The organism is Polaribacter sp. Hel1_85 (assembly GCF_000766795.1).
Classification (GTDB): Bacteria; Bacteroidota; Bacteroidia; order Flavobacteriales; family Flavobacteriaceae; genus Polaribacter.
Genome location: NZ_JPDS01000002.1, coordinates 754,730 through 1,216,102, shown reverse-complemented (window position 1 = coordinate 1,216,102; position 461,373 = coordinate 754,730). Strand labels below are relative to the sequence as shown.

Here is a 461,373-nt window from a genome sequence, read left to right as displayed (position 1 = left end):
TGCTTACAAAGAAGGTTTAAAGTTAAAAGTTGAAAAAGCTTCTGAACGTGTTAGGAAATAATGTTATCTTTAGAGAATGAAAAAGAAATTATATACTGCAATTTTAATTGTAGTTACAACCCTATGTTATTCTCAAGAAAAAAAAGCAGGAAATAGTATTTTTTATGCTGATTTCTTAATTGGTGGCTCTTCAGTTTCTGGTGGAAGTGTAAATGCCGGTTTTTCATTAAATTATCAGCATAATAAAAACTTGCTTACTTTTAAAAGGAGTTTATCAAAAAAATTTGAAGATGATGGCATTTTAGTTTTTTTCTTTCTTCCATTTACAGTTTTAGACACAGGAGTAAACGTTGCAGAAAATTCTTTTTTATATGGAAGACGACACATAAAAAACGGGTTTTCTTATGCTTTTTCTACAGGAATTTCCTTTATAAGATTTAACGAAATAAATAACACAGATCAAGAAATTATTAGTCGCGATAATTTTATTGGTCTTCCTTTAGAGGTTAGTTTTCATTGGTTTGATACAGATAAAGAAGAAATGAAACTCTTTGGTTTATTTCCTATAGGAAAAAAGACTGGATTTGGTATGAGTAGCGGTTTTAAATTGTATGGTACAATATCAAAAAAGTCCTACATAGGAGCAGGACTTGTTTTAGGTTTTGGATATTATAAAAATTACAATTAAATAATAATTACTACTTATTTATCACTATTTTTTTATTGAATACTCTATTATCTTCTAAAGTCGCTTTTACAATATAAACTCCTTTAGACAGGTTAAAAATATCTTTAGTTTGCGCACCTAAAAAAGCAGCAACTTCTTTTCCTTGTATATTAAAAACAGTCACTTTATTTATAGTTTCTAAATCATAAGCTACTATTAGTTCTTTTCCAGCATTAATAAATACTGTTAAGTTTTTTGAGTCAGTAGAAAAAGAATCTGTACTTAATACTTTTACTGAAGAATTTCTTTCTTCTTTAGTATAAATAACTTTAAATCTTGTATTATTTTCTCCAGTAGTTTCAATTGTAAAATCGTAACTTTTTTGTCTTAAATCTACCGTAATTTCCTTTTCGGTATCTAATAAATAAATATAGTAATCTTCATCAATATACTCTTCTTTAATATCTATTGAATACTCTCCCATTTCATCAACAACATAACCCATTTCAACAATTACCTCATCTTCATTTAATTCTGGTAAACCTTGTATTGCTGCTTTACTCAAGCCATTTACTAAAGTGTAAAACCCTATTGATTTTTGACTTGTATCAAAAGGAGCGTCATACAATCTGTCATATTCATTGGTAGCTCCTTCTAAAAAACCAACCAATAATGTATTTATTTTATTATTATGATTAAAAGAAAACCATGAACGTCCTGCTGTTTTCTGAGTATTAGAATTCGTGCTAGAGCTTCTATAAAACACTGTATTTTCACCAGGAACTTGGTGTGTAGTTTTAAATGTTATTTTTAAATCTGATTCTAAACTTTCTGTTTTTATAAAAAACCCTTGTGCTGAACCAATTTTACCTGTAGCTGTATTTGAAGCACCACCAGTTAAATTATATACTAGATAATCAGATACATTGTTTTCACCAACCTCTGCAGTATTTTGATTCCAAAAATAAATTTCTCCATTTATTTCTGTATTATCTGGATCTGTAATAACTAAATCCCAATCTATAGCAGCAGGATAAGGGTTACCAACCAAATTATCACCTTCTGTAGACCAAACTACTTCATCACTTCCTTCACCTGCAAGGTTTGATGTATTGTATATATCTACTACAATATCTCCTTTATTAATGTTTCCAGAAAAGGTTCTTAATTGTCCTCCTGTTCCTTCATTTTGTATTGCATAACCTATACCAGAATTAAAATCTGCCGTACCATTCAGAGCCCAATCAGAACCTGCTGTAATAGCATTAAAAAAATAAATAAGCTCTGCATCAGGAAAAACTGTTGCAATATTAGAATCTGTACTAATAACTGGCGAACTCCAATAAGAATAAAAATCATTACCAGCGTAAGTAGGTGTCGTTCTTTGAACGCTAAATTCTCCTAGACTTGTAGAGGCTTCTTTTTCTCTTAAAATTAAACTACCTGTATCATCAACAGAAATAGTACCGTTATTTGTTAAATCATAAGCAATTTCTAAAGTAGCTCCACTATTTATTGTTATTTCTGCTCCTGATTTTACTAGTAAATCTCCAGTTACAATATGAGTAGTTATTATAGGGTAATTATCAGATACTTGTATTTCAGCTCCTTGTTTTGTAGCTACATTTGGTACAACTCCATCTTCCCAATTAGAACCTGTATTCCAATCCGTAGAACCAGCAGTTGCACTCCATATAATTGTTGTGGCAGCAGAAACTGGTGCTTCAACAGGGTCATCAGAACTATCTAAATAAGTAAAAGTATCTCCATCTAAAGCTGCTACTAAACCATCTGTTCCAACAGTAGTAATTATATCACTCTTATAATCATCAATTTCTGTTGGTGTTCTTACATCACTCCACAACCTAAATCCCCAAATGTATCCGTTAAAATAATATTCATTTCCCCCTGTATCATTAGTTATGGTTCCAAAACAATATTCAGAAAGACCTGTTGCCGTCCAACTACCACAAGAAGGAAAACGTAGGGTTTCATTTTTATATCCCAGTCTTATTGAGTTATGGCTACCTAATTGGTACCCAGAAATTTGCCCCATTAACACGCCATCTAAGTACCATTTTAAGGCATTATTAGCTGTAGCTGTCATTGGAGCAACTCCAGGTTGCGCATCATCAAAAACTAAAGCTATATGATACCAAGTATCATCAAGAATAGGTTCTCTATAAAAAGTACCCTGCCATGTAGGTGTATAATCAGTTCTGTTATACGCTCCTAAATATAAATAATCACTTTCTACATATATAATAACAGCTCTTGTTCCTCCACCTTCTTTCATAATAATTTGTTTAGTTGCAGAGCCAGCATCTATTACTTTAAAAGAAGTTTCGTAAGTTCTATTATTGGTTGTTGTTTGATTAATATTTGAAGTGTTTGGTACTGTTATATTATCATCTATTCCATCAAAATATAACCCATCTGTTTCTGTTTGAGCATAACTATAGCATGTCGTTAAAATTAGAACTAATATTATTAATATGTTTTTCATAATTCTGTTTTTCTTTTAAACTTTACAATTAAAGCGTAAACAAAAGTAACATCAAAATGAAAATCAACGAGTTAAATTTCGCTGAAGCGAAATTTTCTATCGACAAAAAGAGATTTTATACCGATTTCACCTATTAAATTGATAGAATATTTATATTTGAACTCTATACACACAAAAAAAAATGAATCCACTTTTACAAGATTTTAATACAGCTCCTTTTTCTAAAATTTCTAATGATGATTACAAACCTGCAATTAAAAAAGGTATTGAAATTGCCAAAGCAGAAATTGATGAAATTATAAATAATTCTGTAAAACCAACTTTTGAAAATACAACAGTTGCTTTAGATTTTTCAGGTGAAAAACTGAATAGAATTACCAGTATTTTTTTTAATTTAAATTCTGCAGAAACCAATGAAGGAATTCAGAAAATTGCACAAGAAGTTTCTCCTTGGTTAAGTGAATTTGCAAACGATATTACTTTAAATGAAGCCTTGTTTAAAAAAGTAAAGGCCGTTTATGATGTTAGAAAAAATTTAGATTTAACTCCAGAACAAGACATGCTTTTAGACAAGCAATACAAACGTTTTGCAAGAAATGGAGCTAATTTAAATAAAGTTGATAAAAATAAACTTAGAGAAATTGATGCAAAACTTTCTAAATTATCATTAAAATTTGGTGAAAATGTATTGGCAGAAACCAATGCTTTTGAAATGCATTTAACCAATGAAGAAGATTTAGCTGGTTTGCCAGAAAGTGTAATAGAAGCAGCAAAAGAGGTTGCTAAATTAAAAGTAAAAGAAGGATATATTTTTACATTAGATTACCCAAGTTATATTCCATTTTTAACCTATGCAGACAATAGAGAATTGCGTAAAAAAATGGCAATTGCTGCTGGTAAAAAAGCTTTTAAAGACAATGATTTTAACAACGAACAGATTGTTTTAGAAATTGTAAATCTTCGTTATACAAGAGCAAATTTATTAGGTTATAAAACACATGCTCACTTTGTTTTAGAAGAAAGAATGGCAGAAACTCCAGAAAAAGTGATTGAATTTTCTAATAACTTGTTAGAAAAAGCAAAACCTGCTGCTTTAAAAGAATTTAAAAACTTAGAAAAATACGCTAAAAAATTAGACGGAATTGAGCAACTTCAAAAATGGGATGGCGCTTATTATTCAGAAAAATTGAAGAAAGAATTGTTTGATTTAGACCAAGAAATTTTAAAACCTTATTTTAAATTAGAAAACGTAATTGATGGTGTTTTTGAAATTGCAAATAAATTATTCGACTTAAAATTTGAAGAAGTTTTTAACATCGACAAATATCACGAAGATGTAAAAACCTATAACGTTACAGACACAAATGAAAACTTTGTTGCTGTTTTTTATGCTGATTTTCATCCAAGAAAAGGAAAAAGAAATGGTGCGTGGATGACTAGTTACAAGTCTCAACAAATAAAAAACGGAATTAACGAAAGACCACAAGTTTCAATCGTTTGTAATTTTACAAAACCGACTGAAACAAAACCTTCATTGTTGACTTTTAATGAAGTTACAACCTTGTTTCATGAGTTTGGACATGCATTGCATGGCATGTTAGCAAACACAACATACAATAGCTTGTCTGGAACCTCAGTTTCTTGGGATTTTGTTGAATTACCAAGTCAGGTTTTAGAAAACTGGTGTTACGAAAAAGAAGCTTTAGAATTGTTTGCAAAACATTATGAAACAGGAGAAGTTATTCCAATGAAATATGTTGAAAAAATTAAAGAATCTGCAAGTTTTCATGAAGGAATGCAAACACTAAGACAATTAAGTTTTGGTTTGTTAGATATGAAATGGCATGGACAAAACCCATCTGATATAGAATCTGTAAAAGAGTTTGAAGTAGAAGCTTTTAAAGAAACTAAATTATATCCTGATGTTGCAGAAAACTGTATGAGCACTGCTTTTTCTCATATCTTTCAAGGTGGATATTCAGCTGGATATTATTCATACAAATGGGCAGAAGTTTTAGATGCAGATGCTTTTGAATACTTTTTAGAAGAAGGCATTTTTAACAAAGAAGTTGCAACAAAATTTAAAGACAATGTACTTTCTAAAGGTGGAACAGAAAAACCAATGAAATTATACAAACGCTTTAGAGGAAAAGAACCAAATTCTGATGCGTTATTAAAAAGATCGGGTTTATTATAGTAAACAGTCGCAGTTTTCAGTAAGTATCTGACTGAGAACTGCGACTGCAAACTGCCTATTTATTTTTAGCTTCAATCCATTTGCTCATAAATTTTGTAGCTTGTAAAGTTTGATGTTGCAACAAACTTCCTAAAAAATTCTGAGTTCTATGTGTTTCTAAATTTTCTTGAATTTCTTTTATTCTATTGATAAATAAAGAACCATTTTTTTCTTTATCATAAATGTGGTTAATAATTTCAATACCAATTTCTTGATAATTCTTCCACATTGATTTGTTTTTATATAACTCTGAAGACATAAATGCAAAATCAGAAAAATCATCTTCAATAAAACCATTCCACAATATACTTTCAGACATTCCTTCAGCTCCAATTGAAGTTGTTACACTTGGAGTTCCGCAAATCATTGCTTCTGTAAGTTTTCCTTTTATTCCTGCTCCAAAATTTAAAGGAGCTAAAACAACTCTTGCTTTTTTAACAACTTCTTTGGCATCTTCTGCAAAACCATTAATTATAAAACCCTCTTTTTTATTATGTAATTGATTTATTTGTTGGTTTGCATACGCACCATAAATATGAACTTCTGCTTTTGGTAAATTCTTTCTTATTTCCTTCCAAATTTTAGTCTTTAAAGTTAAAACTGCATCAACATTTGGTTTATGAAAGAAATTACCAATAAAAACAAAGTGTTCTCTTTCTTCAAACGTTTTCCAATTTTTAACTTGAGTTTCATCAATTTTATTTAATAAAAAAGGCAAATAATAAAGTAAACTTTCATCAATATTAAAAACAGATTTTAATAAACCCATTTCATAAGTAGAAATAATTAAAGACATATCGCACCTTAAAATAGCCGCAATTTCTCTTTTTGCATCATCAGATTTTAATAACGCTTCATTTGTAAATTTTTCTCCTTTTTTTAATTGTAAATGACGCGTTTTTCGGAGAAAATGTAAATCTTCAGTATCTAAAATTCGTATTGCATTTGGACAGTTTTCTGCAACTCGCCAACCAAATTGTTCTTCCATCATAAAACGATCGAATAGTACAATTGTTGGTTGCAAATCTTTTATAAAATTATCAAAAGAAGTGTTGTTTAACTCAATTGAAACTTCCTCAATTCCTAAAGAATTTAAACTCAAAGCATTTTCGCTTTTTTGAGCAGGAGAAGCAAAAGTAATTTTCCAATTTTGTTGTAAAAACTGTTCTATTAATTGCATCATTCTACTTCCTGCAGCAGAAGAATTGGGTTCTACCCAAACATAACCAATAATTAAAACTTGTTGTTTACCCAATTATTTAGAATTCATTTGTTGTTTGTAATTTGCTTGCACTTTTTTACCCCAACTAACCACAACATCAATTTGTTCTTGTGTTAAATTGGCTTCAGAATGTGTCCAAGTATAAGAATCTAATGGCATTTTTTTCTTTTCAACTTCTTCATGTAATTCGTCCATTTTATGTTCTTTCTTCTTTAAAGAATATTCACTCCATTTAGAAAAATTTAAATGTTTTTTTCCATCTTTTACATGATCTGCTAACCAATAATTAACAGGCGTAATTTTGTTATACCAAGGATAATTGGTTTTATTAGAATGACAATCAAAACAACTTTCTTTTAAAATTTTATGTACATTTTCTGGTGGATTCGTTTCTGATATAAAAACATTAACAGAAGCTAAATCTCCTTCATTTTTATCTGGTCCAAAAAATTGCAAAATCAATAAAATAATAAGTAGTATTAGTAATGTTTTTTTAAGAATTTTCATTGGTAAAGTTTTAAATTATTCTAATAGGTAAAACTACTAAATTCTTACTATATTCTGTGAAAATATCCGTATTTTTGTCAACTATTATCATAAAATAAACCGAAAGGTTAAAGATTACGCAAAACAAAACGCACTCATGAAATACGATATTATTGTAATTGGATCTGGTCCTGGAGGATACATTTCTGCAGTTAGAGCTTCACAATTAGGTAAAAAAGTAGCAATTATAGAAAAATACTCAACTTTAGGAGGAACTTGTTTAAATGTTGGTTGTATTCCATCAAAAGCATTGTTAGATTCTTCTCACCATTATTACGATGCTGTGCATCATTTTGAAGAGCATGGAATTTCTGTTGAAAAACCAACTTTTGATTTTGGGAAAATGGTAGACAGAAAAGCAAAAGTTGTAGAAACTACAACAGGAGGAATTAAATACTTAATGGACAAAAATAAAATTGATGTTTATGAAGGTTTAGGTTCTTTTGAAGATGCTACTCATGTAAAAATTACAAAAAACGATGGTGCTGAAGAAGTTATTGAAGGTACTAATATCATTATAGCAACAGGTTCTAAACCATCTACTTTACCTTTTATTTCTTTAGATAAAGAGCGTGTAATTACATCTACAGAAGCTTTAAAATTAAAAGAAGTACCAAAACATTTAATTGTAATTGGTGGTGGTGTAATTGGTTTAGAGTTAGGTTCTGTTTACAAACGTTTAGGTGCAGATGTTACCGTTGTAGAATATGCTCCAAAAATCACGCCAACTATGGATGCTGATGTTTCTAAAGAATTACAAAAAGTTTTAAAGAAACAAGGAATTAAATTTAACGTAAGTACTGGTGTAACTTCTGTTGAAAGAAATGGTGATGAAGTTGTAGTAAAAGCAACCAATAAAAAAGGAGTTGAAGTAGAATTTAAAGGAGACTATTGTTTAGTTGCTGTTGGTAGAAAAGCTTATACAGAAGGTTTAGGTTTAGAGAAAGTGGGAGTTGAAGTTAACGAACGTGGACAGGTTTCTACAAACGATCATTTACAAACTAATATTTCTAATATTTATGCAATTGGTGATGTTGTTGCAGGAGCAATGTTAGCGCATAAAGCAGAAGAAGAAGGAGTTGTTGTGGCAGAATATTTAGCTGGCGAAAAACCTCATATCGATTATAATTTAATTCCTGGTATTGTTTATACTTGGCCAGAAGTTGCAGCTGTTGGTAAAACAGAACAAGAATTAAAAGATGCTGGAGTTGATTACAAATCTGGAAAATTTTCTATGAGAGCTTTAGGAAGATCTAGAGCAAGTGGAGATATTGATGGTTTTGTAAAAGTTTTAGCTGATAAAAATACGGATGAAGTTTTAGGAGTTCATATGGTTGGTGCACGTGTTGCAGATTTAATTATGGAAGCTGCTGTTGCCATGGAATTTAGAGCATCTGCAGAAGACTTGGCAAGAATTTGTCATGGTCATCCAACCTATTCTGAAGCTGTAAAAGAAGCTGCAAAAGCTGCTTGGGATGGAAAACCTTTAAATGCTTAAAAGCATTCAAAATATTTAATTTAAAAAATCTCGAGATAAATTTTATTTCGAGATTTTTTTATTTTCTTCACTAGTTTCTAAAGCGGTATAATCTAGTTTCCAACCAATAGTTTCTACCAAACTTTCCATTAACAAAATAGCTTCTAAAGCTTCTTTGTTTGCCAATTGAATTAAATTACTATTGGGAATTTTATTAAGTACATGCTCTTTTGCTTCTTTATTTAAAACTGTTAAATCTTCTGTATCAAACTTGTTTAAATAACCATTTTGCATATCGTAAAACTTAGTATCTGTCTCAATAGACAAAACCTCTGGAGCTGGAAATTCTGATAAAATAATTTGCTTTTTCTTAGTATCAGATTGTAATTTTATCTTTCTAAAATCGAACCCAATATGTGCTTTTGCCGTAATTAAAATAATTGCTTTTTTCTTACTAACAATACTTCCCCAAAACTTTTCTTTGGTATTTTCATGATGATAAATTTCGGAAAAATCTCCTTCAACAGTTATTAATTTTGACACTTTTTTAATTTTATCTAACAAAATAACCGATTGTTTTTCTGTTAAACTTTTTTTCTTTGATAAAGAAAATTTCTGAGAAATCAAGAATGAAACCCCAAAACCAACAACCAATCCTAAAATAATTAATTCCATAATGTAAATATACTATTGTCTAAATAAACACAACCTTTATGCCATTACTTTTTCTTAACACAAAGTTTCTTATTTTTATGGCATGAAAAAAATTGCTACTGTATTTTTTACTTTCTTCATTTGTTTAAATTTAATTTGTCAAGAAGAACAAATCTCAAAAGCTCAACCTTCTAATTTTCTGTCAAAGTCCTATTACAGTATTAATTTTGGCGGGATTTTCTATCCGTTTTCTAATGATAATTTAATTGATGGCTATAAAACAGATTCTTACAGCAGAAATTATTTTTCTGGACGCATGTTATTGGGATATAAAATTAAACCAAATTTAGCAATTCAATTTGGTACCATTAGACCCGCTGCTTGGTTTAAATACGACAATGTAAATAACATTGGTTATGAAAGAAGTGTTTGGATAAATGCTTGGTCTTTATCTCTAAAACAAAACATCAATTTAAATAAAAAACTATCAGTTTATGGAGAGGTTGGAGTTGCAAATGTAACTAGAAGTGGTTTTTCTATCAATGATAAAGTAATTTATGAAAATGCACATTTTGGTAGTTTATTATATGGTTTTGGTTTCAATTATAAATTGAATTATAAATTTCGTTTGAATTTAAACGGAACATTTATCCCTGAATCAGAAAAAGAAAATCAACCTTCAATTTCTCAAATTTCTTTCGGTTTTGAATATCACATTAATAAATTAGCAGAACAGAAAGTTGAAGAATTTGGAACTAATGGATATTTCTTTCCCCACAACTTAATTCAAGTGAGTTATGGAACCAGTAAAATTGGTTTTGGAATGAATCGTTTTTTTGGAATGAGCTTAAAAGTAGGGGGTTTTGAAAGTTTTGGAATCCCAATTTTTTGGGTTGGAGAATCAAAAACAGCAAATGCATTTTCTATTACCTATCAAAAATTAGCATTTAGAACAGAAAAGATTTTTTCTTTAGATTGGGGTGTTAGTGTAACTGCTTTTAATACAGAAGCAACCAATGAAAAAGTATTGGCTTTTTCTGTTTTTCCTTCTATGCGTTTTTATTTAATGAGAAAAAAAGGGTTTGATTTCTACGCAAATTATTCTTTAATAGGCCCAACTTACTTAACTGTTAAAAACATAGACCTACTAAATACTGGACCAAAAATAACTTTTCAAGACATCATGGGTTTTGGTGTTTTCTTCGGTAAAAAACGCAGATACAATGCAGAACTTAGAATTATGCATTATTCTAACGGAAATAATTTTACAGACAATTCTGGAGTTGCAGTTCCAATTCAATTTACATTGGGAAAAACATTTTAAACTTCTTTAAACTCTAAACAATAAGAATTGTATTTTTGGCGCGAATATGCAAAGAACAATCCGTACTTTTTCTATAGAAAACATTGTTAAATTCAAGCACAATTTATTGTATTGGTCTCAACAGTTTGAAACTGTACTTTGGTTAGATTCTAACAACTATCATCAAACATATTCTAGTTTTGATTGCGCATTGGCAGCAGATGATTTTACATCCATCAAAACAGATTATTACAACGCCTTTGAGAAGTTAAAAGAATATCAAACCATTACAAAAGATTACATTTTTGGGTACATAACTTATGATGTTAAGAATGATGTTGAACAACTTTCTTCAACAAATTTTGATGGATTAGATTTTCCAGATTTGTATTTCTTTCAACCAAAAAAACTCGTTTTTATTAAAGAAAATAAGGTAGAATTTCATTACTTAAGAATGGTAGATGATGAAATTGAAAGCGATTTTGAAGAGATCCAACAATTCAACAATCCAACAACCCAACAATCTACATCAGACATCAAAATAAAACTTAGAATTCATAAAGACGAATATCACACTAAAGTGAATAAAGTTTTAGAACATATTCATAGAGGCGATATTTATGAAGCTAATTTTTGTCAGGAATTTTATGCAGAAAATTCTACAATAAACCCTGTTGAAGTTTACAAACACCTCAACCAAATTTCAGAACCTCCTTTTGCCTCTTTCTTAAAATTAGATCATCAATATGCATTGTGTGCATCACCAGAAAGATATATTAAAAAAGAAGATACTAAAATCATTTCTCAACCTATAAAAGGAACCGCAAAAAGGTTGGTAAGTGAGTTTGATGACGCGCAACTTGCTTTAGATTTACAACGTGATGAAAAAGAACGTGCAGAAAATGTAATGATTGTAGATTTGGTTAGAAACGATTTATCTAAAACTGCCAAAATTGGAAGTGTAAAAGTAGAGGAATTGTGCAAAGTGTATTCTTTTAAACAAGTGCATCAATTAATATCTACAGTAGTTTCTAGTGTTGATGAAAACACACATCCAATAGACATTTTACAAAGCACTTTTCCTATGGGAAGTATGACAGGAGCTCCAAAATTTTCTGCAATGAAAATCATTGAAAATTTAGAAGAAACAAAACGTGGTTTGTATTCTGGCACCATTGGTTATTTTACTCCAAAAAATGATTTCGACTTTAATGTAATTATAAGAAGTATCTTATATAATGAAGCAAAAAAATACATTTCTTATTCTGTTGGTGGCGCAATTACAGCAAAATCTGTTGCAGAAAAAGAATATGAAGAATGTTTGTTAAAAGCAAAAGCAATGAAATATGTTTTGCTGAATTCTAAATAGAGTTTTACCTTTATAAAAAAAGAAAATGATTAAGTTTTGGACTTTTAAAAACAATAAAAACATTGATATTGTTTTAATTGATGATAGTAAAATATTTAAAGGAAAAATAAAGTTTGAAGCACTAAATAATTTTTCTAAACAAGTTGAAAACAATAAAATTCCTGAAGGATTGTTTTCAATTCCGTTTTCATATATCTCAAAAATTGAAAACCAGAAAGGTAAAAAAGATATCAAAATATATTTTAGTGGAGATTCTGAAGAAGAATTAATTTCTAAAGACTCAGAAACAAAAAATGAAATATTTAATTACCTAAGAGAAGCTATATCTAACATGTCTTACTCAAAAAAAACACCTTCATTTTTTAAATATGTAAAACCTCAGTTGTTTGCTATATTTTTTACAACTGTAATTTTTATATGGTCTTTATATTATGCAATTCAAATTGAAAATGGAGTAGAATATTATCTAGAAGGTAGAGCTGGTTTACTTTCTTTAATTTTTTCTATTGGTTTATTAGGTGTTGTAAAAGTTATAATTTTATTCACTTTATTAATTGGAATTGGAGTGTATTCTATGATTAGAAAAAATAAATCTAGATCTGAAATAGAACAACTAAATAGGTAACGAAATGATTATAAACCAAGAAGAACTTTTCTCAAAAACTCTAGAGAGTTTAGACGAAAAACCCAATGAACAGAATATGTTCAATAAATTTTTAGAATTGTATCCAAAAGAATGGAAACAACTAAAAATTACCTTTTCTAAATTTAATAGAAGTAAACAATTTGGTAAAACAATTCCGTTGCCAAAACCAGAAGTTTCTTTAAGAAAAGAGATTCGTGTTTGGTTAAAAAAACAGTAAATGTCAGATTTAATTTCATCCATTTTAGAAATAGTTCTTGAAATTAAATATTGGATAAAACATGGAAAACAAAGAAAATATGAGAAGGAAAACAACCTTCCAAAAAGTATTGTTTGGGCTCCTTATACAAAACAATTTTTTATTCTTTTTCTAATTTTTATTCCTGTTTGTTTTCTATTTATTTTCCTAACTTCTATTGGGAAAAACGAAAATGATACTGAAGAAAGAATAATAAAAATTTCTAAGCTTTTAGAAGAAGAAAAGAACAAATTTGGCAAATATCCTTCAGAATTAAAAACGATCATTAGAAATAATCCTTTAAGAAAGAATATAACTTTAGATTATTGGAAAAACGAGTTTGTATATCTCTTATCAAAAGATTCCTTAAATTACACGATCATTTCACTAGGTAGTGATCAGAAACTAAACACTGCAGATGATTTAAAAGTAACAAACTAACTACAGATTATGACACACACAGAGTTCACTTTCAATATTTATAAAACCAATTTCTATGGTCAGACTTGGGAAGCAGAAAACACAAAAGCAGTTGTGGTTTTGGTACATGGAATGGGAGAACATTCTAGTCGCTACAATCATGTTGCTAAAAAACTAAATGAAAATAATATTTCTTTAGTGGCTTTTGATCATTTTGGACATGGAAAAACTTCTGGAAAACGTGGTCATAATCCAAGTTTTGAGGCAGTTTTAGAAAGCATTACAAAAACTATTGAAAAGGCTAAAGAACTTTTTCCAAACAAACCAATTTTCTTGTATGGACATTCTATGGGGGGAAATGCTGTGATTAATTATACATTGACAAAAAATCATAATTTAAAAGGAACCATTGCTACAAGTCCGTTTTTAAAACTCGCTTTTCAGCCACCAGCAATAAAACTAGCATTAGGAAAATTGTTACAGAAAATTGCGCCTTCAATTACCATGGGAAATGAATTGGATGCAAATGACATGTCTCGTGATAAAACTGAAGTTAAAAAATATATAAATGATCCATTAGTGCACCATAAAATTAGTCCTAATTTCTCTTTAACTTTTATAGACAGTGGAAAATGGGCTATTGACAATGCAACAAATTTAAAAACACCAATGTATCTTTTACATGGTACAGGTGATAAAATTATTGACCATAAAGGAACGCAAGAATTTGCAAACAAATCTGATAAAGCAACATTAAAATTATATAAAGGCGGTTATCACGAATTGCAAAACGACCTTTGCAAGGATGAAATGTTACAAGATATTGTTGATTGGTTAAATTCTCAATTATAGATTCATTTTTTACAGGAATGACAAACAAATATAAATCCTTATTTTTGATATAAATATGTTGCAAAAACTTACAAATCACATCAAAAATAATCTTCCTTTTTTAAAGGATAAAAAACTATTAATTGCCATTTCTGGAGGAGTAGATTCTGTGGTTTTAACGCACCTTTTATCAACATTAAATTTTGATATTTCATTAGCACATTGCAACTTTAATTTACGAGAAAAAGAGAGCGATTTAGATGAACAATTTGTAACCAATCTTGGAAATAAATTACAACTTAAAACTTATATTACACATTTTAATACTGAGCAATTTGCAAAGAAAAATAAACAATCTACACAAATCGCAGCAAGAGAATTACGTTATAATTGGTTTCAAAAATTAGTAAAACAAAACTCTTTTGATTGCATTTTAACTGCACATCATGCAGATGATAATTTAGAAACTTTTTTAATTAATTTAACAAGAGGAACAGGTCTAGAAGGATTAACCGGAATTCCTGTTATTAATGGAAATATTGTACGTCCGCTTTTAAAATTTTCTCGCGAAGAAATTATTGCTTTTGCTAGAGAAAATAATATTGATTGGAGAGAAGATAAAAGTAATGCCTCAACAAAATATATTCGAAATAAAATTAGACATAATGTTGTTCCTATTCTTAAGGAAATCAATCCTAGCTTATTAGAAACTTTCTCAGAGACAACTAATCATTTAAAAGAAAGTCAGCGAATTATAGACGATACCATTCAGGAAGTTTCATCAGAAATTCTTGAAAAAGAACAGAATTTCGTCAAAATAAATATCGAAAAACTTGAAAAATTATCAAATCCTAAAGCATATTTATATCAACTTTTAAAAGCGTATAATTTTACTGAATGGAATGATGTTTCTAACTTACTTTCTGCTCAATCTGGAAAACAAGTTTTCTCTAAAACACATGTTTTATTAAAAGATAGAAACTTTTTGTTGCTTTCTAAAATAGATTTCTCGACTGCGCTCGAAATGACATATCAGATACAAAAAAACACATCAGAAATTACAAAACCAGTTCATCTAAAGTTTGAAAATGTAATAGAAAAATCAACAGAAAATAAACAAACAATTTATGTTGACAAACAACAACTAGTTTTCCCTTTAAAGCTTAGAAAATGGCAAAATGGCGATTTTTTTTACCCTTCAGGAATGAAAGGAAAAAAGAAACTAAGCAAATATTTTAAAGACGAAAAATTCTCTCTTTTAGAAAAACAAAACACATGGTTACTTTGTAATAATAATGATGCTATTATTTGGGTTGTTAACTATAGACAAGACAATAATTTTCTCGTAAAAGAATCTTCTAAAGAGGTTTTAAAAATTTCCTTTACCCTTTAAGAAAAAAAGGTTTTGTATCTTTAATACTTCAATTAAAAAAAACCTTTTTATGAAAAATTTTTGGCTTTTAATAGCAATCGCAACAATTGTTTCTTGTACACCCGAAAAGAAAGTAGATTACGCAATTGTTTCTGGAAAAATTACAAATGCAAATTCTGATAAAATAATTATTTACAGTCAATTCAATAGAGATAATAAAGTTGAAATTACTTTAAAAGAAGATGGTAGTTTTAAAGATACTTTAAAAATGGCTACAGATTTCTATTTGTTTCGTGAAGATAGAAATTTGACTGAATTTTTCGCTCCAAAAGGAAGTGATTTTATAATTGAATACAATGCTTCTAAAAAAGATTCTACGATTATAATAAGTGGAAGTCAAAAAATCGTTAACAACTATATTTTTGACAAAGAAAAAATGACTGAATCTCTAAGAGGAGATGAAAAAGAAATGTACTTAAAAAATGAAGCAGATTTTAAAGAACACTTATTAAAAATAAAAAATGCTCAAGAAAAGTTATTAACTAATACAAATGGACTTCCAGAAGATTTTAAAAATAGTGGCACAAAAAGTATTAATTATGAGTATTTATCTGCTTTAAGTCGCTATCAATCATATCATGGATATTATCTTAAAGATAGAAGCTTTAAGGTTTCGGATAACTTTTTAGATGAATTGAAGGATTTAGATATAGAAAATGAAAAAGATTTTATTTTTTCACAAGGTTATAGAAACTTAGTTGGTCATAAAACAAACAGTACAGCACAAAAATTAGCAGAAAAAGATTCAATTGCCAATGATATTGCTGTCTTAAAAACAGTATCAAATATAAAAAGTGATATCATTAGAAATAAACTCTTATTTGATAATGCTAAATATGGAATTACTTATACTAAAAATCTAGAAGATTTTTATAAAATTTACTCTGAATTCTCTAGTGATGAAAAGAACAATAAAAAAATAGAAGCAGATTATAAGAGATTAAAATCTCTAGCAAAAGGAAGCTTTTCTCCAAAATTTACAGATTATGAAAACAATGCTGGTGGAACTAAATCTTTAAATGATTTAAAAGGAAAATATGTATATATAGATGTTTGGGCAACTTGGTGTGGGCCTTGTATTGCAGAAATACCGTCTTTAAAGAAAGTAGAAAAAGAGTTTCATAATAAAAATATTGAATTTGTTAGTATTTCTATTGATCAAATAAAAGATCATGACAAATGGAAAAAAATGATTGTTGATAAAGAATTAGGAGGTATGCAATTATTTGCAGATAATAATTGGGAATCTAAATTCATTCAAGATTATATGATAAAAGGAATTCCGCGTTTTATTTTAATTGACCCTCAAGGAAAAATTATCAATGCAAATGCTCCAAGACCTTCCGATAAAAAATTAGTTGAAACTTTACAATCTTTAAAATTATAACTCACTATTTTTTAAACATTCAAAAAACCTTCAACATAAAAATTGAAGGTTTTTTAGTTTAAATAAAAACAAAATCAACGAAGTACAACAGAAAATAAACATTTCACTAAAAAAGGATGTAATTTATATCGTTTTCGTAAATAAACACTTGATTATTCAATAAAAAGTAGGTTCAATCATTTTCGTTTTTTGTAATTTTAATCCCGTAAAATCAAAATGAAATGAACAATTTACCTAAGCTGGACAGATTTAATGAAAATGTACTTTCTAAATATCAAATTTATAATAGTATTTTCACAACGCTCCCTTTTGATACAATAGATGATACAGGGGTTTTATTACCTCTTTTACATAAAGTTTGTAAAAAAGGTTTTGAATTAGAAAAAAATCCTACAGAAATTGTAGATCACTTTTTTGAAAAATACCAAGAAAATCCTACTGAAAAAGAAAAAGCAGATTTACTTTTTCGTTTTATACAATTTATAGAACGTCAAGTAGTTTTGTTTGATGCTGTAGAAGATGCTGCTTTTCCTATTGTAAATAACATGGATGGTATTGGTACGTTAAGAAATTCTAAAGAAGATGCTTTTCTTAACCATAAAAAAGACGAATTAAAAGCGCATTTAGAAGACTTTAAAGTTCGTATTGTATTAACTGCGCATCCAACACAATTTTATCCAGGATCAGTTTTGGGTATTATTACAGATTTAGATAAAGCGATACAAAATGATGATTTACTATTAATCAGAAAATTATTAGCTCAACTAGGAAAAACTCCTTTTTATAAAAAAGAAAAGCCATCTCCTTTTGATGAAGCTGTAAGTTTAATCTGGTATTTAGAGCATGTATTTTATCATTCTGTACCTAAAATTTATAATTATGTTCAACATAATATTTACGATGGTGAACCTATAGATAACGAAATTATTGATCTTGGTTTTTGGCCTGGTGGAGATAGAGATGGAAATCCTTTTGTAACTACTAAAATTACTTTAGATGTTGCAGAAAGACTACGTCAAACAATTTTAAGAAGCTATTACAGAGATATTAGACGTTTAAAAAGACGTTTTACTTTTGATGGTGTTCAAGACATTTTAGTTCGAGTAGAAAAAAGATTATACAAACATGTTGTTAGAAGTTATTCTAAAGTTAATTTTTCTCAAAAAATTCTATTAGAAGAATTGTATGCTGCAAGAGAGATTATTGTAAATAAACATCAAGGTTTATTTGTTGAAGAATTAAATGACGTTATAAATAAAGTTAGAATTTTTGGTTTTCACTTTGCAACTTTAGATATAAGACAAGATAGTAGAGTACATCATAAAGCATTTACACAAATTGTAGAAGACTTACTTAAAACAGGAGACACAACTTTCCCTAAAAATTATTTAAGCCTTTCTGATGAGGAACAAGTTGACGTTTTATCTGTTGTAAAAGGAAGCATTGATCCAAGTATTTTAACAGATGAAACTTCTGTTAAAACTATAGAATCTATTTATGCTTTAAAAGAAATTCAACAAAGAAATGGAGAGCGTGGAGCAAATCGTTATATAATTAGTAATAACCAAAGTGCTTTACATGTAATGCAAACTTTTGCGATGTTAAACCTATGTGGTTTTGAAAATGAATTACCTGTAGATGTAATTCCGCTTTTTGAAACAGTAGAAGATTTAGAGAACGCAGAAGAAGTAATGAGAACTCTATACTCTAATAACGTTTATAGACATCATGTTTCTAAAAGAAAAAATAAACAAACTATTATGCTTGGTTTTTCTGATGGAACTAAAGATGGTGGTTATTTAATGGCAAACTGGGGAATTTTTAAAGCTAAAGAAGCTTTAACAAGAATCTCTAGAGAATTTGATATTGAAGTAATTTTCTTTGACGGACGTGGAGGACCACCTGCTCGTGGAGGAGGAAAATCGCATCAATTTTATGCTTCTTTAGGCCCAACAATTGAAGATAAAGAAATTCAATTAACTATTCAAGGACAAACTATTAGTTCTAATTTTGGTACTAAAAATTCATCTCAATATAACTTAGAACAACTTTTAAGTTCTGGTATTAAAAATGATGTTTTTACTAAAGATCAGTTAAATGATTCTCATAGAGAATTAATAAATGATATGGCTTCTACAAGTTATCAAACATATGTAGACTTCAAAAATCATCCTCAATTTTTATCGTATTTAGAAAAAATGAGTACGTTAAAATATTATGCTAAAACCAATATTGGAAGTAGACCAAGTAAGCGTTCTAATTCTGATACGTTAGATTTTTCTGCACTTAGAGCAATTCCTTTTGTAGGAAGTTGGAGTCAGTTAAAACAAAACGTTCCAGGTTTCTATGGCGTGGGAACTGCATTAAAAAAGTATGAAGACGCTGGTAGATTTGATGAAATTATTGAATTTTACAATGCTTCAGATTTCTTTAGAACATTGTTAGAAAATAGTATGATGAGTTTAACAAAATCTTTCTTTGGTTTAACATCTTACATGGCAGATGATGAAGAGTTTGGAGAGTTTTGGAAATTGATTTTTGCTGAATACGAAACAACAAAAAGATTACTTTTAAAATTAACTGGTCATTCTGAATTGATGCAAAATTTCCCTGTTGGGAAAGCATCTATTGAAGTTAGAGAACAAATTGTATTGCCTTTATTAACGATACAGCAATTTGCTTTAAAGAAAATTCAAGAACTTCAAAAATCTAATGGAAACAAGAAAGATATAGAAATTTATGAAAAAATGGTAATGCGTTCTTTATTTGGTAATATTAATGCGAGTAGAAATTCTGCTTAACCTTTTATTTTTCAAATAATTACGGTATATTTATGAAGTAAATATCGTTCTATGAAAAAATACGCTTTTTTACTTTTAACTTTATTTGTTGGTAGTTTTTGTTTTTCTCAAGAACAAAAAGCTACCAACAATACTGTTTTACCTGTTAGTATTTACACAACTTCTTATATTAATAACACTAACAAAACTTCTTCATACGCTTCCATAAAACAATATTTAAATTTAAAAAAGTATTATAAATTTACAACTGTTTCTTTTGAAGATATAGATAATAATCAGTTTGTAATTTCTGCAAATAATTTAAGTATAAAATCTACTAAATTTATCTATGATGATTATAAAAGTTATAGAGATGAAAACCTACTTAAAGGTTTTATGCAGAAATATGACTTAACAAGATGGGATCCTTGTAATTTTAAGCAACCAAACCTTAATTAATTTTCTTTATCTTTAGACAAAAGAAAAAAAATGCTTGTTAAAGTCTATGGTTCAGCCGTTTTTGGTATTGAAGCCACCACTATTGTTGTAGAAGTAAATATTGATAAAGGAATTGGGTATCATTTGGTAGGTTTGCCAGATAATGCAGTTCGTGAGAGTTCTTATAGAATTTCTGCTGCTTTAAACAACAATAACTACAAACTTCCTGGAAAGAAAATAATTATTAATATGGCACCTGCCGATATTAGAAAAGAAGGTGCTTCTTATGATTTAACTTTAGCAATGGGAATTCTTGCTGCATCCAATCAAATAAAATCAGAGAATATTAATGAGTATATTATTATGGGTGAACTTTCTTTAGACGGAAGTTTACAACCTATAAGAGGCGCTTTACCTATTGCTATAAAAGCCAGAGAAGAAGGATTTAAATATTTAATTCTTCCAAAAGAAAACGCTAAAGAAGCTGCCATTGTAGATGAATTAGAAGTTTTAGGAGTCGAAAATATTTTAGAAGTAATAAACCATTTCAATGGTGATCAAAAAATTGAACCTACGATTGTAGATACAAGAGCTGAGTTTTATAAAAATATTGATTTCCCAGAGTTTGATTTTTCTGATGTAAAAGGACAAGAATCTATAAAACGTTGCATGGAAATTGCAGCAGCAGGTGGTCATAATATTATTTTAATTGGACCTCCAGGATCTGGAAAAACAATGTTGGCAAAAAGATTACCTTCAATATTACCTCCAATGACTTTACATGAAGCTTTAGAAACCACAAAAATTCATTCTGTGGTTGGTAATACAAAAAACGAAGGATTATTATATGCGCGTCCTTTTAGAAGCCCACATCACACAATTTCGAATGTTGCACTTGTTGGTGGTGGTCAATATCCAAGACCTGGAGAAATTTCGCTTTCTCATAATGGTGTTCTATTTTTAGATGAATTACCAGAATTTAAGAGAGAGGTTTTAGAAGTAATGCGTCAACCGTTAGAAGATAGAGAAGTTACAATTTCTAGAGCAAAATTTACAGTTACCTATCCAAGTAGTTTTATGTTGGTAGCAAGTATGAATCCAAGTCCATCTGGTTTTTTTAATGATCCTAATAGTCCGATGACTTCTTCTCCGCAAGAAATGCAACGTTATTTGAGTAAAATTTCCGGACCGTTATTAGACCGAATTGATATTCATATAGAAGTAACTCCTGTTCCATTTGCTAAATTATCTGAAGAAAGAAAAGGAGAATCTTCCGTAGAAATAAGAAAACGTGTAACTGCTTCTAGAGAAATACAATCTGAACGTTTTATAGATTTTGAAAACATACATTATAACGCTCAAATGAGTGTAAAACAGATTCGTAAATTCTGTAAATTATCACCAGAAAGTTTATCACTTTTAAAAACTGCTATGGAAAAACTAAATCTTTCTGCAAGAGCGTATGATAGAATATTAAAAGTATCTAGAACAATCGCAGATTTAGCAAATTCTAAAGATATTTCTCCAGACCATATTGCAGAAGCAATACAATATAGAAGTTTAGATAGAGATGGTTGGCTGGGGTAAAACCTAGCTTTTCTTTTGCTTCAAATAGATATTATAAAGCAACCCAAACATAATTAAAAAAATACCTAAAAGTGTCCAAGGATTGTAAATTTCATCAAACCAAAAAGCACCAATAATAATCATAAAAACTACTTCTAGATACTTTAGAGGTGCAATTACATTTGTTTCATGAGATTGTAATGCTTTGGTCATATATAATTGTCCTATGTACCCAGAAAAACCTAAACTTAATAAAAGCAACCATTCTGTTAAATTAGGCGTTTTCCAATAATTAATAGACATGATACCTCCAAAAACAAAAGCCATTACCATAAAATAATTAATAATAACTAATGGGTTTTCAGAATCTCCGATTTTACGAATAATTACAAATATTAATCCTAAAAAAATAGCTGAAAGTATTACTAATAACAATCCAATAGTGTTTACATCTGCACCAAAACCTTTAATAATTAGAACTCCAATAAAAGCAATTAAAAACAATACCCATTGAATCGATTTTATTTTTTCTTTTAAGAAAAATAATGCAAAAATTGCTGCAAAAATAGGTGAAGTATATCTTAAGGAAACAGCTGTACCAACAGCTAAATAATTTAACGACATAAAAAAGCAAGTCAAGGAGATAACTCCAAAAAATCCTCTTAAAAATAACCACTTTTTATTGTTTCCTAAAATTGGAATTTTTGCTTTTAAAATTAAAGGAACTGTAAACAATAAAGTACCGATAGATCTAAAAAAAACAATTTGATACGCATGAAAGTTACCCAAATATTTCACAACAGCATTCATTAAAGAAAATGCTATAACGCTAATAATCATATAAAATATTGCAGTAGAACTTTTCATGATTGCTTATTTATTTTTGTCAAAAATAGTTATTTTAAAATTGGTTAACCAATTTGATTGTAACTATTCTAAAAACTCCAATTTTTATAACTGCTAGAACTTTCTAATTTATTTTCTAAAGAATCTTCTAAGTCTTTAAAGAAATCAATACCAGTTAGCGCTTCTATTTGGTCTACAGAAACTACAAATTTATATAAGGGTAAATTAGAATCTTCATGAGGCATTAAAAAAGCCAACATTTTAATTCTGCCGTTTGTATTGTCTAAAATTACTTTATAAAATTGTTCTGGAACAGAAACAGATTCGCTACCAATCGATTTTAAATTGTTTTCTAAAACACCTCCTGTAATTACAAAAATACCATCGTTTTTTTGTGCCCAATATCGTACTTTTTGCTCTAAACGATTCCAAACGCCTGCATTAAATTGATGTTCTTGCGGACTAATATTACTCGTTAAAAAAGTTTCATCGTGAGCAGATTTAGAAAATTTTCTATCTCCTGCAGGACACAAATGTCCTTTATCATAACCCGATTTTTTATAGTTACGCCAATGCGCAGCTTTTGTTTTTACAGTTTTATCAATTTGAAAATAAGGTCTTTTATGATTTGTTTTACTTAAATGTGACGATTTTAACTCGTAAGCAACCCATTCTGCCTGTTCGTGTTTTTCGCTATATGATAATGAATAATTTTGATGATGTACAATTTGATTGGTTGTACTTGTTGGCAAAAAATACTGATTTGTTGTTGCTTTTGGTGTTTTACCATTTTCTATTAAAACACCTTCTTCTTTAGAATTTAAAAAGTGTTCGTAACCATAAACTGAAATTAATATGATTATAGCAATTAAGGAAAGTAGTTGTTTTCTCTTCAAAATAGATTTTTTTTAATTCTTAATTGCTGCAAAGATATAGAAGTAAGAAAGTAGATGCTACTTTTTTAAAATACTCTTTACAATCTTTAAATGATGGTTTGTATGTGTATCTAAAAATCGAATAACTCTCTTCTTGTTTATATGTCCGAATAAAGGATGTCTAAAATAAGCGTTTTCTTCTAAACTATTAATTCCTTTTATATGTTGCCTTGCTTCTGCTAATTGCGAAACAATAGCTGAATCTAAAATAACTTCTGGTGGTTGTACATATTTTGGTGCTTTTGCTTTTCCTTTTGGAAAAAAACCTAGCTTAAAACATATTTTTCCAATAAGTGTAAAGTTATTTCTAAATAATGTTGGGTCTGAAGTTTCCATACTTTTTGCAACAGCATTTATCACTTTTAAACTATGGTCTAAATGCCAAGCAACATCTGCTTTAGAAATAGTTATTTCTATACTTTTGCTATGTGGAATATAACTTTCTAAAGTTTTTAACCTGTTTTCTAAGGTTGAAATATTTACTGTTTTCATTTAGAATTTATACTATTAGTGTTTTAAATATTTATTTATTTGATAAGACATAGATTTTGCTATATCTGATTTATAACCAATTTTATAAAACTGAATAACTCCTTTTTTGTCTATAATTATGTTTGATGGATATGCTGTTACATCAAATTTTGATTTAAGCCAATCCCCACTATCAACTATCCCATAAGTAAAAGGTGTTTTCTTTAAAAAAGAAGCTATTTTATATTCTTCATCTAAAGCAATCGCTAAAAACTCAACATCTTTTCCTTCAAATTCTTTTTTTAATCTATTCAAATCAGGGATTTCTTTTTTACAAGGTGGACAAGTAGTAAACCAAAAATTTAGAACTACTACTTTACCTAAAAGGTCTTTACTTTTAATTTTCCTTCCATCGATAGTTCTAAATGAAAATTTAGGAGATTTTTCTCCAACTTTGTTTTTTGCTAACTCCCTATATTTATTTCGTTTTTCGTCTCGTTTAGCAAGGTATTCTTTTTGCTCGTCTTTTGTTCTTATTGTAAACCCTTCTATACTATAGATCGATTTTGGTGCTTTATCATAGGATATGTTTTTGGCAGTAACAGTATAACGTCCAAAATATTTACTTATACCAGAATATTTTAAAAGAAAACCTTCTGTATTAAATTCCTTGGTATATTTTAACCCAAAACTTTTTGTTGTATACGTTTTTTTGACTTCTCCTTTTATGATGGATTCATATACCTGACAAGGAAATCCAAGAATATTTTCTGTTTCTCCATCTAATAAAACAGCTGTTCTTGAACCTTTTCTAAATTTTGATTTTATAGCAACTTTATCATTTCCATAACTTCTACAATTAAAAGAAATTTCTTTATTATAATCAAAAACATAAAAGTATTCTAAGTTTTGAATATTCGTAAATCTTTTTTCTATAAGTTTATCTTTATTAAAAACAACAACTATTTTCTTATTATAATTTGGTGATTTCTTCTGTTTTTCTGTAAGTGTCTTTTCATAAACGACTTCATATGTAATGATAACATCTTTTTTTATATTTTCTGCATTGGGATATCTCCATTGAGAGAAGACATTACAAGTAATAAATAGTAAAAAAAATAAACTATTTTTCAATAATATTCTTTTCATAAAACAAATTTTAATGTAATATAAAAAATATTTGCAAAAGAGGAGTTATAAAAGAAAAGGACTTTACTAAATGTATTTCTAAGAAGTTAGTTGCTCGCGTTAAGGATTGAACGGTTTGTTTGAGCTCTTTTTGTTTTTTCAACAAAAAAGCGAGTAGTGAAAGCCTGTTAAAACGCCCAAAAAGAAATTGAATTTATAAAAAAGAGATTGCTTCGTCATTCTTCCTCGCAATGATCTGTGTTAAAAAACTATTATTTTTAGTTATTTTTTTTTTAATTTATGCAATATAAACTTTGATGGTTTTCATTGTAATATTTTTTGTTTTTTGCGATAGCAAAAATCTGTTTTATTAACTTATTTGCTATTGCGATTTTAATAACTCTATCGGGTTTTCCTTTTTCTTTTAGTCTCTTATACATTTCCATACACGTTTTATTCACTCTTTTTGCAGACCAAGAACACAAGTATAATAACTTTCTAATTTGTGGTTTTCCCATTTTACAAATATGTCCCTTTCCCTTTACACTTGTTCCTGATTGATATAATCTTGGGCTAAAACCTACAAAAGCTGTGAGTTGTTTATAATTTTCAAATTTTGTAAAATTGTCTGTAATAACACTCATCATAATAGCCGTTTTCAGCCCGATCCCTGGAATTGTTTTTATTCTTTCGACCGTGTCTTTATAGGCTAATTTCCCTATTTGCTCTATCTTTTTCTCAAACTTATCTATGTGTCTTATTAATAATATTAGTACTTGTTTTAATTCTTTTCTAAGATCAGGACTCAACAAACCTGTTACTTCAAAGGATTCTAGTTGTCTTTTTGTTTGATGTTTTTGTTTTTTTAGTAATTCTAAAGCTGTGTAAAGTTGTTTAATCTCTATACTAGGTTTACTCTCTGGGCACCATCTTTTTAACTCATATTGAGCACCATATTCGGCAATTGTCTTTGCGTCTTTTTTATCCGTTTTTGCTCTATATAATCTTGTTTGACTATATCTTCTAATTATCAATGGATTTAATACACATACATTAAAATTAGATGCATGTAAAAAAGTTGCTAACTGAACATAATAAGGACCACTAGCCTCCATTACAATCCAGTCTGATGTACCAATCAATTTAGTAAATTGCTCAAATCCTCTATTTTGATTTTTAAAAATTTTGTGTATCCATTTATCTTTTTCTAAATAAGAAACATCAAAGGTTTGCTTACTAATATCAATTCCTATAATTTTACTCATATCAAATGTTTTTATAGAAAAATTACTACATTTACTTATCAATCCTAAATACAGACTTAGACGTCTAATGATCTGTTCAAGTTTATGTAGTAAGAGGTAAAGTGATTAGCATTGCGAACGGTCTTTAATGACAAATGACGGACTATAATCTTTTCCTTTACCCTTACTTTTCTTGTTAAATATTAAATCTAATTTAAACTTTTTTAAAACAGATTATTATATTTTACAAACATAGGATGACAGATAAAGAAAAACCCTTTCAGAACCTGAAATAAATTCAGGTCAAGTGAAAGGGTTTCTATATTTATGAGATTCCTCAATCGCTTAAAAAAGCTCATTTCGGAATGACAACTATTTAGTATCTATAGTGTTCTGGTTTAAAAGGGCCTTCTACTGTTACACCAATATATGATGCTTGGTCTGGTCTTAATTCAGTAAGCTCTACTCCTATTTTTGCTAAGTGTAATTTTGCTACTTTTTCATCTAAATGTTTTGGTAACATATATACTTCGTTTTCATAAGCATCTCTGTTTGTCCAAAGTTCTATTTGAGCCAAAGTTTGGTTTGTAAATGAATTACTCATTACAAAACTTGGGTGACCTGTTGCACAACCTAAGTTTACTAAACGTCCTTCTGCTAAAAGAACAATATCTTTTCCGTTAATGTTGTATTTATCAACTTGTGGCTTAATTGTATCTTTTGTGTTTCCGTGATTATCATTTAACCAAGCTACATCAATTTCATTATCGAAATGCCCAATATTACAAACAATTACTTTGTCTTTCATTGCTTCGAAATGACGACCTTGAATAATATCTTTGTTTCCTGTAGTTGTAATAATAATATCAGAATTACCAACAACAGTTTCTAATTTCTTCACTTCAAAACCATCCATTGCAGCTTGTAACGCACAAATAGGATCGATTTCTGTAACCGTTACAATAGAACCTGCTCCTTTAAATGAAGCTGCTGTACCTTTACCTACATCTCCATAACCACAAACAGTTACACGTTTACCTGCTAACATAATATCTGTTGCTCTACGAATTGCATCTACTGCAGATTCTTTACAACCATATTTGTTATCAAATTTAGATTTGGTAACAGAATCGTTTACGTTAATTGCTGGCATTGGTAAAGTTCCTGCTTTTACTCTATCGTATAAACGGTGAACTCCTGTTGTAGTTTCTTCTGATAAACCATTGATTCCTGCTGCTAATTCTGGATAACGATCTAAAACCATGTTTGTTAAATCTCCACCATCATCTAAAATTAAGTTTAATGGTTTTCTGTCTTCACCAAAGAATAAAGTTTGTTCTATACACCAGTCAAACTCTTCTTCTGTCATATCTTTCCATGCATACACAGCAGTTCCTGCAGCAGCAATTGCAGCAGCAGCCTGATCTTGTGTAGAAAAAATATTACAAGAACTCCAAGTTACTTCTGCACCTAAAGCTTGTAAAGTTTCAATTAAAACCGCAGTTTGAATCGTCATATGCAAACATCCTGCAATTCTAGAACCTGCTAATGGTTGAGAATCTTTGTACTCTTCTCTTAAACTCATTAACCCAGGCATTTCTGCTTCAGCCAATTTAATTTCTTTTCTTCCCCAAGCTGCTAAAGAAATATCTTTAACTTTATTTGGTACGTAAGCTGTTTTTGTACTCATATTATTATATTTGTTAAATCTCAATTTTTTCGAATTGCAAAGTTACAACATACTTTTTTAATTTTATGGCTCTTTACAAAACATTAACTATCAGTGCAACAACTAAAGTTTTTATCTGGAAAATAGAAGAAACTATTGATGAGCTAAAAGAAGGAATTTCATTATCTGAAAACAGTGAAACTAGATTAAATTCTATGAAATCTGAAATTCACCAAAAAGGATTTTTAAGTATTCGACATTTATTAAAAGAAGCGGGTTATTCTGATGCTGATTTAATTTATGATGAATTTGGAAAACCGCATTTAAAAGACGGAAAACACATTTCTATTACACATTCTTTTACTTTTTCTGGTATTATTATTTCTGATGATAAAACTGTTGGAATAGATATTGAGAAACAACGTGATAAAATTCTGAAAATTGCATCTAAATTTACACCCATTGTAGAATACAAAACCATTGCAAATCACGATGCTTTAGTAAGTAAACTTACCATTGTTTGGGGTGCTAAAGAGAGTTTATATAAAATATACGGAAAGAAAAAACTCTTATTCTTACATCATATATATATTGAAGACTTTAAGTTTTCTGATAAAAAAACAACTGGAGAAATTAGATATGAAGGAGAAATTGCTTCTTATAACATTCACTTTTTAGAATTTGATGGTTTTACTTGTACGTATGCTTATTAAAAAACAAATAAATAACCCAAAAGGTTTATCCGCAAATGCTATTTTCTCAATCATTGAGTTACATTTAGCTGAGACTTATAAAACTACAAGGGTTTCAGATGCGAAATTAAATATTAGAAAAAAGTATACATATATTTCTGCAAACAGTAGAGAAGTAATTCATAAACAAATGATTTTTAAGGATTCGGGATACTTTATTGTAAGTGAAGACTCTATACTATTTATCATTACCCTGAAAAAACAACTTTTTTTCTGGCTGATTTTATCAGTATTAGGTGTACTTATTACTTGGAAATTGTGGGAAGCTTCTCTTTTACTCTCAATCTTTCTGATTACAATACTAATTTTAATCTTTTGGATTGTAAAAATCATTGCATTAAAAAAATTCATGTCAAAAGAGATTTCTGAGATTGAAAAAAAATTCGATAATTAAAGAAAAAATCACTCGAAATCATCTTATGTATAATCAGAATATATAAAATCGTATTTTCGCAATCGTGAATATTTACCAAAACATTTTATCAGCAAAAAACGAAGGCCAAAAACTACTCGCAGTTTTAATAGATCCTGAAAAAATTGATCTTAAAAATGTCCCTTCTTTTTTTGAGAAAGTGCATCAATCTGTTACTACGCATATTTTTGTTGGCGGAAGTACAGATTATGAAAATCAGACAGATACTGTAGTTGCTGCAGTTAAAAAAGCAACTAATTTACCTGTTATTCTTTTTCCTGGTGATGTTTCGCAAATCTCACAAAAAGCAGACGGAATTCTATTTTTGAGTTTACTTTCTGGCAGAAATCCTGAGTATTTAATTGAACAACAAGTAAAAGCTGCTCCTATTTTAAAAAATTCGAATTTAGAGATTTTACCAACAGGTTATATTTTAATTGATGGAAAAAAAGAAACGGCTACTCAAAAAGTAAGTAATACAAAACCTATTTCTCAAGATAGTATTGACTTAATTTTAAACACAGCTTTAGCGGGTGAGTTTTCTGGAAAAAAATTAATTTACTTAGAAGCTGGTTCTGGAGCGACTGAGGCAGTCAGCCAAGAAATTATAAAAAAAGTTTCTGAAAATTTATCAATTCCATTAATTGTTGGTGGAGGAATTCGTTCTAAAGAACAATTAGATTCAGCATTTAATGCTGGAGCAGATTTAGTTGTTATTGGAACTGCTTTTGAAAAAAATGAAGACTTCTTTAAAGATTTAAAAAAATAAAACATGTCAGAAATTTTTGATTTCTTTTTTGGACAATATAAAACCTATGAAATAATTGATATTGTTCTAGAAATTATTGCTGTTATTTTTGGTTTTTTATCTGTTTGGTTTTCTAAACAGAATAAAATTTGGGTGTTTCCAACAGGAATGATAAGTACAGCCATTTTTGTGTATTTACTTTTAAAATGGGAACTATTAGGAGATATGATGATAAATGGTTATTATTTTATAATGAGTGTTTATGGTTGGTATATTTGGACTCGTAAAATTGATGCAACTCATGTTACACCAATTTCTAGAACAACTAAAAAAGAAAAAAGAACATCTGTTTTTATATTTTTAGCAACCCTTGTTTTTGTTTTTATCGTTTATAAAACTTTTGATAAATGGACAAGCTGGGTTGCATACGCAGATACAATTACAACCGCAATTTTCTTTGTTGGAATGTGGTTAATGGCAAAAAGAAAAATAGAAAATTGGATTTTTTGGATTATTGGAGACATCATTTCTATACCTTTATATTTTTATAAAGGATTTACATTTACTAGTTTTCAATATTTAGGATTTACATTTATAGCAATATTTGGTTACATCGCATGGAAAAAAAACTTACACAAAAACCCATCAATCTTGTAAAGGTTGTTTTATTTGGACCAGAATCTACTGGAAAAACAACACTTTCTCGTCATTTAGCACGTTATTACAATACCGTTTGGGCACCAGAATTTGCACGTGAATACTTGCAAAAAAAATGGAATAATGAACGTAAAACATGCGAAGCAGAAGATTTACTTCCTATTGCAATTGGACAAATGAAATTAGAAAATAAATTAGCAAAAAGGGCCGATAAAATTCTAATTTGTGATACAGATTTATTAGAAACTAAAGTATATTCTGAAGAATTTTATGGCGGTTTTGTAGATAAAAAATTAGATAACGCTGCAAGCGAAAATCAATATGACTTATATCTTTTAACCTATATAGATACTCCTTGGGAAGAAGACGATTTACGAGACAGACCTGAGTTACGTTTAGAAATGTTTAATGCATTCGAAAAATCTTTAATAGACAATAACAGGCCTTATCTTTTATTAAAAGGTGATAAAGAAACACGTTTAAAAAACGCAGTTGAAACTATTGATAAAATTATTGCTAGTAAAGAAAACCTTTACTCTTTTTCTGATTCTTTACTTGATTTAGACATGCATTTTATGCATCAAAATACTGATTTTGGGAATTCTTTTGATTATTAATTAAAAAAGGAAAAGAGCGGTTTTAATTAGTTCTCGACTGCGCTCGAACTGACAATTCTTTTCAAAAAAAATGAATATAGAAAACCTCATAAAAGAATTAAACTTTAAAGCCATTAGAAGTTCTGGTGCTGGAGGACAACATGTAAATAAAGTTTCTTCAAAAATTGAATTAGCTTTTGATTTAGAAAACTCTCTTGCTCTTTCTGATAGAGAAAAAGATCTTTTAAAAATTAAACTTCAATCTAAATTAACCAAGGATAATAACCTCATCTTATTTTGTGATGAAACACGTTCTCAACACAGAAATAAAGAAATTGCTATTAAACGTTTTTTAGAATTAATAAAGATAAATTTAATTCGCCCTAAAAAAAGAAGACCTACAAAACCAAGCAAAGCTTCTGTAAAAAGAAAAGCAGAAAGCAAAAAAAGAACTTCTGTAAAAAAAGCGTTGAGAAAGAAGCCAAAACTCGATTAAATTCTAATAATTAGCAAACAAGTTTAGCCCTGATTGAGCGGTTTGTTTGAGCTCTTTTTGAGATGCTGAACTAAATTCAGCAGAACAAAAAAGCGAGTAGTGAAAGCAGGAAATAGCTTCTAAAAATTTTAAGAATTCATTTTTTGTAAATATTCACCCATTTTTTGATGCACCATATTTACAGCTTTCAACGGTCTTATCATTACTTTAATTTCTTTCAGTTTTCCATCTTCTGTATACTTAATCATATCTACACCTTCTACAGTAATTCCATTAATTTCTGTAACAAATTCTAATATTACATTTTCATTATCACATACTTCTCTAACATATTTAAAATTGTTATTTGCAATAATTTCACCTGCAGCAATTAAATACATACTTACCATAAAACTTCCTTCAACTGGCGTAAAAACTACTGGCGAATATAAAACAGCATTATCATCTATAAAATCAGACAAATCTTCATGGTTTTTATTTTTTACAAATTGATGCCAAGTTTCAAGTCCTTTTAAAGTTTTCATATTATTGATATATTAGGTAAAAACCAAAGCTACTAAAAAAAATACGTTTCTTATTTTTTAATTCAAAAATCCAAATTACATTTGCACCGTTCTCATAAAGGGGTGCTAATTACAGTTTTTAGTTTTTAGTTTTTAGTCTTAGCAGACTTTTAACTTTTTAACTTTTAACTATTAAAAGGCTGAGATCATACCCAATGAACCTAGAACAGATAATGCTGTTTAGGGACTGAGTGACATCAGAAATGATGTCGAAAAATTAATTATTCAATATTAATCACAAGAATAATTACCTCTTTTTATTCGTTTTAAATTTATTTAAAATGAAAAAAATTACCATTTTTTTATTCTTGTTTACAAGTATACTTGTAAACGCCCAGACATTTACACTCAAAGGAAAAGTTGTAGATGAAAACAATGAATCTTTACCTGGAGCAACTATTCTGGTAAAAGAAAACAACAAAGGAACTTCTACTGATTTCGATGGAAAGTTCTCTGTAAATCTCCCAAAAGGAAATTACAAAATTCAAGCTTCATTTATTGGTTACAAGTCTATTTCTAAAGAAATTTCTTTGACTAAAAATGATACAATCGAGTTTGTTTTATTGTCAAATTCCACCGTTTTAGATGAAGTTTTGGTTTCTGCTGTTCGTGTAAAAGCAGACGCTCCTGTAACGCATTCTAATTTATCAAAAAAAGAAATTGCAAAACGTAATTTAGGTCAGGATATTCCTGTACTTTTAAATTATATGCCTTCTGTAATTTCTTCTTCTGATGCTGGAGCTGGTGTTGGTTATACATACATTCGTGTTCGTGGTTCTGATGCTTCTCGTGTAAATGTTACAGTAAACGGTATTCCTTATAACGATGCTGAGAGTCAAGGTACTTATTGGGTAAATATGGGCGATTTTGCTTCTTCTACTCAAAGTTTACAATTGCAACGTGGTGTTGGTACTTCTACAAATGGTTCTGGTGCTTTTGGTGCAAGTTTAAATATTTTAACAGATGCTATTTCTGAAGAAGCTGGTGGAGAAATATCTAATTCTTTTGGTTCTTACGGAACAAGAAAACATACAGTAAAGTTTACAACAGGAAAAGTAAATGATCATTTTGAGTTTGCTGGTCGTTTGTCTAATATTTATTCTGATGGTTATGTAGATAGAGCTTCTACAGATTTAAAATCGTATTTTTTACAAGGAAGTTATTCTGATAAAAATACGTTGATAAAAGCACTAGCATTTGGAGGTAGTGAAAAAACATATCAAGCTTGGTACGGTTTGTCTGCAGATGAATTAGCAGCAGACAGAAAACAAAATCCTTATACTTATGATAATGAAACAGATAACTATTGGCAAGATCATTATCAATTACATTGGAATGAAAAATTAAATGACAATTGGTCTACTAATATTGGTTTAAATTATACAAGAGGAAAAGGATATTTTGAACAATATAAAGGAGAAAGTGCTGTATCTAAATATAATGATATTATAACTGCCACAACAACAACTTGGGATGGAAAACCTGCATCTGACTTAATTGTCCGTCGTTGGTTAGACAATCATTTTTATGTGTTTAACGGAAATACAACTTACAAAAAAGAGCAACTAGAAGTTGTATCTGGTTTTTCTTATAGCAACTATACAGGAGACCATTTTGGAGAAGTAATTTGGGCGAAAGAATTTGCTCCGACAGCAAATATTAGAGATCAATATTATTTTAGTGATGCTTCTAAAAAAGATTTTAGCATTTTTTCTAAAGCTACTTTTAACATTTCTGATAATTTTAAAGCTTTTGTTGATTTACAAGGACGTTTTGTAAATTACAAAACAGGTGGTTTAACTTCTGATAGAAATACATTAAATGTTGAAGATAAATTTAATTTCTTTAACCCTAAATTAGGTTTAACTCATACAATCAACAAAAACAACAGTTTATATGTTTCTTATGCGAGAGCTAATAAAGAACCTAATAGAAATGATTATAAGAATGGAGAAGATGTAAAACATGAATCTTTAAATGATTATGAACTTGGATGGCGTTTAAAAAACAATACAGTACAATTAAACACCAATTTATACTACATGTCTTATGACAATCAATTAATACAAACTGGTGGCTTAAATGATGTTGGAGATTATTTACGTGAAAATATAAAAGATAGTTATCGTTTAGGTTTAGAAATTGATGCGAATGTTAAAATAACAGACCAATTTAGTGTTAACCAAAACCTAACTTTAAGTAATAATAAAATTAACGATTTTATGTTAGATAGAGACGGAACTGTAACAAACATAGGTAAAACAAATATTGCTTTTTCTCCAAATATTATTGCAAGTAATGCACTTATTTATCAACCAACAGATAATTTTCAAATTTCATTATTATCTAAATATGTTGATGAACAATATTTAAGCAACACAAATACTGAAGCTTCAAAATTAGATAGTTATTTTACTAGTGATTTAAATTTTATATATGAAATAAAAACATCTTCTATTTTTAAATCTATCATATTTACTGGTGTTGTAAATAACATTTTTAATAAAGAATATGTAGATAGAGGTTATACATATTTAGATTATTGGACAGGACCATCTTCTTATGAAGTACAAGGTTATTATCCACAAGCAACAAGAAACTTTTTAGTGGGGGTTACTATGAAGTTTTAGAAAATTAATTTTCTAAAATAGTTAAATCCCAGGTTTAGGCTTGGGATTTTTTTGGTTTAAAACAAGTATTTTCATTAATGCTTTTCTTCTCTAAAAAGGTTAACTTAGCTAACTTCTGATATAAGTCATTAAAACAGACGTCATATCAGTATAAAAATACCATGTCATTTAAAAAAACCGTAACTAAAAAAGAAACACCTATGAAAAAAATAATTTTGTTTTCATTTATTATCCTTTTTGGGCTGAAATCATTTGCTCAAGAAACAGGAAATGATAGTTATACAATTCAACGATTACTCATTTATAATGAAAAAGGAGAAGTTTTATTGGAAAAGAATAATTTTGGATGGATGACACCTGCATTAAGACATAATTCTAAAACAACAATAAAAGATGGACTTATGAATTTAGCGTCGGAATTTGGAGTGGAAGTAAATAGTCCTAAAATAGCTGGAATTTTTATGTTTATGTCTGACTATAAACCGATTTCACAATTTAGGCAACATTTTAGTTGTAAAGTTGTTGACGGAGAATTGATAGTACCTGAAAATAAAAAAGATGCTCAATGGTTTTCAATTAGTAAAGCAATTGAAATGATGTCATTGCCAAGTACAAAAGCACCACTTGTTATAAGAGATATGACAAAACAATTATTATACTATCCCGAAATAATTTGGGGAGGAACATTTCTTTTGAGTAAAAACGATGGAAAAATAACATATAAAACCACAGAAGAATTTTATCCTTTGAAATAAAAAGTTTTGCAAAATACTTAATCGAATGAACAAATATAAAACCGTTTTACTTTTCTTTCTTCTAGTAACTATTTCTTGTAAAAGTCAAGATTTTGAAAAGGTAATTTTAAATACTACTGACACATCAAACTTATATATCAATGATGGAGAAAGTACAGAACTTTATTATCTAAAACTCATTCCTAAAGGAATAATAAAGGGTGCGATTGTAATTTTGCCTTCTGGAGGAGAAACGACTAAAGATTTACTAAAACAAATATCTATTCATAAACTTGCTTTTGACAAAGAAATAGCAACAATTATTCCTGCAATAAATTGGGGAACTGAAGACAGAAACGTTGAGATAGAAACTTTGGATATAATATTTAAAGAAATTATTGAAAAACACAATATACCAAAAGATAATTTTATCCTTGGTGGACTATCAAACGGTGGTATGATTTCTTTAGTTTATGCTGAACAATCAGTTAAAAACAAAAAGAAAACATTCTTGAAACCTAAGGGTGTTTTTGGACTTGATGTACCTTTAGATAAAGCACACCTTTATGAATACTGCCAAAGAGAAATTAAGAGAGGTTTTTCAGAAATTGGGGCTGGAGAAGCTCGATGGATTATGAATAATTATAATGAAATTTATGGAGGTTCACCAGAGGAATTTCCTGATATATATAGAGAAGCATCAATTTATTCAAACGGTATAAAAAATGGAGGTAATGCTCAATATTTAAAAGACATTCCAATCCGAATGTACACAGATTTAGATGTTAATTGGTTAATGAATGAAAGAGGAAGAGATTTATATGATTGGAACGGTACTGATATTGTTGCAATGATTAATGATTTAAAACTTATGGGAAATAAAGATGCAAACGTAATTATAACAACGGAAAAAGGAATAAAATTAGACGGAACAAAACATCCTCATTCTTGGAGTATTATGGATAATCAAGATTGTTTTGATTGGATAGAAAAATTAATAAAAAATAACTAGGCACAACAAAGAACTGAGCTAAAAAACAACTCTTTTATTCTTTCTGATTAGCTGTCAATTATTTTGCATCATTATCAGCTTGTATAACATTATGAAATGTTGGTGAATTTTCTGTAATAGTACCTGCTCCTTTTTTATTAATTTTAAAAGTGACATCTTTTGTTGTGGTAAATAACAACACAGACAAAAAAGGATTTCTAAGATGTTCTTTTAAAACCTTAAAAGCTTCCTCTAAAGTAAGTTCTTTTTCTACATCTTCTGTTTCTCTAGGTCTGTAGCTAAATTTTACTAAAACTTTAATAGCACCTTTAGAAGCAACGGGTCTTACAAATATATTTTTCAAATCTAATTTACCAATGGTTTTTGCCATGGTTAATTTGGCGAATTTGCCTTTTTGTATACTTTCTTTTACTTGTTCCAGAAAAAGATCAAACACATCTTGATACTCCATAAACAACTTATTTAGGTTCTAATAACAATACTATTTTATTAAAATCTGCTGCACTATTAATTACAGTTCTGTATTCTTCATACATGTCTACTTGTACAATGTTTTCTCTATAATGTTCATCGGCAGTAATTGTTACTGTATTGCCCTCTAATTTATAAAAAGACTTAAAAGAAAATAATTCTTTTCCGTTTTTAGAAAATGAATTATCAATATTAATATCCTCTAAATTGGTAATTTTATACCCTTCAGGAATGTTAATCGTTAAGGTTCTAAAATAACTTCTATGAAACTGTTCTTCTAAAGGCAAAACCCTTTCTTTTTCTTGATACAATTGTATTTGTTGCCCTATTAAATCACCTAACTTAAACAAGTACTTTCTTCCTGCTTTTTCTACAAATGCTTCCGTAGTAAAATCTATAATAAATTGTAATGGTTTTACGCCAAATAATTCAGAGTCATCATTTACCAGTTTTCTGTTTGTTATTTCAAACTCTTTGGTAATGCTTTCTATAAAACTATCTACCATTTCTTCTCTATCTTCTCCTTGTATTAAATGCATAAAAGGTTGAATATTCATGGCATAATATCCGCTGAAAGCTCTATCAAAATTAATACTATTTTCGGTTAAATTTTCTTCGTTAAAGTTGATGATTACTTTCATAACATCAACAACTTCTTCTGCTTTAACAGGTGCTATATATTTAATTTTCCCTACTGCAGATTTAAAATCTCCAATAGTAACTTCTTTCATAAACAATCCATAATTATCCATTAAATAAGGCATTGGAAAACCATATCTTGTTCCAGAAGCATTTGGTGATAAATATTTTTTAGCTTTTGGAAAATACAGTAAATAATCTGTTAAAAAATTGGTTGCTTCAAATTCTGTATCGAACTTTATTTGTTTTCTGTCTGTTGTTAAAACGAGTTCATGGTTTATATTTAATGTTCTTAAAACAGCAATATATAGTTTTATAATACCTGTTTCATTGGCAACTTTTTGGGTTAAAATTTGGTCTAAATCCTTTAAATCATCATTATAAACATCTTGCGAATACACATTTGTTTTAATATAATAATCTAGTTTTCTAACAATACTTTCTTCATCTGCGTTTTCTGGTAATTCTAATTCTTTAATAAAATCGTTGATTAAATCTGCTGTCTTTTTTGAATATTCTACATAATATCTATTATACAAATTTTGCGCAACATTGTTGTAAGAAATCATATCTGCTCCTGAACCTGCAGTATTTTTATCCATTTTATAAACAATAAAAGCTCTTGAAGCATTATAAGGTGCTTGGTATTCACTTTCTAGTTTATTAACTTTATTTACATGCAATTTATAGTGCAATTTTTCTGTAGTTAAAGTATCTTTTTCTACTTCTGCTAAATCATTAAAACTCTTAAATTTAAAGAGTAAATTACTTGGTGAAAATAAATCAAATTCGACTTTATCTTTATAGTAAGAATCTTGAATGTAGAATTTTTTACCCGTATAACTTGGTGGTCTTTTTACCACATACATATACTCTATAAAACTTCCTTTTGTAATTCCTTCTAAAGCATAATACTTGTATGTTCTGCCTGTTTCTTCATCTTCTGCAGTCAATATTTTAGATTTATCTAGATTGATTAACTTCCCTTCTGGAGTAATCACTCTTGCTTTGTTTACTTGTAATTCTGCTTGTGAAGAAAACGGTAAATAGATTTTGTTATATTCTTCAATAGCATCATCAGAATTTAGCCATAAAACTTTATGCTCTAAATAATATTCTACCAAATCCTCCTTTTGAAAATAAAACTCTGTGACTGTTTTTTCTTTAACAGCAATCATTTCTTCTGTATTTGCTTCTTCTATTTTATAATTTGGAGTTTCGTCCCAATCATAACTTTCAAAATAAGGGTTTTCTTGTGCTACTGCAATTAGAAAAGTAAATAATAGGGCAACTAATAAGCTAATCTTATTCTTCATAATCTGTATTTATTCTTTTTTTAAAACTACAATTTCTTTGTAATTTCTTTCGATTTTTTTAATCAATTTGTTTACTTCTTTTTGATTTTCTAAACTTAAAATTAAGAAGTTTAATTCTATTGTATGATTGTAAATTACCTCATTTTCTTCTAATACATAAGTAATTTCACTGGTTATAAAATCATTAGAAACTTTTACAGTTTCTGGCATATAATCTACCTTATAGCCTTTAGGAATTTCTAATTTTGTAGTGTAACTAAAATATCTTTTATAATCGTATTCTATAGCGTTTTCACGTTTTTTATCAGTTTTATAATATGATAAATCTTTATTTAAATTAAGGTTGATGTAAATTTCATCTCCCAATTTTTTAGAATAATTTTTAATTTCAAAATCATAATCTACTATAAAATCATTATCATAATGATATTTATTAGTCTCTTTAAAATTCTTCACCAAAAACTTATTATTTCCTTTTACAAATTTTCTATTGTAAAATTGTTTTAATTTAGTTTCTGTATTCTCATTTTCTAAATCGTTAAAAACATCAATCTTTGGATACCCAGAAATTGTTGTTTTTGCAGTACCTATAACACTCCCATTTTCAATTTTTATACTTGTAGAATCAATAACGGCACTTTCTTTAGCAGCAATAACTGGTACTTTTTTTATCTTAAATTCTTTTCCATAAGAAACCAATGCTTCTTTTCCTTGGATAAAAGAAGTCGGAATTCCGAATTTAATATACCTTCCTGTTGCGTCTAAATAATAAGTTCTTCCATTGTTTTCATAAGAAAGAATCATGTGATTATCTACCACTGGCGTTGGCACTTCTTCATAAGTATAAGGTATACTTCTTGTACCTATCCATGTTAAGTTTCCTTTTACACCTGCAATTTCTAACATTCTATACAATATGCTAGAATTGTCTTTACAATCGCCATATTTCTTTCTAAAAACCTCATTAGATTCTCTTGGTATAAAACCTCCTAAAGCATACTCAAAAGCGATGTATTTTATATTTTTCTGCGTCCAATAATAAATTGCTTTTACTTTTTCTAACTCTGTTTTTTTATCTGCAGTTATTTTATCTACTAAAGTTACTAATTCTTTATTTGCAGGTTCAACATTTACATTTTCAACCAAAGAATAATACCAACCATATAAATCAGATACTTTTCCCAGTACCTTTTTGGTTTTTTTGTTAATCTTATAAGAAGTTATAATAGGAACAATATGAGGTAAAATGGTTTTATAATTTGGGGTATTTGCTTCATAATCATATTCTGCTTGATTATCTAACTGCCAAGTATAAATTGTTTTTTTTCTTTTTTCTTCTTTTGTAAATTGAATATTATCATCAGAAATATTGAATTTTCTGAATTCTAGATTCACATCTTTATCAGCAATAATAGTTACTTTATTTTTTTTGATAGGATAATATTCTCCAAAATAAAAAGGCATTAAAAAACGAGGGTTTTTAATTTTCTGCGAATATTTTAATTTGGATTTTGATCCTTTTTTTAAATTAGGATAAACATAGTTTAATGATTTTGTATCATCATAAAAAGAGCTATTTAAATCATCTTTTTTGGTAAATTTTTCTACTTCTTTTTCTACATATACATTGTTTTCAAAAGAAAGTGTTGATGCTTTTACCTCATTTAATTCAAAAAAAGCAGAAAAGTTTAAGGTGTTTTTAGAATTATAAGTGGCAGCTTCATTTAAATACAAATCTTCTTCTATAAATTCTTGATTAATTTCTAAACCTTCTTTAGTAGCTTCAATAGTTATAATAGTTTCTTGTTGTAAACGAATTCTTGCAGCTTCTGGGTGCAATTTTCTATACTTTAAAAACTCTGTAGAATATTGAGCATTTAAGCTTGTTATCACCAATAAAAAGAAGGCAATTAAACTTGATTTATAAATTTTCGACTTTATATGTTTTTCCATTAAAATACTCCTTTTTGGTTTTTAATTTCCCTGCTTCATCGTAAAAAAAAGACATTCCGTGTTTTACATCATTTGCAAAATTAAATTCTTCTTTTTTATTTCCGTTTTCGAAATATACAATTTGTTTTCCTTGCTTTTCTCCTTGAAAGTAATTGGTTTCTTTTTTTAGGTTTCCGTTTTCAAAATATTCTTTTCTAACACCATGAAAATTTCCATCTAAATAATTAATTTCCTCCATTAAAACTCCAGAATAAAAATAGGATTTATAGTTATTTATAAAATCTCCAAATTGATATTCCATTGTTTTTGAAGGTTTACCATTATCAAAAAACGCTTCAATTTTTCCACTTTCTTTATCTAGTGGAGTCATTGCAATTTCTGTTCCGTTTTTATCTAAATAACTATAACCAATAATTTCTCCATGATTGTAAAATCGAATTAATTGCAATTTCCCAGAAGAATCGTAAAACTCATGTTTTCCATGTTTTTTTCCTTCATAATATTCAATTGTGGCTTTTTTAACTCCATTATCATAGAATTTTTTACTAACACCTACCTCTAAATCATTTTCAAAATTATATTCACCTTGTATTTTACCATTTTTATAATAGTTAATCACTTTTCCTTGTGCATTCCCTCTAGAATAATTGGCTTTGCTTTCTATATTTCCGTTTTCATAATACCAAGTCCAAAGTCCGTTTTGTTTCCCATTTAAATAACTACCGGTAATTTCCTTATTTCCATTATAATAAAAAACTTCATAGTCTCCATGCTTTACTTCATTTACATAAGAAATGGCAGCTCTAGTTTTTCCATTATAATGTTTATTAATAATCTTATATTCTTTTTCTTTTGAGACGTAATCCATTTTTTGAAACGGAATTTCATTTTTATCATAAATTTCTTCAGATATTAAATTGCCAAATTGATAAAAAGTAGTTGCTATTAATTTACCAGAAACACCAAAGGTTTTTTGAGCACCGTTAAGCATTCCTTTATGATAAAAATTCACAGCGTTAATAGTACCATCTATATTATAATATCTCCATTCACCAACCTGATTTCCATCTTTATACCAACCTTGAGTAGCCATTTTACCATTTATATGATAACCAACATAATAACCATCTATTACATCTTCTTTATAATTGGTTATATTATCGATATTTCCATTTTTAAAATAAGTAAAGTACTCTCCGATTATTTTATTTTCTTTAAAGTTTCCTTTATTTTTTAAAACACCATTATCTGTATAAAATTTCCATTCGCCAGATTTTCCTCCAGAAATATCATACAATCCTTCAGTGGTTTTATTTCCTTTTGGCGAAAATCCTTCATAATAAAATTCACCGCTTTTCTTTTTACCTTTCTTTAAAACAGTTGCGTCTTTATTATAGAATGTGAAGGCAATTATTTCTCCTTTTCTATAAATATATTCATAAAATAACTTGCCATCAGTATCATAGTATTTATATAAATCATGTAAACTTCCGTTTTTGTAGGTAGATTCACTTTCTAGCGTTCCGTCAGAATAAAACGTTTTCCAAGCGCCATTGTAAAAACCTTCAAAACTTTGTCCAACTTCATTTGGCTTTCCATTAGAATGGAATGATTTATAACTTCCACTTAACTCTCCATTTACATAATTAATTTCTGAAGAAACTTTTTTATTATAATGATAAACTGTTTCTAATCCATTCTTTTTACCAGCAACATAATATGATTTTGCATATACATCTCCATTTGCATAATATTCTAAAACCTCACCATCAATTTCTCCGTTTTTATAAGGAATTTTAAATTCAAGAATCTTTTCTCCAACATCAAAATACGATTTATACATTCCGTCTAAAACACCAGAATTAAAAAATTTTCTTTGAACCAAAGCGCCTTTATTATTAAAATACTCATATTGCCAATGCAAAGAATCGTTTACATAATTTGCATCTACATATTTCTTTCCATTATTATGGAACATTAAATTTTTCCCTTCTAAAACTCCGTCTTTGTAAAAAGCAGTCTCTTTTATTTTATTTAATGATGTAAACCATGTCCATTTACCAGTTCTTTCTCCAGAATTATCAAAATTTCCTTCTGCTGTTAACCTACCCGATTCATTATAAAATTGCCAAAATCCAACTGGTTTTCCTTCTTCATAATTACCAACTGCATCTACATAAGAATCACTATATTCATAAGTAACTTCTTGTTGCTTTCCATTAAAAAGAATGTTATTTTTAGATACTAAATTTGCCCATTTAATTTTTAAATCTGCTAAAAAAGCAATGATTTCTTCGGTATTATTCTTTATGATTTTTTTATAATCTTCATTTTCAATAGCGTATGTAAGTGTATAAGTAAAATCATCAAATTTATTATTTTTAGCAATCCATTTATAGAATGGCACGTATGTTTTATCCCAAAAACCACCATTTCCTTTAAAGTTTTTTAACTGGGCAATCATTGCATGGTTCTGTCTTACTAATGCTATATTTATAGGGTTACTTGTTTTGTAATTCTTATTCATAGCTACTTTACTACTCAATACTAAATCTATATCCTCAAAAGAATCATCTTGGTCATCTAAGGTAATATTTAGATCTCTTTTATTAGAATTTTTTGCTTTTACAATGTTATTTAAAGACTTTAAAACAGTAAATGCTCCATCTGCATCTGGTTCTAAAAGTAAATACAGATTAAAACACATTAATGCTTGTGTAAAACGCTCTTGTTTATAATAAATATTACCAATCTGTAAATGTGGTTTGGTATAAGTTGGATTTAAAGAAATTGCTTTTTTATATGCATTTACAGCTTCATTTAATTTACCTTGAATTTCTAAAATATGCCCTTTATTAAACCAAAGTAAATAGTTCTTTGGATAATATTTAAGACCTTCATTGTAATTTTCTAAAGCTTTATCATCCTTTTTTAGGTTAGATAAAACAACCCCTTTATTCGCATAAAAGTTAACTTTAGAATGTTGATGACTACTATTAATACCTTCGTTTACAACATTTAATGCCTCTTCATACTTTTTTAATTGTAGTAAATAATATGATTTTGAAATAAGTAATGAGTAATAAGCAGAGTCATTCTTATTGAGTGTATTGATAAGAGAGATTACTTTTTCATTGTTTTCTTCTTTCGAGATTTTCTGAATTATTTCGTCATAATCTACAAAGGGAATTTTTTCTTGTGAGAAACTAAAATTAGCCACAAAAAACATAGCAATTAATATTTTTTTCATAGAACTAAAATAAGAAAAAGAGGGAACAAAAACTCGAATTATTAAGTTTTTGTTCCCTCTTATTATGTAAATATTCTTTAAGAATCTATTCTACCAACAGCGCAACTTACAAAAGATTTTGCTTTGTGTAAAACAGTGTTTTTATCACCAACTTCTGGATAACCTAATTTAGATAACTTTAATCTAATTTCTTCTAAATTATCATTTTCTGATGTAATTGAAACAATTGATTTTTCTATATCAATATCTATTTCATTTACCCCATCTAGAGCTAATATTCCTTTTTTAATAGTTGCTGCACAACCACCACATTTTAAGTTTTCTATTTGTATATCTGCTTTCATTATTTCTTATTTTCTTTTTTCCATTGATTATATCCGCCTAAAACATTATAGACTTCATATCCTTTTCCTTGCAATAATTTTGTGGCATTACCACTTCTGTTTCCACTTCTACAGTATAAATATACTGGTTTGTTTTTATCTAATTTATTAACTGCTTTTTCAGTAAAATTATTATCAAAAAAATCAATAAAAATAGAAGATTCTATAAATCCATATTTTATCTCATTTTTTGTTCTTACATCTACTATTTGAACTTTATCTTTAGACAATAAATCTTTTAACTCTAATGTTGATATTGTTTTTATTTCTTGTGAGTTTCCACAATTGATAAAAAGAAAACTCGCAAAAAATATTAAAAATAATTGTTTCATTTTACTATTTTAATGTTGAAGGACAAACAGCTGCAGTTCTTTCAATATTTGTATTTATAGTTGCATTAAAACCACCTTCAACATCAATTACATTATGAAATCCTCTTGCTTTTAGAATAGAAGAAGCAATTACAGAACGATAACCACTTGCACAATGTATATAAAAATCTTCTTTCTTAGGGAACTCTGAAATATGGTCATTTAAAAAATCTAAAGGCGTATTTTTTGCAACTTTTAAATGTTCACTTTCATATTCTCCAGGTTTTCTAACATCAAAAACTAACGCGTTTTCTTTAATTTTTTCTTCTAAAACACTCGCAGAAACAGATTCTAAAGTATCTATTTCTTTACCAGTATTTTTCCATGCTTCAAAACTTCCTTGTAAATAGCCTAAAACATTATCAAAACCAACTCTAGACAATCGTATAATTGTAGCTTCTTCTTCTCCTTCTGGAGTTACCAATAAAATGGGTTGTTTAATATCTTTTATCAATGCACCAACCCAAGGTGCAAAAGTACCTCCTAAACCTATAAAAATAGATTTTGGTATAAATCCTTTTATAAATTCTGATTGATGACGAACATCTAAAATTAATGCTTCAGTTTCATTTGCATGAATTTCAAACGCTTCTACAGATAATGGTTTTGCACTGTTTTCTATAACATCATCTATATTTTGATATCCTTCCTTATTCAGTTTCACATTTAAAGGGAAATATGCTGGAGGTGGCAATAAACCATCGGTAACTTCTTTTACAAACTCTTCTTTGGTCATATTTGCTCTTAAAGCATAATTGGTTTCTTTTTGATTACCAATTGTTCCCACAGTTTCTTTGCTTAAACTTTTACCACAAGCAGAACCAGCTCCATGTGCAGGATATACAATAACATCATCTGCTAAAGTCATTACTTTATTACGTAAACTATCAAATAAATAACCTGCTAAATCTTCTTCTGTAATAGCTCCTTTCTGTGCTAAATCTGGACGACCAACATCTCCTAAAAATAATGTGTCACCACTAAAAATGGCATAATCTTTTCCGTTTTCATCTTTTAAAAGATAACAAGAACTTTCCATTGTATGACCAGGAGTATGTAATACTGTAATTGTAATATCTCCTATTTTAAAAACCTGATTGTCTTCTGCTATAATTGCATCAAAATTAGTTTTTGCTGTTGGTCCATACACAATTTTTGCTCCTGTTTTTTCAGCCAAAGTAACATGACCACTTACAAAATCTGCATGAAAATGAGTTTCAAAAATATATTTGATTTTTGCATTTTTCTTATCTGCTCTATCTATATAATCTTGTACTTCTCTTAATGGATCTATTATAGCAACTTCGCCATTACTTTCTATATAATAAGCTCCTTGAGCTAAACAACCTGTATAAATTTGTTCTATTATCATTGTAATCCTCCTTCTTTTTTAACGATTCAAAGTAACTTGAAAAAATAAATTTTTCAAATGACTTTTATCAGTCTATTATTAATTAATGGTATGCTTGATGAATGTATTTTGCATACTTTTCTTGTTGTTCTCTACATCCTGTTTTATAAAATTGAACTGCTCCATTTGCACGCATAAAAAAGTGATTTAAATCTATGATAGATAAAATACCACTTCTAAATAAATCGTCTCTAACTGGACCTTTAACTCCTGCCAATAGAAAAGTAACACCTTTCTTTTTATAAAACTTTATTCTTTCTTTTAACATTTCTACTCCTGTACTATCTACTCTATTAATGCTTTCTGCATCTAAAACTATTAGCTTTAATGCATCTCCTTTTTTAATAGCCATTTCATCTAACTTGTCTCTAAAATAACTTGAATTTGCATAATATATTTGAGCATCAAACCTAAATATTAAAATATCATCTTCAATAATAACTTCTTCAAAACGACTTCTATTTCTATAAAAATCAGAATTTGGAACTTTCCCTAATTCTGCTACATAAGGTCTAGAGGTTCTAAAAATTAAAACTATTAATGACAAACCAACTCCAACAATAATGCCGAATTCGATACCTAATAATAAGGTTCCTAAAAAAGTGGCTAACATTAACCAGAAATCTAAATGATTTGCTTTCCATAAAAAAGCAGCTTCTTTAATATTTACCAAACCAAAAACTGCTACAATAATAATTGCTGCTAAAACTGTTTTTGGTAAATGATAAAACATTGGTGTTAAAAATAATAAGGTAAAAACTACCATTACTACAGAAATTAATGAAGCCATTCCTGTTTTTGCTCCACTTTCTTGATTAATTGCAGATCTAGAAAAACTTGAAGTAGTTGGAAATGCTTTAAAAAAGGAGCCCATCATATTACTTAATCCTAAAGCAATTAATTCTTGGTTTGGTCTTATTCTATATTCATCTTGTTTTGCTTCTAACGATTTTCCGATAGATATAATTTCTAAATAACCAACCATTACTAAAGTAAATGCAATAGGAAACAATTCTCTTAAAAGGTCAAAATCGAACTCTGGAATACTAAATAAAGGTAATCCTGAAGGAATGTCTTTTACAATAGAAACATCGTTAAAGGAATGTCCAAAATACTTCATTATTATAATTCCGAGAATTACTACAATTAATGCGTTTGGTATTTTTTTATTTATTCTTCTAAAAATAATAATTACAACCACAGAAATTAAACCAATAATTGTTGTGTGAAAATTGTAGCTTGATAATTGAAGCCAAATATCTTCTACAACATACTGTAATTGATCGCTTTGTACAAAATCTACTCCAAATAAATTTCTAAATTGATTAAAGCCAATAATTAATGCTACTGCAGATGTAAAGCCTGTAATTACAGGTTTAGAAAGGAAGTTTACAATAAATCCTAAACTAAAAATCCCCATAATAAATTGAATAGCACCAACCATTAAAGCTAATAAAATTGCAATAGAAATATAACTGTCAGACCCTGCTAAAGCCAATGTTGAAACTCCTGTAGCAACAATTAATGAATCCATAGCTACAGGACCAATAGCTACTTGCCTTGAAGAGCCAAAAATAGCATACATTACTTGTGGCACTAATGCACAATATAAACCATAAATTGGTGGTAAACCAGCAATTAAAGCATAGGCAATTCCCTGTGGAATTAAAATAATACCAACAGTAATACCTGCTACTAAATCTCCCTTAAAAAGGGATGTATTATAGTTTGGCAGCCATTCTAATATTGGTATTAATTTTTTAATATTCATCAATTAAAACAATTCTCCTTGGTTTCTTCCTTTTATTCTTCCTAAATGTTTGTAGGCTAAATCTGTAACTTCTCTACCTCTTGGAGTTCGCATTATAAAACCTTGCTGAATTAAAAAAGGTTCATACACTTCTTCAATCGTTTCTGTATTTTCAGAAACTGCTGTGGCAATTGTGCTTATTCCTACAGGTCCTCCTTTAAATTTATCAATAATAGTTGCTAAAATTTTATTGTCCATTTCATCTAAACCATGAGCATCAACATTTAGCGCTTTTAAAGCATATTTTGCAATTTCTATTGTAATGTTTCCATCTCCTTTTATTTGTGCAAAATCACGAACTCTTCTTAATAAAGCATTGGCAATTCTTGGTGTTCCTCTACTTCTTCCTGCGATTTCTATGGCAGCTTCCATAGAAATAGGAACATTTAAAATATGCGCACTTCTTTGAATAATTGTAGTTAATAATTCTGTTTTATAATAATGTAATCTACTGCTAATTCCAAAACGTGCTCTCATTGGAGCTGTTAATAATCCTGAACGAGTTGTAGCACCAATTAAAGTAAATGGTTCTAAATTGATTTGAACGGTTCTGGCATTTGGGCCAGATTCAATCATAATATCAATTTTATAATCTTCCATTGCAGAATATAAATACTCTTCTACAATTGGGCTTAATCTATGAATTTCATCAATAAATAAAACATCACGTTCATCTAGATTAGTAAGTAAACCTGCTAAATCTCCTGGTTTGTCTAAAACAGGACCAGAAGTAACTTTTATACCTACTTGTAATTCATTTGCTAAAATATGAGCTAAAGTTGTTTTTCCTAAACCCGGAGGTCCATGAAATAATGTATGATCTAAAGCTTCTCCTCTTTGGTTTGCTGCTTCAACAAAAACTTTTAAGTTATCAATTGCTTGATCTTGTCCTGTAAAATCATCAAATGAAAGCGGTCTTAACTTTTTTTCAACATCTAAATCTTCATTAGATAAATTGTCATTTTCAGGATTTAAATTTTCGTTCATAACTACAAAGATAAATGATTTTAAGCTACATTTTTGTATGTTTTGTTACACAAAAAGTAATATAAACTAGTTATAAATTCCAGCTTCAATAAACGCTTTTTTAGAAGCTTCTGTTACATCACCTTCAAACAGTTTTTCATAACGTGCATCTAATACATATGCTTTTACAACTACTTTTGTTGCTGCATGATCATCAAAATGATCAAAAAACAAAATTGTAACTGGTTTATCAATATTTAAATACCTAGATGTAATTGCTGCTTCTTGCACAATTTTTCTAATTTCAGTGACATCAACATTAATAGGCAACCATAAATTAACAACAACCATACAATCTAATGCTCCTGAATTTGCATTTGAAATACTATCAGAAATAATTGCTGAATTTGGTATGGTAACTGTATTATCATCCAAAGTATTTACAATGGTATTTCGTAAACCAATGTTTACCACTTCTCCATAATTTCCTTTGATATTGATTCTATCTCCAATTTGAAAAGGTCTATCTAAGATAATTAATAAACCTCCAAAAATATTTTTTACAATGTCTTGCAGTGCAAAACCCAAAGCTAAAGCAGAAGAACCCATTAATGCATAAACAGCTTCTGCAGATGGATTAAAAAGTGTTACAATTAAAGTATAAACGGCTAATGTCCAAACTAATATTTTTATAACGGGTTGTAATCTTAGAATCTTTAATCGATGTCTGTTAAAGTTTTTAACCAAATTTTTAAAAAACCAATCTAACAACTTCATTAAACCCCAAGTGAGTACTATTACAACTACAATTGTAAGAATTTTGGTAAAAGAGATTACGTCTGTTGCAGTAGAAATGGTATTTTCTACATTATTTTTTACATCACTAACAGTTTCTTCTTGAGCAAAATTAGAAATGGCACTTAAGAAAAACAATACACTTAAACTTCTTTTCATGTTATCTAAAATTTCTATTTAATCTTTCTTTTAATAAGTCTTTTAGAATATCTAAAAACATTAAATTAATTCTATATTCTACTTTCCCTTTTATGGTTGTAGTAGGTCTAATCAATTGTTTTTCTAACAATTTTTCGATACTCAATCTACTTTGTCTGTCAGAATTTCTTAAAACAATATTTAGTTCTTTAATTGATAAAGATCTATGTTGAAATATGGCTTCTAAAATAAATAAATCATTAAGGGATAAATCATCTAAAACCATAATTTCTATTGGCTTTACAAAGACAGTTTTTCCTTTTACATTATATGCAGAATTTCTTGCATATAATATTGCTTTGGTAATGTTTCCTTTAGAAAACTGGTACAATCTCTTAAAAAATATTTTTTCTAAAATTGATTGACGCTCTTCTTTAGATACTTTCTTTAATTGTTTTTCAACTTTATTAGTGATTTTATTTGGCTTTAAAAAAACCAAATCATAACCATTATTTCTATTTAAGATTTCTTCTTTAAGTTGTTTGTTAGAAATAGGTTTTAAATGAATAATTGATGGAAAATGTGATGAAAAATATTTTACTCTATTCAAATAATAAAATGAGTATTTATTTATTGAAATTATCCAATATATTTTTGATTTTGTAGCATGTAAAAAAAGTAAAAAATCTTCGAGTAAATCAAAACCTCTAATTCTTCTTATAAAAAGTCTTTCAATATTTTCAAGAATTAACACATGGCTTTCTTCAGAATTGTTTATATACTTTTCTAGTTCTTTTAATGTTTTAAATTCTTCATCAATTCTTAATACATGAGACAAGATACTTATTAATTTCTTATAAGAGTCAATTGCCTGATTTGTTTCAAGAATTTTAGCAGTAGGATAAATATATGTACTAGCATGTAATAATGAAGTTCCTCCTTCACCAGGATCATTTACAACTAATAAAGGTGAATTAACTATTTTCCAATTATCAAAAGCGAGTTCTAAACTTCTTAATTCTTCATCTCTATTTTTTAAAAAATCTTTATTTTGAATAGCATATAAAGTGAAACGTTCTAAATATTCATCTGGAAGTTGAATTTTATCTTCAGCTTCTTCAATAATTGAAATTTCATTTTTCTCTTCTATATCAAAAAGCTTATACAGAAAGCTTATACTATTCTGTAACTTGTCTAAAACAGCCATTTTTTTGTGAAATTTGTTAGTATTAGCTAATATAACAAATCAAAATGATAATTTAAAATAAACAAAAAAGCCTTTCCGAATTGGAAAGGCTTTTTTAAATATTGTTAACTCTTAAGATGGATCTTCACCGTCTAATAAAGGTGTTGTTTGTAAAACAAAATCTTGTCCGTGTAAATAATCACTATCATCATCTTTAGGATCTACACGTTTACTATAATCATAAGCCCATCTATGAACTTCTGGTATTTTACCTGGCCAGTTACCATGAATATGTTCTACTGGTGTTGTCCATTCTAATGTATTAGAATTCCAAGGATTCTGAGTTGCTTTTTTACCTCTATATATAGAGATAAAGAAGTTTGCAATAAAGAAAATTTGTCCAAAACCACCAACTAAGGCAAATAATGTAATAACTACATTAATATCTGATAAATCATCGAACATTGGGAAGTTTGTATTTGTATAATATCTACGTGGTAAACCTGCTAATCCGATAAAGTGCATTGGCCAGAAAACTCCATAAGCACAAATAATACTTAACCAAAAGTGCCAATATCCTAATGTTTTATTCATCATTCTACCATACATTTTTGGAAACCAGTGATACACACCAGCAAACATTCCAAAGATTGCAGAAACTCCCATTACTAAGTGGAAATGCGCTACAACAAAGTATGTATCATGAATATTAATATCTAATGCAGAATCTCCTAAAACTAAACCTGTTAAACCTCCTGTTACGAATGTAGAAACTAATCCGATTGAGAATAACATTGCTGGGTTCAACTGTAAATTACCTTTCCACAAAGTAGTGATATAGTTAAATGCTTTTACAGCAGAAGGAATTGCAATTAATAATGTTGTAAATGTAAATACAGAACCTAAGAAAGGATTCATCCCAGAAACAAACATATGGTGACCCCAAACAATTGTAGATAAAAATGCAATTGCCATTATAGATCCAATCATTGCTCTATAACCAAAAATTGGTTTTCTAGAATGCGTAGATATAATTTCTGAAGTAATACCTAATGCTGGTAATAATACAATATATACCTCTGGGTGACCTAAGAACCAAAATAAGTGTTCATAAAGTACTGGTGATCCACCTTGATAATGTAATACTTCACCAGAAATAAAGATATCTGATAAATAAAATGATGTTCCAAAACTTCTATCAAAAACTAGCAATAATGCCGCTGATAATAATACTGGGAATGAAACTACACCAATAATTGCTGTAATAAAGAATGCCCACATTGTTAATGGCAATCTTGTCATTTTCATTCCTTTTGTTCTTAAATTGAAAATTGTAACAATATAGTTTAAAGATCCAATTAAAGAAGATGCAATAAATATAGCCATAGATACCAACCATAAAGTCATACCTGCTCCAGAACCTGGAATGGCTTGTGGTAATGCACTTAAAGGAGGATATACTGTCCAACCTGCAGATGCAGGACCAGCTTCCACAAATAAAGAAATTACCATAATTACACTAGAAATAAAGAATAGCCAGTATGATAGCATATTTAAGAAACCAGAAGCCATATCTCTAGCTCCAATTTGCAATGGAATTAATAAGTTTGAAAATGTACCACTTAAACCTGCTGTTAATACAAAGAATACCATAATAGTACCATGTATTGTAACTAATGCTAAGTACATATCTGGATTCATTACTCCATCTGTTTGATGAGGACCTAAAAATGCTTCAATAATAGAAAACGATTTTTCTGGCCATGCAATTTGCATACGAAATAACATAGACATAAATACACCAATAATCCCCATAAACATACCAGTTACTAAGAACTGCTTAGAAATCATTTTATGATCTTGGCTAAATATATATTTTGTTACAAATGTTTCTTTATGATGATGTTCTGACATAATCTTATATTAATTTGTAGTGTAATTTTTAATTATTTAATAACTGATGCTAATGTAGGTTGCTCTGCAATCCATTTGTCATATTCTGCTGGCTCTACTACAGTAATTTTCATTTGCATGTTGTAATGAGAAGCTCCACAGATTTTATTACATAATAATACATAATCAAAAACGTAAGGGTCTTCTCCTTTAGCTTTCCTTATTTTATTAATTCCTGCAGTTTTTTCTATTACTTCAGATTGACCTCTCATTTCTTCAGTAGTATACTTTGGTGTAAAACCAAATTCTGTAACCATACCAGGTACACAGTTCATTTGCGCTCTAAAGTGAGGCATATAAGCTGAGTGTAAAACATCTTGAGAACGGAACTTGAAATGAACTTTTCTACCTTTTGGCAAGTACAATTCAGTAACTTGTTTATCGTCTTGAGAATTTTTATCAGTCATATCTACACCTAAAGTATTGATTCCTTTTATGTAGTTTACATTTCCTAAACCTAAAGTATTGTCTTCTCCTGCGTAACGTGCATCCCATCTAAATTGCTGAGAATACACTTCAATAACAACTGGATTTTCTGCATCAGATAAATCCATAATGTTGTTCCACTGCCATAATCCATAACCGATTAAAACAACTAAAACTACAGCTGGAGTAATTGTCCAGATTGCTTCTAATTTATGACTATCTGCATAAAATTTCGCTTTCTTACCTTTTTCTCCTTTATATTTAAAAGTAAAGAAGAAAATTAAGAATTGCATAATAAATTGTACGACTCCAATTAACCAAAATGTAATGTCAAATAAGTTATCATCATGTTCCCCTTCAAAAGAAGCAGATTCTGGTAACATAATTACATTCATAAAGATTAAACAATAAATCATTATTGCATATAAAAAAACCATAAAGTAAATGGCATTTTTACCTTGAGTAGCATTGTCTTTATCAGTAGCAATTACGCTTCTTAAGTTCATTATTCTGGTAATTTGCCAGAAACTTACACCGATTGCAACAGCTATAAAAATATAAAATAGAGCTAGCATATTTATCTCGTCTTAATTATTTTAATTTAAATTATTTATTAATGATGATCTCCTGAACCTTCACCTCTGTGTTCAATATTGTAATAGTGAAAATGTTCACTTTCTTCTAAGAAAGGATTTCCTTTAGCTATAGGATTTGCTTTAGCAAATGCACTAAGTGTAGCATAAATAAAGATTCCTAAGAAAAATAATAATGATCCTAATTCAGCTAAACCAAATGACCATTGTGCACCTACAGTTCCTGGCATAATCATTACAAAAACATCAACATAATGTCCTGTAAGAATAACAACACCACCTATAATTACAAGCCAAGGAATACTTTTAAAGTCACTATTTAACAATACCAATATAGGAAAAACAAAGTTCATTACTACCATTGCTAAAAATGGAACTTTATATTCATTAAATCTTGCAACGAAATAAGTAGTTTCTTCAGGAATATCTGCGTACCAAATTAACATGAATTGAGAAAACCATAAGTAGGTCCAAAATACAGAGAAACCAAACATAAATTTAGCTAAATCATGAATATGACTATCGTTTACTTTAGGTAAAGCTCCTTTAGAACGTAAATATATTGTTACTAAAGCAATTACTGTTACAGCACTTACTAATAAACTTGCTAATACATACCAACCAAATAATGTAGAAAACCAGTGTGGGTCTAATCCCATAATCCAATCCCAAGACATCATAGATTCAGTAATCATGAATAAGAAAATAAAACCTACAGAAACATTATAGTTTAATTTGTATGTTTTACCACCATCATTAGCAGTATCTTCTTTAATAGAATTTCTACGGATAAAAAAACGATATGCATTCCATATTGCTAAATAAATAATACTTCTAATAGCCCAACCTGGTACATTCATCCACCAAGATTTACCATCTACAATTGCATCGTAGTTTTCATGACCTGGTGTAAAAGTTCCTTCTGCCATCCAAGGGAATAAATGATTCATGTGCATAACTGCAGTAATTATAACAATAAGCATTACAATTGAAGTAGGCACTAAATTTGCTGTAATAGCTTCCATCACTCTAAAAAGAACAACAGACCAACCTGCTTGTGCAACTCTTTGAATAGCATAAAATGCTAACACTAATAACGAAATTCCTAAAAAGAAAAATAACGCTACGTAAACTGCTGCCCAAGGTTTATTTTGTAATTGATGAAATACATGTTCGTCATGAGCTGCATCATGATGTTCTCCATGAGCAACCTCTGCTTTCGCGTCATGATCATTTGCATGTAAATCTTTAACAACATCTGTGTGATGCTCTTCTTTCTTTACTTCATCATGTGTAGCACCATGATCATCTCCATGAGATGATTGATGTGCAATAATTTCTTTAGCTTCTTCAACAGTGCTAGGTGCTGAATAAAAACCATATGCAATACCCAAAGCACCAATAATAATTAGTGCAATTGAGAACATTTTTAATTTACCTGAGAATTGATACATATCTTTCGTATTCTATCTTTTTGTAATTATTTTGCTAAATCTGTACGTAATTTTTCTACGTACTGTACTATTTGCCAACGTTCTGTATACGTTATTTGAGATGCATGAGAGCCCATTAAATTTTTACCGTGCATAATTACATGATAAATAGTACCTGCATTTATATCTCTATCTTTATAGTTAGGAATTCCTGAGAATTTTTCTCTTTGAGATAAAACTCCATTTCCATCACCTTTTTTTCCATGACAAGTTGCACAATAAATATCGTACATCGCTTTTCCGTTTGCTAAATTTTCTTCTGAAGCTTCTAAAGGATTAACATTAGCTTTTGCTAATTCATATCCTTCATTCGTATCAGCAATATCGTAAGTAGCGTAACCTCCTCTTGCAATTGTTCCTGCAACAGGTTTTAAATTCACTGGTTCTCCGTTAATACCATTTACACCATTTACATCATAAGGAATAGATACATACATATCTGGCATATATTGCAATTGAGGTGTTCTTTTATCATTACAAGAAATAATACTTGTAAGAGTAACTAAAGCGATAATTAATTTAAAATTCTTCATTATCTATATATTAGTGCTTGTCTACTACATTAATTTCTACAGCTCCTGTTTTTGCTAATAAAGCAGTAATTTCTGCTTCATTATTATGTACAGGTATTTCCATTAAAAAATGATCATCTGTAGTTCTTGGATCAGGGTTTTCTGCTTCTTTAAAAGGCCATATTCTACTTCTCATATAAAAAGTAATAACCATTAGGTGAGCTGCAAAAAATACTGTCAATTCAAACATAATTGGTACAAATGCTGGCATATTAGTAAACCAAGAAAAGTTAGGTTTACCACCAATATCTTGTGGCCAATCTTGAATCATCATATAATTAGTCATCCAAATAGCAAATGATAATCCTGTAATTCCGTAAAAGAATGCAGTAATTGCCAATCTAGTTGGAGCTAATCCCATTGCTTTGTCTAGTCCATGAACTGGAAAAGGACAAAATACTTCTTCTATGTGATGACCTTCTGCTTTTACAGCTTTAACTGCATCTAGCACAAGTTCATCATCATTATAAAACGCGTGAATAACTTTTGATGATTCCATAATTATTCTTTATTAGATTTATCAGATGTACCTGCTACATTTACTACATTTATAGCTGGTTTAGTTGGTATACCTTGTTCTCTTCTCTTCTTGTAAAATTCACCAGAAGATTTTAAAATTGTTTTCACTTCTGCTTGCGCGATAACTGGGAAAGTTCTTGCGTACAATAAGAATAATACAAAGAAGAATCCTATTGTTCCTACAAAAATACCAACATCTACAAACGTAGGTTCAAAACGCCACCAAGTAGAAGGTAAATGACCTTTACTTAATACAATTGCAATAATATCAAAACGCTCAAACCACATACCTATATTAATTGCAATAGAAATAATAAAAGTAATGATAAAGCTTCTTCTGAATTTTTTAATCCATAATAACTGAGGTGTAATAATATTAAATATTATTAATGACCAGAAAGCCCAAGCATAAGGTCCTGTTGCAGCACCTACAGATAAATATGTATAGTTCTCATAAGGAGACCCTGTATACCAAGCAATAAAGAATTCTGTTGCATAAGCTACAGCTACAATTCCACCAGTTAAAATAATTACAATATTCATATATTCAATATGCATACGTGTAATATAGTCTTCTAGATTGGTAACCTTTCTCATGATTCCTAATAACGTTTGTACCATTGCAAATCCTGAAAAGATTGCTCCAGCTACGAAATAAGGAGGGAAAATTGTTGAGTGCCAACCTGGATTGATTGATGTTGCAAAATCCATAGATACAATTGTATGTACAGAAAGCACTAATGGTGTTGCTAAACCTGCAAGTACTAAAGATACTTCTTCAAAACGTTGCCAATCTTTAGCTCTACCAGACCAACCAAATGATAATAATGCGTAAATTTTCTTTTGAAAAGGCTTCACAGCTCTATCTCTAATCATTGCAAAATCTGGTAACAAACCTGTCCACCAGAAAACTAACGATACAGATAAATAGGTTGAGATTGCAAAAACATCCCATAATAATGGAGAGTTAAAGTTTACCCACAATGAACCAAATTGATTTGGCATTGGCAATACCCAATATCCATTCCAAGGTCTACCCATGTGAATAATTGGAAACAATCCTGCTTGAAAAACGGCAAAAATTGTCATTGCTTCTGCAGAACGGTTAATTGCCATTCTCCATTTTTGACGGAATAATAAAAGTACTGCAGAAATAAGTGTTCCTGCGTGACCAATACCAACCCACCATACAAAGTTAGTGATATCCCAAGCCCATCCAATGTTCTTGTTCAGTCCCCAAACTCCAATACCAGTTCCTACGGTGTAAAAAATACATCCAAACCCCCAAAGCATTGCTGCCAAAGAAATATAAAATGCTATGTACCAGTTCTTATTTGCAGCTCCTTCAATAGGTTTTGCAATGTCTTCTGTAATATCGTGATAACTTTTATCACCTAATACTAAAGGTTCCCTTATGGGTGCTTCGTAATGAGACATATTTTTATTACTTAGTTTTATTTATAGTTTAAAAGTTTGAATGTTTTAAAGTTCTTAAAGTTAAAGCCATTTATACAGCTTTACTTATTTGTACTTTTAACTTTCTAACTCAATTACGCTTCGTTTGTGTTTTTAACTTTTACTTGATAGATTACATTCGGTTTTGTCTGTAAGTAATCTAAAACGCCATAAGCTTTTTTATCTTCAACCAACGCAGCCACTTTATCTTCTTTGTTATTGATATCACCAAAGACCATAGCTCCTGTTGTACAAGCTGATGAACAAGCTGTTTCAAACTCATCTGTATTAACAGCTCTTCCTTCTTTTTTCGCTTTTAGAATTGTTGCTTGTGTCATTTGAATACACATAGAACATTTTTCCATAACTCCTCTAGAACGAACTACAACATCTGGATTTAATACCATTTTACCATATTCGTTATTCATATTGAAGTCAAACTCGTTATTATTTGAATAATTAAACCAGTTAAAACGACGAACTCTATAAGGACAGTTGTTTGCACAATATCTTGTACCAACACACCTGTTATATGCCATTTGGTTTTGACCTTGACGACCATGTGATGTTGCTGCAACTGGACAAACAGTCTCACAAGGAGCATGATTACAGTGCTGACACATCATTGGTTGAAAAGTAACCTCAGGGTTTTCTGCTTCAGTTTCTATAGCTTTATATAAATCTCCACCACTTAAACCTTGAGCTTTAGCTTCTTCTCGAGTTGCAATTTCAGAAGAATAGTATCTATCAATACGCAACCAGTGCATGTCTCTACCAACTCTAACTTCTTTTTTACCTACAACTGGTACATTATTTTCTGCATGACATGCAACAACACAAGCACCACAACCTGTACAAGAAGTTAAATCTATTGATAAATTAAAGTGATGACCAATTTCTCTGTTGTGCTCATCCCATAAATCTATTGTTTTTGCTTCAACTTCATTATGATCATAAGACACAAATGCTGGCTTGTTCCAAGTATGTTTTGGATCTGCATTACTTGTAACTTGTTTTAAAGAAGCTACTTTTAAAATATCATGACGACCAGCAATTGTTTTTTGTACTTGTGTACAAGCAAATTTATGTGTTCCTGATACTTTTTCTACAGTAACTCCGTATTGAATATTGTTTCCGTTAGTGTACAATGGATAAGCATTTACACCAACTTGCATTTCTTCATTTAACCCAAATGTTTTTCCATAACCTAAAGCTAAACCTACAGAACCAATTGCCTGACCTGGTTGAACCATTACAGGAACAACAACTTCTTTTCCATTAACAGATACTTTGGCATAGTCACCATCAATTGCACCGTTATCTTTTACAGGATTTGAAAAACCTAATTCTCTGGCATCTGCCATAGACATCATTAAGTAATTATCCCAAGAAGCTCTTGTTATCGGATCAGGGAATTCTTGTAACCAAGGATTGTTTGCTTGCTTACCATCTCCTAAACCTGTTTTTGTATATAAGTTTAATTCAAAACCAGAAGCTTTTTTAGCAGAACTAGAAAGTTTAGCAGCTGCATCTGAAATAGAAACTTCTGCTAAATTAGCCTCAGAATTAACAACTTCTTTTGTAAAGAAACCATTATGCAAAGCTTTATTCCAAGAACTACCACCTAATATATTTGTAGTTGCAAAAGATTTTAAATAATCGTAATATTTTGTTGCATCGCCAGACCAATTTAATAAAGCATCCTGAACTTGACGTGTATTAAATAATGGCTGAATTGTTGGTTGCATTAAACCATAAGTCACTGAATCGAATTGAGCATCTCCCCAAGATTCTAAAAAGTGTGGCGTTGGTAACACAAAGTTAGAAGCATTAACAGTTTCATTATTCTCTGTTGATAATGCTACTGATAATTCTAATTTTTTTAATCCTTCAGAAAAATCTGATGAATTTGATAATGAATAAATTGGGTCTACATTGTAAGAGATTAATCCTGCAACTTTACCAGATTTCATATCTGAAATTAATTGAGATACTTCAGCATCATTTCCTTGACGGATATTTAATGTGTTGTTTATATCAATAATTTCGCTATTTAATGCTTTGTTAATTGCTAATGCAATTAACTGAGCATTTTTATCATTTAATCCTGTTAAGACAACACCTTTAGAACCAGATTTCTTTAAATCAGAAGCCAATTTTTTTACAGTTGAATCTACAGAAGTAGCTTTAGAAGGAACATTTGCTCCTGTAACTGCGTTGTATAAATTTAACAATGCAAATACTTGATCAGATGGTTTTACAACCACTCTTTTATCAGAATTCGCACCCGTTAAAGACATATTACTTTCTACTTGCACATGATAAGACATGTGACCAGTTTCTGATTTTCTACCAGCAACATAACTTTTTTCTAATCCTCCGTGAAAATCTCCAAGAAAATCAGCACCAAAAGAAACAATTGTTTTTGCTTTATCTAAATGATAGTTTGGTAAAGCACGTTTACCATACATTGCCATAAAAGCATCTGCTGCTCCAGATTCTGAAACTGCATCATAAACAACATGTTTTGCATTTGGGTTCGCAGCAATAAATCCTTCTATAATTTTATCAGTAGATGGACTCGCCATTGACCCTGTTAATAAAACAACAGATTTATTTGCTTCTTTTAATTCGCTTAATTTAGCTTTAACTTCTTTATCTGCATCTGCCCAAGAAATTGCTTCACCACCTTTAGTAGGTTCTTTTAAACGTAATTTTTCATCATATAAAGAAAGAACAGCAGCTTGTACTCTTGCACTTGTTGTACCATTTGCTTCTTTATTTGGCATTATTTGAATTGGACGACCTTCACGTGTTTTAACCAAAACATTTGCAAAATCGTAACCATCTGCCATAGATGTTGCATACCAATCTGCAACTCCAAGAGTAACATCATCTGGTTTTACAACATAAGGAATAGACTTTCTTACTGGTCCTTCACAAGCAGCTAAAGATGCAGCAGCTGTAGTAAAACCAACATATTTTAAAAAGTCTCTACGAGAAGTAGAAGAGTTTTCTAATGTTTCTTTATCACCTAAAAACTGATCTGTAGGAATTTCTTCTACAAATTCGTTTTCACTTAACGTTTCAACAATAGAACTACCTTTAAGTTCCTCAACACTTTGCCAGTATTTTTTGTCTGAAGCCATTTATACTTTTTATTTAATGATTGAAAGATTTAAAAATTGAAAAAACACTCAATTTTTCAAATCTTTTAATTTTTAATTTTTAATTAGTAGTGACATTTACCACATTCCTTACCACCTAATTGTGAAATGGTAACCTGATCTACATTGTATTTCTTTGCCAAGTCTTCATGAATTTTTTTGTAATAATCATTACCTTTTAAATCCACTTTTGTCTCTTTATGACAATCTATACACCAACCCATTGTTAATGGAGAGTGTTGATATAATTCTTCCATCTCTTCTACAGGTCCATGACATTTTTGACACTCTAATCCAGCAACTGTTACGTGTTGTGAGTGATTAAAATACACAAAATCTGGTAAATTATGAACTCTCACCCATTTAATTGGCGAAGTTTCTCCAGTATATTCTAAATTATCTGCATCCCAACCTGCAGCTTTATACACTTTTGCAATCTCAAGATCTAACTCTTCTTTTCCAAGAACAATTCCATCTTCTAATTCTACAACAGTATCATCTGCAACTTCAGAAATATTTTTATGACAGTTCATACAAACATTTACAGAAGGAATACCAGATGTTTTACTATGCTTTGCAGATGAGTGACAATATTGACAATCTATCTTATTATCTCCTGCGTGTATTTTATGTGAAAAAGCAATTGGTTGAATTGGTTGATAACCTTCATCTACACCAACTTTAAATAAAGTACCAAAGAAAACGTATGCTCCTATCAACATTAAAAATATTGTAGTTAACACTTTTAAGAAAGTATTCCGTTTTAAACCAGCCCAAAGCTCATGTAAATCTCTTTTAAGATTAGAACTTTCACCTGGTGCAGTATTTCCTTTTAATTCATTTACTTGTTTTAATAAACTTGCAATCATTAAAAAGGCAACAATTATAGCACTTGCCAAAATATAGATTAACCAACCTGGAGCTTCTCCAGAAGAAGCGCCAGAAGTAGCATTGTCTGCTACAGCTACTTTCTTTTTGATTTCGCCAACAGTTGTATAGTATAAAATATCATCGACATTTTTATCTGACAACTGAGGAAACGCAGTCATATTAGAACCCTTATACTCTTCGAAGACTGCAATAGCATCTCTATCTCCAGAAGCTCTTAACTCAGCATTGTTTTTAATCCAAGCTTTTAACCAATCATTTTCTCTTCTTTCTTCTATACCGCTTAAAGCTGGTCCTATAAGTTTCTTATCTAATTTATGACAAGAAGCACATAAAGATTTAAATAATTTTTTTCCTTCTTTTTGACGCGCCTCATCTATATCTTGTGAATATGAAGACATGCTAAATGCAAAAATTAAGAGAAAAGTAAAACTTTTTAGAAGTAATTTGGTTAGTCTATTGTGCAATTCTACACTTTTCATATTTAAACTTTGTTTAAAAAATATCTAATATAAAATGATAAAAGTCATTTTTTTCCGTCCGACAAAAGTACTACTTCTTCCTAAAGTTTGAAAAGCTAAAAGAATGTTAAACTTAATTTATAATTATTCTAAATAAGAGATTTTCCCAATTTATTCATCAACTTGTCGTTATTTTTGTAAAAAATATTGAATAATATGAAAAGTAAATCCATAGCACTTTTGTTTTTGATTGTTTTATTAACAACAAGTTACAGTGCTTATTCTCAAAATAAAACAAATAAATCAGCAGAAATAAAAAGCATCATTTCTAAAAAAAGAAGCTTTAACAACACCTATGGCTTTGGTTACAGAATTCAACTTTATAATGGTAATGAGCAAAAAGCAAGACAATTTAGAGCTCGTTTTGGTATTGAATTCCCTAATAATTTTTCAAAATTAGTGTACAATGCTCCTGAATGGAAAGTGCAAGTAGGTAATTATAAAACAAAATTAGAAGCAGATAAAGACTTGATAAAATTTCAAGAAAAATTCTCTGGAATTATAGTTGTTCCAATGGGTAAATAATTAGTTTTCGGTAACAAATTCTTGTAAAGGAACAGAAACAACAGTATTGCCCCAACCTATAAACATCGTTACAATATCATCCTTATTTTTATCAAATGCTATTGAAAAAGCTTCAATAGTTTTTTCTGATTCAGTTACTTTACCAGAAACTCTAAGAACATCATTATTTTTATCATAAGTATAATGACCCCAAACGTTTCTAACAGAACTAAGAATCAATGTCCATTCATTTTCACCAGGAATTGTAAATAAAGTATAGGTTCCTGCTTTCACTTTTTTTCCTGCAAATAATATATCTTTAAAGAAAGTAACTTCTGGCGCCTCATTAGCACCTGTTCTCCAAACACCTTTTTTGGTATCTGCTACAGCCAATGCAGATAATGCTCTTCCTTTTAATTGTGGTCTACCATAAATTACTTTTACTAATTTATCTGAATTTTTCCAATGAGTTGGATACGTAGCTGCATCCATAGGACTCACATCTAATCTTGGAAATTTTTGCGAAAAAGTATCTGTTGATGAAATAATTGATATTGCAATGACTATTAGTGACAGAAAAGAATTCTTCATTTTTATGAAATTTTAAATATGATTTAAAAGGTATGTCTTCAAAAATAAAAAACCTTACTAATAAGTAGTACTAATTTTGTGTTAAAGAAACTTTAACAACCACAATCTGGACTGCAGCCTTTATCCTTGTCAGAAGGAAAAATATATTTCTTTACTAAAAAAGCAACAGCTAAAACAACCAATAAGTAAGCTATAATTTCTTGCATTAACTTAGAATTTGATAGGTTATAAATGAAGCAACATAAGCTAATAACCCCATTCCAAATAATTGAATTAAAGGCCATTTCCATGTTTTAGTTTCTCGTTTTACAATAGCCAAAGTTGCCATACATTGCATTGCAAAAGCATAAAAAACCATTAAAGACATTCCTACAGGAAAATTAAACCTTTGTTTACCAGTGTCTAGATTTACTTCTGATCTCATTTTCTCTTTAATTGTAGAAGTGTTTTCATCACCTGCTTCTACACTATAAATAGTTGCCAAAGTACCTACAAAAACTTCTCTTGCTGCTAAAGATGTAATTAAAGCAATTCCTATTTTCCAATCATAACCTAAAGGTTTAATTGTTGGTTCTATTGTTTTTCCTAAAATTCCGATATAAGAATTTTCTAATTTTACTGAAGCTATTTTTTGTTGTAATTCTTGATCAGATAAATTCTGATTTACAACATTTTCAATCGTATTTTTTTCTGCATTATCAAAAGAAGTTGGTCCATTAGAAGCTAAAAACCATAAAATAACAGACAATGCTAAAATAATTTTCCCTGCTTCTAAAACAAACGATTTTGTTTTTTCTACAACTTCAAAAAATACATTTTTTATAGATGGTAATTTATAATTTGGCATTTCTACCACAAAAAACGATTTTGATTTTATCTTTAATGTTTTATTTAAAATATACGCTGCTACAATTGCTGTTACAAAACCCAAAGCATATAATGACAATAAAACTAAACCTTGCAGGTTTAAAAATCCGAAGATTTTTTTATCAGGAATAATTAAAGAAATTAAAATTGCATATACTGGTAAACGGGCAGAACAAGTAGTAAAAGGTGTTACTAAAATAGTTATTAAGCGTTCTTTCCAACTAGAAATTGTTCTTGTTGCCATAATTGCAGGAATCGCACAAGCTGTTCCAGAAATTAACGGAATTATACTTTTTCCATTCATTCCAAAACGTCGCATAATTTTATCCATTAAAAACACAACACGACTCATATATCCTGTTTCTTCTAAAATAGCAATAAATAAAAATAATATTGCAATCTGTGGTATAAATATTAAAACACCACCAATTCCTGGAATAATTCCTTCTGTTAATAAGTCTGTAAGAACACCTGTTGGTAAATTACTTTTAGCAAAATCAGAAATTTCTGCAAAAGTTCCATCAATTAAATCCATAGGTAAAGTTGCCCAGTCAAAAATTGATTGAAAAATCACTAATAACAAAAAAACAAAAAACAAATATCCGAAGATTCTATGTGTAAAAATTCTATCTAATCTACCACGTAAATCTGTAGCTTTACTTTTATCTACTATGTATGTTTTTTTAAGAATTTTATTAATTTCTTGATAACGATAAATAGTTTCTTTATGCTGATATTTCTTAAGCTTAGAAGCATCTTCTTTAAATGCTAATAACTTCTTTTTTTCTTCTTTAGTAACAGTTTCTGGATAGTTATTCTGAGTAATCATCAACCATAATTGATACAAAGAATAATTAGGACTAATTTCTTTTAATTTTGTGAAATAATCTGGATCAATTTTATGATCAATACCACATAAAGGTGATGCTTTTGCAGCAACATGACAGCGAATAATTGCAGCCTTTACCTCGTCTATTCCTTCATTTTTTCTGGCACTTATTAAAACTACTTCTGTATTTAATTCTTTCTTTAATAAAGACAAATCAATAGTAATTCCTTTTCTATTCATTTGATCAACCATATTAATGGCCAAAACTGTTGGAATTTCTAAATCTTTAATTTGAGAAAAAAGCAGTAAATTTCTTTTTAAATTCTCTACATCAGCAACCACCAAAATAACATCTGGAGATTCTTTTATATTCTTTTTCAATAAAGTTTTTAAAACAATACTTTCGTCTAAAGAAGTAGGGTTTATACTATAAGTTCCTGGTAAATCTGTAATTATTGCATTCTGAGTAGCAGATAATTTACTAATACCTTCTTTTTTATCCACAGTAATTCCTGGGTAATTCCCTACTTTTTGATTTAAACCTGTAAGTTGGTTAAAAAGCGATGTTTTTCCTGTATTAGGATTTCCAATTAAAGCAACTTTTATATCGTTTTTAGACATTTAGATTTAGCTTTTCAGGATTATAATTTTAGAAGCAGTTTCTTTTCTAATTGCCAAATGACTTCCATTAACACAGATGTATAAAGGATCTTTTAAAGGTGCAATTTGAACCAATTGTACTTCTGCACCAGGTAAACAACCCATTTCCAGCAATTTTAAAGGAATAGAATCTAATGATTCTTCAGAAATGTATCCTATTTCTCCTTTACGTAATGTAGCTATTGTACTCAATGAATTTTATTTGGGATGCAAATATAGGAATTTAGAATGATTCTAAACAAGTTATTTTGAAGCATATTCTTCTTTTAACAAAACAACATCTTCTTTTAGTTTTTCCATATCTTTTTTGTCTGTTCCATCATAATAACCACGAATTCGTCTTTCTTTATCTACCAATACAAATTGTTCTGTATGTATAAAATCGTTTTCATCACCATTTCCTTCATCTAAAACAGCAAAATAACTTTTTCTTGCCAACTCATAAATGTGTTTTTTGCTTCCAGTAGTAACATTCCATTTTCCATCAATAACTCCTTTTCTGTCTGCGTATTCCTTTAACACAGAAACGCTATCTATAACAGGAGTTACAGAATGAGATAAAAACATAATATCGTCATCATTTTTATAATATTCTTGCAACTCATTCATATTATAAGCCATTGCAATACAAATTGTTTGACAACGAGTAAAGAAAAAATCTGCTATATAAATTTTATTTTGATAATCATTATTCGTAATTGTTTTTCCATTTTGATTAATTAATTTAAAATCTGCAATTGTATGATTTTTTTGAATATGCAACATGCTATCATCTACCAATCTTGGATTTACATCTATAGGGTTATAGATTTTAAGTTGATTATCAACCTTTAATAACTGATAAAAAACGGTGAGTGCAACAGCAGAAAACACCACAAAAAAGATAAGTGTTGGAATAGATTTTTTAAAGAATTTAAACTCCATAAAATAATTTTATAACCACAAATTTACGACTTAAAAACCCCTTAGAAAAGCAAACAAAAACAAATACTTTCTAAAATCTTTGTTAAAATAAAAATCAAGTTCTATTAGCCCTTTTTAAACTCTCTTTAAAAACGTACATTTGCCACTATTTTAATTATGATTTAACGCTGAATGGAAATATTAATAAAAGCATCACAATTTATTTTAAGTTTATCTTTATTGATTGTATTGCACGAGTTAGGGCATTTTATCCCTGCAAAACTGTTTAAAACTAGAGTAGAAAAATTCTACTTATTCTTTGATTATAAATTCTCAATTTTTAAGAAAAAAATTGGTGATACTGTTTATGGTATTGGTTGGATTCCTTTAGGTGGATATGTAAAAATATCTGGAATGATTGATGAAAGTATGGATACTGAGCAAATGGCTTTGCCTGCACAACCTTGGGAATTTCGTTCTAAACCTGCGTGGCAACGTTTAATTATAATGTTAGGTGGAGTTTTTGTAAACTTTGTTTTAGGTATTTTTATTTACATTATGTTAATGTATGCTTATGGAGAAAAGTTTTTACCAAACGAAAATGTAAAAGATGGTGTTTGGGTTCAAGATTCTTTAGCCTTGAATTTAGGTTTACAAACTGGAGATAAAGTCTTAACAATTGATGGTGAAAAAATTAAAAAATTCTCTGAGTTAACATTAGGTTTTGTAAACGGTAATAATTTTCAAATTGAAAGAAATGGAGCAATTATTGACAAAGTAATTCCTGAAGATTTTATTTCTCAATTAGTTGATAGAGGTAAAGATGCAGGTGCAATTTTATTGCCTAGATACCCTTTTGCAATTGCAGGTATTTCAGAAGATTCTCCAAATACAGGTTCCGATTTAAAATCTAAAGATATTGTTATTGCTATTAATGGAAACACCATAAAGTATTTTGATGAAGCGCAAACTGAATTAAATAAATTCAAAAATCAAGATATTACAGTAACAGTAAAAAGAGGAGATGAAACTAAAATTATTCCTGTTAAAGTTACTGATAAAGGTAAATTAGGAGTTGGTTTAGGGCAATTATCTTTTAAAGATTTAGAAAAACTAGGTTTTTATAGTTTGGCTAATATTGAATATTCTTTTGCAGAAGCAATTCCTGCAGGATGGAACAAGTCTGTAAAAACACTTACAGATTATATAAAACAATTAAAGAAAATATTTAACCCAAGTACTGGAGCTTATAAAGGTTTAGGTGGTTTTATTTCTATTGGAAGTATTTTTCCTTCTGAATGGAGTGCACAATCTTTCTGGAACATTACAGCCTTCTTATCTATTATGTTAGGTTTTATGAATCTTTTACCAATACCAGCTTTAGATGGTGGACATGTAGTTTTTACTCTTTGGGAAATGATTACAGGTAAAAAACCTGGAGATAAGTTTTTAGAATATGCACAAGTAACTGGTTTTATTCTTTTAATTGCCTTATTACTTTTTGCAAATGGTAATGATATTTTTAGGCTTTTTAAATAAAGTGTAAAAGTGCCTTCAAAATAAAAAAAGCCTCACGTTTGTGAGGCTTTTTTTAAACTCTTAAAGAACGGTTGATAAATGAAAACCAAGTATACTGCGTGTTGCATTTATCGCAAGCATATGCTTTTGTACCTGGAATTAATTTAACAAATGCCCCTCTTTTCATTCTGTGGTTTGATGTAGATTTACATCTTGGGCAAGCTTTCATAATAAGTAATATTTGTTTAGACGCTCGCAAAATACTAAAAATCAACAAAATATTGCTAGGTACTAATACCTATTTAATTATTATTTAATCTACAAAACTTAAAATATTAACAATTTTCACTAATTATTTGGGTAAATTAATTAAGACAAAACCATCATTCAAAATATTCGAATGGTGGTTTTTTTATTTTAGAAAAAACTATTTAAGAAGGTAAATTATCTTTAGTTTCAATTACTTCTGCGGTAGCAGTATCTTCTGAAGAAATTTCTTTTCCTTTTAAATAATCTGGCAATTGCATACCAGCCATATTAAACATTTCTTGTAATGGTGGTACAGATTTATACATACCTGAAATAAAGTTAGAAGTAGATGATTTCCCATCTTTTCCCCCTCCATTTTCCCAAACAGTAACTTTATCAATCTTAATATTTTTAATAGCTTCTGCTTGTGTTTTTACCAATTCTGGTAATTTGTCAGCAATTAAAAGTAAAACTGCATCTTTAGAATTATTACCTGCTGCTTTTACAATTTGATCCAAACCAGCGGCTTGTTTTGTAAGAACCTCATATAAACCTTGTGCTTCTGCTTGTGCTTTAAATAAAATTGCATCTGCTTCACCTTTTGCAATTCTTCTAATATTTTCTGCTGTAGCTTCTGCATCAATTTCAACTTTACGTTTATCAATTTCAGCAGGTACAATAATATCTGCTAATTGAGAAGAACGTTCTCTTTCTGCTCTAGCAACTTCTGCTTCTTGTTCTGCAGCATAAGATTCTTCTAATGCTTTTGCGGTTTGTACTTTTTCTGAAGCAATTGCAACTCTTTCTGCCTCTGCCTCTCTTTGTCTACGTAAAGAGTCAGAATTTGCTACTGCAATTTTCGCTGTATTTTCCCCTTCTACTGCTTGTGCATTTGCTGCTGCAACCTGAGTTCTTTCATCTTGTACTGCATTTGCTTCACCAATAGATCCATCTCTGGTTTTTTCTGCAACCGATTTACGTGCTGCGTTAATTGCATGTGCCGCAGCTTCTTTTCCTAAAGCTTCTATATAACCAGATTCATCAACAATATCTGTAATATTTACGTTGATTAATTTTAAACCAACTTTCTTTAATTCTGATTCTACACTTTTAGAAATATTCGTTAAAAATTTATCTCTATCAGAATTTATTTCTTCAATATCCATTGATGCAACAACCAAACGTAATTGACCAAAAATAATTTCCTGTGCTAATTCTTGAATTTCACTTTGTCCTAAACCAAGTAATCTTTCTGCAGCATTTTGCATAATTCCTGGTTCTGTAGAAACTCCAATTGTAAATCTTGAAGGAACGTTTACACGAATATTCTGCTTAGAAAGTGCGTTTACCAAATTTACTTCAATAGAAATTGGCGTTAAATCTAAAAACTGATAATCTTGAATTACTGGAAAAATAAATGCAGCTCCACCATGAATACATTTGGCAGATTCACCCCCACCAACTTTACCATAAACTACCAAAATTCTGTCTGAAGGGCACCTTTTGTAGCGCTTTATCATTGCAACTATTAATATAAAAATGAACAGAATTGCAATTCCTATTCCTATTAATCCAGCAAATTGACTGGTTTGTAATATCATTAAATTTAGCATAATTTTTTTATTTTTGAGGTTCTATAATTAATATTCCATTGTTTGTTACTTCAATCACTTTTATGACATTTCCTTGTGTTAAATCTTCATCATAATCTGTCAAAGCTTCTAATTCTCTTAAAGCTCCTTGCACTTTTACTTGTACTTTTCCTATTTTAGACCTTTTAGCTCCAACAGTTAAATATACTTCACCAATAGAATTTAAAGCATTTTTCATTTTTAAAGTTCCGCTAGAAGTTAATTTGCTGATGTAATAAAACATTGCTGCCATAACAGCCATCATTACTAAACCACATAATAAAGAAATAATAATGGTAAGAGGTTTAGAGTTTCCAGCATCTATACTAGAAATTCCACTCCAGCCAAAAATGGTGAAAAAAGCAACTAAATTTTTTAAAGTAAAAAACTGAAAACCAGCACCTGTATCTGCATCGATTTCTGCATCTACATCACCAACATCGTCTGCATCTGCACCAACAAAAGTGCTTATTAAGACAATAATAAAAATTAAAGTAGAAATCCCTGTAATTATCCAATACGTCTTTTGAAAAGACGATAATTCTTGAAACCATTCCATCATAGCTAGTTCGTTTTAAAAGTGATTAAATATATAGATTTTTGACTAAATAAAGCGACTTATTTTATCAATATAAAGAGAAACTCATTTTTACTGAAATCAACTTTTAAAAGTACTTTTTTAGTTGATTATAAACTTCAATTAACAACCTTTTTATTCTAGAAATAATATTATTGAAGTATTAAAATGTGGCTGAGCTTCAATTATTAGTAGTTTAAAAAGTGAATTTGTTACATAAATTTTTTAATATTTTTTAGAAAAAACAAAAAGCCTTGATACAAATGTATCAAGGCTTTTAAAAAATAACATATAACTTCTTCTTTAGAAACTGTAACGCAACCCGAATAAAATAGTACTTGATGGCATTGGTAAAAAACCAGATTCTATATAATCTGCATCAAAAATATTATTAGCAGTAACCGTAAAACTAAATTTTTGAACATCAACAATTACAGAAGCGTCCCAAACATTATAGCTTGTTCCATCAGAACGATCTGCATATTTATAAATAATATTTTGTCTCACATTCTTAAATAATTGAGAAGAAAAACGAGTCGTAAAATGATGTTTTAACGTATTTAATCTATAACGAGATAAACTTCTGTTCTGATCATTAATATCATCCTCTAAAAAAGTATAACCAAATGCTAAAGATTGATTAAATTCTTTAATTTTAAATGTATAATTTGCATCAAACTCAAAACCTTGAGTATATACTTGAGCAATATTTGTTGCTATAAATTTAGCCTGTGAAGCATCTTGTCTAACAAAATCTATAATATTATCTGAGGCTCTACTAAACAAAGAAAACGATGCAAAAAAGTTATTATTTGTATATTTTAAACCCATTTCTTGTGCAATTGCTTCCTCTGGTTTTAAATCAGGGTTACCTGTTGTACTAGAATCATTATAATATAAATCTGTATATGTTGGAATTCTGTATGTATAACCAATATTCCAATAATATCTTAAATTATCTGATAATTGTGCACCAATATCTAACCCAGGAAATACATGAAACTTGAAGTCTGAAAAGTAGGTTGCTGCAATACCCGGAGTAATATCTACAACACCAAACTTAAAACGATGTTCTAAAAATAAATTAGCCATAGTTCTATTTCTATTTCCTAAATTATTACTGCTAATAAAAACCCTAGAAACATCAATACCAAAACCTGTAATCCCAAGATCTGATGTATAAGAAGCATTTGTTTCTACACCAACTTTATTGGTAATGTGTAAGTTTCTATAAAAACTTGGGTCATCTCTTTTTAATTGAAAAATGTCTTGCCCTCTTTTCCAATAAATTCTTGGTGTAATTTTTAAATTCTCATTTCTAAATGTTGATGAAACTCCTAACAAACTACTCTGCGTTTCTTCATATTCATTAAATCCCCAAGAAGTTGGTGTATAAAAATTTTGTGCGCCAAATTTCTTATCGAAAAAAGTAGCCAAAACCTCTATTGGTTGTTTTTTCTTATTAAAAACTCCTTTTAAGAAATAGTTGTAGTTATTATAATCAGAGTTATCTCTATATCCATCTGAAGTTAGCGCACCAACATGTGCAATAATTGATGAATTTTCAAACTCTTTACCAACAGTTATAGATCCATTTAATTGCCCGAAAGAACCTGCTTCAATATTTGCAGAAACTGTATTTTTCAACTTCTTTTTAGTTACAATATTAATTGCTCCTGTAAATGCATTCTGACCGAAAACTCTTGCTGCAGGACCTTTAATAATTTCTATTCTCTCAATAACCTCAATTGGTAAAGCAGCATTTAAAGTATGATGACCCGTTTGAGAATCATCCATTTTAATCCCATCAATTAAAAGTAATGTTTGATCAAAACCACCTCCTCTAATATATAAATCTGCTTGACTACCAGCTGTTCCTCTTCTTCTAATATCTACACCTGCAACTTGTTGTAATAAATCAGCAACATTAGTAGCTGCACTATTTTTTATAACTTTAGACGTAATAACGTTAATCGTTCTAGAGTTCGCTTTAAAAGGTAAATCTATTCTAGAAGATCTTATTAACACAGTATCTAATTCTTGAACTTCCTTTTTTTCTTGAGAAAAAGAAGTCATATACAATGCTAAAAATGCAATAATTAATAATTTACTTCGTGTCATTTTATTTTGATTTTAAAACGCTGTAAAATTCGTAACTTTCCGGACGATTAAACTAGTCCAGTTTTAAAATGATAGATAGTCCGGTTAATATTCTTTTTAAACAATTAATTGATTTTGATAAATCAATAGCACAACCTGTATACATTCAAGTTTCACAGCAAATTATAAATGCCATTCAACGCAGATATTTAACAAAAGGAACCATATTACCAGGAACTCGTATTTTAGGTCAATTATTAAAAGTACATAGAAATACTGCAGTTGCAATTTACGAAGAATTGGCTTCTCAAGGTTGGGTAGAAATCATACCAAATAAAGGAACTTTTGTTTTAGATCCAGCCTTGAAAACAGCAAAAATAAAAGCTACTTCTCAAAAAATAAATGAAGCATATACACATCCTAAAAATACAGGATTTCCTTTTCAAAAATCATTTCATTTAGCATCGACCGTTCAATTAACCAATACTAACTTTTCTATTAACGATGGAAAACCGGACTTACGTTTACATCCTGTTCATGAATTTACAAGATGGTACAGTGCTGCTATGAAACGAAAAACGTTGATAAAAAAATGGAACAGACCCAATGAATCTTATTATTCTTTATTTCAGACTCAATTATGTAATTATTTAAACGCAACTAGAGGTTTTCATATAAGCCCGAATAATTTAATAAGTACACGTAGTACAGAAATGAGCTTATATATTGTTTCTCAATTATTGATAAAACAAAACGATGTAGTTTTGGTTGGAAACTTAAGTAATTATGCTGCAAATATGATTTTTCAACAAGCCGGAGCAAGTATCAAAACAATTCCTGTTGATAATGATGGTTTAGATATTGATTACATAAAAAAACATTTTGTAAAAGGAAATATTAGATGTTTGTATATCTGTGCACATAGAGATTACCCAACAATGGTAACCTTAAGTGCAAAACGTCGTTTAGATTTATTACAGCTTGCAAAAGAATTTAAATTTGCTATTATTGAAGATGATTACGATTACGATTTTCAGTTTGAAGGTTCTGCTATGTTACCAATGGCAAGTGCAGATGCCAATGGAATGATTATTTATTTAGGAAAATTAGGTCAATCGTTATTTCCAAGTTATCAAACTGGGTTTGTAGTTGCGCCAGAAAACTTAATTTCAGAAGCAAAAAATTATCTAGAATTACTAGACAAACAGGGAGATTTAATTCAAGAACAAATGTTATCAGAATTAATTAATGAAGGGGAAATTTATCGTTTAATGAAAAAAAACATTGTCATTTACAAACAAAGACGCGATTTTTTGTGCCAACTTTTAGCAGAACATTTTTATGAAATTGCTACTTGGAAAATTCCTTCTGGTGGACTAGCGATTTGGTTACAATTTCAACAACAAATATCACTAGTAAAACTAGCAGAAGAAGCAGAAAAAAAAGATTTATTTTTACCAAAAACAGTTCTTTATCAAGATAAAAATACTTGTTCAATTCGTTTTGGATTTGGACATTTAAATGAAGAAGAAATGGAACCTGTAATTAAAAAATTAAAAAGCGCTTATAACCAAGTTTCTACAAAATATAATTAGCCTTCATCTTATTTTTTAACAGATTAAGATATTAACAATGCTATTTTGCCTGCTATTTTTTGATACTTTTATAGCATGTTTGCACTAGTAGATTGTAATAATTTTTATGCTTCTTGTGAGCGAGTTTTTAACCCAAAATTGCAAGGAAAACCAGTTGCTATTTTAAGCAATAATGATGGTTGTGTAATTTCTATGAGCGATGAAGCTAAGAAATTAGAGCTTCCTTTTGGTGCGCCAATTTTTAAGTGGGATGCCTTTTGCAAAGCAAATAATATTACTGTTTTATCTTCTAATTACCCTTTATATGGAGATATGAGTGCTAGAGTTATGAATATTCTCGCAGATTTTTCTCCAGATATAGAAGTCTATTCTATTGATGAATCTTTTTTAAAATTAGATGGTTTTGAAAACTATGATTTAGAGGAATATGCAACAAAAATGAGAAGCAAAATTTTAAAATGGACAGGCATACCAACTTGCGTTGGAATTGCACCAACCAAAGCATTGAGTAAAGTTGCCAATAAAATTGCGCGTTCTAACCTAAAACAATCTAAAGGAATTTGTATAATTGATTCCGAAGAAAACAGAATTAAAGCATTAAAATGGACAAAAATTGGAAATGTTTGGGGAATAGGACGTCGTTTAAAAAAATGCTTGCAAGATAAAGGTTGTCAAACTGCGTATGATTTTACACAATTGCCAAGTGATTGGGTTTTAAAAAATTTTTCAATTGTAGAATGGCGTTTACAAAAAGATTTACAAGGCAATTCTAAAATTCCGTTAGAAGAAGTTTCACCAAAAAAAATGATTGCAACAACACGTAGTTTTGAGTTTACGTATTCTGATATTGATAATATAAAAGAGCGTATTTCTACCTTTGCAGCAAGTTGTGCAGAAAAATTACGCAATCAAAAATTGAGTTGTCATATGCTAATTATACAACTTTCTAGTGACAGACATAAAAAAGATTTACAACAACACAGAGAAAGTAAAACCATTATTTTCTCTTACCCAACAGATTCTACTTTAACTATTTCTAATGCTGCTGTAGAAGCAGTAAAAACTATTTTCAAGTCAAATATTAAATATAAGAGAGCAGGTGTAATTGTTACTGGTTTAGTGCCAAATGATAATTTTCAATTGAATTTATTTTCACACGAAAATCCAAAACACAAACCTTTAATGTCTGCTATTGATAAGTTAAACAAAAAGTTTAAATCCGATAAAATTAAATTAGGCAATCAAGATTTAAACCGTACTTGGAAAATGCGACAAGAACGTTTATCAAAAAAATTTACAACCAATATTAACGAAGTTATTGTTGTTAAATAGAAATATCTTTTCATGAATAATAACTATAAAATTTTAGCCGTTTTTGAATATTCAACAGAAGCGCATGTGACAAAATCTAAATTAGATTCAGAAGGTTTACAAACTATGCTGATGGATGAAAAAACAATAGATTCAGATCCTTTAATTAGCAATGCAATTGGTGGCGTAAAACTATTAGTTCATCAAGATGATTTTGAGAAAGCAACAAAAATCTACAATAACATTAGGGCATATCAAAAAGATAAAAGCGGAAAAGATTTTTCTTGCCCAAAATGTAATTCTAACAGAGTATTAGTTGCTCCAATTCAAAGAAAAAACGTGTTTTATATGTTGTTTCCTTTTTTTGAGAAAAAGAGGCACATTTGTAATGATTGTAAAACAATATTTTAAACCAATAAATAACTTATAAGTTTAAAGAAAAGTTATAATTTGCAAGCAATTGAAAACCATACTAATGAAATATTTTACACTCATATTTTTAATCACAATAGGACTTTTAACAGGTTGTAAAGAATCAGAAAAAACAAAAACTAAAAAAGAAAAAGTTCCTGTAGAAACCTTGACTTCACAAAACACTCATCAAATTGTTGTTCTCGAAAAGATAGCAGCTGGAGGATATGTTTATCTTAAGGTTTTGGAAAAAGAGAAAGAATATTGGGTAGCTGTTCCAGGTAGACAAATAAAAATAGGAGCTACTTATTATTATGATGGAGGAATGGAGATGAGAAAATTTGAGAGTAAAAGTTTAAAACGAACTTTTGAAAGCGTAATTTTTGCTCAAGGTATTCGAGATAAAAAAAATGGTGTTAAAAAAGTTGAAAAAAGTAATCTTCAAAAAGGAAAATCAAACGTAGTTAACGTTGAAAAAGCTCCAAATGGCATTAGAATTGCAACACTTTTTGAAAACTTAGAAAAGTATCAAAATAAACAGGTTATTATTAAAGGACAGGTTGTAAAAGTTAATAACGGAATTTTAGGAGTTAATTTTCTGCATTTACAAGATGGAACAAAAGGAAATGGCAAATATGATATTACAGTTACGAGTAATGATGAGTTTAAAATAGGTGATGTAGTTACTATAAAAGGAACTGTTGTCTTGAATAAAGATTTTGGATCGGGTTATGCTTATGAGGTACTTATTGAAAAAGCAATTATTTTATAGTAATATTTAAAGAAAAGTTATAATTTACATTCAAATGAAAACATCTAAAACACTTACTTTTTTTACACCCAAAACTTCCTCTGGAAATGGAGCTGTATTTGTAGATGTTGGCATTTCTGCCGGATTTCCATCACCTGCAGATGATTTTAGAGAAACAAGAATTTCTTTAGACGATGAACTTATTCAAAACAAAGACGCTACTTTTTTTGCGAAAGTAAAAGGGCAATCTATGATTGATGCTGGTTTAGATGACAATGACTTATTGGTTATTGATAGAAGTTTAGAACCTGCCAACAATAAAATTGCTGTCTGTTTTTTAGATGGTGAATTTACTGTAAAACGTTTACGAGTAGAAAAAAATGAAATTTGGTTACAACCAGAAAACCCTAATTATCCGATTATAAATATCACCGAAGAAAATGATTTTATGATTTGGGGAATTGTTACTAGTGTGATAAAAAAAGTTTAAAAATTACTCTTTTTTAATATTTTATTATTGTTTTTCGATAATTTTTATATATTTGCATTGTCAAATAGTAAAAACTAAACTCTATGAAAACAAAACAATTATTAAAAGTAATGCATGTAATTGCTTGGATCGTATTTATAGCATTGTGCATAAAAACAGGTGCTATTTTAATCTCATATTTTGTAAGTATTTCAAATCCTGAAGCTGCAAAAAACCTGTATGAAGGTTTAAACTTATTTGAATATTACAATCACAGTTTTTTACAATACAGTTTTATTATTGGTTACAAAGTTCTTTTATTTTCAGTGGAAGCGTATATTGCTTTTTTAGTCACCAAGTTATTAAGCGGATTAAACTTAGAAAAACCATTCAATTTTAATGTTCAAAAATTAATGCAGAAAATAAGTTATAGTATTTTTTACCTATGGATTTTAGCTATTGTACATAACACACAGGTTCAGTATTTAGGTAAAAAATATCGTTTTACGATCGATTTATTTTCTAGTGATTTTATCTTTTTAGCAGGAATCATTTTCATTTTTGCACAAATAGTTAAAAGAGGAATTGAAATTCAATCTGAAAACGAATTAACAATATAATATGGCAATCATAGTAAACTTAGATGTAATGCTTGCCAAACGCAAAATGCGGAGTAAAGAATTGGCAGAAATAATTGGTATTACAACCGCAAATTTATCCATCTTAAAATCGGGTAAAGCAAAGGCAGTTCGTTTTTCTACTTTAGAAGCAATTTGTAAGGCTTTAGATTGTCAACCAGCAGATATTTTAGAATATACAGAAGGTTAATTCAAATTTCGTTTTTCAATAAAAAACCGTTTTAGAAGCTGAGAACATTCATTTTCTAAAATTCCTGATACCACTTTTGTCTTTGGATGCAAAGTGGTATTTAAGTTTTTGAAACCTCTTTCTGGTTCTGAAGCTCCATAAACAATTTTACCAATTTGAGCCCAATAACTTGCACCTGCACACATTTGGCAAGGCTCTAAAGTAACATACAAAATACACTCTTTTAAATATTTTCCACCTAAAAAATCTGCAGCAGCAGTAAAAGCTTGCATTTCTGCATGTGCAGTTACATCCGTTAATGTTTCTGTTAAATTATGTGCTCTTGCAATAATCTGGTCTTTAAAAACAATAACAGCGCCAACAGGAACTTCGCCTTTATCAAAAGCTATTTCTGCTTCCTGTAAAGCTCTTTTCATAAAATAAGTATCGTCAAAAGGTTGTATCATTTTTTTGAATATAAAAACCAATATTACAAAATTTGATGTTGTATTTTTGTGTTTGAATGAAGAACTTATTAGACAACATATCAAATCCAGAAGATTTAAGAAAATTAAATCCAGAACAATTACCTCAACTCGCAAAAGAGTTAAGAGAATTCATTATTGATATTATTGCTACCAAAGAGGGGCATTTAGGAGCAAGTTTGGGTGTTGTTGAGTTAACAATTGCACTTCATTATTTGTTTGACACTCCAAATGATTTATTAATTTGGGATGTTGGTCATCAAGCCTATGGACATAAAATTTTAACGGGAAGAAAAAACAACTTTTATACCAATAGACAATTTGGTGGAATTGCTGGTTTCCCATCAAGAAGTGAAAGCGAATTTGATGCTTTTGGAGTTGGACATTCTTCTACTTCTATTTCTGCGGCATTAGGAATGGCAATTGCATCCAACTTAAAAGGTGAAACAAAAAAACAACATATTGCAGTTATTGGTGATGCCTCTATTGCAAGTGGAATGGCTTTTGAAGCACTGAATCATGCTGGAGTTTCTAACGCAAATTTACTCATCATTTTAAATGACAATGCTATAGGAATTGATCCTGCTGTTGGTGCCTTAAAAGAATATTTAACAAAGGTTAAAACTGATAAAAGACTAGCTGTACAAAACAATATTATTAAAGCTTTAAATTTTGATTATTCTGGTCCGATTGATGGACATGATTTACCTAAAATTCTATCAGAATTAGAAAGATTAAAATCTGTAAAAGGACCTAAATTCTTACACGTTATCACCACAAAAGGGAAAGGTTTACAGCAGGCAGAAGAAGATCAAGTTACATATCATGCTCCAGGAAAATTTGATAAAATTTCTGGAGAAAGAATAAAAAAGGAAGAAAATTTATACACCAAATATCAAGATGTTTTTGGAGAAACAATTGTAGAATTAGCAGCTAAAAATGATAAAATTGTTGGTATTACACCTGCAATGTTAACAGGAAGTTCGCTAAAGTTTATGATGGAAAAATACCCAGAAAGAACTTTTGATGTTGGTATTGCAGAACAACATGCAGTAACACTTGCTGCAGGTATGGCAACACAAGGTTTAGTGCCGTTTTGTAATATTTACTCAACATTTTTACAACGTGCTTACGACCAAGTAATTCATGATGTTGCTTTACAAAATTTACCAGTAATTTTCTGTTTAGACAGAGCTGGTTTGGTTGGGGAAGATGGAGCAACACATCATGGTGTTTTTGATTTGGCATATTTACGATGCATTCCTAATCTAATTATTTTTGCGCCTAGAAACGAAATTGAATTGCGTAATATTTTATACACTGCTCAATTAGGTTTAAATAATCCAATTGCAATTCGATATCCAAGAGGAATAGGAACTATTATTGATTGGAAACAACCCTTTGAAAAAATTAAAATTGGAAAAGGTGTTTGTTTAAAAAAAGGAAACAAAATAGCAATTTTATCTATTGGAACTATTTCAAAAAATGTATCTGAAGCCTTAGATTTAATTGGTAATTCATCTAATTTTTCTCATTATGACATACGTTTTGTAAAACCTTTAGATGAAAAATTATTACACCTAATTTTTGAAAAATACGCTACTATTTTTACAATAGAAGATGGTACAATAAAAGGCGGATTTGGAAGTGCTATTTTAGAGTTTGCATCAGAAAATAATTATCAACATAAAATTAAGACTTTAGGAATTCCTGATAATTTTATTGAACATGGAAGTGTTTCTAGACTTCAAATGAAACTTGGTTTAGATGCTCATAGCTTAGCAAATCATTTTAAGGTATTATCATAAAAAAAGACGCTAAAAGCGTCTTTTTTTATTGTTTAACTCAGTAAAAAACTACTCAATCACTATTTTATTAGAAGATTTTTTATTGTTTTCATCAATAATATTTACAATATAAACTCCAGTATTTAAGTTTACAGAAATTTCTTGTTTTTCATCTAAAGTAAAATCTATGTTTTTAGAATAAACTTGCTTTCCTGTAATATTAAAAATGTCCATTTTAGTTTTACCTAAAGAGTTTTTAGCTTGTAAAGTGAAATCTCCTTTTGAAATAGTTGGATAAATTGTAAATACTTTTTTGTTAGCTAAAACATTATTTATAGAAGCTGTTTCTGCCGTAAATTCTCCAGAAAAAACACCTCTACCATATGTTGCAGCAAAAATAGTATTATCATCTCTTAAATCTAAATCAGTTACTTTTACATTACTCATCCCATTATCAGACTGAACCCAAATTGGTGAATCCGCAGTAAAATCTGATGTCTTCCAAACACCAAGTTCTGTTCCAATAATAACCTCTTCTGTTCTTAAAGGGTTCTGTAGAATAGTTTTTACAGGAATATCTGGGAAATCTCCTTCTTTAGAAGCCCATGTCACTCCTCCATCACTTGTGTACCAAATACTATTAACTCCATAATTATGCATGGTAACAAAAATTTCATTTTCACTTATTCCAAATTCAATATCAGAAATAGATCCTACAAATTCAGGTCCTGTAATTTCAGACCAAGATATAAGAGCATCATTTGCGTTATTTATTTTTAATAATTTTCCATTTCCTAATCCTACAAGCAGCGTTGATGAATTTGTAGTAAAAGAAGAGACCTTCATTGCAGAAGGCGCAGCATCCATCAGATCATTAGTTAAATCAACTTTAATTACAGTACCAGATTTTAAATTAGAATACCTACTTATTATATAATTTGTTCCATTAGAATAATTAGAATAAAGCATATCTAAATTTGAATCTAATTCTTCTGTATTTATAAAGTCTCCATTTCCAGAAGAAGGGCTTTCTTCATTAATAGTCCTATATTCACCTGTATTAAAATCATATAATTGTATGATATTATTATAAACATAATTTACAATAAAATATTTATCGGTACCATCTTGATCAAAGAAACTATATGCACCATCTCCTCCAGAAACATCTACCGAACCATCAATAGTAGCATTTGAATTCTGAAAAAATTGTGTTCCGTTGTCTTGAGCACCAGCCAAAAAATAATCTCCAGAAAAAGCAGTAGTAGGAGCTACTCCAATAGTATAAAATTGTAACGTATTATACTCTTTGTTTCTTGAAGAAATAGAAGTATTTGGCACACTGGTAGTTTCTTCTGCATCGCTTAGCGAAGATGCGTAGTACACTCCACCATCATTTCCAATTATAGCTTTATTAGAATCTGTAGGATGAAATATAAAAACATGTTGATCTGCATGAACTGTTGGTACAGGGAGGTTACTATCTAAAAAATATGTATGGTCTTGATTTCCTGAATGCCATTTAGACATTTGTTTCCATGAACTACCGCTATCTGTTGATCTAAATAGATCTATTCCACCAACATACAAAATTGCATCATTAGTAGGATCTGTTTCAACTACTAAATCATAATAAGCTTGTCCTCTCGTAAAATCATTTGCAGGTATTCCAGTATCTACGTCATTTGGGAAAGCCATATTTGATGTTGTTGTAAATCTATCAACTGTTTTTAGCATAAAAATTGGTGTTGAACCTCCACTAGCTAAAACAAAAATCGTATTTGAATTTTGTTTAGAAACAGCTAATTCTGTCCTTCTTCCATCGGCGATAGTGTACTCCACAGTAAAATTAGTACCATCTGTAGATTTTAAAATTGTACCTCCACCATGACCATAATTATTCCTTTCTGTACCCATCCAAATTGTATTATCTGCACCTACTTCTAAATCATTTGGTTCATAGGGTGATTGTTCTGGAGTATTTAATGTTAATTTAGACCAATTAGCTCCATCATTCACAGTCTTATATAGTCCTGTATTACTACTTCCAGCCCATACACTTCCAGAGTTATAATAAGCTCCACCAATACCAGCAAACACTTCTGTTTTATTAGTTACAGGGTTATTCCAAGCTAAAATAGTATTAACAAAATATAGTTTACTACTAATATCACTACTTGTTATATTAAATACATTTGCCCAAGAACTTCCCCCATCAGTAGATTTCCAAATTCCATTTCCTACTCCATTATCATTTGTATAAGATTCTCCTGTACCAACGTAAATAACTTTTGAGTTATTTGGGTCTACAGTAATACAGGTTATTGCTAAATTTTCTGAAACACCAACTTGTTGCCATGCAGAATCTGCATCTGTAATATCGTCATTTACCCATAATCCACCACTAACTCCACCTGCAAAAACTCTTTTACCACTTACATCATTTGGATCAAATAACAATGCTCTAGTTCTACCTCCAACATTGTTTGGACCTCTTTCTATCCATGGATTATCTGTTTCATCTCCAGGAGTTCTACTTAAAGTTTTTTCTGAAGTTAATTTTTCTTGAAGTTCAAAAATATTTTCTGGATAAGTTTTGCCTGTAATAGGATTTAATTCATTTAAATATTCTTGCTCAAAGTAAGCATTAGGTGGAAGCCCTTGTTTTTTTCTTTCTTTTTTAGTTAAAGCCTTTGTTTTATTATAGGGATGATTTTGTCTAAATTCTGAATATTTTTTTCTTATTAGTTCAATTTTAGACTCTTTTGTAACATTAAAACACAAAAACCAAACACCTAAAATTACCACCAAAATAAATACTACTTTTTTCTTCATCGTTTTCATTTATTTTTTAAAAATAAGGACTTATTTTATGTATTAAATAATATTTCCTGTTAATTTTTTGTGCATTCTAATTGCGTAACTATCTGACATTCTAGAAACATAACTACATATTTGCATAATTCTATTGTAAAGGTTATTCGTTTCTGTCTGATATTCTTTAGGTAGCAAGTTTAATACCAAATTATCAAAATTAGAAGAATTTCCATAAAACTTATTATTTAAAGCAGTTACAAATACGTCTAATAAATCTGCAATAATTCTATAACCAGCCACTTCTTTTTCTACAACTTCTTTGCTTTTATAAATTTTATCGACACTTATTTTAATGATGTCGTTAATTTGTGCTTCATACTTACACTTGTCTAGTAAAGATTTATCGAAAGTTCCGTTTAAAAGTGCTTCTTCATTTTCTAAAAAAATATCTACTGCTTCATTTATTAAAACTCCAATTGCCAACGCACGTAAATAACTTACTCTATCTGTTTTATGTTGTAGTGAATGGTATTTTTTACTATCAATAGTATCTTTTACTAATTTAATCATGTATTCTAAAGCAAATTCCTCATCAATTAAACCTAAATTAATACCGTCTTCAAAATCGATAATTGTATAACAAATATCATCTGCAGCTTCAACCAAATATGCCAATGGATGTCTATAAAATGAAACCGCTGAAGTCGATTTTTGCTTCATTCCTAAATCATCTACAACATCTAAAAACTCTTCTTTTTCAGATTGAAAAAAGCCATACTTTTTATCTACAATATGATTTGTTGGTTTCTTTGGAAGACTCTCTTTTGGATATTTTAAAAAAGCTCCTAATGTTGCATAACTTAAACGCAATCCACCAGAAACTCCTTCTCTAGTTTCTGTTAAAATCTTAAATCCATTTGCATTTCCTTCAAAATCTATTAAATCTTGATACTCGTTTTCTGATAATTCTTCTTTGTATTTTAAGCCATTTCCTGTTTTAAAATACTCGCCAATTGCTTTTTCTCCAGAATGACCAAAAGGCGGATTACCAATATCATGCATTACAGAAGCTGCAGCAACAATAGCTCCAAAATCGTTAAAAGTATATCCTAATTCTACCAAATTTGGATGACGTTCTAACAACACTTTTCCAGCTCTTCTCCCTAAAGTTCTACCAACAACAGACACTTCTAAACTATGTGTTAAACGCGTATGTACAAAGTCTGTTTCCGATAACGGAATTACTTGTGTTTTGTCTTGTAAGCTTCTAAATGCTGATGAAAATATAATTCTATCAAAATCTACATCAAAACCCAAACGTGTTTCGTCTTGTTTTGCTCTTGGACGTTTTTGTGTATCGCCAAAACGTTTTAAAGAAAGGAGTTGTTCCCAGTTCATTGAATTTTTTTATTTAGTACCGTTTTCTAAAATGACATCTTTTTCTGAATATAACAATTCTGCAACCTGAATTAATTTCTTTATTAAATCATTTACATTTACGTTATCATTCACTAAAGATGATGCCATATTTGTTGTAATTAAATTTTTTCTTATTAATCTATCTATCGATTTATTATCTGCATATAAAGCTGTTTTAGCTGCTTTTTTTAATTTCATTAATTGATTAAAATATTCATCTTTATCTTCATTTTTTCTAAACAAATAAATCACCCTTAAAACCTTCACAACTTTTTTTCTAAACTTGTTGTATTCTTTTTTGATATCTTTATTATCTGATTCTAAAAACTGAGATACATTCTTCTCTAATTCTCTAGTATCCTTAATAATTTCGACCATTCTTCTATTGGCTAATTTTAATTCTGATAACCTCTTATTCTGTTCTTTTGTTAACTTAAGATCTTGCTGTCCTCTTGTTACATAGTTAATAATTTTACCATAGATATTTTTTACTTTACTATAATATAAATTTTCTACATCAATTTTAATTTGTTGATCAGATTGATTAATTATTTTTTTAATTTTTATATCTGATTTAATATCATCTCTATGAATACTTAATGCATGTGCAACAATTTCGAAAATTGCATTCTTGTAAAGATATTTAGATTCTTTTAATACTGACGAAATTAATGTTCCTGGAAACTCTAAAATAGCCTCATTTAAATATTTTGGCTCATCGATTCCTTTGTTTTCATCTTCTTTAAATAATTTTAATAAGAATTTTTCTAATGTTTTTATAAAAGGAATCATTAAAACAACACCTAAAACATTAAAAATAGTATGAAACAATGCTAGTTTTAATGTATAATCTGTTTCTGAAAAATTTAAAAATTCTGATAAATAATTTACGGAATTTGCTAATGGAAAAATAAAGACTAATGCAGTTAAACCTGTTAAAAAGTTGAAAATTAAATGTGCAACAGCTAATCTTTTTCCAGCAGAATTTGAACCTAGAGAACCTAAAACTGCTGTTATTGTTGTGCCTACATTTGCCCCAATTGCAAGTGCCAGAGCGTTTTCGTATTCTATTTGTCCTGCAGCTAAGGCTGTTAAAATTAAAGCTAAAGTTGCACTACTAGATTGTAAAATTGTAGTTATTATTATTCCTAAACCTGTATAAATTAAAGCACCTAAAAAACCAGATACAGCAAACTGAGATAAATCTATAAAATCTTTAAAAACATCAAAACCTTCTTTCATGTAATGAATTCCTAAAAAGAAAAAACCCAAACCTGCTAAAACATTTCCAATTCCTTTATAAGTAATATTCTTTTTAAACGAAAAAACAAGTCCGAAAATTAACATAGGCATTGCTAAGGCAGAAATTTTAACTTTCAAGCCAAAACCAGCAATTAACCAAGCTGTAGCAGTTGTACCAATGTTTGCTCCAAAAATTAATCCTAAACCACCAGAAAGACTAATTAAACCTGCACTAATAAATGAAATAGTTATTACAGAAACCAAAGAGCTAGATTGTATTAAAGCCGTAACTAAAGCACCAGCTGTAATACTTTTATATAATTTGTCAGTCGCATTTTTTAAAAAATATTGTAAAGGTCCTTTTGTAAAAACTTTAAAACCTTCTTCTAGCATCATCATACCAAACAACAACACAGCAATACCAGCAGCTATCGTTTTAAAATTTGGATTGAAGTATAGAATTACAGCTAGTAATACTAAGAAAGTAGTAAATAATATTTTTTTAATCATCTAAAAAAGTATGCCTGTTTTACAAATTTATGTAAACATAAAGATATTATTTATAAATAAAAAAGAGAAGCCTTTCGACTTCTCTTTCTATCAATTTATATTTAAATAAAAAATTAAATATTATCCTTCGCAACTAGCGCATTCTTTCTTTTGCTTAAATTTCTGTGCAGCATTCATACTGTGTTGGTAATACATAGATTTTACACCTAATTTCCAAGCATTAATATATACAGCATTTACATCTTTAATTGGCATATCTGGATGTACCATAATGTTTATAGATTGTCCTTGATCTATATGATTTTGTCTGTTTGCTGCTTGATAAACAATTACATTTTGGTCTATTTCTGAATAGGTTTTAAAAACATCTTTCTCTTCTTCTGATAAAATACTTAAATGCTGAACAGAACCATCATTGTCTCGAATACTTTTCCAAATATCAGAAGTATTTTGTCCTTTTTCTTCCAATAATTTTTCTAAAATTGGATTTTTAATTGTTGTTTTAATCTTCGCAATATCTTTTACATAGATATTAGACCAAATTGGCTCAATACCTTGAGATACTTGCCCTAAAATAAATGCAGATGAAGTTGTAGGTGCAACTGCATTTAAGGTTGTATTACGTCTTCCATATCCTTTTAAAACAGCTGGTTCACCATACTTTTTAGCCATTTCTTCTGATGCTTTGTATGATTTTTCTTTAATAACTTTAAAGATTTCACTATTTAAAGAATATGCCTCTGCACTGTCAAAAGCTAACATTTTAGATTGTAATAAAGAGTGCCAACCTAAAGCTCCTAAACCTAATGCTCTATTCTCTTTTGCAAAATTATAAGCTTTCTCCATAAAACGAAACGTAAACTGATCGTCTCTATCTGGTGAATCTTTATATACTTCTAATTTATTGATAAACTCTTGCATTACTGCATCTAAAAAGTAAGCCAATGTTTCTACTGCATCTGTATCTTTCCACTTGTCATAATGCACCAAATTAACGGATGATAAACAACAAACAAAAGACCAATCTTCGTTAGAAGGTAACATTATTTCTGTACAAAGATTACTTGCATAAATTTCATGGTTTTTGTCTTTATAAACATCTACCGTTCCATTATTTGCATTGTCTCTAAAAAGAATATATGGATACCCAATTTCTCCTCTTCTTTGTAATATTTTTGCCCAAAGACTTCTTTTTTCTACATCACCAGCAATCATTTCTTCCATCCACTCATTACTTACAGTAACACCGTGCGTTAATTCTTGAATTGGGTTTCCTTCTGTACCAATTTCTAAAAACTCTTTAATATCATCATGATCTATTGGTAAATATGGAGAAAAACGACCACGTCTTACAGAACCTTGACTTACAACATCAACCATTTTTTCAAACAATTGCATAATATGTACTGAACCAGATGATGAACCATTATTTTTAACATCTGCTCCTCTTTCACGTAATTTACCAAAGTAACCAGAGGTTCCTCCACCTAATTTAGACATCATACCAACTTCTGATTGTGAGAATAAAATATCTCCCATATCATCTGCCACGTGCGAACCAAAACAACTAATAGGCAAACCTCTCTTTTTACCAAAATTAGACCAAACTGGCGATGCTAAAGAGAAATAACCTGCTGCCATATATTTGTAAAACTTATCAGAAAAACCATCGATTTTTAAAATACGTTCTGCATTATCAGCAATTTCTCGTATTCTTTCTTCTGGTGTAGTATCACCTGTTAAATACCCCGACTCTAAAAATTTACGGCTATTATCTGTTAGCCATTCAATTTCAGGTTCGTTTTTATCTTTAAGCATTTCTTTTCGAGCAGCGTTTCTTGCTTGAATCATTTTTTCGTGCTCAGTAAGTTCAGTTGTTGTTGTTGTCTTTTGGTCGTTTAGGTTCATAGTTTAAAATAAGTCGTCGCTGGTTATACTTTTAGTTCTTTTGCTATAGTTGATAGATCTTTTAACGAAGAAATCACCGTGTTTAGTTCCAATGATTTCATCATCAAACCAATCTGTTTGAGATAATAATGCTTGGTCTACATCAAATACTTTTGATATACCAATACTTTCTAAAGAGTTATTAAATCTATTTTTAATAAATTCTTTAATTAATTTTTTAGGTAGAAAATCTAATTCTCCTTTTTCAAAAATCCAATCAATTAGTTTGCTTTCTGAAATAAATGCTTCTTTACATGTTTCTTGTACTAATGCTTTATGGTCTTCATCAAACCATTCTGGGTTTTCATCTTTAATAATTTTAATAAGATCGATACCAAAATCTCCATGAATTTGCTCTTCTTTAGAAGTAGCTTCTACAACATTAGAAATACCTTTTAATACATTTTTATGTTTATTAAAAGCCATAATAATCAAAAACTGAGAAAATAAAGATACGTGCTCTATAAATAGAGAAAACAAAATTATAGATTCTGAAAACTCTTGATTGTCTTCACTATTTACGTTCTTTAATGCTGATTCTAGGTAATTAACACGTTTCATAATTACAGGGTTTTTCTTTAAGTTTTTAAACTCATTATTTAACCCTAAAATTTCTAATAGATGTGAATACGCGTCGTGATGACGAACTTCACTTTCTGCAAACGTTGCACCAACAGAACCAATTTCTGGCTTTGGCATTTTCTTATAAATATCTCCCCAAAATGTTTTTACAGCAACTTCTATTTGCGAAATTGCTAACATGGTGTTTTTTATAGCATTTTTTTCTACATCTGTAAGAGAGGTCTTAAAATCTTGTATATCACTTGTATAATTAAACTCTGTATGAATCCAATAAGAATGCCTAATAGCATCTACATATTCTCCTAAAGCAGGATAATCGTATGGTTTTAAATTTATTCTCTTCTCAAAAATATTAGGCTTTCTACTTCTTGTTTGTTCATCTCTATATAAGATATAAGCCTTTGCAACATCATGAAAAGGACTATCCATTAATTTATACTCTACAATGTCTTGAACTTGTTCTACTGTGGGTGTATAACTTGGTTCATTTAACTTTCTTTCTAATAAAGTACCATTTACAATCTTGGTAATTGCAATTGCGTCTTGCCTAGTACCATGATTTACAGTAAGCATCGCTTTTTCAATAGCGTTTGTAATTTTTTCTAACTCAAAAGTGTTCGTTTCGGAGTCCCTTTTTATAATATGCGTAATTTCCACAGTAAATTGTTGTTATTTGAGAGTTAATTAATCGTCAAGAACGACTTCTACAAAGATTGGTTTTTTTGTTTCAAAATGAAAGCCATACTTATTCACAAAACCCTTGAAGTTTTTAACAAATCTGTCAAATTCGTAATTTTAACCTAAAAAAATTGAATTTTTAATAGTTTGAATCACAATGTGTTACCATTAATAAAACGCTACAACCACTATTTTTATTGACATTCTAAAAATTCTTCTTAAAAAAAAATTTTTAGCACAACTTATTCTTAATATTAATCTCTTTTTTACACCTCTTTTTTTATTTAGAATAGTCCTCAAAATTATTTAATCAAACTTTTTGTAAAACCAACAACTTATAAGCTTATATTTGTAGTATTATTAACATTTATTTTATATTATAGTGAAAAAAGGAACAGTAAAATTCTTCAACGAATCTAAAGGATTTGGATTTGTAACAGAAGATGATTCAAACACAGAGTACTTTGTACATGTATCTGGATTAATTGACGAAATTAGAGAAGGTGACGCGGTAGAGTTTGACCTTAAAGAAGGTAGAAAAGGTTTAAATGCAGTAGACGTTAGAGTTATCTAATACTATTTTTTTAAAATTCTTTACAAGAAACAAGTCGTTTAATCTTTTTTAAGCGACTTTTTTTTGTCTTATTTTTACAGAAATATTTCCCTTAAATGAAAAGTAAATTTCCTAAAACTGTACAAATTGCTATACTATCTGTTTACCTAATTTTCTTAGCAGGTTCTGTTGTTAGAATGACGGGTTCTGGAATGGGTTGCCCTGATTGGCCAAAGTGTTTTGGCTATTACATTCCACCTACTTCTGAGGATCAAATTACCTGGAAACCAGATTCTGAATTTAAAAAAGGTTTTATCATTATTAAAGATGAAGTCTTATTTGTTGCAGAAAAAGATATTAAAACAACTGCTACATTCAACAAAAAAAATTGGAAAAACTACACAAAACACGACTACGCAAAATTTAACAAATACCATACTTGGACAGAATATATTAATAGACTTGCTTCTGTTTTATCTGGCTTTGTTTTCTTGTTTTTAATTTACGAAGCCACAAAGTTTTGGAAAAAAGACAAAAGGGTTCCTATACTTGCTTTTGCAGCTTTCTTTTTAATGTTAGTAGAAGCTTGGTTAGGAAAAACGGTTGTAGATACAAATTTAAAGCCTACAATTATTACCATTCATATGGTTATTGGTTTAATTATTATTGCTCTTTTATTACAATTACAATTTATTTTAACCAAAAGAAAAAAAATACACAGGTACAATGCTGTTTTTAATAAATTACTAATTGTTTCTGTTGTTTTCTCTTTAGTACAAATTGCAATGGGAACACAAGTAAGGCAATTTATAGACGAACAAGTAAAATTATTTGGTTTTGAAAACAAAGATTATAGTTTGATGAACCCAAGTTTTAAATTCTATTTTCATAGATCATTTACAATTGCAATTGTACTAGTAAACCTTGCTTTATTTTACATAAATCAAGTAAAAAACTTAGGATACAAACTAGTAAACTGGGTTGTCTTTTTAATTTTTATAGAAACAATTACTGGTATTTTAATGTATTATGCAGAGTTTCCTCTAGGAACACAAGCAACACATTTATTAGCTGGAGCCATTTTATTTGGATTGCAGTTTTATTTATGGTTGCAGAGTAGGAAGACAGTTAGCAGTTAGCAAAAGTGAAAACTTCTCGATACATTTTTCTTCATTCTTCAGAAAAACACTCGAAGTGACAGACTCTTCAATTCTTCAACTTTGAAACTTTGAAACTTTGAAACTTTGAAACTTTGAAACTTTGAAACTTAATCTACGGATGCGCATTTACCCAAACTTCTCCGTCAGAAAAATATTCTTTTTTCCATATAGGAACTGTTTCTTTTAAAATATCAATAGCAAACTCACAAGCCTCAAAAGCGGCTTTTCTATGTTTAGATGAAACCGTAATTATTACAGGAATATCTCTTATTTGTAACATTCCTTCTGCATGATGAATGGCTATTTTTTTAATATCAAACTTACCTAAAGCCAAATCTGCAATTTTCTGCATTTCTTTAATTGCCATAGGTTTGTAGGTAGAAAAATCTAATTGAACAACTTCTTTACCTTGAGTATCATTTCTTACAGTACCTACAAAAGCAGAAATTCCGCCACATGAATCATCTTCTACAAAATTGTAACATTCTTGCAAGTCTAATTTTTCTGATGTGATTTTTATTGAAGTTCTTTTCATAATATTAGATATTGAAACAAGTTCAATACTTTTAGCAAAAATAATGATTCAAAACGTATCTTTGCAATCTAATTTTTAATACTTAACAAAAATGAAAAGTATCTTTAGAGTTGTTAGTTTTTTAGAAGGAATTTCTTACTTATTATTAATGAGTTTAGGTTTGTATTACAAATACGCTTTAAACGACCCAAGTTTTGTAAAAATGTTTGGAATGCCTCATGGAATTTTATTCATGCTTTACATTGTATTAGCATTCGTAATCAAAAAAGAAATGAACTGGAACAATAAAACTTTAGGAATTGTTTTATTAGCTTCCATTTTACCTTTTGGTACTTTTTATATTGATAAAAAATATTTAAGATAAATTTTTGAATATTTTTATCATTTCGAAATGAGCCTTTTTTAGGAGATTGAGAAATCTAAAATGAGATTCCTCCTCATTCTTCGTTCGGAATGACAACAAGATTTTTTACCCTCCACTTACAGGTGGAATTACAGCAACTATATCATTTTCTTTTAAAACCAATTCATCAGCTGCATAACTTTCATTGACAGCAATTGCATAAGAATCTATGTTTTCTAATTGAGGATATTTCTCCTTTAATAAAACCTTAAAACTTGCAACAGTTGAAGCCTTAGAAACCTCTAAACCTAAATTAGAAGTTGCTACTAGATCTGTTGTAATTCCAAAAAAAAGTACTTGAATTTTCATTTTTCAAAATTAATTAAACATACTTAATCTAAATAGTAAACCGTCATTTTTAATTCCTGCATGATAAGATTTCACATAATCTATTCTTAAAAAACGCCATTTACCAAAACCGATATTATCTAAACCTACAGAATATTCTGTATATGGTTTTTTATCTGCCATAAACAAAGTCTTTGCACCTCCAACTAAATGGAAATTCAATTTATTTATCAACGGAATTTTACCTAAAATAGCACCTCTAAAATTATGTTCTACATGTGCCTCTGCATATCTATCATTTGTATAAAATTTATAATATTCTAACAAACCAAAACTATTCAACCCACCATCTAAAGGAAAAGTTAATTGATTTCCATTGGCTTGTAATTTATCCATAAAAGCGATGTTTTTCTTTTTTAAGAACATTCCTCCTTTTATGTTGTAAGATAGATTTCCATAATTGCCAGCATTAATATCTTGTCTTAAACTTGCTTGAAATAAATCTGAATTTAGCTCAGAATCTGAAGCTCCAAATCTTTTGGTATAGTTGACATTTAAAGTTGGATATTTATCATTACCAATATTAAATTTCCTATCAGGGTAAGACAAATACTTTTGTCCAAAAATAAAAGTTGCACCAACATTTAAAGTTGCAATTTTATGCTCATTAAAAGCAGCATTTACAAAATCTGTTTTATTTAAAGGGTTATTAGAAGTATAACCTCCATTTTTATCTTGACTTGCAAAAGAGTAATTTGTAGTATTAAATAATGGTTTTCTATTCGCATACTCTAAAGATGCATCTAAATATATTCCGTTTTTAATTTCTTCTGAATAATCAATTCTTGCAAAACCTTTTTCGTAAATCTTTAAGTGATTGAGTCTATCAAACAAAGAACTAATAGTATTATTTAAGTCCATAATCGGATTTCTCCAATTAAACTGAGCAGTTGTAACACCACCAGAAATAGTCATTCTTGGTCTAGAAAGATTGTTCCATTTTTTTGTAAAAAAGAAAGTAGGTCTTAAACTTTTATCAGAAAAACCATAATTTGCATTTACACCAGCATTCCACCATTTTCCTTTTTCATTTTCTCTTTTAAAATAACTAAACCCTAATGAAGTATTAAAACCCTGTACTGTATTAAAACCGAAATTACCTAGCAAACCATTATAAGAAAAAGACCATTTTTTGTATGAATTTCTATACGTGTAACCAGTTATTGGAGCAAGTAAACTAAATTTATTTTGTTTTTTATTTACAGAATCTAAATACTTTTTAGATTTACGAACCACTTTAATACTGTCTTTAATTTGATAATCTTTAACCTCTTCAATAGTAAGTGGTACAGGTCTTAGTTCACTCCAATAAACAGAATCTTTTTCTGTAGCTTTTTTCTCAAAAGTTAAGACTTCATTTGTAAAAGTATTTGCAGCATATTGAGGTGAAAAATCATATTCGGAATACGCAGAAGAAAAGCGTCCATCAAACTTAAAACCAAAAGCATTTACCTTAAAATCTATACTCTGACTTATTAAAACCCAAGCATCAACACTTTCTGAATAATTATAGTTCTGTTTTAAATACAAAACATCTACTACAGGAATATTTACTTGAGCGCCAGTTACAGAAACATCTGCACCATAAATAGCCCAATCATCTTCTACAATATAAATAGACCCATTAAAAACTCTATCGTTTTTTCGCTTAGGAATCAATTTTATTTTATTGATAAGTTTACCGTTTTTATCATAAAAAACACCTTCTAACTTGTATTTATAATAACTAAAAGCATTTGTAGAAATTGGCGAAACCAAATCATTACCAAACTCCACACTGTTTTCATAAAAATTGATGTTTGCATCTTCTGCTCTATTAAAACTGATGCCATTATCACGTCCAGAAACTTTAGACGCAATAATTTTTTCTTTAAATTTCTTTGGTTTCTTTTGAAATTTAATTTCAGAAACGGTTTCAGAAAGATATATAATTCCACTTCTTGTAGAGTCTAAACCTCCACCAAAATCTCCCATAGTTTGCCCAAAAAACTTTTCTGGAGCATTTTTAATCTTATACAAACCGCGTGAATAAAACTTGGCAGTATATTTTGCGAACTTATCTGTATTCTTATCTTTATTAGCAATTACATTTCTAATAATTCTATTTGCAGGATTGTCTTTTGTAGAAATAGAAATTTCATCTAATTGCACATTTTCTTCTTCTAAATTCACATTTAATTCAAAAGGAAAAGAAGTAATATTTACCTGTTTTTTTAATGTTTTATAACCTAAAATTTGAAAAACAATGATGTGTTTTCCTTTCTTAGAAAAATTTAAAACATAATCTCCATTATCATTAGACGTTGTTCCTGTAACAGTTTTGTCTAAATAAATACTTACAAATGATAAAGGGTTATTTTTTGTATCTGTAATTTTCCCTTTTATTTGTGAAAAGATTGATGATGTAATAAAAAGAAAAAGTAGAAAAGTAATTTTTTTCATAGGTAGGTTTTGGTTGATAGACGCAAACATATAGTTTATGTTACAATCAAATCTTTAAATTTTGTTAAACAAGATACAATAAACTCTTAATTTTTGGTCATTATTACTGTTTTTAAACACCTAAAAGTAGTGATTTTTCACCTCCTCTTTCACTGAAAAGCCTATATTTGTAAGTTAAAAACAAGCAAATTACAATCTTTATGAGCGATTCTAGAAAAAGACACGAGGCTTTACTATATCACGCAAAACCAAAACCAGGGAAAATTGAAGTTGTTCCTACTAAAAAATATGCTACTCAGCACGATTTAGCTTTAGCTTATTCTCCAGGAGTTGCAGAACCTTGTTTAGAAATTGCAAAAGATAAAAACAACGTTTATAAATACACTTCAAAAGGAAACTTAGTTGCAGTAATTTCTAATGGAACTGCAGTGTTAGGCTTAGGTGATATTGGTCCAGAAGCTTCCAAACCAGTAATGGAAGGAAAAGGATTACTTTTTAAAATATTTGCAGATATTGATGTTTTTGATATTGAAGTAGACGCTACTGATGTTGACCATTTTATACAAACAGTAAAAGCAATTGCACCTACTTTTGGAGGAATAAATTTAGAAGATATTAAAGCTCCTGAAGCTTTTGAAATAGAAAGACGCTTAAAAGAAGAATTAGACATTCCTGTAATGCATGATGACCAACATGGAACTGCAATTATTTCTGCAGCCGCATTAAAAAATGCCATCGATATTACAGAAAAAGATATTAGTAAAGTAAATATTGTTGTTAATGGAGCTGGAGCTGCAGCAATTTCTTGTACTCGATTATACCTAAAGTTAGGTGCAAAAAGAGAAAATGTTGTAATGTGCGACAGTAAAGGTGTCATTAGAAAAGACAGAGGAAACCTTACATCTCAAAAAGCAGAATTTGCAACAGATAAAGATCTCAATACTTTAGATGAAGCCATGCATAATGCTGATGTTTTTATTGGTTTATCTAAAGGAAATGTAGTTTCTCCAGAAATGCTTTTGTCTATGGCAAAAGACCCAATTGTTTTTGCAATGGCAAATCCTGTTGCAGAAATAGAATACGATTTAGCAGTTGCTACAAGGAAAGATATTATTATGGCAACTGGAAGATCAGACCATCCTAATCAAGTAAATAATGTACTTGGTTTTCCATTTATTTTTAGAGGCGCTTTAGATGTTAGAGCTACCAAAATTAATGAAGAAATGAAAATGGCAGCTGTACATGCTTTGGCCGATTTAGCAAAACAAACTGTACCAGAACAAGTAAACATTGTTTATGACGAAGTGAGTTTAGCTTACGGAAGAGATTATATTATTCCCAAACCATTTGATCCAAGATTAATTTATGAAATCCCTCCAGCAATTGCAAAAGCTGCTATGGATTCTGGTGTTGCTTTAGAACCAATTGAAGATTGGAAAAAATACAGAGAAGAATTAATGGAAAGATCTGGTTCTGGAAGTAAAGAAATTAGACTTTTACATAATAGAGCAAAAAGTAATCTTAAACGCATTGTTTTTGCAGAAGCAGATCATTTAGATGTTTTAAAAGCAGCTCAAAGAGTACATGATGAAAAAATTGGAATCCCAATTTTATTAGGACGAAAAGAAGTCATTTTAGAGTTGATGGAAGAAATAGGTTTTGATGGAGATGTTACAATAATAGATCCAAAAACTGATGAAGAAACTGAACGTAGAGATCATTTTGGAGAGGTTTATTGGAAAAACAGACAACGAAAAGGACGTACTTTTTCTGAAGCAAAAAAATTAATGCGAGAACGTAATTATTTTGCTGCAATGATGGTGAATGAAGGTGAAGCAGATGCTTTAATTACAGGTTATTCTAGACCTTATCCTTCTGTTGTAAAACCAATTTTAGAACTTATAGAGAAAGACAAAGGAATTACCAAAATTGCTGGTAGTAACTTAATGCTAACAAAACAAGGTCCTTTATTTTTAGCAGACACCACTATTAACGAAAATCCTTCTTCGAAAGATTTAGTTAAAATTGCCCAAATGGCAGCAAACTTTGTAAAGATGTTTGGTATGAAACCTAATATGGCAATGGTATCTTTTTCTAACTTCGGTTCTTCAAACTCAGAAACTTCTAAAAAAATTAGAGAATCAGTATCTTATTTGCATCGTCATTTCCCAGAGACTGTTATAGATGGAGAGCTACAAGCAGATTTTGCTTTAAATCCAGAAATGTTAGCAAAAGAGTTCCCATTTTCTAAATTAAATGGTAAAAAGGTGAATGTTTTAATTTTTCCTAATTTAGAATCTGCAAATATTACCTACAAATTATTAAAAGAAGTTAATCAAGCAGAATCTATTGGACCTGTAATTTTAGGTTTAAGTAAACCTGTTCATATTTTACAACTAGGAGCAAGTGTAGATGAGATGGTAAATATGGCTGCTTTGGCTGCTGTAGATGCTCAAGAAAAAGATAAGAAAAACAACAAATAAAAATTGTTACTTTAGAAGCCTGAAAAAAATCATTGTATGATTACACAAGTTAGAGGAAGATTAGTAGAAAAAAATCCAACAGAAGTTGTTGTAGATTGCAATGGTGTTGGGTATTTACTCCATATTTCTTTAAATACATTTTCTAGTTTACCAGATGATGAAGCTGTTGTTTTATACACACATTTATCAATAAGAGAAGACGCTCATACGCTTTTTGGGTTCTTTTCTAAAACTGAAAGAGAAGTTTTTAAACTATTAATTTCAGTTTCTGGTGTTGGGCCAAGTATTGCAAGAACTATGTGTTCTTCTATGACATCAGAAGAGATACAACATGCAATTGCATCAGAAAATGTTGCACTCATACAATCTGTAAAAGGAATTGGAGCAAAAACAGCACAAAGAGTAATCGTAGATTTAAAAGATAAAATTTTAAAAACCTTTAATATTGATGAAGTTTCTACACTTACAAGCAATACCAATAAAGATGAAGCGTTATCTGCTTTAGAAGTTTTAGGTTTTAATAAAAAACAATCTGATAAAATAGTTTCTATGATTTTAAAAGAAAACCCAGATGCTTCTGTAGAAAAATTAATAAAATTATCCTTAAAGAACTTGTAATCAATTGAATAATTTTTTAAAAAACACATTCTCATTTCTTGCCTTTGCTTTCGTAGCAAACATTTCTGTGTATTCACAAACAAATAGTGAAAATGATTCTACATCCGTAAAAAAAGATAGTCTAGAATTAAGATATAACTTTAAAAAAGAGCAAACTGGTGGTTTGTTTTTAAATTATCTCGCAGAAAAAGAAATCATTTTTGATAAAGATTTAAATAGATATGTAATTATAGAAAAAATTGGAGATTACTACACAAAAACTCCAATTTATCTTACACAAAAAGAGTATGCAGATTATCGATTAAAAAGAGATATGAAGAAATACTTTAAAGACAAAGTAAGTGCAACAAACTCTAAGAAAAAAGGATCTAAAGATGCGCAAAAGGATTTACTACCAACTTATTATGTGAATTCAGACTTTTTTGAAACTATTTTTGGAGGAAATACCGTTAAAGTAACACCAACTGGAAGCCTAAATTTAAAATTAGGTTTTATCTATCAAAATACAGAAAACCCACAATTATCAGAAGAAAACAGAAGTAGTTTTACCTTTGATTTTGATCAACAAATTAATGCAAGTATCAAAGCTCAAGTTGGTGAAAGACTAGAATTTACAGCAAATTACGATACACAATCTACTTTTGATTTTCAGAACTTGGTAAAAATTGGTTATGAGCCTACTGAAGATGATATTTTACAAGGCATAGAAGCTGGTAATGTTTCAATGCCAATTAAAAACTCTTTAATTAACGGTGCTCAAAGTTTATTTGGTGTTAAAACACAATTACAGTTTGGTAACACAAGTGTAACTGCTGTTTTTTCTCAACAAAACTCAGAGAGTAAAACCGTTGTTGCAGAAGGTGGAGCATCAATACAAGAATTTGAATTACAGGCTACAGATTATGATAATAATCGTCACTTTTTCTTATCACAATATTTTATTGATAATTACGCAAATTCTCTTAAAAATTACCCATTAATTAATAGTCAAATAAATATTACTAGAGTAGAAGTTTGGATAACCAATAGAAATGCAAGTACAGAAGATTACAGAAGTATTGTTGCTTTAGCAGATCTTGGTGAATCTAACACTGCTGTTTTAGTAAATCAAACTGGAGAAGTACAACCAACAAGTCCACCAACAACAACTGGAGGAAATATACCAACAAACGAATCTAATAACCTATCTACTTTATTAACAACAACTAGTGGTTTACGAAGTATTTCAACAATAAATAGCGCGTTGAGTTCTTTTAGTAATGACAACATGAATGAAGGTACAGACTATTCTGTATTAGAAAATGCAAGAAGATTAGATCCAAATGAATTTACTTTAAACTCACAATTAGGTTTTATTTCTTTAAATAGAAGATTAAATGATGGTGAGGTTTTAGCAGTTGCTTATGAATATACTGTTGCAGGTAGTGTAACAAACAGTGCAAAAAGTTCTTTTAAAGTTGGAGAATTTTCGAATGATGGAATACAAGCTCCACAATCTTTAGCTGTAAAATTGTTACGTAGTGAAATTTTAAAAACCAAAAGAGATCGAGTTGTAAATGGTGTAACTATTGAAGAATCTTTTCCTACATGGCGTTTAATGATGAAAAACGTTTATGCTTTAGGTGCTTATCCATTATCACAAGATGGTTTTCGTTTCGAAATTCAATATAGAGATGACCAAACTGGTATTCCTTCTAACGTTTTACAAAATGCTAAAACGGGTACAGATACTCCAAACAATCCTGATGATGATATTAATGTAATACCATTAATTCAAGTATTAAAATTAGACCAATTAGATCAAAGTCAGTTTAGATCTCCAGATGGATTTTTCGATTATGTAGAAGGTATAACAGTAAACTCTCAAAATGGTTATATCTTTTTTCCAGAACCAGAACCTTTTGGTAATGATTTAGTACAACAAAACACTACTGATGTTGGTTTAGATGAAACTGTAGATGAAAGCTATTTATTTAAAGAATTATACTTAAATACTAAGATTAATATTAAAAATAACTTTCAGAACAAAGACAAATACTATTTAAAAGGATATTTTAAATCAGAAAACTCTGGAGGAATTCCTATTGGCGCATTTAATGTACCAAGAGGTTCTGTAAAAGTAACTGCTGGAGGAAGACAATTGGTAGAAGGTGTAGATTATGTGGTAGATTATCAATTAGGTCGTGTACAAATTATAGATCCGGGTTTACAAGCTTCTGGAACACCAATTAGTGTTTCTACAGAAAACAATGCAGTATTTAATCAACAACGTAAAACCTTTATGGGAATAGATGTTGAACATAAATTCTCAGAAAAATTTATTGTTGGAGGAACAATTTTAAATGTAAATGAAAGACCAATAACACCGAAAGTTAATTTTGGTTCAGACCCCATAAATAACACCATGTTTGGTGCCAACATAGATTATGCTACAGAAGTACCTTACTTTACAAAATTGGCAAATAAATTACCATTTGTAGATACAGATGTACCTTCTAATTTATCTGTTAGAGCAGATATGGCATATTTATTACCTGGAACACCAAGTGGAATAGATGTTACTGGAGCTGCAACTTCTTATATAGATGATTTTGAAGCTTCCCAAATCCCTATTAGTATTTTATCTCCTCTAGATTGGTATGAAGCAAGTACACCAAATACACCAACTTTTCCGGAATTTAAAGGAGCTTCTAATAATGAATTAGAATACAATTACAAGAGAGCCAAATTAGCTTGGTATAGTGTAGATCAAATTTTTTATGGAGCAGGAGATACACCTACCAATATTAATGCTGATGAACTTTCTAGAGCAGAAACAAGACAAATAAATTATAGCGAATTATTCCCTAATGTACAATTAGACATCACTCAAAATTCTTTAATTAGAACTTTAGATTTAGCTTATTTTCCTGCAGAAAGAGGTTCTTATAATTTTGATACTGGTGATGAAGTTGAAAACGACGGAACTTTCTCTGACCCACAAAATAGATGGGGAGGAATTATGAGACCTTTAACTACTAACAATTTTGATCAAGCAAATGTTGAGTATATTCAGTTTTGGATAATGGATCCTTATGAAAACTATTCTATTACCAATAAAGAAGGTTTGCCTGTAGGAATGGAACCTTCTGATGTTAGAAATGATATTTCAAATCAAGTAGGAGATTTATACATTAATTTAGGTAATGTTTCTGAAGATATCTTAAAAGATAGTCGTAAAATGTATGAAAATGGTTTGCCAGAAACTGGTGGCGATTTAAACACAGACCCAACAACTTGGGGGAAAGTACCTACAAACCCTTCAATTATTTATGCTTTTAACGAAGAAGATGACGCAAGATCTAACCAAGATGTTGGTTTTGATGGTTTAACAGATGCTGAAGAATTTACTAAATACAGTGCTAGTATTACAGAATTTGGTAAATTAAACTCTAATGACCCAGCTTCAGATAATTTTCAATTTTTTAGAGGTAGTGAATTAGATGCAAGTGATGCATCCATAATTACGAGATATAAAAATTATAATAATACAGAAGGGAACTCACCAACATTAAATCAATCTACAGAATCTTACCCAACATCTTCATCAGCATATCCAGATGTAGAAGACATCAACAAAGATCAAACTATGAATACCGTAGAAAGTTTCTACGAGTATAAAATTTCTATGAATAGAAATGATTTGGTTGTAGGAAATAACTTTATTGTTGATGAAAAAATAACGAATGTTACTTTAGAAAACGGAACAACACAAGCAACAACCTGGTATCAGTTTAGAGTTCCTGTTAGAAGTGGAACACCAATAAATGATATTTCTGACTTTAACAGTATTCGTTTTGTTAGAATGTTTTTAACGAACTTTAAAATGCCAGTAGTTATTCGTTTTGGTGAAATTGATTTGGTTAGAGGAGATTGGAGACGCTACACAAAAACATTAGACGAAGCCATTACAACTCCTATAAATTTAGAGGAAGATGAATTAAAAGATTTTGAGGTTGGTGTAGTAAGTATAGAGCAAAATGAAGGAAGTTACATTCAACCTCCAGGAATTGAAAGAGAGCGTTTACAAGGAAGTACAACTGTACAATTACAAAACGAACAATCTGTTACCTTAAAAGTAAACAATTTAGAAGCTAATAAAACAAGAGCAATTTATAAAAACATTAGCATCGATTTAAGACGTTTTAAAAACTTAAAAATGTTTATGCATCTTCAACCAAATGAAGGAGCACTTACAATAAATGATAATGATTTTTCTGCAGTTATAAGACTAGGTACAGATTTAGATGATAATTATTATCAAATAGAATTACCTTTAAAAGTATCCAAAAATGGTACTTCTGCCTTAGATCTTTGGCCAGAAGCAAATAATTTAGATGCTTTTTTAGAAACCTTTGGCCAAGTAAAATTAGACAGAGATAAAGCTGAGTTTTCAATAACAGATTTATTTACACCAGAAGGTCAAGAAACTCCTTACACAATTTCTGTAAAAGGAAACCCTACTTTAGCAAAGTTAAAAACAATAATGCTAGGGTTAAAAAACAAGACAACTTCGCCAATTAGTGGAGAAGTTTGGTTTAATGAATTACGTTCTGCTGGTTTTGATAATAAAGGTGGTTGGGCCGCAGTTGTAAATGCTGATGCAAATTTTGCAGATGTTGCAAATTTATCATTATCAGGAAGTATGTCTACCATAGGTTTTGGTAATGTAGAAGATCGAGTAGGTCAACGTAGTTTAGATGAAACAAAACAATATGATGTTGCCACTACTATAAATTTAGGTAAAGTATTAACTCCTAAAAAATGGGGAATTCAATTACCAATGAGTTATAGTGTTGGTGAAAAATATATTGATCCAAAATACGATCCTCAATATCAAGATGTAGAATTAGCAGATGCCTTGGGTGAAAATGATAATAGCGAATTCTCTAGAGATTACACAAAAAGAACAAGTATTAGTTTTACCAATGTAAAAAAGAATAGAAACCCAAATTCTACAAAAAAACCTAAGTTTTATGATGTAGAAAATTTAGCGGTTTCTTATGCTCATAATAAAGAATTTCAAAGAAATTATAACATACAAAAACGTATTAACGAAAGTGTTAGAGCTTCTGCTTCTTATAATTTTACTTTCAATTCTAAACCTATAGAACCTTTTAAAGATTCGAAAGCTTTTGAAAGTAAATATTTAAAACTAATTAAAGACATTAACTTTAATCCTATTCCTAAAACATTTGCAGTTAACTCTAGCATCAATAGAAATTATAACGAACAACAATCTAGAAATTTAGTTGAAGGATTATCTGATCAACCAGAATTAAAACAACGTAGATTTTTGTTTGATTGGGATTATACTATTGGTTTCGACTTAACAAAATCATTACAATTAAACTTTAATGCAACAAATAGTTACATATACGATACGTTTAATAATTCTGATGATATTCAAGTTTTTGATGATTTCTTTAATACTGGAAGAGCCAATCATTATCATCAAAAATTAAACGGAACCTATAATTTACCAATTGATAAAATTCCATTTTTAAAGTTTATAAAAGCAGATTATGGTTATACAGCAGATTTCGATTGGCAAGCTGCTCCACAAAATACCATTAATGTTAACGGAGTTGATGTTGCTTCTGTAGATTTGATAGGAAATGTTATTCAGAATGCAAATACACATAATTTAAATACCACTATAAATTTTGATCGTTTTTACAAAGGTTTAGGTTTCGAAAAATTATTATTAACTAAAAGTCAGCGTAAAAAATCTAAAGGATTAAAAGGTTCTGGTTTACCTAGAACTCCAGGAAGAGTTAATCAAAAGAAAAAACTATCTATAGGTAAAAAGATTTTAAAAGGAACTTATGATCTTTTAACTTCTGTAAAACAAGGAAAAATTAGTTACTCAGAAAACAACGGACAATTACTACCAGGTTATACAGAAGATATAGGGTTTTTAGGTGGTGCACCAACTTCTTTCGCTTTTGGAAGTCAAGTAGATATTAGAAATAAAGCTTTAGAAAATGGTTGGTTTGTAACAAGAAATGATGGTGATGAATATTATAGTAAAACGTATAGTAAAACACATTACAATAAATTAGATTATACATTTACGTTAAAACCGATTAAGGATTTAAATATAGATGTAAGAGGAAATAAAATTCAAACAAGAGATTTATCACAACAACTAGATCTTCTTAATGGGAATAATCAATTTGAGGATACACCTTTCTTTGAAACAGGAAACTTTAGTACAAGTTACTCAATGTTTGCTACCGCTTTTTCAGACAGTGATGCATTATTTCAAAATTTAAGAGATTACAGAAGTGTAATTTCAAATAGGTTAGCAACAGAAAATGGAGTTCCTGCAAGTGGTTTTGGAGAAAATAGTCAGCAAGTTTTATTACCCGCTTTTATGGCGGCTTATTCTGGTAAAAGTCCAGATAAAGTAAACACAGGTTTGTTTAGAAATATTCCAATTCCTAATTGGACATTACGTTACAATGGATTGATGAAATTTAAATTCTTTAAGAAAAACTTCAGCAATTTTGTAGTTTCTCATGGTTATAGATCTTCTTACACAGTATCTAGTTTTACCAATAACTTACAACATGATAGTGCTAATCCTTTTGCTAATATTAATGTTGCAGAAAATTACGAACCAGAATTATTAGTTGCTGCTGTTACTTTGGTTGATGAATTTTCTCCTCTAGTTAAGTTAGATATGAAAATGAGAAACTCATTTTCTTTAAGAGGAGAAGTAAAAAGAGACAGAACACTTACCATGAATTTTAACAACAGTACTTTAACTGATATAAAAGGAACTGAATATATTTTTGGAATGGGTTATATATTTAAAGATGTAAAATTCAATACACGTTTCACCGGAAAAAAACAAACGCTTAAAGGAGACATTAATTTAAGAGCAGATGTATCTTTAAGAGATAATTTAACACAAATTAGATCTGTTGATGAAGATAATAATCAAATTAGTGGTGGTCAAAAACTATTTTCTATTAAATTTACAGCCGATTATAGATTGAGTAATAATTTAACAGCATCGTTTTATTACAACCATCAAACATCTAAATATGCAATTTCTACCACTTTTCCAAGACAAGCGATTAATGGAGGATTTAACATTATTTACAACTTAGGAGGAAATTAAAATAACAACATAAAATTATTAATAGAATGAATTTACCATCAGAATTAAAATACACTAAAGATCATGAGTGGATTAAAATTGAAGGCAACATAGCAACAGTAGGGATTACAGAATTTGCACAAGGAGAATTAGGTGACATCGTTTATGTAGATGTAGATACATTAGATGATACAGTTGAAGAAGGAGAAATCTTTGGTTCTGTTGAAGCTGTTAAAACAGTTTCTGATTTATTTATGCCTTTAACAGGTGAAGTAATAGAATTTAATGAAGAATTAGAAGATGAGCCAGAATTAGTAAATTCAGACCCTTATGGAAAAGGTTGGATGATTAAAATTGAAATGTCAGACAGTTCACAAATAGAAAACTTACTAGATGCAGAAGCTTATAAAAAGCTTATTCAAGGATAATCTTTTTATCATAGCAATATGTATTACAATTAGTATTGCATATTTAAGCTTGATGAAAATGCCTAAAGTTGAAGGGAACTTTAGCAAAATTGATAAAGTTTATCATTTATTTGCATACTTTACATTAACAATTTGTTGGTTATTCTCTTTTTATAAGAAACCAACTCTAAAGTATTTAATAATTATAGGTTGTATCATTTATGGCATAATTATTGAAGTATTACAAGACACATTAACTACGTATAGAACAGGAGATTTTAAAGATATTCTTGCAAATACACTAGGAATTGTGCTAGGATTGATAGTTTTTAATCAAATTTTGAGAAAAATTAACTATAATTCACATTAAGACTTGTATATAAACCAATAATTTAATTAAATTAGCGAACTATTAAAAACTCTTTACAATGGAAATTAAGAAAAACCCGAAGTCAAACTTAGAAAATTATAGCAAAATATTTATGCAAATTGGTTTAGTTTTAGCCCTTTTTGTAACTTATGCTGCTATAGAGAAGAAAACTTACGATAGAAATATTGGAGATTTAGGGTCTGTGACAATGAATGCTGAAATGGAAGAAGAAACTGTAATTACTGAAAGAGTAGAGCCAGTTAAACCAAAAACTCCACCACCACCAGCTCCAGAAAAAATTGAAATTGTAGAAGATGAAAAAGAAGTTGAAGAAACTGTAATTGAATCTACTGAAACAGATGAAACTGAAGCTGTAGAAGTTGAAGAGATTGTAGAAGTTGAAGAAGTTGAAGAAGTTGTTGAGGATGTAAGTTTCATGATTATTGAAGATGTTCCTGTATTTCCTGGATGTAAAGGAACAAAAGCACAATTAAAAGCTTGTTTCAGTAAAAAAGTTCAGAAACACTTTTCAAGAAAATTTGACGCTGATTTACCAAATGAATTAGGTTTGTCTGCAGGTAAGAAAAGAGTATTTATTGGTTTTAAAATTGATAAAAACGGAAACATTGTAAACATTCAAGCTAGAGCTCCACACCCAAAAATTAAAAGTGAAGTTATTAAAGTGATGAAACAATTACCTAAAATGAAACCTGGTAGACAAAGAGGTAAGCCAGTAGGTGTAAAATATAGTATTCCTTTTACTTTACTTGTAGAGTAATAGAAATAAACAAATATAAAAACCGTTTAGAAGTAAAATTCTAAACGGTTTTTTTTGCAATAATTTTCATTGAAAAATGAAAAAAATAGAATCCTTTAACAAACTATTAATTATTACCCTAAGAAGTTTTCAAAAAAAAATCGATATATTTACTATATATAAATCAAAAAAAATAAGATTATGGCAGTAATGAAAGTTATTGAAGTATTAGCAAACTCAGAGAAAAGTTGGGAAGAAGCTACAAGAAAAGCTGTAAAACACGCAGCAAAATCAGTAAAAAACATCAAATCGGTATTTGTACAATCTCAAAGTGCAGTTGTTAATGATAATGATGTTACTGAATTTAGAGTAAACTTAAAAATTACTTTCGAAGTAAATTAAAGATAAAAACTAACTACTTAAAAGCGATTTGATTTTAGCATTAAATCGCTTTTTTTATTTTAAAAATTATTCCATGAAAATTGTTCAAATCATCTTTATTAGTTTCGTTGCATTAATTCATATTTACATCGTATATTTAGAAATGGTTTTATGGACAACAAAAAAAGGGATAAAAACTTTTGGACTAAAGAACAAGGATTTTGCTGAAGAAACTAAAGTAATGGCGGCAAACCAAGGTTTATATAATGGATTTCTTGCTGCTGGTTTAATTTGGTCTATCATTATCAAAAATACAGATTTTGCTATGTTCTTTTTAATTTGTGTATTTATTGCAGGTATATATGGCTCTTATTCTACAAAGAAAAAAAGCATCCTTTATATTCAAACTATTCCAGCATCTTTAGGAATAATTTTAATTTTATTATTCTAACTATTCTTTACAATTTTTAACAAGAAACCTTTATTTTTGCAACTCATTTCTAACAAAAATAAAATGGAAAAATACATTGAAAATTTAAAAGAGTTAATCATTGAATACACACCTAAAATATTAGTAGCATTAGCTATTCTTATTATTGGTTTGTTTGTTATTGGCATCGTTGTAAAAACTTCTAGAAAATTAATGAAGGCTAGAGGAATTGATGAAACCTTACAAAAATTTTTAGGAGACTTAGTTGGCTGGTTACTTAAGATCTTATTATTAATTACTGTAATTTCTAAATTAGGAGTAGAAACAACTTCATTTGCTGCCATTATAGCTGCTGCAGGTTTAGCTGTTGGTTTAGCACTACAGGGTTCTCTTGCAAATTTTGCTGGAGGTGTTTTAATTATGATCTTTAAACCGTTTAAATTGGGTGATTTAGTTGAAGCTCAAGGTGAGATCGGTGTCGTAAAAGAAATTGAAATCTTTACAACAAAACTTACAGGGTTATCTAACAAAGAAATCATTATTCCTAATGGTACTTTGTCTAATGGAAACATTGTTAATTACACAACAGAAGGAACAAGACGTGTAGATTTAACTATTGGTGTTTCTTATGATGCAGATATTAAGCAGACGAAAGAAGTATTGATGAATGTTTTAACTTCACATCCTAAGGTTTTAAAAGATCCTGCTCCAGGAGTAACAGTTGCTGAATTAGCAGATAGTTCTGTAAATTTTGCAGTAAGACCTTGGTGTAAAACAGAACACTATTGGGATGTATATTTTGAAGTTACTGAAAATGTAAAATTAGAGCTCGATAAAGCAGGAATTGAAATTCCTTATCCTCATCAAGTAAATATTAAAAAGTAGGTTTCTTTTTCTTTTCAGGAATAGCAACAAAATCTTTTAAATAAAAAGGTTCAAAATAAGCGACATCTTCGATGTCGTTTTTTTTGTACTTATTAAAGGACAAAACTGCCATTTCTTTAGCAGAAGGAAATTTACCATCAATAAAAATTGCATTTTTATGTGTGATAACTTCTTTACATTTATGAGCCCCATCACCTAAAAAATAAACTTGTCCGTTTTTTAAATATTCAGAAAAAGAATTTTCATCAATTACTTCTGCTTTAATCTCTCTTATTTGCTGATAAGTGTTATCATAAACAGAGGAGTAAACTTCCATTCTTCTTGCATCTATCATAGGAACAATAATTCCATCATCTATAGAAATAGCATTAGCTAAAGCACCTAAAGTTTCAATAGAGATTAATGGTTTATCAAAAGCAAAACAAAGCCCTTTTGCAGCAGAAACTCCAATTCTTAAACCCGTATAAGAACCTGGGCCTTTACTAACAGCTACAGCGTCAATTTCATTAGAACTAATATTTGTTTTTTTTAAAATATCTACAATAAAAGGATGTAAAACCTCTGCATGAGAATAAAACCCATTATTCAATTCTTTTATTGCTAAAACTTCTCCGTTTTTTGCAACGGAAACAGAGCAATTTTTTGTTGCAGTTTCTATGTTAAGGATTATTGCCAAATTCTAAATTTTATGCAAATATAAGTTATAGAAAAAAGAAAACCTCGCAATTTTTCGAGGCTTCATTGTTAATATATTTTTATTTATTCTAAAACTAGTTCTCCAGAATAGAATTGTAATACTTTTGTTTTAAAAACATAATCATATTTAGAACTAATTAGTGAAGCTTCTGCACTAACTAAACGATTTCTTACTTGATCAAAATCGAACAAGGTCATTGCTCCATAATTATATCTTTCTTGTGCATTTTTAAATGCTTCTTTTTGTGCTTCCAAAGAAATCTTAGAAGCTTCATATGTTTTTAAAGCTGATTTTACATCCAAAAAAGCCTGCTCTATTGTTTGCTTTAAATTTAGTTTTTCACTTTCTAATCTAGTTTCAGAAATTTCTCTATTTATAATAGATTTTGCAACATTATTTTTTGTTTGAAACCTGTTAAAAATTGGAATACTTAAAGATAAACCAGCTCCTTTTTGAAGTCTTTCTTCAAATTGAGTAAAAAAAGAGGAATTCACTTGATTAGCTAATAAATTATTAAATTGGTGATAATATGAAGTTCCTATACTTACACTGTAAGATAAAGTAGGTAAAAATGCACCTTTTGCAATTTCTACGTTTAAATCTGCATTTTCAATAGCTAACTTAGCTCTTGCTATTTCTGGCATTTTGGTTAAGGACTTATCATATACAGAACTTGAATTTTTATATAATAAATTAGCTGATGGAGTTCCTACATTTATAGAAGCAACATCAAAACCCTCAACAGGAACTTGTAATAATTGTGCTAAATTTAATAAAGCAATATCTAGAGCATTTTCTCTTGTAATAACGTTTTGCAAGTTAGTTGCTGCTGTAGATTCTGTATTTAATAATTCTCCTTTTGGTATAACTCCTGCATTGAATCTATTCTTTGCAGCTTCAATTTGCTTTTTACTAATTTCATATTGAACATTTGCCACATTTAAATTTTCTTTTGCAAACAAAATATTTAAATATCCATCTACAACAAATAAAGAGATATCGTTTTCAATTTTTTCTAAATCATACAAACTAGATTCTACTCCTAACTGAGCTTGTTTATATGTGTTTGTATTTCTATAGCCATTAAAAATAACGCCACCACCAGATAAACTTAAATTAGAACTAAAATTATTAGTGTTTTTTAATATCCCATTTTCATCAGAAGATAAACCTGAATTAAAACTTCCGCTACTAGATCCATTTAAATTAGGTAAAAAATTTCCTTTGGCAATATCTACATCTTTTTTAGCAAGTTCTAGACTTAATTTATTTTGCTGAATAGAAATGTTTTTTTCTAATGCTTGATCAACACACTCTCTAAGAGTCCATTGTTTTTGAGAAAAAGTTGTTATTGATGTTAATACAACAATTGCTAGTAAAAGTTTAGTTTTCAAAATCTGTAAATTTTATAATTTCAATAATTAGTTTCAATGGTTATGCCAAAAGATAAAATTCACAAAACTAACTAATAATCAAATAGTTACTCTAAATAATTATTGATAATTGTTTTAAAACGAACACTTTCTGCTCAATATTGAACACTTATATCTTTTGATAGTGCTAATAAGACGATTAAAAGTAAAATATGTTACACTATTTTACTCTTATTGAAATGTTAATTTTTAGCTTTCTTTTTGTACCTATAAATTGCATAGAATAAAACACCAATTAAAAGATATGGAAACACCATTAAATATGTGATTCCGTTGTTTACTCCTTCTGCCATAGAAACATCTCCGTTTTCTACTACAGCTTTACACATAGCACATTGTGAGAATGAAACTTTTGATGTTGAGAACATCAATAAAACTATTAATAAAATGTTTTTTTTATACATAATATGGAGATATCATTAAATAGACAACAACACCAGTAATAGCAACATATAACCATAATGGAAATGTAATTTTTGCTATTTTTTTATGCTGAGGAAAGTTTCCCAACTTTGCTCTCATAAATGTTGTTAAAACAAACGGTATTATAACTATTGATAAAACAATGTGAGTTAAAAGAATAAAATAATAAATGTATTTTATTACTCCTTCTCCACCAAATTTAGTTGAATCTGAGGTCATATGATAACCAATATATAAGAGTAAAAAAACTAAAGAACAACCAATAGCAAAAGTAGTAAGTTGTTCATGTAATTTTTTATTTCCTTTTTTTATTGCAATTACAGCTGCAATTAAAATAACGGCTGTTAATCCATTTATAAATGCATAAATTGGTGGTAAAAAAGTTAAAGGCGCTACATTAAAACCTAGTTTTCTTAAATTTACACCAAATAAAGCTGCAACAGCTATAGGAATTATAATTGATAGAGCTGTAATTATTTTCTTGTATCTTTTTTCTTGTGCTAAATTACTCATTCAACAAAATTTTAATATCTTCTTTTAATTCTTTTATTTGATCAGGGAAAGTTTGCTCTTTTAAAGCTCTGTAATACATAATTGGATTTCCAAATTTATCTTTCCTAGATCTAATATTTCCTTCTTTATCTACCAAGGCAAACAAACCAGAATGCTCAAAACCTCCATGATCTTCATCTCCTTTTCCTGCAAATAATTTAAATCCTTTGTTTGATAAAGCATACACTATTTCTTCTGGTTGACCTGTTAATAAATGCCAATTTGGATGCGTTATTTTATGAACCTTAGCATATTCTTTCATCACTTCTGGTGAATCAATTTCTGGAGTAATGGATATAGATGCAATTCCGAAGTTTTGATTTCCTTGAAACTCATCTTGAATCGTTAACATCTTTTGATTCATGATTGGGCAAATTGTTGGACATGTTGTAAAAAAGAATTCAACTACAAATACTTTCCCCTTATAATCGTTATTGGTGATAATTTTACCATTCTGATTTATAAACTCGAAATCTGGCACTTTATTAAAAGTATATAAACTACTAGATTTTTTAGAGTTTTTATCAATTTTATTTAGTCGATTATCTTGAATTAATTCATCCTTATCTACTCTACTATCTATGTTTCTAACAACATAAATACCGAATAACAGAATAATAAATGAAATACCTATGTAAGAATACTTTTTGTTCATAACCCTACTTCTTTTCTATCCGCTTTATTTTTGTTTTTATCTTTAAATGCTGCATAATACTCATAATAAAGTACTAAAACATCATCTTTTAACTTACCATTTAACTCAGAAACAGAGTTCATATTGTATCCAAAGAGTTTTCTTTCTTTATTGTCTTCATCATTATTTCTCCCTCTTAAATCACCTTTCTTATCAATCAAAAAAACTTTAGATGTGTATAAGTTAGAAAGAGAATCGTTAGAATTAAAGCTATTGTGTAGTGCAATTATTTCTTCTTTAGAACCTTCAATGAAGTTCCATTTAAGCATATCTGTAAAAGCGCTAATTTCTTTTTTAATTTTTTTAACTTCTTCCTCTTTACCTTCGGGATAAATAGCCAATATTTGAAAATTATTATACTCTATAAATTTCTTATAGATTTTTTCATTAAGATTGAAAAAACCTCCTTTATGAGCATTAATATCATCCCCTAGAAAACAAACTAACGATATATTGTCTTGGAATGTTTTTGTTGTATCTATTGTAGAAATATCAACAACTTTTTGAGTAACAACAGGTAATTTGGTAAAATTATTTTTTCCTGTTGATAAAATTAAAAAACAGATTAAAGGAAAAATAAATAGTAAAAATAATACAACTCTTTTTTTCGTAAGTTTCATCATTTAATTTTTATAAAGATACTGAATCAAGTTCAGTCCAAAAAAAAAGGTGGTTATAAAACCACCTTATTAATTTTTTAAATTACCATTTTACAAGTGGTGCTAGTGTGCTATGTAAATAACCTCCTTCAATTAACATAAGTGTTATTAGATAACAAATTAAAAAAACTGCAGTCCATACAATTGAACGTCTAAACCATTTTTTCTCACCCTCTAAATGCATAAATGCCCAAGCAATATAATATGCTTTTACCAATGTTAAAATGATAAATATCCAGTTTAAAGGACTAGTACCTAAAATACTAGTAAGATATAATGAAGCTGGTTTTACAATACCTAAAGCAACTTCAACTGTCGTTATTACTGTTAATAGTATTAAAACTATCCAAATTCTTTTTTTACTTGATTCGTGTGCGTGTGCCATCTTAATCTCTTTTATAAATTATACTAAGTAGAAGAATGTGAATACAAATACCCAAACTAAATCTACAAAGTGCCAATATAACCCTACTTTTTCAACCATTTCATAATGTCCTCTACGTTCGTAAGTACCTAAAATAACATTAAAGAAAATAATGATGTTTATAATAATTCCTGAGAATACGTGAAACCCATGAAATCCTGTAATAAAGAAAAAGAAATCGGCAAAAATGGTATTTCCATATTCATTTACTTTCAAGTTTGCTCCTTCAACAACTAATTTTGTTTTTGCTAATTGTGCTAAACCTTCTTCTCTAGAAAGAATTCTTTTTTGTTTAGTTGTTGCATCAATTAATTCTGAACGAATTTGAATGTCTGAATTTGAACTATAAGCTTCTTGAATTTGAGCTATAGAATATGTAGAAACTGCTGCTTCTTTTTCAAACCACAATCCATTTTCTCTTTTATGCTGTACCCTTCCATCTGTTCTTTCTCCAACAACAAAGTCAGATAATGCAATTTGATGACCATCTTTTACAAATTGTAAAATTTTTCCATCAGTTGTTTTTACTGCTCCATAAGAACCATTGATAAAATTTTTCCACTCCCAAGCTTGAGATCCAACAAAAATGATTCCAAAAATAATAGTAGCAAACATATACCAAGCTACCTTTTTTTGTTTCATTTGATGACCTGCATCAACAGCTAATACCATTGTTACAGAAGAAACAATAAGAATAAATGTCATTAAAGCCACATAATACATTGGTGCATGTACACCATGCAAACCAGGAAAGTGAGTAAACACCTCGTCTGCGATTGGCCAAGAATCAATAAATTTAAATCGTGTTAAACCATAGGCTGCTAAAAATCCTGTAAAGGTTAAAGCATCAGAAACGATAAAAAACCACATCATCATTTTACCATAACTTGCTCCAAATGGTTTTACTCCACCACCGCTCCAAGTTTCTTTACCATCTGTTGGTATAGCAATATTTGCTTCCATATAATAATTTCTATTAATTAGTGTTCTTAGTTAGTCCGCCAAAAATAACTATTTTTCATCACCTAATAAAATAGAAAAAGAAAAATAGATAAATCCATAGTATATCTACAAAATGCCAAAAGATTGCACCGAGTTCAAACCCAAGCATATTGTCTGATTTGTATTTGTATTTAAAATGATTATAAATAACAACCAAAAGTACTAAAACTCCTGCTAACAGGTGTAAAACATGCATAAAAGTGATCCCTATTATAAAAGATGTAGACACTGTACTTTCTGGCCCAGTGAAAAATAGACCTACACTTTTTAACTGATTAAATCCTACATATTGCTGCCAAATAAATCCAATTCCTAATAATAAAGTAACAATAATTAAGATTAATGAGAGTTGTCTTTTATCATTTTTTAAGAATTTTTGAGATAAAAAAAGCGTAATACTACTTGCAACAATAAAAAAAGTACTGATATAAAATGCTTGAGGTAAATCAAAAGAAACCCAATCATCTCTTTTCATACTTATAACATATGCACTTGTTAAGCCTGCAAAAAACATCACCATACTAATCATGGATATCCATAACATAGGTTTTGCTGATTTTTTCTTAGCAACCGTTAATTCTTCTTGTAATGTTTGTTCTTGTATCATTATTAATGTAAGAATTTATCTACAACGTATATAATTTGAACTACTGTAATATATAAAACACTTGATAACATTAGTTTTCTTGCATCAATGTTATCTTCACTTTTATGCAACTTAATTGCAAAATACAACATATATACCCCTAATAAAGCAACAATTATTGCTGTTATAGGATGAATGTAAAATGCTCCAGACAATTTTAAAACAGGTGCAATTGATACTAAAATCATAATTACTGTGTAAAACATAATTTGTTTTACTGCTCCTTTATCCTTTTTACCCATTGGAAGCATGTTAAAGCCAGCTTTTTTATATTCTTCATCTTGTAACCAACCAATTGCCCAAAAATGTGGAAATTGCCAAAAAAATTGAATCATAAATAAAAAACCTGCTTCTAAACCAAAATTGTTAGTAGCTGCAACCCAACCTAACATAAAAGGTATTGCTCCAGGAATTGCACCTACAAAAACAGACAAAGGTGTTACTGGTTTTAAAGGTGTATAAACACTAGTGTATAAAAATATAGAAATTGCACCAAATAAAGCTGTTTTAGGGTTTATACTATACAAAATTGTAAGACCAAAAATTGTAAACAGAATTGCTAATGTAAGTGCAAGATTAACAGACATTCTACCTGTTGGTAGCGGTCTATTTTGCGTACGTTTCATTATAGCATCTGTATCTTTTTCTATAATTTGATTAAATGCGTTTGAAGCACCAACCATAAAAAAGCCACCAATAGCTAAAAGAAAAAGTGTAAAATAGTTAATAACATCAATTGCTAGTAAATATCCTGCAATAGAAGAAAACACAACACTTAAAGACAATCCAACTTTTGTTAATTGTTTAAAGTCTGATATAATAGCCTGCATAGATGTTTTATTATCTGTAATTATTGTTGTATCCAAATTATTATTTTTCTCATTTTACAAAAAATAGTTTGCAAAGGTATTTGATAATTATGACTTTACCATATTTTTAACCGCTTTTAACTTGAACAAAAAAAACCCACTCAATAAATTGAGTGGGAAAATTGCTATGAAAAAGAAAAAGTGTGATTTATAAATAAATCACACTGCAAATATATATATAATATTTATTGATTTTACCAATAAATAATAAAAATTTAAAAATCGAAGTACCAATTAAACAAGTCTGCTCTAACACCTACTGATAACCAAACATTTGTACCCGAAGAAATACTTGTTAAAGTTGTGTTTGGTGAAAAATTTCTAAAAGATAAACTTGCAAATAAATTTGTATTATTAGAAGGGTTAATTAAATAATTGGCCTGTAGATCTCCTATAAAAATGTTTGCCGTATTTCCTTGTGCTAGTTCAATACCAGTATCAGAAAGTCTATCTTCATAAGATTGATAAATATCACCTCCATAACTTACAATTTGGTCTTCTAAATCAAATCCTTTTTTACCCAAAATAATTTTTGCACTTCCACTCCATCTATCTTTTTTATATCTAGCAATTGCAACTGCTTCCCAAAAATTAGCTCCCCATAAATGTGCAAGTGGCTGACTGTAATTTCCATAATTTAAGATAGGCGATTTATGAGCAAAAGTATAAGGACGAGCACGATTGTACTCTAACTGTAAGAATAAATTTTCAACTTTAAAAGCATCAAAATATTTTACTCCTAATTGATAAGCATATTTATGTCTCCAATCGCTTAAATCTCCAATATTTCCAACAGAGAACTCATCAATTACTAACTGAGAATACAAGGAAATATTATCATTAAATTTATACTTACCTGTTACACCAATAATTGCGTTACCAGCATCTTCTCCTCTATTAAATTCTAAAGATCTATAAAATATTATAGGATTTAAAAAACCTGCATCTATACCGTTTTCTCCTGCAGAAATTGCTGTTTCGAAAAAACCTAGGTTTAATTTATCTGTAATATTTACACTTAAGTAATGAGCTGCTACATACTTTCTTGCGTGTTCATTTGGATCTGAAACTGAACTTATTGATGGTTCTGTATTCCACATCCATACATTCGTATATTGAAACCTCCATAAATCTATCTTCATTTTTAAATAAGTAGTTGGTGAAGAAACATCTGATAAAATAAAAGATCTGTATCCATCTCCAATAAAATTTTTACCATTTCCAAATTGAAATTGCATGTGTTTATTTGGCGTATAAGCTAAATAAGCTTCTGCTACTGGGTAATCATGAGAATCTGTTTTAAAACCTTTCGTTTTTCCTCTCCCAGGAACTAAACCTTCTGAATTTTTAGGTTTAAAATTTAAAGCAGGATTTGTAATATATGTATTTATATACTCTGCAAACCTGCCTTGACTTTCATAATAGCTGGTAGAAAATGAAAAGTTTCCACCAATTTCACCATTTACATTTACTATTCTAGAATTATTATATGTGTAGGCTAAATCAGAATTATCTTTACCTAACTGAACATCCATTAAAAAATCTACAGTAAGCCAATAATCTTTCTTTTTTATTTGTAATAAATGCTCGTTCCAAACTTTATTACCTAACCAAGTTCTTTTATTTGGTTTTAAAAATTTCTTTTTTTCTTCAGTAAGATTATAATGCTTGCTTATCTCTTTGTAGGTATATGGCTTGGAAGCTGTATGAGTTCCTTTTGCTTTATGTAAAGCATACTCATAATCTACATAATTTTTGTGCGTAAACGGAATGTTTAATTTACTATTATGCTCTAAAAAGGTAGAATCTGCAATTCTATTTTTTTCTACAACATCGAATAAACTTTCTTTTTTTACTTCTATAGATGTATTTTCATCAACAATATTAGTATTTGAATCTTCTATTATAGGAAATTTTATAGGAAGCTCAAATTTCATTTCTATTGCATGATTATTATACCACCCAGGAGTAATTTTTGGAAAAACTTTAAAAGCTCGTTTTACCTCTTTTCTAATTTCTTCGTAAGGTGTATTTACGTAAATCAATTTAAAATCACCTTCTGCTGTAACAGCAAAAATAGTATTTGCTGTTCCATTAAAACCTTCATTTTCTACAACTGGAGGTGTTTTAAATTCTGCAAAAAAATGTTTTTTAGTTGTAGCATAAAAACAATCTTTTAAAGACTGTATCTCTTCACCTTTACAAACATCGAAAGTTGGATATCTTTCTTCTTGAGCAAAAAATATTGAGGGAAATAATAAAACTAAAAATATGTATTTTTTTATCATCCTATAATTTTATAACAGTGTTGTTTTTTAATTGATATTTTTGATTGCTTTCTTTACAGGTTGCAATTCCATTTACGTTAAATTCTAAAGTATGCCCATACTCACTTACCCAACCCATTTGTTTAGACGGATTTCCTACAACAAGTGCATAAGGTAAAACTTCTTTTGTTACTACAGCTCCTGCACCAATTAAAGCAAATTTACCTATATTATTTCCACAAATAATAGTTGCATTTGCACCTATACTTGCGCCTTTTTTAACAATAGTTTTTTGATAATCTGTATTTCTTTTAATGGCACTTCTTGGGTTAATTACATTTGTAAAAACCATTGATGGACCTAAAAAAACATCATCTTCACAAATAACGCCTGTATAAATAGAAACATTATTTTGCACTTTAACATTTTTACCTAAAACAACTTCTGGAGATACTACAACATTCTGACCAATATTACATTGTTCACCAATTACACAATTAGACATTATATGGCTAAAATGCCAAATTTTGGTATCTTTCCCAATGCTGCAATTTTGATCAATTATTGCTGTTTCATGTGCAAAATATTCTGCCATAAATTAGTATCCTGAATTTGAGTTTTTCTCTTTAGTAACAATTTCTTTAGAAGAAGAAGTACCAATTCTATCTACTCCTAGTTCAATCATTTTTACAGCTGTTTTATAATCTCTTACACCACCTGCTGCTTTTATTTTTAATGGTTTAGAGTTTTCTGCAATTAACTTCATTGTTTCAAACGTAGCTCCATTTGGTAAATTGTTTTCTGTTTTAAAAAAACCTGTAGATGATTTTACAAAAACTTTACTCGCATTTTCTTCTCCAAAAACAGTAAAAACAATGTCTTTAATTAATTGTGAAATTACAATTATTTCTTTATTTGATAATGCAGCAACTTCAATTATCCATTTTACAACCTTATTGTTATCTAATGATAATTCAATTCCTTTTGTAATTTCATTTTTTACTATATCTATTTCACCTTTTTTAAAAGCTTCATAATTAACAACAAAATCTAATTCATCTGCTCCTAAATCTATTGCTTTCTGAGCTTCTTCTAGTTTTTCTTTTGTAGTGTAAGTTCCTTCATGAAAACCAATTACTGTACCAATAAGAATATCTTTACCTGCTTCTTGAAGCATTTTTTTTGCTAATGAAATATAGTTAGCACGAATCATTATTAACTTATAATCATACAAAATAGCTTCTTTGATTAATTCGATAACTTTTTGTTGATTTGCTTCTTCTGAAAGATTTGCTTGACTTGCTGTTTTTAAGTAAGTAGCATCTAAATATTGATTGATTTCCATATTACAAAAGTATGAAATTATAAAAAATTAAAGATAAAAAAACCCAACCTTTTGGTTGGGTGATTTTTTATTCTATTCTAAAAGAGATAGGTAAATTATACCTCACTTTTACAGTTTTACTATTTTGTTTTCCTGGTTTAAACTTTGGCAACTTTTTTATAATTCTATTTGCTTCTTTTTCTAAAGCTTTGTAGGCAGTTCTTATTTTTACATCAACAATTTCACCTTTATCATCTATAACAAATTGCGTCTGAATTTTATGTTTACCAGCGTGTAAACCCAATTCATTTGCCAAACCAATATCGAAATTACGTGTTACAAACTGTTTCATTTTTTTATCAAAACAACGTTTGTTTTTTTCTTTTGATAGATTTTCACAACCTTTAAAAACAGGTGCATTTTGAATATTTATAAAGTCTACTTCATCTTCTGGATTAAAATTTTCAGGTTCTATAATTTCTTCAAAATTATCCAAATCAATTAATTCTGGTGTTTCATCTGTTGTATCAATAGATATTTCTATGATATTGTCATCACCTTTTTTAATAGGTTCATCAAAAATAAATACAGTGTTCGGTTTTTTTACTTTTGGAACAGCTTTAGGTTCTTTTGTAAAAAGAACTTCTGTAGCAGGATCAAAATTAACGACATCGTTTTTCTCTGGTTCTAAAACAGCAACTGTTTTCTGTACGGTTTGGTGTTCTAATGTTACGTAAACAATAAAGAGCACTAAGACTAACCCTAACTGGGTAAAAATGTTAGAGAATTTTTCTAATTGTTTGGTTGGTAGTTTTTTTGTGTTTTTCATAATTAGAAAGTTTTAAATGTTAAAGACTTGTTAAAAACAAAGAACGTGCCAAAAAAAAGCAGCATCAAATAATAACTTGATACTGCTGCACAATTTAGGTTGTAAAAACCCTATCTATCAATTGTGATTTACATAATGATTTTGCTAAACATTACCAACTATAGGTTTCTTCTGTATAATAATTTGTATACGTACCAGAACCATCTGAATTCCATTGATATAAAGCTGTTAATTTATTAGAATAATACACTTTTAAATTACCAGAGTAATCTAAAGTGTTAGATTCTAATATCAATTTATAATCATCAGAATCTAATTCAATTTTAATTTCATTATCATTTACCCACCATTTTACTGCTGAAATCACCTCATTATTATAATACATTTTTACTTCTGCATAACTACCATCTATTAATTGGTAACCATCCATTAATTTACCTGTTAAATCTGGTGATGTTATATAATAGGTAAAAGAATACCTGTCTGATTCTTCTGTGATAGTATACTCTACACTTGTATCTCCAGAAGACCAAGTGTAGGTTTGTTTATTTGCTAAAGAGGTTGATTTTACTGCAGTTTTTGTTGTTGATTTACTTGAAATTGCATTTGCAGGAATTGTAAATAACTGTGCAAATGAAGAGCTTAATTGCCTTAAAGATTCAAATTGCATATTTGCTTGTATAGCATACTGATTACTTGAATTTGATAAACTTTCTGGCACTGAAAGGTTCTCTATATCTTCTTTAAAATCTTGCATTACAATTTCTGATAAATTGCCATTTTGATCAAGATTTTCATCATCATTAGAACTACATGAAGAAAATAAAACTATTGTACTTAATATTGTAATTAATAATAAGTTTTTAATTTGTTTGATGTTTGTGTTTTTCGTTTTCATAACATTTTTATTTAATAATTAATTTTTTTGATTGTATTCCTTTTTCTGATTTTACTCTTATAAAGTATATTCCTGTTGATAAATTAGCAACGTTAATATCTAATTCAGATTTGTTTAATCCATTTTGGCTGAAAATTTTATCACCTAAAATAGTATAAACATCTACTTTTTGAAGTTTAGTATTATTAGTTAATGAGACTGATACTTTTGATTTTGCTGGATTTGGATACACTAATAATTCTGTGCTTTGCGCTGTAAAATTATCTGTTGATAAAACACTAGACTCACTAACTGTCAAACTAAACAACCCTGTATCAGACTGAATGTCTGCACTTTTAGAGTTATCTGTTTCTAACCACACTCTTAAATAAAACGGAGTACCTACTTCTAAGTCTTTTAAAGAAATTGAAGTTCCACAAGCAATTGCACTTATACTTGCACAAGACTGGTAAATGGCAAATTTTACAGTTCCTATTGGAGAGGAACCTTCTATACTAAATTCTCCTGTACTTGGCACAACAACAGTATACCAAACATCTGTAAACACATCTCCAACAGCACAACTTGGGTTCGTATTTTCTGTTGTACCACTAATTACATCTCCAGGAGTTAATTGCCCAAAAGTTAATGGAATTGCTTTAGAACAATCGTCATTTAAAGGTGCGCAATCTATAGAGTAGTTGGCTGTATCATCTTTATTTGTCCAATTTGAATGACTGAATGAAACATCATCTACTTCTATACAGATTAAATTTGGATTACCTGTTACACTAAAATTGGTGATTTTTGTGTTATTCTCATTTTTCAACATTAAATCTTCTAATAAATTATCATCTAAATCCAACCAAAATAATGCTGTGTTTTCTCTAATATCCAAAAATTTTAATTGATTATCATTTGCTATAAATGATAATAATTTTTTGTTGGAAATTAAATTTATGGTAGTCAATTGATTTTTATAACAAGAAAGAGTTTCTAAATCTATTAGTTGATGAACATCTAGAATGCTTAAACTATTTTCGCCTACATCTAAATTTTTAAGTTTTATGTTGTTGGATATATTTAAAGTTGAAAGATTATTATTAGCAATAAATAATTTTTCTAGTAGCAAGTTTTTACTTAGATTTATTGTCGTTATCTGATTATTTGCTGCACTTAACTCAACAAGTGCTGTGAAATCTTGAATACCTGTTAAGTTTGATATGTTTTTATCATTAACTATAACTTGAGTTATATTTTCTATATCTGCTGTTAAAACTTGCCCATTTATTGTGTTATCAGAATCTATATTTTGATCAATTAAATATTGCTCGAAGTTTGTATCTGGAATTGAAGTGTAATCTTTTCCAACAATATCACCTTCTGTAATGGTTCCAAAATCTTTCCAAACATCAGCAGTTTCATAGGATGTTTTAGTATTTATAGGTACATAAAGTTTTGCGCTTGAAGTATTAACTTGACTAAAAGTAAGGTTAGGAACATACAATGGATTTGTCCATTTTACACTTACTGCCTCCAATGATGTGTTGTTATGAAATGCATAGTTTCCAATAGAAGTAACTGTTTCTGGAATGGATATATTTATTAAACTTGTACAATTAGCAAAAGATTCTGACTCAATAGTTGTTAAAGTATTACTTAAAATTATATTAGTTAAACTTGAACATTTAGAAAATGCAAACCCTTCAATAATTGCAACAGAGTCAGGAATTTGCACTTCTTGTAAACTAAAGCAATCACCAAAACCTCCATGTGGAATTTTTCTAATTGATGATGATAATTGTATTGTTGATAAATTAGTACATTTAAAAAATATATAGTTACCTATACTTAAAACTGAATCTGGTATAGTAATAGTTTGAAGATTATTACAACTTTCAAAAGCACTTTGACCAATTTCTTCTATTGTACTTGGTATTGTAATATTTATTAACCCACTACAACCTTCATAAGCAGCTCTACCTATTTTTGTTATTGAAGAGTTTAAGTTGAGGTCTGTTAAACTATCAGAAAATCGGAAAGTGTAACTAGGTAAAACACTTATAGTGTTTGGGAGATTTACTGTTGTTAAACTATAACAAGAACTAAATACATACTCCCCTAAAGTAGTAACAGAGTTTGGAATATCAACAGAAATTAAACCTGTTCCTGCAAGAGCAGAATCTTTTATCTCTCTTAAAGATATAGCTGTTGATAAATCAATAACTTTTAAGTCTTCACAACCAGCAAATACTGAAGAACCTAAAACCTCTAAAGAAGTTGGTATATTAACATTAACTACACCTGAATTTGAAAAAACACCATATGGTAGCTCTGTAATATTATTAGAAAGTGTAACATCTGTTAATTTAGGACAATTAGTAAAAGCACTTTCACCTATATCTGTTACAAAATCTTTTATTATTACTTCTGCTAAGTTTTCGCAAGTATCAAAAGCATTTTTTCCAATAGCAGTTATGTGATTTGGAGTGGTAAATGTTGTTAAACCTATACATTCAGCAAAAGTTCTATCTGGAATTGTATTTATAGAATTAGGTAAGTTTATAATGTTTGTTATACCAAAACAATTTTCAAAAACTGAAGAACCCATAGAAGTTACTGAATTGGGTATATTAACTTCTGTAAAAGCTCTACATCCAGAAAAAGCACCATAACCAATAGTTAAAAGTGAATTAGGAAAATCTAAATTATTTAATTTTAAACATGTATTAAAAACCTCATCTCCAATCTCTGTTAATGCTGGTGGCAATGTTAAATCTACTAACTCCCAACACTTTTTAAATGCTTCTTTTTGTATTGTTGTTACCGAATTTGGAATAGTTATAGTTGTTAGTTTTGAACAGTTAAAAAATAATTGCTCATTTATAATATTTAGATTATTGGGTAACTCGACTGTCGTTAATTTACTACAATTTGCAAAAGCTGATTTTCCAATACTATTTACTGAATTTGGTATGGTAAGTGTTATTAAATTTGCACAATCTGCAAAAGAAGCATCTCCAATAGTTTTTACAGAGTTTGGCATAGAAACAGTTTCTAGATTTGACGTATTTGCAAAACCTGTAGCTGCTATTTCTAAAACAGAGTTTGGGATAGTAACTTGAGTAATGTCTGTACAATACCTAAATGCACTAACACCAATTTTAGTAATTGTGTAAGTTGTTCCTAAATTATCAATAGTGCTTGGCAATGTTAGAGCACCAACATAACAAGAATTTGCAGAAACTTCTACCTCTTGATTTACGTTATCTGTAATTGTATAATTAATTCCATCAACAGTAAAATCTTGTGCTTGTATACTTCCTACAGAAATAATAAAGGCGAATATTAATAGTAATCTTGTTTTCATAGCTTTTTATTTTAAAATCCCATTTTTTTGTAATCATTTGTGTTGATAGAAACATTTTTATCAGAAATACCTATAACCTCTATTGTAAATTTTTTTCCATTTTGTATGGTATTCATTTCTAAAACAAAACCAGAAAAATTGGGGTTATTCATTTTCATACCCAACATTGGCAAAGCTTTATTTTGAATAGGAAATTTTTTAGAAATCCAAAACGAAGTACTTCCTTTTTGGTTAGTGTAATTATAATCTACCTTAACTTCTTCACACAAATAGCCTATAATTGTTTTAGTTTTTCCTGTTTTTTTGTATTCAAAATCGCCTTCTTCTGGAATTTTATCTTCCATATTATATTGGTCTCCCATTTGTTCTATAGAAGTCGATTTTTTAATTTTCATTCCCCCCATATTCATAAACATTGTCATTGCTTTTGGAGTGTTTACAATCAACATTTCTTGACCTTGCATTTCTTTAGGAGCAACAGACATTCCATAAATGTCTGGATATTTACCAATAAAAAATTCTACAGTTTGAGCATCACCTCTATCATCTGTCATTTTTACTTTAATACCTTTATTAAAACTAAAGGTTGATGGAATTTTCACTGTTGGTAAAGCTTTACTTAACATTTCCATTTTTTCATCTTCTGTAAGAGTATCAACTGGATCTTTTTCTTTCGTTTTAGTCTCTCTTGTTATTGTGTATTCTGGATCGCTTGAAGTAACAAAACCATCAATAGTCATTGGTTTTTTATCATAATAACCTTCTTCCAATTGTCTATTTGTCTCTATATATTTACTTAATGTACCATTAGCAGAAAAAGAAATAGACAAACTATTGTCTTTAACAAATTTTACTGTAATAGTTCCGCTTTCTACTTTGTTTTCAAATGCACCTTTCCAAAGTTCTTTTCTGTTTTCTCTTTCATCTAATAAAGGATCATATCCAATATACAAATTGGCTTCGCTTGGAATTTGAAATGTTTTTCCTTGCTTAAGATCTTCAAGTGAAGTGTTTTTTATTGTAATATTATAACCATCAAAAACATCTGCACTTGTTGTGCCCCAATGTCCTTTTATTTTGAATTTATTACCAATCTTATTAACCTTAGCTCTACTTACGTGACTAATTTTAATAGTAGGGTAAGTGTTAGAATGATTTATAGAAGCAGATCCGTAAGATTTTAATCGATCATCAATCGTATTTGTTTTTGGGGCTTCTTTTTTAATTGCCTTCTTTTTACCTTCTAATAAGCTATCAATTTTCTTATCAGCTTCTTTTTCAATTTTATTTTCTACTTTCTGTTGAACTTTGTTTTTTAATTTTTTCCAAAATTGAGCATTCGTAGTATTCACAAAAAATATTGATAAAACTAGAAGTGTGGTTAGTGTTTTGTGGTTAGTGTTTAGAATCATTTTTAAAGTATTTTTTTTGTTTAATGATTCTAAAACCAAAAGGTTAACATTTTTTTATTTACTTTTATTTTTTTGTTAACCTTTCACTTTTTCAAACATTAATGAGCGAACATCAACTTATCTTACTTTTAAAAGAATCTGATAAAGAAGCGCTTAAAATGGTATACATAGAAAATAGAATTCCTTTTATCAATTTTGCTCGAAAATTTAAAGTTTCTGAAAATGATATTGTTGACGCATATCAAGACGCAATTATTGTTTTATCTGAAAAAGCTTTTAAAGGAGAAATAGACAACCTAAACTGCTCTGTTAAAACCTATTTGTTTGGCATTGGTAAGTATATATTATTTGAAAAAGCTAGAAAAACTCAAAAAAAAGTGCTAGATTTTCCTTTAGAAAAAGAAGATTATAATTACAAAAGTATTGCTGAAGATTTTTTTGAAGAAGCACCAAACAAATTAGAACTTTTGTTACAAAAAGGGTTTGCTTCTCTTGGCAAAAAATGTAAAGAAGTATTACGACTTTTTTACTACAGAGGTTTTACTATAGATGAAATTTCTGATAGATTAGGCTACAAAGATAAAAATGTAGTAAAAAGTCAGAAATCTAGATGTATTAAACAATTAAAAGAAAAGATTAACAACTAACTCATGGAAGATAAAGAGTTTGATAAACATCTAAAAAAAGCAATTACTACTGAAGAACGTAAAATTCAGAAAGCATTCTTACGTTCTATTGAAACTTCATTAAAAACCTCTAAAAAGAGATTTAATTGGCAGATTGCTGCCTCTATTGTTATTCTTTTAGGTTTCAGTGGTTATTTTCTGCTATTTAATCAGTCTTTAAGTAATGAAGAATTGTACTCTAAATATTTTTCTCCTTATGAGAATGTTGTAGAACCTATTGTTAGAGATCAAATAAATCTAAGTAAAAAAGCTCAAATTTTCAGTTTGTATGAGCAAGGAGAATATGAAAAAGCAATTGATGGCTTTAATCAATTAACACCTCAAGATTCTATTGATGTTGCTACTATTTGCTTTTACAAAGCAAATTCTTATTTACAGTTAAAACAATTTGAAAAAGCAAAAGCACTGTTCAGTCAAACTCAAAACACACAAGAATGGAACCAAGAAAGTATTTGGTATTTAGCTTTAATTGCTATAAAATTAGATGATACTGATGCTGCTTTAATCTATCTAAAAAAACTGCAGAAAAAAAACATTAAAAATGAAGCAACTAAAGAGTTAATCAAATCAATAAATTAATCTTTTTCTTGCAAGCAAAATATATAGAATGACTTTAAAATCTAAAATACTGTTTTGTTTTCTTTTATTTCTTTTAGTATTTAATACTCACTCGCTATTTGCTCAATCAGAAAAAACAAATAACATTATTAAACAATTAAGTGATTTCTATCTCTTAAATAAAACTGATAGTATTATTTCTTTTTCTGATAAAGTATTAGAGAATTTACAAACAAAAGCTTCTACAGATAGTTTGTTATATGTCAAATTATATCAGTATAAATACACGGCACTTCATAAAAAGAAGAAAAGCATAAAGAATTTAGCATCATTAAATAAAGGAATATCCTATTGTCCAAATACCTATACTGGCGATAGTTTAAAAGCAGCATTATATAATACAAAAGCATATTTAGAAAGTGAATTAGGTAATGCTATGCAAAGTTACAAGAGTATTACAAAATCACTTAAATTATTAGACAAACTACCCAATCCAAACCCTGGTTCTGTAATGGGTGCTTATTTGCTTTTATCTAATAAAAATGCCTATTATGGTAATTTTGAAAAAGCAAAACAGTACATGCGTTTAGCTGAAAATATTTATAAGAGAAACAAAGCTTATTTAGATAAAAACACTTGGGAATTGAATGGAAATAACCATAGAATGGGAGTTATTTTAAAGTACCGTAAAATATACATGTTTTGGATATTGTCTAAAAACTCTAACGATAGTTTAACTCTTATAAATACGATGAAAGATTTGGAGAAAATGCATAATAAATCTGACTTTCATAAAGAAGAAAGGATTTATTATAGTTCTGCTTTAAATCATATAGGAGATTGGTTTGTTTCTTACAAACACGATTCTTTAACAACAAAAAAAGATATACAACTAGGTTTAAACTATTTATTAAAAACACACAATTTAGTAAAAAACAAAAATTATCCTGGTACACTTTGGGCTATCAAATACAACATTGCAAAAGCTTATTCTAAAGGAAATTTATTAGAAAAGGCAGACAGTATTATGACTGATTTGTTTAATGGTATTTCTGAAACGGATGGTAGACTTCCTTTTTTTTACGCTCAAAAAGCGTTGATAAAAGCCAAGAAAAACCAAAAAGATAGCGCCATAATTTATTTTAACAAATCCATTCAAAAAATTCATAGTAAAAATGATTCTTTAACTACATATTATACCAACTTTAAACCAAGTAAAAGTTATAATCATACGCGTTTGTTGTTAAGAATTAATGAAGAATTGAACAACTATTATCCAACAGACACAATTGTTCAACAGAAAATAAGTAAACTTTATTATTTAGCTTTACAACAATTTGAAAATAGTTATTTAAACATCAACTTTAATAAACAACAAAACAGACAACTTCGTAAAATTATTAAAGGAATTTTAAATTCGAAAAAAACTGGTTTTCTTGATGATTATCAACATCAAAAAACAATTTTAAATAAGTTTGAAATTTTAAAAAACCAATTGGCCTGGAAAAAGTTTTACGAGAGTCGTTATACAAATACATTACCAGAATTAGACTCTGTAAACCAAAGAAATACAGTATTGGCTTCTTTGCTTAGTAAAGCAAAAATCAGAAAGAATATTCCGCAAAGAGATTCAATTCAAAGGCTTATTCAAAAGCATGATTCTTATAAGAAGAAACAATTTCCTCAATTAGAATTGTTGAGTAATTTTGAATTTTCTATCGAAAATTTACAAAAAAAATTAACCTCTAAAGATGTTATTTTAAAATACATATTGTTAGAAAATGAAATTGCTATTTATCAAATTTCTAAATCTAGTTTTAAAGTTCATTTAATTCCATGGACAAACATTGAAGCGCAAAAATTGAGTGATTTTATCTACAAAACTCGTAACAGAAAAAACACTCTTAATTTAGGTAGTCAATTAGGAAAACTTTTAATACCTAAACTAGACAAACAAATAGACCACTTAATTATTAATCCAGATGGAATATTGTTCAAACTTCCATTTGAAGTTTTACAAATCAATAAAAAATTTGCAACCGAAGATTATCATATAAGTTATACTTCTAATTTGGGTTTTGTAAACTATACTGCTAATAAAACAGCTACATCAAAAGAAATACATATTTATGCTCCAAGTTATGCCAATACTACACCTACCTCTAATAGTAGAAACAAACCTTCGTTTTTAAAAGGAGCAAGTAATGAGGCTAAGAACATTAGTAAATTGTTTCCTTCTCAACTTTATAATGATAGTAATTTAACAAAATCAACCTTTATTAAAACTGCAGGAAAAGGTAAGATTTTACATTTAGCAATGCATGCAGAAGTAAATGAAGATTTCCCAGAATTGAGTCGTTTGCTATTTAGCAACAATTTAGAAAATGAAGATGATCACTTGTACTTAGAAGAATTATATGGTTTAAGTTTAAATGCAGAATTAGCTATTTTAAGTGCCTGTAACACAGGAGCTGGTTTAGATAAAAACGGAAACTTAGAATCTTTTCAAAGAGCCTTTACATTTGCTGGTGTACCCACAACAGTAGTAAGTTTATGGCAAGTTCCTGATATGGCCACAGAACAAATAATGCTATTCTTTTACCAAAATTTAAAAAATGGACAAGCAAAGTCTGAAGCTTTAAGAAATGCTAAATTGAGTTATAAAAACAAATATGCAGATAGCAAACTTTCTGCACCTTATTTTTGGGCTGGTTTTGTGGTGTATGGTAATGACTCTCCTGTATTTCAAACTTCATATAATTATTCTGCAATTATTATAATAGTTCTAATCATTATTGCTATCGCTTATTGTTTTACTAGAAAAAAATTCTTAGTTAAGTAATTTAAGCGCTATATAGTTTTTATTTAATCCCAAATATCAATAAAAAAAACTAAAAAAAGCACCACAAGGTTGTGATGCTTTTCATTATAAATTGGCTAACCCCCTACAGTTAATCAATAAATAAATATTAAATTTTTTCTAATTTTTTGCATTTCCCCCAAAATGCACTACAAAAATAAGGGGAATTATCTGTTATAAATTCGATTTTGTATAAATGGTTCTAAATACTGTATAAGTTACATTAAATACAAACAAAATGCAAACATTATATCGTTGTTTATTATAAAATAACCTTATTGTTGTTGAATTATAAGGAATAAAAAAATCTAAATAACTTAAATTTGATTGCATTAAAAAAGCATCACTGTTTAGTGATGCTTTTTTAATAGATATTGGTTAACCCCCTACAGTTAAACAATAAATAAACTTAATTCTTTTTCTTAAAATTGCATTTCCCCCAAAATGCTCTACAAAAGTAAGGTGAAACATGTGTTTAAAAATTAGCTTTTGTATAAATGGACCTAAAAACTGTATAAATTGCATTAAAAACAAAGCAACACGTATTTTCTATTTAATTAAAACAAGCAAAATGTAAATATTATAGTATTTTTGGATAAAATATTTTTTATGTTAACATCAGTTATTGTTGATGATGAGCCAAAAGCTATTCAAGGTTTATCTTGGGAATTATCTAATTTTAGTGATCAAATAAAAGTAACTGCCACTTTTAATGAGCCAGAAAAGGCTTTAATTTATCTGGCTAAAAATAATATTGATTGTCTTTTTTTAGATATTGAAATGCCAACAATGGATGGTTTTCAGTTTTTAAGTAAACTTAAGTCTAGAGATTTTGCTGTAGTAATTACAACTGCTTATAATGAATACGCTATAAAAGCATTAAAAAATGATGCCATAGATTATTTATTAAAACCTATTGATACTGATGATTTAGAAGAAACAATTGCAAAAGTTAAGAAATACAACTTTAGATCATTAAATTCTAATAAAGTAGAAAAAGTATTATTAAACTTTAACAAGAAATTAGACAACAAAAAAATTACAATTAATACCGATGGAAAACTAATTTTTTTAGAACCCAAAGAAATCCTTTTTATTGTATCTGATGGTAATTACTCTACAATCCATACTATAGATACTAAAAAAATTGTTGTTACTAAAAAGCTCAAAGAAGTAAACGCTTTACTTCCAGATGAAGTGTTTTTTAGAATACATAACTCTTACATTATCAACTTAAAAAAAGTAAAAGAATTCTATAAAACAGATGGTTATGTAATTTTAGAAAACAATCATAAAATCCCTGTTTCTCGTCAAAAGAAAGCAGAATTTTTAGATAAATTTTAATTCATGAAAGTAAAATTATTTACTGTTATTTTTTTGATTTTAAGTGTTGTTTCTTTTTCCCAAAAAAAAGAAGTAAATGAACAAATAGAATATCTTGTTAGAAATAAATTTTCATCACTAGATATTATTGATTCTGTTTTTATAACAAAGAGAAAAAACAAGGAGTTATTAGAATTACTAGTAAAAAGAAGTGAAGAGAATTCTTATTTGCAAGGGCAATTTTATGGCTCTAATGCTTTGGGTAGATACTATAGAGATCATTCACTTTTTAACAAATCTATTTCTCAATATAAAAAAGCTCTAAACATTAGTGTCAAAATAAAAGACACTCTTTCTGAAGTTAAGATATTAAACTCTTTAGGTTCTGTATATAGAAGACAAGATGATATTAGAAATGCTTTAAATTATCATCAACAAGCATTAGATAAAGCTATTCGTATTAAAAACCCTAAAGTTAGTATTAAAAAGAGCATTAGTATTTCTGAAAACAGCATTGGTAATATTTACATTGCCTTAAAACAATATAAATTAGCACTAAATGAGTTTAGCAAATCTATTGTTATGCAAAAAGAACTTGGTCATAAACTTGGCCTTGCAATTAATCATCAAAATATAGGAAATGCACATGAAGAATTGGGTGATTTAGATAAAGCTCTTCAAAATTATCATAAATCTTTAAGTTATAATAATCAAATTAATTCGAAAATTGGTAGTATAATTTGTGGGTATAGCATTGCTAATGTTCTAATAAAACAAAAAAAATATGAACAAGCTTTTGTTACTGTAGATACAGTTTTACAAATAGCAATAAAAGAAAAAGATAAATACTACCTTTCTAATACTTATAACACATTAGGTTTGGCGCAATTAAACCTAAATAAACTTGATGAAGCAAAAAATAGTTTAACTACTGCTTTAAATATAGCCACAGATTTTAATGTACATACTATTGTTGTTAGAGCTAATGAAAACTTGGCTTTATTATACGACAAGAAAAAAAATTACAAAAAAGCATACTCCTTTTATAAAAAAGCAAAAGAAGAAGACGCTAAAACCTTTAACGAACGTAATTTACTGTATGTTAGTGAGTTAATAAGTAAATATGACAAGGAACATAGTGAAAACCTAATAAAAGATTTAGCAAAAAAAAATGAAATAGCTCAACTACAAATTACAAGAAATAGAAATCTATGGATAATGGCTTTAAGTATTTTTGCATTAATTGCTGTGGTTGTATTTTCTATTGATAAACAAAAAGGATTAAAAAATGAGAAAAGAATTCTTTCATTAAAACAAGATGCTTTAAGAAGTCAAATGAATCCTCATTTTATGTTTAATGCTTTAAACTCTATTAAGTTATATATCATTGAAAATGACCAGAAAAAGGCAACTTCTTACTTAAATAAGTTTTCAAAATTAATGCGAAAAATACTAGAGGCTTCTTCTATACAAGAAACTACTTTGGCTGAAGAAATAGAAACTATGAATCTATACATGAGTATAGAAAATATCCGTTTTTCTAATGAGATAGACTTTACAATTAATGCTGATCCATCTTTAAATTTAGAAACAATAAAAATTCCACCTTTAGTACTACAACCTTTCTTAGAAAATTCTTTATGGCATGGTTTATCTTCGAAAAAAGAGGATAAAAAAATGACCATTCAAATTAGTAAATTATCTTCAGATTATATTCAAATTGATATTTCTGATAATGGAATTGGACGTAAGGCTTCCGCTAAAATAAAAGCTGAAAAATCTATTAATAGAAAATCTGTAGGAATAAACTTAACTAATGAAAGGTTAACCAACTTTTCAAAAAATTTAAGAAACGATTATTCTATTATTTATAAAGATTTAGTCGATGAAAACAACAATGCTTTAGGAACAAAAATTATTATTAAATTACCGATTTCTTAAATGCTTTTGAGCCACTTTTTCTAACTCTTCATACCAATCTTCTCCAAATTTTCTAACCAAGGCTTGTTTTACAAACTTATAAACTGGCACTTGTAACTCTTTGCCTAAAGAACAAGCATCGTCGCAAATTTCCCATTTATGGTAATTTACTGCTGCAAATTCACTGTAATCTTTTACTCTTACTGGATATAAATGACAAGAAACAGGTTTTTTCCAATCTATTTCACCAGAATTATAAGCTTCTTCAATAGCACAAAGAGCAGTTTTTTTCTCATCAAAAATAACATAAGCACAATCAGCACCATTAATTAATGGGGTTTCTAATTCTCCCCACTCACTTGTAACCCAAGTTCCTTCTTTTTCAATTACCTCAATTCCTTCTTTTCTTAAAAAAGGTTTTACTTTCGGATAAATTTCTTCCAAAATTTTAGTTTCTTCTTTATCTAAAGGAGCTCCAGCCTCACCGTCTACACAGCAAGCACCTTTACATGCAGATAAATTGCAAACAAAATCTTTTTCGATAATATCTTCTGAAACTATAGTTTTTCCTAGTTGAAACATGTCGCAAAAATAGTATTATTTTTTTCTATAACTTTACGTTTACATAAACTAAGTTTTCTAATTTTGCAAAATATATAAAAACTCATGAATTTTAATTTTAAAGAAACATTTACTGCTTTTATGGTTTTGTTTGCAGTAATTGATGTTATTGGTAATATTCCTATTATTATAGACTTACGAAAAAAAGCAGGTCATATTCAGTCTGAAAAAGCTTCATTGATTGCAGGTTTTATTATGATAATTTTTTTATTTTTAGGACAAAGTTTATTAAAACTAATAGGAATTGATGTAAATTCTTTTGCTGTTGCTGGTTCTTTTATCTTATTCTTTATTGCTTTAGAAATGATTTTAGGAATTACATTATATAAAGACAATGAAGATGATGTCAACGCAATTACAGCTTCGATTTTCCCTTTAGCTTTTCCATTAATTGCGGGTCCAGGAAGTTTAACAACCTTACTTTCTTTAAGAGCAGAATTTCATATAGAAAATATTATAATTGCCGTTTTATTAAATGTTATTTTAATTTATATTGTATTAAAAACATCCTCTAAAATAGAACGTATTATTGGACCAAATGGAATTCAAATAATTAGAAAAATATTTGGTGTAATTTTATTAGCTATTTCTGTAAAATTATTTGCAGCAAATATTAAAATGCTTTTTATTTAAAATGAATTTTGATGTTCTTATTATTGGTGGTGGTGTCTCTGGAATGCAATGCGCTTTAATATTAGGCTCTGCAAAAGACAAACCTTTTGCTATTGATAAAAATATTGGAATAATTGCTCATCAAAAATCTTCTCATTTACAAGATGCATTGTTTAATAATGTGTTAGGGTTATCACCTAAAACTTTAGGAAAAAATATTTTACTAGAAGGAAAAAAACAACTTTCATCTTTATACCCTCATATTCATCAAATAGAAAACGAAAAAGTTTTATCGGTTATAAAAAATAAAAAAGGATATCAAATAAAAACAAATAATAATACTTACTTCAGTAAAATAGTAATTATTGCCTTAAACTACTCTAAGCCATTTACAATAAAAGGCATAGAAACCTTTATAGAACCTCATCAAAGAGCAAATCCAATAAAAGATAGAATTCAACTTAAAAACAACAATCACCTTATAAAAGAAGGTTTATATTGTTGTGGAACAATTGCTGGTTGGAGAAGTCAGTTTTCGATTGCAGCAGGAAGTGGTGCAAGTGTAGCTACAGACATATTAACTCTTTGGAATAACAATCAGCCCACAAAAGTACATGACAAAGTATGATGGAAATCATATTTTAAAGCCCTTGTTATATATAATTTTACAATCAGAAATCGAATTAATAAGAATTTGATAATTTCTGATAAACTATTTTAGGTAATATTATTAATATCATAAACATTAAAAGGGTTACAAAATGGAAATTAAAAAAAATCCAAAACAACAATTAGAAAATTACAGCAAAATTTTCTTACAAATAGGGTTAGTATTAACACTATTTATTACATACACATTAATTGAGCACAAAACATATGAAAGGAGTGACCTTGGAAGCTTAGGTCAAGCAAATATGATTGATGATATGAAAGAAGATATTCCTATTATCGAGATTCAAGAAGTAAAACCACCGCCAAAAAACACACCACCTCCAGTAGTTGAACAAATAACAGTGGTAGAAGATGAAAAAGAAATAGAGGAAACAGTAATTGAATCTACAGAAACAGATGAAGATGAAGGTGTTATTATAGATACTGAAGATATAATTGAAGTTGAAGAAGCCGAAGAAGTTGAAGAAGATATTCCTTTTATATTAATTGAAAAAGTGCCAGTTTACCCAGGTTGTAAAGGTAATAATACAAAACTAAAAAAATGTTTTACAAAAAAAGTAACAGAACATTTTGGTAAAAGGTTTGATGTTAACTTAGCAACTGAATTAGGTTTACAACCAGGAAAAAAGAAATTATTTGTAATTTTTACAATAAATAAAAAAGGTAACATCGCAAATGTTAGAGCTAGAGGCCCACATCCAAGATTAGAAAAAGAAGTAGTTAAGATAATTAGTTCACTTCCAAAAATGACACCAGGAAAACAAAGAGGAAATCCTGTAGGTGTTAGTTATAGTATACCCATCACATTTGAGGTTAGAACATAAAACAAAAAAAATCCAGCTTAAAGCTGGATTTTTTTTGTTTTAAATCCTCAAAAGATTACTCTACAGTAACCGATTTTGCTAAATTTCTTGGCTGATCTACGTTCTTATTCAACATTACAGCAATATGATATGATAATAATTGAAAAGGAATAGTAGTTAACAGTGGAGTTAATGCTTCTTCTGTTTCAGGTATTTCAATTACATGATCTGCAATTTCTTTTACTTGTGTATCACCTTCTGTAACAATCGCAATTATCTTACCTGCTCTAGACTTTATTTCTTGAATATTACTAACTACTTTTTCATAATGACCTTTATTTGTAGCAATAACAAAAATTGGCATATTCTCATCAATTAAAGCAATTGGTCCATGCTTCATTTCTGCAGCAGGATAACCTTCTGCATGTATATAAGAAATTTCTTTCAGTTTTAAAGCTCCTTCCAAAGCAACAGGGAAGTTAAATCCTCTTCCTAAATACAGGCAATTTTTTGCATCTTTATATACAGCTGCTATTTCTTTAACTCTCTCATCAATCTTTAAAAGTGCTTCTACTTTTGCTGGAATTAATTGCATTTTTTGTAAATACATCCTAAAAGCAGAATTTGATAATGTACCCTTTGATTTTGCTAATTTTAGAGATATTAATGTAAGTACAGTTATTTGTGTTGTAAATGCTTTGGTAGATGCTACTCCAATTTCTGGCCCTGCATGAGTATAAGCTCCAGCATGAGTTTCTCTCGCAATTGATGAGCCCACCACATTACAAATTCCAAAAACAAAAGCTCCTTTAGATTTTGCTAATTTTATAGCTGCTAATGTATCTGCAGTTTCCCCTGATTGAGAAATAGCAATAACAACATCATTTGGAGTAATAATTGGGTTTCTGTATCTAAATTCTGATGCATATTCAACCTCAACAGGAATACGAGCCATATCTTCAATTAAATACTCTCCAACTAAACCAGCATGCCAAGAAGTACCACAAGCAATAATTATAATTCTATTTGCATTCAAAAATTTATTAAGATTGTCATCTATACCAGACATTTTAATAATCCCTTCGTCAGGTAACATTCTTCCTCTATAAGTATCTATAATAGCTTTTGGTTGTTCATGAATTTCTTTTAACATGAAATGCTCATAACCACCTTTTTCTATTTGTTCTAAACTTAATTTAAGCTTCTGAACATTAGTATCAACCATAGTATCGTCTTTAATTTTACGAACTTTTATGTTTTTACCAATCTTAATAATAGCTAATTCTTCATCTTCTAAATAAATAGCATCTTTAGTATACTCTATAAAAGGTGAAGCATCCGAAGCAATAAAAAACTCTTCATTATCTTTTCCTACTCCAATTGCAATAGGGCTTCCTAAACGAGCTACAACTATTTCATTTGGTTTTGTTTTATCAAAAACAGCAATAGCATATGCACCTATTACATTGTTTAAAGCCAATTGAACGGCTTTACCAAGCTTACAATTTTCTTGTTTTTTTACTTCTTCAATTAAATTTACAAGAACTTCTGTATCTGTATCACTTTTAAAAACATACCCTCTAGAAATTAATTCTTTTCTTAAAGTATCATAATTTTCAATGATACCATTATGAACTATTACTAGATCTCCTGATTGAGAAATGTGTGGATGAGAATTAACATCATTTGGAACTCCATGAGTAGCCCAACGTGTATGCCCAATTCCTATACTTCCTTTTTTTCTTTGTTCTTCTTTATTAGTTATTTCTTCTAGATCAGAAACTTTACCTTTCGTTTTAGAAAGCTGTATTTCTTTACCATCATACATCATTACCCCAGCACTATCGTATCCACGATACTCTAATCTTTTTAACCCATTTATTACAATTGGGTATGCTTCTCTAAAACCTATATAACCAGTTATTCCACACATAACAATTATTTTTTATTCATTAATTCTTTTTCTCTGAGTAAGATATCTTTAACTCAGCTTTTTTATTTCCATTTATATCAGAATGATTAAAAAGAGTTACAGCTTTAGGGTTCCAACTGTAATTCTTATGAATTGTATCTGAAATAGATACAAAAGATTTTAAATCGGTAGATTTATTAATCACTTTAAGTCTTAATTTTGTATTTAATGAGTAACCTGTTTCTCCACTTAAAATATCTGAGATATAATCGGTTATTTTAAATGTATATCTTTTATTTCCATCTTCATCCTCTTCTAATAGCCCTCCAAAAGAGGTAAACCCCTCACTAATAGCATCTTTTATATGGCTAAAACTTGTTTCATCACTTTTATACAAAAATAACTGATAAGGTATTGCAGTAATATCTACTTCTTCATTCACATAAAAAGTTAAAGAAGCATCGTTTATTAATAAATCATCTCTTAACTCATCTATCTTATCTGCTAATCCATCTCCATCAGAGTCGGCTCCAAAAAGTTTTATTGTAGCTTCACTACCTGCAGCTCCTTGTAAAATAACCTGATTATTTACAGGGTATACTTTATCTTCCATTTTATAAGTACTTGTTCGTATTCCTGATAATAAAAAACTATCATTTTTATGAATTGTATCTATAACGACTCCTCCTGCAACAACCGAATTTGTATAATAAACTTCTATTGAAGGTTTAACTGTACCACTAAAATTAAGAGAAATTAAAGATCCTTCATTTCCTGTTGCTTCCAAAATAACTCCTCTAAAATAGTTGTTAAATGCATCTTGAGAATCAAATTCTGCTGACTCATATTTATCTAAAAATAATTCTTTTATTTTATCTTCTTTTAAAGGAATTACAGCAAAAGGAAGAGGAATTGTAGATGTTGTAGAACTTGTATAAGTAACAGTATCTATTGTTGCCAATGCACCATTACTTAACCACCTTTTAACTAGAATAGAATCAGTTAATGCTGGTAAAAACTTAAAATCTGTAGTAACATTTAGTTCACTTCCTGTTTTTTCAAACACATCAACATCATTTGAACTATAACTATTAACTTTTGACGGATCTGTTGGATCTAATCTACTTAAGTAAGTACTTGTTTGGTATATATTTAAATTAAAAGCCTTAGATTGATTACCAATTATAGAATCTAATTCATATGCATCTCCATCATCATTTAACGTTACCTGATATGGTAATCTTAAAAAAACAGTATCTACTTTTGTCACAACAGTAGTATCAGAATCATACACATTTGCATCATCAACAACTTGAAGCGCTGTACTAATAGCTAATTGAGAAACAATAGAAGCTTCTATTTTTTCATAATCATCACTTGCATGAACTCCTAATAAATATTGTCCAGGTTCTGCAGAAATATTATCTGATTTAACACTAACAATAGGGCTATTTTCAATCTCAATATCAACAAGTAAACTACTTGTGTCAAACTTTGTATTACTAATAATACCTGAACCAATATCTGTAAAATCCTTTTCACAAGAAATAACAGCTGTAAATATCAATATTAAAGCGACAACAGATGTGCTTTTTTCAAAAATTCTCCTCACTTTATAATACTTATTTGGCTGCAATTAAATCAGCATAAAAATTTAAATAACTCTCTTTCATGTTTTCAACTTGATGCTCTAAAACTGGTATTTCTTTTTCTTCTAAGAAAGAAGACAATTCTTCAGAAATTGTTTCACTACCATGTATAATTGCATCAGAGTTTTCAATGGCACTCTTTAATATATTTGTAAAGTTTGGTGTTTTAACTGTGGCTATTTTTTCGTCTTTTATATTATCAAACTCCAACTTTTCAGCTAAAGTTTCATCTAAACTTCCTTCAAAAGGGTTGTCGTATAAAGAAGTAATAATTTTACTTTCTGTAAACAAAGGTTCTTCTTTATAAAATTCTTTTAAATAAAGAGGTAAAAGAGAGGCCATCCATCCATGAACATGAATAATATCTGGCGCCCAATTTAATTTTTTTACAGTTTCTACAACTCCCTTTGCAAAGAAAATTGCACGCTCATCATTATCTTCAAACAACTCATCATCTTCATCTGTAAAAACGGCTTTTCTTTTAAAATATTCTTCATTATCTATAAAATAAACCTGCATTCTTTCTTTAGGGATAGAAGCTACTTTTATAATTAATGGCATATCCATATCGTTAACAACCAAGTTCATACCAGACAAACGAATTACTTCGTGTAATTGGTGTCTACGCTCGTTAATAACGCCAAACCTTGGCATAAAAATTCTTGTTTGTACTCCTTTAGAATGTGCGTTTTTTGCAACATTAAAAGCTGTTGACGATAATTCTGTTTCTGGTAAATAAGGAACTACTTCCGATGAAACAAATAATATTCTCTTGTCCTTCATTAAATCAATCTCTTTTATACGAAGCGCAAAAATACAAATTATTATGCTAATATCGTGTTAAAATGGTAAGTTTGCAGACTTTACTTAATTTCTAAGGATGATAATATTCAATACTAAACAAGAAATAAAATCTTACTTAAACACTCAAAATCAAGCAAATAAAACTATTGGTTTTGTCCCAACAATGGGTGCATTACATGAAGGTCATTTGTCATTAATTAAAAAAGCAAAGAAGAAAAACGACCTAGTTGTAGTCAGTATTTTTGTAAATCCCACTCAATTTGACAATAAAGAAGACTTAGTAAAATACCCAAAAACTTTTGAAAACGATACTAAATTATTAGAAAGTGTTTCCTGTGATGTCTTATTTTTCCCTTCAGTTGAAGAAATTTATGAAGATAATATTTCATCAGAAAAGTTTGACTTTGATGGTTTAGAACATCAAATGGAAGGAAAATTTAGAGATGGTCATTTTGATGGAGTTGGAACCATTGTAAAAACCCTTTTCGAAATTGTAGCACCTCACAGAGCTTATTTTGGTCAAAAAGATTTTCAGCAGTTACAAATCATTAAAAAAATGGTAAAAAAGCATCGTTTAAATGTAAAAATTAAAGGATGTCCTATTTTTAGAGAAAAAGATGGTTTAGCAATGAGTTCTAGAAACACTAGATTATCTAAAGATCGTAGAGCAGCAGCTCCTTTTATATATAAAACGCTTAAGAAAGCTCGCAAAAAATTTGGCATAGAAAATGCTATTAAAGTAACTGAATGGGTAGAAAATCAATTTAAAAAACATCCTTTTTTAGAATTAGAATACTTTACAATTGCTGATGAAAAAACACTAAAAACAGTAAAAAAGAAAGAATCTAATAAGAAATACCGTGCTTTTATTGCAGTATTTGCAGGAGAAATACGATTGATAGACAACATTCGATTAAAAAACGATTAACCAAAAAAATACTATTTTTGCCATATGTTAGTACAAGTTGTAAAGTCTAAAATCCACCGTGTAAAAGTTACAGGTGCAGATTTAAATTATATAGGAAGCATTACCATAGATGAAGATTTAATGGATGCAGCCAACATTATTGAAGGAGAACGCGTTCAGATTGTAAACAATAATAACGGAGAACGTTTAGAAACATACGCAATTCCTGGACCTCGTGGAAGTGGAGAAATTACTTTAAACGGAGCTGCAGCCAGAAAAGTTGCTGTAAACGACGTTTTAATTTTAATTGTTTATGGATTTATGGATTTTGAAGAAGCTAAAAACTTTAAACCATCATTAGTTTTTCCTAACGAAAAAGATAACACACTTACATAGGTTTGAATATTAAAAAGATTTTAAAAATTGTATTACCTCTCGTTTTGGGAGGTTTTTTAGTTTGGTATTCTATCTCTGATATTTCTTTAGAAGTTTTAGGAAAGTATTTTAAAGAAGCTAAATATAGTTGGATTTTTCTTGGGCTGTTTTTTGGTATTTTAAGCCACCTTTCTAGAGCTTATAGATGGAAATTTATGTTAGAACCAATTGGTTTTAAACCAAAATTCACTAACAGTGTTTTAGCAGTTTTAGTAGGTTATTTAGTAAACTTAGCATTGCCAAGAGCTGGTGAAGTTTCTAGAGCATTAGTTTTAACAAATTACGAAGATGTTCCGTTTGAAAAAGGATTTGGAACCATTGTTGCAGAAAGAATTGCCGATTTAATTATGATGTTAAGCATTATTGTTATCACACTTTTTGTTCAGTTCGATTTTATTTATGACCTTTTAATTAAAAATTTCAATCCAACAAAAATCATTATTGGTTTAGCAATTTTAATCATTGGTTTTTTTATTTTAACATCCTTTATAAAAAAGGCAAAATCAGGTTTTTTACTAAAAATAAAAACCTTTGTTTCTGGTTTAGTAGAAGGTGTTACAAGCATCTTTAAAATGAAAAATAAATGGGCATTTATCTTTCACACAGTTTTTATTTGGGCAATGTATGTAGCTATGTTTTGGGCAACAATACCTGCAATTAAAGGTTTAAATGTTCCTTTAGGCGGAATTTTAATAGCTTTTATTGCCGGTGGTTTTGCAATTGCTGCAACAAATGGAGGTATTGGTTTATACCCAATTGCTGTTGCTGGCGCTTTGGCTTTGTTCGATGTTCCTACAGAACCTGCAACCGCTTTTGGTTGGATTATGTGGACCGCACAAACTGCAATGATTGTTGTTTTTGGAGGTTTAGCATTTTTACTTTTACCAATCTACAATAAGAATAAATAACTTCGAGTGATTTTTTAAAAAAATTTGTATCAAGAAGTTGGGCGTTACCAAAGGTCGCGCTTTCATTACTCGCTTTTTTATAAAAATAAAAAGAGCTCAAACACGCCATTCAATCGCTAACGCGAGTGTTTGCCAACTTTTAGAGAATTAGAGACGTAAACTCTTATTTTTAAATTTATTATCTTTGATAAAAAGCAACTTCTATGGACTCAGAAGAAAAAAGAAAAACCTTAAATAAACAGAATTCAGAAACAGATAAAAATGTTTTGAATGAAGTAGCCGCTATCTATAATGTTTCAGACAACATCATTTCTAATGAACATAAAAAAATATTAGACCACAGATTAGAACTTCACAAAGAAAACCCAACAAGTGGTAAAGATTGGAATCAAATAAAAGCAGATTTATCAACTAAATATGGCGTTTAAAATCGTCATTAAACCAGAAGCTGAAAAAGAACTTTTAGAAGCTTTAGATTGGTACAATACTAAAAACATAAATTTAGCCGCAGAATTATACAATGAAATTTCAATTGTTTTAGATACAATTAAAGAAAACCCAAATCTATTTCAAAAAAGATATAAAACTATTAGAATTACTTTTACAAAGAGGTTCAGATACGGAATTCATTATACTTTAGAGAATAACATCATTTTCGTTCACGCAATTCTTCATACAAGTCAAAAATCACCAAAATAAAAGTTATTTTTAGTTTATCAATTACAACTGATAAACTTTGTAACTTTGTTACTCTAAAAACCTTGCAACTTATATAAAAATGGCCAGAACCAAAACAACTTTTTTCTGTCAAAACTGTGGAACGCAACATGCAAAATGGGTAGGACAATGTGGTGCTTGTAAAGAATGGAATACCATTGTAGAAGAAGTAATTCAAAAAGAAGAAAAACGAGTTTGGAAACAATCTACAACTGCAAAACAAACCGTAAATAAACCGTTAAAAATTGCAGACATTCAGCTAAACCCAGAAGAAAGAGTTGTTACCAACAACAACGAATTAGACACTGTTTTAGGTGGTGGCTTGGTAAAAGGTTCTGTAACACTTTTAGGTGGAGAACCTGGAATTGGTAAATCGACTTTATTATTACAAGTTGCTTTAAATATTGGTCAAAAAGTATTGTATGTTTCTGGTGAGGAAAGTCAATCTCAAATAAAAATGAGAGCAGAAAGATTAGACGCTAACAGTTCTAATTGCCTAATTCTTACAGAAACCAACACACAAAATATTTTCAAAAACATTGAAGAAACTGAACCAGAAGTTTTAGTAATAGATTCTATACAAACATTACACACAAGCTCTATAGAAGCTTCTCCAGGAAGCATTTCTCAAATTAGAGAAACTGCTGCAGAATTAATTAAATATGCCAAAGAAACTGCAACTCCGGTTTTATTAATTGGTCATATTAATAAAGATGGAAACATTGCTGGACCAAAAATTTTAGAACACATGGTAGATGTTGTTTTACAATTTGAAGGCGACAGAAATCATACGTATAGAATTTTACGAAGTCAGAAAAACAGATTTGGTTCTACATCTGAATTAGGAATTTACGAAATGCTTTCTAACGGATTAAGAGAAATCTCAAATCCATCAGAAATTTTAATTTCTAAAAAAGATGCAGATTTAAGCGGAACTGCAATTGCAAGTACTTTAGAAGGCATTAGGCCTTTAATGATAGAAGTACAAGCCTTGGTTTCTACAGCTGTTTATGGAACACCTCAGCGTTCTACAACAGGTTATAATTTAAAACGATTAAACATGATTTTAGCGGTTCTAGAAAAAAGAGCTGGTTTTAAATTAGGTGCAAAAGATGTCTTTTTAAATATTACTGGAGGAATAAATGTAGATGACCCTGCGATTGATTTAGCGGTTGTTGCTGCAATTCTATCCTCTAACCAAGATGTTGCCATTAACCCAAATGTGTGTTTTGCTGCAGAAGTTGGTTTGGCAGGAGAAATAAGGCCTGTTTCTAAAATAGATCAAAGAATTACAGAAGCAGAAAAATTAGGATATAAAACATTAGTCGCATCTAAATACAATAAAATATCATCTAAAAACCACGGAATTAGATTGGTTTTAGTTGGTAAAATTGAAGAAGCTTTTGCTACTTTGTTTGCTTAGATTTTAACAGATTCGCTAACTTAAGACAATTATAACGTTGTATTAATACTAAATCAAGCTCAGCACAAATGACTTTTAATCGGCGTTAGAGAAGTTAGGTTTTTTGCTGCAAAAAATCAACAAGTAAAAACATCTGTTTTTTAATAAATTAGCTAGCTAGCAAACAAGTTTAGCCCTGATTGAACGGTTTGTTTGAGCTCTTTTTTGTTTTCACAAAAAAAGCGAGTAGTGAAAGCAGGAAATAGCTTCTAAAAAAATTATCTTTTAATTTTCCCTGAAGTATTACCTCCCATTAAACTTGTTACATTATCTACAGAAACCATATTTACATCACCTACTACTGTGTGTTTAAGCGCACAAGCAGCTGTTGCAAAGTTTAATGCTTGTAAATCATTATCGTAATGTAAAAGACCATAAATTACACCAGATGCAAAGGCATCTCCTGTACCAACACGATCTATTACATGCGTAATATCTAGCTTATCTGCTTTAATAAAGTCTTTACCATTATACATTTTACCTTGTATTTGCTGATGAGAAGCACTAATAGATTTTCTTGTTTTTCCAACAACTTTTTCTATTCTTGGAAATTTTTCCATTAATAATTTCGCTGAAGAGCTAAAGCCTCCTCCTAATTCTCCAAGCCCAAACATTTCATAAACACCTCGATTACTTGTAATTACAATATCAGTATTTTTTACTAATTCTGGCATTACTTCTTGCATGGTTTTTCCGTATTTCCACATATTTTGACGAGAATTAATATCACCTGAAACCTTAATTCCCATTTTATTGGCAGTTTTAATGGCCTCTAAACAACACTGAGCTGCTCCTTCTGAAACAGCTGGAGTAATCCCTGTCCAATGAAACCAATCTGCTCCTTCTAAGACTTCTTCCCAATTTATCATATCTGGTTTTATCAAAGAAAAAGCAGAACCCTCTCTTTCATAAATTACTTCACTAGATCTATGTACAGCACCTTTTTGTAGAAAATATTTACCTAACATGTTATCTCCATAAATAACGTTTACAGTACCTAACCAATGTTTACGTAGAAATTGTGTAGCAGCTTTACCTAGCGCATTATCTGGAAAACGGGTAACATGAGCAGCTTTCATGCCCAAATAACCACAAGAAATTGCAACATTAGCTTCTCCTCCACCATACACCAAATCGAATGATGTTGCTTGAGAAAACATTGTGTAGCCAGGTGGTGATAAACGCATCATTACTTCACCAAATGTTATCAGTTTTTTATCCATTGTATTTAGTTTTGTTTCTATTAATTTATTCTGTTTGAAGATATCTAAAAAATACTAAACTCACAAAAAATATTGAATTCGAGAATTAAAAAGTAACAAAACTATAGTAATAAAAAAACCGAGCAAAAATGCTCGGTTTTAATCAATTTTATAAAGATTCTGAAACGAGTCTCAGAATAAATAATTTATTTTTTATTTACTGCTTTAATGTACTTATCTAAAGCCATTGTCATAGAAGGTGTTTCTGGTGAAGGTGCAGTTATATCGCACTTTAAACCAGCTTCTGTTGCTGCTCTTACTGTAGAATTACCAAATACAGCAATTCTTGTATCGTTTTGTTTGAAGCCTGGGAAATTCTTAAATAAAGAATCAATTCCTGAAGGACTAAAGAAAACTAAAACGTCATAAAAAACATTTTCTAAATCTGATAAGTCACTCACTACTGTTCTGTATAAGTCTAATCTTTTCCAGTTTACACCTAACTTATCTAATTCTGCAGGAATTAAGGGTTTTAATTTATCTGAACTTGGCAATAAGAACTTTTCAGTTTTATGCTTCTTAATTAATTTTGTTAAATCAGGAAATGTTCTAGTACCAACATAAATTTTACGTTTTCTGTACACTACATATTTTTGTAAATAATAAGCTACAGCTTCAGACTGGCAAAAATATTTCATTGCATCTGGCACTTTAAAACGCATTTCTTCAGCAATTCTAAAAAAATGATCTACAGCATTTCTACTAGTTAAAATAATTGCAGTAAAATTATTTAAGTCAACTTTTTCTCCTCTAACTTCTTTAACAGTCATTCCTTCTACATGAATAAAAGGCCTGAAATCTATTTTAACTTTCTGTTTATCAGATAAATCAAAATAAGGAGATGTTTCTGTTTTTGGTTCTGGTTGAGATACTAAAATCGTTTTCACTTTCATATGCTTTCCTTTTGTAGTTAAAACAGCAATTTAAACAGTATAAATAGCGGTGCTATTTCGAAGGCGCAAAGGTACAAAATAAAATAAAACAACTCACTAAAAATCAGCTTTTTATTACTAGCAGTGTGAATTATGAAGCGAACTGAAAATAAAACTGCTGAAAAATAAACTAAAAAAAGAGTGTTTAATTGCGAATATTCCACTAAAACAACACCTATCAGTAGCGTAAATGAAACAGAATACAAATAAAATGACTTAGAAGCTAAAAAGAATTTTACTTGGTTTTTTATCTTAAATAGAAGAGAAAATAAGACTTCTAACAACCATTTAACAGCAAAATACGAGAAAACAAGACTTAAAATTTTCAAAAAAGTATAAAATCCTTGTTCAACAGAGTCAACATAAAACAGAATTATCTTATACATTGATAATGAAATAACTAACATCGAAAAAAGAAAAATTACACTTTGAAATAGATTAAAAACAGAATAATTTTCTTCAATTTCAGTTTCAATAAAACTATTATTTAATAATGAAGTAGCACTTCCTTTTAATCTCGTAATACTTAATCCTTTTAAAAGAAAGACACAACCCAGTAAGAAAACCAATAATATGGTAATCCAATTAGTATCAATTATTGTTCTTTCTAATGCTTGCACCTTTTATTGTTTTGGTAAGATTAACACAAAATTAGTAATTAAATAATGTATATTTGCCTTCTTACTACATGAAATTTAATTTATGTCAGACGCACTAGTCATTATCCCCACTTACAACGAAAAAGAGAATATAGAAGTTATCATAAGAGCTACTTTTAATCAAGAAAAAGAGTTTCATATTTTGGTTGTGGATGATAATTCTCCTGATGGGACTTCAGAAATTGTAAAAAAGTTAATTACTGAATTTCCAAATCGCCTTTTTTTAGAAAAAAGACTAGGGAAAAATGGTTTAGGAACTGCATACATACATGGTTTTAAATGGGCAATTGCAAAAAAGTATGATTATATCATAGAAATGGATGCCGATTTTTCTCACAATCCAAAAGATTTAATTCGATTATACAATGCTTGCAGCAAAGAAGGTGGAGATGCATCTGTAGGATCGAGATATGTAAAAAACCAAGTAAATGTTGTTAATTGGGATATGAAAAGGCTTTTACTTTCTTATTTTGCCTCTAAATATGTACGTTTTATAACTAGAATTCCTGTTTTTGATACCACTGCTGGTTTTGTTTGCTGGAAAAGAGAAGTTTTAGAAACTATACAATTAGACAAAATAAAATTTATTGGTTACGCTTTTCAAATTGAAATGAAATTTAAAGCATGGAAACATGGTTTTAACATAAAAGAAGTCTCTGTTGTTTTTACAGACAGAACTTTAGGAACTTCTAAAATGAGTGGAAACATTGTTTCTGAAGCTTTATTTGGAGTGATAAAAATGAGATTAAAAGGATTGCCAAAGTAGAAATGTCATGAGTGAAATTTCTTTAAGGATAGCCAATATAGATGACTTACAAATTCTTTTAGCATTTGAGCAAGGTGTCGTAGAAGCTGAAAAACCTTTAGATCCTTTTTTAGGCAAAGGACATTTAAATTATTACAATATACCAGAATTAATTGCTGCTGAACATATTCATTTTTTAGTGGCAGTTTCAAAGAATGAAGTTGTTGCTTGTGGCTATTTAAGAATAGATAATTCTAAAATCTATCAAAAAAACCCACAATATGGTTACATCGGTTTTATGTTTGTAAAACCATCTTTTAGAGGACAAAAAATAAGCAATCTAATTTTAGATTCTTTAAAAAAATGGGCAAAAGAAAAGGCTCTTAAAGAATTAAGGTTAGATGTGTATAACAATAATATTGGAGCAATAAAAGTTTACGAACGTTTTGGGTTTGCCAAAAGTTTAGTAAATATGAGAATGGATATTTAAGAAGAAAAAATGGCAAAATCAACTTTAATAAAAAATGCAAGAATCGTAAATGAGAACAACACTTTTATTGGTGATGTTTTAATTGAAAACGAAATCATAAAGGAAATTTCATCAGAAATAAAAGCAACAAAAAATGTTGAAGTTATAGACGCTGAAGGTAAAACTTTAATTCCTGGTTTTATTGATGATCAAGTTCATTTTAGAGAACCTGGTTTAACGCATAAAGCAAATATTGCTACAGAAAGTAGAGCTGCTGTTGCAGGTGGAATTACTACTTTTATAGAAATGCCAAACACAGTTCCTCAAGCTACAACACAAAATTTATTGGAAAATAAATTTAAAATTGCTGCAAACGATTCTTATGCAAACTATTCTTTTATGTTTGGTGGAACAAACGATAACTTAGATGAGTTATTAAAAACAGATCCTAAAAAAGTAGCCGGAATTAAATTATTTTTAGGTTCTTCTACAGGAAATATGTTAGTAGATGATGAAGCTGTTTTAGAAAAGATATTTTCATCAACAAAAATGATTATTTCTGTTCATTGTGAAGATGAAGCTACCATCAGAAAAAACACTCAAGAATTTAAAGACAAATATGGAGATGATATTCCTGTAAAATATCATCCAATAATTAGAAGTGAAGAAGCTTGCTATTTATCTTCTTCTAAAGCTATTGAATTAGCAAAGAAAACTGGCGCAAGATTGCACATTTTTCATTTATCAACTGCTAAAGAAACTGCCCTTTTTAGAAACGACATTCCTTTAGAAGAAAAACAAATTACTGCAGAAGTTTGTATTCATCATTTATGGTTTTCTGATAAAGATTATGAAGAAAAAGGAACACATATAAAATGGAATCCTGCTGTAAAAACGGAAGCTGATAAACAAGGTTTATGGAAAGCGCTTTTAGATGACAGAATTGATGTATTAGCAACAGATCATGCGCCTCATACTTTAGAAGAAAAAACAAACGTATACACAAAAGCGCCAAGTGGTGGTCCTTTAGTACAACATGCTGTAACCGCTATTTTAGAAAAAGTAAAAGAAGGTGTAATTTCAATTGAAAAAGCAGTTGAAAAGATGAGCCATAATCCTGCAAAATTATTTCAAATTGAAAAACGTGGTTTTATCAAAGAAGGTTATTATGCAGATTTAGTTTTAATAGATACTAACAAACCACAAACTGTTTCTAAAGAAAATATTTTATACAAATGCGGTTGGTCTCCTTTTGAAGGAACCACTTTTTCATCTACAATATCTCACACATTTGTAAACGGACATTTAATATATAATAATGGTATTTTTAATGATGAAATAAAAGGAAAACGCCTGACTTTTAATCGTTAATATGAAAAAATTAAGCTACTTACTTCTATTTATTTTCTTGGTTTCTTGCACAAGTAACACTATTTTTAAAAAGCCAAAAGACTTAATACCGAAAGATACTATGAGTCTTTTAATGCAAGATATGATAATTGCATCTTCTGCTAAATTTGTAAAAAACAAAAACAACCAAAAGAAAATTAGTTACATGGCTTTTATTTATGACAAATATAAAATTGACAGTTTACGTTTTCAAAACAGTAACTTTTACTATACTTCTAAAATAGATTTATATGAAGAAATTATAAATGACGTAAAGATAAAAATCGATGAAAAAAAAGAATTTTATTCTAAAATAAGTTCAGAACTAGATTCAATTAGAAAAGATTCTTTAAATATAATAAAAAAGAAGAAAAGATTTCGATTAGACTCTATTAAAAAGACTAGTACTAATTACATTAATTACTGTTATTTACCTAAAACAAGTATAGAGAATGATATTTTCCCTAAGTTAGAAGCAGATTCAATATCAAAACCACATAAACCTATTCTTAAAAAAGAGATCCTGCAAAAAAAAGAAATTATTAAAGAAGATTTTTAGAATATTTTGCTGAAGTTTCTTTTATTATTTCATTAATATTCTGAAACTTAAAATTAAGCGCTGTTTCAATTTTTTCTGATGAATATTTTGAAATTGAGTGCGCACTTCTTGCAGAATATTTACTTAAAAAAGGTTGTTTTCTTGTAATTGTAGATATTACTCCAGAAATTCTCCAAAATATAGAAGTTTGCCACGATTTTATTTTTATTGAAGGTTTCTTTTTACCCAAAGAATCTGCAATAGAGAAGAAAATCTCTTTAAATGATTTGTTTTCAGCAACCAGAATAAAACGTTCGTTTTTAATATTAGAATTCATTAATAAAACCATCGATTTTACAACATCTTTTACACTAACAAAACCCGTAATTCCTTCTGTATAAAATTTAAATCCATTATAAACTTGGGTAAATAATTTACCAGATCCAGATTGCCAAAAACCACTACCTAGAATAACTCCAGGGTTTACAATTACAACCTCAACTCCTTCTTGACTTGCACGCCAAATTTCCATTTCTGCGCCAAATTTGGTAATAGAATATCCACTATTATCTGCTTCTTTATTCCATTCGCATTCTTCATTAATTAAAGCTCCGTTTAAAGAATTTCCAATAGAAGCAATAGAACCTACAAAACAGATTTTGCTAACTTTTGCATCAATAGAAAGGTTTACAACAATGGCAGTTCCATGAATATTTACTTTGCGCATTTCTCTATAATCTTTCGGATTAAAAGAAATTAATGCTGCACAATGATATACTTTATCAATATCAATAAAAGCAGGAATCATAGAAGGAACATCTGTAATATCTGCTTTAAACCATTCTATTTTAGAAATTAGAGTTTCATCATCAGTATAAAAAGAAAAAACCTCTTTTACTTTTTCAATTCTTTTTTCAGAACGATAAATAGCACGTACTTTTTCATCATTTTTAATTAAATCATATAATAAATGAGCGCCAACTAAACCTGTACCTCCAGTAACTAAAATCATGCAACGAATTTAGTATATTTTACTCGATAAACTTTGATACTTAAAACAAATAAGTTTTCAGGTTTTTAACTAGTTATTTTACCCTTTATTTTCGTTAAAATTTAAAACCATAACTACTACTATGCCTGAAAATTTTGCCTTTATAAAGAATAAAATATCTGCCTTAAAAATTCTCAAAACTTACTAGCTTTAAGTATATTTGCCAACTGATAAACAGAATACAATGAAGAATTTTATTGAAGAATTAAAATGGAGAGGAATGTTGCACGACAGCATGCCAGGAACTGAAGAACATTTACTAGAAGAAATGAGAAGTGCCTATGTTGGTTTTGATCCAACTGCAGATTCTTTACATATTGGTAATTTAGTACCAATTATGTTGCTTGCTCATTATCAAAGATGTGGACACAGACCTATTGCTTTGGTTGGTGGTGCAACTGGTATGATTGGAGATCCTTCAGGAAAATCTGCAGAACGTAATTTGTTAGATGAAAAAACATTACGTCATAACCAAGAATGTGTAAAAGGACAATTAGGTCATTTTTTAGATTTTGAATCTGATGCAAAAAATGCTGCAATCTTAGTGAATAACTACGATTGGATGAAAGATATTTCTTTCTTAGATTTTATTAGAGATATTGGTAAACACATTACTGTAAATTATATGATGGCTAAAGATTCTGTAAAAAACAGAATTAGTTCTGAGTCTAAAGACGGAATGTCTTTTACAGAGTTTACCTATCAAATGGTGCAAGGTTATGATTTCTTACATTTATTTAAAGAAAATGCAACTACAATTCAAATGGGTGGTTCTGATCAGTGGGGAAATATTACTACAGGAACAGAATTAATTAGAAGAATTGGTAACGGAAAAGGATATGCAATTACATGTCCGTTAATTACAAAATCTGATGGTTCTAAATTCGGAAAATCTGAAGGTGGAAATGTTTGGTTAGATGCAAAAAGAACTTCTGCTTATAAATTTTACCAATATTGGTTAAATACTTCTGATGAAGATGCAGAAAAGTATATAAAAATCTTTACTTTTTTAGATGAAGAAACTATTAATTCATTAATTGAAGAACATAAAGAAGCGCCACATGTACGTGTTTTACAAAAACGTTTAGGAGAAGAAGTAACCGTTTTAGTTCATGGAGAAGAAGAATACAAAAAAGCAATTGCTGCTTCTAATATTTTATTCGGAAAATCGAATGCAGATGATTTAAAATCTTTAGACGAGCAAACGTTTTTAGATGTGTTTGATGGTGTACCTCAAGCAACAGTTTCTAGTACAGATATTGAAGAAGGTTTAGATATGATTGGAGCTTTAGCAGCAAAAACAAACTTTTTAAAATCGAATGGAGATGCAAGAAGAGCATTAAAAGAAAATGCTATTTCTGTAAATAAAGAAAAAGTAAAAGAAGATTATAAAATATCTAAAGAAGATTTAATTGCAAATAAATATGTGTTATTACAACGTGGTAAAAAAACATATTATTTATTGATTGTTGAGAAATCTATTTTTTGAGATTCCTTCACATAATAAAAAAAGAGCTGAATTTTATATTCAGCTCTTTTCTTTTTTAGGGTTTAATATTATTGATTAATTATTTTTTGCCAATTTTCATCAGCTTTCACTTTCAATTCTTCAGCTCCTTCTTCTTGCCATAATTCTAAAGTATTTGTTCCCCAAGAATTATAGAATAAATATAATTTATCGTCACGAATTTCAAATGTTTTTGGATCTATAGAAACTTTTTCTCCTTTTACTCCAATTGCATATGCACAATACCCTCCATAAGCAGGAACATATTTTTCTGGTGATTTTTTAAACATTATTAAATGCTCTTTTGATGCAAACTTAAATTTTACACCATCATAATTAGCAATAAACATTTTGTCTCCTTTTTCTGCTTTGTTATTAAAATAACCAACAACATCATACCCTTCTGCAACAAAACCTTTTTTTAAGTTGTAATTATCACTTTGCCCAAAAGCTGAAAATGAAATTAGTATAATAAGTAATCCTAGTTTTTTCATTTTTAATTTTTTGTGTGTTTTAATCCTTCCCAGTTTTTATCTGCTTTTACTTGTAATTTCGGAGTATTCCCTTCTTGCCAATCTTCTAATTTACTACCAAAAAAAGAGCTATAAAATAAATACAATTTACCGTCTCTAATTTCGTAAGCTTCTCCATCAATATACATTTTGGTGTTTTTTTCTGCAACTGCATAAGCACAATAACCACCATATTGAGGCACATATTTTTTTGGATTTTCTGCAAACATTTTTAAATGTTTCTCAGAAGAAAATCTAAATTTAGCACCATCATAAGTTGTTATAAACTTGTTTTTTCCTTCAACAGGTTTTTTATCCACAAAATAAGAAACCACATCAAAACCTTCTGCTACAAAGCCTTTCTTAGTATTGTAATCTATTTTCTGCGCAGATAAAAGAGTAGATACTCCAAAAAATAGTAATAAAATATATTGTTTCATTCGATTGGTTTTTATCCATAGTCGAAGAAATTTTTAATTAATTACAAAGAAATGTAATCAACAACTTTTTATAAAGTCTTTTAAAGTTGAAATTAACAAATCTTTATTTTCAATATGACTCATATGTCCGTCAGGAAAAACAACAAATTCAGAATTTGTGTTTTTTGCTTCTTCTAAAGAAGTTTGGTAATCTAAAACAGGATCTTTCTCGCCAATAATTATCAACTTCTTAAAAGAACTCTCTTTTAAAAACTGATTTTCATTTGTGCGGTTTTTCATTCCTTCATTGGCAGCAATATAACCTTGAACAGAAGTTTGTAAGGCTTCCTTTTTAACCGCTTCAATTTCGTCTTTAAATTTTAATACATTTTCTTGATGAAACAAATTTGAAACAGACATTTTTACCATCGTTTCAAAATTATTCTGCACCATTTTATTGGCTCTTGTTCTCAAGTTTTTTCGTTCTTTAAAATCTTCAAAAGAAGTTGAATTTAATAAGCATAAGCCCTTTGTTTTAGAGGGATTCATTTTGGCAAAAGCCAACGCAACATAACCTCCTAAAGAATGGCCAACCAAAATATATTTTCGAATTCTTAAATGTTTTAAAACAGCTTCAACAGTTTCTGCAAACAACTCCATAGAATGCACATATCCTAAACAATCTGATTTTCCATGACCTAATAAATCAATAGTAATTACCCTGTTGTTTTTTATTAATTCAGGCTTAATTTTATCCCACATTGTGGAATTCTCTAAAAAACCATGAATTAAAACAACAGCAGCTCCCTTTCCTTGATCAGAATATGAAATTTGTGCATTTTTAAAGGTGATAGAATTTTGCATGTAGCAAAAATATGTATCTTTAAGTCTTTAAAATAATTTTTCAAAAATGAAATTTCAAAAAGCACTTATTTTAACATTCTTGTTTGCAACAACAAGTTTTTTTGCCCAAATTGAAGAACAAGTTTTAGACAATTTAGTAAAAGAAACGCTCACAACTTTTGATGTTCCTGGTATTTCTGTCGGAATTTTAAAAGACGGAAAAATAGTTTATGCAAAAGGTCATGGAGTTCGTTCTTTAACCAACAAAAAAGACATGAACGAAAACACTTTGGTTGGTATTGCTTCTAATAGTAAAGGTTTTACTTGTTTTGCTTTGGCAATGATGGTTGATGCTGGTAAACTAAACTGGGATGATAAAGTAAGAAAACACATTCCAGAATTTCAACTTGCAGATGCTTGGGTAACAGAAGAATTTACGGTGAGAGATTTAGTAACTCACAGAAGTGGAATGGGTTTAGGCGCAGGGGACTTAATGTTTTTTCCAGAAGGAAATGACTTTAAAACAAAAGACATTATTAACAATGTAAAACACCTAAAAAGAGCATCTTCTTTTAGAAGTCAGTTTGCTTATAACAACAATATGTTTATTATTGCTGGTGAAGTTTTAAAACGTGTAAGTGGTCTTTCTTGGGAAGAATTTATTGAAACAAATATTCTGAAACCTGTTGGAATGAACAATAGTAAAGCATCTTACAATAGAGTTAAAAACCACAAAAATATTGTTGATGCACATACAAGAGCAGAAGGAAAAGTGATTCAAATTCCTCATGATTGGAGCGAAACTGCAAATCCTGCAGGAGGAATAATGAGTAATATAAAAGACATGCTTACTTGGGCAAATTTTTTAATGAATGATGCTGTTACCAAAGAAGGAAAACGATTATTAAGCGAACAACAATTTGATGAATTATGGCAATTACAAACGCCTTTAAAAGTTAGAAAAAACGATTCTTACAATTCCAACTTTAGAGGTTATGGATTGGGTTGGTTTTTAACTGATGTAAAAGGTGGTTACAAACAAGTATATCACACAGGTGGTTTGTTAGGTACAGTAACACAGTTTACCATGATTCCAGATTTAGATTTGGCAATTGTAGTGTTAACCAACCAAATGAATGGAAGCGCATTTAGCACAATTACAAACACTATTAAAGACACCTATTTAGGGTATGAAAATAGAGGTTGGTTAAAAAAATACGGAACAAATAATACCAATTATTTAAAATATAATGATAGCATAAAAACTAGCGTTTTTGCAAGAACTGTTATTGCAAAAAAGAATCAGAATTTACCAAAACCAAATCAAATTGTTGGTACTTATAAAGATAATTGGTTTGGAAACGTAATCATTTCTCATAATGGAACTTCTTACAGTATAAAATGTGAGCATTCTTCGAAATTATTTGGTGAATTATTACCATACAACCAAACAACATACGTTGCAAAATGGAATAATAGAAGTTTTGATGCAGATGTTTTTGTACAGTTTTCTTTTGATGAAAAAGGAAATGCAACTGGTGCAAAAATGAAATACATTGCACCTATTACTGACTTTAGCTTCGATTTTGGCGATTTAAACCTTAAAAAACAATAATAATTTTGATTAAAACAAAAGATATTTGGATTGCTGGTTTTGCACTTTTTTCACTCTTTTTTGGAGCAGGAAATTTAATTTTACCTCCAACTTTAGGGGCAAAATCTGGAGCAGATTGGTGGATTGTTGTATTAGGTTTTGTGCTAACAGCAGTAACAATTCCTATTTTGGCGATTTTTGCACACGCAAAATTACAAGGAACTTTGTATGATTTTGGTAAGAAAGTTTCTCCTATTTTTAGCACAGTATATTGTATGCTTATTTATGCAATCGCCATCGCAATTCCATCACCAAGAACAGCAGCTGTTACACATGAAATGGCAATTCAACCATTTTTTGAAACTCCAGCTATTGTAACCAGTATTCTTTACTTTGTATTGGTTTTTATTTTTGCTGTAAATCGTAATAAAATAATTAGTTTAATTGGTAAATTTTTAACGCCAATTATCGTTTTAATTCTATTGATAATTATTTTTATTGCTGTTTTTACATCTTCAGGAACTGTAAATCCATCAACATTTACAACACCATTTGTAGATGGTATATTAGAAGGATATCAAACCTTTGATGCCATTGGAGGTGTAGTTGTTGGAGCTGTAATCATTATCTCTTTAAATTTAAAAGGTGATGATAGTTTTGAAGACAGAAAAAAACTAATTACTAAAGCAGGAATTATTGCTGGGGTTGGGTTATTGCTAATTTATGGAGGTTTAATTTTAAGTGGCTCTTTACTTTCTTCAACATTTGCAGAAAATGCTTCTAGAACAGATATTTTATCTAGTTTAAGTACACAAACTTTAGGAAACTTAGGAACCACTTTTTTAAGTGTTTTGGTGGCTTTAGCATGCTTTACAACTGCTGTTGGTATTGTAACAGGAACTGCAGATTATATAAAAGGAATTTGCAAAGATTCTAAACAAGCATTTATAATTACTGCTGCAATTGCTTGTGTAATTGGCGTTATTGTGGGTAGTTATCAAGTAGATTTTATCATCACTTTAGCAGTACCAGCTTTAATGTTTTTGTACCCAATAACAATTGTATTAATTCTATTAAATATTGTGCCGAATAAATATGCTTCTAAATTAGTTTTTAGAAGTGTTGTTTTAGTAACTTTTATCTTTAGTATTCCAGACTTTTTAGGGTTTATTATACCAAGGGAAAACTTAGTTGGAATTAAAAATTTAATACCATTAGCAAATTCTAGTTTAGGTTGGGTAATTCCTGCTTTTTTGGTTTTTGTTGGATTGAATTTAGCAAAAAAATAAATTAAGCAGATAAAAGAATTTTATTTTTTTCTAAATCCCTTTCTGACCAAAGAATGTAATCTGCATTTTTAGATTTCAAAGCATCTAAAAATTCAGTTTTAACCTCTTTTTCAAAATCATTTATAATTGCAATTGCATTTACATTTTTTTTTGTACTTTTTTCCCTAACAGGTTTTATATCATCCCAAGAAAAGAGAAAGCTAGGTAAATTTGATTTATTTATAACATTAAAGGATTTGATAACTATTTCTTTATCTTTTCGGGCAATTTGAAAATCAAAATTAAATTCTAATCCAGTTTCTCCTTTAGATATGAAATCAGGAGTATAAATTATATTTTCAGAATCTAAATAACTACGAACATCTTCTTTAAAAATAGAAGATACTTGATGTTTTGACAAAACATATAAATCATTAATTTCAATAATAGCAGATAGAAAATTATGTTTACATTGAGAAAATTTTTCAATATTAGATTCAATTACTAATTCATCATTTTCAAACTTCACACCATAATTTAAAAGTATAGAATCTAGTATATTCCTTCTTCTTTTAGAGCCTTGAATATGTAAACCTTGAAGCTCCAAATTAGTCATTGTCTCTCCATTGTCACTTAAAATTAAATTAGAACCTTTTTTTTGAGCATATATTTCAATTGTATCATTGAAAGCACCTACAAATGGAGTATTGATTAGAAACCAATCTGTATAATCATCTTTCTGGATAAAAGTTTTTTCTTTTAACCAGTTATAATATTCGTCTACATATGTATTTGCCCAATTCAAAGTATTGCTTGTTGTATGTTTAGTAAAGATTTTAAATTTATTTTACGAGCAAAGTTAAATATTAATTCTGATAAGTCGGAAGGTTGTGTTATTTCTTTAACAGGAAAATCAATATCTATTAAAGGAATAGCCCAAGCCAAATCTCTATATCCTTCAACGTAGATATGCATATGAGGTTCAGTTGGTTCAAACCATTTATCTGCATAAGGCTCTAAAAAACTTGGTAAAGTAGATTTTACAGTAGCAGGATTATGATGACCTCCTTTATAATCTATTCTTAATAAACCAATAAATGAATTACTTTCCATATGGTGAATTGAAGTTTTAAGAATAATTTTCTGATTTGTAGTAATTTCTAACCAAAACCCATAATCAGAATCTTGATGAGAAATTAATTCAATTCTATTTTTCTTTTTTGATAAATCTATTGTTTGATTTGGTTTACTTAAACTTTTTTCTAAATTCAACAGATATTGAGCTTCTTGATTTGATAGCATTTTTAGTTTATAACAAAATGAATATGACCTCAAAAAATAAACCTTCATTTTATTCAAGGTTTATTCCTGAGTACAATTTTTCCATAAATATAATAAAATTTAGATTGATTAAAACGACGAGCATTTCTATTTGCCCTTTTTTAGTGTTTACATACTCCTTTTTCTAATTCAATTTCATTTAAAGTTTTCCAAACTTCATGTTTAAATTCCTTTGGAGAAAAGGTAAATAAAAGCACAGTTTTTTGTGTCTTTATACAAAAATGACTTTTAATTTTTACGTTTAAAGTAAATCGTTTATTGGTTGCAAAACGATCGTAAGTATGTACTTTTCCTTCATAAAAAGTAACCGATTTATTTCTTTTAATTTTAGAAACTGTTGCAGTTGCTATTCGTTTGTCGTTTTTATTAGTTACATCAACTCTATTTAAACTATTAAAATATTTTTCTAAATCTAGTTCTAATTCACTTGTAGAAATTTTTCTATTTACATCTATACTCCAAGCATAGGTATAAGACCAAAAAAAAGTGTGTTCTGGTTTGATCCAACCATTGGGTGGAAATCTTATATCTCCAACTCCAATATAATCCATATCTCTTGCAGGAAAACGAATTACTTCTTGTCCCCAAGTAGAATCAATTTTATTAAATTGAACTCGTTGTTTTGTCCGAAAGTAAAAATTGAACAAAAAAAGAATATTGAAATATATATTATCTTTTTCATAGCTATTAGATTAATTACAAAGTTTTTCATTCAGCTCCAGTTCGTTTAAAGTTTTCCAAATTTTATGTCGTTTTTCTTTTGGTGATAATCGAAAAATGATAATTGTTTTATTATTATTCTCACAAAAAGTTTGTTCTACTTGTATATTAACTGTAATTATTTTTCCTGAATAAAAACCATCAAAAAAAGTCATTTTACCATTAAAAGTATGGTCATAGTTTTTAATAAAACTAACTTCTGGATCAGGGAAATCTTTTGCCCAATGATTGGGTTTCATTAAACCATCAAAATAACTTTTAAGATTATATTCGAGTTGTTTTTTACTTAAATTTTCTTTTGCTTCAATACTCCAAGAAATTACCAAAGACCAAAATTGATCACTCTTTTTATCTGACCATTTTGGAGAAAAAAGTAGTTCTTCAAAACCTTTTAGTTTTAAATTTGGTGCCCAATCTATTGGGAATTTAATAATTTCTTTTTTCCAATTCTTAGTATTTTTTAAAATTGATAAATCTTCTTTTTCTTGACCTAAAACAGAAATTAGTTTAAAAAAAAATAACAATTACACATAACGTTTTATTCATTTTTAAAAATTTAATTTGACTTTAAAAGAAATAGCATCAGAAATAATCTGATCTTTTATACTTGTTTTTCCTTGCGATTTATAGGTAATTTTCCAATCTGTTCTATCAATTTTTAATCTAGTTTCTAATTGTCTTTTTTCATCATTTTGCTTTCCTACAAAAAAGACAGAATTTGTAATTTTATTAATGGTTAAATCTGCAGTAATTTGTACATAACCATCACCAACATATTTTATATTTGTGAAAACAATTTTTGCTGTTGGGTTGCTTTTAACATCAAAAAAATCTTTGTGTTTTAAATGCTCAATAAGGTCATGTACCCAATTTTCTGTCTCGTTAGATTTTAAGGATGTCATATCAATTATAAAACTACCACTCGTAATTTTACTGTCTTTTACAACAACTTCTCCTTCTTTAAAATTTACGGTTCCATCATGACTTCCAAAGTTAAATAGTTTGCTTCCTTCCCAAATAATAGTAATGGTTTTAGTGTTTAATTTTATTTTTTCTTGTGCATCTATTTGTAAAGTAAAATAACACATAAAAATTAGTAAAGAGATTTTTTTAATCATAAAAATATTTTTTAAGTTTGATGTAAAACTATCTCTACATCAGAAAAAAAGTGTCAAAAAAATGTAAAAGAAGTGTCAACAGTTGTAAAAATTGACGGATTTGTTGGTTATTTGTATTCAATATGAGTAAAAAGAATATTTTTAGAGTCTTACTTTTAGCAATTGCTGTTTTTGGTTTTTTAAATTTTTCATCACCCAAAAATGAAAATGAAGATTTTTCTGAAAAAGTAAAAGTTGCTTTAAGAGAAGTTGGAAATCAATTATTGTTATCTCAAAAAGACTCGAGTTCTTTAGTGCTTCCTGTTAAAGAAATCGACGAGAATAAATTTTCTCTTTCTTTTGAAAAAAAACTCTCTTTTGAACCCAATACTTTAGTAATAATTATTAGAAACGTTTTTCAAAAAACATCTTTATCAAAAAAGTATAGAGTAGCAGTTATTCGTTGTTCTGACAATGAAGTTGCCTATAGTTATGAAATACACGAATTAGAAGAGCAAACTATTATTCCTTGCGCAGGAAGATATTTACCTGAAAATTGCTATTCTGTAAGAGTAAATTTTCTAAAAGAAACAAATCAAACTTCTATCATAAAAATTATTTTTTATACACTTTTTTTAATCGCAATTTTATGGTTGATGTATTTCGTCTTCACAAAAAAGAAACCTTTACAAAAGATTAAACCTAAAAATAAAAACTCTATTAATATTGGGAGCTTTCAATTTTATCCAGAGCAGAATAAATTGGTTAAAAAAGCAGCCGAAATTCCGCTTTCTAAAAAAGAATGTGAGTTGTTAGAAATCTTTGTAGCCAACCCAAATCAAGTTATAAAAAGAGAAGAACTTACCAAAAAAGTTTGGGAAGATAATGGTGTTTTTGTGGGTAGAAGTTTAGATACGTATATTTCTAAATTGAGAAAAAAATTACAAGAAGACAAAAACATTAAACTAACAAACATACATGGAGTTGGTTATAAATTAGAGGTAAAATAAAAGACGAACATTTCTGTTCGCCTTTTTTGTTTTCATATTATTGAAAGCCTTTATTTATTCAGTTTAAAATTTAAATAAATAGACAATGCTTGTTTAGGTGTTACATTTCCGCCAAATAAATTATGAGAAATTGGCAAGGTATAATTTGCACCAAAAATAAAATCTTTAGTAGTTATTTCTGCTCCAACAGTTCCGTTAAACACAGTTCCATCTGTTTTAGCAATTTTTTCTTCATACTGTTCTATTTTATTGTAAATATTACCATTAAAACCCACAAAAGGCAACAACATATACTTTTCTTTAGCAATAGCATAAAAGAAATTAGAGGCATAACTAAACTGATTTCCAAACCTGTAATCGTTTTTATTTTCTCCTTTTAAATAATACGTTAAATTGGTATTTACACCAAATTTATCTGCACCATAACTGTGTGCAAAGCATAAAACACCATCAAAACTACCAGTTCCTAATTGAAAACCAGGGTTTACTCTGTCTGTTAAAATTTGCTCGAATTTACCTGTTGGTAATTTTGTTCCTATACCAATTTCTATGGAGTGACCAGAAGGTTCCTTTTGTACATTTGTATATAATTTGGCTTTTTCCTTATCAAATTTTTTATAGAATTTTATTTTATACCAACCCATAATAGTTGCGTCTCCAAAACCATTTATATTTTCTGCTCTGTCTGTATATTTTCTTTTTAAATCTTGATAAGGTAAAATTGCGCTCACATAAAACTTTTCAGTTAAAGGAACTCTTCCCCAAAGTTGATAAGTATGAAAATTCTCTTTGCTTGTAGGTGAGTTTGAAAAGATTCCATCTTTAGATTCAAAACTTTGATAAATGTAACGAAAACCTACAAAACTTGCATTGTTTAAAGTTCCTAAACCAAAACTACCACTACTTGTAGAGCAACCGCATAAATCGCAAGAAAAACTAACTTGTGATATAAATATAAACCCTAAAACTAGGATTAATTTTTTGATTTTAAAATTCTGCAAAACGTTCATCATTTAAAAAAGTATTATCTGTTAATGTTTTTAGAAAAGCTAATAAAGCTGTTTTTTCATCGGTAGTGATATCAATTCCTAAACTACCATCATTTTTAATCAATAAAGGATCTACAACTCCTCCGTTTTCTGTCATCCCGTCTGTATAAAAATCAAGAACATCTTCTAAAGTTCCAAACCTACCATCATGCATATAAGGAAAAGACATTTCTATATTTCTAAGACTTGGTACTCTAAATTTATAGAAGTCTGCTTCAAAACCAGAAACACGTTTTCTACCTTCTTCTTCCGTAAATTTAGTATTATAAGGAATTCCGTTATTTCTATATGTTTTATCTGTAAATAATTCTCCAGAATGACAAGTAGCACATTTATTATTAAAGATTTTTAAACCTTCGCTTTCTAAAGTTGTAAAAGCAGTATCGTCTTCATTTCTAACAACTTTATCATATTTAGAATCGCCAGAAATCATAGTTACCATAAATTGAGAAAGTGCCTTTAACATTCTTTCTGATGTAACTTCTGCATCTCCAAAAGCATTCGTAAATAATGTTTCATATTCTGAATAAGAACTTAATTTTTCTAAAACTGAAGGAATGGTTTCGTTCATTTCTACTTCACTTGTAATAGGAATTACTGGTTGAAGATCTAAATGAATTGCTGCTCCATCCCAGGTAAATTCTGTGAAAAAAGCTAGGTTTTGTATAGGCTGTGTATTTCTAAAACCCGTTTTTCCATCTACTCCATGACTAATGGTGTGCCCATGATGTGTAAATGCAGATGCTTGTTCATGACAAAATCCACAAGAAATAATATTATCTGAAGCTAATCGTCCTTCATAAAATAGTTTTTTACCCAAAGCAATTCCTTCTTCTGTTAAAGGATTTTTTGACAAATCGTATTCTAATTCCGGAAAATTACTCGGTATTTCTAAGTCTAAATTAGTAGGAACATAAATGTACTCCTCATCATTAGAACAAGAAAATAAAATAAATATTCCTAAAAAAAATAAGTTATAATTTTTCATAATTAAAAGATTAAAAACGCAATTAGAAAACCTCTAATTGCGTTTTTGTTAAATTTAATTATGTACGTGATCTACAGTAAACATACCATTAACATTGGTTGAAATCTGTGGAGATTTTACTGCGTCTACATGTATTTGAGCAGCATCATCTAATAAAAAACTTGTTGTTCCGGCAAGTACTTTAGAAATATCTGCAACAACATGTATTTCTGGAGTTGTGTCTACTCTAACTCTTGCTGAGTTTGTTAAATCTAAAGTTACTTCTTTATAATTATCTAAAGCAGTACCGTGGCTTCCCATATGAAAAGCAAAAGCAGTTTCTGTTGTTGTTTCATCTGAAGTATAAACACCTTCAAAAACAAAAAACTTATAACCAGCTTGCCAAGACCACATCATACCTGCATCTTGTGCTAAGGTTAAAAAATCTCCTTGACCTGTTGCTCCTTCTAAATACTTTTCTTTATCTACCCCAATTCCAAAAGTTATTTTTGTGTAATTTCCTGCAGGAACATTTGTAAGGTTTATAAACTGAGAGGCTCCATCTTCTTCTGTAACAATAAAATAAGAATCTTCTTTGGGATATGTAAAAACAACTCCATCTTCATCTTCTAACCTAATATTACTAACAATATATTTTACTTTAGAAATTTTAACTTCTTCTGTTTCATTTGCATCATAAGAAGTTGTGGTTAATAATAAATCTGAAGTACTATAAGAATTATCGAATTCTAAAGAAACATTTCCTTCTCCTGTTATTTCTTCTTCTTCGCTTGAACATGCAGTAATTGTTAGCGCAATAAAACATGCAGCTATGTATTTTGTAATTTTCATTATTTTCTTTTTTTAATACTTTTTGGTTTAAAAGTATTATGGTTTTTATAAATAGGTGTAGTTTATTATAGCACAGAAGTATCTTATAGAAAACCTAAAATGGTTCTATAAAAAAGCACTAAAATAATTTTAATGTAATTTGAGTTCTATTTAAGAAAGAAAATCTGGAGGTTGTTCCAAAAAGTTAACAAGATTTATTGGATTTAAAAATCGTAATTTCCAATTATCTTTTATGTTTACTTGAGGTAGTTTTTTTATGCTATAACTATATGCTTCTTCTTTAAAAACAGGGAAAAATGCTTCGGAAATTGTATTTAAACCTTTTATATCGTTATCAGAAAGATCTACTTGAGGAGCAATTTGTTTTGCTAAATGACATTTACCATTACATTGTAACTGTGGCTTTTCTTTATTTACACAATACGTTTCTATAATGTAATCTATATTATACTCAAAATAAGCAATATACCCTAAATGATAGATTGGTCTTAGAGCAAAAGCTACAAATAAAGTTATGAAAATAATTTTTTTCAGAAAATAATTTTTCCGCAAATATAGAACTTAGGTAAGAAAAGTACAGATATATTTTAAAATTTTTCTGGCACAAAAGTTTGATAATCCATTGGTGGTCTTACATACGCTTTACCATCTGGCAATGGAGGTAACTCAATTGGTTTTATATTCATTTGTTCGTAAGGAATTTTACTTAACATATGGCTTATACAATTTAACCTTGCTTTCTTTTTATTATCAGAATTCACAACGTACCAAGGCACTTGTTTGGTGTCTGTATGAGCAAACATATTGTCTTTTGCTTTTGAATATTCTAACCAACGAGAACGAGATTCTAAATCCATAGGACTGAATTTCCATCTTTTTAAAGGATTTGAAATACGGTTTTTAAAACGTTTTTCTTGCTCTTCATCACTTACAGAAAACCAATATTTTAAAACGATTATTCCAGATCTTACTAACATGCGTTCAAACTCAGGGCAAGAACGCAAAAACTCATCATACTCATCGTTAGTACAAAACCCCATCACTTTTTCTACTCCGGCTCTGTTATACCAGCTTCTATCAAACAAAACAATTTCTCCTGCAGCAGGTAAATATTGTACATAACGCTGAAAATACCATTGAGATTTTTCTCTTTCTGTAGGAACACCTAAAGCAACCACTTTACAAATTCTTGGGTTTAAAGGTTCTGTAAATCTTTTAATAGTTCCTCCTTTTCCAGAAGCATCTCTTCCTTCAAAAAGTATAACTACTTTTAAACCTTGGTTTTTAACCCATTCTTGCATATGAACCAGTTCTGTATGTAATTTTGCTAGTTCTTGATCGTAATTAAATTTCTTTTTTTTGCTGTTTGATGAAGTAGATTTTTCCATTTAAGCAATTTACAAAAAATTAAAAAAAAGGAACAAGAATTCCATGTTGATTCCTTATTTTAAATTAATTATAAATAATAAGAGTTCAAAAAAAGAGTTTTAGGTTTAATCAAAATTAAATACCCTATTTTTGCTTTTCGTTTTACTATTAAATTAAAAAAACTAAGTCTTTGTTAAACTATTATTCTTATCCACACACAACTTCTAAAGAATGGGTAACTTTTGTTCATGGAGCAGGAGGTAGTAGTTCTATTTGGTATAAACAAGTGCGCGATTTTAAAAAGCATTTTAATGTTTTAATTTTAGATTTACGTGGCCATGGAAATAGCAAACCAACATTAAAAGACACTTTTAATCCCAAGTACACTTTCGATTCTATTACTCATGATATTGTTGAGGTTATTGATCATTTAAAAATAAAAAAATCACACTTTATTGGTATTTCTTTAGGTACTATTTTAATTAGAAATCTAGCAGAAAAAAGATCGGAATTGGTACAAAGTATGATAATGGGTGGAGCAATTATAAAAATGAACTTTAGATCTCAAGTGCTAATGAAAGTTGGTAATATCTTTAAATCTGTGGTTCCTTATATGATGTTATACAAACTCTTTGCATTTATTATTATGCCAAAGAAGAATCATAAAAAATCGCGATCTTTATTTGTAAACGAAGCAAAAAAATTATACCAAAAAGAATTTTTACGTTGGTTTAAATTAACTTCAGAAATCAACCCTTTATTACGTTTTTTTAGAACAAAAGATATCAAAATACCTACTTTATATATTATGGGAGCTGAAGATCATTTGTTTTTACCTTCTATTAAAAATATTGTTTCTAAACATGTAACATCTTCGTTATTTGTGGTTGATAATTGTGGACATGTAGTAAATGTTGAGCAACCAGAAACATTTAACAACCAAACAATTCAATTTATTACATCTTTATAAATTTAACGATATAATTCCAAATAAAACAGCAGTCTAAGATTATTTTATAAAGTATCTTTGCTTTTTAAAAGTTTTTAGTATGAATCAAATAATTACGTTTGGAGAAGTTTTAATGAGAATTTCACCACGTGGAAACAAAAAGTTTATTCAATCAAATAATGTAGAATTTTATTTTGGTGGTACAGAAGTAAATGTAGGTATTTCTATTGCTAATTTTGGTGGTAAGGTGAAACATATTAGTTGTATTTCTAATGATTTTATTGGTAAAACAGCTATTTCTTATTTAAATAAATTTGATTTAGACACTTCTGCAATTGTGCGCTCTAATAGACCTTTAGGTGTTTATTTTTTAGAAGTTGGAGCAGTAATGAGACCAAGTTCTATTTCTTACAATCGATCACATTCTGCTTTTTCAGAAATTAAACCCGCAATGGTAAATTGGGAAACCTCTTTAGAAAATGGTAAATGGTTTCATTGGACCGGAATTACACCTGCTCTTAATAAAGGCGCTCAAGAAACTTTGTTAGAAGGTATAAAACTTGCTAGAAAAAAAGGAATGCAAGTTTCTGCAGATCCAACTTATAGAAGTGGATTATGGAATTATGGTGAAAACCCAAGAGAAATTTTATCTGAATTAGTAGAATATTCTACCGTTTTTATCGGTGGAGTTAATGAAATAAATGAACTTTTAGAAACCGATTTTTCTTTTTCTAATGAAGATTTTATTGAAGCAAGTAAACAATTAATGGAAAGATACCCATCCATAGAAAAAGTATTTGATAAGATTAGAACTTCTATCAATTCTTCTTGGCATAAAATACGAGCAAGAATGTGGAATGGTAAAGAGTTTAAAGAAACACAAGATTTAGATATTACACATATTATTGATAGAATTGGAACTGGAGATGCTTTTGCTGCTGGTGTAATACATGGTTTGCAGAAATTTGATGACTACAAAGCTATGGAATTTGGTAGTGCTGCTTGTGCTATAAAACACACATACTTAGGTGATGTAAATTATGCAGATGAAGAAGAAGTTATTAGTATTCTAGATGGAAATACTACAGGAAGATTAAAAAGATAATATTAAAAAAATAGCATAAAAAAAGGCGAGTTATAATAATTCGCCTTTTTTATTTTATGAGTTCATTAACTCTTCAATTTCATCTGCTTCAATAGGTATATTTTGCATTAAATTAAAAGGTGCTCCTTTTTCTTGAACCACAACATCATCTTCTAAACGAATTCCAAAACCTTCATCAGGTATGTAAATTCCAGGTTCTACTGTAAATACCATTTTTGCTTCTATTGGTTTGTGTAATAAACCATAATCATGCGTATCTAAACCAATATGATGAGAAGTTCCATGCATAAAATACTTTTTATATGCAGGCCAGTCTTTATCTTCATTTTGTAGATCAGCTTTATCTAGTAAACCTAGGTTTAGTAATTCAGAAGTCATAATTTCGCCAACTTCTACATGATATTCTTTCCATAAAGTTCCAGGAACCAATAATTTTGTAGCTTCTTTTTTAACGTAATTTACAGCATTGTATACCGCTTTTTGTCTGTCAGAAAATTTACCAGAAACAGGTATTGTTCTTGTTAAATCACTTTTGTAATTTGCGTATTCTGCTGCAATATCTAGTAAGATTAAATCACCACTTTTACATTCTTTATTATTCTCCATGTAATGCAAAACATTGGCGCTATTTCCTGAAGCTATAATTGGTGAATAAGCAAAGCCTTTAGAACGATTCTTTACAAACTCATGTATTAATTCTGCTTCAAGTTCATATTCCCAAACACCCGGTTTTACAAAACCTAAAAGTCTACGAAAACCTTTTTCGGTAATATTACAAGCATGTTGCATTAAATCTAATTCTATTTGGTCTTTTACAGAACGTAAACGTTGCATAATAGGATTACTTTTAGCCACAGAATGTGCAGGATATTTTGCCAACAACCATTTTGTAAAACGAGCTTCTCGTGTTTCTGTTTCTACATTGGCTCTATAATGTTCGTTTGTGTTGATGTAAAAAGTATCTGCATAAGTAGACAATTCAAAAAGTACTTTTTCTAAATCCTGTAACCAATACACTGTTTTAATTCCAGAGGTTTCAAAAGCAGCTTCTTTTGTTAATTTCGCTCCTTCCCAAACTGCAATATGATCATTGGTTTCTCTAACAAATAAGATTTCTCTATGATCTTCTTTAGGACAATCAGGAAATAAAAACAAAACACTTTCTTCTTGATCTACACCACTTAAATAAAAAATATCTCTATGCTGCTCAAAAGGTAAAGTACTATCTGCACTTATTGGATAAATATCATTAGAATTAAAAATCGCTAAACTATTTGGCTTCATAGCTGAAGCAAAATTTTTACGATTTTTTATGAATAATTGTGAGTCTATTTTATCGTATTTCATACTGATGAATTTATGTTGAAATACAAAGGTAGCAAATAATTAATACGAAGTTAAAATCTAGCTAGTAAACAAAAAACCTTTTCTTTTTTTAAAAACAGAAAAGGTTAAAGTATAAAATTAATTTTATTTTTTTCGTTAAAAACGTTTCTTTTTTGGTGCGCCAGTTCTCCCTCTTCCAGAAGCAGCACCTGCAGGTTTATTTCCTTTAAAATGAGGTTTTCTTTTTGGCTTATTTTGATTTGATGAATCTGAGTTTCCTCCTTTTTTCTTCTTACCAAAAGAACCTTTACTTTGCGTTGCCGCTCTTTTTGGAGGGGCTGTATCTGTAGGTTCAAAACCTTTTACAATGTTAGATTCTAGCTTTTCTTTTAATAATTTTTCAATCTCATTTTGATATTCTGTTTCTTCACTACACACTAAAGAAATTGCTTCTCCAGCAGCTCCTGCTCTACCTGTTCTACCAATTCTATGTACATAATCTTCTGGTACATTTGGCAATTCATAATTAATTACATGTGGTAATAATGGAATATCTAACCCACGTGCAGCAATATCTGTAGCAACTAAAATTCTAATCGAATTCTCTTTAAAGTTTTTTAGCGCTTTTGTTCTGGCTCCTTGACTTTTATTTCCATGAATGGCAGCTGCAGAAATTTTGGCTTTTATTAAGTTTTGAGTTAACCTATTAGCACCATGTTTTGTTCTTGTAAAGATTAAAACTTGATTCCAATTTCCGTCTTTTATCAACTTAATTGTAAACTCAGTTTTTTTCTTTTTATCAACTTTATAAACCTTGTGTGTAACTTTCTTTGCTGTTGAATTTTGAGGCTCAGCTTCTACAGAAACAGGGTTTTTTAAAATACCTGCTGCCAATTTTTTAATATCGTTAGAAAAAGTTGCAGAAAATAACAAATTCTGACGTTTTGCAGGCATAAAACTGATAATCTTGTTGATATCTCTAACAAAACCCATGTCTAACATTCTATCTGCTTCGTCTAAAATTAAAACATCTACACGTTTAAAAGAAAGCGCTTTTTGATCGTGTAAATCTAATAATCTACCTGGTGTTGCTACTAAAATATCAACACCTCTTTTTAAAGTTGCAATTTGTGGTTTTGCATTTACTCCGCCAAAAACTACAGCAGATTTTATATTTGCGTATTTACTATATTCTCTTACATTATCATAAACTTGGGCTGCTAATTCTCTTGTTGGCGTTAAAACTAACGCTCTTAATGGTCTGTATTTTGGATGTTTTGTATCTGTTAAATATTGTAAAACAGGTAACGTAAAACCTGCTGTTTTTCCTGTACCAGTTTGTGCAGAAGCTAAAAGATCTTTTCCTTCTAATATATGTGGAATTGCTTTTTCTTGTATTGGTGATGGTTTGGTATATCCTTTTTCGGCAACTGCTTTTACCAATGCTGGAGATAAACCTAAATCTGAAAATGTCATAGAAATTATTTATGAAAGTAACTTTATGTAGTTGTTTCTAGCTGCAAAGATACACTGTTTTAAATTGGTGAGAATTGACTGTTAACTCCTATTTTATGTTAATTTTTTTGATATTGAAAATACAAGTGGTAATTTCATCACTTAAAACCAAAACTTATTTCTTATGAAATCTATTTTCAAGTTTTTATTGATGTGTTTTTCGGCAACTTTAATTGCACAAACAGCAACAAATTCAGATATCATTCAACAATCTTTAGTAAAGAAATCACAAATGATGAAATCTTCTTTAGTTAAGAATATTGAATTTACAAATATTGGACCAACAGTAATGAGTGGACGTGTTGTTGATGTTTCTGTAAATCCAGAAAACACTACAGAATTTTATGTTGGTTATGCTTCTGGTGGATTGTGGTATACAAATAATAACGGAACAACTTTTACACCCGTTTTAGACAATTCGCCAACGCAAAATATTGGTGATATTGCTGTAGATTGGAAATCTGGAACAATTTGGGTTGGTACTGGAGAAAAAAATTCTTCGCGTTCAAGTTATGCGGGAATCGGGGTTTTAAAATCTACGGATAAAGGTCAAACTTGGAAAAATGTTGGTTTACTAGATTCTCATCACGTGAGTAGAATTCTCATCAATCCTAATAATTCTAATGAAGTTATTGTTGGTGTTATTGGACATTTATATTCTTCTAATGATGAAAGAGGAATTTTTAAAACTACAGATGGAGGAAAAACTTGGACAAAATCATTATTTATAAATAAAGACACTGGTATTATTGATGTTGCTTTTGCACCAAATAACTTTAATGTAATGTATGCTTCTTCTTGGGAAAGAGAACGTAAAGCATGGAATTTTGATGGTGATGGAAACAATTCTGCAATTTACAAAAGTACTGATGCTGGTAATTCTTGGACAAAAATTGCTGATAAAAGTGGTTTTCCTGTTGGAAATGGAGTTGGTAGAATTGGTTTAGCAGTTTTTAATGAAAATACAGTTTATGCTTTTCATGATAGCCAGTTTAGAAGAAAAGAAGACAAGAAAAAGAAAACTTCTAATGCATTAACCAAAGAAGATTTTAAAGCAATGTCTGCTGATGAGTTTTATAAATTAACTGATAAAAAATTAAATACCTATTTAAAAACAAATGGATTTCAAGAAAAATACAGAGCAGAAAATGTAAAACAAATGGTACGTTCTGGAAACGTAAAACCTATTGATTTAGCAAAGTATTTAGAAGATGCAAATTCTCTATTATTTGACACACCGGTTGTTGGAGCAGAAGTTTTTAAAACTACAAACGGAGGTAAATCTTGGAAAAAAACACATGAAGGAACTTTAGATGATTTATATTATTCTTATGGATATTATTTTGGTGAAATTCGTGTGGATTTACAAGATGAAAATGGAATTTACGTTTTAGGAGTTCCTATTTTAAAATCTAAAGATGGAGGAAAAACTTTTAATTCTATCAGTAAAGAAAATGTGCATGCAGATCATCAAGCACTTTGGGTAAATCCTAAAAAACCGGGTCATTTAATCAATGGAAATGATGGTGGTTTAAACATTTCTTATGATGATGGTCAAAACTGGATTAAGCTAAATGATCCTGCAGTTGGGCAATTTTATTCTGTTTATGCAGACAATCAAAAAAATTACAAAGTCTATGGTGGCTTGCAAGACAATGGAGTTTGGGTTGCCAATCATAATGCGAGAATTGACAAGCGTTGGCAACAAACTGGTCAAAACCCTTATGAATCAATTATGGGAGGAGATGGAATGCAAGTTCAGGTTGATGATAGAAACTCAAATATTGTTTATACAGGTTATCAATTTGGGAATTATTATAGAATTGATAGAGAAAGTGGCGATAACAAATACATTCAACCAAAACATACTTTGGGTGAAAATCCATATAGGTTTAACTGGCAAACTCCAATTCATTTATCTAAACACAACCAAGATATTTTATATTTAGGAGGAAATAAATTACACCGTTCTTTAAATAAAGGTGATGATTGGGAAACCATTTCTGGTGATTTAACGAATGGAGGAAAAAAAGGAAATGTTGCTTATGGAACTTTGACTTCAATTTCTGAAAGTCCGTTTCAATTCGGATTAATTTATGTGGGTTCTGATGACGGTTTTGTAAACGTAACCAAAAACGGAGGAGGAAGTTGGACACGTATTTCTAACAATTTACCTCAGAATTTATGGGTTTCTAGAGTAATTGCTTCTAAATTTAAAAAAGAACGCGTGTATGTAACTTTAAACGGTTATCGTTTTGACGATTTTACGTCTTATGTGTATATGTCTGATGATTATGGACAAACTTGGAAAAACATTGGTAACTCAATTCCTACTTCTTCTGTAAATGTAATAAAAGAAGATTCTGAAAACGAAAACGTGTTGTATTTAGGTACAGATAATGGTTTGTACGTTTCTTTTAACCAAGGAAATTCTTGGGAAGCATTTAGTAAAAACTTGCCAAATGTTGCTGTGCATGATTTGGTAATTCAACCTACTGCAAAACATTTAATTATTGGAACTCACGGACGTAGTTTATACAAAGCAAATATTAGACCAATACAAGAGTTTACAAAAGGAATTCGTAAACACGATAAATTAGAAATTTTCACCATTAATTCTATTAAAAAAAGAAAATCTTGGGGAAGTTCTTGGAGCAAATGGTTGGATGCAAATACACCTGAATTAAACATTCCTTTTTATGCTAATTCAAGTAAAAAGGTAACTGTGGATATTTTTTCTGATGAAACAAAAGTAAATTCATTTTCTATAGATGCAGACAAAGGTTTTAACGAAGCTATCTTTGATCTTTCGTTTTCTAAAAAAGGATTAAAAGCTTACCAAAAAGCAGATAAAGATGCCAATTTAAAGAAAGCTAAAAATGATGTGTACTATTTACCTAAAGGAAAATATACTGTTAAAATTGGTGATGAAAAAAGCGAATTTGAAGTAAAATAGAAAAGTATAAAAATTACAAAAAGGCGCTAATTTTCAAATGAATTTTAGCGCTTTTTTGTAATTCTTATTTAATAATTCTGTTTTTTTGATTCAACTTGCTACAACGAAACTTCTAATGTCATTTCGACTGAAATATAGAAATCTATTTGAGGTGTTATTATTGAGGTTTTTCAATTCCACTTTGTTTCACTCAAAATGACAAACTGCATGTATTTATTACAATAAAACTTCTAATGTCATTACAACTGAAAAGGAGAAATCTAATTGAGATATTATTGTTGAGATTTTCGATTCCACTTTGTTTCACTTAAAATGACAAACTAGATGTCATTTTGACCTTGTGGAGAAATCTCAAATACAGACGGATCTTAACTACAATACAATCCTATAGAAACGACAATATATACCTTATATTAGTTCAATGAAAAAGACATTGGGAACTCACAATTATTACATTTATATAATTACCAATAAAAGTAAAACGGTTTTATATATTGGTGTCACAAATAATTTAAAAGAAAGATTGTTTTACCATTCAAATCCAGAAGCAAATTCTAAACATTTTTCTCATAAATATAATTGTAAATATTTAGTATATTTTGAACATTATCAAGATATTGAAACCGCAATTAGTAGAGAAAAGCAGTTAAAAAAATGGAATAGAAAGAAAAAAGACTTTTTGATTTCTAAGAAAAACCCAAATTGGGATTTTTTGAATGATGAGGTATAGAGTTTTAAGTTTTAAAATAGATTTTTCGACTACGTTTCACTTCGCTCAAAATGACAAATAGAATGTCATTTCGACCTTGTAGAGAAATCTAAATAAAATATTACTGATGAGATTTCTAAGCTACATTAATTTGCTTCGCAAGCTACTTTCAATAAAAATGTCTTTTTATTTTAGTAATATTCGAAATGACAGAATAAATTCTATAAAAAACTTAAATAGATTATAATATTTTTTTCAAATTCAGAAGTATGATTAAAAAACACTTTTTGATTCTCTAATTCTGCTTCTATTAACCAATAAGAACCTTTAAAATAAGCGTTTAAAACGGTTGCTTTTAATTTTGATTTTTCTACAACTTGTATTTGATGAGGATACAATAAAACTGTTTTATTGTTGATGATAATTTCGTTTACATCATCGAACAAAGCAGCAATGTATTTTTCTTTTGGATTGTTGTAAATTTCTTTTGGAGAATTGTTTTCTAGAATCTTATTGTCTTTGATAATAATGAGTGTATCTGCAAATGAAAGTGCGTCATTTTTATCATGAGTTGCTACAATACAAGAAATATTTTTCTCTTTTAAGTAACTAAATAAATTTCTTCTTAAAGAATTCTTTTTAAAGTTATCTATTTGTCCAAAAGGTTCATCTAATAACAATAATTGAGGCTCTTTTGCCAAAGCTCTTGCAATGGCAACTCGTTGTTTTTGACCACCACTTAAGTTTTTAACCATTGTGTTTTCAAAAGCCTGCATTTGTATCACTTTTAGCAATTCCTGTGTTCTTAATTCGCTTTCTTCTGGATGAAAACGTGATAAGAATTTTTTTATATTTTCTGATACAGAAATATAAGGCATCAAGTCGAAATCTTGCGCTACATATTTAAAATTTTTAAAACCTGGAACTAAATGTTTTTTAGGTCCAAAGATTTGTTCTTCGTTCCAAAAAATAGCGCCTTTATTTAAATCTACTAAACCATAAATTGCTTTTAAAAGTGTCGATTTTCCACAACCACTTTCTCCCATTACACAAAGGTGTTCTCCTTGTTGTAAAGAAAAATTAAAATCGTTTAATATTGATTTTTTGTTGTTATAAGAAAAAGAAATGTTGTTCACTTTTAGCATGTTGCAAAAATAGGTTTTCTATTTTGAATTTGTTCTCGATACTATTTTTTTTGAAAAGCAAAAAAATCACTCGAACTGACAATTGGTTAACAAATACGTCTGCGTTAGCGATTGAAACGGCATCCTTTTTTTATGCTGAACTGGATTCATTATCTTTATTTAATTATTAAATTCATCTTTATTAGAGCAGATACTGAAATAAATTCAGCATAAAAAAAGATATAGTGGAAAGCGCGACTTGGTCCTGAATGCCTTCAGGATAGAGTAACGCCCAACTTCTCGATACAATTTTTCTTATTCTTCAAAAAATTACTCGAAGTGACAAAAAAGAAAAACCGACACAAAAATGTATCGGTTTTAGAATTTATAAGAAAATCTGTTTAAGATTTAATTTTACTTTTAGGCGGATTAGGTAATTGATCAAACCCCATATTAAATAACGTAAACCCAAAAATATCTGAATATTGCTCTATTGTTTTGGCAACTGGAGTTCCTGCTCCATGACCAGCATTTGTTTCTATTCTTATTAAAGTTGGATTTTTTCCTGATTGTTTTTCTTGTAATTCTGCAGCAAATTTAAAACTGTGTGCAGGCACAACTCTATCATCATGATCTCCTGTAGTTACTAAAGTTGCAGGGTATTTTACACCTTCTTTCACATTATGTACAGGTGAATATCCTTTTAAATAATCAAACATTTCTTTACTGTCTTCTGCTGTTCCATAATCATACGCCCAACCTGCACCTGCAGTAAATGTGTGATAACGTAACATGTCTAAAACACCAACAGCTGGTAGTGCAACTTTCATTAATTCGGGTCTTTGCGTCATCGTTGCTCCAACTAATAAACCTCCGTTAGAACCTCCTCTAATTGCTAAATAATCTGAAGATGTATATTTTTCTGTAATTAAATATTCTGCAGCCGCAATAAAATCATCAAATACATTTTGTTTCTTTAATTGAGTTCCTGCATCGTGCCATTTTTTACCATATTCTCCTCCACCACGTAAATTAGGAACTGCATACACACCACCTTGTTCCATCCAAACTGCGTTTGCAATACTAAAACTTGGTGTTAAACTGATATTGAAACCTCCATAACCATATAATATAGTTGGGTTTTTACCATTTAATTCTACGCCTTTTTTATGCGTAATTATCATTGGTACTTTTGTTCCGTCTTTTGATGTATAAAAAACTTGTTTACTTGTATAGGCATCAGAATTAAAATCTACAGCAGGTTTCCAATACGTTTCATACGTTCCGTCTTTTGGATTAAATTTATACAAAGAACTTGGTGTGCTATAATTTGTAAAAGAAAAGTATAATTCTTTATCTTCTGTTTTTCCACCAAAACCACCAGAAGAACCCACTCCAGGTAATTTTACTTCTCTAATTAATTTTCCATCAAAATCGTATTGTAAAACTTTAGAAACCGCATCTACCATGTATTCTGCAAAGAAATATCCAGCACCAGAATTTAAACTCAAAACATTTTCTGTTTCAGGAATAAAATCTTTCCAATTTTCTTCTGTAGGACTTTCTGCATCAACAGTAATCACTTTTTTATTTGGCGCATTTAAATTAGTGACCAAATATAATTTACTATCTCTATTTTCTGTTACATACGTATCACTATCAAAATTATTAATTACCGTTTTTAATTTTGATTTTTTATCAGATAAATCTTTGATAAACAACTTGTTTCCTGATGTTGAAGTTGATGCAGTAATTACTAAATACCTATTATCTTCTGTTAAATAACCACCAACATATCTATGTTTTTCTGATGCTTTTGCTCCAAAAACAACAGCATCTTCTTTTTGAGAAGTTCCTAGTTTGTGATAATACAATTTATGTTGATCTGTTTTTGCAGACAACTCACTGCCTTTTGGTTTATCGTAACTAGAATAGTAAAAACCTTCGTTTTTGTACCAAGAAATTCCAGAGAATTTTACATCAATTAAAGTATCTCCTTTAATCAATTTAGATTCTGCATCCATTACAATAATTTTACGCCAGTCAGAACCTCCTTCAGAAATTGCATATGCAGCCATTTTTCCATCTTTAGAAAAACTTAAAGAACCTAAAGAAGTTGTTCCGTCTTCAGAAAAAGTATTTGGATCTAAGAAAACTTCTGGTTCAGCATCTCCTTTTTTTCTATACACTACATATTGGTTTTGTAAACCATTATTTTTATAGAAATATGTGTAATCTCCTTCTTTAAAAGGTCTACCTACTTTTTCGTAATTCCATAATTCTGATAAACGAGATTTTAACTGCTCTCTGTATGGAATTTTACTTAAATAATCGAAAGTAACTTCGTTTTCTGCTTTTACCCAAGCTTCTGTTTCTTTACTTCTATCATCTTCTAGCCATCTGTAGTTGTCTACAACTGCAGTGCCAAAAAGTGAATCTACAACTGGTTTTTTTGCAGTTTCTGGATACGTTAAATCTATATTTCTTTGTTTCATTTCTTCTTTACAAGAGACTAAAATAGCACTTGCCATTAAAATAGGTAAGATGATTTTGTTTTTCATGTTTATAAAATTTGGTATTACCTCAAAATTAGCGGTTATTTAACATATTGCTAGTTATTTAACAATTTTTAACATTTAAAATTTCACATAGTTCATACATTGTAATTTACAACACATAAAAACGACTACATTTGTATAAAAACAGAAAATAGATTCCCAAATTTTGGGAAATAATAAATGAATTATGACAGAAAATTTAACAAAAGAAACTTTTTTAAAAAAAGTATTTAATTTTGAAGAAAATCAAGATTGGAAATTTGAAGGAGACAAACCTGTATTAATAGATTTTTACGCAGATTGGTGTGGACCATGTAAAGCTTTGGCTCCTGTTTTAGAAGTTTTATCTGAAGAATATGAAGGTAAAATTGATATTTATAAAATAGATACAGAAGCAGAACAAGAGTTAGCTGCTGCGTTTGGAATTAGAAGTATTCCTTCTATGTTGTTTTGTCCTGCAGAAGGGCAACCACAAATGGCAAATGGCGCTTTACCAAAAGCAGAATTAGAACGTATTATTGCTGATGTTTTAAAGGTGGAAAAATAAAAGCCCATCCTAACCTTCTCAAAGGGAAGGAAACTTCACTCTTATGTTTTTACTCATGTGAAACCATATTTACAGAAAAAGCAATATTTATTATTCAAAATCCTGAAAGTAAATTTTCAGGATTTTTTTTATCAAAAAAAATATACATAAGAATCTAATGTATAGGGAAATTATGCATATATTTGTTACAAGAAAAATTATATAAAAAACTTCTCGATACAATTTCGATTGAAAAAATCGAAATCACTCGAAGTGACAGTGAAAACAAATAAACAGTTACACGATTACACATTTTACAATATGGGAAATCAGAAATTATACAAAGGTTCTTTACAAACCATCATTTTAAAATTATTAGAAACTAATGATAAAATGTATGGTTATGAAATTACGCAAAAAGTAAAAGAACTCACCAAAGGCGGACTAAAAATTACTGAAGGTGCTTTGTACCCTGCATTGCACAAACTAGAAGCCGATGGCTTATTAGATGTAGAAGTTGCAAAAGTTGGTAACAGACTTAGAAAATATTACAAATTAACTGAAAGCGGAACCAAAGAAACTGCCAACAAGTTGGATGAAATGCAAGAGTTTTTAAAAACGATGCAACAATTAGTGAATCCTAAATTTAGTTTGGAGTAAAAATTTTTTAGCTATGGAATTAACAACTGGAGAAATACAAAGAGTAGAACATTATTTAGATGTAAAAGATATCAAGTTTATAGATATCAGGTTTGAGGTTTTAGATCACATAATTTCTGATATAGAATCTAAAATAACAAAAGAGAATATCGATTTTGAAACTGCATTTTCCCATGTTACTGATAAATGGAATGTACATTTAAAACATTCTTCTAGTTACATGTTTGGAACTATGTTTTCTGTTCCTAAAATTGTACTAAAAAAAGCCAAAAAAAGGTTTTCAAAATGGTTTTTTATTCCTTTTTTAATATTTTTTGCTACATATTTTCTTGTTGAAAAATCAAGTTATTTTTTATCTGAAAATATTCTAGATGAGTTTAACATGCTTTTTCAATTTTTATCTGTTTCTTCTTTTATAGTTTTTGTAACATTATTTTTATTAAAACATAAACTTAAAACCTCAACCACTTATAGCTTTATTTTAAATACACAAAGTTTAAATTTATTTATGGCGTTAATCATTTTATTTGATTATAACTACATAAATAGAGATGGCACTTTAGACTCAATTCAAGTCTCTATTTTGTTGTGTTATATTTACTCAACATATACTTATTTTCATTTCTACAAAAAACACAAAGAAGCTATCAAAAAATATAAAAATCTATAAAGTTTGTATTCATGAAACTAACCCAAAATCATATACAAGAACTCTATAATTTTACAAGAAAACATTATGTAGAATATTATGATGTGCAAACAGAATTGGTAGATCATTTGGCAAATGATATAGAAAGTATTTGTGCAGAAAATTCTAATTTAACTTTTGAACAAGCTAGAGATATTTCTTTCAAAAAATTTGGCATTTTTGGTTTTATGACTGTTGTTGAGCAAAAGGAATCTCAAATGACAAAAAAATATCTTAAGACCATTTTAAAATTTGCAAAAGAGTGGTTTCAGTTACCAAAAATAGTTTTAACACTCAGTTTACTTTTTGGCTTTTATCAATTACAAAAGTTACCAAGTGCTTATTATGTATACGCTTCTGTTTTTGGAGTCGTTATAATTTTAGAAATTATTACATTAATTAGAAATAGTAGAAAATTAAAAAAGAACTTTAAAGAAACAGGCAAAAAATGGATGTTTCAAAAAATTATTTCTATAAACGGAATAGGAAATTCTGCCTTAGTCCTTTTTTATCTTTACGATTTCTTTCTTCCTGATAGCACAAAAGACTTTTTATTAATGGGAGATTTTAGAAAAGCACTTTCTGCAATATTAATCACTTTTTTAGTAATATTTGGCTATATAACATTGGTTGTAATTCCACAAAAAGCAGAGGAATTGCTAGAAGAAACGTATCCAGAATATAAATTATCAAAAACTTTGTAACAAATTCTGCTTCTAGACTACTTATTATCAATCAAACTAATTACTATATATGATTTCACACTTTTTAAAATTAGAATGGAAACAATTTGTTCGTTCTGCTACCTTTGGAAAAAGCATTGCTTTAAAAATACTTATGGGGTTTTTTGCACTCTATTTTATTGTTACTTTTTTAGCAATTGGTGTTGGAGGTTACTTTATTTTAAAGAAAGAATTTCCAGATTCAGATCCTTTACAATTAGTAAATTCTTATCTACTTTTTGCAATTCTTGGAGATCTAATTTTCAGGTATTTAATGCAAAAATTACCTATAATGAACATAAAACCAATGCTTACTTTACCAATTAAAAAAAGCAAGTTGGTACACTATGTTTTAAGAAAATCATCTTTCTCATTCTTTAATATTATGGGATTGTTTTTTTACATCCCTTTTGCAGTAGTTTTAATCAAAGAAGGATATAATACAGCTGGAGTTTTAGGTTGGTTATTTACAATGATATTAATTATTCAATCTGCAAATTTCCTAAACTTTATAATCAATAAAAATAATATTGCTTTAGGTGTTATTGGAACAATTTTGTTAAGTTTAATAGGTTTACAAAAGTTTGATATTGTTGATGTTGTTGGTTATGGAGGACAAATTTTTGATGCTATTTATGCAAACCCAATCTATTCTATAGTTGGAGTAGTTGTGTTGGTTGTTTTATATCAATTAAATTATAAACAATTACGCAATCAAGTATATTTAGATGCTGCAGTTGCAGATAAAGTGGAAGAAGCAAATACTTCTGATATGACTTGGGCAGATAAATTAGGTGATATTGCTCCGTTTATAAAAAACGATATGCGTTTAATTTGGAGAAACAAAAGAACTAAAACGGTATTTATGATGTCATTTTTATTCTTGTTTTATGGATTAATCTTTTTTACAAATCCACTAATCATAGAAAAAATGCCAATAATGTTTATTTTTGCAGCTCTATTTGTTACAGGAGGTTTCACTTTAAATTACGGGCAATTTATTCCTGCTTGGGATAGTTCTCATTATAAGATGCTAATGAGTCAAAGTTTTAGGTATCGTAAATTTTTAGAATCTAAATGGTTTTTAATGGTTGCAATGACAGTAATTTTATACTTTTTAAGTATTCCTTATATCTATTTTGGATGGGATATTTTCTTAATGATTACAGCAGGCGCAATATTTAACATCGGTTTTAACTCCTTGTTTTTATTGTACGCAGGTTCGTTTAACAGAAAAAGAATAGATTTAACAAAAGGAGGTTTTTCTAATATGCAAGGAACAAGTGCAACTCAGTTTCTAATAGTGTTGCCAATTATGGGAATACCAATGTTATTGTTTTGGGGGTTTAAAGCTCTAATTAGTTTTAACGCAGGTATAATTGCAATTGCAGTTGTTGGAATTTTAGGATTAGTTCTAAAAAACTACATCATGAATTTTATCGAAAAAAAATACATTAAAGACAAATACGCTATGATTAACGCTTTTGGAAAAGAAGCATAATTCAACCTTAAAAAAGACACAATGATTACAATAGATACAATTTCAAAAAAATACGGAAAAGCAGAAGTTTTAAATGTAGATTCAATAAAAATACCAACAGGCCAAAGTTTTGGTTTGGTTGGTAATAATGGCGCAGGAAAAACTACATTATTTAATATTCTTTTAGATTTAATTAGACCTACAACGGGTGCAATTACAAATAATAATATTGTTGTAAACCAAAGTGAAGCATGGAAAAATTTTACAGGTTCTTTTATCGACGAATCTTTTTTAATAGGATATTTAACTCCAGAAGAATATTTCGATTTTATTGGTGATTTAAGAGGAATGAATAAAGCTGATGTTACTTCTTTCTTATCTCAGTTTAATGAGTTTTTCAATGATGAAATTATCGGAAAGAAAAAATATCTGAGAGACTTAAGTAAAGGAAATCAGAAAAAAGCAGGAATTGTTGCTGCCTTAATGGGAAACCCACAAGTTGTGGTTTTAGATGAACCTTTTGCAAATTTAGATCCAACAACACAAATTAGGTTAAAAGCCATCATTAAAAAATTAACAGAAAACAGAGAAATTACAGTTTTGGTTTCTAGTCACGATTTAACACATGTAACAGAAGTTTGTGAAAGAATTGTGGTTTTAGATAAAGGAAATGTGGTAAAAGATATAGAAACATCTACAGAAACTTTACAAGAATTAGAAAGCTATTTTTCTGTATAAGCCTTCCATTCTTAATTTATTACTATTTTTACACTCTTATTTATACTATTTCACAAAGAAAGTAGTTGTAAATAAGAGTTTATTATTTACTTAGCTTTTTAAATTAATCGTTTAATCAATATTTATTTTTGTGAAATTCACTAAAAAAATAGTTTTAATTCTTTCTGTATTTGCAGTTATATATTCTTGTAGCACAAAAAAAGATACTGTTGTTAGCAGAAATTGGCATTCATTAAACACAAAATTTAACGTATTATTTAATGGTAAAGAAGCTTTTAAAAAAGGTATTGATGCTATTAATAATGATTATGAAGACGATTGGTTTCAACAATTGCCCATAGAACCTATTAAGTTTGAAGGCGAAAAAATAGATGCTCCTAAATTTAATACAGGAATTGGTGCTGGTTTTGATGATGAAGAAAGCCAAGAAAAGAAAGCTTCTACTCCATTTGGTATTGCAGAAGAAAAAGCTGTAAAAGCGATTCAAAAGCACGGTATGAACATTGATGGAATTGAACGTAACAGTCAAATTGATGATTCTTACCTACTTTTAGGAAAAGCACGTTATTACGATCAACGTTTTATACCTGCCATAGAAGCTTTTAATTATGTAATTACTAATTACCCTTTTGCAAGTTTAATTAACGAAACTAAAATTTGGAGAGCAAAAACAAATATTAGATTAGATAATGAAGAGTTTGCAATAGAATCTATGAAACTTTTGCTTCAAGTAAAAGATACGCTAGAAGTAGATTTACCAGAAGAAATTAAAGAACATGGTTATACAACTTTAGCAATGGCTTATGTAAAAACAGATAGCCTTCAAAAAGTAAAAAAATACCTTACCAAAGCTACAGAGACTTTAAATAATAGTAATCAAGGTGCAAGAAACCTGTTTGTTTTAGGACAAATTTATAGTTCAGAAAACAAAAAAGATTCTGCTTCTATGGTTTTTAATAAAATTATCGACTTTAAAAAAGCTCCAAAAAAATATAAAATGCATGCTAATATTGAATTAGCAAAAAATTCTACTAGCGATTCAACAACTGTTGCTGTTTTAGAAAAATTGCATAAATTGATTAAAGAAAGAGAAAACAGACCTTATTTAGATGAATTGTATTACCAAGTTGGGTTTTTACATGAAAAAAATGACAGTATCAATTTAGCTATCGATTATTACAACAGATCACTTAGAGCTGAATCTGATAATGTTAAACAAAAGACTTTTACTTTTGAAAGATTAGGTAACATCAATTTTAAAGACTCAAAATATCAATTAGCAAGTGCTTATTATGATAGTATTTTAAGTATTTCTGTTGATAGTTTAAATCTTAGAATAAGACGAATTAAAAGAAAACATAAAAATTTAGCTTCTTTAATTAATTTTGAAAACATTGTAACTGAAAACGATAGTATTATTAAAATAGCTTCTCTTTCTAAAACAGATCAAGAAACCTATTTTCAAAAATATATTGATGATTTAAAAAAGGCCGATAAAGATGCTGCTCAGTTAAAATTGAATCAAGCAGCTTTTGGTGCTGATTTTGGCGGAAATTCTTTACAATCTAATAAAAAAGGAAAATGGTATTTCTATAATCCTCAATCTTTAAATTTTGGCCAAACAGAATTTAAAAAAATATGGGGAAATAGAAAATTAGAAGATGATTGGAGATGGTCTTCTAAAATAGAAACAAGTGCCACAGAAAAGGATTCTGTACAAGTAGAACAAGTAAATTTACGTTACGATTTAGCTAGTTATTTAAAAACAATTCCGAGTACTACAGGTGCAATTGATACTTTAAAATTAGATAGAAATCAAGCTTTATACGAATTAGGATTAATTTATAAGGAACAATTTAAAAATCCAAAAATAGCTATTGAAAGATTAGAACGAGTTGCCTCTTTAAATCCTAAGAAAGAATTGATTTTACCAATTAACTGGCATTTATATAAAATTTATCAAGATTTAGGTGAAGATCTAAAATCAAACAAACATAAAAATATAATTCTTACCAATTATCCAAATACCATTTTTGCTAAGACAATTAAAAATCCGAATAAAAAAATTGAAGAAGATATTTCGGTGAACGAAGTAGAAAATAAATATAGAGAACTTTACTATTTATACAAAGAAAATAAGTTTCAAGAAACAGTTAAAAAAGTAGTAGACATTTTACCATCAATACAAAATTCAAAATTAATTGCTAAATTTGAACTTTTAAGAGCCTATGCAATAGGTAAGTACACCAATAAAGAAACTTATAAATTTGCATTAGAAGCTATTGTAATTAAATACGGAAATACAGAAGAAGGAAAGCAGGCAAAAAAGATAGTAGAACAATTAAGTAAATAAAACTATGTTTAGTAGTAAAGATAAAAAACCACAAAAAGCTAAAGTTATGGAAAGAAATGTTGTCGCTAAAAACACAACAATTGTTGGAGATATTAAATCGGATGGAGATTTTAGAATTGATGGCACTTTAGAAGGAACATTAATAACCAATGGAAGAGTTATTATTGGTACTGATGGATTTATTAAAGGAAATGTAGAGGCTACAAATGCAGATATAGAAGGTAAGTTTTCTGGAGATCTTTTAGTATCAAATACCTTAACTATAAAAACTACAGCAGACATTTCTGGAGATGTTGTTATTGGAAAACTTTCTATAGAACCAGGTGCATCATTTAATGCTACTTGTTCTATGAAAGGAGCTATAAAAGAATTGAATTCTGGTAATGAACAAAAAAGACGCTCAGAAAAAACCGCTTAATAAAGCAATACAGCTCTCAGGTGCAGGTTTGCAAATGGGGTTAACTATCTATTTAGGTTTTTTGTTAGGCAAATGGTTAGATGTTAAGTTTGAAACTTCTTTTTTAAAAGAAACTGTAACTTTACTCGCCATATTTTTAGCAATGTATTCATTAATAAAAAAAGCGAATAAAATTAATGGTTAAAAGCATTCTAGTTTATTCTTTTGTTTTCTTTTCTCTATTTTTATTATGCTTTTCTCTCCATAATTTCTTTTTAGAAAATCAGCAAATTATTTTACCTTATTCCTTAAAAAAAGTATACCTATTTCACCTTGGTTTTTCACTTGTAATTTGCATCAATTTCTTGGTATTTTCTACTGTTGATAAAATCTTTGAGCAATTAGGTTTTATCTATTTAGGTACTATTCTTTTAAAATTATTATTATTTAGTTTAATCTTTTACAAGTCAATATTTACAGAAGAAGGACTACCTTTTGTTGCAAGATTATCTCTATTTATTCCAATGATAGTTTTTTTATTAACAGAAGCAATTTTTGTTGCTAAAATATTGAAGAAAAAGCAATAATTAAAAATAGCTTTGAAAAAGGTTTGAGATTATGAATAATTCTATATCTTTGCGCCGAATTTAGAAAGCGTATTTAAACAATGAAGATTGCACAAAAAACAATCAAGTTTCTTTTAATAGCAGCAATAACCTTCTTTTCTACAGTTGGTTTTGCATCAGAATCTGATAAAAAACACGATGACCAAAACGATGGTGGGCGTGTAAATACGAAAGAAGAAGTAGAAGCTTATATTCTGCACCACATTAAAGATTCTCACGACTTTTCATTTTGGTCTTATACTTCAGATGAAGGAGAAAGAAAGCATGTTGGTTTTCCTTTACCAGTTATTATTTGGTCTAGTGAAGGTTTGGTTACTTTTATGTCTTCAGAATTTCATCATAATGATGATGGACATGTAATTGTAGAAAAAAACGGATTAAAATTCGCAAAGATTCATTCTAAAATTTATGAGTTAGAAAAAGGAGCAACAACTGTTTCTTTTGATGAAACTCACCATGCTACAAACGCACATAAATTATTAGATTTTTCTATTACTAAAAGTGTTGTAGGAATTCTATTAATTGGATTCTTATTATTGTTTTGGTTCTCTAGATTGGCTAAACAATACAAAACGAAACAAGTACCAACAGGTTTTGCTAGAGTATTAGAACCTTTAGTTTTATATGTAAGAGACGAAATTGCAAGACCAAATATTGGTGAAAAACATTATAGAAGATTTACAGGTTATTTATTAACTGTATTTTTCTTTATTTGGGTTTTAAACTTATCTGGTTTAACTCCATTAGGATTTAATGTTACAGGTCAGTTAGCAGTTACAGGTTGTTTGGCAATTTTTACATTAGTAATATATACAGTGAGTGGAAATAAGGATTACTGGATGCACATGATTTGGATGCCAGGGGTTCCTGTTTTAATTAGACCCGTTTTAGCAATTATAGAATTAGCTGGAGCGTTAATAATTAAACCATTTTCATTATTAGTACGTTTGTTCGCAAACATATCAGCAGGTCATATTGTGGTAATGAGCTTAATAGCAATTATGTTTACTCTTAAAGAATCACTTGGTGTGGTTGGAGCAACAGGATTGTCTTTAGTATTATCATTTTTTATAACATTAATTGAGGTTTTAGTGGCTTTCTTACAGGCTTATATCTTTACAATGCTTTCAGCATTATTTATAGGTATGGCTGTAGCAGATCACTCAGAAGCTCATTAATACAAATTTGTTTAATTTAATAAAAATCATTTAAAATGGTAACTTACAATTTAATTGGAGCAGGATTAATCGTAATCGGAGCAGGAATTGGTTTAGGTCAAATTGGTGGAAAAGCAATGGAAGGTATTGCTAGACAACCAGAAGCAACTGGAAAAATTCAAACAGCAATGATTATTATCGCTGCATTATTAGAAGGTTTAGCATTTGGTGCATTATTCTTAGGAAAATAATCCAAACAAAAACAAAAAATAGCGTTCTGTAACGGTTGGTTACAGAACCTATTTTTAAATTAAACAACAAGAAACAAAAAATTAATTAGTTTATAGAATGGAAACTTTATTAAACGATTTTTCACCAGGGTTATTTGTAGTTTCAACAATCTTATTGTTAGCATTAATTGCTTTAATGGTAAAATTTGCTTGGAAACCAATTTTAAACTCTTTAGAAGAAAGAGAATCTGGAATTGAAAATGCTTTAGCAGCTGCAGAAAATGCTCGTAAAGAAATGCAAAATTTACAAGCAGACAATGCTAAGCTTGTAAAAGAAGCAAGAGCAGAAAGAGATGCTATGATGAAAGATGCTAGAGATGTTAGAGACAACATGATTGCTGAAGCAAAAGAAGATGCAAAAGAAGTAACTACCAAGTTAATTGAAAATGCACAAGCTTCAATTCAACAAGAAAAACAAGCAGCTTTAGCAGAAATTAAGAAAAATGTTGCAGAGCTTTCTATTGGTATAGCAGAATCAGTAATTAAAAAAGAATTATCTAATAAGAACGATCAACTAGAATTAGTTGAAGGACTCTTAAAAGATGTTACTTTAAACTAAGTAGAGCATGAAAGACGCAAGAGCAGCATTACGTTATGCAAAAGCAATTTTAAATCTTGCCAAAGATTCTAAAGAAGAAACTGTAGTAAATGACGATATGTTATTTATAAACACTACAATTTCTGAAAATGATGATTTAGAAGTAATGTTAAGAAGCCCTATTGTTAAATCTTCTGATAAAATAAACGTTTTAAACGCTTTATTTAAAGATAAAGTAAACAATATTACTCTTGGCTTATTTCATTTATTACAAGACAATAAAAGAATAGCAATGCTTCAGCCTATTGCAAAACAATATGCAATCATTTATGATTTTGATAAGCATACGCAAGAAGCAAAAGTTACAACAGCTATTCCTTTAACTAAAGATGTAGAAAAAGCAGTTTTAGCTAAAATAGTAGCTTTAACAGGTGAAAAAGCAAATTTAGTAAACGAAATAAATCCAAATATTTTAGGAGGGTTTATTTTACGAGTTGGAGATGTGCAATATGATGCAAGTATCTCTAATTATTTAAACGAATTGAAAAAGGAATTTGACAATAGTCATTACATTCCTAAAATTTAATAATACATCAAATTATAAAAGATGGCAAGTATTAAACCAGCTGAAGTATCAGCAATTTTAAAGCAACAATTAACAAATTTCGAAGCAAAAGCTACTTTAAACGAAGTAGGAACTGTCTTACAAGTAGGAGATGGAATTGCTCGTGTTTACGGTCTTTCTAACGTTCAATATGGTGAATTAGTAGAATTCGATAACGGATTAGAAGGTATCGTATTAAACTTAGAAGAAGATAATGTAGGTGTTGTATTATTAGGAGCATCAACTTCAATTAGAGAAGGTTCTAATGTGAAACGTACAGAACGTATTGCCTCTTTAAAAGCAGGTGAAGGCGTTGTAGGACGTGTTGTAGATACTTTAGGAAATCCAATTGATGGTAAAGGACCAATTACAGGTAAAACTTATGAAATGCCTTTAGAGCGTAGAGCTCCTGGAGTTATTTTTAGAGAACCGGTAACTGAACCATTACAAACTGGTATTAAATCTATTGATGCAATGATTCCTGTTGGTAGAGGTCAACGTGAGTTAATCATTGGAGATAGACAAACTGGTAAATCTACAGTTGCTATTGATACTATCTTAAATCAAAAAGAATTTTACGATGCTGGTGAGCCAGTATATTGTATATACGTTGCTATTGGTCAAAAAGCTTCTACTGTTGCTGCAATTGCAAATATGTTAGAAGAAAGAGGAGCCTTAGCTTATACTACAATTGTTGCTGCAAATGCATCAGATCCTGCAGCAATGCAAGTGTATGCACCATTTGCTGGAGCTGCAATTGGAGAATACTTTAGAGATTCTGGAAGACCAGCTTTAATTATTTATGATGATTTATCTAAACAAGCTGTTGCTTACCGTGAAATTTCTTTATTATTAAGAAGACCTCCAGGACGTGAGGCTTATCCTGGTGATGTATTTTACTTACACTCAAGATTATTAGAACGTGCTGCAAAAGTTATTAATGATGACAAAATTGCAAGTGAAATGAACGATTTACCAGATTCTTTAAAAGGAATCGTAAAAGGTGGAGGTTCTTTAACTGCATTACCAATTATAGAAACTCAAGCAGGAGATGTTTCAGCATATATTCCAACAAACGTAATTTCAATTACTGATGGACAAATTTTCTTAGATGGAGATTTATTTAACTCTGGTGTTCGTCCAGCAATTAACGTAGGTATTTCTGTATCTCGTGTTGGTGGTAACGCACAGATTAAATCAATGAAAAAAGTATCTGGTACTTTAAAATTAGATCAAGCTCAGTTTAGAGAATTAGAAGCTTTTGCTAAGTTTGGTTCAGATTTAGATGCTGCTACAATGAGTGTAATTTCTAAAGGACAACGTAATGTTGAAATTTTAAAACAAGCTCAAAACGATCCTTTCTCAGTAGAAGATCAAGTTGCAATTATCTATGCAGGTTCTAAGAATTTATTAAAAGATGTTCCTGTAAATCAAGTTAAGAAGTTCGAGAAAGATTATATCGATTACTTAAACGCAAAACATAGAGATACTTTAGATGTATTAAAATCTGGTAAATTAACTCCAGAAACAATTGCTGTATTAGAAGCAGCAGCTAAAGAGATTTCTACTCATTTCGAATAAAAATTAGTTGTCATTCCCGCATTCGCGGGAATTTCAAAATTCCAATAGAATGGCAAACTTAAAAGAAATACGTAATAGGATTACTTCTATTAAATCGACAATGCAGATTACATCTGCCATGAAAATGGTATCTGCTGCAAAGTTGAAAAAAGCACAAGATGCAATTACGGCAATGCGCCCATATTCATCTAAACTAACTGAATTATTGCAAAATTTAAGTGCAACTTTAGATAGTGATTCTGGTGGAGCGTATTCAACTCAAAGAGAGGTTTCAAAAGTTTTATTAGTTGTTGTTACTTCTAATAGAGGTTTATGTGGTGGGTTTAACTCATCTATTACAAAAGAAGTTGTTAAAACTGTAAATGAAAATTACAGTGATGTTGATGTTGATTTATTTGCTATTGGTAAAAAAGGAGCAGATGTATTAGATAAGCAATTTAATATTGTAGCAACTAGAAACGATATTTATGATGATTTAACTTTTGATAATGTTGCAGCAATTGCAGAAAAGTTAATGAGTTTGTATACTGAAGGAACGTATGATAGAATTGAAGTTCTTTACAATCAGTTTAAGAACGCAGCAACTCAAATCCCTCAAGTAGAGCAATTTTTACCAATTAAACCTATTGAAGGAGGAGATGCAAATGCAGTAAATTCTGATTATATATTTGAACCATCAAAATTAGAAATCATTGAGGCTTTAATACCTAAATCTTTAAAAACTCAATTATATAAATCTATTAGAGATAGTTTTGCTTCAGAACATGGTGCACGTATGACTGCAATGCATAAAGCAACAGACAATGCAACAGAATTAAGAGACGAATTATTGTTAACTTATAACAAAGCACGTCAAGCAGCAATTACTAACGAAATCTTAGAAATTGTTGGTGGTGCAGAAGCATTGAATAATTAGACAAAGCAAAAGCTTAGTCAAATTTTATAAAAATATTAAAGCGAGCCAATTTAGTTCGCTTTTTTTATATCTTGGCATATAGTTTGAGTCTATTCTAAAAAAGAAAAAATGAGGACAATGAAAATTTTATCAATACTGACAATAATTTTTAGTTTTTCACAATGTGGAAGTACTAATTTTGAAACAAACCCTCCCTTTAAAATTGATTCAGCAAAATACTATTCTTGGGTTGGAGGTGTACCTGGAGTTAGTGGTATAAATGTACAAATTCAATTAAAAAATACATCTCCAATAGAATTTGATTCATTATACTTTAGAAAAAAATCTACTAAAGTAGAAATAAAAGATGCTTCACTTTTAATAGCACATTTTAATACTTCAAAAAGAAATAAACCTGACTTAATTTTACATTCAGACCCTAAAAAAGAATTAAAAAACAAAATTCCTGAACCTGATAATTTTCCTTTCGAATTAAAAGATAATGAAGCTGTTCTTAGTTATCATTTAGGAGGAGAAACAAGATATGTTAAAATTAAAAACATAAAAAAACAAGACAGAAGCTCTTTTCCAAAAATACAGTAATCAATTGATTACCAGATAAAAACCACTCAATTTAGAGTGGTTTTTTATTTTGGCACACATTTTGAATATTTATAAGCATAACCATTAAATACAAGCTTATGAAATCTCTAAAATTACTTTTAACAATTATAATAACAGGAACCCTGTTAAGTTCTTGTTCAGCAATTTATCATGATTCATTTGAAGATAATTATAATAATCAAGTTTCATTAGAAAATATAGTTTCTGAATATGATGTATGGTATGTAGATTATCACAGAACTTCTGGAAATGGTGATATCCCTTATGTTTCTAAAGCGTTTACTTTATCATTTTTAAACGGAACTTTGTATGCAAACAATAACATTGTAGATATTGGCAGAACAGGAAATGGTTTAGGAATTGATGTAGGAACTTACAATACTTATAATGGTTTGTTAGAAACAAATCATGATATAGATGGAGCAAATGACTTTGAAGTTACTATAATCTCGAATAATGAAATAAGATTATATAACTACAGACAAAATGTAAACTATTATTTAATTGGTTATCAAGTAAACCAGTTTGATTATGATAAATTATTTTACGAAAACATTGAATACTTTTTACAAGAATATGTTGCTTGGGAAAAGGTAACAACAACAGGTGGAATTCCAAATACATTTGATTACGAAAATTATTTAGCATTTACACCAGAAAATATAACAACATTTTATAGTTCTCAAGATAGTTTTGGCACACAAGTTGATTATATAAATTGGGATTACGTTGGAGGATATGAAATCTACGATGTAACTGGTTATGAAGACCTAAAAATTTTAACACTTAATTATGATGAAGGAGATATTGAAGAGTTCGAATTAAGCGTTATTAATGATGGAAGAATAGAACTTTACAATGTAGATACAAAAACTACATATGAGTTTTCAGGAAGAGGATTTGTACAGTATTTAAAAGGTGGAAAATCTAAAATAGAAGCAAAAAATATTGTAAGGAATGATGGAAGAAAACGTACTAAAGTAGAAAGAAAAACAAAAATTAGAAGAAATTTAAAATAAAGTTTGGTTAGTTGATTTTTGATTGGTTATTCTCAATAACCAATTGAAAGGAAAACCGCTCTGGGAAGAGCGGTTTTTTCTTTGTTAATAATTGATGAAAAAATTACAGGGTAAAATCTATATATCAGCACTAGTTTTCATAATTTTAAATATTAGAAAAGTATAAACTTTTTGTCTGGTCGAGCGCAGACGAGACTTGTTTTTATTACTTCTCAACTGCGCTCAAAGTGATATTAAATCAAACAAATGAAACAAACAGCATTTATTACCGGAGCAACATCAGGAATTGGAAAAGCAACTGCAGAAATTTTTGCAAAAAATAATATTAGGCTTATTCTTTGTGGAAGAAGAGCTGAAAGGTTAAAAAAACTTCAAAAAGAATTAAGCAAACTCACAGAAGTAACCACTTTACAGTTTGATGTCTCTAAAAGAGATGAAGTAGCAACTGCGATAAATTCTCTACCCAAAAATTTTAAACAAATTGATATTCTAATCAATAATGCAGGAAACGCACATGGGTTAGCAAGCATTCAAGAAGGAAGTTTAGATGATTGGGATGCAATGCTAGATATTAATGTAAAAGGATTGTTATACGTTTCGAAAGCTATTATTCCTCAAATGACAGAAAGAAATAGTGGTTTTATTGTAAATATTGGCTCTATAGCAGCAAAAGATGTTTATCCTAATGGAAATGTGTATTGTGCTTCTAAACATGCTGTAAACGCTCTAAATAAAGGAATGAGAATTGATTTAAATAAACACAACATTCGTGTTTCTGCAATTCATCCTGGAGCTGTAGAGACTGAGTTTTCTGATGTGCGTTTTAAAGGTGACACTGAGAAAGCAAAATCTGTTTATGCGGGTTATAAAGCTTTACAAGCGGAAGATATTGCAGATATTATTCATTTTGTAGTTACAAGACCTTATCATGTAAATATCGAAGATTTAGTGGTATACCCAACAGCACAAGCAACACCAACAATTTTAAATAGAGAGTAAAATGCCAAAATCAGAAATAATAATTGGTTGTATGTCTTGGGGAAAACAATTTTCTACAAAAGAACAAGTTGATATGATACAGTTTTGCGTGGAAAATGAGAATTCTACTAGAAGCAAGTCAAGGAGAAGAAATGCCTTAAAATGATTAACAAACGCTTACTTATCAAAAACCTACTTTCTCATAATGATGAGAATAGTTTTTATGATAAAAAGCAAGAAATATCATTAAGTTCTAAAGACGGAAAAGCTAAGTTTTTAAAACATATTTGCGCACTTTCAAACTCAAATCCGGCCAATAATTCTTATATCGTAATTGGTATTGAAGATGAAGAAAACAAAATAATTGGTGTCGATTTTTTTGATGACAGCAAAATTCAAAATTTGGTAAATGCTTATCTTAAAAATCCACCAAAAATTGAATATGAAAACGTACCTTTTCCAAGATTACCACGTCATAAAGTAGTTGGTTTGGTTACTATTCATCCTAATAATAAAATTACTTCACTTTTAAAAAATGCATGGAAATATAAAAAAGGAGCTGCTTTCTACAGACGTGGAAGCAACTCAATGCCTGCATCTATAAATTTTGAATTACGCAACACGAATAAAGAAATTGTTTCTGCAATAGAAAAAAATGCTCGTAATAACATAGAACTTACTTTAGATGGAGTTTTCGATTTTATTAATAATCACAAACCAGAATACAACCCACAATATAAGGTTTTTAATGAGCAATTTGTGCTCTGTTGGGCAGGAGAAAAGAAAGTTTTAAATGATGAAGAATTCTTTTCTAGAGTAGATATTGAATTGATAAACGAGCAAGTAAAACTATTTTTTTCTTCTTTAGATGAAGTGCAAATTAGTTATAATAATCGTTCATTTATTATAACAGAATACATTTTTTTAGGTTTAGAAAAGCAAGAAAAATTATATCCTTTAGAGAAAACAATTATCAATTTTAAAGAAAATGGACAGCATGATATTATAAATGAATTCTTGTTTATCCCTCCTAAATTTAATAACGAAATTATTCAGCATATTAATAATAGTTGTAATTCAATTATAAAGAAAATTGAAAATAAAATTCCGCTTTCTGTTATAGAACATGAAGATGTTTTACGCTTGCCAACAAACTGTCTTATTTGCTTTTTACATGGTTTTTTAGATGCTGCAGAACAACTGAAAAAAGTAAAAAATCATATTAGAAATCTAGAAAACAAAACAACTTATATCAAATACAAAGAAGCATTACGTGTTATTAGAAAAGTAAAGTATGGTTAAGTATTTCGTTTAACGATAATGATAAGGTAAGTTTTAGTTCATTTTTATTGGAAAGTCAAATTCTAAACAAACCCTAATTTAGAAAACGATTTATTTAAAATAGCAACATCATCTACTTGTAACCATTTGTCTAAAATTGTTGCATAAATTTCTCTAAAATCTATTTCATATTTTAGATTTCCGTTTTTATCTAAATCTTCTAAATTTGGTAAGTTGTTATACAAACCTTGTTTCTTTAAGTTTTTACCCATCACAAAAACATTATTTGCAGTTCCGTGATCTGTTCCTTTAGATTCGTTTTGTTTTACACGTCTTCCAAATTCTGAAAATGTAAGAATCAACACATCATCAAACGTGTTGTTTTTTTGTAAATCATCTACAAAAATATCTAAACTTTCTGCATAAACTTTTAATAATCGTTCTTGTGTATTTGTCTGATTTGCATGTGTATCAAACCCACTTAAACCAGCATAATACACCTGAGTTTCTAACCCAGAATTTATAAACTGAGAAATCGTTTTTAACTGTTTTCCAAACAAGTTTTTGGGGTATTCTGCAGAGGTGTTTTTTGTACTACTTTTTTCGTAAATATGTTTTGCAGAAGATTTTGCATCAATCATTGTGTTGTACAAATACCCTAAGTTATGTTCGCTTAAATGTGCATCATTATAATTGCTTACAACATTATTAAAAAATGGCAATTTCATAGAATTGTAAAACAGTTTTGGATCTGTAATTGCCAATCCATTTTGCGTTTTTCCTTTCATCATTAAAGACAAACTTTCATCAACTTCAATAGCATTGTAAGGATTTCCTTTTGTGTAATCTAAATAACGGCCTACCCAACCATTTTGTAAATATTCATTACTATCACTTGCTGTTTGCCAAATATCTGTAGCTCTAAAATGTGATAAGTTTGGATTTGGATATCCTACATTGTTTATAATACTCACAAAGCCTTTATCATATAATTTTTGTAGAGGTTGTAAGCTTTTATGAAGCCCAACTTCATCAGAAATCTTAAATAAATCGTTTTGTTTTATGGCAATATTATTTCTTTGTTGATAATAAATATCATTGTTAAATGGAACAACAGTATTCAAACCATCATTACCTCCTTTTAACTGAATAATAACTACTTTTTTATTACTAAAAGGTTTCGTTGAATTATTCTCAAATGCCTTTAAAAATTGAGGCACAAAAAACATTCCTGAAGCTAAAGTTGACTGTTTTAAAAAATCTCTACGTTTCATGTGTTTCAAAATTTAGCAAAGTTGATATTCAGGTAAACTCATTAATTGTACTACAAAATCTCGCTTAGACAATTGCAAATTTCTCTCTAACATTTCTACTGTTCCTTTATTTACCTCGGATGTAATTATTTGATGCACCAAATCTTTATTAGATTCATTTTTATAATTTTCCTCAAAAGAACTCCAATCTTCACTCACTTTTACATAAGCTTTTTTTCTTAATTTTCTTTTCTTAAAATTGGTAATAATGGTTTCTTCATCACCTTTTTCTGAATAGGCAATCTCTGCATTGTTTAATAGCACAGAAGGCAAACGCAAACGTGTTACAATGGTGTTGCTGTCAATCCAATTTCGTCCCGTTTTCCAACCAGCAACATTTGGTGGTTTCATTAATATTTGGCCTAACAATCTCTGAAGTAATATAACTTGCTTTGGATTTTCTATTTTATAAGGCACAATTGTATTAATTCCTACTAAAAATTCTATTGGAGATTTTATTTTAGTTCCTATATTTTCATCATCATAAAACCATTTAGACAGTAATACAAAACGCATTAAGTTTTCAATGTTATAATCTTTGTAAAGCACATCAACCATATCATCTACATGATTCTTGTTGATGCTTTCGTTTACAAAATAGGTGTATATTTTTTCTGAAATAAAACGAGCACATTGTTTTTTCTCTAAAATTATGTCAATAATATCATCACCATTAAAATTACCAGTTTTACCAAAAAAGGTTTTTTCTTTTTCATCATGATGCTTTTCTCTAAAGAAAAACTCACCTTTAAATTGATAACTATATCCAGTAAAAGAGCGTGCAGATTCTTTAATATCTTTTTCTGTATAATGATCTTGACCCAAAGTAAAAAGCTCCATTAATTCTCGAGCAAAATTCTCATTCGGACTTTTTTTCTTGTTCTGTTTGTTGTTCAAATAACCAAGCATTGCAGGTTCTTTAGAAACTATTTTTGTGAAATCGCCAAAATTCCCCAAAGCATTTTTACGTAACACATTATTATAACTCTCTACAAATAAGATGTTTTTACTCTCACAAACAAAATGATTTGTCCAAAATAAAGTCATTTTTTCACGTAAAATTTCTGTAGGATTATTTAGTCTTTGTAACCAAGCTGCAGAAAATTCTTGTACTTTTTTTCTACTTATTTTCTGAAGTTCTCTCTTCTTCTCTTTGTCTTTAAAATCTTTATTTGTTTTACCATTCAAAAAAGAAGTATCTAGCTTTAAAGGTGTTGTTTTCTTAGAAGAATTAAACAACTCGTTAACTACATTTTTTTTACTTTTTTTGATAAACGAGCCAATTCTTTTGGTGTAATACCAAAACCAACTCTGTTATATAAATGTTGTATATGTGCTGATTTCATGAACTTTAGACTTTAAAAAAGAAAGATAGTTTAATTCGCAGAAAATAAAAAACCCAAATCATTATGATTTGGGTTTGCTATAAATATATTTTAAATCTCTTAAAGATCAAACTTAATTCCTTGAGCTAAAGGCAATTCATCAGAATAATTAATAGTATTTGTTTGTCTACGCATATATATTTTCCAAGCATCAGAACCAGATTCTCTACCTCCACCTGTTTCTTTTTCACCACCAAAAGCACCACCAATTTCTGCGCCAGAAGTACCAATATTTACGTTTGCAATTCCACAATCTGAACCAGCATAAGACAAAAATTTCTCAGCTTCTTTCAATTCATTGGTCATAATTGCAGAAGATAATCCTTGAGCAACACCATTTTGTTTTTCAATAGCATTTTCTACTTCACCAGAATACTTCATTAAGTATAAAATTGGAGCAAAAGTTTCATCTTGTACAATTTCAAAATGGTTTTCTGCTTCAATAATTGCTGGTTTTACATAACAACCAGATTCATATCCTTCTCCTTCTAAAACACCACCTTCAACTAATACATTTCCTCCTTCAGCTTTTGCTTTTTCAATAGCAGCTAAATAAGTATTCACAGAATCATGATCAATTAACGGACCAATATGATTTTTTTCATCCAAAGGATTTCCAATAGTTAATTGTTTATAAGCACCAACAATTGCATCTCTAACTTTATCATACACAGATTCATGAATAATTAATCTTCTTGTTGATGTACAACGTTGTCCACAAGTTCCAACAGCTCCAAAAACTGCTCCAGGAACAACTACTTTTAAATCTGCAGTTGGAGTAATAATAATAGCATTATTACCACCTAATTCTAATAAGGATTTTCCAAATCGTTGGGCAACAGTTGTACCAACAATTCTTCCCATTCTTGTAGATCCTGTAGCTGAGATTAAAGGAATTCTAGTATCAGTTGTCATCAATTCACCAACTTTATAATCTCCATTTATAATACAAGAAATTCCTTCTGGTAAATTGTTTTCTTTTAAAATTGATGCAATAATATTCTGACATGCAACAGAACACAAAGGTGCTTTTTCTGAAGCTTTCCAGACACAAACATCACCACAAATCCAAGCTAAAGCTGTGTTCCAAGCCCAAACTGCGACAGGAAAATTAAAAGCAGAGATAATACCAACAACACCTATTGGATGCCATTGTTCTCTCATAACATGTCCTGGTCTTTCAGACGGAATTGTTTGTCCGTTTAATTGACGAGATAAACCTACAGCAAAATCACAGATATCAATCATCTCTTGAACTTCTCCATAACCTTCTTGCAAAGATTTTCCCATTTCATAAGAAACTAATTTCCCTAATGGCTCTTTTAAATCTCTTAATTTATTTCCAAATTGACGTACAATTTCTCCTCTTTGTGGAGCTGGTATATTTCTAAAAGTTTGAAAAGCTTTAGTCGCTGCTTCCATCACTTTTTCGTAATCTTCTTTTGAAGTAGACTTTACTTTTCCAATCAATTTTCCATCAACAGGAGAATAACTTTCTATAATTTCGCCATTAGAAAAATTATTTGATCCTGTAGAAGTTCCTTCATTTATATCTTTTAAACCTAATCTTTTTAAAGCTTCTTTAATTCCAAAGTCTGTCATTTTGCAGTTCCGTTTTTGTTGTTTAAATTCGAAGAACGAAATTACGAATAATATTGCAGAAATATAAATTAAACAAAAACAATAATAATTGTTTAATTTTAAACAATAAATTATGAAAAACTACTTACTACTTTTCTCTCTTCTAATACTATTAGGATGTAAAAATGAGTCAGAAAATTCATCCAAAGAAAAGAAAATAGATATAAAACATAATGAGTTTGCTATTATAATTCATGGAGGAGCAGGAACTATTTTAAAGAAAAATATGTCTGATGAAAAAGAAGTTGCTTATAAAGCAAAACTAGAAGAAGCTATTAAAGTTGGTCATACTATATTAAAAAATGGTGGAACTAGCCAAAATGCACTAATGAAAACGATTCAAGTAATGGAAGAATCTCCATTATTTAATGCAGGAAAAGGAGCTGTTTTTACCCATGAAGAAACCAATGAATTAGACGCCTCTTTTATGGATGGAAAAACATTAAATGCTGGTGCAGTTGCAGGAGTTACAAACGTAAAAAGCCCTATAGAACTGGCTATAAAAGTGATGACAGATTCAGATCATGTAATGCTTTCTGGTAAAGGAGCCTCTGTTTTTGCTAAAGAAAAAGGTTTGGAAATTGTAGATCCAAGTTACTTTTATACAGAAAAACGTTTTAAATCTTTACAAAGAATTAAAAATAGAAATAAAACTGAATTAGACCATAATGATAAAAAAGCTGCTTTTTACGATGCAGATATTAAAAATGCAAAATTTGGAACTGTAGGTTGTGTTGCTTTAGACAAATATGGAAACATTGCTGCAGGAACTTCGACGGGAGGAATGACTAACAAACGTTGGGGAAGAATTGGTGATGCCCCAATTATTGGTTCTGGTACCTATGCAAATAATAAAACCTGTGGAGTTTCATCTACAGGTTGGGGAGAATATTTTATAAGAAGTCAAGTTGCGTATGATATTTCTGCACAGATAGAATACCAACAAAAAACATTGAAAGAAGCCACAAAGGATGTCATTCAAAATAAATTGACAAAACTTGGTGGAACTGGAGGCGTTGTTGCTTTAGACAAAAACGGAAATATGTCTTTTGAATTTAATACTACTGGTATGTACAGAGCTTCAATGAATGATAAAGATGAGCTAATTGTAAAAATTTACATAGAATAAGATAACCATTCTTCTGGAATTGGTTCTAAATTCATTTCTCTTACTTCAGACCTAACTATCTTTTTTAAACCTAAACGAGAAATTAAAGGTACAGACAAATTAACGTTATTTTTTTTATTAATAAGTTCTAAAACTTCTTGCAATGGTCTTTTTGCGCATAAAACTAAACTATTCATCATAGCGTTAGATTCCTTCTCTAAATCAAAAAAATCAACAAAATATGCAGGTATATTATCTTTGTATATAACCCATTGTGTATTCTTTGGCTCTTTTAATTCTATAACTTCTTTTGTTCCACTAAAGGTTCTGTAGGTAATTGCTAAAAATGTCATACTTTTTTCTTTTTATTTTTTTATCTAAAATATTAAAATCAATTAGATTATAATCAAAAACGAGACCAAATTATGTGTTTATAATAGTTTTTCTATATGAATTTCGATAAAACTACATATAACATCGCTAAAAGGTATATTTAACTCCTGAATATACACCAATATTAAAAGGAGCAAACCCGTTTGAGTTTTTACTAAATGTATTTAATTGAGCTTTAAACATTGGGTTTAAGTTTAAAGACCATTTTTTATTTATACTATAATTTATATCTAAACCTAAGTTTCCACTAAAGTTAATATTATTTAAATTAGTTGCCTCACCAGATTTAGACAAAAACTGTGTATTTAAATTCACTTCATTTTTATTTAAAAACAGTGAGCTAAAACCTGTAACTATCTGTGTACGAACTTTATTTGTTTCTAAAAAAGTGTATTTAATTTCTATAGGAATTTCTATATAACCGTAATTTTGATTTAAATCTCCGCTAAAACTTCCTGTTTTTAATGTAGCATTACTAGCAAAATCTGAACTCAGTAAAGAAACCTCTTCAAAAGAAAATGATTCACCGTTATTAAATGCCACAGAAGATGAATTTTTTGAAATTGAAGAAACAGCAATTACTTGGTTATTAACAAAGTTCATTTCTTGAACGTGAATTCCTGTCTGAATTGTCCATTTTTTATTTATGTTATATCCAACTTGAAAACCATAAGAAAAAGAACTTTTACCTTTCGTAGAATTTGATAAATTATTATTTACTGGAGATGCATCAGAAAATGAATTCGAATTTAATACTGCAAAAACTGGTGCAATAGACCATTTTCTTTTTATTTTTCTATTGGAAGAAACACTGTCTTTTTTATCTACAAATTCGTTTAAATCTACTTTATTAGTAATTGATTCTGTTTCGAGTTTATTAATCTCATTCTGTTTTATTACATCCTTTTTTTTAGAAACAATCTCCTTAATGTCATCAATAATTACCTTTTCTTCTTCTGATGAATTGATCTTGGTTTCCAAAGAATTGTCAGCTAAAAAAATCTTTTTCATAGCGTTTTTGGTGCTAACTAATTCCTTCTTCTTTTCTATGTTTTTATTTTTCTTAATCTGTTTTGTGTTTGTTTTTTTATCAGCAACAAACACTTTTTCTTCATTATTTTCTTCTTGAAATACTGAATCTATTTTTGTTTGTAACTTGGTTTCTTTTTTTACTTTCTCTTTAGAACTTTCTGTAATTATAGTTTCTGAATCTATTTTTATCAAATCATTTTCTTTAGATGAAAATGGAAATAAAAGTAAGCCAAGTAACAATAAAGCTGCTACTCCTCCACTAGCAAACCACCAAAGAGGAACTATTCTCCTCTTTTTCTTTTTAAGTTTAGATTCAATTTTGTTCCATACTTCTTTATTTGGAGTTACCTCCAAATTTTTAAGTTGTTCTTGAAACAGTTTATCTAAATTATTTTGATTCATTAATTAATCTTTTCTTCGTTTTTTTGATGATTTTCTAACTTTTCTTTTAAAATTTTTCTTGCTCTAGACAAGTTAGATTTTGATGTTCCAATAGAAATTTTTAACAATTCAGCAATTTCTTTATGTGAATAACTGTCTAACACATATAAATTAAAAACTAACCTATATCTGTCTGGTAAATGCTGAATATATTCTAACAAAACATCAACACTAAAAACAGTACTATCTAAACTGATTTCTTCAAGCTCATCTACTTCACAAACTTCTTCTACAATTTGCACCGTAGATTGTTTTCTATATTTCTGTAATACTGTATTTATGGTAATTCTTTTTAACCAACCTTCAAAAGAACCTTTGTTTTTATATTGTTTAATTTTATCGAAAATAGTAATAAAACTATCTTGTAAATTGTCTTCTGCATCTTGATAATTACTTGAATATTTTAAACAAACAGCAAAAAGCTTATCAGAAAAAAGCTGATAAACCTCTGCTTGTGCTGTTATTTTTTGTTTACAGCATTCCTGTATGAGTTCTTCGAGTTTGATAGCTCTAATTTACAGGAACTATCACTTCCTCAAAAATATTTTCGCCATTACTATCTTTTCCTTTAAAAAATTTAAAAACATAATCTTCTTCTTGAGACGCTTTTACTGTAAACTTCGTTTCTTCTTGTATAATAGCTTCGGTACAATCTTCATCTAATTGTACAAATGCTGTAATTGCAACAATTCTTGTAGTATCTCTTGTTTGATAATAAATTTGATCAAAAGAATAGCAACCATTTGGTAGCGTATATTTTACTTTAATTGTATCTATTTCGCCTAAAGTGAAACTTGCAGGAGTTATCGCTGAATCTATAGGTAAATATTCAAATCTATAATTTGGTGTATCAATATCATTATTTAAACAAGAATAGAAAACAAGTAATCCGAATAAAAGCAACGTAATTTTTTTCATTTTTAATTTAGTTTTTTTAATTAATATTTAAAGATTGGATATCCGTTTTGGCACTCTACAGATGTTGGAACACTTGGCAAAGAACAATCAGAAACAACTCCGTATTTATAATTAAAGTCTTTTTCGGCCTCTGTGTATATTTCAATTTTTTGAAGAAAAGAAACAGTATCAATTTGATTAGAATATGCAATATATCCTTGAGGTCCACCACAACCTTTTGCTCCATAAGCAGTAAACAACCAATTACTAGAATCTGAACAAGAAACGCTATAAGCTAGGTTCTGTATTTCATTAAATAAATCCATTAAGTTTCTATGGTCTATTTCTTGTTCTGTTAATTCTCTTTTTACTACTAATTCTTGTTCTGTAAGCGATATAATTCTCCAAGCATAATTTGTTGGATAACTTTTTGTAGAGATACTAATAAGGGTGTTTTCTAACTCAAAAGTTCCTTCAATATTAAAAAAAGTTAAAGGAGGTGTACCACACCAACCAGAAGTATGTTCTATAAAATCTCCATTTTGAATAAATGAAATTCCATACGCATCATTTGGTAAAGAATTTCCTCTTTTAAAAGTTGTGGTTTCTCCATCATAAATTGGTTCCACCCAACTCCCTAATAATAGATTATCTGAATCTATAATTGTATCATTGTTTTCGCAAGAAAAAAAGATAACTGCAAAAAGTAAAATAAATATATTTTTAAAATTCATAATATCTAAATTTTTAGCTTGGTAAATTTTCTGATGTTTTTTCAATTTTGGAGATAACTTTTATGAATGTATGTTCTTTTGAAGATGCATCTTGAAGAGGATTTTCTATTTCCATTTCAGAAATTAAAATTTCGTATTCAAAACCTTCTTCATAATCAAAGTCAATTATTGAGTCATAAAAATACTCCCAGTTTTGTTTATCTTCTTCCCTTATCAACAAACACTTTTGTGCTGCTAATCCTTGACAATCCATCTTTGTAGAAGCAACTATTATTGTTTTTTGTATTAAATTCTCTTTATTTTGCTCACAAGAGGCAATTGATAATAATAAAAACATTAAAATAATTCTTTTAATTGCCATATAAAATAATTTTATCTGTTCTTAATTTATCAAAATCAGGACAAGTATTAACACCCGCAATTCCTCCAAACGTGCAAACTACTTCTCCAGAACAATTGTAAACGGATGTTTGTCCGTCTGCAATTTGATCACAAATATTTACTTCAAAAACAATTTCTGATTTATAAATATATTGTATAATAGCACTTTTACCTGCACAATCTATTCTGTCTATATTATTTTTTATCTCATTTAAAAAAGCCAATTCTTCTATCGGATTTTCTACTCCGCAAACTAAAGAAACTTCATTTTTATCATTACAAGAAAAAACAACAAATATTAAGAGTAAGAAAATTGTTTTTAACTTCATAATTTGAGTTTGTTTCTTATAAGATGCAAAAACTAAAAAAAGGTTGCGTCTAAATAATGTTATTTTTATTCATCTTTTGGCATTCCTATTTTCCCAAGAAAACAAATAGAGCCAGTTTCTTTTTCTGTAATTGTGTACAAAAAAGGCTTGTTTATTATCATCTCTTTATTTGGTTGAGTAGAAGTAGTTTCAATTCCAACAACAGTAACAGCAGCAGCTTCGGTTCCTTTTTCATTAACTTCTATAAACGTTTTTTGTAATACATAAGATATTTTTAAAGATACATCACTAATTCCATTAAAATTTGCATTTGTAGAGAATGCATTTCCTAAACCTAAATCAATTAGTGTTTCATTTAATATTTTTTGATAAGAAGATTTAAATTTTGGAATTGTTAAGTTGATAGCTTGATTTTTAAAGTTTTCAGTCCAACTTTTCCAATTATCAGTATTTAAAAGATTTATAATATCTGTGGTAGTTTTGTTCTCTTTTGGAAGTATAACAGTCATGGTGTATTTATCATTCTTGTAAGGTAGTTTAACAGCAGAAAAAGAAGTATTTTCATAAAATAATAAATCATTAGTAAGATTCATCATTTCTACATTTTCTGTGCTATTTGCGCCATAAAAAGGGATTTCTTTAGTGTTTTCTTCTTCAAATTTATATTTCCAATCACTTTTAAAATACAAAGCATTTATAAGAAACATAACATCTGTTGGACTAATCGTTTCTATAATTGTTGGTATTTTTTGATGTGTTTTACCTGACACCCAGTTGTTTATAATATTTATTGAATTTGCATCAGAAAAATCTAAATTTTCAACCTCAGCATTGTAATAATTTTTATTTGTGTTGATGAAATCTTCTTTTACAGAAAATGTTTTTTCTACCCAAATAGAGTTTGCAATTTCAAACAAAGAACCAACAGAGTTATCTGATAAATTCAAACTTATTTCTCTGTTGATTTCATTAATCTCATTAGGTAGAAAATCAGTATAGTTTAATGTGTTTTCAAAAGCTATTTTAGTTTCACTTTCTGCTCCATTATACACCATACCTATAGCTAAAGAAAGACTTACAGGGGATATCATAAAGTTTTCATTTGTTTCTGTAGTAGCAATATTTTTAAAAATATCAAAAGCAAATTTATTGTTGGATTCTATAAATTTTTCACTTTTTGGTATTGTATTAAAAGGTTCTTTTTCTTTTAAGGTTGACGAACAAGATTGTAACACAACAATAAAAAGTACTTTTATTAAAACATTTTTTTTCATAGTTTATAGTTTCTTTTCTTAAAGATGTAAAAATTGTAAAAAGGTTGCGTTAAATAATTCTATTTTTGCAAAAGGATATGCAAGAATCTATTTTTAACATACAAACTACAGAAGATTTTAAGCAAGTTGCTTTAGAAGTTTTTAAACATCAATTTAAAAATAATAAAGTGTACCGTTCTTTTTGTGATTTACTCTATATTCACCCTTCTGATGTTACAGAGGTTGAAGAAATTCCGTTTTTACCAATCCAATTTTTTAAGAGTAAAAAAGTACTTTCTTCTGTAGATGAAGTGCAAGAAATTTTCTATAGTTCTGGTACAACAAGAAGCATAACAAGTAAACATTTTGTAACCGATATTAATCTTTACAAAGAAAGTTATTTAAAAGGATTTGCTCATTTTTATGGGAATATAGAAGACTATGTGGTTTTGGCCTTATTACCCAATTATCTAGAAAGAAAAGGTTCTTCTTTAGTTTTTATGGTTGATGATTTAATTACAAAATCTAAAAACTTAGAAAGTGGGTTTTACCTCAATAATCTTAAAGAATTAGCTAAAAAACTAACAGAATTAGACCAAAAAGGACAAAAAGTGCTTTTAGTTGGTGTTTCTTTTGCTCTGTTAGACTTAATTGAAATGCAACAATTCAACTTAGATAACACCATAATTATGGAAACTGGTGGCATGAAAGGAAGAAGAAAAGAATTGGTTAGAGATGAATTGCATCAAATTCTACAAAACGGTTTTGGAGTTTCAAAAATTCACTCAGAATATGGAATGACAGAATTACTAAGTCAAGGTTATTCTAAAGGAAATGGCATTTTTGAAACACCTCCTTGGATGAAAATTCTAACAAGAGATACAGAAGATGCTCTAACAATTCAGCAAGTTGAAAAAACGGGTGGAATCAATGTTATTGATTTGGCTAACTACAATTCATGCTCATTTATTGCAACCCAAGATTTAGGAAAAGTTCACAAAAATGGAACTTTTGAAATTATTGGTCGTTTTGACGATTCTGATATTAGAGGTTGTAATTTAATGGTTTTATAAACTTTACTTTCTCAAAAAAATCATATCAGTTAATACGTTAAACGAGCATTCATAAAAAAAAAAGCGAAAATTTGAAATTTTCGCTTTTTTTTTAAAACTAATTTGCCCTTTATTGCTCTTCTTTTAAAGCATTCCAACCTTGTGCTTTTAATTCAATTTCTTGATTAGCTCTTGTTACTAAATTTAAACCTTGGTTTTCTGCGGTAATATGGCCAATAATAGAAAAATTAGGATTTCCTTTTATTTTATCGAAATCTGCAATTGGTACAGTAAATAAAAGCTCATAGTCTTCTCCTCCACTTAAAGCTACCATTGTAGAATCTAACTCAAACTCTTCACAAGTAGAAATTACTTGAGGATCTAATGGCAATTTTTCTTCATATACCTTACACCCTACTTTACTCTGTGTACAAATATGAAAAAGTTCTGACGAAAGTCCGTCAGAAATATCTATCATAGAAGTTGGTTTTACTTCCAATTCTTTTAATAACCCAGCAACGTCTTTACGCGCTTCTGGTTTTAATTGACGCTCTATTAAATAAGTATAATTATCTAAATCTGGCTGATTATTAGGGTCTACTTTAAAAACTTGCTTCTCTCTTTCTAAAACTTGTAAGCCTAAATATGCTGCACCTAAATCTCCAGAAACTACAATTAAATCTGTGTCTTTTGCTCCATTTCTGTAAACAACTTCGTCTTTTTCTGCTTTACCAATTGCTGTAATAGAAATTAAAATTCCTTTTGTAGAAGAGGTTGTATCACCACCAACTAAATCAACTTTATAAGTGTTACAAGCTAACTGAATTCCTGCATACAATTCTTCTATTGCTTCTAAAGGAAATCGATTAGAAACTGCAATAGAAACTGTAATTTGTTCTGCAACTCCATTCATTGCATACACATCAGATAAATTTACCATAACAGCTTTATAACCTAAATGCTTTAATGGCATATAACTTAAATCGAAATGCACACCTTCTACCAACAAATCTGTAGTTACTAAGGTTTGTTTTTCTGAAACTGCTAAAACAGCAGCATCATCTCCAACAGCTTTTACTGTTGATGCATTTTCTACCTTAAAATATTTTGTAATATGATTGATTAAACCAAACTCCCCTAGTTCAGCTAATGATGTCTTTTGTGTATTTTTGTCTTCTAACATGCTGCAAAGATAGGTACATTCTAAAAAACCACAGAACTACTTTAACACCTATCTTTATTTATTTTATATTTTAAATAGTATTTTTGATGAACAACTACTACAATAATAATTTTACAGAAAACGTTTCATAGATTCTAAAAGTAATTAAATGATAAAAAAGACATTTTTCATAATACTAATCACATTAATTTTTAGTTGTACAAAAAATGATGTTTTTGAAAGAGAAAATCAAATTATTATTAATCCTATTGCTAAATGTGAAAACGGTTTTGCTGGCGAATATCCTTGTAATGATTACGATTTATTAACACATTTCACTTTAGAAGAAATTGGTGGTGCAGATACAACTGGTAATAATTGCTGGGGTTGGGTAGATCCAATTAGCAAAAACGAATATGCTTTAATGTGTACAAATAAAGGAGTTACATTTATAAATATCACAGATCCTGCAAATGCAGTTATTGTAGGGACATTAAAAACAAAAGCAGAAAATATTTTAAATAAAAATGTTAAAATATTTAAATCTACTGCATATGTTGTTAGCGAAGATCCACTTCAAGGAATGCAATTATTTAATTTAAGCAGGTTAATTGATGTGAAAAATCCACCAGTAGAATTCACTTCAGATATAAACTATAGTGCTTTTGGAAAAGCAAATAATATTGTTATTAACCAAGATTCTGGTTTTGCATATATTACTGGAACAGATACTTTTAATGGAGGTCCACATTTTGTGGATTTAAATATCACCTTTAAGCCAGCAGAAGCTGGTGGTTATGATATTGATTCTTATTCAAATGATGCCCAGGTTATTACTTATAAAGGCCCAGATACAGATTATATAGACAAAGAAATTTTAATAGGAAGCAACGATAATGAAATTGTAATTTTAGATGTTACAGATAAAGATAATCTTATAAAAATTTCAACTATTAGTTATACTCATATTGGGAAATCAAATCAAGGTTGGTTTACTGAAGATTTTAAATATTTTCTTATTGGAGATGAAAAGGATGAAGAAATTTTTAGTTTAAATACTAGAACTATTATTTTTGATTTTACAGATTTAGATAATCCTATTCATCATTTTGATTATTTAGGAAATACAACTGCAATAGACAAAAATGGTTATGTTAAAGAAAATATTTATTACCAAACAAACTTTAATTCAGGTGTTAAAATGATAGATATTTCTAATATTGAAAATAAAACATTTACTGAAATTGGTTTTTTTGATACATATCCAGAAAACAACAATACAGAAACAAATGGAACTTGGAATGTATATCCTTTTTTACCAAGTGGAAATATTATTGTTAGCGACTTTAACAGAGGTTTATTTATCATAAGAAAAAGTAATTCTTAATCAAACAATAAAAATTAAGTACTTTTAGCAATAAATATTTACTAGTTATGGTTCGTTTTATTGTAATTTTCTTTTTAATTTTTATCAATTTTTCTAAAACAACAGCACAAGAAATTATAAAAATTTCTGAAGTCGAAGCAAAATCTGCTACATCAAAAATTCATTTTAAAGCAAACCCAAATACATCAAATTATGACATTACATATCATAAATTAGAGTTTTCGGTAGATCCTGCAGTTGCATCAATTACTGGTAAAGTAACAACCAATTTTACTGCTTTAGACAATTTATCAACCGTTACTTTTGATTTAGATGATAATATGACTGTAACTTCTGTAACTCAAAATGGAAATTCTTTAGCGTTTATTCAAAATGCTAATGATGAATTGGTAATTACACTTCAAAACACTATAAATCAAGGCAACTCAACATCAGTAATAATAAGTTATAATGGAAACCCAACAAGTAATGGGTTTGGGTCTTTTGAAGTGAATACTCATAATGGAACTCCAGTTCTTTGGACGCTTTCTGAGCCTTATGGCGCTTTAGGTTGGTGGCCTTGTAAACAAGATTTAAATGATAAAATTGACGAAATAGATGTTTATATCACTGCTCCAGAACAATACACATCTGTTTCTAACGGATTGCAACAAAATGCAACAATAAGTACAGGAAAAAAAACAACACATTTTAAACATCAATATCCTATTCCTGCCTATTTAATTGCAATTGCTGTTACTAATTATGAAACATATTCTCATACTGTTTCAAACAACGGAAATCCTTTTCCTATTGTAAATTATGTCTACCCAGAAAGTTTAATTTCTGCACAAAGTAGCACAGGAATTACAGTAGACATTATGAATCATTTTATTGATTTATTTGGCAATTATCCTTTTGAAAACGAAAAATATGGTCATGCTCAATTTGGTTGGGGAGGTGGAATGGAACACACAACAGTTTCTTTTATGGGGAATTTTAATAGAGGTTTAATTGCGCATGAACTGGCACATCAATGGTTTGGAAACAAAGTTACTTGTGGTAGTTGGAAAGACATTTGGTTAAATGAAGGTTTTGCAACCTACCTTTCTGGTTTAACAATAGAGCATTTAGATGGCGAATCTTCGTTTAAAAGTTGGAGAAGTTCTACCATAAATTCTGTTACTTCTTCTACTGATGGAGCTGTTTATCTTTCTGATATTGACACCACAAATGTCAGTAGAATATTTAACGGAAGATTGTCTTACAATAAAGGCGCAATGGTTTTGCATATGTTGCGTAAAAAATTGGGAGACTCTAATTTTTTTAACGGATTAAAAAATTATATTACAAATCCTAACTTGGCTTATGATTATGCCAAAACACCAGATTTATTGGCACATTTAGAAACTGCAAGTAGCCAAAAATTAGATGAATTTTTTAATGATTGGGTTTACAATCAAGGATATCCAACTTATAATGTAGAGTGGTATCAACCCACAACAAATACAATTAGTATACAATTAAATCAAACCCAAAGTCATAGCTCTGTTTCATTTTTTGAAGCCAATGTTCCTATTCGTTTAACGGGTACTAATGGAGAAGTTTTAGAACTTGTTTTAAACAACTTAAATAATGGGCAAACATTTATAGAAAACGTAAATTTTACTGTAAGTTCTTTAGAATTTGATCCAGATTTTCATTTAGTTTCTAGAAATAGTAGTGTTACTTTAAATGTAAAAAACAATGTATTTTTATCAGAAAGCATTACTCTTTTTCCTAATCCAATAAAAGATGTTTTAACTATTAAAACATCAGAAAACATACTTATAAACAAAACAATTATGTATAACTATTTGGGTAAAGAAATTCTAAAAACTTCCAAAAGAGAAATAAATATAAGCCAACTTAGTGCTGGTATTTACTTTGTTAAAATAATTACTGATAATGGAGATTTCTACAAAAAGATTACTAAAAACTAATCAATAGTAAAATAAACACCCTTTATAAATAAGTTTTTCTATTTTTACGGATATAAATAAACAATTTCTTGATTTCAATAACTTCTACAGAAAATAAAAAAATCTATTTTGCTTCAGATCAACATTTTGGCGCGCCAACTCCAGAAGCTAGTTTTCCGCGCGAAAAAAAATTTGTTGCTTGGTTAGATACCATAAAAAAAGATGCAGAAGCTATTTTCTTATTAGGTGATTTATTCGATTTTTGGTTCGAATACAAAACAGTTGTACCAAAAGGGTTTGTAAGGGTTTTAGGTAAATTAGCAGAAATAAAAGATTCTGGCATTCCTATTTATTTTTTTATTGGTAATCATGATTTATGGATGAATGATTATTTTGAAAAAGAGCTCAATATTCCTGTTTATCATTCACCTCAAGAATTTTTAATCAACAATAAAAAGTTTTTAATTGGTCATGGAGATGGATTAGGACCTGGAGATCATGGATACAAACGCATGAAAAAAGTATTTACTTTCCCACTTTTTAAATGGATGTTTAAATGGTTGCATCCAGATTTAGGAGTACGTTTAGGACATTATATGTCTGTAAAAAACAAATTAATTTCTGGTGATGAAGATGCAAAATATTTAGGTGATGAGAACGAATGGTTAGTTTTATATTGCAAACAGAAATTAACAGAACAACATTACGATTATTTTGTTTTTGGGCACAGGCATCTTCCGCTAGAAATAAAATTACAAGAAAAAAGTACCTATATAAATCTTGGAGATTGGATTCAATATTTCACTTATGGGGAATTTAATGATTCCGAATTCAAATTGTTAAAATTCAACAATAATTCCCTTTAAAATAAACAAAAACTTACGAAATCTTTAACCAACTTTTAACAATTGGAAATATGTTAAAATTGTAGTTTTGTTTTCGTAAAAAATAACACTTAATACAATATTACAATGGATGTAGATGTAAGAGCTATTAATGAGAAAATAGAAAGAGAAAGTGCCTTTATAGACATTCTTACTTTAGAAATGAATAAAGTAATTGTTGGCCAAAAGCAAATGATAGAAAGTTTGTTAATTGGATTAATTGGAAATGGTCATATTTTGTTAGAAGGAGTTCCTGGATTAGCAAAAACATTAGCAATTAATACGTTGTCTAAAGCTATAAATGCAAGTTTTAGTAGAGTCCAATTTACACCAGATTTATTACCTGCAGATGTTGTTGGAACAATGATTTACAACATGAAAGAAAATGACTTTGCAATTAAAAAAGGTCCGATTTTTGCAAACTTTGTGTTAGCAGATGAGATTAATAGAGCGCCTGCAAAAGTACAATCTGCTTTGTTAGAAGCAATGCAAGAGCGTCAAATTACAATTGGAGATACTACTTTTAAATTAGATGAGCCTTTTTTAGTAATGGCAACTCAAAATCCTGTGGAACAAGAAGGAACTTATCCTTTACCAGAAGCACAAGTAGATCGTTTTATGTTAAAAGTGGTCATTGATTACCCAAAATTACAAGACGAACAAATTATTATGCGTCAGAATTTATCTGGCGGATTTGCAAAAGTAAATCCTGTGGTTACTGTTGCAGAAATTTTAAGAGCAAGAGAAGTTGCTAATGAAGTTTATATGGATGAAAAAATTGAGAAATATATTCTTGATATTATCTTTGCAACTCGTTATCCAGAAAAATATAACTTACCACAATTAAAAGACTTAATTAGTTTTGGAGCTTCTCCTAGGGGAAGTATTAACCTTGCAAAAGCGGCAAAATGTTACGCTTTTATTAAAAGAAGAGGTTATGTAATACCAGAAGATGTTAGAGCTGTTGTTTTTGATATTTTACGTCACAGAATAGGAATTACCTATGAAGCAGAAGCAGAAAATGTAACTTCTGTAGACATTATCAATTCAATTATCAACGAAGTTGAAGTACCATAAATGAGTTGACAGTAAAATCAGTAGCAGTTGGCAGTTTTGCTTACTCAATTCTGATTTACTGAACATCTTTAATAACAAAAGTGCTGACTGAAAACTGCAACTGCAAACTGAAATAATGCAAACAAAAGAAATACTAAAAAAAGTTCGTAAAATAGAGATTAAGACACGTCGTTTGTCTGATCATATTTTTGGAGGTGAATATCATTCATCATTCAAAGGACGTGGTATGACTTTTTCTGAAGTAAGACAATACCAATTTGGAGATGATGTAAGAGCCATTGATTGGAATGTTACAGCACGTTATAACGAACCTTATATAAAAGTTTTTGAGGAAGAACGTGAATTAACAATGATGCTTTTGGTAGATGTTTCTGGATCTGAATTATTTGGAACATCAACTCAATTTAAAAAAGAAACAGTTACAGAAATTGCTGCAACATTGGCATTTTCTGCAACCCAAAATAACGATAAAGTTGGTTTAATTTTATTTTCTGATGATATAGAACTTTTTATTCCTCCTAAAAAAGGAAAAAGTCACGTTTTAAGAATCATAAGAGAATTAATAGAGTTTAAACCAAAAAGTAAAAAAACTAATATTGCTGCTGCTTTAAAATTTTTATCTAGTGTAATGAAGAAAAAAGCAATTGTTTTTATGTTGTCTGATTTTATGGATGATGATTATGAAAAAACATTAAAAATTGCAGCAAAAAAACACGACTTAACAGGTATTAGAGTTTATGATAAGCATGATGAAGAAATTCCTAATTTAGGAATGGTGCCCATGTTAGATTCAGAAACTGGCAATGTTCAGCTTATAAATACATCAGCAAAATCTGTTAGAACAAGTTACAAAGCAAATGCTTTACGTTTGTCTGATTACTATGTGAACATGTTTAAAAGAAGTGGCGCAGGTACTATTAATACAAGAGTTGATGAAAGTTACGTAAAAAAATTATTGGGTTATTTTAAACATAAAGGAAGATAAAAAAAGCCCATCTTAGTCTTCCCGAAGGGAAGAAACACTCGGATGCAATCTTTGTGAAATATGAAGACAAATAAAAAGTGAATTTTAAGTTGATAAAAAACAATACATATAAAACGGTGAAAAAAAGTGATAAAAAATCACAAGCCAAGTGCTTTCTTTCCTTCGGAAAAAGAGTTAGAGAGATAGGCTTCTTGTTTTTGTTTGTTTCCTCATTGGCTTTTGCACAGCAAACACCAATGGTTAAAGCAGAAATTGATACCACCAACATTAGAATTGGTGAGCAATTCAATTTAAAAATTTCTGTTGATGAAACTCAGAATGTAATTCTACCGAAACTACAATTAAAAGGATTAGAAATAGTTGATTCAACAAAAACAGATACCGTAAAAAAATCATTAATCAGAAAATACATTTTAACAGGTTTTGATAGTGGCGCATTTTATATTCCACAGCAACAAATTTTTGTAAAGAATCAAGCTTTCTTAACAGATTCATTATTGGTAAATGTAGCTACAATTGCTATTGACACAACAAAAGTGAAGAAGTTTCCTATTAAATCTATTAAAAGTGAACCTCTTACTTTTGATGATTTTAAAATCTACATTTACATACTTTTAGCTGCTTTAGCAATTATTGGTTTCTGGATTTATTGGTTTGTCATCAGAAAACGAAAAGAAGAAGAGGAAGAACCAACCTACAGAGCTTTACCTCCTTTCGAAGAAGCCATTTTTAGACTGAATGAATTAGACGAAAAATTATTGTGGCAAAACAATAAAGTTAAAGAATATTATTCTGAATTAACTGAAATTGTTCGTGGTTATATTGAGCGCGAATTACATGTTCCTGCATTAGAAAAAACAACTGATGAAGTTTTAGATATGCTAAAAGACTTTAAAAATGCAGAAACGATTCAAACATCAGAAGACACTATTAAAAAATTAAAAGACTTATTACAAGAAGCTGATTTGGTAAAATTTGCAAAATCGAAACCTTTGGCTTTAGAAATAGAAGAAGATAGAAAAGACGCGCAAGACATTGTGAGTAATTTAAAACCTAAACCAATTATTGAAGAAAATGATGAATTGGAGTAATTTTGAATTTCATAATCCTGAGTTTTTATGGCTACTAATAATCATTCCGTTATTAGCTATTTGGCATTTCTTTATGCGCAAAAAAGATGCAGCAGTTTTAACAATGCCAAGTGTAAAAGGTTTTAAAACAGATTCGCTTTTATCTAAACTTAAACCGCTCTTATACCTATTAAGATTGTTAGCATTAGCAGCAATTATTGTGGCTTTAGCAAGACCCAGAAACGTTTCTGTTAGTAAAAAAACAAAAACAAACAGAGGTATAGATATTGTTATGGCAATTGATGTTTCTGCAAGTATGTTGGCCAGAGATTTAAAACCAAACAGATTAGAAGCGCTTAAAAAAGTTGCTGTAGATTTTGTTGATAGAAGACCAAATGATAGAATAGGAATTGTAGTTTATGCTGGAGAAAGTTTTACCCAAACACCAATTACTAGTGATAAAGGAATTGTAAAACGTACTATTTCTGAATTGAAATGGGGACAATTAGAAGGAGGAACTGCTATAGGAATGGGTTTAGGTTCTGCTGTAAACAGGTTAAAAGAAAGTAACGCAAAAAGTAAAGTGATTATTCTTTTAACTGATGGTGTAAATAATTCTGGAAACATAGACCCAAGAACTGCAACTGAATTAGCCAAAGAGTTAAAAATTAAAACCTATACCATTGGAATTGGAACTAATGGAATGGCAGATTTTCCTTGGAGTAGAGATCCAAGAACAGGAAAATTACAATTTAGAAAACAGCAAGTAGAGATTGATGAAAAATTGTTGGAAGAAATAGCTGCAGAAACAGAAGGAAAATATTTTAGAGCTACAGATAATACATCATTAAAAGAAATTTATGATGAAATTGACAAGCTAGAAAAAACAAAAATAGAAGAGTTTAAATACTATAATTATCAAGAAAAATATAGAATTTTTGTCTTTTTAGGATTAGGGTTTTTGTTGCTAGAATTTATTTTAAGAAATACATTATTTAAATCTTTCATTTAAACAATTACACAATGTATAAGATTGAAGAACCAATTTATTTTTCGCTATTAATAATCATTCCTGCAATGGTTGTTATTTTCTTGTTGGTTTTATGGTGGAAAAAAAGAACGCAAAAGAAGTTTTCTGATTTAAATTTATTAAAAAGATTAGCGCCAAATTCATCAATATTTAAATCTGTTTTAAAGTTGATCATCTTACTTTTAGGAATCACTTTTTTAATAATTTCTTTGGTAAACCCTAAAATGGGAACCAAACTAAAAACAGTAAAAAGAGAAGGTGTAGATATTGTTTTTGCTTTAGATGTTTCTAAAAGTATGTTGGCAGAAGATATTGCTCCAAACAGATTAGAAAAAGCAAAACAAATTATCTCTAAAACTATTGATAAATTAGGTTCAGATAGAGTAGGAATTATTATTTACGCAGGTAATTCGTATCCACTTTTACCAATAACAACAGATCATGCAGCTGCAAATATGTTTTTGCAAAATGCAAATCCAGATATGGTTTCTAGCCAAGGAACAGATATTAATGGTGCTTTAGAATTAGCAAAAACGTATTATAATAATGATGAGCAAACAAACCGTTTCTTAATCATTATTTCTGATGGAGAAGATCATCAAGAAGAAACAAAACAAGTAGCTCAAACCTTAACAAAAGAAGGTGTAAAAATTTACACAGTTGGTGTTGGTACAGAAAATGGCGGTCCTATTCCTATGCGTTTAAATGGCTCTATGATTGGCTATAAAAAAGACAGAAAAGGAGAAACCGTAATTACCAAACGTAAACCTGAAGTTCTACAAGGAATTGCAGATGCTGCTGATGGAAAATATATTGATGGTAATATTACAGAAAAACCTGTAAAAGTACTTGCAGAAATTATTGCAAATGCAGAAAAAAATGAATTCGAAACAAAACAGTTTTCAGATTATAAAGACCAATTTCAATGGTTTGTTGCAATTGGATTGTTATTCTTAATTATTGATATTTTCTTATTTGAAAAGAAAACAAAATGGTTAACAAAAGTTGATTTGTTTAATGAAGAAAAAACAAAAAAATAACATGAAGAATTTACAATACATTTTTATCATTTTCTTGATGCTATTTTCATCCAAAGAAATTATAGCTCAAAAAGATTCTATTGCATTACAACGTAAAGCGAGAAAATTATTACGCCAAGGAAATGAATTATATAGTAAAAAACAATATACAGATGCATCTGTTGCGTATCAAAAATCATTAGCAAATAATACTAAATACGATAAAGCAACTTATAATTTAGGAAATGCTTTGTATCAGAATAAAAATTTTAAAGAAGCTGTTCCTCAATTTGAATTAACAGCAGAAACTGCAAAAGATAAATTTACAAAGGCAGAAGCTTATCATAATATTGGTAATGCTATGATGGAGCAAAAGCAATATCAGCCAGCTGTAGATGCTTATAAAAACTCGTTAAGAAACAATCCTAGTGATGATGAAACTCGTTATAATTTAGCAGTTGCTCAAAAATTATTAGACAAAGAAAATCAAGACAAAAAAGACGATAAAAAAGATAATAAGGACAACAAAGACAAAGATAAAAAGGATAAAGACGATAAGAACAAAGACAAAAATAAGGATAAGAAAGACGGCGACGATAAAGACAAAAAGGACGACAAAGATAAAGATGGTGAAGGAGATAAAGACAAGGATAAAAATAAGGATCCTAAAAAGGACGAGAATAAAGACAAGCAAAAACCAAAACCTCAACAAGGGAAAATGACTCCACAACAAATTAAGCAATTGTTAGAAAGTTTAAATAATGAAGAGAAAAAAACCCAAAAGAAAATGAATGCTAAAAAAGCGAAAGGGAAAAAAGTAAAACAAGAAAAAGATTGGTAGATTCGCTATCTCATAGAAAATGAAAATAAAGTTGAAATTTTATATAACACTATTTATTAGCTTACTTACACTTAATGTTGCTGCACAAGAAGCAACTTTAACAGCTAAAGTGAGTAAAAACAAATTGGGTTTAAATCAACGTTTAAGAATTGAATTCTCAATAAATAAGCAAGGTGGAGATGACTTTTCTCCTCCTAAATTCAGTAATTTTAAAGTAGTTGGTGGTCCAAGTCAATCTGTAAGTCAATCCATGGTTATGACATCTAATGGAAGACAAATGACATTCTCTCAATCTTACACATACATCATTCAACCAAAAAGAAAAGGAGAATTAACTATTGGAGCTGCAAGTATTAAAATTGCAGGAAAAGCTTTAAAATCTAATCCGATAAAAATTATTGTTTTAGATGCTGTAGAATTGCCAAAAGACCCTAATGACCCTAATTATGTTGCACAACAAAACATACATTTAGTTGCCGAAATATCTAAATCTAGACCTTATGTAGGTGAAGGGATTTATGTAGAATATAGATTATATGTTAGTGAAAACATTAATGTTTATGACACTGGTGTTACTGAAGCTCCACAATATAATGGCTTTTGGAATCAGAATATTAAAATAAATGGTTTCCCTGTAAAAATGGGAAAATATAATGGTGAAGATTATAGATATATTGTACTTCAAAAAGCTTTATTAATTCCCACAAAAACAGGTAAACTAACCATTGATCCAATGAAAATGGATATCGTAATTGGAGTTCCTACAGGAAGAGCTGACTTTTTTGGAAATGTAATTACAAGAAATATTAAAAAAGAATTTGCATCAGCTAAAAAAGTAGTCAGTCCTAAAAGTCTTCCTTTAGAAGGGAAACCAGCTAACTTTAATGGTGCAGTTGGTGATTTAAAATTTGATGTTTCACTAAGCAAAGAAATTCTAAAAGCAAATGAAAGTTCTCAAATTAAAGTTGCCGTTTCTGGTAAAGGAAACCTAAAATTGTTTGAATTACCAGAAGTTACAACTCCAGTTGAATTAGAAAAATATCAACCAGAAAGAAAAGAGAAGGTTAGGGTAAATTCGAGTGGGATTTCTGGTTCAGTTTCAGATTTGTACACAGTAGTTCCACAATATAAAGGAAAGTATAAAATACCTAACGTTTCGTTTTCTTATTTTAATCCTAAAGAAGAAAAATACCACACAATTACTACAGAAGATTTTTTTGTAGATGTTTTAGAAGGAAAAGAATTAAAACCAGTTGTAGACACAAATGCTGTTCAAAAACAAGATATTGTTTCTACAGGAAAAAACTTTAGGTATATACAAACCAAAAGCAGTTTAGAATTTGTAAATACTGATGATTTCTTTAAATCTAACTTGTTTTATATTCTGTTATTATTACCACTTATTGCAGTTCCAATTGGTATTTTTATTGCTAAAAAGAATGAAGAAAGAAGTAATGATATTATAGGAAACAAACTAAGAAAAGCAAATAAACTAGCTAAGAAATATTTATCTGAAGCCCAAAAACAACTAGGTAAAAAAGAAGCTTTTTATGAAGCATTAGAGCGTGCTTTACACAATTACTTAAAAGCAAAGTTAGGTATTGAAACTGCAGATATTAGTAAAGAAAAAATTACTGAAATTTTAGAACATAAAAATATTGAAACAACAACAATTCATCAATTTATTGAAGTTTTAAAACATTCTGATATGGCTCGTTATTCTCAAATTACAAATACAGAAATGGAAGCCGAATTTGAAAGAGCAAAACAAGTTATTGTTCAATTAGACAAACAATTATAAGAATTATAAAAATGAAAAAAATATTTTTTTTATTATTGATAATTGCCAACTCAGTTACTGCGCAAAATGTAGATAGCTTGTTTGTTTCTGCAAATAATTTATACAAAGAAAGTAAATTTGTAGAAGCTATTGAAGAATATAAAAAAGTAGAAGCTCAAGATTTAGTTTCATCAGAATTATACTATAATTTAGGAAATTCCTACTATAAACTTAATAAAGTTGGACCTTCAATTTACTATTATGAAAAAGCTTTAAAATTAAATCCTTTAAATGAAGATGTAAAAAACAACCTTGTTTTTGCAAAACGTTTAGCTCTAGATAATATTGAAGAGTTGCCACAAACTGTTCTTCAAAAATTCAATAACAATTATTTACAGAAACTGTCTTATAATCAATGGGCAATAGTAGTTGTTGTCTTTTCAATATTAGGAAGTTTACTTTTTTTATTGTTTTATTTTGCAGAAATTCCGTCTAAAAAACGATTCTACTTTGTAACAAGTATTGTTAGTTTTATATTCTTATTTAGTTCGTTATTTATAACTTATAATCAATTTAATACCTCTAAAAAAAATAAAGAAGCTATTGTTTTTGCTGAGAAAACCGAAGTTAGAAATGCGCCTACTTTAAACTCTGAAGAAGTATTTACCTTACATGAAGGAACAAAAGTTTTTGTTTTGGATGCAGTAGATAATTGGAAAAAAATAAAAATTGCTGACGGTAAATTAGGTTGGATTATTGCTGATGAAATAAAACTGTTAAACAATTTTTAATTTTTATTTAACAAATATTTTAAAAACCTTTCTTATTTTCGCATGAATTAAAAAAAAATATTCATTGAGAGTTAGAATTGCACTATTTTTTACCTTACTATTTTCAGTATTATTAATTACTCCTGCAGTAATTAGTTTTGTTGATGATAACCAGGATATAGCATTTCTATTAGAGATTAATGAAGAAGAAGAACACAAAGGAAAAGAAGGGAAAGAATCTGCTAAAGATTTAGAAATTAAAATTCACCCAACTGAAAATTCTAAGGATTTTGTGCATAATGGAATTCAAAAAAGGAAAAATGTAAGTTTTTTATCTAAAAATTACACTTCTCAATACCCAAAAATCACTACTCCTCCACCAGAATTTTTGTCATAACATTTCGTTAATTAAGACAAAATCAATCATTTTTTAAATTTCAAACATCTCTAAAAAAATTAGAGATAAAAACTTTTATATATGTTTAAATACATTAAAAACGATTTACCTGCAAGTATTGTAGTGTTTTTCGTAGCATTACCTCTTTGTTTAGGAATTGCTTTAGCAAGTGGGGCTCCTCTTTTTTCTGGTTTAATTGCAGGAATTATTGGTGGTACGGTAGTAGGTTCTTTAAGTGGCTCTAAAATTGGAGTTAGTGGACCAGCAGCAGGTTTAGCTGCAATAGTTTTAACAGCAATTGGTACATTAGGTGGGTATGAAAACTTTTTAGTAGCAGTTGTTTTAGGGGGTATCATACAATTAATCTTTGGCTTTTTAAAAGCAGGTGTTATTGGGTATTATTTTCCTTCTTCTGTTATAAAAGGAATGTTAACAGGAATTGGAATTATAATTATCTTAAAACAAATTCCACATTTTTTTGGGTATGATTCAGACCCAGAAGGAGATTTTGCATTCTTTCAAGTAGATGGGGAAAATACTTTTTCAGAAATTTTTAAATCTATAAATAATATTAGTTTAGGTTCTACAATAATTGGTTTAATAGGACTAGGAATCTTAATTCTTTGGGGTAATGTTTTATCTAAAAAAGGAAAAATATTTAATATAGTTCAAGGACCTCTTGTTGCTGTTGTAGCAGGTATTGTTTATTATTTTGTAACAGGTTCAGGATCAAAATTTGGTATTAGTGCTTCACATTTAGTAAGTGTTCCTGTTCCGGATAATTTAGACTCTTTTTTAGGCCAGTTTAGTTTTCCTAACTTTAGTGCTATAACAAATTCAGAAGTTTGGGTTGTAGGGTTTACAATTGCTTTAGTAGCAAGTTTAGAAACTTTATTATGTGTAGAAGCAACAGATAAATTAGATCCACATAAAAACGTAACACCAACAAATAGAGAGTTATTGGCACAAGGAACAGGTAATATTCTTTCTGGTTTGGTAGGAGGATTACCAATTACACAAGTAATTGTACGAAGTTCTGCAAATATACAATCTGGAGGAAGAACAAAAATGTCTGCCATCATTCATGGTTTATTATTATTGATCTCTGTAATTTTAATTCCTACTTTATTAAATAAAATTCCACTTTCAGTTTTAGCTGCAATTTTATTAATTGTAGGATATAAATTAGCTAAACCAGCACTTTTTAAACAAATGTATAAACTAGGATGGAAACAATTTATCCCTTTTACTGTAACAGTTTTTGGTATTGTTTTTACAGATTTATTAGTTGGTATTGGTTTAGGTCTTTCTGTTGGTATTGTTGTTATTCTTTTAAAGAGTTATCAAAACTCTCATTTTCTTCATATTGAAGATAAAAGTAATGGAAAACACAAAATAAAAATGACACTTGCGGAAGAAGTAACTTTCTTTAATAAAGGAGCCATTTTAAAAGAATTAGATAGCTTACCAATAGACACTTTTTTAGAAATAGATTTAATCAAAACAAGATATTTAGATAACGATATTATTGAAATTCTTGAAGATTTCTTATTTAAAGCAAAAGAAAGAAATATTGACATTAAGCTAATTTCTAAACGTGGTATTGTAGAAAACCCTGAAAGTTTTATTCATTTTTTTAATGAAAGACCAAAATCTAATTTAAGTTTAAGCTAAAGCCATGGAGATATCAAATAAACATAAAATTCTAGTACTTGCTGATTTAAATGAGTTTACAAGTAATACAATAAAAAGCAGTGTAAGTTTAGCAAAGATAGTAGATGCAGACATCAACTTTTTCTATGTAAAAAAACCAACAGAAGTTGTGAAAAAAGAAAGTCAATTATCTGCAATGAGAACTATAAATAAAGAATATTTATCAATTGATAAAAAAATTAAAAATATAATAAATCCTATTTCTAATAATTACAATGTTACTATAAATCACACTTTCGCTATTGGAAATTTAAAAAACGAAATAGATAAATTTATAGATGAAAAAAAGCCAGATATTATTGTATTAGGCAAAAGAAAAACAAAAATATTAAACTTTATAGGTGATAATATTACGCAATTTATTCTTAAAAAACATAAAGGAACTATTGTGATTTCGGATGAAAATAATCCTTTAGAACCCAATAAAGATCTTTCTCTAGGCGTGTTTAATTATACAAAATCAAAAAACATATTTTCAGAAAACATTATAAATTCTACAGAAAAACCATTAACGTCTTTTACAATATCTGGTAGTTCTAGTAACTTAAAAGAAGAAACGCCTTTAAAAGACACAAAAATAGTTGAATACGTTTTTGAAAAAGGCGATAATGTTCTTAAAAATATTTCTAATTATTTATCAAAAAGTGATGTCAATTTACTTTTTGTAAATAGAGAAAATAATGATTCAACATCATTAAAGCCAAATATTAAAAACGTAATTAATAACATTAATTGCTCACTTATTTTAACAAATTAAAAAAATTATGAAAGCACATACTAAAGAAACACAAGCTACAATGACGCCTCAAAAAGCGTTAGATTTTTTACAAGAAGGAAACGTAAGGTTTCAAAATAATTTAAAAGCAAATAGAAATCTTTTAGAACAAGTTAACGATACAAGTGATGGACAATTTCCATTTGCAACTATTTTAAGCTGTATAGATTCTAGAGTTTCTGCAGAGCTAGTTTTTGACCAAGGTTTAGGAGATATTTTTAGTGTAAGAATTGCTGGAAATTTTGTGAATGAAGATATTTTAGGAAGCATGGAGTTTGCATGTAAATTAGCTGGTACAAAAGTAATTGTAGTTTTAGGCCATACAGCTTGTGGTGCTATAAAAGGTGCTTGTGATGATGCTAAACTTGGTAATTTAACTGCTTTAATCAGTAAAATAAAACCTGCTGTAGAAGCAGTTACAGAACCAACAGATGCTAGTTTAAGAAATTCTAGTAATATTGATTTTGTAAACAAAGTTTCAGATAAGAATGTTCTTATGACAATTGATAATATTCGTAATCAAAGTCCAGTTTTAAAAGAAATGGAAGATGCAGGAGAAATAAAAATAGTTGGAGCCATGTACAATATTAATGATGGTTCTGTAACTTTTTATTAACTTATCTTTAAATGATTTTCAAAAAGCCAATCTGTAAAAGGGTTGGCTTTTTAAATAATTAGTGTTAAATTGTAGATTTATCAATAAAAACTTTTAAAAAGTTATGAAAAATTTATTCTCAAACATAAAAGGCGATGCTTTTGGTGGAATTACAGCTGGTATTGTTGCTTTACCACTAGCCTTAGCTTTTGGAGTTTCTTCTGGTTTAGGTCCTGCTGCTGGACTTTATGGAGCAATTTTTATTAGTTTTTTTGCTGCTCTTTTTGGGGGAACAAGTACACAAATTTCTGGTCCAACAGCACCAATGACTGCTGTAAGTATGGTTGTAATTGCTGGTATAATTGCTGCAAATGATGGAGATGTTACAAAAGCACTACCTGCCATTCTAATTGTATTCTTGTTAGCTGGTTTATTTCAAATTGGACTTGGAATTCTAGGACTTGGAAAATATATTAGATATATTCCTTACCCAGTTGTATCTGGTTTTATGACTGCAATTGGTGTTATTATATTATTAACTCAAGTTTTACCTTCTTTAGGCTATTACCCAAAAGAAGATGTAGAATTTGTAACTCAATTTAAAGCGCAAGCAGAAGAAGTAATTCTAGAAAATATATTAAAAGAAGAAGCAGGACAAGGAATTTTAGTTTTAGAAAACTTTAAAGAAACTATTTCAAGAGCAGAACTCATTACCCCAGACACCATAAATAAAGAAGCACAAACGCTGGCGGCAAAAGAAGCTTCTGGTGCACTAGGTGCAATAAAAGCATTTCCTAGAGCATTACAAAACATTAATTGGATAGAGCTGTTATTAGCCCTTGGAACTATTGTTATAATTTACGGATTTAAAAAAATTACAACCAAAGTTCCAAGTACATTAGTTGCATTAATTGTAGTGTCTGGAATTGCAGTTGCTTTTAATATAGACTATAGAACTATCCAAGAAATTCCTGGGGTCATACCATCTATTAAATGGGAGATTTTTACTGGATTTTCTTTAGGTAATATTACTCCTTATATATTTTCTGCTTTAACACTAGCGCTTTTAGGAGCTATTGATTCTCTTTTAACAAGTGTTGTTGCAGATAACATGACCAAAACCAAACACAAACCAAATAAAGAATTGGTAGGACAAGGAATTGGAAATAGTATAGCAGCATTATTTGGAGGAATTCCTGGTGCAGGTGCAACAATTAGAACTGTTGTAAATATAAACGCCGGAGGAAAAACAAAGCTTTCTGGAATGATTGCAGGAATAATGTTATTGATAATCATGCTTGGTTTAGGACCTGTAGCTTCTAAAATTCCTGCTGCAGTTTTAGCGGGTATTTTAATTACAGTTGGTATTGGTGTAATGGATTATAAAGGATTAAAAGCAATTCCTTATTTACCAAAAGACTTAAAACTAGGACCATTAAAATTAAGTTCTGAAGTGTTAATTATGGTGATAGTTTTATTGCTATCAACCTTCTGGAACTTAGTATATGCTGTTGGTATAGGAATGGTAATTGCCTCTTTAATGTTTATGAAAAAAATTGGTGATTTAACCGCGGAAAGATCGGATGTTAAGTCTTTAAAAGAAGAAGCTTGGTCAGATGAAAAAGGTTTCCCAGTAAACCTAAAAGAAGAAGTGTTTATTAAACATATTAAAGGCCCTTTATTCTTTGGTTCTACTAGTGATTTTCAAGCACTCTCTCTTCAAATACCAGTAACAGCTAAAACAGTAATTATGCGTTTGGGAAGAATGCAATATATGGATCAATCTGGACTATATGCAATGGAAGATATGTTGCAAGATTTAAAGAAAAAAAACATTGAAGTGTTGTTTGTTAATTTACTTAAACAACCAAGATATATGATGGAAAGAATTGATATCATTCCAGATTTTATTCCAACTGAACACATTTTCAAATCTTTTGATGAATGTACTAACTGGGTAAAACAAAACGTAAAAGACACAATTTAAAATAAAAATATTATGCCACATAGAAATAAAGCAATAACAAAAGAAGCACAAGATCAATTAACACCAATGAAAGTGTTACAAGATTTTATTGAAGGTAATGCACGATTTATAAGAGACGAAGTACACACAATAGATCATAAAGCATTAATATCTCAAACAACAGATAGTCAACATCCAAAAGCAATTGTACTATCTTGTATAGACTCTAGGGTTCCTGTAGAATTAATTTTTGATCAAACTATTGGAGACGTTTTTGTTGCTAGAGTTGCTGGTAACTTTGAAAATACAGATATTTTAGGAAGTATGGAATATTCTTGTAAAGTTGCAGGAAGTAAACTAGTTTTAGTTTTAGGACATGAAAGTTGTGGAGCAATTAAAGCTGCTTGTGATCATGTAGAACTTGGAAACATTACTTCGCTACTAAATAACATACAACCCGCAGTGAAATTATCTGAAAGTCAAATAAAAGGAAAACACAACTCTTCTAATAATGAGTTTGTTAATAAAACAATTGAAAACAATGTTAGTTTAACAATTAATAGAATTAGAGAAAAAAGCCCTATTCTTAAAGAAATGGAAGAAAATGGTGAAATTAAAATTGTTGGTGGAGTTTACCACATTAGTAGCGGAAAAGTAGAGTTATTATAACAATAAAGCTTTATAAACAAAAAACCCAAGACAATGTCTTGGGTTTTTTGTTTATAATCTAAATTTACCTTTTTATTTTAGTAAGTCTTCCTTCCCAAGATTTTCCTCCTAGAGAAGATGTATAATATATTTTTTTACCTTTAACCTTATTCACTACAATATGCATTTTTGTGCCCATTTTAAAAGGGAAATTAGGTAATGTTGTTTCTTTTATTATTAAATAATACTCACAATCGTTCACCCATTCTATATCAGATTTAATATAAAACTCTTTATTATTATGGTACTCAGCGTGTTTAGCTTCCTCAAAAACAACTAAAACATCCTTTCCAGCGTTTCTATAAGTAAAGCTATTGTTCTTCAAAATAGAACAGTCTTTCGAAGTAAAAGACATTAGCAGCATTAAGCTAAATAACATTAAAAGTCTGTACATTTTTCTCATTATAGATGTTTTTAATGGTGGCAATTTACAAAATTGCAACTAAATTTTAAATATTTTCTAAAAGGGGTTTTTCCCGTTTCTCTTCTTTTATTATGGAGGGGAAAATTGTAGGGGCAATTTTTTTAACGGGGCTATATAAAATAGATTTTTCTAATGTTTCCTTTTCTATGAAAGGTATTGTGTCATTCATTTTTCCGAAGAAAATAAAAACCACACTTAATATTAATCCTATTTTTAAAGCTCCAAATATACCACCTAATATCTTATTTATAATTCCTAGAGAAGCAAAATCTGCAATTTTTGTTAATGCTTTTCCCAGAAGTGCAATTACAACTATAATTATTACAAAAGTAATTGCAAAAGATGCTAAAGAGATGTATTCTGGTTTCCAAGATACATATTCTTTTAGAAAATTGGAAACAAAATACGAAAAATGAATAGCTCCATATACTCCACCGATTAAAGCAACTAAAGAAGCAACTTCTACAAACAACCCTTTTATCAACCCTCTAACAAACCCAAATAGTAATAAAGCAGCTATAATAATATCAAATATATTCATGAAATTAATTTTATCAAACCTACATATTTTTTTTCACAATTTAAAAATGTCAGTTGTATCTTTACATTTTTAAAATCAAGTAATATGCCAAAAATAATCACCCTAAAAGAAAAATGGGATTTGTTAGTTAGCAAATTAACCAATCAATTTGCAGAAGGAGATGAATTAAATATGGATGGAATTATCTATTTAATTGGTGTGCAAGAACTTGGACAAAGTCATAGAGAATTTAAGAAAGACGAAAAAGTAAACTTAATGCATATAGCAATTTGTAAATTGCTAGAACCTTATGGTTATTATGAATTTGACTTTTTTGATAATGATAGCTGGCCACACTACAAAATACTTACTGAGTTACCCAACTTAAAACCAGGAGAACAAACTGTATTAATGAAAGAAGCTATTATTAACTATTTTGAAATATTAAAATATTAGGTTACGCTCAACTTTCTTATCATTATAGATAATAATTTTGGGTAAAAACGTTTTACAAAAACAGCTAACTTTTCTTTTACTCCAGAAATATAAACTTCTTCTTTTTTATTTTTAATTGCTTTTGCCATTAATTTTGCAAAACGATCTGGCTGAATACCATTTTCTGTAGCAACATCCATTTTACCTTGTGAAGATCCATCACCAGTTAATGCATTTAATGAAACGTTGGTATTTACAAAACCAGGACAAACTAAAGTTACTGCAATATTGTTTTTATGATTCTCTGCTCTTAAGCTATCAAAAAAACCATGTAAAGCATGTTTACTTGCTGCGTAAGAAGAACGTAAAGGTGTACCTATTTTACCCACAATACTTGTTGTTACAACAAATTGCCCACTTTTGCTGTTAATAAAATGAGGCAATATTGCTTTAGATAAAGCTACAGTTCCTAAATAATTAATATCCATTATGCGTTTATCTACAGAAATTTGCGTGTCTTTTACTAAAGATCGCTGGCTAATTCCACCATTATTTACTAAAACATCAACTTTACCAAAACAAGCAATAGCTTCATCTACCTTTGGTTGTAAATTAGTATAATCTTCTAAATCTAAAGTGATTATTTTTATTTGAGATGAATTTTTACATTCATTTTTCACCAATTCTAAATCTGCTTTTTTTCTTGATGACAAAATTAATGTTGCATTTTGATGAGATAACTCAATAGCTAAGGCTTTTCCTATACCAGAAGAAGCGCCAGTTATCCAAACAACTTTATTATTAAAACTCATTAATTTGTTTTTTATGTTACAATATACTTTTTTTAATACAGAAATAGTATTTTTGGTATACTTCTTGAAAATAGTTTAGCAAGAACAAAAAACCAACTTTACAAAGATGAAAAAAATACTAGCATTTATATTCTTAATTTCTTCATTTGCACAAGCACAATATACTATTAATGGAACCATGTCTCCAACAATAGAAAGTGATTGGGTTATTTTATATAAAATAGAAGGCGCAAGACAAATGTTTGTTAAAAACTCAAAAATTAAAATAGATACTATTACTATTCAAGGAAAAAAACAGCCTATTGGAAGTTTTAGTTTTACACTTCCTAAAAATACAAAAGTAGGAGCTTATAGGGCTACATATAGCTTAGAAGGCGCAGGTTTTATAGATTTTCTCTTTAATAACGAAGATGTACATTTTAGTTTTCATCCCAAATATCCTAACCAATCTGTTAATTTTTCAGCTTCTAAAGAAAATATCATTTATAAAAACTATATAGATGCTATTGCCATGGCACAACAAAAATTAGATTCTATACAAGTTGCTGCTATCCAGAATACTAATTTAAATTTAAAAAATAAATACAAAACGGCATTAAAGAAGATAAATAGTATTCAAAAAGATTATTTAGAAGCATCAAAAGGAATGTATGTACAACCTTTTATAACAGCTTCATTAAGAAATAGTCCTTCAGAAATTATAGAAACTCCACAAAAATATATGACTAATATGGTTGATACCTTCTTTGATAGAATGGATTTCAATAATAAAACCCTTCTAAATTCTTCTTTTTTGGTAGATAGAATTACAGATTATGTTTTTTACATTAATCATTCTGATGATGCAACTACACAACAAAAATTATATAAAGAGTCTATAACTAAAGTATTAGCTAAAATTGAAGATATTCCTTTTAAAAAGGATGTTATTGAGTTTTTTGTAGCACAATTTGAAAATTCTAAAAATTTAGAGTTAATCGATTTTTTATTAAAAAAATATAATGAGTTACCAGATGGGTTTATAAACGAAGCTTTTATAAATGATAAACTTGCTCTTTTTGCTGCTGAAATTGGCAGAATTGCCCCAGATTTTTCTTGGAAGGAAGGAACAAAAAATTTCAAATTATCTGAATTAAAAGATGCTGAAAACTATATTTTAGTTTTTTGGAGCACAACTTGTTCTCATTGTTTAAGAGAAATACCAGAATTACATAGTTATACAAAAGAAAACTCTGATGTTAAGGTAATTGCTTTTTCTTTAGAAAAGGATGCCTTTGCTTGGAAAAACTATAAACAGAATTTATACGGATGGCACAATGTTTTAGGTCTTAATAAATGGGAAAACAAAACTGCCAGAACTTATAACATACACTCTACACCAAGTTATTTTATTCTAGATGCCAATAAAAAAATTATAGCAAAACCCGAAGAATTGAAAGATGTAAAAGGTTTTTTTGAACAGAAATAATGATAAAAAACGTATTTATTCTTTTAGCCTTTTTTATAAACTTTTCTCTAGTAAGTCAGCAAAATCTTAAAGTTAATACCAATATTCCAGATTTTAAATTGTGGCTTACAGATGGCACTAAATTAACGCAAGAAGATATAAAAGAGAAAGTTGTTGTTTTTAAATTTTGGTTTACTTCTTGTATGCCTTGTTTGGTTGATATTCCTAAATTAAATAACCTTGTAAAAGAATTTGATAAAAGAGACGATATTCTTTTTATTGCTCCTGCTTTAGATAGGAAACCCATAATAGAAAAGTTATTGAAAGTACATCCTTTTAACTTTAAGATAGCTTATTCTGCAATGGATGTTAGCCAGAAATTCAACTTAAAGCAAGTCTATCCATCGTATTTTATTATCGATAAAAAAGGCAAAATATCTTATATTGATAGTGGTAATAAAAAATCTGAATTTAAAGATTTAAGAAATGCACTAATAAAGACTTTAAAGTAATATTTATTTTTTCTTTGCCTGCACTAAAGATGAAGAAACAATACCAATAATTACCAAAGCTGCTCCAAAAAATTGTAATAAAGTTAATTTTTCATTTAAGAAAAAAGATGCTAGCACAATTGTAGAAATGGGTCCAACACCAGCAACAATTGCAAAATTAGATGAGCTAATTATTTTTATAGAAGCACTTACTAAAAAAGACGGAATTACAGTAGCAAAAACTGCAATTAACAATCCAAAGCCATAAACCTGCCAAGGCAAATTAAACAAATCTGTTTTGCCAATAATACTAAAATGTATAAACACACAGATACAAGAAACTAACATTGCATAAGCTGTAAATTTTACAACTCCAAACTTAGGAATTAACCAACCACTTCCTACCAAATAAGAAGCATAAGTAATTGCACTTATAAGCACAAAAAAGGCTCCCAAATAGACATTATTTCCAGAAATATCAACTTCATCAGAAAAAGCAATTACAATTCCTAAATAAGACAAAATAATTGCAAACCATTGAATTTTTGTAATTGGCAGTTTAAAAAACAGTCTATTTAAAATTATTACAACTGTTGGATATACAAATAAAATAATACGTTCTAAACTAGCTTTTATATAAATTAAACCAACAAAATCGAAAAAACTAGCTAAGTAATAACCTACCAAACCAAAAAACACCACCCAAACAAAATCTTTTTTTGTAGTTATTATTTCTTGCTTTTCTTTTCTGTATAAATACGCAATAACAACATAAAAAGGAAAAGAAAATAACATTCTTAACAACAACATAGTAATTGCATCTACTTTGTATGTATAAGCAAGTTTTACCATTACTGCCTTAGAAGAAAATAGTACAATTCCTAAAACTCCTAAAAACACTCCAAACCAAAACCTTTTTACTACCATAAAACCAAAGTAGAATTTATTTTTGTTCTATTATGCTTTATATATATTTGATTACGACGTTCAAAAAAAGTAAATATGCTGTTAATTATGAGAAACTACTTTACTTAAATAAATCCTGTACAAGCAAGTATAGAATAACAAAACTTATTAAAAATGCAGAAAAGCATCTTCTAAATGCTCTATTTTTGTTTGGTTCTTTTGATGGATAATGGCAATAATATCAAATCTTACTTCTACATCCAAATCTTTCTCAACAACGTAATAATCTATCGCTAATAGTAAAAGTTTTATTTTCTTCGGATTTACAAATTCCTCTGGATTTCCAAAATAATCGGTACTTCTTGTTTTTACTTCAACAACAGCTAAAACATCTTTCTTTTGTGCAATAATATCTACTTCCGCTTTTAAATAACGATAGTTTTTTTCAAGAATTTTATAATCATTTTTAACTAAAAAATTGATTGCTAATTGCTCTCCTTTTTTACCAAGTTCATTATGATCTGCCATTTTTTTAGTCTTTAGTAAAATCTACTAAACAATTTTCCATATCAATTTCTAACTCAATATTTCTTCCAAAAATTAATGCTCTATTATCTGCTTCATGTCCTGCAGGAAAATCAAATAAAACAGGAATATTTTCTGGAACAACATCTAAAATTAATTGCTCAATAGAACTTCCCCATTTTGTAGAATTCTTTTTTATAGAAGACATATTACCAACAATAACTGCTTTTACTTTTGTAAAATATCCTGCACGTTTTAAACTTTGCAACATTCTGTCTATCGAATATTTATATTCGCCTATTTCTTCAATAAATAATATTTTATTCTCTGTGTTCATCTGACTTTCTGAACCTAACATAGAAGTTAAAATTGCCAAATTGCCACCAATAAGTTGCCCTTGAATTCCTGCAGTAGAAAGTGAAAAATTTGAATCTCTAGTATATTCAGATAATGAAACTGAATATGACATTTCTTCACCAAAAAGTGCTTTTTTAAATGATGAAATTGTTTCAATAATTTCTTCAGGATTTTCTTCTAAACTTGTTGCCATCATTGCATGTATAGTTTCTATACCTAAATTATGAATGTGATTGTGAAAAGCAGTAATATCTGAATAACCAATTATCCATTTTGGGTTTTCTTTAAATCTTGTAAAATCTAATTTATCTAAAATCCTCACAGAACCATAACCACCTCTTGCAGACCAAATTGCTTTTATATTTTTATTATCTAAAGCATCTTGAAAATCTTCACAACGTTGATTATCTGTACCCGAAAAATGATTATTTTGATTCAATAAATGCTGACCTAAAACGACTTTTAAACCCCAGCTTTCTGCTAAGTTTTTGGCTTTTTCAATGGTAGCTTCTCTGTTTTTTAGAATTCCTGCAGGTGCAACAATAGCAATTGTATCTCCTTTTTGTAAATAAGGTGGTGTTATTAATTTATCTGATTTTTCTTGTGCAATTATTGATGAAAAGGTCATCAATAAAAACGTTATAAATACAGTAATTTTCTTCAAAATGGTTCTTTTTTATATTTTCTTTTAGCCTAAAAGTAATTTCAATGTAAATGTATCAAATTTCCATCGTTATTAAAACTCCCTTTTTTGTACTTTTGTCACGCAAAAATCAAACCATAAAATTAAGAGAAACTCATGAGTGCTCCAAAAAGATATACAATTACAGCAGCTTTACCTTATACAAATGGTCCAATTCATATTGGTCATTTAGCAGGCGTTTACGTTCCTGCAGATATTTATGCGCGTTATTTACGTTTAACTGGTAATGATGTTGCTTATATTTCTGGTTCTGATGAACATGGTGCTGCCATACCAATGAGAGCAAAAAAAGAAGGAGTTTCTCCGCAAGTTATTATCGATAAATATCATGGAATCATTAAAAAATCTTTTAAAGATTTTGGAATTTCCTTTGATAATTATTCGAGAACTTCATCAGAAATTCATCATAAAACAGCTTCAGATTTTTTTACAAAGATGTATAATGATGGTGAGTTTGTAGAAGAAGTTTCAGCACAATTATATGATGAAGAGGCAAATCAGTTTCTAGCAGATAGATTTGTTGTAGGAACTTGCCCAAAATGTGGGTTTGAAGAAAGTTATGGAGATCAATGTGAAAACTGTGGAACAAGCCATAATGCAACAGATTTAATAAACCCAAAATCTGCTATTACAGGAAATACACCAACAATAAAAGAAACTAAACACTGGTTTTTACCTTTAGACAAACACGAAGCTTTTTTACGCGAGTGGATTTTAGAAGGTCATAAAAAAGACTGGAAACCTAATGTTTACGGACAAGTAAAAAGTTGGGTAGAAGATGGTTTAAGACCAAGAGCTGTAACTAGAGATTTAGATTGGGGAATTCCTGTTCCTTTAAAAGGTGCCGAAGGAAAAGTTTTATATGTTTGGTTTGATGCGCCAATTGGTTACATTTCATCAACCAAAGAATGGGCAGAAAGAGAAGGTAAAAACTGGGAAGATTATTGGAAAAAAGATGATACTAAATTGGTTCATTTTATAGGGAAAGACAATATTGTTTTTCACTGTATTATTTTTCCTGCGATGTTAAAAGCACATGGAGATTATATTTTACCAGATAATGTACCAGCAAATGAATTCTTAAATTTAGAAGGGAATAAATTATCGACTTCTAAAAATTGGGCAGTTTGGTTGCATGAGTATTTAGAAGAATTTCCAAATCAACAAGATGTTTTACGTTATACATTAACAGCAAACGCGCCAGAAAGTAAAGACAACGATTTTACTTGGAAAGATTTTCAAGCAAAAAACAACAACGAATTGGTTGCTATTTTTGGTAATTTTATCAACAGGGTTGTGGTTTTAACTAACAAATATTATTCAGGAATTATACCTGAGCCAAATGATTTTACAGAAGTAGATGAAGATGTTTTAGCTGCTGTTAAAGAGTTTCCGAATATTATTGGTAAATCTATTGAAAGATACAGATTTAGAGAAGCTAGCCAAGAATTAATGAATTTAGCAAGACTTGGAAACAAGTATTTAGCAGATGAAGAACCTTGGAAAGTGATAAAAGTAGATGCAGAACGTGTAAAAACAATTATGTATGTTGCTTTGCAGATTTCTGCAGCTTTAGCAGTTGTTTCTGAACCGTTTTTACCATTTACATCAAAAAAATTAAAAGGTATTTTAAACCTTGATGAAAATTTATCATGGGAAAACGTAACTGAACAAGATGTTTTAATTCCTGCTAATCATCAAATAAATAAAGCTGAATTGTTGTTTTCTAAAATTGAAGACAAAACAATTGAGCTTCAATTAGAAAAATTAGCAGCAACAAAAATTGCCAACGAGCAAGAAAATAAAGTAGTAGAACCACAAAAAGAAACGATTGAATTTGATGATTTTACCAAACTAGATATTAGAATTGGTACTATTTTAGAAGCAGAGAAAGTTGCAAAAACTAAAAAACTTTTAAAACTAAAAGTTGATGTTGGTATCGACACAAGAACTATTGTTTCTGGAATTGCAGAAAGCTTTTCACCAGAAGATATTATTGGTCAGCAAGTTTCTGTTTTGGTAAACTTAGCACCAAGAAAAATTAGAGGTGTAGAAAGCCAAGGAATGATTTTAATGACAGATACTCCTGATGGAAAATTAGCTTTTGTAGAACCTACAAAAGAAGTTAAAAACGGACAACAAGTGAGTTAGATTACCTACTGTTCTAATCAGCAAAAAAATTACCATTTTAAATTTTACTATTCATCGACACTTACCTGTAAATAATAGACTCCCAATTGTATCTGAGCAATTAATAAAATTTTGCTTTAATAAACCTTGTAATTTAGCAACATGTTAGCGTTATTCCCTAAAATAAGCTAATAAAAAGAGAGAGCTCGTTAATAAATCCCTATAGCTTTAACAATTTAAGTTACTCTAATTTATTTTAAATCGTCAAGAACAATAATTTGTTTAAGACGATTTTTTTTGTGAAAAATTATTTTAACCTAACTTAAAATACTACTATCATTCAATTCTTTAACAAAAGGTTGACTATACATTCTTTTGCCCAAAGCAGCATTTATTGCATTTGCAACAGCACCTCCTGCAGGAGGTAAACCTGGTTCTCCTAAACCTGTTGGAGACAATTCATTTTCTACAAAATGCACCTCCACTTTTGGTGTTTCTTGCATTCTAATTAACCTGTAAGTATCAAAGTTTCTGTCTGATGGTTTTCCGTCTTTAAAAGAAAAATCTGCATACATTGCGTGCCCAATTCCATCTAAAACACCACCTTCAACTTGGTTTCTTGCTCCTGTTGGGTTAACTACTACTCCACAATCTACAGCAACAACAACTTTTTTTATCACAGGAAAACCGTCTTTTAATTCGATTTCTGCAATTTCTGCAACATGTGTATTATGACTGTAATAAGCAGAAAAACCTTGATAAACTCCATCTTTTGTTTTACCCCAATTTGCTTTTTCTCTTACTAATTTAATAGTGTCTTCCATTCTTTGTCCAGAATATTGTATGCTTTTATCTGATGTTCCTTTTACATTCTGCAATAAATCTAAACGTAATTGAATGGTATCTATATTTAATTCTGTTGCTAATTCATCAAAAAAACTTTGTTCTGCAAAAGCTAAAAAGTTGGTATAAGGTGCTCTCCAAGCTCCTGTTGTAATATTACCTCTATAATTACCTGTTTCAACTTTGTAATTAGGAATACAACCTGCTGGAAAAAAATTAGGAATTAACCCATACATATTGCCACCTACAGCAGCTTCTTTTAAATGATATCCTGTTACTTTTCCATCTTTGATGGATGCTTTTATTCGATATTTTATGGAAGGACGATAAATACCTGTGGTCATATCATCTTCTCTTGAAGAAATAACTTTTACCGGTTTTTTAATCGCATTCGATATTTCTGCAGCTTCATAAACGAAATCTCCATACAGTCTTCTACCAAAACCACCACCCATTCTTGTCATCTCTAAAGAAACCTTATCTATATCGTAGCCTAACATATCTGCAACAACTGAAGCTGCATATTCTGGTGTTTGAACAGGACCTACTAAATGCACTTTTTCTGCAGTTACATTTGCATAAAAATTCATTGGTTCCATACAATTGTGAGGTAAAAAAGGTGAGTGATACGTTTTTTCAATCACTCTATCTGCCTTTGAAAAAGCTTTATGAACATCACCATCTTCTCGTCTAATATTTTGTTTTTTTCCGTCTAAAACTTTTGTCAGAATTTTATCATGATCTTGAGTAGACTCTAATTTAGTATCTGTTACCCAAACTGCAGAAAGTGCTTTTTTACCTTTTAAAGCTGCCCAAGTATTTGTTGCAATAACAACTACCTTGTCTGTTTCAGATAATTTGAAAGTCCAGTTATTTTTACCTGCTTTTACAAAGTTTCTAACTTTATCTCCAATTGTAATTACATCTATTACACCAGCTACCTTTTTTGCTTTAGTAGCATCAAAACTTTCTAATTTTTGTCCAAAAGAAGGAGGTCTTAAAACAGAAGCATACAACATTCCTTCAGCCTTATAATCTAATCCAAAAAGAGGTTTTCCTGTAATAATTTTATCAATATCTACATTTACAATTTCTTGACCTATAATTGTATATTCACTAACTTTCTTCAATTTTACATCTTCTGGAACTTCTAATAAAGCTGCTTCTTTTACAACTTCTCCATAACCTAATTTATCTCCATTTGAGTTTGTAATAATTCCTTTAGAAGCTTTACAAGTATTAGCATTTACGTTCCATTTTATAGCTGCAGCATTTACCAACATTTGTTTTGTTGTTGCTCCAGTTTGACGCAAAGCATCCCAACCAAAACGTATAGATTGACTTCCACCTGCAAGTTGTCTTTTATAATTTTTGGTATCTAAAACACCTTGAACAACATTTACTTTACTCCATTCTACATTTAATTCTTCTGCAATAATCATTGGCATAGATGTTTTTACACCTTGCCCAATTTCTGGATTTGGAGAAAAAATAGTAACATAACCTTCATCAGAAATTTTAATAAAAGCATTAAAATCGTTAAAGTTTAAATTTTCTATATCTACTGGCATTTCTGCATCTGGTTTACATGCTGTTAATAGATTAAAACCAATTAACATTCCGCCACCTGCTAAAACAGAAGTCTTTAAAAAATTTCTTCTACTAAAATTATTTTTGTTTTGAAATTTCATTTTTTGAAGTAGTTTAGGTTCCCGTTTTCACGGGAATGACAATTTTTAGGTTTTCCTCTTAGAAAAAACTTCGAGGAATCACTTTTTTATATTAAGACATTTTATCTGCAGCAACTTTTACTGCTTTTTCAATTCTGTTATAAGAAGCACATCTACAAATATTTCCATGCATTGCTTCTCTAATTTCTTCTTCTGAAGGGTTTTTATTTTCTTCTAAAAAAGCTGAAGCAGTCATTATTTGTCCTGATTGACAATATCCACATTGTGGTACATCAATTTCTTTCCAAGCTTCTTGTACAGGATGTTTTCCATCTGCAGAAAGACCTTCAATCGTTGTAATTTTCACATCATCTAAAATAGAAACTTGCATTTGGCAACTTCTTATAGCAACACCATCTATATGCACTGTACAAGCACCACATTGTGCAATTCCACAACCAAATTTTGTCCCTACTAAATTTAATTCATCCCTTAAAATCCATAACAATGGTGTATCTGCATCTGCTGTAACAGAACGTTCTTTTCCGTTAATATAAAGTGTGTAGTTTGGCATAAAAAAAAATTAGAATTGATGTTGTAAGTTACAAAAAATTGTTTTTGCTTCTTTATTTGAATTTTTTAGTTAAAAAAAAACTGAATATTAAAATTTACTTAATCTCACTTTTAGAATTAAAATAAACAGAAGAATCCGTCCATTTTTGGACGGATTCTTCTTTATCGTAACAATTTTTATAACTAGAATTAAGAGTGTTTTACAGTTATTTTTCTTTTAGTATCTCTTTACTTAGTAAATTTTCTTCTTCTAAAGCAAAAACCAACAGGTTTACATAATCTTCTACTGTTTCTTCTATAGAACTTGGATCAACAATATCTATAGATCCTTTCCAAATTAATTCTCTTTCTTTTACAGGACAAATGCAATATATTGAGGTTTCTGCATGATAAATATTGAACTTTTTATAATATTCTGGATTATAAAAAATTTCTTGATGAGAATAATAATCATCTTTAAACCTAATATCTAAATATTCTTTGTCTTTAAATGTTTTTGTATAAACTACTTTATTTTCTACTCCTTTAATTTTTGTAAATAAAATTGCATCAAAATAATTAGTTGCTAAAATCTTTTCTACATTTCTTAACTCTTCTTTAGATTTTTTTTCTGCTGTAAATGTTGGCTCAAATAACTCTAAACTCATAACAGCTTCTACACCTCTTGCTTCATATTCTTTCTTTAATTTTTCCTCAAATTGTTTTCTAGCTTCAATATTTGAAGTCATACCAACAATTAAAACTTTAGAGATAGAAAGTGAATCTATTGAAGGATTTTTCCATCTTTCTACAAGTTCTGTAGTGCTGCAATTCATTAATAATAATGCTGATAGTAAAAAAAGAAATTTTTTCATTTTATGGTGTTTTTATTCTACATCTATTAACCTTTTTTGTTTTTCTGTTTTCTTAATTTTTTTTAAAATATTAAACAAGTTTGATTTTAATTCTCGATGTTTTTTTAAATGATTTTTAAATAAAACCTTAAGTGCTTCATGCTCTTTTTTATAAATATGTTCTTCTTCTGGTTTATTAATTTCATCAACTAAAGTTTCAAGGTTATTTTCATGATTTCTAATCGATTTATACAACTCTTCATTAGTTTTTTTAGAACTACTTAAGGTTTCAATAATTTTTTTACTTTTAGAATAAGCCTGAAAATCGATTAATTGAAGTGTATTCCAATTTATTAAATCTATAAAAAAAAGATACTCATCTTTTAAAAATTCTAACTCTAAAAGCCATTCTTTAGAATCATTGTGCATAACTTCTGCACTTAACCATTTTAAGAATTTTGGATTTCCTTGTATTGTTGTCATAATCCCTTATTTAATTTAGATAAAAAATCTATTCTAAAATTACATTTTAAAAAATACTTATAAAATGATAAATATCAGATTGTTATAAAATTCTAGCTAATTAATACACTTTCTATATATTCGAATAACTGAATTTTTAAACCACTACATTTTATAAAGAATTTGTAACTTTTTTCTTCCAATGCATTGTGACTTTCTATAAAAAAATTATCGCAAGACAAATCATCACATTCAATTTTATGTGTAATTGAGTTTGAATGTGAATTAATTTCTTTTAGCAATTCTAAAGCTTCGTTTTCTATTGTATCAATCTCTTGCTTAAACTTTTCTATGTTTTCAAATAAATTACGTGTATTAGATTTATAGATTGATGCTTCTAAGAGAGTTTTATAAAATTTATTTTCATATATCTCTTCTTCTAATCTTATTTTAAATTGAAGCATATTGTACTTTAATTCTTCAATAGACTTATTATCATTAAAACTTTTATAAGTATTTTCTGTTTCCATTTTTTAAGTATTAATTAAATTACCAACTCTACTTCGCTCTCTAATTTTGGTATGGTAACTCTCCAGTTATAAGTATCTTTTATTTTTACACGAAAAGCATCTAACGCAGTTGGTTCTCCATGAATTAAGAAAACTTCTTCTGGTATATTTTTAATATGCCTCATCCAGTTTAATAAATCTTGCTGATCTGCATGTGCAGATAAACTTTCTATGGTTTTTATAGTTGCTTTTACAGGATAATATCTACCATAAAATTTAACTTCGTGAGCGCCTTCTAATAGTTGTCTTCCTCTAGTTCCTTCTGCTTGATAACCTACTAATAAAACAGTTGTAGAGGGTTCATCTACAAGTTGTTTTAAATAAGTTAAAACTCTACCTCCAGTTACCATTCCACTTCCTGCAATTATAATTTTAGATCTTTTATCATCAATTGTTTCCCAAGTTTCTCTGTAAGATTGTACAATGTTTATAAAATTGCACATTTCATTATATTCGTCAATAGATAATTTATGCCATTTTGGAAATCGTTTAAAAACTTCTAAAACTCTATTTCCCATTGGACTATCAACAAAAATTGGAATATTAGGAATTTTATTTTCCTTATGTAATTTCCATAAAATATACATTAATGTTTGCAGACGTTCTACTGCAAAACTTGGAATAATTAGATTTCCATTTTCCTGAATCGTTTTTTTTATAATGGTTGCTAATTTTTCTTCTACATCTTCTTTTGGATGCAATTTATTACCATAAGTACTTTCAATAAATAAAAAATCTGCCCATTCAGGTGCTTTTGGATCTTCTAATAAATAATCATCACTTCTACCAATATCTCCAGAAAACACAAATCGTTTTCCATTAATATCTAATTCAATAAACGTAGCACCAATAATGTGAGCATTATATTGAAAACGATAAGTAATATTTTCTGATAAAACAATCCATTTATTTTCTACTTCTACTTCAAACTGATTAATTGTATTTTCTGCTTCTTCTATAGTGTAAAATGGTAACGCAGGTTTATGAATAGAATACTGCTCTTTGTTTGCTTTTTCTGCCTCTTCTTCGTTAATTTTAGCACTGTCATTTAATATTATTTGTGCAATTGCTAAAGTTGGTGCTGTACCAATAATTTTGCCTTTAAAACCTTGCTTTACAAGTCTTGGTAAATAACCAACATGATCTAAATGTCCATGTGTTAAAAGTACAAGGTCAATTTCTTTTACATTTACAGGTAAATCTTTCCAATTAAGCTCTCTTAGTTCTTTTAAACCTTGAAACATACCACAATCTATCAATATGTTTTTTTCTGAAGTTTCAATTAAAAATTTTGATCCTGTAACAACTCCTGCAGCTCCTAAAAATTTAACTTTAGCAAAATGATCCATTTTTAATGATATTTATTATTACATAATTGCTTTATTTCATTTAGAATTCTTTCTTTTCTAATATTAGAAACCCCCAAGTGATCTAAGTAAAAAACATCTTCTATTAACTCTCTGCATAAAACTACATTTCTGTTTAACAAAAACTGTTTTTCTCTATTTGTAAGTAATGTAGAAACAGTTATTGGGTATAAACCTAAACGATCTATTCTTTCTTTTAAGCTATTTCCTTTGGGATAATCCCAACTTAATAAATACAAACCACAGCAGTTACCATATTTTATGGCATCTTCTGTAAACCTTGTGTTAGTTACCACCCAACCTTCTGTTAATAGATGGCTATTGTTTTTGCTTCCATCCCACTGTGACTTAACATCTAAATAACGAGAGTTGATGTATAATGGAATTTTTACATTGCAGTTTAACCCCTGTTCTCCATGAAACTTACACTCTACAATAGTTGTTTCATGATTTTTATTTGCAATAACATCTATTTCATGAGTAACACATTTACCATTTAATATTTTCCCAATTTCAATATTGTAGCCAGAATATTTTAAAATAGCCCCTACAAATCTTTCAAAAGGAAACCCTGTTGGACCTAATTCGTAAATTGCTTTTTTTAATTTGTATTTAGAAGCAAAATAACTTTTCTTTTTTTTGAGTAATGCAAAAGCTCTATTATAAATTTCTTTGGTTGAAATACCTTGATATAATTCATCTCGAACTTTATCTATAATTTGATTTACAACACTATCTTCTGCACCAGATCTCTTTAAAGAACGGTATAATTTACTCATAGAAAATTTTACCTTTTCGCCAGAATACTTTATGATATTTATGTCCTTATCATTCATAGTGAAACCAAAAAAATTATAAATAACTAGTTAGATTTAAAGAAATCTCTTACCCATGCTTTTACTTGATTATCTGTCATGCTATCTGCTACTTGAACATCTTTAACCTTTTCATTAATTTCTTTATAAGAGCTTTCTAATTCTTTTTTAAATTTATCTTTTGCTTCTGCTGGTCCAAAAATTAAAATGCCATCTGCTATTTTAATTTCTAAAGCTACTTCATCAAAAAATGCTTTAAATTGATGTTTTTCTCTTTCTAAATACCTACTGTCTTGAACTACATCTTGTGGACCTCCTTTAAAACGTGTTCCAGATCCTCCATGAATATGAAAATCTTCTACGTTTGATATAATCGTTTCAAACACTTCTGTTTCGTCTGTAATTTTGAAAATAAGTGCTTTATTTTTGTCTATCCAAATTCCTATATTTTTCATCTTGTCTGTTTTTAATTTCTTAAATCGTGCATTACTAGTATTGGAACTAAAGAGTTAAACCCTAACTCTTTTACTAATGGTTGAGTTAAAATACTACCAAAAAAAGCATGCTTTTTATTGATGAATGCAACCATATCACTATCTCTACTTTCTACAAAAATAGTTATTGCAGCCTCTACAGAATTTATACTTAATTCGTGAAAAGAATAAGATACATCTTCAAAAATCTCTTTTAACATTTCTTTATGCTGCTCTTGGTTTTTGTCTAATTTTTCTTCTTCAAAAACATGTAAAATTTCAATATTTGAATCGCATTTTTTAGCAATTTCTATTAAGTGGTTTAACTCACGTCTTTTATAATGTGTTTTATAACTAGTTGGAAACACAATTTCTTTAGGAAGAATATGTCTTGCTATTTCTGGCACAACAATTACTGGGCAGTTTCTAACTTTTTCCATTACATAAATAGCTGTACTACCATAAGCTACTTTCCTAGAATTTGTTATTCCTTTAGTACCCATTACTATCATTTCAATATCTTCTTTTTCTACAATATTTTTTATTGCTTCTAAAGGATCATTAAATATTGAAATTGTTTTGAAATGATGCTTCTGATTTTCAGAAACTTGAACTTTCAATAAATCTAGAATTTTTACCAAACCTTTTTCCGATTTTTCTTTTTCTAATTCATATAATTCACTTCCTGGTTCAGAATTCATTAAACTTTCCATAATGTTTTTTGGCGCAGTAAAAACATTTAGAATATAAAAATCACAATGATCATTTTTATACAACTCTAAAGCATACTTTATTGCATGCCAAGAATTTTTAGAAAAATCTGTAGGTAATAATATTTTACGTTTCATAATAAGACTTGTTAAATATTTTGATCTAAATTTAACTACTAAGTAAAAAAAACAAAATGACCTTAATCAGTTCAATACTTTTATTTACTTGATGGAATTACCAAGAAAGGAGTTTTTAAATGAAAGCCTATTTGGTTAATTTTTGATTTAAAAAATAAATTCTCGAAAAAAGAGTGCTTATTATTAATCATAACTAACAGGTTAATTCGCTCTTTTGTTTGAAATTCAGTAATTGCTTCTGTAACACTTTCATTACTTACACTATGAAATAAATGCGTAACATCTTTAAGTAACTCTTCTAACTTTTGTTTATTTTTTTCTTGATTTTCTGATAAACCATAACCAAAAGATGCATTTAAAATATGAACTCTTGATTTATGAGAAGTTGCAATACCTACAATTTGTTTTATTTGTTTTTTATGAAACGAAATTTCATAATCTGATGGAAATAAAATTTCACGAGGAGTTTCAAAAGCAAAATCACTAGGTATTGCTAACACTGGGCATTTTGCATTTTTAATTACATGTACTGTATTAGACCCAAATAAAATTTCACTTAAACCAGTTGCTCCTTTGGTACCCATTACAATAAAATCTATAACATTACCATCATAAAGCTCATCTATTTCATGTGTTAATGTATTAAAAGTAGAAATTTGATTGTATGTATGATTTGGGTTCTTATATTTTTTTTCAACTTTCTCTTGAAGCTCATTTAAACTCTTTTTTGATGTTGCTCCCATTGCTTCAATTAAACCAAACCTAGAAGTATATTCTAAATTATAAATCATTGGAGTATAGGTATTCAATAAAAAGAAATTACATTTTTCATCTTTAAATAATTCAACTGCATATTGAATTGCATTCCAAGAATTATCTGAAAAATCGGTAGGTAAAAGTATATTTTTCATGATATTTATTTTTAATATTTTATTAATTACGTCTCATGTTTTGTAACGCCAAAAAAGGAATATTTACAGACAAGCTTATTCTATCTACATTATCTTTAAATAGAATATTTTCTAAAAAAGAATGCCTTCTATTTATCATCACTAAAATATCTGTTTCATAATCTTTTATGTACGTATAAATTTCGTTTGAAATATTTTTATCTTTTGTTAGTTTAAAATGAATCTTAGTATTTCTTAGGTTATCTTTAATAAAAGACTGGTTATTTTCTTGTCTTAGCGATAAATTACTACTATCTGAAATGTAGAGTAAATCTATTATCGAATTATTATCAGCAGCTATTTCACCTAAAAGTTCTAGCTCTCTTTGTTGATATGGCATGCTATAATCTGTAGCAAAAAGAATGTGATTTGGTTCTTTAAAAGAATAATTTTCTGGAATAACTAAAACAGGACATTTTACATATTTTAGAACTTGTAGTGTATGGCTTCCAAATGTTAACTTCTTATTATTTGTAGCGCCACGTGTACCCATAATAATGAGATCTATATTTTTTTCTTCTACAATTAAATCTGCTTCATCTACCAAAATATTATTGGCAGATATAATTTTAAATAGGTGTTTAGAATTAGGCGAAAGCTTTTTAATCTGCTTCAGCGCATTTTTAAGTTGTAATTGAGAATCTTTTCCAACAGTTCTAATAACTTCTTTAATTGTTTCTCTAGAAATTGGAGCGTTACTTAAATAAATATCTTCTTGATATGCATGTAAAATATAAAACTTGCAAAACTCATTTTTAAATAATGCTAAAGCATAATTAACAGCGTTTATTGCGTTTTCAGAGAAATCGATAGGAATTAATATCTTTTTCATTGTTAGTATATTTAAGAATATACCTAAAGTTAAAACTCCACTAACAATAAAACTATGATATTTATCAGACTAAAAAGAAATCTTTTTAATCTGATAAATATTTAAAATTACATTTATATGTAATTACATGTAGGTTTTTATAATACCTTTTCTCTTTTTTAATTGTATTTCTAAATCTTTAAGTGTGTTTTTTACTGCAAGTTCGTAGTTTTTTTCATTAGAAGAAGCAAACAATCTTGGTCCTGGAGCACTTAACTCTATTTCGCAAATCACACCTTTATCTTTAGAGTCATTTTCTTTTTTAAAAAACACGTTTGCTTTAATAATTTTATCATATTTCTTCATCAAGTTATTTAACTTTTTTACTGTGTAAGCCTCCATAGTTTCACTTGTAGACATGTTAACAAATTGAATGTTCATTTTCATCTTTATGGTGTTTTAAGTTAATATAAATTCCTTATTTCAAGGAAATGACAATTTAAAAGGAAACCTCGAGCAAGAACCTAGAGGGATTCTTTTTTGATTAAATTATAATGATAGCATAAGCTATATTTAACAGGTATAATCCTATTAAAAAAAGTAATGTATATAAAATTTGAACAAATTTTATATTTATAAATTTTAGCCAACTTATTGTTCTTTTTGGAAAAATAAAAAGGAATAATCCAATAAATAAAGAAACCCAGCCAATTAGAGTTATGATAAGTTTCCAATTTAATTCCCAAATATTATGAAATAAAATGTTTAACAATCCTATTATAATAGATAGAAATGATAAAATGATTAAAAATTTTTCATCATTTAAATCATTGAATATTTGTCTTATCCTTTTAGGGTTAAAACTTAAAATAATGAAAAATATAAGTAAATAATAACCCCAAAACTTTGCCAAAAAAATTGAAATATCCATAACTTTTTGTTTTATTCATGAAGCACTAAAAAAGGTATATCTGTATGATAGCTTATTTCTTCAACTTTATTATGAAATAATATTTGTTGAAAATAATTTAGATTTTTTGCAACCATTGCAATTAGATCTATGTCTCTACTTTTTACAAAGCATTGCACAGCATCTTCTACTTTTTTATTTGTTAAAAAATGAAAACTGTGTGTATAATTATAAAAATAATCTTCTAGTAATTCTTTGCTTTTTTGTTGCTGAGGGTTTAATATTGAATCTTTTTTACTAATATTTAAAACTCTTAAAGATGATTTCTTTTTGTTTAAAATATCTACAATTGGTTGCAATACATGTAAATTTTTAGGCAAAGAGAAATCTGTAGGAAATGCTACTTCTTCTATCTTTTTAAATTTTGCATTTTCTGGCACAACAAGCGTTGTACATTTTACTTTTGTAATAACATCTCCTGTATTACTACCTATAATAAATTTACTTAATCCACTAGCTCCTTTTGTTCCCATAACAATAACATCTACTTTTTTCTCTTCAATGTGTTTTCTTAAAGATTCAATAAAAGAACCGTTATCTGTTAAGGTACAAAATTTATGATTTTTATTATTTGGAAATTTCTTTACTATTTTTTTTACAAGAGCTTTTAATTGTTCTTTGGCTTTTTCTACTTTAACATCTACAAGAACTTCTTGAGTATGTGCATAGTAATAATCATCAGTTACTATGCTACTTAACCTATTAATATGTAATAAATAAAAATTGCAAGTTGAGTCTTTATAAAAATTTAAAGCATACTCAATCGCATTCCAAGAATTATCTGAAAAATCTGTTGGTAATAAAATCGTTTTCATTAAAATTCATCTTTGTATAAAGACAAAAATAATATTAGAAGACTTTTTAAAAAAATGATATTGGTCATATTGGCTCTAAATCGCTCAATATTAGCAGATTTCTTTTAGCTTTTCTAAATCTAAGATTCTAATAGTTCTACCCTCAATTTCGATAAGACCTTGCTTTTTAAAACTAGACATTGTTCTTATTAATGTTTCTGTTGCAATACCTGCAACACTTGCTAAATCATTTCTAGAAATTTTTATTTGCTCTTCTGGTTTTCTATTTAATTTTTCGGCAAACATTAAAATTGTATTTGCTGTTTTTTTACTAACAGAACTATAAGCCATTTGTAAAAGCTGATCTTTTACAACAGCTAAATCTTCAGTTAGCAATTCTATTAATTCTAAAGTTACTTTATGGTTTTTACTTAAAACATTAGTTAATGTCTTTTTAGAAAGACCTACTAATTCAGTTTCTTGTATTGTAGTTGCCGATTCTTGATATGCTAAATTCTGGGTAAAAGAAGTATAACCAAACAGATCATCTTCTTTGTATAGCGCTGTTGTAAGTTGTTTTCCTTGTTCATCTAACTTATGGCATTTTATAAGTCCGCTAATTATTAAATAAATATAATTAGAGTTATTACCTTCTTTATAAATGATTGACTCTTTAGGAAAAAGAAAAGTTTCTCCATTATCATCAAAATAATTTTTTAAATCATTTAAACTTCTTAAAGCTTCATTCTCTTCTTTTCTTTCTTCTTTTTGTTCTCTTTGATCCTTTAATATTGCTGCTTTTGCTAACCGACTTTCTATAGCACTAATAAGTTCTTCTTCATTAAAAGGTTTGGTGATATAATCATCTGCACCTAAATCCATTCCTTTTCTAACATCTTTTCTTTCTGTTTTTGCAGATAAAAATATAAAAGGGATGTGTTGTGTATTTTCGTTTTGCGTTAAAGCTTCTAGCACGCCATAGCCATCTAGTTCTGGCATCATAATATCACAAACAATAATATCTGGCAAAGTTTCTTTTGCAACTGTTACTCCTATTCTACCATTTGGAGCATTAATAACTTCGTAATTAGATAATTCTAAAAGTTCTGTGGTGTTTTCTCTTAAAACCACATCATCTTCAATTAATAATATTTTTTTCATATTGCTTTGTTAATAACCTTCATTATAAAAGTAGATCCAACATTCTCTTCGCTTTCAAAGGTAACATTTCCTCCTAAATTCTGTAAATGGCTTTTTATAATATTTAAACCAATCCCTGTTCCTTGTGTTAATAGCGCGTTTTCTGCTCTAAAATAACGGTTAAATATATTCTTTTGATCTGCTTTAGGAATTCCAATTCCGTTATCTTTAATTTTAAAAATAGTGTATTTTTTGTCTTGCTTTATATCAATGTCTATTTCTGTATTTTCTGGCGAATATTTAATTGCGTTGTTTACTAAGTTAGATAAAGCTAATTCAATTGTTTTTTCGTCTTGTGTTAAAGAAATATCATCAATATCTTCTGGGTATTTAATTCTTTGCCCTCCTTTTAAAAGCATATTGGCATTATAAATTACTTCATCTACTACTTTACTCAATTTAAAAGTATGAAACTTATAATTAATTTTACCTGTTTCTAGTTTTTCTACCGATAAAAAGTCATTTAAAATATTATTTAAATAATGTACTTTATTGGTTATTGTTTCTAAATGCTTATCTCTTTTTGATTGTTGCTCTGCTAATTTATATTTACCTAACAACATTGTAGAAGTTAAGATACCACTTAAAGGTGTTTTAAATTCATGAGAAACCAACGACAAGAATTTGGTTTTTAACTCATTCAATTCTTTTTCCTTTTTTAAAGCATCTTTTATTTGGTTTTCTGCTTCAATTCTTTTTTGGTTTTCTTCATCTAATTCTAGATTTACAACCTTTAATTCGTTAACTGTTTTACTCAGTTCTTTTGTTCTTTCATTAACCTTTTTTTCTAACTCTTCATTTAATTTATATATTTCTGCTTCTTGCTGTTTTCTAACAGAAATATCTATAACTAAAGCCATTACAAATGTTTTTCCATAAATCTCAAAAGGGTTTAGACCAGCTTCTAAAGGAAAAACATCTCCGTTTTTTCTAGCTCCATACAAATCTCTACCATTACCCATTTGCCTTTTTTGCTTATTCTTCATAAAGCCATTAAAATGAGCTCCATGGCCAGCATGATAATTTCTAGGTATTAAAACATTAAGTTGTTGTTCAATAAGTTCACCTTTATCGTATCCAAACATTTTTTCTACAGAAGAGTTTACAGAAACTATTTTCTGTTTATCATCAACAACAACAACGCCTTCAGACACTGCTTCAAAAAGTACGTTAAAAATATCTTGCTCTTTATTAAGCATTATTGGCAATAGGTTTTAAGGTTAAAAAAGTTTTTAAAAATACTACTTTTTAGATAAAAATTCTGTTTAAAAATGACTTATGTCATAATTTTATAAAATGTAATAATCTAACTTTACTCATATTCATAAATTATTGATTATGAAACCATCACAAAATACAATTATTTCTTTTTATGAAAATCTAGGTAAATTATTTTACGCAATAGCAGCTGCAGACAATGTTGTGGAAGAAGTTGAGTTTGATGTTTTAAAAAAAATTGTAAAAAATAAGTGGACAAAAGTTGATCCTGTTGATGATGATTTTCATTCTGATGCAGCATATCAAATAGAAACTGTTTTTGATTGGTTAAATAACGAAGGTTTTTCTAATTCTGAAACTTGTTATAATGAGTTTCTCGATTTTAAAAAAGAGCATCCTTCTTTATTTACAAAAGATATTAATAGTCTTATTATTAAAACGGCAGGTAAAATAGCTGCGTCGGTATCTAATATAAACAAATCGGAATTAATGTTGGTTGCAAAACTTAGTATTGAACTTAAAAAATAGAGTAATGAGTTATTATCATAATAAAATTATATCTGGAAATTTTGAAGATGTTATTAAAAAAGTAACAGAATTATTAAAAGAACAGGGTTTTGGTGTTTTAACTGAAATTGACATACAACAAACATTAAAGAAAAAGCTTGATGTCAATTTTAAAAAATATAAAATATTAGGTGCTTGTAATCCTGCTTTTGCTTACAAAGCTTTGCAAGCAGAAGATAAAATAGGAACCATGTTACCTTGCAATATTATTGTTCAAGAGATTGATACTAATAAAATTGAAATTGCAGCAATAAATCCATTAGTTTCAATGCAATCTGTTAAAAATAATCAATTAGAAAATATAGCTCAAGAAGTAAGTGAAAAATTAAAAAGTGTTATTAAAAATTTATAAAAACTAAATTTTAAAGTAGCTAAAATGTGTAAAAAAGAATGTTTTCTTTTTTACCTCAACATGATGAATGTCATTTTATTAGGTATTAAATTATAGTACTTTTAGGAATATATCTTAAAATATTTTAGTCATGAAAAAAGCATTCATATTATTTATTTTAATTCCTTTTTTAGGGTTTTCTCAAATCACAGATAAACTTGATTTTATTTCGCCTTTTAATGAAGGATATTCTGCAGTAAAAAAAGGAGATCAATGGGCATTTATAAATCAAGAAGGAGATATTGTTATTGATTTTAGAGATGATTTAGTAGTTACAGAAATAGACGATAAAAAATATCCTATTTTTATAAATGAACGATGTTTAATATCAGAAAAAAAAGAAGGAATATCTTATTTTGGTTTTATTGATACAAAAGGAAGAACGGTAATTAAACCTCAGTATTTAAATGCAACAAACTTTAATAATAAGTTTGCAATTGTTATTGAGCTTTACAGAGAAGTTTTAGGTGAAAATCATATATTAGATAAACATGTAGTTCGATATGAATCTACAGAAGTTTTAATTAATAAATTTGGTGTAATTATATACAATTTAACAGAGCCAGAAGGTCTTGCACTTTCCATAAATTATATAACCAAACCTCCAAAAATAAAAAGTAAAATTATTGCTGAAAACTTATTTTATACTTTAGATGAAAACAATAAACTGATGATAAAAAAAATAGAAGGTATAAACTATTAATACACTTCATTGTTTTTATTACTTGCTAAACTAGGGTATTAAAATTCTTATATGAAATGAAAAGATTTTATCTAATACTTGCTAGTTTTATTTGTTTATCTTGTTCTAATAATAAAGAAAAAATAACATCAGAATATAGAAGTATAACTGAGTCTGTTTATACTTCTGTAATTATACAACCAGATAGTTTATACCAAGTTTATGCTTCTGTAGCAGGAATTCTAGAAAAAAACTTCGTAGAAGAAGATCAACTAATTAAAAAAGGAGCTACTATTCTTCAAGTAGTAAATAACACCCCTCAATTAAACACAAAAAACGCAAAATTATCTTTAGAGTTAGCAAAAGAAAATTTTAATGGAAATGCTGCTGTTTTAAATGGTATTAAAGATGAAATTATAGCTGCTAAAATTAAATTTAGTAATGATTCTATCAACTTTGTAAGACAAAAAAATCTATGGAACCAAAAAATAGGGTCTAAGGTTGATTTTGATACCAAAAAATTAAACTATGAATTATCATCAAATAATTTACAACTACTAAAAAACACTTATTTTAGAACAGAAAGTCAGCTTTTAACTGCTGTAAAACAAGCAGAAAATAATTATAAATCTTCCTTAATAAACACAAAAGATTTTACCGTAAAAAGTAAAATTAATGGAAAAGTATATGCTCTTTTTAAAGAACCAGGAGAAATAGTATCTATCATAGAACCTTTAGCTGCAATAGGTAGTGCAAGTAATTTTATTTTAGAAATGTTAGTTGATGAAGTAGATATTGTAAAAATAAGCAAAGACCAAGAAGTAATTATTAGTTTAGATGCATATAAAGGAAATATTTTTACAGGGAAAGTATCTAAAATTTATCCTTTAAAAGACACCAGAAATCAAACTTTTAAGGTTGAAGCTTTATTTAACAAAGCTCCTAAAAAATTATATCCAGGGCTTTCTGGCGAAGCAAATATTATCATTTCTAAAAAAGATGCAGTACTTACAATTCCTAAAGATTATCTAATTGATTCTGATAAAGTAAAAACAGATAATGGTATTGTAAAAATTACAACAGGTTTACAAAACATGGAATTTGTAGAAGTAATTTCTGGAATTTCAAAAAACACAACAATTTATAAACCAGAATAATGGTTAATTGGAAAGTTCTTTTAAACATTGCAAAAAAGCATTTGCTAACAAAATTTAAGCAAACTGCTGTTGCTGCTTTAGGCGTTACTTTTGGTATTACATCTTATATTACTTTGGCTAGTTTTATGACCGGTTTAAACAATGTGTTAGATGATTTAATTTTAAATCAAACGCCTCATATTCATATCTATAATGAAATTGAACCCTCTAAACAACAACCAATTTCTTTGTATGATGATTTTAAAAATAGCTTTAATGTTGTACATTCTATTAAGCCAAAATTAAATCAAAAAAAAATACATAATGCATTGCCAATTATTAAGTATTTAAATGATAATAAAGATGTAAAAGGAGCAATTTCGCAAATAAAAACAAATATTTTTTACATTTCTGGGTCTATAGAACTTGTTGGGAATTTAACAGGAATAAATCCGATAGAAGAAGCACGGCTTTTTAATTTTAAAGATTATGTAATAGAAGGTTCTCCAAAAGATTTAAAAAACACAGAAAATAGTATCATAATTGGCTCTGGAGTTGCAAAAAAAATGTCTTTGTCAATAGGAGAAAGAGTTCAAATAAGTACTGTAAATGGAACTGTTTTTCCACTTAAAATTGTTGGTATTTATCAAAGTGGAGTTTCTGATATTGATGCTATTCAAAGCTTTACTAATATTAAAACAGTTCAAACTATTTTAGGAGAAGCTAAAAACTATATTACAGATATAAATGTAAAATTATATGACATTGATAGAGCCTTACCATTGGCAAAAAAAATTGAACAACAATTTAATTTAAATGCAGTTGATATTAATACTGCAAATGCACAATTTGAAACAGGTAGTTCTATAAGAAACTTAATAACGTATGTAGTTTCTTTCACTTTATTAGTTGTAGCTGGTTTTGGAATTTATAACATTTTGAACATGTTAATTTATGAAAAAATGAATGACATTGCTATTTTAAAAGCAATCGGTTTTTCGGGCAAAGATGTACAAATAATTTTTATGAGTGAAGCATTGATTATCGGAATTGTTGGTGGTGTTTTGGGTTTACTTTTTGGGTTGCTTTTTACAAATATTATTAATACGATTCCGTATGAAACAGAAGGATTACCAAGAATAAAAACATATCCAATAGATTTTAACCTGTGGTATTATGTAATAGGTTTAACTTTTGCAATCATTTCTACTTGTTTTGCTGGTTTTTTACCTTCTCAAAAAGCAAAAAAAATAGATCCAGTAAAAATAATAAGAGGTCAATAAAATGAATACTGTATTAGAAGCAAAACATATTAATAAATATTTTAAAAAGCCAGTACTTTTTCATGTACTAAAGGATATTAATTTTAAAATTGATAAAGGAGAATTTACTTCAATTATGGGGAAATCTGGTTGTGGGAAATCTACTTTATTATATATTTTATCTACTATGGATACAGATTATGAAGGTGAATTATATTTAGATAACAAATTAATTACAGGCGATAGTAAAGATAAATTATCATATATCAGAAATAAAAATATTGGTTTTGTTTTTCAATTTCATTATTTGTTGGCAGAGTTTTCTGTGCTAGAAAATGTAATGCTGCCTGCTAAAAAATTAGGAGAAAAATCTTTTCAAGAAATAGAACATAATGCAATGCATAAATTAAAAATATTAAATATCGATTATTTGGCTAAAAAGAAAGCTTCACAAATTTCTGGAGGAGAAAAACAAAGAGTTGCTATTGCTAGAGCTTTGATAAATAATCCATCAATAATTATGGGAGATGAACCTACAGGTAATTTAGATAGCCATAATTCTGATAATGTTTTTAACATTTTTAAACAATTAAGTCACGAGCAAAATTTATCTTTTCTTATTGTAACTCACGATGAAGATTTTGCAAAAAGAACAGATAGAATTATTACCATGGAAGATGGCAGAATTATTAGCTGAAATTATTTAATGAACTGACAATTCTCATTTTATTTTCAATTTAATTCTAGTAATTTTATTTATGCTCTTAAAATCAAACGATAATGGCGTCTCTAGATTATTACAAAATATTAGGAATTACTAAAAAAGCTTCTGAAGCTGATATTAAAAAAGCGTATAGAAAACTAGCGCGAAAACATCACCCAGATCTAAACCCAAACGATAAAATTGCCGAAAAAAAATTTAAAGAAATTAATGAAGCAAATGAAGTTTTAAGTAATCCAGAAAATCGTAAGAAATACGATAAATATGGAGAACATTGGCAAAATGCTGAAGCTTACGAACAAGAAAAACAAAGACAACAACAATACCAAAGAAGTTCTCAAAGTTCTTCTGGCGGATATTCTCAAGAAGATTTTGCTGATATTTTTGGTGACATGTTTGGTGGCGCTTCTGCAGGTAGAAGAACTAGTGCAAAGTTTAGGGGTCAAGATTACAATTCTGAATTACATTTAAACTTAAGAGATGTTTATAAAACTCAAAAACAAGTTATTACTGTTAATGGTAAAAACATCAGAATTACAATTCCTGCAGGTGTAGAAAACGGACAAAATATTAAAATAAAAGGTCATGGAGGAAAAGGTGTTAATAATGGGCCAAATGGAGATTTATACATTCAGTTTTCTATAAAAAACAATACAAAATTTAAAAGAGATCATAATAATTTACACTTAAATGTAGATTTAGATTTATACACTGCTTTATTAGGTGGAGATTTAATGGTAGATACTTTTGATGGAAAAGTAAAGTTGACAATTAAACCAGAAACAGAAAATGGAACCAAAGTAAAATTAAAAGGTAAAGGATTTCCTATTTATAAAAAAGAAGGGCAATTTGGAGATTTGTATATAACTTATCAACTTAAAATACCAACCAAATTAACAGAAAAAGAAAAAGAATTAATTAAAGAATTACAAAAACAACGCTAAATATGGAAACTCAAAATTTAATATCTATACAGCAATTTTGTGAGCATTATAGCATTCCTACAGCTTTTATTAATGAATTAAAAGAGTATGAATTGGTAGAAGTTATTGTTGCAGAAAATAACGATTATCTTAAAATTACTCAAATAACAGAAGTTGAAAAAATGATTCGTTTGCACTATGATTTAAATATAAATTTAGAAGGTGTAGATGTAATTTACAACTTATTAAATGAAGTTGATTCTTTAAAAAAAGAAATTACTCATTTACAAAACAAACTAAAATTTTATGAAAACTAAGAAAATTCTAACTTTCAAAAATTATAATGTTGCAGATTGGTTTTCTTTTTACAGAGTGATTGCTGCCCCTTTTTTACTGCTTTTAATTTGGTTTGATGTTCAGTTAGTTTTTACCTGGTTTTTATTAATAAGTTATTTAACAGATGCAATTGATGGTTATTTAGCTAGAAAATTAAAAATTACAAGTGCCAGAGGTTCTCAATTAGATTCTATAGGAGATCAAATAACTTTAATTATTGGACTTATTGGTTTGTTTTATTTTGAAAATGAATTTATTAAAACAAACTTTACTATTATTTTAATTGCATTTACTCCTTATATTTTTCAAATGTTAATTGCCTTTTATAAATACGGTAAAGCAACTGCATTTCATACATATTTGGCAAAAACTTCTGCTTTAATGCAAAGTGTATTTATACTTTGGTCATTATTTTTTAACCCAGAATATTCATTGTTTTATATAATGATAGTTATTGGGATTTTAGAAACTATAGAAGAAGTTTCTTTAATTTTTATGTATAAAAATTGGGTTTCTGATGTAAAAAGTATCTTTTGGGCCCTTAAAGATAAACGTAGAAATTTAAATTAATTTCTCATGAAAAGCTACTCATTATTTACCATTTTACTTTTATGTTTAGCCATTTTAATAGTAGATATTTTAGCTTTTTATTGGCTACAATCCATTACAGAACTCATAACATCAAAAGGTTTAAAAACTTTAATAAACATTATTTTTTGGGTATTTACAGTTGGTTTAATTAGCTTAATAATAACTTTAAAAATTACTTTAGATGATATAAACCCAAAAAGAAAACACATTTTAGTTTCTTCTTTATATGGATTAACAATTTCTTCTTTTGTTCCAAAAATTATATTTGTAATTGTAATTTCAATACTGTTTTTTTCAAACTATGTGTTTACTGAAAAAGCATCCTTAATTGTAGTTCCATTAATTGGTTTATTTTCTGGATTTCTACCATTTTTTGTAATAATGTATGGTGTTTTTATAAGTTTATATCGATTTAAAATACACCATATTACCATTAAGCATCAAAATTTACCTAGCTCTTTTTCTGGGTTAAAAATCATTCAAATTTCTGATATTCATATAGGGAGTTTTAATTATAAATATCACATTTTAGATAAAGCTATTAAAATGATAAATGATTCTGAACCCGATTTTATTTTTTTTACTGGTGATTTGGTTAATAATTTTGCTTGGGAATTAATTGGATGGGAAAAGGTTTTTAAAAAACTAGAAGCTAAACAAGGTAAATATGCCATTTTAGGAAATCACGATTATGGAGATTATAGTAATTGGAATTCTCCTAAAGAAAAGCAAGATAATTTCGAAAAAATAAAGCAATTTTATAAAAATGTTGATTTTAATCTCATGTTAAATCAATCTGAAATCATAGAATTTAATCAACAAAAAATTGCACTAATTGGTATAGAAAATTGGGGAAAACCTCCGTTTAAACAATATGGAAACCTGCAAAAAGCAATACAAAATGTTACAGAAATTCCTTTTAAAATATTGTTATCTCATGATCCTTCACATTGGAGAGAAGAAGTCTTACAAAAATCAAATATTGCCTTAACACTTTCTGGTCATACTCATGGAATGCAAGCTGGTTTTCAATATAAAGAAATGAAATGGAGTCCTATTAAATATAAATACAAAGATTGGGCGGGTTTATACAAAGAAAACAACCAGTATTTGTATGTAAATCGTGGTTTAGGTTGGCATGGTTTTCCTGGTAGATTAGGAATGCGACCAGAAATAACATTAATTGATCTGAGAAGAAAATAAACTTCATCAAACTGACTAATATCATGTTTATTTTATCTTTTTTAAAATAGCTTAGCTTCTACAACTATAAAGAAAAAGCGTTATGATAACTGATTTAAAAGAAAAAGAGTGCAGAAACCTTTTAGCTGACAATTATATTGGCCAACTTGGTTATATATATAACGGAAGGCCTTTTATTGTGCCTATTACTTATTTTTTTGATAACAAAAACATTTTAGTTGTTGGTTATTCTACTGAAGGCCACAAAACAATAGCAATGCGAAAAAACAATAACGTTTCTGTTCAGGTCTCTGAAATAAAAGATGTTAATCGTTGGGGTTCTGTTTTAGCACATGGGCTTTTTGAAGAAATTACTGGTAGTGATGCAAAAAGATATTTACACGAATTTACAGAAGGAATTAAAAACCTTATTATAAAGAAAGAAGAAAAACATTTAAATTTTATTGGAGACTTTTCTAGTAAAACACATACAAATAAACTGCCTATTGTTTATAAAATAAACATTAGTGAAATAACCGGTAAAAGAAGAGAGCAATAAAAATATTTAAATTTCTTTATGCTGAAAACCTAACTTACTTCTGTAAGAAGGAACTTCCCACTTTATCATTTCTTTTAAAAACTCATCTACTTTTTCAACAATAAGTTTTTCTGTGATTTCAGTTGGATTATAAACACCAAGATCTATACTTGTATTTTCTATTTGTAATTGATCTACAAAAGGGAACAGCACCAATACATAAACATCACCACTATAAGATTGCGAAAAAACTAATGCTCCTCCTTGTATAAATTGATATGTAGGTATTTTATTGGTACAGTCAATAAGATCAGAAGGAAAAGAATCAAAAATTATATTGACTGCTTCGTTATTATAAATCCAATTAAGCTCTTGTACTTTCCATCCAATATTAAAATGTTTAGCAGCTTTTTTAAGAGTTCTAATTATCAGTTTTTTAGTACTACTTTCCCATTGAGTCTTTTTATCAACAACTGTTTTTATTGATTCTTTATAATCATTAACTCGCTCTTCTAAATGTTCTATTTTCATAAGAATACATTTTAGTTCCTTATGTAAAAGAAGTTAAAATTATATGAAATCGAAATGATATTTATCATTTCAATTCTACTTTACAAAACCTAACTTAGCATAAAGGTGCTTATAATTCTTAGAAAAATGAAAAATAAAATAAACCTTTTTGTAATTATTTTTTTATTAGCTAGTTTTAATAATAGCTATTCAAACACTTTTGTGCCTATTCAAATAAAAAACATTATAATTAAAAATATTTCCTCTAAAAAAATAAAGGTTGATAAAAATATTACTGTAGAAAATTACTTTCAATTTTTAGATTCTATTGTTATAAAATACGATTCTATTACATCATATAAATTAACAGAACATCTTTTGGTAAGAGCAAATCCCTGGATAATTAACACGCTTAAAAACACTGATTATTATTTAATGAAAGAAAAAGATTCTTTTATATACAATCAGAAAAAAATGATTGTTTTAAAAAAAGGAGATCAGTTAATTTTACCTAATTATAAATTAGCTAAGAAGCTTCTCAATTTATTTGAAAACACTAAAATAGATGTCAATATTCCTGAATTTAAACTTCGAATTTTCGAAAATTCTAAAGAGCTTTATAATTTTTCCGTTAGAGTTGGAAGAAATGAAAAAAAATACCTAAAAATGGCAGGAAGAGTTTTAGATTTAAAAACAAAAACAGGAGAAGGAACAATTGTAAGGCACGAACGTTTTCCAGATTTTTATAACCCTGCTAATGGACATCAATATTTTGTAACAAACAGAGATGATGAAAAGGTTACAAAATTACCTCAAATTCCTTTTATAGAAACAGAAATAAATGGATTACGTTATGGTCAATTAATTCATCCAACAACTAACCCAAAAACACTTGGCAAAGCCTATTCTAATGGTTGTATTGGCACTAAAGAATCAGATATCTGGGTCATTTATTATTACGCACCAATAAATACCAAAATATCCATTCGATATGATTTAAATATTAAAGATGCTGTTAGTGGAAAAAATGTTTTTTTAAAAGATATTTATGGTTATAGTAAGAAGAAATGATGATTATTTTTTCTTACTAATAATCTTTGTCAATTCATTTTTAGTTTCTATTCCTTCAGTCCAACAATCTAAATTATAAATTGTAGTTTCTGCAATATTTGTTAAAGCTTCATCAGTTAAAAAAGCCTGATGCCCAGTAATTAATACATTTGGCATGGCGTTTAGTTTAATTAGCATTTCATCTGTAATAATATCAAGAGAATGATTACTAAAAAAGATTTCTTTTTCATTTTCATACACATCTATACCTAAAGCACTAATAATTCCACTTCTTAGTCCATTAATTATATCTTCTGTGTTTAATATTGCTCCTCTTGCTGTATTTATGATAACAACTCCAGGTTTCATTAGTTTAATTAGATTTTTATCTATTAAATGATGTGTTTCACTATTTAAGGGCACGTGAAGTGAAATAATATCTGAATTTTCACATAAATCTTCTATAGATTGATATTGCATTCCATATTTTTTAGTCAATTCTTTATTTTCTAAAATATCATACCCTAATAATTCGCACCCAAAACCATGCATTATTTTAGTCATAACAGAACCTATTTTACCTGTACCTATTATACCTACTTTTTTATCATTTAAGTCAAAACCTATAAGATTATTTAAATCAAAATTGAAAGATTTTACTCTTTTGTTAGCTTCTATTAACTTTCTATTTAAAGTTAACAATAAACTCACAGCATGCTCAGCTATTGAATATGGTGAAAATGCTGGTACATTTGCCACTTTTATTTCAAGTGTATTTGCAGTGTTTAAATTTACATTATCATGCCCAACAGATCTTAAAGTAATAAATTCTACTCCAAAATCTTTTAATTTTTCAATTACAATTGGGGAAGCATCATCTTTTGAAAAAATTGAAATAGCTTTATAACCTATAGCTTTTATTGCAGATTCTGATGTTAACGAATCTTCCAAAAAAGTTAATTTATGTTTTTTAGAATTTGCTTTTTTTATAAAAGAAATTTCAAAATCTTTTGCACTGTAAACAAGCGTTTTCATGTTTTAGCTATTTATTAGATGCAACAATACCTTCTTTTTTAAATTACATTTAATCTCTGTCTCTAAAATTATTAAAATTAAAAACTTAAACCTATGACATTAATCAGTTAAAACCTTTTAAATCAGGTAATTTAACTTAAAAATAAAACCCACTCTTTATAAGTGGGTTTCATCTTTCTCAAAGCAATTTAATTTACTACTTATTACCTAGCATCAACAATTCATTACAAACAACTTCTGTTACGTATCTTTTTTCTCCTTCTTTTGTTTCATAGCTTCTAGAAGTTAGTTTCCCTTCAATGGCAACTTCGTTTCCTTTTTCTAAATATCTTTCTATAATTTCTGCTGTTTTATTCCACGCAATAACATTGTGCCATTGTGTATCTGTTACTTTTTCTCCTTGCGCATTTTTGTAACTTTCATTGGTAGCAATCGAAAATTTTGCTAGTTTTTTACCACTATCTAAAGTGATAATTTCTGGGTTGTTTCCTAAGTTTCCAATTAACTGTACTTTGTTTCTTAACGTATTCATAAGATAAGGTTTTAAGCATTATTTATTTAAATGCTAGTTTATAATTTGTTTTTGTCAATTCTTTTTGACTCTGCAAAGTTGCGACATCATTGCAATTTTATTCGGTTAACAAGCAATTACTTTCGGTTGTAATTATTTGTAGTCGTTTGTAAACGGATTTTTGTATATTGCCAAAATGAAAACCTTATAGACATGAAATCGTACAGAAATGAACAATGGAAGCTATTTGAAAAAGAAAATTATAATGTTGAAAAAGAAAAAATTTACATTTCTAATTATGGAAGAGTAAAAAAAGAAATTTCAGAAGATGAATATAAACTAGTCAAAATTGGGCAAATTAATAATTTTGAAACCTTTTCCTATCCTAAATTAGATAGTAAAAGAAGGAATAGTGCTTATGTTCATAGAGTTGTTGCTTTGTTATTTTTGAATAAAGAAGAAGGTCAGAAATTTGTAATACACATCAACCATAATTTAAAAGATAATTATTACAAAAATTTAAAATGGGTAAATCAAAAAGAGTTAACAGCTCATCAAATAACAAACCCAAAAAGAATTGCAAAATTTGGTATTAAACCAGGTGCAAAATTAACGGAAGCAAAAGTTAGAGTAATAAAGAAAAAGTTATTAGATCCTAATAGAAGAACTAGGTTAAGAATAATTGCAAGTCAGTTTGGTATTACAACAACACAATTAGATAGAATAAAATCTGGAGAAAATTGGGGAGAAATAGAAGTGTAAAAAAATGTTGCTATGGAAAGCCGAAAATGCTTAGAGTGTGATGAAGTTGTAAAAGGTAGAATTGATAAAAAATTCTGTTCTGATTATTGCAGAAATGCATACAATAATCGTGTAAATAAAGACAGTAAAAACCTCATCAGAAATATTAATAATCGTCTTAGAAAAAATTATAAAATTTTATCAGCATTAAATATTACAGGTAAAACAAAAGTTACCAGAACCAAATTGTATGATAAAGGTTTCGATTTTCAGTTTTTTACATCCATCTATAAAACAAAAACTGGTAATACTTATTTTTATATTTATGATGAAGGTTATTTACCTTTAGAAAATGAAACTTTTCTGCTGATAAAAAGGGAGTCATAAAAAAAAGGATAGCAAAAACTATCCTTTATATTTTTTAAAATTGGTATACATTAACTATTCCAAGTATTTCCTTTTACACTAATTGCAGCTTTTAAAACATCTTTCTGACTTAATTGCCCTATTAATTTTCCGTTTTCTACAACTGGAAATCTTCTTCTGTGCGAACTAATAAATTTAAAAGCAGCATCAAAAATATTCATGTCTTTATCAATTGTATCAACATCTGTAACCATATATTTACCTACAGTATTGTTTATATCAGAAGGCATATTATAATATTTACTTTCAGAAATATGTTTAATACAATCTGTTTCAGAAATAATACCTATTAAATCATTTTTATCATTTACTACAGGTCCACCAGAAATTTTATACGTAATTAATTGATTAATTACATGGTCTAATGAATCATCAGCTTTAAAAGTTATCAATTTTTTTGTCATATAATCAGACACTAAAATTTGAGACTCTTCTTTTCCTTGACTGGTGTCTCTTTTTCCTTGAAAGCTTTTAATACCCATAATAATTTAGTTTTTAGTTTGATTTAAATTTAACCTTTTTTCTGTTTTATCCAACATTTACGCTAAGTTTTTTTTATTTCTTACATTTATAAAAATTAATTTTTCACATGAAAGCTTTTTCATCTCTTGTTTCTGTACTTATAATTATTGGTGTTGTCTATTGGAGTTTTTCTGATTTAAAACCCACTTTTTCACCAGAAAAAATCAGTTCAAAAAACGAATTCTCTATTAATAATGCTTTATTTCATCTAAAAAAAATTAGTAAAAAAGCACATTATACAGGTTCTAAAAATCATAAAGAAGTTCAAAATTACATTGTAAATGAACTCCAGAAAATGGGGTTGGAAACAGAAATTCAGACCCAAACAGCTATTAATAAAAAATGGTTTGCAGCAACAACAACAGAAAATATTTTAGCCAGAATTAAAGGTTCGGAAAATGGAAAAGCATTACTATTATTAACGCATTACGATTCTAACCCACACTCTTCTTTAGGTGCAAGTGATGCTGGTTCTGGAGTTGTAACTATTTTAGAAGGAATTAGAGTTTTCTTAGAAAAAAATAAACAGCCAAAAAATGATATTATTATCTTAATTTCTGATGCAGAAGAGTTAGGTTTATTAGGCGCTCAAGCTTTTGTTGATGAACATTCTTGGACAAAAGATATTGGTTTGGTTTTAAATTTTGAAGCTCGTGGAAGTGGTGGCCCAAGTTATATGTTAATGGAAACCAATGGAAAAAACAGCAAGTTATTGTCAGAATTTCTAAAAGCCAAACCAAATTATCCTGCAACAAATTCTTTAATGTATAGCATTTACAAAAAATTGCCAAATGATACAGATTTAACCGTTTTTAGAGAAAATGCAGATATTAATGGATTCAATTTTGCTTTTATTGGTGATCATTTCGATTATCATACAGCACAAGATTCTTATGAGCGTTTAGACAGAGAAACACTTTTACATCAAGTAGATTATTTTACAACAACCGTAAATTATTTTGCAAATTCAGATTTAGAAAATTTAAATTCAGATGAAGATTTTGTCTATGTTAACTTTCCTTTTGTAAAATTAGCTACCTATCCGTTTTCTTGGGTTAAACCAATGTTAATTATTGCAATTGTAGTGTTTTTAACTTTACTTTCCTTCGGAATTAAGAAAAGAAAACTTTCATTAAAAGGAATTTTAAAAGGTTTTGGAATGTTTATAGTGGCTATTCTTTTATGTGGAGGAATTTCTTTTGGTTTGTGGAAATTATTATTGGTAATTCATCCTGCATATAAAGACATTTTACACGGTTTTACTTACAATGGATATCAATACATACTTGCATTTGTCTTTTTGAATTTATGGGTCTTATTTAAAGTTTATAAATACATTTCTAAACACGAAAAAACTACAGATTTAATAATTGCTCCAATACTTATTTGGCTTGTTATTAATTTCTTTATTAATGCATCTTTAAAAGGCGCTGGCTTTTTTATTATTCCTGTGTTTTCTGCATTGATAATTTTAGCGATTGCCATTTTTATGGATTTGGAAGAAAAATCGAAACGAATTTTGTTTACAATTATATCAATTCCTACCATTTATATTTTTGCGCCATTAATTAAAATGTTTCCTGTTGGTTTAGGTTTAAAAATATTATTTGTTAGTGGTATTTTAATTGCATTGGTTTTTGGATTGATGATTTTTACTTTTCATCAAAAGAAAACTTTTTGGATGCAAAAAACGGTTGGTTTGTTTGCTATTATTTTCTTTGGAATTGCAACTTACAATAGTGGATTTTCTGTTGATCATAAAAAACCAAATAGTATTGTATACATTCAGAATTCTGATGATAAAACTGCCTATTTTGGAACCTACAATGCTACTTTAGACGATTATACAAAACAAATTTTTGATAAAAATGCTGCCAAAGGAAGTATTGTAAATGCAGAAACTAAAAGCAAGTACAATACGCGTTTTAACTATCATAAAAAAACTGAGTTCAGAAATATAATTTCATCTAATATTGAAACAGATTTAGATACTATTATTGGAAATAAACGTTTTATAGAGTTTACCATTACTCCAGAAAAAAAGGTAAATAAATTAGAATTTATTACAAAGAAAGAATTGAAATTACATCAGTTTAAAGTAAATGATGTTTTGGTAAATGAAGGTAAAAGCTATAACGTAAAAAGTGGTACTTTTTTAGTGTATCATTTAGGAAACCAAGACAAAGAAGTTACACTTTCTTTTAGTATTTTAAATGAAACTGAATTAGATGTTATTTTAAATGAAATCTCTTACGATTTATTAGAAAATCCAAACTTTTCTATAACTCCTAGAACTGAAGAAATGATGCCAATGCCATTTGTTACTAATGATGCCATTATTATTTCTAAAAAACTGAAGTTATAAAGCACTTTAAAATATTGCTTCGTTTTTATCAATAAAAATTAGCTAATAAATAAGTTTAGCCCTGATTGAAATGGCATCCTTTTTATGTCAGTTCGAGTAAATTTATGAAGAATGAATAAATTTGTATCGAGAACAAATAAAAAGATATAATGGAAAGCAGGAAGTGGCTTCTAAAAAAATTAAAACAAAAAAAGCATTCTGAAAAAATCAGAATGCTTTTTAAAATATTATTTAAAACTAATAATTAGTCTATTTCAGAAACTCTTGATGTATTAACCATTCCTTGCGCTTCTGCTGGCATAGATGTAAGGTTAATCATAAAATCTCCTTGTTGTACATATCCTTTTTCTTTAGATAATTTATTGATATCTACAACTGTTTCATCTGTTGTTAAATTTGCGTCATAATAAAAAGCTTTTACACCCCAAAGTAAGTTTAGTTTTCCTAAAATTCTTCTTTCTGATGAAAATACTAATATTTTAGCTTGTGGTCTCCAAGCAGATATTTGAAAAGCAGTATAACCACTTCTAGTAAGTGTAGAAATTGCTGCTGCATCTATATCATTTGCCATTAAAGCTGCATGGTGACAAACTGATTTTGTGATAAACCTGTTCGTTCTAATATGTGGCGCTTCATGTGGTACTTTAATCATTCTAGAATTTTCGACAGCTTTAATAATTTCTGCCATTTTTTGAATAACTCTAACTGGGTGTTTACCTACAGATGTTTCTCCAGAAAGCATTACTGCATCTGCACCATCCATAATTGAGTTTGCAACATCATTTACTTCTGCTCTTGTTGGAACAGAATTATCAATCATTGTTTCCATCATTTGTGTTGCAATAATTACAGGAATTCTTGCTCTCTTTGCGCGTCTTACTAATTTTTTCTGAATTAATGGAACATCTTGCATTGGAATTTCTACTCCTAAATCTCCACGTGCAACCATTAATCCATCACAATAAGGAATTAATGCATCCATATTTGCAACTGCTTCTGGTTTTTCTATTTTAGCAATTACAGGAACTCTGTATTCTGAATGTTCGTCAATTAAATCTCTTAACATTCTTAAATCTTCTGGTGTTCTTACAAAAGAAAGTGCAATCCAATCTACTTCTAAACCTAAAGCAAAAATGGCATCTTTTTTATCCTTCTCTGTTAATGCAGGTAAAGAAATAGCTGTATTTGGTAAGTTTACACCTTTTTTAGAATTTAAAGGACCTCCAACAATTGTCTTAACAACTACTGATTTATCCATATCTGTAGAAACTACTTCAAAAAGTAATTTACCATCATCAACCATAATATTTTCACCAACTTTTACGTCTTTAGGAAAACGTTGGTATGTCATAAATGCTCTTTCCTTATTACCTACACATTGTTCTGTTGTAAAAGTAAATAAGTCACCATCATTTAAAACTACATTATCTTCCATTACTCCAACACGAAGTTTAGGACCTTGTAAATCTGCTAAAATGGCAACATTATAACCGTTTTCTTCATTAATTTCTCTAATGGTTTTTACGGTCTTTTTAACATTATCGTAATCAGCATGAGAAAAGTTAATACGAAATACATTTACTCCTTCTGTGGCTAATTTCGTTAAAGTTTCTTTACTGTCTGTTGCTGGTCCTAGGGTTGCAACTATTTTGGTTTTTTTGTAATCTTTCATTTTTAAAATATTAAAAAGTCTTTAGACTTTAGGGTGTTTTTATCAATTGAATATGCGGTTATTACATTGTCAATTTCTTTAATTTTATTTATCATTTTCATTACAAACTCATATTCTGATTCTCCACAAATTTTTAGAAAAAAATCTACTTTTTTCTTTTCCGGAATTAAATATGTCTTTGTTTCTGATGTTAATAACAATTCATTAGAAACTGTTTGATTTTCTCTTCTGTAGCTATTTGCTATTAAAAACCAATCAAAATCGTACTCTTTATTTTCATAGTTATAAATAGAAAAAGAAGCTTTCTTTTTTTCTCTTACAAACTCTAAATCTTCTTTTGCTTTATAAAACCGAGTGTTCAGGTTTTTGTTTAATAAGTAGGCAAGTTTATAGTCTTCTAATGTAGAATGGATTCCTATTAAAGAATATTCTTCTTCGCAAAATTCGTCCATTTCTAAAGCGTACACCTGCATAAATTACAACTAATATTAGTTTTTATGAGAGAGCTAAATTACTAATTGTTTATGAGTTTTACGGTTAATTTTAACGAAAACGTTATCGTGTGTGTTAAGTTAAATCAATTTGATTTTGGAAAGTATAATAAACTCTTTTAGAAGCCTGTTCTTCTGCTTTTTTCTTTGAAGTTGCTCTGCCCTTAGCTATTAGTTCTCCATCGATACTAATTTTTACACTAAAGTGCTTAATAGACTCGTTTCCAGAATCCTCATAAGTATCAAAAGAATATTTTTTCTTTTGTTTTTGACACCATTCTATAATAAGCCCTTTATAACTAGTAATTTTACCTTCTAGCTTCTCTATATCTACATAAGGCACAATTACATTTTCGTAAATAAACTTATGACAAGCATTGTAACCTCTATCTAAATAAATAGCGCCAACTAATGCTTCAAAAATATTACCATGAATATTATCTCCAACATTTGCTTGGTCTATATTACTTTTAACAAAACGTATTAAATTTAAATCTTTACCCAATTCATTTAAATGCTCTCTACTTACAACTTTAGAACGCATTTGTGTTAGATAACCTTCATTACCTGTAGGTACTTTTTTATACAAATAAGCAGCAATTACAGAACCTAAAATAGAGTCTCCTAAAAACTCTAATCGTTCGTAATTAATGGGAATTCCTTTACTATCTAACATTTGCACAGATCTATGTGTAAATGCTTTTTTGTATTTGTTTATTTTTCGAGGTGAAAAATTGAGAAGTTTTTTTAATTCATAATATAATTCTGTGTCCTCTTCATTGTGAGGCTTAACTATTTTACGAATAAAATTCATAGAGTATTATTCTTCTAACTTTCTAAATGCAACACAAGCATTATGCCCTCCAAAACCAAAAGTATTACTCATAGCAACCTTTATCTCTCGATTTTGAGCTTTATTTAAAGTTAAGTTTAACTCTGGATTAATATTTTCATCTACATTAACATGATTAATTGTTGGTGGAACAATACTGTATTTCATTGCTAAAATTGCAGCAATAGATTCTATAGCTCCAGCAGCACCTAACAAGTGACCTGTCATAGATTTTGTAGAATTAATATTAATGTTTTTAGCATGATCGCCAAAAACATTAGAAATTGCTTTTAATTCTGCAACATCTCCTAAAGGTGTAGAAGTACCATGAGTATTAATATGGTCTACATCTTCTGGATTAATTCCTGCATTTTCTAAGCAATTTTTCATTACAGCAATAACACCAATTCCCTCAGGATGTGGTGCAGTCATATGATGTGCATCAGAAGACATTCCTCCTCCAATAACCTCAGCATAAATTGTTGCTCCTCTAGCTTTAGCATGTTCATATTCTTCTAGAACAATAGCACCTGCTCCTTCACCTAATACAAAACCATCTCTTGTAGCATCAAAAGGTCTCGAAGCTGTTTCTGGGCTTTCATTTCTTGTTGACAAGGCATGCATAGCATTAAAACCACCAACACCAGAAATTACAACTGCAGCTTCAGAGCCACCAGTTACAATTACATCACAAGTACCTAAACGAATATAATTTAAAGCATCTATCATAGCGTTAGCAGATGATGCACATGCAGAAACTGTAGTATAATTTGGCCCCATAAATCCATTTTTAATAGAAATATTTCCTGGAGCAATGTCTGCAATCATTTTTGGGATAAAGAATGGATTAAATCTTGGTGTGCCATCTCCAGCTCCAAAATTAATAGCTTCGTTTTGAAAAGTTTCTAAACCTCCAATTCCTGCTCCCCAAATTACACCTACACGTAATTTGTTTAATTTTTCTAGATCGAATTTTGCATCTGCAATTGCTTCATCTGAAGCAACCATTGCATACTGCGTAAATGGATCCATTTTTCTAGCGTCCTTTCTGTTAATAAAGTCCGTTACTTCAAAGTTTTTTAATTCACATGCAAAACGAGTTTTGAACTTGTCAGCATCAAAACGTGTGATAGGTGCAGCACCGCTAACTCCGTTAACTAATGCATTCCAATATTCTTCAATATTATTACCAATTGGCGTTAATGCGCCAAGTCCAGTGACTACAACTCGTTTTAATTGCATATAAATATTACTTTTTTGCTTCTTCTATATAACTTACTGCTTGACCAACTGTTCCGATGTTTTCAGCTTGATCATCTGGTATTTGAATATCGAATTCTTTTTCGAACTCCATAATTAATTCAACAGTATCCAAAGAATCTGCTCCTAAATCGTTTGTGAAGCTCGCTTCTGTTGTTACTTCGTTATCGTCTACTCCTAATTTGTCTACGATAATAGCTTTTACTCTTGATGCAATGTCTGACATAATTTTTTTGTTTTTTAAAATTTTAATCGGGGCAAAAATACGAATCTTTATAATTATATCTAATTTTTGTCCTAAAAATGATTATTAAAAGTAAAGAAAAAAAATAATCTTACTTTAAAAATAATCAAATTGTTAATAATTATTCTTTTTTTTGTAGCTTAGAAATGTAGTTATGAAGCGTATTGTTGTTTTTGCTTCTGGTTCTGGAACGAACGCAGAAAACATTATAAGGTTTTTTAATCATACTAAAACCGCTAAGGTTACTCAAGTATTGTGTAACAATGAACATGCCAAAGTTTTTGAAAGATGTAAAAGACTAAATACTAGGTGCTTACATTTTAATAAAAATGATTTTACTGCTTCAGAAAAGGTGCTTAACATCTTAAAAGAGGAGGCAGATTATATTGTTTTAGCTGGTTTTTTATGGAAAATTCCACAAAATATTATTGATGCTTTTCCTAATAAAATTATTAACATTCACCCTGCTTTATTGCCAAAATATGGTGGAAAAGGAATGTATGGAATGAATGTTCATAATGCAGTAAAAGAAAATAAAGAAACAGAAACGGGTATAACTATTCATTATGTAAATGCTAATTATGATGAAGGAACCATCATTTTTCAAGCAAAAACTGCTCTTTTAGAAGATGATACTCCAGAAATTATTGCAGAAAAGATCCATATTTTAGAGCAACGTTACTTTCCAAGAATAATTGAAGATGTAATTTTAGAAGTGAATGAGTAAAAAAAAGTTTTATGTTGTTTGGAACGGCCGCAAAAAAGGAGTTTTTACTTCTTGGAAAGTCTGTAAAGCACAGATTGATGGTTTTGAAGGTGCACAATATAAATCTTTTGCCAATCTAGATGAAGCTGAAATTGCTTCTAAAGGAAAATACGACGACTACAAAGGTAAAAACACCAAAAAACCTACTTTATCATTCAAAGAAAAAGAAAAAATTGGAAGACCTAATTTAGAAAGTATTTCTGTGGATGCTGCTTGTTCTGGAAACCCAGGAAAAATGGAATACAGAGGTGTTTTAACTCATAATAAAAAACAACTTTTTATAAAAGGTCCTTTTGAAAAAGGAACTAATAATATTGGTGAATTTTTGGCTTTAGTTCATGGAATTGCTTTATTAAAAAGCAAAAACAAAGAAGATATTCCTATTTATTCTGATTCTAAGATTGCTATGAGTTGGGTAAAAAAGAAACAATGCAAAACAAACTTGCATTTTGATGCTTCTAACAAAGACTTATTAGAGTTGATAAAAAGAGCAGAAAAATGGCTGAAAGAGAATACTTACAAAAACCCAATTCTAAAATGGGAAACCAAAGCTTGGGGAGAAATTCCTGCAGATTTTGGGAGGAAATAAGTAAGCAAAATTAAAATTGACTGCTTAAGCATTCAACAAAAGACATATGATTTTGACAAAATAATTGTTTTACATCAAAACTTAGGATAATTATTTTGTTTAAATTTTCATTTAACAAATCATATGACTTTGTGACAATCCTTTCTTAATAATCTTTACAGGAAAGATTTTTTTTCATAGCAATTTCCCCCGCAGTTCAAAAATCGGAAAGATTTTAAAGACAACCTAAAAACTCTTTCCTCTTTTTAGACTAACTGTTTTCAGGGATATAAATCCTCTCACTGTTTTCAGTTAGTCCAAAATGGAAAGTGAAAAAACACATTTTAGCACTATCTTTGCTATAAGAAAAAGAAATATTAAGATGTTGAAAAAAATTACTATTGAAAAGCTTGAAAAGAAAGCACACAAAGTGCTTAAAAAAATTGTTAAAAGAAGACAAGAACTAGGAATCTCTCAAACAGATTTAGCTATAAAATTAAACATGACTACAAGTGGTTATTTTAAAGTTGAAAAAGGAGAATCTAAATTAGATCTTATTAGATTATTTGAGATTGCAGAATTTTTAGATATAGATGCTAAAGAGCTTTTTTAAAAACTATTTATTAATTAAAAAACCCAAACTAAAATTTAGTTTGGGTTTTTTTATTTAAAAGAGATTTCTCGATACTATTTTCTAATAAAATCGAAAATCACTCGAAATGACAACGATAATTAAATATTCGCTTTCATTAACTCTCTATTCATTCTAGCAATGTTGTCTAAAGAAATTCCTTTAGGACATTCTACTTCACAAGCTCCTGTATTTGTACAGTTTCCAAAACCTTCTAAATCCATTTGAGCTACCATGTTTTGCACACGATCTGCAGCTTCTATTTGTCCTTGAGGTAATAAAGCATATTGAGATACTTTTGCCCCTACAAATAACATTGCAGAAGAGTTTTTACAAGTTGCTACACAAGCACCACAACCAATACAAGTTGCTGCATCCATAGCTTCATCTGCTGCATGTTTAGAAATAGGAATATTATTTGCATCTTGAGTATTACCTGAAGTATTTACAGAAATGTAACCTCCTGCTTGTTGAATACGCTCAAAAGCCATTCTATCTACTACTAAATCTTTAATTACTGGAAATGCTGCTGCTCTAAATGGCTCTATTGTAATAGTATCTCCATCATTAAACATACGCATGTGTAATTGACAAGTAGTAATAGCTCTATCAGGCCCATGAGCTTCACCATTTATGTATAAAGAACATGCTCCACAAATTCCTTCTCTACAGTCATGATCAAAAGCAACTGGTTCTTCACCAGCATTTACTAACTGTTCATTTAAAACATCCATCATTTCTAAGAAAGACATATGTTCTGAAATATCAGTTACTTTATAATCGACCATTTGACCCTTTGTACTCGAGTCTTTTTGTCTCCAAATTTTTAACGTTAAATTCATTCCTTTACCTGACATATCTTTCTTATTTGTATGAACGTTGTTTCAATTCAATATCTTTAAATTCTAATTCTTCTTTATGTAAAACCGCATCTGCTGGTTCTCCTTTATATTCCCAAGCAGATACAAATGCAAAGTCTTTATCATTACGTTTTGCTTCTCCTTTTTGCGGTCCATCTAACTCAGCAGATTCTTCTCTAAAGTGTCCTCCACAAGATTCTGCTCTTACTAAAGCATCTTTTGCAAATAATTCTCCTAATTCTAAGAAATCTGCAACTCTACCCGCTTTTTCTAGTTCTGGATTCATTTCATTTGATCCTCCAGGAACAGAAACTTCTTTCCAAAATTCTTCACGAATTGCTTTAATTTCAACCATGGCTTCTTCTAAACCTTTGGCATTTCTAGACATACCTGCTTTATCCCACATTACTTTTCCAAGTTTTTTGTGGAAATAATCTACAGACTTTGTTCCTTTATTATTAACAAAGAAATCAATTCTATCTTTTACCTCTTTTTCAGCTGCATTAAATTCTAGAGAATCTGTTGGTATTTTTCCTGTTCTAATATCATCAGCTAAATAATCTCCAATAGTATAAGGCAACACAAAATAACCATCTGCTAAACCTTGCATTAATGCAGAAGCTCCTAATCTATTTGCTCCGTGATCAGAGAAATTTGCTTCTCCAATACAATAACATCCAGGTATTGTAGTCATTAAGTTATAATCAACCCAAACACCTCCCATTGTATAGTGTACTGCGGGGTAGATCATCATTGGCGTTTTATATGGATTCTGATCTACAATTTTTTCATACATCTGAAATAAGTTTCCATATTTAGCTTCAACTATTGCTTGTCCTAATTCGTATATTTTTTCTGGTGAAGGATTTTTTATATTCTGAATTTTCGCTTGCTCTTTTCCATAACGATCAAAAGCAGAAGCAAAATCTAAATATACAGCTTCACCAGTTGCATTTACTCCATAACCAGCATCACAACGCTCTTTTGCAGCTCTAGATGCTACATCACGTGGAACTAAGTTACCAAATGCAGGATAACGTCTTTCTAAATAATAATCTCTTTGCTCTTCAGTTAAATCTGTAGGTTTTTTCTTTCCTTCTCTAATTGCTAAAACATCTTCCATGTTTTTAGGAACCCAAATACGTCCATCATTACGTAAAGACTCAGACATCAACGTTAATTTAGACTGATAATCTCCAGAACGAGGAATACATGTTGGGTGAATTTGAGTATAACAAGGATTTGCAAAATACGCTCCTTTTTTATGGATTTTCCAAGATGCAGTTGCATTAGAACCCATTGCGTTTGTAGATAAGAAATATACATTTCCATAACCACCAGAACCAATTACAACAGCATGAGCAGAATGACGCTCAATTTCTCCAGTAATTAAGTTTCTTGCAATAATTCCTCTTGCTTTTCCATCAACAATAACAACATCTAACATTTCATGTCTGTTAAACATTTCTATTTTACCACGAGCAATTTGTCTATTCATTGCAGAATAAGCTCCTAATAATAACTGCTGACCTGTTTGTCCTTTTGCATAAAAAGTTCTAGAAACTAAAACTCCACCAAAAGAACGGTTGTCTAATAAACCTCCATAATCACGAGCAAAAGGAACTCCTTGTGCTACACATTGATCAATAATATTAGAAGACACTTCTGCTAAACGATACACATTTGCTTCACGAGAACGATAATCTCCTCCTTTTACAGTATCGTAAAATAATCTGTAAGTAGAATCTCCATCTCCTTGATAGTTTTTTGCAGCGTTAATTCCTCCTTGTGCTGCAATTGAATGTGCTCTTCTTGGAGAATCTTGGTAAGCAAATGCTTTTACATTATAGCCTAACTCTGCTAAAGTTGCAGCGGCAGAACCACCTGCTAAACCTGTACCTACAACAATAACATCTATGTTACGTTTATTTGCAGGGTTTACCAAATCTATTTTATTTTTATAATCTGTCCATTTATCTTTAATTGGACCTTTTGGTACTTTTGAATCTAAAGCCATATTTATTAAGATTAATGGTTATGATTTAAATGATGAAACAATGCAACAATTATAAATCCTAAAGGAATAACTATTGAATATATTTTACCGAAATTTTGTAATGCTTTTTTTCTTCCTGCTGTAACTCCCATTGATTGAAAAGCAGATGTGAATCCATGTGCTAAATGCAATCCTAAGAAAACAAATGCTACAACATAGAATACAACTCTCCAAATTGGCACAAATTTTTCTTGTAACTCATGAAAATATCTCATTTCTCCATTGTGTAACCCAGACATGTCTCCTAAAACATATTTAGTGTTTAATTCTGGAATCCAGAAATCAATAAAATGAAGTACAATAAAAGCTAAAATAGCCAATCCACTGTAAATCATGTTTCTACTCATCCATGTAGAATTAGCTGCTCCATTGTCTTTAGCATAGGCAACTCCATTTGCTTTTTTGTTTTTCAATTCTAAAATAAATCCCATCACAAAATGAAAAACAACTCCAAAAATTAATACAGGTTGTAATGCAAACTGTACTAAAGGATTTGTTCCCATAAAATGAGAAGCTGTATTAAATGCATCATCACTTATAAGTGAAAGTAGGTTGACTGATAAATGCATTATTAAGAAAAACATGAGGAAGAATGCAGATAGCGCCATGGCTATTTTTCTTCCAATTGAAGATTTGAAAAATCCGCTCATTGTATAATTAGTTAAATTTGTTGACAACAAAAATAGGGCTAAACTATCTCGTTTACAAAAAAACAGACCTTTTTTAATCTGTATTTAGAATAGTTTTAAATAAAACTACTTAAACGATTAAACACAAACAAATACAGGCTATTCAGTTTTTTTAAAACTACTACACTAAGTATTAATTACGTATAAAACTAAGTACTATTTGAAACTAAAAAACGCCTATTATTTTTGTATACCCTTTTTAATATTTTCTTAGAAATAATTTCACTTTCACAAGTTAGAAAAACTTCTTTTTTTATTATTTTATAATTTAAACGTTTAAAAACTACCTAAAAAATGGTGGTCTTTTTAACTTTTATTAATTTAGTGATAAGGCCAAATAATTGGTATCATTACTATACTTACAATAAAGAATATTAATAATAATATAGACCCACTTTTCATATAATCTGTAAACTTGTAATTACCTGCATTCATTACCATTGTATTTGTTGGCGTGCCAAATGGCGTTAAAAATGCAGTAGAAGCACTTACTGCTAATGCCATCATAAATGGTTGAGGCGAATACCCTAATTGGATTGAAGCAACTAATACAATTGGCGCCATTAAGATAGCTGTTGCAGTATTACTCATAACTTGACTTAAGAATGATGTTATTAAGAAAATCCCTGCTAAAAAGTAAGTTGGATGCATATCACCTAATACAGTAATCATTGAATCTGCTATGTATTTTGCACCTCCAGTTTTTTGAAGCGCAACTCCCATTGGTATCATTCCTGCCATAATAATTATAACATTCCAATTAATTGCTCTATAAGATTGATTCATATTGATACATCCTCCCATAACCATAATAAAAGCTGTAAGAATTACTGTAATTGCAGAAGAAAAAGGTCCCCAAATAAACATGGTTACCATAAAAACCATTGCTAAAATTGAAATGACTCCTTTTCTAGTAATCTTTCCAACTTCTTTAGACAGTTCTTCTGGAGAACCAATAATTAAGAAATCTCTACTTTCTTCTTGAATTGCTTTAATATCTTCCCATTTTGCTCTCACTAACAAAGAATCTCCTTCTTTTAAATCAAATTCTCTACCTCTAATTCTTTTATTATGTCTATTTAAAGCCATAACCTGAAGGTTATATTTATCTCCAAATCTACCAGTGTTTATATGCCTACCTTTATAACTAGATTTTGGAGCTACAATCATTTCGCAAATACCAACCTCATCTGAAAGTACATTTTCTTTAATGAAATCTCCATCAACTTCTTCTTGTTTTGTAGCAGCAACATTATATTTTTGAATAAATCTATTGATTCTATTTTCACTACAGTTTACAATTAATTCGTCTTGTGCATGAAGTTCTCTATCTAAATCTGGAAATTCATTTGGATCACTCTTTTTTAAACCAACTTTTTTAAGAAGAGTTGTTGTTTTCTTTTCATGAGGAATAATTTTAATAATATTTACTCCCATTCTAGACCCCAATTGCATTTGTTTAATCGTTTTACCGATTGCAGAAGAACTAGGTCTTATTCTAACTCTCCAAAACCCTTCATATAATTGGTAAGAATCTTCAATATTCTGAATAGATTCGTCAATATCTTCTAATTTTCTTGATTCATTATCTGGTAATAATTTTTGACCAAAATACCTCATGTAAATAACTGTCAATACCAATAAAGGAACTCCAATATAAGCGAATTCAAAAAAACCAAACTCTTGCACACCACCATCAATCATTGCCTGATTTGTAACAATATTGGTTGGAGTACCTGTTAAAGTTAACAATCCTCCAGTTGCAGCTGCAAAAGACAAAGGAATTAACATTTTTGAAGCAGAGGTTTTTAATCTCCAAGCTGCTGCAATAATAACTGGCATTAATGAAGCAACTGTACCTGTGTTACTCATAAAAGCAGAAAGAATAGCAGAACCAATAATTATTAAAACTAATAATCTATTCGAATTATTTTTTGATAAAGTAATAATCTTATTTCCTAACCAAGAAGTAAGCCCAGTTCTACTCATTGCTTCTCCAACAATAAATAGACCTGCAATTAAAATAATACTAGAATTACTAAAACCAGAGAATGTTTCTTTGGTTGTTAAAACACCTGTCATACTCAATGCCATCATACTTGTAACAGCAACTATATCGGGTCTTATTTTACCAGAAATAAATAAAATAATTGTAATACCTAAAATAATAAATGTAATAGTCATATCGTATATTTTAAGTCCACAAATGTAGAAATATACTAAATCTAAGTTTTATGATAAATATCAATAAAAGTCTTACTGTTACTGGTCTAAAATAAATTTATGCTCTAAAAGCACTATGTAGATTGAGCGAATACGTTATCGTAAGTTTTTCCTTTATTTTAAAAGAAATATTAGCAATTACACTTATAATTTTAATTAAGTTGTTTACTGGTAATTATTTTACTTTCGTTAGAGTTTACTAAACACTTATTATTCTTCCATTTACCTTTTAATTCTTCTTTTTTAAGCGTTTTTCCATCACAAGTTAAAAATTTTCCATTTTTATCTTTTTTAATGATTTTAAGTTTCCCTGATTTAATAGCGTTTATAATTCTATAAATTAATCCTTCTTTAGAAGTTATACTACCTTTAGTAATCAATTTTATTCCTTCATCATTATTATGTAAATCCATTTCAGAAGAGATTTCATCTGGTACAACCCCATCTTCTAACTTTCTTTTTTTGTAGGTTAAATAGTTTTCTTTTTCATGTGCTTTACCCAAAGAACGAGCAGCTCTTTTACCCATTTCTTGCGTTAATCTTGCCATCCAATACGCATGTCTAAAAGCATCTACTTGACCTCCAGAAGCATCTCCATCTAATAAATTTGTTCTTTTAATAGAATCTGTAACTCTATTAGTTTCTTTAGAAATTTTTAAAGATTTAGTGGCCTTGAAAGGGTGAAATAACACCCAGGTTCTTTTGGGTCCAGAAAGCTTAAAAAAACTTTTTAAACTCGCTTGAGAAAATGTTTGTAAAGTAAATATTAACGTTAAAAAAAGTATTATTTTTTTCATTCTATTAAAATATAATTTATTGAATATTAGTTATTTGAATTTGATTACCGTTAAAAACAAAAGTATCAGAAATTCTTTTTCCTAAAAGTAGTTTTCCAATAGGAGATGAAACAGAAATTGCAAAATAATTATTCCCTTTAATTGTAAATTGTCCAGCAGAAATTGATAAAAAGTAATTCGCACTATTTGTTTCAATTAAACTCCCTAAATGTGCAACTTCTGATGTTTTAGAAATATCAATTTTAGCCAAAATAGTTTTCATTTGAGTAATTCCATACAATTGCTGACCTGCTTTTTCCATTTCTAATTGCAACATTGCTCTACCCGTTTCATGCTTATCTCCTGCAGAACTTTTGGTTTCTGAATGCAGTGCTTTTCGGTTAGAAGAAATAATATCTTCAACCGTTTGCAAACGATTGTTTACAAAATCTTCACATTGCTTAAAAAGCTCTTTTTTGATTTCTATTTGCAACATATTTCATTTTAACATTTACTTTTTTAGAAAGCACTAAACTGCTACCACCTACATCAAAATCTTTTCTATTAAGTGTAAAATTTGCAGAAAAAACGAACTTACCACCTTTTTCTTTAATCTCTATTGGTGTTTCAATTCTTTTTTTAATTCCTTTAATATTTAAAAAACCTTTAATTATATATTTCGAACCATCTTTTTTTTCTATTTCTGTAGATTTATAAATAATTTTAGGGTGATTTTCAACATCAAAAAAATCTGATTTTAAAAGATGTTTATCTATTGCATTTGTGTTAGTAGTTATCGATTTTACACTAATTATTGCGTTCATAAAACTATCTTTTAAATTAGCTGCATCAAAATTACTCGAAAACTCATATACATTAAAAACTCCAGCTACATTGATACCAAAATTCTTAATTTTAAAGTTGATAGAAGTTTCTAAATCATTTTGAACTAACTCTTGAGTAAAACAAGTAGTTACGCTAAAAACGAGTATAAACAAAATGCTTTTTAATCTACTAAACATGCTAATTCTTTTCCTATTAAACTTCCTATTGCAATTCCCATACCACCTAATCTAATTCCGCAAAAAACATTTTCTGAAATTTGTTTTACAATAGCTTTTTTCTGATTTCCAACACCCATAATTCCGCTCCAACTTTGTTCTATTTCAAAATTTGTGTTTGGTAAAATGGTTTCTTTTAAAATCTTTTTCAATTGATTTTGAATGATTTCTGTTTCTCCAAATTGGGATGTTTCTTCTGTTTTAAAATCGAGGTTTCTTCCACCACCAAACAAAATTCTATTATCTATATTTCTAAAATAATAATACCCTTTATCTAAATGAAAAGTTCCTTTTATATGTAAGTTTTTTATTGGTTTCGTTATTAGAACTTGTGCCCTTGCTGGTTTTACTTTTTCATGTAACAATTGATTAGAAAAACCATTGGTTGCAATTAATAATTTACCTGTTTTAAAGTTGATTTTATCCGTTTCTACTTCAATTGAATTTCCTGTTTCAGAAAATTGTTTAACAGTAATATTATTTAAGATTTTTACACCTAATTTTTGAACTTTTAAGAGCAACTGAGAAACCATTTTTCCGGTATCAATCTGACCTTCAAAATTATTTACAATGTATTCTGAATGCACTTTTTTAAAGTTGAAAATATTCTTTGAAACATCAAAAACATCAGCTTTAAAAATTGGATTTAATAGTTGGTTAATTTCAGCTTTTTTAGAAATACATTCTTCAAAAAATGACGCTTCATTACATAATTCAAAACCTTTGTTTTGTTGAAAATTAATGTTTTTATCACCTAAATTATTTCGTAACAATTGTAAGCCTTTCCATCTTTTATCAACCAAATTAAAAACCTCTTTTTCTGTGTGAGTTTTTAAATCATCTAAAATTTCAGATAGACTTCCAAAGCATGCAAAACCTGCATTTTTTGTACTTGCTCCTTGAGGCAACATTCCTTTTTCAAGAATTAAAATAGTTGCTTTTGGGTGTTTGTTTTTCAATTCTAAAGCGCAGTTTAAACCTACAATTCCACTACCAACAATAGTAAAATCAATATTTGTAAACCATTCTTTTATTTCCCAATAACTGTAGCTCATTTAAAGTTTTTTTTCAAAACAAATACTGTTTTCCATTGCTGCATATTGTCCGTAATTTGGAATCACTTTATACAAACATTTATGATAAAATTTTACTGCTTCAACCTGTCTTTTTCCTGTTTCTAAAACACAACTTTTAAAACCCAATTCTTTTGCCCAAATTTCTAATTCTGTTAGTACTTTTTGTGCAATTCCTTGTCCTCTTTTATCTGGTGCAACAAACATCCTTTTTACCTCAACAGCAATATTATTAAACTTCTTTATTGCACCACAACCAACTGCAATTTCATCAACATAAACAACTACAACATTTTTTAAAACATCAATATTGTTAAACTGATTGTAAAAAGCATGTTCATCTCCATCTGTAGTTTTTAGATATACATCTAATTGTTTTACCAAATTGATAAAATCTTTATTTTCTGAATTTGTTCTAATAATCTTCAAACTTTAGTTTTAATTGAACCCAAACTGGTTCTTTTTTTATGGTGTTTAAATTACCAAAAGACAAACCTAATAAACGTACAGAATTTGTTATTTTATCTTGATATAACAACTCTTTAACTACAGGAAAAAATTCGCTTTTTTTCTGCATAAAGTTTTCTTTTGTTTTACTTCTTGTTTGTTGTGTAAAATCTGAATATTTAATTTTTAAAGTAATTGTTTTTCCTTTTGTATCAGATTTTAGCATTCTTTTTTCTAACTCATCAGCAATTTTTTCTAACTTTTCTAACATAAAAATTTCAGAAGAAATATTTTCGAAAAAAGTACGCTCTGCAGCTAAAGATTTTCGAATTCTGTTAGGTTTAACTGGGCTATTATGAATTCCTCGAACAATATTATAATAATGAGCACCCGATTTCCCAAAAAGAGTAACTAATTCTTCCAAGGTTTTTTTCTTTAAATCGTTACCCACAAAAATACCCAAGTTATACATTTTTGCTGCCGTAACTTTACCAACTCCATAAAATTTATTGACTGGCAATTCTTCTAAAAATTGAATTACCTCATCTGGATGAACCGTTTTTTGTCCGTTAGGTTTATTAATATCTGATGCAACTTTTGCAATAAATTTATTGATAGAAATTCCTGCAGAAGCTCTTAAACCAGTTTCATCATAAATTCTTTGACGAATTTCTCTTGCAATATCATTTGCAGACGGATTTCCTTTTTTATTTATAGTAATATCTAAATACGCTTCATCTAAAGAAAGTGGTTCTACCAAGTCTGTATAATCGTAAAAGATTTCTCTAATTTTAGCTGATATTTCTTTATAACGAGCAAAATCTGTTTTTACAAAAATTAAATGCGGACATTTTTGTTTTGCCAACATACCACTCATAGCAGATCTTACTCCGAATTTGCGTGCTTCGTAACTTGCTGCAGAAATTACCCCTCTTCTTCCATCACCACCAACAGCAATTGCTTTTCCACGTAATTCAGGATTGTCTAACTGCGCTACAGAAGCATAATATGCATCCATATCTACATGAATAATTTTACGATAAGGAGGTTGTAATTCCATCTTTCGAAAATACAAAAAAGTCATTGCTTGTCATTGCTAGGAACGAAGCAATCTCATTTAATTTAAAAAGTCAATACAAAGATTAATTACCTCTTTCATTTCTTTAGAAAGTTCATTTTCTTTCCAAGGATGAGAAACATTAAAAACATGATTTGCATTTTCTATAATTTTAAATTCACTTTTAGGATTCCATTTTTTTAAACTTTCTGCTTCATAAATTAATACAGAAGTGTCATTATTTCCATGGATTATTAAATGTGGAATTTGTAAATTCTCAGTTGCATATTTAATCGTTAATCGATTTTCATTTTTTTCAAAATCTTCATAAAATTGATAAAAATGAGGCATTTCTTGATGAGTTCTACCATTTTTTACATAATAAACACCTTTTTCTTCCCATTTTTGAAAATCTTCATTTTTTGGAAATCTAGTTTTATAATCAGAAACTCCTGCCAAAGTAATTACCTTTTTTACTCTAGAGTCTTCATCAGATTTTAAAAGAACAATTCCTCCACCTCTACTGTGCCCAATTATTGAAATATTGTTTACATCAACTTCATTTTTAAAGTTTTCTTTGGATAAAATCCAATCAATCACACTACCTAAATCATCTAATTCTTTAGAATAATTATTGTTTCCAAAAGCTTCTAAATCTGGAAAATCTATGGGTTGTTCTAAAGTCCCTCCATTATGAGAAAAATTAAATTTTATGAAGAAAAAACCTGTTTTAGCAAATGCTTCTGCCATTAAATTCCAAGCTCCCCAATCTTTAAAACCTTTGTAACCATGACAAAAAATAATCACTTTTTTTGGTTGATGATCTTCTTTATAAAAAACATCAGTTATAATTGGTTTGTTATGTTTTCCTTCAACAATTATGTTCTTTATCGTTTTCATTTCTTCTTAAAAAAATAGTTTTATAAATGTAAAAATAGCGACAAAACCTGTTAAAATAGATAAAATTATATTAATATCTTTTGTGAGTTTTCCTGTTTTTTGCTGAATCTTTTTTGCAAATTCCCCATATAAATAGAGAATATAAAATGTACCTATTACAGATCCTGCTATAAAAAATAAAACAGGAATAAAATCAAAACTAAACAATTTAAAAACATCTAAAGTTATTACGCTTCCACTGAAAAAAGGAACTGCAAACATGTTTAAAACAGACAATGTTATTCCTACTAAAAAAGGGTTTTCCCTTTTTATGTTACCAGTTTCGATTTCCGTTTTTGCTTTCTTAGATTCTCTATAAAAATAATAGGATAAGAAAAGAAAAATAACAATCCCGAACTTTTCTAAAGTTTCTAAAATAGTTGGGTTTTCGGCAATATATTTAACCAAAAGAACAGCAATATAAACTTGAGGAAAAACAATTAAAGAAACTCCTAAAGCATATTTATTAACAGCCTTTTTTCCTTTTTCTAAACTAATTTTTAAGGCATTCATATTTAACATACTAGGTGTTATAGAACCTACAAAAGAAAAAAGAAAACCGAAGAAAAAAAGTGATACTACTGTCATTAAAAGAAATCTATTGGTAAAGATTGGTTTTTAAAATAAATTGTACAAAAAAACGCACCAAATAATTTGATGCGTTTTAATATTAATAATAATAAACTTAATAATTATACTACTCCTTGTGCTAACATTGCATCTGCAACTTTAACAAAACCAGCAATATTTGCTCCTGAAATATAATCTATAGATCCATCTTCTTGTTTACCATATTCTACACAAGAATCATGAATATCTTCCATAATGTCTTTCAATTTTTCATCTACTTCTTTACGAGACCAGCTTAAACGTAATGAATTCTGACTCATTTCTAAACCAGAAGTTGCAACTCCACCTGCATTTGATGCTTTTCCTGGAGCAAACAAAATTTTTGCTTTTTGAAATTCTTGAATTGCTTCTGGTGTAGAAGGCATATTTGCTCCTTCAGAAACACACATACATCCGTTTTTTACTAATTCTTTTGCTTCCTCTCCATTTAACTCATTTTGAGTTGCACATGGCAAAGCAACATCACAAGGAACAGACCAAGGTCTTTCTCCTGCAACATATTTAGCATTCGGATATTTTTCTACATACTCACTAATTCTTCCTCTTTTATTGTTTTTAAGATCCATTACAAATTGTAACTTTTCTGTATCAATTCCTTCAGAATCATAAATATATCCACCAGAATCAGATAAGGTTAAAACAGTTGCTCCTAACTCTAAAGCTTTTTCTGCAGCATATTGCGCAACATTACCAGAACCAGAAATCACAACTTTTTTCCCTTCAAAAGAATCGTTATTTACTTTTAACATATTCTGAGCAAAATATACATTTCCATATCCTGTTGCTTCTGGTCTAATTAAAGAACCACCCCAAGATGCTCCTTTACCAGTTAATACGCCTGTAAAAGTTGTTTTTAGTTTTTTATACATACCAAACATAAAACCAATTTCTCTGGCACCAACACCAATATCTCCAGCAGGCACATCTGTATTATGACCAATATGTCTAAATAACTCACTCATAAAAGCATGACAGAAACGCATAATTTCGTTATCAGATTTTCCTTTCGGATCAAAGTCAGAACCTCCTTTTCCTCCACCCATAGGTAAAGTTGTTAAAGAGTTTTTAAACACTTGCTCAAAAGCTAAAAATTTTAAAATACTAGCATTTACAGACGGATGAAAACGCAAACCACCTTTATAAGGACCAATTGCAGAATTCATTTGAATTCTATAACCTCTATTTACTTGTATTTCTCCTTTATCATCTACCCAAGCAACTCTAAAAGAAATCTGCCTTTCTGGTTCTACCATCCTTAAAAGAATGTTTTTACCAAAATAAATATCATTTTCAATGATATAAGGAATTACAGTTTCTGCTACTTCATGTACAGCTTGTAAAAATTCTGGCTCATGGCTATTTCTTAGTTTAACCAAGTCCATGAATTCATCAATTTTAGATTTGATATTTTTATCCATGTTTTTTTATGATATTAATAAAAATTTAACCCTACAAAGATAACTAATTTTCGATATCACAAAATTAAAATAAATAAAATAATTTTTCTGTAAACCCTTATTTCAATCGATTTCAATAACTGTTGCAGTTTTCTTAATAAATACAATCTAAAACTCTTTAAAAAAGAGTAAATTTGCGCCTTAATTATCCTTGAAAATGTTAGATAAAGTAAAAGAACTAATTGGTGATGTAAAAGCATTTAATGCAACAACGAAAGAAGAAGTTGAAACTTTTAGAATTAAATACTTAGGAAGTAAAGGTTTGCTAAAAGATTTATTTGCTGAATTTAAAAATGTAGATGCTGAATTACGTAAAGATTTTGGACAAGCTTTAAACAACTTAAAAAAATCTGCAGAAGGAAAAGTTGCTGAATTAAATGCGTCTTTAGAAAGTTCTGCAAGCGAAAAATCTTTTTATGGAGATTTAACACGTCCATCAGAACCAATTAATTTAGGTTCTCGTCATCCAATTTCATTGGTAAAAAATCAAATTATAGAGGTTTTTAACAGAATTGGTTTCACGGTTTCTGAAGGTCCAGAGATTGAAGATGATTGGCACAACTTTACAGCTTTAAATTTACCAGAATATCATCCTGCAAGAGACATGCAAGACACGTTTTTTATAGAGCAAGATCCAGATATTTTATTAAGAACACATACTTCTTCTGTACAAGTACGTTATATGGAAGAAAATCAACCTCCTATTAGAACAATTTCTCCTGGAAGAGTTTTTAGAAATGAAGATATTTCTGCGAGAGCACATTGTATTTTTCATCAAGTAGAAGGTTTATATATAGATACAGATGTTTCTTTTGCTGATTTAAAACAAACGCTGTTATACTTTACAAAAGAAATGTTTGGTAAATCTAAGATTCGTTTACGTCCTTCTTATTTCCCGTTTACAGAACCAAGTGCAGAAGTAGATATTTACTGGGGATTAGAAACTGAAACTGATTACAGAATTACAAAAGGTACAGGTTGGTTAGAAATTATGGGTTGTGGTATGGTAGATCCTAATGTGTTAAAAAATGCAAATATAGATCCTACTAAATATTCTGGTTACGCTTTTGGAATGGGAATAGAACGAATTGCAATGTTATTATATCAAATACCAGATATTAGAATGTTTTATGAAAATGACAAACGTTTCTTAGAGCAGTTTAAATCGGTTATTTAATGAACTACTTTTCACAATTTTGGGACGAAGGAAGAGATGATGAATACTCTAGTTGGGGGAACTCTACTTGGTATTTTGAAACGAATGATGAAGATGAAATTTTAAAACAAATTACAGTTTATCAAAACGGAAAAGTTTTAAAATACAGTAAAGAAAACCCTAAAGATCAATTTGGAAATTTAGGAGAACATACTGTAACAATAGAAGATTGTGATGGAACTGTAATTGAAAAAGAAGATTTCTATAAACTTTGGTAATTCATCAAACTTTAAAAACTAATTTTTGAAAAAAGACATACAAATACCAGAAGTTACAGACGTAGAAATGGCTGTAGTTTATGAGTTTAACGATATTTACAACACCAACGATTGGAACATTTATATTATCAATAATAAAAATGTAGATTTAGAAATGATGGTGATTGTATCTCAAGGGTTTTCTGATACAAAAACAACTTCTTTATTACGTAAAAAGTTAGATAAACTTCCTGCGAATTCTTTTGCTAAAGTTGAATTTATGCAACCAGAATTATTCAAGTTAAACAACCGTTTTCAGGTTACTTTTTTTGAAGGAAATACGTTGTATGAAAAAACGTATATGTTTAAAGAAAACACAGTTAAAGAAGGTGCCTTACGTATGATTGATGAAATTAAAAAGCGTGGTATTTTAGCTTAATTATTTTTTTAATATTGAGAAAAGATTGTATTAGATAATTTATTTTAGACTTTAAAATTTAATCAATTAACAGAAGTTTTTAAAAAAAAATAATCTAATTTTATACGAAATAATTATTTAATTTAAAAAAAGATGATTCTATTTTTCACGTTTAAAAAAATTCTAAGAAAAAATGAATCAATATCAATAAAATACAATAAAACACTTGTACTCTTAATATTCCTTTTTTTATCAACCCAAGGGGTTATTGCTCAAAACCCAACCATCAAAAAAAATATTAAAGAATTAAAAGAAAAGGTAGCACAAACCAATGGAGCACAACGCTTGGTTTGGATGGATAGTCTTGCAAACTATATAACGTTTGAAACTTCACTTGCAAACGATTCTATCTTAAGAGCAACTGTAGACTATGCAAAACAGTTAGACTCCGTCAATATTGCGGTTTGGCATACGGTAAACATTTTAGATAATATCAATTACAAAAATGAGCACCTTGAAGAAGGTGAAAAAATTGTAATGCAAACCAAGCCTTTACTGCCTTACGTCACAAAACCAAAAATACTAGATAAATATTACTTTGAATTAGGAGAATTATACTATCTCTTACGAGACTTTAACGAATCAATCAAAAGCTTCGACAGTTGCTATTCCTATGCTACCAAATACAAAACAAACTTAGTAGGCACTTCTAAATTTAGAAAAGGGATAACCTATGTAGATAAAGGTGATTTTGGAAAAGCATCTATAGAAATAAGAGAAGCCTCCAATTATTTTCAGAAAGGAAAAGATACCATACAATGGATTAATTCTAAAAATTCGATGTCTATTTTATATAGTAAAAATGGGTTTTATAAAGAAGCAAAAAAAGAACGTATAGAACTTATTGAATTAGCAAAAACACTACAGGATTATCCCAATTTACCTCCAGTTTATTACAATATAGCTGCAGATGACAATAAAGCAGGCTTGCAAAAAGAACGCATCTCTAATTTAAAATTAGCATTAGAAGCTAATAAAATCTCAAAGTATAAAGATTTTTACAAACCAATTTTAATTTCTGGGTTAGTGGTGGCTTACGCCGAAAATGACAGTATAGCACTTGCGGAAACTGTATTAAAACAGTTAAAAAGTGATGAAGAAAATAGTTCAGGTTCCAATGAAGCCTACTATTTAGAAGCAAAAAAGAAAATAGCATTTGCAAAACAAGATTATAAAAAAGCTATAAATTATGGGGAGGCTTACTTGAATCTAAAAAAAGAGAGTAATCAATACGAAGAAATACAAGAAGCAGAAAACTTCCTTTCCAAAGCTTATGAAGCTATTGGAGAAAGAGACAAAGCTTTTAATCATTTCAAAAATTACACAAAAATTAAAGATTCCATAGGAGACATACAAAAATCCAGAGTCTTAGCTTATTATCAAACCTTATACGAAACCGAAAAAAGAGATTTAACGATTCAATCTCAAGAAAATAATATTGCCTTATTAGATTCAGAAAATAAATTAAAAAACCAATGGCTGCTCTTTGGCGGTTTAGGTTTGTTAGCTGTTTTTGGTTTTATTACGTTATATCGATCTAGAAATTTCGTAAAAAAGAAACAACATTTACAGGAACGATTTGTGCAAGATATCATCAATACACAAGAAAAAGAACGCACACGAGTAGCTTTAGAATTACATGATAGTGTTGGTCAACAATTAATGCTACTTACCAGAAAATCAAAAAGTTTAAAGAATAAAGAAATAGAAACACTCGCGAAAGATACGTTAGCCAATGTACGGTCTATTTCACAAGGACTTCATCCTGTTGTGCTAGAACGCTTAGGATTCACCGCTTCTATTGAAGATTTAGTAAATACTATAGATGAGAATTCAGACATCTTTTTCACTTTAGAAATTGAAAATGTCAATGAATATTTAGATGAAGACAAAGCACTACATCTCTATCGGATAGTTCAAGAAATAGTAAACAACATATTAAAACATGCAGAAGCAAAAGCTGTTTATGTAAACATTAATAAAAAAGACAATACTATACTACTCTCTATAAAAGATAATGGAAAAGGCTTTGACTATCAACAAAAAATAAAAACAAGCAAAAGTTTAGGTATGAAATCATTACTAGAACGCTGTAAAATTATTAATTCAAAATTAAAAGTTATCTCAGCTATAAATAAAGGTACAGAGGTACTAGTTCTTACACCTGCAAATAGTTAGTATTTGCGGAATTTTCTTTACTTTTTTTTAAAATAGTTATTGTAATTTGCGGAGTATAATAAGTTAACTGAGTTTCCTAAAAAATGTCAAATAAGAACATTACCATTGTACTAGCAGATGATCATCCTATTATGCTAAAAGGAATCAAGCAAGAATTAGAACTTGCGGGGTATTCCATAGTAGCCGCGGTAGATAATGGTGCATCAGCATTAGACAGTATTATATTAAATCAGCCTGATATTGCCCTACTTGACATAGAAATGCCTATACTTAATGGTTTTGAGGTCGTTAAACATTGTATATCTCAAAATCTTAAAACACGGTATATAGTGATGACGTATCACAAGCAAAAAGGATTTGTGGTTCAGGCAAAAAAAGTAGGAGTTCAAGGATATTTGCTTAAAGAAGATAGTATAGAAGAAATAAAAAAATGTATCGATATTGTTATGGATGGCGAGTCGTACTATAGTTCTTCATTTAAAGAAAATTTTGAAAATTCTGTAGAAGACGAACTGAAAAAAATCCAGCTTCTAACACCTTCAGAGCGTACGATTATCAGATTAATTTCTCAAGGAAAAAATTCAACAGAAATTGGAGAAATCCTTACAGTATCCAACAGAACCATTCAAAAACACCGCGCAAATATCATTGCGAAATTAGAACTTGAACCTATCAGTGATGCTATTTCTCAGTGGACAGAAAACTACAAAGAAATTATCGTTTCATTATAGCATAAATTTTTCCTTATACCCATCTTCTTTCTCATAGTCTTATATACGTACACTACGTAAAATCTGCACTTTATACCTATGGTTTCACATGGGGCATTCCTGTAGTTTTGTATTAGTAATACTAAAAAAATTACAATGAAAACCTTTCCCTTACACTTTAGAACCTTTTGCATTCTATTTTTTGTAGCTACAACTAGTTTTGCACAAAATATAGTATCAATGTCTCCAACGGTTAATAATACGCAAGTACCGATTGATAGCAATCTTATTTTAACCTTTGATACTTTTATTAATAGTAATATGCTCAATGCAACTAGTATTGTTGTTACTGGTGAGCATACAGGTACAATTTCGGGTACCTTTTCAGGAATAGATACGAACATTATTACGTTTAATCCAGATCAAAATTTTAAACATGGCGAACTCATAAGTGTATCTATTAAAAATTCGGTCATAACGCTCGTAGGTTCATTTACCACAGCAGTAAACCCAAACAGTCCCGGAGAGTTTTTTTACGGTCAGGAAACCATAAGCACTCAGGCAGACGGAGCTTTTTGCGTCAGAGCTGCCGATTTGGATGGTGATGGAGATATAGATGTACTTTCAGCTTCAACAAATGACAACCGCATTGCTTGGTATGAAAATGATGGAGCAGGAAACTTTGGTCCGCAACAAATTATTACAACGGCTGTAAATTACGCTACTGCTGTTTCTGCCGCTGATATGGATGGAGATGGAGACCTAGATGTACTTTCGGCTTCAGCAGATGATGATCGTATTGCTTGGTATGAAAACGATGGCGCAGGAAATTTTGGTCCACAACAAACCATTACAACGAATGCAAATTTAATTAGAAAAATATATACAGCCGATTTAGATGGAGACGGTGATATGGATGTCTTTCCCCTTCTCTTAATACGAGTAATATTTTTTGGTATGAAAATAATGGCGTAGGAAGTCCTTGGACAGAACACAATCTTAATAATGGAAACTCTTCAATCGCAATATATGCTGCCGACTTAGATAATGATGGTGATCTCGATGTGCTATTCGCCTCAACTACTGAAGATATTTCTTGGTATGAAAATGACGGCACAGGTATTTTTGCGCCCAGACAATTCGTTACGATGGCTATTTTTTCTGCTAAAAGTGTGTACGCAGCAGATATAGATGGCGATGGAGATATGGATGTACTATCCGCTTCTTCTGGTGATAATGTGATTGCTTGGTATGAAAATGATGGAACTGGAAACTTTGGAGCACTACAAACAATAAGTACTACAGCAAATTCCCCCAGATCAATCTATGCAGCAGATATATATGGCGATGGAGACATAGATGTGCTTTCTGCCTCTCTTTATGATGATCGTATTGCTTGGTATGAAAATGCAAGTAATACTTTAAGTGTAGATGCTAACGAATTGAATAATGAATTACTGGTGTATCCTAATCCAGCTACAAATCAAATTACAATAACTAATTTAGCTTTACAAAAAATAGAAATTTATGACTTAACTGGACGTTTAGTAAAGTCAGTAAGCACAATCAATAATGAAGAAACAATTCGTATTGACATCTCAAGTTTACACGCAGCTAGTTATCTTATCAAGGTAATTACTGACAAAGCAGTAGTGACAAAAAAACTCATTAAAACCTAAGCAATTATTAATAGCCAACCTTATTGCTGAACTGACCTTAACAACAATTCTTGTGTTAGGGTCTTTTTTTTTTAATATGATTATGATATACGTACCCTACGTAATATTTGCAGTTTCTACGTATTGTATTGCGTAGGCATTTGTTATAGTATTGTATCAGATTCATAAAGTTATTTAATAATGAAAAAAATTTCCCTTAGTATACTTTTAAGTATATGCGCTTTTTCTTTAATGGCTCAAACAATTAACAACAATAATGGCTCATTAACGAATACCAGTACAGCAACCATTCAATTTACAAATTCTAGTTCAGAAACACGCTCTACAGCTACAGCTACCTTACCAATGTTAAGCAGTGGCGCTGTTGCTGTTGCATTTACTCTCGATGGTGGAGATGGCGGTACAGCAACTTGGGATGGTCTATTCACAGATTTAATGGCTCAAGGTGGAGAAGGCGGTCGCGTTACCTTTACCTTACCCATTACTACAGTAAACCAAGGACAAACCATTACTTTCTATCAAGGAAAGCGTGGAGAAAGCTTTACCCATTCAATAAATGCATCTGGAGGTGGTGGTGGTTCTACTGCCATTGTAGCTCATGATGGACTACTTTTAGCCATAGCTGGTGGTGGTGGTGGTGGTGGTGCTTCAGAACTAAACCAATCCAGTGGTAATCCTGGTCATCCTGGTCTGGCGAGTGGTTATTGGGATGTACTTGGTAATGGCAAAGAAAGTCCGTGTAGTACAAATATTGACGGACATGTTGGAGATCATGTACTTCCTCATGGGGGTGCTTCAAAGGTTAGAATAAACTATGTAATAACACCAGATGTAGGAGGTGCTGATTTCGATCATGGTATATTTGTTGGTGCTGGTGGAGGTGGTGGATTTCAAGGTCAATATAATCATCCTCAAGGCATACATTATATAGAAATTACAGGAAAATCTGCTGATTATGGAGGGCTTGGAGGGCACCACCCAGTACAACAAGTTCTCTATGGATCGTCTTGCGATGCTGGTAACCCATTTTCACTAGGTTGTGGTTCTGTCACTACGGTTGATGCTAGTCGTGGTGGTGCTGGCTATTCTGGTGGAGGTGTTGGAGGCGTATATATAAATGATCTAATGGATCCTATTTTTGCGGGTAGCCAAGGATCACCTACAAAAAACTGTTCACAACAAGTAAATACATTTGGTCAAGGTGGCGGCGGTGGCGGCTATTATGGTGGCGGCGGTGGTGATATTGAAGCTGGTGGTGGTGGTGGTACATCCTACATACGTTCATCATTATTAAATAAAGTATCAATACAAGGCAACACTACAACTAATCCTCAAAATGGTTTTGTACAGTACAGGGTAATATTAGATGGAGAAAATCCTGTTGCTGTATGTCAAAATGCTACTGCTATCATTGGAAGAAGTCAAACATTAACTAATAATGGAGATATTCTTCCTGCTTCTGGCCAAGATGGTGTCGCAATAATAGACCCATTAACTCTTGATGGAGGTTCTACAGATGATGGAGAAATTGCAAACAGAACAGCTACACCTAGTAGTTTAACTTGTGCCGATATGGGAGGTACAGTACCTGTAATCCTTACAGTTACAGATCTTAATGGAAATCCGGATAGTTGTACAACACAAGTAACCGTAATCGATAATTTTGCACCGACCATTACTAGTGCTACTTATAATGCTATTATTCTTAACAGCGATTATGGGCTCATAGATATGGGAACCAATACTTCCATGACAGTTACACCGCCTACTTTAACTTTTGTAGACAACTGTGCTGTGCAAAGTGTTGTACAGGCTGAACCTTTTACAGTAACCTGTGCAGATATAGGACAAACCATCTATAAAGAAGTGGTAGCTACAGACACCTCTGGCAATGAAAATACCATAATGTTAGAATTTACCATTACAACAATCAGTGCTTTACCTTCAGGTGTCATTTATGTAGATGCTAATCGTCCAGATGATACTGGTGATGGGTTAAGTTGGGCTACGGCTAAAAAACACCTCAACTCCGCATTAGCTTTAAGTGACAATGCGTGTAATAACAATCGTGAAATATGGGTGGCTGCAGGTACCTATTACCCAGATGAAGGTGATGGACAAACCAATGACGATAGAGCAGCCATGTTTTTAATGAGAGATATGCCAATTTATGGAGGTTTCGCAGGGTTTGAGACACTTTTAAGTCAACGAGATATTCGTGCGAATATAACCATACTTAATGGGGATTTACAACAAAATGATAACACTGGAACCATCACAGATAATGCCTACCATGTTGTTGGTGATGCTGGACTCTCTACATTGGCAAAGTTAGACGGATTTACAATAACAGGCGGGAATGCAAATGGAGGTTTTACAGAAGGCGGTGGTGGTGCCATCATAAGTTATAGTTCCTTTGCCACTATTAGCAATTGTATTATTTCTGGAAATATAGGCAGATTTGGGGGTGCTATACTAAGTTTACAGAGCTCTCTTACATTAGTTAATTGTATACTAAGCGGAAATAGAGCTGATGAAGGCGGTGCTATTTATAACCTTTCTAATGCAAATACTACACTAATAAATTGCACCGTATCTGGTAATAATGCAACCAATGAAGGTGGAGCCATTTTTATAGACGCCGTTTCTTCTTCAGAAATTTATAATTCAATCATTTGGAATAATCAGGAAAATGGAGCAACTAATACGGCAGGTGCATCAGTTGTAAACAATGGTACTATTACTTACGGAAACAGTTTAGTGGCTACCATTTCTGCTACAGGTATTATTACTAATGCCAACCCATTATTTGAGGAAGATATTGATTTTTTAACCACAACACTGCCCACAACTAGCGGAGACTTCAGAACAAACTCTCCCTTAATTACTGATGCTGGTCATAACAGTTACAATACAATTGCTACAGATATATATGGAAATGAACGGATACAAAACGGAACAATTGATCTTGGTCCTTTTGAAAACGCTAAACCTACATTAATATATGTAAATCCTATAGCAACTGCTACAAATATTGATGAAGCAGCAACCATTATGCTTACTTTTGATATTCCTATAGCAGCAAGCAACCTCAACTCAAATGCGATTGTGATTTCAGGTTCTCAAACAGGAATAATACCAGGAACATTTGCTGGTGGTGATACAACGAATATTACCTTCAATCCTTCACAAAATTTCAAGCCTGGAGAAATTATTACAATCAATGTTACATCATCTATTGTAAACAACCCTACAATTAGTGCTTTTACTGTTACAGTTCCTACATCAGGCGCGCCCGCAACAATTACTGATACAAAATTAATCGTAAGTAATGTTGCTGGTCAAGCCTCAAGTGTTATATGTGGCGATATAGATGGTGATGGCGATTTAGACATGGTAGCAACTTCTGTTTCCGATGATAAAATTGCTTGGTATGAAAATGATGGTTTGGCTACGCCATCATTTACTGAACATATTATAACAACAACAGCTGATAGAAGTTGGAATGTAACTATAGCCGATGTAGATGGAGATGGGCATATAGATATTATAGCTACGTCTTATTTTGACACCTCAATAGCTTGGTATAAAAATGATGGAAATGCTACACCTAGTTTCAGCCAACAGCTACTAAGCAATACAGTTAGCACTCCATATAGTATTACTTCTGGCGATATAGATAATGATGGCGATATAGATATATTAGTAGCTTCTTTAAATGATGATAGTATTATTTGGTTTGAAAATGATGGGACAGCAACTCCAAACTTTACTCAAAATACCATCACTACAACAGCCGATGGTATCCGAAGTGTAACAATTGGCGATTTGGATAATGATGGCGATTTAGATATCATATCAGCATCATTTAACGACAATACAATTGCTTGGTATACAAACGACGGCGCCACAAATCCATTATTCTCAAAACAAATAATAAGTACTAATGCTATTGGTGCTATTTCAGTCACAGTAGGAGACATGAATAGTGATGGTCACTTAGATATTGTATCAGCATCTCTCAACGACAACAAAGTTGCTTGGTATAAAAACGATGGAGCTGCCATGCCTGACTTTACTTCTCAAGTAATATCAACAAATACTGTAAACCCTAGATGTGTTAGTGTTGGAGATCTTGATGGCGATGGTAATTTAGACATACAGTCTGCATCTGTAGGAAGTGATGAAATTGTATGGTATACAAATGATGGAACTGCCAATCCTACCTTTATACAAAATACGATAAACACTACTGCTGATGGTCCTTATTGGGTTACTGTTGGAGATGTAGATGGTAATGGTACCTTAGATGTTGTATCGGCTTCTGTAAATGATAATACGATTGCTTGGTACCCAACCTTATTACCTATAACAACATGGACTGGAGCAACTAATAATGAATGGAATATAGCTTCAAACTGGGACAATAATGTACCTACAATTTCTAATCGTGTTATTATACCTAGTGGACTAACTAATTATCCTACAGCTTCATCTGCAGTAAATATAGCATCTTTAACTATTAACTCAGGAGCTACTTTAATTGCTCATTCTACTTTTAATGGTTTAATCACTTATAATAGAAACTTATCTACAGACAATTGGTATTTGGTATCTTCTCCTTTAGAAAATCAAACAGTTGTAAACTTTTTAAAGTCAAATAATTTAGCATTAAGTACTACCAGTTCTGGAGTTAATCAAAGAGTAAGTTTAGCGTTATATGACAATACACAAACTATTGTAAATAATAGATGGAATTATTATACCATAGGAGATTATGATGGTTTAAGTGCCGATGACACATTAGATAAAATGGATTCTGGTAAAGGGTTTTCTATAAAATTAGCTACTGTTGGAAACCTAAATTTTGAAGGAAATATAAATACCAACAATATAACTAGAAACATTACTACAGGAACAATAAATGATTACAATTTAGTAGGTAACCCTTATTTATCATATATAAATGCGAATACTTTTTTAACAACAAATAGTATTACTAACACAAATATAGATGGAACTATTTGGATTTGGAACCAACAAACAAATAGTTATGAAGCAAAAAATCTTGCTAGTTCATTAAAAATAGCTCCAGTACAAGGTTTCTTTGTAAAAAAAGTTGCTGGATCAAATATACTTTTTGAAGAAAATTCTCAAAGTCATGAAACCACAGATAGTTTTCAAAAAAACGATTCAAAAACAGCAATTAAATTACTTTTATCAGATGGTGTAAATAATACCTATGCTAAAGTATTTTTTATAGATGGGACTACAACTGGACATGATACTGGATATGATAGTGAATTATTTAGTGGTGTAAATTCCGATTTTACAATCTCTACTCATTTAGTTACTGGTAATGATGATGAAAATTATCAAATTCAATCTTTGCCAAATGTTGAACTTGAATCTAGGGTTATTCCTGTTAATATAAATGCTAACATTAAAAAAGAAATTACTATTTCTATTGAAACTCTAAACTTACCAACAAATTTAAAAGTCTTTTTAGAAGATAAAGTAACCAATACTTTTATTCGTTTAGATGAAGAAAATAGTGAATATCGTTTAACTTTAAAAGATACCTTAAATGAAGTTGGACGATTTTATTTACACATGTCTCAAAAAACTTTAAATATTAATAATACTTTTTTAAAGAAAGTTACTATTTACAAAAAAAATGCTTCTACTATTAGAATAGCTGGTTTACCAACAGGAAAAACAACTTTTACTTTATTTAATGCTTTAGGGAAAAAAGTTACAACTACTTTATTCGATGCCAATGGGGTAAAAGAAATTACTTTATCTGAATTCGCTGCAGGTGTATATTTTGTAAGGTTAAAAACACAAAAAGGTGTATTGAATAAAAAAATAGTTTTGGAGTAATAATTTAAAATCATCATGAAAAAAAGAATAGAAAAAAAACAAAATATTACTCGTAAAGCAGCAATAAAAAAAATAGGAAACTATAGTAAATATGTAGCTTTAACTGCTTTAGGAACGTATATAATTCTTAACCCACTAAAAGCACAATCTCAAAGCCCAGATATACCCGATCCGAGTACTGGATTTTAATTTATTATCTTTTTTATAAAAAAAGATAATTTTGTAATGACATTATCCAAAAAACCCAATAACCAAATACAAAATCACTGTAATTACACCACCAAACAAAGCATAAGGCAGTTGTGTTTTTACGTGATCTATATGATCACTAGCAGAAGCCATTGATGAAATTATTGAAGTATCTGAAATGGGAGAACAATGGTCTCCAAAAATTCCTCCTCCTAAAGTTGCAGCAACAACAATGGTAATATCTGCTCCATGAATATTTGCCATCGGAACAGAAATTGCTAGCATAATTGCAAAAGTTCCCCAAGAAGTACCTGTAGAAAATGCAATAAAAGAACTCACAATAAAAACTACAGCAGGTAGCAATTCTGGAGATAACCAACTTTCTGTAATATTTGCTACGTAATTACCAGTATCTAAAACTTTACAAGCATCACCAATTGCAAAAGCCAATAACATTAATAAAGCCAAAGGCATTAATTCGCTAATCCCTTTTAAAGTTAAGTTTACCGCTTCTTTTGGCTTCATTATTCCTTGAATGAAATACATAACCATTGCTACTAAAAGAGATGTTATAACTGCGTATAAAACAGAAGAAGATCCAGAACCTTCTCCCATAGCTTGTTGTAAATGATCTAAAAAAGAAGTTGATTCTTTAACAGCAGACCAACCTGTATATGCCAAGTTAATTGGCATCATACAAACCATTACTAACAAAGGCACAATCATGTTATACGCTTTTGCTTGAATTCCTTCTTTTGGTGGAAAAGATGTAATTTCATCAGAAACCATTGGTTTAGAACCTTCATTCATTAACAAACCTGTTTCTTTTGTTCTTTTTTCTGCTTTTTTCATCGGACCAAAATCCTTTTTTGTAAAAATGACAATGAAAACAATTGCAATTGCTAACAATGGATAAAAATTATACACAATAGAACTCATCATCACAGAAAATGGTTTGTCAATTCCTTGTGTTAACAACAATCCCATTATAAAAGCTCCCCAAGCATTAAAAGGAATTAAAATGGATGAAGGTGCAGAACTAGAATCTGCGATATAAGCTAATTTTTCTCTCGGAATTCCTAATTTATCAAAAATTGGGCGATATAAAGTACCAACCGTTAAAGAACTTATACTTGTTTCTACAAATAATAAAAGTCCTGTAAAAGTTGCCAAAACTTGAACCATAACCCTACTGTAACCAGACTTCTTTTTTTCTAATTTTACCAATCTTTTATTGATGATTTTGATAAAACCTTCTACACCTCTAGAAAATTGAATAAAAATTAATAATGCTCCTACTAAAGCGCTAAACATAATAGTTCTTGTGCTTCCTTTATCTTGAAAAACATCTACCATTCCTTCAATCATAGCTAGAGTTCCTTCTAACGGATTCCAACCTTTTATAATCAACCAAGAAAACCAAATTCCAAATAACAAAGCAATGTATACTTGCTTGGTTCTTAATGCTAAAATAATAGCAACAATTGGCGGTATTACTGAAAGAAATCCATATTCCATAAAAAAGTTTTTAATTGGGTTAAAGGTAATAATTAATAATACATATTTATAAAGTCATATTTTGTAAATTGCTTCTCAATTTTCATTTAAAATGATAAACAAATTTATTATCGCTTTAGACCAAGGAACTACAAGTTCTCGTTCTGTTGTTATTAACCAGAAAGGAGAAATTGTAGCAATAGAGCAACAAGAAATTGAACAAATTTTTCCAGAATCTAGTTGGGTTGAACATCATCCGATAGAAATTTTAGAAACACAACTCTCTACACTAAAATGTGTTATAGAAAAGGCTGGAATTCATCCAAAAGAAATTGCTGGAATCGGAATTACAAATCAAAGAGAAACCACTGTTGTTTGGAATAAAAACACAGGAAAACCTATTTATAATGCTATTGTTTGGCAAGACAAACGAACTGCAAATATTTGTGAAACTCTTAAGGAAAAAGGATTTGAAAAGCATGTAAAACAAACTACAGGTTTAGTCATTGATTCTTATTTTTCTGCAACAAAAATTCATTGGATTCTAGAAAATGTTGAAAATGCTAGAAAAGAAGCAGAAAAAGAAAACCTTCTTTTTGGAACGATTGATACTTGGGTATTATGGAATTTAACTGATAAAAAAGTTCATGCTACAGATTATAGCAATGCATCAAGAACCATGCTTTTTGATATCAAAAATTTATGTTGGGATGAAAAACTTCTATCTGTATTAAACATTCCTAAATCGATGTTACCAGAAGTAAAACCCTCTTCTTTTCACTTTGGAAATTATCATTTAGATGGTTTTGAAATTCCAATTGCAGGAATTGCAGGTGATCAACAAGCGGCTCTTTTTGGACAAGCATGTTTTAAAAAAGGGGAAGCAAAAAACACGTACGGAACTGGTTGTTTTATGTTGATGAATACTGGAACAGAAATCGAATTTTCTAAAAACGGATTGTTAACAACAATTGCTTGGGGAATTGATGATAAAATTTATTATGCTCTAGAAGGAAGTGTTTTTATTGCTGGCGCAGCAATTCAATGGTTAAGAGATGGATTACAAATTATAAAATCTGCTGAAGAAAGTGAGTTTTTTGCAGAAAAAGTTGGTGATGAAAACCCAGTAATTGTTGTTCCTGCTTTTGCTGGTTTAGGAGCACCATATTGGGACATGTATGCAAGAGGAGCCATTTTTGGATTAACCAGAGATACAGGTAAAAATCATTTAATAAAAGCAACTTTACAATCTTTAGCATATCAAACAAAAGATATTTTAATTGCAATGCAAAATGATGCAGAAACTAAATTAACTTCGTTAAAAGTTGATGGTGGAGCAAGTGCAAATAATTTATTAATGCAATTTCAAGCAGATATTTTAAATACAGTTGTAGAAAAACCAAAAATAACAGAAACAACAGTTATTGGAGCTGCTTATTTAGCTGGAATTTGTGTTGGTTTATGGAAACAATCAGATATTCTATCTCACAGAAAAATTGATAAAGAATTCTCACCAGAATTTACAGCAGAAAAAAGTGAACGATTATATAAAAGATGGTTAAAAGCAGTTGAACGAACTAAAGATTGGATTGATTAAATTATGTCAAAATTTTACACTAAAATAACAACAAGACTTCAAAAATTTATTGAAGCTCAAAAAATATTCTTCGTAGCAACTGCTCCAAATTCTGGGCGAATAAACCTGTCTCCCAAAGGAATGGATTCTTTTAGAGTTGTTAATGAAAACCGAGTTTTATGGTTAAATGTTACAGGAAGTGGAAACGAAACAGCAGCACATTTATTAGAAAATAACAGAATTACAATGATGTTTTGTGCTTTTGAAGGGGCTCCAAACATTTTACGTTTGTACGGAAAAGGAAAAGAAATAAAAGAAGGAGATACTTCTTGGAATAATTTAATTACATTGTTTCCAGAAACTCCGGGAACGCGTCAAATATTTGATATTACTATAGAATCTGCTCAAACTTCTTGCGGAATGTCAATTCCTTTTTACGAATATCAAGGAGAAAGAAACGAATTAAATGATTGGGCTAGAGAAAAAGGAAAAGAAGGAATTAAAGATTATTGGGAAAGTAAAAATCAAACAAGTATTGATGGTTTACCAACAAACATTTTAAAATAAAACATCTTTTGTCATTTCGAATATTACTGAAATCAAAAGATATTTTGATTGAAAGTAGCTTGGGTAGCAAATAAGTGAAATTGAGAAATCTCATAAATAGTAAGATTTTTCCACAAGGTCGAAATGACAAATTAAAAATTTATAAAGCAATACATGAACAATTTTTCATATTTCAACAGAGAAAATATTACCACAGATTTACAATCTACAGAATTTGATTTACTAATTATTGGAGGTGGAATTACAGGAGCAGGAATTGCTTTAGATGCAGCTTCTAGAGGAATGAAAGTTGCTTTAGTAGAAAAAAATGACTTTGCTTCTGGAACAAGTAGTAAATCTACAAAACTGATTCATGGAGGTTTACGCTACTTAAAACAATTCGATTTTTGGTTGGTAAAAGAAGTAGGAACAGAACGAGCAATTGTGCATGATTTAGCACCTCATTTAGTAGTGCCAGAAAAAATGATTTTACCTTTAATTGAAGGTGGAACTTATGGTTCTTGGTTAACTTCTATCGGATTAAAAGTCTACGATATTTTAGCTTCTGTAGAAGGTGAAGATAAACGTAAAATGCTTGATAAAGAAGAAGCTTTAGACAAAGAACCTTTGTTACCAGAAGCTATTTTAAATGGCGCTGGTTATTATGCTGAATACAGAACAGATGATGCGCGTTTAACAATTGAAGTCTTAAAAACTGCTTTAAACTACGGTACAAAAGCTCTAAATTATACAAAAGCTACCGATTTTATTTACGAAGAAAATAGAGTTGTTGGCACAACTGTAAAAGACACTATTTCTAATACTTCTTTTGATATTAAAGCGAAGTATGTTGTAAATGCAACAGGACCTTGGGTAGATAATTTACGTCAGAAAAACCACTCTAAACAAGGTAAGCGTTTGCACTTAACAAAAGGTGTTCATTTGGTTGTTACTCATGAAAAATTACCTGTAAAACAATCTGTTTATTTTGATGTGCCAGATGGTAGAATGATGTTTGCAATTCCTCGTGGAAAAGTTACTTATTTTGGAACTACAGACACCAATTATCAAGAAGATAAAAACAATGTAGAAACCAATTTAGTAGATGCTACTTATTTAATTTCTGCAGTAAATAATATGTTTCCAGAAATTAATTTAACGCTAGAGGATATTCAATCTTCTTGGGCTGGTTTAAGACCATTAATTCACGAAGAAGGGAAATCTGCATCAGAATTATCTAGAAAAGATGAAATTTTTGTTTCTGACACCGAATTGATTTCTATTGCCGGAGGAAAATTAACAGGTTATAGAAAAATGGCAGAACGAATTGTAGATTTAGTTGCAAAAAAATACAATCGTAGATTTGAGAAAGAGTTTGATGAAATAAAAACGAAAGAAATTTCACTTTCTGGTGGAACTTTTAAAAACTACCAAGAAGTAAAAAGTTACACAGACGCTATTCAAAATAGAATTGCAGAAGTAGATTTCAACAGAAAAGATGCAGAATACTTAGTGCATAATTATGGAAAACAAACAGATATTATTTTGCAAAAATTTGATGATTTAATGCATGATAATATGCAAGAAAAAATGATTCAGGCAGAAGTTTGGTTTACCATTAATTATGAAATGGCGTGTACGCCAACAGATTTTTTTATGAGAAGAACAGGGCGTTTGTTTTTTGATAAACCAAGTGTAGATACTTATAAAGAATTAGTTGTTCAATTGTTTAAAAAACATTTTAACTTAGATACTATATCAAATCAAAAAAACATTATAGAGTTAGATGCTAAACTAAAAACATCTATTGACTTCAAGTAAATCTTTTTAGATTTTTTTATCTATTATTAAAAAATTCTTTATGTTAATATTCTCATAACGTTGTTAACATTATTCTAACCCTAAATTAATAAAATAACATTTTTGCCTTAACACTATTATAAAAAGCTCAGGATATTTTTGAAAAATAATTAATCAAAAAACTTAATTAAATTATGAAAAAATTATCCTCTTTTTTTTTATTGAGCCTTATGGTTTCAATAAGTTTACTTACAATTAGTTGCGATCCGGAAGATGGTGTTAACGGCTTAGATGGAATTAATGGTATAGATGGTTCTGATGGGACAGATGGTGTAGATGGAACTGATGGTTCTGATGCAAGTGTTTTTTTAGCATCTTCAAAAACACCAAACTTTTTAAAAGTAACTAGTGATTTTTCTCATTTAAAAGTCAACCCTATTTTATCTTCAGAAGATGTTATTCCTAATTCACCAGACTTTGTTTACGGATCTATGGCTGATGGAGCAGGATTATTAGCAGAAAACGATGGAACTTTTACGTTAATTAATAATATTGAGGCAGATTTTTCAATAGCAAGAATTAAATTAAACAAAGATTTAAGACCAATGCATGGTGAGTATATTTTAAATGCGGAAGCAACAGCATTTACAGCTCAATGTTCTGGATCTATGATTACTCCAGAAGAACATGGGTTTGGTCCTTTATACCTTTCAGGTGGAGAATGGGGAGGTTCTTCTCAAGGAGTTTTCATAACTGATCCTTATAAAGATACTAGTGCAGCAAGTACTGCCGAAATGTTACCAGCTTTAGGTCAATGGGTAACAGAAAATGCAGTAGCTTTAAATCAAAACGCGTATTCAGGAAAAACAGTTGTATTTATTGGAGATGATCAAGGAGATGACTTTGTACCTTCTGGACAATTAGGGATGTATGTAGGAGATCAAGGGGACTTATCTGGTGGTAAATTATACGGATTAAAAGTAACTACTTCAGGTATAGACTACGAAGTTGATATGGCAGAAGGAACTGAATATGATGTTGAATTTGTAGAATTAGAAGAAAAAGAAATAGATGCTTTAGATGCTGAATGTAAAGCTAAAGGAGTAATGGGATTCTCTCGTTTAGAAGATATCGATTGGAGAAGAGGTTCTGCAGCGAACAACAGAGAAGTTTATTTCTGTGCTACTGGTCGTGATAAACCAGATTTAATAGGGAAAGGAACAGTTTCTGGACGTATTTATAAAGTTTCTTTAAATGAAAATGATCCAACAGGTGCAGCTAAAATCACATGTGTTTTAGATGGTGATGTTGTAGGTGGAACTGCAGCAGAATTCCTTTCGCCAGATAATATTTTAGTTACAGAAAACTATGCATATATTCAAGAAGATCCAGCGGTAAGGATTGATGGTGTGAAAACGCACTGGGCAAGATTATACCAATATAATTTAACTACAGGTGAATTAAAAGTTGTTGCTGAATGTGATCAAGATAGAGCTATGACGTTAGGTTACGGTGATGATAGTCGTTGGGAAATTACAGGAATGATTGATGTTACTGATATTGTTAACAATGGAAAAAATACATTCTTAGTAATGACACAAAACCACGATTGGCAACCAGCAGATGGAACTTCTTATACAGATCCAATGGCAATTAGTACTCCATATAGAAATGAAGGTTCAGTATTACACGTAATTACAGGATTAGAAAGATAAAATATGACTCATAAAATTATAAGTCAAGCTAAGACATACCTTTGTGTATGTCTTTTGCTTTTGACATTAGCTTGTAATAAAAAGGTAGAAAATAAGTATAAATCAATTGATGAACCTTTAAAAGAGGTTGAAAATCTGTATAATAATTATCTAACAAAAACAATTAGTAGTTTAGATAATTTTGAAGGCGCATCTGTAGAGAAACAAAAAGAACACTATGCTTTAGCAAGAAAAAATTTTAAGTTACTAGAGCCTATTTTAGCATATTCTGATAAAGGAAATTACAAATCGTTAAACGCTCCTAATATTGCTATAATAAAAGAAGAAGATATAAATGATATTAAGGTTTCTAAACCTATAGGGTTTCAAGTTATAGAAGAAAACTTGTATGAAGAACATATAGATACATTAGTATTAAATCATACAGTAAGAGTAACAAAAAACAGATTAAAACTGATTAAAAAGAACTTCTTATTAAATCTGAAAAATTACCATCTTATATGGTTACTAAGAGATCAAATAACTAGAGTAGCAACTACAGGAATTACAGGTTTCGACTCTCCAGTATTAGGAGAATCTTTACAAGAAAGTAGTTACACATACCAAACAGTAATAGATATTCTTAAAATATATGAAAACAATTTTAAGTCTAAAGAACTATTAAATCAATTTGTTTCTTTAATAGAGGAATCTCAGAAAGCATTAAACCATGATTTCGATACATTTGATAGATATAATTTTATTAAAAATCACACAAATCCTCAGTTAGAAGTATTGTTAAAAATTCAAAAAGACTGGGAAGTAACTTTTCCTTTCGAACTAGCGCTATCTAATAATATGAATACCTTGTTTTCTGAAGAAACTATCAACAAAAACTATTTTTCAGATTATTTAAGCGATACTACCAACATAAGTGAAAAAGTAGTTTTTGGTAAAGAGTTATTTAACGATGTTTCTTTGTCAAAAAATCGTAATATGGCTTGTGCTACTTGTCATGTTAAAGAATTAGCCTTTACAGATGGAAGAAAAACATTTGATAAAAATCAAAAAAGAAATACGCCTACAGTAACTTATGCAACTTATCAAAAAAGCTTTTTTACAGACGCAAGAGTAGGGAATTTAGAAGGGCAAGTTGTAGGTGTAGTTGAAAACCATGGTGAGTTTAATATGACCATGGATAAGGTGATAGAAAGAATAATGAGTAATGAAAAGTATAAAGAGAAAATAAAAGATTTATACAGCAATAAACGTGTGAATTTTAATATCCGACATGCCATTGCATCTTATATAAGAACTTTAAATACATTCAATTCTAAATTTGATAAGAATATAAGGAAAGAAGAAAATACATTAACCGCACAAGAAAAATTAGGTTTTAATCTTTTTGCGGGAAAAGCCCAATGTGCCACCTGTCACTTTTCGCCTGTTTTTAACGGAACAGTTCCTCCTAATTATAAAGATACAGAGTTAGAGTTTATAGGAGTACCTCAAACTACAGATACAATTAACGCAAAGCTATCTGATGATTTGGGAAGATATGATGTGTTTAAAACTCCAGAAAGGAAGCATTTTTTCAAAACACCAACTGTAAGAAACATAGCACTTACAGCACCTTATATGCATAATGGAGTTTATAACACTTTAGAAGAAGTTATGGACTTTTACAATAAAGGCGGCGGTGTTGGCTTAGGTATTGAAAACGAATATCAAACCTTACCTTTCGATAATTTAGAATTATCAACAGAAGAAATAAATGCCATTATAGCGTTTATGAAAACACTTACAGATCTTTAATAGTTATAAAAAGTGAGAACTTAAAGTTCTCGCTTTTTATTCTTTTTCATTAGCTTCAATCTCTGCTGTTAAATCTAAATCTCTTAAAGTTGGGTTTAAAGCACCTGTAGCAACAACAGTAATTAAAGTCATAGTTCCTCCAAAAACAACTGCCATAACTGGTCCTAAAATCTTAGCTGCTAAACCACTCTCAAAAGCACCCAGTTCATTTGAAGAACCTACAAACATTGAGTTTACAGAAGAAACTCTACCCCTCATATCATCTGGTGTTTTTAATTGTAAAATTGTTTGACGAATTACCATAGAAATTCCATCTGCAGCACCACTTATAAATAATGCTAAAATACTTACCCAGAAAATAGATGACAATCCGAAAGCTATAATACTTAAACCAAAAATAAAGACAGAAACTAACATTTTTCTACCCGTATTTCTGTTGATAGGAATATAGGTTGTTATAAACATTGTTAAGATACTTCCCATAGAAATGGATGCGTTTAAAATACCAAAACCTTCTGGACCAACCTTTAAAATATCTTGTGCAAAAACAGATAAAATAGCAACTGTTCCTCCAAATAAAACGGCAATCATATCTAAACTTAAAACTCCTAAAATTGCTTTATTTTGAAAAACAAACTTTACTCCAGCTTTTAAGCTCTCATTCATTGGTTCTCCAATTTTTTTATTTAAAATTGGTTGCTTTTTTATTTGAAATAATAAAATAAGCGATAAAATAACTAGTATAAAAACGAGACTTAACGTTTTATCTACTCCAATCCAGCTTATAAAAAATCCACCAAATAAAGCTCCTGAAACCGATGCTGTTTTCCAGGTACTTGTGCTCCAGGTTGCTGCATTGTGATATATTTTTTTAGGAACTAATAAGGCTACTAAAGAAAAAATTGTGGGTCCAAAAAAAGAACGTAAAAATCCGCCAAAGAAAACCAATGCATAAATAGAGTATAAGATTGAATTTGTTGACCAATGACCTACTACATTGTCTGATGTTAATAAAAATAAACCTAAACTAATTAATGAAAATGCAGCTGTACAAATTGCGAGTAAATTTCTTTTTTCATTTTGATCTACAATATGACCTGCAAATAAAGCCATAGAAAAAGCTGGAATTATTTCCATTAAGCCAATTATTCCTAAAGATAAAGGATCTTTTGTGATAGAATATACTTGCCATTCAATGACAATAAATTGCATAGACCAACCAAAAACAAGTAAAAATCTAACAAAAAGAAATATATTAAATTGCTTTATTCTTAGTGCAGCATAAGGATCTTGTTTCGCCATTTTTTAGCCTAATTTCATATCCATTAAAATAGCAAATGTTTGGTTGATGTCTTCTTCTTTTACAACAATTGTCATTTCATTTGTAGTAGAAATTATTTCTTGTAAAGGAATATCTGCCCAAGCTAATTGTTTTAAAATAAAATAATAAACACCAGATTGTTCTAAATTTTCTTTTGGTAATTTTATTGTAATAGAAGCCAACTCTAACATACTGTGAGTTAAGGTTTCTTTTTCAAAAATTTCTTTTACAAAAGGTTGTAAATTTTTACTTGTAACAATATTTGTTTCAAAAATACCTTGAGAAACCGTTAAAAAATAATCAGAATTTTCTGAAGATTTTGTTAGAATTTTTGCAATTTCTTTTAATAAAGAAGGTGTGTTTTTAAAAGTAAAATCGCACAAATCTGAACGTACAATAACATCACCTAAATCTAAAGCTAGTTTTTTAATGTTCTTTCTAATACGTAATTCACTTGCAGGAGAAAGTCTGTTAATTGCCATCATAACAGCGCCAACCTTTACATCTTTCTTTAAAACAGTTGAAACTTCTGGTAAAATAATTCTTGCCAAAGAAGATACGTTTATCAACTTTTCATTTAAAGCTTCTTCAATAAAAGGTGTTTTTCTAATTGTGCTTTCTACAACTTCCTGTATTGTTTTCATGACCAGTGTTTAAAAATTAATAACAATGTTCAAAATTAAACAATTAATCTAATTTATCCGTCAATTTTTTAAATTCTTTTTTTGGGTTTTCATTAGCGTATAAAATATTATAAACAGTATCTATAATTGGTGTTTTTGCACCATTTGCTTCCTTCATTTTAAAAGCACTTTTAGTAGCATAATAACCTTCAGCAATCATACTCATTTCCATCTGAGCAGATTTTACCGTATATCCTTTACCAACCATGTTTCCAAATTGTCTGTTTCTACTAAAAAGAGAGTAACCAGTAACTAACAAATCGCCTAAATAAGCAGAGTTATTAATGTTACGTTTCATTTTATGAACCTTTTTAATAAAGCGTTTCATTTCACGAATTGCATTACTCATTAAAACTGCCTGAAAATTATCTCCATAACCTAAACCATGTGCAATACCCGCTGCAACAGCATAAATATTCTTTAACATTGCAGCATATTCTGTACCAATAATGTCATCAGAAATCTTCGTTTTTATGTACCAACTTTGCAAAGCATTTCCAATACATTTTGCCTTTTCTTCGTCTTGACAAGCAATTGTTAAATAAGATAAACGTTCCATAGCAACTTCTTCTGCATGACATGGACCTGTAATTACACCAATATTTTCTAAAGGAATATTATATTCTTTATTAAAATGTTCACCAATAATTAAACCTGTTTCTGGTACAATACCTTTAATGGCAGAAAAAATGATTTTATTATCTAAAGAAACCTTTAATTTTTTTAATTCACTAGTTAAAAAAGCAGAAGGAATTGCAAAAATAAGTACATCGTAATTTTTTACAGTGTAATTTATATCACTAGATAAATCTAATTGATCTGCATTTAATTCTGCAGATTGTAAATAATTAGGATTGTGTTCATTTTCTTTAATGTGCTCAATTGCTTGATCATTTCTCATGTACCAACCAATTGTATCTATATTTTCTGTCAACATTTTTACAATGGCAGTTGCCCAACTACCACCTCCAAAAACTGCTATTTTTTTTTGTTCACTCATCATTAATTCAATTTATATATCAAAAGTAATAAAATTAGTATCTATTGATGATTGCATTTGCTAATTATTATATTTGTGAAGTTACAAAATCTACTTATGAAAAGATATTTTTTACCTTTATTATGTTTAATTTTATTGATATTATCTTGTAAAATAACACCAGTTAAGAAAGAAAAAGTAGAAATAAAAACTGAAGAAAATAAATCTACAAAAGCAACGAATGTTTCCGTTTTGGAAAAAGAATTTGTGATTGATGGTTTAAACGATCTTTCTCATAAAATTTGGTTGTATTTACCACCTAATTATGATACTTCATCAAAAAAATATCCTGTAATCTATATGCATGATGCTCAAAATTTATTTGATCAAGAAACTTCTTATGCAGGAGAATGGGAAGTTGATGAAACTTTAAATGAACTCTTTAAAAAAACCGGAAAAAGTTTTATTGTTGTTGGTGTTGAAAACGGAGGCGCAAAAAGAATTGAAGAATACACACCTTGGAAAAACCTAAAATATGGTGGAGGAAAAGGATCCATTTATGTAGACTTTTTAGTAAAAACTTTAAAACCATATATTGATAATAATTATAGAACAAAGCCTAAAGCTAAACACACTGCAATAATTGGAAGCTCTTTAGGTGGATTGATTTCTTTTTATGGTGGATTAAAATATCCTGAGGTTTTTGGTAAAATTGGTGCACTTTCTACCTCTTTTTGGTTTTCTAATAAAGTACAAGATTTTGCTACAAAAAAAGGAAATCAAAAAAACACAAAACTATATTTATTAATTGGCGATAAAGAAGGAGCTTCTATGGTTCCTGATACAGAAAATATGGCAGAACTATTAATAGATCTTGGTTTTCCAGAAGGCAATTTAAAAACAAAAGTTGTTAATGATGGAATCCATTCAGAATCTTTTTGGAAAGCAGAGTTTTTAGAAGTAATTACATATTTATATAATTTAAAATAACAATGAACGTACAAATAATTAACAAATCGAAACACGTAACACCAAATTACGAAACAGAAGGTGCTGCAGGAATGGATTTAAGAGCAAATATTGAAGAAGCTATCACATTAAAACCTTTAGAAAGAGCCATTATAAAAACTGGTTTATTTATAGCTTTACCTGTTGGTTTTGAAGCACAAGTAAGACCAAGAAGTGGTTTAGCTGCAAAAAAAGGAATTACTGTTTTAAATTCTCCAGGAACTGTAGATGCAGATTATAGAGGAGAAATTGGTGTAATTTTAGTAAACTTATCTAATGACGAATTTGTGATAAATGATGGAGAAAGAATTGCTCAATTAATTATTGCAAAACACGAACGTGTAAATTGGCAAGAGGTTAAAATTTTAAGCGAAACAGAACGTGGTTCTGGAGGTTTTGGAAGTACTGGTGTTTAAATAAAAATACTTTCCAAAAAAAATATTTTTGAATTTCTTGAGAAAAAAACTCAGAATTATTTTTAATTCTGAGTTTTTTTTATAAAGCTACTATATTTTTAATGATAACCCCATTAAAGCAATCGTCCATACATCCATCTTCAACATAACCACAAGTTGAGATTAGACCATTGTTTTCAGATTCGAAATATGATGTTGCGTCTTTTCTTTTTATTAACCATTCTTGTTCCGATTTTTCATACAATTCATCTAAGGTTAATGCATAGAAAGCACTTTTATTTTCATTCTCTAAACTATTAATTTCATTTTGATTCTCTGTCCATTCTAATTCATCTGAAGGAACATAGTCTTCTGCCCCAGATGTGTATTTAAAATGTCTTTCAATTATTTCCCCATTTAACACAGTTATCATTGTTACCCAACCATAAGGTGTAAAAACAGAACCTCTATGCACCTCATATTTATAAGAATCATTTGAAGATTCTTTAAAATTTAACCAAGCTTCTTTGCTAATTTCGAAATCATTTTGATAATCTAAATCATTAGATTCGCAAGAAGATGTTAAAATACCTGTTAAAAATAGTATAATTAAATACGTATTATTTTTCATAATTATCTTTTTAAGTTATACTTACTAGATGCATAATTTACTTATTGGTTGCGTCAAATTATTGTAAATAATATAATATTTAGATAAAAAAATATTTTTTTGTGATTGGTAAGTGGCCTTTTACCTAAATAAAAAGTTACTAGGTTAACCTTTTATAAATCTGGCTCATTTTTCTTACCTCTTTATGTAATAAATTATAAGGTAAAAAAGTATGAGAATAGTATTTATACCCCAACTTTTTATAAAACTGAAAAGCTTGGGGCTGCTCATCCATCGCATCTAACCAAATAACTTTATACCCTTTTTTAATTGCTTTTTCTTCTAACCAAGAAAGTAATTTTTTACCAATTCCGTTTCCTTGTGTTTTTTGATGCAAATAAACTCTGTGTAATTTCACTTGATTTTCTTGGTTTAAACCAGGTAGTTTTTCATCCCAAATAATTCTAAAATTACCAATAATTTCATCATTAAAAACAACAAAATAGTAATCTGCTTTTTCTTCGGATAATTCTCTTAAAATATTTTCTTTAGAATACTGTGAATTCACATACCAAGCTCCATTATCTATCCAAAAATGACTATAAGCTAAAGGATAAATCTCATTCATTAAATTATACAGTTGATTATAATCTTCTGTGTTTATTTCTTTTAAAACTAATTCTTCTGTTATGTCAATCATATTGTAAAACTATAAAAGTAAATTTGGCTTCGCAAAAGCAAGTCAATTTTACACAATAAAAATTAGTTTGTTATATTATTTTATAGCCTTAAAATAAAAAAACTACTATAGATTGATTACTTCTATAGTAGTTTTTATAATAATAGTTAGAACTTTTAAAACTTATTCTTGATTTTCAATAGCATCTTTTATTTTTCCTTCTAACTCTTCTGCTAATTCTGGATTGTCTTTAATTAATCCTTTTACAGCGTCTCTTCCTTGACCAAGTTTTGTTTCACCATAACTAAACCAAGAACCACTTTTCTTTACAATACCTAATTCTACACCAATATCTAAAATCTCTCCAACTTTAGAAATTCCTTGTCCGTACATAATATCAAATTCTGCAATTTGAAAAGGCGGTGCAACTTTATTTTTTACAACTTTAACTTTGGTACTGTTTCCAATAACTCTATCTCCGTCTTTAATTTGTGTTCTTCTTCTAATATCTAAACGAACAGAAGCATAAAATTTTAATGCATTACCACCAGTTGTAGTTTCTGGGTTACCAAACATAACGCCAATTTTTTCTCTTAACTGATTGATAAATATTACAGTACATTTTGTTTTAGAAATTGTACCAGTTAATTTACGTAAAGCTTGAGACATTAAACGTGCATGAAGACCCATTTTAGAATCTCCCATTTCTCCTTCAATCTCAGATTTTGGTGTTAAAGCTGCAACAGAATCTATTACAACAATATCTATTGCACCAGAACGAATTAAGTTTTCTGCAATTTCTAAGGCCTGCTCACCATGATCTGGCTGAGAAATAATTAAATTATCTATATCTACACCTAAATTTTCTGCGTAAAATTTATCAAACGCATGTTCTGCATCAATAAAAGCTGCAATTCCTCCCGCTTTTTGAGCTTCTGCAATTGCATGTAATGTTAAAGTTGTTTTACCAGAAGATTCTGGTCCGTAAATTTCTATTACTCTTCCTCTTGGATAACCACCAACGCCTAAAGCTAAATCTAACCCTAAAGAACCAGATGAAATTGCATCTATATCTTCTGTAACTACATCTCCTAATTTCATTACAGAACCTTTTCCGTAAGTTTTATCTAGTTTATCTAGTGTAAGTTGAAGCGCTTTAAGTTTCGCCGCTTTTTCTTTATCTGTCGCCATAAATCTTGCTATTTTTATTTTTAAATAAGTGCGACAAGTTACAAAAATATAAGACTAATTTCCTAACAATTTACATTCAAATTTATAGTATTTTTACACAAAGCATACTATCAATGAGTTCTACTGTATTATTAAAAAATAATGATTGTATAGTTGTTGTTGAAAAAGGAGAATTAATTAGTTTTCAACAAAACAATCAAGAATATATTCATCAAAAAGGAAATAAAGGTTGGCGTAATTCTGATGATGAAATGTTTCCTGTAATTGGACCTACTTCTAAAAATAATTTTAAAGTTCACACTAAAAATGGCGATGCTATTTTAGATCAACATGGTTTATTACGTGAATTAGAATATTCTTTAGTTTCTTCTGATGACAATTCGGCTAAATTCATTAAAAAATACACTAAAAATACAACTGTAAAGAATAGTAAGTTTCCAGTAAAATCTACTGAAGAAAATTTATTTTGGCCATTCGATTTTACATTTGAAAAGAATTTTACTTTAGAAAATGGTATTTTAAAAATTGAATTTATCATCAATTCTGAAAAAGGAATGCCTTTTATGTTAGGTTATCATCCTGCATTTTTATTATCTGATTCTGGTAAAGAAACTTTAGAATCTCATGGTACAAAAATAACGTTAGCTGATGTTTACAAAGCGGGATCTAATGCTTGTCCGGTTTTAAATTCTGATAAAATCATCTTAAAAAATATTGATAAAAAATATTTAGAAATTACTACAGAAGGTTTTAATAATTTTATGCTTTGGACAGAAGTAGACAACATGCTTTGTATTGAACCAATTACACAATATACTTCTTATACAGATCAGAAATTTTCTGAAGAAAATATGAGTATTTCTAAAGGAGAAAACGTATTTACAGTATCAATAAAAGTTTTATAAGTTGATAAAAAAACACCGTCATTTTATCATTCACAAACCTTGGGGAATGATTTCTCAGTTTGTAAATCCCGCAAAGCGGAAAAAAAAATTATTAGGAGATTTATATGATTTTCCAGAAGGAACTATGGCAATTGGACGATTAGATGTTCCGTCTGAAGGTTTACTTTTATTAACAACAGATGGTAAAGTTTCTGCAGAAATAAGATCTCAGAAATATGAGAAAGAATATTATGTTCAGGTAGATGGACTTATCACTCAAAAAGAAGTAGAACAATTAAAAACTGGCGTAGAAATTGGTTTTAACGGAAAAAAATACACCACAAAACCAGGAAAATCTTTTTTAATTGATGATCCTAAATTTCCATTAAGAAGTCAGAAAATTAGAGATGAAAGACATGGCCCAACAAGTTGGATTTCTATCATTATTAGAGAAGGAAAATTTAGGCAAGTTCGAAAAATGACTGCAGCTGTAGGTTTCCCTACATTACGTTTAGTTCGTGTTAGAATTGGTGAAATTAATTTAGGCGATTTAGAAAATAGTGGAGTAAAAGAAGTTACTACTTTAATGTAGTTTCTTTTTCTGTTAAATTGTATTTACTTTTTATAAGTTTAATATCTTTAGCTTCTAAAATTGCATAAAATTTTCTAGGAGAAATTTTTAAATCTTTAGTAATATCACTTACTTTTTTCTTTCCTTTCTTATATAATTTTAAATTTTCATTTACTTTTTTATTAAAATAAAATGTTTTTAATTTTTCTAAAACCTCTAATTCAGAAGTATTAGTATTATTCACATATTCTTTAATTTCTAATTTAATGTTAGATAAACTTTTTGCCATTTTTTTAATTTTTAATTAATTAATTTTTTTCTTTTTCAAATAGCAAAATATCAAAAAAGATATTTTTAGATACACAATTATTAAATAGTTAACCAATATAATATTTTTTTTATAAAGTTTTACTTTTTAATATTTAGGGTAAATGTAACATTTATCACAAAATTTAATTTTGATTCTTTTTAATTTTGCTTCATGGACAATTCTAATACAACTTTATATATAGTAGCTGCAGTAATAATTTTACACTTTTTAGTTGGTTTTGGGTATTTAATATATAAAATGACTAAAAAAAGTGATAAAGATTAATTTTTACTATTTACTCCTCTCATAAATAATATTATACCAAATACAATAAATATAAATCCAAAATAAAATAAGTATTGAAATAAATTTACTTGAGTAGTATAACCAATTCCAATACTTAGCCAACCTAATATTATAAATATAATTGATAAAAATATTTTATAATTTCTTTTAAGTTTCATTTAATCTCTATCCATTCTAATATGAGGAATTCCATCTTCTAAGTACTCCTCTCCTACTTGAATAAAGTTATGAGATTCATAGAATTTCTTTAAATATTTTTGAGCAGAAATAGTAATTTTATCAACTTTAAAATGAATTTTTATAGCTTCAATTGATATTTTCATTAAATCGTGACCAAAACCATATTTTCTTTCTGAAGCTGCAACCACTACTCTACCAATACTTGCGTTTTCAAAATAATCTCCGGGTTTAAAAATTCTTGTGTATGCTACAATTTTATCATTTTTGAAACCAAAAACATGTAAAGATTTTTGATCTTTATAATCTACATCTTGATACACACAATCTTGCTCTACCACAAAAACTTCAGATCTTAATTGTAGTATTGCATACAATTGATCTGTTGTTAATTCTGAAAATGTTTTTATTAGAAAGTTCATTTATAAAAAGAGATTTCTCGATACAAATTTTCTTATTCTTCGAAAATTCACTCGAAATGACAAATTATATGTCATTACAAACGTTGTGAAGTAATCTATTAATTAAAAAAGATTGCTTCGTTCTCGCAATGACAAAGTTTTTATCCAGCACAAGAAATTTTACCAACTCTATTTTGATGTCTTCCGCCTTCAAATTCTGTATTTAAAAATACATCTACAAAACCTATAGCTTGTTGTAAAGACACAAAACGTGCAGGAATCGTTAAAACGTTTGCATTATTATGTTGTCTTGTTAAAGCAACCAATTCATTATTCCAACAAAGTGCAGCTCTAATTCCTTGGTGTTTATTAGCTGTCATTTGTGCTCCATTACCAGAACCACATAAAATAATACCTAACTCAGCTTTTCCACTTTCTACAGCATCTGCTGTTGGATGAATAGCGTCTGGGTAATCCATAGAATCATTTGTATCTGTTCCAAAATTTAAAACTTTATACCCTTTTTCTTCTAAATGTTTTATAATTTCGAATTTGTATTCTGTTCCTGCGTGATCGTTACCAATGGCAATTGTCATAATAAATTGATTTTAATTGTGTTGTATCAACAAAAATACAGAAACTAACGGTTATCAACAGTTATAAACATTCAAAAAAATAACTTTTTTAATAACCTTTTAATTTTTAACTCTTTAACTATGTTATCTAATTGTTAAGAAGTATCAGTAAAGTTTTACAAGTATTTTTGGTAGTTTAAAATATTATTATAATACAAGGAGTAGTTTGACATACACAACTTTTTTTATGAGTTTTTGATAAAAGTTTATCAACATAAAATTTACAATTTATTTACAGAGATTTGGTTGTTAACTATTAAGAATTTTTAGTTAATTACTGTTTATAACTATTGTTAATAACTCTAAATTTAAATTGATTTTTAAGCTTTTAAGTAACTTATAACTTGTCAATGATTTTTAATAACTCAAATTAAAAAATAAAAAGTAAAAAATTTATAGTAGCTATTAACACACTATTATAACCATCATTGTTTTTTAAAAATTTATAAAAGAAAAATAATTATAATATAGAATGTTGATAACTGTTGAAAACGAAAAAAATAAAAATAGAATATTTTAAGAAGAAAGAATATTAAAAAAATAGGTAGAGATTTTCAGAAATAAACTAAACAGTTTTCTTTTCAGAATTTAAAAGATAAAGTGTGTCTTTTTGAATTTCTACAGTTTCTCTAGGAGTCTCATTTTTATTCAAAGAAGTATTTACAGTTATTACAGTGACAAAAATACCTGCAATAAAAATAAATGCGAATAAAAGAATGATTTTACGTAGATTTTTCATCTTAAAAAGTTGATCTTAATATTATAAAGACGCTTCATTTAAGAAAACGTTACAATTTTTTTAAGATTTCTTTAACTTTTATTCTGAACTTGATAAAGAATCTGTTTATTAGTAATTTAAATTAATCCCTTTTTAAAAGTGATCTATTATTTAATTGATTATAAAGTTGATAGCTTTTTCTATAATTTTTACAGAAACTTTTCCTGTTCCAATCAATTCTCCATCTGCTTGTATAAATGGTTTTGTAGTTTTTGGAATAACTGTTATTTCTTTGGTTTTATACGTTTCCACTTTTTTATGATGAACAATATTTCCGTTATATAATTTTTTAATATTAAAAATTAGGTTGAAAAAATTCAAATTTTTAGCAATGGTAATATCAAACAAACCATCAGTTGTATGTACATCTTTTGTAAATTTAATTCCACCACCAGAAAATTTACAAAGCCCAAAAATGGTCATTAAACAATTAGTTTCAATTACTTTATCATCAAAAATAATTTTAAAAATAGATTTTTTATAAAATAATAAACCAGCTAAACCGCTTAATAAATAAGCAATAGATCCAAAACGTTTTAATGTTTTTAGTTTATTTACAATATATCCATCATAACCTAAACCAGCCACATTATTAAAGTAAGAAACTGTTTTATTTTCAGTCTCTAAAACTCCAATATCTTGTAAAATTGTTTTTTTATTACTGATAATTTCTATCGCTTTTTCAACATCATTTGGTATGTTATACGTCTTTATCCAATCGTTTCCAGTTCCTTGAGGAATTACTGCAATAGTTATATCAGAAGTTTTTACATACCTTTGCATCATTATTCCGTTAACTACATTGTGTAGTGTTCCATCTCCACCAATCGAAATAATATTTCTAAAACCATCTTGAATTGCTTTATCTACCAATTCGATTTCGTGTTTAGAAAAACGTGTAAAAGCAAAAGAATAGTTTAAATTCTTGTTGTTTAATAATTGTTGAATTTCTTCCCATTGTTTAGAAAAATTCCGATTTCCAGAAGTAGGATTTGCAATTATAAACCAAGAATTAGACATAAATAAAAATTAAAATTAAGCCAAAATACAATATTAGATTTATAACAATAATTTAATACAAAAATCTAGTTTATAATTGTAATTTGGTAACATACTAAGAAGTAAGAATTAATGACAAAAAAGAAGAAAAAAATATATAAAAAGAAAGGTAACATTGTAAAAGATTTAACCAGAAATATATTTAAAATTTTAAATGAAGACAGCGAAAAGACTTATAATTATAAGCAAATTGCTGCAAAATTAAAGATTTCTGATACAGATGGTAAAACACAAATAATCAAGAAATTAGCAGAATTAACTGCTACTAAACAAATTAAAGAAGTAGCGAGAGGTAAGTTTCAAGTAAATATTGATAAAAAATATGCCATTGGTACCTTAGATGTAACCTCAACAGGAAATGGATATTTTGTTTCTGATGATTATGAAGATGATATTTTTATACCAAATATTAATCTTGGTAAAGGTTTACATAACGATACAGTAAAAGCATATGTTTATAAAAAACGTAGTGGAAAGAAATATGAAGCTGATGTTGTAGAGATTATAGAACGGGCAAAAACAGAATTTGTTGGTGTTTTACAAAAAAATAAAAACAAAAATTTTGGTTTTGTTGTACCAGATAATAATAAAATGTATGCCGATATTTTTATTTCTGAAAGCAAATTAAATGGAGCAGTAGATGGAGATAAAGTTCAAGCAAAAATTTTAGATTGGCCAAAAAACTCTAAAAATCCTTTTGGAAAAATTACTACAGTTTTAGGTAAACCAGGAGATCATAATACAGAAATGCATTCTATTTTATTAGAATACGATTTACCTTATGAGTTTGAACCAGAAGTAGAAAAAGAAGCAGAAAATTTACCAATAGAAATCACAAATAAAGAGATTTCTAAACGTAGAGATATGCGTAAAGATTTAACTTTTACGATAGATCCAAAAGATGCAAAAGATTTTGATGATGCATTATCTTTCACAAAATTAGAAAATGGTAATTATGAAATAGGAATTCATATTGCAGATGTATCACATTATTTACAACCAAAAACTATTTTAGATGATGAAGCTTATAAACGTGCAACATCTGTTTATTTAGTAGATAGAGTAGTACCCATGTTACCAGAAATGTTATCAAACGGAGTTTGTTCTTTGCGTCCAAATGAAGAAAAACTAACGTTTTCTGCTGTTTTTGAATTGAATAAAAAAGCACAAATTGTAAACGAATGGTTTGGTAGAACTGTAACTTATTCAGATCAACGTTTTGCATATGAAGAAGCACAATCTATTATAGAAAATTGTAAATTATCTGATGATATTCAGCCATATACAATGCCTTTAGAAACTTCTATAATTGATAAAGAATATGAAGTTACTCCAGAAATTGTAGAAGCTACTTTACAACTAGATGAATTAGCAAAAATTCTCCGTAAAAAAAGGATGAAAGAAGGTGCAATTTCTTTTGATAGAGTAGAGGTGAAGTTTAATTTAGATGAAGAAGCAAACCCAGTTGGTGTTTTCTTTAAAGAATCTCAAGATGCTAATAAATTAATTGAAGAATTTATGTTATTAGCAAATAGAAAAGTTGCTGAGTATATTGGTTTTTCTAAAGGAAAAGCAACCAATAAAACATTTATTTATAGAGTGCATGATGAACCCGATGTAGAAAAATTAGCTTCTTTACAAAACATGATAAGTAAATTTGGATACAAAATTAATACCGATACAAAAGAGTCTACTTCAGATTCTTTAAATAAATTATTAAGTGATGTTCATGGTAAAGCAGAATCTAACATGATAGAAACTTTAACCATTAGAACAATGTCTAAAGCTGTGTATACAACTCAAAATATTGGTCATTATGGTTTGGCTTTTGATTATTATAGTCATTTTACGTCACCTATTAGACGTTATCCAGATGTAATGACACATAGATTACTTCAGCATTATTTAGATGGCGGAGATTCGCCAAAAGCAGATAAATATGAAGAAAAGTGTAAACATTCATCAAATAGAGAAGAATTAGCTTCTAAAGCAGAAAGATCTTCTATAAAATACATGCAAGTAAAATACATGCAAGATCATAAAGATGAAATTTTTGATGGTGTAATTACAGGTGTTACAGAATGGGGAATTTATGTAGAAATTAAATCTAATAAATGTGAGGGAATGGTTAGAATTAGAGATATAAAAAGTGATTATTATATTTTTGATGAAAAGCAATATGCTATTGTGGGTCAATCTACTAAGAACTTATATCAATTAGGAGATGATGTTAAAGTAAAAGTTAAGCATACAGATTTAGAAAGAAAACATCTAGATTTTACTTTAATTGAAGAATAAAATTTATTTGTCATTTCGAGTTTGTGGAGAAATCTTAAATAATTAAAGATTTTTCCACTACATTTCATTTCGCTCAAAATGACATTAGTTTAATTAAACAATAAAATATGATTTTAACAACCACAAATAATATCGAAAACTTTAAAATAGTAGATTATTTAGGAATTGTAACAGGTACAGCATATAACACCAGTTATTCATCTAAAGGAAAAAGTATGTCTTTTAAAGATATGTTTAGTACTTCTAAATATTACAAAATGTATGCAGAAGGTTTAGAAGCATTAAAAGAACAAGCTTTTCAGAATTTAAAAGAGAATGCTACAAAACTAGGCGCAAATGCAGTTGTGGGTATTCAGCTAGATGTAGAACCACTTGCAAATTCAGCAACTTTATTAGTTTCTATTACAGGTACAGCTGTAAAAGTGAAATAATATTAAATTTTTTAACAATAAAATTTAATATTTGCCACAATAAAAGGTTAAAAAAGTCCTTATAATGGTATACTTGTTGATTTAAGTATTATAATCAAATTTTAAAATGATGAAAAAAATAGTTTTTATATACACACTAATGTTCTGTTTTACATTGGTTGCACAAACAAAAGTGATAAAGAACTTAGGTGATTATGATACTTTAAAAGTTTATAATGGAATAGAGGTAGAGTTAATTAAATCTGATATTCAGCAGCTTGAAATTACTGGTGAAAAATCTGAAATGGTAAAAATTAAGAATGTAAATAACACCTTAAAATTATCATTACCTTTTTCTTTAAAACCAGCAGATAATGCTGCAGATGGTAAAGTTTTAATAAAGTTATATTACAATAAAAACATTGCTATTATTGATGGTAATGAAGGTGCTACTATAACAGGTAAAGATGTTAATCAAGAAAAATTAGAAGTAAATGCTCAAGAAAGAGCTTTTATTAATTTAACTACTAAAGTAAAATATCTTAAAGTTAGAACTTCTTCTGGCGGAATTATTAAACTTTCTGGTACTACAGAAAACCAAGAAGTAGATGTAGATTTATATGGTATTTATAATGGTTTTGCAATGAAAACAACAAATAATTCTAATGTAAAAGCAGGAACAGGAGCAAAAGCAGAAATTTTAGCAGGACAAACTTTAAATGCAAAAGTAAGTTTTGGAGGCTCTATTTTTTACAAAGGAAATCCTGAAGTTGTAAAAGATAAAAAAGTAATAGGTGGTATTATTCAAAAAAGGAATTAGTAAGTTACTGTAATAACCTTTTTTGTATCTTTGTAGGATTAAAATAAAATAAAATGAACAGTTTAGCTATATATTTTGGAATGATTGGTGGACCACAAATTATTATTATTGTTGTGGTGATTCTTTTGTTATTTGGTGGAAGAAAAATTCCTGAATTAATGAGAGGTTTAGGAAGTGGTATTAAAGAGTTTAAAAATGCTGCTAAAGAAGAAGAACCAGAAGAAAAAATAGAAGATAAGAAGTAATAAGATTACTTTTAAAAATATAAAAGCTCAATTTGTATATACAAATTGAGCTTTTTCTTTTTCAAATTAAAATAATCCCCCAAAAATTTTAATTGAATTATTACTACAAATATACTTTTGAATTATTGAATTTTTAAAATTTTGTTGTAAACAGGAAGGATTTTGGGGTATTTGGGATAAACGGGAATGATTATTTTATTAATTTTTGTAAAGATTGTTTAGAAAAACTTCTTGACACAGGTATATCTGTTGAAATGAAATTTGATTTTAATAAATATCCTCTTGCATTACCACTAATATCATTTATAAAATTAGAATTAATAATATAAGATTTATGACAACGAAACACATTAGGATATTCTTTTAGTTTTTCTTCTATTTTAGTTAAGGTAACTCTTAAAATTTTTTCTTTAATATCAGTTTCCTTTTTTATAAAGAAACTAGCATAGTTTCCTTGTGATGTTATATAAACTAAATCATCAATAGAAAAAGAGATATTTTCTTTTTTGTTTTCTGAAAAAAATTTAATTTTTGAAGGTAATTTTTTTAAATAAACCTCTCTTTTTTCTTTATTATATGTATTTATTGCATTTGCTCTTTTCTCTCTTTTTTCTCTAACATTTTTCTCATTTATAAAAATAAAGAAAACTACAGGTAATGTTCCAACTAAATAAGTGTAAAAAAGAAACCTTATTAAACTTATATTTTTAATATTATACTGACTTTTATAGATGTTTCCTAAACTCCAAATAACAATACCTGTAAAGAGTATACCAATTATTATTAGAAAAATATTTCTACCAATTGTCCAGTTATCTTCATTAAAATAATTTTTAAAAATTAAGGCAGGTACATATAAAAAAAAGAAAACACCAATAAAAGTAACAAGGCCTATTCCAAAAGTATATTGTAAAATAATCCCTTCTAAAGACATTAAATAAAAAGGTTTAAAAATGTATAGAAAAAGAAAAACAAATAACCCTATAGAAACACTAAATTTAAACTTAAAACTAATAGAAGGGTTAAAATAATAAGGTATAGAAAGCCAAGAAATAATCTTTTTCATAGAAATTTAAATTTTTAAAATCAACGGATTAAATTTTTAAGATTATCTTTTTTAAAACTTCTAGAAATAGGAATTTGTTTTGATAATAATTCAGATTCCAAAAAATAACCTCTAGCGTTTCCAGAAATAGCATCCATAAAAATAGAATTAATGATATAAGATTTATGACACCTATAAATGTAGGCAGTATTTTTAAGTTTATCTGCTATACTTTTTAAGGTATTTCTTAAAATTTTTTCTTTCAATTTACCATTTAAATATAGATAAAAACTCACATAATTTCCTTGAGAAGTAATATAAACTAAATTATGAATACTAAAAGTTAGTTTGTCTTTTTGATTATCTCCATATAGTGTAATTTCTTTATTTAGTTTTTCTATATTAGATGAAACTTTACGTTTCATAATATCTTTAGACACCTTTTCCCTTTTATGTCGATATACTTTTTCACTAAAGAAAGTATAAATTAAAATAGGAAAAATTGAAATTGAAAAAGTGTAACTAAAAATTTCTTTTAAAGTTAGCATTCTCCAATTTTCGGTATTTTGAACTAATGTATTATAAAACCAATTACAAGTGCTAATAGAAGTAATTAAAATTACAAGGAAAAATATATTTCTACCAATTGTCCAGTTTTCATTTTTAAAATAATCTTTAAAAACAAGAGGTAAAATAATAAAAAGAGAAGATTGAACTATGAAGGTAATAAACCCAAAACCAAGGCAATATAAAAATAGATTATTTTCTAAATCAGACATTCCAAATGGCTGAAAAATATAAAGAAACATAAATATAAAAAGCCCAATTACTAATGCTAAAGTGATATGAACTTTTGGCGATATATAAAAAAAATAAGGTTTTCTAAGCCATTTTTTAGCAATCATTTTTAATCTTTTTCTATTAATTTTTCTTTAAAAATAATAAAACTCCCCTTATTTTAAGGTTTTTTAAATTAGAATATAAAAAAATTACCTTTTGTTTACATAATAAAACAAAAGGTGAGGTTAAATTTTTTAAAATAAAAATTTATTCTTTTTTCTTTTTAGGTTGTGCTTTTTTCATAGCTTCTCCTATTTGGTTACTTGCTGTAAAACTAGCAACCATATCATTTAACATTGTACTACCGGCTTGTGGTGAGTTTGGTAATAAAATTAAATTACTATTGGTTTCACTACCAATAGATTGCAAAGTATCATAGTGCTGTGTTACAACAATTAAAGCAGAAGCTTCTTGACTATTAATACCAACTCTATTTAAAACATCTACAGATTCTTCTAAACCACGTGCAATTTCACGTCTTTGATCTGCAATACCTTGTCCTTGTAAACGCTTGCTTTCTGCTTCTGCTTTTGCACGTTCTACAATTAAAATACGTTGTGCATCACCTTCATATTGTGCAGCAACTTTTTCACGTTCTGAAGCATTAATTCTATTCATAGCTTCTTTTACTTGTCCATCTGGATCTATATCTGTAACTAAGGTTTTAATAATATCAAATCCATAATCAGACATTGCATCATTTAATTCTGTTTTTACAGCAATAGCAATATCATCTTTTTTTACAAAAACGTCATCTAATTTCATTTTTGGCACTTCTGCTCTTACAACATCAAATACGTATGAAGTAATTTGCTCATGAGGATAATCTAGCTTATAAAAAGAATCATATACTTTTTCCCTAATTACTTTGTACTGTACAGAAACTTTTAACTTTACAAATACATCATCAAGTGTTTTTGTTTCAATAATTACATCTAATTGTTGAATTTTTAAACTCAATTTTCCTGCAACTCTATCAACAAAAGGAATTTTCATTTGAAGTCCAGAATGACGAATAATTTGAAATTTTCCAAAACGTTCAATAATAGCAGCAGTTTGTTGTTTTACCATAAAAAAAGATGCAAAAACAACCAATACAGCAAATACAATAAGAATAGGAATTACAGGTAACATAGTTAAATTTTTTAAATTAATAATTGAATTAAGTAAAGATACTGAATTTTAGTAGTTATTTATTAGACGGTTTTTAATAAAAATGTTACATTTTAAAATGAAAAAACCCTGTAAAAATATATTTTACAGGGTTTTTAATTTATATTGTAGTGTAGTTTATTCTTCTTTTTTGAAGAACGTGTGCCTTTTTTTATTGTACTTAAGCCACTTTTTATATTGTTTTTCAGAAAGTAACTCTTTCATTGCAGCATATAATTTAACATCTTCTTCTTTTAATGTGAGAGATATAGGTTTTAAGTTTTCAACCATTTTCTTTTGAACTTTCGTTTGATTTGAAAAATCACCACTTTTCATAGCTAATTTCTGAAAATTATCAACCATATCTTTTGTGCTTCTTATTAAAAAACTATTAATTCTAATAATGTCTTTTATGTCTTTATTATAAGTGGTTAGTATTTTAGAAAACTCTATTCCTTTTTTAGAAGACAATTTAATACTCGTTTTTTTTGCAGCTTTTTTAATATCATAATTAACAATTCCTAAATATTTTTCTATCGGAAAATCAGGTTCTGGAGCTTCTTGTTGCGCTTGAGGCATTTGTCTTTGGCGTTGTCTAGTACCATTTCCATAACCATATTGAGCTTGGGCTGTAAAACCACAAAATAGAATAATAAGTAAGATATATTTTTTCATAATTTATAATTTAGAAACTGCGTTTTCTAACCTTTTAATTGTCTCATCTTTACCAATCATAGTAATAATATCAAATAAATGAGGACCTGCTAATTTACCAACTAAAGACAATCTTAAAGGTTGCATTACTTTACCAAAACCAATTTCCTTGCCAGAAATCCATTCTTTAACTTCTTTCTCTGTATTTTCTGAAGAAAAGTCTTTGATTGATGAAATTACGGTAATTAATTCATTCATTAAATCTGGAGTTCCTTCTTTCCAGTTTTTCTTAGAAGCTTTTGCATCATATTCTGTTGGAGTTTCGAAAAAGAAACTAGATAAACCCCAAAAATCATTTACAAAAACAGCTCTTTCTTTTATGGCAGCAACTACTTTTAAAACAAATTCTTTGTCTTTTGTAATTCCTTTTTCTGATAGAATAGGTAAGTATAAATCTGTTAATTCAACATCAGACTTTGTCTGCATATATTGTTGATTAAACCATTTTGCTTTATCTGGACTAAATTTTGCTCCAGATTTACTCACTCTTTTTAAATCGAAAGACTCAATTAAGTTTTCTAAAGAGAATATTTCTTGTTCTGTTCCTGGATTCCATCCTAAGAAAGCTAACATGTTTATAAAAGCATCAGAAAAATAACCATCTTCTTTATAACCACGAGAAACATCGCCAGAAACTTCGTTTGTATATTCTAAAGGAAATACTGGAAAACCTAACTTATCTCCATCTCTTTTACTTAATTTTCCTTTTCCAACAGGTTTTAAAATTAATGGTAAATGTGCAAATTTTGGAGCATTCCAACCAAATGATCTATATAATAAAACATGTAATGCCATTGATGGTAACCATTCTTCACCACGAATTACGTGGGTAATTTCCATTAAATGATCATCTACAATATTTGCTAAATGATACGTTGGCATTCCGTCTCCTTTAAATAAAATTTTATCATCTAAAGTATTGGTATCAATTTTAATATCTCCACGAATTTCATCATTCATTCTTAAAAGCTCATCTTGTGGAGTTTTAAAACGAATTACATAATTTTCGCCAGCATTAATTTTAGCTTGTACTTCTTCTTCAGTTAAAACCAAAGAGTTTACCAAACGTCCTTTTTCTCTGTTATGCCAATTATAGATAAACGTTTTTCCTTCTGCTTCATGACCTTTTCTATAACCATCTAACTGCTCTGCAGTGTCAAAAGCATAATATGCCCAACCTGTTTTTATTAACTGATCTGCATATTGTTTGTATAATTCTTTACGTTCTGATTGTCTGTAAGGACCAAATTTTTCGTTTTTTCCTGGACCTTCATCAAAAGGAATATTACACCATTCTAAAGCGCCTATAATATATTGTTCTGCATTTGCAACATAACGTGTTTGGTCTGTGTCTTCTATTCTTAAGACAAAAGTTCCGTTATATTTTTTAGCAAATAAATAATTGTATAAAGCTGTTCTTACACCTCCAATATGTAAAGGCCCTGTAGGACTTGGTGCAAAACGAACGCGAACATTAGATTCCATTTTTTATATTTTTTAATTCTGTATTTCTAAATTTAATGTCATTTTTAGCGGAATGAAATGAAGTCGAAAAATCTATTATTTTAGATTTCTCCATTTCAGTCGAAATGACAGACTATTTTACTTTTCTAGTAAAATCTTTTTCTGTTGCTGCAAAGATAGTTTTTATATAAAAAGTTCGCCATCAATTTTTAAATTATTGTTTTTGTAGTATGTTGATCACTTAGACACATAGAAAAACTTAGTTTTTATGTATTTTTATAAGATGAAAATGAAAAAGCATTGTGACTTATGTGATCATCAAAAATTAAGTTTAAAAGATGGTGATTTATGTGGATTAACGAATAAAAAACCTGAGTTTAATAGAACTTGTGTTAGAATAAATTTTGATGAGAAGTTATTAAATACTTTAGAAGATATTCTTATTGAATATGAAGATTTAAAACTATCTAAAAAGAAGGTTTATAAAAATTTTATTTCAGGAAGTATTATAGGAGTCTTCTTGTTGGTTGTTGGCTATTTTGTTTTTGATTATTTTCTTAACAATGGTTTTAGAACTTCACTCAAATCAGCAGAATATACAACTACAGTTTCCTTTATCATTTTAGTAACAGGATATTATTATCTTAAAAAATCTATAAACAACATTAATAATCATAAAACTCAATTAAATTTTATTGAAAACAAGAAAAAAGAGATTGATGAGGTTTTAAATTTATATAATCAAAAGTATACCAATAAAATTAAATTTGATAAAGAAATTCATGGAATTCAAGAAATAGATGTTGATATAGAATTAACCTAAAACTTCTTATAAATTCCAACAGATAATGCTACTTGTTTAGCAACATTATTTCCAAAAAAAGCAGCTGGTAAACTAGCTGTCATTCCAAAATTATCAGAGAATTCTCCAATTGCTTTTACACCAACAACACCATATTCTTGGTCGTTAACATATAAACCTGTTGCTAAATTTGAAGCAGGTAAATTAATATTACCATTTTTAAAAGATTTTTCAATATCTACAAAACCAACCAACCAAATATTTTTAGTAATTTTTGTTCCGTATTCTCCACCAATTTTAAAGTTAGAAGAGTAGTTGTTAGTCCTAATTTTAGATCCAATAAATGTTTGCAAATATCCTTTATTAAAACTTTTTCCTGCTATAAAAAGAGGTGTAAAAGTAAAAGCATCATAACCGGTTCTTATACCAGAATTTACATCAAAAGTACTTGTGTTTGTTTCTATAGAAAACTGACCAGAAAGCAACCAATCTTTTTTATAAAAGTTGTGTTTTATTCCAATTTCGATATTTCCTAAAGAAATTTCTTTATCAGAATTATATATTTTATAATTTGGATTTGGTATTGCTGGTGCAAAAAATGGAATTAAATCACCTGTTTTTATCATTTTTAATGGAACATTGATAAGTAAAGTTGTTTTATTTGAAATACCATATTCTCCATAAAATTGAAATGTATTATCTGTAATATTTCTCTGTGGATTATAATCAGGATCACCAAATAATTCATCATAACTTGGTATTGTAGAAAACGAAAATTGTGTATAAAATTTCCCTTTTTCTTGTGTCCAAGGTCCTTGAGAAAATGCAGAAATACTTACCAATAGAATTAGAAAACTCGCTATTTGTTTCATTTTTTTTAATTTTTTAACTTAGTTGAAGAAATATAGAATTACTTACAAAAATCGTTTTAACAATTATTTGATTGTGTATCAATGTAAAAATAGTATTTTTAAAAGTTAATTATGAGTGGATTTAAAAGTATTGAGCAAAAATTACATCAATTTTCACGTAAGTATTATACAAGTGAATTGATAAAAGGAGGAATATTATTTCTTTCTTTAGGATGTTTGTACTTATTTTTTACGTTGTTTTTAGAATACTTTTTATGGTTAAAACCAACAGCAAGAACTATTCTATTTTGGTTGTTTTTGATTGTTGAATTGTTTCTATTAATTCGATTTATTTTTATTCCTATTTTTAAATTGATTGGTTTAAGAAAAGGAATTTCTTTTGAACAATCTTCTAAAATTATTGGAAGCCATTTTCCTGAAGTTCAAGATAAATTATTGAATGTTTTACAATTAAAACAAAATGCAAATCAATCTGATTTATTATTAGCCAGTATCGATCAAAAAGCAGCAGAATTACAACCCATTCCTTTTGTTAAAGCTGTAGATTTTAAAAAGAATACTAAATACTTAAAATATACAATAATTCCTGTTTTAATTTGGCTAATTACTTTATTTACAGGTACTAATAGTGCACTTACTCAAAGTTTAGAACGTGTTGTAAATCACAGAACTACCTATAATCCGCCTGCGCCATTTTTATTTTCAATAGAAAATACTTCTCTAAAAGTAATTCAAGGAAAACCACTTACAATTTTGGTAAACACTGTTGGAAATATGTTGCCAAGTGAAGCTAAAATCCAATTTGATAATCAACAATATTTTCTTCAAAATAACGGAAATGGAACTTTTTCTTATACATTTTCTGACGTTCAAAATCCTATCGATTTTTACATAGAAGCAAACGGAATTCAATCTCAAGATTATACAATAGAAGTTATAAAAACACCTACAATTAATAATATTTCTTTAGACATTAATTATCCTAGATATTTAGGGAAAAGAAATGAAACAATTAAAAATTCTGGAAATATAGTTGTGCCAGAAGGAACAAGAATTACTTGGAATGTAAATGCGAATCAAACAGATTCTTTGGCTTTTATCAATAATAATAAAAGAGCTTTCTTTGAATTGATTTCTGATAATAATTTTAAATATTCTAAAAGAATTCAGAATGCCATTAATTATCAAATAGCATCATCAAACAAAAATTTAAAAGATTTTGAAAACTTACAATTTTCTGTTGATGTTATAAAAGATGAAACTCCATTAATTTCTGTGCAATCTAATATTGATAGCATTTCTCGTGGAACAGCACAATTTGCTGGTCAGATTTCTGATGATAATGGAATTAGAAAATTACAGATTGTTTATTATGATGATGCAAATCCGCAAGCACAACAAACTTTCGATTTACAAATTACCAAAGAAAATATTCAAACTTTCTTTTATCAATTTCCTGATGGTTTAAATCTTACAAAAGGTATTAATTACGAATTGTTTTTTCAGGTTTTTGACAATGATGTTGTAAACGGAAGTAAGAAAGCAAAAAGTAAAGTTTTTAATTATCGTCAAAAAACTACAGAAGAAGTAGAGGAGGAGTTGTTGCAAGAACAAAGAAATACCATTAATAATATTGAAAACTCTATTCAGAAACAACAGAAACAAAATAAGGAGTTAGAAAAAGTTCAGAAAGATTTACAAGGTAAGAAGAAGATAAATTGGAATGATAAAAAGAAGATTCAGAAGTTTGTAGAGCGTCAGAATAATTATAATAAAATGATGCAACGTCAAACAGATAAGTTGCAAGAAAATTTAGAAGAAAAGAAAGAAACAAATGAAGATCTTCAGAATAAAAAAGATGAATTAAAAAAACGAATAGAAGAACTTAAGAAGTTAGAGAAGCAACAAAAATTGTTAGATGAAATTCAGAAAATGGCAGAAAAACTAAACAAAGAAGATTTAGTTAAAAAAGCCAAAGAATTAGCACAACAAAATAAACAACAAGAAAGAAGTTTAGAACGTATTTTAGAATTAACAAAACGTTTTTATGTTGAGCAAAAAACAATGCAAATTGCAGATAAAATTGAAAAACTTGCAAAAAAGCAAGAAGATTTATCGAATAAAAAAGAAGATGATTTAGAAGCTCAAAAACAAATTAAAAAGGCGTTTGATGAAATTAAAAAAGAATTAGAAGAGCTTAATAAAGATAATGAAAAACTTAAAGAACCAATGGAGCTTCCAGATGTGGAAGATGAAAAAGAAGATGTTGATTCTGAGTTAAAGAAATCTGAAGAAAATCTTTCTAAAGAAAATAGTTCTGATGCTAAACAAAATCAGAAAAAGTCTTCTAAGAAAATGAAAGAAATGAGTGCCAAAATGCAAAAATCTATGATGGAAATGCAAGGTGAATCTATGGAAGAAAACATGGATGATTTGCGTAAAATTTTAGAAAATCTAGTCATTTTTTCTTTCAAACAAGAAAACTTAATGCATAAGTTTGAAGAGACTTCAACCTCTCACCCAGACTTTGGAAAAGATTTAAAAAGCCAAAATCAATTAAAAACTTATTTCGAACATATAGATGATAGTTTATATGTTCTATCAATGAGGTTGCCTAAAATCTCTGCAAAAATAAAAGACGATTTATCTACAACTCATTACAACCTTGATTCTTCTTTAGATAATTTTTCTGAGAATCGTTTTTCAAACGGAGTTTCAAATCAACGTTATGTGATGACTTCTGTTAACAATTTAGCAGATTATTTAAGTAACATTTTAAATAGCATGAAAAATGCGATGTCCATGAAAATGGGGAAAGGGAAGAAAGGAAAAGGAAAGGGTTTTAGTTTGCCAGACTTAATTAAGAAACAAGGAGAGCTGTCTAAAAAAATGGAGAAAGGAATGAAAACTGGACAAAAACCTGGTGATAAAAAAGGTAAAAAACCCGGTGAAAAAGGAAAACCTGGAGAGAAAGGTAAGGGTGGAGAAAAAGGCAAAGGAGAAAAACCAGGTAAAAACGGAAATAAAAATGGAAGTGGAGAAGGAGAATCTAATGACGATTTAGATGGAGAAATTTATGAAATTTATAAACAACAAAGTTTATTAAGACAAGAATTACAAAACCAAATTAAACAATCTGAGAGTGGTGGTAATGGAGTAAATTCTGAAGCAAGAAAAGCTTTAAAGAAAATGGAAGACTTAGAAAATGAAATTTTAGAAAAAGGTTTTAATGCAGGTACACTTCAAAAAATGAAAAACCTAAACTACGAATTATTAAAATTAGATAAGGCTGCTTTAGAGCAAGGAAAAGATAAAAAGCGTAAATCCAATACGAATCAAAAAGAGTTTGAGAAGCGAAATATAAAAGCAATTCAATTTAAAAAGCAGTTTTACAATCAAACAGAGATATTAAACAGACAATCATTACCTTTGCAGCAAAATTATAAAAAGAAAGTCAGAGATTATTTTTCTGATAAAAAGAAAGGCTAGGTATGATTACTTTTAATTATGAAACATCATTTGAATTAAAAGGTGAAAACCTTTTAGAATATTGGATTGATACTGTTGTCTCTGAAGAAGGGTTTAGTGTTGGTGAAATTAACTATATCTTTTGTGATGATGAATACCTTCATAAGTTAAATGTAGAGTTTTTACAACACGATACTCTTACAGATGTTATTAGTTTTGATAATACTTTAGGAAAATTAATTAGTGGAGATATTTATATTTCTATAGAAAGAGTAGAAGATAATGCTAAAGATTTTGAAGTATCTTTTTTAGATGAATTACACAGAGTTATGATTCATGGAGTTTTACATTATATGGGATATAAAGATAAATCTGAAGATGAGAAACTGAAGATGAGAAATGCTGAAAATAAAGCTTTATTAGAGTTTAAATAATTGATAATCAGGTTAATAAAATAAAAGTTTCACGTGGAACGTTAAATTATGAGTTTATTTTCAACAACATACGATGTAATTGTAGTAGGAGGAGGTCATGCAGGAAGTGAAGCTGCTGCTGCTGCTGCAAATATGGGTGCACACACTTTATTAATTACAATGAATTTGCAAAATATAGCGCAAATGAGTTGTAATCCTGCAATGGGTGGAATAGCAAAGGGTCAAATTGTAAGAGAAATTGATGCTTTAGGAGGTTACAGTGGAATTGTTACAGATAAAACTGCGATACAGTTTAAGATGTTGAATAAATCTAAAGGACCTGCAATGTGGAGTCCAAGAGCTCAATCTGATAGAATGCAATTTGCAGAATGTTGGAGAACAATGTTAGAGCAAACAGAAAATTTAGATTTTTATCAAGATTCTGTAAATGGGTTATTGTTTGATAATCATAAAATTATTGGTGTAAAAACAGCTTTAGGTTTAGAAATAAAAGCCAAGACAGTTGTTATTACAGCAGGTACTTTTTTAAATGGATTGATTCATATTGGAGATAAAAGTTTTGGAGGAGGTCGAGCAGGTGAAGGAGCTTCAACAGGAATTACAGAAGACTTAGTTTCTAAAGGTTTTGAATCTGGTAGAATGAAAACAGGAACACCTCCAAGAGTAGATGGAAGGTCTTTAGATTATTCTAAAATGATTGAACAACCTGGAGATGAAATTACAGAAAAATTTTCTTATTTACCGACGACTAAACCATTACAAAACCAACGCTCTTGTTATCTAACCTATACAAATTTAGATGTACATGATTTATTACGTACAGGTTTTGATAGATCACCAATGTTTAACGGTAGAATTAAATCTACAGGTCCAAGATATTGTCCTTCAATAGAAGATAAGATAGATCGTTTTGCAACAAAAGATAGACATCAAATTTTTGTAGAACCAGAAGGTTGGACTACTTGTGAGATGTATGTAAATGGGTTTTCTACTTCTTTACCAGAAGATATACAAGATAAAGCAATTCGCTCTATAGCAGGTTTCGAAAACGTGAAATTTTTTAGATATGGTTACGCAATAGAATATGATTATTTTCCACCTACGCAATTAACACATTCTTTAGAAACAAAATTAATAGAGAATTTGTTTTTTGCAGGACAAATTAATGGAACAACAGGTTATGAAGAAGCAGCTGCCCAAGGTTTAATGGCAGGTGTAAATGCAGCTTTAAAAGTTCAAGAAAAAGCGCCTTTTATATTAAAAAGAAATGAAGCTTATATAGGAGTTTTAGTAGATGATTTAATAACAAAAGGAACTGAAGAGCCTTATAGAATGTTTACTTCTAGAGCAGAATATAGAACTTTATTAAGGCAAGATAATGCAGATTTAAGATTAACACCAATTGGTTTTAAATTAGGATTAGCCTCTAAAGAAAGATTAGATCGTGTAATAGAAAAGCAAGAAAAAGCAGATTTGTTAATTAGTTTTTTACAGAAAACCAGTGTAAAACAAGAAGAAATAAATCCTATTTTAGAAGCTAAAAATTTAGCATTGATCAATCAATCTATGAAGCTTTATAAAATAGCAGCAAGACCTCAATTAGAGTTTTCTGATTTTAAAAATGTAAAAAAATTAGCTACTTTTTTAGAAGAAAATAATATTGATAAAGAAGTAATAGAGCAAGCTGTAATTCATTTAAAATATTCTGGATATATAGAAAAAGAAAAGAACAATGCAGATAAATTAAATCGATTAGAGAATGTTATGATTCCTTCTAAATTTGATTATCAAAAAGTAAAATCTCTTTCTTTTGAAGCTAGAGAAAAATTAAGTAAAATTCAACCAACATCAATATCTCAAGCAAGTAGAATTAGTGGCGTTTCCCCCAGCGACATTTCTGTTCTTTTGGTTTATATGGGTAGATAATTTTAGAAAAAAATGCTGATGTTCCTCGTGGAACATTTTATAAAAAAGAAAATTATGGGGAGAAAAAGAGAACTTCACAAAAGGCTTGAGCCTTATTTAAATTGTAAAGACTATACAGTTTCTGGAGAAACATACGAGGTAATGTTTAACCCAGATTATGATATGTTGGTAACTTCACCAATTCCTGTAGATTTAGAAAATTACTATAAAAGTGAAGATTATATTTCTCACACCGATAGTAAAAAATCACTATTAGATAAAGCATATCAATCAGTAAAAAATTACACTTTAAAAAGAAAACTCTCTTTAATTAATTCTTTTAAAACTGAAGCAAAAAACATTTTAGATGTTGGAGCAGGTACAGGAGATTTCTTAAAAGTTTGTGCTGCTAATAATTGGAATGTTTTAGGAGTAGAGCCTAATTCTGATGCTCGTAAAATTGCAAAAGATAAGGGAGTTGTTTTAAAAGAAGATTTACTTCAAATTGAAAATAAAAAGTTTGATGTAATTACGCTTTGGCATGTTTTAGAACATGTGGAAATGTTATCAGATCATATTTTAAAATTAAAAGATTTACTTTCAGATGAAGGAAGATTAATTATCGCTGTTCCTAACCATAAAAGTAGCGACGCAAAATATTATAAAGAGTTTTGGGCTGCATTTGATGTTCCTAGACATCTTTGGCATTTCTCTCAAACGTCTATTCATAAGATTTTTTCTACAGAAAATATGATTGTAGAAAATACAATACCAATGATATTTGATGCTTATTATGTTTCGCTTTTAAGTGAGAAATATAAAACTGGTAAAATGAATCCTATAAGAGCTTTCTATAGAGGATTTATATCAAACCTAAGAGCAAGAACCTCTTCTGAGTACTCTTCTTTAATTTATGTAATTAAAAAGTGCTAAAAACAACTTTAAAGCGCTTTAGAATTATTTTTAACCCAGTAAACGTATTAGTTGTTTGATGAAAAGAAAAAAGCTCTTAAAACGTCTGTTTTAAGAGCTTTTTTTATAAATATTATTTATAGCGATAATATTATTTAATCAATTTTAACTATTTAATAAATATACACCCCAAAGTGTAATCATAAAATATACACCTAAAGACATCGCTCCAGGATAATCTTTTGCCAAACGTTGACCTATCAACATAAAAATAATTGATATCGCAGAAAGCTCTATTCCTATTAAAGCAATTTCTTTTGCTTCTGATGTGTAAATTTGATAAACTCCAATAATCATTAAAATACTAGCTACAATTTCTAAAATTAAAAGAATTGCTAACAATAATGGAACACTGTTTTTTAAAGGTGAATTTTTAAAATGACCTTTTATAAAAGTTACATTCCCTTTCCAATCAAAAATTTTTTCAATACCAGAAAGGACAAAAGTGATAATTAAAAAAAATAAGATTAATACTTCTGTTGGATGATTTGAAAGTAATTTCATTTTCTATTTACCGAATAAACGTTGAAAAAAGTTTTTAGCTTTTCCTTTCACTTCTTTAAGTTCTTCTTTTGCATCTTCTGCAAAATCAGCTAAATGCTCTGCAGCTTCACCAGCCAATTCAGAAGCATTTTCTTTAATTTCTTCATAAGCTTCTTTAGCGTCTTCTGTAAATTCTGCCGCTTTTTCTTTAGCAACTTCTGTATATTCTTCTGCCTTTTCTTTTACTTTTTCAATGTTTTCATCAGATAATACTTCATGTACCTTTTCTTTTGCACTTCCTAAAACTTCTTTCGCTTCTTCAACAAACTCAGATGCTTTTTCCTTTGCACTTTCCAGCACCTCTTTTGCTTCATCTTTTATTTCAGAAGCCTTTTCTTTTGCTTCATTAGTAATCGATTTTAAAGGCTCTTTTTTTTCTAAATTTTCATTTTTTTCTGACATAATATATTGATTGTTAGATTGTTAATTGTTTTTTATTGAAATACTTGATCTATTGGTTCCCAAAGTTCAATTTTATTTCCTTCATTGTCTAAAACCCAGCCAAATTTTCCATAATCATACTCTTGCATTTCTCCTACAATAGTAACTCCTTCTTTTTTGAGTTCTGCTAATAATTCAACTAAATTTTCAACTCTATAATTAAACATAAAGTCTTTTTTTGAAGGCTCAAAATACTTAGTATCTTTTGCAAATGGACTCCATTGTGTAGAGCATTTGTTTCCATCTTTATCTTTCCACCAAAAAGTACAGCCCCAATCATCTGTATTAAAACCTAAATGATTTTTGTACCATTCTTTTGAAGCTTTAGTGTCTTCAGATTTAAAAAATAAACCACCAATTCCTGTTACTCTATTTTTCATTTTTTATTTCTTTTTAGTGTTTGTTTCGTAAACATCTATCCATTCTTTTACAGTAATTTTTTTTGATAATTCTGCAATTAAATCAAAAGGAATTTCTTCTAATTTTTTAAAACGAATACAACTTTTACCCATGTCTAATTTTCTAGAACAATGTTTTGGATATTCATTTACAAACCAATCATGAATTTCTGGAATTGCATAAATGCCACTATGATATAAATTTACGGAGTTTTTTTGTGATGCAAAACTCATAAAAGGCAAAGGTTCTTTTGGGTTGCAATGATAACCATCTGGATAAATTGAATGTGGAACATAATAACCAATCATTCCATATTGAATACCTTCTTCAAAAGCTTTTGGTAAGTTTTCTTTAATTGTTTTGCGAAGTTTTTTTAATGTGTTTTTACGCTCTTCTTGAACTTGACTAATATAATCTTCAGGTGAAATAGCTTTGTATTGCATCTTTTTTTGTTTTATAGAAATGTCATTTCGAAATGAGACTTTTGAGTCGATTGAGAAATCTAAAAATTAATTAAAATATGATTCATCCTCATTCTTAGTTCGGAATGATAAATGTGCTACAAGTTAACAAAATTTTGCTTTTATTTTATCAACTATTGTTTGTGCCAATCTTTCTTTGCTTTCAATTGTCCAACCAGCAACATGAGGAGATAGTAAAACATTTTCTGAATTGATCAAATACTTAAATGCGTCTGGCATTTTATCATCAGAAAAAAGGTTTTCGAAAGATGATTTTTCGTATTCTAAAACATCTAAACCTGCACCTAAAATTTTACCTGATTTTAAAGCTTCAACTAAATCTTTTGTAACAACAGATTTTCCACGAGCAGTATTTATCAACCAAAAAGGTTTTTTAAAACTGTTGATAAAATCTGCATTTATCATATTTTTTGTTAGTGCTGTTTGTGGAGTATGCAAACTTAAAACGTCTGCTTTTTGTTGTAATTCAGCTAATGAAACTTGTTGGCAATTTTTATCTCCAACATTTGGTTTTATATCGTAACACAGAACTTCAACATCAAAACCACGCAATTTTTTTGCGAAAGATTTTCCCATATTTCCATAACCAATTAAACCAACAGTTCTTCCATCTAGTTCAATTCCTCTATTTTCTTCACGCAACCATTGTCCGTTTCTAACTTCTTTATCAGCTTTATTTAGTTTGTTAAAAAGCGATAAAAGCATTCCTAAAGAATGTTCTCCAACTGCATTTCTATTTCCTTCTGGAGCTGCAATTAATTCAATCTTTTTTGATGCTGCGTACTCACAATTTATGTTTTCTAAACCAGCACCAACTCGTCCAATAAACTTTAAGTTTGTGGCTTTATCTAGGAAGTTTTTATCAATAGAAAAACGACTTCTAATAATAAAACCATCATACAAATGAATTTTGTTTTCGATTTCTTGTTTTGAAGAAGTATAATCTTCATCATTCTGATACCCTAAATCGTTTAATTGATTTATTAAAAGAGGATGATTTGAATCTAGGTGTAGAATTTTCATTTGTTTATTTATTTTATAACCACATAGAAATATAGTTAATAAAAGTACTGAGTTTTGATTTTATGAAGACTTCAAAAAGAACCTAAAAAAAGGTGCGAATGAATTATTTTTTTCTTCAGTTAGATGAATTGTTTTTTTTGATAAAAAGCTAAAACATATTCGTACAAATGGAATTAATAATAAGTATATTATGGTAAAATATATTTTTTCAGAAATTTCCATTTTCATTAAAAATCCAACAATCTAACCATCTAACCATCTAAAGATCCAATTTAATACTGCTCTTTGTCATTTGGAAAATCTCCACTTTTTACATCAGTTATATAACTTTCAAAAGCGCCAGTCATTTCTTTATATAAATCTAAATAACGTCTTAAAAAACGTGGGTTAAATTCATGAGTCATACCTAACATATCATGCGTTACTAACACTTGTCCATCAACGCCATTTCCAGCTCCGATTCCAATTACAGGAATACTTAAACTCTCTGCAACTTCTTTCGCTAATTTAGCAGGAACTTTTTCTAAAACCAAAGCAAAACATCCTAATTGTTCTAACAATAAAGCGTCTTCTTTTAGTTTTTGAGCTTCTTCTTCTTCTTTAGCTCTTACTGTATATGTTCCAAATTTATAGATAGATTGTGGCGTTAAACCTAAATGCCCCATTACTGGAATTCCGGCAGTTAAAATTCTAGAAATAGATTGTTCTATTTCTGCACCACCTTCTAATTTTACAGCATGTCCACCAGATTCTTTCATAATTCTAATAGCAGAATCTAATGCTTGCCTAGAATTTCCTTGATACGTACCAAAAGGTAAATCTACAACCACCAAACATCTATCAATTGCCCTAATAACAGAACTAGCGTGATAAATCATTTGATCTAAAGTAATTGGTAAAGTAGTTTCATGACCCGCCATTACATTAGAGGCAGAATCTCCTACTAAAATAACGTCAATTCCTGCACCATCAACAATTTTTGCCATGGTATAATCATATGCAGTTAACATAGAGATTTTCTCTCCATTTTTCTTCATATCAATTAAAGATTTAACTGTTATACGTTTGTATTCTTTCTTAGCTGTTGACATATTTTTCGCTTTTTTTAATCTTGTAAATGTAAGAAATATAACGAGATATAAAACAAGTTAATATTTCGTTAATCTTAACTACTTTTTTAAAAGCAGTTAATTTTTTGCTTAGTTTTAGTTTTTCAAAAAATAAACTTTATGCCAAGAATTATAGCTTTTGTAATTGCTCTTATTTTTTCGATAACATTATCTGCACAGCATAAAACTGATGAAAAAGCAATACAAAATGTTATTGAAACCTTTTTTGATGGATTACATAAAGGTGATAGTGCTATTGTAAAAAGTACATTGCATAAAGACATTAAAATTCAAACAACATTTACCAATAAGAAAGATGAAAAAATTTTAAAAACAGAATTAAAATCTAATTTATTAAAAGGAGTTGCCAATAAGAAACCAGAAGATGTCTATATAGAAAAATTACTTTCTTATACATTTAAAGTTGATGGAAATTTAGCATCAGTTTGGATACCTTATGAGTTTTATTTAAACGGAAAATTTAGTCATTGTGGTGCCAATTCTTTTCAGTTATTTAATAATAATGGAACTTGGGAAATTATTTATTTGGTTGATATGAGAAGAAGAGGAAATTGTAATTCATTGATTAAGAAAAATTAGCATTATATTTGGTTTTTATTTCTAAAATGGCACAAGAACAAGTTGTATTAAATACAGATAAATGGATTGATAATTATGCAGATTACATGTATAATTATGCTGTAGTTCGTGTTAATAATAGTGATTTAGCCAAAGATTTAGTTCAAGATACATTTTTTGCAGGATTAAAATCGGCAAAGAATTTTCAAGGAAAATCTACAGAAAGAACTTGGTTGATATCTATTTTAAAAAGAAAAATAATAGATCATTATAGAAAAATAAATTCTAAAAAAGGACAAGCCGAAGTAAGAATGAATTTTTATGATGATGGAGAAAATGAAGGAAATTGGTTAGAAGAAAGAGTGCCACAAAGTTGGGATAATCAATCTGAAAAAACCATTGAAAATCAAGAATTAAAAAGTCAGTTAGAATCTTGTATAGATGCATTGCCAGAAAAATATGGATTGGTTTTTAGAATGAAAACAATACAAGAATTTGAAACTGAAGAAATTTGTAAGGAGTTAAATATTACAGCGTCAAACCTATGGGTTATTATTCATAGAGCAAGAACACAGCTCAGAAAATGTATGGAAGATAACTGGTTTAATATTTAAGAAATGTTTAAAAATTTTAGAATTACTTGCGATGAAGCCACAACTATTTGTGATAAAAGCCAATATGGAGCTTCTACCTTATTAGAAAAAGTGAAATTAAATATTCATTTTTTAGGATGCAAAATATGTTCTTTATATACAAAACAGAATAATTTGCTTACAAAAATTTATAAAGGTCATGCAAAAGCATGTAAAGAAACTAAGGTTTGTATGACTAAAGAAGAAAAAGAGATATTAAAGAAAGAGTTAGAAAAAATAAAGAAATAAAGATATTTTCGTGATTTTTAGAAAATCACATTTTTTGATTTTTTGTTAGATTGAAACGGGATTTATAGAAATATAGATTCCGTTTTTTTGTACTTTTGAAATCTTTGTCCCCTCGAGCGCAGTCGAGAGGTTATAGTAGTAATTTAATAAGGTCTCGACTGCGCTCGACCAGACAGAACATGCATTTTTTACCAGAAAATATAGATAATTACGTAGTTAGTCATTCACAACAAGAACCTAAAATTCTAAAAGAATTGAGTAGAGAAACTTGGCAAAAGGTATTAAACCCAAGAATGTTAAGTGGTGCTTTTCAAGGGAGAGTTTTGTCTATGATAACCAAATTGATTCAGCCTAAAAATATTTTAGAAATTGGCACTTATACAGGTTATTCTGCATTGTGTTTAGCAGAAGGGTTATCATCTGAAGGGAAAATATTTACCATTGATAAAAATGAAGAATTAGAAACACTACAGAACAAATACTTTGAAAAATCTGGTTATAGAAATCAAATAGAACAGTATGTTGGCAATGCTTTAGAAATTATTCCTGAGATTGATGAAAAGTTCGATTTAGTTTTTATTGATGCAGACAAATCGAATTACATCAATTACTTTCATTTAATTATTGATAAAATGAATTCTGGAGGAATTATTTTGTCTGACAATGTACTTTGGAGCGGAAAAGTAGTAGAAAAATTAGATCCAAAAGACAAAGACACAAAAGTACTTTTAGAATATAATAAGTTGTTAAATGAAGATGATAGAATAGAAACGGTTCTGCTACCAATTAGAGATGGTTTAACAATTACTAGAGTGAAATAAGATTACATATTCCTTTTTATAGGACCTGTAATATCATCAATATTGTCTTTTACACGGCTAATTTCTTTGTTGATGTTTTTAGTTACATCTACATCAATTCCGTTTTTTTCAGAACTGTCTTTAATTTCTTTTTTAATATCGTTAGTTGCGTCTTTAACCTGACGCATTCCTTTACCTAATCCTCTAGCTATTTCAGGAATTTTATCTGCACCAAAAACCATGACTACGATTAACATAATCACCATAATTTCTGGACCACTAATAAAAAGGAAAGATGTATTCATACTGCAAAGATACTGAGTTATTTTAATATAAATAATAAAGTACTATTTCTTTGATGCACTTTTTATTTTATAAAACCTTAAAAATTCAATTTAGCTTGTCTATCGTACATGATAATACTGCCAGCAACAGAAACATTTAAGCTTAATTCAGATTTAAATTTTACCAAATGATGCGATTTTTCGATGGCAATTTTAGACATTCCATGATCTTCTGCTCCTAATAAATAAACGCAACGTTTTGGGTGTGTAAAAGTTTCTAATTGTACCGCTTTTTCATCTAATTCTACACCAACTAACATGGCGCCTTTGGGTAAATTATTAAAGAAATCTTCAAAGGTTTCGTAATGAAAATAAGGCATTGCACCAATAGCTTTATGCGTATCACAAGCTTGTTTTGCATAACGATTACCAATGGTAAAAATAAAACTAGCACCCATGTTTTGTGCAGAACGCCAAAGTACACCTAAATTTTCTGGAGTTTTTCCATTCTGAATTCCAATTCCGAAAAAACCTTGTTCTAAATTGTTTACCATTATTTTTTTTCTTTTTCACCCTGTTTTGTCATTTCGACTTTGTGGAGAAATCTTACAACATATAGTTTAAGATTTCTCAATTTCACTTTGTTTCATTCGAAATGACAAGTTGTTATTAAATTTATTAAATATAATAATAGATTCTAAAATGTCATTTCGAGCATTACTGAAAACAAAAGGCATTTTGTTTGATTGTAGCTTGCGTAGCAAAAAAGTAGTAGAGAAATTTCATTTTATAATTATTCTTAATTTGAGATTCCTCCATTTATGTTCGGAATGACAGTATCTTACTTTTTAATCAACATTCGTTTAATTTCGTTCAATTTCATCAATGCTTCAATAGGTGTTAAAGTATCAATATTAGTGGCTAAAATTTCTTCTTTAATATTTTCTAACAAAGGATCATCTAATTGAAAGAAACTCAATTGCATTTCTTCTTCTTGCGTTTGTTTTAAAACGTCTTTAACTTCAGAATTTTTGTTGTTTTTTTCTAGTTGCGCCAAAATTTTATTCGCTCTATGAATCACCATATTTGGCATTCCAGCTAATTTGGCAACATGAATTCCAAAACTGTGATTAGAGCCCCCAGAAACCAATTTACGCAAGAAAATAATAGTATCTTCTAACTCTTTTACAGACACATTAAAGTTTTTAATACGCTCAAAAGTGGTGGTCATTTCATTGAGTTCGTGATAATGTGTAGCAAACAACGTTTTTGCTTTGGTTGGGTGTTCGTGTAAGAACTCAGAAATGGCCCAGGCAATCGAAATTCCATCATAAGTAGAAGTTCCTCTACCAATTTCATCTAATAAAATTAAACTACGCTCAGAAACGTTATTTAAGATAGAAGCAGTTTCGTTCATTTCTACCATAAAAGTAGATTCTCCCATAGAAATATTATCACTGGCGCCAACTCTGGTAAAAATCTTATCTACAATTCCAATTTTTGCATTTTGAGCAGGCACATAACTTCCCATTTGTGCCAATAAAACAATCAAAGCAGTTTGCCTTAAAATTGCTGATTTACCAGACATATTGGGACCAGTAATCATAATAATTTGTTGCTGATTTCTATTCAACACAACATCATTTGCAATATACGTTTGATCTATTGGTAACTGTTTTTCTATAACAGGATGACGTCCATTTTTAATATCTAAATCTGTGCTTTCATCCATAATTGGGCGCACATAATTGTTATCAATTGCTAAAACAGAAAAAGACATTAAACAGTCAATTTTTGCAATAATTTGCGCGTTTTCTTGTACTTTTTGTACAAATTGAATGATATATTGTAATAATTTAGAAAAAATCTCTTGCTCTAATTTCGCTATTTTTTCTTCAGCACCCAGAATTTTAGTTTCGTATTCTTTTAGTTCTTCAGTAATATATCTTTCAGCAGAAACTAATGTTTGTTTACGAATCCATTCTTCAGGAACCTTGTCTTTGTGTGTATTTCTAACTTCAATATAATAGCCAAAAACATTGTTGAACGCAATCTTTAAACTAGAGATTCCTGTGCGTTCTGTTTCACGTTTTAGCATATTATCTAAATACTCTTTTCCAGAGTTAGAAATGGCGCGTAAATCATCTAATTCTTGATGAACGCCATCTGCAATTGCATTTCCTTTATTGATGTTTACAGGAGCATCATCAAACAAAGTATCAGAAATTTTAGCAATTAAATCATTACAAGTATGCAATTGATTTCCTAATGCTTTTACTGCTTTGTTTTTGCTGTTTTCTGCGGATGATTTTATAGGTAAAATTGCTTTTAAAGAATCTTTTAAAAGTACAATTTCTCTTGGAGAAGCTTTACCAGTGGCAACTTTAGAAATTAATCTTTCTAAATCGGATATTTGTTTTAATTGATAGGTTACCGTCTGAGAAAAATCATCAGAATCTATAAAAAACTTTACCAATTCATGACGGTTTTTAATGGCGTCAATATTTTTTAAAGGAAGTGCCAACCAACGTTTTAATAAACGTCCACCCATTGGTGAAATAGTTTTATCAATTACATTTAACAGCGTAACTGCATTTATAGAATTCGGATTGTAAAGCTCTAAATTTCTGACTGTAAATCTGTCCATCCAAACATAATTGTCTTCAGCAATTCTGCTAATATGTTGAATGTGTTTTAGCTGATTATGTTGCGTTTCTGACAAATAATACAACACTGCACCAGCAGCAATAATTCCGTATTTTAAATCTTGAACTCCAAAACCTTTTAAGCTTTTTACTTCAAAATGATTTTGTAAAGTTTCGTTTGCATATTCAGGTTGAAAAACCCAATCATCTAAATAAAAAGTATAATATCTGTTTTCAAAAAGCTCTAAAAACTGTTGTTTGTTTTGCTTTTGAACTAAAACTTCACTCGGATTAAAGTTTTGCAATAACTTATCGATGTATTCTGCATTTCCTTGAGCCACCAAATATTCTCCAGTAGAAACATCTAAAAATGAAATTCCGAGTTGTTTTTTATCAAAATGAACTGCCGCTAAAAAGTTATTAGTTTTGGTTTGTAAAACTTCGTCGTTTAAAGAAACTCCAGGAGTTACTAATTCTGTAACACCACGTTTTACAATGGTTTTGGTCATTTTAGGATCTTCTAACTGATCGCAAATAGCAACACGCATTCCGGCTTTTACCAATTTTGGTAAATACGTATTTAAAGAATGATGAGGAAAACCTGCCAAAGCAGTTTCAGTTTCACTTCCTGCACCACGTTTTGTTAATGTAATACCTAAAACTCCAGCTGCTTTTTTGGCGTCTTCACTAAAAGTTTCGTAGAAATCTCCCACACGAAAAAGTAACATAGCATCAGGATATTTATTCTTGATGGCATTGTATTGTTTCATTAAGGGAGTTACCTTTTTTGCTTTCGGTTTTGCCAAGTTTTTAGAAATTTTCAGTTAGTTCGCTAAAATAGTATAATTTATTTCTTTAGAACTTTTTTATATAAAATTCCATTATCAGTAAAAAACTTTACAAAGTAAACACCAGTATCAAAATTTCTGAAATTAACCTTATCAAAAGAGCTGTTCTTTACAGCTACTTTTTTGCCGTTAATATCATAAATTTCTAGTTTATTGATAATTAGATTATCAATATTTTTAATCATAAGAACATTATTTACTGGGTTTGGATATACGTCAATTTTTGATCCTACGTCATTTTTTGTAATAGATAAGGTAGTTACAACCTCTGTACTAACAATGTTTGTAATAATTGGAAGGTTATAATCAAAATAGATTTTTGCTTTTCCTGTTATTATATCACCAACAGCTACATCTGTTTTTGGTTTAATTTTAAACGCTATAAAACCATGACTTTCTGGTTCATTTACTTGTTCAGAAGGAAGGTTGATATTGTTAAAAGTAAATTTCACAAAACTATTATTTATAATTTCTACTGAATAATTATGACTAGATGATATTGGTTTTAACGTTTGCCAATCTAATTTTTCATCCAATAAATCTGTTAATAACACATTTATTGCACTTGCAGAGCCCGTATTTTGGAAACGAATTAAGTAATCTAGATAATTAGAAGTTTCTGGTAAAGTAATTTTATTTCCTTGTAAAACTTGTTTATCATTTGGGTCAAATGAATTTACAACTGTTTGATTTAAAGAAAACACATTATTAGTAGTTGTAAAATCTCCCATTATTGGAGTAATACTTGCCGTTAAATTTAAAATATCTCTATCGTTAACAGTTGGTGGTGTAAATGTATTTAAAGCAACTTCAATTATTTTTTTCTCGAATGGTTTTAAATTTTGATAATTAAAGGAAATAGTATTCGTTGTGCTATTATCTTCACTAGGAACTGAAGAAACAAAACTCTGAAAACTGCTATCAAACTCTAATTCTACGGTTCCGCTTAAAACGGTTGTTCCAACATTTTCATAGACTAATTGATAGTTCGCATCAAAACCCGGGCGCGCTTCTGTAATAGGTAAAAGAATAATGTTTACATCACTAACTGTCTGGTTTGCGGTTAGGCAAAAATCTGCCATATCCTCGTTGTTAGAACCTGTAAAAGTTGTGGTAAGTGAAGCTGGGTTTATGGTGTAATAGTCAGGAATATTAACCAATGCTGTTGTATAGGTGTTTTCATTTAGGTTTAGCGTAAAACTCCCTTCTAAATTTGTATATGCTCCATAGTTTGTTGTGCCATCCGTAGCATTTAAAAGAATGTTATTTAGTTTTACATCTTCTGTTGTACAACCGTTGTTGTCTTCATCAAAAAGAACTTTACCAATAATACTATTACTATCTTCTAAATTATTACAATTATCTACAAAAGTTGTATGAGAATCTATTTCAGTAAATTTATTAATAGCATAATTTATTTCATCTACACAGATAAAGTTTAATAATGGATTATTTTTCACATAAAAAGAGGAATAAATACTCCTTTCATCCCCACTATTTGTAGTGTAATTATTTATTGTTTGGTCGTAAACTGTATTACCTCCATTTTTTAAGTTTATCTGTTTTAAAAACTCGTTACTAGCAATAGATATATCTGAAACTAATGGGTTGTTAGATATATCTATTGTACTTAAAAATGAATTGTAAACATCAATACTTCTAAGTTTACTGTTATTTGATAAATCTATTGATGAAAGTCCAGATCCCCAAAACGTAACAAGATCTGTATTATTAGAAAGATCAATTGTATTGTTATTAAAATGCATATAAAGATGTTCAAGTAACATATGATTAGAAACATCTAAATCATATATTTCATTATACCATATACCAATATCCCTTAATGCTAAATTATTTGATATATCTAAAGTATTTAATTTGTTAGCCGCTAAACTTAAAATTTTAAGATTCGTATTTTTAGAAACATCTATTGCTGTTAAATTATTTAATTCAAGATGTAAAGTTTCTAAATTAGTATTATTAGAAATATCTAACGTATTTAATTGATTACGACCTGCTCGAAGGTCAATTAATTTGTTATTATTATCAAGAATTAAAGAAGTTAATTCATTTGAATTACAAGAAACCTCCTTTAGATTAATATTATTAGATAGATCCAAACTTGTCAATTTATTATTAGGACAATAAATATCTTCTAAATTAATATTATTAGAGAGATCTAAGCTTGTTAAAGGTGTTTGGGAAATATTTATATAAGTTAGCGCAGTATTTTCAGATAGGTTTATAGACGATATTTTATTTTCACTACAAAGAAGTTCTTCTAATAAAATATTATTAGATACATCTAAGTTAGTTAAAGAGCTAAAATAAGTGGATATTTTTTTTAATGCAGTATTATTAGTCAAATCTATGTTAGAAACCCCAATTCCGCTAAAAGAAATCTCTTCTAATAAAGTATTATTAGATACATTAATAGAATTAAGTGCACTATCACAATATAAAAAAATTAAGTTTTTAAAATATTCTAAACCTGTTAAATCTGACACATTTTGACTTCTAAGGATCGAAATTTTATTAGTAAAAAAAGCTTCATTTTTTTGTATTTCTCCATCGTCATTCAAATCTATTACAGGGTTTGTTTGCAACACTAAAGCATTTTTAAAATTCTCGTCTGGAAAATCAATAATGTCTGCATTATTTTCTACATAGAATTGTATATCTGTTTCTGAATCTGGATTGCTTATTAAAAATATATATATCTTTCCTGCTATTAAATCTAAAGACAAATTTTCTCTAAAATTACAAGAGATATCATTTACTAAAGTTAGTTCTGATGTGTTTAAAGGGTTATTAGTATTAGATTCTGTTGGTATAATAAAACTATTAGATTGTCCATTAGTAATATTAATAGATAGTGTTACATTTGTTCCTGGAATAAATTTATAATATACCTTAGAATAAACTCCAACGTTGCAAGAAATAGCATCTAAACCTGAATCATCAGTTGCATTTTGAGTTTGTACATTTGCATCTAAAAAAGGTAATGATGTAATGGTTATTGCATTTTGTAAATCGTTATTTTGTGGTATTTGTGAATATGTATTTAACATATAAAAACCACAGAATAATGCTAATAAGTAATAATTTTTCATTTTTAACTTTTTTAACAAATATAAAATCTTTTGTTATTTAATTTATACATTATTTTTGTTAAGATTTGACAAAGAAATTTTTTATGAGAAAATTAAAAAATAACGAGTTAGGTAGAATTTCGGTTGATGAATTTAAAACCGTTAAAAAAACACCAATAATTGTAGTTTTAGACAACATTAGAAGTTTAAATAATATTGGTTCTGTTTTTAGAACTTCGGATGCTTTTCTAATTGAAAAAATATACTTGTGTGGTATTTGTGCAACTCCGCCAAATAAAGACATTCATAAAACCGCTTTAGGCGCAACTGAATCTGTTGCTTGGGAATATGTAGGAGATACGCTAACGCTTATTCAAAAATTGAAAGATTCAAATATTAAAGTACTTGCGATTGAACAAGCAGAAAATTCAACAAAACTCGATACTTTTTATCCTACGAAAGGAGAAAAATATGCAATAGTAATGGGTAATGAAGTAAAAGGTGTACAACAAGAAGTTGTAAGTGCTGCTGATGTATGTGTTGAAATTCCACAATTAGGCACCAAACATTCTTTAAATATTTCTGTAACTACAGGAGTTGTTTTGTGGGATTTATTTCAAAAAATAAACAAATTATAGTTGATTTTTAATACTAAAATCTTATTTTTAGGTTGTTAAACAAAAAAGCATGTAAAAATGAATTTACAAGAAAACAATTTAGAAGAATTAGCAATGAATTTAAGTCCTGGAGGAGAAGGAGGAAATGGAGAAGATGGAGAAGATGGAGAAGAAAAATAGTGAAATTTAACACTAATACCTTGATGAAAATCAAGGTATTTTACTTTTATGTATAAAAAAATAATTTTTATTACTTTATTTATTAATTTTTCTATTTTTTCTCAAAACAAAGATTTTGAAAAAAAACCAGATTCTATTAATGTATTACTAAAAAAATACAAAGAGACCAATAATTCTATACTGCCTAAAAGAGCTTTTTTTTTAGCAGAAAAAACCCAAATAGATTCTTTAATTAGAAAAACATATATAGATTTTGGCTTAAAGAGTTATTATAATAAAGACCTTAACAACTTGTCTTTAAGTAATCAAAAATTATTAAACTTATATTCAAAAAATAAAGATTCTATTGCTTTAGCAAAACATTATCACTACAAAGCGTTATTTTATCGTATCCAATATAAAACTGACAGTCTTTTTTATTATTACCATAAATCTAAAAACATTTCTATTCTTCTAAAAGATTCTTTATCTGTAGCAAGAAGACTACTTTCTATGGCTAGAATTCAAGAAAGGGAAAGGGATTATCTAGGAAGTGAAATATCTACTATAGAAGGGTTACTTTATATTGAACCATTAAATGAAAAAGTTTATACTTTATATTTATATAATAATTTAGGACTCGTTTTAAGTGAGTTAGGAAGACAAAAAGAAGCTAGAAAAAACTATTTAAAATGTTTTGAAATAAATAAATCTAATTTAAATAAGAAAGTTAAAGAAATATCAAATCTTGATTATTATACTAATGCAGGGTTATCTTATTTTAGAGAGAATAATCATAGAGAAGCAATTGCATTTTATAAAAAAGGGTTAGCGTTTGATAGTTTAGAATATAAGTACCCGATTAGATATCAATCATTACTCGAAAACTTAGCCTCTAGTAATTATAAGTTAGGAAAACATAAAGAAGCATTAAAAGGTTATAAAACAGCATTAAGCTCTAGAGAGAAACATAATTACTTATATGAACAAAGTATCTCACATACAATTTTAGCAGGTTATTATTTTAAAGAAAGAGAGACACAAAAAGCAATTTTTCATTCAAAAAAAGGAATAAAACTAGCAAAACAGACCAATAATAGTAACAGAACTTTAATAAATTTGAATTTATTATCACAACTTATTAAAGGAGAAAAAGGAAGGCAATATTTACAAGAATATATTCAATTAAATGATAGTTTATACAAAAGAGAACGAACTCTAAAAAATCAGTTTGCAAAAATTAGATACGAAACAGAAAAGAAGGACAAAGAAAACGCAGGTTTAAAGGAAGAGAACACCCAAAAGCAATTGCTTTTAGAAAGTGAAAAACAACAAAAAACAATTGGGTGGCTTATAGCAGGAACAAGTATTTTGTTTATTGGTTTTGGTGCAAATGTTGTTTCTAGTAGAAGAAAAAAGATCCTTTTTGAAGCGAAGTTACAACAAATTGAGGCACGTGAAAAAGAGCGTCAGCAAATTGCAAAATCTTTACATGATGAGGTTGCAGGAGATATACGAATGCTACATTTAAAATTAGCAAAAACCAACCAAACAGAAGAAGCAAAAAGCTTAGATGTTATCAAAGAAAATGTAAGGAATTTATCACATCAATTAAGTAGTGAGAGCTTTGATAAAGTGTCTTTTAAAGATCAGATAATTAATTTAATATCAGACTTTTTTGAAATCGATTTTAGAATTAAAGCAGAGAAAATAGACACTGTAGATTGGCAAAATATTAATAATGCTATTAAAAGAACCTTGTTTTTAACAATAAGAGAAAGTATTCAGAATGCTAAAAAACATGCAGCTGCAAAAAATATTATTTTAAGTTTTAGTGAAACAAAAAATGCAGTTTTTTTAACAATTTCTGATAACGGAAAAGGTTTTAATGTTGCTGATAAGAAAACTGGAATTGGGTTAAAAAATATGAAAGAGAGAATAGAAGAGATTAATGGTGTTTTTTCTATTAAAAGTGAGTTAGAAAAAGGAACAAATATTGATATAGAAATCCCTAAACATGGAAAATAAAATAAGAATTTTAATTGCTGATGATCATCAACTTGTTATACAAGGCATCGTTTGTTCTTTAAAAGAAGTTGGCGATTTTGATGTGGTAACCACTAATAATTGCGATGACGCTTTTCAGTTGATAAAAAGCAATCAGAATACAAATCCGTTTCAACTTTTATTTACAGATTTAAGTTTTGATAATACTACTGAAGACGCTCTTTTAGATGGAGGAGAAGAATTGATTAAAGCTATCAAAAACAATGATATTAATATTAAAATAGGTGTAATAACAGGCCACACAGAAACCAACAGGGTTTATAATGTTATCAGTAATTTAAATCCTAATGCTTATTTATTAAAAAGTAAATGTGATGCTACAGAAATAGGTTTTGCTATTCAAAAAATGTTAGTAAATGATTACTATTACACGCATGAAATTCATCAAAAAATAATGCGTAGAAACATCATTCAAATTCAAATGGACGATGTAGCTATACAAATACTAAAAGAGCTTCCAAATCACCCTAAAATAGCCAATTTAGAAGGTGTTATTAAAAAGGGAGATGGTTCTTTTTTAAAACTTCGTTCTATAGAAACAAAATTAGGTAATTTAAGGTCCGATTTAAACGCAAATAATAATACAGATTTAGTTTTAAAGGCTAAAGAACTTGGTATTATTGATTAATTTTCACTTTTGCGGAAATCCACATTTTAGTCTGCGGTTTTTCTCATTCTTAGTTTTCTAATCTAATGTACTTTTGACGTGTAGTTGTTTAACCAAACAAATACAATTTGAAAAAGGGATCAATTGCAGATATGAGATTAGGGGCTTATATCTAAAATTAAGAAAAAGAGAAAAAGACCTTTCTGAGAAATCGGAAAGGTTTTTTATATGCCTAAAATCATTTTTGCAATCATAAAATAAATTAAGATTCCAAAAATATCGTTAGAAGTTGTAATAAAAGGTCCTGTTGCTATTGCTGGATCGATACCTCTTTTGTTTAAAAATAAAGGCACAAAAGTACCTATTAAACCCGCTACAATAATTACAATTACTAAAGATACAGAAATAGCTAAAGCAAGATTCATTTTACCTTGATAAGCCCAAACAAAAAGAAATAGAAAAAGGGCTAAAATAACACCATTTAAAGCCGCTAAAAGCATTTCTTTAAAAAGTCTACTATTTATACTTCCTTTTACATCATCATTTGCTAAACCTTGCACAATAATTGCAGAAGACTGTACACCAACATTACCTGCCATTGCTGCAATTAGTGGGGTAAAGAAAAATAAAGCTGCATATTTTGCAAATACTCCATGAAAGCCTTCCATAATTAAAAAAGCACCAACACCACCAATTAATCCTAAAAACAACCAAGGTAAACGTGCTTTAGTTAAATCTAAAATACTATCATCAGAATCTACATCTTGTGTTAAACCAGCTGCCAATTGATAATCTTTATCAGCTTCTTCTTTTAAAACATCTACAATATCATCAATAGTAATTCTACCCAATAAAACATTGTTGTCGTCTACAACAGGAATTGCTTCTAAATCATATTTTGCCATAATTTTAGCAACTTCTTCATCGTCTTCATTTATGTTTACAGAATCTACTTGATCTATATATATTTCTGATATTTTTTGATCGGATTTGGCAATAATTAAATCTTTTAAAGAAAGTCTACCAATTAATTTTTCTTCTTTATCTACTACGTAAATAGAATGAACTCTGGTTACATCTTTTGCTTGTCCTCTAATTCTACGCATACAACCAGCAACTGTCCATGTTTCATAGACTTTTACTAATTCTTTTGCCATTAAAGCACCTGCAGTTTCTTCTTCGTAAGAAAGTAATTCTTTAATATCTGCAGCTAATTCTTGATCTTCTAAAGCAGAAATTACCCGTTCTTGTCTTTCTTCTGATAATTCTCCTATAATATCTGCAGCATCATCAGAATCCATTTCTTCAACTTCTTCTGCAATTTCTTTTGCAGATAAGTTTTCTAAAATTTTCTCACGAATATCTTCGTCTAATTCCATAAGGATTTCAGACGTTTTCTCACTATCTAAAAGTTTGATAATGTAGATTGCTTCATCAAAGTTTACCTCGTCTAAAACCTCTGCAATATCTGCATAATGGACTTCTTTAAATAAGGAAGAAATTACCTTATCATCATTAGATTTTATAACATCAGATAGTTGTTCTAGAAATTCTTCTGTGATTTCAAATGACATTTTCTGCTAGTTTTTTTGTTAATTCTATAAAATCATTTACAGATAACTGTTCTGGTCTTTTGGTAAAGATAAGTTCTTCTTTTAAAGAATCCGAAAGTTTGAATGATTTTAAACTAGAACGTAACATTTTTCTTCTTTGATTAAAAGCCGTTTTTACCACTCTAAAAAATAATTTTTCATCTACAGGAAGTGAAAAATCTTTTTTTCTGATCAATCTAATCACTCCAGAATCTACTTTTGGTGGTGGATTAAAAACAGTTGGTGGTACTGTAAATAAGTATTCTACATCAAAAAAAGCTTGCGTTAAAACAGATAGAATTCCATAGACTTTACTTCCTTCTTTTTCTGCGATTCTTTTTGCCACTTCTTTTTGAAACATTCCAGCAAATTCAGGCACATATTCTCTATTTTCTATCGCTTTAAAAACAATTTGAGTAGAAATATTATATGGAAAATTACCAATAATAGCTACCTGTTTTTTATTGAAAATATCTTGAATATTTTTCTTTAAAAAATCACCTTCAATAATTTCAAAATGTTCTTTTGATGTGTCTAGTTTAATATGTTCTAAAGGAAAAGTATCATGCAAATAGGCAACAGATTCTCTGTCTAATTCCATAACAGTTACTTTTGCTTTTTTCGGTAATAAATACTTAGTTAAAACACCCATTCCAGGACCAATTTCTAACACATCATCATATCCATTTTCAGTTAAAGCATCTGCAATATCCTTTGCAATACTTTCATCCGTTAAAAAATGCTGACCTAAATGTTTTTTTGCTTTTACAGACACAATTATAAGTTTTATGCTTCAAAAACAAAAGTACAGCTAAAAATCGGCATAATATTTGATTTGTTCTGAGTTTTAAAACCAAACTAATGCAAAGAAAATTATTAGTTCTTGCTGCCTTTTTAGCAATTAATATCAATACTTTCTCACAAGAAGGTAAGTTAGAAAAAGGAAAAGAAAGCTTAAAATCTACTTCATCACTAAGTTCTTCAGGCTCTTCATCAACATCAAAATCTTCATCAACATCAAAAAAATCCAAAAAAGGAAGTAATAAATCTTTTTTTGGTTCCTTTTTTGGAGAAATTTTTATAAAACTATTTGCTTACACGGCTTATGGAATTGCAATAGAATCTCCATTTGAAACCGACGGAAGAATGCATGATGCAGAAATTGCTCATTATCCGTATGAAAAATCGTATCAAGGTAATTTTATTTATACTGATTCAATAAATTATAATATTACAAGATTTGATATTACAAACAACTTTGTTATTGAAAACAGCAATTTGTATGGAAACAATTTTGATGTAGACTTTCGTTTTCTAAAGCGTTTTAGTTTAGATGTTAGTTATTTATATTTAAAAGAAAATATAGCGATTAAAAAGGATAATTTTTCTCTGTATTCAGCTCTTTTAAAATATCATAGAATAAGAACTCAGAAATTTGATACATGGTTTGCTTTAGGAATTATGCATGTTGGGAATGATGTAAATAAATCTGGTTTTGGATTGGGTTTAGGAGCAAACTGGTTTATTAAAAAACCAGTGAGTTTACACTTTTCTCATAAATGGACATCCATAAATAATAGTGAAGTAAACAATACAAAAATGCTATTAAAATATCATTTAAAAAATTATCATATTTCTTCTGGTTATGAGCATTTTAAAATTGGCGTTACTAAAATTGATGCTTTTTCTATTGGTGTTGGTGTAAGTTTATAATTTTTAACTATTTATATAAAAACTATAACTAGAATAAGTAGTTTAATATTATTTTTTGACCAAAATGAATAGCGATTGGATTCCTGCTTTTGCAGGAATGATAAATTAATTACTAGTATTTGTAGGATAAAACTCTTTTATAACCTTTAACTCAGTTCTAAAAGTTAACATTTTATCACTAAATTTTTTAAGACTTTCACTACGCAATTTATCTGCATCATTTGTATAATAATCTTCTAAATCTTCTTTGGTATTTGCTGTGTATTGTACAGAATAAGTTCTTCCTCCCATTTCTTCTTCTACTAAAACTTCTGTTAGTTTTGCAGATAAAAATTTACCAGTATTTAGCACATCTAAAATGTGTGTTTCCATCCAAGTTATCCATTCTAAATGAACACTTTCATCAATATTTATAGTTACGTTGTATATGTACATTTTTTCAATTTATGAGTGTTGAGTTGTAAGTTTCGAGTTTAAAACCTAAATAGTATCACCCCTTATTTTACGATATTTTTTTCTGGCATCTACTAAGTAAATACTAGAAGAAAAGTCAAAAATAATCTTTTGATAGTATTCTGAAGCTTTTTCGAGATTATTTAAATGATTTTTGTACAATTCTGCCAATTCGTAATAAGCATCATCAATTAAAATACCTTCAGGATTTAGAGATATTACTTTTTCAAAATTTGTAATTGCAGCTTCAAACTGATTTAGCTTAATAAATAATTTTGCTTGTTTAAAAAGTGCTTCATCTTCTATTGGTTGTCCTTTAAAATCTTTGTTGATAATATTTAAAGTATCAATTGCTTGTTGTGTTTTATTCTGAAAAGCTAATAATTCTGCTTTTGAATATTCTTTTAATCCAGAAGGAATAGAATCTACTGGTTCATTATCTGTAATGATTAAGAAGAGTTCTAAAGCATCATTGGCAATTAATTGTGTTGTAGAGCTTTTTAACACTTTTAATTGAGCTTTTGCCCAAGTAAAATCTCTTTTAAAATAACTTGTTTGCGCCACTTTAAAACGAGCTTGTTGTGCTAATTCGTGATTTTTAAGTTGTGTCTGAATTTGAGAAAAATAAATTAATGCTTTGTTATATTTTCCTGTAAAAACTAAAATATCTCCTAGTTTTAGTTTGATTCTTGCTTTGTCAAATTTAGAGTTTGAAAAGTTTAAAGCATTTTCTAAAATCTCTTTTGCTTCCTCTGGTTTGTTTTGTTGAAATGTTAAGAAATCTGCATATTCAACTTGTAACTTTAAGGTTAAAGCATTTTTTCCAAATTGATTAAAAAGCGATTGAAATAATTTTTCTGTTTCTGGGTTTTTAGTAGCAACAGCTATTTTTGTGATGTATAAAAAGCCATCAACTTTTTCTTCGTTTGATGATGATTTTTGAGTGATAAAATCAAAACAGTCTTTTGCAGAATCATAATCTTTATTCTCAAAAGCTATTTTTCCTAGACTAAAAATTGCAGATAAATCACTTGGGTTTCTTTGGTATAATGCTTTTTGTTGAATTAAAGATTTTCCATAGTCTTTTTGCTGTGTAAACAACCAACTTAATAAAACATTCCATACATCTTTTGGGTTACTTGCAGATTTTCGTAAAAGCGTTTTTCTAAATAATATATTGGCTTCGTTTTCAGAATCGTCAGTTATATATTTACTGGTATATCTTTGTACAAGACCTAAGTACTTCTCAGTTTTATCAACCATATTGATATAGGATTCAAACATTTTTTTGAAGTCACCTTTTTCGCCATAAATCTGTGCAATCTGAAAACTATAATCGGCATTTTCATTTTTTGCCATTACTTTTTCATAAGCTAAAACTGCGTTGTCTAAATGGTTATAATCTTTAAATACACGACCTATAATTCCTCCATAAGAAGCGTTTTTATCAATTGAATTTAAGGCAAAATCATAATTTTTTTTGGCCAATTCCTTTAACTGCTGTCGTTCGTAATTATATCCTAAATACACATATAAAAAACCTTGTTGAGGATTTTTTTTGATTTTTAATTTTAAAATTTTTTCTGCTTCTAAAAATTGATTTGTTTCTTGATAGCAAGAAATTAATCGACTTAAGTACGAAGTGTTAAATGGGCTTTTAGAATATAGTTTTTTAAAAACCTGAGTTGCTTTTTCATACTCACCTTCTCTATAATAACTTTCTCCCAACAAATAATCATTTTGAGAGAAGCTAACGCTAGTTATAGTTAATAAAATAAGAAAAAAAAGATTTTTCATATAAATCAAAGATAGGTAAGAAATATGTTAAAATTTTATTAAAGCAAGCAATTATCAGGAGTTCTTTGTAACATTTTGGCACGGAACTTGTCTATAGTATATATAACCAATCAAATTTTAAGATTATGAATACTTTTTCAAAACAATACGAAACAGCAAAAAACAACTCAAAAGAGTTTATGAAAAACGGACAAATTAGTGCTTATTTTAATGCACTTTTAGAAATGAATAAATATAAAAGATTAATGATTGCTGTAGTTGCAAACTAAGTTTAGTTTTTCAGTTTTCAGTAACAGTTTACAGTCAAAAAAACTGATTTTAAAAAGTTTTTAGTTTCTGTTTTCATTCAGATAAGAAACTGCTAACTGCAACTGAATACTGCTCACTCAAAAACTAATTAATAATTCTAAACCCTGTATAAGGCACTAAAGCTTCAGGAACCACAATTCCTTCTGCTGTTTGATAATTTTCCAAAATTCCAGCCAAAACACGAGGCAAAGCCAAAGAGCTTCCGTTTAACGTGTGTGCTAATTCGCTTTTTCCTTCCTTATTTTTAAAACGAAGTTTTAATCTATTTGCTTGAAATGTTTCAAAGTTTGATGCAGAACTAATTTCTAGCCATCTATTTTGCGCTGTAGAAAATAATTCAAAATCGAATGTTAAAGCAGACGTAAAACCTGTATCACCACCACATAAACGTAAAATTCTATAAGGTAATTTTAATTCTCTTAAAATATCTTTTATATGCTCTACCATTCCGTTTAAAGCTTGGTAAGAATTATCTGGATGTTCAACTCGCACAATTTCTACTTTATCAAATTGATGCAATCTGTTTAAACCACGAACATGAGCTCCATAACTACCAGCTTCTCTTCTAAAACAAGGTGTGTAACCTGTATATTTTATTGGAAAATCTGATTCTTGCATTAAATTACCGCGAAACATATTTGTAATTGGCACTTCTGCAGTTGGTATTAAATATAAATCATCTTCTGTACAATGATACATTTGCCCTTCTTTATCTGGCAACTGACCAGTAGCAATACCAGAAGCTTCATTTACCAAATGAGGCACTTGTACTTCTGTATAACCAGCTTTTGTGTTTTTATCTAAAAAATAGTTGATTAAAGCACGTTGCATTCTAGCTCCTTTTCCTTTATAAACAGGGAAACCAGCTCCAGTAATTTTATTTCCTAATTCAAAATCTATAATATCGTATTTTTTTGCCAATTCCCAATGAGGTAATGCATTTTCTCCTAAATCAGGAATCGTTCCTTCGCTAAAAATGTTCTCATTATCTTCTTCAGAAGTTCCTGCTTTTACAGAAGCATGAGGAATATTTGGAATTTGATATAACAAGTTTTGTAACGCATCAGCAAAAACATTAAAACTTTCAGAAAGTTCTTTAGATTTTTCTTTTAACTGAACCGTTTTTTCTTTTAAAAGGTTTGCTTTTTGTACTTCTCCAGATTTGAAGAATCCTCCAATTTCTTTCGACATTTTATTAGATTCTGCTAAGGTATTATCTAACTCAACTTGAGTTTTTCTTCTATTTTCATCAGCAGTTAAAACTTGCTCAATAATAGTTTCAGCATTTGCAAAATTACGTTTTGCCAATCCTTCTAAAACAGTTTCTTTATTGTCTCTAATAAATTGTACTTGTAACATTCTTGTAGAAATTTAGTATTGCAAAGATATAATTTGTGTACTTCTTTTACCACTAAATTATAAATAAAAGTAAGTTGTAAGATTCTAATTATATAGGCACATAAAAATCATATAAAAAAGGAAAACTAAAAATATTTTTTGGGCGTTACCAAAAGGGTCAGGCTTTCACACTCGCTTTTTTTGTAAAAAAACAAAAAAGAGCTCAAACAATTGTCTCAAATGCTAAGCATTCACTATTTCAATAAAAATATTAAAGGATGATTAACCCTTAACGCATATTGCAAAACAAAAAAGGAAGGTATTTAAAATTTAGCCATTATTTTTAATATAATTTCTTGCAGTTTGTTCGTCTTTTTTTAGTTGTTCAATTAAAGCTTCAATGGCACTAAATTTTTCCTCATCACGTAAAAAATATAACAATTCTATGGTAAGGTTTTGATTGTATAAATCTTGATTAAAATCAAAAAAATGAACCTCAATAGTTTGATAACTCCCATCTACAGTTGGTCTGTTTCCAATGTTCATCATTCCAAAAACCTCAGTAGTATTAATAATAGATTTTACAACATAAACACCCGTTTTAGGAATCAGTTTATAAGATTCTTTAATATCTATGTTTGCTGTTGGATATCCAATTTTACCACCTAATTGTTTTCCATTCACAACATTACCCGTTAACATAAAGTTGTAACCCAAATAGTTGTTGGCTGTTTTTAAATTTCCTTCTGATAAAGCACGTCTTATTTTTGTAGAACTTACAGAAACATCATCAATATCTTGAGCAGGAATTTCTTCAACCGTAAAGTCATATAAATGACTATATTCTGTTAATTGCACAATGTTTCCTTCTCTATTTTTACCAAAATGATGATCATAACCAATAATCAATTTAGATATATTTAATTGATTCACCAAAATATCTCTTACAAACTCTAAAGCAGTCATTCTAGAAAACTCTTTGCTAAAAGGATGAATAATTAAGTAATCTAAACCTGTTTTTTTAAGAAGTTCTGCGCGTTCTTCAATCGTATTGATTAATTCTAAAGAATTGTCTTTTTGCAAAACCATTCTTGGGTGAGGAAAAAAAGTAAGTAAAACAGACTTTTTATTTGCTTTTTTAGCTTCTAAAACGAGCTTTTCAATAATTTTTTGATGCCCAAAATGGACACCATCAAAAGTACCAATAGTCACATAAGTTTTTTCTGTAGTAGAAAAATTAGAAATATTTTGAATTGTATTCAAATAAACGTAAATTTAAGTGTCGTACAAATGTACAATAACTTGCCGTTTTTATTAATATCTAACAGAGTAGTTTTAATACCTTTTAATTGATGAAAAAATTGCGTTTTTTTATTAAAATCTTAAAAAAGCAGCCTATTTATTCAATTATTCAAAAAAAATTGTATTTTGCCACAAGTTAACAAATAATTCAAATTATGATAAAAAAGATTTTAATTCTAGCATTTATAGCTTTTAGTAGCGTTGCAATGGTTGCTCAAACCACTGTTTCTGGTACAGTTAAAGATGCAAACACAGGAGAAATTATTCCTGGAGCAAACATTAAGATTTCCAGGAAAGCTTTGGGAACAACTACAGATTTCGATGGAAACTTTGTACTTGTAGTAACAGACAAACCTCCTTTTACTTTGGAAGTTTCTGTTTTGGGGTTTCATACTGAAAAAGTAGAGATTACAAAAAACAATCAGAAGGTTTCAGTTAGTTTAAGAGAGAACGAAACATCTTTAGATGAAATTGTTGTTTCGGCTTCTAGAACTCCAGAACGTGTTATGGAGTCTCCAGTTACCATTGAAAGAATGGATAGTAGAGCTATTAAAAATACTTCTGCTCCTAGTTTTTATGATGGTTTAGAGAATTTAAAAGGAGTTGATGTAAATACTAATAGTTTAACTTTTAAATCTGTAAATACGCGTGGTTTTGCAACTTTTTCTAATACACGTTTTATGCAATTGGTAGATGGAATGGATAATTCTTCTCCAGCATTAAACTTTGCATTGGGTAATTTATTAGGGATGTCTGAGTTAGATGTAAATACTGTAGAATTACTACCAGGTGCATCTTCTGCTTTATATGGAGCAAATGCATTTAACGGAATTATGTTTATGACAAGTAAAAATCCTTTTGATGATCAAGGAATTAGCACTTCTCTTAAAGGAGGTATTACAAGTCAAGATGCTGCAGGAAATAATGAGTATTATGATTTTAATATGAGAATGGCATATGCTTTTTCTGATAAGTTTGCAGCTAAAGTAACATTATCTTATTTAGATGGTACAGAATGGTATGCAACAGATTATAGAAATACTAAAGATGGAGTTTATACTTCTGGAGACAGAAATTCTGACAGAAATTTTGACGGTTTAAATGTATATGGAGATGAGGTTTCTGCAAACCTTAGAAATGTTGCAGAAAAACTTGAAGAATTAGGATTAATTCCTAATGGGGCATCTTCATTGGTTCCAAGTGAAAGTGTTAGTAGAAAGGGGTACGACGAAAGAGATTTAATGTCTTATGAAGCAAAAAGTGTAAAATTTGGAGGTTCTTTAAATTATCGTCCTTGGGGTAATGATCGTTTGGAAATTATATGGAATTCTAAAATAGGTATTGGAAATACCATTTATCAAGGTACAAATAGATACAATATTAAAGACTTTTTTATGGAGCAACATAAATTAGAGTTTAGAGGTAAAAACTTTTTTGTTAGAGGATATATGACTAATGAAGATGCGGGTAATTCTTACGACACTCGTTTTGCTGCTATTAATATTAATAGATCTTGGAAAGATGATGAAACTTGGTTTGGTGAATATGTAGGTGATTATTTAGGAGCAACTTTAGGTGGGGCAACCTCAGAACAAGCACATGCTGCAGGTAGACTAAAAGCAGAAACTGGAAGATTATTACCGGGAACAGCAGGGTTTAAAGCTGCTTTTGATAAAGTAACAACAGATCCAGATTTAGTAACAGGTTCTAAATTTCAAGATCAAACTAAATTATATCATGCAGATGCAAACCTAAATTTACAAGATTATATAGATTGGGCTGAATTTCAAGTAGGAGGTTCTTATAGATTATATTCTTTAAATTCTTTCGGTAATATTTTTACAGATTATGATGGTCCAATTGAATACAATGAATATGGTGTTTATACTCAAATGCAAAAAAAGTTTTTAGAAGATGATCGTTTAAAGTTAACCGCTTCAATTCGTTATGATAAAGCACAAAATTTTGATGGTAACTTCTCTCCTAGAGTATCTTTTGCTTATGCAGGAGGAGAAAATAAAAATCAAAATTTTAGAGCTTCTTTTCAAACAGGATTTAGAAATCCTGATACCCAAAGTCAATACATTGGTTTAAATGCTGGTAGAGCATATTTAGTTGGTTCTGCTCCAGATAATTTAGATAGGTTTAATACTCCTTCTTTAAACGTTAGTGGTACAGGTCAGTTTGTTGCTAATACCTTTGGAACTACACCAATAGGGGCTACTACTTCTGTTTCAGGTAGAATGGCTTATGAAAATGCTTTCTCAGCAGTTTCTGTTCAAGATTTTGCAGCTGGTAAAGTTGCTGCACCCGTTAATGCAAACGTAACTTTAGTTAAACCAGAAAGAGTAACAGCTTTTGAGGTTGGTTATAGAGGCTTAGTGGAAGCTGGAGAACAAAGAGTAACAGTAGATTTAAGTGTGTATTATAATCAATATGAAGACTTTATTGCAAACAAAAATGTTGTTGTTCCTTTTTATGGAGATGTAAATTTAATTGAAAAGGCACCAGTTGGACCTGGAGGCACAGATGTTCCATTAGCGATAGTAGCTTTAGGAAATGATGATTATACAGCCTTTCAAACATACACAAACTCTGCAGCAGATATTAGCTCTTATGGAGCAACAATTGGTTTAGATACTAAGATTCTTAATGGATTTAAATTAGGTTTAAATTATACATTTGCTAAGTTTGATTTTGACCAATCATCCGATCCAGATTTTGAAGCTGGTTTTAATACTCCAGAACATAAAGTAAAATTACAATTTGGTAACTCAAATTTATTTAAAAATTTTGGATTCAATATTAATGCAAGATGGCAAGATAAATACAGATGGGAATCTGCATTCTTAGATGCAACAATTGCTTCTAGAACTGTTTTAGATGCACAAATTAATTATAGAGTTCCTGCTTGGAAATCTATATTTAAATTAGGTGGAGCAAACTTAACAGGTAAAGAATATTTAAGTGCTCCAGGTGTTGGTGCTATTGGTTCTCAATATTACCTTTCTTGGACAATTAATAACTAATATAAATTAAGATATTTTATGAAAAATTATAAATATATAGGATTGTTTCTTTTATCTATTGGTTTTGCATCTTGTGATGTAAACAATGAGTTAGATGCAATTCCAGAAGACATCGCTGCAGAAGTAGTATTAAATACAAATGGTTTAGATTTCTCTAAATATGTTTCTATTGGAGCTTCTTTTACTGCTGGTTTTACAGATGGAGCTTTATTTAACGCAGCCCAAGAAAGTTCTTTTCCAAGTATTTTGGCAAATAAGTTTGGTGTCGCAGAAAGTTTTAAGCAACCGTTAATGTTAGATAACACTGGGGGTATGGTTATTCCAATTCCTGGAGTTGATGACTTGGCTTATCGATTAATTTTTAATGGAAAAACTCCTCAAAGATTAAATGAATTTTTAATAGAATTAGGAGCTCCTGTTCCTCAGGTAACTACAAATGCTGGTGTAAGTTTAGCGGCAGATGGCAGTATCTTTACAAATGTTGGGGTTCCTGGTGCTAAAAGTACCCACATAGGTTATAATGGTTACGCTAGCTTAAACCCATATTTTGGGCGAATGGCAAACTCATCATCAGTTTCAATGTTAGAATATGCATTAGATCAAGAACCAACATTCTTTACTTTATCAGAAATTGGAGGAAATGATGTTTTAGGATATGCAACAACAGGTGGAGACGGAACAAACCCAATTACACCAATACCAACGTTTGATTATGTATTTAATGACATGGTTAATCAACTAACAGCTGTTTCTTCTAAAGGTGTTATTACTAATGTACCTTATATTACAGATTTACCACATTTTACAACAGTACCTTATAACCCTTTAGACCCAAACGATGTAGATACAGGTGCTACTCTTAAGGCTCAAATTCCTTTATTAAATTCTGTATTTGGTGCAGTTAATCAAATATATGTAGGTGCTGGTGAGCCAGAGCGTGCTATTATTTTTTCTGAAACAGAAACGAACCCTGTAGTTATATATGATGAAGATGCTACAGATTTATCTGCAGCAATTACTGCTACTTTAGGAGCAAGTCCAACTTTTATTCCTTTTGTAGAATCTTTAGGTTTACCTGAAGCTGCAGCGCCATTAGTTGCTAATTTGTTAGGACAGCAGTATGGGAAAGCTAGAACTGCAACTTCTGAAGATTTATTTGTTTTACCAAGTAGTGGTGTTATTGGAACCGTAAACATTACTGCAGCAGGAGCTTTAATTACGCAAAGTAATGGTCTTTTACCAGCTGATTTAGCAGGTCAATTTTCAGCAGAAGGAATAACACTTCCATTAGCTGATAAATGGGTATTAACACCTGAAGAACAATTAGAAATCAAAACAGCTACAGATGGATACAATGCAACAATAGAAAGTGTTGCAAAAGCAAAAGGATTAGCACTTGTAAATTTAAATATTATTTTAAGTGAAGCTTCAACAGTTGGAGTTGTATTTGATGGTTATACGTTAACTACTAGTTTAGTTACAGGTGGTTTAATAAGTTTAGATGGTATTCATTTAACAACTAGAGGTTATGCCTTAATGGCTAACAAAATCTTAGCTGCAATAGATACTGAATATGGCTCTAATTTTGGAACAGCTACTGGAGGTCTTGCAAAAGCAGGTGATTATCCGACAAACTATTCTCCTTCATTAAAATAAGAAAAGACAATTAAGTATACAAAAAAGGTTGAGAATTTTATTCTCAACCTTTTTTATTTTATGTGTAACAATTAAGTTAGCATCATTTTTGATCTTTTTACACCAGCTATTAAAACATCTATTTCTTCCTTTGTATTGTAAAAAGAGAAAGATGCTCTTATAGTTCCTGGTATTTTATAGAAGTCCATAATTGGTTGTGCACAATGATGCCCAGTTCTTACAGCAATTCCTAGTTTATCTAAAATAGAACCTATATCGTAAGGATGAATTTTATCAATATTAAAAGAAATTACAGCGGTTTTTTCTTTTGTAGTTCCAAAAATTTTTAACCCTTCAATTTTTAAAAGCTCTTGTGTTCCGTATTCTAAAAGCTCGTTTTCATATTCAGCGATATTATCAAAACCCACTGTGTTTAGATAATCGATTGCTGTTCCAAAAGCGATTCCTCCACAAATGTTTGGAGTTCCTGCTTCAAATTTATGCGGTAAACCTGCATAAGTAGTTTTTGCAAAGGAAACAGTTTCTATCATTTCTCCACCACCTTGATAAGGAGGTAGTTTTTCTAACCATTCTTGTTTTCCGTACAACAATCCAACTCCTGTTGGACCACATAATTTATGCGCAGAAGCTACATAGAAATCAACATTTAATGCTTGTACATCTGGTTTAATATGAGGTGTTGCTTGTGCTCCATCAATTAAAACAGCAGCGTTTACTTTATGAGCAGCATCAATAATTTCTTTAATAGGATTTACAGTTCCTAATGCATTTGAAACATGATTACAAAAAACCAACTTTGTATTATCATTCAATAAATTATGATACACATCCATATCTAAAGACCCATCTTCTAGCATAGGAATTACCTTTAAAATAGCACCTGTTTTTTCGCATAACATTTGCCAAGGCACAATATTAGAGTGATGCTCTAATGCAGAAACGATAATCTCATCACCTTTATTTAAAAGAGATGCAAAACCAGATGCAACCATATTAATACTATGTGTTGTACCAGAAGTTAAAATGATTTCGTAAGCTTCTTTTGCATTAAAATGCTTCTGAATTTTAATACGAGCTTCTTCATATTTATCTGTTGCTTCTTGACTTAGAGTATGTACACCTCTATGAATGTTAGCATTATAATTGCTATAATAATCTACAATTGTATCAATAACAATTTGTGGAGTTTGTGAAGTAGCAGCATTATCAAAATACACCAAAGGTTTTCCATGAACCGTTCTTTTTAGGATAGGAAAATCTTCTCGAATTTTATCAACATTTATCATACGAAGTCAGTTTAAAAAGCAAAGATAAAGTTTGCATTTTTAAACTTGTAAAAAAGCCAATAAGAATTTCTTATTATACTACTTTAGAAACTAATTTCACTAAAAAACCAACTCCGTTTTGAATGTTTGAAATTGCTGAAGCTTTTTCATTATTAGATAAAGAGGCGTTATTTATTTCCGTTAAAACAGCTAAAGCATCGTTGTTGGTAATTTCACTTTCTGTAATAAATGTATCTATTTCCGATGTTTTTAAACTCGTTAAACCTGCTAATTGGTTTTTAAATTCAGCATCTGTTTGAGAAACTGCTTTTTCTGCTAAGGCACTCCAATCAATATCACTCATAACTGTTTATTTTATTATTTTTTCTATGTTTAATAACTTGCCCATTCCTAAACCAGTTTTATTTAATAAACTATCTAACTTATTTTCTACTTGTTTGAAATTTAGTTTATTACCTGTTAAATTATTAATTTCTGACAAGGCACTTTGTTCTGCATTTTTTTCTTTTACTGCAGAATTAATTAAGTTTTGTAGCGAAGAAGTTGCTTTAGAATAGGAAATGAAATTTGTATTTAAACCAGAAACTATTTTCTGTTGTTGGTTCAATAATAAATCTTGTAATGAATCTCTTTTTCTATTGATTACAGGAATAATTGCTTCAATAATATTGGGTAATTCTTTTTTGTAATCTAGATCTTGAGGCAATAAATTTTGATATTTTTTAATAATTGCAGGCGTGTACTTATTTGTAATAAATGTATTTAAACGCGCCCTTTTTTCATTAAATAATTGATTTATTAAAGAAATATTTAATTGATGCATAGCATCACCTTCATCAATTACATTTTTTGTTAATTTAGATGTTGAGTTTGGAATACTAGCACATGATAAAAAGAGTGCAGTTACCATTAGTAAAAGTGTGTTTTTATACATTAGTTTATGGCGTTTGGTGATATAAAAAAGCTCTTTATTCTGTTGATAATTCCTTGTAAAATGCTAAAAATAGCATCCGAAGAAAACCCACCAACTAAAGCAAGAATACTTTTATTAAATAAATTAATTTGTTTTGGATCTGTTGTATAAAATGATATGATTTCAGACATAATTAAACCAGAAATAATACCTAAAATTATTTGTGATAAATAACCAATTGCATTCTCTGGAATTAACGAGCCTTTTTTTAAGGAAATACTAACTTCTTTTAATAAAAAAAACAATACTCCTAAACCAGCAACTGAGCTTAAATATGTAATATTAAGTAACAAAGGAATTCCGCTATTGTTCATCATTCCTTTATCTAAAGAATCGTTATTTACTTCAGAAGACATTCCTGTTGCTATATATGCCACTAAAAAAGCTAATGCCAATAAAACTAAATTTCTTAATAATGGAAGTTTTCTAAAAATAGATTTTCCATCTCCATCCTTATTTAATTTTTGGGTATATCCAATAGATTTTGGTGTTGCAGGTGCAACATTTTTACATAAAAGATTATGGGCATTTATTAAATCATCAACATTACTATTCTGAATTAAAGAATTTACTTCTGTGTTTACTGTAATTCCGTTAAAAATTGCAAAAGACAACATATTATTTATTTCTCTGCTTAATTCAGAAATGACATCTTCAGAAATTCCAGGACTCACTTTTGCGGTTGTAGTTTTTGTAGAAGATAGTTTAGGATTCGGTTTTGTTGTATCTGTTTTTGTAGTTGGTGTAGTCATTTTGTTTGGCTTGATGGTTTGGGTTAAAGCTAATAAAATCAATTAGTTATAATTTACATAGAAACACCTCATTTTAAATTCAAGTATTTTTACTTATTAAAATAAGATGAGATTAAAAATCTTATTTTTACATACTTAAATTTCTATTTGATGAAAACTTTTAAACGATTTCTTCTTTTACTTTTGATTTTACTTATTTCTGCTGTAATTTATAACTATCCAAAACTGAATATTTTAGCAGGCTATTCTGCTAAAAGCACTGCTTCTTCAGTTTTTGTTGCTGATAGAACTTTAGCCTTTACAGATACAACTGATAATAATTTTTCTCCTGTTAATTTAGCTTCAGATGAGGTAGATTTAGAAGAGAAAACAGCAATTTCATCCGTATTTAATTTGCTAACTAGAAAAGCGATTATTAGAAAAGGTTTAGGAAGTGTTTTAACATTAACAGAAGAAGATGAAACTGCCTCTTATTTAAGCCCTAAAAGATTAAAAGCGGATAATAGTACTCCTTTTCCTTATGGAAATTCACCTCAAAAGGATACTGTTTTTAGTAATGTAAATTATCAAAAACTAAATGTTTCTATTGATTCACTTTTTAAAAAAAGAAATAAAACAAGAGCTGTTGTTGTTATTTATAAAGATCAAATTATTTCAGAAAAATATGCTGAAGGATTTAACAAAGATTCTAGAATTTTAGGTTGGTCCATGACAAAAAGTATTTTAAGTACCGTTTTTGGAGTGATGCAACATCAGGGAAAATTGAATGTGAATGATAAAGCTCCTATTAAATCTTGGCAAAATGATAATCGTAAAAATATAACCATCAATAATTTATTGCAAATGAATTCTGGTTTAGAATGGGATGAAAATTATGACGAAATTTCTGATGCTACTAAAATGTTGTTTTTAGAAAGAGATATGACCAAAATGCAAGAAAACAAACCTTTGGTTGGTAAGCCAAATGAAACTTTTAATTACTCTTCTGGAACCACAAATTTATTATCAGGAATTTTAAGAAGTCAGTTTAAAACACATCAAGAATATTTAGATTTTTGGTATACAAATTTCATTGATAAAATAGGAATGAACTCTATGATCTTAGAAGCCGATTTAAGTGGGAATTACGTAGGTTCTTCTTATTCTTGGGCAACTACAAGAGATTGGGCAAAATTTGGTCTTTTGTATCTTAAAAACGGAAATTGGAATGGAAAACAACTGTTTACCAAAAGTTGGGTAGATTATATAACAACACCAACAAATACTTCCAAAGGAATTTATGGAGCACAATTTTGGTTAAATGCAAGTGGAGGTTTTAAAGAGGTACCAAAAAACATGTACTATGCAGATGGTTATCAAGGTCAAAGAGTTTATGTTTTACCAGATCAAGACATGGTAATTGTACGTTTTGGATTGACTAATTTTGATGAAAATGAGTTTTTAAAAGGAGTAATTTCTTCAATTGAATAAAAAAAGAATTGTAATAGAATGTAACAATAAGGTTTTTAAGTTCTCTAATATATTAAATAGTGCAATTTTTATAAAGAATGAAACTAAAAAACTCGAGCAATAATAAAAAACATCTTCTTTTAGATATTTCTAAAAGGAGAATTTATGTTGGTTTATTTTTATGTGTTCTATTTTCAATAATCTTTTATGCTTTTCTAATTACTACTGGAAAAACCTATATTCTTTTTAATGCATTTTCTAATGATTATGAATTAATTAGTCTTCCAGAAAAAGTAGCAGAATACTATAGTTTTTTACTTGCTTTTATAGCAGTATATTTTTCTTTTTCATTAATCTTCAACTTTATGTTAGAAAGACCTAAGCAATTTCTATCTAAATATAATTACAAAAGAAATACCATTTTAAATCAACAAAGAGTGACGAATTGGTTTTTAATAAATTGGTTTTTTAGAATAGCGACTCTTTTTGGAATACTAGCAATAGACCATAAAACTTCCTCTTTTTTTATTGACAATTTTTATTTAATTATTTTGTTGATAATTGCATTTGTAGGTCAAATGTGGATTTCTATTAGGTGTTTTTTTGATAAAAATAAACTACAATGGTTCTTTGTATCAATATTTACTTTCTTAACACTTGCTTTCTTAATTTCAAAAATTGAAGTAATAGATAACAACGCTATTGATAAATCAATTTTAGCAAGAAATACTATTTATAGGCTTAATATAAAAAGAGTAAATTCTGATATACACCAAGGCTTACCAGAACATAGATCTTTGTATTTTAATATTTATTTAAAGGAAAAAGAGAGCAGTTTAATTATAGAAACTGATTTTAATAACTCATTACTTAAAGGTAATTCGCTTAAAGGAAAAATAAAAAACTTTAAAAAAAGAATTTCGGAATTTGAATACCCTTATATTAATTATATTCTTCATGTTGATGCAAATGTGAATGTAAAGCATCTTTTTGAAGTTAAAAAGAGCCTTAAAGAAGAAGGTGCAAATAATATGTATTACTCACTTTTAGATGAAAAACTACCTTTCTATTATAAATCAACTAAAGCTTTTGGGTTTAAATTATTACAAAATAATATAAAAGAGAATGACCCAAGTTTTAATAGAATAGAAATATTAAACAATGAAAAAATTCTTTTTCAAAATGATACACTTTCAAAAGCAGATTTAGAAAAGTTTATAAGAAATAGAATAAATAAAGTAGGAGTTTCTCCATTTGTTTTGTCAGTTAAAAACAACACTAATTTCAAGGAGTATTTTAATGTTTTATCTATTACAAAAAGTGTAATAAACGAGTTTAGAAATGAGTATTCTAAAAAAGCATATGCAGAAGATTTCTTATCCCTTCCAAAAAATCTTAGAAATCCAATAAAAGAGAAATTTTATTGGGTAGTAATTGATGAGAATTAGTTGATTATTTTTTCCCTTTTCCTTTTATCAAACTTAAAGCTACAGAAATAAAACCTAAGGTTGTAACTATGTAAGAACTAGTGTTGTTTTCTGTTTCTAATAAATCAACATCATTATTTAAAACTTGAGTTTCTGGAATAGCCATTGTATAAATTCCTAAACCAATTAAAATAATTCCGACAATTAAAAAGGATATTTTTAAGCTTCTATTCATAACAGAATGTTTTCTCTAAGTTACTCATTTTTAGTTAAAATAAAAAACCACTCAGAATATGAGTGGTTTATATTTTTCACAAAAAGTATTTGAGATATTATAAATCGAAACCGATTTTTACTTTTAATTTATCAGCAATCAACTCTGTAATACGTTGTTTTACTTCTGGTATTTTTACGCTTTCTAAAACCGTATTTGCAAAAGCAAACATTAATAAAGCTTTTCCTTCTTTTTTAGGAATTCCACGTTGTTGCATGTAAAATAATGCATCATCATCTAATTGACCAATGGTACAACCGTGAGAACATTTTACATCATCAGCAAAAATTTCTAGTTGAGGTTTTGCATTAATTGTTGCCTTATCACTAACTAAAACATTGTTGTTTTGTTGGTATGCATTTGTTTTCTGAGCTTCCTTTTCAACAATTACTTTACCGTTAAAAACAGCTGTAGAACGCTCATCATAAATACCTTTATAATCTTGATGACTTTCACAATTTGGTGTAATATGATGCACCAAAGTATGATGATCTACATGTTGTTTTCCTTCAATAATTGTAATTCCTTTTAAGATAGAATCTATATATTCTCCTTTTTGATAGAAGTTTAAATTATTTCTGGTGATATTTCCACCGAAAGAAAAAGTATGCACAGAAACAACACTATTAGATTGTTGTTCTATATATGTATTATCTACTAATGATGCATTGTTATCATCATTCTGAATTTTGTAATAATCTACAAAAGCTCTTTTTTCAGCAAAAATTTCTGTTACAGCATTTGTTAATACAGGATTGCTTGTTAAACTTTGGTGACGCTCTATAATTTGTACGTGAGAATTTTCTTCAACAACCACTAAACTTCTTGGTTGCAGCATTGTTGCAGCTTCTGAACCAGTTGTAAAGTTGATGATTTGAATTGGTTTCTCTACTTCAATATTTTTAGGAATATGAATAAAAGCCCCTTCTGTTGCAAAAGCTGTATTTAATGAAGTTAAATTGTCTTGTTTTGCAACTTTATTAAAGTAATTATCAATAATTGGTTTGTATTTTCCTTTATTAAAAGCTGCAGACATTAAACATACATCTATATGTTCATGTGTAGTTTCTGATAAAAAAGGACTATATTTTCCATCAATAAAAACAACTTTATACGTATCTATATCATGTATAAAATACTTTTTTACATCTGCTAATTCTACAGCCACACCTTTATTTGGAAAAATGCTATAATCTTCTTTTAAAATTGAATTTAAAGAAGTGTATTTCCAAGCTTCTAACTTTTTTGTAGGAAACCCTAATTCCTCAAAGTTTTGAAATGCTTTTGAACGAATTTCATGTATGTCAGAATTTGTGTCTACACGATTTTCAAAAGCTACGTATGATGATAATAATTTATCTTTTAATTCCATTGTTTTTTAGTTTGAAAGTTGAAAGTTAAAAAGCTATAAAAGTTAATTACTCAACCTTTTAAACCTTAAGAACTTTATAAACTTTAGGAACTTTTTTACTTTTAAACCAATTCCTTTTTAATCCAATCATATCCTTTTGCTTCTAATTCTAAAGCTAAAGAAGCATCTCCAGATTTTACAATTTTACCATCGTGTAAAACGTGTACAAAATCAGGTACGATATAATCTAATAAACGTTGGTAATGCGTAATTACAATTACTGCATTGTCTTTAGATTTTAGTTTGTTAACTCCATTTGCAACAATACGTAAAGCATCAATATCTAAACCAGAATCAGTTTCATCTAAGATGGCTAATTTTGGCTCTAACATTGCCATTTGAAAGATTTCGTTACGCTTCTTTTCTCCTCCAGAAAAACCTTCGTTTAAAGAACGAGATAAAAATTTACGGTCTATTTCTAATAATTCAGATTTTTCACGAATCATTTTTAACATGTCTTTTGCAGGCATGTCTTCTAAACCTTTTGCTTTACGAGTTTCGTTAATAGCAGTTTTAATGAAATTTGTTACTGAAACTCCAGGAATTTCTACAGGATATTGAAAAGATAAAAACACACCATTATGTGCTCTTTCTTCTGGTGCTAATTCACTAATATCTTCACCATTTAACTCAATAGTTCCGTTAGTAACTTCATATTCTTCTTTACCTGCAATAATATTTGCCAAAGTACTTTTACCAGCACCATTTGGTCCCATAATTGCGTGTACTTCACCTGCTTTTACTTCTAAATTCAATCCTTTTAAAATTGATTTATCATCAATACTCGCTTGTAAGTTTTCAATTTTTAACATCGCTATCTGCGTTTATTTTTTTAATAATTCTTCTAATTTTTTAAAATCTTTTGGAGAGTGTTGAATAATAATTTCTGCATTTTTTTCTTTTGCAAAAGCTTCAAACAACTCCATACTTTCTAAAGTTTGTTTTACATCATAATTAAATGACGGTACTCCTTTATTTGTTCTATTTTCTTCAAAGTGATATAAATCTCCTGTTAATAAAACTGGTTTTTCTATACCAGCAACTTCAACATATAAAACTTGATGCCCAATTGTATGCCCTGGCATATATTTAATAAGGACAGTTCCATCACCAAAAACATCATAATCACCAGTTATCTTTTGTACATTTTTTAATGCTGCTAATGCAGGATTTTTTTGCTTTAAAGTATCTCCAACATTTGCATTGAATTCATTTTCTTGAACAATCCAAGTTGCGTCTTTCATTAAATTAGCATGACCTGTATGATCAAAATGAGAATGAGACATTGCAAAATATTTAAAATCTTCAATTTTAAAACCAATAGATTTTAATTGATTTGCTAAAGAATCTGGTCTTTGAATTCTAAATACACCACTTGGCTCATCAAAAGGTTCTGGTATTACCAATTGTTCTGGCAAACCTGCATCCCACATTAAATTTCCTTTTGGATGAGAAATTACATAATAAGCATCTGTAAATTGTTTTGTTTGACCTGTATATAATGTATCTTGAGAAAAAACTTCTAATTTTTTTACAAAAATAGAACCACCAACTAATTGATGTAATTTTACTTCTGGTTTAGAAACTACTTCAGCTTTTTTTTCTGCTTTTTTACAACCAATTATACTAATAGTAAGAAGTAAGAAGAATATTTTTTTCATTTTAACTTTATTTTTTAACCGACAGAACCTTCTAAACTAATTTCCAATAATTTTTGTGCTTCTACAGCAAATTCCATTGGTAATTTATTTAAAACTTCTTTACTAAATCCGTTTACAATTAAAGCGATTGCTTTTTCAGTGTCGATTCCACGTTGGTTACAGTAAAATAATTGGTCTTCACCAATTTTACTTGTAGTTGCTTCGTGTTCTATTTGTGCTGATTTATTTTTTGCTTCAATGTATGGAAACGTATGAGCGCCACATTCATTTCCCATCAATAAAGAATCGCATTGAGAGAAATTACGAGCGTTTTCTGCTCTAGCATTTATCTGAACTAATCCTCTGTAAGAATTTTGAGATTTTCCTGCGGAAATTCCTTTAGAAATAATGGTTGACTTGGTATTTTTACCTAAATGAATCATTTTTGTACCAGTATCTGCTTGCTGAAAATTGTTAGTTACTGCAATCGAGTAAAATTCACCAACAGAATTATTTCCTTTTAAAATACAAGAAGGATATTTCCAAGTTACAGCAGAACCTGTTTCTACTTGAGTCCAAGAAATTTTTGCATTGTTTTCACACAATCCTCTTTTAGTTACAAAATTGTAAACTCCACCTTTTCCTTCTTTATTACCAGGATACCAGTTTTGTACGGTAGAATATTTAATTTCTGCATCATCCATTGCAATTAGTTCTACAACTGCTGCATGTAATTGATTTTCATCTCTACTAGGTGCAGTACAGCCTTCTAAATAAGAAACATAACTTCCTTTATCTGCAACCACTAAAGTTCTTTCAAATTGCCCTGTTCCTCCTTCGTTAATTCTAAAATAAGTAGATAATTCCATAGGACATTTTACGCCTTTTGGAATGTAACAGAAAGATCCGTCAGAAAAAACTGCCGAATTTAAAGCTGCATAAAAGTTATCTGTTGTTGGCACAACGGTTCCTAAATATTTTCTAACTAATTCTGGATGTTCTTGAATTGCTTCAGAAATTGGCATAAAAATAATACCTTTTTCACCTAATGTTTTCTTAAAAGTAGTGGCTACAGAAACAGAATCCATAACAATATCTACAGCTACATTAGCTAATTTTTTTTGTTCGTCTAAAGAAATTCCTAAACGCTTAAAAGTATCTAGTAATTCTGGATCTACTTCATCTAAACTATTTAATTTAGGTTTCTTTTTTGGAGCAGAATAGTATGCAATGTCCTGAAATTTTGGTTTTTCATAATGCACATTTGCCCATTCTGGTTCTTCCATTTTTTTCCAAACTCTAAAAGCTTCTAATCGCCATTCAGTCATCCATTCTGGCTCATTTTTCTTTTTAGAAATTGCTCTAACAACATCTTCATTTAATCCTACAGGAAATGTATCACTTTCTATATCTGTATAAAACCCATATTTATATTCTTGGGTTTTTAATTCTTGTTCTAAGTCGTCTTCTGTATACTTGCTCATAATTATTAAAAGATTTAAAGATTAAATAATTCAAAAATAAAATTGAAAAATTTAATAAATCTCACTTCTTTTTAAATAGTTAATGAATTTTGATAATTGTTTAGAAATATTTTCACTTTCAATTATTAATTCTTGTACATTTTTACTTTCTAAATATTCTAATCTCTCACAAATTCTTAATAAACTTCTAACTTCTCCTGAAGAACCTTTACTTATATATAAGAATTTTACAAATTGTTTATTTGATTGTAATTCAAAACCTTCTGCAATATTCAAAGGTATTGATAAAACTGCTCTTTGAATTTGATTTTTAATATTAGAATCAAATATTTTAGAACTTGTAATTTTATATATTTTAATTGAAAATTCAAAAGCTTTTTGATATACTTCTAAATCTTCAAATCTCTTCATTTCAATCTTTTAATAGTTTTCTATAGCGAAAATGATTCCCCACAACCACAAGTTCTATTTGCGTTAGGGTTATTAAATACAAATCCTTTTCCGTTTAAACCACCAGAGTATTCTAAGATAGTTCCTACTAAGTATAAAAAGCTCTTTTTATCGACAATGATTTTAATACCATTTTCTTCAAAAACTTTATCGTTTTCTCCTTTTTTATTATCAAAGGTTAAATCATATGACAAGCCTGAACAACCACCACTTTTTACACCAACTCTAACATAGTCTGTTGTTGCGTCAAAGCCATCGTCAGTCATTAACTCTATGACTTTTTTCTTTGCTGTGTCTGAAACTTTTATCATAATTTTAAATAGATTAAATCTAAATTGTGTGCAAATATACGATATAAGTCGAATTAAAAAAGGAAACTTTCATTACGAAACCTAATAAAACAATTGGTTTTATTGATTATTCAAAAAAGTACAACATTTAGTTAGAACTTTCTAGCTCTAAAACTTTTTGCAACATTTTATCATCTTGATGCATAATTCTGTAAAAACCAACATCACCAAAAAGGGTGTTTGCAATGGATGCTTTTAAGTATTTTTTTAAACCTTGTTTGGTTTTAAAAGAAGGTTTCGACCTGTCTTTAATGTCAGATAAATAGCTGTTAAAAACAGTTTCATCCTTATCAAAATCAGCAATAAAACTATTTATTGTCCATTTTTCTAAAGATTTTCTATTGTTATCTACATAATCAAAAGCAAAATTATTTACAGAGTTAAAATAGAAATTAGACATATAAGAAGTAGTGTCTATTGCTACAAAAACATCAGGAATAATACCTCCACCACCATAAACAACTTTTCCTTTAGGAGTTGTAAATTTTAAAGAATCTATTACTTTTATACTGTCTTTACTTAATAATTCTCCACTAGTAATTCTTTTTTGATAATCTTTATAATAATTATCATTTCCGTTTTTAGAATATGGTTTTTGAATAGATCTACCTGTTGGTGTGTAATAACGAGCAGTTGTTAAACGAACAGCAGAACCATCTCCTAAATCCATTTCTATTTGTACCAAACCTTTACCAAAAGATCTACGACCAATTATAGTTCCTTTATCATTGTCTTGTAAAGCACCTGCAACTATTTCTGATGCAGAAGCTGAGTTTTCATCAATTAAAACATACAAACCACCTTTTTCAAAATCGCCTTTTGAGGTTGCAAAAGATTTTTCAATTTTATTTTTGTTGTTTTTTGTAAAAACGATGAGTTTATTATCTTCTAAAAACTCATCAATAATATCATTTGCAATGTCTATAAAACCACCACCGTTTCCACGTAAATCTAACACCAAATCTGTCATTCCATCATCAATTAATGTGTTTAACGAAGATTTGAATTCTTTATAGGTATTTCTTGCAAAACGATCTAGTTTTATATAACCAACAGTGTCATTAACCATATAAGCTAAATCTACACTTTTAATGTTAACTTTTCCACGAGTAATATCAACAGAAAAAAGAGAATCGTTACTTTTTCTATAAACTTTAAGTGCAACATTAGTATTTGGTTTCCCTTTTAAATAGCTAGGAACTTTATCACTAAACATATCTTTACCAAACAAAGTATCATTATTAGCCATTAAAATTCTGTCTCCAGCTTTTATTCCAGCTTTTATACTTGGTCCACCTTTTATGGGCTGAATAACAGTTATTGAATCTTTTATCATTCTAAACTGAACGCCAATCCCTACAAAATTACCTTGCATGTTTTCTTGAACAGCTTGTAAGTTTTCTTTAGGAATATAAACAGAATGTGGGTCTAATTTGTCTAGCATCTGAGTAATAGCACCATCTAATAAACTTTCTGTATTAACAGTATCTACATAATCTTTTTCAATAAAATTAATAAGTCTTTTTATCTTCTTTTCTTGGGATGAGTTTTTAGTTAAAGACAACATATTACTAGTGCTTCCATTTAAAGAAATACCAATAATAATTCCAAAAACGACAGCTATCGAAAAGTAAATAGGTAAGTTATTTCTATTTTTCATAAGGTAAATGCATAATTTCTACACCGGCTTTTTCTAAAAAATCGATTCCAGATGTATCTCTATAAGAGTTTGCAAAAACAACACGTTTTATTCCTGCTTGGTGAATTAATTTACTACACTGTGTGCAAGGAGATAATGTAATATATAAAGTTGCTCCGTTTGCAGATTGTGTAGAGGAAGCAACTTTTAAGATTGCATTGGCTTCTGCATGTAAAACTTCCCATTTTGTAAGTCCTTCATCATCTTCACAACAATTATCAAAACCAGTTGGTGTTCCGTTAAAACCATCAGAAATAATCATTCTGCCTTTCACAATTAAAGCACCTACTTGTTTACGTTTACAATGTGATAGTTTTCCCCACTCAAAAGCCATTTTTAAATAGGCTCTATCGTATTTTAATTGTTTCTTTTCTGTCATCAGAACGAAAGTAAAAAGATTTGTAGAAATAAGACGTTAATAATTAGACAAAATTTCAATCAATTTTTATAATTTCAAAAAGTTTAATAAAAAAAGTTTTTGGGCGTTTCCTTTCAGGTCGGGCTTTACATTACAATCTTTTTATTTTGTTCTCGTTACAAATTTGTTAAGCTACGCTTGCTATCTTCAATAAAAATATATTTTTATTTCGATAATTTCACAAATTCACTCCAACTAAAAATAAAAAGGATTTCCATTGCAATCCCTAACGCAGTCTATTTATAAACAAAAGCTATAAAAAAGAAACATATTTTTTTACCAAAAAACTCTACTTAGCATCATTTGTATCGCAAAACCAATAACAATAGATGAGCAAACTAAAATCCAATCTCTTTTGGTAACTCTAAAAAAGTTTTGAAGTATTGTACCAATTATTAAAATTCCTAAAACAATAATTATTTGTGCAGCTTCAATACCCAAAGCAAATTCTAATAAAGGCATAAGTTTGTCTTCTTCTTTACCAACCATCATTTTAAAATAGTTAGAAAAACCTAATCCATGAATCAATCCAAAAAATACTGCAAAAACCAAATTGGTATTTTCTTTTCCTGAAGATGATTTCTTAGCCGTAAAAACATTGAAAACACCAGTAATAAAAATAGTAACAGGAATTAAAAACTCTATCAATTCCATTTTTATTTTTATAATTCCATAAGCAGATAATGCTAAGGTTACAGAATGGCCAATTGTAAATAAAGTAACCAACCAAAAAACTTTTCTCCATTGATTAAAACTGAAAACAACAGCTAAAACAATTAAGAATAAAATATGATCGTATGCAGAAAAGTCTAACACGTGGTTAAGACCCATTTTAAAGTAGAGGATAAACTCGTTCATTTTAAGTATAATTTTAGAGGAATTCAAAGATATTAATAAATTTTAAATTTTCTGAAATACAGATTTCATATTTCTAAGAAACCAATTTTGTAGAATATTCATTTAGAAGGTGGTATTTTTTCAAATTGATAAAAATTTGATTTCTACGTAAAAAACAACGAGTTGAAATTTAAAAAATAAGTAATAATACGTAGTTTTGTATTATAAAATACGTAATTATGAAAACAATTATTGTAGTTGGTAACGGAATGGTGGGTTATAAATTTTGTGAAAAATTTGTAGCACAATCTAATAATGAAGAATTTAAAATCATTGTTTTTGGTGAAGAACCAAGGCCAGCGTATGATAGAGTTCATTTAAGTGAGTTTTTCGAAAATCAAGATGCAAAAGCTTTAGAAATGGCACCTGCAGAATGGTATAAAGAAAACGGAATTGATTTAGTAATTGATGAAAGAGTTTCTGATATTCAAAGAGAAACAAAAACAATTATCACTGCAAAAAATAGAGTGCTTAATTACGACTACTTAGTCTTAGCTACAGGTTCATCTGCTTTTGTACCACCAATTAAAGGTGTAGAGAAAAAAGGTGTTTTTGTGTATAGAACAATTGAAGATTTAGAAGGAATGTTAGCATATGCTGCTAAATTAAAAGAAGCAAATCCAAAAGCTAGAGCCGCAGTTTTAGGTGGAGGTTTGTTAGGTTTAGAAGCAGGTAAAGCTGTTATGGATATGGGGTTAGAACCTCATATTGTAGAGTTTGCTCCTAAATTAATGCCAAGACAATTAGATGCAAGAAGTAGTAAGGTTTTACAATTAAAGTTAGAATCAATAGGTTTAAATATACATTTAAGCAAAGCGACCAATCAAATTTTAGGAGAAGATTCTATAACAGGAATGGAGTTTGGAGAAGATGACGTTTTAGATGTAGAAATGCTAGTCGTTTCTGCCGGAATTCGTCCAAGAGATGAACTTGGTAAAACATCTGGTTTAGAAATGGGAGTTCGTGGAGGAATTATTGTAAACAACAAAATGCAAACTTCCGACGAAAACATTTTTGCAATTGGTGAAGTTGCTTTGTACAATCAAATGATTTATGGTTTAGTGGCTCCAGGTTATGATATGGCTGGAGTGGCTGTAAATCAAATTTTAGGAAATTCGGAAGAATTAATGCCAGCAGATATTGATATGTCTACCAAGTTAAAATTAATTGGTGTAGATGTAGCAAGTTTTGGAGAGCCTTTTATGCCAGCATCAAAAGGTCATTCTGTAATTTTTGAAAATAAAACACAACATTTATATAAAAGAATTAATGTTAGTTTAGATGGTAAATCTTTATTAGGAGGAATTTTAGTTGGTGACGCTTCTGATTATAATATGCTACATCAAGTATATTTAAACGGAATGGCGATTCCAGAAGATGCAGCGCAATTAATTTTACCAGCAACAGAAGGAGGTGCTTTTGGGAGTGCTTTAGATTTACCAGATGAAGCGCAAATTTGTTCTTGTGAAAACGTGAGTAAAGGTCAAATCTGTGGAGCTATAAAAGATGGTTCTTGCGAGGATTTAGCAGGCGTTATTTCATCAACCAAAGCAAGTACAAGTTGTGGTGGTTGTAAACCAATGGTTACAGATTTAGTAAACGAAACGTTGAAATCTCTTGGTAAAACTGTAAAAAATGTTATTTGTGAACATTTTGAATACAGTCGTCAAGAATTATTTGGAATTATAAAAGCTAAAAAATTGACTTCTTATAATGAAGTTTTAGACACTTGTGGAACAGGACATGGTTGTGAAACATGTAAACCTTTAGTTTCTTCAATTTTTGCAAGTTTATATAATGTTACACCAAATAAAGAAGATGTTACCCAAGATACAAACGATAAGTTCTTAGCTAATATTCAACGAAATGGAACGTATTCTGTAGTTCCAAGAATTGCAGGGGGAGAAATTACTCCAGAAGGATTAATTGTGTTAGGCCAAATAGGATCTAAATATAATTTATATACTAAAATTACTGGTGGGGCTCGTATTGATTTCTTTGGAGCGCAATTAAATGATTTACCTGCTATTTGGAAAGAATTAATTGATGCAGGTTTTGAAAGTGGTCATGCTTATGGGAAATCTTTAAGAACTGTAAAAAGTTGTGTGGGTTCTACTTGGTGTCGTTATGGTTTAGATGAAAGTGTTTCTTTTGCTATCGAATTAGAAAATAGATACAAAGGTTTACGTTCTCCTCATAAAATTAAAGGTGGAGTTTCTGGTTGTATCAGAGAATGTGCAGAAGCTAGAGGTAAAGATTTTGGTGTAATTGCTGTAGAAGGTGGTTGGAATCTTTATGTTGGTGGAAATGGTGGTGCAACACCAAGACATGCTCAGTTATTAGCAGAACAAATAGACAATGAAACTGTTATAAAATACTTAGATCGTTATTTAATGTATTACATTCAAACTGCTGCTCCATTAATGAGAACTGCGGCTTGGTTAGATAAATTAGAAGGCGGAATAGAGCAATTAAAGAAAATAGTAATTGATGATAGCTTAAATATTGTATCAGATTTAGAACATGAAATGCAATTTTTAGTTGATGCTTATGAGTGTGAATGGAAACAAGCAGTAGAAAGTGAAGAAATTAAAAAACGTTTTAGTCATTTTGTAAATTCAGATGATAGAGATGATAATTTAGTGTTTGTTCCTTTGCGTGATCAAAAAATGCCAGAACACTGGAAAAACTAAATTTTTTTAAAAAAAATAAAATATCAGTTCATCTGCATTTTTGCAGTAATAAAAATAGATAATTATGGATACAATACTTTCTCAATATAAAACAACTGCAATAAGTGATGTTGCTGTATGGTTTAAAGCTGGAGCTGTTAATGATTTTTTTGAAAACGGTGGTGGTTGTATAAAGTATAAGGGAAAACAAATTGCAGTTTTCAATTTTAGCAGAACAAAACAATGGTTTGCTTGCCAAAATGTTTGTCCTCATAAAATGGAAATGGTATTATCTAGAGGTATGTTAGGTGATGATAAAGGAACCCCAAAAGTTGCTTGTCCACTTCATAAAAAAACTTTTTCATTAGAAACTGGTGAAAATTTAAATGGAGATTTAGATGCTATTGCTACATATCCTGTTAAGATTGAAGAAGAAAATGTGTATATTGGCTTTTCAGAATAAATAACTTTAATTAAAGTTATTTATTTAGATTCCCGTTTTCATGGGAATGACATTTTTAACTGAAACTGCCAAGTAAAAACTTGGTAGTATGTTTTTATATAAAGCCAAAAAATGAAGCCAACAAGATTTGAAACTGCAATTGCAATTATTGATAAAAAAAATGCTGAAGATCCAAATACATATCAAGTTGCTGGGTTAGAATATTCTAAAGAGTTATTGTACTCTCAAAGGATGACAAGAAAGTTGCTTCAATTTGAGCCAAATGCGTCTAAAGCACTTCAAATTGCAGCAAGAGCACAACATATTTGTCGCTGGAAAATTGGAAGAAAAGAATATCCAATGGATAGAGTTGGGTATTTAAAATGGCGTGAAACACTTAAAAAAATGCACGCAGAACTTACTGGAGAAATCTTAGAACAAGTTGGTTTTGATGCTCAATTTGTTGAAAGAGTTCAAAAGATCATACTAAAGAAACTTATTAAGAAAAACGAAGAGTCTCAAACTTTAGAAGACACAATTTGTTTGGTTTTTCTAGATTACTATTTTGAAGAGTTTGCAGAAAAACATACTGATGAAAAGGTGATAGATATTCTTAAAAAAACATGGGTAAAAATGTCTGAGAAAGGACATGAAGCTGCATTAACACTTCCTTTTTCTGATAAAAGTTTAGCTTTGGTAAAACAAGCAATCTCTTAAAAACGGATTTTCAAATGATAAAAAATGGTAATTCATTAGACCAAAGAACGTTTAATAAATTAAGCCGTTTATATGTAATTGCTTTAAGTACAATTGCACTTTCTGTAATTATCAGTCAATTTTTAGTTCGTAATCATTTAAAAACTCAACAAAGTGATTCTACAGTAATTAATATTGCTGGTAGACAAAGAATGTTGAGCCAGAAATTAACCAAAGAAATTGTTTCTCTTTCTGTTTCTGTAGATGTAAACACAAGAATTTCACTTAAAAATAAAATTAAAGAAACACTTTATTTATGGGAGTTATCTCATATTTCACTTCAAAAAGGAAATGATAGTTTAGGGCTTCCAAAACAAAATAGTATTGAGGTTAAGAATAAGTTTAAAGAAATAAACCCAGTTTTTAAAATCATTCAAAAAGCATCAAAATCAATTGAAAAAAAATTAACTGAAAACCCTTTAATTTCTAGTGAAAATTTAGCTTCCGAAATTAAAGAAGTTACCAATAATGAAAGTTCTTTTTTATTGATAATGGATGAAATTGTAAATCAATATGATTTAGAAGCAGATGAAAAAGTGGTTTGGTTACGAAAGTTAGAGCTCTTTTTAATGGGGTTTACTTTATTGATTCTTTTAGTTGAATTATTATTCATTTTTTGGCCAACAGCAAAATCTGTAAAAGCAACTTTATCAGAATTATTATCTGCAGAAAAAAAAGCCAACAAAATGGCTTTTGATGCAGACGAACTAAGTATTTCAAAAGAAAGATCCATTAAAGAATTAAGAGCCTTAAGTCATGCAATGGATGAAACCTTGTTGTTTGCAAGAATTTCTCCAAAAGGAAACTTAATTCACATGGGAAATAAGTTTTCTCGCTTATTTAAGTTATCAAATTTCACAAATGAAGTGTTCTTTTGGAATGTTTTATCAAGTAATAATAACGAACAAGTTGCTTTAGAACTTTTAATTGAAAAAAATAAAAAAACAGGTTGGCAAGGAGAAGTTAAAGCAACTACAAAAGCAGGTAAAAATATTTGGTTAGAAATGTCTATTATTCCATACAGACCAACTGAAGATAAGTCAGAATTGTTAATTATAGCATCAGAAATTACTGATAGAAAAGCAGCTCAATTAGAAATTGAAAGATTAACAAAGGCTAGTTTTGAGGAGAAAATGAATCAACAAAAAATAATCTCAAGTAAGATTATTGAAAATCAAGAAAAAGAACAAAACAGAATTGCTAAAGATGTTCATGATGGAATAGGACAAATGTTAACTGGATTAAAGTACAACTTAGAAAGCATAAATACCCAAGATGTTGAAAAAACGACCTCTAAAATTGAGCATTTAAAAGAGTTAACTACAAACATTATAAAAGGTGTTAGAACAGCAACTTTTAACTTAACACCACCAGAATTATCAGATCATGGTATTGTGCCAGCAATTAATAAATTAACCCATGAATTAGGTAGATTAACGGGTAAAGAAATAGTTTTATACAATAAAACAGACTTCAATCTGCGTTTAGATTCTTTAGTAGAAATTAATATTTACAGAATTACTCAAGAAGCCATTAATAATGCTATAAAATATGCAGATTCTTCACATATTTTAGTGTCTCTTTCTCATAGTAAAAACATTTTAAGTATCAATATTGATGATGATGGAAAAGGTTTTGAGCCCTCAAAAGTAAATAAAGTGAAAAAAGGAGATGGAGGAATGGGAATGACTTTTATGAAAGAGCGTATTAAATATATTGATGGTCGATTATTCCTAAATTCTGAATTAGGAAAAGGGACTAGAGTTACGTTAAACATCCCAATTTAAAATACGTAGTTTTACTTAAATTTCTTATTTTTGTACGTATAAATTATTTACAGTTATGATTAATGTAGTTTTAGCAGATGACCATGTTTTAGTGAGAGATGGAATCAAAGCACTTTTAGAAGATCAAACAGGAATTATGGTTATAGATGAAGCTTCTAATGGAAAAGAAGCTTTAGAGGTAATATCTAAAAATAAACCTCATGTTTTAATTATTGATATTCGTATGCCAGAAATGAATGGAATTGACGCAGTTGCTGAAATTAATAGACGTAAAATGGATGTAAAAACATTAATGCTTTCTATGCATGATTCAGAAGAATACGTAGTAAAATCTATACAAGCAGGAGCAGATGGTTATTTATTAAAAGGAGCAAGTAAAGAAGAGTTTTTAAAAGCTGTAAATAAAGTTGCTGCTGGAGGTAAGTATTTTACTGGAGATGTTTCTTCAATTATTATGAATAATTTTGTGAATGGAAATACAACCAAGGCTGAAGAATCTAAAACAGTAATTAAAGAACTTCCTTTTCAATTAACAAAGAGAGAAAAACAAATTTTGGCTTTAGTTTTAGAGTTAAAAAACAATAAAGATATTGCTGAAGAATTATCTATAAGCAAGCGTACTGCAGAAGTACATCGTTTTAACTTAATGAAAAAACTAGAAGCTAAAAATCTTCAAGAATTAACTAATAAAGCAAAAGAATATCGATTAATATAAGTGTTTCTAAAATTTTAGTTTTCTATTTTTATAATTTTAAACCTCAATTTTAGCATATTCTTAAAATCACTAATACGTAATTATTAATCTACTAATAATTATAAAAATACGTATTTATTAACATTAAAATTAAGTATTTATACTTAGTTTTGTTTTTATAAAATATGTATTATGGCAATTTTAGCACAAGAAAAATCAACAAAACTAAGTTTATTTAACTTTAAACACGTATCAACTCGTACATTTTGGATTACCTCAATTTCATTCTTTTTATGCTTTTTTGCATGGTTTGGTATTGTACCTTTTATGCCAGATGTTGTAAAAGATTTAGGTTTAACTCCAGATCAAAAATGGAACTCAATTATTTTAGCAGTTTCAGGTACTGTATTTGCTCGTTTATTAATTGGTAAATTATGTGATAAATATGGTCCAAGATTATGTTACACATGGTTGTTAATGTTAGGAGCAATTCCTGTAATATTATGTGGATTAGTACAGACACCAACTCAATTTTTAGTTTGCAGGTTGTTTATTGGTTTTATTGGAGCTTCATTTGTAATAACACAAGTACATACTTCATTAATGTTTGCGCCAAATATTGTAGGAACTGCAAATGCAACTTCTGCAGGTTGGGGTAATTTAGGAGGTGGAGCAAATAGATTAGGGATGCCTTTAATAGCAGGTGCAGTAGTTGCTTTTGGTGTTGCTGACGCCGAAGCTTGGAGATACTCTATGGTAATAGCAGGTATTGTTTGTTTTTTAATGGGTATTGTTTATTTCTTTTTTACAAAAGATACTCCTAAAGGAAACTTTAGCGACTTAAAAGCTTCTGGAGAAATGGTAGTTACTAAAAAAGATCAAATAGGTTTTTTAGAGGTTTTAAAAGATTATAGAGTTTGGATTCTTTTTGTTGTTTATGCAGCAAGTTTTGGAATTGAATTAACGGTTTACGGAACCATGGATGATTATCTTCAAAATACGTTTCAATTAGAAAGAGTAACAGCAGGTAACATTGTATTGTCATTTGCTTTAATGAATATTTTTGCAAGAACTTTAGGTGGTTTCTTTGGTGATAAATTTGGGAAATTAAAAGGATTAAGAGGTCGTGTTTTATTTTTATCTTTCATTTTAACTTTACAAGGAATTATTCTAATTTCTTTTTCTGGAGCAACAAGTTTAATTTTAGGTATTGTATTATTAATTTCATTTAGTTTAAGTGTTCAAATGGCAGAAGGAGCAACATTTTCTGTAGTGCCATTTATAAATAAAAAAGCAATTGGTTCTGTATCTGGTATTGTTGGAGCAGGAGGAAATGTAGGTGCATTTTTAGCAGCAATGTTGCTAAAATCTAAATCTGCAGTTGCAGAAAAAGCAGCCATTGTTTCTAATGAAGGTTTAGGAGAAGAAGTAATTAAAGCAGCACAATCTGCAGCATCTTCTAGTGCTGTTTCTAGTGGATATTTATTAATTGGTTTTGTTGTAGTAGTTACGGGTATTGTTGCTTTAACTATTAAATTTTCTGCAGAAGAAGAAAAAGCAGAAGCGCCAAAAAGTATAGATAATTTAAATCCAGAATTAATTCCTGTAAAAGTAAAAAACTAATTTTAGTAGTAGTTTTTTGTTGATTTAAAAATTCGAAGTATGCTTTTTTAGTGTATTCAGAATAATAAAATAAAACTTAGGTTAGTAAGAATTTAATGTCGTATTTAGTATAAAATGGTTGTCTAAATGATTAAAAATGAAGTTAAAACTACTTGCTCTTATTGTGGAGTTGGTTGTGGAATTATCGTAAAAAAAGACATTAACAACAAGGTTTTTGTTGAGGGTGATAAAGAGCATCCTGTAAATAAAGGGCTTTTATGTTCTAAAGGAATGAACTTACATTACGTAGCTAATGATACTTCAGACAGAATTTTATATCCAGAAATGCGATGGTCTCGTTCTCATCCTAGAGAAAGAGTTTCTTGGGACACAGCTTTAGATAGAGCTGCTAACGTATTTAAATCAATTATAAAAAAATACGGTCCAGATTCTGTAGCATTCTACGTTTCTGGCCAGAGTTTAACAGAAGAATATTACATCGCCAATAAATTAACAAAAGGGTTTATAGGAACTAACAATATAGATACCAACTCACGTTTATGTATGAGTTCTGCAGTGGTTGGTTACAAAAAAACATTTGGAGAAGATAGTGTGCCTGTTTCGTATGAAGATATAGAATTAGCAGATTGTTTTTTAATAACAGGAGCAAATCCTGCTTGGTGTCATCCTATTTTATTTAGAAGAATAGAAAAACGCAAAGAAGAAAACCCAGATGTTAACATCATAGTAATTGATCCTCGAAAAACAGATTCTGCCAGTTTTGCAGATTTGCACTTGCAATTAACACCAGGAACTGATGTTGTTTTATACAACGCAATTGGAAGATGTTTGTATAAAAAAGGGTGGATTGATGATGGTTTTATAAAAAAACATACCCAAGGTTTTGATGACTATAAAAAATTAATTCTTGAAACATCATTAAAAAAAGCTTCAAAAATCTGTGGAGTTTCTGAAAAAGATATTCAAAAAGCAGCAAAAATGATTGGTACTTCTAAAGGATTTATCAGCATGTGGGCAATGGGATTAAACCAAAGTATAGTTGGTACAGATAAAAATGTTTCACTTTTAAACCTTTCTTTAATTACGGGTCAAGTTGGTAAACCTGGTTCAGGACCATTTTCTTTAACAGGTCAGCCAAATGCAATGGGAGGTAGAGAAGTTGGTGGAATGGCTAATTTATTAGCTGTTCATAAAGACTTGCAAAACGAAGAACATAGAAGAGAAGTTGCAGAGTTTTGGGGAGTTGATAAAATATCTCCAAACCCTGGATTAACTGCAACAGAATTATTTGATGCATTAGACAGCGGAAAAGTAAAAGCAGTTTGGATTGCAAGTACAAATCCATTAGTGAGTATGCCAAACTCTCACAGAATTGAAAAAGCAATGGCTAATTCTAAGTTTGTTGTAGTGCAAGAAATTTCTCATAAAGCAGATACTTTAACGTATGCAGATTTAGTTTTACCTGCAGCTGCATGGTTAGAGAAAGAAGGAACAATGACGAATTCGGAAAGAAGAATATCATATTTACCAAAAGAAATTGATGCTCCAGGTGAAGCAAGACCAGATGTAGAAATTTTTTGTGATTTTGCACAAAGAATGGGATTTAGAGGTTTTGAATATAATAGTTCGTCAGAAATTTATGATGAATATGCATCCATGACGAAAGGAACAAATATTGATGTTTCTTTTTTGAATTATGAGCGTTTAAAAAACGAAGGTACTTTTCAGTGGCCAGTAAATGAATATCGAAGTAAAGGAACATCTCGTCTTTTTGAAGATAAAAAATTTTATACACCATCACAAAAAGCAATTTTTAATCTTCCATCATCAATAGAAAATAGTGTTGTAAAATTAAATGAAGATTTTCCTTTAATTTTAACGACAGGTCGTATTAGAGATCAATGGCACACAATGACCAAAACAGGGAAAGTGTCTCGTTTAAAAACACATTACCCAAAACCTGTATTAGAAATAAATCCTGTAGATGCTTATTTAAACGGAATTAAGGATGGAGATCTTACAGAAATAAAAAGTGAAAATGGTGTTGTTAGAGTGCGTGCAAAAACTACTGATGCTATTAAAAAAGGTGTTGTATTTTTGCCAATGCATTGGGGTAAAGTTTTGCAAAGTAATTTAAATAGAGCAAATAATTTAACACATACACGTATAGATCCAATTTCTAAAGAGCCAGATTTTAAATTTACATCAGTTGCTGTTTCAAAATATAAAAAAGCAAAAGAGAAAATTGTAATTGCTGGTGCTGGAGCTGCAGCTTTTCGTTTTTTACAGAATTATAGAGATAATAATGAGGTTGATGAAATTCATGTTTTTTCGAAAGAATCAAACTTGTTTTATAACCGAGTTTTATTACCAGAATATATTACAGAAGAACTTTCTTGGGAGCAATTATTAAAGATAAAAAATGCTGAATTAAACAAATTAGATATTAAAATTCACCCAGAAACTATTATTGAAACCATTGATAAAGAAAACAAAACAGTAACTGATTCTAATGGAGAAGTTCACTCTTTTGATAAATTAATTTTAGCAACAGGAAGTAGACCATTTATTCCGAAAGATGTACAAATAGATTTACCTGGTCGATTTACAATGCGTAATAAAAATGATGCAGATCGTTTTAAAAAATATTTAGACAATACAGGTTTGCCTCCAGAAGAACAACATGTTGTAATTGTTGGAGGAGGTTTGTTAGGTTTAGAGTTAGCAGCAGCTATGAAGCATAAAAAGGTAAAAATTACCATTGTGCAAAGAGCATCAAGATTAATGGAACGTCAATTAGATAAAATTTCTAGTAAATTATTGTCGTTAGACGTACAAGAAAGAGGAATTCAAATTTATTTTGATAATGAAGTAAGTACTGTTTTTGATGATGAAGATACGGGTGAATTAACCATCAACCTAAAAAGTGGAAAATACATTACTGCCAATGCTATTGTATATGCAATTGGTACAAGACCAAATATAGAAATTGCTAAGAATAACGGAATTATTTGTGGTCGAGGAGTGAAGGTAAATCAACATTTACAATCTTCACACCCAGATATTTTTGCGATTGGTGAAATTGCAGAATTTGAAAATAAATTATTCGGAATTACCTCTGCAGCAGAAGAACAAGCAGGTATTTTAGCCAATTTTATTGCTGGCGATATTAGTGAAGCTTACAAAGGATCTGTTTTAATGAATATTTTAAAATTCAACGATTTAAATCTGTGTAGTATTGGTGAAATTTCTGTTCCAGAGAATGACACAAGTTATGAAGAAGTTATTTTTACTGATATTTCTAAACGTTATTATAAGAAATGTATTGTAAAAGATGATTTGCTAATTGGTGCTGTTTTGGTGGGTGATAAAAACGAGTTTGCTGAGTTCAAAACCATGATTGAAAGCAAAATAGAAATGTCTGATAAACGAAATACTTTGTTAAGAGGCGCTTCTAATGACAAACCAGTTTTAGGGAAATTAATTTGTTCTTGTAGTCAGGTTGGTGAAGGAAATCTAGAAGAAGAAATAGCTAATGGTTGTACAAATTTTACAGAATTATGTAATAAAACAGGTGCAGGTTTAGGTTGTGGAAGTTGTAAAACGGAAGTAAGAGAAATATTGAATAACGCAAAGGTAGGAGCATGAACAAACAGTTAAATAGGTTAATCGTAAAAGGCGGGGTTTTATCTCCAGGAGAGCTAAAATACATTTGCGAGTCTGTAGAAAGTTTAGGCTTAAAAACCATCTCTTTTGGCTCTAGACAAGATATATTATTACCTAAAAAAGCAAAAAAAGAAGAGTTGGTTCAGTTTGATAAATTAAAAATTGTTGAAGCTGATGAAATTGGTGTAGAAAACATTGTTTCTTCTTATGTTTGTGCAGATATTTTTCCAAGTACTTCTTGGTTAACAGGAGATAGATACCTGTATCTTTTAGAGCAATTTCGCTCAAAATCAAAGTTAAAAATCAATTTAATAGATCCAAAACAACGTTTAGTCCCCTTGTTTACTGGAAATATAAATTTCATTGCTTCAGAACATGAAGATTATTGGTATTTGTATGTGAGACTTCCAGATTGGAAAAAAACAGAAATGTATCCTGCATTAATTTACAGTTGGGATTTAGACAAAATTGAAACTGCTATTGAAAACATTCTACAAGAAGAACCAGAAACTATTGAAATGATTTTTGATTTAGTTAGTGATGCAGTAGACACTAATAATAGAACTGTAGATAAACCATTAGAAGTTCCTTTTTATCCTTTTCCTTATTTTGAAGGAATGAATAAAATAGGAGTTGATAAATATTGGTTAGGATTGTATTGGAGAAATAATAAATATGATATTTCTTTCTTAAAAGAGATGTGCGAATTATGTTTTGAAAACAAAATTGGTAAAATATCAATTACTCCTTGGAAATCTTTTATTGTAAAAGGGATTCCGAAAGAATCGAAATTAGTTTGGGAAAAATTCTTAGGAAAAAGAGGAATAAATGTACGTCACTCAATGTTAGAGTTAAATTGGCACATTCCTGTTGCAAATAAGGATGCTTTAAATCTAAAGAAATATTTGGTTTCTAATTTCGATCAGAATGATATAAGTACTTATGGTTTAACATTCGGAATTACAGATTACAAAAAATCTTCTTATTTTTTTACATCAATTGTTGTTGAAAAAAATATGCAACCAGAAATGATTGGAAACTTTCAAACAAGAGATACGTACAATCTTTTTTATGCCAAAAATTTTGATCCAAATACAAGGAAATACATTATGCATGTTCAAGATGTGGATAAAGTAGAATTACCTGGTTTATTGATGGAGTTAAGTCAGTTATATTTTGAGCAATTAGGAAGCGAAAAAGAGGATGAAAATGAAGTTGAAGTACAAAAAGAAATTACAGAATTAGAAGTGTATCAATGTTCTGATTGTTTAACAATTTATGATGAAGCTTTTGGAGATATTACTCAAAACATTCCTCCAAAAACGCTTTTTAACGAACTTCCAGAGAATTATGAATGTTCTTTATGCGAAGCTCCAAAAAGTAGTTTTAAAAAGAGTATTTTGGTTAAATAAAGGTTGCTTTAAATGTAAATTTGAGCTTAATTAGAAAAATAGCTATTCAAACAACTCTAAAACTTTAATATAGTTTCTGGTTGAATGAATTTTTCCTTCATCATGTAATTGCTTTATAAGTCTTGTAACAACAACTCTAGAGGTATTTAAATCAGTAGCAATTTCTTGATGTGTAATTTCAAGATCAATATTATTGTTATTAATTTTAACTTTATCTGTTAGGTATTTTAGTACACGCTGATTCATTTTTAAGAAAGCTAAACTATCTATAGATTCTACCATTTCAATCAACCTAAAATGGTAACTATCTATAATAAAATGACGCCAAGACTTATGTTTTATTAACCACTCATCTATATGGTCTACAGGAATAAAAATTGCTTCCATATCTCTTTCTACAACACCTTTAAAAATGCTTTTTTTCTTGTTGATACAATTCACAAACGAAATAGCACAAGTATGACCAGGCTCTAAATAATAAAGTACAAATTCTTCACCTTCTTTTTCTTTTCTAATAATTTTTACAGCACCATCTAATATTAAAGGAATATGTGTCATATCTTCTCCAATATCAATTAAAAGCTCACCACTTTTAATTTTATCAAAATGGCCTACATTTATTATTTCATCGATTAATTTTTCTTCAAAAACATTAGAATAATAATCGCTTAATTTTTCTCTAAGTATAATCTCTTGGTTGTTCACGTTAGTTTAATTGATGTAATAAAGATACTGAATTATATAAGAAAACCCTCTGATTTTTTACAGAGGGTTTTAAGTTTAAATTAAGGTTAACTCATTTCTTTTGCAATTATTAAATTAGAATCTTATTTGCATTTGAGCTAATAAAGCGTCGTCTTTAACATTAACAACAGTTTGAATGTTGCTTTGGTAGTTTAGTTGAAGCCTTACTTTTTGGTTAAAGAAATAATTAACACCAAGTGTCATTCTTTCTTGATAAGTACCATCATCTTTACGATCTATATCTGGATCAAAAAACTCGTATTTAAAAACAGGTTGTAATTTTTCATCTATATTGTAAGCAGCCATAATGTAAGCTCCATCTCTTTTTTCACCAAGCGCAACCGGAGTTGCACCACAACCACCACTTGTTCCTAAAAAGTAAGCACCTTCGTCATAAATATACTCACCTTGTACTTCTAACTTATCTAATTTCACAACAAATTCCCCACCATAAGTAGTTCTACTATCATCATTATTATTTGGTATTGGATACCCATGTCTAAAACTACTACCAATTGTTAAGTAATTAGTAAGTTTATAAGTAGCTCTGGCAACAATATCTTTTTTTGTATTACCATCTGCTTGTCCTAAACCTGTTCCATTCATTAAAGCAATCCAATAATTAAATTTAGTGTATTTATTTCCGCCTAAAACCATAAACCCAAAGTCTCTTTGTGGAGCAACCAATTGGTCTGCCACAATAGCTCTATCTATAGTTGTTAATGAATGACAAGCTGTTGCAACTTCTAAACTAAATGGTTGTTTAAAAGAACCTACAGACATTTTAGCCCAATTGTATTTAGAGTAGGTAATAAATGCATCCATAAGATAAGCATCTCCAGAACTTCCAATAAACGGACTAGTTTCTAACATGAAATAGTATGAGAAATGATCACTTATTTTACCCAAAGCACCAATTCTGGCTCTTTTAAATTTAAAAGTATTTGCTTGATCTCCATCAGTAAAATTATAATCAAATTGAGATTGTATGTATCCAAATATTTTAACGTTTGGAGTATTTATGGAATCATTACCAACTGGATCATCACCTTCACAACCTTGTGATAAAACAGGATTGATTTGGAGAAGCATTACCAGAGTAAATAATATATATATATAGTTTTTCATAATTATTATATTTAATTAGAGAAAGTAGGGTAATTCTTGGATACAGAAGAACTCCATTGGTTAGATGCCCATACAGGGTTTGAGTTGTACAAACCATTCATTCCAAATTTTAAACTAGCTCCATTGTATCCTAACACTCTTAAGGTTGCAGTTAAAACAGCAGATGTTTGCCCTGTATAACAATAAGTAACTAAAGTACTAGCATCAGGATCAAGACTTAAATATGTATCGTCAGCGAGTGTAAACGGCAGTATTCTATTAGCACTATTGATATGACCAAATCCTGAATAATCTGCTTCACTAAAATAGTTATTGATAAAATAGTTACCAGGGTTACTCAATACATCTGTACCATTTACACCTTGAAAACCTAAAGCTACTATAGCTTCAACTCTTTCTTTAAGAATTGCATTACCATCTGTTAATAAAGTAGTAATTTCTGGGTCGTCATAAGTTACATTTGAAGGAGCTGGACTATAACTCCAGTTAGAACTTGTAGCTGCAGGGTTTCCTGTAATAGCATTGTTCCATGAACCTGCAGTTGAAGGGTTCCAACCAGACATTCCCCATTTTAAAGCTTGAGTTTTAGGATATCCATACATACGTAATAAAGCAGTTCCATAACAAGCTGTTTGACCAGTATAGCATACTACAAGAATTGGTTTTGTTCCTGCTTTAGGAGCTTCTGTTAAAATATCAGCAAAAGGAACATTGATAGCTCCATTTACATGAGCTGTTAAAAAGTCGGCACTACTTCTAATATCCATAATGTAATATCCATCAAGGAAAGCATCAACATCTGCAGCAGCAGCAGGAGCTCCAACTACAAATTTTTGTCCATCAACGTTTGTAAGAATTTTGTCGATATCTAAATTGTTATTAACCATATACTCTTTCATTAGAGTAAATTTTGGAGTTGTAACACCAACAATATCATCTACTAACTCATCACCTCTATCACAAGAAGTAAGGAATAATGTAGGAATCAATAATAATCCTAGAAATAATAAAGATAATTTTTTCATGACTTGAATATTTAATTTTATATAATTTGGTTGTTATTCTACTACTGGGAACATGTTAATTTCTTTTTTGGTAAAGGCATCTCTACCTTTTTCTTTTAGTACTTTATTCATAAAGCTATTTTCCCCATAAGCTAAATTACCAGTGTTGTATCCTAAAACATTTAAGTAAGCTACTATGTATGCTGCTTTTTGTCCTGTAGCTTCATAGATTACTATTTTTTCATCTGTAGGAAGTGTTAATAAATCTTTTGATAATGATGCATTAGGAGTGTAATGAAGGGCTCCTGGGATGTGACCTTCGCATTTTTCTTGATCCCAATAGTTTACTATATAATAATTGTTTGGGTTTTCGAAAACATCTATAGATTTAATAATAAACTCTTTGTAAGGTGTCGCAAATAATTTTTCTAATCGTATTCTTAAAATGTCTTTTGCTTCTGTTTTACCTGTATTTAAATTAGGATGAGATCCTAATTCTGGTTTTGCTTTTTCTATTGTTTCTATTTTTGAAGCAAAATCATTTTTAACGTTTTTCTTCCAAGAATTGTTAGCGAAATCTTCTCTCCAAGAACTCATTCCCCATTTCATGCTATAAACGTTATCATAACCAGCTAATCTTAATAAACTTGCATAATAGGATGCTGATTGACCAGAGTAGCATACCATCACTATTTTATCGAAATCTGATGGTTTAATCGTGTTTTCGAAATAGGTAAGTAGATTTTCTGCTTTTACATTGGCTGCATTTTTAATATGACCATAATCAAACCAACTATTAGCTCTAATATCTATAATATGATATTTAGAATTTTTATAATTCTTTTTTACTTCGTCTGCCATAATTAATGGCAGTTCATTTTCTATATAATTAACATTGTTTTCAAGATAGTTTAATAGTGTTTTAAATTCATTTGGAGGGTTAAAAGTATTGTTCTCTAAATTTGTGAAACTGCTTAATAGAACAGTTGCAGAAATAAAAATTGTAATTAAAAAAAATGAGGATTTTTTCATGGTATTATAATTTAAATTTGAAAAATATTACTTGCTTAATTGATACTAAAATTATAACCGATGAGGAAGATTTTTTATGATTTTTGTCATAATTGTTTTATATATAACAAGTATATACAGTGTCATTTGTTACATTACTATGTAACAAATGTTACAAAGATGAATTTGAATTTTAAAAAAACATAAATAAATGATAATTAGTTATTTACAGGCGTTTTTATTTTATTGTTTTTTGTTTTTATGAATCAAAAAACAAACTTTTTGAAGTAGGTTTTCTTTTAAAAATTTAACAACGAAAATTGTGTTGTAATTAGGTTAAAAAAGAAGCTTTTAAAAACGTCATATTTTAGAATTTACGCCTATAAATTTCATGAAATTTCGACATGTATTTTGCGTCTATCAAGTTTAATTTTTCCATTTTGTTCAAGTGTTTTTAAAATACGAGAGATGACAACTCTAGAGGTGTTAAAATCGTTAGCAATTTCTTGATGGGTAATTAACAAATCATTACTGTGTTTAAACTTAACCTGATTAGCAAGATATTTGTACAGACGACTTTCAAGTTTAAAAAAGGCTAATTCTTTTATAACACTCAGCATTTCTTCAAGTCTGTTATGGTAACTATCAATAATAAAAACACGCCAAGTTTTATATTTAACCATCCACTCTTCAATTATATTAACAGGTAACATAATGCACTCTATTTTTTCTTCTGCAGTAGCTCTAAACATGCTTTTACTTCTATGAATACAATTTATAAAAGAAATGGCACAAGTATCACCTTCTTCTAAATAGTAAAGTAGTATTTCATGGTCATGACTGTCGTCTCTTGAGATTTTAACAAGGCCATTTATAATTAATGGAATATGAGTTGTTTCTACACCAATATCTATTAAAATATCTTTTTTCTCATAAGTGGCATAGATTCCGTTTTTTGCTATTTCATTAATTAGCGGTTTTTCAAAAACAGCATCGAAATGCAAGTGTAATTGTTCTTTTAAAAAAGCTATTCTTTTTTTCATTTTAATTTGATTTACAGCAAGTAAAATTCAAATGATTTAAACCATGAAAAAAATTTTTCTTAAAAATTAGCAGCCACCCTCTGTTGGCATTTTCTTTTTCTTTCTAATAGGAATTACTTTTTTAGGAGTAGTTGTAGTTTTTGGTTTTGTAGTTATTTTAATGTTTGCTTTTTTCATTGCATCTGCTTGCTTTTTAACGGATTCGTTAATAAAAGCAGCAACATCTGCTTTTGATATTTCAACATCACAATTTTTGGTAATTAATTTATTTTGATAGTAATCTAATTTAACCGTTAAAAGCTTCATATTATCATATCCTAATTGATATAAAAGCAAAAAAGGAAGGTTTACTTCTTCTGGGTTTTTACCATATAAAATAACTGTTTTATTAGTTTCTTTTATTTCTTTAAAAATGGATAAGTTATCCTCATTTAAAAAATCTGGAGTGTGAATGTTTATAGCATTTTCTAAATGACCTTTTTCAAATTCATAAGCACTTCTAATATCTACCAATACATAATCTTTGTTACTAACTTCATTTAGACTCGCAAAGTAATTATTGTTTGATAAGTTTTCAAGTGTGCTTTTTGTATTTAAAGCATAGGTATTTTTTGGCCTTTTGTAAGTAAGAAGTCCAATTAATACAACCAATATAAAAAGCGTAGAAGCTATTGATATACGTTTTGTTTTTTCTAGTTCTTTCATGTGTTAGATCTATTATTTTTTAGCTGTTTTGCTAGACTATAACTTCAATTTAAAATTAACAACCACCTTCTGTTGGCATTTTCTTTTTCTTTTTTACGGTAATTATTTTTCGAGGTGTTTTTTTAGCAACGCTTTTTATTTTTGCTTGATCAGGGTAAACTACTCCATAAAACATACTTGCAGCCTTTCTAGTTGTATATAATTCAAATTCTTTGGCAGCACTATTTTCTAGTGGTTTTTGTGGGTTAATAATTGTAGTAAACCATTTATTTATTCCACCTTTTAAAACATGTAAGTTTTTGTATTCTAATCGATTGCAAATAGCCCAAGCTTGATCTGCGTAGAAATTATCATCAGAAAAAAACAGAATATCAAATTGATCTTGATTTAAATAAGCTTCAAATTTTTCATCCAATAAATTTTTTAAAGGAATATTTATAGCATTTGGTAGCGTATAGGTATTATAGCTTTTCTCGTTACGAACATCAATTAGAATAAATGAAGGATCTTGACTAATTATTTTTTCTGAAATTTGATCCGTAGACACATATCTTTCTAGACTTATTATATTGCTTAGCAATTGTTCGGCAGGAATACCTTCACTTTTTTCATATTTAGGTAATAAAACCAAGCCACCAGCAAGCACAACAAGTATGGCTGCCATCATTACATATCTAAAAGATAAAATTTTTGCTATTCTTTTTTTAACCATAATTTTGTTGTTTTATATTAATAGAACACTTTTTTTATTTTTTTTCTAACAAAGTCTGCAACAACAAAAGCTACAATTGCAATGACAGAAAAAATGAAAATTGTCCAATAAGGATTCCAATCAAAAGAGTCTATTAAAGTAACATTTCCTAAATAATAACCGGTATAAATTGGTTCTATAAAAGTATACAATTCTGAGAAAATAAAAATTCCGATTAAGATACCTAACACATAAACCCATGCATCTAGTTTACCTATAGCTACACCACACAAACTAGTTCCAGGACAAAAACCTCCTGCCACAAAACCAATTCCCATAATTGCACCACCAATTATTGCACCCCAAATATACGTTGGATGAATATATAGTTCACCTACATTTACATAACCTAAATAATCTAAATAATAGATTCCAATAACGGCAACTACAGCAGCTGTAAAAAATACTTTTAAAACTGCAAAATCGTATCCATAGAATACACCTGCCATTTTTCTTGAAGATGAAAACCCAGAAGATTCTAATACAAATCCAAAAGCAATACCTATACAGATGGCAATGATACTATCCCAATTAGAAGAAATAATACCACTATTAATTAAAAGTTCCATATTTTAAGTTTTATAAATTAAATCCAATTTTTTCTAAAGAAATAAGCAACAATATATCCAGTACCAAAAATGGCTAACATGGTTATAAATCCTCCAGATGATAATACTGCCATACCACTTAAAGCTGCACCACTAGTACAACCTCTAGCTATTTGTGCACCTAAACCAAATAAAATACCTCCCCCAAGTGCAAAAAGTAATCTACGTCTGCTTGTTATTTTAGGAGAATGTTGCACTCTCCAGCTAATTCTACCTGATAAACCACCAGAAATAAAGGCACCAATTAGTATTCCTAATGCTTCAAAAACCAACCAAGTATTCATTGGTGTGTCATCTTCTTTTAGAAACTTACTATAATACGCGTTATTTTCAGCATGTGTTGGGGCTACTTTATCTACAATTGTAACTACACTACTTTTCATTGCACCACTTGCTCCTAATCCTCTTCCTGTAAGAAAAAAGGTAAAAATAATGATGATACCAAGTAAAAAACCTCCAAAATATGGGTTCCAATAAATATGACTATTTGTACTTTTTTCTGTATTCATATTATTTAGTTTTAATAAAGAAATCTTGTTAACTGTCCTGCTTCTATCATCACAAATCTAAAAATAAGTCCACCTAAAATAACTAATAAAGCTGGTACTACAACTGGTACTTTAAAGCCTATCAGTTCAATCAATTCTAGAATTGCTGGTACTATCAGTCCAAGTATTACCACAAAGCCAAAGAACATTAAGGTAAAATCACCATTAACTAATAATTGCATCGCTTCTAGCTGTACTTGAGAACCTGCATAATAACCCATAATCATGTGAGTAATTAAAGCTAATTCTATAATTATTAGACCTAAATCTATTTTCCCAAATAGATGTTTTTCTGCTTTTGTTTTTGATAATAAAATAATTGCTGCTGCTCCTGTAGAAAGTCCAGAAACTAAAAATAATGGACCTAGAATGGCATTGTTCCAAAGTGGTCTTGCATTAAAAGCAGATAATAAAATACCTGTATAAACTCCTAAAATTAAAGCTAAAGGAATTAAAGCATATGCAATGTTCTTTCTATTTTTTATTGTAAATTTTTCAAATGAATTTAAAAAATTAAAACGTTTGAACATTTTTAATTTAGCTTCTAGTTTAGGATAGACTTCTCTATAATAACTGAAAGTCCAAATAAAAGATAATGGAGTTGTAATTAACAAAACCCAAGCTCCCCAAGACATTGGCGATTCAATTCTAAAAGTAGTATATAATTGCCATGTGTAAAGTGGGTGTGTTAAATCATAAACCAAAGCTAATAAACCTAAAGACAAAGCAATAGGAGGAATGATAGATGCTGTTTTTACAGCTGCTGGATACTGATCTTCTTTGCCTAAAATATAGATTAAGGCACCAAAAAATAATATTCCTGCTGCAAGTCCACCTAAAAATAAATAAACTGCTATTGGCCAATGCCAAATTTCTAATGAGGGATCAATATTTGGAATATTTCTTCCACTTGTGAATAGTTCTTCTTGTATCATATTCATTTAGGTTAAGTAAAATACATGTGGGTCTGTACCAGCTTCTGGAGCTAATGTTTTGTGTTTTCTATTTTTTAATAATAGTGACACTTCACTGTTTGGGTTGTCTAAATCTCCAAAATACATACACTTTGTTGGACATACAGAAACACATGCAGGAAGTTGTCCTTTTTGTAATCTATGATGACAAAAAGTACATTTATCTACATATCCATCTGGATGTTGATAACGAGCGTCGTAAGGACAAGATTCTATACAAGCACCACAACCAATACATTCTTCTGCGGTTACTAAAACAATACCACCTTCAACAATATGACTTGCTCCAGTTGGGCAACATCTAACACATGGTGCATTTGCACAGTGATTACATCTTTCAGATTTTAATTCTAACATTATGTTAGGATATGTGCCATCTACAGTTTCTGTAATCCAATCTCTACAATATCCAATTGGCACATCATTTTCGGTTTGACAAGCAACTACACAGTCGCTACAACCAACACATTTTAATGTGTCTATTACCATTGCGTATCTCATATCACTTCAGTTTTATGTGGGTCTTCTGTTATAATTTCAACAAAATTTCCACGCATTCCAGTTCCACCCATTATTGGGTCTACCATTGTTTTGGTAACCATTTGTGTATCATTAATACCTTTACCAAAAGCTCTACTCAACTTTTTATTGTCATGGCCAAAACCATGAACCATATATACAGAATCCCATCTAATACGTTCTGTAACCCTTACTTTAATAGAAAATGTTGAGGTAATTTTATCTTGATTTCTTAACCAAACAGATTGCCCAGTTTTTAAACCAATTATTCTTGCAACTTTAGGATTAACCCAAAGATTGTTTTCACTTTTTAAAGCATTTAAATTAGGGTTGTTTGCAGTTCTACTAAAAGTATGCATAGGAGATCTACCATAATTTAATCTATAAAATCCTTGAGGTGGTTCAGGATGCTTTGTATAAAGTGGCATTGCATCAAAACCAAGGTTTTTTAATTCTTTAGAATACAATTCAATTTTTCCACTATCAGTAGGAAACTCATGATGTTCTCCTTCTACTAAATACATGGGTCCAGATTTACGCGGATAATGTTTTACTCCAATCTTTTCCATTTCTTCTAAAGAAGTTCCCATTTTTTCTAATTGCCATTCAATAACTTCTTTATAATCATCATATTTAAAGAAATCACCTAGACCAATACGCTCACCAATTTGTTTGGCAACCCACCAACCTGGTTTAGAATCGTATTTTGGTTTTACAGCAGGTATTCTAACAGCAATGGATGGCGTTCTGTTTGTTGCAGAACGAATACCATCGTAACGCTCTAAATACGTACATTCTGGTAAAACAACATCTGCATAACCAGTAACATCCATTGGCATAGTGTCTAAAACAACCATAAACTCAAGTTCATCTATTGCTTCTTCTAATAATTTTTTATCCGGAATTGATTTTGTAATGTTAGTACCAGCAACCATCATCGCTTTTACTGGATATTTATTATCCTTACTAGGAATTGCACATTTTATTACTTCTGTAGTAATTCCCATTTGAGCAAGTGGAAATTTTTCCCCAACATCTGTCCAATCCCATTTTGGATGAGGATATTTTGGATGAGGATATTTAGGAACACTAATTTTTTCTTTAAAGTAGAATCCACCACGTCTTCCCCAAGAACCTAAAAGACCATTTAAAATAGCCATTGCTCTTGCACGTTGTGTATCATCCCCATACCAGCTTACATGACGTCCAGGATGAATAATAACAGCAGGTGCAGCATGAGCCATTTCTCTTGCCGTTTTTATAATTTCTTCTGGTTTAATTGTTGTAATTCCATACGCCCATTCTGGAGTGAAATTTTGGACATGCTCTTTTAATTCATCAAAACCTGTTGTATATCTTTTTACATAATTTTTATCATATAAATCTTCTTTAATAATCACATGCATCCAAGCTAGCATTAGAGCAATATCTGTAGCTGGTTTAATTGCCAACCAGTATTGAGATTTACTTGCTGCAGTAGATAATCTTGGATCAACAGTAATTATTGTAGCATTATTATCGATAGCATCAGACATTTCTTGTACTTGCGAGTTATGCATATTCTCACCAATGTGAGAACCAATTAATACCAAACATTTAGTGTCTCTAATATCTGTTGGTTCTGGAGAACCAACCCAAGAACCAAAAGTTGCGTTAAAACCTGCTTCACGAGCACCTCTACATTGTGCATAAGCTGGTTCTGCAATAGTATCAGATCCATAAGCTTTAAATAAGTGTTCTAAATGTTTACCAGGAGAACCATGTTTTAATAAAGCAAAAGATTCTGCTCCATGTTTTTCTTTAATATCTTTGAACTTTGAAGCAATTAAATCTAAAGCTTCATCCCAACTTGCTTCTCTAAAAGTTTCTTCTCCATCAATAGTAGTTCTAATTAAAGGTGTTTTTAAACGGTCTTCATCAGAATACATTCCTACACCACCTGTTCCTCTAGGACAAAGTCTACCATAACAATGTGGGTCAGTTTCATTTCCAATAATTTTTTGAATATTTCCTTGTTCATCAGAATGAGCCCAAGCAGCACATTTCCAAAAGCAAACTTCGCAATAAGTAGCAGTTTTTTTAAGGTTTTTTGTGATTTTTTGAACAGTTTTTTCTGTTAATGGTGAGTTATTACCAAAAAGATTTAATGCTGATGTTGAGGCAAATACGCCACCTAAACCTAATCCAGAAATTTTAATAAATTTTCTTCTTGATGTTGTCATATATTACTGTTTTACAAAATGTAAATATATATGCATAAAAGAATTGAAATTATGATAAATGTCAGTAATACAGTGATTTGTGTGTAACATTTGTTACATAACGATTATTTATATTGGTGTGTTAGATATTTTGAGTTAAAGTCGTTTTAAATTATTGTAGATTTGAATAATGGATAAAAGGAAGAAGGTTAAGTCACTTTTTATAATCGCTTTTTTGTTATTTTCTGCACTACTTCTTGTTAAAAACAATAAGTTATTCGAAGTTGAAGAAGATTACAAAATTGTTAAGGAAAATGTATATGAAGGAGCAGAACTTGCAACTTCAGAATCTTGTTTTTTGTGTCATCAAAATACAAAAGGATACTCTCAATATCACAATCCAGAATATATAGGTTGTGCAAGTTGTCATTTAGGAAATACAACTTCATCTGTTAAAGAAGAGGCTCATAAAGACATGGTTTTAATTCCTGGAAACTTATCGGATGCAAAACAAACTTGTGGTAAATGTCATGCAAGTGAATTACATAAAGTAGAAAATTCTTTAATGACAACAAATAGTGGTCTTGTGGCTGTAGATAAATTTGTTTTTGGCGAAGCAGATAGTTTAAATACTCATTATCATATTAAGGATTTAAAAAACTCAGCATCAGATAAACATTTAAGAGATTTGTGTGCGAATTGCCATTTAGGCGCAGAAAAAAAATCTTTTGGAGCCATAAATCAAATGAGTAGAGGTGGAGGTTGTAATGCTTGTCACTTAAATTATTCTGATGATGCAAAACATGATCTTGAGAATTATTTAGCTTCAAACAAAAAAGAGATTCCAGTATTTCATCCATCAACAGATATTTTTGTAAATGATATGCATTGTTTTGGTTGTCATAGCCGTTCTAGTAGAATTTCTACAAATTATTTGGGTTTGCAAGAAACTTTGTTAGAAGAAGGTGAAGTAAAAAATAAATCGGATTATCAAGTTTTAGATGACAAACGAGTTTATAAATATATTGAAGAAGATGTACATCACACAAAAGGAATGTTGTGTATAGATTGTCATTCTTCACATGAAGTTATGGGTGATGGAAAAAAATATGCACATGAAGAACAAGCCGTAAAGGTCCAATGTATAGATTGTCATTTTAAAGAAAAACCAAATACAATTCCATATGATTCTTTAGACACAGAAAGCATGCTTGTTTTTTATCACAGAGAATATAAACATCAAGATAAGCCAATTATTGCTGTAAAAAAAGATGGTCATCCTTTAGTAAATACATATGTAGATAGTTTAGGAGATGCTTTTTTAATTGGTAAAAAAGATGGAAAATTACACGCATTAAAACCTCAGGGAGATGTCTGTTCTAGAGATAATGCTCATAAAAATGTAAGTTGTGCAACTTGTCATTCTTCTTGGACGCCACGTTGTATTGGTTGCCATAATGAATTTGATAAAGATGAACCCAATGCTTTCGATTTGTTAGACAAAAAGTATACAAAAGGTCAATGGAAAGAATATGTTGCAGAATTTTCATCATCAATACCTGCAATGGGAGTTCGTGAGAATGAAGAAGGAAAAACTGTTGAACCAGCAATTCCAGGTATGATTATGACGATTGATTTAGGTAGTTATTCTGATAAAACTACAGAAGAAAATATCTTGTTTCACAGGTTATATGCGCCTAATTCACCTCATACAACCACAAAAGAAGTTCGTGATTGTAAATCTTGTCATTCTAATGCTGCAACTTTAGGATATGGAAAAGGGAAATTAGATTATGAAATAAAAAAGAACAAAGGGAAATGGATTTTTACACCAGAATACGCCTTAAACCCTAATGATAATTTACCAGAAGATGCATGGATTCCTTTTTTGAAAGAGGTTGATAAGAATACGATAAATTCTACAAGATCAGATTTTAGACCATTTTCTGTTGAAGAGCAACAAAAACTACTACTTGTTGGAGCTTGTTTACAATGTCATAAAGACAATTCTAAAGAGATGCAACAAACTTTAGAGTTAGGTATAAAACCAATGTTAAAAAACATTAGCACTCAATGTATTTTACCAGCGTATTGATTTTAAAAAGACTTATAGTTTTGTGATTTCAATAATTTAAAATTGTTATTTCTTTGATTGTTAAATCATAGAAACCTTTTTTTGTGATACTTCTAAAAATAAGTATAAGTTTTTAATAATAAGTATTATTACGTAGTTTTGTTAAAAATAATTGTATTTAAATTGCCTAACACTACTAACATATTATTAAAAAACTCAAGAAAAGTAATTACTGATTTTTCTTGTGCATCTTGTATGAATGAAGATTGTTTGATTAAAAAAAATTTAAACAATATTACCAATTCAGCTTTTGTAGAAAATAAAAAAACTTTAAAATGTAAAAAAGGACAGCAATTTATAATTGAAGGAGCTCCTGTAAATGGTTTGTTTTTTATCTTAAAAGGAACCGTAAAAGTTTTTAGAACAGGTATTAACGGACGAGAACAAATTGTACGTTTTGCAAAAGAAGGAGAGATCATTGGCCATAGAGGTTTTGGTACAGAAGAGTATTATTCTATTGGTGCAATCGCTTTAAAAGACACTGTTTTGTGTTATATTTCTAAAAAAGATTTACAAGAAGCTTTGCTAGAAAACCCTAAGTTTGGTTATGATATGATGCTGTTTTATGCAAATGAATTAAATAGAAGCGAATCTAAAGTAAAGTCTATTTCTCAAATGACGGTTAGAGAACGTGTAATTGACACTTTATTATATATCAGTAGAAAATTTGGAGATTTAAATGGTTTTTTAAATCTACCATTAAGTAGAAAAGAATATGCAGATTATGCAGGAACTACAGAAGAACAAGTAATTAGAGTGTTTTCTATGCTTAAAAAAGAAGAGTTAATTTCTGCAAAAGGAAAAAAAATTGGTATTCCAGATATTCAAGTTTTAAAGAATGAAATTAGTGAACACAATTATTATCTAGACACATAAATAAATTTAGTTTTTTGATTTTGAATCTAAAACCTTTCTTGTTTTTATAACTTGAAAGGTTTTTTTACGTAAAAAATTCTTCTAAAAATAAGTAATTATATAGCTTACTTAGTTTGTTAAAGTGTTGTTTTGTAGTTTTTTATGATGTAAACATGTTTTTTGGCAGTTTTTTATGTGTTTAAAAAAGAGGTTTTATTGTGTGTAATATCATGAAATGAAAAGTAGTCTAGGTATATATTTGTCAAAAAATAAGTATTAATACGTAGATTGTTAAAACCCATACAAATGAAATCTCTATTTAAAAAATCGACTTACATTTTACCAGCAGCAATGTTATTGTTTGCATGTGGAGGTAAAGAAACTAAAAAAACTACAACAACTGTAGAAGCAAAAACATCAACTACAAAAACATTAGAAATTGAGAAGCCTCAATTAACTTTTGGGTTTATCAAATTAACAGACATGGCTCCTTTAGCTATTGCTAAAGAAAAAGGATTCTTTGAAGACGAAGGATTATTTGTTTCCGTAGAAGCTCAATCTAACTGGAAAAACGTTTTAGATAGAGTTATAGATGGTCAATTAGATGGATCTCATATGTTAGCAGGTCAACCAATTGCTGCAGGTGCAGGTTTTGGGCGTCAAGCAAAATTAGTAACTCCTTTTTCTATGGATTTAAACGGAAATGGAATTACAGTTTCTAACGATGTTTGGTCTAAAATGAAGCCAAATGTACCCACAGATAAAGATGGTAAACCTGTTCACCCAATTAAAGCAGACGCTCTAAAACCAGTAATTACAGAATATAAAAATTCTGGAAAAGCTTTTAAAATGGGAATGGTATTTCCTGTATCTACACATAACTATGAAATTAGATATTGGTTAGCTGCAGCAGGAATTCACCCAGGAATGTACACGAAAGAAAACGTACAAGGACAAATTGATGCTGAGGTTTTATTATCTGTAACTCCTCCGCCACAAATGCCAGCAACTTTAGAAGCAGGTACTATTTTTGGATATTGTGTTGGTGAACCTTGGAATCAGCAAGCAGTATTTAAAGGAATTGGAGTTCCTGTAGTAACAAATTACGATATCTGGAAAAACAACCCAGAGAAAGTATTTGTAATGACTGAGAAGTTTATTGAAGATAATCCAAATACAGCAGTTGCAGTTACAAAAGCATTAATTAAAGCTGGTAAATGGTTAGACAAACCAGAAAACAGAAAAGAAGCAGTACAAATTTTATCTATGTCTCAATATGTTGGTGCTCCTGTAGAGGTATTAGCAAATTCAATGACAGGTACTTTTGAGTTTGAAAAAGGTGATAAAAGACAAATGGAAGATTTTAACGTATTCTATAAATACAATGCAACATATCCTTTCTATTCTGATGGAATCTGGTTCTTAACGCAAATGAGAAGATGGGGACAAATTCCTGATGCAAAACCAGCAGCTTGGTATGCGAATACAATTAAAGATATTTACAGACCAGATATCTGGAAAAAAGCAGCAGCTCTTTTAGTTGAAGAAGGAAACATTCCTGCTACAGATATTCCTGCAACAGATGGTTATAAACCAGCAACAGCAGATTTTATTGACGGAACAACTTATGATGCTAAAGATCCTTTAGGTTATATCAATAGTTTTAAAATAGGAAATAAAGATAAAAAATAACAATACCCCAGAAAATAATATTATGAAAGCAAGTTTAACACTAGGAAAGGTTTCTAATTTTATAGGATTAGGTTTTTTTACAACATTAAAAGATCTGTTTACCGGAAAACTAGAAAAAGAAGATTTTAAAAACTTTTTACGTAAGACAATAGTTCCACTTGCTTCCATTTTATTATTTATTGGTTTGTGGCATTTAGGAGCAAAATCTTTATACAATATTGAAGCAGAATTTAAAATTGAAAAGGCGCTTACTGATCAAGGTCAAGCAGCTGCAGATGCTTTAACAGCTTGTATTGCTTCTGGTGAATCTAGTTGTCAACCAAATACATTGCCTTCACCAAGTCAGGTTTGGGAATCTTTTCAGTCTTTATTAAGAGATCATAATATTATTAGTGCAGATAAAGCTGCTTTTGCAGAAAAAACTGCGACTTTAAATGCTAAAAGAATTGCTGAAGGGAAAGATGCAATTACGTATACAGGAAGACCCTCTTTTGTAGACCAAATATTTAGAAGCTTACAAACGGTATTTGCTGGTTTTTTATTGGCATTATTAATTGCAGTTCCTTTAGGTATTTTTATAGGATTGAGTCCTACTTTAAAAAGTGCATTCAATTGGTTTATTCAAATTTTTAAACCAGTATCACCAGTAGTTTGGTATTTATTAGTTTTTATGATTGTAAAAACATTATTGATTGATTCTAATGAAGATAGTTCATTTACCATTTCATTTATAAGTGTCGGTTTTTGTTCTATGTGGGCAACTTTGGTAAACACAGCAATGGGAGTTTCTTCTGTAGATAAAGATTATATAAATGTTGCAAAAGTTTTAAAATTAGGAACTTTTCAAAAGATATTTAAAGTGGTATTACCATCTTCTTTGCCTTTAATTTTTACGGGATTAAAAATCACATTATCAGTTGCTTGGATGGTTTTAATTGCGATTGAACTTTTGGCACAGAGTCCTGGTTTAGGGTTGTTTGTTTGGGAAGAATTCCAAAACGGAGCAAACGATTCTAACGCAAAAATAATTGTTGCCATGTTTGTAATTGGTATCATTGGATTCTTATTAGATAGATTGATGTTAACAATTCAGAATTGGGTTTCTTTCGATAAAACTGATGCAATTTAATTAGGAGTTCATAACTGCGTTAGGGATTGAAGCGGCATCCTTTTTTATGTCAGTTCGAGTGTTTTGTGAAGAATGAACAAAATGTATCGAGAACAAATAAAAAAGATATAGCGTAAAGCCCGACCTTTTTAGGAAACGCCCAAAATAATAAAGAAATGGCATATTTAGAACTAAATAATATTTACAAAAGCTACGATCAAGGCGATGGAGAAACAGAAGTGTTGTCTAACATCAATTTGAAAATAGAAGAAGGAGAATTTGTCGCTATTGTAGGTTTTACAGGAAGTGGAAAAACAACTTTAGTAAATTTAATTAATGGATTAATCACACCAACAAGTGGAGCCGTTTTGTTTAAAGGAGAACCTGTGATTGGTACAAGCCATGAGCGTGGAGTTATCTTTCAAAATTACTCATTGTTGCCTTGGTTAACGGTTGGTCAGAACGTATTTATGGCAGTTAAAGAAGCTTTTCCGAAGAAAAATAAGCAAGAGTTAAATGAAATAGTTGCAAACTATGTAGAAATGGTGAGTTTAACTCCAGCAATTAATAAAAGACCAAATGAATTATCTGGTGGAATGCGTCAAAGAGTTGCCGTTGCAAGAGCTTTGGCAATGAAACCAGAAATGATAATTATGGACGAACCTTTAGGTGCTTTAGATGCCTTAACTCGTGGAAATTTACAAGACGAAATTTTAAATATTTGGGGAAAAGACAAAAGAACAGCGTTGTTAATTACTAATGATGTGGATGAAGGAATTTATATGGCAGATAGAATTATTCCTTTAAGACCTGGACCAAATGCAACTTTAGGGCCAGAGTTTAAAATTGATTTAGAACGTCCGAGAGATAAAACAGAAATGAATGATAATCCTAATTTTAAGAAAACCAGAAATGAGATTATTGAGTATTTAATGGATATTGGAAATGAGCGTAAATCTGAAGCTAAACAGGAAATAATACTTCCAGATTTAGTTCCTAAGGATTTTGTGAACCAGTTTAAATTTGGAAACTAATGAGCACTACAACAAAAAGTAAAATAACAAAAAAAGAAGCAAGAGATGGAATTTTTCCTTCGAGCGATGTAATGTTAGATTTAAAAGATTTAAAAAAAGTATATCCAACACGAAAGGGTGATTATGTAGTTTTGGAAGATTTAAATCTTCAGATAAAAAAAGAAGAATTTGTAACTATTATTGGGCATTCTGGTTGTGGTAAAACAACAATGCTTTCTATGATTGCAGGTTTGAATCCTATTTCTGGAGGAAGTATTTCTGTATTGAGCAAACATATAAAAGGTCCTGGGCCAGATAGGGGTGTTATTTTTCAATCGCCAAGTTTAATGCCTTGGATGACTTCTTTACAGAATGTTATGTTAGGCGTAAATCAAGTTTTTCCTGATGCAACAAAAAAGGAAAGAGAAGATGTTGCGAAATATTACTTGCAAAAAGTAGGTTTAGAAGACGCTTTTCATAAAAAAGCAAGTGAGTTATCTCAAGGAATGCAACAGAGAGTTGGTATTGCAAGAGCATTTGCTATTAAACCAAAAGTACTTTTATTAGATGAGCCTTTTGGAATGTTAGATTCTTTAACAAGAGGAGAATTACAAGACATCTTAATCGAAATCTGGAATAAAGAAAAAATTACAGCAGTTATGATTACGCACGATGTTGATGAAGCTATCTTTTTAGCAGACAGAGTTGTAATGATGACAAGTGGTCCGAAAGCAAAAATTGGAGATATTTTAGATATCAATTTTGAAAGACCAAGAACACGAAAATCAGTTTTAGAACATGATGATTATTATACTTATAGAAAGCATTTAATAGATTTTTTAGAACATTAAAAGAGAAAAATAAATAGTAGAAAAAGCTTTATTTAGAGCGTCATAAACATGAGATTTATCATACTTAAGATGTTTTTGTCTTTTTATATTGCGCAGCCAACCAAAAATTAAATTAAAAATTAAAATAGAATAAAAATGAAAAAACAATACATAATTTTAGCACTATTGTTAGCGAGTTTTCAGTATGTAAACGCACAATTTACCTTAGATGGAGAGTTTAGACCACGTACAGAATTATTTGGAAATGGACAATCATCAACAGCAGCAGATGGCTCTGATTCTTGGTTGCAAACAAGTGTAAGGGCAGCAATAAATGCAAAGTATAAAACAGAAGGCTATACCGTTTATTTAGGTTTTCAAGAAGTATTTCTTTTTGGAGATAGACCACAAATTTCTACTGCTGGTAACGGAAACTTTAGAGTTCAAGAGGCTTGGGCGGATTTGAAGTTGGCAGATAATTGGAATTTTAAGATAGGGCGTCAGCCACTTTCTTATGACGACCAAAGAATTTTAGGTGGTTTAGGTTGGGCACAACAAGCAAGAACTCATGATATAGGTGTTTTAAAACATACTTCTAAAAGTGGTTTTAAATTAGATGCTGGTTACTCTTTAAATACATATGGTGATAATATTTATGATACTTCAACATTATTCTCTTATAGAGAATTAGCTTTTATACATGCTAATAAAAGTTTTGGTAAACTTAATTTAAGTGGACTACTTTTAAATACTATTTATCAAAATGGTGATAGTAATAAAGCATCCTTATACACTTATGGTATACACGCTAAATTACCACTAGGAGATTTTGGATTATCAGCAAACTTATATGGACAAAGTGGTGATAGAATTAGCGGAGATGGATTGTCTGATGTAGCTGTAGAAGGTGCTAGTTTATTTAGCTTAGATGCTACTTATAAAGCATCAGAAAAAGTAACTTTATTAGCAGGTTTTGAATCTATTTCTGGTAAAACAGATGATTCTGCAGCTTTTTTCCCATTGCATGGTACAAACCATAAATTTAATGGTTTAATGGACCGTTTTTATGTTGGAAACCATGGAAATGCTGGTGGTTTGGTTGATTTAAATATTGGAGCTGGTTTTAAACTACCTAAAGGGTATGGTTTAAATGTTAAGTTCCATAGTTTTAAAGAACAATCTTTAACAAAAGAAGGTTTAGGGAGTGAACTAGATTTAGTTTTAGCAAAAGGATTTAAAGGTTATAAATTAGTAGCTGGATATTCTCAATTCTTTGAGCCAAGTTCTGTTACTGGAGCAGATAGCACACAAAATTGGGCTTGGGCAATGATCATAATTAAGCCTAAGTTTTTTAGTGGAAAATAAATTGAACTATTAGTATTATCCTTTTATTTAGTGTTGAAAATTATAATTACTAATATTTAAAACCCCTCTTTTTGAGGGTTTTTTTTATGCGTTAATTTTAATGTTTTATTTTTTTGTTGCTACATAAATTTTACAAATGTGTTAAGGGTAAATTTTGTGAATAGAATAATATGCCTTTATAATTAGCTTTGTAGAAAAGTTTTTTATCAAAAAAAAGTTAGTTAACATTTAGGAATTCTCTGTGTAAATATGAAACAATTCAATAATTTAAAAGCATTAATATGCTCATTAACAATTTTATTGTTAATGTCTTGTGGTAATCAAAAAAACCTCAACTTGTAAAAGTTGAGGTTTTCTATTTGTACTCAAGGTGGGAATCGAACCCACACTCCCGAAAGAACTGGATTTTGAATCCAGCGAAGAATGTATTGATATATGGCGTAATGAATCGTAAATTAAATAAAATCAGCATTTTGAGTTTTTTTTAATATTATAGTAATTTATGTTAAATCATTATAAACCATCATTTGTTGTACCTATGTTGTACCAATAAAATTAATGTTATAACTTATTTACTTCTACCATTTTATTTTGCCATCCATGGATAAGCCAGATAGATGTTATTTGTTCCTTAGGAAGGTCAAAATCATCAAATTTTGGGTTTTCTGACTGCAATAGAAAACATTTCTTATCATTTTTAGCTTTTCTAATATATTTTAAAAAATATCGACCATAACCTGCAAAAATCATATAAACTTGACCATATTCAATATTATTTTTCCAGTTTTCCTCTTTAGTTGCAAAAAGAATATCATCCTTTTTAATCAACTTTTCCATACTACTTGAATGTGCTCTGAAGGCTTTACAACCAGAAAAATCAGGAATATCCATATAGTAAATTGGTTTATTGGGTACATATTTATACATATCATTTTCATACCCAGGAATAGAAGCGAGTTCAAATAATGGAATTAAGTTTCTTTCGGAATCTTCATTATACACATTCTCTTCCTTTTTTTGATTGTTCGATGATTTTATAAACAAAGGATATTTTCGCTGCTTTTCAAATCCAAAGACTAAAAAATCTAAACTAACATCATAGGTATTACAAAATCTTTCTAGGAATTTAAGGTTGAATTTTGCTCTTCCGCTAAATATTTCTGCTACACCTTGTGGAGAATACCCCACATTAGTAGCTAAATCTCTTTTTGATTTAATATCTCCGTTTAACGTAAGCTCCTTATAAACAAGCTTAAACCTTTCGCTAATATCTTTTTGATTTGACATATTTCAAATTTAATACTTTATTTTTGTATTTATACTTTATTTATGTATAAATTTGCAACTCAATTTAATGAACTAAATATAAAAGTTAAATGTAAATAAAAATAATCATCAATTACAATCCTATGTCATCAAGTATAAAAATAGTTTTAAGGAAAAAATCAAACAAAAAAGGAGAGTTCCCTTTAGCTATTCGTATTACTAAAAATAGAAAGACAACATTTGTCTATACAGGATATTATTTAGAGGAAAAAAATTGGGATGTTAGAAATAAAAAGGTTAAGAAATCGCATCCAAACTCCACTAGACTTAATAACCTACTTATTAAAAAACTAGCTGAAGCTAGTGAAACAGTTTTAGAATTACAGGCAAAAAATAAGGATTTTTCAACAAAGCATATAAAAAGAAGCATTGTTAAACCTCAAGGTTCTGAAACATTTAATTCTTTAGGCAAAAGGTTTCTAGATGAGCTTCAAGTTAATGGTAAACTTTCTAGGTTAAATTCTGATAAACCCAGAGTTAACCACGTTATCAATTTTGCTAAAACAGAGACACTTTTTTTTAACGAAATAAACGAAGATTTTTTAAGAAGATTTATAATTCACTTAAGGGTAAAAAGAAAAAATTCTGAGAGATCAATAGCCAATAATCTAATTGTGATTAGAACTCTTTTTAATAGAGCAATCAAAGAAGGTGTTATTGATCAAAAGTTCTATCCGTTTGGGAAAGATAAAATTAAAATTAAGTTTCCAGAAACACAAAAGATAGGTTTAAATATTACGGAAATACAGAAAATAGAAAATGCTTCAGATTTAAGTTTACAAGAAAACCACGCAAGAAATGTCTGGCTTTTTAGTTTTTACTCTGCTGGAATGAGAGTTGGTGATGTTTTAAAAGTTAAGTGGTCTGATATTATAGATGATAGGCTTTATTATCAGATGAATAAGAATTCTAAGCGCTTATCAATTCCTCTAAAAGAAAAAACAAAGATAATTTTAAAGAAATATGAAAATAACAAAGAAGGTCAGGAGGATTTTATTTTTCCTGAATTAAAAAAAGCAATTTTGGAGAGTCCAAAAGATGTATTAACTAAAACGAAAACTGCAACCAAAAAATTTAATAAATACCTCAGTCACATTGCAAGTCATCTAAAAATCGATAAAAAGATTACGATGCATATTTCCAGGCATTCGTTTGGAAACCTTTCCGGAGATAAGATCTCTGTTGAAATCTTGCAAAAATTGTATAGGCACAGCAATATTGCTACCACAATGAATTACCAGAAAAACTTTATGCATAAAGCAGAAGATGAGGCCTTGGAAAAGGTAATTAATTTTTAATAAAAAAATGAAAATAACATATGAAAGCTTAACACCTGTTGTAAGGAGTAATTTTGAACACTTTAATGAAATTGGGACTTTAAACGATTTTATTTGGATGTTCTACCCTAAATATAAAGGAGTAGATTCCTCAAAATTTGATTATAGAAGTGAATGTCCTGATGCATTATTTAATTACGTGCATTTTTGGAAATTTAGAGATTCAGTAAAAACACATAACCATCTTTCTGAAAAAGATAGAATGATATTTTTAGTCTACATAAATACTAATTTTCAAAAACAAGAACTAAGGTGAAACAAACTAAAATAGTGATTGAAGAATTAGAAAGAATCTTCACTCAACTGTCTGAAATGACAAGTATTTTGAAGGGGCAGATAATAAACAAGTGGATTGGGAAGGAAGAAGCAATGAAACTTTTAGGGATTAAAAGTAAGACTACACTACAAAAATTAAGAGATGAAAATAAAATTATATACAGCAATGTAAACGCAAAAATCATACTTTATGATATAGAATCAATAGCAGCATACCTAAACGAAAAAAGTAATAAAAATTTAATTTAAAATGAATAAAAACAAATATACTTTAGGTTTTAACCATGGATATTCCATAATGCAGGAAGAATCGAACAAAGATGTTTTAAATTTTATTAAAGACGGAGTTTTAGAGAATGATTATCTCTTAGGGTTGGCTGATGGAAAGAAAACTGCTTTAGAACAACAATCTAAAATAATAAACAAAACCTCTTCTCAAAAAATAGAAAACGAAGAGAGAAAGAAGTAATTCTTTCAGCAACTGCCATCGAAAAAGCTATGTAGCTTTTCAGGCATAAATATTAAACAATGAAAAAAAATAAAGATTTAAAAAGCAAAACCTTAATTGCTAAACAAGATAAATCTGAAAAAGATAAGTTAGAAGATATTCTTGATCAAATTATTCGTCTAGGCTCAATACAATGTAAAAGATCTGAAATAGCAAAATCTGCAGCTTTAACACTATTAGGAGTAGGAGCCTTGCAGGGTGTTGAATATCTTATATATAGAAAAAACCAAGCTTGTAAGTAAAATATATATTTTTTTTAAACAGAAAAGTGAACCATAATAACCCCTGTCAAAGCCTGGCGGGGGTTTTTATTATTAATTTTATAAAATTATAGCAGGGCACAAGTTGTTATGTCCCAAATAATATATGATTATTTAGCCTTTTCTATCTTAAAATCTATAAGATTTTAGAACTTGATTTTTAATGGGAAAAAATTATTTAGATCAAATTTAAAATTCAAAAACACAACAAATTTAATTAATCAGATTGAATAGGTGGTTTTTTTATGCACCTTACCACCTTTACCAGTAGTTTACCAATCAGATCACCTCTCTAAACCCCTACCAATGTTGAGGTTTACCACGATTACCAGGTTTACCACCCCTATAGATAAAAGGATAAAAAATAGAAAGAATTACTTCTTTCTATTTTCTTTTTTAACTTTCAACAAAAGCAATTATCTCGCTAAACATTGACTCATAAGCGAACCAAGCAAGCCAGTTATAGTAACTTGTCTTATCTTGTGGACTAGATTTATTTTCTAATTTCCCACATTCAGATTCGAATTCATCCAGTATTTGTAGAATAACCAGGTGGTGCTTTTTTGCGAAGGCCACCGTATCATTATAAAAAATAAATCCTGGCACTGAACCTGAATTTGCAGCATAATAATCCTGAGGATGTTCAATTAATTGTTTCCATTCTAAGCCAGATTGCTTTAAAACTTTTTTATGGAATTCCGGAAAAGAACTGTGATTTTTTAAAAAATCTTTTTTACTTAAATTAGACATAATTTTAGGTTTATGTCTAAGGCTTTTAGAAGTATTTTTAGCTCTTTTTTTTTATGACTCCAATAAGAATTCAAAAGCGTAATTCTATTTATTACCATGACTTATATTTTAGAAGGCAACTATTATACATACTGGCATTATACAGTTGAAAGTAAATGAATGTACACCTATAATTGCTCATTATGCAACTTAACTTTAGGAACTAATTTAGAGAATGATTTTTTCTATACATTATTTCAGCTACGACATAAATTAACGTACTTGAAATCTATCTTTACAGTCTAGGAAAAAACATATGAAAACAATTTATATCGATTTAGACAATGTAGTCGTAGATTTTACATCCGATTTTTCAAAAATAGAAGAAGAATATTTAATGAATTATAAAGAAAACTTAGATTATATTCCAAGTGTATTTAGTTTAATGGAACCTAAGAAAAAAACTGTAGTCTTTGAATTATTTCTTCCAAAGACCTTCCATTTCTTCTAACGTTTTTCCTTTAGTTTCTGGGATATATTTCCAAACAAACCACATGGCTATTAAAGACATAACACCATATACCCAATATGCAAAACCGTGATTAAATTGCTCTGTAAGTGCAGTATTATCATTCATCATAGGAAATGTAAGTGAAACTAAATAATTAGAGACCCATTGCGCTGCAACTGCAATTGCCATTGCTTTTCCTCTAATTTTATTTGGAAATATTTCTGATAAAAGCACCCAAGTAACTGGTCCCCAACTAAGGGCAAAACTAGCAACATATAACATCATACATCCAAGCGCTAAATAACCCGTTGCGCCAGAGAAAAATACAAATCCTAGAGCTAACATAGCCACTGCCATACCTAAAGCACCAATTAACATTAATGGTTTTCTACCTTTTTTATCTACAGTTTTTACAGCGATAATTGTAAATAAGAAGTTTACTATTCCAACAATTATGGTAAGTAATAAGGCTCCATCAGTATCTGGATCGATAGACTTAAAAATTTCTGGAGCATAATATAATACTACATTAATTCCTACAAATTGTTGAAAAACAGAAAGAAGAGCACCTATAATAATTACAGCCCAACCATAAGATAATAGTTTTCCAGAAGTTTCTGTAACAGAGTTTTCTATTTCAGATAGCACTCTTTTACCTTCTTGTTCTCCATTAACTTTAATTAAAACATCTAAAGCTTCCTCTGGTTTGTTTTTTAACATTAAAGAACGAGGTGTATCTGGCACAAAGAATAATAATCCTAAGAATAACCCTGCAGGAATTACTTCTGAAGCAAACATCCACCTCCAACCTATCTCATTTAACCAAGCATCAGAACCACCACTTCTAGAAATAAAATAGTTTACAAAATAAACCACCATAAATCCACCTACAATAGCTAATTGATTAAAAGAAACTAATTTACCTCTACTGTTAGCAGGTGCAATTTCTGCAATATATAAAGGAGATAGCATAGATGCTAAACCAACACCAATACCTCCAATAATTCTATACACAATAAATATTGTTGAATATGTATGATCTAATTCTCCTAAAGTACCAATAAACATTTCTGGCATTGCAGAGCCTAATGCTGAAATTAAGAAAAGAATTGCAGCAAGAATTAATCCTTTTTTTCTACCTAATTTTTTACTTACTAAACCTCCAAAAACACCACCAATAATACAACCTATTAATGCACTAGAAACTAAAAAACCTTTAAATGCACTAGCAGCTGTTTCTGACAAGCCTTTTGGCATTACAAAAAAAATATCTAAAGAACCTACTGTTCCAGAAATTACTCCTGTGTCATAACCAAATAATAAGCCTCCTAAAGTAGCTACTAAAGTTAATTTTAATAAGTATTTAGAATTATTTGATGAACTCATAGTTTAAATTTTAGATGTATTGATTGATAATGTTCTCAAAAAGTTCTTGTTTACCACTAGTTAATGGAAGTTCTCCATTTTCTTGGGCAATTTTATACAAGTCTTTTAATTCTAATTTACCGGCTTCAAAAGCGGCACCATTTCCAGAGTCAAAAGAACTGTATCTTTTTTCTCTTAAAGAATTGTAAGCAGAAGAAGTCATAATTTTATCAGCAGTAATTAAGGCTCTTGCAAACGTATCTGCTCCACCAATATGTGCTAAGAAAACATCTTCTAAATCTGTAGAATTTCTTCTGATTTTTGCATCAAAATTAACACCACCACCTTGTAAACCACCAGCTTCTAAAAAGACCAACATAGCTTCTGTAGTTTCTTGTATGTTGTTTGGAAATTGATCTGTATCCCATCCATTTTGATAATCTCCTCTATTTGCATCTATACTTCCTAACATTCCTGCTTTGGCAGCAACTGCTAACTCATGTTGCATTGTATGCTGAGCTAAAGTTGCATGATTTACCTCAATATTCATTTTAAAATCTTTGTCTAAACCATATTCTTTTAAGAACCCAATGGCTGTAGCAGAATCAAAATCGTATTGATGCTTCATTGGTTCCATAGGTTTTGGTTCTATAAAGAAAGTACCTTTAAAACCTTGTTCTCTTGCATAATCTTTTGCCATGGTTAAAAACTGCGCCATATGGTCTAATTCACGTCCCATATCTGTGTTTAATAAAGACATGTAACCTTCTCTTCCTCCCCAAAAAACATAATTCTCACCACCTAATTTAATTGTTGCGTCTAAAGCCAATTTTACTTGACCTCCAGCTCTTGCAACTACATTAAAATCAGGATTTGTAGAAGCTCCATTCATGTAACGTGGATTTGAAAAACAGTTTGCTGTTCCCCATAATAACTTTACACCTGTTTCTGCTTGTTTTCCTTTAATGTAATCTGTAATTGTATCTAATCTTTTTTCAGATTCTGCAAACGTTGCTCCTTCTTGAACTAAATCATAATCATGAAAACAGAAATAATCAAACCCCATTTTAGTAATGAATTCGAATGCTGCGTCTGCTTTATCTTTTGCTGCTTGAATTGGATCTGAAGCTTTATCCCATGCAAAACTTTGTGTTCCTGGTCCAAATGGATCACCACCTTGTCCACAGAATGTATGCCAGTATGCAATTGCAAATCTAAAATGCTCACGCATTGTTTTTCCTGCAACTACTTGGTCTGGATTATAGTATTTATAAGCCATTGGATTGTCTGACTCTTTTCCTTCAAATTGTATTTTGTTGATTCCTTTAAAATATTCTTTATTTACCATTATTAAATATTGTTTAATTGTTTAATTTTTCTGCTTTGCGTTAGGGATTGAAGCATCTGTTTGAGCTCTTTTTTACTTTTTTAAGTAAAAAAAGCGAGTGCGTAAAGCCCGACCTTTTTAGGTAACGTCCAAAAATTATTTATTTAAAATAAGTTCTAACTCTTTTTTCCAATTATTGTAAGCTTCTAAATAAAGCTTTTTGTCTTTAAATGGCATAAATGTCATTACGTGATCATTGTCCATAATTACTTTTCCGAAAGTTTCAAAATCGCCTTTGTGTAAATTTACTGCTCTTGCCGCACCAATGGCTCCGGTTGTATTGTAGATTTCGATTTCTTGCTCGATTAAAGTAGCCACTGTGTTTGCAAAAATTTCTGAACGGAATAAATTGTCATTTCCTGCTCTTATAACGCTTGGTGTAATTCCGTCTGATTTTAGAATTTCCATACCGTACACAAATGAGAAAGCGATGCCTTCTAAGGCTGCTCTACACATGTGACCTTTATGGTGATTATTTAGGTTCATGTTTACAATTCGAGTACCAATTTCTTTGTTATTTAACATACGTTCTGCTCCATTACCAAAAGGAATTAAGCAAACTCCATCTGAACCAACAGTAATTTCTGAGGCCAACTTGTTCATGTCTTCGTAAGAATTGACAGCTAAATTGTTTAGTAACCAACGATATTGAATACCTGCTCCATTAATATTTAAAAGTTTACCAATTCTTGGGATAGATTGTTTATAATTAACATGGGCAAAATTATTTACACGAGTACTTTCTTTTCCTGATAGATTATCTGTAACTGCATATACAACTCCAGATGTGCCACCTGTTGCAGCAACTTCTCCAGGGTTAAAAACGTTTAATGACAATGCATTATTGGGTTGGTCTCCTGCTCTGTAATAAATTGGGGTTCCGGCTGCTAATCCGCTTTCTTCCTCTCCTTTTTCATCAACTAAAGATTGAATACTAAAAGTATCTACAATATCTGGAACTAAATTTTTATCAAATCCGTAATGTTCTAGTAGAAAATCTGCAATTGTATCTTTTTTGAAATCCCAAAAAATTCCTTCTGATAATCCAGAAATAGTGGTGTTTATTTTGTTTGAAAATTTATAAGCAATATAATCTCCAGGTAGCATGAATTTGTAAACCTGACTATAAATATCTGGTTCATTTTCTTTTACCCATTTTAATTTTGATGCTGTAAAATTGGCTGGAGAATTTAATAAATGTGAAGCACATTTGTCATTTCCAATTTCATTAAATGCTTTATTTCCTGTTTCTACCGCTCTACTATCGCACCAAATGATACTTTTACGCAAAGGTTCTCCTTGTTTATCAACCAAAACCAAACCATGCATTTGGTACGAAATACCAATACCTTTAATTTGAGTTCTGCTAATTTTGTATTCTTTTTTTAGCTTTTTAATCGCATTACAAACATGCAACCACCAATTTTTTGGTTCTTGTTCTGCCCAACCATTTTTTTGAGCAAACATGCTCATTTCTTCTTTCGGTTCTTGAACAACTCCTAAACTTTTACCTGTTTCAACTTCTACTAAAGCTGTTTTTATTGATGAGCTTCCGATGTCTAATCCTAAATAGTAATTCATTATAACGATTCTATTAATGTTAATTTAGTAGTTACAAAATGTTTAAATGCTTCTAAAAAAATATTCCAAAATATTGAAACACATAATTTATAAAATAAAAAACTGATTAAAAAGTAAATAAATTAGTACTCATTAATCAGTTATATCTAATATTGTTAATTTTTTAAAAAAAATAATACTAATGGTTTTGTATTATTTTATAACCACAACTAATGGAGCATTAATTTTTTGAGAAAACTCATTAAGATATTTTTCCCAAGATTCTTTAGTTGGGAACTGTTTAGATTCTTTCCAACCATAACCAGAATAATATTCAACTTTGTTATTCGTTACTTTTAACTGGGCATACAAATTACTTCTATCTTGTAAAGGTGTTACATAATATTCTGACGCTACCATGTTTCCTTTAGTAGCAACTATTGCTGTTCCTAATTCAGAATCACCATGTGGTTCCCAATAAGATATCCATCCTTTATTTACCGATTCTGTAATTACTCCATCATTTTCATGCAATGTTAAGCCTGCAGAAATTACATCTGTTCCTTTAACTTCAATTTCATATTTTGTAAGATTACTTCCATAATCTAAAGAAATATTCTTTTTTTCAGAAATTACTTGTCCATTTGCAACCCAATCTGCGTAGTTTAAAACAAAACTTGTTCTAATTGGTCCTGTTGTAATTGTTTTCCAGTTAGTGTAGTTTTTAGAGATGTAATAATCTGCATCTTTTTTTACAGCTGTACTACCAACACCTCTACTTGAACCAACATGAAAATTATCAAGTCCTTCTGGACTCATTTCATGATAAGCACCTGGTCTAATATCGTTTTTAGCATACCACTTATTGATAATTGGATATTCAACTTTTTTTAACCAAGCATCAATTCCACTAGATAAAGTACCTCCTGGAACATCATTTTCAATCATTTCTTGAGCTTTAGGTCCAAAAGTTCTAAAAGCAACTCTATTGTTTTCCCATGCATAATCATCAGTACGTTCTGGAACAAAGCGTGAGTAACATAAATCTTCAGATTTTGTTTTTTTTGTTTCAGAAATTATAACTACTTCATATTTTTTTTCAGAAGTTGGTAATAACTGAGGTTGAAATAATAATTGATCCATATTTCCATCACCATCTATATCTACTAATTGAGTAATTAGTATTTCATTTGATTTAACATCTTTAATTGCTAAGTTGTTTAAGTCATTTACATTTAAAATTTCTTTTGTTAACTCTATCGTTTCAAAAGATCTTTCTATTGTTAATGAATTTTTCACAACAATATATTTACTCTTAGTTTCTTTTGAACAAGAGCTACAAATTAATATAGTTAAAGAGAAAAGAACGAATTTTATTGAACTCATAAATGTTTTATTTTATTGAATACTATAGTTGATAACAATACCAATTTTATATTATTTTAAATATCATTTTCGCCTTTTACATAACCAAAGTTTGCAATGATTCCACCATCAACGTTAAGTACATGTCCGTTTACAAAATTTGCTGCTTTTGATGCTAAAAATAATGAAGCATTTCCAACATCTTCTGGTTCACCCCAACGATTTGCAGGTGTACGAGTCATAACTAAATCATTAAATGGATGTCCATCTACTCTAATTGGAGCTGTTTGGTCTGTAGCGATATATCCTGGACCAATTCCATTAATTTGTATACCATATTTTGCCCACTCACAACACATATTAGCCGTTAATAATTTTAAACCACCTTTTGCTGCTGCATATGCTGATACATTTTGACGACCATACACACTCATCATAGAGCACATGTTAATAATTTTCCCTCCTCTACGTTCAATCATTCCTGGAGCAACACGTTTAGCAACAATTAATGGAGCAACTAAATCTACATTAAGTACTTTCTCAAATTCAGAAACTGGCATATCTAAAATAGGTACACGTATAATTATCCCTGCATTATTTACAAGAATATCAACAGGTCCAACTTCTGCTTCAATTTGACTAATTCCTTTATCTACACCTTCTTCACTACAAACATTAAAATTAATTGTATAAACATCTATACCATCTTTAGCATATTCAGCTTTACAAGATTCTAATTTTTCATCATTAATATCATTAATACATAATTTTGCTCCTGCTTTAGCTAGTGCTTTTCCACATGCCATTCCTATCCCATGAGTTCCTCCTGTTACTAAAGCAACTTTCCCTGATAAATCGAATAATTCGTTCATTATATTTATACTTTTTTTATCTTAATTCTGTAATTTTAGCTACATCCATGTCGTTATAATCCAAGTTTTCACCTGCCATTCCCCATATAAATGTGTAATTTGATGTTCCTGACCCAGAGTGAATTGACCATGGTGGAGAAATTACTGCTTCATGGTTATTCATCCAAATATGACGTGTTTCATTTGGTTCTCCCATAAAATGACAAACTGCTTGATCTTGAGGAATGTCTATGTAATAATAAATTTCCATTCTTCTATCATGAACGTGAGCTGGCATAGTATTCCAAACACTTCCTGTTTTTAACTCTGTCATCCCCATTTGTAATTGACAAGTAGTTACAATTCCACCTATAATCATCTGGTTTACAGTTCTATGATTTGCAGTTTCTAAACTACCTAATTCAATTTTATTTGCTTCTGCTTTTGTAACTTGTTTTGTTGGGTAAGCAGTATGTGCAGGTGCAGAATTCATATAGAATTTTGCAGGATTATTAGCATCATCACTTTTAAAAACAACCTCTTTTACACCTTTACCAAGATATAAGGCATCTTTGTGTAACATTTTATATTCTTGACCATCAGCAATAATAGTTCCTGTTCCTCCTGCATTGATAACACCAACTTCTCTTCTTTCTAAGAAGTATTCAGATTTTAAAGAATCTATAGTTTCTAAAGTTAAAGCTTCTAAAGTTGGTACTGCTCCACCAGCCATATATCTATCATAATGCGTATATACCCATTTAATACTTCCTGGTTGCATTAAATCTGGAACTAAAAATTCATCTCTTAATTCTTGTGTATCGTATTTTTTAACTGCTTGTGGACTTGAAGCGTATCTTGTTTCGAAAGTTGTTGCCATAATTTATATTTTAAATTTATTCTTTTGTTTTTATATTATATATTATTTACCTTTTTATAGGTTTTAAATTTTCATCTAATGGAACCATTTTAGGCATTAATAAATGCACTAAACCTAATATGATTAAATAACATGAACCAGCTATTAAGAAAGCCCAAAAGTACCCACTGTTCCCAGCCTGATCCAAAACAGAACCTAAAGCCATGTCTGCAAGAATACCTGCAACCGCTCCAATCATACCTCCAATACCTACAACAGAAGCTGTTGCTTTTTTAGGAAATACATCTGAAACTAGCGTAAAAATATTTGCTGACCAAGCTTGATGACCTGCTGCTGCAAGTCCTATTAAAAAGATTGCAAGCCATTTACTTTCTGTAACAGCTACAAAACTTACAGGTAATATTATTAAAGCACATATTAATAAAGTGATTTTTCTTGCCTTATTAATAGTCCATCCTTTTCTCATTAAGGCACCAGATAAATAACCTCCAAAAATACTTCCTCCATCAGCTAAAATATAGATTACAAAAAATGGTAATGCTATATTTTTAATATTTACATCGAATGTTGTTGATAAAAATTTAGCTCCCCAAAATAGGTAAAACCACCAAACAGCATCTGTAATTTTAGCTAAACCAAAAGCCCAAGTTTGACGTTTGTCTAATACACTTTTCCAAGGTAATTTTTCTTCACTTTCTACTTTAGAATCCTCTTGTATATAAGCTAATTCTTCCGCAGTTACTTTTGGATGAACTTCTGGCTTTTTATACATACGAAACCATAAAAACACCCATATAGCACTTAGGGCTCCTGTAATTAAAAATGGTATTTGCCAATTTTTTCCATTTTCATGAACAATCCATCCAACTACAAAAGGTGCAGCTATTGCACCAATACTTGTTGCTGCATTAAAAAGACCTGTAGCAAAAGCACGATCCTTTTTTGGAAACCATTCTGCTGTTGTCTTAATCGCAGCAGGAAAATTACCAGCTTCTCCAAAACCTAATCCAAATCTTGCTGCTGCAAAACCGATAATACTAAATCCAGGACGAACTAATGCATGTAACATCCCGAAAAAACTCCATATTGCAATTGAAAGCGTATACCCTTTTTTAGTACCTAATCTATCTATTAATCCTCCCATAGAAAGCATACCTAACGCATATGCTATTTTAAATGAAATCATAATATTTGCATAATCACTATTAGTCCATCCAAATAATTTTTCTAAGGTTGGAGCCATTACTCCAATAATACTTCTATCAAAATAGTTGATAGTAGTTGCAAACATTAGTAGGGCTAATATTCTGTATCGATAGTTTCCTATCTTTTTAGTTTCACTCATAATTAGTTTATTTATTAATTTTTTGAATCAAAATAGTATTAGAATATTTATAGAACAATTTTAAAACAATTACCAAAAACGAGATGTAAATTATTATTCAAATACTATAAACTATACTCCATTAAAGGCTTTAGAGGAATCGTATAGGTAATTTTGATTTTCTAATCATATTGTTTAAATATTGGGTGTGTTTTCTGAACATATTTTTCACCATCCATATATCCTTAATGATAATTTTAGAATCTTAACTTTTAAAATCATCTTAAAGAGATAACCTGTTTTTTTCCATCAACTAAATAAACGATTACTTCACTTTCTGATTTAAGAATCATATCAAGTTAATCGCAAAAAAATATTAAAAATTAAACGTTGAAATTTACCAGCATAAGTATCTAAAAAAATATGTACTGATTTGAATTTACATCTCATCAATAAAAAAACTCCTTTCAGTTTTGTTTGAAAGGAGTTCTAAATATTCTTAAAGAATATATTATTTTTATGGTGCAGTAGCCTTATAAATTGTAGCTAAACTTGGTGATGTAATTCTATAATCACTTTCGGCAGATAAAAAAGTTGCTTGTCCTTTCTTTAAAACTAAAGAAACATCTCCTTCAGAAACTTCAGCTTCTCCTTCAATAACTATTAATACTTGAGCTGTTTGTGCAACTGATTGATATTTATTTTCTGAATTAAGCAATATTTGACTCAATTCAAAATCTGGTGCAGGACTTTTATAAATACGTTCTATTCCATCATCTTGTAATTCGCCTAACATAATATTAGGATGTGTTTCTTCAAAAACAACATGTTTTAACAACTCTGGCACATCTACATGTTTAGGAGTTAAACCTCCTCTTAAAACGTTGTCTGAATTTGCCATTAGCTCCATATTCTGACCTTCTAAATATGCGTGAGGAATACCAGCGTCTTGAAAAACTGCTTCACCTTTATTAGCCATAACGATATTAAAAAAGTAAATAGAATAAATCCCTTTATCTAAGATTGTTGTGTCATTTGCAGAATCTACTGCTTTTGCAGCCCAATACCCTGGGTTTGTTCTATCTAATTCACCTGCTTTGTAAAGCGGTAATAATCTATTTACTAAAGGCTGTAGTATTTTATTACTTTCCTCTGTAGTTTGCTCCATTACTTGTTTGTAAAGGCCAAAATATCCTTTATCTTCAAAAACAGTTAAAAGATGATTGAATTCTGGAATCGTTTTTAAAACCTGAATTAACTTCTCTTTTGGTAAAAAACCATGCAACAACCAAAACTCACTTAGAGCTACCATTATTTCTGGTTTATGGTTATCATCTTTATAATTTCTATTCTTTGCTGTTAAAGGAATTCCTTGTTCATTTTCGAATTTAAATCCTTTTTCTGCTTCTATTTTAGAAGGATGAACTTGAATTGACAACATATCATTTACATCTAAAACCTTAAATAAAAAAGGTAATCGACCAAACTTATCGGCAATTTTAGTTCCTAATACTCTTGTAAGATTCAAGTGCAAATATTCATCTAAAGACTTATCTCCTTCTGGTGTTTTTAAAATAGATGGTGCATTTACATGAGCACCTAACCAATACTCTGCACATCGCTTTTCGCTTACTTCTAAACCTAACAATTCAGGAATATATTGAGTTCCACCCCAAGCATAATTTTGAACTTTTCCTTTTAAAAGTGACATCTTTTTTATCATTATTGAATCTTAAAATTATTTTAATATACTTTTTTTATACCTATTAGGTATTTTCTTAATTGATTTGATTACGATATTTTTATAATACACTTCCGCAGCTTCAGACTGAATTTGTATACGTCCTTTTTCTAAGGGAAGAAATTCCTTTTCTGAATTTTGGTAACGAGAATTAAATAAAGCCATCACTACTTTTCCATTCACAATATGAAGGCTAGTTCCTTCGTAACAAATTAATTCTAAAGTATTCCATTCTCCATGTGCATTTTCATTATCAAAACCTTTATCACAGTGTGCTGGACGTCCTTTTTCTATCTTAGAAAATTTATTTAGAGTAGCACCTCTTTTATAATCTAACCCTTTTTTATCATCTACTAAAGCAGAAGGAATATCAATCCCTACATTAGATAAACCATAATAATCTCCAACATCACCTTCTTGAACTTGCATTTCTTGAGAAGCCATCCAAACATTCCAAAACTTTCTATAAGGACCTGTACAGTGATATAAAATTCCACTATCTCTTGGTTTATCTATTCTTGGTTCCCATATTTTTTCTCCCCATTTAAACTCCATCTTTAAATGGTAATTTTTATATTCTTTTTTTGATGTTAATGCTCCATATATTTCCCCTGAAATATGTAATACCTGTTCTCCTTTAATAGTCTCAAAAGAAAAAACATTTTTAGGGTCATTATTTAAACCTAATGGAATGCCTTTTTTTCCATTACTTTTTGGATCTACATTATCTAAACCTGTTACAGAAGCGTGAGGAACTCCCATAAAAACATCCCAATTTTTATATGGATCTCCTTCTAAAAGGTTATTCCATTTTTTTGAAAGTTTATGATCTTCTTTTAAACCTGCTGCCCATTGAATACCACCTTCTAAGTGTTTGTAAAAGCGTTTATCATTAATTGCTTCTACTCTATGCCCCAACCCTGTATAAAAAACACGACCTCCATCATAATGATGATACCAACTTATAGGGTGGTTTATCCCCATTTTATCCCCTTCGTACGAAGATTCATCTAAAGTAGCTAAAACAGTTACATGTTTCCCTACAGGATCTACAAAATTATACCATTCATCAGTAAAATTTTCTATTTCATTAAAATCTTTAATTGCTGGATGATTACAAGATTTATGGATCATTAATTTTGCAGGTTGTATTTTTGGATGGCCCTTAAACTTAGCTCCAACCATCTCAGAATACCAATTCCATTTCATTTCTGTATCTGAAGCTGCATGAATACCAACATAGCCTTTTCCTTTAGCAAAATATTTTTGTAACGCTACTTGTTGATGATCATTTAAAACATCTCCTGTTGTATTTAAAAAAACAAGAACATCAAATTTCGATAAATTATCGATTGTAAAATCGTTAGAATCTTCAGAAAAAGAAACTTCCCAATTATTATTACCAGCCATTTTAGTTAGTAATTTAATTCCTGCTGGTATCGATTTATGACGATATCCTGCAGTTTTTGAAAAAACTAAAATATTAGTTTTTTTATATTGAGCATGTACATTTACGAACATGAAAATAACAACAATAAAAAGTGAAATTGATTTAAGTCTCATTTAAGTATATTTTATTTAAATAATCAAAAAGAAAGTATTTACTAAAATAGGTTGCTATTAAAACAAACAAATTATTGTAGAAAAAACAATCAATACAAAAAAACATCATCTAATAGTTTTTAAGCATAACTTACTATTCATTCCTTATAAATTATAAACCTCTTTTATAAAATTTATAGCAATTATTTAGTCCACACATTAAAATTCTTATAACTAGCAGAACGTGTAAACATATGTCTTAAGCCAATTCTACCCTCTGTAATTTGATCAAATCTCGACAAATCCCACGAATACCATTTTGTTTCATTATTGTCTTTTACAGATAAGTAAAGTTTATCACCAGACTTAATCCAAGTCATTTTATAAGTAACTCCTGTTTTAAATAATCCTGTTTTAAAGTAAGAAGGTGCAACCTCCATATCCTTAAAAGTAATATCTTCTGTTACTGGATACCTTCTAACTCTTAAATAATCATTCTTTGGATCTTCATTTACCATCGGAAAAGCAGCAAAACTAATATGAATCGTTTTCATATTATTATAGTATTTACTCATCGTTGGTACTTTTCTGAAGTCATTCCATTTACTAATGTCTTTATCAAAAATCCCTTTACCAATACCAGTTGCCTGAATAAATAAAATATTTACATTGACCACTGTAGAATCTGTACGAGTATAATCGTATTCTATTTTTACATCTCCTTCAAATGATTGCTTAGTCCAAAGAACAGAGTGGTGAGCATTATTTCTATTGATGGGTCCTGCAATTAAATCCATACCATACTTATTGTACTCTACCTTTGCAATTTCACCATCAAGAAACCAATTATTTTGCCAATTTTCTACACAAGGATCAGAAAATTTAAGTTTCCATTCAGTAGCTTTATTCTGCTTATTGAATTCAACCTGTACCTTTTGGGAACAGCTAAAACTCAATAACAATACTAGCATTGTTAAAACTTTAAAAAATAGTGGCTTCTTGATATAATTCATCTCAATCTAATTTAGAATTTTAAAATAGTTTCATTCTTCTTTTTGCAACTTTAACTACAGAACACTGATTAACAAACCCTTTCATCTATTAACCATTCAAAAGATTGAATTATTATTTTTTCGATTTAGCTCTTTCCCAGACAAAACTACCTTCTAACAAATAATTATATTCAGATTTTAAGCTCGCTTTCATTTTTTTGAAAACCTCTGGTTGTTTTAAAGATAAATCTTCAGATTCACCAACATCATCTTTAAGATTATATAAAACAAAATCTGTTAACTTAGCTTGTTTTATCAAATCTTCATTTCCCGCATGCATATTATGTATTTTAGGAAGTACAACACTATCATTTTCTAAACGACACATAATTTTATAATCTCCTTTTCTCATAGCTACAACACGCTCATTAAGTGCGTCATAAAAACTCCATAATAATGGTTTCGTTCTTTCAAATTTTCCATTTTCAAAAATTGAAGCAAATGATTCTCCATCTAATTTTACATTTGGTAATTCTGCACCTGTTAACTCACAAAAAGTTGGCATAAAATCTAAAGATGAAATAACAGCTTCTGATTTACCTTGAAAAGTCTTTTTCCCCATCCAATAAAAAATCCCTGGAACATGAATACCAGCTTCATTTGTCTACAATTTCATACCTTTTAATTCTCCTGGAGACCCATAAGATTTAGTTGCACGATAATATCTATTTAAAGTTTCTGGACCATTATCTGAACTAAACACAATTAATGTATTATCACCATAATTTTTCTTTAAATACGCTAACAATCTCCCAACTTCTTTATCCATATTTTCAACATTCGCAAAATACTCTGCTTGTTTCATATTTTTTGATAACGGAAGGTATTTTTGGACTAAGTCTTTTGGTGAAGCAATTGGTTCATGAGGTTCATGAAAGGTAACTTGAAGATAAAAAGGATTGTTTGACTCCTTTTTGTCTAACCAATTCATAGCTTCATCCACAACAATTTGACTACTAAACCCTTGAATCTCTCCTACTTTTTCACCATTTCTGATAAAATTTCTTGGGTTTTCATGACTTGGAACAGCATTATTATGTGTTGCAAACCAATGGTCAAAACCAAAATCACCTGGTTTAGGTTGTGCTTTACTATTAAACTTAGAATTACAATGTCATTTCCCAGACAAACAAGTTTCATAACCAACTGTTTTTAATCGTTGAGAAATCGTTTGTTAATTTTCTTGCATATGCACTAAATCTCTAAGATCATCACTTCTTTTAGGGCTAGGAATAAAATCATAAACTCCAGCTCTATTAGGGCTTCTCCCTGTCATAAGTCCTACTCTAGAAGGAGAACAAACAGGAGCAGCTGCATAAAAATTGGTTAAATGCAAACCTTTTTCTCCCATTGCATCCAAATTTGGCGTCTCAATTATTGGATGTCCAAAAGAAGAAAGATCTCCAAAGCCTAAATCATCACAAAGAATTACTACAATGTTTGGTTTTGTATTCTCTGTTTTTTCTTTACAAGAAAAAAGACTTGTTACAATAAGGAGTGTAAAAAAAAGTTGCTTAATTGTTTTCATTTTTAATTAAGTATAAATCATTTATAATTTAATTGTTTAATTAACATTACTGCCCAAGGACTTAACTCTTGGTCAATAATTAAGTTTCCTTTTTTATCAACTACCATTGTCCAAGTTTTTAAGTTAGAAGCTTCTTTTTTTAAGAACTTAATTTCTTCACGAGTTGGAGGTTCAGGTTTTCCTATAGATTCCCAAACATTATGAATATTTCCATGATCTTTATCTAAAACTTCAAATTCAAATACACTTCCAGGTTTTAAATCTTTTAATGTAAATTTTACTTGTTTAGAAGTTCCTTTTTCTCTTTTATTTGTTCCTGAAGGCACCGCATTTTCATATTCTTTTGGGTAATTATAAGCTAAGGCTACAATTTTATCATTCTTAGAATCTTTACTAACAAATAAGAAATCATCTTTATACAATTTTACATCGCCTAATTGATGTAACATTCTGTAAGCATGGTATGAAGGCTTCACCAAACCTTGATAATTTATCATTCCAAAACCTCCATGAAATATACTTGCTGCTCCTCCTTTTTCTTCAAAAATATCAGTAAAAGTCCAAAAAGCCAAAGAGTTGGTTAAACCAATACAATCTAAATTAGATTTTACTATATAAGCTGCTGCAGGCAAACGATCGTGCATTGCATCTCTACTACTAGGGCTAGTATTCCATTCTGTTAAGTGAATTTCAACATCAGGATAAGCACTCTTAGCAATCACTTTGTTTAACCATTGTAAATCTAATTTTAATGACTTTACAAAACGTGTTAATCCTTTTCCTTTTCCAGTTTCAGGATTAAAAGCATAATCAGTTGGATAAGGATGAGTACTAACGAAATCTACTGGAAGTTTTTCTTTAGCACAAAACTTTAAAAAATCTTCAATCCATACACCATGCCATTGCAAAGCATTAATATCTTTTGTATTAAAAACAGCTTCTGAAGCTTCATCATCAGTCACTTCACCATCAAAACGAGTGTCAGGTACAAAGTTACTTGTAGAAGGTCCTCCTACTTTTAATCTATTATCTACAGAACGAATTGCTAAAGCAGATTGTTTGTACAATTCAAAATACTGAGATTTTGTTCCATCCCAAAATAAAGGATATAGATTAGGTTCATTCCAAACTTCAAAATACCAAGTAAGTACTTCATCAATTCCATATCTATCTACACAATGTTGCGTAAAAGCTTTCACCAAATCGTGCCATTTTTCAAAAGAATCATCAGCAGGTGTAATATTTGCTTTCCACCAAAAAACTGTTTTAGAGTTTTTTGCTGCCATACTTGTTGGTAAAAATGCTAATTCAACAAATGGCTTTACTTTTAAGTCTAACATTCTATCAAATAAATCATCTATATATTGCCAGTTGTAAACTGTTTTTCCATTTTTAATTATTACAGGAAACATATCATCATGAAAGATTCCATGAAAACGTACATATTCAAAGCCGCAATTTTCTTGAACTTGCTCTAGTTGTTCTAACCAACCAGCACGTAAACCTTCATTTGCTCTACCTGCTCCCACCATTTTACTCCAATAATGATCAAACTTTTCGCCACTACCTGAAACATCAATTTTTATATTTTTCTGTGCATGACTTTGGAAACAACCAAAAATCACTACAATAAGTACTAATATTTGATGCTTAATGAACTCTTTTTTATATCTCATAATAATTGAATCTATTGTGTAATTTGTGTTTATTTATTTTAATGTTGTTGAAGTTTCCTTTAATGTTTGATTCCAAAGTCTATATGGATCTTTATTTTCTATCATTTGTTCTAGTAATAAATTTTCCATCTCTTTTAATTTCTCTTTATACTTTGGGTTTTCGGCCAAATTTGTTTCTAATTCTCCCTTTTTATGATGCTCTGGTAAATATTCATTAGGATTTTCTTTCAAGTTAAAGAGCTGTGTTTCTCTAACTGCACCATCCATCATATCATATTTAATCAATTTCCAATCACCTTTTTTCACTGAACGCATACCAGGTTTTGTACCACCTGCATAAACTCCATACATTACATCTCTAACATTTTCTTTTTCTCCGTCTAAAACAGATTTAAAACTTTTTCCTTGTACCGTTTCTGGTATTTTAATTCCTGCTAACTCACATAAAGTAGGTAGAACATCTAGTAAATAAACATTTCCTTCAACTCGTTTACCAGACTGTATTCCAGGACCTTTAACAATAAAAGGCACCCGAGATGTGTGCTCATACAAATTTTGCTTCCCCATTAATCCATGTCTACCAATAGACATTCCATGATCTGAAGTATAAATAATATATGTATTATCTAATTCACCCATTTCTTCAAGTTGTTTTAGAACTTTCCCTATTTGAATATCAATATTTTCTGAACAAGCATATTCTCTTCCTAATTCATTTCTAATTGATTTTTCATCTCTTCTTTTCCAAACTCCACTTACACGCTCTTCATCTCTTAAATTTGGATGACCGTGAAAAAATGGATGAGCTTCCAAATAATTATCCTGAAGGTGAGGTTGTTTTGGGTTTAATTCTGGAAAACTGTTTTTATCTTTATGATTAACAGCTCCATATTTTTCTAATAATTCTGGAGTCCCATTTCTTGTATCATGTGGGTGTGAAAAACCAAAATAAATTAAAAATGGATCTTCTTCCTTTGTAGCTTCTCTGTCTGTTAAATATTCCATTACTTGTTTTGAATGCCAAGCACTACCCGATTTTTCAGTTCCTCCTCTTTTAGTTGCATCTTTAACTACAGTAAATTGTCTATTTGCACCAGGATACGAATTCCCTTTTTTACAAGTTCTCATTGTTTTATAACCTGCATTATTAAATACAGCACCCATGGTTTGTTTGTCTATAGGATGAGAATCTATTTGTTTCTGAAACTCTGCACTAGGAGGTAAATCCCAAACTGTACGTCCAGACATAATCATATGTCTAGATGGTGTACAAACTGCACCATTCATAGACCCCATATTTCTTGCTTGATCAAAAACAATTCCTTCTTTTGCAAGTCTATCAATATTCGGTGTTTCCAAAATTGAATTAGGATCGTATGTTTTTAAATCAAAAGGAGACTGATCATCAACCAAAACAAACAGAAAATTTGGACGTTTTTTTTCTTTTTGTGCTTTTTGTGCTTTTCCACAACTAACTAAAAATGTTGTTGAAATTAGTAGTATCAAAATCTTATTCATTCGTTTTCTCATTTCTAAATTATTAATCATTTTATATTTAAAATTTTATTTCTATTACTGAAATATTTACCTTTATTTTTTCGTTACTATGCAATTCTAATTAATTAAAATCGTTCTAAAGTTCCCTTCCTTAAAACTCTTTTCTTTATTACCTACTTTAATAACTACAGGTACTTCATTATTTAAAAACAGTTTTCCTTCTTTCTTCTCTAAAACTACATTTCCTTTTTCTTTGGATGAAAGAATAATTTCGTTTGCAATAAGTTCTGTTCCATTCCCCATAAACATTACAAAATCGTTATTTTTCTCAGTACCAATTAAAGCATACGTTGCATTAGATGACATGTTTTTATAACTAACTTTTTGGTTATCATAAGAAGAAAATATATAATCTTCTCTACCAGATTTATTGATAATATTTAAACCTGCAAATTCTTTACTTCCGTTTTCATCTTCGAAACTAGTAATGCTTTTTACACTTTTCCCTTTTGTTGAAGTAAATGGTTCATACACAGAAATAAACGGATGTTCCCAGGCTTCTCCATGTTGTCTTGCTGCTATTGTTAAATAAGGAGCTCTCCCAACATCATAAGGTAAATTACCTCCATGTTTAAAGGCTTTATTTGGTGGCGATTTTATAGAAAACACTTCACGCCCTTCTGTTCCTTTCATCCAAAGATTCATAAACACATCTTCTTTACCTTCTGGCATATCTATTTTCCATTCTGCTTGATAATCATCACTTGTACGAATAGATTTTTTATCCCACATATAGTCAAATGCATAAAGATGTCCGCCTGCAAAAGCCATTTCTTCACTTGGTTTCAGATCTAATAAATTACCTTTTACATCGCTTATTTTCATACTTTGACCAAGGTTATGATAAAAATAATCATGGAATTTATCTCCTTTACGTTGTTTCATTGAACGGAAAATATCTATATAATATCCAGTATCCTCGCCTGTTTTTACAATACTAACCAAACGACTTTGGTCACTTCTTGATTCTGGTTCTAAAAAGAAAACATCAGTATAAGTAATATCTTTATAATATCCTTCTTTCTGTTCAGATTTGGGGTACATCCCCATCATATCAAATGCATGATTACTCAACATTTCTGTATATGAAGATGTTCCATCTACCATAACTGTATTATGAGCAGGGAATTGAGAGTAAAATTCTAAGTAAACTGGATTTAAATACCCTGCTCCTTTACCAGGATCTGCTCCTTGAACAAAACCTTTTCCATACAATTCTAAATTAATACCATTTGCATGCATATGGTTTCCAAGAGAGGCGTTTAAAGATGCCATCATTCCATCTTTACCCTGCCCCATTCTTTGAATAGACCAACTTACATTTGGTGCATAAAAAGTTTGAGTAACATAATATTTTAAATTTGCTTTCTTATATTTTTTATTTAATTCTAAAGGTTTACTTGTAAAAAATGAAGATATATCTGCTTTTGCTTTTCTCCTTTTTTTAGAATGTTCTTTATTTTTAGTAAACAACTTATACATTGATGTAAATTCCTCTTCTAAAACTTCATCCTCATTTTTTTGAGCCATTCTAATCATATCACTCATAGATTCTGTACTTAATGCCCCATAATAACTATCTCCAAAAGAAACTGTTTCTCCATTTGGAAATAAATACTGAGGAATCATCTTAACTGCTTTTTCCATAACTGGTGTAAAAGGCAGTATATTATGATTAAATGTATTATCGAAATCTCTAATAAAGTTGGTTAACGCTTTAGTTACTCCCATAGAATAACTTGGACATTCATTCCAAACACCATTATTTTCATCATAACCATAATCCATAAATTTAGATAACGACCATTGTCTTGCAGAAGTTACATTTAAAATATAGTTGATATAATATTCACGCCCTTTTTGGTCTTCATAGTTTTTATTATCCTGTAAAACCATTGCAGCCTTTAAAATAATATTTCCCTGATGCAAGTTCCAATTATTTTGTGGTACACCATTTTTAATAACTTGATCTGTCCATCTTTTTATTGTTTTATCATATCCTTGAATTCTATCAGGATAATTAGCTTCAATATAAGGGTGTAAAAAATCATATAATTCAGCATTGATTTGAAGTGCTCTTTCATGTATTACCTGAAAATGTGTAAAACCTACAAGCGTTTGAATATGACCATTCATTAAATCTATTGGTTCACTTCTATATGACATACCTTGCATATAAGTATCAAATAAGTCGAATGCAAATTTTGCAAAATCTTCATTGTTTTCTAACCAATATAAAAAAGCTGCATCTCTTCCTAACCTTAAAATAGTTTCATTAAGTGATACAATTATATTCCCTGTAACAGATGGTTCTGCCCATTCAAAAGGGTGACCTTTTTTAGTTTTATTAGGTAAATAAATTCCTCTTGGGTCATCCATATAAGGTAAAATATCTTCTATACTTGGTCTCCCATAATTTGTAGTTGCATCTCTAGACCCTGTAAATTTAACTGTTGGCACTGGTGCTTTTCCATCTGCATGAGAATAATGAATTCCATTAACATACACATTAGTAGCTTTCGTTTTCCAATACATTTGTAGTCTTGACACAATCCACTCTTTATCTGTAACATGTCTATCTACATATACATCTAATTTTTTATGAAGACCATTTAAAACATCTTTTGCCCAAGTTTCTTTCTTGATTGTTTTTTTTAGTGCTTTTTTACCAGATTGTGTAATATATAATCTTGGGTAGCCTTGCTCAAGCTTATTTGGAAGCGGTATTGTATTAGCAACTTGTGCGTGTATAAAATTCGCTATAAGCAGAAAAAAAACTGGAACTACTAATTTTCTTATTATCATTATTACTTCTTTAATGTAGATTACATGCTTCTAATATTTCTAAAAAAACAGAATTCTTATTATAATATTGGTGTGTATTTAATTGTTATTGAACCTTTACTAACAGGTACTGTAAAATCAACACCTATTCTGTATGCCGGTCCTCCTTCTCTTAAATGTTTTACAGGAACCAATTCATCTTTAATTATTAATTGCCCTCCATCACAAAAAACTTCAGCTTTAATTTTCTGATTTTCTGTTGTAAGTATTACCGTATTCGAATTGATGATTTCATATTCTGACAAAGTCATTATTGCCACTCCAAAAGGAACTTTTTTTATTGCAGAAAATTCATCTTTAATAGAAATTACTCCATTCTCTTTTTTGTCGTTTTTAAAAGTTCTTACTAATGATTTTAACTCAGTAATTTCATATGCTGATTTTAAATCCATCACAACTTTATCGCTATTTTCTTTAAATTCTGTTGTTGTAATACTTCCTGAAAAGTTTCTTCCATTAGATTGAAGTTGATTATTTATTTTAGGAACTGGATGTCCCCAAGAACTTCTAGCTTTATTGTCTGGAGAAAACGAACCAGCTCTATAAGATGGCGCTCCTATATCTCCAGTAATTATATCTTTACCCAAAACAATTGTATAAGTACCAACATCACTATGATTATGATTTTCTGCATTATGACCTGCTTTCATCGCTATAGAAAATGGAATTTCTTGTTTACCTCGTGAAATTACCATTCCTATATCATCAAAAAAGGTATAATTAGGTAGTTCTGACTTAGAATTATTATTACTTGTAATATCTTCTGTTTCTTCTAGATCATTCCATGCTACTAATTGATAGACAGCAGAAAATGAATCATGACTTTTTGATTTTTTTGACACTTCTGGCATTGTAGCTCCATAATGTTTTACAGACATATTGTATGCAAAACCACCATCATTAGAAACTTTAGAGACACCATCTGAAAATGGGGCGCAAATACCTTTATGAATTTGATATCTTTCTGGGAAATTACCAACATCCATTAACATTTTTGGATTATCAGCTTTAAACAAATCTATTGAACCATTAGAATAATCTGATAAAGTTTGTGCTAAATATAAATAATGCCCAAAACCATAATTCCAATAACCAGCACCTTCAGAACAATAACCATCAGCACCAAAACCACTTAAATAATATTTCATACTATTTAAAGCACTTCCAATAGCAGCAATACGTTCTTCCCTATTTTTAGCAATTGAAATTGCTACAAATAACGAACCACTAGTACAAACAGAATTCCAATTACTTGTACTCTTAAGCCATTTATTGTTTTTATCTAAAATTTTACTACTTGTTAAATAAGAATCTATAATTCTTGTTTGTAACTCTTTTTTAATATCAGTTCTTAGATTCTCATTCAATTTATTGCCTAAAAGTACTTCTGCTAAAGCTAAATCAGAACCAAACCTTCTAGCTCCTAAATCTATTGTTACTCGTCTGCCTTCTAAAACTCCATTTTCATTATCATCATGATTTGGGTGTACCCAAGACTTCATAGAAATAATTGCTCTTACATAAATCTCTATTTGAGGTAAAAAGCGACCTTTATTTTCTAAACATTCTGCTAAAACAAAATGCTCTAATCGTTCCATTGTTCGATAATACCTAGGTTTATAAATCCCTCTATTACCATCTTTATTTGCTAATCTGTAAATACTATCTGTAATTGGTACTTCTGGTACTTTATTTAGTTCTAATAATGCATTTTCTAAATATTCTTTTCCAGATTTTGTCGTTAAAATCTTATCCCAATACGTTCTATTTAATATTGAAGGTGAAGGTTGATACGCTTCTTCAGGGATAAATGACTCTAGCATTTCTATCTGTTTTGCACTTGGATAAATAGCATTCTCTTTTCCTTCTTGATAAAAATTTTGAAGATCTAAAGTAGATTTTGAAACTGTATTACAAGCCGTAAATACAGTTAACAAAACAATAGCGCTCACTACTATTTTTATTTTTTCATAACTTTTAATTGATAACTTTTTCACTAGTTTACACATATACTCTTTTATTGAAAATGTAGTTTTTTAAGTAGTAGTTCAATATTATACAATTTAGCTTCAAAAAAGTATAAACTATTACTCAGGATATATAAATTATAAGCAATTTGGTCATTAATTATAGCTATAATAGAGTATTACATCAAACCCACCTTAAAAATTAACCATATTTTTAAAAAAAAAGAGATAAAAAAAACTCGATATTAATTAAATACCGAGTTTTCAAATTCAAAATAATTAACACAAAATTCAAATTCTTAATCAACTTTATTTTTTTGATACCAATTAACTATGTAAGTTCCATTTGTTAATGAACTCCTTAGTAATTTAATTGATATTCTTTCCAATTACTTAAACATTTACTTTTTATTAAAAATGTAATTCTCACATTACTAGTTCAATAGTATATAATTTTGTTTTTAAAGCATATAAATTATAATTCATAATGTATAAATTATAATCAATTTGAGCATAAATTTTAGCTATAGTAAAGTATTTTACAAAAAAAATAAAAGTTATATTTAAAATTATGAAATAACGTTAGATACATCTCTTTTAAAAAGGTAAAAAATAGATTCTTAATTTTACTTTTCTGTTGAAAAAACTGCTGCTGGCAATCCTTCTTTATTATACAAATTAGCTCCCTCAGGATTTTCAGACCAGGCATAACGTACATTTATTGGTTTTGAAATTGATGAATTCCAAACTTCTATTTTAGATTTCGAAATTATCTTAGCTTCTGCTTTTTCCCAAACACCATCTTCTCCCTCAATTTCAAACCATTTTAAGGATTCATTAATTTCTATAGTATCATCTAACAAATGCTTACTACCTACCATTAATCCAGATCCAGTATTTGTAAATGAAATTTTAATTTTATTTTTTTTGATCTTAAACGATTTAAATAGTGGTCCACTAACTGCGCTTACTTTTTTATGATAATCTCTGTCTAAAGCCCATAAAGCTAAACGCTTTCCTGCATCCATTTTATTATGAGGATGTACATCTTTAGGCTCACCAATATCATATAAAACGGCCATTCCTGTATTAGGTAATTTTAAGGTTTTTCGCAACTCATTATTAACTGTTGCCCAACCTTTATCTGCATCGTCATTTGCTCTATTACACGCTGCCAATTGCGCCCAGTAGAATGAAAAATCTCCTTGACTCCAATCTGCTCTCCAACTTTCTATCATTGTAGTAAAAGACTCTTCATATTCATTTTGTCTATAAACAGCATTACTCTCTCCCTGATACCAAATTGCACCTTTAATTTTATATGGAATAACAGCACTTAACATTCCATTATACAATGTAGTAGGTATCTTATTGCTTTCTCTTGGGTTTACAAAAGCTCTAGGTTTACGCCTTTTACTACCATTTTTTTTCCAAGTTGACAGCTTACGCTCAAAAATGGTGTCTTTATAATCATCAGCATCCATCTTTTTTATAACTTCATTTACTTCTTTTCTATTAGCTTCAAAAAAATCTTTCAAATTTTCATTTTCAAGATAAGCTTCTTCAGAAATCCAAGGCTCAATGCGAGTACCTCCCCAAGAACACTCTACCAAACCAATTGGCACATTTAATTCTTTGCGTAATTCTTTTGCGAAAAAGTACCCAGTTGCTGTGATTTTTCTAATTCCCTTCGCATTAGCGCTTACCCAATTTCCATCAAAGTTTTTTTTCTTTTCGTTTAATGATGTTGTTTGTGGTACTTCAATATGTCTAAGCCAGTCATCATTTACTGTTGCAACTTCTTTTCTAATATATTCAACCAAAGGTTGATGTTTAGGATCTCTAGAATTATTCAAAAACTTTTCCATAGAAAAATCCATATTAGATTGACCTGTACAAAGCCAGACTTCTCCAGATAAAACATCATTTATTACAATGGTATTTTTTCCTGATACAGTAATTGTAAATGGACCACCAGCTTTAGGCGTTTTTAAATTCACTCTCCAAGTTCCATTTGCATTGGTTACAACTTGTGCTTTGGCTCCCCAGCTTGCTTCAACAGATATTTTTTCATTTGCATCTGCCCATCCCCAAATAGGAATTTCAGTTTCTCTTTGAACTACCATATGATCAGAAAAAAGTGAATTTAAAGATATATTTGCTAAAATACTTTGAGGTAAAACAAATAGTAAAATAACTATTAACTTGTTGTAAAAACGCATAGGTCTAAAGTTTAAAATTGATAAAAATTTATAAATAAAATATTTAAAAAACTATAAAGTAGTGTCTAAGAAATCTTTTATACTACTTTTTATCATCGGGTTTTTATAAGATTTGTGAGACTAGAAAATCGGAAGTATTAGGGCGAAAAAAATTGTTTGTTGAATGTTTGTCGATTTAAGTTTTAAAATAGGCATAAATTTTATGAGGTGTTGTGTGCTGAAGGTTACCATTCTTTAGTGAAATAATTTACTTCGATTGGCTCTGTAATATAATAACAATCTTTATACTCTGTAATGTGAAAATGCATTTTCCACTTATTACCAAAATTATCTTTTAGTTTCAAGTTATATCGAAGTATGTTAAAATTTAATAAATTTTCAGTGTCAATATACTCATAAGACTCTAAGTGAAATTTCCAACCTTTTAGTTTATGTATTTTTTCAATTGTTCTTATCATTGTGCTGTAACTCATTGAAAAACTTTGAATTCTACCCTCTCTATCCTTAATAAACTCAAGAATCTCTATTTTAGTAGGATCCATTTCACATTCTTTAATCCAGATTTTCTCTATTGTATAAAAATCAATACTTTCTATATAATTTTCAGAATTTCTATTATTTATTAAAGCAATTGTTTTGTTAATTATACTATCAACTTTTGCACAATCAGTGTTTTTTGGTGTCTTACACGAAGTTGTAAATATTAAAATCATTCCAATAAATATCATTCTGATCTGAACCATATGTAAATAAAGTAATTATGTTTTGTTATTTAGTTATATGATATTTCATACATTTAATCAATCTGAAATTTTGTGCACACCACTTGATAAAATTAGTATTTTATTTAACATCCATCCACGTTACTTGATTCCATTTTTCCTTCACAAACGGTTGAGGTTCTCCTTTTGTAGAACGTCCGTTTTGTATGATATCTGTTATTTTTTTCTTTAATTTTTCAACGATTTCTGGTTGTTCAAAATATAGATTTGTCGTTTCTCCTGGGTCCTCCTCCATATTGTTAAGTTCAAAAATTGCTTCTCCTTCTTTTGGTTCAATTAATTTAGGTTTTAAAGATCCTCCTGAACCTCGCAACATATTTAATTTCCATTTACCTTCTCTAATTGCAAAATGCCCCGTAAAAGAATGATGAATAACTGTTCTATCTGTACCTTCTATCGAATTAACATCTTTCATTAAAGGTAACAAGCTATAACTATCTTCAGCAGCGTTATCTGGTATTTTTACTCCCACAATATCTGCAATTGTTGCTAAATAATCTGTCTGACAAACTGGTGTATTTATTTTTCCTCCAGCCTTAATTTTATTTGGCCAACGCATTAAAAAAGGCACTCTATGACCTCCTTCATAAATATCTCTTTTTCCTCCTTTAAAATTTAGATTACTATAATGTTGGTACGTATCTCTTTGATATATATAATTAGATTCTGCACCATTATCCGAAGAAAAAATAACCAAAGTATTCTCTTCTAAACCATTTGCTTTTAAAGCATCTAATACTTGCCCTACTCTATAATCTGTTTCTTGCATAAAGTCTCCATAATTTCCACATGCACTTTTTCCTTGAAAATCTGGATGTGTACAGTGAGGTAAATGAGGACTAGTTAAGGGCATATATAAGAAAAAAGGTTTTCCGTTTTTAGCTTCATTTGCAGAGTTATTAATATAATCTACTGCTTTAGTAGCAAATGTTTCTAATACTATTTCATCATTAAATGATGCTGCAACCTCAACATGTCCTTTAGCTATTTCTGTTTTATATGGGGGTGTCATTCTATAAGTACGAGGTGTTACATCCATTTTCTTTTTAGTGAATAAAGTAGGAGGATCTAGAACTTTATCATTTTCTAAAAAAGTCAAAATCCCATAATTCATAGATGCAGCAATTCCAAAGAAATAATCAAAACCTTTTTCTATTGGTCCATCTGTAAATGGTTTAGACCAATCTCTATCTACTCCTTTTTTACCTTCAAATTCCATTTGAAGATGCCATTTACCTACCATAGCTGTATTATAGCCATTATCTTTAAGCATAGAAGCAATTGTCATTCGATCTTTCTCAATTAAACAAGGCCCATCAGCTCTTAAAACACCTTTTTTCAAAGACGTTCTCCAACTATAACGTCCTGTTAATAAACTGTATCTTGATGGCGTACAAACTGCATCACTACTATGCCCATCTGTAAAAGCAACTCCTTCATTTGCTATTCTATCCATATTTGGTGTAGAAAATTTAGCTTCAGGATTTAAAGCACTAACATCTCCAGCACCTTGATCATCTGTATAAATAATAACAATATTAGGTTTGTTTGGTTTGGTTTGTTTTTCAGTTTTTGTATTCCCACAAGAAACAAGTAAAAAAAAACTTATAATAGTTGTGATTTTTGATAAAATTTTCATGTTATAATTAATTTTCTTTTTTTTATAAGTTTAAATTTTCAACTATTATTCTAGCTACTTCTTTCCCTTGTTGATTAAATCCTAATTCGTTATAGTGAACATTCCCTGGTTCTTGAGCCCACTTTTCATAATGTGGTTTCGTAAATGCGAAAAGGTCATTTATTATAATTTCAGGATAATTATTCAAAACCTCTAAAGCTGCTTTATTAAACTTTATACTGTCACCTTCAAATCGTCCTTTTGCATTTGCAGGAACAGGTGTTGTTGTCGCAAACACCAATTTTGTATTTGGAAATTTCTTTTTTAAATAATTACATATTTCATTTAAGTTTGATTTGTAGTCATTTATCGATGAAACTTGTTTTCCGTTTTTCTTAGAGAGATGTTTTCCTTTAAGGTATTTTAAATCATGTAAACCAACGTTAAAGTGAATTAAATCCCATTTAAAATTCCAACCATTTTCTAACCCTGGTTGAAACATCGTTTTCTCTAACTTTTCCATATTTTCAATGAAATTATGGCTAGAACCACCGTTTTTAAACAAACGTATAACAGTCGCTTTGTCTTTTAAAATTCCCCTAACTTTTGATGAATATTTTATTGAAATAGAATCGCCATATATAAATACATTTGGAGTATCCTTTTTAGGATGTATATATTTAAAAGCATCCGTTTTATAAACTTTTCCAATCTTGCCACAGAGTTTTTTCCAAGTTAATCTACATAATTTCTCATTGATTTTTCTATATATATTTTCAGCAAAAGCAACTGGAGCTATTCCTATTCCGAAAATACTAAAACCAATAATTTTTATAAATTTTTTACGATTCATTTTTCAATCTTATTTAATAATAAGTTAGGTTTATAAAACTCTTAATTACCCCAAACTTTAATTTTATTCTTCCCTATTTTCAAACTTTCAAAAGGACCAATAAAAGGAGTTCCTATTGTTCTAACTTTTCCAAAATAATCTTTATTGATGGTTACTGGAGAAGCATCTGGGTTTTCAAAAGGTGCTTCAGATTGAAAAGCGACTCCTAATAAAGCTGTGTTAACTAGTTGTGTTTTAACATTTTTAAAACTCTCATCAACCGTAATATTTAAATAATAACCATCCTTTTCTTTAGTTAAACTAATCTCTGGGTTTAAAGTTCTGTTTTCTACAAAATTAGTTTCAATATTTGATGGTAGCGCTTTGTTTAAATATAGATTTGCATCAATAAATACTGGAAATTTTTGCTTGTTATAATTATTTAATCCTCCAGGAGATTTCCATTTATAAGTTGCTGAAGGAAAATCATTATAAGCATTTAAACCATAGTATTGACCTTTTTGTAAAGAGTCTATTTTTGAAGCAAAAATATTGTTATAATAACGATCATCTCCATGTATAACAGTCATCATACCGAGAACTGCTGTTGAATGTGAAAAATGGTAATGCGTAAACCTATTCATTGCTGTTCTCATATGAATATTCCCTGCAATTAAATTATTTACAAATGCTGTTCCCTGAGATGCATTCAAAATTCCTCTTTCAGAAAGTAAAATATTGTTATCGATAATCATTGGTCCATGATTGACCTCTACAAATAAATCTTGATCCTGATTATTAAATAAAAGATTACCCGTAACACGAGCTCCTTGTGCTTGCCAATCTAACCAAATACCTCTGTGGTTATCGTGAATAAAATTATTTTTAATCAGTACATCAATTGCAGCATGGAGTTTAATTCCTCCAATTTCCCAACCATCAAACTGTTTTTTTACATTAATGTTGTAAATATGATTGTTACTAATTTCGCTAAAAACTCCTCCAAGATGCCCTATTATTCCTCCTTGTTCACAATCTTTAATTGTATTATTTCTGATAATATGAGAACCAACTGTTTCTTTAGACCAACCTAATTGTAAAGCTCTAAAAACAACTTCTCTTTCACGTTGTGTTCCATGTTTCTTTTTATCTCTTTTCCATAAATTTTGTCCTGAACTTCTTTCTTTTCCGATAACAACTCCAGAGCATTTAGAATCAGAAATTATATTATCTTCAATAATCCAACCTTTACTCCAGTTTGGTCCAATTAAACCAATTTGTTCAGCTGTTGGAGGTGCCCATTGTGTTGCTGCATGACACATTTTAAAACCACGAACTGTAATATAATTAATTCCTGTTTTTTTCGGCCAGAATACAGTTGATCTTACATTTATTTCAACCAATTCTTTATTTGGGTTTTTACCATTAAAATTCGCATAAATAGTTGTTGTTTTATGATCACTTTTACAAAACCACTTGTATTTAGAACCCTCTATATCAATTGCTCTTTTTAATGGTTTTTCTGAAAAAACTTTTGATAAACTATCTATTTCATAAAGTGATTTTCCATTCAGATAAACTTCTCCTAAATGATGTTCTCTTCCATAAGTTTTTGTTAACCAATCTCCGTAAAGTATTTCTTGATAGGGATTAAATTCGCCAAAAAATGAATTATCAATAACTACTTTCCAAACTGATCCTTTGTGTTTTTTCCAGGTATTAATTTCTTCAGAACCTTTAATCCAAACCTCTTCGTTTTCTGCTGCCTGATACGTAATTCTATTTAGATTATTCATACCTCCGTAAAACGGATTTATTCTTTCTCTATAAATACCTTTGTGAACAATTATTACATCTCCAGGTTGTGCAACTTTTGCTGCTTTAGAAATTGTTTTAAAGGGCATTTCTTTTGTTCCATCATTATAATCATCTCCTTTTTTGGAAATATGATATTCTCTTGCCTGTAAAACAAAAGAAAGAAAAATAAACAGTGCTGTAATAGCTAACTTAAACGACTTCATAACTTATAATATTTTATTCACTTTCAAAAACTTGTTCCAACTTAATATAATCAACTGCAAATTTTCCTTTTGATGGTTTCCAATCTCTTTTAAAAATACGTATTAAATTATCACCTTCTTTTAAATCTACCAAACCAAAATCTATTTCTTTAAACGTTTTTGACTGTGGAAATTTAAACTCTCTATGTATGCGACTATTTATCAAAACATCGTGATTTGACTCTCCATCTGGAGAAGCATAACTTACAATAAAACGATACTTAGCAGGTTTTGCAACCTGAGCTAATATGGATACATGATCATAAGGATTGTCAAAATTTGTTACATACCCTTTTCCACTATATCCTTTTATCCAAGTATCTACAATTACATTGTATAACTTTCCTCCTGCAGCAAATCCATTTTCTGCCTCTAATTTTAAAGTTGTTTTGGTACGTTTTGCAATTCCCAAACCTTTTTTTGATGGAACTATAGGAATAATATTCCCTTGTTTATCATACTTTAAATAATCTGCCATTACACTACGTGTTTCACTTAATCCTCCTGACAACCACGCACTATGATAAAACATCATATCTTTTCCTTTATACGTTACTATACCTCCATGATTAGTACCACTCTGACCTTCAAAATCATCAATAAAAACACCTTTGAACTCATAAGGTCCTAAAGGCTTATCTGCAACTGCATAAAACATCTTTTCTGGCCATCTTCTTGGAGTTAGACCAGGATATGTTAAATAGTATTTATCATTTCTTTTATGTACCCAAGGTCCTTCAAAAACATGGGTTAATTGTTTAGTTAAAACTGTATAGGTTTCTGGCTTAATAGACATTAAATCATCATTTAACTCTGCTGCAAAACACTTACGATCATGCCCCCAATATAAATAAGGAGTTTCATCTTCATCTATAAATAATGCTGGATCTTGACCAAATTCTACTCCCTTCACATATCCTAAATCTGTAAAAGGACCTTCTGGTCTATCGCTTCTAGCTATTCCTGTCCTAAAAAGACCTATTCCAGCCTCTTTCATACAATAAATCAAATAGTAATTACCTCTGTAATAAGCTGCATCCATTGCCCAAGCATGACTCTCTGCCCAATCTACATTTTCTAAATGTAGAATCCTACCATGATCTGTCCAGTTTACCATATCTGTGGTAGAAAAAGCATGGTATCCTGTCATACCATAATGGTTATTAGAACCTGGTTCATCATGAGAAGTATACACCCATAATTTATCAGGATCATCAGGCCAAACATGTGGAGATGGATCTGCTGTAAATACACTTGTAAAAACAGGGTTTTGAGCTTTGACACTTAATGACAGTAACATTATCAACAACAATAAAATTCTTTTAAAGTCCATAACTTATTATTTGTGATTTGATACTTCTTCTCTAATTAGTTTCCCTTCTTTGTATTCTTTAACAGTTACTTTTACAGTCTCAGAAGTAGATTCTAAATGCTCAATTTTAATTTTTTGAACACGTCCGTCAGTCAATGTTACTGTTAATTCATTTTCATTTTTAGCTTCAACAGATTTTACTAAAGATTTATTTTCATAAGGTTCTACTACAGATAAATACCTACCTTTTTTTCCTTTAGTTCTAACAGCCATAGATTTCAATCTAGAAGTCTCATCTCCTAATGGAAAATCTCCTCCTATTTTTGCTTCAAATCTATCAACATCTAACCCACTTAAATCAATGGTAATTTTTCCAACTTTATTTTTACTTACAGGCATACCAGGTGTTGAATTACTCATTGGTTCTCCTCCTATTTTAATAGGTCCTCCATAATAATCTTTTCCTTTATTTTCTGGTACTAAAACATTCTCATACTTAACAGGAAGTGATGAAAGATATACTTGAGAACCATCTTTAAGAATCAATTTTGCATCACCCCAAAAAATAGTATTGTTACGTGCTTTATCTGCTATTTTGGTAGTTAATTCTAATTTCTTTTTACCAGATACATCAACAGATATTTTTTTACTTCCTAAAATCCATGCTCCTGTACTGTCTTTGTGTACTATTGTGTCATCTACCAATACAGCATACCAAAGTTTTTTATTTACATAAAAACCTTCTGTAGAAGTACCTATCATTACTTCAGCTTTTTTTGGCCATGCATTAAAAACATCAATTTTAAGAGCCCCATCTAAACTGTGTGGTAATCTTAATCCCTTATTATCACAACCTTCTCCCCAACACATTTCAAATTGTGTACGAGAAGTTCCTTCTACATCGTACCAATTACAATCCGTAACAAATTGTGCACTTCCTACTGGATTTGTATCCATTTGGTTTGTGTGCTTTTTAAATGAAGTTTTATCAGATGTTATCCTTTTAAAACCTTTGGCTTGGAACATCCAATCAAATTCGTGTTCTTTTTCTCCTTTCAAATAGTCAGACATCACAATATAATCATCCAAAACAACCATTAACCTACGTTGTAAAACAGGTTCTGTAAACTCGGTAACTTCTCCAAATTCTGGTTGATTTTCTGGTAAAGGAATTGTTCTACCTTCACTCCACATTTTTTCTGCAAACGTCTGTTTAGAGTTTGGAATACCACCATATGGAGGATGACTCCATTTTGAATTGGTTTCTATTGCAGTAGCTTGCATCATATTTCCTGAATGAAACAAGAGTCTTGAATTCTGCACAGGTTGTTGCATTTTTTGATCAACCACCACCATATTTTTATTGATAGAACTTTGTTTCCAGAACTTATATAAATAACTTCCATAACCATACCAAAACATTAAAGTTCCATAAAAACTGCGTCCATAACGACTCATATGTACCAAGTTGGTTCTATCAAAATGCCCATGATAACCTCCATGAGATCCATAATGCATTGCTGCTTGAATTTGTTCTGACTGCTTTCTTCCTTTTGTTTGAGAACGCATCTGTACAATCCCCATATTATCTGCATACACAGATTTTGTCATTTTTTCTGAATCTACCTTTGGTAAATCTGGAACTCCATACAATAAATCTCTTTTAGCACCTCTATTAATAATTGCAGCATACTCTGGATCTTTATATAAATAATACGCCAATTCGTATGCCTTACCCGACATTTTATCTTCAACAGCATCATTTACCGCTAATAAAACACCTCTAAAATCCATAAATGGAATAGAAGCATCCCACATGTCTTTTATCTGCACACTATTTTTTTCAATCTTTCCCCATTTCTCAAACTCCATTCCCATAATTCCTCCTTCTCTTCTACTAGCCAATAAAGAAAAGTGTTTGGTAGTTCCAATAGGAAAAGTTCTGTCTTTCAAATTGATTCCCCAAGGCTGTAAAGCAATGGCAGTTTCTGAAAGTTCTGTAGCCACCCAAGTATTATAACCTACTGCACATTCGTACCACCAACCATCATTCATAATACCATGTTCAATATGTTTATACAATCCAGTAGGTGCGTTTAACAATTGATCTATTAAATACCAATCTTGTAAATTTAAAGCACAGTATAAAGCTGCAGTCAATTCAGCTGCATTCCAATTACTAATAGCTCCTTTTCTATTTCCTTTGATGGTCTGATTGACAAACAGTCTGAAAGTATCTTGAATTGCCTGATGATCTTCTTCTGTTAACAATTTACTCTCACGAATCAAATCATAAACACGCCCCATTCCTTGCCAAAACTTGCCTTCTCCTACAAACGAGTTACTTCCACCAACCAAAGTTGCTCTATAACCTACTTTAGGATCACTAATTCTTCTTAGTACCTTTAAACATTTAGCTGCATAGGCTTCATTACCTGTTAATTTGTAGGCAATCGCACAGTCATATTCAGCATGACCAATAGAACTAATTGTTTTTTTTCCAAGTAAAGAACCTTTAATCTTTGAAAAATCTACTCCATTAGAGGGATTGAACTTCTTAGCTTTTCTCTCGTACTCAGCTAATCCTTCCTTAGCCCAATCGTACTTGTTGATTTTATCTTTTACCTCATCCCATTTATCTTCTGTAAAAATAATGTTTGGAGTTGGAACTCTTACTGCTGTTGTAAACTCTATAGAGGTAACAGAAGCTCCTTGACCATTTGCAATGGCTTTTACAACTTGTTTTTCTCTAATTCCAGTTGGTAAATGAGCAGCAATAGCAACATTTAAATTTACTCGTTTTGTTTCGTTTGGAGCTAACTGTAATGTTGTTGTTCCTAGACTCGCTTTCATAGACTCCCAACCCATAGTTTCTACTCGTAACTGAACAGATTGGATTATATTGGTCGTATTTCCTACTTCTAAATGATATACAACTTCTTCACCTGCATTTGCAGTTTTTCCACGAATTTCAGCATTTACGTAATGAGTCAATCCTTTAGTAAGAAATATATTTTTAATTTTATATGACTTATTTTCATTAGAAACAGCAGATATCGATACATTTTTAACAGCATATAATGTCCCCATAATTTGTCCTTTATCCACATCAAACATTTCCCAAGGGATAAATACTTTTTGCCAACCTTTTCCTGTCAACTTAACAGTTGCAGTACTCACAGGATTCAAATCTTTTACATCTTTATGATCTACTTTTAAAACGGCTTTTACCTCAACTGTAGTCTGTTTTTTTACAAACAAGTCAAAAACCAAACCTTTGTAAGGTGTAAAATCTGCAGCATCTCCATTGTAAGGTCTTTTTATTCCTGGAAAATACACCCTATTTTGATTGGAATAAGTGTAGTTAATTTCACTTCCATTTGTTATAACCGCTTCTCCTTTTTTTACCTTGGTAACTCCTGACCAATCAGAAAAATTAGAAGCACCTATTTGTTGTTTGGATTGAGCATTTCCCAAACCAAAAACTATCATCAATAATACTGTTAACAGTTTAATTTTAAGCTTCATTAATATGTTTTTATAAATATTTTATTATTAATTTAAATCAAATAAATAAAAGGCTTTTTCTAAACAAAAAGCAGTATCAAACATATATTTGACACTGCTAATTTCTTTAAAATATTATAATTTAACTTTTAAATTCTCTCCTTTAAATACTACTTTTTGTGTTTTACTTCCAATTAGCTCTATAACAAATTCCATTGGTTGCTTACTAAAACTTCCAAACATATTATCTACACTTATTTTTGTTTGTTCCATTTTATAAATCTCATTTTTTTGATAGTTAAAAAAACATGAAGTATGAATTAAACTTTTTCAATCTTAACATAATAAGCTCCTATTTCAATTTCATCCTCTAAAGTAAACCAGGTTTCTAAATGAGTTTCTCCTTTTTCTAACTCAATAGTATACTCAACATATTCTTTAGTTAAATCTACCTTTTTAGAAATTTCAAGACCCTGAATTTTTATTCTAGAGTTTTTAATTACCAGAGCTTTCCCTTTTTTACTTTTTGTAACACTTGTTCCTTCAAGAGATGGTCTAACTGGCGCTTTTGCCCCTAAAGCCAATTGTGATTCTTCTGGCCAACGACGCAGCTTTAATTTATATGTACCAGCTTCTGCAACTTTTACTCGCCAAAATCCATTATTTATTTGACCAGTTCTAATATGATCTTGTTTCCAAGGTGTAAATGTTTCACTATGCCAATCATGGCAGAATAAAGTAGTTGGATTTTCTGCTTCATTCCCTATAATGAAATAAGGTTTTTCTTCAAAAGTTGGAGATATTTCTGCCCACCATTTATCATAAGAAGCTTTGTATTTTTCTACTTTTTCTGGATATTGACTCGCTACATTTGTTCTTTGTTCTGGATCTGTATCTAAATTATACAATTCAGTTCCTTCAACTAACCTCCAGTTTTTATGCATTAAAGCGGTTCTTTTCCATGGAACAGGGTCTGTAGAAAACTGAGTATTTACGTAAACTACTCTATCTTCAAATTTGGTATTATCTCCTTTCATCAAGGGCACCAAACTTGAACCATCAAATTTTAAATCCTTTTTTACATTTAATTTACACAAATCAATCAATGTTGGAAACACATCATAATGAGCAGTTAATTCATTAATGTCTTTTCCTACATTAATTCCACCATCTTTCCAGTGAATAAAGAAAGGCACACGATGTCCACCTTCGTACATACTGGCTTTTACACCACGCATTCCTGCATTATTCCCTTTCTCAATAAAACCATCTAATCGATTCTGTCCTTTACCCATTTTATTTCCTGCAGCAGAACCATTATCAGAAGTTACAATAAGAATTGTATTATCCATTAAATCTATCGATTTCAAATATTCGACTAGATTCCCAATGTTTTCATCAACATTTGTGATCATACCATAAAAAGCTGCATTAGGAATATTCTTATTATCTTTATATGGAGCCGAATATTTATCTGCTACCCAATAAGGTGAATGTGCAGCATTGGTTGATAAATAGCAAAAGAATGGCTTCTTCTCTTGTTTGCTGATATATTTTTTGGCGTTTTGAAACCAAACATCAGTACAATATCCTTCGAATTTTTCTAATTTTCCATTATGAACATACGTATCATCAAAATAATCATTATTCCAATAATCCATGGTTTGTCCAACTCCTCCACCATTATTCATTAAAACTTCATCAAAACCTTTGTCTTGTGGTCTAAAAGGATAATTGTCTCCTAAATGCCACTTTCCAAACATAGCTGTATTATATCCATTTTCTTTGAATACTTCTGCCATAGTTTTTTCTCTTTCAAGGATAAGTGAACGTCCTTTAATTGTAAAAAACACTCCTGTTCTATAATTATGGTGCCCTGTCATTATTGCTGCTCTTGTTGGAGCACAAGTAGGACTTACATGATAATTTGTTAAACGAGTACTCTCATTATACAACTTATCCATATTTGGTGTTTTAATCCATTCATTTCCGTGTGCAGCAATATCACCATAACCTTGGTCATCTACCATAATTAGAATAACATTTGGCTTTTCAACTGGATTTTCTTTTGAACTGCAAGATTCAATCTGTAGGGCAAAAATGAATACTGCTATGAAGTATACTGTTTTTTTTATTCGATTAAAATAAGACATATTTTGAAAAAAGTAAATTTTGAATTCCTTTGTTTATTACTTGTCAAAAGTAAAAAAAGAGCACGTAGATCTGTGTAATTTATGGTTCAATTCATATAAATGATTAATCTTCTTAAGAAAAATACTTTCTATACGTTCTTGAAACAACCCAAACTAGTTTCTTTTCAATTTTAATTCACTTACATTATTATTAGAACCAGAATCTGATACTTTACCAACAGATTTTACTGTTACACCTGAACTTTTATCAGACAATTCTATAGGGAAATTTGTATAGTTAACAAGTTCAAAATCCCATCCTTTAAAGTTATTTTGTCTTGGAAAATTACCATTTAAAAGACGTATATTTTTTTTATCTCCACCTACTTTTATTGCTAAACCTTTCTTTACTGGCTCCTCTCCACCCTTTAAAACAATCTTATGCCCACTTCCACCAATATATGCAACAGATCCAGAACCATTATAATATGGATTACTTGCTGGAATAATTGTAATCTCTGCATTATATTTAACATCTCTTTTGTAAGTCGAAGAATAAACTGGACCATAACTACAATCAGCACTACAATTAACGACTTCTCCTGAACCTAATGAAAATGCATTTTCACATCCAATTGCTTTACAACCTTCAACGTATTTCTTTCCTGTGGCATGAGCTATCGTTACTCCTGTTCTCATATATTTCACAGTACAGTTCAATACAGTAGGATTCGAAGTCCCTCTTTTATAAAATTTCCCATCAATTACAGTATTACCTCCATCATAAGCACGAATACCAGCTTCACCTGTACTTAACATATATCCCTTTGGAAGTTTGTAGCCCCACACTGTTTTAAAACCTACATCAAAAGCAGGTCCTGATGTTTCTGCTAACATAGCATCTGTTTTTCTTACTTCTCCTTCTACAACACAACCTTCAATTAATGCATTATTGGCTGCTTGCATAAAAATACAATGTCCATAACTTCTATGAATAAAAGATGAATTCTTTAAATGATTGGATTCTCCTCGAATTAAACAAGCACTATGTTTTTGATGTTTAATTACTGACCTTCCTCCTTTACCAAACGCATCACCAAATCCATAAGGAAATGATCCTTTTGTAGTTACTTTAAATCCTTCTATTTTATTGTAAGAACCGTCCATTACAATGTTACACGCTCTTCGAGTAGGAGCATCATGAACAGAACCATCATCTAACATGGTTAAGTTTTTAAGTACATTATGATTACCTACTATTTGAAGTTCATAAACTTGAAAATTCCCAAAAGCCTGTAATACCTTTGTATCTATTTTTATTGTTACACCAGAAAAATCATAAGTGCTATTGTTTCCTTTAAAAAGTAATAACACTTTACTTGTATTTTTTATTGTTGTTTCTTGTTTATATAATCCTTTCTCCACATCTTCAGCAGTAATAGTATAAACCCCTGGCACCATCTTTACATCAACATTATCATCATCTAAATAAGATACCAGTTCAGATAAATTATTTACTGTAATTTGCGAATATGATTTAAATCCTGATAAAATAAAAAAAACAGTAATTAGTATGTAAAAATTAAATTTCATTGTATTCAAATTTGTATTCATTTTGTGTGTTTAATTTTCTATTTTATTTATAATTAAAACCATTCTTTTCACTATTTAATTCTAAAAAATAGTTTTTAGAATAACTTAACACAAACTTATATTTTCTCTCTTTTTTGAAAAATCAACCATGATTCAAAAAGTATAATTTTAAGACCATAAGTTCAAGAAAATATTACAATCTGAAAAGTTTGAACAACAAACTTCTCTTACACCTAAAAATCATTTTTTTTTGATAAGTAGGATAATTTCAACTATGTCTTCCTTGTTTTGTGATAGAATTACCAAAAGAAATGTTTTTTTTATTTAAGAAGAATATCCTGATATAATTCTTCAGTTCGATTTCTTAATTTTTTCAAGACATTAATATATTCAATATCATTTACTAAGTTTTTTTGTTCATAAGGATCATTCTCTAAATCATATAATTCTTCTATTTTCGGATTGTGCTCGTAATACACAAAATACTTATAACGATCTGTACGAACACCATGAGAACGATAAGATTTATTTTTAGCAATTAGTTCTTTATTAGCTTCTAAAACTACTTCTTCAGGTTTTCCTCTTTGTTTAAATATATCTACTAAAAACAAATCTTCCATAAAAACAGCATCTCTCCAATTGTCCATATTTTGAGTTTGGTTCAGTACTTTAGAAATATCTTTTCCTTGCATACTTTTAGGAACTTTAATACCTGCAAATGATAAAATAGTTGGGGCCATATCTACAGAAGATATTAATGCATTTTCTCTACGAGCATTTTCTTTTGAAGCTACTCGTCCATCGTAAACAATTAAAGGCGCTTTCACAGACTCTTCATACAACAAACACTTATCAAACAACCCATGAGAACCTTGAAAACGTCCATTATCACTTGTGTAAATAATAATAGTATTCTTTAATAAGTCTTTTTCTTTTAATTTTTCAACTAAAAAACCAACTTGTTCATCTACAGTATACCCTTGAGTTGCAAAACGACGCACCAATTTTTGATGTTTTGCTGACGTAGAAGATCTTTGTTTGTGTAAATAGTATCCTCTTGCATTTTCCTTTACTACTTTTGGCAACTCTTCATTGGCTCCTTCTACCCAGTTTTCTGGAACGGAAAACGTATTATTTTTAAACAAATCATGATGAGGCATATACATATGACTGTTATTATCGTGCTTTACCGCATAAAAACTAATCGACAAACAAAAAGGCTGGTCTTTTGGTTGCGTATCTACAAAACGTAACATTGCCTCTCCAGTTCTTAAAGTTCTAGTTGAATTTTGTCTACCAGGTTTAAAAATTCTTTGCAATTCTGGATCACTTTCTGGCCAAGTAACCAACCCTTTTGTATCAGTGGTTTCACTTCCTGCAAAAAAATCGAATGTATTGAATAAGTTTTCTTTATAAAAATGCTCCTTAGGCGTACTTGGTCTCTGTGCCTTTTTTGAAACAGTAAAACCAACTTTACCAATAAAACCAGTTCTATATCCTTCATTTTTTAATATCGATGGATAACTCCTTGAAAAATCATCTTGAGAAAGCGTAAAATTATCAGGTGCAACAAACCCTACTCTATGATTTGAATTGTAACGTCCTGTCATCATAGTAACACGACTAGGCATACAAATAGCTACTGCTTGAAAAGCTTTATCAAAAACGACACTCTCAGATGCCAGTTTATCAATATTTGGAGTATTGAATTCTGGTTTTCCATAACAACCCATATTGTCCCAACGCTGATCGTCTGTCATTAAAAAGATAATATTTGGTTTTATGTTTTTTGATGCGACCTTTTCTTTACTCTTACTACAAGATGCAAAAAACAATATAGAAAAAACCGTAAAAAACATTAAATAGGCTCTCATAAAAAAATTTTGATATTTAATAATTTTATTTACTTATTTCATCATCAGTACTATTGTTTGTCCTGACTTAGTGTTTATATCATACACATAAAAATCCTTTATATTAATCCCATTTAATGCGGCTTTTTTGGATAGCAATGGTTTCTTAATATTTGGCATTTGATAAAATGGATTTTCATTAGTTTCATTGGCTACTTTAAATCCCTTGTCTTTTGACGTTAATTCGGAATAGGAACGAATTCTACAATTTCCTCCAAGTTTAGATTTGATAACAACTTTTACCACTTTTCCATCTACCCATTCAAGATTTTCAATTTCGAATCCACCTCTTGCTCGTAATCTAGTAACATTTCCATCTTTCCAAACATCTGGTAAGGCAGGTAGTAAATGAATTGCTCCATCATGACTTTGTACTAACATTTCTGCTAAACCTGAAGTAAATCCGAAATTTCCATCGATTTGAAATGGAGGATGAGCATCTAACATATTTGCATAAGTTCCACCTCCTTTTGGAGAATCTGGTCTACCCACCAATTTTATTTGCTCTTGCATTAATTTGTAGGCATGATTACCATCTAATAAACGCGCCCATAAATTAATTTTCCAGTTCATAGACCATC

General features: G+C 29.2%; 428 protein-coding genes and 1 pseudogene (2 of these 429 only partly in view). 195 read left to right on the top strand and 234 right to left on the bottom strand.

Features of this window, described 5'->3' with window-relative positions; translation table 11 throughout:
* Together purE and PHEL85_RS12505 are read left to right on the top strand one after the other, a co-directional pair.
* Positions 1-61: the 3' portion of a 5-(carboxyamino)imidazole ribonucleotide mutase gene (purE, locus tag PHEL85_RS12510; protein ID WP_036825454.1), read on the top strand. It extends 419 nt beyond the left edge of the window; 61 of the gene's 480 nt are visible here — the last part of the coding sequence; its start codon lies off the left edge, out of view; it ends in the stop codon at positions 59-61.
* Between the two features lie 15 nt (positions 62-76).
* Complete coding sequence (locus PHEL85_RS12505; protein ID WP_052108560.1) at positions 77-688, top strand: hypothetical protein; 612 nt, start codon at positions 77-79, stop codon at positions 686-688.
* 10 nt (positions 689-698) lie between these two features.
* Here PHEL85_RS12505 and PHEL85_RS12500 read toward each other — a convergent pair whose 3' ends face one another.
* Complete coding sequence (locus tag PHEL85_RS12500; protein ID WP_036825451.1) at positions 699-3,173, bottom strand: T9SS type A sorting domain-containing protein; 2,475 nt, start codon at positions 3,171-3,173, stop codon at positions 699-701.
* A gap of 181 nt (positions 3,174-3,354) precedes the next feature.
* Here PHEL85_RS12500 and PHEL85_RS12495 point away from each other — a divergent pair, with 181 nt between their 5' ends.
* Entirely contained in the window at positions 3,355-5,370 is a 2,016-nt protein-coding gene (locus PHEL85_RS12495) for a M3 family metallopeptidase (protein WP_036825449.1), read from the top strand.
* A gap of 55 nt (positions 5,371-5,425) precedes the next feature.
* Here PHEL85_RS12495 and PHEL85_RS12490 read toward each other — a convergent pair whose 3' ends face one another.
* Positions 5,426-6,664: a glycosyltransferase gene (locus tag PHEL85_RS12490; RefSeq protein ID WP_036825445.1), complete on the bottom strand. Its 1,239-nt coding sequence runs from the start codon at positions 6,662-6,664 to the stop codon at positions 5,426-5,428.
* On the bottom strand, positions 6,665-7,138 hold the full coding sequence (locus PHEL85_RS12485; RefSeq protein WP_036825442.1) for a heme-binding domain-containing protein: 474 nt from the start codon (positions 7,136-7,138) through the stop codon (positions 6,665-6,667).
* 136 nt (positions 7,139-7,274) lie between these two features.
* Here PHEL85_RS12485 and lpdA point away from each other — a divergent pair, with 136 nt between their 5' ends.
* Positions 7,275-8,675 carry a dihydrolipoyl dehydrogenase gene (gene lpdA / locus PHEL85_RS12480; RefSeq protein WP_036825440.1) on the top strand — a complete coding sequence of 467 codons (1,401 nt, stop codon included), beginning with the start codon at positions 7,275-7,277 and terminating at the stop codon, positions 8,673-8,675.
* 42 nt (positions 8,676-8,717) lie between these two features.
* On the opposite strand, the gene PHEL85_RS12475 is transcribed toward lpdA, so the two are convergent.
* The gene (locus tag PHEL85_RS12475) at positions 8,718-9,329 is read right to left on the bottom strand and encodes a DUF4230 domain-containing protein (protein WP_036825437.1); all 612 of its coding nucleotides are present in this window, start codon (positions 9,327-9,329) and stop codon (positions 8,718-8,720) included.
* Between the two features lie 82 nt (positions 9,330-9,411).
* On the opposite strand from PHEL85_RS12475, the gene PHEL85_RS17660 reads away from it, so the two are divergent.
* The 11 genes from PHEL85_RS17660 (at position 9,412) to PHEL85_RS12415 (ending at position 21,736) form a co-directional block, all read left to right on the top strand.
* Positions 9,412-10,632, top strand: a complete 1,221-nt coding sequence (locus tag PHEL85_RS17660) for an acyloxyacyl hydrolase (protein WP_081965135.1) — start codon at positions 9,412-9,414, stop codon at positions 10,630-10,632.
* A 46-nt stretch (positions 10,633-10,678) separates the two neighbouring features.
* Complete coding sequence (locus PHEL85_RS12460; protein WP_036825434.1) at positions 10,679-11,980, top strand: anthranilate synthase component I family protein; 1,302 nt, start codon at positions 10,679-10,681, stop codon at positions 11,978-11,980.
* A 25-nt stretch (positions 11,981-12,005) separates the two neighbouring features.
* Positions 12,006-12,605, top strand: a complete 600-nt coding sequence (locus PHEL85_RS12455) for a hypothetical protein (protein WP_036825431.1) — start codon at positions 12,006-12,008, stop codon at positions 12,603-12,605.
* A gap of 4 nt (positions 12,606-12,609) precedes the next feature.
* Entirely contained in the window at positions 12,610-12,843 is a 234-nt protein-coding gene (locus tag PHEL85_RS12450; RefSeq protein WP_036825429.1) for a hypothetical protein, read from the top strand.
* On the top strand, positions 12,844-13,302 hold the full coding sequence (locus PHEL85_RS12445) for a type II secretion system protein GspG (RefSeq protein WP_036825426.1): 459 nt from the start codon (positions 12,844-12,846) through the stop codon (positions 13,300-13,302).
* A gap of 9 nt (positions 13,303-13,311) precedes the next feature.
* On the top strand, positions 13,312-14,133 hold the full coding sequence (locus PHEL85_RS12440) for an alpha/beta hydrolase (RefSeq protein WP_036825424.1): 822 nt from the start codon (positions 13,312-13,314) through the stop codon (positions 14,131-14,133).
* A 55-nt stretch (positions 14,134-14,188) separates the two neighbouring features.
* Positions 14,189-15,505: a tRNA lysidine(34) synthetase TilS gene (gene tilS / locus PHEL85_RS12435; RefSeq protein WP_036825422.1), complete on the top strand. Its 1,317-nt coding sequence runs from the start codon at positions 14,189-14,191 to the stop codon at positions 15,503-15,505.
* Between the two features lie 49 nt (positions 15,506-15,554).
* Positions 15,555-16,931, top strand: a complete 1,377-nt coding sequence (locus tag PHEL85_RS12430; protein WP_036825420.1) for a TlpA family protein disulfide reductase — start codon at positions 15,555-15,557, stop codon at positions 16,929-16,931.
* Positions 16,932-17,152: 221 nt separating this feature from the next.
* A complete protein-coding gene (locus PHEL85_RS12425) occupies positions 17,153-19,732 on the top strand; it encodes a phosphoenolpyruvate carboxylase (RefSeq protein WP_036825418.1) in 2,580 nt (859 codons plus the stop codon).
* A 51-nt stretch (positions 19,733-19,783) separates the two neighbouring features.
* On the top strand, positions 19,784-20,170 hold the full coding sequence (locus tag PHEL85_RS12420; RefSeq protein WP_036825415.1) for a hypothetical protein: 387 nt from the start codon (positions 19,784-19,786) through the stop codon (positions 20,168-20,170).
* A gap of 30 nt (positions 20,171-20,200) precedes the next feature.
* The gene (locus tag PHEL85_RS12415; protein ID WP_036825414.1) at positions 20,201-21,736 is read left to right on the top strand and encodes a YifB family Mg chelatase-like AAA ATPase; all 1,536 of its coding nucleotides are present in this window, start codon (positions 20,201-20,203) and stop codon (positions 21,734-21,736) included.
* 3 nt (positions 21,737-21,739) lie between these two features.
* Here PHEL85_RS12415 and PHEL85_RS12410 read toward each other — a convergent pair whose 3' ends face one another.
* From PHEL85_RS12410 to ahcY, 6 genes are all read right to left on the bottom strand, one after another.
* Positions 21,740-22,582, bottom strand: a complete 843-nt coding sequence (locus PHEL85_RS12410; RefSeq protein WP_235318274.1) for a DMT family transporter — start codon at positions 22,580-22,582, stop codon at positions 21,740-21,742.
* A 68-nt stretch (positions 22,583-22,650) separates the two neighbouring features.
* Positions 22,651-23,457 carry a DNA/RNA non-specific endonuclease gene (locus tag PHEL85_RS12405; protein ID WP_036825412.1) on the bottom strand — a complete coding sequence of 269 codons (807 nt, stop codon included), beginning with the start codon at positions 23,455-23,457 and terminating at the stop codon, positions 22,651-22,653.
* Between the two features lie 57 nt (positions 23,458-23,514).
* Positions 23,515-23,988 carry a hypothetical protein gene (locus PHEL85_RS12400; RefSeq protein WP_036825411.1) on the bottom strand — a complete coding sequence of 158 codons (474 nt, stop codon included), beginning with the start codon at positions 23,986-23,988 and terminating at the stop codon, positions 23,515-23,517.
* A gap of 15 nt (positions 23,989-24,003) precedes the next feature.
* Complete coding sequence (locus PHEL85_RS17395; protein ID WP_052108559.1) at positions 24,004-25,116, bottom strand: TlpA family protein disulfide reductase; 1,113 nt, start codon at positions 25,114-25,116, stop codon at positions 24,004-24,006.
* Between the two features lie 272 nt (positions 25,117-25,388).
* A complete protein-coding gene (locus PHEL85_RS12390; RefSeq protein ID WP_036820483.1) occupies positions 25,389-26,360 on the bottom strand; it encodes an IS110 family transposase in 972 nt (323 codons plus the stop codon).
* 355 nt (positions 26,361-26,715) lie between these two features.
* On the bottom strand, positions 26,716-28,029 hold the full coding sequence (gene ahcY, locus PHEL85_RS12385; RefSeq protein WP_036825409.1) for an adenosylhomocysteinase: 1,314 nt from the start codon (positions 28,027-28,029) through the stop codon (positions 26,716-26,718).
* A gap of 65 nt (positions 28,030-28,094) precedes the next feature.
* Between ahcY and PHEL85_RS12380 the strand changes: the two genes are divergently transcribed.
* The 6 genes from PHEL85_RS12380 to arfB all read left to right on the top strand — a co-directional run bounded on the left by PHEL85_RS12380 (position 28,095) and on the right by arfB (position 31,669).
* Positions 28,095-28,721, top strand: coding sequence for a 4'-phosphopantetheinyl transferase family protein (locus PHEL85_RS12380; RefSeq protein ID WP_036825407.1), 627 nt, complete (start codon positions 28,095-28,097; stop codon positions 28,719-28,721).
* Complete coding sequence (locus PHEL85_RS12375; protein ID WP_036825406.1) at positions 28,711-29,154, top strand: hypothetical protein; 444 nt, start codon at positions 28,711-28,713, stop codon at positions 29,152-29,154. The genes PHEL85_RS12380 and PHEL85_RS12375 overlap by 11 nt, the downstream gene beginning before the upstream one ends.
* Before the next feature lie 61 nt (positions 29,155-29,215).
* The gene (locus PHEL85_RS12370; protein WP_036825405.1) at positions 29,216-29,941 is read left to right on the top strand and encodes a geranylgeranylglyceryl/heptaprenylglyceryl phosphate synthase; all 726 of its coding nucleotides are present in this window, start codon (positions 29,216-29,218) and stop codon (positions 29,939-29,941) included.
* Between the two features lie 3 nt (positions 29,942-29,944).
* On the top strand, positions 29,945-30,577 hold the full coding sequence (gene pnuC, locus PHEL85_RS12365) for a nicotinamide riboside transporter PnuC (protein ID WP_036825403.1): 633 nt from the start codon (positions 29,945-29,947) through the stop codon (positions 30,575-30,577).
* The gene (locus tag PHEL85_RS12360; RefSeq protein WP_036825401.1) at positions 30,538-31,194 is read left to right on the top strand and encodes an AAA family ATPase; all 657 of its coding nucleotides are present in this window, start codon (positions 30,538-30,540) and stop codon (positions 31,192-31,194) included. Before pnuC ends, PHEL85_RS12360 begins: the two co-directional genes overlap by 40 nt.
* Positions 31,195-31,264: 70 nt before the next feature.
* The gene (gene arfB, locus PHEL85_RS12355; RefSeq protein WP_036825399.1) at positions 31,265-31,669 is read left to right on the top strand and encodes an alternative ribosome rescue aminoacyl-tRNA hydrolase ArfB; all 405 of its coding nucleotides are present in this window, start codon (positions 31,265-31,267) and stop codon (positions 31,667-31,669) included.
* Between the two features lie 128 nt (positions 31,670-31,797).
* On the opposite strand, the gene PHEL85_RS12350 is transcribed toward arfB, so the two are convergent.
* Complete coding sequence (locus PHEL85_RS12350; RefSeq protein WP_036825398.1) at positions 31,798-32,193, bottom strand: hypothetical protein; 396 nt, start codon at positions 32,191-32,193, stop codon at positions 31,798-31,800.
* Between the two features lie 320 nt (positions 32,194-32,513).
* Here PHEL85_RS12350 and PHEL85_RS12345 point away from each other — a divergent pair, with 320 nt between their 5' ends.
* From PHEL85_RS12345 to PHEL85_RS12335, 3 genes are all read left to right on the top strand, one after another.
* Positions 32,514-34,862 (top strand): TonB-dependent receptor, encoded by a 2,349-nt coding sequence (locus tag PHEL85_RS12345; protein WP_036825397.1) that lies wholly within the window; start codon positions 32,514-32,516, stop codon positions 34,860-34,862.
* A gap of 200 nt (positions 34,863-35,062) precedes the next feature.
* Positions 35,063-35,617, top strand: a complete 555-nt coding sequence (locus PHEL85_RS12340; RefSeq protein WP_156109203.1) for a hypothetical protein — start codon at positions 35,063-35,065, stop codon at positions 35,615-35,617.
* 25 nt (positions 35,618-35,642) lie between these two features.
* Positions 35,643-36,608 (top strand): hypothetical protein, encoded by a 966-nt coding sequence (locus tag PHEL85_RS12335; RefSeq protein ID WP_036825393.1) that lies wholly within the window; start codon positions 35,643-35,645, stop codon positions 36,606-36,608.
* Positions 36,609-36,666: 58 nt separating this feature from the next.
* On the opposite strand, the gene PHEL85_RS12330 is transcribed toward PHEL85_RS12335, so the two are convergent.
* From PHEL85_RS12330 to PHEL85_RS12240, 19 genes are all read right to left on the bottom strand, one after another.
* Positions 36,667-37,059: a hypothetical protein gene (locus tag PHEL85_RS12330; RefSeq protein WP_036825392.1), complete on the bottom strand. Its 393-nt coding sequence runs from the start codon at positions 37,057-37,059 to the stop codon at positions 36,667-36,669.
* 7 nt (positions 37,060-37,066) lie between these two features.
* On the bottom strand, positions 37,067-39,034 hold the full coding sequence (locus PHEL85_RS12325) for a DUF3857 domain-containing protein (RefSeq protein ID WP_036825391.1): 1,968 nt from the start codon (positions 39,032-39,034) through the stop codon (positions 37,067-37,069).
* 9 nt (positions 39,035-39,043) lie between these two features.
* On the bottom strand, positions 39,044-40,987 hold the full coding sequence (locus tag PHEL85_RS12320) for a transglutaminase-like domain-containing protein (protein WP_036825389.1): 1,944 nt from the start codon (positions 40,985-40,987) through the stop codon (positions 39,044-39,046).
* Positions 40,956-44,237: a tetratricopeptide repeat protein gene (locus PHEL85_RS12315; RefSeq protein ID WP_036825387.1), complete on the bottom strand. Its 3,282-nt coding sequence runs from the start codon at positions 44,235-44,237 to the stop codon at positions 40,956-40,958. Before PHEL85_RS12315 ends, PHEL85_RS12320 begins: the two co-directional genes overlap by 32 nt.
* 77 nt (positions 44,238-44,314) lie before the next feature.
* The gene (locus PHEL85_RS12310) at positions 44,315-44,581 is read right to left on the bottom strand and encodes a heavy-metal-associated domain-containing protein (protein ID WP_036825386.1); all 267 of its coding nucleotides are present in this window, start codon (positions 44,579-44,581) and stop codon (positions 44,315-44,317) included.
* A complete protein-coding gene (locus PHEL85_RS12305) occupies positions 44,581-44,952 on the bottom strand; it encodes a rhodanese-like domain-containing protein (RefSeq protein WP_036825384.1) in 372 nt (123 codons plus the stop codon). The genes PHEL85_RS12310 and PHEL85_RS12305 overlap by 1 nt, the downstream gene beginning before the upstream one ends.
* Before the next feature lie 4 nt (positions 44,953-44,956).
* The gene (locus PHEL85_RS12300) at positions 44,957-46,363 is read right to left on the bottom strand and encodes an MBL fold metallo-hydrolase (RefSeq protein WP_036825383.1); all 1,407 of its coding nucleotides are present in this window, start codon (positions 46,361-46,363) and stop codon (positions 44,957-44,959) included.
* Between the two features lie 82 nt (positions 46,364-46,445).
* Positions 46,446-48,173, bottom strand: coding sequence for a SulP family inorganic anion transporter (locus PHEL85_RS12295; RefSeq protein ID WP_036825382.1), 1,728 nt, complete (start codon positions 48,171-48,173; stop codon positions 46,446-46,448).
* 3 nt (positions 48,174-48,176) lie between these two features.
* A complete protein-coding gene (gene ruvB / locus PHEL85_RS12290; RefSeq protein WP_036825381.1) occupies positions 48,177-49,199 on the bottom strand; it encodes a Holliday junction branch migration DNA helicase RuvB in 1,023 nt (340 codons plus the stop codon).
* 66 nt (positions 49,200-49,265) lie between these two features.
* The gene (locus tag PHEL85_RS12285) at positions 49,266-50,132 is read right to left on the bottom strand and encodes a mechanosensitive ion channel family protein (RefSeq protein ID WP_052108558.1); all 867 of its coding nucleotides are present in this window, start codon (positions 50,130-50,132) and stop codon (positions 49,266-49,268) included.
* Between the two features lies 1 nt (position 50,133).
* Entirely contained in the window at positions 50,134-51,318 is a 1,185-nt protein-coding gene (locus PHEL85_RS12280; RefSeq protein ID WP_036825378.1) for a hypothetical protein, read from the bottom strand.
* Positions 51,319-51,429: 111 nt separating this feature from the next.
* Complete coding sequence (locus tag PHEL85_RS12275) at positions 51,430-53,211, bottom strand: cbb3-type cytochrome c oxidase subunit I (protein WP_036825376.1); 1,782 nt, start codon at positions 53,209-53,211, stop codon at positions 51,430-51,432.
* A gap of 32 nt (positions 53,212-53,243) precedes the next feature.
* Positions 53,244-54,251, bottom strand: coding sequence for a cytochrome c oxidase subunit II (locus PHEL85_RS12270; RefSeq protein ID WP_036825374.1), 1,008 nt, complete (start codon positions 54,249-54,251; stop codon positions 53,244-53,246).
* A 38-nt stretch (positions 54,252-54,289) separates the two neighbouring features.
* Complete coding sequence (locus PHEL85_RS12265; protein ID WP_036825373.1) at positions 54,290-55,723, bottom strand: hypothetical protein; 1,434 nt, start codon at positions 55,721-55,723, stop codon at positions 54,290-54,292.
* Positions 55,724-55,749: 26 nt separating this feature from the next.
* Positions 55,750-56,295 (bottom strand): c-type cytochrome, encoded by a 546-nt coding sequence (locus tag PHEL85_RS12260; RefSeq protein ID WP_200882354.1) that lies wholly within the window; start codon positions 56,293-56,295, stop codon positions 55,750-55,752.
* Positions 56,296-56,305: 10 nt separating this feature from the next.
* Positions 56,306-56,833 (bottom strand): DUF3341 domain-containing protein, encoded by a 528-nt coding sequence (locus PHEL85_RS12255; RefSeq protein WP_036825371.1) that lies wholly within the window; start codon positions 56,831-56,833, stop codon positions 56,306-56,308.
* 2 nt (positions 56,834-56,835) lie between these two features.
* Entirely contained in the window at positions 56,836-58,290 is a 1,455-nt protein-coding gene (gene nrfD / locus PHEL85_RS12250) for an NrfD/PsrC family molybdoenzyme membrane anchor subunit (protein WP_036825370.1), read from the bottom strand.
* Positions 58,291-58,403: 113 nt separating this feature from the next.
* Positions 58,404-61,457 carry a TAT-variant-translocated molybdopterin oxidoreductase gene (locus PHEL85_RS12245; RefSeq protein WP_036825369.1) on the bottom strand — a complete coding sequence of 1,018 codons (3,054 nt, stop codon included), beginning with the start codon at positions 61,455-61,457 and terminating at the stop codon, positions 58,404-58,406.
* Between the two features lie 83 nt (positions 61,458-61,540).
* Positions 61,541-62,845 carry a cytochrome c3 family protein gene (locus tag PHEL85_RS12240; protein ID WP_036825367.1) on the bottom strand — a complete coding sequence of 435 codons (1,305 nt, stop codon included), beginning with the start codon at positions 62,843-62,845 and terminating at the stop codon, positions 61,541-61,543.
* 195 nt (positions 62,846-63,040) lie between these two features.
* On the opposite strand from PHEL85_RS12240, the gene PHEL85_RS12235 reads away from it, so the two are divergent.
* On the top strand, positions 63,041-63,409 hold the full coding sequence (locus tag PHEL85_RS12235) for an SPOR domain-containing protein (protein ID WP_036825365.1): 369 nt from the start codon (positions 63,041-63,043) through the stop codon (positions 63,407-63,409).
* Here the strand turns inward: PHEL85_RS12235 and PHEL85_RS12230 are convergent, their stop codons facing one another.
* From PHEL85_RS12230 to PHEL85_RS12215, 5 genes are all read right to left on the bottom strand, one after another.
* Positions 63,410-63,979, bottom strand: coding sequence for a DUF2911 domain-containing protein (locus tag PHEL85_RS12230; protein WP_036825363.1), 570 nt, complete (start codon positions 63,977-63,979; stop codon positions 63,410-63,412).
* Positions 63,980-64,071: 92 nt separating this feature from the next.
* The gene (locus PHEL85_RS17780) at positions 64,072-64,185 is read right to left on the bottom strand and encodes a FeoB-associated Cys-rich membrane protein (protein ID WP_156109201.1); all 114 of its coding nucleotides are present in this window, start codon (positions 64,183-64,185) and stop codon (positions 64,072-64,074) included.
* Entirely contained in the window at positions 64,185-66,296 is a 2,112-nt protein-coding gene (feoB, locus tag PHEL85_RS12225; protein WP_036825362.1) for a ferrous iron transport protein B, read from the bottom strand. The genes PHEL85_RS17780 and feoB overlap by 1 nt, the downstream gene beginning before the upstream one ends.
* A 6-nt stretch (positions 66,297-66,302) precedes the next feature.
* Positions 66,303-66,527 carry a ferrous iron transport protein A gene (locus tag PHEL85_RS12220; RefSeq protein WP_036825361.1) on the bottom strand — a complete coding sequence of 75 codons (225 nt, stop codon included), beginning with the start codon at positions 66,525-66,527 and terminating at the stop codon, positions 66,303-66,305.
* 51 nt (positions 66,528-66,578) lie between these two features.
* On the bottom strand, positions 66,579-67,259 hold the full coding sequence (locus PHEL85_RS12215) for an SCO family protein (protein ID WP_036825359.1): 681 nt from the start codon (positions 67,257-67,259) through the stop codon (positions 66,579-66,581).
* Positions 67,260-67,430: 171 nt separating this feature from the next.
* On the opposite strand from PHEL85_RS12215, the gene rseP reads away from it, so the two are divergent.
* Positions 67,431-68,777 carry an RIP metalloprotease RseP gene (gene rseP, locus PHEL85_RS12210; protein WP_036825357.1) on the top strand — a complete coding sequence of 449 codons (1,347 nt, stop codon included), beginning with the start codon at positions 67,431-67,433 and terminating at the stop codon, positions 68,775-68,777.
* Positions 68,778-69,187: 410 nt separating this feature from the next.
* On the opposite strand, the gene PHEL85_RS12205 is transcribed toward rseP, so the two are convergent.
* The 3 genes from PHEL85_RS12205 to PHEL85_RS12195 all read right to left on the bottom strand — a co-directional run bounded on the left by PHEL85_RS12205 (position 69,188) and on the right by PHEL85_RS12195 (position 73,334).
* Entirely contained in the window at positions 69,188-70,606 is a 1,419-nt protein-coding gene (locus PHEL85_RS12205) for a flotillin family protein (RefSeq protein ID WP_036825356.1), read from the bottom strand.
* A gap of 19 nt (positions 70,607-70,625) precedes the next feature.
* Positions 70,626-71,198 carry a hypothetical protein gene (locus PHEL85_RS12200; protein ID WP_036825355.1) on the bottom strand — a complete coding sequence of 191 codons (573 nt, stop codon included), beginning with the start codon at positions 71,196-71,198 and terminating at the stop codon, positions 70,626-70,628.
* A 318-nt stretch (positions 71,199-71,516) separates the two neighbouring features.
* Positions 71,517-73,334 (bottom strand): TonB-dependent receptor plug domain-containing protein, encoded by a 1,818-nt coding sequence (locus tag PHEL85_RS12195; protein WP_036825353.1) that lies wholly within the window; start codon positions 73,332-73,334, stop codon positions 71,517-71,519.
* A 68-nt stretch (positions 73,335-73,402) separates the two neighbouring features.
* Between PHEL85_RS12195 and PHEL85_RS12190 the strand changes: the two genes are divergently transcribed.
* The 7 genes from PHEL85_RS12190 (at position 73,403) to PHEL85_RS12160 (ending at position 78,678) form a co-directional block, all read left to right on the top strand.
* A complete protein-coding gene (locus PHEL85_RS12190) occupies positions 73,403-74,908 on the top strand; it encodes a PLP-dependent aminotransferase family protein (RefSeq protein ID WP_036825351.1) in 1,506 nt (501 codons plus the stop codon).
* A 75-nt stretch (positions 74,909-74,983) separates the two neighbouring features.
* Positions 74,984-76,240, top strand: coding sequence for a Y-family DNA polymerase (locus PHEL85_RS12185; RefSeq protein WP_036825350.1), 1,257 nt, complete (start codon positions 74,984-74,986; stop codon positions 76,238-76,240).
* 12 nt (positions 76,241-76,252) lie between these two features.
* Positions 76,253-76,630: a hypothetical protein gene (locus PHEL85_RS12180; RefSeq protein ID WP_036825349.1), complete on the top strand. Its 378-nt coding sequence runs from the start codon at positions 76,253-76,255 to the stop codon at positions 76,628-76,630.
* A gap of 64 nt (positions 76,631-76,694) precedes the next feature.
* The gene (locus tag PHEL85_RS12175; RefSeq protein WP_052108556.1) at positions 76,695-77,402 is read left to right on the top strand and encodes an OB-fold nucleic acid binding domain-containing protein; all 708 of its coding nucleotides are present in this window, start codon (positions 76,695-76,697) and stop codon (positions 77,400-77,402) included.
* Between the two features lie 34 nt (positions 77,403-77,436).
* Positions 77,437-77,871, top strand: coding sequence for a LexA family protein (locus PHEL85_RS12170; RefSeq protein ID WP_036825347.1), 435 nt, complete (start codon positions 77,437-77,439; stop codon positions 77,869-77,871).
* A gap of 83 nt (positions 77,872-77,954) precedes the next feature.
* Entirely contained in the window at positions 77,955-78,470 is a 516-nt protein-coding gene (locus PHEL85_RS12165; RefSeq protein WP_036825345.1) for a DUF2975 domain-containing protein, read from the top strand.
* Position 78,471: 1 nt separating this feature from the next.
* Complete coding sequence (locus PHEL85_RS12160; protein WP_036825344.1) at positions 78,472-78,678, top strand: helix-turn-helix domain-containing protein; 207 nt, start codon at positions 78,472-78,474, stop codon at positions 78,676-78,678.
* Here the strand turns inward: PHEL85_RS12160 and PHEL85_RS12155 are convergent.
* Positions 78,675-79,124 (bottom strand): nucleoside deaminase, encoded by a 450-nt coding sequence (locus PHEL85_RS12155; protein WP_036825342.1) that lies wholly within the window; start codon positions 79,122-79,124, stop codon positions 78,675-78,677. The genes PHEL85_RS12160 and PHEL85_RS12155 overlap by 4 nt on opposite strands.
* A 56-nt stretch (positions 79,125-79,180) precedes the next feature.
* On the opposite strand from PHEL85_RS12155, the gene dxs reads away from it, so the two are divergent.
* Positions 79,181-80,950 carry a 1-deoxy-D-xylulose-5-phosphate synthase gene (dxs, locus tag PHEL85_RS12150; protein ID WP_036825340.1) on the top strand — a complete coding sequence of 590 codons (1,770 nt, stop codon included), beginning with the start codon at positions 79,181-79,183 and terminating at the stop codon, positions 80,948-80,950.
* A 48-nt stretch (positions 80,951-80,998) separates the two neighbouring features.
* Here dxs and PHEL85_RS12145 read toward each other — a convergent pair whose 3' ends face one another.
* The 5 genes from PHEL85_RS12145 to PHEL85_RS12125 form a co-directional block, all read right to left on the bottom strand.
* Positions 80,999-83,764: a T9SS type A sorting domain-containing protein gene (locus PHEL85_RS12145; RefSeq protein ID WP_036825339.1), complete on the bottom strand. Its 2,766-nt coding sequence runs from the start codon at positions 83,762-83,764 to the stop codon at positions 80,999-81,001.
* A gap of 42 nt (positions 83,765-83,806) precedes the next feature.
* Positions 83,807-85,144, bottom strand: a complete 1,338-nt coding sequence (locus tag PHEL85_RS12140; RefSeq protein ID WP_036825337.1) for a deoxyguanosinetriphosphate triphosphohydrolase — start codon at positions 85,142-85,144, stop codon at positions 83,807-83,809.
* 9 nt (positions 85,145-85,153) lie between these two features.
* Positions 85,154-86,917 (bottom strand): Na/Pi cotransporter family protein, encoded by a 1,764-nt coding sequence (locus PHEL85_RS12135; protein ID WP_036825335.1) that lies wholly within the window; start codon positions 86,915-86,917, stop codon positions 85,154-85,156.
* Between the two features lie 120 nt (positions 86,918-87,037).
* Positions 87,038-88,825 carry a ribonucleoside-diphosphate reductase subunit alpha gene (locus tag PHEL85_RS12130; RefSeq protein ID WP_036825333.1) on the bottom strand — a complete coding sequence of 596 codons (1,788 nt, stop codon included), beginning with the start codon at positions 88,823-88,825 and terminating at the stop codon, positions 87,038-87,040.
* Between the two features lie 3 nt (positions 88,826-88,828).
* A complete protein-coding gene (locus tag PHEL85_RS12125) occupies positions 88,829-90,103 on the bottom strand; it encodes a ribonucleotide-diphosphate reductase subunit beta (protein WP_036825332.1) in 1,275 nt (424 codons plus the stop codon).
* 403 nt (positions 90,104-90,506) lie between these two features.
* On the opposite strand from PHEL85_RS12125, the gene PHEL85_RS12120 reads away from it, so the two are divergent.
* Both PHEL85_RS12120 and PHEL85_RS12115 read left to right on the top strand, forming a co-directional pair.
* Complete coding sequence (locus PHEL85_RS12120) at positions 90,507-90,698, top strand: cold-shock protein (protein WP_036825331.1); 192 nt, start codon at positions 90,507-90,509, stop codon at positions 90,696-90,698.
* A 95-nt stretch (positions 90,699-90,793) separates the two neighbouring features.
* A complete protein-coding gene (locus PHEL85_RS12115) occupies positions 90,794-91,816 on the top strand; it encodes a COX15/CtaA family protein (RefSeq protein ID WP_036825329.1) in 1,023 nt (340 codons plus the stop codon).
* 133 nt (positions 91,817-91,949) lie between these two features.
* Here PHEL85_RS12115 and PHEL85_RS12110 read toward each other — a convergent pair whose 3' ends face one another.
* Positions 91,950-92,372, bottom strand: a complete 423-nt coding sequence (locus PHEL85_RS12110) for a molybdenum cofactor biosynthesis protein MoaE (RefSeq protein WP_036825328.1) — start codon at positions 92,370-92,372, stop codon at positions 91,950-91,952.
* A 91-nt stretch (positions 92,373-92,463) separates the two neighbouring features.
* Between PHEL85_RS12110 and PHEL85_RS12105 the strand changes: the two genes are divergently transcribed.
* Positions 92,464-92,736, top strand: a complete 273-nt coding sequence (locus PHEL85_RS12105) for a DUF3817 domain-containing protein (RefSeq protein WP_036825326.1) — start codon at positions 92,464-92,466, stop codon at positions 92,734-92,736.
* Positions 92,737-92,841: 105 nt separating this feature from the next.
* Here the strand turns inward: PHEL85_RS12105 and PHEL85_RS12100 are convergent, their stop codons facing one another.
* Both PHEL85_RS12100 and PHEL85_RS12095 read right to left on the bottom strand, forming a co-directional pair.
* Positions 92,842-93,084, bottom strand: coding sequence for a MoaD/ThiS family protein (locus tag PHEL85_RS12100; protein WP_036825324.1), 243 nt, complete (start codon positions 93,082-93,084; stop codon positions 92,842-92,844).
* Between the two features lie 9 nt (positions 93,085-93,093).
* Positions 93,094-95,565 carry a DUF5686 and carboxypeptidase regulatory-like domain-containing protein gene (locus PHEL85_RS12095; RefSeq protein ID WP_036825322.1) on the bottom strand — a complete coding sequence of 824 codons (2,472 nt, stop codon included), beginning with the start codon at positions 95,563-95,565 and terminating at the stop codon, positions 93,094-93,096.
* A gap of 200 nt (positions 95,566-95,765) precedes the next feature.
* Between PHEL85_RS12095 and PHEL85_RS12090 the strand changes: the two genes are divergently transcribed.
* The 9 genes from PHEL85_RS12090 to PHEL85_RS12050 all read left to right on the top strand — a co-directional run bounded on the left by PHEL85_RS12090 (position 95,766) and on the right by PHEL85_RS12050 (position 109,046).
* Entirely contained in the window at positions 95,766-98,048 is a 2,283-nt protein-coding gene (locus PHEL85_RS12090) for an NADP-dependent malic enzyme (protein WP_036825321.1), read from the top strand.
* A gap of 36 nt (positions 98,049-98,084) precedes the next feature.
* Positions 98,085-98,666: a Holliday junction branch migration protein RuvA gene (ruvA, locus tag PHEL85_RS12085; RefSeq protein WP_036825319.1), complete on the top strand. Its 582-nt coding sequence runs from the start codon at positions 98,085-98,087 to the stop codon at positions 98,664-98,666.
* Between the two features lie 4 nt (positions 98,667-98,670).
* Positions 98,671-105,837: a cell surface protein SprA gene (gene sprA, locus PHEL85_RS12080; RefSeq protein ID WP_036825316.1), complete on the top strand. Its 7,167-nt coding sequence runs from the start codon at positions 98,671-98,673 to the stop codon at positions 105,835-105,837.
* A gap of 26 nt (positions 105,838-105,863) precedes the next feature.
* The gene (gene gcvH, locus PHEL85_RS12075; protein ID WP_036825315.1) at positions 105,864-106,244 is read left to right on the top strand and encodes a glycine cleavage system protein GcvH; all 381 of its coding nucleotides are present in this window, start codon (positions 105,864-105,866) and stop codon (positions 106,242-106,244) included.
* Positions 106,210-106,593, top strand: a complete 384-nt coding sequence (locus tag PHEL85_RS12070) for a VanZ family protein (RefSeq protein WP_156109199.1) — start codon at positions 106,210-106,212, stop codon at positions 106,591-106,593. The genes gcvH and PHEL85_RS12070 overlap by 35 nt, the downstream gene beginning before the upstream one ends.
* A 58-nt stretch (positions 106,594-106,651) precedes the next feature.
* A complete protein-coding gene (locus tag PHEL85_RS12065; RefSeq protein ID WP_036825314.1) occupies positions 106,652-107,371 on the top strand; it encodes an energy transducer TonB in 720 nt (239 codons plus the stop codon).
* A 180-nt stretch (positions 107,372-107,551) separates the two neighbouring features.
* Positions 107,552-107,752 carry a dodecin family protein gene (locus PHEL85_RS12060; protein ID WP_036825312.1) on the top strand — a complete coding sequence of 67 codons (201 nt, stop codon included), beginning with the start codon at positions 107,552-107,554 and terminating at the stop codon, positions 107,750-107,752.
* 73 nt (positions 107,753-107,825) lie between these two features.
* The gene (locus PHEL85_RS12055) at positions 107,826-108,182 is read left to right on the top strand and encodes a DUF1304 domain-containing protein (RefSeq protein WP_036825311.1); all 357 of its coding nucleotides are present in this window, start codon (positions 107,826-107,828) and stop codon (positions 108,180-108,182) included.
* A gap of 63 nt (positions 108,183-108,245) precedes the next feature.
* Positions 108,246-109,046, top strand: coding sequence for a mechanosensitive ion channel family protein (locus tag PHEL85_RS12050; protein WP_036825310.1), 801 nt, complete (start codon positions 108,246-108,248; stop codon positions 109,044-109,046).
* Here PHEL85_RS12050 and tsaB read toward each other — a convergent pair.
* The 17 genes from tsaB to PHEL85_RS11965 all read right to left on the bottom strand — a co-directional run bounded on the left by tsaB (position 109,036) and on the right by PHEL85_RS11965 (position 126,524).
* Complete coding sequence (gene tsaB, locus PHEL85_RS12045) at positions 109,036-109,722, bottom strand: tRNA (adenosine(37)-N6)-threonylcarbamoyltransferase complex dimerization subunit type 1 TsaB (RefSeq protein ID WP_036825308.1); 687 nt, start codon at positions 109,720-109,722, stop codon at positions 109,036-109,038. The two genes, PHEL85_RS12050 and tsaB, sit on opposite strands and share 11 nt — an antisense overlap.
* An 83-nt stretch (positions 109,723-109,805) precedes the next feature.
* The gene (locus PHEL85_RS12040) at positions 109,806-111,137 is read right to left on the bottom strand and encodes a TolC family protein (RefSeq protein ID WP_036825307.1); all 1,332 of its coding nucleotides are present in this window, start codon (positions 111,135-111,137) and stop codon (positions 109,806-109,808) included.
* Between the two features lie 221 nt (positions 111,138-111,358).
* Entirely contained in the window at positions 111,359-111,580 is a 222-nt protein-coding gene (locus PHEL85_RS12035) for a hypothetical protein (RefSeq protein ID WP_036825306.1), read from the bottom strand.
* A complete protein-coding gene (locus PHEL85_RS12030; RefSeq protein ID WP_036825304.1) occupies positions 111,573-112,112 on the bottom strand; it encodes a DUF420 domain-containing protein in 540 nt (179 codons plus the stop codon). Before PHEL85_RS12030 ends, PHEL85_RS12035 begins: the two co-directional genes overlap by 8 nt.
* Positions 112,105-112,806, bottom strand: coding sequence for an SCO family protein (locus PHEL85_RS12025; RefSeq protein WP_036825302.1), 702 nt, complete (start codon positions 112,804-112,806; stop codon positions 112,105-112,107). The genes PHEL85_RS12030 and PHEL85_RS12025 overlap by 8 nt, the downstream gene beginning before the upstream one ends.
* Positions 112,803-113,465, bottom strand: a complete 663-nt coding sequence (locus tag PHEL85_RS12020; RefSeq protein WP_235318273.1) for a hypothetical protein — start codon at positions 113,463-113,465, stop codon at positions 112,803-112,805. Before PHEL85_RS12020 ends, PHEL85_RS12025 begins: the two co-directional genes overlap by 4 nt.
* An 82-nt stretch (positions 113,466-113,547) precedes the next feature.
* The gene (locus PHEL85_RS12015) at positions 113,548-113,889 is read right to left on the bottom strand and encodes a cytochrome C oxidase subunit IV family protein (RefSeq protein WP_036825300.1); all 342 of its coding nucleotides are present in this window, start codon (positions 113,887-113,889) and stop codon (positions 113,548-113,550) included.
* Between the two features lie 18 nt (positions 113,890-113,907).
* Positions 113,908-114,891 (bottom strand): cytochrome c oxidase subunit 3, encoded by a 984-nt coding sequence (locus PHEL85_RS12010; RefSeq protein WP_036825298.1) that lies wholly within the window; start codon positions 114,889-114,891, stop codon positions 113,908-113,910.
* Positions 114,892-114,949: 58 nt separating this feature from the next.
* The gene (locus PHEL85_RS12005; protein WP_200882353.1) at positions 114,950-115,537 is read right to left on the bottom strand and encodes a heme-copper oxidase subunit III; all 588 of its coding nucleotides are present in this window, start codon (positions 115,535-115,537) and stop codon (positions 114,950-114,952) included.
* A gap of 2 nt (positions 115,538-115,539) precedes the next feature.
* Positions 115,540-116,406: a heme o synthase gene (gene cyoE / locus PHEL85_RS12000; protein ID WP_410477252.1), complete on the bottom strand. Its 867-nt coding sequence runs from the start codon at positions 116,404-116,406 to the stop codon at positions 115,540-115,542.
* 254 nt (positions 116,407-116,660) lie between these two features.
* A complete protein-coding gene (locus tag PHEL85_RS11995; protein ID WP_036825296.1) occupies positions 116,661-118,733 on the bottom strand; it encodes a hypothetical protein in 2,073 nt (690 codons plus the stop codon).
* Between the two features lies 1 nt (position 118,734).
* Positions 118,735-119,307 carry an acyltransferase gene (locus PHEL85_RS11990; RefSeq protein WP_036825294.1) on the bottom strand — a complete coding sequence of 191 codons (573 nt, stop codon included), beginning with the start codon at positions 119,305-119,307 and terminating at the stop codon, positions 118,735-118,737.
* A gap of 3 nt (positions 119,308-119,310) precedes the next feature.
* Positions 119,311-120,057, bottom strand: a complete 747-nt coding sequence (gene deoC, locus PHEL85_RS11985; RefSeq protein ID WP_036825291.1) for a deoxyribose-phosphate aldolase — start codon at positions 120,055-120,057, stop codon at positions 119,311-119,313.
* A 67-nt stretch (positions 120,058-120,124) separates the two neighbouring features.
* Positions 120,125-120,865: an energy transducer TonB gene (locus PHEL85_RS11980; RefSeq protein ID WP_036825289.1), complete on the bottom strand. Its 741-nt coding sequence runs from the start codon at positions 120,863-120,865 to the stop codon at positions 120,125-120,127.
* A 151-nt stretch (positions 120,866-121,016) separates the two neighbouring features.
* Entirely contained in the window at positions 121,017-121,763 is a 747-nt protein-coding gene (locus PHEL85_RS11975) for a hypothetical protein (RefSeq protein WP_036825288.1), read from the bottom strand.
* 7 nt (positions 121,764-121,770) lie between these two features.
* The gene (locus PHEL85_RS11970) at positions 121,771-125,112 is read right to left on the bottom strand and encodes a leucine-rich repeat protein (RefSeq protein WP_036825287.1); all 3,342 of its coding nucleotides are present in this window, start codon (positions 125,110-125,112) and stop codon (positions 121,771-121,773) included.
* 11 nt (positions 125,113-125,123) lie between these two features.
* Positions 125,124-126,524, bottom strand: a complete 1,401-nt coding sequence (locus tag PHEL85_RS11965) for a hypothetical protein (RefSeq protein WP_036825284.1) — start codon at positions 126,522-126,524, stop codon at positions 125,124-125,126.
* Between the two features lie 101 nt (positions 126,525-126,625).
* On the opposite strand from PHEL85_RS11965, the gene PHEL85_RS11960 reads away from it, so the two are divergent.
* The 5 genes from PHEL85_RS11960 (at position 126,626) to PHEL85_RS11940 (ending at position 133,892) form a co-directional block, all read left to right on the top strand.
* Positions 126,626-127,171 carry an RNA polymerase sigma factor gene (locus PHEL85_RS11960; RefSeq protein ID WP_036825283.1) on the top strand — a complete coding sequence of 182 codons (546 nt, stop codon included), beginning with the start codon at positions 126,626-126,628 and terminating at the stop codon, positions 127,169-127,171.
* Between the two features lie 3 nt (positions 127,172-127,174).
* Positions 127,175-127,789, top strand: coding sequence for a tetratricopeptide repeat protein (locus PHEL85_RS11955; protein WP_036825282.1), 615 nt, complete (start codon positions 127,175-127,177; stop codon positions 127,787-127,789).
* 28 nt (positions 127,790-127,817) lie between these two features.
* Positions 127,818-130,610, top strand: coding sequence for a CHAT domain-containing protein (locus PHEL85_RS11950; RefSeq protein ID WP_036825279.1), 2,793 nt, complete (start codon positions 127,818-127,820; stop codon positions 130,608-130,610).
* Positions 130,611-131,237: 627 nt separating this feature from the next.
* Positions 131,238-131,972 (top strand): LytR/AlgR family response regulator transcription factor, encoded by a 735-nt coding sequence (locus tag PHEL85_RS11945; protein WP_036825278.1) that lies wholly within the window; start codon positions 131,238-131,240, stop codon positions 131,970-131,972.
* A 3-nt stretch (positions 131,973-131,975) separates the two neighbouring features.
* On the top strand, positions 131,976-133,892 hold the full coding sequence (locus tag PHEL85_RS11940; protein ID WP_036825277.1) for a tetratricopeptide repeat protein: 1,917 nt from the start codon (positions 131,976-131,978) through the stop codon (positions 133,890-133,892).
* On the opposite strand, the gene PHEL85_RS11935 is transcribed toward PHEL85_RS11940, so the two are convergent.
* Entirely contained in the window at positions 133,878-134,453 is a 576-nt protein-coding gene (locus PHEL85_RS11935) for a DUF3109 family protein (RefSeq protein WP_036825275.1), read from the bottom strand. The genes PHEL85_RS11940 and PHEL85_RS11935 overlap by 15 nt on opposite strands.
* Before the next feature lie 84 nt (positions 134,454-134,537).
* Between PHEL85_RS11935 and PHEL85_RS11930 the strand changes: the two genes are divergently transcribed.
* The 3 genes from PHEL85_RS11930 to PHEL85_RS11920 all read left to right on the top strand — a co-directional run bounded on the left by PHEL85_RS11930 (position 134,538) and on the right by PHEL85_RS11920 (position 136,600).
* The gene (locus PHEL85_RS11930) at positions 134,538-135,125 is read left to right on the top strand and encodes a MarC family protein (protein WP_036825274.1); all 588 of its coding nucleotides are present in this window, start codon (positions 134,538-134,540) and stop codon (positions 135,123-135,125) included.
* A 1-nt stretch (position 135,126) separates the two neighbouring features.
* Positions 135,127-135,732 (top strand): FAD-dependent oxidoreductase, encoded by a 606-nt coding sequence (locus PHEL85_RS11925; RefSeq protein ID WP_036825273.1) that lies wholly within the window; start codon positions 135,127-135,129, stop codon positions 135,730-135,732.
* A gap of 133 nt (positions 135,733-135,865) precedes the next feature.
* Positions 135,866-136,600 (top strand): energy transducer TonB, encoded by a 735-nt coding sequence (locus PHEL85_RS11920; RefSeq protein ID WP_036825271.1) that lies wholly within the window; start codon positions 135,866-135,868, stop codon positions 136,598-136,600.
* 55 nt (positions 136,601-136,655) lie between these two features.
* Here the strand turns inward: PHEL85_RS11920 and glmS are convergent, their stop codons facing one another.
* The 3 genes from glmS to PHEL85_RS11905 are packed head-to-tail and all read right to left on the bottom strand — an operon-like array spanning position 136,656 to position 140,923.
* Entirely contained in the window at positions 136,656-138,512 is a 1,857-nt protein-coding gene (glmS, locus tag PHEL85_RS11915) for a glutamine--fructose-6-phosphate transaminase (isomerizing) (protein ID WP_036825270.1), read from the bottom strand.
* 19 nt (positions 138,513-138,531) lie between these two features.
* The gene (locus PHEL85_RS11910; protein WP_036826318.1) at positions 138,532-140,103 is read right to left on the bottom strand and encodes a DUF4270 family protein; all 1,572 of its coding nucleotides are present in this window, start codon (positions 140,101-140,103) and stop codon (positions 138,532-138,534) included.
* A 10-nt stretch (positions 140,104-140,113) separates the two neighbouring features.
* Entirely contained in the window at positions 140,114-140,923 is an 810-nt protein-coding gene (locus PHEL85_RS11905; protein WP_036825268.1) for a glycogen/starch synthase, read from the bottom strand.
* Positions 140,924-141,020: 97 nt separating this feature from the next.
* Between PHEL85_RS11905 and panC the strand changes: the two genes are divergently transcribed.
* The 6 genes from panC to radA all read left to right on the top strand — a co-directional run bounded on the left by panC (position 141,021) and on the right by radA (position 145,334).
* Entirely contained in the window at positions 141,021-141,872 is an 852-nt protein-coding gene (gene panC / locus PHEL85_RS11900) for a pantoate--beta-alanine ligase (protein WP_036825266.1), read from the top strand.
* 24 nt (positions 141,873-141,896) lie between these two features.
* Positions 141,897-142,247: an aspartate 1-decarboxylase gene (gene panD / locus PHEL85_RS11895; RefSeq protein WP_036825265.1), complete on the top strand. Its 351-nt coding sequence runs from the start codon at positions 141,897-141,899 to the stop codon at positions 142,245-142,247.
* Positions 142,248-142,249: 2 nt separating this feature from the next.
* The gene (locus PHEL85_RS11890; RefSeq protein ID WP_036825264.1) at positions 142,250-143,194 is read left to right on the top strand and encodes a YbhN family protein; all 945 of its coding nucleotides are present in this window, start codon (positions 142,250-142,252) and stop codon (positions 143,192-143,194) included.
* A gap of 203 nt (positions 143,195-143,397) precedes the next feature.
* Positions 143,398-143,622: an addiction module protein gene (locus PHEL85_RS11885; protein WP_036825262.1), complete on the top strand. Its 225-nt coding sequence runs from the start codon at positions 143,398-143,400 to the stop codon at positions 143,620-143,622.
* On the top strand, positions 143,612-143,893 hold the full coding sequence (locus PHEL85_RS11880) for a type II toxin-antitoxin system RelE/ParE family toxin (protein ID WP_036825260.1): 282 nt from the start codon (positions 143,612-143,614) through the stop codon (positions 143,891-143,893). The genes PHEL85_RS11885 and PHEL85_RS11880 overlap by 11 nt, the downstream gene beginning before the upstream one ends.
* Positions 143,894-143,972: 79 nt before the next feature.
* Positions 143,973-145,334, top strand: coding sequence for a DNA repair protein RadA (radA, locus tag PHEL85_RS11875; RefSeq protein WP_036825257.1), 1,362 nt, complete (start codon positions 143,973-143,975; stop codon positions 145,332-145,334).
* A 257-nt stretch (positions 145,335-145,591) separates the two neighbouring features.
* Here the strand turns inward: radA and PHEL85_RS11870 are convergent, their stop codons facing one another.
* The 3 genes from PHEL85_RS11870 to PHEL85_RS18345 form a co-directional block, all read right to left on the bottom strand.
* Positions 145,592-146,596: a sugar kinase gene (locus tag PHEL85_RS11870; RefSeq protein WP_036825256.1), complete on the bottom strand. Its 1,005-nt coding sequence runs from the start codon at positions 146,594-146,596 to the stop codon at positions 145,592-145,594.
* A 185-nt stretch (positions 146,597-146,781) separates the two neighbouring features.
* Entirely contained in the window at positions 146,782-147,528 is a 747-nt protein-coding gene (locus tag PHEL85_RS11865) for a uroporphyrinogen-III synthase (protein ID WP_036825254.1), read from the bottom strand.
* Positions 147,529-147,545: 17 nt separating this feature from the next.
* A complete protein-coding gene (locus PHEL85_RS18345; protein WP_036825253.1) occupies positions 147,546-148,187 on the bottom strand; it encodes a DUF4271 domain-containing protein in 642 nt (213 codons plus the stop codon).
* Positions 148,188-148,269: 82 nt separating this feature from the next.
* Between PHEL85_RS18345 and PHEL85_RS11855 the strand changes: the two genes are divergently transcribed.
* Genes PHEL85_RS11855 through PHEL85_RS11840 form a run of 4 tightly spaced genes read left to right on the top strand, consistent with a single transcriptional unit; the run spans position 148,270 to position 151,388 of the window.
* Positions 148,270-148,992 (top strand): polyprenol monophosphomannose synthase, encoded by a 723-nt coding sequence (locus PHEL85_RS11855; protein WP_036825252.1) that lies wholly within the window; start codon positions 148,270-148,272, stop codon positions 148,990-148,992.
* Between the two features lie 7 nt (positions 148,993-148,999).
* Positions 149,000-149,461: a GNAT family N-acetyltransferase gene (locus tag PHEL85_RS11850; protein WP_036825249.1), complete on the top strand. Its 462-nt coding sequence runs from the start codon at positions 149,000-149,002 to the stop codon at positions 149,459-149,461.
* A 9-nt stretch (positions 149,462-149,470) separates the two neighbouring features.
* A complete protein-coding gene (locus PHEL85_RS11845; protein ID WP_036825247.1) occupies positions 149,471-150,811 on the top strand; it encodes a dihydroorotase in 1,341 nt (446 codons plus the stop codon).
* Position 150,812: 1 nt separating this feature from the next.
* Positions 150,813-151,388, top strand: coding sequence for a DUF4296 domain-containing protein (locus tag PHEL85_RS11840; RefSeq protein ID WP_081965133.1), 576 nt, complete (start codon positions 150,813-150,815; stop codon positions 151,386-151,388).
* Here PHEL85_RS11840 and PHEL85_RS11835 read toward each other — a convergent pair.
* The gene (locus PHEL85_RS11835; RefSeq protein WP_036825246.1) at positions 151,372-152,379 is read right to left on the bottom strand and encodes an NAD-dependent epimerase/dehydratase family protein; all 1,008 of its coding nucleotides are present in this window, start codon (positions 152,377-152,379) and stop codon (positions 151,372-151,374) included. The two genes, PHEL85_RS11840 and PHEL85_RS11835, sit on opposite strands and share 17 nt — an antisense overlap.
* Positions 152,380-152,602: 223 nt before the next feature.
* Between PHEL85_RS11835 and tyrS the strand changes: the two genes are divergently transcribed.
* Positions 152,603-153,907 (top strand): tyrosine--tRNA ligase, encoded by a 1,305-nt coding sequence (tyrS, locus tag PHEL85_RS11830; RefSeq protein WP_036825244.1) that lies wholly within the window; start codon positions 152,603-152,605, stop codon positions 153,905-153,907.
* Positions 153,908-153,975: 68 nt separating this feature from the next.
* Here the strand turns inward: tyrS and PHEL85_RS11825 are convergent, their stop codons facing one another.
* From PHEL85_RS11825 to PHEL85_RS11815, 3 genes are read right to left on the bottom strand one after another with little or no spacing between them, the layout of a single operon-like run.
* Entirely contained in the window at positions 153,976-154,419 is a 444-nt protein-coding gene (locus tag PHEL85_RS11825) for a YHS domain-containing (seleno)protein (RefSeq protein ID WP_036825242.1), read from the bottom strand.
* 2 nt (positions 154,420-154,421) lie between these two features.
* Complete coding sequence (locus PHEL85_RS11820) at positions 154,422-154,877, bottom strand: YHS domain-containing (seleno)protein (protein WP_036825241.1); 456 nt, start codon at positions 154,875-154,877, stop codon at positions 154,422-154,424.
* 57 nt (positions 154,878-154,934) lie between these two features.
* Complete coding sequence (locus PHEL85_RS11815; RefSeq protein ID WP_036825240.1) at positions 154,935-155,720, bottom strand: alpha/beta fold hydrolase; 786 nt, start codon at positions 155,718-155,720, stop codon at positions 154,935-154,937.
* Between the two features lie 46 nt (positions 155,721-155,766).
* On the opposite strand from PHEL85_RS11815, the gene PHEL85_RS11810 reads away from it, so the two are divergent.
* Together PHEL85_RS11810 and brnQ are read left to right on the top strand one after the other, a co-directional pair.
* Positions 155,767-157,314 (top strand): serine hydrolase, encoded by a 1,548-nt coding sequence (locus PHEL85_RS11810; RefSeq protein ID WP_036825237.1) that lies wholly within the window; start codon positions 155,767-155,769, stop codon positions 157,312-157,314.
* A 5-nt stretch (positions 157,315-157,319) separates the two neighbouring features.
* The gene (gene brnQ / locus PHEL85_RS11805; protein ID WP_036825236.1) at positions 157,320-158,582 is read left to right on the top strand and encodes a branched-chain amino acid transport system II carrier protein; all 1,263 of its coding nucleotides are present in this window, start codon (positions 157,320-157,322) and stop codon (positions 158,580-158,582) included.
* 1 nt (position 158,583) lies between these two features.
* Here brnQ and PHEL85_RS11800 read toward each other — a convergent pair whose 3' ends face one another.
* From PHEL85_RS11800 to PHEL85_RS11780, 5 genes are all read right to left on the bottom strand, one after another.
* Entirely contained in the window at positions 158,584-159,366 is a 783-nt protein-coding gene (locus PHEL85_RS11800; RefSeq protein WP_036825235.1) for a DUF1829 domain-containing protein, read from the bottom strand.
* The gene (locus PHEL85_RS11795) at positions 159,363-159,863 is read right to left on the bottom strand and encodes a DUF6978 family protein (protein ID WP_036825233.1); all 501 of its coding nucleotides are present in this window, start codon (positions 159,861-159,863) and stop codon (positions 159,363-159,365) included. The genes PHEL85_RS11800 and PHEL85_RS11795 overlap by 4 nt, the downstream gene beginning before the upstream one ends.
* Before the next feature lie 140 nt (positions 159,864-160,003).
* Positions 160,004-160,549, bottom strand: coding sequence for a hypothetical protein (locus tag PHEL85_RS11790; protein ID WP_036825231.1), 546 nt, complete (start codon positions 160,547-160,549; stop codon positions 160,004-160,006).
* A 45-nt stretch (positions 160,550-160,594) separates the two neighbouring features.
* On the bottom strand, positions 160,595-161,146 hold the full coding sequence (locus PHEL85_RS11785) for a hypothetical protein (protein WP_036825230.1): 552 nt from the start codon (positions 161,144-161,146) through the stop codon (positions 160,595-160,597).
* A 24-nt stretch (positions 161,147-161,170) separates the two neighbouring features.
* Complete coding sequence (locus PHEL85_RS11780; protein WP_036825229.1) at positions 161,171-161,740, bottom strand: YceI family protein; 570 nt, start codon at positions 161,738-161,740, stop codon at positions 161,171-161,173.
* Positions 161,741-161,862: 122 nt separating this feature from the next.
* Here PHEL85_RS11780 and PHEL85_RS11775 point away from each other — a divergent pair, with 122 nt between their 5' ends.
* Entirely contained in the window at positions 161,863-162,729 is an 867-nt protein-coding gene (locus PHEL85_RS11775; protein ID WP_036825227.1) for a winged helix-turn-helix domain-containing protein, read from the top strand.
* Positions 162,730-162,779: 50 nt separating this feature from the next.
* Here the strand turns inward: PHEL85_RS11775 and PHEL85_RS11770 are convergent, their stop codons facing one another.
* The 5 genes from PHEL85_RS11770 to ppk2 form a co-directional block, all read right to left on the bottom strand.
* Complete coding sequence (locus PHEL85_RS11770) at positions 162,780-163,739, bottom strand: hypothetical protein (protein ID WP_235318285.1); 960 nt, start codon at positions 163,737-163,739, stop codon at positions 162,780-162,782.
* Complete coding sequence (locus PHEL85_RS11765) at positions 163,717-164,766, bottom strand: cytochrome-c peroxidase (protein WP_036825224.1); 1,050 nt, start codon at positions 164,764-164,766, stop codon at positions 163,717-163,719. Before PHEL85_RS11765 ends, PHEL85_RS11770 begins: the two co-directional genes overlap by 23 nt.
* Positions 164,767-164,820: 54 nt before the next feature.
* The gene (locus tag PHEL85_RS11760) at positions 164,821-165,597 is read right to left on the bottom strand and encodes an MbnP family protein (RefSeq protein WP_036825222.1); all 777 of its coding nucleotides are present in this window, start codon (positions 165,595-165,597) and stop codon (positions 164,821-164,823) included.
* 150 nt (positions 165,598-165,747) lie between these two features.
* The gene (locus PHEL85_RS17390) at positions 165,748-166,149 is read right to left on the bottom strand and encodes a hypothetical protein (protein ID WP_052108555.1); all 402 of its coding nucleotides are present in this window, start codon (positions 166,147-166,149) and stop codon (positions 165,748-165,750) included.
* Between the two features lie 35 nt (positions 166,150-166,184).
* A complete protein-coding gene (gene ppk2, locus PHEL85_RS11750) occupies positions 166,185-166,985 on the bottom strand; it encodes a polyphosphate kinase 2 (protein ID WP_036825220.1) in 801 nt (266 codons plus the stop codon).
* A gap of 170 nt (positions 166,986-167,155) precedes the next feature.
* Here ppk2 and PHEL85_RS11745 point away from each other — a divergent pair, with 170 nt between their 5' ends.
* Both PHEL85_RS11745 and PHEL85_RS11740 read left to right on the top strand, forming a co-directional pair.
* Entirely contained in the window at positions 167,156-167,935 is a 780-nt protein-coding gene (locus PHEL85_RS11745; RefSeq protein ID WP_036825218.1) for an alpha/beta fold hydrolase, read from the top strand.
* A gap of 79 nt (positions 167,936-168,014) precedes the next feature.
* Complete coding sequence (locus PHEL85_RS11740; RefSeq protein WP_036825217.1) at positions 168,015-169,019, top strand: sugar kinase; 1,005 nt, start codon at positions 168,015-168,017, stop codon at positions 169,017-169,019.
* Between the two features lie 54 nt (positions 169,020-169,073).
* Here PHEL85_RS11740 and PHEL85_RS11735 read toward each other — a convergent pair whose 3' ends face one another.
* Both PHEL85_RS11735 and PHEL85_RS11730 read right to left on the bottom strand, forming a co-directional pair.
* Positions 169,074-170,366 (bottom strand): aminopeptidase P family protein, encoded by a 1,293-nt coding sequence (locus PHEL85_RS11735; protein ID WP_036825215.1) that lies wholly within the window; start codon positions 170,364-170,366, stop codon positions 169,074-169,076.
* 135 nt (positions 170,367-170,501) lie between these two features.
* Positions 170,502-171,821 carry a DEAD/DEAH box helicase gene (locus PHEL85_RS11730; protein WP_036825214.1) on the bottom strand — a complete coding sequence of 440 codons (1,320 nt, stop codon included), beginning with the start codon at positions 171,819-171,821 and terminating at the stop codon, positions 170,502-170,504.
* Between the two features lie 163 nt (positions 171,822-171,984).
* On the opposite strand from PHEL85_RS11730, the gene PHEL85_RS11725 reads away from it, so the two are divergent.
* Entirely contained in the window at positions 171,985-174,816 is a 2,832-nt protein-coding gene (locus tag PHEL85_RS11725) for a VPS10 domain-containing protein (RefSeq protein ID WP_081965132.1), read from the top strand.
* Positions 174,817-175,237: 421 nt separating this feature from the next.
* Positions 175,238-175,546, top strand: coding sequence for a GIY-YIG nuclease family protein (locus PHEL85_RS11720; RefSeq protein WP_036825210.1), 309 nt, complete (start codon positions 175,238-175,240; stop codon positions 175,544-175,546).
* 200 nt (positions 175,547-175,746) lie between these two features.
* On the opposite strand, the gene PHEL85_RS11715 is transcribed toward PHEL85_RS11720, so the two are convergent.
* The gene (locus tag PHEL85_RS11715; RefSeq protein WP_036825208.1) at positions 175,747-176,670 is read right to left on the bottom strand and encodes an ABC transporter ATP-binding protein; all 924 of its coding nucleotides are present in this window, start codon (positions 176,668-176,670) and stop codon (positions 175,747-175,749) included.
* Positions 176,671-177,050: 380 nt separating this feature from the next.
* Positions 177,051-179,210: a prolyl oligopeptidase family serine peptidase gene (locus PHEL85_RS11710; RefSeq protein ID WP_036825206.1), complete on the bottom strand. Its 2,160-nt coding sequence runs from the start codon at positions 179,208-179,210 to the stop codon at positions 177,051-177,053.
* 184 nt (positions 179,211-179,394) lie between these two features.
* On the opposite strand from PHEL85_RS11710, the gene trxA reads away from it, so the two are divergent.
* From trxA to PHEL85_RS11610, 21 genes are all read left to right on the top strand, one after another.
* A complete protein-coding gene (gene trxA / locus PHEL85_RS11705; protein WP_036825204.1) occupies positions 179,395-179,754 on the top strand; it encodes a thioredoxin in 360 nt (119 codons plus the stop codon).
* A gap of 300 nt (positions 179,755-180,054) precedes the next feature.
* Positions 180,055-180,393 (top strand): PadR family transcriptional regulator, encoded by a 339-nt coding sequence (locus PHEL85_RS11700; RefSeq protein ID WP_036825203.1) that lies wholly within the window; start codon positions 180,055-180,057, stop codon positions 180,391-180,393.
* Between the two features lie 13 nt (positions 180,394-180,406).
* Positions 180,407-181,063, top strand: a complete 657-nt coding sequence (locus PHEL85_RS11695; RefSeq protein WP_036825202.1) for a hypothetical protein — start codon at positions 180,407-180,409, stop codon at positions 181,061-181,063.
* Positions 181,064-181,074: 11 nt separating this feature from the next.
* Positions 181,075-181,785, top strand: a complete 711-nt coding sequence (locus tag PHEL85_RS11690) for a hypothetical protein (RefSeq protein WP_036825200.1) — start codon at positions 181,075-181,077, stop codon at positions 181,783-181,785.
* Positions 181,786-181,834: 49 nt separating this feature from the next.
* Positions 181,835-183,304 (top strand): DUF5687 family protein, encoded by a 1,470-nt coding sequence (locus tag PHEL85_RS11685; protein ID WP_036825197.1) that lies wholly within the window; start codon positions 181,835-181,837, stop codon positions 183,302-183,304.
* 21 nt (positions 183,305-183,325) lie between these two features.
* Entirely contained in the window at positions 183,326-184,021 is a 696-nt protein-coding gene (locus PHEL85_RS11680; protein WP_036825195.1) for an ABC transporter ATP-binding protein, read from the top strand.
* Between the two features lie 130 nt (positions 184,022-184,151).
* Positions 184,152-186,374, top strand: a complete 2,223-nt coding sequence (locus tag PHEL85_RS11675; RefSeq protein ID WP_036825191.1) for a tetratricopeptide repeat protein — start codon at positions 184,152-184,154, stop codon at positions 186,372-186,374.
* 4 nt (positions 186,375-186,378) lie between these two features.
* The gene (locus tag PHEL85_RS11670) at positions 186,379-186,792 is read left to right on the top strand and encodes a polymer-forming cytoskeletal protein (protein ID WP_036825189.1); all 414 of its coding nucleotides are present in this window, start codon (positions 186,379-186,381) and stop codon (positions 186,790-186,792) included.
* Positions 186,758-186,976, top strand: a complete 219-nt coding sequence (locus PHEL85_RS11665; RefSeq protein WP_036825186.1) for an AtpZ/AtpI family protein — start codon at positions 186,758-186,760, stop codon at positions 186,974-186,976. The genes PHEL85_RS11670 and PHEL85_RS11665 overlap by 35 nt, the downstream gene beginning before the upstream one ends.
* Complete coding sequence (locus PHEL85_RS11660; RefSeq protein WP_036825182.1) at positions 186,969-187,358, top strand: DUF6168 family protein; 390 nt, start codon at positions 186,969-186,971, stop codon at positions 187,356-187,358. Before PHEL85_RS11665 ends, PHEL85_RS11660 begins: the two co-directional genes overlap by 8 nt.
* A gap of 80 nt (positions 187,359-187,438) precedes the next feature.
* Positions 187,439-188,575, top strand: a complete 1,137-nt coding sequence (gene atpB / locus PHEL85_RS11655; RefSeq protein ID WP_036825179.1) for a F0F1 ATP synthase subunit A — start codon at positions 187,439-187,441, stop codon at positions 188,573-188,575.
* Positions 188,576-188,610: 35 nt separating this feature from the next.
* On the top strand, positions 188,611-188,805 hold the full coding sequence (gene atpE, locus PHEL85_RS11650; RefSeq protein ID WP_036825176.1) for an ATP synthase F0 subunit C: 195 nt from the start codon (positions 188,611-188,613) through the stop codon (positions 188,803-188,805).
* Between the two features lie 97 nt (positions 188,806-188,902).
* On the top strand, positions 188,903-189,403 hold the full coding sequence (locus tag PHEL85_RS11645; protein ID WP_036825173.1) for a F0F1 ATP synthase subunit B: 501 nt from the start codon (positions 188,903-188,905) through the stop codon (positions 189,401-189,403).
* A gap of 7 nt (positions 189,404-189,410) precedes the next feature.
* A complete protein-coding gene (gene atpH / locus PHEL85_RS11640) occupies positions 189,411-189,968 on the top strand; it encodes an ATP synthase F1 subunit delta (protein WP_036825172.1) in 558 nt (185 codons plus the stop codon).
* Positions 189,969-189,989: 21 nt separating this feature from the next.
* Entirely contained in the window at positions 189,990-191,567 is a 1,578-nt protein-coding gene (gene atpA / locus PHEL85_RS11635) for a F0F1 ATP synthase subunit alpha (protein ID WP_036825171.1), read from the top strand.
* A gap of 49 nt (positions 191,568-191,616) precedes the next feature.
* Complete coding sequence (atpG, locus tag PHEL85_RS11630) at positions 191,617-192,483, top strand: ATP synthase F1 subunit gamma (RefSeq protein WP_036825169.1); 867 nt, start codon at positions 191,617-191,619, stop codon at positions 192,481-192,483.
* A gap of 117 nt (positions 192,484-192,600) precedes the next feature.
* On the top strand, positions 192,601-193,065 hold the full coding sequence (locus PHEL85_RS11625; protein WP_052108554.1) for a hypothetical protein: 465 nt from the start codon (positions 192,601-192,603) through the stop codon (positions 193,063-193,065).
* Positions 193,066-193,163: 98 nt separating this feature from the next.
* Positions 193,164-194,105 (top strand): hypothetical protein, encoded by a 942-nt coding sequence (locus PHEL85_RS11620; RefSeq protein ID WP_036825166.1) that lies wholly within the window; start codon positions 193,164-193,166, stop codon positions 194,103-194,105.
* Between the two features lie 246 nt (positions 194,106-194,351).
* On the top strand, positions 194,352-195,104 hold the full coding sequence (locus PHEL85_RS11615) for an SDR family NAD(P)-dependent oxidoreductase (protein ID WP_036825164.1): 753 nt from the start codon (positions 194,352-194,354) through the stop codon (positions 195,102-195,104).
* A 1-nt stretch (position 195,105) separates the two neighbouring features.
* Positions 195,106-195,249, top strand: coding sequence for a hypothetical protein (locus PHEL85_RS17775; RefSeq protein ID WP_156109197.1), 144 nt, complete (start codon positions 195,106-195,108; stop codon positions 195,247-195,249).
* Entirely contained in the window at positions 195,246-196,385 is a 1,140-nt protein-coding gene (locus PHEL85_RS11610; protein WP_036825163.1) for an ATP-binding protein, read from the top strand. The genes PHEL85_RS17775 and PHEL85_RS11610 overlap by 4 nt, the downstream gene beginning before the upstream one ends.
* A gap of 62 nt (positions 196,386-196,447) precedes the next feature.
* Here the strand turns inward: PHEL85_RS11610 and PHEL85_RS11605 are convergent, their stop codons facing one another.
* The 3 genes from PHEL85_RS11605 to PHEL85_RS11595 all read right to left on the bottom strand — a co-directional run bounded on the left by PHEL85_RS11605 (position 196,448) and on the right by PHEL85_RS11595 (position 200,664).
* A complete protein-coding gene (locus PHEL85_RS11605) occupies positions 196,448-197,638 on the bottom strand; it encodes a DUF1501 domain-containing protein (RefSeq protein WP_036825162.1) in 1,191 nt (396 codons plus the stop codon).
* Between the two features lie 12 nt (positions 197,639-197,650).
* Positions 197,651-198,916: a DUF1800 family protein gene (locus PHEL85_RS11600; RefSeq protein WP_235318272.1), complete on the bottom strand. Its 1,266-nt coding sequence runs from the start codon at positions 198,914-198,916 to the stop codon at positions 197,651-197,653.
* A 206-nt stretch (positions 198,917-199,122) separates the two neighbouring features.
* On the bottom strand, positions 199,123-200,664 hold the full coding sequence (locus PHEL85_RS11595) for an aldehyde dehydrogenase family protein (protein WP_036825161.1): 1,542 nt from the start codon (positions 200,662-200,664) through the stop codon (positions 199,123-199,125).
* Between the two features lie 112 nt (positions 200,665-200,776).
* Between PHEL85_RS11595 and PHEL85_RS11590 the strand changes: the two genes are divergently transcribed.
* Positions 200,777-201,832: an isoaspartyl peptidase/L-asparaginase family protein gene (locus PHEL85_RS11590; RefSeq protein ID WP_036825159.1), complete on the top strand. Its 1,056-nt coding sequence runs from the start codon at positions 200,777-200,779 to the stop codon at positions 201,830-201,832.
* On the opposite strand, the gene PHEL85_RS11585 is transcribed toward PHEL85_RS11590, so the two are convergent.
* The 8 genes from PHEL85_RS11585 to PHEL85_RS11550 all read right to left on the bottom strand — a co-directional run bounded on the left by PHEL85_RS11585 (position 201,820) and on the right by PHEL85_RS11550 (position 207,292).
* Positions 201,820-202,164: a hypothetical protein gene (locus tag PHEL85_RS11585; protein ID WP_036825157.1), complete on the bottom strand. Its 345-nt coding sequence runs from the start codon at positions 202,162-202,164 to the stop codon at positions 201,820-201,822. The two genes, PHEL85_RS11590 and PHEL85_RS11585, sit on opposite strands and share 13 nt — an antisense overlap.
* Before the next feature lie 127 nt (positions 202,165-202,291).
* Positions 202,292-203,638 (bottom strand): outer membrane beta-barrel protein, encoded by a 1,347-nt coding sequence (locus tag PHEL85_RS11580; protein WP_036825155.1) that lies wholly within the window; start codon positions 203,636-203,638, stop codon positions 202,292-202,294.
* Positions 203,638-204,183, bottom strand: coding sequence for an RNA polymerase sigma factor (locus PHEL85_RS11575; RefSeq protein ID WP_036825153.1), 546 nt, complete (start codon positions 204,181-204,183; stop codon positions 203,638-203,640). Before PHEL85_RS11575 ends, PHEL85_RS11580 begins: the two co-directional genes overlap by 1 nt.
* Before the next feature lie 4 nt (positions 204,184-204,187).
* Complete coding sequence (locus PHEL85_RS11570; protein ID WP_036825151.1) at positions 204,188-204,595, bottom strand: hypothetical protein; 408 nt, start codon at positions 204,593-204,595, stop codon at positions 204,188-204,190.
* A 20-nt stretch (positions 204,596-204,615) separates the two neighbouring features.
* Complete coding sequence (locus PHEL85_RS17385) at positions 204,616-205,308, bottom strand: hypothetical protein (protein WP_156109195.1); 693 nt, start codon at positions 205,306-205,308, stop codon at positions 204,616-204,618.
* A gap of 13 nt (positions 205,309-205,321) precedes the next feature.
* On the bottom strand, positions 205,322-205,669 hold the full coding sequence (locus PHEL85_RS11560) for a DUF4377 domain-containing protein (protein ID WP_052108552.1): 348 nt from the start codon (positions 205,667-205,669) through the stop codon (positions 205,322-205,324).
* Positions 205,659-206,018, bottom strand: coding sequence for a DUF6970 domain-containing protein (locus tag PHEL85_RS11555; RefSeq protein WP_036825149.1), 360 nt, complete (start codon positions 206,016-206,018; stop codon positions 205,659-205,661). The genes PHEL85_RS11560 and PHEL85_RS11555 overlap by 11 nt, the downstream gene beginning before the upstream one ends.
* A gap of 65 nt (positions 206,019-206,083) precedes the next feature.
* Positions 206,084-207,292, bottom strand: a complete 1,209-nt coding sequence (locus PHEL85_RS11550) for a serpin family protein (protein WP_052108551.1) — start codon at positions 207,290-207,292, stop codon at positions 206,084-206,086.
* Positions 207,293-207,369: 77 nt separating this feature from the next.
* On the opposite strand from PHEL85_RS11550, the gene PHEL85_RS11545 reads away from it, so the two are divergent.
* The gene (locus tag PHEL85_RS11545; RefSeq protein ID WP_036825148.1) at positions 207,370-208,344 is read left to right on the top strand and encodes an acyltransferase; all 975 of its coding nucleotides are present in this window, start codon (positions 207,370-207,372) and stop codon (positions 208,342-208,344) included.
* A gap of 109 nt (positions 208,345-208,453) precedes the next feature.
* On the opposite strand, the gene thiL is transcribed toward PHEL85_RS11545, so the two are convergent.
* Positions 208,454-209,506: a thiamine-phosphate kinase gene (gene thiL / locus PHEL85_RS11540; RefSeq protein WP_036825147.1), complete on the bottom strand. Its 1,053-nt coding sequence runs from the start codon at positions 209,504-209,506 to the stop codon at positions 208,454-208,456.
* A 148-nt stretch (positions 209,507-209,654) separates the two neighbouring features.
* Here thiL and PHEL85_RS11535 point away from each other — a divergent pair, with 148 nt between their 5' ends.
* The 17 genes from PHEL85_RS11535 (at position 209,655) to PHEL85_RS11455 (ending at position 228,383) form a co-directional block, all read left to right on the top strand.
* Positions 209,655-210,872: a choice-of-anchor B family protein gene (locus PHEL85_RS11535; RefSeq protein WP_036825145.1), complete on the top strand. Its 1,218-nt coding sequence runs from the start codon at positions 209,655-209,657 to the stop codon at positions 210,870-210,872.
* Positions 210,873-210,919: 47 nt separating this feature from the next.
* Positions 210,920-212,833: a M1 family aminopeptidase gene (locus PHEL85_RS11530; RefSeq protein ID WP_036825142.1), complete on the top strand. Its 1,914-nt coding sequence runs from the start codon at positions 210,920-210,922 to the stop codon at positions 212,831-212,833.
* Between the two features lie 68 nt (positions 212,834-212,901).
* The gene (locus PHEL85_RS11525; RefSeq protein WP_036825140.1) at positions 212,902-213,678 is read left to right on the top strand and encodes a UDP-2,3-diacylglucosamine diphosphatase; all 777 of its coding nucleotides are present in this window, start codon (positions 212,902-212,904) and stop codon (positions 213,676-213,678) included.
* 105 nt (positions 213,679-213,783) lie between these two features.
* Positions 213,784-214,773, top strand: coding sequence for an AAA family ATPase (locus PHEL85_RS11520; RefSeq protein WP_036825138.1), 990 nt, complete (start codon positions 213,784-213,786; stop codon positions 214,771-214,773).
* 115 nt (positions 214,774-214,888) lie between these two features.
* Complete coding sequence (locus PHEL85_RS11515) at positions 214,889-215,758, top strand: DUF58 domain-containing protein (RefSeq protein ID WP_036825137.1); 870 nt, start codon at positions 214,889-214,891, stop codon at positions 215,756-215,758.
* Between the two features lie 182 nt (positions 215,759-215,940).
* Positions 215,941-216,849: a hypothetical protein gene (locus PHEL85_RS11510; RefSeq protein ID WP_036826289.1), complete on the top strand. Its 909-nt coding sequence runs from the start codon at positions 215,941-215,943 to the stop codon at positions 216,847-216,849.
* A complete protein-coding gene (locus tag PHEL85_RS11505; RefSeq protein ID WP_036826286.1) occupies positions 216,836-217,840 on the top strand; it encodes a vWA domain-containing protein in 1,005 nt (334 codons plus the stop codon). Before PHEL85_RS11510 ends, PHEL85_RS11505 begins: the two co-directional genes overlap by 14 nt.
* Before the next feature lie 11 nt (positions 217,841-217,851).
* Positions 217,852-218,898 carry a VWA domain-containing protein gene (locus tag PHEL85_RS11500; RefSeq protein ID WP_200882352.1) on the top strand — a complete coding sequence of 349 codons (1,047 nt, stop codon included), beginning with the start codon at positions 217,852-217,854 and terminating at the stop codon, positions 218,896-218,898.
* On the top strand, positions 218,876-219,718 hold the full coding sequence (locus tag PHEL85_RS11495) for a tetratricopeptide repeat protein (protein WP_235318271.1): 843 nt from the start codon (positions 218,876-218,878) through the stop codon (positions 219,716-219,718). Before PHEL85_RS11500 ends, PHEL85_RS11495 begins: the two co-directional genes overlap by 23 nt.
* A 19-nt stretch (positions 219,719-219,737) precedes the next feature.
* Positions 219,738-221,519, top strand: a complete 1,782-nt coding sequence (locus tag PHEL85_RS11490) for a BatD family protein (RefSeq protein WP_235318270.1) — start codon at positions 219,738-219,740, stop codon at positions 221,517-221,519.
* A gap of 11 nt (positions 221,520-221,530) precedes the next feature.
* Positions 221,531-222,289 (top strand): tetratricopeptide repeat protein, encoded by a 759-nt coding sequence (locus tag PHEL85_RS11485; protein ID WP_036825136.1) that lies wholly within the window; start codon positions 221,531-221,533, stop codon positions 222,287-222,289.
* 64 nt (positions 222,290-222,353) lie between these two features.
* Positions 222,354-222,665: a hypothetical protein gene (locus PHEL85_RS11480; RefSeq protein ID WP_036825134.1), complete on the top strand. Its 312-nt coding sequence runs from the start codon at positions 222,354-222,356 to the stop codon at positions 222,663-222,665.
* An 81-nt stretch (positions 222,666-222,746) separates the two neighbouring features.
* Positions 222,747-224,339 carry a SulP family inorganic anion transporter gene (locus tag PHEL85_RS11475; protein ID WP_036825133.1) on the top strand — a complete coding sequence of 531 codons (1,593 nt, stop codon included), beginning with the start codon at positions 222,747-222,749 and terminating at the stop codon, positions 224,337-224,339.
* Positions 224,340-224,343: 4 nt separating this feature from the next.
* Entirely contained in the window at positions 224,344-225,135 is a 792-nt protein-coding gene (locus PHEL85_RS11470; protein ID WP_235318269.1) for a universal stress protein, read from the top strand.
* 7 nt (positions 225,136-225,142) lie between these two features.
* On the top strand, positions 225,143-225,769 hold the full coding sequence (locus PHEL85_RS11465; protein ID WP_036825132.1) for a carbonic anhydrase family protein: 627 nt from the start codon (positions 225,143-225,145) through the stop codon (positions 225,767-225,769).
* Positions 225,770-225,872: 103 nt separating this feature from the next.
* The gene (locus tag PHEL85_RS11460; protein ID WP_036825130.1) at positions 225,873-227,735 is read left to right on the top strand and encodes a SulP family inorganic anion transporter; all 1,863 of its coding nucleotides are present in this window, start codon (positions 225,873-225,875) and stop codon (positions 227,733-227,735) included.
* 12 nt (positions 227,736-227,747) lie between these two features.
* Complete coding sequence (locus PHEL85_RS11455) at positions 227,748-228,383, top strand: carbonic anhydrase family protein (protein ID WP_036825128.1); 636 nt, start codon at positions 227,748-227,750, stop codon at positions 228,381-228,383.
* Positions 228,384-228,447: 64 nt separating this feature from the next.
* Here the strand turns inward: PHEL85_RS11455 and PHEL85_RS11450 are convergent, their stop codons facing one another.
* Together PHEL85_RS11450 and PHEL85_RS11445 are read right to left on the bottom strand one after the other, a co-directional pair.
* On the bottom strand, positions 228,448-228,825 hold the full coding sequence (locus PHEL85_RS11450) for a hypothetical protein (protein WP_052108550.1): 378 nt from the start codon (positions 228,823-228,825) through the stop codon (positions 228,448-228,450).
* Between the two features lie 46 nt (positions 228,826-228,871).
* Positions 228,872-229,387, bottom strand: a complete 516-nt coding sequence (locus PHEL85_RS11445; protein ID WP_036825127.1) for a CvpA family protein — start codon at positions 229,385-229,387, stop codon at positions 228,872-228,874.
* An 84-nt stretch (positions 229,388-229,471) separates the two neighbouring features.
* On the opposite strand from PHEL85_RS11445, the gene PHEL85_RS11440 reads away from it, so the two are divergent.
* On the top strand, positions 229,472-229,822 hold the full coding sequence (locus PHEL85_RS11440; RefSeq protein WP_036825126.1) for a hypothetical protein: 351 nt from the start codon (positions 229,472-229,474) through the stop codon (positions 229,820-229,822).
* Here the strand turns inward: PHEL85_RS11440 and PHEL85_RS11435 are convergent.
* Entirely contained in the window at positions 229,819-230,613 is a 795-nt protein-coding gene (locus PHEL85_RS11435; protein WP_036825124.1) for an SDR family oxidoreductase, read from the bottom strand. The genes PHEL85_RS11440 and PHEL85_RS11435 overlap by 4 nt on opposite strands.
* 106 nt (positions 230,614-230,719) lie before the next feature.
* Here PHEL85_RS11435 and PHEL85_RS11430 point away from each other — a divergent pair, with 106 nt between their 5' ends.
* Complete coding sequence (locus PHEL85_RS11430; protein WP_036825122.1) at positions 230,720-232,081, top strand: TlpA family protein disulfide reductase; 1,362 nt, start codon at positions 230,720-230,722, stop codon at positions 232,079-232,081.
* Entirely contained in the window at positions 232,081-232,572 is a 492-nt protein-coding gene (locus PHEL85_RS11425; RefSeq protein ID WP_036825120.1) for a TlpA family protein disulfide reductase, read from the top strand. The genes PHEL85_RS11430 and PHEL85_RS11425 overlap by 1 nt, the downstream gene beginning before the upstream one ends.
* A gap of 3 nt (positions 232,573-232,575) precedes the next feature.
* On the opposite strand, the gene PHEL85_RS11420 is transcribed toward PHEL85_RS11425, so the two are convergent.
* The 3 genes from PHEL85_RS11420 to PHEL85_RS11410 all read right to left on the bottom strand — a co-directional run bounded on the left by PHEL85_RS11420 (position 232,576) and on the right by PHEL85_RS11410 (position 235,003).
* Positions 232,576-233,478, bottom strand: a complete 903-nt coding sequence (locus tag PHEL85_RS11420; RefSeq protein ID WP_036825119.1) for a DMT family transporter — start codon at positions 233,476-233,478, stop codon at positions 232,576-232,578.
* 147 nt (positions 233,479-233,625) lie between these two features.
* Positions 233,626-233,985, bottom strand: coding sequence for a YraN family protein (locus PHEL85_RS11415; RefSeq protein WP_036825118.1), 360 nt, complete (start codon positions 233,983-233,985; stop codon positions 233,626-233,628).
* 4 nt (positions 233,986-233,989) lie between these two features.
* Positions 233,990-235,003, bottom strand: a complete 1,014-nt coding sequence (locus tag PHEL85_RS11410) for an LD-carboxypeptidase (RefSeq protein ID WP_410477247.1) — start codon at positions 235,001-235,003, stop codon at positions 233,990-233,992.
* Between the two features lie 135 nt (positions 235,004-235,138).
* Here PHEL85_RS11410 and metG point away from each other — a divergent pair, with 135 nt between their 5' ends.
* Positions 235,139-237,193: a methionine--tRNA ligase gene (metG, locus tag PHEL85_RS11405; RefSeq protein WP_036825115.1), complete on the top strand. Its 2,055-nt coding sequence runs from the start codon at positions 235,139-235,141 to the stop codon at positions 237,191-237,193.
* Positions 237,194-237,489: 296 nt separating this feature from the next.
* Here metG and PHEL85_RS11400 read toward each other — a convergent pair whose 3' ends face one another.
* The 15 genes from PHEL85_RS11400 to PHEL85_RS11325 all read right to left on the bottom strand — a co-directional run bounded on the left by PHEL85_RS11400 (position 237,490) and on the right by PHEL85_RS11325 (position 251,549).
* A complete protein-coding gene (locus PHEL85_RS11400; protein WP_036825114.1) occupies positions 237,490-239,706 on the bottom strand; it encodes a xanthine dehydrogenase family protein molybdopterin-binding subunit in 2,217 nt (738 codons plus the stop codon).
* Positions 239,707-239,797: 91 nt separating this feature from the next.
* Positions 239,798-240,259, bottom strand: a complete 462-nt coding sequence (locus PHEL85_RS11395; RefSeq protein ID WP_036825112.1) for a (2Fe-2S)-binding protein — start codon at positions 240,257-240,259, stop codon at positions 239,798-239,800.
* 205 nt (positions 240,260-240,464) lie between these two features.
* The gene (locus tag PHEL85_RS11390; protein ID WP_036825109.1) at positions 240,465-241,112 is read right to left on the bottom strand and encodes a hypothetical protein; all 648 of its coding nucleotides are present in this window, start codon (positions 241,110-241,112) and stop codon (positions 240,465-240,467) included.
* 12 nt (positions 241,113-241,124) lie between these two features.
* A complete protein-coding gene (locus PHEL85_RS11385) occupies positions 241,125-241,574 on the bottom strand; it encodes a hypothetical protein (RefSeq protein ID WP_036825107.1) in 450 nt (149 codons plus the stop codon).
* Between the two features lie 92 nt (positions 241,575-241,666).
* Positions 241,667-242,083, bottom strand: a complete 417-nt coding sequence (locus PHEL85_RS11380) for a hypothetical protein (protein ID WP_036825106.1) — start codon at positions 242,081-242,083, stop codon at positions 241,667-241,669.
* 14 nt (positions 242,084-242,097) lie between these two features.
* On the bottom strand, positions 242,098-243,471 hold the full coding sequence (locus PHEL85_RS11375) for an MBL fold metallo-hydrolase RNA specificity domain-containing protein (RefSeq protein ID WP_036825105.1): 1,374 nt from the start codon (positions 243,469-243,471) through the stop codon (positions 242,098-242,100).
* Positions 243,472-243,473: 2 nt separating this feature from the next.
* A complete protein-coding gene (locus PHEL85_RS11370; RefSeq protein ID WP_036825103.1) occupies positions 243,474-244,325 on the bottom strand; it encodes an ATP cone domain-containing protein in 852 nt (283 codons plus the stop codon).
* Between the two features lie 26 nt (positions 244,326-244,351).
* On the bottom strand, positions 244,352-244,759 hold the full coding sequence (locus PHEL85_RS11365; protein ID WP_036825101.1) for a hypothetical protein: 408 nt from the start codon (positions 244,757-244,759) through the stop codon (positions 244,352-244,354).
* A gap of 11 nt (positions 244,760-244,770) precedes the next feature.
* Positions 244,771-245,625, bottom strand: a complete 855-nt coding sequence (locus tag PHEL85_RS11360) for a universal stress protein (RefSeq protein WP_036825099.1) — start codon at positions 245,623-245,625, stop codon at positions 244,771-244,773.
* An 80-nt stretch (positions 245,626-245,705) separates the two neighbouring features.
* On the bottom strand, positions 245,706-246,536 hold the full coding sequence (locus PHEL85_RS11355) for a universal stress protein (RefSeq protein ID WP_036825098.1): 831 nt from the start codon (positions 246,534-246,536) through the stop codon (positions 245,706-245,708).
* A 22-nt stretch (positions 246,537-246,558) separates the two neighbouring features.
* Positions 246,559-247,407: a universal stress protein gene (locus tag PHEL85_RS11350; RefSeq protein WP_036825097.1), complete on the bottom strand. Its 849-nt coding sequence runs from the start codon at positions 247,405-247,407 to the stop codon at positions 246,559-246,561.
* Between the two features lie 123 nt (positions 247,408-247,530).
* On the bottom strand, positions 247,531-247,833 hold the full coding sequence (locus tag PHEL85_RS11345) for an HPF/RaiA family ribosome-associated protein (protein WP_036825095.1): 303 nt from the start codon (positions 247,831-247,833) through the stop codon (positions 247,531-247,533).
* A 495-nt stretch (positions 247,834-248,328) separates the two neighbouring features.
* Positions 248,329-249,171, bottom strand: coding sequence for a universal stress protein (locus PHEL85_RS11335; RefSeq protein WP_036825091.1), 843 nt, complete (start codon positions 249,169-249,171; stop codon positions 248,329-248,331).
* 90 nt (positions 249,172-249,261) lie between these two features.
* Positions 249,262-250,311, bottom strand: coding sequence for a response regulator (locus PHEL85_RS11330; protein WP_036825090.1), 1,050 nt, complete (start codon positions 250,309-250,311; stop codon positions 249,262-249,264).
* On the bottom strand, positions 250,308-251,549 hold the full coding sequence (locus PHEL85_RS11325) for a PAS domain-containing sensor histidine kinase (RefSeq protein ID WP_036825089.1): 1,242 nt from the start codon (positions 251,547-251,549) through the stop codon (positions 250,308-250,310). Before PHEL85_RS11325 ends, PHEL85_RS11330 begins: the two co-directional genes overlap by 4 nt.
* A 139-nt stretch (positions 251,550-251,688) precedes the next feature.
* Here PHEL85_RS11325 and PHEL85_RS11320 point away from each other — a divergent pair, with 139 nt between their 5' ends.
* From PHEL85_RS11320 to PHEL85_RS11270, 11 genes are all read left to right on the top strand, one after another.
* Positions 251,689-252,096: a hypothetical protein gene (locus PHEL85_RS11320; RefSeq protein WP_036825087.1), complete on the top strand. Its 408-nt coding sequence runs from the start codon at positions 251,689-251,691 to the stop codon at positions 252,094-252,096.
* Positions 252,097-252,100: 4 nt separating this feature from the next.
* Positions 252,101-252,487 carry a DUF302 domain-containing protein gene (locus tag PHEL85_RS11315; protein WP_036826271.1) on the top strand — a complete coding sequence of 129 codons (387 nt, stop codon included), beginning with the start codon at positions 252,101-252,103 and terminating at the stop codon, positions 252,485-252,487.
* A 130-nt stretch (positions 252,488-252,617) separates the two neighbouring features.
* Complete coding sequence (locus tag PHEL85_RS11310; RefSeq protein ID WP_036825085.1) at positions 252,618-253,229, top strand: WG repeat-containing protein; 612 nt, start codon at positions 252,618-252,620, stop codon at positions 253,227-253,229.
* 56 nt (positions 253,230-253,285) lie between these two features.
* Positions 253,286-254,365, top strand: coding sequence for an efflux RND transporter periplasmic adaptor subunit (locus tag PHEL85_RS11305; protein WP_036825084.1), 1,080 nt, complete (start codon positions 253,286-253,288; stop codon positions 254,363-254,365).
* Positions 254,365-255,627: an ABC transporter permease gene (locus tag PHEL85_RS11300; protein WP_036825083.1), complete on the top strand. Its 1,263-nt coding sequence runs from the start codon at positions 254,365-254,367 to the stop codon at positions 255,625-255,627. Before PHEL85_RS11305 ends, PHEL85_RS11300 begins: the two co-directional genes overlap by 1 nt.
* A 1-nt stretch (position 255,628) precedes the next feature.
* The gene (locus tag PHEL85_RS11295) at positions 255,629-256,303 is read left to right on the top strand and encodes an ABC transporter ATP-binding protein (protein WP_036825081.1); all 675 of its coding nucleotides are present in this window, start codon (positions 255,629-255,631) and stop codon (positions 256,301-256,303) included.
* A gap of 83 nt (positions 256,304-256,386) precedes the next feature.
* Entirely contained in the window at positions 256,387-257,271 is an 885-nt protein-coding gene (locus tag PHEL85_RS11290; RefSeq protein ID WP_036825079.1) for a DnaJ C-terminal domain-containing protein, read from the top strand.
* Between the two features lie 2 nt (positions 257,272-257,273).
* A complete protein-coding gene (locus PHEL85_RS11285) occupies positions 257,274-257,567 on the top strand; it encodes a chaperone modulator CbpM (protein ID WP_036825078.1) in 294 nt (97 codons plus the stop codon).
* Positions 257,557-258,156 carry a CDP-alcohol phosphatidyltransferase family protein gene (locus PHEL85_RS11280; RefSeq protein WP_235318268.1) on the top strand — a complete coding sequence of 200 codons (600 nt, stop codon included), beginning with the start codon at positions 257,557-257,559 and terminating at the stop codon, positions 258,154-258,156. The genes PHEL85_RS11285 and PHEL85_RS11280 overlap by 11 nt, the downstream gene beginning before the upstream one ends.
* A 6-nt stretch (positions 258,157-258,162) precedes the next feature.
* On the top strand, positions 258,163-259,380 hold the full coding sequence (locus PHEL85_RS11275; protein ID WP_036825077.1) for a metallophosphoesterase: 1,218 nt from the start codon (positions 258,163-258,165) through the stop codon (positions 259,378-259,380).
* A gap of 82 nt (positions 259,381-259,462) precedes the next feature.
* On the top strand, positions 259,463-259,918 hold the full coding sequence (locus PHEL85_RS11270; protein ID WP_036825075.1) for a pyridoxamine 5'-phosphate oxidase family protein: 456 nt from the start codon (positions 259,463-259,465) through the stop codon (positions 259,916-259,918).
* 6 nt (positions 259,919-259,924) lie between these two features.
* On the opposite strand, the gene PHEL85_RS11265 is transcribed toward PHEL85_RS11270, so the two are convergent.
* Positions 259,925-260,428, bottom strand: a complete 504-nt coding sequence (locus PHEL85_RS11265) for a hypothetical protein (protein WP_036825073.1) — start codon at positions 260,426-260,428, stop codon at positions 259,925-259,927.
* Positions 260,429-260,554: 126 nt separating this feature from the next.
* On the opposite strand from PHEL85_RS11265, the gene PHEL85_RS11260 reads away from it, so the two are divergent.
* A complete protein-coding gene (locus tag PHEL85_RS11260) occupies positions 260,555-261,478 on the top strand; it encodes a L,D-transpeptidase (protein ID WP_052108549.1) in 924 nt (307 codons plus the stop codon).
* A gap of 3 nt (positions 261,479-261,481) precedes the next feature.
* Here the strand turns inward: PHEL85_RS11260 and PHEL85_RS11255 are convergent, their stop codons facing one another.
* Complete coding sequence (locus tag PHEL85_RS11255; protein ID WP_036825072.1) at positions 261,482-262,492, bottom strand: 2-hydroxyacid dehydrogenase; 1,011 nt, start codon at positions 262,490-262,492, stop codon at positions 261,482-261,484.
* 196 nt (positions 262,493-262,688) lie between these two features.
* Positions 262,689-263,024, bottom strand: coding sequence for a single-stranded DNA-binding protein (locus tag PHEL85_RS11250; RefSeq protein ID WP_036825070.1), 336 nt, complete (start codon positions 263,022-263,024; stop codon positions 262,689-262,691).
* Positions 263,025-263,216: 192 nt separating this feature from the next.
* Here PHEL85_RS11250 and PHEL85_RS11245 point away from each other — a divergent pair, with 192 nt between their 5' ends.
* Positions 263,217-263,765, top strand: a complete 549-nt coding sequence (locus PHEL85_RS11245; RefSeq protein ID WP_036825069.1) for an HNH endonuclease — start codon at positions 263,217-263,219, stop codon at positions 263,763-263,765.
* 12 nt (positions 263,766-263,777) lie between these two features.
* Positions 263,778-264,131: a hypothetical protein gene (locus tag PHEL85_RS11240; RefSeq protein WP_036825067.1), complete on the top strand. Its 354-nt coding sequence runs from the start codon at positions 263,778-263,780 to the stop codon at positions 264,129-264,131.
* Positions 264,132-264,181: 50 nt separating this feature from the next.
* Here the strand turns inward: PHEL85_RS11240 and PHEL85_RS11235 are convergent, their stop codons facing one another.
* The gene (locus tag PHEL85_RS11235) at positions 264,182-264,652 is read right to left on the bottom strand and encodes a CBS domain-containing protein (RefSeq protein WP_036825065.1); all 471 of its coding nucleotides are present in this window, start codon (positions 264,650-264,652) and stop codon (positions 264,182-264,184) included.
* A 107-nt stretch (positions 264,653-264,759) separates the two neighbouring features.
* On the opposite strand from PHEL85_RS11235, the gene PHEL85_RS11230 reads away from it, so the two are divergent.
* Positions 264,760-267,057, top strand: a complete 2,298-nt coding sequence (locus tag PHEL85_RS11230) for a M28 family peptidase (RefSeq protein WP_036825063.1) — start codon at positions 264,760-264,762, stop codon at positions 267,055-267,057.
* A 244-nt stretch (positions 267,058-267,301) separates the two neighbouring features.
* Here the strand turns inward: PHEL85_RS11230 and pyk are convergent, their stop codons facing one another.
* The 5 genes from pyk to PHEL85_RS11205 all read right to left on the bottom strand — a co-directional run bounded on the left by pyk (position 267,302) and on the right by PHEL85_RS11205 (position 271,538).
* Positions 267,302-268,729: a pyruvate kinase gene (gene pyk, locus PHEL85_RS11225; protein WP_036825062.1), complete on the bottom strand. Its 1,428-nt coding sequence runs from the start codon at positions 268,727-268,729 to the stop codon at positions 267,302-267,304.
* Positions 268,730-268,731: 2 nt separating this feature from the next.
* Positions 268,732-269,181, bottom strand: a complete 450-nt coding sequence (locus PHEL85_RS11220) for an IPExxxVDY family protein (protein ID WP_235318267.1) — start codon at positions 269,179-269,181, stop codon at positions 268,732-268,734.
* A gap of 115 nt (positions 269,182-269,296) precedes the next feature.
* Positions 269,297-270,034, bottom strand: coding sequence for a ribonuclease III (gene rnc, locus PHEL85_RS11215; protein WP_036825059.1), 738 nt, complete (start codon positions 270,032-270,034; stop codon positions 269,297-269,299).
* A gap of 6 nt (positions 270,035-270,040) precedes the next feature.
* Positions 270,041-271,294 (bottom strand): beta-ketoacyl-ACP synthase II, encoded by a 1,254-nt coding sequence (fabF, locus tag PHEL85_RS11210; RefSeq protein ID WP_036825057.1) that lies wholly within the window; start codon positions 271,292-271,294, stop codon positions 270,041-270,043.
* A gap of 7 nt (positions 271,295-271,301) precedes the next feature.
* Positions 271,302-271,538 (bottom strand): acyl carrier protein, encoded by a 237-nt coding sequence (locus PHEL85_RS11205; RefSeq protein ID WP_004569249.1) that lies wholly within the window; start codon positions 271,536-271,538, stop codon positions 271,302-271,304.
* Positions 271,539-271,710: 172 nt separating this feature from the next.
* Between PHEL85_RS11205 and PHEL85_RS11200 the strand changes: the two genes are divergently transcribed.
* The 3 genes from PHEL85_RS11200 (at position 271,711) to PHEL85_RS11190 (ending at position 273,503) form a co-directional block, all read left to right on the top strand.
* On the top strand, positions 271,711-272,283 hold the full coding sequence (locus PHEL85_RS11200; protein ID WP_036825055.1) for a phosphoribosylglycinamide formyltransferase: 573 nt from the start codon (positions 271,711-271,713) through the stop codon (positions 272,281-272,283).
* Positions 272,276-272,911, top strand: coding sequence for a viroplasmin family protein (locus tag PHEL85_RS11195; protein WP_036825054.1), 636 nt, complete (start codon positions 272,276-272,278; stop codon positions 272,909-272,911). The genes PHEL85_RS11200 and PHEL85_RS11195 overlap by 8 nt, the downstream gene beginning before the upstream one ends.
* A 301-nt stretch (positions 272,912-273,212) precedes the next feature.
* Positions 273,213-273,503 (top strand): helix-turn-helix domain-containing protein, encoded by a 291-nt coding sequence (locus PHEL85_RS11190; RefSeq protein ID WP_036825053.1) that lies wholly within the window; start codon positions 273,213-273,215, stop codon positions 273,501-273,503.
* A gap of 119 nt (positions 273,504-273,622) precedes the next feature.
* On the opposite strand, the gene PHEL85_RS11185 is transcribed toward PHEL85_RS11190, so the two are convergent.
* From PHEL85_RS11185 to gdhA, 13 genes are all read right to left on the bottom strand, one after another.
* On the bottom strand, positions 273,623-274,363 hold the full coding sequence (locus PHEL85_RS11185; protein ID WP_036826254.1) for a succinate dehydrogenase/fumarate reductase iron-sulfur subunit: 741 nt from the start codon (positions 274,361-274,363) through the stop codon (positions 273,623-273,625).
* A 22-nt stretch (positions 274,364-274,385) separates the two neighbouring features.
* Positions 274,386-276,398, bottom strand: coding sequence for a fumarate reductase/succinate dehydrogenase flavoprotein subunit (locus PHEL85_RS11180; RefSeq protein ID WP_036825051.1), 2,013 nt, complete (start codon positions 276,396-276,398; stop codon positions 274,386-274,388).
* Between the two features lie 11 nt (positions 276,399-276,409).
* Entirely contained in the window at positions 276,410-277,087 is a 678-nt protein-coding gene (locus PHEL85_RS11175; RefSeq protein ID WP_036826251.1) for a succinate dehydrogenase cytochrome b subunit, read from the bottom strand.
* 360 nt (positions 277,088-277,447) lie between these two features.
* Positions 277,448-279,310: an SLC13 family permease gene (locus PHEL85_RS11170; protein ID WP_036825049.1), complete on the bottom strand. Its 1,863-nt coding sequence runs from the start codon at positions 279,308-279,310 to the stop codon at positions 277,448-277,450.
* Positions 279,311-279,501: 191 nt separating this feature from the next.
* Positions 279,502-280,146, bottom strand: a complete 645-nt coding sequence (locus PHEL85_RS11165) for a DUF6973 domain-containing protein (protein ID WP_036825047.1) — start codon at positions 280,144-280,146, stop codon at positions 279,502-279,504.
* Positions 280,147-280,162: 16 nt separating this feature from the next.
* On the bottom strand, positions 280,163-280,621 hold the full coding sequence (locus PHEL85_RS11160) for a 3-oxoacyl-ACP synthase (RefSeq protein ID WP_036825046.1): 459 nt from the start codon (positions 280,619-280,621) through the stop codon (positions 280,163-280,165).
* Positions 280,587-281,147, bottom strand: a complete 561-nt coding sequence (locus PHEL85_RS11155; protein WP_036825044.1) for a YceI family protein — start codon at positions 281,145-281,147, stop codon at positions 280,587-280,589. The genes PHEL85_RS11160 and PHEL85_RS11155 overlap by 35 nt, the downstream gene beginning before the upstream one ends.
* Positions 281,132-282,241, bottom strand: coding sequence for an NAD(P)/FAD-dependent oxidoreductase (locus PHEL85_RS11150; protein WP_036825042.1), 1,110 nt, complete (start codon positions 282,239-282,241; stop codon positions 281,132-281,134). Before PHEL85_RS11150 ends, PHEL85_RS11155 begins: the two co-directional genes overlap by 16 nt.
* On the bottom strand, positions 282,242-282,688 hold the full coding sequence (locus PHEL85_RS11145) for a GNAT family N-acetyltransferase (RefSeq protein WP_036825040.1): 447 nt from the start codon (positions 282,686-282,688) through the stop codon (positions 282,242-282,244).
* Entirely contained in the window at positions 282,675-283,766 is a 1,092-nt protein-coding gene (dinB, locus tag PHEL85_RS11140) for a DNA polymerase IV (RefSeq protein WP_036825039.1), read from the bottom strand. The genes PHEL85_RS11145 and dinB overlap by 14 nt, the downstream gene beginning before the upstream one ends.
* A 57-nt stretch (positions 283,767-283,823) precedes the next feature.
* Complete coding sequence (locus tag PHEL85_RS11135) at positions 283,824-284,663, bottom strand: alpha/beta hydrolase family protein (protein ID WP_036825038.1); 840 nt, start codon at positions 284,661-284,663, stop codon at positions 283,824-283,826.
* 6 nt (positions 284,664-284,669) lie between these two features.
* A complete protein-coding gene (locus tag PHEL85_RS11130) occupies positions 284,670-285,290 on the bottom strand; it encodes a LysE family transporter (protein ID WP_036825036.1) in 621 nt (206 codons plus the stop codon).
* Positions 285,291-285,394: 104 nt separating this feature from the next.
* Positions 285,395-286,750 (bottom strand): NADP-specific glutamate dehydrogenase, encoded by a 1,356-nt coding sequence (gene gdhA / locus PHEL85_RS11125; protein ID WP_410477246.1) that lies wholly within the window; start codon positions 286,748-286,750, stop codon positions 285,395-285,397.
* Positions 286,751-286,946: 196 nt separating this feature from the next.
* Here gdhA and pheS point away from each other — a divergent pair, with 196 nt between their 5' ends.
* The 9 genes from pheS to PHEL85_RS17990 all read left to right on the top strand — a co-directional run bounded on the left by pheS (position 286,947) and on the right by PHEL85_RS17990 (position 299,319).
* Positions 286,947-287,966 (top strand): phenylalanine--tRNA ligase subunit alpha, encoded by a 1,020-nt coding sequence (gene pheS, locus PHEL85_RS11120; RefSeq protein ID WP_036825034.1) that lies wholly within the window; start codon positions 286,947-286,949, stop codon positions 287,964-287,966.
* Entirely contained in the window at positions 287,966-288,223 is a 258-nt protein-coding gene (locus tag PHEL85_RS11115; protein ID WP_036825033.1) for a hypothetical protein, read from the top strand. The genes pheS and PHEL85_RS11115 overlap by 1 nt, the downstream gene beginning before the upstream one ends.
* A gap of 25 nt (positions 288,224-288,248) precedes the next feature.
* Complete coding sequence (locus PHEL85_RS11110) at positions 288,249-288,641, top strand: hypothetical protein (protein ID WP_036825031.1); 393 nt, start codon at positions 288,249-288,251, stop codon at positions 288,639-288,641.
* Between the two features lie 132 nt (positions 288,642-288,773).
* Positions 288,774-290,858 (top strand): ATP-binding protein, encoded by a 2,085-nt coding sequence (locus tag PHEL85_RS11105; RefSeq protein ID WP_036825029.1) that lies wholly within the window; start codon positions 288,774-288,776, stop codon positions 290,856-290,858.
* Between the two features lie 83 nt (positions 290,859-290,941).
* Positions 290,942-291,589 (top strand): response regulator, encoded by a 648-nt coding sequence (locus PHEL85_RS11100; protein WP_036825027.1) that lies wholly within the window; start codon positions 290,942-290,944, stop codon positions 291,587-291,589.
* A 135-nt stretch (positions 291,590-291,724) separates the two neighbouring features.
* Positions 291,725-292,543 carry an FG-GAP-like repeat-containing protein gene (locus PHEL85_RS11095; protein ID WP_036825026.1) on the top strand — a complete coding sequence of 273 codons (819 nt, stop codon included), beginning with the start codon at positions 291,725-291,727 and terminating at the stop codon, positions 292,541-292,543.
* Positions 292,516-293,247, top strand: a complete 732-nt coding sequence (locus PHEL85_RS11090) for a T9SS type A sorting domain-containing protein (protein ID WP_410477251.1) — start codon at positions 292,516-292,518, stop codon at positions 293,245-293,247. The genes PHEL85_RS11095 and PHEL85_RS11090 overlap by 28 nt, the downstream gene beginning before the upstream one ends.
* A gap of 180 nt (positions 293,248-293,427) precedes the next feature.
* On the top strand, positions 293,428-299,130 hold the full coding sequence (locus PHEL85_RS11085) for an FG-GAP-like repeat-containing protein (protein WP_081965130.1): 5,703 nt from the start codon (positions 293,428-293,430) through the stop codon (positions 299,128-299,130).
* Positions 299,131-299,145: 15 nt separating this feature from the next.
* Positions 299,146-299,319, top strand: coding sequence for a hypothetical protein (locus tag PHEL85_RS17990; protein ID WP_200882351.1), 174 nt, complete (start codon positions 299,146-299,148; stop codon positions 299,317-299,319).
* A gap of 42 nt (positions 299,320-299,361) precedes the next feature.
* On the opposite strand, the gene PHEL85_RS11080 is transcribed toward PHEL85_RS17990, so the two are convergent.
* Positions 299,362-300,837: a Na+/H+ antiporter NhaC family protein gene (locus PHEL85_RS11080; RefSeq protein WP_036825019.1), complete on the bottom strand. Its 1,476-nt coding sequence runs from the start codon at positions 300,835-300,837 to the stop codon at positions 299,362-299,364.
* Positions 300,838-300,928: 91 nt separating this feature from the next.
* On the opposite strand from PHEL85_RS11080, the gene glpK reads away from it, so the two are divergent.
* From glpK to PHEL85_RS11055, 5 genes are all read left to right on the top strand, one after another.
* The gene (gene glpK, locus PHEL85_RS11075) at positions 300,929-302,413 is read left to right on the top strand and encodes a glycerol kinase GlpK (protein ID WP_156109193.1); all 1,485 of its coding nucleotides are present in this window, start codon (positions 300,929-300,931) and stop codon (positions 302,411-302,413) included.
* 3 nt (positions 302,414-302,416) lie between these two features.
* Positions 302,417-302,959, top strand: a complete 543-nt coding sequence (locus PHEL85_RS11070; RefSeq protein ID WP_036825017.1) for a pyridoxamine 5'-phosphate oxidase family protein — start codon at positions 302,417-302,419, stop codon at positions 302,957-302,959.
* 153 nt (positions 302,960-303,112) lie between these two features.
* Positions 303,113-304,759, top strand: coding sequence for a glycerol-3-phosphate dehydrogenase/oxidase (locus PHEL85_RS11065; RefSeq protein ID WP_036825015.1), 1,647 nt, complete (start codon positions 303,113-303,115; stop codon positions 304,757-304,759).
* A 173-nt stretch (positions 304,760-304,932) separates the two neighbouring features.
* Positions 304,933-306,453 (top strand): alkaline phosphatase PhoX, encoded by a 1,521-nt coding sequence (locus PHEL85_RS11060; protein WP_036825013.1) that lies wholly within the window; start codon positions 304,933-304,935, stop codon positions 306,451-306,453.
* Between the two features lie 3 nt (positions 306,454-306,456).
* Positions 306,457-308,247 (top strand): cytochrome-c peroxidase, encoded by a 1,791-nt coding sequence (locus tag PHEL85_RS11055; protein ID WP_036825011.1) that lies wholly within the window; start codon positions 306,457-306,459, stop codon positions 308,245-308,247.
* Positions 308,248-308,283: 36 nt separating this feature from the next.
* Here PHEL85_RS11055 and PHEL85_RS11050 read toward each other — a convergent pair whose 3' ends face one another.
* Genes PHEL85_RS11050 through PHEL85_RS11040 form a run of 3 tightly spaced genes read right to left on the bottom strand, consistent with a single transcriptional unit; the run spans position 308,284 to position 311,251 of the window.
* Entirely contained in the window at positions 308,284-309,549 is a 1,266-nt protein-coding gene (locus PHEL85_RS11050; protein WP_036825010.1) for an MFS transporter, read from the bottom strand.
* A 3-nt stretch (positions 309,550-309,552) separates the two neighbouring features.
* Complete coding sequence (locus tag PHEL85_RS11045) at positions 309,553-310,212, bottom strand: hypothetical protein (protein WP_036825008.1); 660 nt, start codon at positions 310,210-310,212, stop codon at positions 309,553-309,555.
* Positions 310,213-310,255: 43 nt separating this feature from the next.
* Positions 310,256-311,251: an NAD(P)H-dependent glycerol-3-phosphate dehydrogenase gene (locus PHEL85_RS11040; protein ID WP_036825007.1), complete on the bottom strand. Its 996-nt coding sequence runs from the start codon at positions 311,249-311,251 to the stop codon at positions 310,256-310,258.
* Between the two features lie 96 nt (positions 311,252-311,347).
* On the opposite strand from PHEL85_RS11040, the gene PHEL85_RS11035 reads away from it, so the two are divergent.
* Both PHEL85_RS11035 and dut read left to right on the top strand, forming a co-directional pair.
* Complete coding sequence (locus tag PHEL85_RS11035; protein WP_036825006.1) at positions 311,348-312,220, top strand: alpha/beta hydrolase; 873 nt, start codon at positions 311,348-311,350, stop codon at positions 312,218-312,220.
* Positions 312,221-312,222: 2 nt separating this feature from the next.
* Entirely contained in the window at positions 312,223-312,654 is a 432-nt protein-coding gene (dut, locus tag PHEL85_RS11030) for a dUTP diphosphatase (RefSeq protein ID WP_036825005.1), read from the top strand.
* A gap of 79 nt (positions 312,655-312,733) precedes the next feature.
* On the opposite strand, the gene PHEL85_RS11025 is transcribed toward dut, so the two are convergent.
* The 3 genes from PHEL85_RS11025 to recA form a co-directional block, all read right to left on the bottom strand.
* Positions 312,734-313,264, bottom strand: a complete 531-nt coding sequence (locus PHEL85_RS11025) for a hypothetical protein (protein WP_036825004.1) — start codon at positions 313,262-313,264, stop codon at positions 312,734-312,736.
* A 139-nt stretch (positions 313,265-313,403) separates the two neighbouring features.
* The gene (locus tag PHEL85_RS11020; protein ID WP_036825003.1) at positions 313,404-313,943 is read right to left on the bottom strand and encodes a GNAT family N-acetyltransferase; all 540 of its coding nucleotides are present in this window, start codon (positions 313,941-313,943) and stop codon (positions 313,404-313,406) included.
* Between the two features lie 162 nt (positions 313,944-314,105).
* Positions 314,106-315,113, bottom strand: a complete 1,008-nt coding sequence (gene recA, locus PHEL85_RS11015) for a recombinase RecA (protein WP_036825001.1) — start codon at positions 315,111-315,113, stop codon at positions 314,106-314,108.
* Between the two features lie 113 nt (positions 315,114-315,226).
* Between recA and PHEL85_RS11010 the strand changes: the two genes are divergently transcribed.
* Entirely contained in the window at positions 315,227-316,018 is a 792-nt protein-coding gene (locus PHEL85_RS11010) for an aldose 1-epimerase (RefSeq protein WP_036825000.1), read from the top strand.
* 4 nt (positions 316,019-316,022) lie between these two features.
* Positions 316,023-316,589, top strand: coding sequence for a pseudouridine synthase (locus PHEL85_RS11005; protein ID WP_262501563.1), 567 nt, complete (start codon positions 316,023-316,025; stop codon positions 316,587-316,589).
* Here PHEL85_RS11005 and PHEL85_RS11000 read toward each other — a convergent pair.
* The 5 genes from PHEL85_RS11000 to PHEL85_RS10980 form a co-directional block, all read right to left on the bottom strand.
* Complete coding sequence (locus PHEL85_RS11000) at positions 316,576-316,857, bottom strand: hypothetical protein (protein WP_036824999.1); 282 nt, start codon at positions 316,855-316,857, stop codon at positions 316,576-316,578. The two genes, PHEL85_RS11005 and PHEL85_RS11000, sit on opposite strands and share 14 nt — an antisense overlap.
* Before the next feature lie 485 nt (positions 316,858-317,342).
* Entirely contained in the window at positions 317,343-317,783 is a 441-nt protein-coding gene (locus tag PHEL85_RS10990) for a GNAT family N-acetyltransferase (protein WP_036824995.1), read from the bottom strand.
* Between the two features lie 140 nt (positions 317,784-317,923).
* The gene (rpiB, locus tag PHEL85_RS10985) at positions 317,924-318,358 is read right to left on the bottom strand and encodes a ribose 5-phosphate isomerase B (protein ID WP_036824994.1); all 435 of its coding nucleotides are present in this window, start codon (positions 318,356-318,358) and stop codon (positions 317,924-317,926) included.
* 604 nt (positions 318,359-318,962) lie between these two features.
* On the bottom strand, positions 318,963-319,136 hold the full coding sequence (locus PHEL85_RS17985) for a hypothetical protein (protein ID WP_200882350.1): 174 nt from the start codon (positions 319,134-319,136) through the stop codon (positions 318,963-318,965).
* 150 nt (positions 319,137-319,286) lie between these two features.
* Entirely contained in the window at positions 319,287-320,195 is a 909-nt protein-coding gene (locus PHEL85_RS10980; RefSeq protein WP_036824992.1) for a diacylglycerol/lipid kinase family protein, read from the bottom strand.
* Positions 320,196-320,306: 111 nt separating this feature from the next.
* Between PHEL85_RS10980 and rnr the strand changes: the two genes are divergently transcribed.
* The 4 genes from rnr (at position 320,307) to tatA (ending at position 324,007) form a co-directional block, all read left to right on the top strand.
* Positions 320,307-322,532 carry a ribonuclease R gene (rnr, locus tag PHEL85_RS10975; RefSeq protein WP_036824990.1) on the top strand — a complete coding sequence of 742 codons (2,226 nt, stop codon included), beginning with the start codon at positions 320,307-320,309 and terminating at the stop codon, positions 322,530-322,532.
* 107 nt (positions 322,533-322,639) lie between these two features.
* The gene (locus PHEL85_RS10970; RefSeq protein WP_036824988.1) at positions 322,640-322,963 is read left to right on the top strand and encodes a YbjQ family protein; all 324 of its coding nucleotides are present in this window, start codon (positions 322,640-322,642) and stop codon (positions 322,961-322,963) included.
* Positions 322,964-323,072: 109 nt separating this feature from the next.
* Positions 323,073-323,762: a head GIN domain-containing protein gene (locus tag PHEL85_RS10965; protein WP_036824986.1), complete on the top strand. Its 690-nt coding sequence runs from the start codon at positions 323,073-323,075 to the stop codon at positions 323,760-323,762.
* 53 nt (positions 323,763-323,815) lie between these two features.
* Positions 323,816-324,007 carry a twin-arginine translocase TatA/TatE family subunit gene (gene tatA, locus PHEL85_RS10960; RefSeq protein WP_036824985.1) on the top strand — a complete coding sequence of 64 codons (192 nt, stop codon included), beginning with the start codon at positions 323,816-323,818 and terminating at the stop codon, positions 324,005-324,007.
* A 190-nt stretch (positions 324,008-324,197) separates the two neighbouring features.
* On the opposite strand, the gene PHEL85_RS10955 is transcribed toward tatA, so the two are convergent.
* The 5 genes from PHEL85_RS10955 to gltX form a co-directional block, all read right to left on the bottom strand.
* A complete protein-coding gene (locus PHEL85_RS10955; RefSeq protein ID WP_036824984.1) occupies positions 324,198-325,073 on the bottom strand; it encodes a LytR/AlgR family response regulator transcription factor in 876 nt (291 codons plus the stop codon).
* Between the two features lie 20 nt (positions 325,074-325,093).
* Positions 325,094-325,957 (bottom strand): LytTR family DNA-binding domain-containing protein, encoded by an 864-nt coding sequence (locus PHEL85_RS10950; RefSeq protein ID WP_036824982.1) that lies wholly within the window; start codon positions 325,955-325,957, stop codon positions 325,094-325,096.
* A 142-nt stretch (positions 325,958-326,099) separates the two neighbouring features.
* Positions 326,100-327,026 (bottom strand): SPFH domain-containing protein, encoded by a 927-nt coding sequence (locus PHEL85_RS10945; protein WP_036824980.1) that lies wholly within the window; start codon positions 327,024-327,026, stop codon positions 326,100-326,102.
* Positions 327,027-327,182: 156 nt separating this feature from the next.
* A complete protein-coding gene (locus PHEL85_RS10940) occupies positions 327,183-327,719 on the bottom strand; it encodes a hypothetical protein (protein ID WP_036824979.1) in 537 nt (178 codons plus the stop codon).
* A 3-nt stretch (positions 327,720-327,722) separates the two neighbouring features.
* Positions 327,723-329,243 (bottom strand): glutamate--tRNA ligase, encoded by a 1,521-nt coding sequence (gltX, locus tag PHEL85_RS10935; RefSeq protein ID WP_036824977.1) that lies wholly within the window; start codon positions 329,241-329,243, stop codon positions 327,723-327,725.
* A 268-nt stretch (positions 329,244-329,511) separates the two neighbouring features.
* Here gltX and PHEL85_RS10930 point away from each other — a divergent pair, with 268 nt between their 5' ends.
* Positions 329,512-330,045, top strand: coding sequence for a hypothetical protein (locus PHEL85_RS10930; RefSeq protein WP_156109191.1), 534 nt, complete (start codon positions 329,512-329,514; stop codon positions 330,043-330,045).
* Here PHEL85_RS10930 and PHEL85_RS10925 read toward each other — a convergent pair.
* The gene (locus tag PHEL85_RS10925) at positions 330,042-330,896 is read right to left on the bottom strand and encodes a hypothetical protein (RefSeq protein ID WP_036824973.1); all 855 of its coding nucleotides are present in this window, start codon (positions 330,894-330,896) and stop codon (positions 330,042-330,044) included. The two genes, PHEL85_RS10930 and PHEL85_RS10925, sit on opposite strands and share 4 nt — an antisense overlap.
* Positions 330,897-331,007: 111 nt before the next feature.
* Between PHEL85_RS10925 and PHEL85_RS10920 the strand changes: the two genes are divergently transcribed.
* Genes PHEL85_RS10920 through PHEL85_RS10905 form a run of 4 tightly spaced genes read left to right on the top strand, consistent with a single transcriptional unit; the run spans position 331,008 to position 337,636 of the window.
* Positions 331,008-334,385 carry a DUF4175 family protein gene (locus PHEL85_RS10920; protein ID WP_036824971.1) on the top strand — a complete coding sequence of 1,126 codons (3,378 nt, stop codon included), beginning with the start codon at positions 331,008-331,010 and terminating at the stop codon, positions 334,383-334,385.
* Positions 334,386-334,387: 2 nt separating this feature from the next.
* On the top strand, positions 334,388-334,798 hold the full coding sequence (gene ybeY, locus PHEL85_RS10915; protein ID WP_036824970.1) for an rRNA maturation RNase YbeY: 411 nt from the start codon (positions 334,388-334,390) through the stop codon (positions 334,796-334,798).
* Between the two features lie 48 nt (positions 334,799-334,846).
* The gene (gene mnmG, locus PHEL85_RS10910) at positions 334,847-336,724 is read left to right on the top strand and encodes a tRNA uridine-5-carboxymethylaminomethyl(34) synthesis enzyme MnmG (RefSeq protein ID WP_036824969.1); all 1,878 of its coding nucleotides are present in this window, start codon (positions 334,847-334,849) and stop codon (positions 336,722-336,724) included.
* A gap of 54 nt (positions 336,725-336,778) precedes the next feature.
* Entirely contained in the window at positions 336,779-337,636 is an 858-nt protein-coding gene (locus PHEL85_RS10905; protein ID WP_036824967.1) for a class I SAM-dependent methyltransferase, read from the top strand.
* 144 nt (positions 337,637-337,780) lie between these two features.
* On the opposite strand, the gene PHEL85_RS10900 is transcribed toward PHEL85_RS10905, so the two are convergent.
* From PHEL85_RS10900 to panB, 6 genes are all read right to left on the bottom strand, one after another.
* A complete protein-coding gene (locus PHEL85_RS10900; RefSeq protein ID WP_036824965.1) occupies positions 337,781-338,179 on the bottom strand; it encodes a DoxX family membrane protein in 399 nt (132 codons plus the stop codon).
* A gap of 3 nt (positions 338,180-338,182) precedes the next feature.
* Positions 338,183-338,620 carry a hypothetical protein gene (locus PHEL85_RS10895; protein ID WP_052108547.1) on the bottom strand — a complete coding sequence of 146 codons (438 nt, stop codon included), beginning with the start codon at positions 338,618-338,620 and terminating at the stop codon, positions 338,183-338,185.
* A gap of 32 nt (positions 338,621-338,652) precedes the next feature.
* Positions 338,653-339,039 (bottom strand): VOC family protein, encoded by a 387-nt coding sequence (locus tag PHEL85_RS10890; RefSeq protein WP_036824963.1) that lies wholly within the window; start codon positions 339,037-339,039, stop codon positions 338,653-338,655.
* Positions 339,040-339,042: 3 nt separating this feature from the next.
* The gene (locus tag PHEL85_RS10885) at positions 339,043-339,501 is read right to left on the bottom strand and encodes a DUF1801 domain-containing protein (protein ID WP_036824962.1); all 459 of its coding nucleotides are present in this window, start codon (positions 339,499-339,501) and stop codon (positions 339,043-339,045) included.
* Between the two features lie 123 nt (positions 339,502-339,624).
* The gene (locus PHEL85_RS10880; RefSeq protein WP_036824960.1) at positions 339,625-340,563 is read right to left on the bottom strand and encodes a 2-hydroxyacid dehydrogenase; all 939 of its coding nucleotides are present in this window, start codon (positions 340,561-340,563) and stop codon (positions 339,625-339,627) included.
* 272 nt (positions 340,564-340,835) lie between these two features.
* Positions 340,836-341,654 (bottom strand): 3-methyl-2-oxobutanoate hydroxymethyltransferase, encoded by an 819-nt coding sequence (gene panB, locus PHEL85_RS10875; RefSeq protein WP_036824958.1) that lies wholly within the window; start codon positions 341,652-341,654, stop codon positions 340,836-340,838.
* Between the two features lie 138 nt (positions 341,655-341,792).
* On the opposite strand from panB, the gene PHEL85_RS10870 reads away from it, so the two are divergent.
* The 4 genes from PHEL85_RS10870 (at position 341,793) to PHEL85_RS10855 (ending at position 343,953) form a co-directional block, all read left to right on the top strand.
* Complete coding sequence (locus PHEL85_RS10870; RefSeq protein WP_036824956.1) at positions 341,793-342,272, top strand: nuclear transport factor 2 family protein; 480 nt, start codon at positions 341,793-341,795, stop codon at positions 342,270-342,272.
* 26 nt (positions 342,273-342,298) lie between these two features.
* On the top strand, positions 342,299-342,865 hold the full coding sequence (locus tag PHEL85_RS10865) for a sigma-70 family RNA polymerase sigma factor (RefSeq protein WP_036824955.1): 567 nt from the start codon (positions 342,299-342,301) through the stop codon (positions 342,863-342,865).
* A 3-nt stretch (positions 342,866-342,868) separates the two neighbouring features.
* Positions 342,869-343,132 (top strand): hypothetical protein, encoded by a 264-nt coding sequence (locus PHEL85_RS10860; RefSeq protein ID WP_036824953.1) that lies wholly within the window; start codon positions 342,869-342,871, stop codon positions 343,130-343,132.
* A gap of 179 nt (positions 343,133-343,311) precedes the next feature.
* Positions 343,312-343,953, top strand: coding sequence for an O-methyltransferase (locus PHEL85_RS10855; RefSeq protein WP_036824952.1), 642 nt, complete (start codon positions 343,312-343,314; stop codon positions 343,951-343,953).
* Between the two features lie 2 nt (positions 343,954-343,955).
* Here PHEL85_RS10855 and PHEL85_RS10850 read toward each other — a convergent pair whose 3' ends face one another.
* The 4 genes from PHEL85_RS10850 to PHEL85_RS10835 form a co-directional block, all read right to left on the bottom strand.
* A complete protein-coding gene (locus tag PHEL85_RS10850) occupies positions 343,956-344,237 on the bottom strand; it encodes a twin-arginine translocase TatA/TatE family subunit (RefSeq protein WP_036824949.1) in 282 nt (93 codons plus the stop codon).
* Positions 344,238-344,314: 77 nt separating this feature from the next.
* Positions 344,315-344,770: an RNA methyltransferase gene (locus PHEL85_RS10845; protein ID WP_036824948.1), complete on the bottom strand. Its 456-nt coding sequence runs from the start codon at positions 344,768-344,770 to the stop codon at positions 344,315-344,317.
* Positions 344,771-345,057: 287 nt separating this feature from the next.
* The gene (mutS, locus tag PHEL85_RS10840) at positions 345,058-347,667 is read right to left on the bottom strand and encodes a DNA mismatch repair protein MutS (RefSeq protein WP_036824946.1); all 2,610 of its coding nucleotides are present in this window, start codon (positions 347,665-347,667) and stop codon (positions 345,058-345,060) included.
* 41 nt (positions 347,668-347,708) lie between these two features.
* Positions 347,709-350,822 carry a T9SS type A sorting domain-containing protein gene (locus PHEL85_RS10835; RefSeq protein WP_036824944.1) on the bottom strand — a complete coding sequence of 1,038 codons (3,114 nt, stop codon included), beginning with the start codon at positions 350,820-350,822 and terminating at the stop codon, positions 347,709-347,711.
* Positions 350,823-350,905: 83 nt separating this feature from the next.
* Between PHEL85_RS10835 and PHEL85_RS10830 the strand changes: the two genes are divergently transcribed.
* From PHEL85_RS10830 to PHEL85_RS10820, 3 genes are all read left to right on the top strand, one after another.
* Positions 350,906-351,439: an RNA methyltransferase gene (locus PHEL85_RS10830; protein ID WP_036824942.1), complete on the top strand. Its 534-nt coding sequence runs from the start codon at positions 350,906-350,908 to the stop codon at positions 351,437-351,439.
* 207 nt (positions 351,440-351,646) lie between these two features.
* Positions 351,647-353,605 (top strand): tetratricopeptide repeat-containing sensor histidine kinase, encoded by a 1,959-nt coding sequence (locus PHEL85_RS10825; RefSeq protein ID WP_036824940.1) that lies wholly within the window; start codon positions 351,647-351,649, stop codon positions 353,603-353,605.
* Positions 353,595-354,272 carry a response regulator gene (locus tag PHEL85_RS10820; RefSeq protein ID WP_036824938.1) on the top strand — a complete coding sequence of 226 codons (678 nt, stop codon included), beginning with the start codon at positions 353,595-353,597 and terminating at the stop codon, positions 354,270-354,272. Before PHEL85_RS10825 ends, PHEL85_RS10820 begins: the two co-directional genes overlap by 11 nt.
* A 203-nt stretch (positions 354,273-354,475) precedes the next feature.
* Here the strand turns inward: PHEL85_RS10820 and mgtE are convergent, their stop codons facing one another.
* Together mgtE and rsmA are read right to left on the bottom strand one after the other, a co-directional pair.
* Positions 354,476-355,825: a magnesium transporter gene (gene mgtE / locus PHEL85_RS10815; RefSeq protein WP_036824937.1), complete on the bottom strand. Its 1,350-nt coding sequence runs from the start codon at positions 355,823-355,825 to the stop codon at positions 354,476-354,478.
* On the bottom strand, positions 355,815-356,618 hold the full coding sequence (rsmA, locus tag PHEL85_RS10810; RefSeq protein ID WP_036824935.1) for a 16S rRNA (adenine(1518)-N(6)/adenine(1519)-N(6))-dimethyltransferase RsmA: 804 nt from the start codon (positions 356,616-356,618) through the stop codon (positions 355,815-355,817). The genes mgtE and rsmA overlap by 11 nt, the downstream gene beginning before the upstream one ends.
* An 86-nt stretch (positions 356,619-356,704) precedes the next feature.
* Between rsmA and PHEL85_RS10805 the strand changes: the two genes are divergently transcribed.
* A complete protein-coding gene (locus PHEL85_RS10805) occupies positions 356,705-357,556 on the top strand; it encodes a hypothetical protein (RefSeq protein ID WP_036824933.1) in 852 nt (283 codons plus the stop codon).
* Positions 357,557-357,661: 105 nt separating this feature from the next.
* On the opposite strand, the gene PHEL85_RS10800 is transcribed toward PHEL85_RS10805, so the two are convergent.
* Both PHEL85_RS10800 and PHEL85_RS10795 read right to left on the bottom strand, forming a co-directional pair.
* The gene (locus tag PHEL85_RS10800) at positions 357,662-357,991 is read right to left on the bottom strand and encodes a DUF4286 family protein (protein ID WP_036824931.1); all 330 of its coding nucleotides are present in this window, start codon (positions 357,989-357,991) and stop codon (positions 357,662-357,664) included.
* Between the two features lie 45 nt (positions 357,992-358,036).
* Entirely contained in the window at positions 358,037-359,737 is a 1,701-nt protein-coding gene (locus PHEL85_RS10795; protein WP_235318266.1) for a tetratricopeptide repeat protein, read from the bottom strand.
* 194 nt (positions 359,738-359,931) lie between these two features.
* On the opposite strand from PHEL85_RS10795, the gene PHEL85_RS17980 reads away from it, so the two are divergent.
* Positions 359,932-360,075 (top strand): hypothetical protein, encoded by a 144-nt coding sequence (locus PHEL85_RS17980; RefSeq protein ID WP_200882349.1) that lies wholly within the window; start codon positions 359,932-359,934, stop codon positions 360,073-360,075.
* Positions 360,076-360,199: 124 nt separating this feature from the next.
* Here the strand turns inward: PHEL85_RS17980 and serS are convergent, their stop codons facing one another.
* Both serS and PHEL85_RS10785 read right to left on the bottom strand, forming a co-directional pair.
* Positions 360,200-361,474: a serine--tRNA ligase gene (gene serS / locus PHEL85_RS10790; RefSeq protein ID WP_036824927.1), complete on the bottom strand. Its 1,275-nt coding sequence runs from the start codon at positions 361,472-361,474 to the stop codon at positions 360,200-360,202.
* A gap of 309 nt (positions 361,475-361,783) precedes the next feature.
* Positions 361,784-362,716, bottom strand: a complete 933-nt coding sequence (locus PHEL85_RS10785) for a bifunctional riboflavin kinase/FAD synthetase (RefSeq protein WP_036824924.1) — start codon at positions 362,714-362,716, stop codon at positions 361,784-361,786.
* A 194-nt stretch (positions 362,717-362,910) separates the two neighbouring features.
* Here PHEL85_RS10785 and PHEL85_RS10780 point away from each other — a divergent pair, with 194 nt between their 5' ends.
* Positions 362,911-365,784 carry a TonB-dependent receptor gene (locus PHEL85_RS10780; RefSeq protein ID WP_036824923.1) on the top strand — a complete coding sequence of 958 codons (2,874 nt, stop codon included), beginning with the start codon at positions 362,911-362,913 and terminating at the stop codon, positions 365,782-365,784.
* Positions 365,785-365,802: 18 nt separating this feature from the next.
* A complete protein-coding gene (locus PHEL85_RS10775; protein ID WP_036824922.1) occupies positions 365,803-367,440 on the top strand; it encodes a lipase in 1,638 nt (545 codons plus the stop codon).
* Between the two features lie 71 nt (positions 367,441-367,511).
* On the opposite strand, the gene PHEL85_RS10770 is transcribed toward PHEL85_RS10775, so the two are convergent.
* The 4 genes from PHEL85_RS10770 to PHEL85_RS10755 all read right to left on the bottom strand — a co-directional run bounded on the left by PHEL85_RS10770 (position 367,512) and on the right by PHEL85_RS10755 (position 370,451).
* On the bottom strand, positions 367,512-368,726 hold the full coding sequence (locus tag PHEL85_RS10770; protein WP_036824920.1) for an aminotransferase class V-fold PLP-dependent enzyme: 1,215 nt from the start codon (positions 368,724-368,726) through the stop codon (positions 367,512-367,514).
* Between the two features lie 73 nt (positions 368,727-368,799).
* Positions 368,800-369,069 (bottom strand): hypothetical protein, encoded by a 270-nt coding sequence (locus tag PHEL85_RS10765; RefSeq protein ID WP_036824919.1) that lies wholly within the window; start codon positions 369,067-369,069, stop codon positions 368,800-368,802.
* A gap of 6 nt (positions 369,070-369,075) precedes the next feature.
* Positions 369,076-369,660, bottom strand: coding sequence for a hypothetical protein (locus PHEL85_RS10760; RefSeq protein WP_036824916.1), 585 nt, complete (start codon positions 369,658-369,660; stop codon positions 369,076-369,078).
* Positions 369,660-370,451: a hypothetical protein gene (locus tag PHEL85_RS10755; RefSeq protein ID WP_036824914.1), complete on the bottom strand. Its 792-nt coding sequence runs from the start codon at positions 370,449-370,451 to the stop codon at positions 369,660-369,662. Before PHEL85_RS10755 ends, PHEL85_RS10760 begins: the two co-directional genes overlap by 1 nt.
* A 150-nt stretch (positions 370,452-370,601) precedes the next feature.
* Here PHEL85_RS10755 and PHEL85_RS10750 point away from each other — a divergent pair, with 150 nt between their 5' ends.
* Both PHEL85_RS10750 and PHEL85_RS10745 read left to right on the top strand, forming a co-directional pair.
* Positions 370,602-371,921, top strand: a complete 1,320-nt coding sequence (locus PHEL85_RS10750) for a serine hydrolase domain-containing protein (protein ID WP_036824912.1) — start codon at positions 370,602-370,604, stop codon at positions 371,919-371,921.
* Between the two features lie 77 nt (positions 371,922-371,998).
* Positions 371,999-373,348, top strand: coding sequence for a hypothetical protein (locus PHEL85_RS10745; protein ID WP_036824910.1), 1,350 nt, complete (start codon positions 371,999-372,001; stop codon positions 373,346-373,348).
* Between the two features lie 4 nt (positions 373,349-373,352).
* Here the strand turns inward: PHEL85_RS10745 and PHEL85_RS10740 are convergent, their stop codons facing one another.
* The 10 genes from PHEL85_RS10740 to PHEL85_RS10695 all read right to left on the bottom strand — a co-directional run bounded on the left by PHEL85_RS10740 (position 373,353) and on the right by PHEL85_RS10695 (position 381,911).
* The gene (locus PHEL85_RS10740; protein ID WP_036824909.1) at positions 373,353-373,562 is read right to left on the bottom strand and encodes a hypothetical protein; all 210 of its coding nucleotides are present in this window, start codon (positions 373,560-373,562) and stop codon (positions 373,353-373,355) included.
* A gap of 97 nt (positions 373,563-373,659) precedes the next feature.
* A complete protein-coding gene (gene sufD / locus PHEL85_RS10735) occupies positions 373,660-374,973 on the bottom strand; it encodes a Fe-S cluster assembly protein SufD (RefSeq protein WP_036824907.1) in 1,314 nt (437 codons plus the stop codon).
* Between the two features lie 101 nt (positions 374,974-375,074).
* Positions 375,075-375,824 (bottom strand): Fe-S cluster assembly ATPase SufC, encoded by a 750-nt coding sequence (gene sufC / locus PHEL85_RS10730; RefSeq protein WP_036824905.1) that lies wholly within the window; start codon positions 375,822-375,824, stop codon positions 375,075-375,077.
* A 12-nt stretch (positions 375,825-375,836) separates the two neighbouring features.
* Positions 375,837-376,673, bottom strand: coding sequence for an N-acyl homoserine lactonase family protein (locus PHEL85_RS10725; RefSeq protein ID WP_036824902.1), 837 nt, complete (start codon positions 376,671-376,673; stop codon positions 375,837-375,839).
* 14 nt (positions 376,674-376,687) lie between these two features.
* On the bottom strand, positions 376,688-378,136 hold the full coding sequence (gene sufB, locus PHEL85_RS10720) for a Fe-S cluster assembly protein SufB (protein ID WP_036824900.1): 1,449 nt from the start codon (positions 378,134-378,136) through the stop codon (positions 376,688-376,690).
* Positions 378,137-378,187: 51 nt separating this feature from the next.
* A complete protein-coding gene (locus PHEL85_RS10715) occupies positions 378,188-378,547 on the bottom strand; it encodes a four helix bundle protein (RefSeq protein ID WP_052108546.1) in 360 nt (119 codons plus the stop codon).
* A 20-nt stretch (positions 378,548-378,567) separates the two neighbouring features.
* Positions 378,568-378,897, bottom strand: coding sequence for a HesB/IscA family protein (locus tag PHEL85_RS10710; RefSeq protein ID WP_036824897.1), 330 nt, complete (start codon positions 378,895-378,897; stop codon positions 378,568-378,570).
* Positions 378,898-379,024: 127 nt separating this feature from the next.
* Positions 379,025-380,596 carry a S41 family peptidase gene (locus PHEL85_RS10705; RefSeq protein ID WP_036824896.1) on the bottom strand — a complete coding sequence of 524 codons (1,572 nt, stop codon included), beginning with the start codon at positions 380,594-380,596 and terminating at the stop codon, positions 379,025-379,027.
* Entirely contained in the window at positions 380,586-381,014 is a 429-nt protein-coding gene (locus PHEL85_RS10700; RefSeq protein ID WP_036824893.1) for a deoxycytidylate deaminase, read from the bottom strand. Before PHEL85_RS10700 ends, PHEL85_RS10705 begins: the two co-directional genes overlap by 11 nt.
* Before the next feature lie 315 nt (positions 381,015-381,329).
* Positions 381,330-381,911 (bottom strand): HupE/UreJ family protein, encoded by a 582-nt coding sequence (locus PHEL85_RS10695; protein ID WP_036824889.1) that lies wholly within the window; start codon positions 381,909-381,911, stop codon positions 381,330-381,332.
* 218 nt (positions 381,912-382,129) lie between these two features.
* On the opposite strand from PHEL85_RS10695, the gene nirB reads away from it, so the two are divergent.
* From nirB to PHEL85_RS10655, 8 genes are all read left to right on the top strand, one after another.
* Positions 382,130-384,643, top strand: a complete 2,514-nt coding sequence (nirB, locus tag PHEL85_RS10690) for a nitrite reductase large subunit NirB (protein ID WP_036824887.1) — start codon at positions 382,130-382,132, stop codon at positions 384,641-384,643.
* 64 nt (positions 384,644-384,707) lie between these two features.
* A complete protein-coding gene (nirD, locus tag PHEL85_RS10685) occupies positions 384,708-385,085 on the top strand; it encodes a nitrite reductase small subunit NirD (RefSeq protein ID WP_036824886.1) in 378 nt (125 codons plus the stop codon).
* Between the two features lie 111 nt (positions 385,086-385,196).
* On the top strand, positions 385,197-385,781 hold the full coding sequence (locus PHEL85_RS10680) for a DUF4202 domain-containing protein (protein ID WP_036824884.1): 585 nt from the start codon (positions 385,197-385,199) through the stop codon (positions 385,779-385,781).
* 14 nt (positions 385,782-385,795) lie between these two features.
* Entirely contained in the window at positions 385,796-387,607 is a 1,812-nt protein-coding gene (locus PHEL85_RS10675; protein ID WP_036824882.1) for an ATP-binding protein, read from the top strand.
* 55 nt (positions 387,608-387,662) lie between these two features.
* Positions 387,663-388,322, top strand: a complete 660-nt coding sequence (locus PHEL85_RS10670; protein WP_036824880.1) for a response regulator transcription factor — start codon at positions 387,663-387,665, stop codon at positions 388,320-388,322.
* 171 nt (positions 388,323-388,493) lie between these two features.
* The gene (locus PHEL85_RS10665) at positions 388,494-389,924 is read left to right on the top strand and encodes an MFS transporter (RefSeq protein ID WP_036824877.1); all 1,431 of its coding nucleotides are present in this window, start codon (positions 388,494-388,496) and stop codon (positions 389,922-389,924) included.
* A 126-nt stretch (positions 389,925-390,050) separates the two neighbouring features.
* Positions 390,051-393,572, top strand: a complete 3,522-nt coding sequence (locus tag PHEL85_RS10660) for a nitrate reductase (protein WP_036824876.1) — start codon at positions 390,051-390,053, stop codon at positions 393,570-393,572.
* Complete coding sequence (locus PHEL85_RS10655; protein WP_036824872.1) at positions 393,569-395,002, top strand: rubredoxin domain-containing protein; 1,434 nt, start codon at positions 393,569-393,571, stop codon at positions 395,000-395,002. Before PHEL85_RS10660 ends, PHEL85_RS10655 begins: the two co-directional genes overlap by 4 nt.
* A gap of 42 nt (positions 395,003-395,044) precedes the next feature.
* Here PHEL85_RS10655 and PHEL85_RS10650 read toward each other — a convergent pair whose 3' ends face one another.
* The 12 genes from PHEL85_RS10650 to PHEL85_RS10595 all read right to left on the bottom strand — a co-directional run bounded on the left by PHEL85_RS10650 (position 395,045) and on the right by PHEL85_RS10595 (position 406,259).
* Positions 395,045-395,707: a Crp/Fnr family transcriptional regulator gene (locus PHEL85_RS10650; RefSeq protein WP_036824870.1), complete on the bottom strand. Its 663-nt coding sequence runs from the start codon at positions 395,705-395,707 to the stop codon at positions 395,045-395,047.
* A gap of 114 nt (positions 395,708-395,821) precedes the next feature.
* Positions 395,822-396,874, bottom strand: coding sequence for a porin (locus tag PHEL85_RS10645; protein ID WP_081965129.1), 1,053 nt, complete (start codon positions 396,872-396,874; stop codon positions 395,822-395,824).
* Between the two features lie 11 nt (positions 396,875-396,885).
* Positions 396,886-397,899, bottom strand: a complete 1,014-nt coding sequence (locus PHEL85_RS10640; RefSeq protein WP_036824866.1) for a rhodanese-like domain-containing protein — start codon at positions 397,897-397,899, stop codon at positions 396,886-396,888.
* A gap of 33 nt (positions 397,900-397,932) precedes the next feature.
* Positions 397,933-398,910, bottom strand: a complete 978-nt coding sequence (locus PHEL85_RS10635; protein WP_036824861.1) for a rhodanese-like domain-containing protein — start codon at positions 398,908-398,910, stop codon at positions 397,933-397,935.
* Positions 398,911-399,278: 368 nt separating this feature from the next.
* A complete protein-coding gene (locus PHEL85_RS10630) occupies positions 399,279-399,932 on the bottom strand; it encodes a Crp/Fnr family transcriptional regulator (protein ID WP_036824858.1) in 654 nt (217 codons plus the stop codon).
* Between the two features lie 66 nt (positions 399,933-399,998).
* A complete protein-coding gene (locus PHEL85_RS10625) occupies positions 399,999-400,637 on the bottom strand; it encodes a rhodanese-like domain-containing protein (RefSeq protein WP_036824856.1) in 639 nt (212 codons plus the stop codon).
* A gap of 55 nt (positions 400,638-400,692) precedes the next feature.
* The gene (locus PHEL85_RS10620; protein WP_036824852.1) at positions 400,693-401,349 is read right to left on the bottom strand and encodes a rhodanese-like domain-containing protein; all 657 of its coding nucleotides are present in this window, start codon (positions 401,347-401,349) and stop codon (positions 400,693-400,695) included.
* Positions 401,350-401,366: 17 nt separating this feature from the next.
* A complete protein-coding gene (locus tag PHEL85_RS10615; RefSeq protein WP_036824850.1) occupies positions 401,367-401,957 on the bottom strand; it encodes a YeeE/YedE thiosulfate transporter family protein in 591 nt (196 codons plus the stop codon).
* A gap of 17 nt (positions 401,958-401,974) precedes the next feature.
* The gene (locus tag PHEL85_RS10610) at positions 401,975-402,505 is read right to left on the bottom strand and encodes a YeeE/YedE thiosulfate transporter family protein (RefSeq protein WP_036824848.1); all 531 of its coding nucleotides are present in this window, start codon (positions 402,503-402,505) and stop codon (positions 401,975-401,977) included.
* Between the two features lie 11 nt (positions 402,506-402,516).
* Positions 402,517-403,479 carry an NrfD/PsrC family molybdoenzyme membrane anchor subunit gene (gene nrfD / locus PHEL85_RS10605; protein WP_235318265.1) on the bottom strand — a complete coding sequence of 321 codons (963 nt, stop codon included), beginning with the start codon at positions 403,477-403,479 and terminating at the stop codon, positions 402,517-402,519.
* A 6-nt stretch (positions 403,480-403,485) separates the two neighbouring features.
* Entirely contained in the window at positions 403,486-404,019 is a 534-nt protein-coding gene (locus PHEL85_RS10600; RefSeq protein ID WP_036824846.1) for a 4Fe-4S dicluster domain-containing protein, read from the bottom strand.
* Complete coding sequence (locus PHEL85_RS10595) at positions 404,016-406,259, bottom strand: molybdopterin-dependent oxidoreductase (protein WP_036824844.1); 2,244 nt, start codon at positions 406,257-406,259, stop codon at positions 404,016-404,018. The genes PHEL85_RS10600 and PHEL85_RS10595 overlap by 4 nt, the downstream gene beginning before the upstream one ends.
* A gap of 169 nt (positions 406,260-406,428) precedes the next feature.
* Here PHEL85_RS10595 and PHEL85_RS10590 point away from each other — a divergent pair, with 169 nt between their 5' ends.
* From PHEL85_RS10590 to PHEL85_RS10560, 7 genes are all read left to right on the top strand, one after another.
* The gene (locus PHEL85_RS10590) at positions 406,429-408,333 is read left to right on the top strand and encodes a hypothetical protein (protein ID WP_036824840.1); all 1,905 of its coding nucleotides are present in this window, start codon (positions 406,429-406,431) and stop codon (positions 408,331-408,333) included.
* Positions 408,334-408,495: 162 nt separating this feature from the next.
* Positions 408,496-409,248: a Crp/Fnr family transcriptional regulator gene (locus PHEL85_RS10585; protein ID WP_235318264.1), complete on the top strand. Its 753-nt coding sequence runs from the start codon at positions 408,496-408,498 to the stop codon at positions 409,246-409,248.
* Between the two features lie 285 nt (positions 409,249-409,533).
* The gene (locus tag PHEL85_RS10580; RefSeq protein WP_036826239.1) at positions 409,534-410,919 is read left to right on the top strand and encodes a CmpA/NrtA family ABC transporter substrate-binding protein; all 1,386 of its coding nucleotides are present in this window, start codon (positions 409,534-409,536) and stop codon (positions 410,917-410,919) included.
* 22 nt (positions 410,920-410,941) lie between these two features.
* Complete coding sequence (locus PHEL85_RS10575) at positions 410,942-412,048, top strand: ABC transporter permease (RefSeq protein ID WP_036824836.1); 1,107 nt, start codon at positions 410,942-410,944, stop codon at positions 412,046-412,048.
* Between the two features lie 155 nt (positions 412,049-412,203).
* A complete protein-coding gene (locus PHEL85_RS10570; protein ID WP_036824830.1) occupies positions 412,204-413,061 on the top strand; it encodes an ABC transporter ATP-binding protein in 858 nt (285 codons plus the stop codon).
* Positions 413,061-413,891 carry an ABC transporter ATP-binding protein gene (locus tag PHEL85_RS10565; RefSeq protein WP_036824828.1) on the top strand — a complete coding sequence of 277 codons (831 nt, stop codon included), beginning with the start codon at positions 413,061-413,063 and terminating at the stop codon, positions 413,889-413,891. Before PHEL85_RS10570 ends, PHEL85_RS10565 begins: the two co-directional genes overlap by 1 nt.
* A gap of 135 nt (positions 413,892-414,026) precedes the next feature.
* Positions 414,027-415,235: a hypothetical protein gene (locus tag PHEL85_RS10560; protein ID WP_036824823.1), complete on the top strand. Its 1,209-nt coding sequence runs from the start codon at positions 414,027-414,029 to the stop codon at positions 415,233-415,235.
* A gap of 561 nt (positions 415,236-415,796) precedes the next feature.
* On the opposite strand, the gene PHEL85_RS10555 is transcribed toward PHEL85_RS10560, so the two are convergent.
* Positions 415,797-416,522, bottom strand: coding sequence for a S24 family peptidase (locus PHEL85_RS10555; RefSeq protein ID WP_036824819.1), 726 nt, complete (start codon positions 416,520-416,522; stop codon positions 415,797-415,799).
* A 122-nt stretch (positions 416,523-416,644) separates the two neighbouring features.
* On the opposite strand from PHEL85_RS10555, the gene PHEL85_RS10550 reads away from it, so the two are divergent.
* From PHEL85_RS10550 to PHEL85_RS10530, 5 genes are read left to right on the top strand one after another with little or no spacing between them, the layout of a single operon-like run.
* Positions 416,645-417,859, top strand: a complete 1,215-nt coding sequence (locus PHEL85_RS10550) for a site-specific integrase (RefSeq protein WP_036824815.1) — start codon at positions 416,645-416,647, stop codon at positions 417,857-417,859.
* 7 nt (positions 417,860-417,866) lie between these two features.
* Positions 417,867-418,154, top strand: coding sequence for a hypothetical protein (locus PHEL85_RS10545; protein WP_036824813.1), 288 nt, complete (start codon positions 417,867-417,869; stop codon positions 418,152-418,154).
* The gene (locus PHEL85_RS10540; RefSeq protein ID WP_036824809.1) at positions 418,151-418,423 is read left to right on the top strand and encodes a helix-turn-helix domain-containing protein; all 273 of its coding nucleotides are present in this window, start codon (positions 418,151-418,153) and stop codon (positions 418,421-418,423) included. The genes PHEL85_RS10545 and PHEL85_RS10540 overlap by 4 nt, the downstream gene beginning before the upstream one ends.
* Before the next feature lies 1 nt (position 418,424).
* Positions 418,425-418,643 carry a hypothetical protein gene (locus tag PHEL85_RS10535; RefSeq protein ID WP_036824806.1) on the top strand — a complete coding sequence of 73 codons (219 nt, stop codon included), beginning with the start codon at positions 418,425-418,427 and terminating at the stop codon, positions 418,641-418,643.
* A gap of 59 nt (positions 418,644-418,702) precedes the next feature.
* Complete coding sequence (locus PHEL85_RS10530) at positions 418,703-418,924, top strand: hypothetical protein (protein WP_036824803.1); 222 nt, start codon at positions 418,703-418,705, stop codon at positions 418,922-418,924.
* A gap of 414 nt (positions 418,925-419,338) precedes the next feature.
* Here the strand turns inward: PHEL85_RS10530 and PHEL85_RS10525 are convergent, their stop codons facing one another.
* Positions 419,339-419,692, bottom strand: coding sequence for a hypothetical protein (locus tag PHEL85_RS10525; protein WP_036824800.1), 354 nt, complete (start codon positions 419,690-419,692; stop codon positions 419,339-419,341).
* A 295-nt stretch (positions 419,693-419,987) separates the two neighbouring features.
* Between PHEL85_RS10525 and PHEL85_RS17770 the strand changes: the two genes are divergently transcribed.
* A complete protein-coding gene (locus PHEL85_RS17770; RefSeq protein WP_156109189.1) occupies positions 419,988-420,182 on the top strand; it encodes a hypothetical protein in 195 nt (64 codons plus the stop codon).
* Here the strand turns inward: PHEL85_RS17770 and xylE are convergent.
* The 28 genes and pseudogenes from xylE to PHEL85_RS10390 all read right to left on the bottom strand — a co-directional run.
* Positions 420,150-421,568, bottom strand: coding sequence for a D-xylose transporter XylE (xylE, locus tag PHEL85_RS10520; RefSeq protein ID WP_036824798.1), 1,419 nt, complete (start codon positions 421,566-421,568; stop codon positions 420,150-420,152). The two genes, PHEL85_RS17770 and xylE, sit on opposite strands and share 33 nt — an antisense overlap.
* Before the next feature lie 10 nt (positions 421,569-421,578).
* Positions 421,579-422,895, bottom strand: coding sequence for a xylose isomerase (xylA, locus tag PHEL85_RS10515; protein WP_036824795.1), 1,317 nt, complete (start codon positions 422,893-422,895; stop codon positions 421,579-421,581).
* A 135-nt stretch (positions 422,896-423,030) separates the two neighbouring features.
* On the bottom strand, positions 423,031-424,515 hold the full coding sequence (locus tag PHEL85_RS10510) for a xylulokinase (protein ID WP_036824792.1): 1,485 nt from the start codon (positions 424,513-424,515) through the stop codon (positions 423,031-423,033).
* 192 nt (positions 424,516-424,707) lie between these two features.
* Positions 424,708-425,793 (bottom strand): DUF4861 family protein, encoded by a 1,086-nt coding sequence (locus PHEL85_RS10505; RefSeq protein ID WP_235318263.1) that lies wholly within the window; start codon positions 425,791-425,793, stop codon positions 424,708-424,710.
* A 143-nt stretch (positions 425,794-425,936) separates the two neighbouring features.
* Complete coding sequence (locus PHEL85_RS10500; protein WP_036824787.1) at positions 425,937-426,731, bottom strand: gluconate 5-dehydrogenase; 795 nt, start codon at positions 426,729-426,731, stop codon at positions 425,937-425,939.
* 16 nt (positions 426,732-426,747) lie between these two features.
* Positions 426,748-427,590, bottom strand: coding sequence for a 5-dehydro-4-deoxy-D-glucuronate isomerase (kduI, locus tag PHEL85_RS10495; protein WP_036824785.1), 843 nt, complete (start codon positions 427,588-427,590; stop codon positions 426,748-426,750).
* 46 nt (positions 427,591-427,636) lie between these two features.
* Positions 427,637-428,935: an MFS transporter gene (locus tag PHEL85_RS10490; RefSeq protein ID WP_052108545.1), complete on the bottom strand. Its 1,299-nt coding sequence runs from the start codon at positions 428,933-428,935 to the stop codon at positions 427,637-427,639.
* A 496-nt stretch (positions 428,936-429,431) separates the two neighbouring features.
* Positions 429,432-430,625, bottom strand: a complete 1,194-nt coding sequence (manA, locus tag PHEL85_RS10485) for a mannose-6-phosphate isomerase, class I (protein ID WP_036824779.1) — start codon at positions 430,623-430,625, stop codon at positions 429,432-429,434.
* 27 nt (positions 430,626-430,652) lie between these two features.
* On the bottom strand, positions 430,653-432,218 hold the full coding sequence (locus PHEL85_RS17895; RefSeq protein ID WP_162179436.1) for a ThuA domain-containing protein: 1,566 nt from the start codon (positions 432,216-432,218) through the stop codon (positions 430,653-430,655).
* A gap of 182 nt (positions 432,219-432,400) precedes the next feature.
* Positions 432,401-433,210, bottom strand: a complete 810-nt coding sequence (locus tag PHEL85_RS10470) for a DUF1961 family protein (RefSeq protein WP_036824778.1) — start codon at positions 433,208-433,210, stop codon at positions 432,401-432,403.
* 112 nt (positions 433,211-433,322) lie between these two features.
* The gene (locus PHEL85_RS17975; protein ID WP_200882348.1) at positions 433,323-433,811 is read right to left on the bottom strand and encodes a hypothetical protein; all 489 of its coding nucleotides are present in this window, start codon (positions 433,809-433,811) and stop codon (positions 433,323-433,325) included.
* Between the two features lie 42 nt (positions 433,812-433,853).
* Positions 433,854-434,777, bottom strand: a pseudogene (locus PHEL85_RS18145) (sulfatase-like hydrolase/transferase).
* A 17-nt stretch (positions 434,778-434,794) separates the two neighbouring features.
* Complete coding sequence (locus PHEL85_RS10460; protein WP_052108544.1) at positions 434,795-436,453, bottom strand: GH39 family glycosyl hydrolase; 1,659 nt, start codon at positions 436,451-436,453, stop codon at positions 434,795-434,797.
* 33 nt (positions 436,454-436,486) lie between these two features.
* Positions 436,487-438,001, bottom strand: coding sequence for a sulfatase-like hydrolase/transferase (locus tag PHEL85_RS10455; RefSeq protein WP_200882346.1), 1,515 nt, complete (start codon positions 437,999-438,001; stop codon positions 436,487-436,489).
* Between the two features lie 66 nt (positions 438,002-438,067).
* Positions 438,068-440,815, bottom strand: coding sequence for a heparinase II/III family protein (locus PHEL85_RS10450; RefSeq protein WP_200882345.1), 2,748 nt, complete (start codon positions 440,813-440,815; stop codon positions 438,068-438,070).
* Positions 440,816-440,874: 59 nt separating this feature from the next.
* Entirely contained in the window at positions 440,875-442,851 is a 1,977-nt protein-coding gene (locus tag PHEL85_RS10445) for a hypothetical protein (protein WP_200882344.1), read from the bottom strand.
* A 596-nt stretch (positions 442,852-443,447) separates the two neighbouring features.
* On the bottom strand, positions 443,448-445,043 hold the full coding sequence (locus PHEL85_RS10440; RefSeq protein ID WP_052108543.1) for a sialate O-acetylesterase: 1,596 nt from the start codon (positions 445,041-445,043) through the stop codon (positions 443,448-443,450).
* Between the two features lie 224 nt (positions 445,044-445,267).
* A complete protein-coding gene (locus tag PHEL85_RS10435; protein WP_156109187.1) occupies positions 445,268-445,756 on the bottom strand; it encodes a hypothetical protein in 489 nt (162 codons plus the stop codon).
* A 130-nt stretch (positions 445,757-445,886) separates the two neighbouring features.
* On the bottom strand, positions 445,887-447,464 hold the full coding sequence (locus PHEL85_RS10430) for a sulfatase family protein (protein WP_052108542.1): 1,578 nt from the start codon (positions 447,462-447,464) through the stop codon (positions 445,887-445,889).
* Positions 447,465-447,486: 22 nt separating this feature from the next.
* The gene (locus PHEL85_RS10425; RefSeq protein WP_036824773.1) at positions 447,487-448,296 is read right to left on the bottom strand and encodes an SGNH/GDSL hydrolase family protein; all 810 of its coding nucleotides are present in this window, start codon (positions 448,294-448,296) and stop codon (positions 447,487-447,489) included.
* A 41-nt stretch (positions 448,297-448,337) separates the two neighbouring features.
* Positions 448,338-450,296 carry a right-handed parallel beta-helix repeat-containing protein gene (locus PHEL85_RS10420; RefSeq protein ID WP_081965128.1) on the bottom strand — a complete coding sequence of 653 codons (1,959 nt, stop codon included), beginning with the start codon at positions 450,294-450,296 and terminating at the stop codon, positions 448,338-448,340.
* A 13-nt stretch (positions 450,297-450,309) separates the two neighbouring features.
* Positions 450,310-451,668, bottom strand: coding sequence for a family 43 glycosylhydrolase (locus PHEL85_RS17380; protein ID WP_081965127.1), 1,359 nt, complete (start codon positions 451,666-451,668; stop codon positions 450,310-450,312).
* A gap of 6 nt (positions 451,669-451,674) precedes the next feature.
* Positions 451,675-455,175: a hypothetical protein gene (locus PHEL85_RS10410; RefSeq protein WP_036824771.1), complete on the bottom strand. Its 3,501-nt coding sequence runs from the start codon at positions 455,173-455,175 to the stop codon at positions 451,675-451,677.
* Positions 455,176-455,289: 114 nt separating this feature from the next.
* On the bottom strand, positions 455,290-455,427 hold the full coding sequence (locus PHEL85_RS17765) for a hypothetical protein (RefSeq protein WP_156109185.1): 138 nt from the start codon (positions 455,425-455,427) through the stop codon (positions 455,290-455,292).
* 47 nt (positions 455,428-455,474) lie between these two features.
* The gene (locus PHEL85_RS10405; RefSeq protein ID WP_036824768.1) at positions 455,475-457,307 is read right to left on the bottom strand and encodes an arylsulfatase; all 1,833 of its coding nucleotides are present in this window, start codon (positions 457,305-457,307) and stop codon (positions 455,475-455,477) included.
* Positions 457,308-457,460: 153 nt separating this feature from the next.
* Positions 457,461-458,879 (bottom strand): hypothetical protein, encoded by a 1,419-nt coding sequence (locus PHEL85_RS10400; protein ID WP_156109183.1) that lies wholly within the window; start codon positions 458,877-458,879, stop codon positions 457,461-457,463.
* Positions 458,880-459,199: 320 nt separating this feature from the next.
* Positions 459,200-460,738 carry a sulfatase-like hydrolase/transferase gene (locus tag PHEL85_RS10395; protein WP_081965126.1) on the bottom strand — a complete coding sequence of 513 codons (1,539 nt, stop codon included), beginning with the start codon at positions 460,736-460,738 and terminating at the stop codon, positions 459,200-459,202.
* Positions 460,739-460,786: 48 nt separating this feature from the next.
* On the bottom strand, positions 460,787-461,373 hold the end of the coding sequence (locus PHEL85_RS10390) for a glycosyl hydrolase family 95 catalytic domain-containing protein (protein WP_036824764.1). The gene runs 1,933 nt beyond the window's last position; the window shows 587 of its 2,520 coding nt (coding positions 1,934-2,520); the start codon falls outside the window, past its right edge; the stop codon is at positions 460,787-460,789.

Excerpts from the sequence above, each read along its gene's own strand:
- PHEL85_RS12450 (WP_036825429.1), top strand. The coding sequence starts at position 12,610 with ATGATTATAAACCAAGAAGAACTTTTCTCAAAAACTCTAGAGAGTTTA.
- PHEL85_RS11395 (WP_036825112.1), bottom strand. The coding sequence starts at position 240,259 with ATGCCAAACTACACACTTTATATTAACGGAAAAGAACGTTCTGTTACA.
- PHEL85_RS11280 (WP_235318268.1), top strand. The coding sequence starts at position 257,557 with ATGAAAACTAAGAAAATTCTAACTTTCAAAAATTATAATGTTGCAGAT.
- xylA (WP_036824795.1), bottom strand. The coding sequence starts at position 422,895 with ATGGTAAATAAAGAATATTTTAAAGGAATCAACAAAATACAATTTGAA.
- PHEL85_RS12030 (WP_036825304.1), bottom strand. The coding sequence starts at position 112,112 with ATGAGTAATTTAGCACAAGAAAAAAGATACAAGAAAATAATTACAGCT.
- PHEL85_RS11170 (WP_036825049.1), bottom strand. The coding sequence starts at position 279,310 with ATGACTATTACATTTATTATTTTAGGTATTACAATTATTTTATTTATT.
- dinB (WP_036825039.1), bottom strand. The coding sequence starts at position 283,766 with ATGGAATTACAACCTCCTTATCGTAAAATTATTCATGTAGATATGGAT.
- PHEL85_RS11335 (WP_036825091.1), bottom strand. The coding sequence starts at position 249,171 with ATGAAAACGATTTTATTACCAACAGATTTTTCAGATAATTCTTGGAAT.
- mnmG (WP_036824969.1), top strand. The coding sequence starts at position 334,847 with ATGAGTTTATTTTCAACAACATACGATGTAATTGTAGTAGGAGGAGGT.
- PHEL85_RS12460 (WP_036825434.1), top strand. The coding sequence starts at position 10,679 with ATGCAAAGAACAATCCGTACTTTTTCTATAGAAAACATTGTTAAATTC.
- PHEL85_RS12055 (WP_036825311.1), top strand. The coding sequence starts at position 107,826 with ATGAAAATTGTTCAAATCATCTTTATTAGTTTCGTTGCATTAATTCAT.
- PHEL85_RS11070 (WP_036825017.1), top strand. The coding sequence starts at position 302,417 with ATGTCAAAATTTTACACTAAAATAACAACAAGACTTCAAAAATTTATT.
- PHEL85_RS17975 (WP_200882348.1), bottom strand. The coding sequence starts at position 433,811 with ATGGGGAAAAAGACTTTTCAAGGTAAATCAGAAGCTGTTATTTCATCT.
- PHEL85_RS11370 (WP_036825103.1), bottom strand. The coding sequence starts at position 244,325 with ATGAATGATAAGGACATAAATATCATAAAGTATTCTGGCGAAAAGGTA.
- PHEL85_RS10420 (WP_081965128.1), bottom strand. The coding sequence starts at position 450,296 with ATGAAGTCGTTTAAGTTAGCTATTACAGCACTGTTTATTTTTCTTTCT.
- PHEL85_RS10750 (WP_036824912.1), top strand. The coding sequence starts at position 370,602 with ATGAAAACTTTTAAACGATTTCTTCTTTTACTTTTGATTTTACTTATT.
- PHEL85_RS10865 (WP_036824955.1), top strand. The coding sequence starts at position 342,299 with ATGGCACAAGAACAAGTTGTATTAAATACAGATAAATGGATTGATAAT.
- rseP (WP_036825357.1), top strand. The coding sequence starts at position 67,431 with ATGGAAATATTAATAAAAGCATCACAATTTATTTTAAGTTTATCTTTA.
- PHEL85_RS10565 (WP_036824828.1), top strand. The coding sequence starts at position 413,061 with ATGAGCACTACAACAAAAAGTAAAATAACAAAAAAAGAAGCAAGAGAT.
- sufC (WP_036824905.1), bottom strand. The coding sequence starts at position 375,824 with ATGTTAAAAATTGAAAACTTACAAGCGAGTATTGATGATAAATCAATT.
- sufB (WP_036824900.1), bottom strand. The coding sequence starts at position 378,136 with ATGAGCAAGTATACAGAAGACGACTTAGAACAAGAATTAAAAACCCAA.
- PHEL85_RS12160 (WP_036825344.1), top strand. The coding sequence starts at position 78,472 with ATGGCAATCATAGTAAACTTAGATGTAATGCTTGCCAAACGCAAAATG.
- PHEL85_RS11970 (WP_036825287.1), bottom strand. The coding sequence starts at position 125,112 with ATGAAAACAAGATTACTATTAATATTCGCCTTTATTATTTCTGTAGGA.
- PHEL85_RS11925 (WP_036825273.1), top strand. The coding sequence starts at position 135,127 with ATGAATTTTGATGTTCTTATTATTGGTGGTGGTGTCTCTGGAATGCAA.
- PHEL85_RS11775 (WP_036825227.1), top strand. The coding sequence starts at position 161,863 with ATGAGTAAAAAGAATATTTTTAGAGTCTTACTTTTAGCAATTGCTGTT.
- gdhA (WP_410477246.1), bottom strand. The coding sequence starts at position 286,750 with ATGGATAAAAATATCAAATCTAAAATTGATGAATTCATGGACTTGGTT.
- PHEL85_RS11495 (WP_235318271.1), top strand. The coding sequence starts at position 218,876 with ATGAAGAAAAAACAAAAAAATAACATGAAGAATTTACAATACATTTTT.
- PHEL85_RS10675 (WP_036824882.1), top strand. The coding sequence starts at position 385,796 with ATGATAAAAAATGGTAATTCATTAGACCAAAGAACGTTTAATAAATTA.
- PHEL85_RS12100 (WP_036825324.1), bottom strand. The coding sequence starts at position 93,084 with ATGAAAATTCAAGTACTTTTTTTTGGAATTACAACAGATCTAGTAGCA.
- panB (WP_036824958.1), bottom strand. The coding sequence starts at position 341,654 with ATGTCAACAGCTAAGAAAGAATACAAACGTATAACAGTTAAATCTTTA.
- PHEL85_RS12070 (WP_156109199.1), top strand. The coding sequence starts at position 106,210 with ATGCAGAAGCTTATAAAAAGCTTATTCAAGGATAATCTTTTTATCATA.
- PHEL85_RS10510 (WP_036824792.1), bottom strand. The coding sequence starts at position 424,515 with ATGAATTACTATTTAGGATTAGACATCGGAAGCTCATCAATAAAAACA.
- PHEL85_RS12165 (WP_036825345.1), top strand. The coding sequence starts at position 77,955 with ATGAAAACAAAACAATTATTAAAAGTAATGCATGTAATTGCTTGGATC.
- PHEL85_RS11400 (WP_036825114.1), bottom strand. The coding sequence starts at position 239,706 with ATGAAATTTCAAAACAAAAATAATTTTAGTAGAAGAAATTTTTTAAAG.
- PHEL85_RS12300 (WP_036825383.1), bottom strand. The coding sequence starts at position 46,363 with ATGATAATAGAACAAATTTATACAGGTTGTTTAGCTCAAGGAGCTTAT.
- PHEL85_RS12380 (WP_036825407.1), top strand. The coding sequence starts at position 28,095 with ATGGCTCTTTACAAAACATTAACTATCAGTGCAACAACTAAAGTTTTT.
- PHEL85_RS11450 (WP_052108550.1), bottom strand. The coding sequence starts at position 228,825 with ATGAGAAAAATGTACAGACTTTTAATGTTATTTAGCTTAATGCTGCTA.
- serS (WP_036824927.1), bottom strand. The coding sequence starts at position 361,474 with ATGTTACAAGTACAATTTATTAGAGACAATAAAGAAACTGTTTTAGAA.
- PHEL85_RS11455 (WP_036825128.1), top strand. The coding sequence starts at position 227,748 with ATGCCACATAGAAATAAAGCAATAACAAAAGAAGCACAAGATCAATTA.
- PHEL85_RS11205 (WP_004569249.1), bottom strand. The coding sequence starts at position 271,538 with ATGTCAGACATTGCATCAAGAGTAAAAGCTATTATCGTAGACAAATTA.
- PHEL85_RS10945 (WP_036824980.1), bottom strand. The coding sequence starts at position 327,026 with ATGTTACCTGTAATTCCTATTCTTATTGTATTTGCTGTATTGGTTGTT.
- PHEL85_RS12170 (WP_036825347.1), top strand. The coding sequence starts at position 77,437 with ATGAAAACATCTAAAACACTTACTTTTTTTACACCCAAAACTTCCTCT.
- PHEL85_RS17660 (WP_081965135.1), top strand. The coding sequence starts at position 9,412 with ATGAAAAAAATTGCTACTGTATTTTTTACTTTCTTCATTTGTTTAAAT.
- manA (WP_036824779.1), bottom strand. The coding sequence starts at position 430,625 with ATGTCACTTTTAAAAGGAAAAGTTCAAAATTATGCTTGGGGTGGAACT.
- ruvB (WP_036825381.1), bottom strand. The coding sequence starts at position 49,199 with ATGAACGAAAATTTAAATCCTGAAAATGACAATTTATCTAATGAAGAT.
- PHEL85_RS12295 (WP_036825382.1), bottom strand. The coding sequence starts at position 48,173 with ATGAATATTAAAAAATTAATACCAATATTAGAATGGCTGCCAAACTAT.
- PHEL85_RS10440 (WP_052108543.1), bottom strand. The coding sequence starts at position 445,043 with ATGCGTTTTTACAACAAGTTAATAGTTATTTTACTATTTGTTTTACCT.
- PHEL85_RS11270 (WP_036825075.1), top strand. The coding sequence starts at position 259,463 with ATGATAACTGATTTAAAAGAAAAAGAGTGCAGAAACCTTTTAGCTGAC.
- PHEL85_RS11500 (WP_200882352.1), top strand. The coding sequence starts at position 217,852 with ATGTATAAGATTGAAGAACCAATTTATTTTTCGCTATTAATAATCATT.
- PHEL85_RS12455 (WP_036825431.1), top strand. The coding sequence starts at position 12,006 with ATGATTAAGTTTTGGACTTTTAAAAACAATAAAAACATTGATATTGTT.
- PHEL85_RS10670 (WP_036824880.1), top strand. The coding sequence starts at position 387,663 with ATGATTAATGTAGTTTTAGCAGATGACCATGTTTTAGTGAGAGATGGA.
- PHEL85_RS11200 (WP_036825055.1), top strand. The coding sequence starts at position 271,711 with ATGAAGCGTATTGTTGTTTTTGCTTCTGGTTCTGGAACGAACGCAGAA.
- PHEL85_RS10760 (WP_036824916.1), bottom strand. The coding sequence starts at position 369,660 with ATGTATAAAAACACACTTTTACTAATGGTAACTGCACTCTTTTTATCA.
- PHEL85_RS11040 (WP_036825007.1), bottom strand. The coding sequence starts at position 311,251 with ATGAGTGAACAAAAAAAAATAGCAGTTTTTGGAGGTGGTAGTTGGGCA.
- PHEL85_RS17895 (WP_162179436.1), bottom strand. The coding sequence starts at position 432,218 with ATGAGACTTAAATCAATTTCACTTTTTATTGTTGTTATTTTCATGTTC.
- PHEL85_RS11580 (WP_036825155.1), bottom strand. The coding sequence starts at position 203,638 with ATGAATCAAAATAATTTAGATAAACTGTTTCAAGAACAACTTAAAAAT.
- tyrS (WP_036825244.1), top strand. The coding sequence starts at position 152,603 with ATGAAGAATTTTATTGAAGAATTAAAATGGAGAGGAATGTTGCACGAC.
- rnc (WP_036825059.1), bottom strand. The coding sequence starts at position 270,034 with ATGAATTTTATTCGTAAAATAGTTAAGCCTCACAATGAAGAGGACACA.
- PHEL85_RS12015 (WP_036825300.1), bottom strand. The coding sequence starts at position 113,889 with ATGGCACACGCACACGAATCAAGTAAAAAAAGAATTTGGATAGTTTTA.
- PHEL85_RS12485 (WP_036825442.1), bottom strand. The coding sequence starts at position 7,138 with ATGAAAATTCTTAAAAAAACATTACTAATACTACTTATTATTTTATTG.
- fabF (WP_036825057.1), bottom strand. The coding sequence starts at position 271,294 with ATGCAATTAAAACGAGTTGTAGTCACTGGACTTGGCGCATTAACGCCA.
- PHEL85_RS12310 (WP_036825386.1), bottom strand. The coding sequence starts at position 44,581 with ATGAAAGCAGATATACAAATAGAAAACTTAAAATGTGGTGGTTGTGCA.
- PHEL85_RS11285 (WP_036825078.1), top strand. The coding sequence starts at position 257,274 with ATGGAAACTCAAAATTTAATATCTATACAGCAATTTTGTGAGCATTAT.
- PHEL85_RS10615 (WP_036824850.1), bottom strand. The coding sequence starts at position 401,957 with ATGGAACTTTTAATTAATAGTGGTATTATTTCTTCTAATTGGGATAGT.
- PHEL85_RS11825 (WP_036825242.1), bottom strand. The coding sequence starts at position 154,419 with ATGAAAAAACTAGGATTACTTATTATACTAATTTCATTTTCAGCTTTT.
- PHEL85_RS11365 (WP_036825101.1), bottom strand. The coding sequence starts at position 244,759 with ATGAAAAATATAGGAATTTGGATAGACAAAAATAAAGCACTTATTTTC.
- PHEL85_RS10850 (WP_036824949.1), bottom strand. The coding sequence starts at position 344,237 with ATGAATACATCTTTCCTTTTTATTAGTGGTCCAGAAATTATGGTGATT.
- PHEL85_RS11595 (WP_036825161.1), bottom strand. The coding sequence starts at position 200,664 with ATGACAGACTTTGGAATTAAAGAAGCTTTAAAAAGATTAGGTTTAAAA.
- PHEL85_RS11240 (WP_036825067.1), top strand. The coding sequence starts at position 263,778 with ATGGAAAGCCGAAAATGCTTAGAGTGTGATGAAGTTGTAAAAGGTAGA.
- PHEL85_RS12430 (WP_036825420.1), top strand. The coding sequence starts at position 15,555 with ATGAAAAATTTTTGGCTTTTAATAGCAATCGCAACAATTGTTTCTTGT.
- PHEL85_RS11980 (WP_036825289.1), bottom strand. The coding sequence starts at position 120,865 with ATGAAAAACACAAAAAAACTACCAACCAAACAATTAGAAAAATTCTCT.
- PHEL85_RS10535 (WP_036824806.1), top strand. The coding sequence starts at position 418,425 with ATGAATAAAAACAAATATACTTTAGGTTTTAACCATGGATATTCCATA.
- PHEL85_RS12065 (WP_036825314.1), top strand. The coding sequence starts at position 106,652 with ATGGAAATTAAGAAAAACCCGAAGTCAAACTTAGAAAATTATAGCAAA.
- PHEL85_RS12245 (WP_036825369.1), bottom strand. The coding sequence starts at position 61,457 with ATGGCTTCAGACAAAAAATACTGGCAAAGTGTTGAGGAACTTAAAGGT.
- PHEL85_RS10930 (WP_156109191.1), top strand. The coding sequence starts at position 329,512 with ATGAAAAAGCATTGTGACTTATGTGATCATCAAAAATTAAGTTTAAAA.
- PHEL85_RS11320 (WP_036825087.1), top strand. The coding sequence starts at position 251,689 with ATGAAACCATCACAAAATACAATTATTTCTTTTTATGAAAATCTAGGT.
- PHEL85_RS11945 (WP_036825278.1), top strand. The coding sequence starts at position 131,238 with ATGTTAACATCAGTTATTGTTGATGATGAGCCAAAAGCTATTCAAGGT.
- atpB (WP_036825179.1), top strand. The coding sequence starts at position 187,439 with ATGAAGATTGCACAAAAAACAATCAAGTTTCTTTTAATAGCAGCAATA.
- nirB (WP_036824887.1), top strand. The coding sequence starts at position 382,130 with ATGAAAACAATTATTGTAGTTGGTAACGGAATGGTGGGTTATAAATTT.
- PHEL85_RS11960 (WP_036825283.1), top strand. The coding sequence starts at position 126,626 with ATGAGCGAACATCAACTTATCTTACTTTTAAAAGAATCTGATAAAGAA.
- PHEL85_RS12420 (WP_036825415.1), top strand. The coding sequence starts at position 19,784 with ATGAAAAAATACGCTTTTTTACTTTTAACTTTATTTGTTGGTAGTTTT.
- gcvH (WP_036825315.1), top strand. The coding sequence starts at position 105,864 with ATGAATTTACCATCAGAATTAAAATACACTAAAGATCATGAGTGGATT.
- PHEL85_RS10655 (WP_036824872.1), top strand. The coding sequence starts at position 393,569 with ATGAACAAACAGTTAAATAGGTTAATCGTAAAAGGCGGGGTTTTATCT.
- PHEL85_RS11710 (WP_036825206.1), bottom strand. The coding sequence starts at position 179,210 with ATGAAAAACAAAATCATCTTACCTATTTTAATGGCAAGTGCTATTTTA.
- PHEL85_RS11880 (WP_036825260.1), top strand. The coding sequence starts at position 143,612 with ATGGCGTTTAAAATCGTCATTAAACCAGAAGCTGAAAAAGAACTTTTA.
- PHEL85_RS10755 (WP_036824914.1), bottom strand. The coding sequence starts at position 370,451 with ATGACTACACCAACTACAAAAACAGATACAACAAAACCGAATCCTAAA.
- PHEL85_RS11190 (WP_036825053.1), top strand. The coding sequence starts at position 273,213 with ATGGAAAGTGAAAAAACACATTTTAGCACTATCTTTGCTATAAGAAAA.
- PHEL85_RS12280 (WP_036825378.1), bottom strand. The coding sequence starts at position 51,318 with ATGGCTGTTTTAGACAAGTTACAGAATAGTATAAGCTTTCTGTATAAG.
- PHEL85_RS12270 (WP_036825374.1), bottom strand. The coding sequence starts at position 54,251 with ATGCTAGCTCTATTTTATATTTTTATAGCTGTTGCAATCGGTGTAAGT.
- PHEL85_RS12145 (WP_036825339.1), bottom strand. The coding sequence starts at position 83,764 with ATGAAGAAAAAAGTAGTATTTATTTTGGTGGTAATTTTAGGTGTTTGG.
- PHEL85_RS12360 (WP_036825401.1), top strand. The coding sequence starts at position 30,538 with ATGGAAAAAAAACTTACACAAAAACCCATCAATCTTGTAAAGGTTGTT.
- PHEL85_RS10715 (WP_052108546.1), bottom strand. The coding sequence starts at position 378,547 with ATGAAGAGATTTGAAGATTTAGAAGTATATCAAAAAGCTTTTGAATTT.
- PHEL85_RS11150 (WP_036825042.1), bottom strand. The coding sequence starts at position 282,241 with ATGAGCTACAGTTATTGGGAAATAAAAGAATGGTTTACAAATATTGAT.
- PHEL85_RS11865 (WP_036825254.1), bottom strand. The coding sequence starts at position 147,528 with ATGAAAGTGAAAACGATTTTAGTATCTCAACCAGAACCAAAAACAGAA.
- PHEL85_RS12305 (WP_036825384.1), bottom strand. The coding sequence starts at position 44,952 with ATGAAACAATTATTTTTAATATTTTTTGCGAGTTTTCTTTTTATCAAT.
- PHEL85_RS11965 (WP_036825284.1), bottom strand. The coding sequence starts at position 126,524 with ATGATTCTAAACACTAACCACAAAACACTAACCACACTTCTAGTTTTA.
- PHEL85_RS10700 (WP_036824893.1), bottom strand. The coding sequence starts at position 381,014 with ATGACAGAAAAGAAACAATTAAAATACGATAGAGCCTATTTAAAAATG.
- PHEL85_RS12285 (WP_052108558.1), bottom strand. The coding sequence starts at position 50,132 with ATGAAAAGAAGTTTAAGTGTATTGTTTTTCTTAAGTGCCATTTCTAAT.
- PHEL85_RS10625 (WP_036824856.1), bottom strand. The coding sequence starts at position 400,637 with ATGAAAGAACTAGAAAAAACAAAACGTATATCAATAGCTTCTACGCTT.
- PHEL85_RS11385 (WP_036825107.1), bottom strand. The coding sequence starts at position 241,574 with ATGACAACAATACAAGGAAATCCAAAATTCTTAAAATGGTTAAGTGCA.
- PHEL85_RS10635 (WP_036824861.1), bottom strand. The coding sequence starts at position 398,910 with ATGAAAAAATCCTCATTTTTTTTAATTACAATTTTTATTTCTGCAACT.
- PHEL85_RS10500 (WP_036824787.1), bottom strand. The coding sequence starts at position 426,731 with ATGAACGAATTATTCGATTTATCAGGGAAAGTTGCTTTAGTAACAGGA.
- PHEL85_RS12425 (WP_036825418.1), top strand. The coding sequence starts at position 17,153 with ATGAACAATTTACCTAAGCTGGACAGATTTAATGAAAATGTACTTTCT.
- PHEL85_RS11010 (WP_036825000.1), top strand. The coding sequence starts at position 315,227 with ATGAGTTCTACTGTATTATTAAAAAATAATGATTGTATAGTTGTTGTT.
- feoB (WP_036825362.1), bottom strand. The coding sequence starts at position 66,296 with ATGTCTAAAAACGATATAAAAGTTGCTTTAATTGGAAATCCTAATACA.
- PHEL85_RS11130 (WP_036825036.1), bottom strand. The coding sequence starts at position 285,290 with ATGACAGTAGTATCACTTTTTTTCTTCGGTTTTCTTTTTTCTTTTGTA.
- PHEL85_RS11295 (WP_036825081.1), top strand. The coding sequence starts at position 255,629 with ATGAATACTGTATTAGAAGCAAAACATATTAATAAATATTTTAAAAAG.
- PHEL85_RS12275 (WP_036825376.1), bottom strand. The coding sequence starts at position 53,211 with ATGTCAGAACATCATCATAAAGAAACATTTGTAACAAAATATATATTT.
- PHEL85_RS12060 (WP_036825312.1), top strand. The coding sequence starts at position 107,552 with ATGGCAGTAATGAAAGTTATTGAAGTATTAGCAAACTCAGAGAAAAGT.
- recA (WP_036825001.1), bottom strand. The coding sequence starts at position 315,113 with ATGGCGACAGATAAAGAAAAAGCGGCGAAACTTAAAGCGCTTCAACTT.
- radA (WP_036825257.1), top strand. The coding sequence starts at position 143,973 with ATGGCCAGAACCAAAACAACTTTTTTCTGTCAAAACTGTGGAACGCAA.
- PHEL85_RS17395 (WP_052108559.1), bottom strand. The coding sequence starts at position 25,116 with ATGAAAAGAATATTATTGAAAAATAGTTTATTTTTTTTACTATTTATT.
- PHEL85_RS10705 (WP_036824896.1), bottom strand. The coding sequence starts at position 380,596 with ATGAAAAATAGAAATAACTTACCTATTTACTTTTCGATAGCTGTCGTT.
- PHEL85_RS10630 (WP_036824858.1), bottom strand. The coding sequence starts at position 399,932 with ATGAAAAAAAGAATAGCTTTTTTAAAAGAACAATTACACTTGCATTTC.
- PHEL85_RS12255 (WP_036825371.1), bottom strand. The coding sequence starts at position 56,833 with ATGGAATCATCAAAAGTTATTCACGCGTTTTATAATGATGATGAACTT.
- PHEL85_RS10580 (WP_036826239.1), top strand. The coding sequence starts at position 409,534 with ATGAAATCTCTATTTAAAAAATCGACTTACATTTTACCAGCAGCAATG.
- PHEL85_RS12475 (WP_036825437.1), bottom strand. The coding sequence starts at position 9,329 with ATGGAATTAATTATTTTAGGATTGGTTGTTGGTTTTGGGGTTTCATTC.
- PHEL85_RS12155 (WP_036825342.1), bottom strand. The coding sequence starts at position 79,124 with ATGATACAACCTTTTGACGATACTTATTTTATGAAAAGAGCTTTACAG.
- PHEL85_RS11535 (WP_036825145.1), top strand. The coding sequence starts at position 209,655 with ATGATAAAAAAGACATTTTTCATAATACTAATCACATTAATTTTTAGT.
- PHEL85_RS11845 (WP_036825247.1), top strand. The coding sequence starts at position 149,471 with ATGGCAAAATCAACTTTAATAAAAAATGCAAGAATCGTAAATGAGAAC.
- PHEL85_RS12315 (WP_036825387.1), bottom strand. The coding sequence starts at position 44,237 with ATGAAAAAAATATTAATTGCTATGTTTTTTGTGGCTAATTTTAGTTTC.
- PHEL85_RS12330 (WP_036825392.1), bottom strand. The coding sequence starts at position 37,059 with ATGGAGTATCAAGATGTGTTTGATCTTTTTCTGGAACAAGTAAAAGAA.
- PHEL85_RS12340 (WP_156109203.1), top strand. The coding sequence starts at position 35,063 with ATGAAAAAAATAATTTTGTTTTCATTTATTATCCTTTTTGGGCTGAAA.
- PHEL85_RS11080 (WP_036825019.1), bottom strand. The coding sequence starts at position 300,837 with ATGGAATATGGATTTCTTTCAGTAATACCGCCAATTGTTGCTATTATT.
- pnuC (WP_036825403.1), top strand. The coding sequence starts at position 29,945 with ATGTCAGAAATTTTTGATTTCTTTTTTGGACAATATAAAACCTATGAA.
- PHEL85_RS11515 (WP_036825137.1), top strand. The coding sequence starts at position 214,889 with ATGCAAACAAAAGAAATACTAAAAAAAGTTCGTAAAATAGAGATTAAG.
- PHEL85_RS12050 (WP_036825310.1), top strand. The coding sequence starts at position 108,246 with ATGGAAAAATACATTGAAAATTTAAAAGAGTTAATCATTGAATACACA.
- PHEL85_RS11260 (WP_052108549.1), top strand. The coding sequence starts at position 260,555 with ATGAAAAATAAAATAAACCTTTTTGTAATTATTTTTTTATTAGCTAGT.
- PHEL85_RS11530 (WP_036825142.1), top strand. The coding sequence starts at position 210,920 with ATGGTTCGTTTTATTGTAATTTTCTTTTTAATTTTTATCAATTTTTCT.
- PHEL85_RS11645 (WP_036825173.1), top strand. The coding sequence starts at position 188,903 with ATGGAAACTTTATTAAACGATTTTTCACCAGGGTTATTTGTAGTTTCA.
- atpA (WP_036825171.1), top strand. The coding sequence starts at position 189,990 with ATGGCAAGTATTAAACCAGCTGAAGTATCAGCAATTTTAAAGCAACAA.
- PHEL85_RS11095 (WP_036825026.1), top strand. The coding sequence starts at position 291,725 with ATGAAAACCTTTCCCTTACACTTTAGAACCTTTTGCATTCTATTTTTT.
- PHEL85_RS17780 (WP_156109201.1), bottom strand. The coding sequence starts at position 64,185 with ATGCAAGAAATTATAGCTTACTTATTGGTTGTTTTAGCTGTTGCTTTT.
- PHEL85_RS11740 (WP_036825217.1), top strand. The coding sequence starts at position 168,015 with ATGAATCAAATAATTACGTTTGGAGAAGTTTTAATGAGAATTTCACCA.
- PHEL85_RS12230 (WP_036825363.1), bottom strand. The coding sequence starts at position 63,979 with ATGAAGAATTCTTTTCTGTCACTAATAGTCATTGCAATATCAATTATT.
- PHEL85_RS12095 (WP_036825322.1), bottom strand. The coding sequence starts at position 95,565 with ATGAAAAAAATTACTTTTCTACTTTTTCTTTTTATTACATCATCAATC.
- PHEL85_RS11735 (WP_036825215.1), bottom strand. The coding sequence starts at position 170,366 with ATGAAATACGATAAAATAGACTCACAATTATTCATAAAAAATCGTAAA.
- PHEL85_RS10950 (WP_036824982.1), bottom strand. The coding sequence starts at position 325,957 with ATGATTGCTAAAAAATGGCTTAGAAAACCTTATTTTTTTTATATATCG.
- PHEL85_RS12020 (WP_235318273.1), bottom strand. The coding sequence starts at position 113,465 with ATGAAACTTACGAAAAAAAGAGTTGTATTATTTTTACTATTTATTTTT.
- PHEL85_RS11310 (WP_036825085.1), top strand. The coding sequence starts at position 252,618 with ATGAAAAAAGCATTCATATTATTTATTTTAATTCCTTTTTTAGGGTTT.
- PHEL85_RS11620 (WP_036825166.1), top strand. The coding sequence starts at position 193,164 with ATGAAATCTCTAAAATTACTTTTAACAATTATAATAACAGGAACCCTG.
- PHEL85_RS11555 (WP_036825149.1), bottom strand. The coding sequence starts at position 206,018 with ATGAAGTTAAAAACAATTTTCTTACTCTTAATATTTGTTGTTTTTTCT.
- PHEL85_RS11660 (WP_036825182.1), top strand. The coding sequence starts at position 186,969 with ATGGTTAAAAGCATTCTAGTTTATTCTTTTGTTTTCTTTTCTCTATTT.
- PHEL85_RS11850 (WP_036825249.1), top strand. The coding sequence starts at position 149,000 with ATGAGTGAAATTTCTTTAAGGATAGCCAATATAGATGACTTACAAATT.
- PHEL85_RS11545 (WP_036825148.1), top strand. The coding sequence starts at position 207,370 with ATGCAAGAATCTATTTTTAACATACAAACTACAGAAGATTTTAAGCAA.
- PHEL85_RS11085 (WP_081965130.1), top strand. The coding sequence starts at position 293,428 with ATGAAAAAAATTTCCCTTAGTATACTTTTAAGTATATGCGCTTTTTCT.
- ruvA (WP_036825319.1), top strand. The coding sequence starts at position 98,085 with ATGATTACACAAGTTAGAGGAAGATTAGTAGAAAAAAATCCAACAGAA.
- nrfD (WP_036825370.1), bottom strand. The coding sequence starts at position 58,290 with ATGTCTCATTACGAAGCACCCATAAGGGAACCTTTAGTATTAGGTGAT.
- PHEL85_RS11105 (WP_036825029.1), top strand. The coding sequence starts at position 288,774 with ATGATTCTATTTTTCACGTTTAAAAAAATTCTAAGAAAAAATGAATCA.
- PHEL85_RS11440 (WP_036825126.1), top strand. The coding sequence starts at position 229,472 with ATGCCAAAAATAATCACCCTAAAAGAAAAATGGGATTTGTTAGTTAGC.
- PHEL85_RS11060 (WP_036825013.1), top strand. The coding sequence starts at position 304,933 with ATGAAAAAATTATCCTCTTTTTTTTTATTGAGCCTTATGGTTTCAATA.
- PHEL85_RS10965 (WP_036824986.1), top strand. The coding sequence starts at position 323,073 with ATGAAAAAAATAGTTTTTATATACACACTAATGTTCTGTTTTACATTG.
- PHEL85_RS10725 (WP_036824902.1), bottom strand. The coding sequence starts at position 376,673 with ATGAAAAAAATATTCTTCTTACTTCTTACTATTAGTATAATTGGTTGT.
- PHEL85_RS11940 (WP_036825277.1), top strand. The coding sequence starts at position 131,976 with ATGAAAGTAAAATTATTTACTGTTATTTTTTTGATTTTAAGTGTTGTT.
- PHEL85_RS12190 (WP_036825351.1), top strand. The coding sequence starts at position 73,403 with ATGATAGATAGTCCGGTTAATATTCTTTTTAAACAATTAATTGATTTT.
- PHEL85_RS11290 (WP_036825079.1), top strand. The coding sequence starts at position 256,387 with ATGGCGTCTCTAGATTATTACAAAATATTAGGAATTACTAAAAAAGCT.
- PHEL85_RS11350 (WP_036825097.1), bottom strand. The coding sequence starts at position 247,407 with ATGAAAAAGATATTAATTCCTATCGATTTCTCTGAAAACGCAATAAAC.
- PHEL85_RS11175 (WP_036826251.1), bottom strand. The coding sequence starts at position 277,087 with ATGAGCGGATTTTTCAAATCTTCAATTGGAAGAAAAATAGCCATGGCG.
- PHEL85_RS11135 (WP_036825038.1), bottom strand. The coding sequence starts at position 284,663 with ATGAAAACGATAAAGAACATAATTGTTGAAGGAAAACATAACAAACCA.
- PHEL85_RS11700 (WP_036825203.1), top strand. The coding sequence starts at position 180,055 with ATGGGAAATCAGAAATTATACAAAGGTTCTTTACAAACCATCATTTTA.
- PHEL85_RS11685 (WP_036825197.1), top strand. The coding sequence starts at position 181,835 with ATGATTTCACACTTTTTAAAATTAGAATGGAAACAATTTGTTCGTTCT.
- PHEL85_RS11245 (WP_036825069.1), top strand. The coding sequence starts at position 263,217 with ATGAAATCGTACAGAAATGAACAATGGAAGCTATTTGAAAAAGAAAAT.
- trxA (WP_036825204.1), top strand. The coding sequence starts at position 179,395 with ATGACAGAAAATTTAACAAAAGAAACTTTTTTAAAAAAAGTATTTAAT.
- PHEL85_RS10980 (WP_036824992.1), bottom strand. The coding sequence starts at position 320,195 with ATGTCTAATTCTTGGTTTATAATTGCAAATCCTACTTCTGGAAATCGG.
- PHEL85_RS11855 (WP_036825252.1), top strand. The coding sequence starts at position 148,270 with ATGTCAGACGCACTAGTCATTATCCCCACTTACAACGAAAAAGAGAAT.
- PHEL85_RS11420 (WP_036825119.1), bottom strand. The coding sequence starts at position 233,478 with ATGGTAGTAAAAAGGTTTTGGTTTGGAGTGTTTTTAGGAGTTTTAGGA.
- PHEL85_RS11360 (WP_036825099.1), bottom strand. The coding sequence starts at position 245,625 with ATGAAACGTAAAATATTATTACCTACAGATTTTTCTAAAAATTCTTGG.
- PHEL85_RS11840 (WP_081965133.1), top strand. The coding sequence starts at position 150,813 with ATGAAAAAATTAAGCTACTTACTTCTATTTATTTTCTTGGTTTCTTGC.
- PHEL85_RS12010 (WP_036825298.1), bottom strand. The coding sequence starts at position 114,891 with ATGGAAGCAAATATTGCTATACCAACAGATGGTAAAGAAACTTGGAGC.
- PHEL85_RS12325 (WP_036825391.1), bottom strand. The coding sequence starts at position 39,034 with ATGAAGAATAAGATTAGCTTATTAGTTGCCCTATTATTTACTTTTCTA.
- PHEL85_RS11415 (WP_036825118.1), bottom strand. The coding sequence starts at position 233,985 with ATGGCAGATCATAATGAACTTGGTAAAAAAGGAGAGCAATTAGCAATC.
- PHEL85_RS11570 (WP_036825151.1), bottom strand. The coding sequence starts at position 204,595 with ATGAAAAAAATTACGTTGCTTTTATTCGGATTACTTGTTTTCTATTCT.
- PHEL85_RS10860 (WP_036824953.1), top strand. The coding sequence starts at position 342,869 with ATGTTTAAAAATTTTAGAATTACTTGCGATGAAGCCACAACTATTTGT.
- PHEL85_RS12105 (WP_036825326.1), top strand. The coding sequence starts at position 92,464 with ATGAAAAGTATCTTTAGAGTTGTTAGTTTTTTAGAAGGAATTTCTTAC.
- ahcY (WP_036825409.1), bottom strand. The coding sequence starts at position 28,029 with ATGAGTACAAAAACAGCTTACGTACCAAATAAAGTTAAAGATATTTCT.
- PHEL85_RS10590 (WP_036824840.1), top strand. The coding sequence starts at position 406,429 with ATGGATAAAAGGAAGAAGGTTAAGTCACTTTTTATAATCGCTTTTTTG.
- PHEL85_RS11995 (WP_036825296.1), bottom strand. The coding sequence starts at position 118,733 with ATGATAAAAAAATACATATTTTTAGTTTTATTATTTCCCTCAATATTT.
- PHEL85_RS10545 (WP_036824813.1), top strand. The coding sequence starts at position 417,867 with ATGAAAATAACATATGAAAGCTTAACACCTGTTGTAAGGAGTAATTTT.
- PHEL85_RS11195 (WP_036825054.1), top strand. The coding sequence starts at position 272,276 with ATGAGTAAAAAAAAGTTTTATGTTGTTTGGAACGGCCGCAAAAAAGGA.
- PHEL85_RS10410 (WP_036824771.1), bottom strand. The coding sequence starts at position 455,175 with ATGAAGCTTAAAATTAAACTGTTAACAGTATTATTGATGATAGTTTTT.
- PHEL85_RS10765 (WP_036824919.1), bottom strand. The coding sequence starts at position 369,069 with ATGAGTGATATTGATTGGAGTGCCTTAGCAGAAAAAGCAGTTTCTCAA.
- PHEL85_RS11045 (WP_036825008.1), bottom strand. The coding sequence starts at position 310,212 with ATGAAAACAATACAGGAAGTTGTAGAAAGCACAATTAGAAAAACACCT.
- PHEL85_RS10470 (WP_036824778.1), bottom strand. The coding sequence starts at position 433,210 with ATGAATTATATCAAGAAGCCACTATTTTTTAAAGTTTTAACAATGCTA.
- PHEL85_RS11560 (WP_052108552.1), bottom strand. The coding sequence starts at position 205,669 with ATGGCAATTAAAAGAATTATTTTAATGTTTTTATTATTATCAATTGCC.
- PHEL85_RS10835 (WP_036824944.1), bottom strand. The coding sequence starts at position 350,822 with ATGAAAAATTATTACTTATTAGCATTATTCTGTGGTTTTTATATGTTA.
- PHEL85_RS12175 (WP_052108556.1), top strand. The coding sequence starts at position 76,695 with ATGAAATATTTTACACTCATATTTTTAATCACAATAGGACTTTTAACA.
- PHEL85_RS11950 (WP_036825279.1), top strand. The coding sequence starts at position 127,818 with ATGACTTTAAAATCTAAAATACTGTTTTGTTTTCTTTTATTTCTTTTA.
- PHEL85_RS10925 (WP_036824973.1), bottom strand. The coding sequence starts at position 330,896 with ATGAAACAAATAGCGAGTTTTCTAATTCTATTGGTAAGTATTTCTGCA.
- PHEL85_RS11380 (WP_036825106.1), bottom strand. The coding sequence starts at position 242,083 with ATGGAAACAGAAAATACTTATAAAAGTTTTAATGATAATAAGTCTATT.
- PHEL85_RS11465 (WP_036825132.1), top strand. The coding sequence starts at position 225,143 with ATGAAAGCACATACTAAAGAAACACAAGCTACAATGACGCCTCAAAAA.
- kduI (WP_036824785.1), bottom strand. The coding sequence starts at position 427,590 with ATGGCAACAACTTTCGAAACAAGATACGCTTCAAGTCCACAAGCAGTT.
- glmS (WP_036825270.1), bottom strand. The coding sequence starts at position 138,512 with ATGTGTGGAATAACTGGTTATATAGGTTTTAGAGAAGCATACCCAATT.
- PHEL85_RS10890 (WP_036824963.1), bottom strand. The coding sequence starts at position 339,039 with ATGAAAAATAGAGTAACAGGAATTGGTGGTTTATTTTTTAAATCTGAA.
- PHEL85_RS10600 (WP_036824846.1), bottom strand. The coding sequence starts at position 404,019 with ATGAGATACGCAATGGTAATAGACACATTAAAATGTGTTGGTTGTAGC.
- PHEL85_RS11835 (WP_036825246.1), bottom strand. The coding sequence starts at position 152,379 with ATGATTTTAGTTACTGGAGGTACAGGTTTAGTTGGCGCTCATTTATTA.
- PHEL85_RS10770 (WP_036824920.1), bottom strand. The coding sequence starts at position 368,726 with ATGATAAATGTTGATAAAATTCGAGAAGATTTTCCTATCCTAAAAAGA.
- PHEL85_RS12090 (WP_036825321.1), top strand. The coding sequence starts at position 95,766 with ATGAGCGATTCTAGAAAAAGACACGAGGCTTTACTATATCACGCAAAA.
- PHEL85_RS11765 (WP_036825224.1), bottom strand. The coding sequence starts at position 164,766 with ATGAAAAATTATAACTTATTTTTTTTAGGAATATTTATTTTATTTTCT.
- PHEL85_RS12320 (WP_036825389.1), bottom strand. The coding sequence starts at position 40,987 with ATGGAAAAACATATAAAGTCGAAAATTTATAAATCAAGTTTAATTGCC.
- PHEL85_RS11615 (WP_036825164.1), top strand. The coding sequence starts at position 194,352 with ATGAAACAAACAGCATTTATTACCGGAGCAACATCAGGAATTGGAAAA.
- pyk (WP_036825062.1), bottom strand. The coding sequence starts at position 268,729 with ATGAAAGATTACAAAAAAACCAAAATAGTTGCAACCCTAGGACCAGCA.
- PHEL85_RS12215 (WP_036825359.1), bottom strand. The coding sequence starts at position 67,259 with ATGGAGTTTAAATTCTTTAAAAAATCTATTCCAACACTTATCTTTTTT.
- PHEL85_RS10665 (WP_036824877.1), top strand. The coding sequence starts at position 388,494 with ATGGCAATTTTAGCACAAGAAAAATCAACAAAACTAAGTTTATTTAAC.
- PHEL85_RS12115 (WP_036825329.1), top strand. The coding sequence starts at position 90,794 with ATGAAAAGTAAATTTCCTAAAACTGTACAAATTGCTATACTATCTGTT.
- PHEL85_RS11230 (WP_036825063.1), top strand. The coding sequence starts at position 264,760 with ATGAAAGCTTTTTCATCTCTTGTTTCTGTACTTATAATTATTGGTGTT.
- PHEL85_RS10880 (WP_036824960.1), bottom strand. The coding sequence starts at position 340,563 with ATGAAAATTCTACACCTAGATTCAAATCATCCTCTTTTAATAAATCAA.
- PHEL85_RS10645 (WP_081965129.1), bottom strand. The coding sequence starts at position 396,874 with ATGAAAAACTATATATATATATTATTTACTCTGGTAATGCTTCTCCAA.
- PHEL85_RS10870 (WP_036824956.1), top strand. The coding sequence starts at position 341,793 with ATGCCAAGAATTATAGCTTTTGTAATTGCTCTTATTTTTTCGATAACA.
- PHEL85_RS11955 (WP_036825282.1), top strand. The coding sequence starts at position 127,175 with ATGGAAGATAAAGAGTTTGATAAACATCTAAAAAAAGCAATTACTACT.
- PHEL85_RS10430 (WP_052108542.1), bottom strand. The coding sequence starts at position 447,464 with ATGAAAATTTTATCAAAAATCACAACTATTATAAGTTTTTTTTTACTT.
- PHEL85_RS10845 (WP_036824948.1), bottom strand. The coding sequence starts at position 344,770 with ATGGTAAACAATTTAGAACAAGGTTTTTTCGGAATTGGAATTCAGAAT.
- PHEL85_RS12260 (WP_200882354.1), bottom strand. The coding sequence starts at position 56,295 with ATGAAGAATTTTAAATTAATTATCGCTTTAGTTACTCTTACAAGTATT.
- PHEL85_RS11160 (WP_036825046.1), bottom strand. The coding sequence starts at position 280,621 with ATGTTGCAAATAGAAATCAAAAAAGAGCTTTTTAAGCAATGTGAAGAT.
- PHEL85_RS10745 (WP_036824910.1), top strand. The coding sequence starts at position 371,999 with ATGAAACTAAAAAACTCGAGCAATAATAAAAAACATCTTCTTTTAGAT.
- PHEL85_RS12005 (WP_200882353.1), bottom strand. The coding sequence starts at position 115,537 with ATGATACAAGAACAAACATTACAAGAAGAATTAACGGTTGCTAAGAAA.
- PHEL85_RS17385 (WP_156109195.1), bottom strand. The coding sequence starts at position 205,308 with ATGAATTTTAAAAATATATTTATTTTACTTTTTGCAGTTATCTTTTTT.
- gltX (WP_036824977.1), bottom strand. The coding sequence starts at position 329,243 with ATGGAATCTAATGTTCGCGTTCGTTTTGCACCAAGTCCTACAGGGCCT.
- PHEL85_RS11180 (WP_036825051.1), bottom strand. The coding sequence starts at position 276,398 with ATGGCTTTAGATTCAAAAGTACCAAAAGGTCCAATTAAAGATAAATGG.
- PHEL85_RS11585 (WP_036825157.1), bottom strand. The coding sequence starts at position 202,164 with ATGACATTTTTAGCAATTACCTACAGAACCTTTAGTGGAACAAAAGAA.
- PHEL85_RS10830 (WP_036824942.1), top strand. The coding sequence starts at position 350,906 with ATGAGAAAATTAAAAAATAACGAGTTAGGTAGAATTTCGGTTGATGAA.
- PHEL85_RS10805 (WP_036824933.1), top strand. The coding sequence starts at position 356,705 with ATGCAAAGAAAATTATTAGTTCTTGCTGCCTTTTTAGCAATTAATATC.
- PHEL85_RS11275 (WP_036825077.1), top strand. The coding sequence starts at position 258,163 with ATGAAAAGCTACTCATTATTTACCATTTTACTTTTATGTTTAGCCATT.
- PHEL85_RS11255 (WP_036825072.1), bottom strand. The coding sequence starts at position 262,492 with ATGAAAACGCTTGTTTACAGTGCAAAAGATTTTGAAATTTCTTTTATA.
- PHEL85_RS17775 (WP_156109197.1), top strand. The coding sequence starts at position 195,106 with ATGCCAAAATCAGAAATAATAATTGGTTGTATGTCTTGGGGAAAACAA.
- PHEL85_RS10570 (WP_036824830.1), top strand. The coding sequence starts at position 412,204 with ATGGCATATTTAGAACTAAATAATATTTACAAAAGCTACGATCAAGGC.
- PHEL85_RS11000 (WP_036824999.1), bottom strand. The coding sequence starts at position 316,857 with ATGGCAAAAAGTTTATCTAACATTAAATTAGAAATTAAAGAATATGTG.
- PHEL85_RS10575 (WP_036824836.1), top strand. The coding sequence starts at position 410,942 with ATGAAAGCAAGTTTAACACTAGGAAAGGTTTCTAATTTTATAGGATTA.
- PHEL85_RS12495 (WP_036825449.1), top strand. The coding sequence starts at position 3,355 with ATGAATCCACTTTTACAAGATTTTAATACAGCTCCTTTTTCTAAAATT.
- dut (WP_036825005.1), top strand. The coding sequence starts at position 312,223 with ATGAACGTACAAATAATTAACAAATCGAAACACGTAACACCAAATTAC.
- PHEL85_RS10990 (WP_036824995.1), bottom strand. The coding sequence starts at position 317,783 with ATGAACTTTCTAATAAAAACATTTTCAGAATTAACAACAGATCAATTG.
- PHEL85_RS11050 (WP_036825010.1), bottom strand. The coding sequence starts at position 309,549 with ATGGCGAAACAAGATCCTTATGCTGCACTAAGAATAAAGCAATTTAAT.
- PHEL85_RS11055 (WP_036825011.1), top strand. The coding sequence starts at position 306,457 with ATGACTCATAAAATTATAAGTCAAGCTAAGACATACCTTTGTGTATGT.
- PHEL85_RS10400 (WP_156109183.1), bottom strand. The coding sequence starts at position 458,879 with ATGAAATTTAATTTTTACATACTAATTACTGTTTTTTTTATTTTATCA.
- atpH (WP_036825172.1), top strand. The coding sequence starts at position 189,411 with ATGAAAGACGCAAGAGCAGCATTACGTTATGCAAAAGCAATTTTAAAT.
- PHEL85_RS10710 (WP_036824897.1), bottom strand. The coding sequence starts at position 378,897 with ATGATAAAAGTTTCAGACACAGCAAAGAAAAAAGTCATAGAGTTAATG.
- PHEL85_RS11505 (WP_036826286.1), top strand. The coding sequence starts at position 216,836 with ATGAATTGGAGTAATTTTGAATTTCATAATCCTGAGTTTTTATGGCTA.
- PHEL85_RS10530 (WP_036824803.1), top strand. The coding sequence starts at position 418,703 with ATGAAAAAAAATAAAGATTTAAAAAGCAAAACCTTAATTGCTAAACAA.
- PHEL85_RS10885 (WP_036824962.1), bottom strand. The coding sequence starts at position 339,501 with ATGCAATACAAAGCTATTTCACCTGAAGATTATATTAGTCAAGTTCAA.
- PHEL85_RS12185 (WP_036825350.1), top strand. The coding sequence starts at position 74,984 with ATGTTTGCACTAGTAGATTGTAATAATTTTTATGCTTCTTGTGAGCGA.
- PHEL85_RS11975 (WP_036825288.1), bottom strand. The coding sequence starts at position 121,763 with ATGAAAACGAAAAACACAAACATCAAACAAATTAAAAACTTATTATTA.
- PHEL85_RS11885 (WP_036825262.1), top strand. The coding sequence starts at position 143,398 with ATGGACTCAGAAGAAAAAAGAAAAACCTTAAATAAACAGAATTCAGAA.
- PHEL85_RS11325 (WP_036825089.1), bottom strand. The coding sequence starts at position 251,549 with ATGCTTAATAAAGAGCAAGATATTTTTAACGTACTTTTTGAAGCAGTG.
- PHEL85_RS12350 (WP_036825398.1), bottom strand. The coding sequence starts at position 32,193 with ATGAAAACTTTAAAAGGACTTGAAACTTGGCATCAATTTGTAAAAAAT.
- mgtE (WP_036824937.1), bottom strand. The coding sequence starts at position 355,825 with ATGTCATTTGAAATCACAGAAGAATTTCTAGAACAACTATCTGATGTT.
- PHEL85_RS10595 (WP_036824844.1), bottom strand. The coding sequence starts at position 406,259 with ATGACAACATCAAGAAGAAAATTTATTAAAATTTCTGGATTAGGTTTA.
- rnr (WP_036824990.1), top strand. The coding sequence starts at position 320,307 with ATGACAAAAAAGAAGAAAAAAATATATAAAAAGAAAGGTAACATTGTA.
- PHEL85_RS11670 (WP_036825189.1), top strand. The coding sequence starts at position 186,379 with ATGTTTAGTAGTAAAGATAAAAAACCACAAAAAGCTAAAGTTATGGAA.
- PHEL85_RS11920 (WP_036825271.1), top strand. The coding sequence starts at position 135,866 with ATGGAAATTAAAAAAAATCCAAAACAACAATTAGAAAATTACAGCAAA.
- PHEL85_RS11305 (WP_036825084.1), top strand. The coding sequence starts at position 253,286 with ATGAAAAGATTTTATCTAATACTTGCTAGTTTTATTTGTTTATCTTGT.
- dxs (WP_036825340.1), top strand. The coding sequence starts at position 79,181 with ATGAAGAACTTATTAGACAACATATCAAATCCAGAAGATTTAAGAAAA.
- PHEL85_RS12180 (WP_036825349.1), top strand. The coding sequence starts at position 76,253 with ATGAATAATAACTATAAAATTTTAGCCGTTTTTGAATATTCAACAGAA.
- PHEL85_RS11100 (WP_036825027.1), top strand. The coding sequence starts at position 290,942 with ATGTCAAATAAGAACATTACCATTGTACTAGCAGATGATCATCCTATT.
- PHEL85_RS12500 (WP_036825451.1), bottom strand. The coding sequence starts at position 3,173 with ATGAAAAACATATTAATAATATTAGTTCTAATTTTAACGACATGCTAT.
- PHEL85_RS11330 (WP_036825090.1), bottom strand. The coding sequence starts at position 250,311 with ATGAAAAAAATATTATTAATTGAAGATGATGTGGTTTTAAGAGAAAAC.
- PHEL85_RS17765 (WP_156109185.1), bottom strand. The coding sequence starts at position 455,427 with ATGGAACAAACAAAAATAAGTGTAGATAATATGTTTGGAAGTTTTAGT.
- PHEL85_RS12410 (WP_235318274.1), bottom strand. The coding sequence starts at position 22,582 with ATGAAAAGTTCTACTGCAATATTTTATATGATTATTAGCGTTATAGCA.
- PHEL85_RS12445 (WP_036825426.1), top strand. The coding sequence starts at position 12,844 with ATGTCAGATTTAATTTCATCCATTTTAGAAATAGTTCTTGAAATTAAA.
- PHEL85_RS17980 (WP_200882349.1), top strand. The coding sequence starts at position 359,932 with ATGAATACTTTTTCAAAACAATACGAAACAGCAAAAAACAACTCAAAA.
- PHEL85_RS11520 (WP_036825138.1), top strand. The coding sequence starts at position 213,784 with ATGGATGTAGATGTAAGAGCTATTAATGAGAAAATAGAAAGAGAAAGT.
- PHEL85_RS11820 (WP_036825241.1), bottom strand. The coding sequence starts at position 154,877 with ATGAAACAATATATTTTATTACTATTTTTTGGAGTATCTACTCTTTTA.
- PHEL85_RS11355 (WP_036825098.1), bottom strand. The coding sequence starts at position 246,536 with ATGAAAAATATACTTTTACCTACCGATTTTTCAGATAATTCTTGGAAT.
- PHEL85_RS10435 (WP_156109187.1), bottom strand. The coding sequence starts at position 445,756 with ATGATTTTAATATTTACAACTTCGTGTAAGACACCAAAAAACACTGAT.
- PHEL85_RS11690 (WP_036825200.1), top strand. The coding sequence starts at position 181,075 with ATGAAACTAACCCAAAATCATATACAAGAACTCTATAATTTTACAAGA.
- panC (WP_036825266.1), top strand. The coding sequence starts at position 141,021 with ATGATAATATTCAATACTAAACAAGAAATAAAATCTTACTTAAACACT.
- PHEL85_RS12335 (WP_036825393.1), top strand. The coding sequence starts at position 35,643 with ATGAACAAATATAAAACCGTTTTACTTTTCTTTCTTCTAGTAACTATT.
- PHEL85_RS10800 (WP_036824931.1), bottom strand. The coding sequence starts at position 357,991 with ATGTACATATACAACGTAACTATAAATATTGATGAAAGTGTTCATTTA.
- PHEL85_RS12235 (WP_036825365.1), top strand. The coding sequence starts at position 63,041 with ATGAAAAGTAAATCCATAGCACTTTTGTTTTTGATTGTTTTATTAACA.
- metG (WP_036825115.1), top strand. The coding sequence starts at position 235,139 with ATGAGTGCTCCAAAAAGATATACAATTACAGCAGCTTTACCTTATACA.
- panD (WP_036825265.1), top strand. The coding sequence starts at position 141,897 with ATGTTAGTACAAGTTGTAAAGTCTAAAATCCACCGTGTAAAAGTTACA.
- atpE (WP_036825176.1), top strand. The coding sequence starts at position 188,611 with ATGGTAACTTACAATTTAATTGGAGCAGGATTAATCGTAATCGGAGCA.
- thiL (WP_036825147.1), bottom strand. The coding sequence starts at position 209,506 with ATGTTAGAAGACAAAAATACACAAAAGACATCATTAGCTGAACTAGGG.
- PHEL85_RS11300 (WP_036825083.1), top strand. The coding sequence starts at position 254,365 with ATGGTTAATTGGAAAGTTCTTTTAAACATTGCAAAAAAGCATTTGCTA.
- PHEL85_RS10560 (WP_036824823.1), top strand. The coding sequence starts at position 414,027 with ATGAAAAAACAATACATAATTTTAGCACTATTGTTAGCGAGTTTTCAG.
- PHEL85_RS11315 (WP_036826271.1), top strand. The coding sequence starts at position 252,101 with ATGAGTTATTATCATAATAAAATTATATCTGGAAATTTTGAAGATGTT.
- PHEL85_RS11815 (WP_036825240.1), bottom strand. The coding sequence starts at position 155,720 with ATGCAAAATTCTATCACCTTTAAAAATGCACAAATTTCATATTCTGAT.
- PHEL85_RS11930 (WP_036825274.1), top strand. The coding sequence starts at position 134,538 with ATGAATTTTAATTTTAAAGAAACATTTACTGCTTTTATGGTTTTGTTT.
- PHEL85_RS12345 (WP_036825397.1), top strand. The coding sequence starts at position 32,514 with ATGAAAAAAATTACCATTTTTTTATTCTTGTTTACAAGTATACTTGTA.
- PHEL85_RS17380 (WP_081965127.1), bottom strand. The coding sequence starts at position 451,668 with ATGGACTTTAAAAGAATTTTATTGTTGTTGATAATGTTACTGTCATTA.
- PHEL85_RS11035 (WP_036825006.1), top strand. The coding sequence starts at position 311,348 with ATGAAAAGATATTTTTTACCTTTATTATGTTTAATTTTATTGATATTA.
- PHEL85_RS11625 (WP_052108554.1), top strand. The coding sequence starts at position 192,601 with ATGAAAATTTTATCAATACTGACAATAATTTTTAGTTTTTCACAATGT.
- PHEL85_RS10425 (WP_036824773.1), bottom strand. The coding sequence starts at position 448,296 with ATGAATCGTAAAAAATTTATAAAAATTATTGGTTTTAGTATTTTCGGA.
- PHEL85_RS11065 (WP_036825015.1), top strand. The coding sequence starts at position 303,113 with ATGAACAATTTTTCATATTTCAACAGAGAAAATATTACCACAGATTTA.
- PHEL85_RS10550 (WP_036824815.1), top strand. The coding sequence starts at position 416,645 with ATGTCATCAAGTATAAAAATAGTTTTAAGGAAAAAATCAAACAAAAAA.
- PHEL85_RS11590 (WP_036825159.1), top strand. The coding sequence starts at position 200,777 with ATGAAAAACTACTTACTACTTTTCTCTCTTCTAATACTATTAGGATGT.
- PHEL85_RS12400 (WP_036825411.1), bottom strand. The coding sequence starts at position 23,988 with ATGAAAACAGTAAATATTTCAACCTTAGAAAACAGGTTAAAAACTTTA.
- PHEL85_RS10940 (WP_036824979.1), bottom strand. The coding sequence starts at position 327,719 with ATGAAAAAATATATCTTACTTATTATTCTATTTTGTGGTTTTACAGCC.
- PHEL85_RS12440 (WP_036825424.1), top strand. The coding sequence starts at position 13,312 with ATGACACACACAGAGTTCACTTTCAATATTTATAAAACCAATTTCTAT.
- PHEL85_RS17985 (WP_200882350.1), bottom strand. The coding sequence starts at position 319,136 with ATGAAAAATCTACGTAAAATCATTCTTTTATTCGCATTTATTTTTATT.
- PHEL85_RS11445 (WP_036825127.1), bottom strand. The coding sequence starts at position 229,387 with ATGAATATATTTGATATTATTATAGCTGCTTTATTACTATTTGGGTTT.
- ppk2 (WP_036825220.1), bottom strand. The coding sequence starts at position 166,985 with ATGGAAAAATCTACTTCATCAAACAGCAAAAAAAAGAAATTTAATTAC.
- PHEL85_RS11425 (WP_036825120.1), top strand. The coding sequence starts at position 232,081 with ATGATAAAAAACGTATTTATTCTTTTAGCCTTTTTTATAAACTTTTCT.
- PHEL85_RS10970 (WP_036824988.1), top strand. The coding sequence starts at position 322,640 with ATGATTTTAACAACCACAAATAATATCGAAAACTTTAAAATAGTAGAT.
- PHEL85_RS11025 (WP_036825004.1), bottom strand. The coding sequence starts at position 313,264 with ATGAAAAATAATACGTATTTAATTATACTATTTTTAACAGGTATTTTA.
- PHEL85_RS12140 (WP_036825337.1), bottom strand. The coding sequence starts at position 85,144 with ATGAACTGGGAACAACTCCTTTCTTTAAAACGTTTTGGCGATACACAA.
- PHEL85_RS10825 (WP_036824940.1), top strand. The coding sequence starts at position 351,647 with ATGTATAAAAAAATAATTTTTATTACTTTATTTATTAATTTTTCTATT.
- PHEL85_RS11485 (WP_036825136.1), top strand. The coding sequence starts at position 221,531 with ATGAAAAAAATATTTTTTTTATTATTGATAATTGCCAACTCAGTTACT.
- PHEL85_RS11770 (WP_235318285.1), bottom strand. The coding sequence starts at position 163,739 with ATGAACGTTTTGCAGAATTTTAAAATCAAAAAATTAATCCTAGTTTTA.
- PHEL85_RS12130 (WP_036825333.1), bottom strand. The coding sequence starts at position 88,825 with ATGAACCTAAACGACCAAAAGACAACAACAACAACTGAACTTACTGAG.
- PHEL85_RS12200 (WP_036825355.1), bottom strand. The coding sequence starts at position 71,198 with ATGATGGAATGGTTTCAAGAATTATCGTCTTTTCAAAAGACGTATTGG.
- atpG (WP_036825169.1), top strand. The coding sequence starts at position 191,617 with ATGGCAAACTTAAAAGAAATACGTAATAGGATTACTTCTATTAAATCG.
- PHEL85_RS10490 (WP_052108545.1), bottom strand. The coding sequence starts at position 428,935 with ATGAGTGAAACTAAAAAGATAGGAAACTATCGATACAGAATATTAGCC.
- PHEL85_RS11935 (WP_036825275.1), bottom strand. The coding sequence starts at position 134,453 with ATGTTTCAACTAGGAAAAACTATAGTTTCAGAAGATATTATCGAAAAA.
- PHEL85_RS11430 (WP_036825122.1), top strand. The coding sequence starts at position 230,720 with ATGAAAAAAATACTAGCATTTATATTCTTAATTTCTTCATTTGCACAA.
- PHEL85_RS11780 (WP_036825229.1), bottom strand. The coding sequence starts at position 161,740 with ATGATTAAAAAAATCTCTTTACTAATTTTTATGTGTTATTTTACTTTA.
- deoC (WP_036825291.1), bottom strand. The coding sequence starts at position 120,057 with ATGGAAATCAATCAATATTTAGATGCTACTTACTTAAAAACAGCAAGT.
- PHEL85_RS10955 (WP_036824984.1), bottom strand. The coding sequence starts at position 325,073 with ATGAAAAAGATTATTTCTTGGCTTTCTATACCTTATTATTTTAACCCT.
- PHEL85_RS11725 (WP_081965132.1), top strand. The coding sequence starts at position 171,985 with ATGAAATCTATTTTCAAGTTTTTATTGATGTGTTTTTCGGCAACTTTA.
- PHEL85_RS11665 (WP_036825186.1), top strand. The coding sequence starts at position 186,758 with ATGAACAAAAAAGACGCTCAGAAAAAACCGCTTAATAAAGCAATACAG.
- PHEL85_RS12505 (WP_052108560.1), top strand. The coding sequence starts at position 77 with ATGAAAAAGAAATTATATACTGCAATTTTAATTGTAGTTACAACCCTA.
- PHEL85_RS10820 (WP_036824938.1), top strand. The coding sequence starts at position 353,595 with ATGGAAAATAAAATAAGAATTTTAATTGCTGATGATCATCAACTTGTT.
- lpdA (WP_036825440.1), top strand. The coding sequence starts at position 7,275 with ATGAAATACGATATTATTGTAATTGGATCTGGTCCTGGAGGATACATT.
- nrfD (WP_235318265.1), bottom strand. The coding sequence starts at position 403,479 with ATGATACAAGAAGAACTATTCACAAGTGGAAGAAATATTCCAAATATT.
- PHEL85_RS12415 (WP_036825414.1), top strand. The coding sequence starts at position 20,201 with ATGCTTGTTAAAGTCTATGGTTCAGCCGTTTTTGGTATTGAAGCCACC.
- PHEL85_RS17990 (WP_200882351.1), top strand. The coding sequence starts at position 299,146 with ATGAAAAAAAGAATAGAAAAAAAACAAAATATTACTCGTAAAGCAGCA.
- PHEL85_RS10900 (WP_036824965.1), bottom strand. The coding sequence starts at position 338,179 with ATGAAATTACTTTCAAATCATCCAACAGAAGTATTAATCTTATTTTTT.
- PHEL85_RS10695 (WP_036824889.1), bottom strand. The coding sequence starts at position 381,911 with ATGAACGAGTTTATCCTCTACTTTAAAATGGGTCTTAACCACGTGTTA.
- PHEL85_RS11165 (WP_036825047.1), bottom strand. The coding sequence starts at position 280,146 with ATGAAAAAAATAATACTTTTTTTAACGTTAATATTTACTTTACAAACA.
- PHEL85_RS11185 (WP_036826254.1), bottom strand. The coding sequence starts at position 274,363 with ATGAATTTAACGTTAAAAATTTGGAGACAAAAAGACTCGAGTACAAAG.
- PHEL85_RS10855 (WP_036824952.1), top strand. The coding sequence starts at position 343,312 with ATGCATTTTTTACCAGAAAATATAGATAATTACGTAGTTAGTCATTCA.
- PHEL85_RS11235 (WP_036825065.1), bottom strand. The coding sequence starts at position 264,652 with ATGGGTATTAAAAGCTTTCAAGGAAAAAGAGACACCAGTCAAGGAAAA.
- PHEL85_RS12195 (WP_036825353.1), bottom strand. The coding sequence starts at position 73,334 with ATGACACGAAGTAAATTATTAATTATTGCATTTTTAGCATTGTATATG.
- cyoE (WP_410477252.1), bottom strand. The coding sequence starts at position 116,406 with ATGCAGGCTATTATATCAGACTTTAAACAATTAACAAAAGTTGGATTG.
- PHEL85_RS11265 (WP_036825073.1), bottom strand. The coding sequence starts at position 260,428 with ATGAAAATAGAACATTTAGAAGAGCGAGTTAATGATTATAAAGAATCA.
- PHEL85_RS12110 (WP_036825328.1), bottom strand. The coding sequence starts at position 92,372 with ATGAAAAGAACTTCAATAAAAATCACATCAGAAAAATTAGACTTGCAA.
- PHEL85_RS11810 (WP_036825237.1), top strand. The coding sequence starts at position 155,767 with ATGAAATTTCAAAAAGCACTTATTTTAACATTCTTGTTTGCAACAACA.
- PHEL85_RS10460 (WP_052108544.1), bottom strand. The coding sequence starts at position 436,453 with ATGAGATATAAAAAAGAGTTCATTAAGCATCAAATATTAGTACTTATT.
- PHEL85_RS10450 (WP_200882345.1), bottom strand. The coding sequence starts at position 440,815 with ATGATAATAAGAAAATTAGTAGTTCCAGTTTTTTTTCTGCTTATAGCG.
- PHEL85_RS12135 (WP_036825335.1), bottom strand. The coding sequence starts at position 86,917 with ATGATTAAAAAAATATTATTTACTACTTTCTTAGTATTACTAGCTGTA.
- PHEL85_RS17770 (WP_156109189.1), top strand. The coding sequence starts at position 419,988 with ATGAAAACAATTTATATCGATTTAGACAATGTAGTCGTAGATTTTACA.
- PHEL85_RS11715 (WP_036825208.1), bottom strand. The coding sequence starts at position 176,670 with ATGCTAAAAGTGAACAACATTTCTTTTTCTTATAACAACAAAAAATCA.
- PHEL85_RS10640 (WP_036824866.1), bottom strand. The coding sequence starts at position 397,899 with ATGAAAAAATTATCTTTATTATTTCTAGGATTATTATTGATTCCTACA.
- xylE (WP_036824798.1), bottom strand. The coding sequence starts at position 421,568 with ATGAGTTCATCAAATAATTCTAAATACTTATTAAAATTAACTTTAGTA.
- PHEL85_RS11390 (WP_036825109.1), bottom strand. The coding sequence starts at position 241,112 with ATGAAAAAATTTCTTTTTTTACTATCAGCATTATTATTAATGAATTGC.
- PHEL85_RS10780 (WP_036824923.1), top strand. The coding sequence starts at position 362,911 with ATGATAAAAAAGATTTTAATTCTAGCATTTATAGCTTTTAGTAGCGTT.
- PHEL85_RS12035 (WP_036825306.1), bottom strand. The coding sequence starts at position 111,580 with ATGTATAAAAAAAACATTTTATTAATAGTTTTATTGATGTTCTCAACA.
- PHEL85_RS10620 (WP_036824852.1), bottom strand. The coding sequence starts at position 401,349 with ATGGTTAAAAAAAGAATAGCAAAAATTTTATCTTTTAGATATGTAATG.
- PHEL85_RS12025 (WP_036825302.1), bottom strand. The coding sequence starts at position 112,806 with ATGAACAAAAAGTATTCTTACATAGGTATTTCATTTATTATTCTGTTA.
- arfB (WP_036825399.1), top strand. The coding sequence starts at position 31,265 with ATGAATATAGAAAACCTCATAAAAGAATTAAACTTTAAAGCCATTAGA.
- PHEL85_RS10455 (WP_200882346.1), bottom strand. The coding sequence starts at position 438,001 with ATGATTAATAATTTAGAAATGAGAAAACGAATGAATAAGATTTTGATA.
- sufD (WP_036824907.1), bottom strand. The coding sequence starts at position 374,973 with ATGGAATTAAAAGATAAATTATTATCATCATACGTAGCTTTTGAAAAT.
- PHEL85_RS10905 (WP_036824967.1), top strand. The coding sequence starts at position 336,779 with ATGGGGAGAAAAAGAGAACTTCACAAAAGGCTTGAGCCTTATTTAAAT.
- PHEL85_RS11610 (WP_036825163.1), top strand. The coding sequence starts at position 195,246 with ATGATTAACAAACGCTTACTTATCAAAAACCTACTTTCTCATAATGAT.
- ybeY (WP_036824970.1), top strand. The coding sequence starts at position 334,388 with ATGATTACTTTTAATTATGAAACATCATTTGAATTAAAAGGTGAAAAC.
- PHEL85_RS10920 (WP_036824971.1), top strand. The coding sequence starts at position 331,008 with ATGAGTGGATTTAAAAGTATTGAGCAAAAATTACATCAATTTTCACGT.
- PHEL85_RS10610 (WP_036824848.1), bottom strand. The coding sequence starts at position 402,505 with ATGAATACAGAAAAAAGTACAAATAGTCATATTTATTGGAACCCATAT.
- PHEL85_RS11375 (WP_036825105.1), bottom strand. The coding sequence starts at position 243,471 with ATGGATCATTTTGCTAAAGTTAAATTTTTAGGAGCTGCAGGAGTTGTT.
- nirD (WP_036824886.1), top strand. The coding sequence starts at position 384,708 with ATGGATACAATACTTTCTCAATATAAAACAACTGCAATAAGTGATGTT.
- PHEL85_RS11345 (WP_036825095.1), bottom strand. The coding sequence starts at position 247,833 with ATGAAAATGAACATTCAATTTGTTAACATGTCTACAAGTGAAACTATG.
- PHEL85_RS11905 (WP_036825268.1), bottom strand. The coding sequence starts at position 140,923 with ATGAAGGACAAGAGAATATTATTTGTTTCATCGGAAGTAGTTCCTTAT.
- PHEL85_RS12375 (WP_036825406.1), top strand. The coding sequence starts at position 28,711 with ATGCTTATTAAAAAACAAATAAATAACCCAAAAGGTTTATCCGCAAAT.
- PHEL85_RS11870 (WP_036825256.1), bottom strand. The coding sequence starts at position 146,596 with ATGGATAAAAAACTGATAACATTTGGTGAAGTAATGATGCGTTTATCA.
- PHEL85_RS11730 (WP_036825214.1), bottom strand. The coding sequence starts at position 171,821 with ATGACATTTTCAGATTTAGGTTTATCTCCAGCATTGGTAAAAGCAGTT.
- rpiB (WP_036824994.1), bottom strand. The coding sequence starts at position 318,358 with ATGACAATTGCCATTGGTAACGATCACGCAGGAACAGAATACAAATTC.
- PHEL85_RS10395 (WP_081965126.1), bottom strand. The coding sequence starts at position 460,738 with ATGTTTTTTACGGTTTTTTCTATATTGTTTTTTGCATCTTGTAGTAAG.
- PHEL85_RS11680 (WP_036825195.1), top strand. The coding sequence starts at position 183,326 with ATGATTACAATAGATACAATTTCAAAAAAATACGGAAAAGCAGAAGTT.
- PHEL85_RS10525 (WP_036824800.1), bottom strand. The coding sequence starts at position 419,692 with ATGTCTAATTTAAGTAAAAAAGATTTTTTAAAAAATCACAGTTCTTTT.
- PHEL85_RS11490 (WP_235318270.1), top strand. The coding sequence starts at position 219,738 with ATGAAAATAAAGTTGAAATTTTATATAACACTATTTATTAGCTTACTT.
- PHEL85_RS11795 (WP_036825233.1), bottom strand. The coding sequence starts at position 159,863 with ATGCTATCAAATCAAGAAGCTCAATATCTGTTGAATTTAGAAAAAAGT.
- PHEL85_RS11550 (WP_052108551.1), bottom strand. The coding sequence starts at position 207,292 with ATGAAAAAAAATGTTTTAATAAAAGTACTTTTTATTGTTGTGTTACAA.
- PHEL85_RS11115 (WP_036825033.1), top strand. The coding sequence starts at position 287,966 with ATGAACTACTTTTCACAATTTTGGGACGAAGGAAGAGATGATGAATAC.
- PHEL85_RS11020 (WP_036825003.1), bottom strand. The coding sequence starts at position 313,943 with ATGATTGACATAACAGAAGAATTAGTTTTAAAAGAAATAAACACAGAA.
- PHEL85_RS11695 (WP_036825202.1), top strand. The coding sequence starts at position 180,407 with ATGGAATTAACAACTGGAGAAATACAAAGAGTAGAACATTATTTAGAT.
- PHEL85_RS10740 (WP_036824909.1), bottom strand. The coding sequence starts at position 373,562 with ATGAATAGAAGCTTAAAAATATCCTTTTTAATTGTCGGAATTATTTTA.
- PHEL85_RS11760 (WP_036825222.1), bottom strand. The coding sequence starts at position 165,597 with ATGAAAATTACAAAATACATAGCTGCATGTTTTATTGCGCTAACAATT.
- PHEL85_RS11470 (WP_235318269.1), top strand. The coding sequence starts at position 224,344 with ATGGAGATATCAAATAAACATAAAATTCTAGTACTTGCTGATTTAAAT.
- PHEL85_RS11435 (WP_036825124.1), bottom strand. The coding sequence starts at position 230,613 with ATGAGTTTTAATAATAAAGTTGTTTGGATAACTGGCGCTTCTTCTGGT.
- PHEL85_RS11605 (WP_036825162.1), bottom strand. The coding sequence starts at position 197,638 with ATGAAACGTAGAGATTTTTTAAAACAGTCAACTTTAGCTTCAGGAATG.
- pheS (WP_036825034.1), top strand. The coding sequence starts at position 286,947 with ATGTTAGATAAAGTAAAAGAACTAATTGGTGATGTAAAAGCATTTAAT.
- PHEL85_RS10405 (WP_036824768.1), bottom strand. The coding sequence starts at position 457,307 with ATGTCTTATTTTAATCGAATAAAAAAAACAGTATACTTCATAGCAGTA.
- PHEL85_RS12240 (WP_036825367.1), bottom strand. The coding sequence starts at position 62,845 with ATGAAAAGTGTAGAATTGCACAATAGACTAACCAAATTACTTCTAAAA.
- PHEL85_RS11475 (WP_036825133.1), top strand. The coding sequence starts at position 222,747 with ATGTTTAAATACATTAAAAACGATTTACCTGCAAGTATTGTAGTGTTT.
- glpK (WP_156109193.1), top strand. The coding sequence starts at position 300,929 with ATGATAAACAAATTTATTATCGCTTTAGACCAAGGAACTACAAGTTCT.
- PHEL85_RS10555 (WP_036824819.1), bottom strand. The coding sequence starts at position 416,522 with ATGTCAAATCAAAAAGATATTAGCGAAAGGTTTAAGCTTGTTTATAAG.
- PHEL85_RS12265 (WP_036825373.1), bottom strand. The coding sequence starts at position 55,723 with ATGTATCAATTCTCAGGTAAATTAAAAATGTTCTCAATTGCACTAATT.
- PHEL85_RS12390 (WP_036820483.1), bottom strand. The coding sequence starts at position 26,360 with ATGAGTAAAATTATAGGAATTGATATTAGTAAGCAAACCTTTGATGTT.
- PHEL85_RS10680 (WP_036824884.1), top strand. The coding sequence starts at position 385,197 with ATGAAGCCAACAAGATTTGAAACTGCAATTGCAATTATTGATAAAAAA.
- PHEL85_RS11990 (WP_036825294.1), bottom strand. The coding sequence starts at position 119,307 with ATGGCAGAATATTTTGCACATGAAACAGCAATAATTGATCAAAATTGC.
- PHEL85_RS11155 (WP_036825044.1), bottom strand. The coding sequence starts at position 281,147 with ATGTTTAGTAGATTAAAAAGCATTTTGTTTATACTCGTTTTTAGCGTA.
- PHEL85_RS10895 (WP_052108547.1), bottom strand. The coding sequence starts at position 338,620 with ATGTCAGAAAAAAATGAAAATTTAGAAAAAAAAGAGCCTTTAAAATCG.
- PHEL85_RS12205 (WP_036825356.1), bottom strand. The coding sequence starts at position 70,606 with ATGATATTACAAACCAGTCAATTTGCTGGATTAATAGGAATAGGAATT.
- tatA (WP_036824985.1), top strand. The coding sequence starts at position 323,816 with ATGAACAGTTTAGCTATATATTTTGGAATGATTGGTGGACCACAAATT.
- PHEL85_RS11460 (WP_036825130.1), top strand. The coding sequence starts at position 225,873 with ATGAAAAATTTATTCTCAAACATAAAAGGCGATGCTTTTGGTGGAATT.
- PHEL85_RS11720 (WP_036825210.1), top strand. The coding sequence starts at position 175,238 with ATGAAAAAGACATTGGGAACTCACAATTATTACATTTATATAATTACC.
- PHEL85_RS11250 (WP_036825070.1), bottom strand. The coding sequence starts at position 263,024 with ATGAATACGTTAAGAAACAAAGTACAGTTAATTGGAAACTTAGGAAAC.
- PHEL85_RS10775 (WP_036824922.1), top strand. The coding sequence starts at position 365,803 with ATGAAAAATTATAAATATATAGGATTGTTTCTTTTATCTATTGGTTTT.
- PHEL85_RS11220 (WP_235318267.1), bottom strand. The coding sequence starts at position 269,181 with ATGGACGAATTTTGCGAAGAAGAATATTCTTTAATAGGAATCCATTCT.
- tilS (WP_036825422.1), top strand. The coding sequence starts at position 14,189 with ATGTTGCAAAAACTTACAAATCACATCAAAAATAATCTTCCTTTTTTA.
- PHEL85_RS10660 (WP_036824876.1), top strand. The coding sequence starts at position 390,051 with ATGATTAAAAATGAAGTTAAAACTACTTGCTCTTATTGTGGAGTTGGT.